This is a genomic window from Leifsonia sp. 115AMFTsu3.1 (assembly GCF_004362795.1).
Classification (GTDB): domain Bacteria; phylum Actinomycetota; class Actinomycetes; order Actinomycetales; family Microbacteriaceae; genus Leifsonia.
The window spans coordinates 1,280,223-1,735,736 of sequence record NZ_SNYB01000002.1; the positions used below are offsets into that span (position 1 = coordinate 1,280,223).

A 455,514-nucleotide genomic window follows, 5' to 3' on the forward strand; every position below is an offset into this window, starting at 1 on the left:
TCCCGGGCATCCCCTCATCCGGTCGCCTGACGCTCGTCGGCGCCTCCCCGAAGTGGGGGCGATTGTTCACGTCGTCGTAACACGACACGCGGCGGCGCGGTCGAACCGATGTCGGTGCCCGGGCGTAGGTTCAACCCATCGGGCACCGCGCCCGATCGAGACGGCCACAAAAGTTCGTCTCGAAACCAAGCGGCCGTCTCGTCAGTGAGATCCGCCGGTTCCCGAGGGAGCGGCGGGGTGGGAGTGGTCGTGGCGGAATCAGCAACCCGACAGGCAGCAACCCGGTCGAACGGCGAGGCAGCGGGAGCGGCGAAGACGAAAGAGCGCACGTATGTGCTCGACACGTCCGTCCTCCTCTCCGATCCGAAGGCCATCTTCCGTTTCGCGGAGCATGCTGTCGTCATCCCCGTCGTCGTCGTCAGCGAGCTCGAGGGCAAGCGCAACGACCCCGAGCTGGGGTACTTCGCGCGGCAGGCGCTGCGCAACCTCGACGACCTCCGGGTCGAGCACGAACGGCTCGACTTCCCGATCCCCGTCGGTGACGGCGGCTCGCTGCGGGTGGAGCTCAACCACTCGAACATGTCCGTCCTGCCGAGCGGCATGCAGCTCGGCGACAACGACTCGCGCATCCTCGCGGTCGCCCTCAACCTGTCCAACGACGGGCTCGACGTCACCGTCGTCTCGAAAGACCTGCCACTGCGGGTGAAGGCCGCCTCGATCGGCCTCGCCGCGGAGGAGTACCGGCACGAGCAGGTCGTCGACTCCGGCTGGACCGGGCTCGCCGACATCTCGCTCGGCAGCGACCAGATGGCCGCGCTGTACGAAGACGAGTGGATGCGCACCGAGCTGGCCGCGGACTTCCCCGTCAACACCGGCCTCGTCATCCACTCGGACCGCGGCTCGGCCCTGGGCCGCGTCGTTGCCGAGGGCGAGGTGAAGCTGGTGCGCGGCGACCGCGACGTCTTCGGGCTGCACGGGCGCTCGGCGGAGCAGCGGCTCGCGATCGACCTGCTGCTCGACCCGGAGATCGGCATCCTCTCGCTCGGCGGCCGCGCGGGCACCGGCAAATCGGCGCTCGCGCTCTGCGCCGGCCTCGAAGCCGTGCTGGAGCGGCGCCAGCACAAGAAGATCATGGTGTTCCGCCCGCTGTACGCGGTCGGCGGTCAGGAGCTCGGCTACCTGCCCGGCGACGCGGGCGAGAAGATGAACCCGTGGGGTCAGGCGGTGTTCGACACGCTCGGCGCGCTGGTCTCGCAGAACGTGCTGGACGAGGTGCTCGATCGCGGCATCCTCGAGGTGCTGCCGCTCACGCACATCCGCGGCCGGTCGCTGCACGATGCGTTCGTGATCGTCGACGAGGCGCAGTCGCTGGAGCGCAACGTGCTCCTCACGGTGCTCAGCCGGATCGGCCAGAACTCGCGCGTCGTGCTCACTCACGATGTCGCGCAGCGCGACAACCTCCGCGTCGGCCGGCACGACGGCGTCGCCAGCGTGATCGAGACCCTCAAGGGCCACCCGCTGTTCGCGCACGTCACACTGAGCCGCTCGGAGCGCTCCGCGATCGCGGCCCTCGTCACCGAGATGCTGGAGGCCAACGAGCTCGCGTAGCCCGTCGCGCGTCATGCATCGCTGCCCTCCCTCGTCTCCATGGTGACGGGGGAGGGCGCATGACTGCTGCCGACATCCAGCGGGTGCTGGGAGTGATGGATGCTCTGGGCGTTCCGCACGGCGCGCCCCGCCCGGAGGCGGATAACGGCGGGTACGACGCGGCCGTGTGCGACACCCTGGACGGTGTCGTTCGGTTCCGGGTGGCGCGTGTGACGCCCCGCAAGACCGGGCTGTTCGTCGCCGTCTGGCGCCGTGCGGCCGATGGCGGTACCGAGCCGTTCAACCCGGGCGATCAGCGGCGGCTCGTGATCGTCGCCCGGGAGGGGAGTGGCTTCGGGGCGTTCGTGTTCCCGCGCGAGGTGCTCGCTTCGCGCGGCGTCGTGGCAGTCGGCGGCGCGGGCGGCAAGCGCGGGTTCCGGGTCTATCCGCCCTGGTCCGAGGCGACCAGTCCGCAGGCCGCGGCGACCCAGAGCTGGCAGTGCTCGTGGTTCCTCCCGCTCACCGACGACGCACCGGGAGCCCTCGACGCCGCGCGCCGCTTGTTCTGACGCGACCCACGCAATCCACTCCTGAGTTTTTCGCGCGGAAGGCGGCGTGTTGCGCGAAAAACTCAGGAGCTGTTGGTTGCGGTGGCGGCTTGAAGCGGGCCAGCGAGCCAGTGTTCGACCTCGCGCGTCGAACGGAGGCGCACGACGACGAGGTGCGGGTGCGCGCGCTCCGCGACGGGGACGCGCTCCGCGTACGTGTTGCGGGACGAGATCGACCAGCGGATGATGTGCTCCGGGTCGCGGAAGATCGTGCGGAGCCGCGGCTCGCGATTGCCGTTCCAGAGCTCCGTGCGGTGGATGCGGCGGTGCAGCGTCCGGCGGACGACCCGCGGCAGCGTCACCCGGGCAAACGGCAGGTCGAGCCAGACGAGGAGGTCGGCGCGTTCGGCCAGCAGGTCGCGGACCGCGGAGTACTGCCACTCGGTCGTCCACGAGTCGGCCGCGGTGAAGGTGCGGACGTCATCCACGAACTCCGGCCGCGGCTCCCATCCGGGGCCGTGGAAGAGCCCGTCAATCTCGGTGTGCGGTCCGCCGGTCAGGTGCGCGATGCGCCCGGCGAGCGTCGTCTTACCGCTGCCCGACACCCCCGCGACCACCACCCTCCGCGGCCTCCCCGGCAGCGCATCCCCGTACGACAACACCCCTCGACCCTAATTCCGCCCCCCGTCGAGTACGCAAAAACTGCACGCAGAGTGGGGATTCTGCGTGCAGTTTTTGCGTAGTCGACGGGGGTGGGAGACCTCAGCCGGGGTGGGTCATGGAGAGGACGTCGAGGGCGGCGTCCAGCTGCTCGAGGGTGACCTCGCCGCGCTCGACGAAGCCGAGGTCGATGACGGCCTCGCGCACGGTGATGCCCTTGGCGACGGCGTGCTTGGCGACCTTCGCGGCGGCCTCGTAGCCGATCACCCGGTTGAGCGGGGTCACGATCGAGGGGCTCGACTCGGCGAAGGCGCGGGCACGGTCGAGGTTGGCCTCGAGGCCGTCGATCGTCTTGTCGGCGAGCACGCGGCTGGCCTGCGTGAGCAGCCGGATGGACTCCAGCAGCGCGGTCCCCATGACCGGGATGGCGACGTTCAGCTCGAACAGGCCCGACGCCCCGCTCCAGGCGATGGTCGCGTCGTTGCCGACGACCCGCGACGCCACCATGAGCACGGCCTCCGGGATGACCGGGTTGACCTTGCCGGGCATGATCGAGGATCCGGGCTGGAGGTCCGGGATGTGGAGCTCGCCGAGGCCGGTGTTCGGGCCGGAGCCCATCCAGCGGAGGTCGTTCGCGATCTTGGTCAGAGAGACGGCGATCGTGCGGAGGGCGCCGGACGCCTCCACGAGCGCGTCGCGGTTGGCCTGCGCCTCGAAGTGGTTGCGCGCCTCCGTGATCGGCAGCTCGGTCTCGTCCGTCAGCAGCTCGATGACGAGCTGCGGGAAGCCGAGCGGCGTGTTGATTCCGGTTCCGACCGCGGTGCCGCCGAGCGGGACCTCGGCGACGCGGGGGAGGGCGGCGCGGATGCGCTCGATGCCATAGCGGATCTGCGCGGCGTAGCCGCCGAACTCCTGGCCCAGGGTGACCGGGGTCGCATCCATGAGGTGCGTGCGGCCGCTCTTCACGGCCTCCGCCCACAGCTCCGCCTTGGCCTCCAGCGAGACCGCGAGGTGATCGAGGGCCGGGATGAGCTCGTCGATGAGCGCGCCGGTCACGGCGATGTGCACCGAGGTCGGGAAGACGTCGTTCGACGACTGGGAGGCGTTCACGTGGTCGTTCGGGTGCACCGGACGGCCGAGGCGACGCGACGCGAGGGTCGCCAGCACCTCGTTCATGTTCATGTTCGAGGACGTGCCGGAGCCCGTCTGGTACACGTCGATCGGGAACTCGGCGTTGTGCGCGCCGGAGGCCACCTCGTCTGCGGCCGCGGCGATCGCGTCGGCGATCTCCTGGTCGAGCACGCCGAGGCGGGCGTTAGCGAGGGCGGCCGACTTCTTGATGCGTGCCAGTGCGGCGATCTGGGCCGGCTCGAGCACGTCGCCCGAGATGGGGAAGTTCTCGACCGCGCGCTGCGTCTGCGCGCTGTACAGGGCGTCCTTCGGGACGCGCACCTCGCCCATCGTGTCGTGTTCGATGCGGTACTCGGCGTCCGCCTGGGTGTCCACCACGGTGTGTATTTCCTTTCTGTTGGCGGGAGCTGGTGTCAGTCGCGCATGCCGACGACGACGTCGGGGACGACCCGGCCCTCCGCGAGCCGGTAGTTGGCGCCCACGATCGCGAGGGTGTTCTCGGCGACCGCGGAAGAGATGATCTCCGACTGCGCGAGCAGCTCGGAGACGGTGTCGCGCAGGTGCTCGCGGCCCACGGCCGAGGCGTCGACCGCGGACGGCTCGACCGCACCCGGTCCGGCGACGCGGTGCACGGCCGGGACGATCGGCGCGATCAGGTCGGCGATGTGCGGCGGGAGCGGATCCGCGTCCGCGGCCTGGGAGGCGATGGCCGACGCCACCGCGCCGCAGCTGTCGTGGCCGAGCACCAGGATGAGCGGGACGTTGAGCACCGCCACCGCGTACTCCAGCGACCCGACGACCGAGTCGGAGACGACCTGCCCGGCATTGCGCACCACGAAGGCGTCGCCCAGCCCGAGGTCGAAGATGATCTCGGCAGCGAGACGGGAATCGGCGCACCCGAAGATGGCGGCCACCGGCTCCTGGCCGCCGGCGACGACCTCGCGGCGGGTCACATCCTGATGGGGATGCTGCGGCTCGCCCGCGACGAAGCGGGCGTTGCCCTCGAGCATGGCGTTCCAGATCTTTCCGGGGCGCGTGGTGGGCACGGTTATCGTTCTCCTCCGAGTGAGTGGATCTGATCGGCCAGCGACGACGCCACCGTGCGGAACTCGGCGTCGATCGCGGTGCCGAACACGATGATGGAGCTGTCCCCGGCGTGGGTCACCAGGGCGTACTCGACGTTCCCGTTGCCCGACCCCGCTGCACGATTGTCGTAGACGTCCCAGGTCACGCCGTCGATCTCGCGGGTACCCGCGATCCGAGACTTGGCGACCTGATCGGACACCCAGCTGTCGTTCGCGCCGAATCCCTGCGTGACGCCGATGAACTGCTCCTTGGGCGTGATCAGCCCGATGTACCAGGAGTCGACGCCATCGGCGGTCTTGGTGCGCAGCTCGGCGTTGTTCGACTTCCAGGTCGAGGGGAGTTTCGGCACGAGCAGGCGGTCCGGCTCGCTGCCCTGCGCCTCCTGCGCGACGGACGCGTAGTCGACCGGCGGCTTCGTCGCCGTCGGGTTGCCGCGCGGCACGACAAGCACGATCACGGCGACCAGCGCCAGCGTCGCGATCAGCGAGTAGATCAGGTTGTTGATCGTCTGGCGATTGCGGTGGTTCGCCGAGTTCTGCGCCTTGCGGGCGGCCGTCTCCTCCGGCGTCTCCGGACGGCCGAGTTCGGCGACGACCGCGGGCGGCTTGCTGGTGCGGGGGCTCATCCGCCCATGACTTCTGAGGACTGTGGGGCTTCTGACGACTGCGAAGCGGCTCCTGCGCCCGACCGCGCCGCATCGAGTCGGGCCTTCGCGCCGATCAGCCACTCCTCGCAGTGACGGGCGAGAGCCTCGCCGCGCTCCCACAGGGCGATCGACTCTTCGAGCGTCGCCGACCCCTGCTCGAGCTCTCCGACCACGCGGATCAGCTCGTCGCGCGCCTCTTCGTAGCTGAGCGCGCTGAGCGGGTCGCCCGCGGGGGCGGTCTCGGAACTGGGCATGACGTCCATTCTATTTGTCCCGCTGAGGGTCCGCTGGAGCCGACGATCCATCGGCTCCGGCCGACGTGCCGTGACCCGCGGGCGACGGGAGCTCGTCGCCGGCCGTGGCGGCAAAGGAACCGCCCGACACGGTGACCCGCAGTTCGGTGCCGACCCCTGCCTCGGCCGGTTCGGAGACGACGTGACCGGCGGACGTCTGCACGATCGCGTAGCCGCGGTCGAGCGTCCCCTGCGGGGACAGCGCACGGAGCTGGCCGCGCAGCTCGGCGACACGCGTGGTCTCGCGTTCGACGCAGCGGCCGACGAGCTCGGTGCCGCGGGCGACGTAGCGGGTGAGCTCTTCGGCCCGCGCGTCTACGATCCACGAGGGGGAGGCGAGCACGGGTCGCGTGCGCAGGTGCCCGATCCGGTCGATCTCGTGCGCGATCCGTTGCGTGACGCGCACACCCATCCGGGCGCGCGCCTGCTGGACGCGCGCGAGCTCCTCGGCGACGTCCGGCACCACGCGCTTCGCGGCATCCGTCGGGGTGGATGCGCGCAGATCGGCGACCTCGTCGAGCAGCGGCCGGTCGGCCTCGTGCCCGATGGCGCTGACGATGGGCGTGAGCGCGGCCGCGGCCGCCCGCACCAGCCGCTCGTCGCTGAAGCCGAGGAGATTCTGGAAGTCGCCGCCGCCGCGCGCGACGATGATGACCTCGACCTCGGGGTCGGCATCCAATGTGCGGATGGCCGAGACGACCTCCGTCACGGTGCGCTCGCCCTGGACGGACGCGTGCACGACCCGGAAGCGCACCTGCGGCCAGCGCAGCTGCGCGTTGCGGAGCACATCCTTCTCAGCGTCGGAGTCTTTGCCGGTCACCAGACCGATGGTGTGGGGGAGGAACGGCAGGCGCTTCTTGCGCTCGACTGCGAACAGGCCCTCGGCGGCGAGCTGCTGACGCAGCCGCTCCAGCCGCTCGAGCAGGTCGCCGAGGCCGACGTGCTTCATGTCGTAGACCTGCATGGTGAGCGTGCCGCCCTTGACCCAGAAGTTGGGCTTGATGGCGGCCACCACACGGTCACCCTGCTTGAGGTCGGCCGGGATGCGCGCCTTCACCGACGACCAGATCGTGAAGCTGATCGTGGCGTCCTCGTTGAGGTCTTTGAGCTTTCCATAGACGTTTCCGCCCGAGATGCCCCACTGGGTGATCTCGCCCTCGACCCAGGCGGTGCCCAGCCGGTCGATCCATCCCTTGATCTTGCTGTTGAGCAGCGCGACCGGCCACGGTGCGTCGACGGTCGGCGGCGCCGCCTGCATTGCGACCGTGGTCGTCTGGCTCACCGCCGTCTCCCATTCCGTGCTCAGCGCGCTCACGTAGGATCGAGGGGTGAGCGACGCAACCATCAGCCTCCCGATGCCGCGCATTCCCGGCGCCAGGCGACGGCTTCAGGATAACCCGGTCGTCGGACATAAGCGGGTGCTGCTGGCCGCGCCCCGCGGCTACTGCGCCGGTGTCGACCGCGCCGTGGTCGCCGTCGAGAAGGCGCTCGACCTGTACGGTGCCCCCGTCTACGTGCGCAAGCAGATCGTCCACAACGTGCACGTCGTGTCCGAGCTTGAGCAGCAGGGCGCCATCTTCGTGGACGAGGTCGACGAGGTGCCGTCGGGCGCGCACGTCGTGTTCTCGGCGCACGGGGTGTCCCCGGCCGTCGTGAACGCCGCCGCCGAGCGCGGGCTCCGCGCCATCGACGCGACCTGCCCGCTTGTGACCAAGGTGCACCGCGAGGCCGTGCGCTTCTCGCGCGACGACTTTCAGATCCTGCTGATCGGCCACGCTGGTCACGAGGAGGTCGAGGGCACCGCGGGCGAGGCTCCGGACCACGTGACCCTGGTCAACGGACCGGACGACGTCGACTCGATCGTCGTGAAAGACCCGGACAAGGTCGTCTGGCTGTCGCAGACCACGCTCTCTGTCGACGAGACGATGGAGACGGTTCGCCGCCTCCGTGAGCGCTTCCCGAACCTGCAGGACCCGCCGAGCGACGACATCTGCTACGCGACCCAGAACCGGCAGGTCGCCATCAAGAAGGTCGCCGAGCAGGCCGACCTCGTCATCGTCGTCGGCTCCGCCAACTCGTCCAACTCGGTTCGCCTGGTGGAGGTCGCGCTGGAGTACGGCGCGAAGGCCGCCTACCGCGTCGACTACGCCAGCGAGATCAAGCAGGAGTGGCTGGACGGCGTCTCCTCCGTCGGTGTGACGAGCGGCGCATCCGTTCCCGAGGTCCTGGTGCAGGAGGTGCTCGACGACCTCGCCGGTGCCGGCTACCAGGACATCGAGGAGGTCAAGACGGCGGAGGAGGACCTCATGTTCTCGCTGCCGAAGGAGCTCCGCAAGGACATCACGGGCAAGCAGGATGCGCGGGCGCTTGGTGGTCGCGGCCGCTGAGCCGGGAGTCGACCGCTGAGCCGGCGCGCTACGGTGTCTGCACCGGAGTCGACGGCGGCGTGACGCCCCCGTAGAACCCGAGCAGCACCGGGTCCGTCGCGAGGATGGCCCCCGCGAAGATGATCAGCGCGAGCATGGCGACGATCCCCGCGACGAGCGGCACCCAGAACGCCAGGCGGCGCTTCACCAGCAGCCAGGCGGCGAATCCGGCCGACACCGCCCAGATGACCGCGATCACGATCGAGCCGATGAGCACGAGCGTCCCGACCAGCGGCACGGGCACGTACTCGCCGAGCCCGTTCGTGCTGTGCAGCAGTTGCATGGATGCGGGGATGGCCTGCAGCGTCGCGATCGAGTACGTCATCCCGAAGAAGCCGAAGACGCCGAGCAGGACCGTCAGCGTGAGGTTCCAGGTGGGCGCCGGCCGGCCGTCCACGTTCGCCGGCGGAGCACCGGGGGCCGGCGGACGCGGCCCGAGGACCGGGGTCGCCGGCACGGGCGGAACGTCGTCCTCCCGCTCCAGCGGGCGCGAGGTGTCGAGACGGTCGGCATCCGCGGGCGGACGCCACACCCAGCCGGGAGGCGCGAGCTCCCCGTACTGCGGGCGCGGCCGGTCGTCCGGCTGCGGTTCCTGCTCGGCCATCGTGGCCGCCTCCCTTGCTGGAGCCCGTGGCTCGCGTGGTGCGGGCGGCGGCGCGTGACGCGACCGCCGCCCGTGAGTGCTACTTGCCGGAGTGGCCGGCCGAGCCGAGCTGCTGCGTCGCCTCGACGACGCGCGCGGCCATCCCGGTCTCGGCGACCTTGCCCCAGGCGCGCGGGTCGTACGCCTTCTTGTTGCCGACCTCGCCGTCGATCTTGAGCACGCCGTCGTAGTTCTCGAACATGTAGCCGGCGACCGAGCGCGTGAACGCGTACTGCGTGTCGGTGTCGATGTTCATCTTGACGACGCCGTTGCGGACCGCCTCTGCGATCTCCTCGTCGGTCGAGCCCGATCCACCGTGGAAGACGAGGTCGAGCGGCTTCGGGCCGTGGCCGTATTTGGCGGCCAGGCCGTCCTGGATCTCCTTGAGCAGCTCCGGACGCAGCTTCACGTTTCCGGGCTTGTAGACGCCGTGGACGTTGCCGAAGGTGAGCGCGGCCATGTAGCGGCCCTTCTCGCCGAGGCCGAGCGCGTCGACCGCCTTCTCCGCGTCCGCGAGGGTCGTGTAAAGGGCCTCGTTGGAGCCTTCGTGACGGACGCCGTCCTCCTCGCCGCCGACGACGCCGATCTCGACCTCGAGGATGGCGTTGATGGCCTTGGTGCGCTTGAGCATCTCCTGCGCGATCTCGAGGTTCTCGTCGAGCGGGACCGCCGAGCCGTCCCACATGTGCGACTGGAAGATCGGGTTGCGGCCCGCCTTCACCTCCTCCTCGGAGGCGGCGATGAGGGGCAGCACGAAGTCGTCGAGGGCGTTCTTCGGGCAGTGGTCGGTGTGCAGCGCGACCGTGATGGGGTAGTTCTTGGCGACCTCGGTGGCGAAGCGGGCGAACGCGAGCGCGCCGGTCGCGCGGGCCTTGACGGTCTGGCCGGCGAAGTAGTCGGCACCGCCGGTGGTGACCTGGATGATCCCGTCGCTCCCCGCCTCGGTGAGACCCTGCAGCACGGCGTTGATCGTCTGCGACGACGACACGTTGAACGCCGGGTAGGCGAAGCCGCCGGCCTTCGCTTTGTCGAGCATCTCTGCGTACTGGTCCGGCGTGGCGATGGGCATTGCGGCTCCTTGAGGATCGGGGTGTCGAACGCCCTCATCATACCGAGGCGCCCCGGTGCGCCCGGGGGCGCGTCTCGCGGACGCGCGGGCTCCGCGCGGGTGCACATCCGTGCGGACCCCCTGACGCGGCAGGGGGCGGTCGATACACTGGCAGCGTCCGGCGGCGGGCATCCCGCTCCGGTATCGACGACGACGTTCCGAATCCGTCCGGGAGGACCCACCATGAGCATGACCGACACCGCCACGCACTTCCAGCACCCGGACAGGAACCTGGCGATGGAGCTGGTGCGGGCGACGGAGGCGGCGGCGATCCGGGCGACACCGTGGATCGGGCGCGGCGACAAGAACGCGGCCGACGGTGCGGCGGTGGATGCGATGCGCAAGTTCCTCGGGACGGTCAACTTCGACGGCGTCATCGTGATCGGCGAGGGCGAGAAGGACAACGCGCCGATGCTGTTCAACGGCGAGCATGTCGGCAACGGACGCGGGCCCGCCGTGGATATCGCGGTCGACCCGATCGACGGCACCTCGCTGACGGCGGCCGGGCGGCAGAACGCGCTGTCGGTCATCGCGGTGTCCGACCGGGGATCGATGCTGGACGCGTCGAGCGTGTTCCGGATGAACAAGATCGTGACCGGCCCGGCCGGCCACGGTGTCGTGGACCTCTCGCAGTCGATCGGTGAGAACATCCGGGCGCTGGCGAAGGCGCTGGGCAAGCCGGTCACGGAGGTTCGGGTGGCGGTGCTGGACCGGCCGCGGCATGAGGGCCTGATCGAGGAGATCCGGGCGGCGGGGGCCGGGACGCGGCTGCTGCTCGACGGCGATGTCGCGGGTGGCATCAACGCCGCCCGTTACGAGTCGCGGATCGACATGTGCGTCGGCATCGGCGGCAGCCCGGAGGGCGTGATCACGGCGGCGGCGATCAAGGCCCTCGGCGGGTTCATGCAGGGCATGCTGGCCCCGAGCGACGACGAGGAGCGGGCGAAGGGCATCGCCGCAGGGCTGAAAATGGACACCATTCTGAGCGCGGACGACCTGGTGCAGGGCGACAACACGTTCTTCGTCGCGACCGGCGTGACCGACGGCGGCCTGGTGGAGGGCGTGCGCCGTAAGGGACCGATCATCCGGACGGAGTCGATCGTGCTCCGGTCGAAGTCAGGCACCGCCCGTCGCGTGGTGGCGGACCACCTCGCGGAGAAGTGGCTGGAGCCCGACCAGCTCTGAGGTCCAGCGCGCGGTTTAGGCTGCGCCGGTGTCGCGCTCTGCGTCAAGGGCGTGGGCGCGCTCCTGCTCTTCGATGGCCAGCTTGTCGATCCCGTGCATGTCGCGGGGCTCCAGCTCGCTGACGAGTTCGAACGCCGTCAGCTCGCGCGGCGCCTCCTCGATGCCCTCGATCACGCCGATGACCTTCGACTCGTCGAGCGCGTTGAGCTTGCGGGCCGCGGGGAAGACCTGGCGCTCGAACGACCCGACGAAGCCGTTGTAGTCCTTGACCGTGCGCTCCAGCGACCGGCCCAGCTTCTCGATGTGACCGGCCGTAGTGGAGAGACGGCTGTACAGCGTCCGGCTCAGGTCGAACAGCTGCTTCGCCTCCTGCGTCAGCACATCCTGCTGCCAGCTGAAGGCCACGGTCTTGAGCACGGACCACAGGGTTACGGGCGAGGCGAGCGCGACCCGCTTACCGAAGGCGAACTCCATGATAGAGGGATCGGCTTCGAGAGCCGACGACACGAGCGACTCGCTCGGGATGAACGCGATGACGAGCTCGGGGGAGGACTCGAGACCGGTCCAGTACGCCTTGCTTCCCAGAGCCGTGATGTGGTCGCGCACCGCCTTGACGTGCTGCTTGAGCAGCGCCTCCCGCTGTGCGGCCTCCGAACCGGTCGCCGTCGCCGGGATCTGGCTGGCCTCGAGGTACGCGTTGAAGGGCACCTTGGCGTCGAGCGCGATGCTCTTGCCGCCGGGGAGACGCACGATCATGTCGGGACGGCCTGCGCCGGACTCCGAGTGGATGCTCGACTGCACGTCGAAGTCGACGCGCTCGATGAGACCCGCGGCCTCCACGACGCTCCGCAGCTGGGTCTCGCCCCAGACACCGCGGGTGCTGTTGGAGCGGAGGGCCGACGCGAGGGCCTCCGCCGTGCTGCGCAGCCGCTCCTCCGACTCCGCCGCCGACCGCAGCTGCTGGGCGAGCTGCCCGTGCTGCTGGTTGCGCTGGGTCTCGAGCTCGATGACCTTGCGCTGCATGTCCGTCAGGCTCTCGCGCACCGGGGCGAGGGCCTGCAGCACCTTGCTCTCGGCGCGCTCGCGCTCGGCGCGGGCCTCCGCCTCGGCGCGATGCTGCTCAACCGTCTCGCGGTACTGCTCCTGGGCGGCCCGTAGTTGATCCTGGAGCGCATCCACCCGGCTGTGCGCAGCGGCGAGGTCGGCCCGGATCTCCGACTGCACCGCCGTTTCGGCCGCCCGCAGCTCGGCGAGCTCGGCCTGATGTTGAGCGGCGAGCACGACCGGGTCGACGACCGGCGCGGCGGGCTCGGTCGACGTCCGCGAACGCAGGAGGCGCAGGACGGCGACGCCCGCGCCGACGGCGCCGACGACGAGGCCGATCAGGAGGCCGAGGAGCAGGGCGAGGATGTCCATGCCCTCAGTGTGTCAGCAGCCGCCGACACTGCCGCTTCCGCGCCCCGCGAGTCCGATCCCGTCCCGCCGAGACGTGCGGAATCGCTCCAATCCGCGGCGGATCGCCGCATCATGTCGCGACTCGATCAGGCGGCGATGGGAACGCCGATGCGTCCGAGCCGGGCGCCGGTCAGCTCGGCGAGGTCGGCGATCGTGGCCGCGTCGTGCCGCCGGGCGGCGTGGATCATGATGGCCGCGCACGCCTCGGCATCCGCCAGCGCGTCGTGGTGCGCGAAGTCCTCGAACCCGGCCGCCATCGCCGCGACGGGAAGGCGGTACGACTCCAGGTGGTACGTCTTCCGCGCGACCTGCAGGCTGCACAGGTAGCTGTACTCCGGGCAGGCGACGAAGGTCGCCGCGCACGCGGCCCGGATCACGCCCATATCGAAGCCCGCGTTGTGGGCAACCAGGTGGTCGTCCTCCGCGAACTCGACCAGATCGGCCAGCTGGTCGACCCAGCCCGCCGCGTCGGCCACATCCTCGGGCCGGATGCCGTGGATGCGCACGTTCCACTCCTGGAAGACGTCGTGCCCCAGCGGCGGCCGGATGAACCATCCCGCGCGATCGACCACCTTGCCGTCCCTGACCTTGACGAGTCCGACCGAGCAGGCCGATGCGGCGGAGGAGTTGGCGGTCTCGAAGTCGATGGCGGTGAAGTCCAGGGTCACGTCGTCATGCTGACACGGCCCACCGACGCCGCCCGGCATCCCGCCCGCGCGCCGCCGCATCCCGCCGCGAGGTGCACGTTGTTGCGGTCGACACGCCGTGTGAATGCGCACCTACGTGCACCTCAACCGCGCGGCCGGGCGTGCGTCGGTCGCGACGCGTACGATCGGCGGCATGCGATCCCGTCAGCAGCGCGACCTCCATGCCGCCTCGTTCGACCGCGCCGCCGACCTCTACGACGCTGCCCGGCCGACGTACCCGGCGGAGGCGGTCAGCTGGCTCCTCGACGGGGTGGAGGGGCCGGTGCTCGACCTCGGCGCAGGGACGGGCAAGCTCACGGCATCGCTCGTCGAGCGCGGACTCGAGGTCGCCGCTGTGGACCCGTCGCCCGAGATGCTGCGCGTCCTCCAGGAGCGTCTCGCCGACGTGGATGCGCGCGAGGGCGCCGCCGAGCGCATCCCCTTGCCGGACGACGCCTTCGGGCTGGTGGTCGTCGCTCAGGCGTGGCACTGGGTGGACGCCGACCGAGCTGTTCACGAGGTCGCCCGCGTGCTCCGCCCCGGCGGCCGGCTCGGACTGGTCTGGAACGAGCGCGACGAGAGCGTCGGCTGGGTGCGCGAGCTGGGGGAGCTGATGGATGCGGGCTCGGCCGTGTTCGACGACGAGGCCGACCCGGTGGTGCCGCCGCCGTTCGGTCCGCTCGAACGTCACGAGACCCGCTGGGTGCAGGCGCTCACCGTCGACGGCCTGCTCGATCTGGCGCGCTCCCGCAGCTACTTCATCACGAAGGACTCGGACGGCCAGGCCGCCGTGATCCAGTCGCTGCGGCGTCTCGCTCGCGAGCATCCCGACCTCGCCGGGCGCGACACCTTCGAGCTGCCGTACGTGACCCGCAGCTACCGGGCCACGCTGGAGGGCTGAGCCGCCCGACCGTCGGCCGGTCGCAACCCACCCGCCCCGTAGAATGGACGACCGTGGCTCTCACTATCGGAATCGTCGGGCTGCCCAATGTGGGCAAGTCCACCCTGTTCAACGCGCTGACCAAGAACGACGCGCTCGCCGCGAACTACCCGTTCGCGACCATCGAGCCGAACGTCGGCGTGGTGAACCTGCCCGACCCGCGGCTGGATCGCCTGGCCGAGCTGTTCCACAGCGAGCGGACCGTGCCCGCTCCGGTGTCGTTCGTCGACATCGCCGGCATCGTGAAGGGCGCGAGCGAGGGCGAGGGCCTGGGCAACAAGTTCCTGGCGAACATCCGCGAGGCGGACGCCATCGCCCAGGTCGTGCGCGGGTTCAGCGACGCCGACGTCGTCCACGTGGCCGGGAAGACCGACCCGGCCGGCGACATGGAGACCATCAACACCGAGCTCATCCTCGCCGACCTGCAGACCCTCGAGAAGGCGGAGCAGCGGTACGAGAAGGAGGTCAAGGGCCGCAAGCTGGAGCCGGTGGTCCTGGAGACCGCGCGCGCCGCGATCGAGTACCTCAACTCTGGCAAGCCGCTGTCGACCTCGTCGATCGACCTGGAGCCGGTCCGCGAACTGGGCCTGCTCACCGCCAAGCCCTTCATCTACGTCTTCAACGTGGACGAGGATGTGCTCACCGACGAGTCCCGTCGAGCCGAGCTGGCCGCCCTGGTCGCGCCCGCGCAGGCCGTCTTCCTCGACGCCAAGCTGGAGTCGGAACTCATCGACCTCGACACGGCCGACGCCGCCGAGCTGCTCGCGTCGACCGGCCAGGAGGAGTCCGGCCTCGACCAGCTCGCCCGCATCGGCTTCGACACCCTGGGCCTGCAGACCTACCTGACGGCCGGCCCGAAGGAATCGCGTGCCTGGACCATCCACAAGGGCTGGAAGGCCCCGCAGGCGGCCGGCGTCATCCACACCGACTTCGAGAAGGGCTTCATCAAGGCGGAGGTCATCTCCTTCGACGACCTGATGGATGCCGGAAGCGTCGCCGAGGCCCGCTCGCGCGGCAAGGCGCGCATGGAGGGCAAGGACTACGTCATGCAGGACGGCGACGTGGTGGAGTTCCGCTTCAACGTGTAGGTGGCCCCGGCGTTCACCAGTGCCGTGACCCGGGCGACCCCTTGAAGGGTCCGACCACGGCTCTAGTGATCCAGCCGCCGTAGAAGTCTCCGGGCTGCGGCGTGACGACCTCGCCGTCGACCGTGCACTCGTCCATCTGCTGGGCGTAGACGGCGACGCGGTCGCGGAGCGGCTCGAACCCCGGCGACGGATGCGGGTAGTTCCACGCGCACGCGGGCCGAATCTCGCCTCCGCCGCGCACGTCGAAATAGCGTGCGGTGCCTTTGAACTCGCAGAACGACGAGCCGTCGGCGTCGACCAGGGCGCCGGTCGCGAAGTCCGCTATCGGGAGGTAGTAGACCGGCGGATGGCTTGTCTCGAGCACTCGGACAACGTCCCGGGTTTCGACGATGAGCTGCCCGCCCAGACGGATCGTGACAGGCACGGCGACGCTCTCGATTCGCGGCGGCCTCGGGTAGTCCCACACAGACTCCTGACCCGGTCCGGGGATCTCGGGGCGCGGTCGGGGCACCTGTTCACTCTACGTCCGCGGTGATTCACTGGAGCATGGCCGCCTCACCGATGTTCCCGCTCGGATCCGTGCTGTTTCCCTCCGTAACCATCCCGTTGCGGGTGTTCGAGCCTCGGTATCTCACGCTGGTCGGGCGTTTGCTCGACGAGGTCGAACCGGGGTTCGAGTTCGGCGTCGTGCTCATCGAGCGCGGATTCGAAGCCGGGGGAGGCGACCAGCGCGCCTCGGTCGGAACGATGGCGCGTCTTGTGAGCGCCGCCGTGGGCGCCGACGACCTGCTCATCGTCGGCGTGGGGACCCGGCGGTTCACGGTCGAGCGATGGCTCGACGACGACCCGTATCCCCGGGCCGAGCTCTCGATGCTGCCGGATCTGGAGTGGTCCGAGGCTCTCGATCCTCTACGGGCCGAGGCAGAATCGGTTGTCCGCCGCGTGGTCGCCCGCGTCGCGGAGCCGCCGTCGGATGCCGACATCGAGCTGTCGAACGACCCCGTCGAAGCAGCGTGGCAACTGGCGGCGATCGCCCCGCTGGGCGAGTACGACAGGTATACCCTGCTGAGATCGACATCGTTGGGAGGTCTCCTGCGTCAGACGATCGATCTGGTCATCGAAGTCGAGGAGCTCGGGTCCGCCGAGGGAGGCGTCTGACGCGTGGATTCCCGCTTCATTGTGGGTGACGAATCACTTTCTCCATGGCGGCGGGCCTCCCCGGTATAAATGCAGGTGATGCGGTTATGTCCTGGTGGCTCGCACGAGCCTTCCAGCCCGTGCGGCGATGGGATATCGGATGGGTTCGGCGAACGACGATCTGGAAACTCTGCTCTTCGAGAGCAAGACCACCGCTCCGCTCTTCGACCCGGCCTATGTTCGCCGGCAGGACCTCATCCAATCGCTGCGCGCCAGTACCTCCCGGATCGTCACGGTCGAGGCGCCCGCCGGCTACGGGAAGACGTCGCTCCTCGCCGAATGGGAACACGACGAAGATCGGGCGACCGGTTGGCTCACACTCCGCGAAGACGATGACGATCCGGCGGCGCTGATCCGCCTCCTGGCCCGCGTGTGCACGGCGTTCGCATCGGAGGCCGAGTCGGTCTTCACGCAGATCGCGACCACCCAGACGGGAGTGCTGAGCAGGCTCGCCCCGGCGCTGGCTCTTGCGCTCTCACGGTGCGAACGCCCATTCGTCCTGTTCATCGACGACGTCCACGTGCTGAGAACGGTCGGGTGCATCGACGCCTTGGAGGTTGCTCTGGCTCGCGTGCCGGCGGGATCACAGGTGGTGCTGGCGAGCCGGCAGCATCTGGCGGCCCTGGCCCGAGGTCGCGTCGAGATGTCGGCGGCCAGGGTCGGGGCGGCCGAGCTGCGCATCGACCTCGAGGGGGCGGCGCGGATCGCCGACGAAGCGGGCGCTCACGTGGACCAGAGCATCCTTGAGGACTGGGTGGAGCGATGCGAGGGCTGGGCGGCCGGGCTGCACATGTACGCACTGCTCTCCAGAAGCCGGCCGTTCGCCGTCACGAGCGACCACAGCGCACTCGCCGACTACCTCTATCGAGAATGCGTGCGCGACCTCCCGGAGGACACCCGCCAGTTTCTGATCCGCACCTCGATCCTCAGCACCCACATCCCGGACCTGTGCGATGCCGTGCTGGAACGTGACGATTCGATCCGGATCCTTCGGGACCTGGAATCGCGCCAGCTTTTCGTCACCGCGGACGTGGACGGCCGCGCGTTCCGCCTGCATCCCCTGTTCAGGGAGTACCTGTCGGATGAGCTGCAGCTCGAGTCCGCCTCGCTGGTGCCGGCCTTGCACGCTCGAGCATCGCAGTGGTTCGCCGAGCGCGGGCAACTCCCCGCGGCCATCGATCATGCCATCGCGGCGGGGGACTTCCCTACCGCGACGGCCCTCGTGACCGCCGCCGGTCTCCCGGCCTACGAGGCGGGCCAGAGCGGGACACTCGGCCGGTGGCTGCGTGAGATCGGCGACGCCAACCTCCTGGCGAACCCGTCAGCCGTTGTCGTCTTCGCCTGGTTCGCGGTCCTCGCGGGATCGGATGACGACGCCCGCAAGTGGGGCACCCTGTTGGGGATGGTCCCCGATGACGCTGCAGCCGCCGGAATCAATGTCGCGTCGGCGAAGGCGATGATCCGGGCCATCATGATGCGCGACGGCATCGAATCAGCCCTCGAGGACGCGGAGTTCGCGGCTGAGGTCGAGCCGCTGGAGAGTCCGTGGCGAGACCCCGCCGTTCAGATACTCGGAAGCACCCTGCTCCATGCCGGCTATGAAGAGCGTGCCAGGATCGTGCTCGGTGAGGCGATCCACATCGCCAGCGTCCATGGCAATCCCGCCTCCATCGTGATCTGCGAGTCCGAGCTCGCCTTCCTCGCGATCGAGGCCGGAGGGTGGGAGCAGGCGGCGCCGCACATCCAGAGAGCCTTGGACACCATCCGGGCGGGAGGCATCGAAGGCTACGTCATGTCCGCGTACGCGCACGCGTCCGCCGCCTGTCTGGAACTCCATGCCGGCCGAACCCTGTCGGGGAGACGGTACCTGGCGAGGGCCATGTCAGAACGCCAACGATGCGGGAGCGCCGTGCCGCTCCTCAGCATCCCGACCCGGCTGCTCCTCGTCCGTGCGCAATTGGCCGTCGGGGATGCGGATGCGGCCCGGATCCTCCTCGATGAGATCGATGAAGTCCTTCCCCCGGGCCTCCCAGGCGACGCCTTGGACACACGGAGAGCGTTCGCCCGGAACCTGCTTGCCGAGCACACGCGGACGCGGGAGCGTCGTGCCGACTCCGTGGCGCTGACCGAAGCCGAACAGCGTGTGCTTCCCTACCTGCAGACTCACCTCACCCGACCGGAGATCGCACAGCGCCTTTACGTCTCGCCCAATACGGTCAAGACCCACATCAGCGCGATCTTCCAGAAATTCGGGGTGTCGTCGCGTTCGGAGGCGGTGCGGCGGGGGGTCGAGTTGGAGCTCCTCGGCAAGGCGACCGAGCTCACGCCGGTCTGACGCGGGCGGCGGGCGTGCTCGTCGCTACTGCGGACGTCGAACTCAGGGAAGAGGCCGTCGCCGTTGCGCCTCATTTCGCGGACTCAATCGCCGTCGCCCAGCATGTTGAAATGATGGGCGAGTCGGTCGAGGGTGAATTCCTGCCTGAGCTTGCACGCGCTGTTCTGGTTGGCGAACAGGCCTTTCTCCCAATACGCGTCTTCCTCCGGAACCGTGCGCGTCCACGCAACCGGCACGACCCACTCGTCGTCGTCATCCGACTCGGCGTCTGGATGAACGTAGGAACCGACGAGGGGCTGACTCGCGAGAGGAACGATGCTTCCCTCGACGTCTACGCGCGCGTCAGCAAATCTAACGGGGGACCCGGTGACTGTGCCGACGCCGACGTAACCGGTTTGTGGAATGTGAACCCATATCCGGGCGCCCTCAGGCAACGCACGGATCGTCTGACTGTAAAACTTGCCACCGCCGGCCGAGACGAAGCCAAGCCTGCGGGCGTCATTCCAGGATCGGTCTCCACCGAAGGAGACGTACCAGTCGAGTCCGTTCCACGTTGCCCGCTTTGAGGCGGAATTCGGACCGCCGCCTGCTGATCGCTCGTCGGACGCTGCCAGCCACGACCGCGCGAGGTAGCGCCGACCGTCGTCCTCGATGTAGGTGAAGAAAACGGCGTTGATCGGCACCCCGAAGCTGCGAAGGTACGTAACGATTCGCTCGGAGCTCGGGTCCAAGGCAGAGGCGACCACAGTGAGCTGAAGCTCCCCGTTGATCTCGTCGGGCGGCGCAACGCCGAAGGCCTCCTCGAATGCCGCCTCGAAGGGCTGGCCGAGCTCCTTCCTGGCGATGTCGATGACGTCGTCCCGCGACAGCGTGGTCACCCACGAGCCGTAATCGAGCACTTGCGCAACAACTTCTCGTGGCGTTCGATCCCGTTTGAGTTCGAGCACGTGGAGATTGCCGTCGGCATCTATCGCCAACAGGTCCAGTCGTTTCCCAAACGGCGTGATGACTTCGCTGCCTATGACCAGCAGAGGAGTTCCTAGAAGGGACGGGTCCCGCCTGAGCAGTTGGTGCAGTTCGTTCTCGGTGGGAAGTGCTGCGGCCGTCAGAGGCCTGAGTTCTCGACCGTCGATCCGCCACATCCGCATCTCCACTGGCATCGATCGTCGCTCCACTCTGAATTGCCCAGGCCGCAAGAGAAGGTCTCCGATTTCGGAGAGCCCACCTTGTGGATCACGAGATGACTTTAGCCGGGGTGAATGCCGCTAGCGCGGTGCCGGCCCCTTCACCAGCTCCGCAGCACCGCCGCCTTCGGACCGGCGACCAGGGTCCGCGCGGGCACGTCCTCCGCGACGGTCGCGCCCGCGGCGATCACGGAGTCGCGGCCGATGGTGACGCCGGGGAGGATGGTGGCTCCCGCGCCGATCCACACGTTCTCTTCGACCGTGATGGGGCCGCCGGTCAACCAGATGCGGCGGTCGTCGGTGTCGACGGGGTGGCCGACGGTGATGAAGGTCGCCTTGGGGGCGACCATGACGCGCTCGCCGAGGGTGATGCCCGCGTAGTCGAGGAAGGTGCAGTTCTGGTTGATGAACACCCGCTCCGCCAGCTCCAGGTTGCGCCCGTGGTCGGTGAAGAACGGCGGGTGGATGGTCACCCGTGGCGGGAGCGGGCGGCCCAGGATCTGCTCGAACAGTGCGGACTTGCCGTCCTCGTCGTCGAAGGGGAGGACGTTCAGCCGCGAGGTGAGCGCGGTCACCTCCAGCACCCGCTCGGACATCGCCTGGAACTCGAGACTCTGGATGCGCATCAGCAGCTCGGACACCCCACGATCCTGACGCGGCGCCGAGCGTGCGCGCAGCGGACACGCCAGCGCGCGCCCAGAGCGCGACGCACGCTACGGTAAGGCTCGACACCGCACATCCAGGAGGACCCATGCCGTACGTCGTCGACTTCGAGAACGTCTCCACCGTCGGGCTCGAATCGTCGCCCGTGGCGGACGCGCTCGCCGGCCTCCGCGCGAACGAAGCGCGGTACTACCGCAACAAGTACGACCACGTCTTCACCGTCGGCACCGCGGAGGAAGAGCAGGATGCGGTGGACCGGGTCGCGCGCGTCCTGAAGGAGGAGCGCGGCATCGTCATCGGCTCTCCGGCGCTCGAGGCCACGAACTTCGAGGCCGACGGGATGCGGATGACGTACGTCTTCTACGAGTCCGGGCTGTCGATCAACGTGATGTACACGCTCGCCGAGGGCGGCAAGCGGGCGGTCGGCTTCAAGCTCTCCGACGGGATGGACGTGCCGGAGGAGCTGTCGTCGTTCAAGTTCGCGCGCCAGAAGTCCCGGCTCGCGGGGACCATCCGCGGGTCCTATTTCGTGATCAAGGGCGAGTACTGACCTCCTCCGTCACACGACGGCGCGGACGAACTCCGCGACGGTCGAAGCGATGAGGTCTCGCACACCGGCTGCGCCCAGCGGGGACGCCTTCGGCACCCTCATGCCGTGATCGGCGCCCGGGACCTCCACCACCCGGATACGATCGGCTGCCGTGGCGGGCGACGCGCCGACCTCCGCCGCACCCACTTCGGAGGCGACGAGAGCCGCTGACCCGAACGGGTCGCCGCTGCCCTGGACGACGAGCACAGGGACGACCGGCTCGAGCAGTTCGTCGAGCCGCGACCGGTCGGCCTTGCCCGGCGGGTGCAACGGGAACGCAAGGCAGACGACAGCTCGAGCGCCAAGGACCGTCGCCGTCCGACAGGCGACGCGCGCGCCCGCGCTGCGGCCGCCGGTCACCAGGGGAAGGTCGCCCGCGAGCTCCCGGACCCGCGGCGCGGTCTCCTGCCAGGCGATGTCGAGGGTGGTCGGGCGGGCGGCCACGCGCTTGCCCGCGACACGCCACGGCTGCTCGTAGCGCACGACGGTGATGCCCTCCCCGGGCAGCCGGGAGGTGAGCACTGCGAGGTCGGCCGCCTCGATGCCGCCGCCGGCGCCGTGGCCCAGCCAGAGCACTGCGGTGGGGTGTTCGGCCGCGGAGACGGTCAGGCGGCCGGGGCCGACCGTGGTGGGGACGTCGATCTGCATGGAGTCGACGCTACCCGTTCGGTTCAGCGGGGGACGGTCGGCGAGGGAACTGTGGAAAAGGGGGAGAGGACGTCCGCTGGGGACGGAATTGCGCACATCCCGACCGCCCGGCATTCGTCGCAACTCTTGCTTCCGCACGCCGCCGGGCGGACCATGGAAGAGGCGATGCGGGCGCCACGGGTCGGATGGGGATGATCACGATGGTCGCGGACTCACGGGTGTGCAGAGTGTGCGGAGGGCCGATCTCCGCGGAACGGCGGCTGGTGCCGACGTCACGCGGGGCATGGGCAGTGGTGACGGTCGCGGTGGGCTGCCGAAATCCGCTCTGTCGCGCGTCGTCGATCGCCCAGCAGCGCATGGTGCCCCCCGGCACCACCCTGGTCGCCTGAGCGCAGGCGACCGGCCGACCGTCTGTGGGTCGCAACACGCCGTTCTGTCGCGCCCATAACGGCGTGTTGCGACCCCCAGGCCAAGACGCCAGCAGCCGCGGTCAGGAGGCAGCGGCGGCCGCACGCCCCGCCCGCCCGGGCCGCACGAACACCAGCAGCGCCAGGTGCACCACCGCCAGCACGGTCGCGACGCCGACGGCCGTCAGCCAGCTGCCCGCGGTCGTCCCACCGCTGAACAGCAGCCCGAGCACCGTGGTCGCGACGATCGCCCCGACATAGCGCGACGTCTGGAAGATGCCCGCAGCCACGCCGCTGTCCTCCGGGCGGGCCGCCGAGTAGAGCGCCTGATTCATCCCGATGCTCACGACGCAGTAGGGGATGCCGAGCGCCGCGGTGAGCACGAGCACGACCCAGGGTGCCGTCGTCGCGGCGGCGACGGCGAGAAGGGCGGCCCCGACGACGAGCGCGATCGCACCGGTGATCAACGTCGGCCGCAGCCCGACGGACTCGATCGCGCGCGCGGCGAGCGGCGTGACGACGATGGTCACGGCCGCGAGCGGGAACATCAGCAGCCCGGCAACGCCCGCGCTGTAGCCTCCGTGCGTCTGCAGGTACTGCGGCAGACCGAAGAAGGCGGAGTAGTAGACGACGTTGAAGATCGCGAAGCTGAGGTACACCAGCAGCAGGCGCCGGTTCGCCGCCAGCAGCCGCAGATCGAGGAACGGGTGCGCCGTGCTCAGCTCCCGCCAGACGAACAGCGCGGCGGCCAGGGCGCACACCGGCAGCAGCCACCAGAGCGGCTGCGGTTCGAGGTCGAGCAGGAAGATCAGCAGCGACGTGAGGGTCGCGATGAACAGCAGGATGCCCGGAATGTCGGACTCGGCCAGGGTGCGCGCCAGCGGCACCCGCTCCCGCTCGGCGTCCGCCGGTGCGAAGAACCACACGCCGACGAAGGCGATCAGGGCCAGCGGCACGTTCACCCAGAAGATCGACTGCCAGCCGAGGAACGTGATCAATGCGCCGCCGAGCACCGGCCCGATCGCGGCGCCGGAAGTGTTGGCGATCTGGATGCGGCCGAGCAGTCGCGGCGTCCCCACCCCGGAGGCCGCCGCGAGCGGTCGCAGCAGGGCGATCGCCGAGGGGAACGCGGTCGCGGTCCCCACCGCGAGAGCGACTCGGCCGACGCAGACCGCGGCGAGGGACCCGGCGAACGGCGTGAGCGCGCACGCGAGGACGACGACCAGCATCCCGAACAGGAACAGGCGGCGCGGGCCGAAGCGGTCGCCGAGCCGGCCCATCAGCGGCTGGCCGGCGGCCGATGCCAGGTAGAACGACGTGATGACCCAGGTCACGGCTGTCACATCCACACCGAAGTCGTGCTGCAGCGGCACGAGAGCCACGGCGATCATCGACGAGTTGAGCGGGTTCAGCAGCGTGCCGAGGCTGAGCGCGGCGACGGCCGCCCCCGTGCGCGGGCGCGCAGGATCGTCGGAGCGGGTCACTCGGTCCACGCTACCCGGATCGCGCGATCAGTCGTCGAGGTCCTCGGTCGTGACGGGCACGGTGGAGCGGTAGGGGTAGGCGGGCATCGACGAGTACTCCTCCTCGTCGGCCAGCTCGTACACGTCGTAGGCGAGGGCCCCGGCGAACAGGGTGGCGACGCGGATCTCGCCGGGAGGGCACCCGCCGATCAGGGGCACGACCACGACGCTGTCGAGGGTCCGGCCGTCCTCGTAGAGGAGGGCCGCTTTGATGGTTCGCGTAAGTGCGTCCATGACCGGACTTTACGGCGATTCGCACAACCGTGACTTGACGGCGCGCGGTGGTTTGGAGAAAGTGATCCCGACAGGAAGGACTCGCGTGGGAACGCTGATCTACGACGGGGCCGACGGCTTCACGTTCGACGACCGGGTGCTCGCGCACCTCCAAGCGGTGGTCCAGACCAAGCTGCGGCGCCGGGAGGGCTTCCTCCTCATCTGGACGGATCGCACGGCCGGAGCGGAGGGTGTGCTGCGGTCGATCTGGCTCGACCCCTCCATTTCGCTGCAGTTCGTGTTCGCGCGGCCGGAGCTGCCGGAACTGAACCGCGATTGGCTGACCATCCTCGGCGAGAGGGCCAACAGCAACTCCGGGCTGATGCTCGAGGACGACCTGCGCGCGGAGATCCGCGAAGAGATTCCGGAGGGAACCTACCGGGCGAGCCGGACGAGGAACGGCAAGCGCCGCGAGGGGGCGTGACGTGGGCAGGCTGGTCTACGGGACCGCGCCGCAGGAGTACGAGTTCGACGACCGCACCCTGGCGCACGTCAAGATCGCCGTCGTCACGAAGCTGCGCCGCCACGAGAGCTTCCTGCTGAACTGGCAGATCCCTGCGGAGCTCGGCGGAGGCCGGGTGAGCCTCTGGATCAGCCGGGACATCCCGCTCGCGTTCGTGTTCAGCGGGACCAAGCCGCCGCGACTCAACGACACGTGGATGGATGTGCTCCTGCGCACGAGCCAGCGCACCGGTGGAATGGTGGTCGTCTCCGAAGCGGAGGCGGAAGCGATCGTCGAGCGGGACGAGAGAGGGGACTGAGGATGTCGTTCCAGGCGTATCTCGACGCGGTCGAGGACAAGACCGGCAAGACGCCGCGCGAACTGGTCGCGGAGGCGGGGGAGCGCGGGTTCGGCCCGGGCACCAAGGCGGGTGAGATCCTCGCCTGGCTGAAGGACGATTACGGGCTGGGGCGCGGACACGGGATGGCGATGGTGCATGTGATCACCAAGGGCCCGCAGATCGACACGAAGTTCGTCGGGACGGACGGCGTGCACCGGGACGAGTCGGCAACGCTGTGGCTCGACGGGAAGGCGACCAAGCCCGCCGGCTGAATCCTTGCCTCACGGTCCGCCTGGCCGCGCTCAGGGCAGCAGCGCGAGCTTGCCGCCCGGGTGTCCCTCCTTCAGGAACGCGAGGGCCTCCGGCGCATCGGCGAGTGGATACGTCCGCGCCATCGGGACCTGGAGGCGGCCGCTGCCGGCCAGCTCGAGGAGCGGGCCGCGCACGGAATCGCGGAACGCCTGGCTCTCCGGCTGCGCGCCGAAGACGGCGTGGAAGCCCTCCTGCTGTGCGCGCTGGGCCGCGACGATCGTGACGATGCGCAGCCGGTCGGGGACGAGTTCTAGGGAGACGTCGATCGCCTCGTCGGTTCCGACCGTGTCGAGCGCCGCGGCGATGGGACCTTGGGCGGCCTCGGTCGCCCGCTCTGCGAGCCCCGGTCCGTATGCGATGGGCAGGCCGCCGAAGCGGCGCACTCGGGCGAAGCTCGCTTCGCTCGCCGTTCCGATGACGCGTGCGCCGATCTCGGCCGCCTGCTGGAGGATGCTCACGCCGACCGCGCCCGATGCTCCGTGCACGAGGATGGTCTCGCCCGCGCGCACGTGGGTCACGTCGAGCATCTGGGCGGCCGTCGTGCCGACGAGCAGCAGGTTCGCGGCCTCTTCGTCGGCCAGCCGAGCGGGCTTGGCGAACACGTCCTTCGCCGGGACGGTGACGGCGGTGGCATAGCCGCCCTGGATGCGGAACGCGACGACCGCGTCGCCGACGGCCCGGCCACCGGACGCGATCTCGGTATTCGGACCGATGGCCGCGATGACGCCGGCGACCTCGTAGCCGATCGGGACCGGGAGCTCGAGGCCCTCTCGGGGTGCGGACACGTGCTTGTAGTCCGCCGGATTGACGCCCGCGGCGCGGACCTCGATCGTGACCTCGCCCTGCCGAGGTTCCGGAACCTCGACCTCCGCGAACTCCCATGTCTCCGGCCCGCCCCAGCGGGTCGCTCGCCACTGTCGTGCTGTCTTCTGGCTCGCCATGGTCGCAGTCAACTCCCGTCGGCTGTGCGCCGGCTCAAGAAGCGCACGACGGTGTCTCAGGTGGCGGAGACGCGGTCCGCAGCGCGGCCGCTGTGCCGGGCACGGCGCGGGCGGGTCGGTGCGAGGCGAAGCATCTGGGCGGTCGAGCTGTCGTCGAGCTCGACCAGGTCGCCGCGCGACTTGATGAAGTCGCTGAACGACCGGTACCCGAGGGCCTTCTCGCTGAAGGACGGGTCCATCCTCTTCATCTGGCCCTTGACCGTCGAGCTGTGCAGCCACGGCGAGTCGTCCTTCTCGTGGCCGAGCTGCATGGCGCGGGCGAGGAGGCGGGTGGCCACGTGCTGGGGGTCCTCGCTCTGCTCCTCGTCCGCGTCGTCGGCGCTGGTCGTGGTCGCCGCGCGCTTGCGGCTGCCGCGCTTCGGCCGCTGGGCAGGCTCGGCGGCTGGAGCCGACGCATCCACCGCCCCGGCTTCGGCAGCGGCGCCATCCGTCTCGGCCCGGTCGCCCGCAGGCTTCGCGGCGACCGCGGTCACCGGCTCGGTGACGGCCGCGACCTCGACGTCGTCCGCGTCTTCCGCCTCGTCACGGGCGATGCCGGGGAGGTCGTCGTAGCTGACGAACTCGTCGCACGCCGCGGCGAGCGACTTCGCAGTCGAGCCGGCGACGCCGATCCCGATCACGTAGCGCCCGAGGCGCTTCACCCGCTGGGCCAGCGGGATGTAGTCCGAGTCGCCCGCGACGATGACGACGTGCGTGAGCTCGGGAAGCCGGAAGAGGTCTTCGACCGCGTCGACCGCGAGCCGGATGTCGGCGCCGTTCTTGGCGTAGGCGGCGGCCGGGAAGAGCTGAACGAGGTCGACCGCGCGGCCCACGAGCTGGCCGCGGTACTCGGCGTTGACGGCGGACGACCAGTCGGCGTACGCCCGCGTCAGCACCAGCGTGCCGAACGACGAGGAGAAGTCGATCACCGCACCCAGGTCGACGCGCGCTTCCGCCAGCTTCTCGGCGAAGCCCGCCTTGGGCGCGGTCGAACTCGACTTGGGCCGATCGCGCATATAGGAGCCACGACCGTGCACCTGGTCGTAACGGGATATGACGATGTTGTCGAAGTCTATGTAGACAGCGACACGGCCGTCTCCGGGTTCACTCATGCTGCCACGATAGCTTGCGGCCGCCGTGAGCCGACCGGCGGGAAGCAAGATGTGCACAAGCTGCGGCTGTGGATGGACGACACCAGGTGCCGCCCATCCACTCGCCGGTCAGACCCGCGCGTAGCGGTCCGCGACGTAGAGCGCCGCGTCGATCGCGGCGAGACCACGACGCAGCTCGTCCTCTTCGATGACCAGCGGCGGCGCGACGTGCACGCGGTTGAAGTGGGTGAACGGCCAGACGCCCGCGGCCTTGCAGGCCGCCGCGACCTCGGCCATCGGCGCCGCATCCGGTCCCGCCGCGTTGAACGGCACCAGCGGCTCCCTCGCCTCGCGGTTGCGCACCAACTCCAGCGCCCAGAACAGGCCGCGGCCGCGCACCTCGCCGAGCGATGGGTGCCGCTCCTGCCACGACCGGAGCTCCGGCTCGACCACGCGCGAGCCGAGGTCGCGCACCCGCTCCAGGATGCCGTCCCGCTCGAACACGTCGAAGGTCGCGACACCGGCGGCGCAGGCCAGCGGGTGTCCCGAATAGGTGAGGCCGCCCTGGAACGCCACATCGTCGAACCGCGCCGCGATGGCGTCCGAGATGACGACGCCGCCGAGCGGTACGTACCCGGAGTTGACGCCCTTCGCGAAGGTGATCAGGTCGGGCACGACGTCGAACGCATCCACGGCGAACCACTCGCCGATCCGCCCGAATCCGACCATGACCTCGTCGGCGATGTACACGATCCCGTACCGGTCGCACAGCTCGCGCACGCCCGCGAGGTACCCGGGCGGCGGCACCAGCACGCCGTTCGTGCCGACGACGGTCTCGGCGATGAGCGCCGCGATCGTGCCGGCGCCCTCCAGCACGATCACGTTCTCGAGGTGCTCCAGCGCGCGCTGGGTCTCCTCCTCGGGCGAGGTCGAGTGGAACGCGCTCCGGTAGGGGTACGGGCCGAAGAAGTGCGCGACCGACGGGTCGCTCGGCTCGTTCGCCCAGCGCCGCGGGTCGCCGGTGAGGGCGATCGCGGTCGAGGTGCCGCCGTGATACGAGCGGTACATCGACAGCACCTTGCGGCGGCCGGTCACCGCGCGCGCCAGGCGCACCGCGTACTCGTTCGCATCCGCCCCGCCGTTGGTGAAGAAGACCTTGTTGAGCGTCCCCGGAGCCACCTCGGCGATACGCCGAGCGAGCTCGCCGCGCACGTCGTTCGCCATGGACGGCTGCACCGTGGCGAGGCGGCCCGCCTGCTGCTGGATGGCGGCGACGAGGTCGGGATGCTGGTGCCCCAGGTTCAGGTTCACCAGCTGCGAGCTGAAGTCGAGGTACGCATTCCCGTCGTAGTCCCAGAACGTGGAGCCCTCGCCCGCGGCGATCGGCAGCGGGTCGATCTTCGCCTGGGCGCTCCACGAGTGGAAGACGTGCGCGCGGTCGTCGCTGCGCACCTGGCGCTCGGCCGCCGTATCCCCGAACGGATGCTCGACGCCGTGCCGGTCGCGGTAGCCGGTCCGGGTGCCGGTGGTCGGGATGGTGTCCGTCATCGTCGTCTCCTCGCTCACGCGTTGCCCGGGAAGGCCAGTTCGATGCGCGAGTGCAGGGGGTCGGGCCAGCGCGTGGTGACCACCTTGCTGCGCGTGTAGAAGTGGAACGACTCGGGTCCGTAGATATGCGAGTCGCCGAACAGCGAGTTCTTCCAGCCGCCGAACGAGTAGGCACCGACCGGGACGGGGATGGGCACGTTGATGCCGACCATCCCGACCTCCACCTCGAACTCGAAGCGGCGGGCTGCCCCGCCGTCACGGGTGAACAGCGCGACGCCGTTGCCGTACGGGTTGCCGTTGATGAGCTCGATCGCCTCGTCGAAGGTGTCGACGCGCACCACTGACAGCACCGGGCCGAAGATCTCGTCGTCGTACGCCTTCATGCCAGGCTTCACGTTGTCGAGCAGGCTGACGCCGACGAAGAAGCCGTCGCCGTCGAACGCGCGTGCGGTGCCGTCCTCCACGACCGTCGCGCCCTCGGCCGCGGCGCCTGTGACGTACGACGCCACCTTGTCGCGGTGCTCGCGCGTGATGAGCGGGCCCATCTCGCTGGCCGCATCCGTGCCCGGCCCGATGCGCAGCGCGCCGAGGCGCGACTGGATGGCCGGCACCAGCCGGTCGCCGACGTCGCCGACCGCGACCACCACGCTGACCGCCATGCAGCGCTCGCCGGCGGAGCCGTAGGCGGCCGAGACCGCGGCGTCGGCGGCGGCGTCGATGTCGGCGTCCGCCAGCACCACCATGTGGTTCTTGGCGCCGCCGAGCGCCTGGACGCGCTTGCCGTTCGCCGACGCGCGCTGGTAGATCGAGCGGGCGATCGGCGTGGATCCGACGAAGCTCACCGCGGCGACGTCGGGGGAGTCGAGGAGGGTGTCCACCGCCTCCTTGTCGCCGTGGACGACGTTGAGGACGCCGTCCGGCAGCCCGGCCTCGCGGAACAGCTTCGCCAGGAACACGGAGGCGCTCGGGTCCTTCTCGCTCGGCTTCAGCACGACGGTGTTGCCGCAGGCGATGGCGCTCGCGACCATCCACAGCGGCACCATGACCGGGAAGTTGAACGGGGTGATGCAGGCGACCACTCCGACCGGCTGCTTGACGCTGTGCACGTCGATGCCGGTGGACACCTGCTCGCTGTACTCGCCCTTCAGCTTGTCGATCAGGCCGCTCGCGAACTCCACGTTCTCGAGCCCCCGGCCGATCTCGCCCGCAGCGTCGGAGAGCACCTTGCCGTGCTCGCTGGTGACGATGGCGGCGAGCTCGTCGCGACGCTCCGTGAGCAGGTGACGGAGGCGGAACATCACGTCGGCGCGCTTGGTCAGGCTGGTGGCGCGCCAGGCGGGGAAGGCGGCACGCGCGGCGGCGATCGCCCGTTCGGTCTCGGCGGCGTCGGCGAGGGCGACCTCGTGCTGGCGCTCGCCGGTGGCCGGGTTGAACACCGGGCCGGTGCGCAGGGCGCCGGTCGACTCTGCGGCGGTCTCTTCGCCGGCGATGAAGTGGCGGATCAGGGCCACGGGGATCCTCCTCGCGGTTTCGCCGGACGTTCTGCCCGGCGGTGACAGTAAGCTTTCCTCCCAATGATCACAGAGCAGAGGCGGTAGGAGCGATGCCAGATCGTCGGGACCCGCACGCGGTCCGAACAGTTCGTCCGGAGGGCTCGGGCGGCGCGGCGCGGCCGGTCGTGCCGTCGTCGTCGGTGCTGCCGACGGTGCGCGAGGTGCTCCGCATGGAGCCGGTCGCCGTCGCCTTGCCCGAGGTGCTGACCGGCCGGGATCGGCTGGATGCGCCGGTTCGCTGGGTGCACGTCGCCGAGACGGCCGAAGCGGCCCGGCTGGGCTCCGGCGGCGAACTGCTGCTCGCCACGGGCGTCGGCTGGCCCGCCGACGCCGCGGCCCTGCGCCGGCTCGGACGCGTGCTCGTGGATGCCGGCGTCGCCGGCCTTGTGCTAGAACTCGGACCCCTGATGCCGAGCGCGCCCGCCGCGCTCGTCCAGGAGTTCCAGGCGGCCGGGCTGCCGTTCGTCGTCCTCCACCGCGAGGCGCGCTTCGTCGCGATCACGGAGGCCGTTCACTCGCGCATCATCGCGGAGCAGATGGTGGCGTTGCGGGCGCGGGACGACATCCACGCGCTCTTCACCGGGCTCAGCCTGCGGGGGAGTCCGGCCGACTTCATCGTGGAGCAGGCGGCGCGGGTGCTCGGTTCGCCGGTCGTGCTGGAGGACACCGGCCACCGGGTGATCGCGGCCAGTGGGCTGACGGCCAGTGGGCTAGGGGCCGGCGGCCCAGCGGCTGGCGGCGGCCCGGTCTCGGGCGGGGCGAACACGTCAGGCGAGGACGAGCTCGCCGACTGGGAGCAGCGTTCGCGCGCGGCCCACCGGTCGGGCGCGAGCGGGTGGACGATCGTCCCGGTCGAAGCGCGGGGCATGCGCTGGGGGCACCTCGTCGCGCTGCCCGGGGATCCGCATCCCGCCGGGCGCTCCAATGTGCTGGAGCAGGCCGCGGTCGCGCTCGCGCTCAGCCGGCTCTCCGACCGTGATGACGACGAGTGGACGCGGCGCAGCCACGACGCGCTGCTCGCGGCGCTGATCGGCCGGCGGTTCTCGGGGGAGGGCGGCGTGACCGCCCGGTTCGAGGCGGCGGGCTTCCCGCTCTCCGGACGGCTGGTCGCCGGGGTGGCGGTGCGGCTGCGCTCCGGGACGCTGCCCGTGTCGGCCGCAGCGCGAGCCGTCGAGGCGGCGCGGACGGCGGGTGCCGACGCGGTGGCCGGGCGGCATCCCGAGCAGCCGGGAACACTCGTCGTCGCCGTGTCCGCGCGGCCGGGCCGCCAGCTCGCGGATGCGCTGTTCGGCGCGATCGCGGACGCCGTCGGGTCGGTGCGGCTCGACGACCCGGCCGCGGTCGTCGCCGTCGGGTCGGACGCGCGCGGGATCACCGGGCTGCTGTCGTCGCTGGAGGAGGCGGTCGAACTGGCGGCCGGATCCGCCGCGCGGACCGACGCGCGCCTCGGGCGGAAGCCGCACATCCAGCGCGTTCAGCATCGGCCGCTGCTGCGGCTCGTCAACGCGCTCGGCAGCGATCCGCGGCTGCTGGAGCACACCGAGCAGCTGCTGCGGCCGCTGATCGAGTACGACCTGGCGACCGGCGGAGACCTCGTCGAGGTGCTGCGCGCCTACCTCAGCCACCCCGGGAACCGCACGCGCGCGGCGGCGGCGAGCCACCTGTCCCGGTCGGTCTTCTACCAGCGGATCGCCCTGATCGAGGAGCTGCTCGGGATGGATCTGGACGACGGCGAGACTGTCGCGGCCCTTCACGCCGCGGTGCTGGCGCGGGGTCGCGCGGCGACCTGACGGCGGCCGCTGCTGCGGCATCCGTGCCGAGTCTCGCGTGTCGTGCCTGCGAACGCATCCCCTCGCCACCTGAGCGCTCTCGCACGATGCGACGGGTGCGCGAAACGCGCGAACAAGTATTGTTGGCCGCGCACCATGAAGGGAGGCGGCCGTGAGCAACGGAGCGGGGCGCGTGACCATCGCGGGGCTGGCCGACCAGCTGGGGCTCTCGAAGGCGTCCGTGTCGTACGCGCTCAACGGGCTGCCCGGAGTGAGCGACGAGACGCGCGAGCGGGTGCTGGCTTTGGCGGAGCAGCTGGGATGGCATCCCAGCTCGTCCGCGCGTGCCCTGTCGCGGGCGCGGTCCGACACCATCGGCATCGTCCTCCGTCGCGACCCGAGCCTGCTCGGCGCCGAGCCGTACTACATGAGCCTGCTCGCCGGGGTCGAGTCGGAACTGTCCGAGACCGGGCAGTCGCTGCTGCTGCGCATGGTCGGCACGGACGCAGGTCAGGAGGTCGCCGCCTACCGCCGCTGGAGCGCGGAGGCGCGGGTGGACGGCGTCATGCTCTTCGACATCACCTTCGACGATCCGCGCCCGCAGCTGCTGGAAGAGCTCGGCCTCGCGTTCGTGCTCCACGGCAACCGGGAGGCGGTCGCGCCCGGCAAGGTGCTGCTCTACGACGCGCGCGCCGACGCCGGACTGCTCGTCGAGCACCTGGCCTCCCTCGGCCACCGACGCGCGCTGCACATCGCGGGACCCGCCGAGTTCGAGCACGAGCAGGACCGGCGCGACGCCGTCGCCGCGCACGGGCGGGAGTTCGGCGTCGAGTTCTCGTTCGCGGTCTCCGACTACTCGATGGAGTCGGGGGAGCGGGTCGCCGCCGAGCTGCTGGCGACCGACACATCCATCACCGCGGTGCTGACCTCGAACGACCTGCTCGCCCTGGGCGCACAGACGGCGCTCAACCATGCCGGCCGTGAGGATGTGGCCATCGTCAGCTGGGACGACTCCCTGCTCTGCCGCCTCGGAACCCGCCCGATCACCGCGCTCGACCGGTACCCGGAGGAGCAGGGGCGGCGGTCGACGCGGCTGCTGCTCGACCAGCTCGCCGGCCGTCCGGCGTTCGACCGCCGCGCGCGGCCGAGCCGCCTCGTGCCGCGTGCCACGAGCATCCGCGCCGGCGAGCACGCCGCCCGCTGAGCGCGCGCTCGCTGCGCTCGCCGCTCGCTCTGCCGCCTGCCGAGGTGCACGTAGTTGCGGGCGACACGCCGTAGCCGACCGCCACTACGTGCACCTCACGGCCAGATCCTGGCGGCCAGCGCAGCGCGGGGCGGCGCGCAGCGCGCGGGGCGCGCGGGGCGGCACGGGCGGGGCGACCGGCCGGTATACCCTCGGACGAGGTGAAGTCAAGGATTGACACCTGAACCGGTTAAGTTAGGCTCAGCGTGGCGCTCCCGCGTCCGGCTCTCGCACCAGGGCCGGGATCGCCCCCCCCATCAAGAGACGAAGGAGTCACAATGAGGAAACGCGCCATCGCCGTCGCGGCACTGGCCGCAGCGGTCTCGCTCGTGGTCGCGGGCTGCAGCAGCTCGGGATCCGGAGGGTCGTCCAGCGGGGCGACACTCACGTACTGGGCGAGCAACCAGGGGACCAGCCTCGACAACGACAAGCAGGTCCTCACCCCCGTCCTGGACGACTTCACGAAGCAGACCGGAATCAAGGTCAAGCTGGAGGTCATCGGCTGGAACGACCTGCAGACCCGCATCCAGACGGCCGTCACCTCGGGCCAGGGCCCGGACGTGCTGAACATCGGCAACACCTGGGCCGCCTCCCTGCAGGCGACCGGAGCGTTCCTGCCGTTCGACGACGCCAACATGAAGGCGATCGGCGGCAGCGACAAGTTCGTGAAGGCCGCGCTCGACACCGGCGGCGCCGAGGGCAAGCCGGTCACGAGCGTCCCGCTGTACGGCCTGGCATACGGCCTGTACTACAACAAGAAGATGTTCACGGACGCCGGCGTGCAGCCGCCGACGACGTGGGAGGAGCTCGTCGCCGCGGCGAAGAAGCTCACCAACGGCAGCCAGTACGGCTTCGCCCTCGCAGCGGGCAGCTACACCGAGAACGTCCACTTCGCGTTCATCAACTCGGCCCAGAACGGCGGCGAGTGGTTCGACAAGAAGGGCAACCCGACGTTCGACAGCCAGGCCAACATCGACGGCATCAAGCGCTACCTCGACCTGATGCAGAGCGACAAGGTCGTCAACCCATCGAACGCGCAGTACGACAACGGCGTGCAGGCCGTCAACGACTTCGCCACCGGCAAGGTCGCGATGATCCTCAGCCAGAACAACGCGGACGCCTCGATCGTCGCCAACGGCATGAAGAACGACCAGTACGGCGTCGTCCCGTTCCCGGCTCCCGAGGGCGGCAAGGACATCGCCACCTTCATCGCCGGCATCAACCTGTCGATCTTCAAGAACACCAAGCAGAAGGATGCGGCGCTCAAGTTCGTCAAGTACATGACGAGCGAGGACGTCCAGACCACGCTGGGCAAGCCGTACGCCAGCCTGCCGGTGCTGCAGGACGCCAAGCCGGTGTTCACCGACAACGCCGAAGAGGCGGCGACGTTCCAGAAGATCTACAACGACATGTCCAAGCCGCTCCCGCTGGTGCCGGCCGAGGACCAGTTCGAGAACACCGTCGGCAAGGCGATGAACGACATGTTCGCCAAGATCGCCACCGGCAGCACGGTCTCCGACGCCGACATCAAGGCGGCTCTGAAGAACGCACAGGACCAGGTCAAGCAGTCGCTCGGCGGCTGACACCCGGAAACCAGCTCGTCGGGCGGGGCGCGGCCACCGCGTCCCGCCCGGCGGACAGTCACACCCCCAAGGAGACCCATGTCGACGACGACAGACGTCCGCGGCCCAGCGCGCACCGTGCCGGCTGCCGCAGCTGCCCCGCCCCAGCCCAAGCGCCGCCGCCCCAAGGGATGGTGGCTGCCGTTCATCCTGCTCGCACCGGCGATCGTGTTCGAGCTCCTCATCCACGTCGTCCCGATGCTCACCGGCATCTGGATCAGCTTCACGCAGCTGACGAAGTTCTACATCGCCAACTGGGGCGAGGCGCCGTTCGTCGGCCTGAAGAACTACGCCGTCGCGCTCGACTTCAACGGGTCGGTCGGCGCCGGGCTGCTCCGGTCGTTCCTCGTCACCGTCGGCTTCACCATCCTGGTCGTCGGCCTCTCCTGGGTGCTCGGGATGGCGGCAGCCGTCTCCCTGCAGGGCCGGTTCCGGGGGCGCGCGTTCTTCCGCACCCTGTTCCTCGTGCCGTACGCGCTGCCGCTGTACGCCGGCATCATCACCTGGAAGTTCATGTTCCAGAAGGACACCGGCGCGATCAACCACTTCCTCTTCGACAACCTCGGGCTGCCGGGCGACAAGCCGTTCTGGCTGATCGGCGGCAACGCCTTCTGGTCGATCGTCATCGTCGCGATCTGGCGGCTCTGGCCGTTCGCGTTCCTGATGCTGATGGCGGGTCTCCAGTCCATCCCGTCGGAGGTGTACGAGGCCTCCGCGGTGGACGGCGCCAAGCCCTTCCGGCAGTGGCGCGCGATCACGCTGCCGATGCTGCGGCCGGTCAACTCGGTCCTGCTGCTCGTCATGTTCCTGTGGACCTTCAACGACTTCAACACGCCATTCGTGCTGTTCGGGAGCACAGCCCAACCCGCGGCAGGCGACCTGATCTCGTTCCACATCTACAACGCCTCCTTCCTGACCTGGAACTTCGGCTCCGGAGCCGCGATGAGCGTCCTCCTGCTGCTGTTCCTGCTGGTCGTGACCGGCGTCTACCTGCTCGTCGTCAACCGGAGGAACCGCAATGCGTGAGACCCGCTCTTCCCACGTCTTCCGCTGGGTCACCATCGCCGTGCTCACCGTCTTCACGGTGGTGCCGCTCTATGTCATGATCACGTCGTCGGTGAAGCCGCTCTCCGAGGTGCAGTCCGCGTTCACCTGGTGGCCGCAGACGATCACGTTCCAGCCGTTCATCGACATGTGGTCGACCGTCCCGCTGGCGTCGTACTTCGTGAACTCGCTCATCGTGTCGAGCGCGGCGACCCTGATCTCGCTGGTCATCGCCGTGTTCGCCGCGTACGCCGTGTCGCGCTACCGGTTCAAGGGCCGGAACGTGTTCACCACGACCGTGCTGTCGACGCAGATGTTCCCCGGTGTGCTCTTCCTTCTCCCGCTGTTCCTGATCTTCGTGAACATCAACCAGGCGACCGGGATCCAGCTGGTCGGCACCCGGTGGGGCCTCATCATCACGTACTTCACGTTCGTGCTGCCGTTCTCGATCTGGATGCTCGCGGGATACTTCGACGGCATCCCGCGCGACCTCGACGAGGCCGCGAAGGTCGACGGCTCCGGGCCCATGGGCGCACTGTGGCACGTGGTGCTGCCGGCTGCCCGCCCCGGTCTGATCGCGGTCGCGATCTACTCGTTCATGACCAGTTGGGGTGAGGTGCTGTTCGCATCCGTGATGACGACGGACGAGAACAGGACGCTCGCGGTCGGCTTGCAGCTCTACTCGACCCAGACGAACGTCTACTGGAACCAGATCATGGCGGCGTCGCTGGTCGTGTCCATCCCGATCGTCGTCGCGTTCCTCCTGCTGCAGCGCAACTTCGTCGCCGGTCTGACCGCCGGCGCGGTGAAGTGACGCGCGACCGCATCCCCTCTTCTTTCTGAAAGGCACCATGGATCGCCCATCCCCGGTCTTGCAGGTCGACGACGCCCCCGTGGTGTGGCTCGGCGCCAACTTCTGGTCGCGCACCGGCGGCCCGCTGATGTGGACGCGCTACGACGCGGCCGTCGTGCGGGAGGAGCTGCGTGTGCTCGCCGAGCACGGCCTGAACATGACCCGCTCCTTCTTCTACTGGCCCGACTTCCATCCGACTCCGGACTCCCTCGACGAGCAGTGCATGGCGAACTTCGCCGACTTCCTCGACGCGCACACGGAGGTCGGGATGACGACGGTCCCGACGTTCCTCGTCGGGCACATGTCCGGCGAGAACTGGGATCCGGCGTGGCGCGACGGCCGCGACCTGTACAGCGACGTCTGGTTCGTCGGACGGCAGGCCTGGTACGTGCGGGAGCTGACGTCGCGGTTCGCCGCGCATCCCGCCGTCGCCGGATGGCTGCTCACCAACGAGGTGCCGATCTACGGAGGGGAGGCGCCGCGTCCCATCGTCGACGCGTGGGCCTCGCTGCTGGTGGATGCGGTGCGCGCGGGCGGCGGGACGCAGCCGGTCGCCGTCGGCGACGGTGCCTGGGGCATCGAGACGACGGGTCACGACAACGGGTTCTCGGTGCGCGACCTGGCGAAGTTCACCGACTTCATCGGCCCCCACGTGTACCGGATGGAGACCGACCAGGTGCGGCAGCACCTCAAGGCGGCGTTCATCGCGGAGCTCGCGGCGACCGACGGACTGCCCGTCATCATGGAGGAGTTCGGCCTGACGAGCGACTTCGTCTCGGACGCGGGCGCCGCCTCCTACTACCGGCAGCTGCTGTACTCGACGCTGCTGGCCGGTGCCACCGGATGGATCGCGTGGAACAACACCGACTACGACGACCTCGCCGATCAGCGGCCGTACTCGCACCATCCCTTCGAGATGCACTTCGGGATCACCGACCGTCACGGCAACCCCAAGCCGCCGCTGCGCGAGCTGGCGCGGTTCGCTGCCGACCTGGCCGCGATCGAGCTGCCGTCGGTGCGGCGGGCGCCGGTGGATGCGGCGCTCGTCGTCCCCTCGCACCTCGCCGAGGACTACCCGTTCACGCAGGAGGAGGAGCGCGCGCACATCGTGGCGACGGGGGAGCAGGCCTACGTCGCAGCGCATGAGGCGCACATCCCTGTCGCGGTGGTGCGCGAGAAGGAGGACGGCGGTCTGCCGGCCGGGTACGGCCTGTACCTGCTGCCGTCGGTCAAGCAGCTGTGCGCGACCTCGTGGGAGCAGCTGGTGTCGCTGGCAGGCGAGGGGGCGACCGTGTACGCGTCGTACTCGCACGGGTCGAGCGGCGTGCAGCGCGGGCCCTGGTGGGCGCACACGGAGGAGCTCTTCGGCGTGAGGATGGACAGCGCGTACGGGCTCGCCGAGCCGGTGACGGACGCGACCGTGACGCTGCGGTTCACCGAGGACTTCGGGTCGATCGCGGCCGGGACGGAGCTGTCGTTCGCGGCGGCGGGCAACGAGAACGGGCGGACGTACCTTCCGGTGCTCGCGACCTCGGGCCGCGTCGTCGCGGTGGATGCGCACGGCCGGCCGGCTGTCGTGGTGCGCGATCACGGCGCGGGGCGCGCGGTGCTGTGCACGTATCCGCTCGAGTTCTTCGCGTCGGCGCAGGGGCGGGTGAACCCGGAGGAGACCTGGCGGCTGTACGACGCGCTCGCCGTGGTCGCGGACGTGGAGCGGGATGTGCGGCTCGACGACCCGCGCGTGTTCACCGACGCGCTGGTGCACGAGGACGGCCGCCGCTTCGTGTTCTTCGTGTCGCAGCACGACACCGCGGTCACGGTCGAGCCGACCGTCGCCGGCGGCGAGCTGCGGACGCTCGACGGCGACGCATCCCCGTCCATCGCGCTCGACCCCTACGGCGTCGCGATCCGCCTCCTCGCCCTCGACTGACTCCTCCGGCCGTCCGTCTCTCGCAACTCTCCGCCCACCGTCGAGTCCGCAAACTTTGGACATCAGCGGGGCGTGTCGCGTGCAAAGTTTGCGGACTCGACGGCGGGGGATGGGCCGAGCGAGAGGGTCAGGAGGAGGGGGCGTGGCGGTCGAGGAACGCGTAGACCTCGGTGGCGTCCACTCCGGGGAAGGTTCCGGTCGGGAGCGCGGCGAGCAGTGACGTGGGCGTCCGTGCGGCCGGCCACGCCATTCCCTCCCAGCGCTCGGCCAGCGCGCCGGGCGGCCGTCGGCAGCAGGATTCGTCGGGGCAGCGGGAGACCGCCCGATGCGTCGTCTCGCGCCCGCGGAACCACTTGACGTGCGCGAACGGCACGCCGACGCTGACGGAGTAGTCGCCCTCCTTCGCCTTCTCGACGCGTGAGGTGCACCAGAACGTCCCGCTGGGCGTGTCCGTGTACTGGTAGTACGGGCTGAACCGGTCGGCGACGTCGAACACCGTGCGCGCGGTCCAGCTGCGGCACACGGGCGTCCCCTCGACAGCGCCGAGCGCATCCGACGGGAAGGCCACGGCGTCGTTCTCGTACGCCTTGATGATGGTGCCCGACTCGTGCACCTTCATGAAGTGCACCGGGATGCCGAGACGCGCGGTGGCGAGGTTGGTGAACCGGTGCGCCGCCGTCTCATACGACACGGCGAACGCGTCGCGGAGGTCCTCCATCGAGATGCGCCGGAAGTTCTTCGCCTCGGTCAGGAAGGCCACCGCATCCTTCTCGGGCAGCAGCAGCGCCGCGGTCAGATAGTTGGTCTCGATCCGCTGCCGCAGAAAATCGGCGTAGTTTCGCGGCTCATCGTGGTCGAGCACGTGCGACGCGAAGGCCTGCAGGATGGGCGAGCGCGAGTCGCGGGACGCCGACTGCTCGGTGGGCAGGTAGATGCGCCCGTTGCGCCGGTCGGTGACCGAACGGGTGGAGTGCGGCAGGTCGCCGACGTAGTGCAGCTCGTACCCGAGGTGGTCGGCCATGTCGGTCACGGTCTGGTGCGAGACGGGGCCGCCGGTGTGGCCGACGGCAGCCAGCAGGTCGGCCGCGATGGCCTCGAGCTCGGGGAAATGGTTGTCGCGCGCCCGCATCGTCGCCCGCAGTTCCGCGTTCGCGCGGCGGGCCTCCTCCGGCGTCGCCGCGCGCTCGCGGTGCAGCCGCTCCACCTCCTGGTGAAGCGCGAGAATCGCCTGCAATGTCGCGTCGGGGACAGTCCGGCTGACCCGCACCGGGTCGATGCCGAGGGACGCGAACACCGGCCCGCGTTGCGCCCGCTCGACCGCGATCTCCAGGGCCGAGCGTTCGTCCGGCGGCTCCGGCGAGAGCAGGTCGTCGACGCTCACGCCGAGGGCATCCGCGATCGCCCGGAGCAGCGCCAGCCGCGGCTCGCGGTTGCCGTTCTCGATGGTCGACACCTGTGACGGTGCCCGGTCGACGGCTGTGGCGAGCGCCTCCAGAGTCATCCCGCGCCGTTGCCGGAACGCGCGGATGCGCCGGCCCAGGGTGAGTGCGTCGGCTGCGGGCTGGTCGGCGTGCGCGTCGTCGTACACGTCGTCGATGACGGTCATGGTGGCCATGCTGACACTCCTGCGAAGTTCTGGCAAACAGAAGAACCGGCGAATTTCTGTCCGCGGATCCGGGTCCGGCGGGCTGCGGCGGGCAAAGGATCGAGTCATCCGATCCGACCGATGGAGGTCCCGACATGGAAAACCGGACGACAGAGCCCCGCCCCGGAGACACGACCCAGACCGCCGCCGAGCTGCAGCTGGAATGGGATGCGGATCCGCGCTGGTCGGGCATCCGCCGCGACTACACGGCCGACGACGTCGTCAGCCTGCGCGGCCCGGTCCGCGAGGAGCAGACCCTCGCCCGCCGCGGTGCTGACCGGCTCTGGGAGCTGATCCAGCGCGAGAGCACCGCCGACGATCCGCGCTGGGTCGCCGCCCTCGGAGCCCTCACCGGCAACCAGGCCGTTCAGCAGGTCCGGGCCGGACTCGAAGCGATCTACCTCTCGGGCTGGCAGGTCGCCGCTGACGCGAACCTCGCCGGCCAGACGTATCCCGACCAGAGCCTCTACCCGGCGAACTCCGTGCCGGCCGTCGTCCGCCGCATCAACAACGCCCTGCTGAGGGCCGGCCAGGTCGAGGGCGTCGACGGGCCGGTGAGCGACTGGATGGCGCCCATCGTCGCCGACGCCGAGGCCGGCTTCGGCGGCCCGCTCAACGCGTACGAGCTCATGCACGCGATGATCCAGGCGGGCGCCGCCGGCGTCCACTGGGAGGACCAGCTGGCCAGCGAGAAGAAGTGCGGCCATATGGGAGGCAAGGTGCTCGTCCCCACCGGCCAGCACATCCGCACCCTCAATGCCGCGCGACTGGCAGCCGACCTCGCCGGGGTGCCCACCATCGTCATCGCCCGCACCGACGCGCTCGCCGCGACGCTGCTCACCAGCGACCACGACGAGCGCGACGCCCGCTTCGTGACCGGGACGCGCACCGCCGAGGGGTTCTACGAGGTCGAGAACGGCATCGAGCCGGTCATCGCCCGGGGTCTGGCGTACGCGCCGTACGCCGACCTGCTCTGGGTGGAGTCGGCGGAGCCGGACCTGGAGCTGGCGCGCCGCTTCGCCGAGGCGGTCCACGCCGAGCACCCGGAGAAGCGGCTCGCGTACAACTGCTCGCCGTCGTTCAACTGGCGGCGGCACCTCGACGACGAGACGATCGCGCGGTTCCAGCGGGAGCTCGCCGCGATGGGATACGCGTTCCAGTTCATCACGCTGGCCGGCTTCCACGCCCTCAGCCACTCCATGTTCACGCTCGCCCGGGACTACGGACGGCGCCACATGAGCGCCTACGTCGACCTGCAGGAGGCGGAATTCGCCTCGGAGAGCGACGGCTACACCGCCACCCGCCACCAGCGGGAGGTCGGCACCGGCTACTTCGACCGGGTCGCGACCGCGCTCAACCCCGACAGCGCGACGCTCGCCCTCACCGGCTCCACCGAGGAGCACCAGTTCTGACCCTGTGCCCCCGCCATCCGTTCCTGAGTTTTTCGCCCGACACGCCGTCGCAGAGCGGAAAAACTCAGGAGCTGCGGGCAGGCGCGAGAAACCACGACGACAGAAAGAAGAAAGACATGATCGAGATCTGCGGGACGCGCGACGACGCGACCGACACCATCCTCACACCGGAGGCCATCGCCTTCGTCGACCACCTGCACCAGGCGTTCGCCGCCCGGCGGCAGGAGCTGCTGGCCCAGCGCCAGCAGCACCGAGCGGAGGCAGGCAACGGCCGTGACCCGCGCTTCCTGAGCGCCACCGCCGCCATCCGCGACGACCGCTCGTGGCGCGTGGCCGGGGCCGGCCCCGGGCTCGAGGACCGCCGCGTCGAGATCACCGGCCCGACCGACCCGAAGATGGCGATCAACGCCCTCAATTCGGGCGCCCGCGTCTGGCTCGCCGACCTGGAGGACGCCACCAGCCCCACCTGGGCGAACATCGTGGGCGGCCAGCGGACGCTGCGCGACGCGGTCCGCGGGCGCCTCGCCTTCACCAGTCCAGAGGGCAAGGAGTACCGGGTCACCACGCCGTTCGAGCACACGCCGACGATCGTGATGCGCCCGCGCGGGTGGCACCTGGTCGAGAAGCACCTCGCATTCACCGACCGGGCGGGACGCACGGCGCCGGCCAGCGCATCCCTCACCGACTTCGGCCTGTACTTCTGGCACAACGCCGAGCAGCTGGTCGCGAACGGCCGCGGACCGTACTTCTACCTGCCGAAGCTGGAGTCGCACCTCGAGGCACGGCTCTGGAACGACATCTTCGTGTTCGCCCAGCAGCGCATCGGGATGCCGGTCGGCACCATCCGCGCCACCGTGTTGATCGAGACGATCCCGGCCGCGTTCGAGATGGAGGAGATCCTCTACGAGCTGCGCGACCACTGCGCGGGCCTCAACGCCGGCCGCTGGGACTACATCTTCTCGATGATCAAGACGTTCCAGGGTCGCGGACGCCGCTTCGCGTTCGGCGACCGCGATCGCATCACGATGACGGTGCCGTTCATGCGGGCGTACACCGAGCTGCTGGTCGCGACGTGCCACCGACGCGGCGCGCACGCGATCGGCGGGATGAGCGCCTTCATCCCCAACCGGCGGGATGCGGAGGTGACAGAGCGGGCGCTGGCCCGGGTCGCGGACGACAAGCGGCGCGAGGCCGGCGACGGCTTCGACGGCACCTGGGTGGCGCATCCGGACCTCATCCCGACCGCGCTCGCCGAGTTCGACGCGGTGCTCGGAGAGCGGCCGAACCAGGTCGAACGCCAGCGGGACGACGTGGACGTCAGCGCGGACGACCTGCTCGACGTGCGCGGCGCGGACGCCACGGTGACGGATGCGGGGGTGCGGTCGAACGTCTCCGTCGCTCTCCGCTACATCGAGGCGTGGCTGCGCGGGACGGGCGCGGTCGCCATCGACGGCCTGATGGAGGATGCGGCGACGGCCGAGATCTCGCGGTCGCTGCTGCGGCAGTGGATCGACAACCGGATCGTCACGGCGGAGGGGACGGCTGTCGACCGGGAAGCCGTGACGCGCATCCTGAACGCGGAGCTCGAGCGCCTGAGCGCGGAGGCCGGCGCGGACGCACGGTTCGCGGATGCCGCGGAGCTCCTGCGCGAGGTCGCGCTGGGGGAGGAGTTCCCGACGTTCCTGACCATCCCTGCGTACGCGCGGTACCTGGTCGACACGGCCGAACCGGCCTCGCAGCAGCTCCCGCTCGCGGGCTAGCCCTCCTCGATCCGTCGTCGCCCGCCGTCGAGTCCGCGAACTTTGCACGCTTCCGCCGCGTGTCGTGTGCAAAGTCTGCGGACTCGACGGTGGGCGGTCGTGCGCGGGAGGCGGATCGCGTTGGTAGGGTCGCACCATGATGGATCGGGGGATGGGTCGCGTCGCCGCGGCCGTGGTCGCAGCATGCGTCGTGGGGCTGATGTCCGGATGCGCGCTGGTCGCTCCTCCGGCTCGTTCGAGTGCAACACCACGGGCCACGGCGAACGCCTCCGAGCCCATCGCGCAGCAGATCCCGAACCTGCTCATCCCGGGCGAGACGATCGGCTCGGGCCGGCTGAGCGTCATCGACCATGAACCGATCGGTGATCCGGCGGCCGAGCATCCCGTGACCGGGGACGTTCGCATCGTCGTCCGCCCCGATCGGGGGATCGAGGTGCGCATCCGACCCGACGACCCGGCCCGCGCGAGCCTCGCCGGGATCGACCTGATGCTGACCGGGAAGCGGTACGACGGCCTGCCGGAGAACATCCAGGACGAGGACTACTTCCCCGTGACCTCCGGTGCTCAGAGCGTCGATCCGGATGGCGAACTCGTTCTCCCCGTGCTGCTCGACCAGGCGTCCCTCGGTGACCCGTCGTTCCTGCACTCGATCGAGGAGTCGCCTGACGGGGACGGGCGGGTGATGGCCGCCGCGTCGATCACCTGGACGCTCCCCTCCGCCTACCCGGGCCTGAAGCCCGTGGATCACGGCGTGGTCAGCTACGCGCACGGGCGGACGGTCGTCGAGAGCGGGACGCTGGCTTACTACATCCCCAACCCGTACGACACGCTCTACCAGGTGTCGCGCCGCTTCGGCCTGACCGAGGCCCAGCTGGTGTGGCTCAATCCCGAGCTCCTCATGGACTCGCCGAATCCTGAACTGAAGAGCGGGATCGGCGTCAACCTCGACCCCGCCCGCCGCTGACCGGCGCCCGCGCTGACCGTCGCCCTGCGCTGGATCACCGCCCGCCGTCGAGTCCGCGAACTTTGCACGCTTCCGCCGCGTGTCGTGTGCAAAGTTCGCGGACTCGACGGTGGGCGGTCAGGGGTGGCGCTCTAGGTACTGGCGGAGCACGTTGGCGTGGTTGAGTTCGGGGTCCCGAGCGCCGACGAGCAGGGTCACGGTGGGGTGGGTCCGGCCCAGGCCGCGGAGCACATCCGCGGCAGGGTTCGTGTCCAGTTCGCTCTCGTACCGGCGACGGAACTCGTCGAACACCTCGTCTTCGCCGGACGGGTCCTGATGGAACCAGCGTCGCAGCTCGGTCGATGGCGCGACGCCCTTGAGCCATTCGTCGATGTCGGCACGGTCCTTGCTGACGCCGCGCGGCCACAGCCGGTCGACGAGCACGCGGTAGCCGTCGTCGGGTGCGGGCGCGTCGTAGATGCGTTTCACCGTGAACACGGGAGGCCTCCTTCGGTCGGCGGTCGGTCCGTTCGTCCCTTCCGAGTGTGCCTCGTGCAGTCAGCCCGAGGCCAGCAGTGCGTCGGTCTCTGCGGCGGTCGGCGCGGTCGCCGGTCCGCGCCGCGTCACGGCGATCGCCGCGGCCGCGTTCGCCCGCCGCGCGGCGTCGATCGGTGCGGCGCCGCGGGCCAGGGCCGCGGCGAGCACCCCGCCGAACGCGTCGCCCGCTCCCGTCGTGTCCACCGCGTCGACCGGGAAGGCCGGCAGGTGCGCAGGAGCCGGCTCGTCGGTGGCGACCCAGCATCCGGAGGACCCGTCGCGCACGACCGCGACCCCACCCTCGCGCAGGCTGCCGCGCAGCGACCCGGCAGCGGGCGCGGGATGGGCGTGGGCGCGGAGGATGCGCGCCTCGCGCGCGTTGGCGCTCAGCACGTCGGTGCGGCGCAGCACCGTCTCCAGGAGCTCCGGGTCGAGCGAGCCGACGAGCGGAGACGGGTCGAAGACGACGCGCGTCTCCGGACCGATGGCGCCCAGCCACCCCGCGACGGCCGGGCCGGATCCGGGATGCGCGAGGCTGTAGCCGGAGACGTAGACGACATCAGCCGCGCGGGGGTGGACCGCATCCAGGTCGGCTCGGCTCAGCATCCCCTCGGCGCCGGGTGCGGTGACGAACGTGCGCTCGGCCGCGCTGTCGAGGAGGACGACGCTGTAGCCGTTGTCGACGCCGTCGAGCGGCGGGTTCGCGACCGAGATGCCTTCGCTCCAGAGCGCCTCGGCGACGACCTCGCCGAACGGGCCGGTGCCGGAGCGGCCGGCGAACACGACGTCCGCGCCGTCGCGGGCTGCTGCGGCCATGACGTTGAAGCCGCCGCCGGCGGACATGCCCGCCGAGGAGGCGAGGACGTCGCCGCCGCGCTCGGGCAGCGCATCCACTGTGAGGAGAAGGTCGACCACGACCGTCCCGGTGAAGATGAGTCGTCCGTCAGCCATGTCGTCTCCTCAGCTCCAGCAGTCCGTCGACAAGGGGTTCCAGGTCGAGGGCGTTGACGCGGCGGACCGTCTCGAGTGCGGTGCGTGGCCAGGCGGCCGCTCCGGTGGCGCCGAGCACGGCTCCCGTCATGGCCGCGATCGTGTCGGTGTCGCCGCCGAGAGCGGCGGCGCGGCAGAGCGTGTCCCAGGCGGCGTCCGGGTCGGGATGCGCGGGCTCGGACCCGGCGACGGTCACCGCGACGAGCGCGAGCGCGGCCACCACGGACTCCTGTGCGGCGACCGAGGTGCCGATGACCTCGGAGAGGGCGTCGTCCTGCTCCCGCGGCGCCAGACCGAGGAGGTAGGGGATGGCCCACTCGAGCCGGGCGGCGATGTCGCCGCCCGCGACCCAATGACCGCGCCGTGCTCCTTCGCGGGCTGCCGCGACCGCCACATCCAGCGCCTCCGGGGTGTCCGCTCCGTCGACGCCGGCGCTCACAGCGGCTCCGACGGCGGCGGCGCTCGCGATACCGATGCCCGTGTTGTGGGTGAGCGCGCTCACGGACACCACGGCGTCGACGAACCCGCTGAGCGGTTCGACCGGCACGGCGATCCCGACCGGGGTGATCCGCATCGCCGCGCCGTTCGTGGCCCCGAACCGGCCGGCCTCTTCGGGCGGCATGCCGTCCTGCAGCCGCTGGAGGGCCGCGCGGGTGCTCGGACCGAGCAGGTCGAGGGAGCCGCGGGACTCCATGGTCCGCTCCCAGGCGAGCAGTTCGGCGGCGAAGACGCTCGGGCGGACGGTTCCACGCCCGTCGATGAGGAGGCGCGCGAGCAGAACGGCCTGCTCGGTGTCGTCGGTGATCGAGCCGGCGGGCATCCCGGCGGCGATCTGCTGGTGCGGGCCGGCCGCGACGAGACCGCGGAGGGTGCCGTGGTCGGCGAAGATGCGTTCGCGCGACATCGACTGGGTGGGCATGCCGAGGGCGTCGCCGAGCGCCAGGCCCTGGAGCGCGCTCAGGGCCCGGGCGCGGGTGGTGTCCCTCACAGCGGCGCCAGGAGCGCCCCGCGCAGTCGCTCGCTCAGGTCGGGCGGGACCTCGACGGCGACGCCGAGGGCCTGGATGGCGCGGCTGAAGTAGTTGCGCACTGCGGCGGCCAACGTGATGTCGACGATCTCGCGGTCCGTGAAGCCGAGGTCGCGCAGCCGGCCGGCGTCGTCGGGGGTCATCGCGGAGGAGTCCGTGCTGAGCCGCTCGGCGTACTCCATCATGGCGACGTCCGCCTCGCTCAGTCCGGCGTCGTGGTAGTCGCGGGCGATGCGCTCGAGCTCGGCTTCATCCATGATCGTCAGGGTCTTGCGACCGTGAGCGAGACGGCAGTGCTGCGAGCGGAGCGCCTGGGCGGCCGCGAGCGTGACCAGCTCGTACCGGCGCTTGCCGAGGGTCGGCACGATCGTGCGGACGAGATCCTCGAACGCGCGGAACGCCTCGGGGTTCGTGCTCAGGACACGCGTGTACTCGGGGACGTATCCGAGGTCGTCGATGTCTTCGGCATACAGTTCGGCGACGGCTCCGGTCGCTTCGGACGGTTCCGGGCTCTCGATGATGGACACGGTGGTCTCCTCCCATGCGGACCGCCTCATTCTCACGCGCTCGCCCGCCGAGCACCACTGCCCTGCGCATCCACCCCGTCGAGTCCGCACACATTGCACACGCCGCGCGGGGCGAGCGTGCAAAGATTGCGGACTCGACGGTGGGGATCGGGTCAGTGGGCGAAGGCGACGTCCTCGGACGGAGAGTCGGCGGGCTTCCGGAGGAAGAAGGAGCCTGCGACCGCGAACAGGGAGATGATCGCGCCCGCGACGAACGCCGCCCGGATGCCTCCCGCCTGCGCGGCGTCCACTCCCGCGCCGCCCGCGGCCAGGGCTGTGCCCTGCAGCGTCAGGACTGCGATGAGCAGGGCCGTGCCCGCCGCTCCGCCGACCTGCTGGATCGTGCCCAGGATGGCACTGCCGTGCGAGTACAGGTGCGGCGGCACTGCACCGAGACCGGCCGTGAACAGCGGCGTGAACATCATCGCGAGGCCGAGGCTCATGGTGACGTGCGCGGCGATGACGAGTCCGACCGGCGTGTGCTCCGTCACCATCGTGAGCGACCACAGCACGAGGCTGACGAGGATCGAGCCGGGAACGACGAGCACGCGCGGGTCGAAGCGGTCGTACAGGCGGCCGACGAACGGCGCCGCGAGCCCCATGATCAGTCCGCCAGGCAACAGGATGAGCCCGGTCGCCAGCGTGTCGAGGTGCAGCACGTGCTGCAGGTACAGCGGCAGAACGATGATCACGCCGAACATCGACGCGGTCGTGATGGCCATCAGCACGATCGAGATGGTGAAGATGGGGAACTTGAACGTCCGCAGGTCGAGCAGGGCTCGATCCTTGCGCTGCAGGAGCAGTTGGCGCGTGATGAACGCCGCCAGACCGAGCACTCCGACGATCAGCGACCCCCACAGCATGACCGGGCTCGCGGACGACCCGCCGGACTCGCCGGAGAGCGTGAGCCCGTAGACCAGTCCTCCGAACCCCAATGCCGAGAGGATGACCGACAGCACGTCGATCTTCACCTTCTGGGTCTCCGTCACGTTCTCGACGAACTTCATGCCGATCAGCAGCATCACGAGCGCGATCGGCAGCACGATCAGGAAGATCCAGCGCCAGGGCAGGAAGTTCAGGATGAGGCCCGAGATCGTCGGCCCGATGGCCGGCGCGACCGAGATGACGATCGACACGTTGCCCATCGTGCGCCCGCGCATCGCCGGCGGCACCAGGGTCATCAGGGTCGTCATCAGCAGCGGGATCATGATCGCGGTGCCCGATGCCTGGATCACACGCGCCGCGACCAGCACCAGGAACCCGGGAGCCAGGGCCGCCGACAGGGTGCCGAGCGAGAACAGCGACATCGCCGCGATGAACATCTGCCGCGTCGTGTACCGCTGCAGCAGGATGCCCGTGATCGGGATCACCACGGCCATCGTCAGCATGAACGCCGTCGAGAGCCACTGCGCAGCGAGGGCGTCGACGTGGAGGTCGTCCATCAGCTTCGGGATGGCGACGGTCATGATCGTCTCGTTGAGGATCACGACGAACGTGGCCGCGAGCAGCAGCCAGATCACGCGCTGGTCGCGCGGGGCGATACGCGGCGCGGCGGCGGGCGCGGCCGGCTGCCCGATGGCGCCGGCATCGACCGAAGGCACTGGTGAGGTCTTCTCAGTCACCGGTACAACTTATCGGGGACCACCGACGCTGGGAGTGTCCGTGACCTGAACTGTGGATGAGTTCGCTCACCGCAGAACTGGGGAATAAAACGCCCGCTCAGCGCCCCAGGCCGGCCCGGTCCACCCGGCGGTGGTACCGCATCCCCGCGACGCCTCCCAGGATGGCGCCGGCGAGGCTCACCACCGCGACCACCACGGCCGTGATGATGCCGGTGAGCGTCACGGATCCTTCGCCCAGCGGGATGCGCGGGAAGCTGTTCAGGCTGCCGAGGATGTTGTACTGGCTGCCGAAGATGAGGGTCAGCACGGCGACGACCACGGCGATGATCACCGCCCACAGCCACACCGCGATGCCCTGCTTGACGCCGTCGAAGCGCGCCATCCGCCCGGCCACATACCCGCCGCAGAAGTAGGCGACGAGCAGGATGACGACGAGCGCGATCGCGCCGACGAGCCCGACCGTCGACGCGTTGGCGTTGGCCTGGTCGATCGCGCGGTCGGCGCTCCCCGCGGTGCCGAGGCCGACGGCCGCGCCGGCCGCTGCGACCAACGCGGTCAGCAGCACCGCGGTTCCCGTTGCGGTGAGCCAGCCGAAGAAGGCCGAGCCGAACTTCATCCCGCCGAACTCGCTGCGTTCGCGGGCGACCACGTCCTCACGGAGGGTGTGCGTCCCGTCCCCGTACGTCCCGTCCGGGTGGATTCCGTCGACGGGAGCCGTCGGCGGCGCAGCGGTGGCAGGTGCCTCAGCGGCCACCCGGTCTTCGGGCGGCAAGGGTCGATCGGTCATGTCGTGCCTCTTCCGGTTTCGCCCGCACGCGGCGGGTGGTCGTCGGTCGATGGACACGGTAGGCCGGCACAGAAGCACTCCACAGACGCTTGATTTCCGCCCCGACCGGGAGGATTATCGCCCGCCCCCGCGTACAGGCCTACCCGCCGAGCCCCGCCACGGCCCGCACCGCTTCGCCCACGGCGGGAGCCACCGCGGCGAGCTGCTCGGCCGTCACCTCCGGCCCCCACGAGAACCGCACCGCGGTGCGGGCGACGTCCTCCGGGTACCCGAGCGCGAGGAGCACGTGCGACGCGTCCTCGCTGCCGGCGGCGCACGCCGAGCCGCTGGACGACACGACACCGCGCCGTTCCAGCTCCAGCAGCACCGCCTCCCCGTTGATCCCGGGGAACACGAACGACGCCGTCCCGGGGAGCCGCGACGTGGGATGCCCGGTCAGGGATGCGCCTGGCGTCTCAGCGAGCACGGCGGCGACGAACGCGTCCCGTGCTGCGGCAACGGCCGTCGCCCGCTCCTCGAGCCCGGCGATGCTGAGCCGCGCAGCCGTCGCCAGGGCCACCGCGCCGGCGACGTTCTCCGTCCCCGAGCGGCGGCCGCGCTCCTGACCTCCGCCATGGATGACCGGCTCCAGCGGGATGCGCCCTCTCACGTGCAGCGCACCGACGCCCTTCGGCGCTCCGAGCTTGTGGCCGGAGACGCTCAGCGCGTCCACTCCCAACGTCCGCACGTCGAGCGCCAGCCAACCGGCCGCCTGTACCGCATCCGTATGAAAGGGGACGCCGTGCTCGTGCGCGATCGCGGCAAGCTCGGCGATGGGCTGCACCGTGCCGACCTCGTTATTGCCGAGCATCACGCTCGCCAGAGTCGTGTCGGGCCGTACGGCGGCGGCGAACGCTTCGGCCGTGACCAGGCCGTCCAGTCCGACCGGCACGAAGGTCACCTCGAAGCCGTGCAGCCGCACCAGGTAGTCCACCGACTCGAGCACCGCCTCGTGCTCGATCGGCGTCGTCACGATGTGGCGTCCGCGCGGGTTCGCCAGCGCAATGCCTTTCACGGCCAGGTTGTCGGCTTCCGTCCCGCCCGAGGTGAACGTCACCTCCGACGCGCGGCAGCCCAGCCAGTCCGCGACCGCCGAGCGGGCGTCGGCGAGCCCGCGGGCGGCCGACTCGCCGACGGCGTGATGGCTCGACGGGTTGCCGAAGTCGCCCGTCAGGTACGGCCACATCGCCTCCAGCACCTCCCGGCGGACCGGGGAGGTGGCGGCCGCATCGAGGTAGATCACTCCACCACCACGTCCAGTCCGAGGTCGAGCGACCGGACGCTGTGGGTGAGCGCGCCGGACGAGATCACGTCGACGCCGGTCTCCGCGATCGCGCGGACGGTCGCGAGGCTGACGTTGCCGCTGGCCTCGACGATGGCCCGGCCGCCGACAAGGGCGACGCCTTCGCGCAGTTCGTCGAGGGTGAAGTTGTCGAGCATGATCGTGTCCACCCCGGCCGCGAGCACCGGCTCGATCTGGTCGATGCGGTCGACCTCGACCTCCAGGTGCGTGGTGTGCGACAGCTGTTCGCGCACCCGCAGCAGCGCATCCGTCACCGACAGGCCGGTCTGCGCGGTGAGGACGGCGAGGTGGTTGTCCTTCGCCATCACCGCGTCCGAGAGGGAGTAGCGGTGGTTGTGGCCGCCGCCGGCGCGGACGGCGTGCCGCTCGAACGCGCGCAGGCCCGGGGTGGTCTTCCGCGTGTCCACGATGCGGGCGGAGGTGCCGGCGACCTCGGCGACGAACGCGGCCGTGAGCGTGGCGATACCGCTCATGCGCTGGACGAAGTTGAGGGCGACGCGCTCGGCCTGGAGCACCGAGCGGGCCGGTCCCTCGACCGTCGCGAGCGCATCCCCGGCCGCGAACGTCGCGCCGTCGGCGACGTGCACGGTCACGGCGATCGCCGGATCGGTCAGCGTCATCGCGGCCGCGAACACCTCGCCGCCCGCGAAGGTGCCCGGCTCGCGGGCCACCAGGCGCGCGGTCGCGCGAGCCGTCTCCGGGATGAGCAGCTGACTGGTCACGTCGCCCCAGGGGGCGTCCTCGACGAGGGCGGCCTGGACGGCGGTGTGGATGAGCTGGCGGGTCAGCATGCTGCGGGAACCTCGAGACGGGTCGGCTGGGGGAGCAGGACGGTGTGGGCGGGCTCGCCGGAGCCGGCGAGCGGGAAGTCGGAGCGGAAGTGCGCCCCGCGCGACTCTTCGCGGGCGAGCGCTGCGGCGACGACGAGACGGGCGAGGGTGAGGAGGTTCGCATCCTCTCCGGACCTCGCCCCGGCCTCGGCGTCGGGCATCGCGGTGGCGGCGAGCTCGTCGGCGGCCGCGGCGAGGCGTGCCCCGTCGCGGTGCACGCCGGCGGCCTCCCACATCAGCGCGCGCAACCGGTCGCGGTCGAAGGTGCGGAGAACGGGATGCGGCGAGCCGGCCGCGACAGATCGTGCGGCGTCCGCCTCCACCCGCACCGCGCGTTGCGTCCACGCGGGAGGCTCGGCCCACGGAGCGTCGATCGCCCCGGCCGCCAGGTGGGCGAACACCAGACCTTCGAGCAGGGAGTTGGAGGCGAGCCGGTTGCCGCCGTGCGCTCCGGTGCAGGCGACCTCGCCGACGGCGAACAGGCCGGGGACGCTGGTGCGCCCCTCGGTGTCCGTCGCGACGCCGCCCATCGCGTAGTGCGCGGCCGGGGTGACAGGAAGTGGACGCCGGCCCCAGTCGTACCCGGCGGCGCGCGAGGCGGCGTCGATCGTCGGGAACCGCCGGGCGAGGAACTCCGCGCCGAGCGCCGTCGCGTCCAGCAGCACGGGGCGACCGCCCTGCGCGGCCATCTCGACCGCGATGCCGCGGGCGACGACGTCGCGGGGGGCGAGCTCGGCGTCGGGATGGGCGTCGAGCATGAAGCGCTCGCCTGCGGCGTTCCGCAGGACCGCGCCTTCGCCCCTCACGGCCTCGGACACGAGGAACGCGCCGGCGCCCGCGTCGTCCGCCGCGCCATCGCCCGCGTACAGCGCGGTCGGATGGAACTGCGTGAACTCCAGATCGGCGAGCATCGCCCCGGCGCGCCAGGCCGCCGCCACTCCGTCGCCCGTCGCGACCGACGGGTTGGTGGTGTGCGCGTACAGCTGGCCCCAGCCTCCCGTGGCCAGCACCACCGCGTCGGCGTCGATGGTGAGTGCCTCGCCGTCGACCCACAGCGACACCCCGGCGGCCCGGCCGTCGTCGACGATGACGTCGCGGAGGAACGCGCCCCCGACGACCGGGATGCGCGCCGCCGTCACCGCGGCGACCAGCGCCCGCTCCAGCTCGGCGCCGGTCGCATCCCCTCCGGCGTGCAGCACGCGGGCGGAGGAGTGGGCGGCCTCGAGGCCGCGGGCGAGCGTGTCGCCGTCGCGGTCGAATGCCGCGCCGCGGGCGATCAGCTCGCGGACGCGGTCGGGGCCGTCGGAGCAGAGCGCCTCCACCGCTTCGCGGACGTTGAGCCCGGCCCCCGCGCGGAGGGTGTCGGCGACGTGCGCCTCCACCGAGTCGTCGGGGAAGAGCGCCGCCGCGATGCCGCCCTGGGCGTACGGCGTGCTTCCGGAGGCGACGGACGACGACTTGGTCACGACCGTGACGTCATGGCCGAGCGTGTGCGCTCGCAGCGCCGCGGTCAGCCCCGCGATGCCGCTCCCGACCACGACCACACGGCTCATGTCAGGCCGCCATCGTGGTGTCGGGCCGCGCCGCCAGCATCCGCTCGAGCGCCACCCGCGCGGGCTCCGCGACGGACGCCGGAACGGTCACCTGGTTGAGCACCTCGCCGCGGACGAGCCCCTCCAGCACCCAGGCGAGATACCCGGGGTGGATGCGGTACATCGTCGAGCAGGGGCACACCACCGCGTCGAGGCAGAAGATCGTGTGCTGCGGGAACTGCGCCGCCAGCCGCTGCACCAGGTTGATCTCGGTGCCGATCGCGAAGGTGGACCCTGCGGGCGCCGCCTGGATCGCCTTGACGATGTAGTCGGTGGAGCCGTACTCGTCGGCCGCATCCACCACATCCATCGGGCACTCGGGGTGCACGATCACGCGGACGCCGGGGAACTCGGCGCGCGCGTGCTCGATCTGGCCGACCGTGAAGCGCTTGTGCACCGAGCAGAAGCCGTGCCACAGGATGACCTGGGCGTCCTGCAGCGTCTCGGCGTCCGTCCCGCCCCACGCCTTACGCGGGTTCCACAGCGGCATCCGCTCGACCGGGATGCCCATGGCCTTCGCCGTGTTGCGGCCCAGGTGCTGGTCGGGGAAGAACAGCACGCGCTGCCCCCGCTCGAACGCCCACTCCAGCACGGTCGCCGCGTTCGACGAGGTGCAGACGATGCCGCCGTGCTCGCCGCAGAAGGCCTTCAGCGCGGCGGACGAGTTCATGTAGGTGACCGGGATGACGGGGACGCGGCCGTCGGCGTCCGGCTCGGTGCCGTACAGCTCCTCCAGCTGCTCCCAGCACTCCTCGACCGAGTCGAGGTCGGCCATGTCGGCCATCGAGCAGCCGGCGGCGAGGTTGGGGAGGATGACCTTCTGCTCGGGACGCGAGACGATGTCCGCCGTCTCGGCCATGAAGTGGACGCCGCAGAACACGATCGCCTCCGCCTCCGGCCGGGCCTTGGCCGCGTTGGCGAGCTGGAAGGAGTCGCCCACGAAGTCGGCGTACTGGACGACCTCGTCGCGCTGATAGAAGTGGCCCATCACCGCGACGCGGTCGCCGAGGGTCTCCTTGGCGGCGCGGATGCGGTCGCCGAGCTCCTGGGCCGTGGCGGTGCGGTACTCCTCGGGCAGCTCGCCCTGCCGAGGCGCGTTCGCGGGGATGGGATCGCCGAGCGAAGCGCCGGGCCCGTAGGAGGGCGTCGCGCTGTCGAACGTCCACGGCGCCTCCACCAGGTCGGGGGTGCAGGTGTCGCCGTCGAGCTGCCCCGACGCGATGAGCCGGATGGTGGTGTCGACCGAAGCGATGGTCATGCGTTTCTTCCTTCGAACGGGTGCTGCTGGCGGGGGAGCGGCCCCGCGTCGGCGAGGTCGATCTGGTCGTTGTACCGGTACAGCCGCGGCGGACGGTGCGGCGTGCCGGTGAGGTACTCGTCGGTGGCGACGACGGCCCCGGAGGACTCGATCGTGCGGCGGAAGTTGGCCGGGTCGAGGGCGCGGCCGAGCACGGCCTCGTGCACCCCGCGCAGCTGGGCCAGCGTGAAGCGCTCGCCGAGGAACGCGTGTGCGATGCGGGAGTACTCCATCTTCGTGCGGAGGCGCCAGAGGGCGTACTCGACGATCACGTTGTGGTCGAAGGCGAGCTCGGGCAGGTCGTCCGCGGGGAACCAGCGAACGTTCTCGCCGACGCTGGCGCGCTCGGCCTCCTCGCTGCGGACGAGCGCCCAGTAGACGACGGAGACGACGCGCTCGGCGCCGGGGGAGCGGTCGGCGTCGCCGAAGGCGTACAGCTGCTCCAGGTAGCTGGGCGTCAGGCCGGTGGTGTCGTTGAGCGTGCGGGCAGCGGCGTAGGGGAGGTCCTCGCCGACCCGCAGCGGTCCGCCCGGCAGGGCCCAGCGTCCCTCGAACGGTTCGCGGATTCGGCGCACGAGCGGCAGCCACACCTGCGGGACGCCGCCGGTCTCGTCGTCGGTGCGCAGGGCGAAGATGACCGTCGACACGGCGAGGATCGCACTCGCGCGTTCGTGCCGTGCCGTCATGGCCGCTCCCGTCACCTAAAGGTCAACTTGACTCTAACGTGCTGATCATCTTAGTGTCATCTCGACCAGAACACCAAACGCCGCCCTACTCCGCCTCCTCCTCGCGCAGATTTGCGCCAAATCTCGGGAATGACGGGCGCATTACCGAGATTTGGCGCAAATCTTCGCGTGCGCACGGGACGGCGGGAGCGGATATGCTGGCCGGACAACCGAATACCGGGCCAACGAGGTCGATGCGGGAGAGTCGCGCGAGCGCGACACCGAAGGAGCAATCCTCCCCGACAATCTCTCAGGTACGCGTACCGCATCGGACTGGCCACTCTGAAAAGCAGGATGGCGCCCGCCGTCCTCGCCCACGGTGAAAGCCGCGCATCCCCTCGGGGAGGCGAGGTGAAACTCTCAGGCCGGATGACAGAGGGGGAGTTCTTCCCGGGAGCGGCGACGCCCCCGCAGCCCCCGGCCGACGGCCGGCGATCGGAGAACTCATGACCTCGCAGAGCACGCCAGACGGTACGAACGCCGAGCGCACCTCCCCGCTCCACGACGCCCATACGGCGGCCGGCGCCTCCTTCACCGACTTCGCCGGCTGGCAGATGCCGGTCCGGTACTCCTCCGATCTCGCCGAGCACCACGCCGTGCGCACCGCAGCCGGCCTGTTCGACCTGTCGCACATGGGCGAGATCGTGCTCCTCGGCCCGGAGGCCGGCGAAGCGCTCGACTATGCGCTCGCCGGCAAGCTCTCCGCCCTCAACGTCGACCAGGCGAAGTACAGCCTCCTGCTCTCCCGCTCCGGCGGCATCGTCGACGACCTCGTCGTGTACCGCACCGGCGACGACCGCTACATGGTGGTCGCGAACGCGTCGAACCGGGATGCGGTGGCCGCCGAGCTGCGCGACCGCACCGCGCCGTTCGACGTCGAGGTCTTCGACGAGTCCGACGACATCGCCCTGATCGCCGTGCAGGGTCCGGCCGCCCTCTCCATCCTGCTCGCGACGCCGGGCCTGTCGGCCGACGCCGGGGCTCTCGGCGGCTCCGACTTCGGGGAGCGCCTCTCGGCCCTCAAGTACTACTGGTCGCTCCCGGCCGAGTTCGAGACGCATCCCGTGCTCATCGCCCGCACCGGCTACACCGGCGAGGACGGCTTCGAGCTCTACCTCGCGCCCGACAACGCGCGCGCCCTGTGGGATGCCCTGCTCGAGGCGGGAGCCGAGCAGGGCCTCGTCCCCGCCGGCCTCGCCAGCCGCGATACCCTGCGCCTCGAGGCCGGGATGCCGCTGTACGGTCACGAGCTCGGCCTCGACACCATGCCGGCGCAGGCGGGACTCGGCCGGGTCGTCAACCTCGCGAAGGACACCGACTTCGTCGGTCGTGCCGCCAGCGAGGAGGGGCCGGACCCGGAGGCCCGTGTGCTCGTCGGCCTCGCCGGGGAGGGCAAGCGCGCCGCCCGCGCCGGCTACCCGGTCTTCGCGCACGACGACACGACCGGCGAGGACGCCGAGGTCGGCGTCGTCACCTCCGGCGCGCTCTCCCCGACGCTGGGGATGCCCATCGCGATGGCCTACGTCGCCCCCCGCTTCGCCCGCGAGAACACCGTGCTCCACGTGGATGTGCGAGGCACCCGCCTCCCGTTCACCGTCACCGCCCTCCCCTTCTACAGCAGAAAGAAGCGCTAGCCATGGCCGCAGAACGAGACCTGAAGTACACGCCCGAGCACGAGTGGCTCCTGGTCGATGGCGACGTCGCGACCGTCGGCATCACGGCCTACGCCGCCGAGAAGCTCGGCGACGTCGTGTTCGTGGAGCTGCCCGAGGAGGGCAGCGACGTCACCGCCGGCCGCGTGGTCGGCGAGATCGAGTCGACCAAGTCGGTCGGCGAGCTGTTCGCCCCGGTGAACGGCACCGTCGCCGAGGCCAACAGCGCCGTGGTCGACGCCCCCGAACTCGTCAACTCCGACCCGTTCGGCGAGGGCTGGCTGGTGAAGGTCCGCTTCACCGAGCTGCCCGACAACCTCCTGAGCTACGACGAGTACGCCGCCCTGACCGGCGAGTAAGGTTCCCCCACCTCACATGACCGACCTCTTCCCAGCGCGTCACATCGGCACCGACGGCGACGCGCAGAGCACCATGCTGTCCGCGATCGGCGCGGCCGCCTCCCGCGAGTGGGCCTCCGTGGAGGACCTCGTCCTCGCGGCCGTCCCCGACTCCATCCGCGTGGACGCCGGGCGCGAGTCCGTGCTTCCGGCTCCGCTGAGCGAGCGCGCCGCCCTCCGCGAGCTGCGCGCGCTGGCCGCCCGCAACACCGTCAACCGCAGCCTGATCGGCCTCGGCTACTACGGCACGATCACGCCCGCGGTGATCAAGCGGAACGTGCTCGAGAACCCGGGCTGGTACACCGCGTACACGCCGTACCAGCCGGAGATCTCGCAGGGCCGGCTGGAGGCGCTGATCAACTTCCAGACCATGGTCTCCGACCTCACGGGCCTCGACACGGCGAACGCATCGATGCTCGACGAGGGGACCGCAGTGGTCGAGGGGATGCTGCTGGCGCGCCGCGCATCCAAGGCGAAGTCGCCGCGTTTCGTCGTCGACGTCGACACGTTCCCGCAGACGCTGGCGCTGCTGCGCAACCGGGCGGAGGCGGTCGGCATCGAGCTGGTCGTGCTCGATCTGGCGAGCCTCCCGGCGGATGCCCCGGAGCTGAGCGACGCCTTCGGCCTGTTCGTGCAGTACCCGGGCGCCTCCGGGCGCGTGTGGGATCCGAGCGCCGTCATCCGCACGGCGAAGGAGGCGGGGGCCGTGATCGTCGCGGCCGCCGACCTGCTCGCCCTCACCCAGCTGCGCGCCCCCGGCGAGCTCGGAGCGGATGTCGCCGTCGGCACCAGCCAGCGCTTCGGCGTCCCGATGGGGTTCGGTGGCCCGCACGCCGGCTACATGGCGGTCCGCAAGGGCCTCGAGCGGCAGCTCCCCGGCCGCCTGGTCGGGGTGTCGCAGGATGCGGTCGGGAAGCCGGCGTACCGGCTCACGCTGCAGACCCGCGAGCAGCACATCCGCCGCGAGAAGGCGACCTCGAACATCTGCACCGCGCAGGTGCTCCTCGCCGTCATGGCGGCGATGTACGCCGTCTACCACGGCCCCGCCGGGCTGCGCGCGATCGGTCGCCAGGTGCACCTGACGACGGCCGCCGTCGCCCAGGCGCTCCGCGCATCCGGTGTCGAGGTCGTGTCGCGCTCGTTCTTCGACACGCTGCAGGTCGAGGTGGACGACGCGGCCACCGTCGTCGCCCGCGCGCACGATCGCGGCTTGCTGCTGCACGCGACCGACGCCGGTCTCGTCTCGCTGAGCATCGACGAGGAGTCGGCGGAGGACCTGCGCGACGGCGACTTCCCGCTCGGCGACCTCATCGAGGTGCTCGGCGGCACGGTCGACGGCGTCCCGGCGCTCACGCTCTCCGGCGAGGCGTCCTACGACCCGGTGCTCGCGCGCGAGTCCGAGTACCTCAGCCACCCGGTGTTCAACACGCACCACTCCGAGACCGCGATGATGCGCTACCTGCGCCTGCTGCAGGACCGCGACTACGCCCTCGACCGCGGCATGATCCCGCTCGGCTCCTGCACCATGAAGCTCAACGCGGCGACCGAGATGGAGGCCGTGACCTGGCCCGAGTTCGCTGCGCTGCATCCCTTCGCCCCGGCCGCCGACGTGGCCGGCTCGCTGGAGCTCATCGACCAGCTGGAGGAGTGGCTCGCCGACGTCACGGGGTACGACACCGTCTCGCTGCAGCCGAACGCCGGCAGCCAGGGCGAGCTCGCCGGACTGCTCGCGATCCGCGGGTACCACCGGTCGCGCGGCGACCTGCAGCGCACCGTGTGCCTCATCCCGCAGTCCGCGCACGGCACGAACGCGGCCTCCGCCGTGCTCGCCGGCATGAGCGTCGTCGTCGTGGCGACGGACGAGCTCGGCAACGTCGACCTCGACGACCTGCGCGCCAAGATCGCGGAGCACGCCGACACGCTCGCCGCGCTGATGATCACCTACCCGTCGACGCACGGCGTGTACGAGCACGAGGTGGTCGCGATCACCCAGGCCGTGCATGACGCCGGTGGCCAGGTGTACGTGGACGGCGCCAATCTCAACGCGCTGCTCGGCTACGCCCGGTTCGGCGACTTCGGCGGCGACGTCAGCCACCTCAACCTGCACAAGACGTTCTGCATCCCGCACGGCGGCGGCGGCCCGGGTGTCGGCCCGGTCGCGGCCAAGGCGCACCTCGCGCCGTTCCTGCCCGGCCACCCGCTCGCGCAGGACGCGACGCACCCGATCGTGGGCGGCGGCCGCGTCGAGCACGGCGGAGCGCCGGTCTCGGCGGCCCCGTACGGCAGCCCGAGCATCCTGCCGATCAGCTGGGCGTACGTCCGGATGATGGGAGCGGAGGGGCTGAAGGATGCGACGGGAGCGGCCGTGCTGTCGGCGAACTACGTCGCTGCACGGCTGCGGGAGCACTTCCCGGTGCTCTACGCGGGGGAGGACGGCCTCGTGGCGCACGAGTGCATCCTCGACCTGCGTCCGCTGACCGAGCGCACCGGGGTCACGGTCGACGACGTCGCCAAGCGGCTCATCGACTACGGCTTCCACGCGCCGACGATGTCGTTCCCGGTCGCCGGCACCCTGATGGTGGAGCCGACCGAGAGCGAGGACCTCGCCGAGCTCGACCGCTTCGTGGCCGCGATGATCGCGATCCGCGAGGAGGCCGACGCCGTAGCGGCGGGGGACTGGCCGTCCGACGACAACCCGCTGCGGAACGCGCCGCACACCGCGGAGTCGGCGGTCTCGTCCGACTGGACGCACCCGTACTCGCGGGAGCAGGCGGTCTACCCCGTCCCTGCGCTCGTCCGCAACAAGTACTGGCCCCCGGTGCGCCGCATCGACCAGGCCTACGGCGACCGCAACCTCTTCTGCGCCTGCCCGCCGCCCGAGGCCTTCGCCTGACCCACGCCTAACCGCCTCCGCCCTTCACCCCCACCGTCGAGTCCGCAAACTTTGCACGCTTCGCCCCGCGATTCCGTGCAAAGTTTGCGGACTCGACGGCGGGGGGTCAGGCGAAGATGTGGGGGAAGAGGGCCACGGCGAGGGGATAGCCGACGAACGAGACGATGTCGATGATCGTATGGGCGACGACGAGCGGCATCACGCGGCCCCAGCGGGTGTAGCACCAGCCGAAGACGATGCCCATGATCGCGTTGCCGACGAACGGGCCGAAGCCCTGGTACAGGTGGTAGCTGCCGCGCAGCACCGCGGCGCCCAGGATGATCGACCACGTTCCCCAGCCCAGCTGGCGCAGGCGCGTGAAGAGGTAGCCGACGATGATGACCTCCTCCTGCAGCGCGGCACGCAGCGCGGCGAGGATGAGCACCGGCACCGTCCACCAGTGCGCGTCGAGCGTCGACGCCTCCACTGTGACCGTGATCCCGAGCAGCCGGGTGAGGGCGTAGAAGAGGATGCCGGGGATGCCGATCACGAGGAACAGCAGCGCCCCGCCGCCGAGGTCGCGGGCGGGACGCGTGAGGTCGAAGCCGATCCGCCGGAAGCCGCTGCGCTGCGGCTGCCAGAGCAGGTAGATCACCAGGGCGACGGCGAACAGCGGGAACAGATTGCCCAGCACCTGGTACAGGAAGTCGAAGACCTCCCGGCTCGACTGGGCGGGGTTCACCTCCGCCTTCTGGTCCGCCAGGGGCGTACTCTGAGTCGCACGGTCGATGATCGTGACGATGGAGTAGATCGCCGACTGGCCGAGCGACAGGCCGAGCACGATCGCGACCTCCCACCAGAGGCGGGGGCGCGCGGCGCGCTCCACGGGGGTCTCTCCGGCCCAGGTCAGCGCGTCAGCCATACCGGCATCCTGCCAGCCCGGACCGCAAACCATTCAATCGTTGCATTGCACGATCAAATCCACCGTTTTTGTGCGCATCGTGCACGAATCCTCCGACTGAGTTACCACTCTGTAACGTTTTCCCGCGCTGTTTTGCAATCACTGGCAGCGATACCTAGGGTCATTCTTATCCCGCGCGGACCAGGCTTCTCGCATGCCCGTTCCGACGCACACTTCGCACAGGAGGAACATTGCACATCAACGGAAGAAAGGGCAGGTTCGCGGTCAGCGCGGTCGCCGTCGCAGGCGTCGCAGCACTCGCGCTGTCGGCCTGCACCACGTCCGGGAGCACCAGCACCTCGTCCGCTGCCAAGGGCGGCACCGTGACGGTGGCGGTCGTGAACGACTTCACCTCGTTCAACTCGCAGACGCCGCAGGGCAACCTGGACACCAACGGCCAGGTCGGATACCTCAACGGCTCGTACGGGACCGGTTTCCAGTACATCGACAACAACTACAAGATCGTCCACGACGACAAGTTCGGCACGTTCGAGAAGACCTCGGACGACCCGCTGACCGTCAAGTACACCCTGAACAAGGACGACAAGTGGTCTGACGGCGAGCCCGTCACCGCCGATGACATGATCCTCGCGTGGGCCATCGCCTCCGGCCACTACGACTCGGCGAAGTTCGACGATGACGGCAACGTCACCAGCGGCACGCAGTACTTCCAGATCGCGGGCTCGACCGCGGGCATCGACGCGACCGACTTCCCGACGGTCAGCAACGACAACCGCACGATCACCCTCAAGTACGCGACGCCGTACGTGGACTGGGAGCTCGTCAACCCGATCGCGCAGCCCGCGCACATCGTCGCCAAGAAGGCGGGCCTCTCCTCGGCCGCCGACCTGACGAAGCTGCTGAAGGGCCTGCCCAAGGGCGACCCGGCGAACCCGGCTCCGGCCGACCCGACGCTGAAGAAGGCGGCGGAGTTCGTCAACACCGGCTACGACGTGACCGCGTTCCCGACCGACAAGGACCTGCTGGTCTCCTCCGGCCCGTTCGTCGTCTCGTCGTGGACCCCCGGCCAGTCGCTCACGATGACGCCGAACAAGTACTACGCCGGCGGTCTGAAGCCGAACGTGGACAAGATCGTGTTCCGCATCATCCCGGACGCGAACGCCCAGGTCACCGCTCTCCAGAACGGTGAGGTCGACATCATCAACCCGCAGGCGTCCGCCGACACGATCACCGCGCTCAAGCAGACCAGCGCCAAGATCCTCACCGGTGCCCAGGCGTCGTACGACCACCTCGACCTGAACTTCGGCTCGCCCGTGTTCAAGGACGAGAAGGTCCGCGAGGCGTTCCTCAAGACGATCCCGCGTCAGCAGATCCTCGACTCGATCGTCACCCCGGTCGACTCGAAGGCGAAGGTCCTGAACTCGCAGATCTTCCTGCCGAACCAGGAGCAGTACGAGGGCAGCGTCAAGCAGAACGGCTCTGACAAGTACGACAAGGTCGACATCGAGGGCGCCAAGCAGCTGCTCGCCGGTGCCACCCCGACCGTGCGCATCCTCTACAACACGAACAACCCGAACCGTGTCGACGAGTTCCAGTCGATCTCGGCCTCGGCCGCGAAGGCCGGCATCAAGGTCGTCGACGCCGGCTCGCCCGACTGGAGCAAGCTGCTCCCGGGTGGCGACTACGACGCCTCGCTCTTCGGCTGGATCAGCCCGGGTGCAGGCACCACGCAGCTGCCGCAGGTGTTCGCCTCGCAGGGTGGCGGAAACTACAATCGCTACACCGGCACCAACGACCTGGCCCTCAAGTCGCAGACCACCCTGGACAAGGATGAGCTGACGAAGATCGAGTACCAGATCGACAAGCAGACCTTCACCGACGGCTACGGTCTGCCGCTGTTCCAGCTCCCGGGTGTCTTCGCGACCACCTCGCGGGTTGACGGCGTCAAGTACAACGGCGGACAGTCCGGTCCGTTCTGGAACTTCTGGGAGTGGTCGGTCAAGTCCTCCAAGAAGTAACAGCTCCGCAAGTGAGAGTGCCCGGGTGAACCCCGGGCACTCTTACTGCGGCGGGGCGTCGGTTCCGGCCGGCGCCCCGTATCATGTAGTCGGTGGACGTGATCCGTCCGCCCCGTGAGATACGCGCCTGGCGGCAAACCCCCCTCCGCCGCACCCCCGATCGGCGCGTCCTGTCAGTGAAGGTTTTGAACCTATGGCGAGTTTCATCCTGAGACGCCTTCTGGTCTCAGTGCTCATCATCATCGCCGCCTCGTTCCTGATGTACATGCTGGTCGCCTACAGCGCCGACCCGCTCCAGGACCTCCGAGGCAGCAATTCCCCCAATAAGACGCAGCTCATCAACGCGCGCATCCAGCTCCTGCAGCTCGACGTCGCGCCGCCGCTGCGCTGGCTGCTCTGGCTGGGCGGTGCGGCCAAGTGCCTCATCCCGTTCGCCAACGCCTGCGACCTGGGGTCCACCGTCTCCAACGCGAAGGTGACCGACATCCTCCCGCAGGCCCTCGGGTCGACGGTGCAGTTGGTCACGTTCGCCCTGATCCTCGCGATCCTCCTCGGTGTCACCATCGGCATCGTCACCGCCCTGCGGCAGTACAGCGGACTCGACAACGTCGTCACGTTCCTCAGCTTCTTCCTGTACTCGCTTCCTGCGTTCCTCGTGGCGGTTCTTCTCAAGGAGTTCGTCGCGATCGGCTTCAACAACTTCCTCGCGCATCCGACCATCCCCTGGTGGGTGGCCGTGCTGATCGGGCTGGTGGCCGGACTCATCTGGCAGTCGCTGATCGGCGGTGACCGGAGGCGGCGTCTGCTGACCTTCGTCATCTCGGGTGTCGCGACGGCGGGCGTCCTGCTGCTCATGTCGGCGATGAACTGGTTCCTCATGCCGGGCCTCGGCCCGGTGGTCATGATCCTGCTGATCGCCGCGACCGTGATCGGCGCCACGGCGCTCATCTCGGGACTGCAGAACCGGCGGGCGCTCATCTCGGCGGCCATCGCGGGTGCGATCAGCCTGGTCTGCTACTTCGCGCTCCAGCCGCTCTTCGATGTCTCCACCATCGGCACGATCATCATCCTGGCGATCGTGGCCATCATCGTGAGCCTTGCGATCGGCTGGTTCGTCGGCGGCTACGACCGCGGCCAGAACATGCGGATCTCTGTGATCGTCACGATCGTCTCGGGGTTCCTGATCATCGTCGACCGCTTCATGCAGGCGTGGCCGCAGTACTTCCAGGACACCAACGGCCGCCCCATCGCGACCGTCGGCTCCTCGACCCCGGGCCTCGAGGGCGATATGTGGGTCACCGGCCTCGACACGTTCACGCACCTGGTGCTGCCGACGATCGCCCTGCTGCTCATCTCGTTCGCGTCCTACACCCGCTACTCGCGGGCCGGGATGCTCGAGGTGCTCAACCAGGACTTCATCCGCACCGCGCGCGCCAAGGGCCTGCCGGAGCGGACCGTCGTCGTGCGTCACGCCTTCCGCAACATGCTCATCCCGATCACGACCCTCGTCGCCTTCGACGTGGGAGCGCTGCTCGGTGGTGCGGTCATCACGGAGCGCGTGTTCGCCATCCCGGGCATGGGCTCGCTGTTCAACCTCGGCCTCAGCCGCGGCGACCTCAACCCCGTCATGGCGTACTTCCTCGTGATCGCGGCCATGGCCATCCTGTTCAACTTCCTGGCAGACCTCGCGTACGCCGCACTCGACCCGAGAGTGAGGGTCCGATAAATGTCCGTCAACGACACACGTATCGCCGATGAGCTGCAGGCGCCCAGCGCCCCGCCCGTCAGCCAGGGAAAGCTCGTCTGGAAGCGGTTCCTCTCCAACAAGGTCGCCGTCGCCAGCGCCATCCTGTTCATCCTGATCCTGCTGTTCTCGATCTCGGCGATCGGGCTGGGTCCGATCCCCGGCTGGTGGAAGTACAACTACACCGAGCTGAACGACCAGGTGCAGCAGGGCTCCCCGACCTGGGAGCACCCGTTCGGCCAGGACCGCATCGGCAAGGACTACTTCGCCCTGACGATGCGCGGCATCCAGAACTCGATCCTCGTCATGGTGGTCCTCGGACTCATCGCGAGCGTCGTCGGTGTCGTCGTCGGCGCCGTCGCGGGCTACTTCCGCGGCGTGGTCGACGCGATCCTGATGCGCATCACCGACGTGTTCATCGTCATCCCGGCGCTGGTCATCGGCTCGGTCGTCGGTCACGCGTTCGGCGGTCTCGGCGCGTTCTTCCTGGCGTTGATGCTCGGGTTCTTCTCCTGGATGGGCATCGCCCGTCTGGTCCGCGGTGAGTTCCTCTCCCTGCGCGAGCGGGAGTTCGTGGAGGCGGCCCGCGTGGCCGGCGCCTCGGACGCGCGCATCATCTTCAAGCACATCCTGCCGAACGCCATCGGCGTCGTCATCGTGGCCTCGACGCTGATCATGGCCTCGGCCATCCTGCTCGAGACCGCATTGTCCTACCTCGGCTACGGCATCCGTCCGCCGGACGTCTCGCTCGGCCTCCTGATCAGCTCGAACCAGTCCGCGTTCCAGACGCGTCCGTGGCTGTTCTGGTGGCCCGGTGCGTTCATCGTGACGCTCGCGCTGCTCGTCAACTTCGTCGGCGACGGCCTGCGCGACGCGTTCGACCCGCGCCACCGCCGGTTCAACCTCCGCAAGATGCGGGAGCAGGAGCCGGAGGAGGGCGAAGGCGACGGCCGGAGCCCGAAGACCGGAGCGGCCCTCGCGGAGGACGTGCTGTGACGCCCGCCCGCGTCGCGCTGCTCCCGGCCGGTTCAGGCCAGGAGCAGCGCGGCGACGGTGCCCGCGAGCAGGAGCACCAGCACCGCGAGTTCGACCAGGTGCCAGCGCACCGTGACCGGCGTCTCGTCGGCACGACCCGCGTCGATGGCGCCCGCGTCCTGGAGCATGCCCCAGCGGCGGCGCACGACCTCGGCCGCCGCGCCGGACTCGGTGCCCAGCAGGTCGCCGGGGCGGCGCACGCTGTCCTCGACGCGCGGGCGGCCGATGTGGCCCTTCGTCTCGTTGCGGGTGGCGCGGAGCGTGCTTCCGGTGCCGGGCGCGGGAGCGGCCCACACCGGGATCTTGCGGCCCGGGGTGTACAGCGTCAGGGCGTACTTGGTGTCGACCGCGATCAGCGCCTCCCAAGGGATGCGGACGGTGCGCGTGACATTGACGACCGTGATGCCCTCGTCGGCGACCGTCAGCTGCGGGCGCCAGAGCATCGCCCACGCGACGAACGCGAACAGCGCGCCCGGCACGATGTAGAGCAGCCGGGCGTCGTGGACGCTGAACAGCAGGCCGATGGTCAGGGCAGCAGCGGCCGCCCAGATCAGAACGGCAAGGACCCGGTTGAACCGGGACACGAAAACCTCGCGTTCGGCGGGGGAGACGTAGGGCATGGGTCCATGCTCTCATCCCGCCGGAACGCCCCCGAAAGGAACCACGAATCATGACCGAGACCAACCCGGTCCGGGCGACGGCGCAGGCCGGCGGCCCCGTCCTCGAGGTGAACGACCTCTCCGTCGACTTCGGTGTGGACGGCGTCTGGGTGCCCGCCGCAAAGAACCTGAACTACCAGATCAAGGCGGGCGAAGTGCTCGCGATCGTGGGTGAGTCCGGTTCGGGCAAGAGTGCGAGCTCGATGGCGATCCTCGACCTCCTGCCGAAGAACTCGCGCGTCCGCGGCTCCATCAAGCTGGACGGCCGAGAGCTGACCGGCCTCAGCCAGCCGCAGATGCGGCGCGTGCGCGGTCGTCAGGTCGCCGTGATCTTCCAGGAGCCGATGACGGCGCTGAACCCGGTCTACACGGTCGGTTTCCAGATCGTCGAGACCCTGCGCATCCACTTCGGGATGTCGCCGCACGAGGCCAAGGAGCGCGCGCTCGAGCTGCTCGCCATGGTCGAGCTTCCCGACCCGAAGAAGGCCTTCAACTCGTACCCGCACCAGCTCTCCGGCGGCCAGCGCCAGCGCGCGATGATCGCTCAGTCGATCTCGTGCGACCCGAAGCTGCTGATCGCCGACGAGCCGACCACCGCGCTCGACGTGACGGTGCAGGCCGAGATCCTGGAGCTTCTGCGCAGCCTCCGCGACCGTCTCGACAGCGCGATCCTGCTGATCACCCACGATATGGGCGTTGTGGCCGACCTGGCCGACAACATCGTCGTGATGCGCAAGGGCGACATCGTCGAGTCGGGGACGGTGGCGGAGGTCTTCGCCGAGCCGAAGCACCCGTACACGATCGCCCTGCTCGACGCCGTTCCGCACCTCGGCCAGCGCGAGGACGAGGAGATCGACACGACGGCCGCCCTCGCCGCGGGCACGGAGAACCCGGACGCGTCGTTCACCGAGCGCATCCGCGCCAACGAGCGCGCGGCGCAGGCCGAGCACGAGAAGGCCGAGATGGACAAGCGCGAGGTCGTCGTCGACTTCCGCAACGTCGCGATCGAGTATCCGAAGCACGGCCGCGTGCCCGCGTTCCGCGCGGCGAGTGACATCGACCTGAAGATCCACGTGGGCGAGGTCGTCGGCCTCGTGGGCGAGTCGGGCTCCGGCAAGACGACCCTCGGCCGCGCCGCGATCGGCCTGCTTCCCATCCATTCGGGTCAGCTCGTCGTCGCCGGGCAGGACATCAGCAGCCCGAGCCGGGACGAGATCCGCAAGCTGCACCGTAACGTCGGCATCGTGTTCCAGGACCCGTCGTCGTCGCTGAACCCGCGCCTCCAGATCTCCGACTCCATCGCCGAGCCGCTGCGCCTCGCGAAGAACCTCAAGGGCGCGGAGCTCTCGAAGGAGGTCGACCGCCTGCTCGACAGCGTCGAGCTTCCGCGCGCCTACCGCAGCCGGTTCCCGCACGAGCTGTCGGGCGGCCAGAAGCAGCGCGTCGGCATCGCCCGCGCCCTGTCGCTGAAGCCGCAGGTGCTCATCGCCGACGAGCCGACGAGCGCGCTGGACGTGTCGGTGCAGGCGCGCGTGCTGCAGCTGATGCAGACCCTCCAGAAGGAGATGAACTTCGCCTGCCTGTTCATCACCCACGACCTCGCCGTCATCGACGTGCTCGCCGACCGCATCGCGGTGATGCACCACGGCCGCCTGGTCGAGGTGGGCACGCGCGACGAGATCCTCCGCTACCCGAAGGAGGCGTACACGCAGCGACTGCTCGCCGCCGTGCCGCTTCCGGACCCGGAGCAGCAGCGCGCCCGTCGCGCCCTGCGCCTGGAGCTGCTCGCCGCCGGTTCCGACGACACCGCGCCCGCCCCGACGATCGTCGAGGAGCCTCCGGCGCCCGAGCCGCCGGTCGCCCAGGGGCTCTGAGCCGCTCGATGACACAGGGAGGGTCGGTCCACCAGGACCGGCCCTCTTTGCATCTGCGGCGGAGGAAACCCTGCACGGGCCGCTCGAGAACTCCTCCCTTTGGCGACATCGTCCGGAGTGGCGCGTCGGATCTCCTCCGTTTCGGACGGCCATTGCGGTTCGGCGGGGCCGGGCGAAACGGAGGAGATCCGGAAGGACACGCCGCTGGCACGCACGAATGGGAGGTGCGGGCGGCGGTGACCGCGCGAACGTCCTCCGTTTCGCAGGGCTGAACGGCTCGCTGACAGCGGACACAGGAGAAGGGGAGCGGATCCACGATAGAATGGACCGTTCCCCTTCTTCCTTCTGACGAGAGTCGAGTCTGTACGCATGTCCGAGAACGCCGTCGCCCGCCGCGATGATCTGCGAAATGTCGCGATCGTCGCCCACGTCGACCACGGCAAGACCACGCTGGTCGACGCCATGCTCAAGCAGACGAACTCCTTCGACGCGCACGCGCACGTCGAGGAGCGCGCGATGGACTCGAACGAGCTCGAGCGCGAAAAGGGCATCACCATCCTCGCCAAGAACACGGCGATCTCGTACAAGGGCAAGCACGCCCCGAACGGCCCGATCACCATCAACGTGATCGACACCCCGGGCCACGCCGACTTCGGCGGCGAGGTCGAGCGCGGCCTCTCCATGGTCGACGGCGTCGTCCTGCTGGTGGATGCGTCCGAGGGCCCGCTGCCCCAGACCCGTTTCGTGCTGCGCAAGGCGCTCGAGGCGAAGCTCCCCGTCATCCTCGCGGTCAACAAGACCGACCGCGGTGACGCCCGCATCGACGAGGTCGTCGGCGAGAGCCAGGACCTCCTGCTCGGCCTCGCGAGCGACCTCTCGGACGACGTCCCGGACCTCGACCTGGATGCGATCCTCGACGTTCCCGTCGTCTACGCGTCCGGTCGCGCCGGCGCTGCGAGCCGCAACAAGCCGGCGAACGGCGAGTTGCCCGACAACGACGACCTCGAGCCGCTGTTCGAGGCGATCCTGGAGCACATCCCGGCGCCGAGCTACGACCCCGAGGCCCCGCTGCAGGCGCACGTGACCAACCTCGACGCGTCGCCGTTCCTCGGCCGCCTCGCACTGCTCCGCATCTTCAACGGCACCCTGAAGAAGGGCCAGACCGTCGCCTGGGTCCGTCACGACGGCGACGTGCACAACGTCCGCGTGACCGAGCTGCTGATCACCAAGGCGCTCGACCGCTACCCGGCCGAGTCCGCCGGCCCCGGCGACATCGTCGCCGTCGCCGGTTTCGCCGACATCATGATCGGCGACACTCTGGCCGACCCGGACGACGTGCGTCCGCTTCCGGCGATCCACGTCGACGAGCCCGCGATCTCGATGACCATCGGGACGAACACCTCGCCGCTGGTCGGCAAGGTGAAGGGTCACAAGCTGACCGCGCGCATGGTGAAGGACCGCCTCGACCGCGAGCTGGTCGGAAACGTGTCGCTCCGCGTGCTCGACATCGGCCGTCCCGACGCGTGGGAGGTGCAGGGCCGCGGTGAGCTGGCCCTGGCCATCCTCGTCGAGCAGATGCGCCGCGAGGGCTACGAGCTCACCGTCGGCAAGCCGCAGGTGGTCACCAAGAAGATCGACGGCAAGACGTACGAGCCGTTCGAGCACCTGACCATCGACGCCCCCGAGGAGTACCTGGGTGCGATCACGCAGCTGCTCGCCGCCCGCAAGGGCCGCATGGAGAACATGGCGAACCACGGCACCGGCTGGGTCCGCATGGAGTTCATCGTCCCGTCGCGCGGCCTGATCGGCTTCCGCACCGAGTTCCTCACCACCACCCGCGGCACGGGCATCGCGAACGCGATCTCGCACGGCTACGACGAGTGGGCCGGTCACATCGTGACCCGCAGCAACGGCTCGATCGTGGCCGACCGCGCCGGCGTCGTGACGCCGTTCGCCATCATCGCGCTCCAGGAGCGCATGACGTTCTTCGTGAACCCCACGGAGGAGGTCTACGAGGGCATGGTCATCGGCGAGAACTCGCGCGCGGACGACATGGACGTGAACATCACCAAGGAGAAGAAGCTCACCAACATGCGCTCCTCCACGGCCGACACGTTCGAGTCGATGACGCCGAGCCGTCAGCTGACCCTCGAGGAGTCGCTGGAGTTCGCCCGCGACGACGAATGCGTCGAGGTGACGCCGGAGGCCGTGCGCATCCGCAAGGTCGAGCTGGATGCGACCGCCCGCGGTCGCGCCGCCGCCCGCCTCAAGCGCCAGGACGCCGCAGCCGTCTGACCTGCCCCGCTCACCGAGGGGTCGCAACACGCCGTTCTGGCTCAGCCAGAACGGCGTTTTGCGTCCTCTGGATGACCGCTGGCGGCACTGCCTAGCCAGGGCCGGTCGGTCATCCGGGAGAATGGCAGCATGAAACGCCGCCTCGTCGCCCTGCCCCTCGCTGCCGTCCTGCTCCTGGGCGCCGCCCCCGCGCTGACCGCGTGCAGCTTCCAGGGCGTCGTGAAGGATGTCTCGGGCGGCAACGTCGACCTGGGTGGCAAATCCGTCCCGGCGGACTTCCCGAAGGAGGTCCCGCTCGCCGACGGCGAGGTCGTGTTCGGCGCGGGCCTCGGTTCCGGCGCCGACAAGGTATGGAACGTGACCGTCAAGGTCGAGAACGGCGACGCCTACACCGCCATCGAGAAGCAGCTCACCGACGCCGGGTTCACCGGCCAGTTCGGCACCCGCGGCCCGAACGGCGGCGGCACCGGGACGTTCAGCAACGGCACGTACGGCGTGCTCGTCGTGGTGACGGACGCGGGCAGCAACGGCTGGGTCGCCAACTACTCGGTGTCGAAGGGCGGCACGCCGAGCCCGACGCCGTCGGCCGGCTGAGCGAAGAGGTCAGGCGAAGAAGCTAGGCGAAGAGCCCGGCTCCCACGTACGAGCCCTCTCTCGCACCGGGCGGTACCGCGAACACGCCGGAGCCGACGTGGCGGACGTACTCGTTCATCAGGTCGTTCTGCGCCAGGCGCTGCTGGATCGGGATGAACTGCTTCCGCGGATCCCGCTGGAACGCGATGAAGAACAGCCCGGCGTTGAGGCGACCCAGCTCGTCGTTGCCGTCGACGAAGTTGTAGCCGCGACGGAGCAGCTGCGCGCCACTGTTCATCGTGGGATGCGCGAGTCGCACGTGCGAGTCGGGGTCGATCTTCGTGCCACCGTCCTTCGCTACCGCCAGGAAGTTGGGGTCGCTGAACTCGGTGCCGCCGGAGAGCGGAGCCCCCTCGCCCTTGTCGCGGCCGATGATGCGCTCCTGCTCGCCGAGCTGCTGGCGGTCCCAGGTCTCGATCACCATGCGGATCTTGCGGGCGACGAGATAGGAGCCCCCGGCCATCCACCCGGCGCCGTCGCTCCCGGAGGCCCACACCTGGTCTTCGACCACGGTCTGGTCCTCGGACTTGATGTTGGCGGTGCCGTCCTTGAAGCCGAACAGGTTGCGCGGGGTCACCTGGGCTCGGGAGGTCGACGACGTGCGGCCGAAGCCGAGCTGCGACCAGCGGATCGCCGCGCGCCCGAAGGCGATGCGGGAGAGGTTGCGGATAGCGTGCACCGCCACCTGCGGGTCGTCGCTGCACGCCTGTACGCACAGGTCGCCGCCGGTGATCGACTCCTGCAGTGCGTCGCCCGGGAACCGGGGCAGGTCCACAAGGGCCTCCGGGCGGCGGGACGCGATCCCGAACCGGTCCTCGCCGCTCGCCGTGCGGAACAGCGTCGGACCGAAGCCGAAGGTGAGCGTCAGGCCGCCGGGCGGCAGGTCGAGCGCCTCGCCGGTGTCGTCCGGCGGGGCGTCCATCGGTCCGGATGCTGGGCCGTACTTGCCGGCGGGACGCCCCTGCGTCATCCGCGCGGCGGCGGCCGTCCAGTCGTGCAGCAGCTCGATCAGCCCGTCCCGGTCGAGGCCGGGGGAGGTGTCGAAGGCGGCGAAGTGGAGGCGGTCCTGCGCAGGCGTGGTGATACCGGCCTGGTGGGGGCCGTAGAACGGGTACGTCGTGGCGGATGCGGCGGTCGCGCCGACCACGACACGGTCGGCCGCGACACCCGCGCCGATGCCGACGAGCCCGGCGCCGACCGTCGCGCCCGCGAGGCCGAGCATCCCTCGACGGGACAGGCCGGAGCGCCCGGTGACCTGGTCGGCCTCCGGGCGCTCGGCGTCGTGGTGGTTCTCGGTCACGCGCCCTACTTGACGATGATCGAGGTCAGGTGGCTGAGCGGTTCGCTGAGCGCGTTGACCTGGTCGGAGAGCTCCTTGACCTGCTCGGTGCTGAGCTCCGTGTAGCTGACGAAGCCGTCGCCTGAGCGGTACTGGGCCAGCGTCTTCTCGATGGTCGTGAACTCGCCGTCGAGCTTCGCGACGACGTCCTTGCCGTTGCTGCCCTTCTGCTCGGCGATGTCGCGGACGACGCCGTAGGCCACCTGGGCGCCCTCGAGGTTGGCCTGGAAGTCCTGCAGGTCCGTGTGCGAGAAGGCCTCCTCCTCGCCCGTGATCTTCGACCCGGCTACCTCCTCCATCAGGCCGATGGCGCCGTTGGAGATCTGGTCGATGGTGAGCGTGAAGTCCTTCGCGTGGACGAGGTCGTACAGGCGCTGGGTGTCGGTCACGAGCTTGTCGGCGAGCTGCGTGCGCGTTGCGGCGTCGGACGGCGTGTACCCGGCGGGGGCCCACAGGTCCTTCTCGATGCGGTGCCAGCCGGTCCACTCCTGGCCCTCGGCCAGGTCGGCCTCGCGCAGGTCGAGGGCGGGGTCGAGGTCGCCGAACTGCTCGGCGGTCGGCTCGATGCGCTCGTAGAAGGAGCGGGCCGCTGCGTACTGCGCGCGGGCGGCCGTGTCGTCGCCGCCGGCGTAGGCGGTGGCGAAGGTCTTCGTCGCGGTCAGCAGCGCGCCGGACTGGTCCTTCACGTAGCCGGTGTAGTTGGCGACGGCCTGGGCGACCTGCTTGCTCTCGCTCTGCGAGACCGTCTTGCCGGTGCCCGGGGTGACGGTGAATTTGGCGACGTGCGCCGGCTCGCCCACCATCCCCTTGCGGCAGGCCGAGAAGTAGTCGCCCTCAGGGAGCTGGACCACGTAGTTGACGGTCGTGCCCGGGCCGATGTTCTCCTTCTCGCCGACGATGCGCAGCTTGTCGGTGGCCAGCAGCTCGAACTCGTTCACGTCGGTGCCCGTGTTGGTCACCTGGAAGGTGATCGGTCCGGCCTTCGCGGTGTTGGTGGACACCGTGCACTTGTCGTCGCTCAGGGTGACCGCGATGGCCTCGTCCGAGGCGGTGGCCTGGTTCGGGACGCAGCCGGTGAGCGCGGCGGCCAGGGCGGCGGTCCCCGCGAGGGATCCGGCGACGGCCGTGAGGCGGCGTCGGGTCGAGCGGGAGGCGAGCGTGCGGGTGGTCACCGGGCGCTGTCGAGGCATGGGTGTGCTGTTCTTTCTCTTGTGGTGCAGTGAGGGGTCAAGAAGAGGGGTCAAGAAGAGGGGGTCACGACGCGATCGGCGCGTGCGGCGCCGAAGCCGCGGCCGGTGCCGTCGGCGCGGGTCGTGCGGCGGAACGGTGCTGCCGGATGTAGAAGTAGCCGACCACAGCGAGGTAGGTGAACCAGGCCGCGACCTGCAGTGCGGTCGGCGACGGGTTGAAGTTGAGGATGCCGGCGGCCAGGGTGCCGTACCAGCTCGAGGCGGGGATCGCGCGGCTGATGTCGTATGCGTGGACGCCTCCGCCGGGGATGAGTCCGGCCTCCTGCAGGTCTCCGAGCCCGTAGGCGAGCACGCCGGCGGCGACGAGGATGAGGAAGGCGCCGGTCCAGGTGAAGAACCTGCCGAGGTTGATCTTGACCATGCCGCGGTAGAGCAGGAAGCCGATGACCGCGGCGGTGGCGATGCCGAGGAGGGCGCCGACGGCCGGCTCCCAGCTGCCCCCGGTGCTCGCGACGGTCGCCCAGACGAAGAGCGAGGTCTCGATGCCTTCGCGTCCGACGCTCAGCATGGCGAGCAGCACGACGCCCCAGCCGGCGCCGACGAGCGCGGAATCGAGGCGGTTCTGGAGGGTGGACTTCATGCTGCGGGCGGTCTTGCCCATCCAGAACACCATCCAGGTGACGAACCCGACCGCGACCAGCGAGAGGGAGCCGCCGAGGATCTCCTGCGCCTGGAAGCTCATGCCGTAGGGGCCCCAGGTGAGGACGGCGCCGATCCCGAGCGGGACGATGAGCGCGATGCCCACGCCGATCCAGAGCTTGGACAGCACCTCGGTGCGGCCCAGCTTCACCACGTAGGCCACCAGGATGGTGACGATGAGCGCCATCTCGAGGCCTTCGCGGAGGCCGATCAGGTAGTTCGCGAGCACAGGTGACCTTCGTCGGGGGAGGGGCTGATGATTGGTAAGGCTAACCTTACTGAATCGAGCGTAGAGCACCGTCCTGGATGTGTCCAGATAGGATGCGAGGATGCTCAGCCGGATCGTCAGCGCCATCCTCCTCGTGCTGGCGGGAGCGGTCTTCGGGGCGATCGGGACGGTCGCCCACCAGTACTCGGTGACCTGGGGGATCCCGATCCCGCTGGGGCTGATCGGCTCGCTTCTGGCGTTCACGGCCCTGCTCGTCGGTCTGCGGCTGCTCGGCCACAGCCGGCTGCCCGCGCTGCTCGCGGCGCTGGGCTGCATCGCCGTCATCCTCCTGTTCGCGCAGCAGAGCGCGGGCGGCTCCGTGCTCATCCAGAACGACCTCGCCGGACAGGTGTGGCTCGTGGGGCCCATCCTGATCGCGGCGATCGTGATCGCCTGGCCCGATGTGAAGACCCGGCAGCCGGCCCGCGACGGCCTAAGCTAGAGGGACAGCTCCACCTGAAGGGATCCGATCCACTGTGACCTATGTCATCGCTCTCCCGTGCGTCGATGTGAAGGACAGGGCCTGTATCGACGAGTGTCCGGTCGACTGCATCTACGAGGGCGAGCGGTCGCTGTACATCCACCCCGACGAGTGCGTCGATTGCGGCGCCTGCGAGCCGGTCTGCCCGGTCGAGGCGATCTACTACGAGGACGACCTGCCCGAGGAGTGGAAGGACTACTACCGCGCGAACGTGGAGTTCTTCGACGACATCGGCTCGCCCGGCGGAGCGTCGAAGGTGGGTGTGATCTCCAAGGACCACCCGCTGATCGCCGCGCTGCCGCCGCAGGCGCACTGAGCCTCGGCGCACCGATGACGGCATCGATGGCCGCGCCGGCGAAGGAGCGCTGACGTGGCGCTGCAGGAGCTCCCGGACTACCCCTGGGATCAGATGGCTCCGTACGCCGAGCGGGCGCGGGCGCATGCGGACGGTCTTGTCGACCTGTCGATCGGCTCGCCGGTCGACCCGACTCCGGACCTCATCCGCGAGGCCCTCGCCAGCGCGACGGACGCCCACGCGTACCCGCAGACCGTCGGGACGCCCGCCCTGCGCGAGGCGATCGTCGACTGGTTCCACCGCCGACGGGGTGTCCGCGGGCTGACGGTCGAGAACGTGCTGCCGACCATCGGCTCGAAGGAGCTCGTCGCCCTGCTGCCGTTCATGCTCGGCCTCGGCGACGGCGACATCGTTGTGCATCCGCGCGCCGCGTACCCGACGTACGCGATCGGCGCGGCGATGGCCGGCGCGACCGCCGTCGCGAGCGACGATCCGGCCGAATGGCCGGAGGGCACACGCCTGATCTGGCTGAATTCCCCGGGCAACCCGGACGGCCGAATCCTCTCGGTCGAGGAGTTGCGCGCGGCCGTTGCGCGCGCCCGCGAGCTGGGCGCCTACATCGCCAGCGACGAGTGCTACGCCGAGCTGGGCTGGGAGGCGCCGTGGGATGCGGAGCGCGTTCCGAGCATCCTCGACCCGCGGGTCATCGGGCAGGACCGCCGCAACGTCCTCGCGGTCTACTCCCTCAGTAAGCAGTCGAACCTCGCCGGCTACCGCGCGGCGTTCGTCGCGGGGTGCAGCGCCATCATCGGGCGGCTCGTCAACGTCAGGAAGCATGCCGGTCTCATGCTGCCGGCGCCGCTGCAGGCCGCGATGGTCACCGCGCTCGGCGACGAGCGGCACGTGGAGGCGCAGAAGGCGCTGTACCGATCCCGTCGCGACCTGCTGAAGCCGGCGCTCGAGGCCGCGGGCTTCCGCATCGACCGCAGCGAGGGCGGCCTCTACCTGTGGGCGACGGAGGGACGCGACGCCTGGGAGAGCATCGGACGGCTCGCCGACCTCGGCATCCTCGCCGGCCCCGGCCACTTCTACGGCGACTTCTACCCGGAGCACGTTCGCCTGTCGCTCACGGCGACCGACGAGCGAGTGGCCGCGGCGGCGGAGCGGCTGCGGGCGTTTGGAGACAACCTCTAACGGGTCGCCGGCCCCTTTGCCCGATGCCGCAGTTGTCGCCGGCGTTCGTTAGGCTGTACCGGCACGGCCTGTCGAGCGGACGGCGCCGGGCAGCGCTGCCACGATCGGCGCGCACCTTTGACCACCCATATGGGCGACTAACCCACCAGGAGGCGTTGTGAGCGGACTCGGCACCGAGAGCACTGGCACCGAGAAGGCCGTAGCGGAGGCCGAACTCGCGACAGCCTCTCTGACCTATCCGGGCGGTGTCGCCGAGTTCCCGATCCGGCCGAGCGTCGACGGGGCCTCGAGCATCGACTTCTCGACGCTGACGAAGCAGACCGGGCTGACCAGCCTGGACTACGGCTTCGTGAACACCGCCGCCACGCGCTCGTCGATCACCTACATCGACGGCGAGCAGGGCATCCTGCGCTACCGCGGCTACCCGATCGAGCAGCTGGCCGAGAACTCCACGTTCCTCGAGGTGGCGTGGCTGCTCATCCACGGCGAGCTGCCGTCGGCGTCGGAGCTCGCGGAGTTCGACGAGCGCATCCGTCGGCACACCCTGCTGCACGAGGACCTGCGCCGCTTCTTCGACGCCCTCCCGCACGACGCGCACCCGATGTCGGTGCTGTCGAGCGCGGTGTCGGCGCTGTCGACCTTCTACCAGGACTCGCTCAGCGTCCACGACCCGGAGCAGATCGAGCTCTCGACCATCCGGCTTCTCGCGAAGCTCCCGGTGATCGCCGCCTACGCGCACAAGAAGAGCCTGGGCCAGGCGTTCCTGTACCCGGACAACTCGCTGAGCTTCGTGGACAACTTCCTGCGCCTCAACTTCGGCACCCTCGCGGAGCCGTACGAGGTGAACCCGGTGCTGTCGCGGGCGCTCGAGCGCCTGCTCATCCTGCACGAGGACCACGAGCAGAACGCGTCCACCTCGACCGTCCGCCTGGTCGGGTCGACGCAGGCCAACCTGTTCGCCTCCGTCTCCGCCGGCATCAACGCCCTCTACGGCCCGCTGCACGGCGGAGCCAACGAGGCCGTTCTGCAGATGCTCGCGGGCATCCGCGACTCGGGCGAGAGCGTCCAGAAGTTCGTCGAGCGGGTCAAGAACAAGGAGTCCGGCGTCAAGCTGATGGGCTTCGGTCACCGCGTCTACAAGAACTTCGACCCCCGCGCCAAGCTCGTGAAGCAGTCTGCCGACGAGGTGCTCGAGGCGCTCGGCGTGCACGACCCGCTGCTCGACATCGCGAAGGAGCTGGAAGAGGTCGCGCTGGCCGACCAGTACTTCGTCGACCGCAAGCTGTACCCGAACGTCGACTTCTACACGGGCGTCATCTACAAGGCGATGGGCTTCCCGACGCGGATGTTCACCGTGCTCTTCGCGATCGGCCGCCTGCCGGGCTGGATCGCGCACTGGCGCGAGATGAACCTCGACCCGCAGACGAAGATCGGCCGCCCGCAGCAGCTGTACGTCGGCTCGCCGGAGCGCGATCTCGGCCGCTGAGCCGCATCCACGACTCGACGTCATCTCGGGGGGATACGCTCCTTCCGAGACGGCGGCACCGGCCGACGAAGGAGCGACGTGGGCGACGACACCCCCCGACTGAGGCGGCACCATCGGGTCCTGAGGGTGATCGGCGGCGTGCTCGCCGTCCTCCTGGTGCTGGTCGTCGTCGCCGGGGGCATCGGCGTGTGGACGATCACGCGCTCGTTCCCGCAGACCGCCGGGTCAGTGGATGTGCCGGGCCTCACGAAGCCGGTCACGGTGTACCGCGACGACGCCGGTGTGCCGCAGCTGTCGGCATCCACCGCCGACGACCTCTTCCGCGCGCAGGGGTACGTGCACGCGCAGGACCGCTTCTGGGAGATGGACTTCCGCCGTCACGTCACCGCGGGCCGGCTGTCGGAGATGTTCGGCGCGAGCCAGGTGCCGACCGACACCTTCATCCGCACGCTCGGCTGGCGTCGCGTCGCCGAGCAGGAGGTGAAGCTGCTCGATCCGACCTCGCTGCGGTACTACCAGGACTACGCGGACGGCGTGAACGCCTACCTCAAGCAGCGGTCGGGCGCGGGGCTGTCGCTGGAGTACGCCATCCTCGGCCTTCAGAATCCGTCGTATAAGCCGGAGCCCTGGACCCCCGCCGACTCGATCGCGTGGCTCAAGGCGATGGCATGGGACCTCCGGTCGAACCTCGAGGACGAGATCGACCGCGCGCTGCTGGCGACCAAGCTGAAGCTGGAGCAGGTCGCGGAACTCCATCCCGGCTACCCGTACACGGGCCACCCGACGATCACCGACCTCGGCGGCGGGAACCCGCGGACCGTCACGCCGGATGCCGAAGCGGGTGCCGCGGGAGCCGCGGACCAGTCCTCCGCGGACGCCTCCGCCCCGGCGCCGACCGCATACGCGTCGCAGCTGGAGCAGGTGGCCGCGAGTGTCGACTCCCTGCCGCAGCTGATGGGTCCGGCCGGCGACGGCATCGGATCCAACTCGTGGGTGATCGGCGGGGCGCACACCGCCAGCGGCAAGCCGCTCCTCGCCAACGACCCGCACCTCGGCGCCGCCCTGCCGTCGGTCTGGTACCAGATGGGCTTGCACTGCACGACGGTGGGGCCGGAGTGCCCGTTCGACGTGTCCGGCTTCAGCTTCTCCGGCTTCCCGGGCATCATCATCGGCCACAACGACCGCATCTCCTGGGGCTTCACCAACCTGGGTCCGGACGTCGCCGACCTGTTCGTCGAGAAGGTCACCGGCGACACGTACGAGTACGACGGCCAGCAGGTGCCGCTTGAGAAGCGCACGGAGCGCATCCGTGTCGCCGGCGGCAAGGATGTGACGATCACCGTCCGGTCGACCCGCCACGGCCCGATCGTGACGGACATCGGCGATGCGTACGCCGTGATCGCGAAGGACCAGGCGGGCAAGCTCGGTGTGCCCGCGCAACAGTTCCAGCTGTCGCTGGCGTGGACGGCGCTGACCCCCGGCACGACCGCGAACGCGATCTTCGCCTTCGACACCGCCCGCGACTGGCCGAGCTTCCGGGCGGCGGCCCAGCAGTTCCAGGTTCCGTCGCAGAACCTGGTCTACGCCGACGTGGACGGCAACATCGGCTACCAGGCGCCCGGCCTCATCCCGGTCCGCTCGGGTGGCGACGGGACGATGCCGATGCCCGGCTGGAGCAGCGGGTACGGCTGGACGGGCACCATCCCGTTCGAAGAGCTGCCGTCGGTGTTCGACCCGCCGGCCGGATACATCGTCACGGCGAACAACGCCGCCGTCGGGCCGGGTTTCCCGCGGCTGATCACGGCGGACTGGGACCAGGGGTACCGCGCCAACCAGATCGAGGTGCGGCTGAGCGCCCTGATGGCGCAGGGGAAGAAGCTGACGTCGAAAGACATGTCGGACATCCAGGCGGACACCTACGACGCGAATGCGGCGAACCTCGTCCCGGTGATCCGTGCGGTGGCCGAGAAGCCGGATGCGTCCGCCGATGTGCAGCAGGCCGCCCGGCTGCTCGCCGACTGGGACTACCGCGACGATGCGGACAGCGCGGCCGCCGCCTACTTCGCGGTGTTCTGGCGGGAGCTGCTCCACGACATGTTCGCCCGGAAGATCCCGGCGGCCACGGCGCCGACCGGCGGCGACCGCTGGTTCACCGTCGTCGCCTCCCTGCTCGGGCAGCCGGAGTCGTCGTGGTGGGCGGACTCGGACCTCGGCACGTCCGACCGCGACTCGATGATCGCCTACGCCGCCGGTCAGGCGTGGAAGGAGACCGCCCACCAGCTGGGCGGCGACGTGTCGTCGTGGCGCTGGGACCGCCTCCACACGCTCACGCTGAAGAACGCGAGCCTGGGAGAGTCGGGCATCGCCCCCATCGAGGCGCTACTGAACCGCGGGCCCTGGCACGTGGGCGGCGGCAGCAGCGTCGTGGATGCGGCGGGCTGGGATGCGACCGTCGGCTTCGCGGTGCAGCGCGTGCCGTCGATGCGGATGGTCGTCGACCTCTCCGACTTCGACAAGAGCACGTGGATCAACCTCACGGGAGCGTCCGGTCACGCGTTCGACGCGCACTACACCGATCAGACCGACCTGTGGGCCGTCGGCAAGACGCGCCCGTGGCCGTTCACCCCGGCGGCCGTGAAGAAGGCGGCGGACCAGACCCTGACGCTGCGTCCCGCGCGCTGACTCCTGCTCCTCCTCCGAGGATTCGTGCCGAATGTGCGGAAAGCGCGCCGCTGAACGCACATTCGGCACGAATGTCGGTCAGGGGGAGGTGAGGGCGGCCCAGGCCATGCGCTCGAGGACGGGGCGCACGACCCCGGGCGCGACCTGGAGCGCCCCGACGCGCGCGGTGTGCGGGGTCGAGTTCAGGAGGCCGAACGTGGCCTGCACACGCACGCGCAGCTCGTCGTCGGCGAGGGCGGGGTGCAGGGTGCCGAGCACGCCCATCCACACCTCCACGTAACGGCGCTGGAGACGGCGGACCTGGCGGCGGGCGGCATCGTCGAGCGAGTCGAGGTCGCGGTCCTGCACGCGGATGGTGTCGGGCTCGCCGAGGGCGAAGTCGATGTGGAAGCCGATCAGCGACCGCAGGGCCGTCGCCGCATCCGCCGCAGCCTGCTCGACCGCCTGACCGCCTGCGAGCAGACGCTCGCTCACCCCGATCAGGAGCGCCGACAGCACGGCCTGTTTGGAGGAGAAGTGACGGTACACCGCCGGGCCGCTCACGCCGACGGCCGCCCCGAGGTCTTCGATCGAGACGCCGTTGAAGCCGCGCTCGGCGAAGAGCGTCGCAGCGGACTCGAGCAGCGCGGCACGCCGGTCGGCCTTGGCCTGGCTGCGCTGCGTCGGCCGCTCGAGGGGAGCGGCGGGACTCGGCTGGGTCATCGTCCTCGATGGGGTCGGGCCGCCCGGTCGGCGACGCTGGACTTTTCGGTTAATGAACACTAACCTAAAAACCGAGTTAGTGACCACTAACCGGATGTCGACGACGACATATGGAGCAGCATGCCGACCCTGACCAGTGAGGCGTCCGCGACGGACGCCCGGTTCGAGCAGAACGACGCCGCCCAGCGCGAGCTCGTCGCCGATCTGCGGCGGCGACTGGCCGTCGCGGCGGCCGGCGGCCCCGAGCGCGCCCGCGAGCGTCACGTCGCCCGCGGCAAGCTGCTGCCGCGCGACCGCATCGACGCCCTGCTCGACGAGGGCAGCCCGTTCCTCGAGCTGGCGCCGCTCGCCGCCACCGGGATGTACGACGACGAGAGCCCCGCGGCCGGCGTGATCGCCGGGATCGGCCTGGTCGCGGGCCGCCACGTCATGGTCGTGTGCAACGACGCCACGGTCAAGGGCGGGACGTATTACCCGATGACCGTCAAGAAGCACCTGCGGGCGCAGGAGGTGGCGCTGGAGAACCGGCTGCCCTGCATCTACCTGGTCGACTCGGGAGGAGCGTTCCTGCCGATGCAGGACGAGGTCTTCCCGGACCGCGACCACTTCGGCCGCATCTTCTACAACCAGGCGCGGCTCTCCGCGGCGAAGATCCCGCAGATCGCCGCCGTGCTCGGCTCGTGCACCGCCGGCGGCGCCTACGTGCCCGCGATGAGCGACGAGACGGTGATCGTCCGCAACCAGGGCACCATCTTCCTGGGCGGTCCTCCGCTCGTGAAGGCGGCCATCGGCGAGATCGTCAGCGCGGAGGAGCTCGGCGGCGGCGACCTGCACGCCCGCACGTCCGGCGTGGTCGACCACCTGGCGGAGGACGACGAGCACGCGCTCGCCATCGTGCGCGACATCGTCGGGACGCTCCCGCCACCCGCGGCGCCGGCCTGGGCGGTCGAAGCGCCGGTCGAGCCCGCGGCCGATCCGGCCGAGCTGTACGGGGTCGTCCCGGTCGACGTGCAGGCGCCCTACGACGTCCACGAGGTGATCGCGCGCATCGTGGACGGCAGCGGCTTCCACGAGTTCAAGCCGGAGTACGGCACCACACTCGTGACCGGCTTCGCGCACATCCACGGGCATCCCGTCGGTATCGTCGCGAACAACGGCGTACTGTTCAGCGAGTCGGCCCTCAAGGGCGCACACTTCATCGAGCTGTGCGACCAGCGCGGCATCCCGCTGCTCTTCCTGCAGAACATCTCCGGCTTCATGGTCGGCCGCGACTACGAGGCGGGCGGGATCGCCAAGAACGGCGCCAAGATGGTCACGGCCGTCGCGACGGCCCGCGTGCCGAAGCTCACCGTGGTGATCGGCGGGTCTTTCGGCGCCGGCAACTACTCCATGTGCGGCCGGGCCTACTCGCCCCGCTTCCTGTGGATGTGGCCCGCCGCCCGCATCTCGGTGATGGGCGGCCAGCAGGCGGCCAGCGTGCTGGCCACCGTCAAGCGCGACCAGCTGGACGCACGCGGCGAAGAGTGGTCCTCCGACGACGAGGCCGCGTTCCGCGCCCCGATCGCCGCCCAGTACGAGGAGCAGGGCAACCCGTACTACTCGACTGCCCGACTCTGGGACGACGGGGTGATCGACCCCGCCGAGACCCGCACCGTGCTGGGCCTGGCGCTCGACGTCGTCTCCCGCTCGCCGCTGCCCGACACCGCCTTCGGGCTCTTCCGGATGTGATCGCGTGACCTCCACCCCCTTCCGCACCGTCCTCGTCGCCAATCGCGGCGAGATCGCCTGCCGCGTCATCCGCACCCTGCAGCGCCTGGGCATCCGCTCGGTCGCGGTCTACAGCGACGCCGACCGCGATGCGCCGCACGTCGCGCTCGCCGACGTCGCCGTGCGCCTCGGACCGCCCGCCGCGCGCGAGAGCTACCTGGATGTCGACCGGATCGTGGATGCGGCCCGCCGCACCGGCGCCGAGGCCGTCCACCCCGGCTACGGCTTCCTCTCCGAGAACCCGGCGCTCGCTGAGGCGTGCGAGGCGGCGGGCATCGTGTTCGTGGGCCCGGGCGTCCACGCGCTGGAGGTCATGGGCGACAAGATCACGGCGAAGCACGCGGTCGCCGAGCACGGCGTGCCGACGATCCCCGGGATCGCCGAGCCGGGCCTCGGCGACGACGACCTGATCGCCGCCGCCGAGCGCATCGGGTTCCCCGTGCTGGTCAAGCCGTCGGCGGGCGGCGGGGGCAAGGGGATGCAGGCCGTGCGCTCTGCGGGCGAGCTCCCGGAGGCGCTGCGGGCGGCCCGACGCGTCGCCGCGGCCGCATTCGGCGACGACACCCTGTTCTTGGAGCGGCTGGTCGCCTCCCCTCGCCACATCGAGGTGCAGGTGCTCGCGGACCGCCACGGCGGGATCGTCCACTTGGGCGAGCGCGAGTGCTCGCTGCAGCGCCGCCACCAGAAGGTGGTGGAGGAGGCGCCGTCACCGCTGCTGGACGAGGCGACCAGAGCGCGCATCGGCGAGGCCGCCTGCCGTGTCGCCGAGAGCGTCGGCTATGTGGGCGCAGGGACGGTGGAGTTCCTGGTGTCGGCCGAGGCGCCGGACGAGTTCTTCTTCATGGAGATGAACACCCGGCTGCAGGTCGAGCATCCCGTGACCGAGCTGGTGACGGGTCTGGATCTCGTCGAGCAGCAGCTGCGGATCGCCGCGGGCGAGCCGCTGTCGTTCGCGCAGGAGGACGTGCGCCTGAACGGCCACGCCGTCGAGGCGCGCGTCTACGCGGAGGACCCGGAGCGCGGCTTCCTGCCCGCGGCCGGCCACGTGCTGGCGCTGCGCGAGCCGGCGGGCGACGGCGTGCGGGTCGACAGCGGCATCGTCGCGGGCATCCCGATCGTCACCGACTACGACCCCATGCTCGCCAAGATCGTCGCCTGGGGCGAGGACCGCGACCAGGCCTTCGCCCGACTGCGCGGCGCGCTCGCCGGCACGAGCATCCTCGGCGCGGTCTCCAACCTGGCGTGGCTCGTCGGGCTCGTCTCCGACGACGACGTCCTGGCCGGACGGATGGACACCACCCTGATCGACCGCCGCTTCGCCGAGCAGACGCCCGCGCCGGTGACCGAGCCGGAGCTGATCGCGGCGGCGCTGCTCGCGCACCGTCACCGCTGGCAGCAACCGCCGACGGGAGTCGGCGCGGTGTGGGGTGCGCCGACGGGATGGCGTCCCGGCCGGGCGCGACCGGTGCGGTACGACGTCGACGGGGTGGCGGTGTCCGTCAGCGGACCGGTCGAGGACGCGACGGTCACCGTGGTTCGGGATGCAGCCGATACGTCGGCGCCCGACGCGCGCCGCGCCACCCTCCGCCTGCGCGAACCGGACGCGGCGGGCCGCCCCGCGGTCGCCCTCCTCGACCTCGATGGTGAGACCATCCGCTTCGACATCGCACGCGACGGCGACACCGTGTGGCTGGCGCGTGAGGGCCGCTCCCGTCCGCTGCGGCTGCGCGACCGCGCGACGCGCCTCGCCGAGCGGCTGGCCGCGGTCGACCGCGGGACGCTCGCGGCGCATCCCGAGCTCCGCTCGCCCATGCCCGGCACCGTTGTCGCCGTCCCGGTCGAGACCGGCGCGCGCGTCGCCGCGGGCGACACGGTCGTCGTGGTCGAGGCGATGAAGATGGAGCACCGCCTGGTGGCGCCCGTCGACGGCGTCGTCGCGGTGCACGTCGGCCCCGGCGACCTGGTGCGGCTCGATCAGCTCGTCGCCCGCGTCGACGCCGACGAGGCGGACGATGCGGACGCTGCCGACGCGACTCCGCCCATCCCGAGCACTTCCAACGTTCCGCCCCAGCCGGCGGACGCGGCGCCGACACGACCGGCCGCCGCACAGCGATAGTCACCACAAGAGACAGGACCCGCATGACCATGCAGATGACCCGCCCCACCGGCCCTGCGGCCGGAGCCGACGACACCGACGTCGCCGGCTTCCAGCTCACCGACGAGCAGCGCCGCCTCCGCGAAGAGGTCCGCGACTTCGCCGACACGGTCGTCGCGCCCGCCGCCTACGAGTACGACACCAAGCGCAGCCTCCCGTACGACATCATCGCCGAGATGGGCCGGATGGGCCTGTTCGGTCTCCCGTTCCCGGTCGAATACGGCGGCCAGGGCAAGGACTACCTGTCCCTCTGCCTCGCCGTGGAGCAGCTGGGACGCGTCGACCAGTCGATCGGCGTCACCCTGGAGGCCGGCGTCGGACTCGGCGCCATGCCGATCTTCCGCAGCGGCACCGAGGAGCAGAAGCAGCAGTGGCTGCCGATGCTCGCCCGCGGCGAGGCGCTCGCCGGTTTCGGGCTCACCGAGGCCGAGGCGGGCTCCGACGCGTCCGGCACGAAGACCACGGCCGAGCTGCACGACGGCGAGTGGGTGATCAACGGAACCAAGCAGTTCATCACCAACTCCGGATCGGACATCACACGGCTGGTCACCATCACGGCGGTCACCGGCGAGGAGCGGCGCGCGGACGGATCGATGAAGAAGGAGCTGTCGGCGATCATCGTCCCGACCGGCACCCCCGGCTTCGTCGCGGAGCCCGTGTACGACAAGGTCGGCTGGCACACCTCGGACACGCATCCGTTGACCCTCACCGACGTGCGCGTCCCGGAGGCGAACCTCCTGGGGGCGCGCGGCCGCGGCTACGCGAACTTCGTGGCGACCCTCGACGAGGGCCGCGTGGCGTTCGCCGCGCTCTGCACGGGTGCCGCGCAGGGCTGCCTGGAGGAGGCCATCCGCTACGCCAAGAGCCGGAACGTGTTCGGCCGGCCGATCGGATCCAACCAGTACATCGCCTTCAAGATCGCGCGGATGCAAGCCCGGGTCCACACCGCCCGGCTCGCCTACTACGACGCCTGCTTCAAGCTGATGGCCGGCAAGCCGTTCAAGATGGAGGCCTCCGTCGCCAAGCTGGTCTCCAGCGAGGCCGCGATGGACAACGCCCGCGACGCCACGCAGATCTTCGGCGGCTACGGCTTCCTCAACGAGAACCCGGTCGCGCGGCACTACCGCGACTCGAAGATCCTGGAGATCGGCGAGGGCACGAGCGAGGTCCAGCTGATGGTGATCTCGCGCGCGCTGGGCTTCTCCGCCTAACCTGAATCCGCAGCAGACAGCTCCTGAGTTTTTCCGCGCAGCACCCGGCGTGTCGCCGGAAAAACTCAGGAGCTGATGGCGAGAGACCCTCGAAGGGGAGGACGCATGATCGACAAGACCGTCGGAAGCGCCGCGGAGGCCGTCGCCGACATCCCGGACGGCAGTACGCTCGCCGTCGGCGGGTTCGGCCTGTGCGGCATCCCGAGCGCGTTGATCCAGGCGATGCTCGATGCGGGGACCACCGACCTCGAGGTGGTCAGCAACAACTGCGGCGTCGACGACTGGGGCCTCGGGCTGCTTCTCGCCGAGCACCGCATCCGCAAGATGATCAGCTCGTACGTCGGCGAGAACAAGGAGTTCGCTCGTCAGTTCCTCTCCGGCGAGCTGGAGGTCGAGCTCACCCCGCAGGGAACGCTCGCCGAGAAGCTGCGGGCGGGCGGCGCGGGCATCCCCGCGTTCTTCACGCCCGCCGGCGTCGGCACCCAGATCGCGACGGGAGGCCTCCCGCGCCGCTACGCCGCCGACGGCTCCGTCGCGGTCGCGAGCGAGCCGAAGGAGGTGCGGACGTTCGACGACGCCGAGTACGTGCTGGAGCGGTCCCTCCGCCCCGACTTCGCCCTCGTCCACGCCGCGAAGGGCGACCGGCACGGCAACCTCGTCTTCCATGCCGCCGCGATGAACTTCAACCCGCTCGCCGCGATGGCCGGCCGTGTCACCATCGCCGAGGTGGAGGAGCTGGTCGAGCCGGGCGAGCTCGATCCCGGCGCCGTGCACTGCCCCGGCATCTTCGTCCAGCGGGTCGTGCACGCGCCGGGCGTCGAGAAGCGGATCGAACGGCGCACAGTCGCCGAAGGGAGCGCACGATGAGCCTCAGCCGCACCGAACTCGCCGCCCGGGTGGCGCGCGAACTGGAGAACGGGCAGTACGTCAACCTCGGCATCGGCATGCCCACGCTCATCCCGAACTACATCCCGGAGGGTGTCGAGGTCATCCTGCACTCGGAGAACGGCGTGCTCGGCGTCGGCCCGTATCCCGCCGACGACGCGGTCGAGCCCGACCTCATCAACGCGGGCAAGGAGACGGTCACGGTGAACCGCGGCGCCGCCTTCTTCGACTCGTCGCTGTCGTTCGGGATGGTGCGCGGCGGACACGTCGACCTGGCCGTCCTCGGCGCGATGGAGGTCTCGGAGCGCGGCGACCTCGCCAACTGGATGATCCCCGGAAAGATGGTGAAGGGGATGGGCGGCGCGATGGACCTCGTCTTCGGCGCCAAGCGGCTCATCGTGATGATGGAGCATGTCGACCGCGAAGGCCGGCCCAAGATCGTGACCGAGTGCAGCCTCCCGCTGACCGGCACGGGATGCGTCGACCGGATCATCACCGACCTGGCCGTCATCGACGTCACGGACGACGGGCTGGTGCTCCGCGAAGTCGCCGCGGGCGTCACCGTGGACGACGTGGTCGCCGCGACCGGCGCACCGCTGCGCGTGGAACTGGAGGAGGCGGCATGAGGGAGATCGAGCAGCGGGGGCTCTACTACGAGGAGTTCGAGCCGGAGACGCGGTACCTGCACCGGCCGGGGCGCACGGTGACGGAGGCCGACAACGTCCTCTTCACAACCCTGACCATGAACACGCAGGCGCTGCACCTGGACGCCGCGTGGTCCGCCCGGCAGCCCTTCGGGGAGCGGCTGGTGAACTCCATGTTCACGCTGGCGACGATCGTCGGAGCCTCGGTCACCCAGCTGACGCAGGGCACGATCGTCGCGAACCTGGGGTTCAGCGAGGTCGCCTTCCCGCATCCGCTGCACCACGGCGACACGCTCTACTCGGAGACCGTCGTGCTCGCGAAACGGCTCTCCGCCTCCCGGCCCGGGCAGGGCATCGTCACGCTCGAGCACACCGGACGCAACCAGGATGGGGTCGTCGTCGCCACGGCAACGCGTCAGGTGATGGTGTGGTGCCGGGATGTCGCTCCGGTCGCGTCCGATCCGGGCGCAGCGGGAGGCGACGGGTCGGACGAGATCCTGTGAGCGACGTCCCATTCCCCTGGGGCCCGGCGCTGCTGTTCTGCCCCGCCGACCGCCCGGAGCGCTACGCCAAAGCACTCGAGCGGGCGGATGCGGTGATCCTCGACCTGGAGGACGCGGTCGACCCTGCCGCGCGGCCCGCCGCCCGAGAGACGCTCGTCGCGTCGGAACTGGACCCCGAGCGCGTCATCGTCCGGGTCAACCCGGCCGGGACCGAGGACCACGACGCCGACCTGTCGGCGCTCGCCGCGACGCCGTACCGCGCGGTGATGCTCCCCAAGGCCGAGCGGCCGGCCGACCTCGACGGGCTGCGCGACTACGCCGTCATCGCCCTCTGCGAGACGGCCGCCGGCGTGCTCGCGGCGCCGTCGCTGGCCGCCGCGCCCGGCGTGATCGCGCTGATGTGGGGTGCAGAAGACCTCGTCGCCTCGCTCGGCGGCACGTCGAGCGGGCACCCCGACGGACGGTACCGCGACGTCGCCCGCCATGCGCGGTCGGCGGTGCTGCTGGCGGCGGGCGCCGCATCCATCAACGCCGTCGACACGGTGCACCTCGACATCGCCGACCTCGCCGGACTCGCGGCCGAGGCGGAGGACGCGGTGGCCGTCGGATTCGCGGCGACGGCGTGCATCCACCCCGGTCAGGTGGAGACGATCCGGGCCGCGTACCGGCCCGATCCGGCCGAGGTGCAGGCTGCTCGCGAGCTGCTCGCGGCGGCCGAGAACGCGGGCGGGGGAGTGTTCCGGCACGAGGGCCGGATGGTCGACGGACCGGTGCTCGCGCACGCCCGGGCGGTGCTCCGGCGTTCGTGATGAAACTGTGACCTAGCTTTCCTCCACGGTTCACCCGTTTCGTCCTTCGCACGTCGGAGGCATGTCGTACGCTGCAAGTGTTCAATCGGGAATCCGCCGTTCTCGAATCGATTCGAGGGCAATCGATTCGCGGGGAACGGACATACGCGGCGGTTGGAGGTCGCGGGGGAGGGGGAGACATGCCACAGCTGTTACCCCTGCGCCTGCTCGAGACCGTCGGCCTCCGCAGCAGCGCCACTGCCGACCCGCGCGCCGGCTCCGCCGAGCCGCCGACCGGCGTCATCGATGTCGACCCGGCCATCGCGAGCACCGGCCCGCTGTCGATCATCGCGCCCCGCCGCATCGGCGAGAGCGACCTCGCGGTGTACCCCCTGTCGCTGGGCGCGAGCGTCTTCGGCTGGACGGCCGACGGCGACACGTCCCTCGCCATCCTCGACCGCTTCACCGAACTGGGCGGCGACTTCATCGACACGGCCGACAGCTACGTCGGCGGCCGCAGCGAGGTGCTCATCGGCAAGTGGATGCGCGAGCGCCGCAACCGCGACCGCATGGTCGTGGCGACCAAGGTCGGGCGGCACCACGACAACCCGGGCCTCGGCTCCGTGAGCATGATCCGCGCGGTCGAGGCGTCCCTCGAGCGGCTGCAGACCGACCACATCGACCTGCTCTACTTCCACGAGGACGACCCGGAGACTCCGCTGGAGGACAGCCTGGCGACGGCCGAGTGGCTGATCGAGAGCGGCAAGGTCCGGTACCTGGGTGCATCCAACTTCAGTGCGGACCGCCTGATCGAGGCGCGCATCCTGGCATCGTCGGGCCTGCCGAAGTTCGTGGCCATCCAGACGCAGTACAACCTGATGCACCGCAGCGAGTTCGAGAGCGCTCCGCGCATCGTCGCGGCGGCGCAGGGGCTCGCGGTGATGCCGTACTACGCCCTGGCGAACGGCTTCCTCACCGGCAAGTACCGCAGCAAGGGCGACCTGACGGCCGGGGCGCGCAGCGTCCGCGCCGCCGCTTACGTGAACCGTCGGGGCCAGCGCGTGCTCGCCGTCCTCGACCGCATCGCGGCCGAGCACCACGTGGCGCCCGCCAGCATCGCGCTCGCCTGGCTGCTCGCCAAGCGGACGATCGCGGCGCCCGTCGCCAGCGCCAGCCGGCCGGATCAGGTGGACGCGCTGATGGCCGCCGCGGGCATCCGCCTCACGCGGTCGCAGATGCTCGACCTCGACCGCGTCTCGGAGTAGCTCGCGCCTGCCCGGCCCGCCCGGTCCGCCGCGCAGACGTGGGTCGCAACACGCCGTTATTCGGGTCGCATAACGGCGTGTCGCGACCCACAGCCGGTCGCGCCGGTCAGACCTCGCCGAGGATGCGGTCGAGCGCCCGGTGCAAGGCGGCGCCCGCGGCGATCGGGTCGCCGACGTAGCCGCCGGCGAGTGCGCCGTCGCGCGCGAGGATGAGGTCGTCCGCGGCGTCTCCCGGCCGCGGGTGGCCGATCTGGCGGAACAGCTCCTCGATGCGGTCGGCGTACCAGTCGCGGTGCGCGGTCACGGCGACACGGACCGGGTCCGTCTCGTCGGCGAACTGCGCGGCGGCGTTGATGAAGGGGTCGCCGTGGAAGCCGGGGCTGACGGCCTGGTCGTTGATCGAGTCGACGAGGGCGCGTGCGATGTCGCGCGGGTCGTCGTGCTTGGCCTCCTGCTCGGCGAACCATTCGCGCACCTGGCGGTCGCGACCCTCGACGTACGCGATGATCAGCAGGTCCTTCGACCGGTAGTGCTTGTAGAACGTCGCCTTCGTCACACGGGCACCCGCGATGATGCGGTCCACGCCGACGGTGTGGATGCCCTCCTGGTAGAAGAGCTGATCCGCCGTCGCGAGGATCTTGACCTTCGACGGCGCGGGCGGCCGGATGGTCGCTCGGGCACTTACGACCATCCGGCACGACTCCTTTTTCGGGGGAGGCTGGGTCGCCTCCGCATTGCTGTTCGTAGGGCCGATCGCATCCGGCGCGGGGCACCGGACACGATGGCTTTCACAGTATAGCGGTAGACAGACGAGTCTGTTTGTCCTCTTTTTCCCAGCCACGGCATCCCGCGTGCTCTGGCGTAGGGTGGAGGGGATGAACAGCGCAGTCGACCTCCCGCTCGGTATGGCCGACCTCACCTTCGCGGCGTCCGGCGAAGCGCTGGTCCGGCGGACGGTGCTCCCGAGCGGAGTCCGCATCCTCAGCGAGCAGGTGCCCGGCGCACGCAGCGCAACACTCGGCTACTGGGTCGCCGTCGGCTCGCGCGATGAGAGCGACGGCCAGCCCGGGCATCCCGGCTCCCTCGGCTCTACGCACTTCCTCGAGCACCTCCTCTTCAAGGGCACGCGCACCCGCACCGCCCTCGACATCGCCGTGTCGTTCGACTCGGTGGGCGGCGAGCACAACGCCATGACGGCCAAGGAATACACCTGCTACTACGCGAAGGTCCAGGACCGGGACCTCGCGATGGCGGTCGAGGTGATCGGCGACATGCTCACGTCGTCGGTGCTCGACGCGGCCGAGTTCGAGAACGAGCGCGGCGTCATCCTCGAGGAACTCTCCATGGCGGAGGACGACCCGGCCGACGTCGCCAACGAGCGGATGTTCCAGGCCGTCCTCGGCGACCACCCGCTGGGCCGTCCCATCGGCGGTCGCCCCGACACCATCCGTGCCGCGAGCCGCGACGGCGTGTGGGAGCACTACCGCGCCAACTACCGGCCGCAGGACCTCGTGATCACCGCCGCGGGCGCCGTCGACCACGAACTGCTGGTCGCCGGTGTCGAGCGCGCCCTCGCAGCCGCGGGCTGGGATCCGGAGCTCGTCGCCACCCCGGTCGCCCGCCGCCCCGCGGCCCCCGCCGACATCCGCCGCGGCAGCCCCATCGTCACGGTGGAGCGCCCCATCGAGCAGGCCAACGTGTTCGTCGGAATGCCCGGGATCCTCGCCACGGACGACCGCCGCACGACCATGAGCGTGCTGAATTCCATCCTCGGCGGCGGGATGTCGAGCCGCCTGTTCCAGGAGGTGCGCGAGCGTCGCGGCCTGGCCTATTCGGTCTACTCGTTCTCCGGCTCGTACTCCGACGCCGGCGTGTTCGGCCTCTACGCGGGATGCACCCCCGCGAAGGCACGCCAGGTCACCGAGCTGATGCTCGACGAGCTGCGGCGGCTCGCGTCCGGCGGCGTGACGCCCGACGAGCTGCGCCGCGCGGTCGGCCAGCTGTCCGGTGGCGCGGCCCTCGCCCTCGAGGACTCCGACACCCGCATGTCCCGTCTCGGCCGTGCCGAGATCGCGCTCGGCGAGTTCGCCGACCTCGATGAGAGCCTCCGGCGCCTCCACCTCGTCACCGCAGACGATGTGCGCGCCCTCGCCGCCGATCTGGCGGACCGGCCGGTCTCCGTCGCCGCGGTGGGGAGCGTCACCGACGACGTGTTCGCCGGCCTCGCCTCCTGACCCGCCCTTCCTTCCGTTCCATCTCCGAAAGGTCCCGCTCGTGCCCCACTACATCTACCTCGTGCGCCATGGCGAGCAGCAGGATGCCGAGCACGGCCTGCCGGACGGCCCGCTCTCACCGCGCGGTAAACGTCAGGCGCAGCTGGTCGCCGAGCGGCTGAGCGGCATCCCGTTCACGTCGATGTACCACTCGCCCCTGGTGCGGGCGACCCAGACAGCCGAGATCATGGCCGAGCGGATGCCGGCGCTTGAACCGCAGCCGTCGAGCCTGCTGTTCGACTGCATCCCCTCCGGTCCGACCCCGGACATGCCCAAGGCGTTCGAGTCGTTCTTCGGCCCGGTGACGGAGGCGGAGATCGAGGCGGGCCGCGCGCAGATGGACGACGCTGTGCACGAGTTCCTCACCCCGGCGATGGGAGACCGGCACGACCTGCTGGTGACCCACAACTTCGTGATCGGCTGGTTCGTCCGGCACGTGTTCGACGCGCCGGACTGGCGCTGGCTGGGCCTCAATCAGGCGAACTGCGGCCTGACGATCATCCGCGTCCGCTCCGCCAAGCCGCCGGTGCTGGTGGTGCACAACGACCTCGGGCACCTGCCGGTCGAACTGCGTACAGGACTCCCCGAGCTGCAGCCGGTCTGACCGCCCCGGCCAAGCGGCGAACAGCTCCTGAGTTTTTCGGCCTCCGAGCGCCGATTCGGCCGAAAAACTCAGGAGCTGTCGGCGTCAGTGGAGGGGCTTGCGGAACCAGTCGGTCGCGTTGGGGTTGTCGTTGTAGGGCTGGATGGGCTCGTAGCCGTGCGAGCGGTACAGGCCGCCGGCCGCCTCCAGACTCGCGTTCGTGTCGAGCACCAGCTCGGTCGCACCGAAGCCGCGGGCGCGCAGCTCCAGCTCGGCGAGGATCGCCCGGCCATACCCATTGCCGCGCTGCGTCGGCGTCACCCACAGGTGCTTGATCTCGTACCGCACGACCGGCACGCCCTCCTCGATCTCCGACAGCGGGACGCGCAGCTCGCGGATCCCGCCGCATCCCACCTCCACGCCTTCGTCGTAGGCGAGCAGGAAGACGCCGTTCGGCGCCACGAACTGGCCAGGATCCGGAAACGAGGTCCGGTACGCGCCCTGCGAGCTCGGGAACGTCTCCGCGCGCTCGGCGAAGTAGTCGGACAGCATCCGGTGGGCGGTCGCGTCGGTGACGGCGACGTCTGCGAAAGACACCATCGGCCCAGCGTAACGCGGCCCGCGGGTAGGCTGATCGGGTGAGCATTCGCGTGGCCGTCGCCGGAGCGACCGGAAAACTGGGAAGCGTGGCGGTCCGTCTCATCGAGGAAGCCGACGACCTCGAGCTCGTCGCACGGCTCGGCTCCCGCTCGCCGCTGGAGGACATGCTCGGCGCGGACGTGCTCGTCGATATGACGCTTCCGCAGGTCAGCCCCCGGATCGTCGCCTTCGCGGTCGATCACGGTCTCAACGTTCTCGTCGGGACATCCGGCTGGTCGGCGGACCGCATCCTCGACCTGGAGCGTCGCGTCGCCGAGCACGAGGGACGCGGCGCCGTCGTCATCCCCAACTTCTCCCTCGGCTCGGCCCTGGGCACCGCGTTCGCCACCGTCGCCGCCCGGTTCTTCGACTCCATCGAGATCGTGGAGACGCACGGTGCGGGCAAGGTCGACTCGCCGTCCGGCACGGCGGTGCGCACCGCCGAACTCATCGGCGCCGCACGCGCGGCGAAGGGCCCGGTGGAGGCGCCGCACTCCGACCAGCGCGCTCGCGGGCAGCAGGTCGCGAGCGTGCCCATCCACAGCCTCCGGATGCGCGGGGTCGTCGCCCAGCAGCAGGTGATCTTCGGCGGTGCGGGGGAGCAGCTGACCATCCGCCACGACACGATCGGCCCGGAGGCGTACGAGGCGGGCATCCTCCTCGCGCTGCGCGCTGCCGTGACCGCGACCGGGGTGACCGTCGGCCTCGACAAGCTCGTCGACCTCGGGATCGCGGAGCCGAGCGGCGAGCCGCCGCGCCCGACCGTCCGGGATGCGGGCGACGACGGCACCGACCCGACGCGATAAGAGACCGGCCGCCATGAGAAACCGTTTGGCCGCCATCCTGATGGCGGTCCTCCTGCTCGTCTACCTCGTGCTGGTCACCCAGCGCGCGGTCATGCTCGTGCTGACCGGCGAGCCGGTCGGCATCGCCATGGGTGTCGCGCTGATCGTGCTCCCGTTCATCGCCGCGTGGGCCATCGGCCGGGAGCTGCTGTTCGGCGCGCGCACCGAGCGTCTGGTGCGACAGCTGGATGCGGAGGGCGCGCTCCCCGTCGAAGACCTGCCGACCCGTGCGAGCGGCCGACCGCTCCGGGACGCCGCCGACGCGGAGTTCCCGCGGTACCGCGCCGAGGTCGAGGCGGAGCCGGAGAGCTGGCGCGCCTGGTTCCGGCTCGGGCTCGCCTACGACGCGTCCGGAGACCGGCGTCGGGCGAGGGAGGCACTGCGGCAGGCGATCCGCCTCGAGCGCGCACAGGCGAAGGCGGAACGTCCCGCGGCACGCTGAGCACCCGGCTCCGGATGCCGGCGGCGGGAGTGCAACTCCGTCAGGCCGCGCGCACCTCGACGAGCCGGTCCATCGCGTCCTCGATCGTCGGATCCCGGAACTCGAAGCCGTCGTCGAGCAGCGCCTTCGGCACCACCAGCTGATCCGCGAGCAGGAGTTCGCGGCCGGCGTCCTGCAGCGCCAGCTCGATCGCGAACTTCGGCACCGGCAGGAGGTACGGCCGTCGCACCGCCTGTGCCAGCGCCCGTACGATCTCTCCGGCCGTCGCGGGCGTCGGCCCGGCGATGTTGACCGGCCCCTCGAGCGACGAGGTCAGCAGGTGGACGAGCGCTGCCGCCTCGTCGTGCAGGCTGACCCAGGGCCAGTGCTGGCGTCCGCCGCCGAGCGGTCCCGCGAGTCCCGCCTTGGCGAGCGGGAGCAGCGGTTTCAGAGCGCCGCCGCGGCCGATGACGACACCGGTCCGCGCGAGCGCCACCCGGGTGGACGATGGCGCGAGCCGGGCCGCCGCCTCCCACGCGTCGACGACATCGGCGAGGAATCCCCGCCCCTTCGTCGCCGCCTCGGTCAGCTGCTGGCCCGGGCGGTCGCCGTAGTAGCCGACGGCGGAGCCGCTGACGAACACATCGGGCGGGGTGTCGGCCCGGCGCATCCCCTCGGCGAGCGTGCCCGTTGCCTGCAGGCGCGACGACAGGATGCGCCGCTTGGTCGCGCGTGTCCAGGGCAGTCGCTGCAGCGAGCTGCCGGAGAGATTGACGACCGCGTCGGCCCAGTCGAACAGCGCGGGGTCGACGGAGCGTTCCTCCGGCGCCCAGCGGAACTCGTCGGCGTCGGCGGGCTCGCGGCGGACCAGCCTCCGCGTCTCGTGTCCCGCCGCGGCCAGCTGGCGGCGCAGCTCGCCGCCGATCATGCCGGAGGCCCCGGCGAGCAGTACGCGCATGTCCGGCCGCCGGCGGATCAGGCGAGAGACGCGTCGAGGGTGATCGGGATGCCGACCAGCGCTCGCGACACCGGGCAGGTGCTCTTGGCCTCATCCGCGAGGCGCTGGAAGTCCTCGTCCGAGAGCCCGGGAACGCTCGCGGTGACGGTCAGGTGGCTGCCGGTGATGCCCTGAGCCGGGTCGAAGGTGACCGCGGCGGTGGTCCGGATGCTCTCCGGTGCGTTGCCGAACTGCGCGAGCACGTTCGAGAAGGCCATCGAGAAGCAGGCGGCGTGCGCCGCTCCGAGCAGTTCCTCCGGGGTGGTGACCTCGGCGCCGCCCTCGGAGCGGGCCTTCCAGTTGACGGCCAGTTCCGCCGCGTGCGACGAATCGAGCGTGACCGTTCCGGAGCCGCTCCTGAGATCGCCGTTCCAGACGGTGGTGGATGCGCTGGTGACTGCCATGAAGACCTCCTCGTGACGCTCCGCCGCCGAGCGCGGCCGGGCGTCTCCCACCCTAGTGACGGGTTCCGACACCGTCACCGGGTGCTGGGCGGATTCCCGGCTGGGCCGCTCGCTCAGGCGTCGACGCGGCGCCGGATGAGCCGGGCGCGCACCAGCAGCAGGTACAGCTGGCAGCCCAGGCAGTATCCGAACACGGAGTTGAGGAAGGCGGCGGCGAACGCGAGCGCCGCCGCGATCGGGAGGGCGAGCGGCACCCCGGACACAAACAGAACGAGGCCCACGCCGGTGACGAGCAGCCCGACCGCCTGCGCGAAAGTCGGGGGCGCCGGGTCTTCGAGCTCCGTCGGAGGCGCGAGCCGGGGCCGGATCACGGCGCGGAACAGCACGCCGTACGGATGGCGGCGGATGCCCGCGAAGGCGCCCCAGGCGAAGAGGAGCGCGATGACGAGCAGCAGCACCGCGGCGGCGGTCGTCGCACCGACGAGCGAGAGGAACAGGTCGATCAGCAGCAGGACAGCGGTGATCCCGGCGCCGAAACGCGGCGACCGCGGGTCGATGCCGGTGCGAGCGGACGGATCAGGCTGAGACATGGTCACTCCCGAGGATGCGGTGGAGGGTGAGGCGGACATCGTCCGGGCGGGCGGCGCCGCCGATCCGGGCGCGGACCGCGCCCGTGGCGTCGAGGACGAGGGTCGTCGGCGTCTGGAGGATCCCGAAGCGGGTGGCGAGCTCCGGCCGGTCGGTGAGGTCGACCTCGGCGTGAGTGACGCCGTCGACGTCGGCGGCGAGGTCGTCGAGCACGCGGGCGGTGGAGCGGCAGGGTGCGCAGAACTCGGTGGAGAACTGCAGGAGGGTGGCACGGCCGCCGAAGCCGTCGACGCCGATCTCGGCGGGGATGACGACGTCGTGGGTGCGCACCGTCCGGGCCCGGCCGGTCGTCGCGCGCCAGAGGAGACCGGCCGCCGTGACGACGGCGACGAGCCCGAGCAGGATGCCGAGAGCCGCGAATCCGTTCACAGGTCGGGACGCTACGCCGACGCTGTGGACAGCGCAGCTAATGTGACCTCCCGTGACGGCGACCCGATAGCCTTGTGCCATGGCTGCTTCCGAGAATCCGTTCGGCCAGGTCCTCGTCGCCCTGGTCACCCCGTTCACCGCTGATGGCGAAGTGGACTGGGCGGCGGTCGAGAAGCACATCGACGACGTGATCCGCGCGGGGGCGGACGGCATCGTGGTCACGGGCACGACGGGGGAGACCTCAACGCTGACGGACCCCGAGAAGCTCCGCCTGGTCGAAGTGGGCAAGTCCGTCGCCGACGGCCGGGCCAAGATCATCACCGGCGGCGGGTCCAACGAGACCGCTCACGCCATCCAGTTGTACCAGCAGAGCGAGAAGGCCGGGGCCGACGGCGTCATGGTCGTCACGCCGTATTACAACAAGCCGACGCAGGCCGGCATCCTGACCCACTTCCGGATGATCGCCGACTCGACGGACCTTCCGGTCATCCTCTACGACATCCCCGGCCGGACCGGCGTCCCGATCAAGTACGAGACCATCCTCCGCATCGCGAAGCATCCGAACGTGCTCGCGATCAAGGACGCGAAGGGCGACTTCAGCGAGGTCAGTCGCGTGCTCAACCAGACCGACCTGATGTACTTCTCGGGCGACGACGCCAACGTGCTCCCGCACCTCTCCATCGGGGCGAGCGGGCTCATCGGCGTCACGGCGAACATCGCCGCCACCCCGTACCGCCAGATCGTGGATGCGGTCAACGCAGGCGACCTGGCGACCGCCACCGCCGCCCACATGAAGCTCGAACCGCTGGTGCGCGCGGTGATGACACACGTGCCCGGTACCGTTGCTGCCAAGTACATCCTCCACGGCCTCGGCCGCATCTCGAGTCCCCGCGTGCGTCTGCCGCTCGTCGGGCCCGAGGAGTGGGAGGCCGCCCAGATCGAAGACGAGCTCGACCTCGTCACAGACATCCCCGGTGTCGACTTCTCGAACTTCCGCCCCGACCGCAACGCGGCCGCGGGCGGTGCGCTCCCGAAGATCGCCGGGACCACACGCTGACGACCGCACAGGCGGTCGAACACATGGCGGGCGCGCGAAGCCCCGAGAAGAACACAGAAATAGGAGGGCACATGCCCAACCTCGTCGCCGAGCCTCCCGCGCTCGAACCCGGAACACTCCGCATCATCCCGACGGGCGGTCTCGGTGAGATCGGCCGCAACATGACCGTCTTCGAATACGAGGGAAAACTCCTCATCGTCGACTGCGGCGTCCTCTTCCCCGAGCAGGACCAGCCGGGCGTCGACCTCATCCTCCCCGACTTCGCCCCGGTGCGCGATCGCTTGGATGACGTCGTCGGCGTCGTGCTCACCCACGGGCACGAGGACCACATCGGCGCCGTTCCGTACCTGCTCAGGCTGCGGCGCGACATCCCGCTGATCGGCTCGGGCCTGACACTGGCCCTGGTGGAGGCGAAGCTCAAGGAGCACCGAATCCAGCCGTACACACTCACGGTCAAGGAGGGGCAGGTCGAGCAGCTCGGCCCGTTCTCCCTGGAGTTCGTCGCGGTCAACCACTCCATCCCTGATGCGCTCGCCGTGGCGATCACCACCCCGGCCGGGGTCGTGCTCCACACCGGCGACTTCAAGATGGACCAGCTTCCGCTCGACGACCGCATCACCGACCTGCGGGCCTTCGCGCGCCTCGGCGAGAAGGGCGTCGACCTGTTCCTCGCCGACTCGACCAACGCCGACGTTCCGGGGTTCACACCGCTGGAGCGCTCGATCGGCCCGGTGCTCGACGCCGTCATCGCCCGGGCGCCCCGTCGCGTGATCGTCGCCAGCTTCTCCAGCCACGTCCACCGCGTGCAGCAGGTGCTCGACGCCGCCGCCGCGAACGGCCGCCGCGTCGCCCTCCTCGGCCGCTCGATGGTCCGCAACATGACCATCGCGGCGGAGCTCGGGTACCTCAAGGTCCCCGATGGCGTGCTCATCGACTACAAGAAGGCCGCCGACCTCCCCGACGACGAGATCGTCTACATGTCGACCGGATCGCAGGGCGAGCCCATGGCCGTGCTCGCGCGGATGGCGAACCTCGACCACCAGATCGAGGTCGGTCCCGGCGACACGGTGATCCTGGCGTCGAGCCTCATCCCGGGCAACGAGAACGCGGTCTACCGCGTCATCGACGGGCTCACCAAGCTCGGTGCGAACGTCGTGCACAAGGGCAACGCGAAGGTCCACGTCTCGGGCCACGCGGCCGCGGGCGAGCTGCTCTACTGCTACAACATCCTGAAGCCGAAGAACGTCATGCCCGTGCACGGCGAGTACCGCCACCTGGTGGCCAACGCGCGCCTCGCGATGGACACCGGCGTTCCCGAGAAGAACACGATCCTGGCGGAGGACGGCTCGGTCGTCGACCTGCGCGACGGCGTCGCCCGCGTGGTCGGCCAGCTCGACCTGGGCTTCGTCTACGTCGACGGCTCCAGCGTCGGCGAGATCACCGACGCCGACCTGAAGGACCGCCGCATCCTGGGCGAGGAGGGCTTCATCTCGATCATCGTCGTCGTGGAGGCCGCGACCGGCCGCATCGTGACCGGCCCGGAGGTGCACGCCCGCGGTTTCGCGGAGGACGACGCGGTGTTCGACGACGTCAAGCCGAAGATCGCCGCCGCCCTGTCGGAGGCCGCCCACAACGGTGTCCGCGACTCGCACGCGCTCTCGCAGGTGGTCCGGCGGACCGTCGGCCGCTGGGTCAACACCAGCTACCGCCGCCGGCCGATGATCGTGCCGCTGGTGATCGAGGCCTGATCCGGCCTCGCGCCGGCCGGCCGGGATCGTTACCCGCCGGAAACACGCCGGTGGGTAACGTTCGTCCATGAACGCGTTCCACATCCGTCCCGCCGTTCCCGGCGACGCCCGGGTGCTCGCGGACATGCTGGTGGAGGCCGCGAACTGGAATCCGGTGCGCACCAGGCCGCGGGTGACGGTCCTCGACGATCCCTCCGTCCGCCACTACATCGCGGGCTGGCAGCGGCCGGGCGACTTCGGCTGCGTGGCCGAGGACGCCCGCGGCGTGCCCGTCGGCGCCGCCTGGGCACGCCTGTTCTCGCCGAGCGACCCCGGCTACGGCTTCGTCGCTGCCGGGGTGCCCGAGCTGACGCTGGGCGTCTATCCGCAGTGGCGCGCGCAGGGCGTCGGCCGGGTGCTGCTCCGCGAGCTGGCGCGCGACGCGGCGGCCCGCGGCCACGCGCGACTCAGCCTCAGCGTCGAGCGCTCCAACTTCGCCCAGCGCCTCTACATCAGCGAGGGGTACGTGACGGTCGCCTCGGGAGAGGGCTCCGACACGATGGTGCGCACAGTTCGCTGACGGGGCCGGATTTCCACAACTCAGGTGAACACGAGTTCCTGGGCGACTGAGCGTCACGATCTCGGAGTGCGCGCGTCCTTCTGATCAAGAGGTCCCTTTCTGGATCTTTGACACGAAGGAGTAGTCATGGGTTGCATTGTGTATTACGGGCTGTATCCGCTCTTCGGAGCCCTGTTCCCGGGACGCAAGCGCTGCCGAATGTAGGTGAGTGCTGCGAGCCGATCGCCCCGGAATGTCGGGTGACGTCAGAAAGCACGAATGGCTCTCGCCCTCTCAGGGCGAGAGCCATTCGTCTCACAACCGGAATTCGGTCGCCACGCGGTCGCTCCGACGAGTTGTGCACACTCCCCGCGGCGGGCCGGATTTCCACAACTCAGGCGCGGGAACCGCGTGATGACGGGGGCACGACGTACCGTTGTGCCATGGCTACGAGCACCAAGTCGAATGCACGCGCCCGGAACTCCGGTCGCGGCGGGTCGACCGCGCGCAAGCCGGCGTCGAAGACCGCGCAGCAGAAGACGGTCGCCTACCCGGCAGCCGACGCGGGGTCCAGTCCGCTGATCCGCGCGTGGATGGGCCTCGCCCACCTCACCGGCGCCGCATTCCGTGCGCTCGGTCCGGAGAAGCTGGCGAAAGAAGAGCGCCGTGACGGGTTTCCGTTCTTCCTGGTCCTGCTAGCAGCCGCCGGTGCCGTCATCGAGTGGTTCTTCATCAACAACCAGGTCGCGCGCATGCTGGACGCGTCGACGTTCGGTCTGCTCTTCGGGCGCGTGGCGTTCGCTCTCCCGGTGGTCATGGTGCTGTTCGCCGCGTGGCTGTTCCGCCATCCCAGCTCGGTTCACGACAACACGCGCATCGGCATCGGCCTGAGCATCCTGCTGCTCACGGTGTCCGGGCTGTGTCATCTGTTCAGCCCGCACCCGTCGCCGAGCGACGGCGTGAACGCGCTCGCGCAGGCGGGCGGTGTGCTGGGGTGGCTGATCGCCGCGCCGCTGTCGCTGCTGATCACGCCATACGGCGCGGGCGCCGTCATCATCCTGCTGCTGATCCTCAGCCTCTTCATCATCACCAAGACACCGCCGAACAAGCTGCCCGAGCGCATCCGTGAGCTGTACGCCTACCTGTTCGGGGCGCAGCTGCCGACGGAGGACGAGCGTCAGGAGGCGAAGGAAGCCCGATCCAAGCAGGTCGAGCTCGACGGCGTCGACGACGAGCCGGAGCAGGAGGCCAACCTGCCCTGGTGGCGCCGGAACAAGTCGCAGCGCGAAGAGGACCCGGAGTACGACGCCGCCCCGGCGGACGGCCTCACCGAGGTCTTCGGCGCAGGCCAGCGGGGCAAGGGGGAGTTCGCGACCGCCCTCGAACCCGACCCGGCCAGCGATCACTACAACACTGAGGTGCTGAGCGAGCTCGCCAACGCCGAGGACGCCCTGCAGCGGTTCACCGGAGAGCAGCCGCCGACGGCCGTCGCGCCGCTCCCGCCGGTGGGCGGCGCCCCTGGAGGCGCGGCCGTGCTCCCCGGTTTCCAGGCCGGCGCCGAGGACTTCGACGAGGATGTCGCCCCGCCGGCGCTCCCGGAGCCGTCTGCTCCGTACAACCTCCCGTCCGCAACCATGCTGTCCGCCGGAACGCCCGCGAAGACCCGCTCCGGCGCGAACGACGAGATCGTCGCCGCCATCACGTCCGTCCTCACCCAGTTCGGCGTGGACGCGAAGGTCACCGGCTACTCGCGCGGCCCGACGGTCACGCAGTACGAGATCGAGCTCGGCCCCGGCGTCAAGGTCGAACGCGTTACCGCGCTCAGCAAGAACCTGTCATACGCCGTCGCGAGCAACGAGGTCCGCATCCTCTCGCCGATCCCGGGCAAGAGCGCGATCGGCATCGAGATCCCGAACAGCGACCGCGAGATCGTGTCGCTCGGCGACGTGCTGCGGTCTCCCGCGGCCACGAAGAGCGTCCACCCGATGACGATCGGCGTCGGTAAAGACGTGGGCGGCGGCTTCGTGGTCGCGAACCTGGCCAAGATGCCCCACCTGCTCGTCGCCGGTTCCACCGGTTCGGGCAAGTCGAGCTTCGTCAACTCGATGATCACCAGCCTCCTGATGCGCGCGAAGCCGTCGGAGGTGCGGATGGTGCTCATCGACCCGAAGCGCGTCGAGCTGACCATCTACGGTGGCGTCCCGCACCTCATCACGCCCATCATCACGAACCCGAAGAAGGCCGCCGAGGCCTTGCAGTGGGTCGTGAAGGAGATGGACATGCGGTACGACGATCTGGCGAGCTTCGGCTTCCGCCACATCGACGACTTCAACCGCGCCGTCGTGAACGACGAGATCGTCCTGCCCGCCGGCAGTGAGCGGAAGCTGAAGCCGTATCCGTACCTGCTCGTCGTCGTCGACGAGCTCGCCGACCTGATGATGGTCGCGCCGCGCGACGTGGAGGACTCGATCGTCCGCATCACGCAGCTGGCACGCGCATCCGGCATCCACCTGGTCCTCGCCACCCAGCGACCCTCGGTGGATGTCGTGACCGGACTGATCAAGGCGAACGTCCCCTCGCGGCTGGCGTTCGCGGTGACGAGCGTCACCGACTCGCGCGTCATCCTCGATCAGCCGGGCGCCGACAAGCTGATCGGCCAGGGCGACGCCCTGTTCCTGCCGATGGGTGCATCCAAGGCGATCCGCGTGCAGGGCGCGTGGGTCAACGAGGACGAGATCCAGAAGGTCGTCGACCATGTCACCCGGCAGGCGCGGCCGGAGTACCGCCAGGACGTCACGGTGTCGGCCGAGAAGAAGCAGATCGACTCCGACATCGGTGACGACCTCGAGCTCCTGCTCGCGGCCGCCGAGCTCGTCGTGTCGTCGCAGTTCGGCTCCACGTCGATGCTGCAGCGCAAGCTGCGCGTCGGCTTCGCGAAGGCCGGCCGGCTCATGGACCTGCTGGAGTCCCGCGAGATCGTCGGGCCGTCCGAGGGCTCCAAGGCCCGCGACGTGCTCGCCACGGCGGAGCAGCTCCCGCAGGTGATCGCGCGGCTCCGCGGCGAGGAGCCGCCCGCCGGCGTGGCACCGTCCGCGCCGAGCGCCGCGGCGGGAGCGGGAGCGGGCGCGTCCGCTGCGCTCGGACCCGCGGCCGAGGCCGGCGACGCCGAGATCGACGACCGCTACGGAAACGACCCCGTCGCGGCGATGACGGCGGGCTATCCTGAGGTCGAGGGCGACTCCGACGAGGACGCCTGGCAGCTGACCGACAGAGAGTAGACGACCACGATGTCGGTGCCCGACACGCCTCCGCCCGCAGCGGCGGACGGCGGAACAGAGCACGTGAGCAACTGGAACCTGCCCAACGCGATCACCGTGGTGCGCATCCTGCTCGCTCCACTGTTCGTCTGGATGCTGCTCGCCGACGGCGGAGACGACGGCTGGCTCCGCTGGGCGGCCGCGGTGCTCTTCATCGTCGCGATCGCGACGGACGGCGTGGACGGCGCCCTGGCCCGTCGCCAGGGGCTCGTCACCGACCTCGGCAAGCTCCTCGATCCCATCGCCGACAAGGTGCTCACCGGGGGTGCGCTCATCGCGCTGTCCATCCTCGGGGAGCTGCCCTGGTGGGTGACCGTCGTGATCCTGGTGCGCGAGATCGGGATCACCGTCTACCGCTTCGTCGTGATCCGGCAGGGCGTCATCGCCGCCTCGCGCGGCGGCAAGATCAAGACCATCGTCCAGTCGGTGGCCATCTCCTTCGCGCTCGTCCCGCTGTGGACGGTGTTCGGAGACTGGATCTTCTGGGTCAACGGCATCCTCATGACCGCGGCCGTCATCCTCACGGTCTGGACCGGCATCGACTACCTCTGGCAGGCGTGGAAGGGCCGGAGAGCGAAGCATGCCGTCGCCTGATCCATCAGCGACAGAGACGGTCGTCCACGCGTTGATCCAGCGCAGGCTCACGATCGCGGTGGCCGAGTCGCTCACCGGCGGCCTCCTCACCGCCGAGCTCACCAGCGTCCCCGGAGCCTCCGCCGTCGTCCTCGGAGGAGCGGTGGTCTACGCCACCGAGCTGAAGCGCACCCTGCTGGGGGTGGACGCCGCTCTGCTCGCGGCGGAGGGCCCCGTCCATCCCGAGGTCGCCCGTCAACTGGCCGTCGGCGTCCGCGATCGTCTGGCCGTCGCCGGCCGCCCGGCCGACATCGGAGTGGCGACGACGGGAGTCGCCGGACCCGATCCGCAGGGCGGGCGACCGGTCGGCACGGTCTATGTCGGTGTCGCTTCCGATGCGGGTGCGCGGTCCGTCGCGCTCGCTCTCACGGGCGATCGAGACGGCATCCGCCGGCAGACGGTCGTCGAGGCCGTCCGGGCGCTTGCGGACGAGCTCGGCATAACGGGTGTTTGAGACTCCCGGATTACCGCGGGAATACGCGGTGTTTCGGTCTGGTTACACCTGCTGCATTCACAAGAAAAGCCCAGTAGCCCTCGATATCGTGGAGCGCAGGGATGCGGTACATTCGTATCCCATCGATACGTCGGCAGGGTAAGAGAGGGAGGCTCCGAATGATTCTTGTACGTCAGGAAATCGGCGACGTGCTCAGGGACTTCCGCCTGCAAAAGGGTCGTACGCTCCGCCAGGTCGCCAGTAAGGCGAGCGTCGCGCTCGGGTACCTCAGCGAGGTCGAGCGCGGACAGAAGGAGGCGTCGAGTGAGATCCTCGCCTCCGTGGCAGACGCTCTGGAGACGCCGGTCTCGGTCATCATGCGCGAGGTCGGCGATCGGATCGCGGTACTCGAGGGTCTCGAGCCGGTCATTCCGGACACGGTTCCGGACGAGTTCGTCTCGGCGATGGACTCGGACCTGGTCGCCCGCTGATCCCGCACACTCAGGAGGACGCCCCGCTCTCGGCGGGGCGTCCTTCGTTTACCCCCTCCCGGCTCTCCGAAACTAAGGACCCATGAAGCTCAGCGAGTTCCAGCGCGCCGTCACCGACGAGTTCGGCAGCACCTACGGTCAGACGCTGCTGACCGACCTCGTCCTCGGCGAACTCGGCGGTCGCACGCCCAACGAGGCCATCGCCGCGGGTCTGTCTCCGCGCGAGGTGTGGATCGCGCTCTGCAAGGAGACCGGTGTGCCGCAGTCGCACTGGTACGGCGCGGGAAAGCCTGCCCCGAAGCGCTGACCGTCGGCGCGACACGCCATTTTCGGTTCTCGAAGATATGTTCGGAACTGGCTACACTTCTTCACATCGGCAGTCGAAAACCGGTTGTCCACAGATGCGCGTCCCTCGCTTCGGGTGTCGGACGTCACTCCTAGAGTCGAACCGTAGCGAAGCCCACGAAGGAGAACCGCAAAATGCCATCACCCGCAGACCGCGAGAAGGCCCTGGAAACAGCCCTCGCGCAGATCGACCGCCAGTTCGGCAAGGGCTCCGTCATGCGACTGGGCAGCGACGAGCGCGCCCCCGTCGAGGTCGTGCCGACCGGATCCATCGCCCTCGACGTCGCCCTCGGCATCGGCGGACTGCCCCGTGGCCGCATCGTCGAGATCTACGGCCCGGAGTCGTCGGGTAAGACGACGCTGACCCTGCACGCCATCGCCAACGCCCAGCGGGCGGGCGGCATCGCAGCCTTCATCGACGCGGAGCACGCACTCGACCCCGAGTACGCGCGAAAGCTCGGCGTCGACATCGACGCGCTCCTCGTCTCGCAGCCCGACACGGGTGAGCAGGCGCTCGAGATCGCCGACATGCTGGTCCGCTCCGGCTCCATCGACCTGATCGTCATCGACTCCGTCGCCGCGCTCGTGCCCCGCGCCGAGATCGAGGGCGAGATGGGTGACTCGCACGTCGGCCTCCAGGCCCGTCTGATGTCGCAGGCCCTCCGTAAGCTCACCGGTGGCCTCAACCAGACCAACACCACGATGATCTTCATCAACCAGCTGCGTGAGAAGATCGGTGTCTTCTTCGGCAGCCCGGAGACCACCGCCGGTGGTAAGGCGCTCAAGTTCTACGCGTCGGTGCGCCTCGACATCCGTCGTATCGAGACCCTGAAGGACGGCGCCGACGCGGTCGGCAACCGCACCCGGGTGAAGGTCGTCAAGAACAAGATGGCCCCGCCCTTCAAGCAGGCGGAGTTCGACATCCTCTACGGTGTCGGCATCTCCCGCGAGGGCAGCCTGCTCGACTTCGGTGTGGAGCACGGCCTCGTCAAGAAGTCGGGCGCTTGGTACACCTACGAGGGCGACCAGCTCGGCCAGGGCAAGGAGAACTCGCGCAACTTCCTGATCGCCAACCCGGACATCGCGTCCGAGATCGAGCAGAAGATCAAGATCAAGCTGGGCATCATGGCCGACCCGAACGCGGTGGCGGAAGAGCCGTCCAACGTCGGGTCGATCGAAGACAAGCTGCAGGCTCGAAAGGGCGCGTAACCGTGCCCTTCGCCTCACGGAGGAGATCCTCGTGGTGGTGAAGTTCCCGTCCTCTCCGCAGGACGACCAGGGTGACGGTACGTCGACCGTCGAGGCGGGGGCGCGGGAGCATTTGGCTCCCGTAACCCCACTCCGGCGAGCGGCCTCCGCCCGCGGTGCCGACGGCGACCAGCATCCGTCGCGCCGCGGCAAGGCCCGCGAGGGCCGGTCGCAGGAAGGCGTTGTGCGGCCAGTGGTCGCATTGCCCGGCGAGGCTCCAGGCGGGGACGCCGCGGCGGGCGCCGCGCGCGGGCGACCCGGTCAGAGGACCGACGCGGGGTCGGACTCCGGGTGGAACAACACCTGGGGTGCCGAGCCCCCGGCGCCATCGATTCCCGACGAGGCCGAGGTCGACGAGGAGACGGTTCGGCAGGCGCGCAAGACGTCCGGGGTCGCGATCCGTCAGCTGGCGCGGCGGGGCATGTCGCGGTGGGAGCTCGAGCAGTTGCTCACCAAGCGCGAGATCGACCCGGCGGTGTACGGGCCGGAGCTCGATCGGCTGGAGGTGCTCGGCGTGATCGACGACGCAGCGCTCGCTGCGACACTCGCCTTCACGCAGCACAGCCGGAAAGGGCTCGGGCGCACGGCGATCGAGCAGGAGCTCAAGCGGCGCCACATCGATCCCGTCCTGATCGAGGCCGCGTTGGCCGACATCGGCGACGACGACGAACTGGAGCGCGCGACGGAGCTGGCCGTGAAGCGCATGGGGCAGCTGTCGTCCTACGACGACGAGACCGCCCGACGCCGGCTGCACGGGTTCCTTGCGCGCAAAGGGTACGCGTCGGATGTCGTGCGGCAGGCGATGGATGCGGCGTTCGCGACCCGGCGCCCGCGTGGCGGTTCCGGAGTCCGTTTCCAGTAGGCGGGCGTCTGCCGAACGCCCCGTGACCACGTCGCCTGCGAGGCGACGAGAAACGTAGACTTGTCGCCATCATGAGCATCCTGGAACAGCACAGCGTCATCGCGCCCTCCGAGGCGGCTATCCGTCCCGACGGCCGAGCGCGAACCTACGAGGTGCGCACGTTCGGCTGCCAGATGAACGTCCACGACTCCGAGCGCCTCAGCGGCTCCCTCGAAGCGGCGGGTTACATCCCCGCCAACGGTGAAGAGGCCGACATCGTCGTCATCAACACCTGCGCGGTGCGCGAGAACGCCGACAACAAGCTCTACGGCAACCTCGGCCACCTCGCCGGCGTGAAGCGCCGGCACGAAGGCATGCAGATCGCCGTGGGCGGGTGCCTCGCCCAGAAGGACAAGAACGTCATCCTCGAGAAGGCGCCGTGGGTCGACGTCGTCTTCGGCACTCACAACATGGGATCGCTTCCGAGCCTTCTCGAGCGCGCCCGTCACAACGACGCCGCCGAGATCGAGATTCTCGAATCGCTCGAGACCTTCCCGTCGACGCTTCCGACCAAGCGCGACTCGTCGTACTCCGGCTGGGTCTCCATCTCGGTCGGCTGCAACAACACCTGCACGTTCTGCATCGTCCCGTCGCTCCGCGGAAAGGAGAAGGACCGCCGCCCGGGAGACATCCTCGCCGAGATCCAGGCCCTCGTCGACGACGGGGCCATCGAGGTCACGCTGCTCGGGCAGAACGTCAACTCCTACGGCGTGGAGTTCGGAGACCGTCAGGCCTTCAGCAAGCTCCTGCGCGCCGCCGGCCAGATCGAGGGCCTCGAGCGCATCCGGTTCACCAGCCCGCACCCCGCAGCGTTCACCGACGACGTGATCGACGCGATGGCCGAGACGCCCAACGTCATGCCGCAACTCCACATGCCGCTGCAGTCCGGGTCCGACCGCATCCTCCGCTCCATGCGCCGTTCGTACCGCTCCGAGAAGTTCCTCGGCATCCTCGACCGCGTGCGGGCGAAGCTGCCGGATGCGGCGATCAGCACCGACATCATCGTCGGCTTCCCCGGTGAGACCGAGGAGGACTTCCAGGAGACGCTCCGTGTCGTCGAAGCCGCCCGCTTCGCGTCCGCCTTTACCTTCCAGTACTCCATCCGCCCCGGCACGCCCGCGGCGACCATGGAGGACCAGGTGCCCAAGGAGATCGTCCAGGAGCGCTACGACCGGCTCACGGCGCTGCAGGAGCGCATCTCCCTGGAGGAGAACCAGAAGCTCATCGGCCGCGAGGTCGAACTCCTCGTCGCCAACGGCGAGGGCCGGAAGGACGCCGACACGCGCCGGCTCAGCGGCCGCGCCCAAGACAGCCGCCTCGTGCACTTCGAGCTGCCCGCAGGCTCCGAGATGCCGCGTCCCGGAGACGTCGTCACCGTCCGCGTCACCCAGGCCGCGCCACATCACCTCATCGCCGACTCTGCAGACGGCGCGCCGCTCCGCATCCGCCGCACTCGCGCGGGCGACGCCTGGGATCGCGCAGAGGCCGAGTCCTGCGCGGTGCCCAGCCACGGCGGCACGGCGGCGGGCGCCGCAGCGGGCCGGGTCTCCCTCGGACTCCCGACGCTCCGCACACGCGAACCGCTCACGTCGCCGGGCGTCGGCACGATGCCGATCTACGACCCGACGGACGGACAGCGCTGAGCGCGGCGCTCGCGCCCCCGCTCGTCGCCATCGTCGGCGCGACCGGCACCGGCAAGACCGACCTCTCGCTGGCGCTGGCCGACGCGCTGCGCGTCCGAGGGCGCACATCCGAGGTCGTCAACGCCGACGCGATGCAGCTGTACCGCGGCATGGACATCGGCACGGCCAAGCTCCCGGCGGAGGAGTGGCGCGGCATCCCGCACCACCTCTTCGACGTGCTCGACGTCACCGACGAGGCCACCGTCGCCCGCTACCAGCCGGAAGCGCGGGCGCGCATCCAGGAGATCGCCGACCGTGGCGCCGTCCCCATCCTGGTCGGCGGCTCAGGACTGTACGTGTCGAGCGTGCTGTTCGACCTGCGGTTCCCGGGAACCGACCCCGAGCTTCGGGCACGCCTCGAAGCGGAACTCGCCGAGCACGGGCCGGGGATGCTCTTCCAGCGCTTGGCCGAACGCGACCCGGAAGCCGCTCAGCGGATCGGATCGCGGAACGGCCGCCGCATCGTCCGCGCCCTCGAGGTCGCCGAGCTGACCGGCACCTCCGTCACCGGCGCGCTGCCCGACGAACCGTCCCTCTGGCACGAACCGACCGTCATCATCGGGCTCGCCGCCCCGCGGGACGAACTCGTCGGCCGGCTCGACGCCCGCGTCGACCGGATGTGGGCGGAGGGGCTGCTCGCCGAGGTGACGGCACTGATCCCTGAGGGCATCGACCGCGGTGTCACCGCCCGCCGTGCGATCGGCTACGCGCAAGCGCTCGCTGAGCTGCGCGGCGAGCTCTCCCGGGAGGACGCGATCGCCCAGACCCAGCAGTTGACCCGTCGCTACGCCCGCCGGCAGGTCAGTTGGTTCAAGCGCTACCCGGGCATCCACTGGCTCGACTATGACGCCCCGGACCTGGTGGATGCGGCCATCGCGCTGGTGGATTCGGCGGAGGCCGTCGAGCGCGGCGCACCCGCGGTGGGTCGCTAGGCTGGAACGCATGGCGACCATCCACTTCACCAAGGGTCAGGGCACGGGCAACGACTTCGTGCTCTACTCCGACCCGGAGGGGCGCCTGCCGCTCACCGCCGCCCAGATCGCCGAGATCTGCGACCGCCACTTCGGCGTCGGCGCCGACGGTGTCATCCGTGCGGTCCGCTCCGCGCACCTCCCCGAGGGCGAGGCAGCCCTCGCCGAGGACGACGCGGCCACCTGGTTCATGGACTACTACAACGCCGACGGGTCGCCCGCCGAGATGTGCGGCAACGGCATCCGCGTCTACGTCCGCTACCTCCTCGAGACCGGCCTCGCCGAGCTCCCCGAGGGCGGGACGATCGCCATCGGCACGCGCTCCGGCGTGCGTGACGTGCAGCGCAGCACCAACGGCTTCCAGGTCGACCTGGGCCGCTGGCGGCTCGACGGCGGCGAGCCGCTCGTCCGCGCCAAGGAGCTCGCCGTCGCCCGGCCCGGGCTGGGCATCGACATGGGCAACCCGCACGTCGTCGTCGCCGTCGCCGACGACTCCGAGCTCGACGCGGCCGACCTCACCTACATCCCGCACATCGAGCCGGCCCCCGAGCACGGAGCGAACGTCGAGTTCGTGGTGCCGCACGAGCCGCTCGTCGTCGACGGCGTCGGCCGCATCCGCATGCGCGTGCACGAGCGCGGGAGCGGCGAGACGCTCTCCTGCGGCACCGGTGCTGCGGCCGCCGCGCTCGCGGTCCGTTACTGGGCGGGCGAGGGCGCCCCGAACCAGTGGCGCGTGGAGGTGCCCGGCGGCACCGTCGGCGTCCGCATGTTCGCGACCGAGGACGGCGAGCACGTCGGCCTCTCCGGCCCCGCCGCCCTAGTCTTCACCGGCACGCTCGACCTCGCCTGACCCGACCCCCTTCTACACACCCACCGTCGAGTCCGCACAAATTGCACGCGCCGCGCCGCGACGGCGTCAAGTTTGTGCGTACTCGACGGGGGAGGGGAGGCGCGAGGGCGTGGGTCAGGCGTCGGCGTGGGAGCGGGCTCGGAGGACGCGGTAGCCCTTCGAGGTCGCGGCTCGCGTGGTGGTCAGCTCCGGGAAAGTCGCCTGGATCCATCGCTGGAGGGAATCGCTGCCGAGGTTGCGCTGCACGACGAGCCACGCGTCCGACCCGGGCTCGAGCCGGGGCAGCCAGCGCTCCAGGATGTTGTGCAGCTCGTTCTTGCCGACGCGGATCGGTGGATTCGACCAGATCGTCGTAAATCGCACGTCATCGGGAACATTATCCGGCGTCACCGGGTTTACATTGGTGAGACCGAGCTTCTGCGCATTCCTGCGCACCACGTCCAACGCTCGGGTGTTGACGTCGACGGCCCAGACCGTCGCATGAGGGGATTCGAGAGCAAGTGTGAGAGCCAGCGGCCCCCAGCCGCAGCCGAGGTCGAGGAACTGACCTCCGGGCGGCGCTGCGGGGACATGGTCCAGCAGCACTCGCGTACCCATGTCGATGCGCTCGGGGCTGAAGATCCCGTTCGCCGTCACCAGCTCGTATGTCTGGCCGGCGAGCTGAACGGTGAACGGCCGCAGGTTCATCTCGCTCTCGGGCGCCGGGGAAAAGTAGTGATCTCCGCTGGCCATAAGCAGACCGTACAGGACACGAACAAACTAGGGTTAACCCGGATCGGGGAACTGAATGACTGATAAGACCGACATCCGCGACCACGACGCAGACGACGTGGTCGCGCGCGTGCTCGCCACGCAGGACAACCGTGCAACGGTGACGCTGTTCGGCTCGGGTGCGTCCGCACGGGCGCAGGCCCTGCAGGCGGACGCCGTCGAGGGCGGACTGCACGACGGCGAGCAGCTCGACCGCGAGGAGCGCGCGGCGCTCAGGCGTGTGTCCGGGCTCTCCACCGAGCTCCAGGACGTCACCGAGGTCGAGTACCGGCAGCTGCGACTCGAGAACGTCGTGCTGATCGGCGTGTACTCGCAGGGCTCCCTGCAGGACGCCGAGAACTCGATGCGCGAGCTCGCCGCCCTGGCGGAGACTGCGGGAGCGGCCGTGCTCGACGGGCTGCTGCAGCGCCGACCGCATCCCGACCCCAGCACCTACCTCGGCCGCGGCAAGGCCGAGGAGCTGGCCGGGATCGTGGCGGCCCTCGGCGCCGACACCGTGATCGCCGACACCGAGCTCGCACCGAGCCAGCGCCGTGCGCTGGAGGACGTGGTGAAGGTGAAGGTGATCGACCGCACCGCGGTGATCCTCGACATCTTCAGCCAGCACGCCAAGAGCCGCGAGGGCAAGGCGCAGGTCGAGCTCGCGCAGCTCGAGTACCTGCTCCCGCGCCTCCGTGGCTGGGGTGAGTCGATGTCCCGGCAGGCCGGTGGCCAGGTGGGTGGAGCGGGCGCCGGCATGGGCTCGCGCGGACCGGGTGAGACGAAGATCGAGTTGGATCGTCGCCGCATCCACACGCGCATGGCCCGGCTGCGCAAGCAGATCGCCGGCTTCAAACCCGCCCGCGAGGCGAAGCGCGCGAACCGCAACCGCAACTCGGTGCCGTCGGTGGCGATCGCCGGCTACACCAACGCGGGCAAGTCGAGCCTGCTGAACCGCGTGACCAAGGCCGGCGTGCTGGTCGAGAACGCGCTGTTCGCGACGCTGGATGCGACGGTCCGCCGCTCGGTGACCGCCGACGGCCGGCTGTACACGCTCGCCGACACCGTCGGCTTCGTGCGCAACCTGCCGCACCAGCTGGTGGAGGCGTTCCGGTCGACGCTGGAGGAGGTCGCCGATTCCGACGTCATCCTGCACGTGGTCGACGGCTCGCACCCGGACCCGGCCTCGCAGCTGGCGACGGTGCGCGACGTGATCGGCGAGGTGGGCGCCCGCGACATCCCGGAGATCGTGGTCTTCAACAAGGCCGACCTGATCTCGGCGGACGACCGGCTCATCCTGCGCGGACTGGAGCCGGGCGCGATCTTCGCGTCGGCACGAACCGGCGAGGGGATCGACGAGGTGCTGGCCGCCATCGCGCGGCTGCTGCCGGATCCCTCCCTCGAGGTGGAGCTGGTGGTGCCGTACGACCGCGGCGACCTCATCTCGGCGCTGCACGAGCGGGGCCGCGTGATCTCGACCGAGTACGTGGAGGAGGGCACCCGCGTGACCGCGCGGATCATGCCCGAGTACCATGCGGCGTTCGAGCCGTTCGAGGTGGCCGCGACCTCGTAGCCGCACACCGTATCCCGAAGGCCGGGCGGATCCTCTGTGTCACTGGATGACGCGGGAGGTTCCGCCCGGCCTTCTGCGTTGCTAGATTGCCAGACAACCGAAGCGGGCGACCGCCGACGTGGTGCGACAGCCGAGCCCGGCACCCGCCCGAGTGAATCCCTCCCTGTGCCGAGCGGCCTGTGCCGAGCGCGGGTGGGACGTCCTTGTGCCGCTGTCCGACCATCCGAGGAACCCATGAGCTGTACCGAGGCCCGGTTCTCCTTCGAGCTGTACCCGCCGCGCACTGAACGCGCCGCGGCGGCGCTGCCGGGGACGATCGACCTGCTGGCCGCGACGTGTCCGGATTTCATCTCCGTGACGTACGGCGCCGGCGGCTCTTCGCGGACCGCCTCCCTCGACGTGCTGCGCTACATCATCGAGCACACCGAGGTCAGCCCGATGGCCCACCTCACCTGCGTCGGCTCGTCGCACGAGGAGGCGCACCGGCTGATCCGCGACTTCCTCGACGCGGGCGTTCGCCGCTTCCTCGCGGTCCGCGGCGACCCGCCGGAGGGGCTGGCCGAAGGGGACGACGGGATCGGCGACATCCGCACGACCGCGGAGCTGGTGCAGCTCATCCATCGCGTCCAGGCCGAGCGGGTCCCGTACGGCGAGCTGGCCGTTCCCGAGCTGCACGCGCAGGCCGTGCTGGAGCATCGCGAGCATGTGCAGATCGCCGTCGCCGCATTCCCGAACGGGCATCCGTCGTCGCATTCGGTCTCGCAGGACATCGACGCCCTGCTCGCCAAGCAGGCGGCCGGGGCGAACCTGGGGATCACGCAGCTGTTCTTCCACGCCGAGGACTACTTCCACTTCACCCAGCGTGCGGCCGAGGCGGGCGTGACGTTCCCCATCCTGCCGGGCATCATGCCGGTGACGAGCCCCGCACGCCTGAAGCGGATGCTGGAGCTCAGCGGCGAGGACCTCCCCAGCGACCTCGCGATCGAGCTGGAGGTCGAGCCGACCGACGAGGGTCGCCGCGAGATCGGCATCGCCTGGGCGGCCCGGCTCGGCGAGCGGCTGCTCGCCGGCGGCGCCCCCGGACTCCACCTGTACACGTTCAACCAGCACGAGGCCGTCCTGTCCGTGCTGGACCGCATCGGCGCCCTCCCGGCGGCGAGCGAGACCGCATCCACCACCCCGGCGAACCCGGCCACCGAGAAGGAACCAGCATGACCGACACCACCTCCGCCGCTTCGGGCCGCCCCGCGTTCCCGGCGGGCACCATCATCGGCTACCCGCGCATCGGCCGCCGCCGAGAGCTGAAGAAGGCCGTCGAGGCGTTCTGGGCCGGCAGCATCGACGCGGACGAGCTGGAGTCGGCTGCGGCCGATCTGCGCGCCGCCACGCGTGAGCGGCTCGCGACCCTCGGCCTCGGCCGCACCGATGCGTCCATCCCGGAGAGCTTCAGCTTCTACGACCAGGTGCTGGATGCGGCGGTCACCGTCGGCGCCGTGCCCTCGCGGTTCGCGGGGCTCGCCTCGGCCGACGGCTCCGTCGACCTGGCCGGCTACTTCACGATCGCCCGCGGCGAGGGGGAGAACCCGCCGCTGGAGATGACGAAGTGGTTCGACTCCAATTACCACTACCTCGTGCCGGAGATCGGCCCGGAGACGGCGTTCCGGCTGGCCTCGGACCGCATCGTCCGCGAGTTCGAGGAGGCCCGCGCTGCGGGGTTCGTCACGCGTCCGGTCATCGTCGGGCCGGTGACCTTCCTGCTGCTGAGCAAGGCGGCCGACGACGCCCCGGAGGGGTTCCGGCCGCTCTCGCGCCTGAGCGACCTGCTGCCCGTCTACGCGGAGCTGCTTTCGCGCCTGTCCGCCGCAGGCGCCCCGTGGGTGCAGCTCGACGAGCCGGCTCTCGTCAGCGAGAGCATCGACGAGCCGCGGGATGCGGTGCTCGGCGCGGTGCGCGAGGCGTACGACGTGCTCGGGCGCGCGTCCGACCGTCCTGCCCTCTTCGTGGCGGCTCCCTACGGGAGCCTCGACGACGCCCTGCCTGTCCTCGCGGCCAGCCCGGTGGAGGCGATCTCCCTGGACCTCGTGCGCGGGTCCATCCCGTCGGGGCTGGACGCGGCGACCGCATCCGCCCTCGCCGGGAAGACACTCGTCGGCGGCGTGATCGACGGGCACAACATCTGGCGCGGGGACCTCGAGGCGGCGTTCGGGAAGCTCACGGAGCTGCTGTCGCTCAGCCCCGACGTGACCGTGTCCACGTCCACCTCGCTGCTGCACGTCCCGCATGACGTGGATGACGAGCCGGACCTCGACGCGCGCTTGACGTCGTGGCTCGCCTTCGCCGACCAGAAGGTCGCCCAGGTCGCCGTGCTCGCGCGCGGGATCGTCGACGGCCACGAGGCGATCCAGGAGGAGCTGACCGCCGCGACCGCTGCGCTCGCCGACCGTGCGTCGGCGCCGGGCGTCCGCGTCCCCGCCGTCCGCGAGCGCGAGGCCGCGCTGACCGAGGACGACTTCCGCCGTGGCGCGTACGCGGACAGGCTGGCGGCGCAGGATGCCGCCCTCAGCCTCCCGTTCCTGCCCACGACGACGATCGGGTCGTTCCCGCAGACGGCCGACATCCGCCGGTCGCGCGCGCAGCTGGCGAAGGGCCTCATCACCGAGGCGGAGTACCTGGGCCGCATGCGCGACGAGATCAAGCGCGTCGTCGACCTCCAGGAGGAGATCGGGATCGACGTGATCGTGCACGGCGAGCCCGAGCGCAACGACATGGTGCAGTACTTCGCCGAGAACCTGGACGGCTTCGCGGTCACGCGCAACGGCTGGGTGCAGTCCTACGGTTCGCGCTGTACGCGCCCGTCGATCCTCTGGGGCGACGTCTCGCGACCCGCACCCATCACGGTCGAGTGGTCGGCGTACACCCAGAGCCTCACCGACAAGCCGGTGAAGGGGATGCTCACCGGGCCCGTGACCATCCTCGCGTGGTCGTTCGTGCGCGACGACCAGCCGCTCGGCGAGACCGCGCGACAGGTCGCGCTCGCGCTCCGAGACGAGATCGCGGACCTGGAGGAGGCGGGCATCCGCGTCGTCCAGGTGGACGAGCCGGCGCTGCGGGAGCTGCTGCCGCTGAAGAAGGCGGCGCAGGGCGAGTACCTCGACTGGTCGGTCGGGTCGTTCCGCCTCGCCACCTCGGGCGTCGCCAACGGCACGCAGATCCACACGCACCTCTGCTACTCGGAGTTCGGCGTCGTCATCGACGCGATCCGGAACCTGGATGCCGACGTCACCAGCATCGAGGCGGCCCGCAGCCGGATGGAGGTCGTCCACGACATCCAGCGCTCCGGCTTCGAGCACGGCATCGGACCGGGCGTGTACGACATCCACTCGCCGCGCGTGCCGTCGGTCGCCGAGGTGACCGAGTTGCTGGAGACGGCGCTGGAGGCGATCCCGGGCCGGCAGCTCTGGGTGAACCCGGACTGCGGCCTCAAGACGCGCGGGTACGACGAGACCGTCGCCTCGCTCCGCAACATCATCGAGGCGACGCGCGGGGTGCGCGAGCGGGCGGCCGTGAACGCCTGACGCCTTCGCCGAGGCGATCCGCGGCCCCGGTACGCTCACGGCGTACCGGGGCCGTCGTGTTTCGGGAGAGCGTGCGTGTGAGGATGGGCGCATGGTGCGCATCCCGGACGAGGAGTTCGAGCGGATGGTCGGCGACATCTTCGATGCGCTGCCGGACGACATGGTGGGGCCGCTGGAGAACGTCGCCATCCTCATCGAAGATCAACCGGACGGCGCCCGGCCGCGCCTGTTCGGGCTGTACAGCGGACGGCCGCTGACCCGGCGTTCGGTGTACGGGTTCGGCGAGCTGCCGGACCGGATCACGCTGTTCCGTAACAATCTGGAGGCGTCGGCCGTCTCGGAGGACGACCTGCGGGCCCGGGTCCGGCTCACCCTGGTGCACGAGATCGGGCACTACTTCGGGCTTTCCGACGACCGGCTGAGGGAGCTCGGCTGGGCCTAGCCCTCTCTTCCCGGTGCCACGATTTGGCGCAAATCGTGGTTATGAGGCGGTCATAACCACGATTTGGCGCAAAACGTGGGGTGGGGCGGGCGGGATGCTCAGACCGCGCGGAGGACCGCGACGACCTTGCCGAGCACCTGGGAGTAGTCGCCGAGGATGGGCTCGAAGTTCGAGTTACGCGGCAACAGCCAGGTGTGGCCGTCGCGCTGGCGGAAAACCTTGACGGTCGCCTCCTCGTCGAGCATCGCGGCGACGATGTCGCCGTTCTCGGCCGTGTTCTGGGCGCGCACGACGACCCAGTCGCCGTCGCAGATCGCCGCATCGATCATCGACTCGCCGACGACCTTCAGCATGAACAGCTCGCCATTGCCGACCAGCTGGCGGGGGAGCGGGAAGACCTCGTCCACCTGCTGCTCGGCCGTGATCGGGATTCCGGCCGCGATGCGGCCGACAAGCGGGACCATCGCGGCGTCACCAACCGGTGTCTGGTTCTCGTAGTCCGGCGCGGACTGCGACGACGACGGCAGGTCGATGAGGATCTCGAGGGCGCGCGGACGGTTCGGGTCGCGCCGGAGGTATCCGCTCAGCTCGAGCTGGTTCAGCTGATGCGTGACGGACGACAGGGAGGAGAGGCCGACGGCGTCACCGATCTCGCGCATGCTCGGCGGATAGCCGCGCTGGCTCACCGATCGCTGGATCACATCGAGGATCGCCAGCTGCTTGTCGCTCAGGTTCTTGCGGCGACGGGTGCCTCCGCGTGCCTGGTTCTCATTCGACACGGGCGTCCTCTCCTGGCGTCGGCGGCCCTGCGGGGATGCTCCCTGCAGGAATGTCGGTGGTTCCTGATCTGATGTCCTCAGACAGTCGAAACTGTATCCGCGTCGGGAAGGGAAGACAAACATGTGTTCGAGTGTGTCGCGAACTTCGTCCCCGAATTCCCGGCCTGAGGGCATCTTGCGGATTCGGACATTCGAAGATACATTCGGAACACAGCTTCGCACCCGCGAGTCTGAGGAGGTCACGACCATGAGCGCAGTACTGATGAGCGAGTCGGTTCCCACCCTTCGTGCGGTCCCGCCGCTGCCGGAGGGAGCACGGGTTCGCCTGCGTCTCACGCGGCGCGGTCGCGCGGTCCTCTCCGCCCTCGTCGCGCTGCCCCTCGTCATCGGAGCCCTCGTGTTCGCACTCAACGGCGGCGGCGCGGTCGCCACCGGTGAGCAGACGCACGTCAGCTTCCAGTACGTCACGGTGGAGTCGGGCGACTCCCTCTGGTCGGTCGCCGAGCGCGTGGCGCCGAACGCCGACCCGCGCGATGTGATCGCCGACATCGTCTCCCTGAACGGCCTCGACTCGGCCGTCGTCTCGCCCGGCCAGCAGCTCGCGGTCCCGGCGAAGTACGCGCACTAGGCGGCGTCCGGACGGCAGGCGCCGTCCGCAACTCGCGGTCGTAAACGGAGGAGATCCGCGGCTCGGCAGCCGGGTTCGCCTCCGTTTCCTGTTCCCGGGCTTGCATCTCGTCGGAAGGTCCTCTGTTTCCGTCGCCCGGAGGCCGGTGGCGAAAAGGGAGGGGATCGGTCGGCAGGAGGCCGGATTCGGCCGAAACGGAGGTGGATGCGGTTGCAGCACCACCGGATCTCCTCCGTTTCATCGGGCGAGCGATCTCGAGCTCTGCCTGGTGGGGCTCGTGGCGCGGCGTCGCCGGGCGTCATCCGGCGAAAGCGGGGTGACGGCGCTGGCTACGATTGAGGGGTGACTTCTCTTTCCGAGCTGCCCATCCGGGACGACCTGCGCGGTCGGTCCCCGTACGGCGCTCCGCAGCGTCCGGTGCCCGTCGCGCTCAACGTGAACGAGAACACGCATCCCGTCCCGGACGACGTCGCCGCAGACATCGTTGCCCGCGTCGCCGCTGCGGTCGGCGGAGTGAACCGCTACCCCGACCGCGAGTTCACCGAGCTCCGCACGGCTTTCGCCCGCTACCTCGGACACGGACTGGCACCGGAGAACATCTGGGCGGCGAACGGGTCCAATGAAGTGCTTCAGCACATCCTGCAGGCCTTCGGCGGCCCCGGACGAACGCTGCTCGGGTACGCGCCCACCTACTCGATGTACCCCCTGCTCGCTTCGGGCACCGGGACCGCGTACGTCGCGGCCGCGCGCGACGCCGACTACGAGCTGACACCGGAGACGGCCGTCGCCGAGCTCCGCCGGCACAACCCGGACATCGTCATCCTCTGCTCGCCGAACAACCCGACCGGCACGCCCCTCGGACTCGACACCATCGAGGCCGTCTACGACGCCACCGACGGGATCGTCGTCGTCGACGAGGCGTACGCGGAGTTCATGCCGGAGGGCGAGCCGTCCGCGCTGACCCTGCTCCCGGGGCGGCCACGCCTGCTGATCTCCCGGACGATGAGCAAGGCGTTCGCGTTCGCCGGGGCGCGCGTCGGCTACCTCGCCGCCGACCCCGCCGTCATCGACGCGCTCCGGCTGGTGCGCCTCCCGTACCACCTGTCCGCCATCACCCAGGCCGCCGCGCTCGGCGCGCTCGCGCACGCCGACGAGATGCTGGCGACGGTCGGCGACATCCGCCGCCAGCGCGACCGGCTCGTGACGGAGCTCGCACGCCTCGGCTACACGCCCCACCGCAGCGGCAGCAACTTCGTTCTCTTCGGCGGGGTGGACGACCCGCACGCGACGTTCGAAGCGCTGGCCGACCGCGGCATTCTGATCCGGGATGTTGGCATCCCGCACCACCTGCGGGTCACCGCGGGGACCGAGGCCGAGACGACCGCCTTCCTCGAGGCGCTGGCCGCGCTCGGCCGGCCCGCCGCAGAGGACGCGGGCGCCGACGAGGCCCCCGACAGGGCCCAGAGCGCCCCGGTAGACTCGGACGCATGACGAATCGCGCCGCCACGGTCACGCGGGAGACGAGCGAGTCGAGTATCGAGCTGAGCCTCGATCTCGACGGCACTGGAGCATCCGACATCCAGACGAGCGTCCCCTTCTACGACCACCTGCTGACCGCGTTCGCCAAGCACTCGCTCACCGATCTGCGGATCCGTGCGACCGGCGACACCGACATCGACGTCCACCACACGGTGGAGGACATCGGCATCGTCCTCGGCCAGGCGATCCTGGAGGCGCTCGGCGACAAGTCGGGCATCTCCCGCTACGGCGACGCCCTGGTGCCGCTCGATGAAGCGTTGGTGCAAGCGGTCGTGGACATCTCCGGTCGCCCGTACCTCGTGCACACCGGCGAGCCCGCCGGCTTCGAGCTGCACCTCATCGGCGGTCACTTCACCGGCTCGATGGTCCGTCACGTCTTCGAGGCGATCACGTTCAACGCCCGCATCACCACGCACATCACCGTGGTCGGCGGTCGCGACCCGCACCACATCGCGGAGGCCGAGTTCAAGGCGTTCGCGCGTGCGTTCCGCCAGGCGAAGGCGCTCGACCCGCTGATCAGCGGCATCCCCTCGACCAAGGGCGCGCTGTGACCGTGGCACGCACTCCCGGCAGCGCCCCGCAGGTCGTCGTCTTCGACTACGGGACGGGGAACGTCCACTCGGCCGTCAAGGCGCTCGAGGCCGCGGGTGCGGAGGTCGAGCTGACCGGCGATCGCAAGCGTGCGCTGGAGGCGGACGGCCTGCTGGTGCCCGGCGTGGGCGCGTTCACCGCCGTCGCCGAGGCGCTCAAGGCGTCGCACGGAGACGAGGTCGTCGACCGGCGCCTCGCGGGCGGACGACCCGTGCTGGGCATCTGCGTCGGCATGCAGGTCATGTTCGAGCGCGGCGTCGAGAACGGCGTCGAGACCGAGGGGCTCGGCGAGTGGCCGGGGACGGTCGACCTGATCCGTGCCGACGTCGTGCCGCACATGGGCTGGAACACGGTGCGTGCGCCCGAGGACTCGACGTTGTTCGCGGGCCTGCAGGACGAGCGCTTCTACTTCGTCCACTCGTACGCCGCCCAGGACTGGACGCTGGAGGCCTCCGGCCCGTTCGCGCAGCCGAAGGTGACGTGGGCGGATCACGGCTCGCCGTTCGTCGCCGCGGTCGAGAACGGCCCGCTGAGCGCGACGCAGTTCCACCCGGAGAAGTCCGGCCGCGCCGGCATCCAGCTGCTCCGCAACTGGATCGGCTCGCTGTAGCCGCCGCCCGTCCGGCCTTCACCGGCTCTGGCCCCACCCGTCCGCGCCGCGGACCGACACGAGGAAACACATGACCGACTTCATCAGCACGCCCCGGCTCGTCCTCCTGCCCGCGGTGGATGTGGCCGACGGCAAGGCGGTGCGCCTCACGCAGGGCGAGGCCGGCAGCGAGACGAGCTACGGCGACCCGGTGGATGCCGCGGCCGAGTGGAAGGCGGCGGGCGCCGAGTGGATCCACCTGGTGGACCTCGACGCCGCATTCGGGCGGGGCGACAACCGGTCGCTGCTCAAGAAGGTCATCCGCGAGGTGGACGGTGTGAGCATCGAGCTCTCGGGCGGCATCCGCGACGACGCCTCCCTCGAGCACGCCCTCGAGGCGGGCGCGACCCGCGTCAACCTCGGCACGGCCGCGCTGGAGAACCCCGAGTGGGCCGCCAGCGCGATCGGCCGTTACGGCGAGGCGATCGCCGTCGGACTGGATGTGCGAGGCACCACCCTTGCTGCCCGCGGCTGGACCCGCGAGGGCGGCGACCTGTGGGAGGTGCTCGACCGCCTGGAGGACGCGGGCTGCGCCCGCTACGTCGTCACCGACGTGACAAAGGACGGCACGCTGCGCGGCCCGAACCTGGAGCTCCTGCGCCAGGTGCTCGATCGCACCGAGCGCCCGGTCGTCGCCTCCGGAGGCATCTCCAACCTCGACGACATCGCCGCGCTGCGCGAGCTGGTCCCGCTCGGGCTCGAAGGCGCGATCGTCGGGAAGGCGCTGTACGCCGGCGCGTTCACGCTGCCCGAGGCGCTGGATGTCGCGGGACGCTGACGACGCCGGGACGGGCGCCGCTGCGGAGGACGCGGCGGACGCTGACGGGGTGACGCCGACGGGCCGACCCAGCGCTGAGGGCGCCGCGCGGCTGGCCGGGTTCGCCGCGTCTCTCGCCGACTCCGCCGGTCAGCCGTGGCAGGGGCGCGAGTTCGACGACAATCCTTTCGGTGACGACGACGGCTCCGCGCCGCCTGCGCTGCTCGGCGCGCTCGCCGCCTTCCGCGCGGGGGAGACCGGGGCGGAGACCGTCGTGGATGCGCTGCGGGATGTGCGCCTCCTCATCCCGCTGATGACGGACCTCGGCGACGAGGGCACGAATGACGCGGGGATGCGCGTCGACAAGACGCAGGAACTGTCGATCGTGACGGTGGCGGGGCCGGACGGGCGCACCGTCCAGCCCGTGTTCTCCTCGGTGACGGCACTTCAGGCCTGGAACCCGTCCGCGCGTCCCGTCCCGGTGGACAGCCGGCGGGCCGCGCTCGCCGCCGCGGCGGAGGGGACGGAGCTCATCGTCCTCGACCCGACGTCGGAGACCGAGTTCGTGCTGCGGCGGCCGGCCGTGTGGGCGGTCGCGCAGGGCACGGCGTGGGTGCCGAGCGACCGCGACGCGGAGGTGCGGGAGGCGTTCCAGCGGTCCATCGCCTCCGAGCTCGGTGTGCATGACGTCGCCCTGCTGGCGGGCGATCCCGGCAACCGCCTGGTGGGCGAGGAACTCGTGGTGCGGCTGTCGCTCGCCGCCGGCCTGACGCGCGAGGAGCTGGACGCCATCCTCTCGCGGCTGGCGCAGCGCTGGGCGGCGGACGACGTGATCGCGACGCGCGTCGACTCGCTGCGCGTGCAGCTCGTCGCCTCGGGTGACTGAGGCTGCGGCGATGCGCCGCCGTCGGCCGCTTAGGCTGGAGGCACCATGACCGTCTTCGCCGCCATCGTGCTGTTCCTCAACGCCCTGTTCAACATCTTCGCCTGGCCGCGGTTCTTCACCCGGGTCCGGAAGGATGCGCGGGCTCGGGATGCGGCGGGCCGCGCGACGCCGTTCCTCATCGTCCATGGCGTGCTGCTCGGGGTGGCCCTGCTGCTGGCCGTGCTCTCGGCGGTGGCGGGTGTGCTGCTGCTGGTGGCAGGCTGATCGCATGGCTCTCAACATCACCGGCGACCCCGAAGCCGACGCGCTGCTCGACCAGTCGCCCTTCGCCCTGCTCACCGGCATGCTGCTCGACCAGCAGATCCCGATGGAGACCGCTTTCGCCGGTCCGGCGAAGCTGCGCGACCGGCTCGGCACGCTCGATCCGGCGACGGTCGCCGCGCTCGACCCGGACAAGCTCGCGGAGGTCATGAAGCAGACCCCGGCCGTGCACCGCTTCCCCGGGTCGATGGCCGCGCGGGTGCAGGCGCTGGCGGCCGCGATCGTGAGCGACTGGGGCGGCGACACCGCGGCCATCTGGACGCAGGGCGACCCGGACGGCGCCGAAGTGCTGCGCCGGCTCAAGGCGCTGCCGGGCTTCGGCGAGCAGAAGGCGAAGATCTTCCTCGCCCTGCTGGGCAAGCAGAAGGGACTGACCGCCGCCGGCTGGCAGCAGGCTGCCGGCGACTACGGCAGTGAGGGCTACCGCTCGGTGGCCGACATCGTCGACGCCGACTCGCTCGCCCGCGTGCGGGAGCACAAGCGGGCGATGAAGGCGGCCGCGAAGGGAAAGTGACCACAGGAGGCGGCTTTCGGCGCCCAGCCGGCCGCCCCTGTGGAGAACCCGCTGCTGTCGGTGGTCGCCGGTAGTCTCGCAGAGCGGGTGGCGCCACAGCCGCCCCGAAGCGAAGGGAGGTCGCCGTGTTCCTGCTCGACGGGATCATCGTCACGAGCGCCAGCGACCTCACTGAGGCGTCCAAGTGCGAGTTCGCTTTCCTGCGCACGCTCGATGTGAAGCTGGGGCGGCTCGAGAAGACCGAAGAGGTCGAAGACCCGATGTACGTGCGCTCCTCGCGCATGGGCGACGAGCACGAGCACCGCATCCTGGAGCGCTACCGCGAGCGGTTCGGGAGCGGCGTGGCCGAGATCGAGCGGCCGGAGCAGCTGACGGCGGAGTCGCTGGCCGACGCGGTCCGTCGCACGTCCGAGGCGTTCGAGCGCGGAGCGCAGGTCGTCTTCCAGGCGACGTTCTTCGACGGTTCGTTCGTCGGGTTCGCCGACTTCGTCGTACGGCTGCCCGACGGCCGCTATCGGGTGCAGGATTCCAAGCTGGCCCGCAGCGCCCGCGTCACAGCGCTGCTGCAGCTCGCCGCCTACGCGGAGCAGCTGCGGCGGATGGGTGTGGATGTCGACGACACGGTCGAGCTGCTGCTCGGCGACGGCTCGGTGAGCGAGCACTCGCTGAACGACATCGAGCCGGTGTACCGCAAGCGGCGCGCGCGGCTTCTGACCATCGTCGCGGAGCACGTGGCCGACACCGGGCCGGTCGCCTGGGGCGACCCGCGCTTCACGGTCGACGGGCGGTGCGACACCTGCGACGCGGAGGTGCAGGCGTCGCGCGACGTGCTGCTGGTGGCGGGGATGCGCGTGACCCAGCGGGAGCACCTCCTCGCGGCGGGCATCCCCACCATCGACGCGCTCGCCGCCTCGACCGGCCCGATCGACGACATCCCCGAAGGCACGCTCGACGGGCTGCGCGAACAGGCGCGGCTGCAGCTGCAGGCCGTGCCGGACGCTCCGCCGCCGGTGCGGGTGTTCAACGCGCCGGTTCTCGCGGTGCTGCCGCATCCCGATCCCGGCGACATCTTCTTCGACTTCGAGGGCGATCCGCTGTACACCGAGGGAGCCGGTGAGCGCTGGAACCTCGACTACCTGTTCGGGCTGGTCGACCAGGACGAGCGCTTCACCGCGTTCTGGGCGCACGACTTCGCGGCCGAGCGCGTGGCGCTGGAGGCGTTCCTGGCGTTCGTCCGCGACCGCCGTGCCCAGTTCCCGGGCATGCACATCTACCACTACGCGGCGTACGAGCAGACGCACCTACTCGCCCTCGCCGCCCGCCACGGCGTCGGCGAAGAGGAGGTCGACGGCCTGCTGCGCGACAACGTGATGGTCGACCTGTATCCGCTGGTGCGGAAGGCCGTCCGGGTCGGGTCGCGCTCGTACTCGATCAAGAAGCTCGAGCCGCTCTACATGGGCGACGAGCTCCGCGAGAGCGACGTGACCACCGGCGCCGACTCGATCACCGAGTACGCCAACGCACGCGACCTGATCGCGCTCGGCCGCCTGGACGAGGCGCAGCCGCTGCTCGACGACATCGGCGACTACAACCGGTACGACTGCGTCTCCACGCTGCGCCTGCGCGACTGGCTGATCGCCCGCGCGACGGAGAACGGCATCCCGATCGGCGCGGCGCCGATGGAGGAGACGGAGGCCGCACCCGAGGCGTCGCCCCTGCGCGCCGGACTGCTGGCGTTCGCCGGCGATCCGCTCGACCCGCATCGCGACGCCGACCGCCGGGCGATGGCGCTCGCCGCCGCGGCGATCGACTTCCACCGGCGGGAGCAGAAGAGCTTCTGGCAGTCGCACTTCGCGCGGTTGATCCAGCCGATCGAAGAGTGGGGCGAGACGCGCGATGTGCTCGTCGTCGAGAGCGCGACGGTGTTGCGCGACTGGTATCTCGACGAGGGCCAGCGCGTCGAGCGGCGCGAGCTGCTGCTCACGGGCGCCTGGGGTGCGGGCAGTTCCATCCGCGTGAGCGAGCGCACCGGACCGTACCTGCTCTACGAGTACCCCGGACCCTTCCGTCAGCCGCGTGCGCAGCCCGGTGCGCGCGCCGCCCGCACGGTTGCGGTGATCGACGCGCTCGAAGACGGCTCCATCGTCGTCCGCGAGACGCTGCCGCCCGAGGTCGCCCCCTACCGCGATCTGCCGAGCGCCCTCACTCCGGCGGCTCCACCGGATTCGCGGCGGCTCGGGGAGGCGATCCGCGAGTGGGGGACCGCGCTGCTGATCGCCCGGCATCACGAAACGTGGCCAGTGGATGCGACGATCGACCTGCTGCGGCGCACGCCGCCTCGAACCCGGTCTGGTGCCCTGGTGCCTGACCCGACGAGCAGTGGAGAGGACGGGGCGAGCGACGGCACGGGACGGATCGACGCGGTCGTCGCGAGCCTGCTCGATCTGGACCGGTCGTATCTCGCGGTCCAGGGGCCTCCCGGTACGGGGAAGTCGTATCTGGGCGCGCACGTCATCGCGCGGCTGGTGGCCGAGCAGGGCTGGAAGGTCGGCGTCGTCGCGCAATCGCACGCGGTCGTCGAGAACCTGCTCGACCGGGTGGTAGCCGCGGGCCTCGATCCCGAACAGGTCGGCAAGGTGCCGAGCGGCGGCGCGAAGCCGGATCAGGCGGAGGCCGTGGATGACGCGGCGGGGGAGTCGGCCGTCCGCTTCACGCCGCTGTCCGCCAACGGGCATCTGGAGTTCGCGGGCATCAATGAGGAGCGCGGGTTCGTGCTGGGCGGCACCGCGTGGGACTTCGCGAACGCCGGCCGTGTGCCGCGGGGCAGCTTGGATCTACTGGTGGTGGACGAGGCCGGCCAGTTCTCGCTCGCATCCACCATCGCCGTGGGTGTCGCGGCGAAGAACCTCCTCCTGCTCGGCGACCCGCAGCAGCTGCCGCAGGTGAGCCAGGGGCGGCATCCGGAGCCGGTCGACGGCTCCGCGCTGGGCTGGGTGAGCGATGGCCACGACGTTCTGCCGCCCGAGTACGGGTACTTCCTCGCGGAGACGCGTCGCATGCATCCCGCGCTCGCAGCCGCGGTGTCGAGGCTCTCGTACGAGGGCAAACTGCGCGCACATGAGGGCGCGTCGGAACGCGAGCTCGGCGGGGTAATGCCCGGGGTGCATCCCGTGCCGGTGCTGCACGTCGGCAACTCGACCGCGTCGCCCGAGGAGGCCGAGACCGTCGTCGCCCTCGTCGACGACCTGCTCGGCCGGTCGTGGAGCGACCCGGCCGCCGGGCGCGACGATGTTCCCCTTGCGGAGGACGACATCATCGTCGTGACGCCGTACAACGCCCAGCTCGCCGAGGTGCGTGCCCTTCTCGATGCGGCGGGTCATCGCGGGGTGCGCGTGGGCACCGTCGACAAGTTCCAGGGTCAGGAGGCCGCGGTCGCGATCGTCAGCCTTGCCGCTTCGTCCGCGGTCGATGTGCCGCGCGGCGTATCGTTCCTGCTCATGAAGAACAGGCTCAACGTCGCCATCTCGCGGGCGAAGTGGGCGGCGTACCTCGTTCACTCGCCGGAGCTCACGGAGTTCCTGCCGACGACGCCGGCCGGGGTGGGGGAGCTCAGCGCGTTCATCCGGCTGGTCGAAGGAGCAGAGCGCGCGGCCGCGCTGCCGGTCGGCTGACGCGCACGCCCGCGACAGCGGACCTGCCGACGCGAGACGCGTCCTGTTACGCTCATCCCGTGTCACCGGAGGAGCTGCAGACGCTCGCGCACCTGCGCCGGGCCAGGGACCTCATCGACCGCGACTACGCGAAGCCGCTCGACGTCCCGACCATGGCCGCGCGCGCCTACATGTCGCCCGCACACTTCTCCCGCCAGTTCCGGGCCGCATACGGCGAGACGCCCTACAGCTACCTGATGACCCGGCGGATCGAGCGGGCGATGGCCCTGCTGCGCACCGGGATGTCGGTCACCGACGCGTGCATGGCGGTCGGCTGTACGTCGCTCGGGTCGTTCAGCTCGAAGTTCTCGGAGATCGTCGGAATGACACCGACCGACTACCGTGCCCGCGAGCACGAGGCGGTGCGAGCGATGCCGGACTGCATCGCCAAGCAGCGCACCCGGCCCGTCCGGGCGCGGGCCTGAACCCGTCCACAGGCCGCCCACGCGACCAGTTATCCACCTGAGCAGTTTTGGAGAAGCGCGGCCGTTCCGGCGTTCCTAGAGTCGACTCATGACCGTTTCACTCCAGTACTCGCAGATCACCGTCCTCGACCCGGAGGAGTCGCTCGCGTTCTACCGCGACGCCCTCGGCCTCGACGTCATCCAGGACGTCACCTCCGGCGACCACCGCTGGGTCACCCTCGGGGTGGCCGGCGACGACGGCGCGGCCGTCGTGCTCAGCGACCCGCACGCGGGCCGTTCCCAGGCCGACGGCGACGCGCTCGCGCAGCTCGTCGTCAAGGGTTCCCTCAGCCCGATCGTCTTCCGCACCGACGACCTCGACACCGCCTTCGAGCGGGTGCGCGCCTCCGGCGCCGAGGTGCTCCAGGAGCCGATCGACCAGCCGTGGGGTCCCCGCGACTGCGCCTTCCGCGACCCGTCCGGCAACATGGTGCGCATCCTCCAGTCGACGCCCGCGACGCAGAACGCCTGAGCCGGAGGCCGGCGTGCGCGGCCGTTCGCCGCGCATGCCGGTCGCCTGCGCCGGCCGCGCACAGGCCACCCGCGTCAGGCGCGCGCGACCGACACCGGAACGAACTCCCGGACCGGATGCGCGATCGTCGCGGCGCACGTGCTCAGCAGGGGCTCAGAGAGTCGCTCACCCACCTCCACGGTGAGGCGATCGCGACCGTGGGCGAGCTCCACCGTCCAGCCGTGGGGATGTGGATGCTCCGCCAGCGGCCGGAACGCACCGATGCGGTCGTCTCCGGTGTCGGCGCGGGCGAACGCCTCCGCCGCCTGGGCGATGGTGCTGCGGCTGGTGCGTCCGCGCAGCAGCTCCGGCACCACGCGGCCCTCCGCGTGACGCTCCACGATGCGCGACGCGTCCTCGGCGCCGACCCGACCGTAGAGGAGGCCCTCGGGAAACACGATCATCGTCGCGGCGAACCGGTCGCCGCCCAGATGGGAGCACTCCCACGTCAGCTCGGGATGCTCGGCGGCCAGGGCCTCCACCACGGGCCGTCCGCGCACCGCGCAGCACTGGTCGTGGCGGGCGTGCGCGCACACCGCGTAGATCGGCGCCTCGCTCGGCTCGCCGGAGCTCCCGGCGAGCGGGAGAGTCAGGAGTTCGGCCGGGTCTTCGACCTGCCCCCAGTTGATGCTCTCGCGGCCGGGACGCGAGTCCACCAGCGCCCAGCGCCACGAGGTCTGGTCGCGGCGGAGCGGCGCGCGCAGCCGCGTGCGCCGGATCGCCAGGGGACGGATGCCCGCCTCCTCGGCCCGCGCGACGATCCGGGCGCCGAGCGCAGGATCGAGCGCCGAGTCGAAGAACGCGTGGCGACCCCATCCGCTCTCGATCTCCACCAGCAGCCAGCGCTCACCGAAGCCGGCCGTCCCGGCCAGCGGGTCGTGCCGCTCCAGGGCGCGATCGCTGCAGGGCAGCCACCCGGGGGTGCCCTGCCCGGCGGATGCCCGCGCCGGTCCGGCGAGATCCGGCGGAAGGCCGGTCACGTCGCCGTCGCGGTCCCGAAGTCGGCGGTCGCGCTCCGCTCGCCGTCGCTCGAGACGCCCGCTTCGTCGGCGGGGTCCACGTCCGGGAAGGCGGCGTCAGCCGGGTCGGACACCGGAATGACGATCCCCTCACGCAGCAGCCTCCGCGCCACGACGACCGCCGAGCGCTCGTCGAGCGGCAGTTCGCCCACGGCGACCGGTGACCCGTCCAGCAGACGCTCGATCGCTGCTCGCGCGGCGATGGGCAGCGCGACCGTCTTGGTCGGGAGCCGCACGGTGACCGTCTCCACCTCCACCGTGACGTCGACGCCGAGACCGGGCCGTGCGGCGACCACACTGTCGACCGACAGCTCGTCGGCGACCGCGATCGTCGCCAGCGGCCGGACGGCCGCGGGCGGGGTGTCCGACCGCTGGCGGCGCCGCAGACGGTCCGTCACTGCAGCGGCAACCGCGGACCGGGCGGACGGGTCGCTGAGTGCCTCGATCAGCGCATCCACCGTCTCCTCGACGATGGGTGCGATCGCCGCGGGGTCGGACGGGTCGAAGCCGAGCGGAAGCGAGCTGCGCAGCGCGGCGGCGTCCGCCGCTCGGGCCACAGCCTCGCGCACCACGTCGTGTCGGGTGTACGCGGCGACGCCGATGGTCAGGTGCACCGAGACGCCACCGAGCGCCTCGGCCGAGTGGATCCACCCGCGCGGGAGGTAGAGAACGTCGCCGGGGTGGAACGTCTCGTCGATCGCCGGTGCCTCCTGGGCGCGGGCGGCGACGGCGTCGCGGTGGTCGCTCCAGGGCTGGTCGCGCAGCGGGTCCACATGCACCGGCTCGTGGATGCGCCAGTGCTTCTCCCCGGCGATCTGCAGCACGAACACGTCGTGCACGTCGTAATGCGGATCGAAGCCGCGGGAGGACGCGGGGGTGATGTACGCGTTCACCTGGGCGGGATGCCCGAGCTCGGTGGCGAGCTGTCGCGCGAACTCCTGGATGGGCGGCCAGGTGCGGTGCAGCCCCTGGAGCACGAGGGTCGCGCCGTTCGCGAACTCGGCCAGCACCTTCGCGGAGTCGAGCTGGTCGCCCACCTCCGCACCGAAGCCGCCGGGGCCGGTGAACCGCGACGGCGGGAGGACGGAGCCCTCCTTGGCCATGCGGACGAACGGCGTGCGGATCGCCCGGGACGAGACCAGCTCATCCACGGCGTCGACGCTGAAGAGGTCGGAGAAGTCCTCCGGGAGCGCGGCCGCGCGGGTGAACAGCGGCTTCCGGCCCCAGTGATCGGTCGCGAACTCCTCCCGGCCGATCGGCACGCAACGCGAAAGCGCGGGCCGGTCGCCCGGCCCGCGCTCGTGGGTCGTCATCAAGCGGACCCGTCGGCTCCGCCGTCGTGGCCGCCGGGGTTCGCTCCGCCGTCGGCCGGGCCTTCGCCTGCGGCCGAGCCGTCGGCTCCGCCGTCGTGGCCGCCCGGGTTCGCTCCGCCGTCGGCCGGGCCTTCGCCTGCGGCCGAGCCGTCGGCTCCGCCGTCGTGGCCGCCCGGGTTCGCTCCGCCGTCCGCGGGGCCTTCGCCGCCGCCGACCGCGTCGGTGCTGATGTCGTCGTCGTTGATGTCGCTCATTCCGTCTCCACTCCGTCTGCGGGAACGCTGACTCCACTCACCCTACGCGTGGCCCACCGCGACCGTAAGGGTCGCCGGATGAACGGGCGGCGTCACATTTCGCAAGACGTTTTGACCACTGTCGTCGGCTCGGGAGAGGCTCGGAGGTGCCGCCACAGCGTTCGCCGGCACATCCCCCCTTCACGAGAGAGAGGCACCGCCATGTCCGACGCCACCCCGCCCACCCCCGCGCTCCCGGAGAAGCCGAAGCGCTCCCGCACCGGCCTCTTCGTCGGCATCGGCATCGCCGTCGTTGCGGTGATCGTGGCCGTCGTCCTCGTCGTCGTGAACCTCACGGGATCGGGCGCCGCCACCGCCAAAAGCGTCACGGTGAAGATCGGCACAACGGAGGCGTCCTCGCCGTATTGGGCCGTGCTGAAGAAGGAGGCGGCGAAGGAGGGCATCGACATCCAGACCGTCAACTTCCGCGACTACACGCAGGCGAACCCGGCGCTCGCCGACGGTCAGCTCGATCTGAACCTGTTCCAGCACCTGCAGTTCCTCGCCAACTACGACGTGCAGGCGAAGCAGAACCTGGTGCCGATCGGCGCGACCCTCGTCGTCCCGCTGCCGTTGTACTCGACCAAGCACAAGAGCCTTGACGACATTCCCCAGGGCGGCACGATCGCCATCCCGAACGACCCGACCAACCAGGCCCGCGCCCTGCTGGTGCTCCAGAAGGCCGGCCTGCTGAAGCTGAAGAACGGCGGCAGCACCCTGGCCACCCCGGCCGACATCGACGCGGCCGCCTCCAAAGTCACCGTCATCCCGGTGGACGCCGCCCAGACGGCCCCGGCGCTCAGCTCGGCCGACGGCGCAATCATCAACAACAACTACGCCCTGACCGCGGGCATCGACCCGAAGTCGGCGCTGTTCCAGGACGACCCGAAGTCGGAGACCGCCGAGCCCTACATCAACGCCTTCGTCGCCCGCGAGAAGGACAAGGACAACCCGACCTACCTGAAGATCGCGAAGCTGTACCACACCAAGGCGGTGACGGATGCGGTGCTCGCCGAGTCGAAGAACACGGCGGTCATCGTCAACCGTCCCGGGTCCGACCTGATCGGCATCCTCGACGACCTGAAGAAGACCATCGAGGCGGCGCAGTAGTGCCCGACACGGCCACCGCGGGTCCCATCATCGAGTTCCGCGGCGTCACCAAGAGCTTCGGCTCGGGCGACGCCGCGGTTCCCGCCGTCGACCGGCTCGACCTCACGATCGGCCGCGGCGAGATCTTCGGGATCATCGGCTACTCCGGCGCGGGCAAGAGCACCCTCGTCCGGCTGATCAACGCGCTCGAGCATCCCACCGCGGGGGCCGTGATCGTCGACGGACGCGACCTGACGACGATGCGGGAACGCGACCTGCGACAGGTCCGCGCCGGCATCGGCATGATCTTCCAGCAGTTCAACCTGTTCCGCTCGCGCACCGTCTTCGGCAATGTCGCCTACCCGCTCAAGGTGGCGGGGTGGCCGGCCGACAAGCGCAAGCAGCGGGTCGCCGAGCTGCTCGCCTTCGTCGGCCTCACCGACAAGGCGTGGAGCTACCCCGACCAGCTCTCCGGCGGCCAGAAGCAGCGCGTCGGCATCGCCCGCGCGCTCGCGACGAACCCCGACATCCTGCTCGCCGACGAGGCCACCAGCGCGCTCGACCCCGAGACCACGTCCGATGTGCTCGCCCTGCTGAAGCGGGTCAACCGCGAACTCGGCGTCACCATCGTCGTGATCACGCACGAGATGGAGGTCGTGCGCTCGATCGCTGACCGCGTCGCGGTGCTCGACGCCGGCCGGGTGATCGAGCAGGGCACGGTGTTCGAGGTCTTCTCCGATCCGCAGACGCCGACGGCCCGGCGGTTCGTGGGGACGGTGCTGCGCAACCAGCCCGGCGAGGCGGACATCGAGCGCCTCCGCGGCAAGCACTCCGGGCGGATCGTCTCGGCGCGCATCCACGACGACGGCCGCCTCGGATCGGTGCTGTCGGACGCGGTAGGCCGCCACAACGTGCGCTTCGAGATCGTCTACGGCGGCATCTCCGCGCTGCAGGGCCGATCGTTCGGCAGCCTCACGCTGGAGCTCCTCGGCGAGCCGGGCGACGTGGATGCGCTGATCGCCGAGCTCCGCACGGTGACCGAGGTCGAGGAGGTGGCCGCATGACCGACTGGTCGACCCTGTGGCCGGTGTACCTGGAGTCCATCGGCCAGACGCTGTGGATGGTCGTCGCCACCCTGGTGCTCGGCGGCATCCTCGGACTCGCGCTCGGCGTCCTGCTCTACACGACGCGGCGCGGCGGACTGCTCGAGAACCGCGCCCTCTTCACCGTGCTGAACGTCGTCGTCAACTTCATCCGGCCGATCCCGTTCATCATCTTCATGACCGCGATCGCGCCGCTGACGCAGCTGGTGCTCGGCACGTTCCTGGGCACCCCCGCGGCGATCTTCCCGATGACGATCGCGGCGACCTTCGGCATCTCGCGGATCGTGGAGCAGAACCTCGTCACCATCGAGCCGGGCGTCATCGAGGCGGCGCGGGCGATGGGGTCGAGCCCGTGGCGGATCATCACGACGCTGCTCATCCCCGAGGCGCTCGGTCCGCTCATCCTCGGCTACACGTTCATCTTCGTCGCGATCGTCGACCTGTCCGCCATCGCCGGCAGCATCGGCGGCGGAGGCTTGGGCGACTTCGCGATCTCGTACGGGTACCAGCGCTACAACTGGGCGGTGACGTGGATCGCGGTCATCACGATCGTCGTGCTGGTGCAGGCGGCGCAGTTCCTCGGCAACTGGCTGGCGCGCAAGGCGCTGCGGCGCTGACCGCCGATCCGTGGGTCGCAACACGCCGTTGAGGCGTCGGCGTAACGGCGTGTTGCGACCCAGGGATGCGGCACACGGGCGCCGCGCATGTCACGGGCCGACGTACCGGCCGACCGGCCGCAGCCGCAACGGACGCTGCGCGTACTCGTCGAGGGCGTGCACGATCCAGCCGACCGTGCGGGCCGTGGCGAACACGACCTCGCCGGCGTCGTCGCGCATCCCCGTCGCGAGGGTGAGGGCGCCGAGGGCGAGGTCGACGTTGGGATGGGCACCGGTGCGCTCGCGGACCACGTCGCCGACGGCCTCCACTGCGGCGGTGACGGCAGCATGGCGCGGCTCGTCGGCCAGCATCCCGAGCAGGATGCGCGCCCGCGGATCGCCCGCCGGGTAGAGGGGCTGGCCGAATCCCGGAACGGGTCCGTGCGTTGCGACCACGGCGTCGGCGACCGCGCGGGCCGGGTCCTCACCGGCGACGACGCGTGCCAGAAGCTGGTGCGCCGCCCGGCTGGTGTTGCCGTGCAGCGGCGAGTCGAGCGCGCCGAGTCCCGCGACGACGACGCCGTACGGGGTGGCGCGGGCCGACGCCGCGGCGCGGGCGGCAAGGGTGGAGACGGCGATGTCGTGGTCGAGCAGCAGAACGAGGGCAGCGTTGAACAGCCGGATGTCGTGGGCCGACGGCGCCGCGGGGGAGAGCCGTGCGAACAGGCGGGAGGCGAGGTCGGGCTGGCCATTCAGGTTCGACGGCGCGTCGGTCGGCCCCTGGTCGATGCTCCGCCTCGGCGCGAGCACCTCCACCATCCCGGCGACCAGGCGCTCGGCGGCGGATGCCACGGCGGCCGGGTCGAGGGAGGCACGCAGCGGGTCGGAAGCCGCGAAGGCGCTCACCGCGACCAGCTGGCGGTCGCGGTCGCCGGCCGCAGCGGGGAGGGCGCGGGCCACGGCCCGCGCAGCGTCGACGCCGGTTCCGGGAGCGAATCGCGCCGCCGCATCCCATTCACCGGTGAGCGCCCAGCGCGCGACGGTCTCGAACGGCTCGGCGGCGAGCTCGTCGACGGGACGGCCGCGATAGCGCAGCTCACCATCTTCGATGAGGGCGAAGGCGGTCTCGATCACCATCAACGGGCGACCCTCGGAGTGGCCGCCGTCGGCGGAGGGGCGGCGGCGCCTGCTCGCCGCGAAGCGCTCGACCTCCAGAGGGTCGAAGGTCGAGCCCTCCGCGGTGCGTTCGCGTCCGAGCCGACCGCGCGCGACGTACGCGTACAGGGTCTCGAGCTTCACGCCGAGCCGCTCGGCGGTCTGGTCGGCGGTGAGGCGGGGGAGCGCATCCATATTGATCCGATCAACGTTGACGATGTGTTGCATCCACGTTCACACTACCGATATGGACAGGATGGACGACACCCTCATCGACGTTCCCCGCGGCCTCACCAACGTGGTCGCGGCGCGGACGGAGCTCGGCGATGTGCGCGGTCACGAAGGCTTCTACCACTACCGGCAGTACTCGGCCGTCGACCTGGCGCGCGAGCGGACGTTCGAGGAGGCGTGGCACCTGCTGCTCTTCGGGTCGCTGCCGACCCCGGCGGAGCTGGAGGCGTTCCGCGCGCGCATCGTGGCCGCCCGGTCGGTCCCGTCCGAGGTGCGCGACCTGCTCCCGGCGATCGCCCGGTTGACAGCGGGCGGGGACGCGCTGGCCGGTCTGCGCATGGCTCTCACTGCGGTTGCCGCGGCCGACGGGGCGCGTCCGCTGTACGACGAGAGCCCGGAGGCGCGGGTGGAGGACGCCATCCGCACCGCCGCGGTCACGCCCGTCCTCCTCGCCGCGCTCCACGCGCTCGCGGAAGGACGTGAGCCGCTCGAGCCCCGGGACGACCTGGGATACGTCGCCGGGTACCTCCAGCTGGTGACGGGTCGCGAACCGACGCCGCAGGAGGAGCGCGCGCTGAGCGCGTACATGACCGCGGCGATCGATCACGGGTTCAATGCCTCCACATTCACCGCCCGCGTGATCGCGTCGACCGGGGCGGATCTCGCGTCGGCGGTCGGCGGGGCGCTGGGCGCGCTGTCCGGGCCCCTGCACGGCGGCGCGCCGAGCCGCGCCTTGGACACGCTGGATGAGATCGGCACGCCGGACCGGACGGACGAGTGGGTGCGGCGCACGCTCTCGGAGGGTGGCCGCGTGATGGGCTTCGGACATGCGGTGTACCGCACGGAGGATCCGCGTTCGCGCATGCTGCGCGAGTTCGCCGAAGGTTTCGGCGGCCCGCGGGTCGAGTTCGCGGTGCAGGTCGAGCGACGGGTGCAGGAGCTCCTCGCGGAGCTGAAGCCGGGCCGGGAGCTGCACACGAACGTGGAGTTCTACGCGGGTGTCGTGATGGAGCTCTGCGGCATCCCCCGGTCGATGTTCACGCCGACGTTCGCCGCCGCGCGGGTGGTGGGGTGGACGGCGCACATCCTGGAGCAGGCGGCCGACGGGAAGATCCTGCGGCCGTCGTCGCGATACGTCGGTCCGGCGGCTCCCGAGCCCCTTCCGGCACGGGAGGCCGCCGTGCACTGAGCGGAGCGTGGGCGGCGTATCGTGCGGGGCAGACGATGCGAGGAGGATACGTGACCGCGAGCAGTGAGCTTCTGATCGATGCGTTCGACCGGATCGCGGGGGTGGTGCGCAGCACCGTCCGCGGACTGGACGCCGAGACCTTAGGAGGCCGGGTCGACCCGGACGCGAACTCGATCGCGTGGCTGGTCTGGCACCTGACGCGGGTGCAGGACGACCACGTCTCCGAGGTTGCCGGCCGTGCCCAGGCGTGGACGGAGGAGGGATGGGCGGAGCGCTTCGCCCTGCCGTTCGATGTCTCCGACACCGGGTACGGCCACAGCTCCGACGATGTCGCGCAGCTCGCCGACGTGAGCGCGACCGACCTGGTCGGGTATCACGAAGCGGTGCACGCACGCACCGAGGAGTTCGTCCGAACGCTCACCGACGACGATCTCGCCCGCGTCGTCGACCGGCAGTGGGATCCACCGGTCACGCTGGCGGTGCGGTTGGTCAGCGTGATCTCGGACGACCTGCAGCACGCCGGTCAGGCCGCGTACGTGAAGGGCGTGCTCCAGCGCCGTGGCTGACCGCACCGTCGGTGCGCGTCACGCCTTCGGCGAGTACACCTTCAGAGCTGCCGGCCGCATCCGGAGGGTGATCTTCCGCGGGTCGCCGGGCGTCTCGGTCGACGCCTCGCCGTCGTGCGCGTAGCCCGGGTCATCGCCCTGCGCCGCGATGGTGATCTCCTCGACGGTGCGCGCCTCGAGCGCGGGCGGCCCCTGCAGGAACGGCAGCCGGGCGACCAGGGCGTCGGTCCTGCCGCCGAAGGCGAGGGCGACCGCGCCGCGGGATCGTGGCTTCCCGCCGGCGAACAGGATGCGCACGTCGAGCAGGTGGTCGTCGAGCCGCCGCCGCTCGATCGGCGCGACCGCGACCGGGTAGTACCGGTCGACGCCGACGAACACCGACCAGACCGTTCGCGGTCGCCCGTCGATCTCGATCTGCAGGGGATCGCCGCGGCGGACGACCCGGATCGCCGCGATCAGCGCCGCGATCGGCTTGCCGAGCCGCTTCTCGTGCTTCTCGCGCTCTTCGACGAACGACGGGTAGATGCCGACCGAGGCCGTGTTCAGCACGGTGATCGTCTCGCCGGTGCCGAATGTCAGGTCTGCGACGTCGACGTGGCGGCCGGACCCGTCGGCCAGCGTCTGCAGCGTCGCGTCGACGGTGTCGAGCAGGGCGGCCTTCGCGAAGTGGTTGAACGTCCCTCCTGGGAACACCAGGAGCGGGAGGTCCGCCGCCCGAGCGCGTTGGGCGACCGCCGCGACCGTGCCGTCACCGCCGTAGACGCCGAGCACGCGCGGCGGCGTCTCCGCACCGAGCCGGCCCTCGATCACCTCGCCGATGTCGTCGCCGTCGGCCAGCTCGTGGATGTCGGCCTGCGGCAGCCGTTTCCGCAACAGCGGCCCCGGCTCCGGGCCGCCGAGCCCGCGACCGGAGCCCGGGTTCACCACGATGAACACGCCATCGCCGGTGTCGGTCGCCGGGAGGTCGATCACGCGGGCCGTCGGCGGGTCGCGGCGCGCGGCGGTCTTCACCGCCGGGGCGGCGAGCTTCAGCGCGACGGCGGCCCCCGCGCCGATCGCGGCGCCTCCGGCGACGTCGGACAGCCAGTGTGCTCCGGTGTGGAGGCGCGAGTATCCGACGCCCGCGGCCAGCGGCGCGAGCACCGCGCCGGCCGCGGGCCACTCCAGCGCCGCCCCGGTCGCGAAGGCGGCGGCGCTCGCCGTGTGGCCGGACGGGAACGACGGCGAGGTGGGGGAGCGCTCCAGCCAACGCGCGAGCGGTATGGACGTGAGGGCCGGCCGGTCGCCGCCGACCAGTCGCTTGCCGACCAGGTTGGCGACGAAGCTGGCGATGCCGAGCGAGGCGAGCCCCCGCACCGCCGCCCGCGGGCGGCCCAGGGCGACCAGGACGGCTGCTGCGGCGAACCACAGCTTGCCGTGGTTGGCCGCGAGCGTGAGGCCGCGCCAGAACCCGTCCGACACCGCGCCCGTCGTGCGCGCGTTGATGCGTGACGCGACCCTTGCATCCCACCTCTTGAGGCGGGCGGGGAGCGAGAGGCGACGGGGAACGCGGCGCGAGGTGCGCGATCGGGTGCGACGACGGGATGCTGCCATACCGCCAACGTACGCCGAGCCGGTCCGGCGAGGCGCGCATCCCCGCTGTCTGTGGAGAACGCCCGGGGTCGCGGAGCTGTGGACGACTGCGCACGACCCGCCCTGTGGACGGCCTCTGCGGGACGTCGCCGCGGGCGGTAGGATCGACGGCGTGAGCACGCACGTCATCTCCCAGCCCAACGAACAGCAGCGCGACGTCGTCGGCAGCGACGAGCACGGCACGCTCGTCCGCAGCCTCAGCACGACCCTTCCGACGGCCCTCGGCAATCTCCTCGCCACGATCGTCGTGCTCGCGTCGCTGGTCATCGGCGTGTGGAGCCTCGTGGCCACCTGGACCGGGAACGCGGAGGACTTCCTGCCCTTCTTCCAGGTGACGGTCGCGGCCACCGTCGTGTCGCTCAACGCGCTCTACGCCCGCCGCACGTTCAGCTACGTCATCACGCTCATCGGCGCGATCCTCTGGCTCTGGGTCTCCGTGACACCGTTCACCCCGTTCTTGCAGGTGCTGCTCCAGGCGATCACCGTGGTGATCATGCTCGCCGGCGTCGTCTTCTCGACCGCCGCGGTGCGCCTCAGCAAGCAGCCTCGCTTCTGAGCACGGACCGGCAGCGCGGCACGGACCCGCACCCGAGCTCCGACCGGATCGGCTCCGACCGGACCAGCACCGACCGAACCGGCCTCCCCGACCCGACCGCGCCCGCGGACCCTTCGGCACCACCGGCCGAGACCCTGTCGCGGCGTCGCCATTTCGTCGACCTCTCGCCGCTGCGCGAATCCCCGGCCTTCGCCCGGCTCTGGGCGGGCGGTGCGATCTCCGGCATCGGCTCGCAGATGACCATCGTCGCGGTCGGCCTGCACATCTACGACCTCACGCACTCGACGCTCGCGGTGTCCCTGGTAGCGCTGTTCGCCCTGGTCCCCATGATCGTCTTCGGTCTCTACGGCGGCGTCCTCGCCGACGCATTCGACCGGCGCACCGTCGCGCTGGTGACCGCGATCGTCGCGTGGTCCTCGACGGCCGCGCTCGCGCTCCTGGCCTGGATGCACATCCCGGTCGTCTGGCCGCTGTACGTCATCACGACGATCAACGCCGTGGCCGGAGTGATGATCGGGGCGACCCGCCAGGCGATCACGCCGCGACTGCTCCCGGTGAGCCTGCTCCCCGCGGCCAGCGCCCTGGGCGGCATCAGCATGGGCGTCATGGTGACCGTCGGCCCGGCGCTGGCGGGCCTGCTGGTCGCGACGGTCGGCATCCCGTGGACGTACACGGTGGATGCGGTGCTCTTCACGGCCGCGTTCCTGGGCATCTTCACCCTCCCGTCCATCGTGCCGGAGGGCGAGCGGAAGAGCGCGGGCCTCTCCTCGGTGCTGGAGGGTCTGCGGTTCCTCCGCACCGCGCCGAACCTCAGCATGACGTTCGTGCTCGACGTCATCGCGATGACGTTCGGTCAGCCGCGTGCGCTGTTCCCCGCGGTGGGTGCGCTGCTGATCGGCGGCGGACCGATCACGGTGGGCATCCTCACGGCAGCCGGGGCGGTCGGGACGCTGCTCTCGAGCGTCTTCTCCGGGCGGCTCGGCGGGGTCCGCTGGCAGGGCCGCGCGGTCGAACGGGCCATCATCGTCTACGGGGCCAGCATCCTCGGCTTCGGAATCGTGCTGGCGGTGGTCGCCTTCACTGGCACGGCGGGAGGCGGCGCGTCCCTCGTTGAGGCGAACCTCCCCGCCCTCATCGCGGCGACGGTGCTGCTCGCCGCGTCGGGAGCGGCCGACAACGTCAGCTCGATCTTCCGGATGACGATCCTGCAGGCCTCCGCGCCGGATGCGATGCGCGGCCGGCTCCAGGGCGTGTTCACCGTCGTCGTCACCGGCGGTCCGCGTCTCGGCGACCTGTACATCGGTGTGCTCGCCGTGACCGGTGCCCTCTGGTTCCCACCGCTCCTCGGCGGCCTGCTGATCGTCGTGCTGGTCGGCGTGATCGCCCGCATCCAGGGCTCGTTCCGCCGCTACGACGCGCTCGCGCCGACGCCCTGAATCCCTCGTCGAAGTGCACGTAGTGGTCGCTATTCGCGCGAAATAACCGCCACGACGTGCACTTCGACGAGGATCACGACTCGCGGACGACCTGGTCCGGCCGCTTGTCGGGCCGGAGCCCGCGCCAAGACGGCTGCCGCAGTCGCCCGGGCCCGGTCCATTCGGCGAACTCGACCTCGCCGACGAGTTCCGGCCGCACCCAGTGGGCGCCGCGTGCGTCGGCGGACGGCACGCCCTCCAGAGGCGGCGTCTTGCGCTCGTGCGCTCCGAGCTTGGCGGCCAGGTCATCCAGGACGCGGTCGGTGAATCCCGTCCCGACCTTACCGACGTAGCGCAGGGTGCCGCCGTCCGGGATGCCGAGCAGCAGCGCTCCGATGGTGTTCGCCCGGCGCCCGTTTCCGGGGGTCCACCCGCCGATGACGACCTCCTGCGTGAGGTGGTGCTTGATCTTGATCCACGAGCGCGAGCGCCGGCCGGTCGCGTAGGTGCTGTCGCGGCGCTTGGCCATGACGCCTTCGAGGCCGAGCTCCCGGCTGGATGCGATGGCGTGCTCGAGGTCGCCGTCGAACGCCGGCGGCACCTGCACCGGGTCGCCGCGGTCGGGCCGCAGCACCTCACCGAGGAGTTCACGGCGCTCGTCGTAGGTGTCGCGCGTGTGCTTCTTCCCGTCCACCTCCAGCACGTCGAACACCATGTAGTGCGCGGGCGCTCGTGTGAGGGCGGACTGCACGTCGCCGGGCCGGGTCAGTCCCATCCGCGTCTGCAGCAGTCCGAAATCGGGCCGGCCTTTCGGGTTCAGGGTGACGATCTCGCCGTCCAGGACGAGGTCGTGGTCGCCTGCGAGGTCCACGAGCCCGGAGAGGTCGGGATACGTGACGGTCACGTCGTTGCCGTTGCGGGTGGTGAGCCGCAGCCGGCCGCCGCGCACCTCCGCGATGGCCCGGATGCCGTCCCACTTCATCTCGAACGCCCACTCGTCCTCATCGGTCACGTCGGCCTGCGAGCCGAGCGTTGCGAGCATGGGGGAGACCGGGTCACCGGTGATCGCCGGACCCGGCTCGCGGGACGTCGCCGCGGAGGCGCGCTTCGATCCCCCCTTGGCCCGATCCTTCGCCTCCGAATGTCCGTCCTGCCCCTCCGTCTTCATGAGGTGGATGAGCCAGTTCTTCTCGTCGCCTCCTTGCGCCGTGCGGATGAGCGCGAACTTCCGCGGCTCCCCGCCGAGCCCGCCGTCCGGCTGGCCGTGCAGCGTGGCGATCACCTCGTCGTCGCGCCACTTCTCCAGCTCGTAGTCGCCGTGGTCCCAGATGTCGACGTGCCCGGCCCCGTACTCGCCGTGCGGGATGTCGCCCGCGAAGCTGCCGTATTCGAGCGGATGGTCCTCGGTGTGCACCGCGAGGTGGTTCTGCTTGGTGTCGGTCGGCGTGCCCTTCGGCAGCGCCCAGCTGACGAGAACGCCGTCGTTCTCGAGCCGGAGGTCCCAGTGGAGCCGCCGGGCGTGGTGCTCCTGGATGACGAACGAGCGTCCCTCCCGGGCAGCGGGCCGCTCTGCGGGAACCGGCTCGGGGGTCTTGGCCGCATCCCGCATCGAGCGGTAGGTGGACAGGCGATCCGGCTCCGACGCGTGGCCCCCGTGCCCGGCGGAGAGCTCCGCCAGCGGGTCCCCGCGCCGCTTCAGCCGCTGCATGACCTCGCGGTAGTCCAGGTGCTCCAGGTTCTTGGAGGCGAGCTCGCGCCAGGTGCGGGGCGCCGCGACCGTGGGATGGAAGCGGCCGCGCAGCGAGTACGGCGCGATCGTCGTCTTCGCGCCGTTGTTCTGGCTCCAGTCGACGAGCACCTTCCCGGCGCGCAGCGACTTCTTCATGTCGCTCACGACGAGGTCGGGATGGTCGGCTTCGAGCGCGCGCGCCAGCTCGTGGGCCACCGCACTGATCTGGTCGCTGGTCTGCGACCCGTCGAGGGCGGCATAGAGGTGGATGCCCTTGGAGCCGGAGGTGACCGGCATCGGGTCGAGCCCCATGTCGATGAGGATGGCACGGGCCAGCCGGGCGACCTCGGCGCAGTCGACGAGGGTGACGCCGTCGCCGGGGTCGAGGTCGAGCACCAGCCGGTCGGGGTTCTTCCGCTCGCCGCCGCGCCCCACCCGCCACTGCGGAACGTGGATCTCGAGCGAGGCGATCTGCGCCAGCCAGATGAGGGTCGCGCGGTCGTTGACCAGCGGGTAGGTGTTCGTGCTGGTCTTGTGGGTGATGGATGCCTGGCGCACCCAGTCCGGGGTGGAGGCCGGGTCGAGGTTCTTCTGGAAGAACACCTCCGCCGGGTCGTCGGGCGTCCCGACGCCGTGCACCCAGCGCTCGCGCGTCGCGATCCGGTCGCGCACGTGCGGGATCATCACGTCGGCGACGGCGTTGTAGTAGCCGAAGATGTCGGCCTTCGTCGTCCCGGTCTCCGGGTACATGACCTTGTCGAGGTTGGTCAGCTTGAGGCGGTGGCCGTCGATCTCGACGACCTCGGTGTCCTGCGCGGCCATGCCCTCACCGTACGCCCGGGCCGTGCGGTCGCGGATGCGTTCCGGCGCATTCCCTGATCATGGCTTGAAAATGCGCCACTTGCCGGACACGATGGGCACATGAGGGCCATTTGGACGGGCGCGATCACCTTCGGTCTGGTCAACGTTCCGGTGAAGGTATACAGCGCGACCGAGGATCACGACGTGCCGCTGCACCAGGTGCACGACGCGGACGGCGGCCGCATCCGCTACCAGCGGCGGTGCGAGATCGACGGCAAGGTGATCCCGTACGAGCACATCGTCAAGGCGTACGACGACGGTGAGCGCACCGTCATCCTGACCGCCGAGGACATGGCGTCGCTGCCCTCGGAGCGCAGCCGCGAGATCGACGTGGTGGAGTTCGTCCCGAACGACCAGCTCGACCCGCTGATGTTCGACCGGAGCTACTACCTGGAGCCGGACTCCAAGTCGTTGAAGGCGTACGCGCTCCTGAGGAAGACGCTGGAGGACGAGGAGCGTACGGCGATCGTGGAGTTCGCCCTCCGCCAGAAGACCCGGCTCGGCGCCCTGCGCGTGCGCGGCAACCTGCTCGTGCTGCAGACGCTGCTCTGGCACGACGAGATCCGGGAGGCCGACTTCCCGTCGCTGGACCAGACCCCGCGCATCTCGGACCGCGAGCTGCAGCTGTCGAGCGCCCTGATGGAGAGCTTCGCCGGCGACTTCGAGCCGGAGAAGTTCAGCGACGAGTACCAGGACGAGCTGCGCAAGCTCATCGACGCCAAGCTGGAGCAGGGGGAGAGCGTCGACACCGCCGCCACCTTCGGCGAGGAGGCGGAGGAGAAGAAGGGCGGTGGCGAGGTCATCGACCTGATGGAGGCTCTGCAGCGCAGCGTCGAGCGCAGTCGCTCGTCGAAGTCCTCTGGCGAGAAGTCCGACGAGAAGAAGCCGGCGGCGCGGAAGAGCTCCGCCTCCGGATCGAAATCCACCTCATCGAAGTCGTCCACCGCACCCACGCGAAAGGCCCCGGCCAAGAAGTCTGCGAAGAAGCCCGCGTGACGCGGCTGAAGCGCAGCAACCCGTCCGGCCCCGGCTACCACCGGAGGATGACGGATTCGGGACCGGTGTACGAGGACGAGGCGGGCAATACGATCGTCGACGAGCGCGAGCTGGAGCGCATCCGCTCGCTCGTGCTCCCGCCCGCCTGGCAGGACGTGTGGATCTCGCCGGACGCCCGCGGGCACATCCAGGCCGTTGGCACGGACCAGGCCGGCCGACGGCAGTACCGCTATCACGACTCATGGAGGCTGCACCAGGATCGCGTCAAGTTCGAGCGGGCCGCGCAGCTGGCCGAGACCCTGCCGTCGGCGCGCCGCAAGGTGACCATGGACCTCCGGGAGGAGGGCTTCGGCCGGGACCGCATCCTCGCCGCAGCCTTCCGCATCATCGACCTCGGCAGCGTCCGGATCGGCAGCGAGGAGTACCTGCATGCCAACGGCAGCCGGGGGCTCACGACCCTGCTCTGCCGGCACGCCCGCATCGAGGACGACGACATCACGCTGACGTTCCCCGCGAAGTCGGCGCAGAAGTGGACGAGCACGATCACCGACGCCGACCTGGCGGAGCTGCTGCGGCAGATCCAGGCGCTCCGTGGCCAGCGCTCGCGGCTGCTGTCGTGGAAGGACGGCACCTGGCACTCCATCCGTCCGGCATCCCTGAACGAGTACATCCGCCGGCAGACGCGGGGCGAGTTCACCGCGAAGGACTTCCGGACGCTGCACGGCACGATCGTCGCAGCGGAGGCGCTCGCCGAGCTGGGAGTCGCCGGCTCCGACTCCCAGCGGAAGAAGCGGATCAGCGCCGCCGTGAACGAGGCGGCCGCGGCCCTCGGCAACACGCCGGCGATCGCGCGGAACAGCTACATCGACCCGCGCATCTTCGACCGTTACCGCAGCGGCGAGGTCATCGACACTTCCGGCGGTCGCGCCCCCGAGCCCGCCCTCCTCGAACTGCTCTCCACCAGCTGACACACGCCAACAGCTCCTGAGTTTTTCGCGCGACACGCCGTCGCGGGGGCGAAAAACTCAGGAGCTGTCGGCTTGGGACCAGGTCAGCGCTTCGCGGGTGCCTGCGCCTTCGTCGAGGCGGAGAGCGGGGAGGCGATCTCCTCCAGCGACTTGCCCTCCGCGTTCACGCCGAGGAACAGCTCCACGAGCCCGGCCGCGATCATCAGCCCGGCCCCGATGTAGTACCCGATGACCACCGAGTGGATGCCGCCCTCGATCAGGTTCCCGAAGAGGATCGGGCCGATGATGCCGCCGATGCCGGTTCCGACCGCGTAGAAGAACGCGATCGCCATGGCCCGGGTCTCCATCGGGAAGATCTCGCTGACGGTGAGGTACGCCGCGCTGGCGCCGGCCGACGCGAAGAAGAACACGACCATCCAGCACGCGGTGAGCCAGAACGCGTCCAGCACCCCGGAGTCGAACAGGATGGCCGTCCCGACCAGCAGGACGCCGCTGCCGACGTACGAGAGGGTGATCATGAACTTCCGCCCGACCGTGTCGAACAGGTGCCCGAGCAGGAACGGCCCGAGGAAGTTGCCGATCGCGATCGGGACCAGGGCCCACGGCGCCACGTCGTCCGGAACGTTCAGCAGCTTGGTGAGCACCAACGAATAGGTGAAGAACACGGCGTTGTAGAGGAACGCCTGGCCGATGAACAGCGAGAGGCCGAGCACGAACCGCTTCGGGTACTGCGTGATCGCGACGCGCACGATCTCGCCGAAGCCGGTGGAGCGGCGCTGGTGGATCTCGATCTCGCGGTCGCCGGGCACCGCCTCGAGCTTCTGGTGGGTGTCCTTCTCGACGCTCTCCTCGATCTCGTCGACGAGTTTCTCGGCCTCCTCGTCGCGGCCGTGGATGAACATCCACCGCGGCGACTCCGGCACGTTCCGGCGGACCAGCAGGATGACGAGGCCGAGCACCGCGCCCAGGCCGAACGCGATGCGCCAGCCGATGTTCGGGGCGAAGATGTCGGTGTTCAGCAGGAACACGGTGAGGATGGCGCCGAACGCCGTCCCGAGCCAGTACGACCCGTTGATGGCCAGGTCGACCAGTCCGCGCCGCCGGGCCGGGATCAGCTCGTCGATCGCGGAGTTGATGGCCGCGTACTCGCCGCCGATGCCGGCGCCGGTGAAGAACCGGAACAGGAAGAACATCCACGGGGTGACGGCGAACGCGGTCAGCACCGTCGCCACCAGGTAGAGGCCCAGGGTGATGATGAACAGCTTCTTGCGGCCGAACCGGTCGGTCAAATAGCCGAACACCAGGGAGCCGGTACAGGCGCCGGCGACGTAGATGGCCGCCGCGAGTCCGACCTGGGCGGTGGTGAGTCCGAGACCGCTGTCCGGTTCGGTCAGACGGCTTCCGATGGCGCCGACGATGGTCACCTCGAGGCCGTCCAGGATCCACACGGTCCCGAGTCCGACGACGACGAGCCAGTGGAAGCGGGACCAGGGGAGGCGGTCCATGCGAGCGGGGATGGCTGTGCGGATCGTCTTCAGCGACGCCGCGTTCCTCTGCGATGTGTGAGCTGTCACTCGGGGGACTGTACGAGCCCTGTGTATCCGACAGGAGAGCCTTGACAAATCCGCAATCACTTGTTCTCGGGGTCGGTAGCGCACCGCTGGTACCCCTGTCAACCCCTTGTTGGGGTACGGGGTGCATTGCTTATCGTGGCTAACGAACCACCGACCCGGAAGGGGAGGTGGCGCACCCGAACTGAGAGCACTTAAACGAGGTCGCCCGTGCGTACACGGGCTGAATGGGATGACACGATGACGACGCTCGAAGTTACCAGCGACCCGGTACGGGACTACCTCAATGCCATCGGCCGCACGCGGCTGCTGACCGCCGACGAGGAAGTCGCCCTGGCCAAGAGGATCGAGGTGGGAGTGCTGGCCGGAGAGCGGCTGGCGATCCGCCCGAACCTGACCCCCCGTGAGAAGCGCGAGCTGCAGTACCTCGCCGATGACGGCAAGCGCGCGTTCGAGCGGTTCATCGAGGCGAACCTCCGCCTGGTGGTGAGCATCGCCAAGCGCTACGCCGGCCGCGGCCTCCCCGTGATGGACCTCATCCAGGAGGGCAACCTCGGTCTCGTCCGCGCTGTCGAGAAGTTCGACTACCGCACGGGCAACAAGTTCTCCACCTACGCCACCTGGTGGATCCGCCAGTCGATCCTCCGCGGGATCGCCGACACGGCCCGCCTCATCCGCATCCCCGTGCACACGGTGGAGAAGATCGACAAGCTGGACCGCATCCGCCGCGACCTGGGCGGGGAGCTGGGCCGCACGCCCACCCTGGAGGAGATGGCCGAGGCCTCGAACCTCGACCCCGCCGAGGTCCACAAGCTGCAGATGAGCGACTCGGAGACCGTCTCGCTGGCCGTGCCGGTCGGCGAGAACGAGGGCGCCGAGCTCGGCGACCTGATCGAGGACGGCGACTTCGCCGGTCCGCCGGAGGCCGTCGAGGTGGAGTTCCGTCACCGCGACCTGGAGGAGCGCCTCCGCGAGCTGCCGCCGCGCGACGCCAAGGTCGTGCGCATGCGCTTCGGCCTCGACGGTCAGAAGCCGATGACGCTCGACGAGGTCGGCGAGGTGTACGGCATCACCCGTGAGCGCGTCCGCCAGCTGGAGACCCGCAGCCTCAAGCGCCTCCGCTCCCCGGAGCTGCTCGAGTACCTGCGCTGAGCGAGAGCACGAGAAGAAGGACCCCGCACCTGATCGGCGCGGGGTCCTTCTGCGTGTGGATGCGTGTGGATGCGGTCAGCGGGATGCGGTCAGCGCCCGGGAGGCGAATCCGCGTCGACCTCGTCCGCGCCGAGCGCGCCGATCTCCTCGGTCAGCTGGAGACCCTGCGAGCTGTTCGACGACGCCGTCAGCTGCTCCAGCCAGGTCTTGTTGATGCGGGGGTACCGGCCGCCGCTGTAGCGGAACAGCAGCGGGATGGCCGGGTCGATCCAGATCGCGCTTCGGCCGTCGCCGACGCCCTGCTCGTCGCGCCAGGAGAAGAAGAAACCCTCCTTGCGGCGGAGCTTCAGTCCGACCACGATCTGGAGGTGCGCCAGCACCCTGTCCTCGAAACCGATCTCGGTGGTTCCGCCGTAGACGAGCTTGCCCATACGAAAAACGTACAGGATGGTTCCCCCGTTCGAGGCGACGTCGAACGGCTGCCATGCCCGAATGTTCGCCCACGGGCGTACTGTCGCCCCCATGAGCCCCTCCCGCATCCTGGTCACCGGCGCCACCGGCTACATCGGCGGACGCCTCGTCCCGCGGCTGCTCGCGCGCGGTCACGACGTCCGGGTGCTGGCGCGCTCGCCGCAGAAGCTGACGGACGTGCCCTGGGCGGGCGATGTGGAGGTGGTGGAGGGCGACCTGCACGATGCCGATGCCGTCGCCCGCGCGGTCCGGGGCGTGGACGTCGTCTACTATCTGGTGCACTCGATGCGGGCCCGCGGCGACTTCGACGAGGAGGAGTCCGCGGCGGCTCGCACGGTCGCAGAGGAGGCCGAGGCGGCGGGAGTCAGCAGGATCGTGTACCTCGGCGCCCTGCACCCGGACGGCGAGCTCTCCCGGCATCTGCGCTCGCGCGTGGCCGTCGGCCGCATCCTGCTCGACTCCGGCGTCCCGACGGTGGTCTTCCAGGCGGGCGTGGTGATCGGCTCCGGGTCCGCCTCGTTCGAGATGATCCGGCACCTGACCGAGGTGCTGCCGTACATGCCGGCGCCGCGCTGGGTGCGGAACCGCATCCAGCCGATCGCCATCCGCGACGTCCTGCACTATCTGCTCGAGGCCGCCGAGCTCCCGCCGGAGGTGTCGCGCGCCTTCGACATCGGCGGCCCGGACATCCTCCGCTACGGCCAGATGATGAACGCCTACGCCCTGGAGGCGGGGCTGCCGCAGCGACCGATCGCGTCCCTGCCGGTGTTCACCCCGTGGCTCGCGTCGCAGTGGGTCAACCTGGTCACGCCCATCCCGCGCAGCCTCGCCGTCCCCATCATCGAGTCGCTGCAGTACGACTGCGTGATGCGCGAGCACGACATCGACGCCGTCATCCCGCCGCCGCCAGAAGGGCTGACCCCGTATCGCCGAGCCGTCCGGCTGGCCCTGGCGCGCGAGCGGTCGGGAGAGGTGGAGACCAGCTGGCAGGACGCGTCGGTTGCGGGGGCGCCCAGCGATCCGCTGCCGAGCGACCCCGAATGGTCGGGGCACACCGTCTACACCGACCTGCGCGAACGCGACTCGACCGCCGACCCCGAGATGCTGTGGCGCGTCGTCGAGGGCATCGGCGGAGAGCGCGGCTGGTACTCGTTCCCGCTCGCCTGGGCACTCCGCGGCTGGGCGGACAAGCTGGTCGGGGGCGTCGGCCTCCGCCGTGGACGCCGCGACGCCGACCACCTGAACACGGGCGATGCCCTCGACTGGTGGCGGGTGGAGCGGATCGAGCGGGGGAGCAGCCTCCGGCTGCGTGCCGAGATGCGCGTTCCGGGGCGTGCCTGGCTGGAGCTCGCGGTCCGTCCGCGCGAGGGCGGGGGATCGCAGTACCGGCAGCGCGCCGTGTTCTTCCCGCGCGGACTCTCGGGACGGCTCTACTGGTTCGCGATCCTGCCGTTCCACGGCGTGATCTTCAACGGGATGGCGAACCGCATCGTGTACGAGGCGGAGCACCCGAAGGCGGCTAGCCGCGTCGCGCGTCCGACCGGGCAGCAGAATCCGGACCGGAGTCCGACGCACGAGCATCCGGATCGTCCGAACCCGCACCCACGGCGGGAACCGACGCCAGCGTCGTCTCGCTGAGGTCGCGGAGGAATCGGGTGACCGTGTCACGGTCCTGGGGGCTGAGAGACCGCGCCACCTCGAACCGGCGGGCGTGCTGCAGTCCCATGGTCCGGCGCACCTCGCGGTGCGTCTCCGGCGTGATCTCGACGGTGACGGCACGGCGGTCGGTGGGATGCGGGCGGCGGACGACGTGGCCGGCACGCTCCAGGCGGTCCAGCAGCTTCGTCGTGGAGGCGGTGGAGATATGCAGGTGGTCGGACAGCGCCCCGGCGGTGACCGGGACGTCGGCGTTCATCGACGCGATGATGTACCGCAGCGCCCGCATGTCGGTCTCGTTGAGCTTCATGTGCGTGCGGGACTCGAAGCTGAGCCGCTGGTCGGCGTCACGCCACTCGCGCATGGCGGCGAGGAGCCGGACGATCTGCGCCAGCTCCTCCTCGCTCAGGTCGTCGTGCCGGACGAGTTCCTGTCGCGGATCGATCACGCGGGGATCGGTGAGGGATGCGGAGATGCGGCGTGCGTCGCGTCGCGCGTCATCCCGAGCCGGTGTCATGCGAACATCCTATTCCCATCCGTAAGAATCGTGCTAGGTTATTTGCTAACCAAGCTAGACAAGGGAGCGCCGGGCATGACACAGCTGCACCCCCAAACACGGACTCCTGACGCGCGGACTCCTGAGGCACGGACTCCTGAGGAGACGGCGACCGGTCAGAACTCGACCGGCGACAGCACTCTGGCGCACGACCTCGCGTCGGTCGAGGAGCGGCTCGACCGCTTCTTCACCGAGCGGATCTCCGCAGCCTCCGCCTACGACCCCTCCTACCGCCGGCTGTGGGAGTCGGCTCGGGATGCGGCCGACGGTGGCAAGCGCATCCGCCCACGTTTCGTGCTCCTGGCCTATCGCGGACTCGGCGGCGTCGAGCGCGACGTCGCCTGCACGGCGGCTGTGGCGTACGAGCTGCTGCACACTGCGTTCCTGCTGCATGACGACGTGATCGACGGCGACACCGTCCGGCGCGGTCGACCGAACACCGCGGGCGAGTTCGCCGCCGACGCCGTCGCTCGCGGGGCGAGCGCCGTCCGAGCCCGGCGCTGGGGCGAATCCGGCGCCATCCTGGCCGGCGATCTGCTGCTCCACGCCGCATCCACCGTCCTCGCCCGCGCCGACACGGACGAGTGGACGCGCGAGCGCCTCCTCGACATCCTCGACCACAGCGTTTTCGTCACGGCGGCAGGCGAGCTCGCCGACGTCGCCCTCTCGGAGCGCCTGGGCGACGACGCCCCGGCGCTCGACGACGTGCTCGCCATGACCGAGCACAAGACGGCCGCCTATTCGGTCTCCGGTCCGCTGATGACCGGCGCACTGCTCGCCGGCGGGGGAGAGGACGTGCTCGCATCGCTGGCCGAGTACGGCCGGCTCGTCGGGATCGCCTTCCAGCTCGGCGACGACCTTCTCGGCGTCTTCGGCGCGGAGGACGTCACAGGCAAGAGCATCGTCAGCGACCTCCGTCAGGGCAAGGAGACCTCCCTCATCGCGTACGCGCGTGGAACCGCCCGCTGGGAGGAGGTCGCGCCGTCCCTCGGCCGCGGCGACCTCGCGCCGCATGAGGCCGGACGGCTCGCCACCGTGCTCGAGGAGTGCGGCGCGCGCCGGTTCGTCGAGCGGCTTCTCGCCGACCACGTCGATCGCGCCGTCGCGCTGCTCGACTCCCCGTCCATCCCGCCGGCACTGGCCGAACCCCTCGCCGACGTGGCACGCTCCTGCATCGGGAGGATCGCATGACTCGAGCGCCCGAGGCCCCGACGACCACCGTGCCGACCGACCTCGCCACCTACACGGACGCGGCCCACGCCGGCGCGGCCACCATCATCCACGCCTACTCGACATCGTTCGGGATGGCGACCCGCCTCCTCGCCGCGCAGATCCGTCCCCGGGTGGAGGACGTGTACGCGCTGGTCCGCGTCGCCGACGAGATCGTCGACGGGGCCGCGGCCGAGGCCGGGCTCGACGTCGACGACCAGCGCGAGCTGCTCGACGCCCTGGAGGCCGACACCGAGCGCGCGATGCGCACCGGGTACAGCGCCAACGTCGTCGTGCACTCGTTCGCGGTGACCGCCCGGGCGACGGGCATCGGTGTCGACCTGACCCGTCCCTTCTTCGCGTCCATGCGCCGCGACCTCAGTCCCGTTGACTTCACGGCGGAGGAGCTGCGGGAGTACGTCTACGGCTCGGCCGAGGTGGTCGGTCTCATGTGTCTCAGGGTCTTCCTGGCCGACCGTCCGGTGCCGGACGACACGCGACGGAGGCTGGAGGCGGGCGCCCGACGGCTCGGCGCCGCCTTCCAGAAGATCAACTTCCTCCGCGACCTCGCGGTCGACTGGTCAGAGCTCGGCCGCAGCTACTTCCCGGGGATCGACCCGGCGCGGCTGACGGAACGGCAGAAGCTCGCCCTGGTCGTCGACATCGACTGCGACCTCGGGGCGGCGGCCGACGTCATCCCCGAGCTCCCGGACAACTGCCGGCGGGCGATCATCGCCGCGCACGGGCTGTTCGCGGAGCTCAGCGACCGCATCCGCGCGACGCCCGCGAGCGAACTGCTGACCCGCCGGATCAGCGTTCCCACCCGGGTGAAGCTCGGCATCCTGACGCGCGCGACCGTCTCGGCCGCACTCCCGCGCTCGCCGCGGGGGGAACGACCATGACCGGGCAGACCGCGGTCGTCATCGGCGGCGGGATCGCGGGTCTCGCCACAGCGGCGCTGCTCGCCCGCGAGGGCTACGGGGTCACGCTGCTGGAGCAGAACGCGACCCTCGGCGGCCGCGCCGGCTCGTGGGAGCACGACGGCTTCCGCTTCGACACCGGGCCCTCCTGGTACCTCATGCCCGAGGTCTTCGACCACTTCTTCCGGCTGATGGGCACCTCCACCGCGGAGCAGCTCGACCTCGTCACGCTCGATCCGGGTTACCGCGTGTTCTCGGAGGACGGCAGGCCGCCGCTCGACATCCTCGCCGACGGCGCCGCGAACCGCGCGGTGTTCGAACGGGAGGAGCCGGGCGCCGGTGCCGCACTCGACCGGTACCTGACGGGCGCGGCCGAGACGTACCGCCTGGCCGTCGACCGCTTCCTCTACAGCACCTTCGCCGACCTGCGGCCGCTCTTCGCGTCGGACCTGATCCGTCGGCTGCCCCGCCTCGCCCGGTTGCTGCTCGAACCGCTCGACCGCTATGCCGCCCGCTTCGTCCGCGACGTCCGGCTGCGCCAGGTGCTCGGCTACCCGGCGGTGTTCCTGGGCACGTCACCGGACCGCGCGCCGAGCATGTACCACCTGATGAGCCACCTCGACCTCGACGACGGGGTGCGGTATCCGCTCGGCGGCTTCGCAGCGCTGATCGACCGGGTGGCGGCGCTCGCGGAGGGGGCGGGGGCACGGCTCGTGACCGGGGCGCGGGTCACCGCCATCCGCACCACCGCCGAGGGCGCCTCGCCACGTCCGCGCGCCTCCGGCGTCGAGTACCGGGATGCGTCCGGTGGCGTGCACACGATCGACGCCGACGTGGTCGTGTCCGGCGCCGACCTGCACCACACCGAGACGGCGCTGCTTCCCGAGAAGCTGCGCACGCATCCCGAGAAGAAGTGGGAGCGCCGCGACCCCGGCCCGGGCGTCGTGCTCGCGATGCTGGGCGTGCGCGGCCGTCTGCCGGAGCTGACCCACCACAACCTGTTCTTCACCACCGACTGGGAGGCCAACTTCCAGACGATCTACGGGCCGAACCCCGGCATCCCGGACCCGACCTCGCTGTACGTCTGCATGCCGAGCACGACCGACCCGGACGTGGCGCCCGAAGGGTACGAGAACCTGTTCGTGCTCATCCCGGTGCCGGCGGATGTGTCGCTCGGCGCCGGCGGACTCAACGGGGCGGGCGACCGTGCGATCGAGCGTGCCGCCGACGCGGCCATCGCGCAGATCTCCGCCTGGGCGGGCATCCCGGATCTCGCCGACCGGATCGTGCTGCGCCGTACGGTCGGGCCGGAGGACTTCGCGACCGATTTGAACGCGTGGAGCGGCGGCGCTCTCGGCCCGGCGCACACCCTGCGACAGAGTGCGTTCTTCCGCCCGGGCAACGCCTCGGCGAAGGTCGACAACCTGCTCTACGCGGGCTGCTCCACGATCCCCGGCATCGGCCTCCCGATGTGCCTGATCAGCGCCGAGCTGGTGCTGAAGCGGCTGCGCGGCGACGGCGGGGCCGGTCCGCTGCCCGAACCGCTTCCCGCCCCGCAGGCGGAGCGGGTGTCGTGACGTTCGTCTACCTCGGCTGCCTGCTCCTCTCGCTGGCGGCGATGGTGCTGCTCGACGCCCGCTTCCGCCTGGTCTTCTGGCGGGATGCGCGCCGGGCGACGATCGTGCTCGCCGTCGGCCTGGCCTTCTTCCTGGCGTGGGATGCCGCCGGTATCCTGCTCGGCGTGTTCGCCCGGGGAGAGTCGCCGCTGATGACCGGCGTGGAGCTCGCCCCGGAGCTGCCGCTGGAGGAGGTCTTCTTCCTGCTGTTCCTCTGCTACCTCACCCTGGTCACTGTGTTCGGTGCGCGAGCGGTGATGGATGCGCGGCGTCGGCCGTCCGGCGAGCCGCAGCACGCGAAGGAGCGTGCCCGGTGACGTACGCCCTGCTCAGCCTGGTCTTCGTCGCGATCGCGGCGGCCGTTCTCGTCGTCGCGCTGGCGACCGCGCGCGACCGGGCGCGACTGGTGCGTCGCTGGTGGGCTCCGATCGCCGTCGCCGCCGTCGTCATCCTGCTGTTGACCGCGGTCTTCGACAATCTGATGATCGGCGCAGGGTTCATGACTTATCAGGACGCGCGCATCAGCGGCGTGCGGGTCGGGCTCGTGCCGCTCGAGGACTTCGCGTACCCGATCGCCGGCCTCCTGCTGCTGCCCGCGCTGTGGCTGCTGACCCGGCGGCGGGGGAGCAGGTCGTGACCGCCGTGGCCCCGGCCGCCCCCTTCCGGCAGCTCGTGCTGGCGTCGCGCCCGCTCAGCTGGATCAACACCGCGTTCCCGTTCGCCGCCGCCTACCTGCTCACGACAGGCCGGGTGGATGCGACGTTCGTCATCGGCACCATTTTCTTCCTCATTCCGTACAACCTGGCGATGTACGGCATCAACGACGTCTTCGACTACGAGTCCGACCTGCGCAACCCGCGCAAGGGCGGCGCGGAGGGAGCGCTGCTCGACCGGTCGGCGCACCGCCGCACCCTGATCGCGGCGGCGGTGACGACCCTCCCGTTCGTCGTGTACCTCGTGATCGTCGGGTCGCCGCTGTCCTGGCTGGTGCTCGCGTTCTCGCTGTTCGCGGTGCTGGCGTACTCGGTGAAGGGCCTCCGCTTCAAGGAGGTGCCGTTCCTCGACTCGGCCACGTCGAGCGTCCACTTCGTCAGCCCCGCCCTCTACGGGCTGGTGCTCGCGGGCGCGGTCTTCACCCCGCAGCTGTGGCTGGTGCTGCTCGCCTTCTTCCTCTGGGGCGTCGGCAGCCACGCGTTCGGCGCCGTTCAGGATGTGGTGCCCGACCGCGAGGGCGGCATCTCGTCCATCGCGACCGCCATCGGCGCGGCGGCGACCGTCCGGCTCGCGATCTTCGCGTGGGCGGCGGCCGGTGTCGCGATGCTGTTCACCGCGTGGCCGGGCCCGCTCGCGGCGGTGCTCGCCCTCCCGTACATCGCGGCCGCCGCCCCGTTCTGGTCGGTGACGGACGCCGACTCCAGCACCGCGAACCGCGGCTGGCGCCGCTTCCTCTGGATCAACTACGCCTGCGGCTTCGTCGTCACCCTCCTCCTCATCCTCTGGGCCTCCCTCGGCTGACCCCCATCCCCCCATCCCCCCACCGTCGAGTCCACAAAAATTGCACGCCGATCGCGTGGTCGGCGTGCAATTTATGCGGACTCGACGGTGGGGCGGAGCGCGCGGGAGAAGAGGGAGAGCGTGCTAGTCGCGCTTCGGGAGCTGCTGCAGCGTCCAGGCGTTGCCGTCGGGGTCGGTGAAGTCGACGAAGCGTCCCCAGGCGAGGTCGGCGACGCCGCGCGCCTCGACGCCGTGCTCTGTGAGGTGCGCGAGGGCTTCGTCGGCGTCGGGCACGACGATCTGGAGGCCCTTCATCGTGCCGGGCGCCATGTCGGTGAGTCCCTCGCCGAACGCGATCGAGCACGCGGAACCGGGAGGGGTGATCTGCACGAAGCGGAGCTCCGGCGAGACCCGCTGATCGTGGTCGGCGTTCCAGCCGAGCGCATCGACGTAGAAGGCCTTGGCCCGGTCGACGTCCGTGACGGGGAGGATGATGAGCTCGATGCGCCAGTCGGTGATGGTCATGGTGACACCCTTTCGTGATCGGTTGATTCCAGGCTAGAGCGGGATGCGGTCAGTTTGCGGCCGCAATATGGTTTCGGCATTTTCGCGGTCGCGCGCGCTATCGTCGTAATCTCCGCCCCCGCCAGAACCGAAAGCGACGCCCCAGCGATGAGCGACTCCCCGGCCGCCCCGAGCCCCTACGAGGTCCTCGGCGTCCGTCCGGATGTGAGCCACGACGACCTGCGGCGCGCCTACCGACGTCTGCTGCGGGAGACCCATCCCGACACCGGCGGCACAGCGGCCGCGTTCCAGGCCGTCCAGCAGGCGTGGGAGCTCATCGGCGACCCGGAGGACCGCGCACGGTACGACCGGGGCGAGAGCATCACGGTGGATGCGGTGGCCGGCGACTCCGCCGGCGGCGGGTTCAGCGCGACCTTCCACACCTCCCGCGGGACGTCGCGCGGCGCGACCGTCCGCGCCCGCAGCTACGGGCATCCCGGCGGCCGATCGCGGGAGCGCTTCCTCTCTCTCATGCGCGAGTGGATGGGCCGGGGCACCGACGACCGCGACCCGTACGATCCCGCCCTGGTGCGCTCCGCGCCGCGCGAGATCCGCCAGCTGCTCGCGGTCGCGCTCGCCGAGGAGGCGACGGCACGCGCCGTCTCCGGGCTGGGCATCGGCTTCACCATCTGGAACGACGTGGCCGTGCATCCCTCCACCGACGCGAAGATCGACCACATCGTGCTCGGTCCGGCCGGACTGTTCGCCATCCGCTCGGCGGACTGGGGCGCTCCGGTCAAGCTCGCCAAGGGCGAGGTGGTCGGCGAGGGCATCGGCCCCGACGAGGAGCCCTTCCACGACCTGTACCACGCGGCGAAGAGCTTCGGCCGGCAGGCCGGCGTCCGGTTCACCGGGTACATCGTCGTGGTGCCGGACGACGACCTCGACGTGCCCTTCGACGTCGTGCGGCGCGGCCGGCTGAGCGGCTCGATGCTCGTGCGCCGGTCGCTCCTCCCGCGGCTGCTCCGCGACGGCGCCAACGCGGCCGGGCGCGAGAGCGTCGACCGCGCGTTCGAACTGCGGACCCGGCTGCAGGAGGCCGTGCGGTTCGTCTGAACCCGCTCTAGACACGGCGCGGCCGGCGCGAGCAGAGTGGACGCCATGGTCACCCCACTCGAGATCTTCAGCGGCTTCAGCGTCGACGACATCGCCGCGGCCAAATCCTTCTACAGCGACACCCTCGGGCTCGCGATCAGCGACGGCCCGATGGGCAACCTCGACCTCGAGCTTCCCTCCGGCGGTCACGTGTTCATCTACCCGAAGCCCGACCACACTCCGGCGACGTTCACCATCCTGAACCTCGTCGTGGAGGACATCGACGCTGCCGTCGACGACCTCAACTCCCGCGGGGTGGCGACGGCGATCTACGACGATCCGTCGCTGCCGACCGACGAGAAAGGCGTGCTCCGGGGCCGGGCGGCCGGCCAAGGACCCGATATCGCCTGGTTCCGCGACCCCGCAGGCAACGTGATCTCGGTGCTGCAGAACTGACGGCGCGGGCTCAGGCGCGCTCGTCGTCGCTGTCGAGATCGCCGCTCTGCTGCAGGTCGCGCTCGTGCTCGGGAAGGTCGTCGGTGGAACGCGGGACGGTCGACACCAGCTGGAACGTCGCCTCCTCCGGCCATGACCGGTCGTCGACCAGCTCGTAGACGTCGAACGCCGACGCGCCGACGAAGTCGGACGGCACGCGGATGCGGCTCGGCGGCACATCCACGTCGCTGGGCAGCGTGAGCGTACGCGCGGGCTCCCCGTTGTCACGGAGGAGCACGGCGCGGAACGCGTGGGGACCGGAAATCGACACGCTGACACGTTAGGCGTGTCGCGCTGAGAGTTCGAGTCCTCCTCGGCTTTCATTCAGCAGCATCCCGACGAAGTCACGGCGGCCGCACGGGAGTTCTACACTGTGCACGTGGAGCCCTTCATCGTCTGTCTTTGGATCCTGGCCGCCGCCTGCCTGGCGACCTGGGTGCTGTCCCTCATCACCAACGAGCACTCCTGGGTGGATCGCATCTGGTCGATCGTGCCCGTCGTGTACGTATGGGTCTTCGCAGGTGCGGCCGGCCTCGCCGACGCGCGCCTCGACCTCATGGCGATCCTGGTGACGCTGTGGGGAGCACGCCTCACCTTCAACTTCGCCCGGAAGGGCGGCTACGCGCCCGGGGGAGAGGACTACCGCTGGGTGGTGCTGCGCGGGCGGATGGGCGCGGGGGCGTTCCAGGTCTTCAACCTGTTCTTCATCGTGATCTACCAGAACATCCTGCTGCTCCTCATCGCCCTCCCCGCCTGGACCGCGTTCCAGCACCGGACGCCGCTGAATGCGCTCGACGTCATCCTCGCCGCCGTGTTCCTCTTCTTCCTCACCGGCGAGACGATCGCCGACCAGCAGCAGTGGAACTTCCACCGCTGGAAGAAGCTGGAGGTGGCGGCCGGCCGCGAGCCGTCGCCGCGTTTCCTGCAGTCCGGCCTCTTCCGCTTCTCACGTCATCCCAACTTCTTCTTCGAGCAGGCGCAGTGGTGGGTGCTCTTCCTGTTCGGATGCGTCGCCGCGGGATCCCTCCTGCAGTGGACGGTCATCGGGCCGCTCCTGCTGACCGGCCTGTTCATCGGCTCGACGGTGTTCACCGAGAGCATCAGCCGGTCGCGCTACCCGGAGTACGCGGAGTACCAGGCGCGCACCTCGCCGGTGATCCCGTGGTTCCCCGGCCACGGGGCCGGAGCGGCGCGCGTGTCGCCCGAATCGCGGTGACACACCCCGCGCGAGCCTGACGACCGGGGCTACGGTGGAGGCATGTCCTGCATCCGGTTCAACACCCCCGCCCAGCGCCAGGCCATGCGGAACCACCGGCCGGCCATGCTCACCGCCGATGAGGCGGCCGCGCTGCACCCGGCACCCGAGGTGACGGAGAGCAAGCTCCGCCGCCTGAGGTTGCTGGCGTCCGACCCGAATCCGAAGATCCGGGAGGCGGTCGCAAGCAGCTACAACACCCCGGTGGACCTGTTCGCGACGCTCGCGAAGGACCCCGACGACGGAGTGCGCGGCTGCGTCGCGAAGAACGAGGCGACGCCGTGCGACATCCTGCGTGAACTCGCGGACGACCGCTCCGAGACCGTGCGCGGCTGGGTGGCCGTCAACTACTTCGTCCCGGCGGATGTGATGGAGAAGCTCGCATCCGACCGCAGTCGCACGGTCCGGAGCCTCGTGAAGTGGAAGGCATCGCTGGCGGACGAGGAGCAGGCGCCGGAAGGGCAGCGGGCGGAGAGCCGCCCGGTCCCGGTGGCCTGACATGGCCGGCTCCACCCCGCACGCGACGCCGCCCGACGGCGGCCGCTCCAGCGTCCGCGTCGACTCGTGGGCCTGGGCGGTCCGGCTGTTCAAGACGCGCTCCGCGGCCTCCGACGCGTGCAAGGCGGGCCACCTGAAGGTGAACGGCGACCGCGCGAAGCCCGCCCAGCCGGTGAAGGTCGGCGACGAGGTGCGCGCGCTCGTCGGCGGCGTCGAGCGCATCTACATCGCACGCCGCCTGATCACCAAGCGGCTGAGCGCCGCCGCGGCCGCCGACTGCTTCGAGGACCGCACTCCGCCACCCCCGCCGCGCACCGAGGCACCGGCCGCCGTGCTGCGCGAGCGCGGCGCCGGACGCCCGACCAAGCGCGAACGACGACTGCTCGAGCAGCTCCGGGGCCGCTGATGGCGTTCGCGCGCATCGGCATCTCCGGCTGGACCTACGCCCCGTGGCGAGGCGTGTTCTACCCGTCGAAGCTGCCGCACCGCCTCGAGCTGGAGTACGCCGCCGAGCGGCTGGACTCCATCGAGATCAACGGCAGCTTCTACTCGTTGCAGCGTCCGACGAGCTATCGGACGTGGGCGGAGCGCACACCGGACGAGTTCGTGTTCTCGGTCAAAGGCGGCCGCTACATCACCCACATCCTGCGCCTGAAGAACGCCAGGGGAGCCGTCGCCAACTTCTTCGCCTCCGGCGTGCTCGCCCTCGGCCCGAAGCTCGGGCCGCTGCTGTGGCAGCTGCCGCCGACCCTGCAGTTCGAGGCGGGGGAGGTGGATGCGTTCCTCGGCATGCTGCCGCGCACCACGACCGAGGCGGCTGCGCTCGCCCGCGAGACGACGCTGAAGGAGGACCGCACCCACCTGGCGGCGGGGGAGGAGCGTCCGCTGCGGCACGCGGTGGAGGTGCGCCACGCCTCGTTCGACGTCCCGGAGTTCGCCGCGCTCGCCCGCGCACACGGGGTAGCGATCGTGCTTGCGGACACCGCCGGCCGTTATCCGGTCATCCGCGACACGACCGCCGACTTCGTCTACGTGCGGCTGCACGGCGACGAGGAGCTGTACACCAGCGGGTACACCGACGAGTCGCTCGACCGCTGGGCGGCGGAGCTCAGCATCCACCTCGGCCAGGGCCGGGATGTGTACGCCTACTTCGACAACGACGTGAAGGTGCGCGCCCCCTACGATGCCATGGGCCTGCGTGACCGCCTTTCCGAGTGGACGCCGCGTCCTCACTAGACTCGGGAGCGTGCAGGGTGAGAGCGCCGTGGTGAGTTCGCGGGTGTGGACGATCCCCAACGTGCTCAGCTTCTTCCGGCTCGCGCTGGTCCCCGTGTTCCTGTGGCTGATCATCGTCGGGGAGGACGGCCTCGCCCTCCTCGTGCTGGTCTTCTCCAGCGTGACCGACTTCCTCGACGGCTTCCTCGCTCGCCGCCTGCACCAGGAGTCCCGTCTCGGGCAGCTGCTCGACCCCGCCGCCGACCGGCTCTACATCTTCGCGGCGCTCATCGGCCTGTGCTGGCGCGAGGTCATCCCCTGGTGGCTGTTCCTCGTCATCGTGGCGCGGGATGTGATGCTCGCCGTCCTCGGCGTCATCCTCGCGAACCACGGGTTCGGGCCGCTTCCCGTCCACCACCTGGGAAAAGTGGCCACCTTCTGCCTGTTCTGGGCGCTCCCGCTGCTGATGCTGGGTGAGGCGTTCGAGCCGCTGGCCCCCTTCTCCCTGCCGCTCGGCTGGGCCTTCGCGCTGTGGGGAGCGTTCCTCTACTGGTGGGCCGGCATCGTGTACATCCGGGAGACGGCACGGGTAATCCGCCTTCCGGCCGATGACAGGAGCCCGCGATCGGATACGCTGGACGGCAAGGAGGTTGACGGTGCCTGAAGACATTAACCCGAACGGCCCGGCCGACGGAGCCGACGACGCCGCCAAGGGCCCCCTGCGGGACGCGGCGGGCAACGAGGACACGACCGCGCGTTTCGGCGAGGAGTTCATCTCGAAGATGTACCCCTCGGGCGAGGTGTCGCCGGAGGAGCAGGAGGCCATCGCCGCCCTGCCGTCCGGCTCCGCCCTGCTGATCGTGCGACGGGGGCCGAACTCGGGCGCCCGCTTCCTCCTCGATGCCGACGTCACGACGGCCGGTCGCCATCCTAACGCGGACATCTTCCTCGACGACGTGACGGTCTCGCGTCGTCACGCGGAGTTCACCCGCCGCGGCACCTCGTTCGAGGTCCGCGACCTGGGCTCTCTGAACGGGACGTACTACGACGGCGTCCGGATCGAGAGCGCGCTCCTCTCCGACTCGGCCGAGGTGCAGATCGGCAAGTTCCGCCTCACCTTCTACGCCTCGCGTCACGACCTCGCCGCAGCGGCGAACGGCTAGTGGCCCGGCCGGCCACCAGGGCCGCCGACGGCGCTCCGGCCCTGCTCAGCATCGGCCAGGTCCTCGCGCGGCTCACTCCCGAGTTCCCGGACCTGTCGTCGTCGAAGCTGCGCTTCCTGGAGGAGCGCGGGCTGGTGTCGCCGGCCCGCACGGCCTCGGGGTACCGCAAGTTCTCGCCGGCCGATGTGGAGCGGCTGCGCGCCGTGCTCGCCATGCAGCGCGACCACTACCTCCCGCTGAAGGTCATCAAGAAGTACTTCGCCGACCTGGATGCGGGGCTCGATCCGGCGTTCCCTGGCACCGCGCCCGCGGGGTCCATCCTCGCCGGCACCCGGCGGTACCGGCGTGACGAGCTGTTGCGCGAGGCCGGCGCCGACGCGGAACTGCTGCAGGATGCCGTGAGCGCCTCGCTGCTCCCGGCCTCCGACGTGTACGGCGACGAAGCGCTGACCGTGCTCCGCGCCCTTGCCGAGCTCCGCCGCAGCGGGATCGAGCCGCGGCATCTTCGCGGTTTCCGCGCAGCGGCCGAGCGCGAGATCGGGCTGATCGAGACCGCGCTCGTCCCCATCGCGCGCCGCAACGACGTGAGCAGCAAGGCCCGCACCGCCGAACTCGCCCGGGAGATCGCGGCGCAGCTCGACGTGGTGCGCGGCAGCATCATCCGCTCATCCATCGCCCGGCTGCGTCCGTGACGGCGCCGGTGCCTCGACACGCCGAAACCGAAAGGGCGGATGTCGTTGCCCGGCGACCGCCGCATGGGTACCGTGGATGAAGCGACGCGGATGCGACGCGCGATCCACAACCCGGGGTGAGAGGCGAACAACATGAGCGAACTGAGTCGTGAAGACGGCGTCGCCCGGTACGACCTCGGACTCCTCTTCACCGACGGCCTCCCCGAGATGGACGACGTGAACGGTTACCGCGGTGCGGTCGCCGCCCGCGCGGCCGGCATCTCGTACCGCCAGCTGGACTACTGGGCGCGCACCGGACTGGTCGAGCCGACCGTCCGTGGTGCCGCGGGTTCCGGTTCGCAGCGCCTGTACGGCTTCCGCGACATCCTCGTGCTCAAGCTCGTGAAGCGCCTTCTCGACACCGGCATCTCGCTGCAGCAGATCCGCACGGCGGTCAACCAGCTGCGCGAGTCGGGCGTGAACGACCTCGCCCAGACGACGCTGATGAGCGACGGCGCGAGCGTCTACCTCTGCACCTCGAACGACGAGGTCATCGACCTGGTCAGCCGCGGGCAGGGCGTCTTCGGCATCGCCGTCGGCAAGGTGCTGCGCGAGGTCGAGTCGAGCCTCGTCGAGCTGGACACGCAGACCGACGCCATGGACGAGCTAGCCGCCCGTCGCGCCGCGCGCACCCGCGCCTCCTAAACCCTCCGCGCTCCCTCCGCGCTCTCCACCCCCCGTCGAGTACGCAAAAATTGCACGCTCCGGACGGCGAAAGCGTGCAATTCGTGCGGACTCGACGGGAGGGGTGAGCCCGGGTCAGGACTGGGCGGTCGCGTACTCGCCGATGCGGGCAGTGCGCAGCACACGCTCCAGCAGCAGGTCGAAGTTGTGCGCCATCTCCTGAGCGCTCTCGCCCGGCCAGACGTGCAGCGGCTTCGCCGCGCCCTGCGCCTGCTGCAGCGACGTGCGCTCCGGCAGCTGGGGCGACAGCACGAGCGGCCCGAACATGTCGCGCAGCTCCTTGATGCGGAACTGGTGCTCGAGCGACTGGACACGCGCGCGGTTCACGATGATGCCGAGCGGCTGGAGGCGCGGCGAGAGCCCGCGGCGGATCTCCTCGATCGCACGCAGCGCGCGGTCGGCGGCGGCGACGGAGAACAGGCCAGGCTCGGTCACGACGGCCACACGGTCGCTCGCGGCCCATGCCGTGCGGGTGAGCGCGTTGAGCGACGGGGCGCAGTCGATGAGGACCAGCTCGTAGTCGTGCTCGACGTTGGCGAGCGCCTCCTCGAGCTTCCAGATGTCGCGGATGCTCGGGTGCGGTCCGTCGAAGTTGATCGCGGACGGGCTGCCGATCATGACGTCGATCGTGCCGGAACGGCCCTTCGTCCAGCCGGAAGGGGCGATCGCGGCGCGCACGATCTTCTCCTTGGGCGACGCGAGCACATCGGCGACGTTGAGGTGACCGGCGACCTGGATGTCCATGCCGGTCGAGACATCCGATTGCGGATCGAGGTCCACCACCAGCGTCCGGAGGCCCTTCGCGAACGCCGCCGACGCCAGACCGAGCGTCACCGTCGTCTTTCCGACACCGCCCTTGAGGGAGCTAACGCTGAGTACGTGCACGAGAGCCACGTTACCTTCACTAGTCTTAGAGAACCTAACCGTTTGCTGTGTGGTGTCGACCCCTGCTCGAAAGGTCCCCATGTTCCGAAAGATCCTCGTTGCCAACCGCGGTGAAATCGCCATCCGAGCCTTCCGGGCCGCGTACGAGCTCGGCGCCGAAACGGTCGCCGTCTTCCCGTACGAAGATCGCAACTCGATGCACCGCTTGAAGGCTGACGAGGCCTACCAGATCGGCGAGCCGGGCCACCCGGTCCGCGCCTACCTGGATGTGGACGAGATCATCCGCGTCGCGAAGGAGTCCGGCGCGGACGCCATCTACCCCGGCTACGGTTTCCTGTCCGAGAACCCGGACCTGGCCGAGGCGGCTCGCGCCGCCGGCATCACCTTCATCGGCCCGTCCGCCTCCGTGCTCGAGATGGCCGGGAACAAGGTCACGGCGAAGGAGCACGCGATCGCCGCGGGCGTCCCCGTCCTCAAGTCCACCCCGCCGTCGCGCGACATCGACGAGCTTCTCGCGGGCGCCGACGCGATCGGCTTCCCCATCTTCGCGAAGGCGGTCGCCGGCGGCGGTGGCCGCGGGATGCGCCGGGTCAGCAGCAAGGACGAGCTGCGTCCGGCGCTCGAGGAGGCCATGCGCGAGGCGGACAGCGCCTTCGGCGACCCCACGATGTTCCTGGAGCAGGCCGTGCTCCGCCCGCGTCACATCGAGGTGCAGATCCTCGCCGACGGCACGGGCGAGACGATGCACCTGTTCGAACGCGACTGCTCGGTGCAGCGCCGCCACCAGAAGGTCGTCGAGATCGCTCCGGCGCCGAACCTGTCGGAGGACATCCGTCAGTCGCTGTACCGCGACGCCGTCGCGTTCGCCCGCTCCATCGGCTACGAGAACGCGGGGACGGTGGAGTTCCTGCTCGACACCGCGGGCGAGCGCGCCGGACAGCACGTGTTCATCGAGATGAACCCGCGCATCCAGGTGGAGCACACGGTCACCGAGGAGATCACCGACGTCGACCTCGTCCAGTCGCAGATCCGCATCGCGGCGGGCGAGACGCTGGCCGACCTCGGACTCAGCCAGGACACGGTCCAGATCCGGGGTGCGGCGCTGCAGTGCCGCATCACCACGGAGGACCCGACGGCCGGCTTCCGCCCCGACACTGGGAAGATCACGACCTACCGCTCTCCGGGCGGTGCGGGCATCCGCCTCGACGGCGGCACGATCAACCCTGGCGCGCAGATCAGCCCGCACTTCGACTCCATGCTGGCGAAGCTCATCTGTCGCGGACGCGACTTCCCGGCCGCCGTGCTGCGCGCCCGCCGCGCGCTGGCCGAGTTCCGTGTGCGCGGTGTCGCCACGAACATCCCGTTCCTGCAGGCGGTCATGGAGGACCCGGACTTCATCGCCGGCAACGTCTCCACCTCCTTCATCGAGGAGCGTCCGGAGCTGTTCAAGGGCCGTGCGTCGAAGGACCGCGGCACGAAGGTGCTCAACTGGCTCGCCGATGTCACCGTGAACCAGCCCAACGGCCCGCGCCCGCTCAGCGCCGACCCGGCGGAGAAGCTGCCGAAGATCGACCTGAGCGCGCCGGCCCCCGCGGGCTCGCGCCAGCGCCTCCTCGAGCTCGGCCCGGCCGGGTTCGCGGAGGCCTTGCGTGCGCAGAAGGCGCTCGCGGTCACGGAGACCACCTTCCGCGACGCGCACCAGTCGCTGCTGGCCACGCGCGTCCGCACCCGCGACCTGGTCGCCGTCGCCCCCTATGTCGCCCGGATGACGCCGGAGCTCCTCTCGGTGGAGGCCTGGGGCGGCGCGACCTACGACGTCGCGCTCCGCTTCCTCGGCGAGGACCCGTGGGAGCGTCTCGCAACGCTCCGCGAGGCACTGCCGAACATCAACATCCAGATGCTGCTGCGCGGTCGCAACACCGTCGGGTACACGCCGTACCCGACGCAGGTGACCGACGCCTTCGTGCAGGAGGCCGCCGCGACCGGTGTGGACATCTTCCGCATCTTCGACGCCCTCAACGATGTGTCGCAGATGCGCCCGGCCATCGAGTCCGTGCTCGCAACGGGCTCGGCGATCGCCGAGGTGGCGGTCTGCTACACCGGCGACCTGCTCGACCCGGCGGAAGACCTGTACACGCTCGACTACTACCTCCGCCTCGCCGAGCAGATCGTCGAGTCGGGCGCGCACATCCTCGCCATCAAGGACATGGCCGGACTGCTGCGTCCGTCGGCCGCCGAGAAGCTCGTCGCCGCCTTCCGCGAGCGGTTCGACCTCCCGGTCCACGTGCACACCCACGACACCCCCGGCGGCCAGCTCGCCACGCTGCTCGCCGCCTCGCGCGCGGGTGCGGACGCGGTGGATGTGGCCAGCGCCCCCATGGCCGGAACCACCAGCCAGCCGAGCGCCTCCGCCCTGGTGGCCGCCCTCGCCCACACCGAGCGCGACACCGGCATCTCCCTCACCGCGGTCGAGGACCTCGAGCCGTACTGGGAGGCCGTGCGCCAGGTCTACCGCCCGTTCGAGTCGGGTCTGCCCGGCCCCACGGGGCGCGTCTACAAGCACGAGATCCCCGGCGGTCAGCTCTCCAACCTGCGTCAGCAGGCGAAGGCGCTGGGCCTGGCGGAGGACTTCGAGCTCGTCGAGGACATGTACGCGGCGGCCAACCGCATCCTGGGCCGCATCCCGAAGGTGACGCCGTCCTCGAAGGTCGTCGGCGACCTGGCCCTGCACCTCGCGGCGGTCAAGGCCGACCCGGACGACTTCGCCGAGAACCCGCAGAACTACGACATCCCGGACTCGGTGGTCGGCTTCATGGCGGGCGAGCTGGGCGAGCTGCCGGGTGGATGGCCGGAGCCGTTCCGCACGAAGGTGCTCGCGGGCAAGACGGTCAAGGTCGGCGTCGAGGACCTCTCGGCCGACGACCGCAGCGCGCTCGAGGGGTCGAGCGAGGAGCGTCGCGCGACCCTCAACCGCCTCCTGTTCCCGGCTCCCACCCGCATCTACGAGCAGATGCGCGAGCTGTTCGGCGACCTCTCCGTCGTCGACACGCTCGACTACCTGTACGGGCTCAAGCAGGGCTCCGAGCACGTCATCGAGTTCAGCCGCGGCGTGCGCCTGTACGTCGGTCTGGAGGCCATCGGCGAGGCGGACGAGAAGGGCATGCGCACGGTCATGACCACGCTCAACGGCCAGTTGCGGCCGGTGTTCGTGCGCGACCGCAGCATCGTCGTCGAGACCAAGGCGGCCGAGAAGGCCGACTCCGCGAACCCGGGCCAGGTGGCCGCGCCGTTCTCCGGCGTCGTCACCCTCCAGGTCGCGGTCGGCGACACGGTCGCCGCGGGCCAGGCGGTCGCCTCCATCGAGGCGATGAAGATGGAGGCCGCCATCACGGCCCCGATCGCGGGGACCATCGAGCGGCTCGCCATCCCGAAGACCCAGCAGGTCGACGCGGGCGACCTGCTCGTGGTGATCCAGCCCGCCTGAGCGGGCGCTGATCGGCCGCCCCGGCCCGGGGCGGCCTACAATGACGAGTCGGCGGGACACTCCCGCGGCAGAAGGAGGACGAGACGACGTGGCTGACAGGTCCGACGCCGACGCGCCCGAGGAGCGCGCCCCGCGCGACCTCGTGCCCGCGGATGACGAGCTGACGCCCGCGCGCTCGTTCGAGCCGACATCGTCGCGCGAGCCGACGCTGGATGTGGAGTCGACGCTGAGCATCGCCGTCGACCTCCCGCCGACGCCGCCGCGCGAGATCCCGGAGGACGAGGCCGCCGTCGCGATCGACGAGGTCCCGGTCGACCCGGGATTCGTCGCGTCGCCCGCCGAGCCGACCACCATGTCGGTCGCCATCGTCGCCTCGCGTCTCGCGTCGACGCCCGAGCCTCCGGAGGGTGCATCGGCTCCCGCCGCCGACGTGCCCCCGCTGCCCGCGTCCGATGCGTTCGCCGGCTCCCGCCGCGATCGGCTCCGCGGCGAGCAGTCCGGACAGCCCGAGCCGGCCGCGATGCTGACCGCGGACCGCCTCCTCGAGGTCAACCGCAAGACGCGTCCCGGCCCGGAGGGACCGTGGCAGCGCTTCGTCTACAACGTCACCTTCCGCACCGTGAACCTGGGCGACTCGGCCAAGGTGCGCGCGCGCAAGGAGCTCGACCATCGCATCCAGAAGCACTTCGAGGGCGGCGCACGTTTCGTGCCCGTGCTGACCCGTAAGGGCGGCGTGGGCAAGACCACGGTCACCACGCTGCTCGGGATGGCGCTGGCGTCGGCCCGCGAGGACCGCATCATCGCAATCGACGCGAACCCGGACCGCGGGACGCTGTCGGAGCGGGTTCCGCGCCAGACGCGTTCCACCGTGCGGGACGTGGTGCACAAGGCGGCGAGCATCGGCGGCTTCACCGACTTCTCGGCACTGGTCTCGCGCGACGAGACGCGGCTCGACATCCTCGCGTCCGACACCGACCCCATGCTCTCGGAGGCGTTCGACGAGAACGACTACAACGTCGTCGCCGACCTCTCCGCACGGTTCTACTCGATCGTGCTCACCGACTGCGGAACCGGTATCGTCCACTCGGTCATGCGCGCGACCCTGCAGCGGGCGGATTCGCTCGTCATCGTGTCCGGCGGCAGTGTGGATGAGGCGCGCCTGGCCTCCGAGACGCTCACCTGGCTGGAGGCGAACGGCTACGGCGAACTCGTCCGCAACGCCGTCGTCGCGCTGAACACCGCCACGCACGCCACGAACCTGGTGAAGCTGGAGGAGATCGAGGCGCACTTCCGCTCGCGCGTCCGCGAGATCGTCCGTGTCCCGTACGACCCGCAACTGGCTGCCGGCTCGGTGGTGTCGTGGAAGGACCTCAAGCCGCTGACCCGCCTCTCGGCACGCACGCTGGCCGCCCTCGTCGTCGAGGGCCTGCCCGCGGAGCGCGACTGAGCATCCCGACCGTCCGCCCGATCCACCGAGGAGCACCTGTGACCGAGCGTCAGATCCGCCTGTTCGGCGACCCCGTCCTGAAGACCCCGTCCGATCCGATCGGCGAGATCGACGACGGCGTGCGCGGGCTGGTCGAGGACTTGGTGGACAGCGTGCTCCCGCCGGGCCGCGCCGGCGTCGCAGCTCCGCAGATCGGCGTCAACGAGCGCGCGTTCAGCTACAACGTCGACGGGAAGGTCGGGTACGTCATCAATCCCGTGCTCGTCGAGGTGTCGGGGGAGCCGGAGCTGATGGACGAGGGCTGCCTCTCGGTGCCCGGTCTCTGGTTCAAGACGCTGCGCTACCCGTTCGCCCGGGTGACGGGCATCGACCTCGACGGCAACGAGATCGAGGTCTCCGGCACCGGTGTGCTCGCGCAGGCCCTGCAGCACGAGACCGACCACCTCGACGGCAAGCTCTACCTCGACCGGCTGGACAAGGAGAGCCGCCGCGAGGCGATGAAGCAGGTCCGCGAGTCGGACTGGTTCTGACGCCTCGCCGCCCGCGGTACTCGTAGACTGGCCGCATGCGAATCGCGGTCACCGGAGGATCGGGCAAGCTCGGACGCACTGTCGTGCGCGAGCTGCGGAAGTCGGGAGACGTCGTCGTCTCCCTCGACGCGGTGGGGGAGCGCGGTCCTGGTTTCGTCCGCGTCGACCTCACCGACTACGGGCAGACGGTCGATGCGATCTTCGGCGTCAACGACAAGCACGACGGCTTCGACGCGATCGTGCACCTGGCGGCCATCCCGGCGCCGGGGATCCTGAGCGACGTCGCGACCTTCCACAACAACATCCGGGTCACGTACAACGTGTTCCAGGCCGCGCGCCGCGCGGGCATCCGGAATGTCGTCTACGCGTCGAGCGAGACCGTGCTGGGCCTGCCGTTCGACGTGCCGCCGCCGTACATCCCCGTCGACGAGGACTACCCGGCCCGGCCGGAGAGCACCTACTCTTTGGTGAAGCACCTCGAGGAGCAGATGGCGATCGAGCTGGTGCGCTGGGATCCTGCGCTGAAGATCGTGGCGCTGCGCTTCTCGAACGTGATGGACCCGGAGGACTACGCGGCATTCCCGGCGTTCGACGACGACCCGTGGGCGCGCAAGTGGAACCTGTGGGGCTACATCGACGCGCGGGACGGCGCCCAGGCCATCCGCCGCGCGCTGGAGTGGGACACGACCGGTTTCGACCGCTTCATCATCGCCGCCGCCGACACCGTGATGAGCCGCCCCAACGACGAGCTCGTCGCCGAGGTGTTCCCCGGTGTGCCGCTGAAGCGCGAGCTCGGCGTCAACGACACCCTCCTGTCGATCGACAAGGCCCGCCGCGTCCTCGGCTACGCCCCCACGCACTCCTGGCGCGACGAGGTCTGACCCGCCGTCGCGTCCGCCCTTCCTGAGATTTGCGCCAAATCTCGGTTATGGGGGCGTCAAAACCGCGATTTGGCGCAAATCTCGATCCGCGGCGCGGTTGTGGAGAACGCGCGCTGTCCACAGATCGGCGGGCTGCAGGGTCCTGCGGCGGGCGTGTTCGCCATGATGACGGGATGCGAACCCCACCACCCCTCCCACGACCGCTCGTCGGTGTCCCTTTCACTCTGTCGCAGGCACAACGGCACGGCGTGGACGCGTTGCGCTTGCGCGCCGGCGACATCCACCATCCGTTTCACGGCGTGAATCTGTCGTACGGTCCAGGTGAGCTGCAGGAGCTGTGTCGGGCGTACCTGCGCGTCATGCCGATGCATGCGTTCTTCAGTCACACCACGGCCGCTGAACTCCTCGGCATCCCGTTGCGGGCTGATGCGCCTCGTCGCCCCTTGCACGTGTCGGTGCTCTCTCCACGCACAGCCCCGCACGGTCGAGGGGTGACCGGGCACAGTCTGCGAGCGATCGAAGGGATGGACGTCAGCGGCCTTCCGGTGTCCGTGCCCGCTCATGTTTGGTGCCAGCTCTCCGGGATGCTCGGGCCGACCGATCTCGTCGCTGCCGGCGACCATCTCGTCGGCGCGCGAAACCGCCCTCCGATCGTCACGATCGATCAGTTGGCGGAGACATCCGCCCGCGTTCGCCGGACGAAAGGAGGCAAGGCGCGCGCCTGGGCTCTGTCCCGCATCCGGTTCGGAACCGACTCCCGCCCGGAGAGCTTGCTGCGCCTGTTCCTGGAGGAGCTCGGCATCACGGGCCTCAGGGTGAACGAGCCCGTCCTGGTTGCCGACGGCCGGGTCCTGCACCCGGACCTTGCACTTCCCGACCAGCGCATCGCGTTCGAGTACGACGGAGACGGACACCGGGTCGAGAGGCGCCAGTGGTTCCTCGACATCAAACGTCACGACCTTCTCGTGGCGGCAGGCTGGCGGGTGCTCAGGGTCACCGCCGACGACCTCTTCGCCGACCGCTCCGCGTTCGTCGAGCGCCTCCAACGATTTGCGCCAAATCTCGGTATTGCGACGCCTAAAACCGAGATTTGGCGCAAATCGTGAACGAGACGAGGGGTCAGTGGGCGAGGGAGAAGCCCTCGGTGCGGGGGTTGTCGCTGTAGATGCCGTCGATCACGTCCGCGAAGTCGGCGAGGATGACGTTGCGCTTGATGCTCATCTTGGGCGTCAGGTGGCCGCTCGCCTCGCTCAGCTCCGTCGCGAGCACCACGAACTTGCGGACGCTCTCGGCGCGCGAGACGCCGGCGTTGGCGTGGTCGATGGCGCGCTGGATCTCGGCGTGGACGGCCGGATTGACCGACGCCTCGGCGAGGGTCATGTCCTTGTCCTCGCCGTTGTTGGCGAGCCACGTGGGCAGCATTTCGGTGTCGAGGGTGATGAGGGCGGAGATGAACGGCTTCTGGTCGCCCACCACGATCACCTGGCTCACGAGCGGGTTCGAGCGGATGGGGTCCTCGAGCGCGGCGGGGGAGACGTTCTTGCCACCGGCCGTGACGATGATCTCCTTCTTGCGTCCGGTGATCGTGAGGAAGCCGTCCTCGTCGAACGAACCGAGGTCGCCGGTCTTGAACCAGCCGTCGTCGAACGCCGCAGCCGTCGCCTCCGGGTTCTTCCAGTACTCCTTGAAGACGTTGATGCCGCGCACCTCGATCTCGCCGTCGTCGGCGAGACGCAGGTCGACGCCCGGGAGCGCCGGTCCGACCGTGCCGATCCGGAACGTGTCCGGCCGGTTCACGGTCGCGGGCGCCGTGGTCTCGGTGAGCCCGTATCCTTCCAGGACCTTGATGCCGAGGCTGTGATAGAAGTGGCCGAGGTGCGACCCGAGCGGTGCGGAGCCCGACACCGCGAACTTCACGCGGCCGCCCATCGCGGCACGGAGCTTCGAATAGACCAGCCGGTCGTAAAGGGCGAACTTGAGCTTCAGTCCGAACGGCACCGAGCCCGCCTCGACGGCCTTCGAGTGCTCGACCGCGACCTCCGCGGCGGCACGGAAGATCTTGCCGCGGCCACCGGACTCCGCCTTCTGCTCGGCCGAGTTGTAGACCTTCTCGAAAACGCGCGGCACCGCCAGCAGGAACGTCGGCTTGAAGCTCGCCAGCGCAGGCAGCAGCTGCTTGGTGTCGGCCTGGTGGCCGACCTTGACGCCGCCGGTGACGCAGAGCACGGCGATGAAGCGGGCGAAGACGTGCGCGGTGGTGATGAAGAGCAGAGTGGATGCGCCACCCGGCTGCTGCACGACCTGCTTGAGGGCCTCGGCCGAGTTCCGCGAGAGCTCGACGAAGTTCGAGTGCGTGAGAACGCATCCCTTCGGCCGTCCGGTCGAGCCGGAGGTGTAGATCAGCGTGCCGATGTCGGAGCCCTTGGCGATGCGGCGGCGACGCTCGATCTCCTCGTCGGGCACGTCGACGCCAGCGGCGGCGAGCTTGTCGAGGTCGCCGAGGTGCAGCTGCCAGACGGTGCGGATGTCGGGGAGCTCGGGGTGCACCTCGTCGAAGCGCGCGTGCATCTCGGCGTTCTCCAGGAACACCGCCATCGCGCCGGAGTCGGACATGTTCCACTGGATCTGGGTGGGGGAGGACGTCTCGTAGATGGGAACGAGCACCGCGCCGGCGAACCACACGGCGAAGTCGATGAGAGTCCACTCGTATCGGGTCTTCGACATCAGCCCGATCTTGTCGCCGGGCTCGATGCCGGCGGCGACCAGGCCCTTGGCGAGGGCGATCACCTGGCGGTGGAACTCCGCCGCCGTGATGTCGCGCCAGCCGTCACCGTCCGGGAGGCTGAACAGCGGCTGGTCCGGCGTCTGCGCAACGCGGTCGACGAGCAGGTCGGTGGCGTTGGCGTCCGGGTCAGCCGGGACGATCGCGGGGGTAAGGATCTGTTTCACGGTAGCTCCCTCGATACCGGTGGGCGGGCGTGCGGCCGAATGGCTCGGGGCGATTCGGTTGATTACACTCTAGATGGTCCCGCCACGGCTCGCCCGAGACCCGGCTCGACCGCCCCTCTCCTCTCACCATCCCTCCAGGAAGGCCCCACGTGCACGCCATCGGCATCGACATCGGAGGGACCAAGATCGCCGGAGCCCTCGTCGACGAGCTCGGGACGATCGTCCGGGAGGATCGCGTCCCCACCGACGCGACACGTCCGGAGGAGATCGAGAACGCGGTCGTCGCGATGATCCAGCGCCTCAGCGACGGCCCGGAGGAGATCGCCGGTGCGGGAGTCGCCGCCGCCGGCTTCATCGACGCCGCTCAGTCGACCGTCTACTACGCGCCGAACATCAACTGGCGCCACGAGCCCTTCCGGGAGAAGCTCGAGCAGCGCATCGACATCCCCGTGATCATCGAGAACGACGCCAACGCGGCCGGTTGGGCGGAGTTCCGCTACGGCGCGGGCCGGCTGGTCTCCGACATGGTGGTCCTCACCATCGGAACCGGTGTGGGGGGTGCGATCGTCAGCAACGACCGCCTGTTCCGCGGCGGCTTCGGCGCGGGAGCCGAGATCGGCCACATGCGCGTCGTGCCCGGCGGGCTTCCCTGCGGCTGCGGCGCGCACGGCTGCATCGAGCAGTACGGCTCCGGTCGTGCTCTGCAGCGCATGGCGAACGAGCTCGCGGACGCGGGCGGGATCGGCCAGGGACTCGCGGATGTGCGCAGCCGGACCGGCGCGCTCACCGGGAACGACATCAGCGCCCTGATCACCGCGGGCGACCCGGGCGCACTCGCCGCCCTCCGCCAGCTCGGCGACTGGCTCGGGCAGGCGTGCGCGAGCCTCGGCGCCATCCTCGACCCGCAGCTCTTCGTCTTCGGAGGCGGCGTCGCCCAGGCGGGCGAGCTGCTGCTGGAGCCCATCCGGCTGGCGTACCTGGAGAACCTCCCGGCCCGCGGCTTCCACCCGGAGCCCGAGTTCGCGATCGCCGAGCTGGTGAACGACGCCGGGGTGGTCGGAGCGGCCGACCTGGCGCGACTGCACGCATCCTCGCTCTAGGGGCAGCGCGGGGATAGGCTTCGGTTCGATGTTCTACTGGCTGATGAAGTACGTGATCGTGGGACCGCTGCTGCGCGGTATCTTCCGGCCGTGGGTCGTCGGCCTCGAGAACATCCCCACCGACGGACCGGTCATCCTCGCGAGCAACCATCTGTCGTTCATCGACTCGATCTTCCTGCCGCTCGAGGTCGACCGGCACGTCTCCTTCCTCGCCAAGAGCGACTACTTCACCCGCAGGGGCCTGAAGGGATGGGCGACCAAGGCGTTCATGAACGCCACCGGCCAGCTCCCCATCGACCGCTCCGGCGGCAAGGCGTCGGAGGCGTCGCTCAACACCGGGCTCGCCGTACTCGCTCGTGGCGAGATCCTCGGCATCTACCCGGAGGGCACCCGCAGCCCGGACGGCAAGCTGTACCGCGGCCGAACGGGCGTCGCGCGGATGATCCTGGAGGCCGGCGTCCCGGTCGTCCCCGTCGCGATGGTGGATACGGCCAAGATCATGCCGATCGGCAAGCGGCTCCCGAAGATCGGGCGCATCGGCATCATCGTGGGGGAGCCGCTCGACTTCTCCCGGTTCGACGGGATGGAGGGCGACCGCTTCATCCTGCGCTCCGTCACCGACGAGATCATGTACGAGCTGCAGCGCCTCGGCGACCAGGAATACGTCGATGTCTACGCCAGCACGGTCAAGGAGAAGCGGGCGACGCTGTCACAGTAGGACGGCCGCATCGGCTTTCGCGATAGGCTCGGATATCCCATCCAAACCCCGAGTGAGCGGAAGACCAGTGCTACAGACCACAGAGCCCGTCGTGCGACCTGACGAGTCCGTGATCGAGGGCCTGGAGTATTGGCGCACGCTCCCGATCAAGCAGCAGCCGGCGTGGCCGGACCCGGAGGCCGCGGCTGCCGCGTCCGCCGAGATCGCCACCCTTCCGCCGCTGGTGTTCGCCGGCGAGGTCGACCAGCTGCGGACGCGGCTGGCCCGGGCCGCCGAGGGCAAGGCGTTCCTGCTGCAGGGCGGCGACTGCGCCGAGACGTTCGCCGGAGCGACGGCCGACGCCATCCGCAACCGCGTCAAGACGGTGCTGCAGATGGCCGTCGTGCTCACCTACGGCGCCTCCGTGCCCGTCATCAAGATGGGCCGCATGGCCGGGCAGTTCGCCAAGCCGCGCTCCAGCGACATCGAGACGCGCAACGGCGTCACGCTGCCGGCGTACCGCGGGGACATCGTCAACGGCTACGACTTCACGCCCGAGTCGCGCCAGGCCGATCCGCGCCGGCTGGTGCAGGGGTACCACACCGCCGCATCCACGCTGAACCTCATCCGCGCCTTCACCCAGGGTGGATTCGCCGACCTGCGCCAGGTGCACAGCTGGAACCGCGGCTTCGCCGCGAACCCGGCCAACCAGCGCTACGAGGGCCTCGCGCGCGAGATCGACCGCGCCATCAAGTTCATGGAGGCGGCGGGCGCCGACTTCGACGAGCTCACGCGGGTGGAGTTCTACTCCAGCCACGAGGCGCTGCTCATGGACTACGAGCGGCCGATGACGCGCATCGACTCCCGCACCGGCACGCCGTACAACACGTCGGCGCACTTCGTCTGGATCGGCGAGCGGACGCGTGAGCTGGACGGCGCACACGTCGACTTCCTGTCGCGCGTGCGCAACCCGATCGGCGTGAAGCTCGGGCCGACCACCTCCCGCGACGACATGCTGCGCCTCATCGACAAGCTGGACCCCGAGCGTGAGCCCGGCCGCCTGACCTTCATCACCCGGATGGGCGCCGGCAAGATCCGGGATGCCCTGCCGCCGCTGCTCGAGGCGATCAAGCGGTCGGACGCGAAGCCGCTGTGGGTCACCGACCCGATGCACGGCAACGGTCTCACCACGCCGACCGGCTACAAGACGCGCCGGTTCGACGACATCGTCGACGAGGTGAAGGGCTTCTTCGAGGCGCACCGTGCTGCCGGCACCAACCCGGGCGGCATCCACGTGGAGCTCACCGGCGACGACGTGACCGAGTGCCTGGGCGGTTCCGAGCACATCGACGAGGAGACGCTGGCGACGCGCTACGAGTCGCTCTGCGACCCCCGTCTGAATCACCAGCAGTCGCTGGAGCTGGCCTTCCTGGTCGCCGAGGAGCTCTCGGCCGCCGGTCGCTGATACCAGCTCGTCCGTCGCCGGTCCCGATGCTGAGTGGCATCGAGAATCGGCGACGGACTAGGTGCCGCCGCGAAGCGCGGTGGCCGGCTCGATACGTGCGGCCCGGAGGGCGGGATAGATACCGGCCGCCAAGCCGATGATGGTGCCGAGTGCGGGGGCGGCCAGCGCGATCCAGTTGTCCAGAGCCGGACTCCACCCCTGCGTCGCCGCGATCGCGACCACGGCGACCACGCCGAGCGCAGTGCCGGCCAGTCCTCCCATGATGCCGATGATTCCGGTTTCCACCATGAACTGAGAGCCGATGTTACGTGGTGTGGCGCCGAGAGCCCGCCGGAGCCCGATCTCGCCGGTGCGCTCCTTCACCGACAGGATGGTCACGTTGATGATTCCGAGTGCGCCCGCGAGCAGCGAGATGATGCCGAGCACGAGGAACGCCATGTTCGTATCAGCTTGCGCTTGGGCCGCGCGACCGGAGGCCGCGAGAACCCGCGATCGAAAATCCTCCGGTGCATTGGGCGACAAGGCGATGGGGGCTTGACGCTGGATGAGCCCGCCGAGACCGCGCTTCACCTTCAGGTGGAGTTCGTCGCCGGGAGGTGCGCGGAAGTCGGTCTGCGCCGTACTGTCAGGGATGATGACGCCGCCCAGCATGTCACGCCGCTGTTGGGTCTCCGTCAGTATCCCGATCACGGTGTACGGAAGGGCATCGATGAAGACCGTGGGCTGCCGGTCGAGTCGGGAAACCCCGAGGTCGGACGCCGCTGACTTCCCGAGGATTGCGACTCTGTCGGTTCGGGAACGGTGGCCGTGGTCGAATGTACGTCCGGCCCCGACGTGCGCTCCGACGGCCTCGAAGAGACCGGGACTCGCGGCGAATACCACCGGAGGCAGGGTGTCGGGGGCGGACGGATCGTTGACCGGGACCGTCGTGATGGCGGCGTCGCCCGTCGGTACCTCTGTGAGCACTCCGGCCGCGTCGACGCCGCGCAGTGCGAGGATACGATCTTCGGCATCGACAGGGAACACGGAGGTCGGGCGCGTGGTGCCGGACGAGTCCCGAGCGGTTTCGGGCGCGACGACGAAGTGAGTCGCCTGGGAGGGGTCGAGCTGCCTCCGCAGCTCGGCGTTCGTTGTCTGAGCCAGACCGTACGTCACCACGAGCGAACCGATGCCGAGCACGGTGCCGACGGTTGTCAACAGGAGTCGTCCCGGATGCCCCGTGAGCCCCCGAGTCGCCTCGGCGAAGAGGTCCTGGACCGTGAAGCGGTCGGGATCGGCGCGGCGGCGCTTTGTGCCCATCCGCGCTCCCGTTCTCATTGCTCCTCCACCCGTCCGTCGACGATATGGACGACGCGGGTCGCCCGCCGGGCGACCGCGGCGTCGTGGGTGATGACGACGACCGCCATGCCGTCGTCATTGAGCTGCTCGAAGAGCTCCATCACCCGCCGTGACGTCTGCTGATCGAGGTTTCCGGTCGGCTCGTCGGCGAGGAGGACCTTCGGTGAGGTGATGATCGCGCGCGCGACGGCGACGCGTTGCCGCTCACCGCCCGAGAGCGTGGCTGGGGTGAAGGTGGAGCGGTGGCTCAGCCCGACCTGTTCGATCGCGGTGAGGGCGCGCTCGAGACGGGACTCCCGCGGAACGCCGCTGTACAAAGTTGATAACAGCACGTTCTCGAGCACCGTGCGTTCAGGAAGCAGATGGAACGACTGGAAGACGAAACCGATGCTGCGCGCGCGAAGGGCGGCACGTCCGTTCTCGGTCAGATCGGTTGTTGGTACACCGTCGAACAGGTAACTGCCCGTCGTCGGTCGATCGAGCAGACCCAGCAGATTGAGCAGCGTCGATTTCCCCGAGCCGCTCGGCCCGACGATGGAGACGTAGGCGCTGGACTCGATACGGATTGTGGCAGCATGCAGAGCAGTGACCACGGGCGGCCCGGGGAACGATTTCGTCACGTCCACGAGCTCGATCACGGGCGCGCTCACCGTCCGACCACCACGCGGTCGGCCGCCGTGATCTTTCCGCTGATCTCGACGAGTCCCTCGGCCGCGAGGCCGGTCTCGACTGGTACGACACGGGTCTCGCGGCCCGTTGCAATTTCGATTCGGGTCTCGCCTCCCGGTCCGGCTGAAAGCGCGGCGGCCGGAACAACGAGTACCTTGCCGTCCGTCGCCGAGACCGGGATGTCGACCCGGACGCTCTGCCCGCGCAGTTGCTCGATCTGTTGCGGACGGGGAGAAGTCAGGGCGAGCGTCACATCCCAACGGGCTCCGGTCTTGTTTTTATCGCCGTCCTTGGCTGTCTGCGGAGTGACTGTGCCGACCACCGCATCCGTCTCCGACCCGTCCGCCAGTTCGACGGTCGCCTTCTGGCCGGCCCGGAGGAGTTTGGCGTCGGCGGAACCGGCTTCCGCGGTGATCGACAGCGTCGCGCCGGAGACGACGAGAGCCGCGCCGTCGAGGGTCTTCCCGCGCTCGGTTCGCACTTCGTCGACGCGGCGCGGAAGGGTCGGAAGGAATTGCACCTCGTTGGCGGGGAGAGGGGTGATGGCGGCCTGGCGTGCTGTCTCGAGGGCGGTTTGGGATGCCGACAGCTCCGTTCGAGCAGCAGCGACCGCGGCTGCTTCGGAAGCGGTGTCGGGCGCAGCTAGTGCGACATCCCGCTGCGTCTGGGCGAGGACCACCGCGTCTTCGGCGCGGGCAATGGCAGCGGGGTCGCCTGCGCTCCGCGCCGCAGCGAGCTCTCGCTGCGCTTCCTTGACTGCATTGTCGAGTTCGACGCGCCGAGCCTGGTCCGGTCCTTTGGCCGCAGCGGCGAGTTCGCGCTGCGCTGCAGCGAGTGCCTTTGCCGCTTCCGCCGCTGCGCCTTCTGCTGCCTCGAGTGCGCCCGCGGCTGCAGAGTCGACTGCGGGGGCGGCATATCCCGCCTTCTCATACATGGCCGCGACGGCAGCGGCTGTCGCCGCATCGTACGTGTCCGAGCTCCCGGGATCGAATCCGGATGCGCGGAGCGCCTCCTTCACCTGGACGACGTCCGGGCCCGAATTCCCCGCGCGCACCGTTCGGTATGCGGGCAGCGCACCCGGAAGGACGATTACCGGGCGTCCCGCGACTTCGAGGGCGACACTGAGCGCGTTGAGGGTGGCGCCGACATCGGGGACGGCGCCCGTGACAACGGCCGCGCCGTCCAGTTCTCCGGCGGCGACGGTCAGTTCGATCGCGTCGTCGAATGTTGCGTCACCGCGGAGCTTCACGGTATTCGTGAGCACCCGTGACTCGACGGGGACGGTGACCGGCCCTCCGTCAACGGAAGGCTCCGCACCCGGCGAGGAGAGTGCGCCCCCACCGACGTACCCGGCAAGAAGGCACGCGACCGAGGCGGCCGCTACGCCCCAGATCGGACGGTTCCCGCGGATCACCCGCGACCACCCCGCGACCGCGACGGGCTGGCGGTCGCGCCGGGTCATTTCCTGTTGCCATACGCGTCGACAAGCTGGTCCAGTTCCTCGCGATGGTCCGCGATGAACTTCTCTTCCAGTTCGAATTGCGCCTTCAGCGCGACCTGGGTGAGGTCGGACTTCTTGTCGCAGCGGAAGTCGGCAAGCGCGATGTCGATTTCCCATTCGCGGAATTTCGCCAGGTCCGCTTTCGAGGGGTCGACGGATTCTGCGCTGTTCACCTCGCCGTCCGTGGCGTTGTAGAGGTCTCCGTGCTTCTGGGATGCGAGTTCGAGGGCATCCGACTTCTTCTTCATCGTCGAGAATCCCGCATCCGCCATGCAACTGGCCCAGGTAGCCGTCGCGGCTTTGACAGCAGGCTGCTTCTCGGCCTTCGTCGTCAGCTCAGACATCGACTCCAGGAGTTGGGCGTACTTCTTGTCCTCCCAGAAGTCACCCTTCCCGCCGTTCGCTTCCCGGTAGGCCGTGTTCCAGCACCCCGCCGTTTTCGGGTCGAACGGCTTGCTGGCGTTGGTGGCCCCTTCCTCGGTTTCCGCGACACTCCCGTGAAGAGCTTCGTAATACGCCGCCTGTTGTGTGTCGGACAGCGACGCGACGTAGTCCTCATTGGGGTCGGCGGCGGCGGCGTCGTCTTTCTCACCGAGCGTGATCCCGTAGCCGTTCTTCGAGATCCAGTCCTCGCTCTCCCGGCTCTCCCCGTCGTCTTCCGCAGGCGCAGCGGCGGAGTTGTCGGTGGGGGTGTATTCGAAGCCCTGGTCGGTCATGCACTTCGCGATCAGGTTCTCGACCTTTCGCTCCAACTCGCGTCTGCCGTCGTCGCCCGTCGGACCGCTCAGAGGGCCGAGAATGGCGAAGAGCGGACTCTTTTCTCGGGTGAGTTCTGTCGCGGGCGTCGATGCGGTCGCGCAGCCGGACAGCCCCGTGGCGACGACGGCGACCGCGGCAATGCACGCTGCCAGGCCGCCGGTGCGGCGACTCGATCGGTGAGTGGTCATGTGTGGGTCCTTTGTTCACGGAAGGGAGGCGGTTCGCGGGCGTTCGGCCGCGTTTTTGCCGTTCCTTCGAGTACACCGGACCTGAGACACGATTGCGTCCTTCGCCGGATGGATTGACATCCATCGTTGGTACGAGAAATGCTACCTATCTATGCGACATTGCATACGCGTTCCGCGCGGCTCGGGAGTCGGCGCGCCGACGCGCGGCCCGGACGTCGGCGCGCCGACGCGCTCGCTCCGACCGCGGGCTCAGAAGCCGGCGAAGTTGACCGTGATGGTGGAGCCCTTGGGCGCCTGAGTCCCGCCGGCCGGCGACACCTTCGACACGACGAACGCGTTCGGTGCGACGTCGGCGATGGCGCTGTACTTGAGCTTGAAGCCGGCGTCGGTGAGCGCCTTCTTGGCCACATCCCAGGTCTTGCCGGCGACATCCGGGATGGTGACGGGCTCCGGCCCCTTCGACGTCTCCAGCAGCAGGGTGTCGCCGGGGCGCACGGGCTCGTGCTGCGGCTGCGCGGAGATCACGTCGCCCTCCTCGACCGTGTCGCTGTAGCTCTGCGGGCCGGCGGAGGTGAGGAGCTTGACCTTGCTCAGGATGGCCGTGGCGTCCTCCACGGACTTGCCGGCGACATCCGGGATGGCGCCGACCGAGACGACGAGGTTCACCGACGCGGCCTCGAAGTAGCTGCCGCCGCCGGAGATGTCCGCGCCGTTGTCGGCGCGGGTCGCCGAGATGACGGTGTTGGCGGGCACCTTGGCATCGAACTGCTCGGCGACCGTGCCGACCTTCGCCCCGACGCCGGTGATGGCGCTCTTGGCGGTGTCGATCGTCGTGCCGGCGAGCGGCGGGATGGTCACGGGCTTCGGCCCCTGCGAGACACGCAGCGTCACCGTGCTGCCGCGCCCCGCGGGCACGCCGGCTCCCGGGTCGGTGCTCGACACCATCCCGGCCGCGACGGTCGTGCTGTACTCAGGTGCCTGCGCCGTCTTGAAGCCGAGCTTCTGCAGCTGCGACACCGCCGCATCCGGCGCCTTGTTGACGACGTTCGGGATGGCGACCAGCGAACCAGGGCCCGCCCCGAAGTACCAGCCGGTGCCGGCCGCGACGCCGGCGAGCACGAGGACGAGCGCGAACAGCCACCAGCCCTTCGAGCGGCGCTTGGCGGCGGCGGCGGTGAGGGTCGTCGCCGCGGCCGGCGTGCTGGACGCGACCTGCTGGCGGATCGCCGGGTTGATGATCTGAGTGTCGCCCTGGTCGATCTCGTACGCGGGCGGCAGCACCATCGTCGGCTGCAGAACGGCCTCGCCGCGGAGCGCCTTCTCGGCCTCCAGCAGGCGGTCGAGCATCTCTCGCGCGTCGCGCGGCCGTCGGTCCGGGTCCTTCTCCGTCGCCCAGAGGACGAGCTCATCCAGCTCGGCGGGCACGGCCGGGTTCTTGCTGCTCGGCGCCGGCACGGCGTCGTTCGCGTGCTGGTAGGCGATCTGCATCGGCTGCTCGCCCTGGAAGGGCTGCTGGCCGGTGAGCATCTCGTACATCATGATGCCGAGCGCGTAGATGTCGCTTCGGGCGTCGGCGACGCCGCGGGTGACGAGCTCGGGGGAGAGGTAGGCGATCGTGCCCAGCAGCGCCTGGCCGGTGGCCGTGTTGGCGCTGGCCGCACGAGCGAGACCGAAGTCGCCGATCTTGATGCGCCCGTCGTCGGCGAGCAGCACGTTCTCCGGCTTGAGGTCGCGGTGGACGATGCCCGCCTTGTGCGCAGCGGCGAGGCCGGAGAGCACCGCCTCCATGATGTCGATGGTCTGCTCGGGCGTCAGCTTGCCGTAGTCCTTGAGCAGGTCGCGCAGGGTGATGCCGGGCAGGTACTCCATGACCAGGTAGGCCATGTCGGAGTCCTGGCCCTGATCGAAGACGTTGACCACGTTGGGATGCGCGAGCCGGGCGGCCGAGCGGGCCTCCTGCACGAAGCGGCTCTTGAACGTGGAGTCGTCGGCGAGGTGGCCGTGCATGATCTTGATCGCGACGCGGCGCTCGAGGCGCAGGTCGGTCGCGAGGTACACCGTGGCCATGCCGCCTCGGGCGATCCGCGAGCGCACCTGATAGCGGCCGTCGATGAGACGGCCGATCATCGGGTCGGTCTGGCTCGTGGTCACGGATCGAGTCTAGGGAACGAGCCGGGCGAGAACCCTGCAAAACACCGGTGGACACGGTGGCTGTGATCGGGCTGTGACATTCCGGCTCAGCCGAGCTGGGCCAGCCAGGTGCGCGCCGACGTCTCCCACTTGGCGTAGGCGTCGGGGAACGCCGAGATCTGCACGGCCTGCGCGGCCTGCGTCACGCTCATCCGCGTCCATCCGGGGATGTCGAGGAGGCCACGGGTGCGGCCGGCGTTGGGGTTCCCCGCTCCGCCGTAGAAGGCGAGCGTCGCGCGTGTCGGGTCGAGCACCTGCTCCGGCGTGCCCCATCCGGTGCTCGGCCGCTGCTGGAACAGCCCGAGGGAGTCGCGGTCGCCATAGCGGACATTGCGGAGGCCGGATTCCTGTGCGGCCGCGGCGAGGGCGATGACGATGCCCTGGTCCGGGACGCCCTGCTGGCGGCCGATGCGGATGATCAGCTGGGCATTCGCGCGCATCTCGTCGGTGAGGGCGACCACCTGACCGGCGGACGCGGTCGGCAGCGGTGCCGGCGCGGCGACGGGGGCCGGAGCGGCGACGGGCGCCGGTGCGGGTGCGTTGAGCGCGGCGGTGGTCATGCCCGGGATGCGGATCTTCTGCCCGGGGAAGATCAGGCTGGAGGTGCTCAGGCCGTTCGCAGCCAGCACCGCGCGGGTGGTGACGCCGAAACGGCCGGCGATGCCGCTGATCGTGTCGCCGCGCACCACGGAGTACACCGTGGCACTGGGAGCCGGCGCGGGAGCCGCGGGAGCCGGGGCGGGCGCGGGTGCGGCCTGCGCGAGGGCGAGCACCTGGCCCGGGAAGATCAGGCTCTTCCAGCTCAGGCCGTTCATCGCGAGGACGGCTGCGGTCGAGAGTCCGAACCGCGCCGCGATGCCGGAGATGGTGTCGCCCGACTGCACGCGGTAGGTCGCGGGTGCTGCCGCGACGGAGGTGAGCGGAGCGGACGTACTCGACGTCGATCCGCTGGGCGTCATCCCGATGGTGCTGCCGAGCGCGGCGCGCTCGAGAGGACTGATCTCGCCGGTGTCGCCGGAGTGGTCGGTCGCGCGGTCCTCCTGGGGCGCCGCCTGTGCGGGCGTGACCAGGTTCAGGGTCACCGCGAGCGAGCTCGCGACCGCGATCGGGACGGTGCCCAGGATGCTGCGCGATCTGCCGGTGTCTGCCAGAGCCATGTGACCCCCTCTTCGAGTGACACGTCGCCCATCACGCTGACACACAAGGAGAGAGGAGTCAACAGGAGTGACGGATGTGACACGGGTTTACATGATCGTAACAATTACTCCCGCTTCTCGCCGGACGGCAATCCGTGGCACGCTGGTGGGGTGACCGAGCACGTCCAGACCACCGAGTGGTTGACCGTACCCGACCTCGTCGAGCTGATGGGACTGAGCGTGAGCCGCGTCCGTCGGCTCATCGAGGACCGCCACCTGGGAGCCAAGCGCGTCGACGGCGTGCTCAAGGTGCCCGCGTCCTTCCTCAAGGACGGCCAGCCGCTCAGCGAGCTGCGGGGAACCCTGATCGTCCTGGCGGACGACGGCTTCAGCGACGACGAGTCGGTGGATTGGCTGCTGACGGAGGAGGAGAGCCTCGGCACATCGCCGATCGAGGCTCTGCGCGCCGGCCGCAAGGCCGAGGTGCGCCGCGTGGCCCAAGCGCTGGCCTGAATCGCTCCCGGCTCAGGGATGGTGCCTACGCGCTCCGACGTGTGACCGCGACCGCGAGCTCGCGGAGCTGCCCTTTCGCCGCCGCCCCGAGCGGCGCCGCATCCAACGCCTCGATGGCGCGCGCGACGTTGTCGGCGATCATCCGCTCCACCGTGTCGACGGCCCCGGACTCCCGGATGGTCAGCTGCATCGTCCTGATCTGCTCCGGCGTGAGCTCCGGGTCGCCGAGCAGTTCGTCCAGGGCAGCACGCGCGCCCGACGGGATGGCCTGGCGCGTGAGCGCGATGAGGACCGTCCGCTTGCCCTCGCGGAGGTCGTCTCCGCTGGGCTTACCCGTCACGTCGGCGTCTCCGAAGACGCCGAGCAGGTCGTCGCGCAGCTGGTAGGCGATGCCGAGGGGGAGCCCGAACGCCCGGAGCGACTCCAGCTGGCCGACGGTCGCTCCCGCCAGGCTCGCGCCGATGAGCAGAGGGGACTCGATCGAGTACTTGGCCGACTTGTAGACGATGACGCGCTCGGCGCGCTCCAGCTGCTCCGAGTCGGGGCGGCCGGACCAGCCGATCTCCTCGAAGATGTCGAGGTACTGGCCCGCCGTGACGTCGATCCGCATCCGGTTGAACTCCGCCCGCGTCGCCCGCCGGGCCGGTGCGCTCACCAGCTGGGTGAGCCCCTCGTCGAACAGCTCGTCGCTGAGGATGAGCAGCAGGTCGCCCAGGAGGGTCGCCGCGCCCGTGCCGAAAGTCGCGCCGGAACCGCCCCATCCCTCGTTCTCGTGGAGGTGCTCGAAGCGCTTGTGGGCGGCCGGCTTGCCGCGCCGGGTGTCCGAGTTGTCGATGAGGTCGTCGTGGACGAGCGCGGCGGCGTGGAACAGCTCGAGGGCGCTGGCGACGGAGACCACGGCGTCGAGGGCGCCGCCGGCCGTGACGGCGCCACTGTCCGACCCGTCGTCGCCCTCGTCTCCTGCGGTGCGGACGGCCTGCCATCCCCAGAAGCAGAACAGGGCGCGGAAGCGCTTGCCGCCGCTGAGAAATTCCCTTGAGAACGCCGCTACGGGAGAGAGCTCGTCGGCGATCGAGACGAGAATGGAGGCACGCGCATCGAAGAATCCATCGATTCTTGACTGGATGAGGTCGACGAATCGGATGCTTTCAGACACACGCCTAGCCTAGCCAGACACGTGAGGTCTAGAATCGACCTCACTGAAGCCTCGAACCCGCGAGAAAGAGGGGGAATCGGATGCCGCTTTCGGAACACGAGCAGCGCCTCCTCGAAGAGATGGAACGCAGTCTCTATCAGAACGACGCAGATTTCGTCGCGAAGGTCGGGGGCAAGCGGGCACGTCCCGCCTACCGGTCGATCGTGCTCGGCATCCTGCTCGCCGTCGTGGGCGTCGGCGTACTGATCGCCGGGGTCTACTACCAGCAGCCGATCGTCGGGATCCTGGGCTTCGTCGTGATGTTCGCGGGCGTCCTCGTGTCCATCGCGCCGGGTAAGCGCGTCGCGGTCGAGCCGGGCGCCGCCGAGCCGAAGAAGGCGAAGGCGCGCGGCGGTCAGACAGGCTTCATGGACCGCATGAACGACCGCTGGGACAAGCGCAACGACGGCGGCGAGGGCTAACCCTCCACTCCGCTCCACACGTTCTTCGACGAAGGGCCGATCTTCTGATCGGCCCTTTTTTGTTGCTCCAGGAGCCGCCTGATCGCTCCACTTTCCTCCACCCGCGAGTTCCGCGTCTTTCCGGGCCTTGACGTACCCACTTCGGGGCAATCTGTCCTCAATGCGAGATTTTGTGGATGGAAGTGGAGTAAAGTGGAGCCACACCGCAACCTGGGCCGGGAGAGTGGGGGTGGCAGCCGATGTTCCTCGGTACGCATGCCCCCAAGCTGGACGAGAAGGGGCGCATCATCCTGCCGGCGAAATTCCGGGATGAGCTCGCGTCCGGCCTCGTCCTCACCCGTGGCCAGGAGCACTGCGTCTACGTCTTCTCGCAGCGCGAGTTCGAATCGCTCCACGAGAAGATCCGCCAGGCGCCGGTGACGAGCAAGCAGGCCCGTGACTATCTGCGCGTCTTCCTCTCGGGGGCGAGCGCAGAGGTCCCGGACAAGCAGAACCGGGTGACCATCCCGTCCGCGCTCCGCTCGTATGCGGGACTCGATCGCGACCTCGTCGTGATCGGCGCCGGCAGCCGCGCGGAGATCTGGGACGCCCAGGCCTGGGAGACCTACCTGGCCGAGCAGGAAGCAGCATTCGCCAACACGGAGGAGGAGGTGATCCCGGGACTCTTCTGAGCCCGCGTCCCTGGCGCCGGACTCCCAGCCATACGCCCTGACACCACTTCCCCGGTGCCAGGTCGGAATGGATGGGGATCCGGGATCAGGGGCAGGCGACTCGTCCCGAACGACCATGGCCGACTCCGACGACACCTCCCCCATCCACACTCCGGTCCTCCTGGAGCGCTGCATCGAGCTGCTCGGCCCCGCGCTGACGCGGCCCGGCGCCGTCTTCGTCGACGCGACGCTCGGGATGGGCGGCCACTCCGCCGGCATCCTCGAGCGCTTCCCGGACGTCACGCTGGTCGGGCTCGACCGCGACCCCGAGGCGCTGGCGATCGCGGGGGAGCGCCTGGAGCGTTTCGGTGACCGCGTGCACCTCGTCCACACGGTGTACGACGGCATCCGCGAGGCCATCGAGGGGCTCGGCTTCGAGGCGGTCGACGGCGTGCTGTTCGACCTCGGCGTCTCCTCCCTCCAGCTCGACCGGGTGGAGCGCGGCTTCTCCTATTCGAAGGACGCGCCGCTCGACATGCGGATGGACGGCACGAGCGAGCTCACCGCCGCGACGGTCCTGGCGGAGTACTCCGAGGCCGACCTGCGGCGCATCTTCCGCGAGTACGGCGAAGAGAAGCTCGCGGGCCGCTACGCCTCCCGGATCGTGGAGTCGCGCGAGCGCGAGCCTCTGGTGCGCTCCGGCCAGCTGGTCGACCTCATCATCAAGGCGACTCCGGTGGCCCTGCAGCGGCAGGGGCATCCCGCCAAGCGCGTCTTCCAGGCTCTGCGCATCGAGGTCAACCAGGAGCTGGCGGTGCTGCAGCGGGCGATCCCTGCGGCCATCGACTCCCTGTCGGTGGGCGGGCGCATCGTCGTGGAGGCGTATCAGTCGCTCGAGGACCGCATCGTGAAGCGCGAGCTGCAGGCCCGCTCCACGTCGAGCGCTCCGGCGGGACTGCCCGTCGAGCTCCCCGAGCACCGGCCGGAGCTGAAGCTCCTCATCCGCGGTGCGGAACTGGCCGACGACGACGAGAAGGCCGCCAACCCGAGGGCCACCCCGGTGCGCCTGCGGGCGGCCGAGCGGGTGCGCCCGGCGAGCGGCGCATCCCACAGCACAGACGAGACGAGGAGGCGGTCGTGAGCGGCAATCTGGCAGAGGCGGCCCCGGTCACCGGGCGCAGACGTCCCGCGACACTGCGCCCCGCGGCGCTCTGGCGCGGCGGCGCCCTCCCCGCACCGGTGGAGGAGCCGAAGCGGACCCACCTCGAGGTCGTCCCGACCCGGTCCCAGCGACGTGCACGCCCTCGCGCCCTGTACGCGGGGATCGCGGTCGCCACGCTGCTCGCGGTCGTGGTGGCCCAGCTCCTCCTCAGCATCGGAATCTCGCAGGGCGCCTACCAGCTGCAGACGCTGGAGTCGAAGCAGACCGAGCTGCAGCGTTCGTACCAGGCGGTGTCGGAGGACCTCAACCGGGTCGCGTCGCCGCAGAATCTGGCCGCGAACGCCAACGCGCTCGGGATGGTCAGCAACAGCAACCCCGCCTACCTGCGCCTCTCCGACGGAGCGGTGCTGGGGGCGCCGCTGCCGGCGAGCGGGGCCGCGGGCACGGTCACCGGCACGCAGGGCAACCTCGTCCCGAACGCACTGCTCGCGGGCGTCTCGCTGGTGACGCAGCCGCAGCAGACGGCGAATCCGTCCCCAGCGGCGGGGCAGGCTGGGAATTCCACAACTTCGGGTGGGGCTACCGGATCCGGGGCCGCGCCGACCGTACCGTTGCAGGGAGCGTTGCCGACTCCGGTGACGCACTGACGACGGGACGGATGCGGGGCATGGTCAGCAAGAAGATGCTGCGGCGGCGGACCGCCATGACGGTCCTCGCCGTCGCAGCGACCGTCGGCATCCTCGGCGCCAAGCTGGTCGACATCCAGGTGGTCCGGGCGGATGCGCTGCAGAAGCAGTCGGTGACCGCCAAGGAGGTGTCGACGCCGCTGCTGGGCAACCGCGGCGACATCATCGACAGTGACGGCACGGTGCTGGCCACCACGATCTACACGTACACGGCTGCGGCCTCGCCGAAGGATGCGATCGCCGGCGGCCGGGCGAAGATGGTCGAGGCGGCCGCGAAGATCGGTGCGATCACCGGCCAGGGCGGCGATGCCGTCGTCGCGCTTCTCGACGCGGCGCTCAAAGAGAATCCGAAGTCGCAGTACGTCCTCATCAAGGCCGGTATGGATGTCGGGACGTTCGACAAGCTCGACAAGCTCCCGTACCCGTGGCTCACCTTCACCAAGAAGCAGGCCCGCAGCTACCCGAACGGCGCCGTCGCGGGCAACCTGCTCGGCTACCTCTCTCAGGGCGGCGACGCGGGGCTGGAGGCCAGCGAGAACGGCTGTCTGGCAGGGGAGAACGGCGAGGAGACCTACCAGCGCGGAGCCGACGGCGTCGCCATCCCGGGCAGCACCGTGGTGCAGAAGGAGGCGAAGGACGGCGGCACGCTCAAGCTGACGATCGACTCGGATCTCCAATGGTTCGCGCAGCAGACCCTCGCGCAGCAGGTCGCCGCGACAGGCTCCAAGTTCGGCTTCGTGACCGTGGCGGAGGCGAAGACGGGGAAGATCAAGGCGATCGCGCAGGTGCCGTCGCTCGACCCCAACAACATCGATGCGACGGACCCGTCGTTCTGGCGGCTTCAGCCGCTCACCGACCCGCGGGAGCCGGGCTCCACCTTCAAGGCGCTGACCGCCGCGATGCTCATCGACCAGGGCAAGGCGACGCCGACCTCGCAGGTGCTCGCCCCGTACTCCTGGCAGTCCGGCAACGGGGCCGACCTGCACGACTCGGGATTCCACGCACCGCTCCGGCTCACGCTCACCGGCGTGCTCATGATGTCGTCGAACACCGGCATGTCGCAGCTGGGCCGCGCGCTCAGCGACCAGACGCGGTACGACTACCTGAAGAAGTTCGGGATCGGCGATCCGACCGGTCTGCCGTACCCCGACGAGTCCGCCGGCGAGCTCCACCCGGTCAAGGACTGGGACGACCAGACCAAGTACGCGACGATGTTCGGCCAGGGCGTCTCGGCGACCCAGCTGCAGATGGTCGGGGCGTACCAGGCGCTCGCCAATGGCGGCACCCGCATCCCGCTGTCCCTGGTCGAGGGATGCGAGCACCCGGACGGCTCGGTGACGGACATCCCGGACAGCAAGCCGACGCCGGTCGTATCCGCTCAGGCGGCGGCCACGACGCTCGGGATGATGGAGTCCGTCGTCACCGACGGCGAGCTGAAGAAGCAGCTCCAGATCCCCGGGTACCGCATCGCCGCGAAGACCGGAACGGCCCAGCAGCCGGACGGCAAGGGCGGGTACCTGCCGTCGTACTACGTGTCGGTCATGGGCGTCGCGCCGGTGGACGATCCGCAGTACGTCGTTTCGGTCAACCTCGGGTTCCCGACTACCATTACTTCGTCGGCAGCCGCCGCTCCGCTGTTCCACACGATCATGAGTCAGGTGCTGAAGACCTACCGGGTGAAGCCCTCCACGTCGAGCCCGGCGGACTATCCGCCCTACTACTAGAAACACCGTCTACTGAAAGTGAGCCACGTGACAGGACCGGCGCCCTCTTCACTGCGCCCCGAGCATCCCGTCGCCCGCCCGCTCGCCCAGCTGGTAGCGGAGTTCGGGCTGGATTGCCGCGGCGACCTCGACGGGGTCGAGGTGACCGGTGCGGCTCTCGCGAGCTCCGCCGTCGAACCCGGTGACCTCTATGTCGGCGTGCCCGGCCGCAACGCACACGGCGCGACGTACGCGACCGCCGCGGCGGAGGCGGGAGCCGTCGCCGTGCTCACCGACGAGGAGGGTGCGGCCCTCGCGGCCGAGTCCGGCCTCCCGGTCATCGTCACGCCGGAGCCCCGGGCCGCGCTCGGTGCGGTCTCCGCCTGGATCTACCGCACCGACGAGAACTCGGCGACCCTGTTCGGCGTCACCGGCACCAACGGCAAGACCAGCGTCGTGTACCTGCTCAACGCCATCCTCGGGCAGCTCGGAGTCGTCTCCGGCCTCAGCTCGACGGCGGAGCGCCGCATCGGCGACACGGCGATCACGAGCAAGCTGACCACGCCGGAGGCGAGCGAGCTGCACGCGCTGCTCGCCCGGATGCGCGAGGAGGGCGTCCGCGCCGTCGCCATCGAGGTGTCGGCGCAGGCTCTGACCCGCCACCGCGTCGACGGGATCGTGTTCGACGTCGTCGGCTTCACCAACCTCAGTCACGACCACCTCGACGACTACGCCGCGATGGACGACTACTTCGCCGCGAAGCTCGAGCTCTTCCAGCCCGACCGCGCCCGACGCGGCGTCGTCACGGTCGACTCCGACTGGGGCCGCGCCCTGGTCGAGCAGTCGCGCATCCCGGTCGCCACGCTCTCCAGCTCGCCCGGGGCCGACTCCGAGTGGCTGCTCACCGTGCTCGAGGAGACGCTCACCCGCACCTCGTTCGCCCTCGAAGGCCCGGACGGCCGCCGGCTGGAGACCAGCATCCCGCTGCTCGGCGCGTACAACGCGGCGAACGCGGCGCTCGCCATCGTCATGCTGGTCGAGTCGGGGTACGACCTCGACGCGATCGGAGCGGCGCTGGAGCGCGACGGCGGGATCGACGCGTACATCCCAGGCCGTGCGGAGCGGCTGTCGGGCGATCGCGGCCCCGTCGTCTTCATCGACTACGGCCACAGCCCCGACGCGTTCCTCTCGACGCTGAGCGCACTGCGCAAGGTGACCGACGGCCGCATCGTCATGGTGTTCGGCGCCGACGGCGACCGCGACACCACGAAGCGCACCGACATGGGGGCCATCGCGGCCCGCGGGTCGGACGCCGTGGTCATCACCGACTTTCATCCGCGCTGGGAGGACCCGGCGAGCATCCGTGCCGCCCTCCTCGACGGAGCGCGTAGCGCCGTCCCCGACCTCGAGCTGTACGAGGTGCCCGACCCGCGCGCCGCGTTCCGCACCGCGCTGTCCCTGGCCGACGAGGGCGACGTGGTCCTGTACGCCGGTCCCGGCCACGAGGACTACCAGGAGGTCGCCGGCCAGCGTCTGCCGTACTCGGCCCGCGACGACGTGCGCCTCGCGCTGCGAGAGGCCGGGTGGCTGTAGATGATCGCCCTCACCCTGGCCGAGATCGCCGAGGCCACCCGCGGCACCCTGCTGCTCGACGGCACCCACGTCTCCCCGGAGACGGTCGTCTCCGGACTGTCCACGACCGACTCGCGCGAGGTCGTCCCCGGCAGCATCTTCTTCGCGAAGCCGGGAGATGTGACCGACGGCCACCTCTTCGCCCCGCAGGCGGTCGAGGCGGGCGCCGCGCTCGTCGTCGTCGACCATCCACTCGAGCTGCCCGTCCCGCAGCTGCTGGTTGAGGACACCGTGGTCGCCCTCGGCGACCTCGCCACCGAGGTCATCGCCCGGGTCCGGGCGCTCGGACTGCTCAAGATCGTCGGCATCACCGGGTCCAACGGCAAGACCACGACCAAGAACCTGCTCCGCGCCGTGCTCGAACAGGTCGGACCGACGATCGCGCCGCGCGCGTCGTTCAACAACGAGGTCGGCGCACCCGTGACCATGCTCCAGGTGACCGAGGAGACGCAGTTCCTCGTCGCCGAGATGGGCGCGAGCGGAATCGGCGAGATCGCCCGCCTGGTGCGCATGGCGCGCCCGGACGTCGGAGTCGTCCTCAAGGTCGGCCTCGCGCACGCCGGCGAGTTCGGCGGCATCGAGAAGACCCTGCAGGCGAAGACCGAGATGGTCACCGACCTGCTGGAGTCCGACGTCGCCGTCCTGAACATGGACGATCCGCGCGTCGCCACGATGGCGGACAAGACCGTCGCCCGCGTGCTCTGGTTCGGCCTGGACGAGCGCGCCGACGTGCGCGCGACCGACGTCGTCTCCGACCGGAGGGGCACGTCGTTCACGCTCCACCTGCCGCCCCGGAACGGGGCCGACGGTCGTGGCTCCGGGGCGCAGTCGCGCCCAGTGCGGTTCCAGGTGCTCGGCGAGCACCACGTCATGAACGCCCTGGCCGCCGCCGCCTCCGCGTACGTGCTCGACGTCGACATCGACACCATCGTGTCCGCGCTCCAGACCGTGAAGACGGCGGAGCGCTGGCGGATGGAGGTCATGGGCGGCAGCGACGTGACGGTCATCAACGACGCCTATAACGCGAGCCCGGACTCGATGGCCGCAGCGATCAAGACCCTGGCGCAGATCGCCGAACCGGACGGCCGCACCATCGCCGTCCTCGGTGAGATGAGCGAGCTGGGGGAGTTCTCCGGCGAGGAGCACGACCGCATCGGCCTGCTCGCCGTCCGGCTCGGCATCGACCAGCTCGTGATCGTCGGACCGGCGGCGCGCCGGATGCACATCTCCGCCATCAACGAGGGCTCCTGGGACGGCGAATCCCTGTACTTCGACACGCAGGACGCCGCGTTTGAGCACCTCCGGGGCGCGCTGCGCCCCGGCGACACGGTGCTCGTGAAGTCCTCCAACTCGGCCGGACTGCGCTTCCTGGGCGACCGACTGGGAGAATCGTTCTCGTGAGAGCCCTGCTGACATCCGGTGCGCTGTCGATGGCGTTCACGCTCTTCCTGACCCCGCTCTTCATCCGGCTCTTCCGCCGGCTGCAGTGGGGACAGTTCATCCGCGACGACGGACCGCAGAGCCACCACGCCAAGCGCGGCACCGCGACCATGGGCGGCATCGTCGTCATCCTCGGCACCCTGTTCGGCTACTTCACGGCCCTCCTGCTGACGGGGGACGAGACGAGCGTCTCGGCGCTCCTCGTGCTGTTCCTCATGGTCGGCCTGGGCGTCGTCGGGTTCATCGACGACTTCCTGAAGACCCGGCGCGAGCGCAGCCTCGGTCTCACCGGCTGGGCCAAAGTGGCCGGCCAGGTCATCGTCGCCACCGTCTGGGCCTTCCTCGCGATCCGCTTCCCGAACGGCAACGGCTATACGCCTGCGACGATGACGGTGTCCTTCATCCGCGACCTGCCGGCGATCGACTTCGGCGAGATCACCCGGTACGGCGCCATCGGGGTGATCGTCGGCTACGGCCTCTACCTGATCTGGATCAACTTCCTGGTCGCGGCGACATCGAACGGCGTGAACGTCACGGACGGTCTCGACGGGCTCGCCTCCGGCGCGTCCATCCTCGCGATCGGCGCCTACATCATCATCGGGTTCTGGCAGTCGATCCAGTCGTGCGCGAGCATCAACCTGAACCCCGAGAACGTCGCGAAATGCTACGACGTGCGCGATCCGTTCGACCTCGCGATCGTCGCGACGGCGATCGTCGGCGCGGTCGTCGGCTTCCTCTGGTGGAACACCTCACCGGCGCAGATCTTCCTCGGCGACACCGGCTCGCTGGCGCTCGGCGGCGCGGTCGCGGCCCTCGCCATCCTGAGCCGCACGGAGCTGCTGCTCATCCTCATCGGCGGCATCTTCGTGATCGAGGCCGGGTCGGTGATCGTGCAGCGGGCGTACTTCAAGCTCACGCACGGCAAACGCATCTTCCTGATGAGCCCCATCCACCATCACTTCGAGCTGAAGGGATGGGCGGAGGTGACGGTCGTCGTACGGTTCTGGATCATCGGCGGACTCCTCGTCGCCGCCGGCGTCGGGTCCTTCTACCTGGAGTGGCTGGCGACGTGACCGATTCCGACGACACCGCCCGCGCGGGCGACGCCCTGGCGGAGCGTCTGGCCGCTCTGACCAGCTGGCACCACGACTGGAGCGGCCTGCGGGTCGCCGTGTACGGCCTGGGCGTCACCGGCTTCTCGGTCGCGGACACCCTCGTCGAGCTGGGAGCCGACGTGCTGGTCGTCGCGGCGAAGGCCGACGACGAGCGGCGGATGCTGCTGGAGGTCATCGGCGCCGAGCTCCTCGAGGAGCCCGACCTCACCGCGCCGCCGGAGCGTCTCGTCGCGTTCGACCCTGAACTGGTCATCGCGTCGCCGGGCTTCCACTGGGATCACCCCCTCCTGCTCTGGGCGGAGCAGCGCGGCACGGCCGTGTGGGGCGACATCGAGCTCGCCTGGCGTCTGCGCGACAAGGTCCCCCGTCCCGATGGCGCCGAAGGCCCCGCCGACTGGATCTGCGTCACCGGCACCAACGGCAAGACGACCACCGTGCAGCTCACCGCGACGATGATCCTCGCCGGAGGCAACCGCGTCGCACCGTGCGGCAACATCGGCGTCCCCGTCCTCGACGCCATCCGCGATCCCGAGGGATTCGATGTCCTCGTGGTCGAGCTCTCCAGCTACCAGCTGCACTGGGTCAACCGGAACGTCGGCGGCGAGCTGTCGCCGTTCTCGGCGGCGTGCCTCAACATCGCCGACGACCACCTCGACTGGCACGGCTCGCTCGAGGCGTACATCGCCGCCAAAGCGAAGGTGTACGACAACACCCGCGTCGCCTGCGTCTACAACAAGGCCGACGAGAACACCCTGCACATGGTGGAGGAGGCGGAGGTCACCGAGGGCGCACGCGCCATCGGCTTCGGCCTCGGCGTGCCCGGCCCGAGCGACTTCGGGATCGTGGACGGCATACTCTGCGACCGCGCCTTCCTCGACGACCGAGCGAACGCGGCGCTCGAGCTGACCACTCTCGACGAGCTGCAGGAGGCCGGGCTCTCGGCGCCGCACGTCGTCGCGAACATCCTCGCCGCCAGCGCGCTCGCGCGGTCGTACGGTGTCGCCCCACAGGTCATCCGCGACGTTCTCACGGCCTTCCGGCTCGACGCCCACCGTATCGAGCTGGTGCGCGTCCAGGCCGGCGTGAACTGGGTGGACGACTCGAAGGCCACGAACCCACATGCGGCCGACGCATCCCTCCGCGCCTACCCCTCCGTGGTGTGGCTGGTCGGCGGCCTGCTCAAGGGTGTCGACGTGGATGCGCTGGTCGGCCGACATGTCGGCCGCCTCCGCGGCGCTGTGCTCATCGGCGTCGACCGGGAGGCGCTCCTCGCCGCATTCCGGCGACACGCGCCGGACCTTCCGGTGCTGGAGGTCGTCGCCGACGAGACTGATGAGGTCATGCCGACGGCGGTTCGGCTGGCCGGTGGTCTCGCGCACGAAGGAGACACCGTGCTGCTCGCTCCGGCGGCGGCATCGATGGACCAGTTCGCCGACTACGCAGAACGAGGCCGCCGCTTCCAGTCGGCCGTGAACGAGTATTTGGGAGGTGAGGCGGATGACGAGTCCGCCCCGCGTCCCGACGCGCAGGACTGAGCGTCCGAGCGCCCGGTCTCAGCAGAGCGCTGCTCCGTCGGCCGCGTCCCGCCCCAGCGCCGCCGCGCGCATCGGCGCGCTGACCACCCGCATCCAGCTGGGTCGGGGGATGACGTCCGAATCGGCCAACTACTTCCTCCTGCTCGGCATCACGCTGTTCATGGTCGTGTTCGGCCTCGTCATGGTGCTGTCCTCCTCCTCGGTGGAGGCGCACAACGACGACGACAACTTCTTCTCCCGCTTCTGGTCGCAGGGCGCGTACACGCTGGTCGGCCTGCCGCTGATGTTCCTCGTCTCGCGCATCCCACGCGGGTTCTGGAAGAAGACGATCTGGTTCTTCCTCGGCGCCGCCTGCTTCCTGCAGCTGCTCGTGCTGCTCACCCCGCTCGGCGTCGAGATCGGCGGCAACCGCAACTGGCTGCGCATCGGCTCGGTCACGGCCCAGCCGTCGGAGGCGATCAAGCTCGCGCTCGTCGTCTGGCTGGGCGTCGTCCTTGCGCGCAAGCGGGATGTGCTCGACCAGTGGAAGCACGTCGCCGTCCCCGTCGTCCCCATCGCGGGTGGCGCGGTGGCGCTCGTGCTGCTCGGCGGCGACCTGGGCACGACCATGATCATGGCGGCGCTCATCCTCGGCGCCCTGTACTTCGCAGGCGTGCGTCTCCGCTACCTCCTCACCGGTGTCGTCGCCGTCGGCGCGCTCGCTGTCATGGTCGCGCTGTCGAGCGCCAGCCGTGTCGGCCGCATCGCCGCCTACTTCGGCGGGACGAGCGTCGCGAACCCGGACGTGGACTGGCAGATCAAGAACGGCTTCTACGCGCTCGCCTCCGGGGGCGTCTTCGGGGTCGGGCTCGGCAACTCGCACTCCAAGTGGTCGTGGCTGCCCGCCGCCGACACCGACTTCATCTTCGCGATCATCGGCGAGGAGCTCGGCCTCATCGGCGCGGTCGTCGTGCTCCTGCTCTTCGTGATGCTCGCTGTCGTCTTCCTGCGCATCATCCACGCGTCGACCGACCCGTTCGCGCGGGTGACGACGGCCGCCATCATGGTGTGGCTGATCGGCCAGGCGTTCGTCAACATCGCCGTGGTGCTGGGGGTGATCCCGGTGCTGGGCGTCCCGCTCCCACTGATCTCTGCGGGAGGGACTGCGATGATCAGTTCCATGATCGCCATCGGAATCGTGCTGTCGTTCGCCCGACAGTCGCACCGTGACTCCCAGGCCGCCTCCGAGACCGGTTCGGCGGGTCCGCGGGCATGACGCGGTACCTTCTCGCCGGCGGGGGCACCGCCGGCCATGTGAACCCCCTGCTCGCCGTCGCCGACCGTCTGCGCCGTGACCAGCCGGATGCCGAGGTGCTGGTGCTCGGGACGAAGGAGGGCCTCGAGGCGCGCCTGGTCCCGCAGCGGGGCTACGAGCTCGCGACCATCCCGAAGCTCCCGTTCCCGCGCCGCCCGAACGCGGCCGCGCTGCGCTTCCCTGGCGAGTACCGGCGCACCATCTCGACCGTCCGCGCCCTGATCCGCGACCGCGGGATCGACGCCGTCGTCGGCTTCGGCGGCTACGCCGCGGCCCCGGCCTACTCGGCGGCCCGGCGCGAGGGCGTCCCGCTCGTCCTGCACGAGGCGAACGCGCGGCCGGGCCTCGCGAACCGGCTCGGTGCCCGGTACACGCCGTGGGTCGGCGTGGCGTTCGAGGGCACGCCGCTGCCGCATCCCACCTTCGTCGGGATGCCGCTGCGGGTGGAGATCGAGCAGCTGGATGCGGCCGCCGTCCGCCCACAGGCCGCGGCCGAGTTCGGGCTCGACCCCGAACGCCCGACGCTGCTCGTCACAGGCGGCTCGCTCGGCGCGCGCCGGATCAACCAGACCGTTTTCGCACGCGCCGCCGAGCTGACGGCTGCCGGCTGGCAGGTGCTGCACATCCAGGGCGGCCGCGGCGAGCTGACCGACCCGGGCATCGATCACTACCGGCTGCTCGACTACTGCGACCGCATGGATCTCGCCTTCGCCCTGACCGACGTCGCCGTCGCCCGCGCGGGCGCCGCGACGGTGTGCGAGTTCGCCGCGCTGGGCATCCCGGCGGTGTACGTCCCCTTCCCGATCGGCAACGGCGAGCAGCGGTTCAACGCGGCCGGCGTCGTCGAGGCGGGAGGCGGCGTGCTCGTCGACGACGCCGCCTTCACTCCGGACTGGGTGGACGGCGAGCTGCTTCCGCTGCTGTCCGACCGTGCCCGCGTGGCCGAGATGGCGCGCCGGGCCGCGTCGGTCGGGGTCCGTGACGGCTCCGACCGCATGGTCGCCCTCATCCGCTCGGCCCTCTGACACGTCCGTGGGTCGCAACACGCCGTTACGGCGTGCGCATAACGGCGTGTTGCGACCCACGGACGCTCCACCAACCGCCGGTGAGCCTCGGGCCGATCCGCAGGGTCGCCGCGTAGCCTCATACTGGATGGAGTCCCTCTCGCGTAACCGAAAGCTGTACCTGTGACGATCAAGCCCGACCTGACCCTCGCCCTCCCGGAGGAGCTCGGAAAGCTCCACTTCGTCGGCATCGGCGGTTCCGGGATGAGCGGCATCGCCCGCCTGTTCCTCGAGGCCGGCTACACCGTGACCGGATCGGATGTGCGGCACTCCGCGAACATCGACACCCTGCGGAACCTCGGCGCGACGATCGCCATCGGCCACGACGCCGCCAACGTCGGCGACGCCGACACGCTGGTCGTCACCGGCGCCCTCTGGCAGGACAACCCGGAGTACCAGCTTGCGCTGTCCAAGGGACTCCCGGTTCTGCACCGGTCGCAGGCCCTCGCCTGGCTGATCAACCGCTCGCGCCTGGTCGCCGTGGCCGGCGCGCACGGCAAGACGACCTCCACCGGCATGATCATCACCGGCCTGCTGGGCCTCGGCGAAGACCCGAGCTTCGTGAACGGCGGCGTCATCGCCTCCCTCGGCACGAGCTCGAAGACCGGCACCGGCGAGCTGTTCGTCGTCGAGGCGGACGAGTCGGACGGCTCGTTCCTGCTCTACGACACGGCCGTCGCCCTCATCACCAACGTCGACCCCGACCACCTCGACCACTACGGCTCGCTGGAGGCGTTCGAGGACGCCTTCGTGTCGTTCGCCCGCGAGGCGGACGAGTTCGTCGTGGTCTCGTCCGACGACGCGGGCGCCGTGCACGTGACCGGCCGGCTGCGCGAGCAGGCGCCCGACAAGCGGATCGTCACGTTCGGCGAGGCGGAGGACGCTGACGTCCGCGTCCACTCCATCGTGACCCACGGACCCGTCTCGTTCACCCTGCGCTACCAGGGCGAGGACTACTCCGCGCGGCTGCGCGTGCCCGGGCGGCACAACGCCATCAACGCCGGCGGCGCCTTCGCCGTGCTGACCGGCCTCGGATTCGACCCGGCCGCATCCCTCGCCGCCATCGCCGAGTTCGGCGGCACCGAGCGCCGCTTCGAGCTGCACGGCACGGTGGGAGGCGTCAGCGTCTACGACGACTACGCGCACCACCCGACCGAGGTCGCCGCCGCGCTCTCCGCCGCCCGCACGGTCGTCGGAGACGGACGCATCATCGCCGTCCACCAGCCGCACCTGTACAGCCGGACGCGTCTGTTCGCGCAGGAGTTCGCCGAGACGCTCGAGCGCTACGCCGACGAGACCGTCGTGCTCGACGTGTACGGAGCGCGCGAAGACCCGGAGCCCGGAGTGACCGGAGCGCTCGTCGCCGACCGCTTCGAGCATCCCGAGCGGGTGGCCTTCATCGCCGACTGGCAGCAGGCCGCCGACCACACCGCTCAGATCGCCCGGGAGGGCGACTTCGTGATCACCCTCGGCTGCGGCGATGTGTACCGCATCGTGCCCCAGCTGCTCGACTCGCTGCGCCGGGAGCACCCGGACGCGCCCAGCGCTTAGCGGGCCGCTCGGTGAAGCGTCCCCAGGGTTTCGACCGGCAGGAGGTGCCGGCGTCCGCGCCCGCGCCACTCCGGCAGGAGCCGGAGGCGCGCGACGAGCAGCGGCGGGAGTCCGCGCCCGCGCGCGGCGTCGGCACGGTGACCGAGCCCATCCCGGTGATCGCCGATCCGTCGGCCGCGCAGCCCGTTGACGCCGAACCCACGCGTCCCGCCCGCGCCGACCGGCCGACGGACACCTCGCCGTACTCGCGGCTCCCCACGAACCGGGAGATCGACAAGGCACTGCGGGCGGCTCGCCGGGAGCGCAAGCGGCTCGAACGGGGCGAGGTGCGCCGCTTCACCAAGCGGTCGCGCCGCCGCCGCATCGCGTGGCTGGCCGCGGGCGCCGTCGTGGCGGGGCTCGTGCTCTCCGTCGCGCTCATCGCGTACTCGCCGCTGCTCGCGTTGAAGCACATCCAGGTGACCGGCACCTCCCGGCTGGATGCGAAGGCCGTCGAGAAGAAGCTGTCGGATCAGCTGGGCACCCCGCTGCCGCTGCTCGACCAGGCCGGCATCTCGAGCGACCTGGCCGCGTTCCCGCTCATCCGCAGCTACACGGTGGAGAGCCACCCGCCCGACTCGATCATCGTGCGCGTGGTGGAGCGGCAGCCGGTGGGAGTCATCCAGCAGGGGGCCGCCTACACGCTGGTGGATGCCGCGAAGGTGCCGATCTCGAGCAGCGAGAAGCGGCCGGACGGCTACCCCCTGATCGCGGCGAGCGGCGGGGCGGCCGACGTGGATGCCGACTCCGGCTTCGCGGCGGCGGCCAGCGTCCTGAGCGCCCTCCCGGCGGACGTGCTGGCGCAGGTCGACACCATCGCGGCCAAGACGAAGGACGACGTGAGCTTCACTCTGCGGGGCAACGGTGCGACCGTGGTGTGGGGGAGTGCAGAGGACTCGTCGCTCAAGGCGGCAGACCTGGGCGCGCTGCTGAAGAGCGCGCCAGGTTCGTCGCGGTATGACGTCTCCTCGCCCCACAGCGTGACGACGGGATGACCGGGTTGGGCACGACTTTTCCGACACGCCTGACTGGATACCGGGGCGGCGGCCCGGCCCACCTAACGTCGGATCGAGAATTGCATACTCAGCAAGACTTTAAGCCTCAGCTAGAGGTTGAAGGTTCCAGTGGAGGCCCGACGTGACAGCACAACAGAACTACCTCGCCGTGATCAAGGTCGTCGGCATCGGCGGAGGCGGCGTCAACGCCGTCAACCGCATGATCGAGCTCGGCCTCCGCGGCGTCGAGTTCATCGCCATCAACACGGACGCCCAGGCGCTGCTGATGAGCGACGCCGACGTGAAGCTCGACGTCGGCCGTGAGATCACGCGCGGCCTCGGCGCCGGAGCGGACCCCGAGGTCGGCCGTCGCGCCGCCGAGGACCACGCGGAGGAGATCGAGGAGGCCCTCGCGGGCGCCGACATGGTCTTCGTCACCGCAGGTGAGGGCGGCGGCACCGGAACCGGTGGCGCACCCGTCGTCGCGCGCATCGCGAAGTCGATCGGCGCACTGACCATCGGTGTCGTCACCAAGCCGTTCTCCTTCGAGGGCAAGCGCCGCCAGCAGCAGGCCGAGGCCGGCGTGCAGCGCCTGAAGGAAGAGGTCGACACCCTCATCGTGGTGCCGAACGACCGGCTGCTGGAGATCAGCGACCGCGGCATCAGCATGCTGGAGGCGTTCTCCACCGCCGACCAGGTGCTCCTCGCCGGTGTCCAGGGCATCACCGACCTCATCACGACCCCCGGCCTCATCAACCTCGACTTCGCCGACGTCAAGTCGGTCATGCAGGGAGCCGGCTCCGCCCTCATGGGCATCGGCTCCTCCCGTGGCGCCGACCGGGCGATCAAGGCGGCGGAGCTGGCCGTGGCCTCCCCGCTGCTGGAGGCGTCCATCGACGGCGCCCACGGCGTCCTGCTCTCTATCCAGGGTGGATCGAACCTCGGCATCTTCGAGATCAACGACGCCGCCCGCCTGGTGCAGGAGGCGGTGCACCCGGAGGCGAACATCATCTTCGGTGCGGTCATCGACGACACCCTCGGCGACGAGGTGCGCGTGACCGTGATCGCGGCCGGATTCGACGGCGGCGAGCCGAGCACGCGGCCCGCGGCGGTGGATGCGCGCCGCGCCAGCTACATCGAGGCCGGCTCCGAGGAGTCCCAGGTGGCCTCCTCCGCCGAGGTCGAGGCAGGCGAGATCCCCGCGCCCGTGACGACCGACGCCTGGCAGACCGGCGAGAGCCCGGTCACCGAGGCCGCTCAGCAGAAGGACCCGGCGTTCGACGACGAGAATGACGACCTCGACATCCCCGACTTCCTCAAGTAGTCCGCTGGCCGAGCGGCTCGCCGCGGTCCGGGAGGGCGTCGCCGACGCCGCCCGGGCCGCCGGCCGTTTGCCCGACGAGCTGACGACGATCGTGGTGACCAAGTTCCACCCGGCCTCGCTCGTCCGCGAGCTGGCGGCCCTCGGCGTGCACGACGTGGGGGAGAACCGCCACCAGGAGGCGCAGGAGAAGGCGGCGGAACTCGCCGACCTCGACCTCACGTGGCATTTCGTCGGCCAGCTGCAGAGCAAGAAGGCGCGGCAGGCGCGGCGCTACGCGTCCGTCATCCACTCGGTCGACCGGTTCTCGCTCGTCGACGCCCTCGCCGCGCGCGAGGGCGAAGGCGACCCGGATGTGGACGTGTTCGTCCAGCTGAACCTCACCGACGACCCCGCGCGCGGCGGTGTCGCCGACCGCGACCTCGAACCGCTGGTGGAGCATGTGCTCGCCGCGCCCGGGCTCAACCTGCTCGGGGTCATGGCCGTCGCCCCGCTCGGCGAGACGCCGGCCAGCGCCTTCGAGCGGGTCCGTGCCGCCTCCGACCGCGTCCGCACCCTCGCGCCGGAGGCCGCGTCGATCTCCGCGGGGATGTCGCAGGACTACCGCGAAGCCATCGCGGCCGGCGCGACACACCTTCGGATCGGGACCGCCATTACCGGGAATCGGCCGGAGCTTCGTTAATCTCGAAACGAAGAGTTCGAAGTGCGTGGCGAGGCGTCGACGCGCAGGTCTGTACGGAGGAACCATGGCCAACCCGCTGAAGAAGACGATGGTCTACCTGGGCCTCGCCGACGAGGAACTGGAGTTCGAGGAGCAGCCGCAGGAGCAGGCTCATCACCAGCCGCGCCGCGAAGCACCGGTCCACACCCCGGCCCCGTCGCCGGTCCAGGCCGTCCCCCACCCCGCTCCGGTCGCTCCCGCGGCCGGTCGCGCTCCGGTCACGCCGCTGCGCAAGTCGTCCACCGCACGGAATGCATCGGTACAGGAAATGAACGAGATCCTCACGGTCCACCCCCGCCAGTACCGCGACGCCCAGGCGATCGCCGAGTCGTTCCGGGAGGGCATCCCGGTCATCATCAACCTCTCGCAGATGAGCGAGGGCGACGCCCGCCGCCTCATCGACTTCGCCAGCGGCCTCTCGCAGGGCCTCTACGGCAAGATCGAGCGGGTCACCCCGAAGGTGTTCCTGCTGTCGCCCAGCCACGTCGTCGTCTCGGGCGAGCACGGCGGCCAGGACGCCGAGGTCGACGCCTCCTTCTTCGCCCAGGCCTGAACCTGCGGGCTCCGGCCCGTCGACGCTCGAAGCGCACCGCCTCCCTCGTCGTCCATTGCGGACGCTCAGGGGACGCGGTGCGCTTTCGTCCATACTGGGAAGGTGTTTGTCGTCTCCCTCATCGCGACCGTCCTCTACTATGCGTTGCTGCTCTACTTCTTCGTTCTGTGGGCCCGGTTCGTGCTCGATCTGGTGCGCGTCTTCGCGCGCCAGTGGCGCCCGCGGGGCTTCGGGCTCGTGCTCGCCGAGTCGACGTACGTGGTGACCGATCCGCCCATCCGCTTCTTCCGTCGGATCATCCCGCGCGTCTCGATGGGCCCGGTGGCGATCGACTTCGGCTGGAGCCTCACCATGCTCGTGGTGATCATCGGCTTGTACGTGACCCTGGGATTCCGCTGAGCGTCGGTCCGCTGTTCGGGGGAAGGCCCGTTGTATCGTTGACGAGCCGACGCGCCGGACAGGCGCTGGAGTGCGCGACTCCCGCCCGCTTTGCTAGCGTTGGCTGAACGCGTTTCTGTTCCAATTTCACGATCTAAGGTGGCTTGCCATGGCGCTGACTCCGGAAGATGTAGTCAACAAGCGGTTCCAGCCGACGAAGTTCCGCGAGGGCTACGACCAGGACGAGGTCGACGACTTCCTCGATGAGGTCGTCGTCGAGCTGCGTCGCCTGAACCAGGAGAACGAAGAGCTCAAGCAGCGCCTCGTGGCGGCCGACTCGCGGATCGCCGAGCTGCAGCGCAGCGGCGGTCAGGGCGGTGCCGCCCCGGTCGCCGCCGCAGCGCCGCAGGCGGCTGACAACGCCGAGACCGAGCGCCTCCAGCGCGAGAACGAGGAGCTCAAGCAGCGCCTCGCCCAGGCCCAGCAGGAGGCCGCGCAGGCGAAGCAGCAGGCTGAGCAGCAGGCGCAGGCCGCTCCGGCCTACCAGGCGCCCGCGGACGACGCGAACGACCCCAACGCCACCAACAACCTGCTCCAGCTCGCCCGCCGTCTCCACGAGGAGCACGTGCGCGAGGGCGTCGAGAAGCGCGACCAGCTCATCGCCGAGGGTCACGCGACGGCAGCCCGGATCGTCGCAGAGGCCGAGTCGAAGCAGCGCGCGCGGATCAGCGCCCTCGACCAGGAGCGCAGCGGCCTCGAGCGCCGCATCGACGAGCTGCGCACGTTCGAGCGCGACTACCGCAAGGGCCTCAAGAGCTACATCGAGGGCCAGCTCCGCGACCTCGACGCTCCGGTGCAGGGCGGCGGAGCCCAGCCCGGCGGTGCGTCCGGCAGCCGTTCCGCGGCACCCGTGAGCGGCTCCGTCCCGGCGCCGGTCCCCGCGGGCGGCTCCGACGACTCCGGCCAGGGGCAGCAGCCCCCGGCGTTCCCCGGCTTTGGAGGCTAGTCCCTCCCGGTCCAAGGTCAGCATCAGGGCCTTGGCGGTCCTGGCGGTGGTCGCGCTGTGCGTGTACCTCGTCGATCAGATCGCCAAGGTCCTGGTCGTCTCGAACCTGTACGAGGGCCAGCAGATCGAGGTCCTGGGGCAGCTGCTCCAGTTCCATTTCGTCAAGAACGCCGGCGCGGCCTTCTCCATCGGCAGCGGCTCGACGTGGATCTTCTCCATCGTCGGGGTCGGCGTCCTGGGCTTCGTGATCTGGTACGCCCCGCGCATCCGCTCCACCGCCTGGGCCGTGCTGTTCGGCCTTCTGCTGGGCGGTCTGCTCGGCAACCTGACCGACCGGCTGTTCCGCGAGCCGGGCTTCGGGGTCGGCCACGTGGTCGACTTCCTTCAGATCCCGCTGCTGCCGGCGATCTTCAACCTGGCGGACGTCGCCATCGTGTCGAGCATGGCGCTCTTCCTCATCCTCACCCTCCGCGGGGTCGGCCTCGACGGCCGGCACGCGCGCGACGAGGACGAGGATGAGGGTGAGGCGGATGCGGACGACGTGGACGCCGAGGTGGACTCGGACGCCGCCGCCGCGGATGCAGCGGCCGTTGACACCGCTCGTCCCGCGCCCGAACCGCACGACGACAAACCGCAGGCCTAGATGGAGTCGCGCAGCTTCCCCGTCCCGGACGGCCTGGAGGGCTCGCGGGTCGATGCGGGCCTCGCCAAGCTCCTCGGGTTCTCGCGCAGCTTCGCCGCCGAGATCGCCGAAGCCGGCGGGGTCACCGTCGACGGCCGCGAGGCGGGCAAGTCCGACCGCCTCTCCGCGGGCTCCTGGCTCGAGGTCTCGTGGCAGCCGAAGTCCGACGTCGAGATCGTGCCGATCGCGGTCCCCGAGCTGACGATCGTCCATGACGACGACGACATCGTGGTCATCGACAAGCCCGTCGGCGTCGCTGCGCATCCCTCCGTCGGCTGGGAGGGCCCGACCGTGCTCGGTGCCCTGGCCGCCGCGGGTTTCCGCATCTCCACCTCCGGCGCCGCCGAGCGCGCGGGCATCGTCCACCGGCTCGACGCGGGCACCAGCGGGCTCATGGTCGTCGCCAAGTCGGAGCGCGCGTACACGGTGCTCAAGCGCGCCTTCCACGACCGCACGGTCGAGAAGATCTACCACGCGGTCGTCCAGGGGCACCCCGACCCGCTGGCCGGCACCATCGACGCCCCGATCGGCCGGCATCCCCGCTCCGACTGGAAGTTCGCGGTCGTCGCCGGCGGCAAGCCGTCCGTGACGCACTACGAGACCATCGAGGCGTTCCCCTCCGCCAGCCTGCTGGAGATCCACCTGGAGACCGGGCGCACGCACCAGATCCGCGTCCACATGGCCGCTCAGCGGCACCCGTGTGTGGGGGATGCGATGTACGGCGCCGACCCCGTCCTCAGCGCGAAGCTCGGCCTCACCCGGCAGTGGCTGCACGCCGTCCAGCTCTCGTTCGACCACCCGGCGACGGGGGAGTGGGTCACCTTCACGACGACGTATCCCGCCGACCTGCAGCACGCTCTGGACGTCCTCCGAGAGTCGTAGGGCCGACGTCGGAGGACGGCCTTAGGCTTAGATCGATGTCCGACTCCTTCGTCCACCTCCACGTCCACAGCGAGTACTCGATGCTCGACGGGGCGGCGCGTGTCAAACCCCTGGTGGAGTCCGCGGCCGCCCAGGGAATGCCCGGCGTCGCGATCACCGACCACGGCAACATGTTCGGCGCGTTCGACTTCTGGCGCACGGCGACCGACGCCGGGATCAAGCCGATCATCGGCACGGAGGCCTACCTCACCCCTGGTACGCACCGCTCCGACAAGACCCGGATCCGGTGGGGAGACGGCGGCGGCGACGACGTCTCCGGGTCGGGCGCGTACACGCACATGACGCTCCTGGCGGCGACGACCGAGGGGATGCACAATCTCTTCCGGCTGTCGTCGTACGCCTCGATGGAGGGCTACTACTTCAAGCCGCGCATGGACCGCGAGCTGCTGAGTAAGTACTCCAAGGGCATCATCGCGACGACCGGCTGCCCGTCCGGCGAGGTGCAGACCCGTCTGCGGCTGGGGCAGTACGAGGCGGCACGGGCCGCGGCGGCCGACTACCGCGACATCTTCGGCAAGGAGAACTTCTTCGCCGAGATCATGGACCACGGCCTCGGCATCGAGCGCCGGATCATGTCCGACCTCATCCGGCTGGCGAAAGACCTGGGCCTCCCGCTCGTCGCGACCAACGACCTCCACTACACGCACGCGGAGGACGCCAAGAGCCACGCGGCGCTGCTGTGCGTGCAGTCCGGCTCGACCCTCGACGACCCGAACCGCTTCAAGTTCGACGCCGACGAGTTCTACCTGAAGACCCCGGAGCAGATGCGGCAGCTGTTCCGCGACTATCCGGACGCCTGCGACAACACGCTCGCGATCGCCGAGCGCTGCGACGTGAAGTTCGACACGGCAGCCAACTACATGCCGCGCTTCCCGGTGCCCGACGGCGAGACCGAGCAGACCTGGTTCGTCAAGGAGGTCGAGAAGGGCCTCGAGCAGCGCTACCCGAACGGCATCACGCCCGAGGTGCGCAAGCAGGCGGACTATGAGATCGGCGTGATCTCGCAGATGGGATTCCCGGGCTACTTCCTCGTCGTCGCCGACTTCATCAACTGGTCGAAGCGCAACGGCATCCGCGTCGGTCCGGGCCGTGGCTCCGGTGCCGGCTCGATGGCCGCCTACGCGATGCGGATCACCGACCTCGACCCGCTGCAGCACGGCCTCATCTTCGAGCGCTTCCTCAACCCCGACCGCGTCTCCATGCCCGACTTCGACGTCGACTTCGACGACCGTCGCCGCGGCGAGGTCATCAAGTACGTGACCGAGAAGTACGGCTCGGAGCGCGTCGCCCAGATCGTCACCTACGGCACGATCAAGGCGAAGCAGGCGCTCAAGGATTCGGGCCGCGTGCTCGGCTTCCCCTTCTCGATGGGCGAGAAGCTCACGAAGGCGATGCCGCCGCCCGTCATGGGCAAGGACATCCCGCTGACCGGGATCTTCGACAAGAACCACCCGCGCTACAAGGAGGCCGTCGACATCCGGGCGGTCGTCGAGACCGACCCCGAGGCGAAGACCGTCTTCGACACGGCGCTCGGGCTCGAGAACCTGAAGCGCCAGTGGGGTGTGCACGCCGCCGGTGTGATCATGTCGTCCGACCCGCTGATCGACGTCATCCCGATCATGAAGCGGGAGCAGGACGGCCAGATCGTCACGCAGTTCGACTATCCGGCCTGCGAGTCGCTCGGCCTGATCAAGATGGACTTCCTGGGGCTCCGCAACCTCACCATCATCAACGACGCCCTCGACAACATCCGCGACAACCGCGGAGAAGAGCTGGTGCTCGAAGACCTGGAGCTCGACGACCGGCCCGCCTACGAACTGCTCTCGCGCGGTGACACGCTGGGCGTGTTCCAGCTCGACGGCGGCCCGATGCGGTCCCTCCTGCGCCTGATGAAGCCGGACAACTTCGAGGACATCTCGGCACTCATCGCGCTGTATCGCCCGGGCCCGATGGGCGCGAACTCGCACACCAACTACGCGCTCCGCAAGAACGGGCAGCAGGCGATCACGCCCATCCACCCGGAGCTCGCCGAGCCGCTGGCCGACATCCTCTCGACCAGCTACGGCCTCATCATCTACCAGGAGCAGGTGATGGCGATCGCGCAGAAGGTCGCCGGCTTCTCGCTCGGTCAAGCAGACATCCTGCGCCGCGCGATGGGCAAGAAGAAGAAGTCGGAGCTGGACAAGCAGTTCGAGGGCTTCTCGCAGGGCATGCAGGCCAACGGCTACTCGATGGACGCCGTCAACAAGCTGTGGGAGATCCTGCTCCCGTTCTCCGACTACGCGTTCAACAAAGCCCACTCGGCGGCGTACGGGGTCATCTCGTACTGGACGGCGTACCTCAAGGCGCACTACCCGGCGGAGTACATGGCCGCGCTGCTCACCAGCGTCGGCGACTCCAAGGACAAGATGGCGCTGTACCTCAACGAGTGCCGCCGCATGGGCATCAAAGTGCTCCCGCCGGACGTCAACGAGTCCAACCTCTACTTCGCCGCCGTCGGCGAGGACATCCGCTTCGGAATGGGCGCCGTCCGCAACGTCGGCGCCAACGTCGTCGAGGGCGTCCGCGAGGCGCGCGAGAGCAAGGGCCGCTTCGAGTCGTTCCACGACTTCCTGAACAAGGTGCCCATCCACGCCGCGAACAAGCGCACGGTGGAGTCGCTGATCAAGGCGGGCGCGTTCGACTCGCTCGGCCACACCCGCCGTGCGCTCGTCGAGGTGCACGAGGATGCGGTCGAATCGGCCGTGAAGATCAAGCGCAACGAGGCCAACGGCGACGTCGGGTTCGACTTCGACAGCCTGTGGGGCGAGGACGAGGTGTCGCAGACGCAGCACCACATCCCGCAGCGGCCGGAGTGGGCGAAGCGCGACAAGCTGGCGTTCGAGCGCGAGATGCTCGGGCTGTACGTCTCCGACCATCCCCTCGCCGGCCTCGAACTGCAGCTGGCGAAGCTCGCCAGCACGGGGATCGCCGAGCTCGTGGCGTCGGAGAACATCCAGGACGGCGAGACGGTGACGATCGCGGGCCTCGTGACGAGCGTGCAGCATCGCGTGGCGAAGGCGTCGGGCAATCAGTACGGCATGATCCAGGTCGAGGACTTCGGCGGCGAGCTGACCGTGATGTTCATGGGCAAGGCGTACCAGGAGTACTCGGCGCAGCTGCAGGGAGACGCGATCGTCGTCGTCCGCGGCCGGGTGAGCCTGCGCGACGACGGGATGAACCTGCACGCGTTCTCGCTGATGACGCCCGACCTCGGGCAGGCGAACGACTCCGGTCCGCTCGTCATCACGATGCCCGACCAGCGGGCGACGACCGATACGGTCATGTCGTTGAGCGAGGTGCTCGCACGGCATCCGGGCGAGAGCGAGGTGCGTCTCCGGCTGGTGAAGGGGCAGGTCGCACGCGTGTTCGAGGTGCCGAAGCCGGTGACGGTGAGCGCCGATCTCTACGGCGAGCTGAAGGGCCTGCTGGGCCCGCACTGCCTGGTCTGACCGGGGTCCGGAGGGCGCCGGGTCAGACCGGGGTGCCGGGACGCCAGTAGGTGCGCTCGTGGTAGACGAGCGGCGCGTCGTCCTCGCCGAGTCCGCCCTGCTCGATCTGCACGATGACGACGGCGCTCTGGTGCACCTGCACGCGCTCGACGATCCGTCCGATCATCCACGCCGTCGTGTCCTTGATCACCGGCAGGCCGTGCGGGCCGCGGTACCAGTGGTCGCCGAGGAACCGCTGGCTGTTGTCGCCGGACAGCGTCTGCGCGACCTCGCGGTTGCGCACGCCGAGGGTGTGGATGACGACGCGATCGGTCTCCGCGATCGCCGGCCAACTGGAGGCCGACAGCGCCATGTTGAAGGTCGCGAGCGGCGGGACGGCGGCGAGTGAGGCGAGCGAGGTCGCGGTGAACCCGACGGGCGTGCCGTCCTCCCGCTGGGCCGTGATGATGGCCACCCCGGCCGCGTGCCGCCGGAACGTCTGCCGGAAGGCCGCGAGGTCGGGGGTCGCGTCGGCGATGGCGCCGTCGGTGGGGTCGGGGGATGCGCTGTTCATACTGTTGGATACAAGCCCGAATCTGTGTGGACCATTCCGCGGGGGAGGGACTCGCCCGAGCGGATAAGGTGGATGGGCCATGATCCAGACCATCGACCTCCGCGGTGTCCAGCCTACTCGCGCCGCCTTCCAGCGACTCGTGCCCCGTCCCGTCGTGGACGTGCAGGTGGCGATGTCGGTCGCCTCCGAGCTGATCGACGATGTGCGCACCCGCGGTGTCGCCGCCCTCGCCGAGCAGGCCGAGCGTTTCGACGGCGCGGCCCCGGCATCCGTCCGTGTTCCTCAGGCCGAGATCGATGCAGCAGTCGAGGCGCTTCCCGACGACGTCCGCGAGGCGCTGGAGGAGGCCATCGCCCGCGTCCGCGAGGCGACCGCCGCGCAGGTCCCGCCGCCGACCGAGACCGTCATCCGCCCGGGCGCCTCTATCGTGCAGCGCTGGGAGCCGGTCGAGCGTGCCGGACTCTACGTGCCGGGCGGAAAGGCCGTGTACCCGTCGAGCGTGGTCATGAACGCCGTGCCGGCGCAGATCGCCGGCGTCGCGTCCGTCGCTCTCGCGAGCCCTCCGCAGCGGGAGTTCGGGGGAGCGGTCCACCCGGTCATCCTCGGAGCGGCGGGCCTTCTCGGCATCGACGAGGTGTACGCGATGGGAGGCGCGGGTGCGATCGGCGCGCTGGCGTACGGAGTCGAAGAGCTCGGGCTCGACCCGGTCCAGGTCATCACCGGCCCGGGCAACATCTACGTCGCCGCCGCGAAGCGCGTGGTGCGCGGTCAGGCGGGCATCGACTCCGAGGCCGGAACCACCGAGATCCTCGTGATCGCCGACGACTCGGCGGACCCCGCCTACGTCGCGGCAGACCTCGTGTCGCAGGCCGAGCACGACGAGGCTGCCGCATCCCTGCTGGTCACCGACAGCCCGGCGTTCGCCGAGCGGGTCGTGGCCGAGCTGGATGCGCTGGCCGGCGCCACCAAGCACAGCGAGCGGGTGCGCACCGCGCTCGGTGGCCCGCAGTCCGCGATCGTACTCGTGGGCGACCTGGCCGCTGCGGCCGCGTTCAGCAACGCCTACGGCCCGGAGCACCTCGAACTGCAGACGGCCGACCCGCAGGAGCTCCTCGGCTCCATCCGCAACGCCGGCGCCATCTTCCTCGGGCCGACGTCGCCGGTGAGCCTCGGCGACTACCTGGCGGGGTCGAACCATGTGCTGCCGACGGGCGGTCAGGCGCGGTTCTCGTCGGGACTCGGCGCGTACTCCTTCCTCCGGCCGCAGCAGGTCGTGCAGTACGACCGCGAGGCACTGCAGGAGGTCGCCGACCGGATCGTCGCCCTGTCGACGGCGGAAGACCTGCCCGCGCACGGCGAAGCGGTCACCCAGCGGTTCCGCACCCGCTGAGCGATAGAATCCCTCCATGTTCTGCCCCTTCTGCCGTCACCCGGACTCCCGCGTCATCGACTCTCGGACGAGCGACGACGGGCTGTCCATCCGCCGCCGCCGGCAGTGCCCGGAGTGCGGCCGTCGATTCTCGACGACGGAGACGGCGAGCCTCAGCGTGATCAAGCGCAGCGGGGTGGCGGAGCCGTTCAGCCGCGAGAAGATCGTGCTCGGCGTCCGCAAGGCCTGCCAGGGCCGGCCCGTGACCGACTCCGATCTCGCCGTGCTGGCGCAGAAGGTGGAAGAGACCATCCGCTCGACGGGTGCCTCGCAGATCGAGGCCAACGACATCGGTCTGGCGATCCTGCCGGAGCTGCGCGAGCTCGACGAGGTGGCGTACCTGCGCTTCGCGAGCGTCTACCAGGGCTTCGACTCGCTCGACGACTTCGAGGAGGCCATCCGCTCGCTGCGGCTGGCGCACCACGCGGAGCCGGTGCAGGTCGACTAGCCAGGTATTCTCATACCGGCATGTATCGCGCACTCTTCGACCTCGTCCTGTCCCGACTCGACCCCGAGCGGGCCCATCACCTCGCCTTCGTGGTGATCCGCGCCCTCCCGGCCGTCGGGCTCGGCGGCCTGGCCCGGCGCTTCACGGCCCCGGACCCGTCGCTCGCGGTTGAGGCGCTCGGTCTGCGGTTCGACTCGCCGTTCGGCGTCGCCGCCGGCTTCGACAAAGACGGCGAGGGCGTGCTCGGTCTCGGCGCACTCGGGTTCGGCCACGTCGAGGTCGGCACGATCACCGCCCGGCCGCAGCCCGGCAACGACAAGCCGCGGCTGTTCCGTCTCATCCCCGACCGTGCGGTCATCAACCGGATGGGCTTCAACAACCACGGCGCCGGTGCCGCTGCCAACCGGCTGCTCCGCGTGCGACGCGCATCCCGGCGTCCCGTGCTCGGCGTGAACATCGGCAAGTCGCGCGTCGTCGCCGTCGAGGACGCGACGGCGGACTATCTCACCAGCGCCCGCGCGCTCGCGCCGGTCGCCGACTACCTGGTGGTCAACGTCAGCTCCCCGAACACCCCCGGCCTCCGCGGCCTGCAGGAGCTCGAACTGCTCGGCCCGCTCCTGACCGCCGTCAAGGACGTCGCGGGCACCACGCCGCTCCTGGTCAAGATCGCCCCCGACCTCACCGACGAGCAGGTCGAGCGCATCGCGCGCCTCGCCGTGGAGCTCGGGCTCGCGGGCATCATCGCCACGAACACCACGATCTCGCGCGACGGACTCCGCACCGATCCCTCCGTCGTCGAGGCGGCGGGGGCAGGCGGCCTCAGCGGACCCCCGGTCGCCGCACGCTCCCTGGAGGTGCTGCGCCTCATCCGCGCCGTCGTGCCCGCCGAGCTCTGCGTCATCTCCGTCGGAGGCGTCGAGACAGCGGAGGACGTGCAGGAACGGCTGGATGCCGGGGCGACCCTGGTGCAGGGCTACACCGCGTTCCTCTACCGAGGCCCGCTCTGGGCCCGGCAGATCAACCGGGGGCTGCTACGCCTCCGGCGTGCCCTGGTGGAAGCGTAGGCGCCAGCGTCCGGAGCTGCGCACCCACAGCGAGCTGCGCAGGGTCGCCCCGCGGGCATCCGTCGTCCGTGCGGTGAGCAGCAGCGTCTCCGAGGCGACGCGGTCGACCGCGAGCACCTCCATGGCGGCCGCCTGGTCGTCTTCGACGGCCAGCTCGGAGATGATCGCATCCCGACCCCAGAGCCGGCCGGAGCGCCCGATCTCCTCGAACGAGGGATGCAGCAGCTCGGCGAGGCGGGATGCGTCCGAGCGAACCGCGGGCTCCAGCAGCTCGCGCTCCAGTCGCGCGACGACCTGCTCGTCCGTCTCGTCGGCGGCGAGGTCGGCGAAGAGGTCGAGCTCGAGGGAGGCGTCCTGCGCGGATGCGGGTGCGGGTGCGGCGGCAGTTGGTGCGGTCGCGGACGCCGCCGCGGCGGGTGCCGGAGCCGGCTCCTCCACGACGGCCGCGCGACCCGGCCAGCCCGGACCGATCGGGATGGGATCGCCCTTCTGATACGCGAGCGCGACGGCGCGAGCACGCTCGTCCGCCGCTTCGTTGAGCTCGTGGCCCGCGTGGCCCTTGACCCACTCGAAGCGATAGCTGCGGCCCTGCAGGGCACGGTCGAGACGCTCCAACAGCTCGCGGTTCAGCACCGGAGCGCCGTCGGCTTTGCGCCATCCCTTGCGCTTCCAGCCCGGCATCCACTTGGTCACCGCGTTGATCACGTACTGGCTGTCGCAGAAGATGTGCAGGTCGTCGCCGAGGTGGGCGGTCGCCTCCAGCAGGTCGATGACCGCCATGAGCTCGCCCTGGTTGTTGGTGCCGTGCGGCCAGCCGCCCGCGGACCAGTGGTCGTCGTCCACGTACCAGGCCCAGCCGGCCGGGCCGGGATTGCCGAGGGCGGAGCCGTCCGCCGCCGCGACGATCGCCACGTCAGCTCGGGAACTGGCCGCGCTTGACCTGCGGCTTCGGCAGGCGCATGACCCGCAGCTGCAGTGCGCGCATCGCGGCGTACCAGCGCAGGCCGCGCTCTACCTTCGTCGTGCCGAACTTGGCGCCGATGCGCTTGCGCACCAGGAAGCCGAGCACGAAGCAGTCGATGACCGCGATCAGGAAGAAGCCCCAGAGCGCGAACAGGCCGTAGACCTGCATCTCCGGCCACGGCAGGAAGGTCAGGATGATGACGATCAGCATCACCGGGATGAGGAACTCGCCGATCGAGAACCGGGCGTCGACGTAATCGCGCACGTACCGGCGCTGCGGTCCGCGGTCGCGAGCGGTCAGATAGCGGTCGTCGCCGGCCGCCATGCCGATGCGCGCCTTCTCGCGTGCCTCCGCCTGCTTCTGCCGGGCGACGCGTGCCGCCTCCTTGCGGTCCGTCGGCACCAGCGGGCGCTTGCGGGCGGCCTCCTGCTGGCGGCGCGAGGGCGTCGGTGCACCCTTGCCCTGCTTCAGCCGGGCAGCCGTCTCTTCGGGGGTCTCGGCGACGGGCGTCTCCGCCTCGCTTGCCGCATTCTGTCGTTTCGCCAACTTCGAGCCTTCGCTTGTGGGGTCCGCTTAAGATTACCCGCATGACAGACAGCCAGCAGACCCCAGTTCCCGCGGCCGCCGACGATGCGTCGGGCGGAGCGACCCCCGGCGTCGAAGGGGAGGTCCGCGCCGCGGTCGAGGCGGGGTTGCCGTCGGCCGTCGCCGACCTCTCGCAGCTCGTCCGCATCCCCTCGGTGTCGTGGTCCGCGTTCGACCCGCAGAACGTGCGCCGCAGCGCCGACGCCGTCGCGGCCCTTCTGACGGACACGGGGATGTTCGACAGCGTCGAGATCAAGCAGGCGCCGATCGGCGACGGCGACACGCTCGGGCAGCCGGCCGTGCTGGCCACGCGGGCCGCGAAGAACGGCCGCCCGACCGTGCTCCTCTACGCGCACCACGACGTCCAGCCCGAGGGGGACGAGGCGAACTGGGACACTCCGCCGTTCGAGCCGACCGTGCGCGGCGACCGCCTCTACGGCCGCGGCGCCGCCGACGACAAGGCGGGCGTGATGACCCACGTCGCGAGCGTCCGCGCCCTGCGCGATGTGCTGGGCGACGACCTGGAGGTCGGCCTCGCCGTCTTCATCGAGGGGGAGGAGGAGTTCGGGTCCCGCTCGTTCGCGAACTTCCTGCAGCAGAACACCGCGGCCCTCGCTGCGGACGTCATCGTGGTCGCCGACTCCGACAACGTCGACGTGAACACTCCCGCGCTGACCGTGTCGCTGCGCGGCAACGTGACGTTCCGGCTCACCGTCTCGACCCTGGAGCACGCCTCCCATTCGGGCATGTACGGGGGAGCGGCACCGGATGCGATGCTCGCCATGGTCAGGCTGCTCGCCACCCTGCACGACGACGATGGGGCGGTGGCCGTCGAGGGGCTCACCTCGTACGACGCAGCGGCCGAGCCGCCGGCGTTCACGGAGGAGCAGCTCGCGGAGGACGCGGCGTTCCTGCCGGGCGTCACCAGCGTCGGCCGCGGGCCGATCCTGTCGCGGATGTGGTCGCAGCCGACCATCACCGTCACCGGCATCGACGCGCCCAGCGTGGCCAACGCATCCAACACCCTGCTGCCCAGCGTCGCCGTGCGGATCAGCTCCCGCGTAGCCCCCGGCCAGCCCGCTCGCGAGGCGTACGAGGCGCTCGAACGCCACCTGCGGGCGCACGCGCCGTTCGGCGCGCACATCGCGATCGACGACGTCGACCTCGGCGACCCGTTCCTCGTCGACACCGACGGATGGGCGGCGACCGAGGCGAAGCGCGCGATGACCGACGCCTGGGGCGCCGAAGCGGTCGAGACCGGCATCGGCGGCTCCATCCCGTTCATCGCCGACCTCGTCCGCGAGTTCCCGGCCGCGCAGATCCTCGTGACCGGCGTCGAGGACCCGGACACGCGGGCTCACAGCCCCAACGAGTCGCTGCACCTGGGCGTGTTCAAGCGCGCCGTGCTGACCGAGGCGCTCCTGCTCTCGCGGCTCAACGGGCGCACCGCATCCTGAGCAGATCCCGCGCTCTGCCGAATTTCCAGTTCGGCGACGTACAATCGACGCAGATTTCGTTCCGAAGTCCCGTTTCACCTTCGTGAGGAGTCCCATGACCGACACAACGCTGACCGCGACCAAGGCCCACGGAGTCGGCCTGACCGACGCCGCGGCATCCAAGGTCAGGAGCCTGCTCGAGCAGGAGGGCCGCGACGACCTGCGTCTGCGCGTCGCCGTCCAGCCCGGCGGATGCTCGGGTCTGATCTACCAGCTGTACTTCGACGAGCGCATGCTCGACGGAGACGCGACCGTCGATTTCGACGGGGTGGAGGTCATCGTCGACAAGATGAGCGTCCCGTACCTCGACGGTGCGTCGATCGACTTCGAGGACACGATCCAGAAGCAGGGCTTCACGATCGACAACCCCAACGCGACCGGTTCCTGCGCGTGCGGAGACTCCTTCCACTGAGCCTCATATAGCACAGAGAAACACATCGGGCCGCCCTCCACAGGGCGGCCCTTTTGTTCGGATCAGGGTGTCAGTCGGAGTAGGGTAGACACAGCCACATACAGTTGCATGTGAACTGTCCAGTAGTCACTCGAAAGGTCACCGGTGCGTCACAATCGTCGTCTCCGATGGGCTGCCATCCCGATCGCCGCGACGCTCGTCGTGGCACTCGCGGGCTGCACGCAGGCTCAGCTGCACGGATTCCTCCCGGGCTTCGTCGAGGGCGAGCCGCCCGTCACGAACCACACCGACCGCATCAGCGGCCTCTGGGTGACCAGCTGGATCGTCCTGCTCATCGTCGGCATCGTCGTCTGGGGCCTCACGCTCTGGGCGGTCATCGTGTACCGCCGCCGGAAGGGCCAGACCGGCCTCCCCGTGCAGCTGCGCTACAACATGCCGATCGAGATCTTCTACACGATCGTGCCGCTCATCCTGGTGCTCGGCTTCTTCGCCTTCACCGCGCGCGACCAGAACGCCATCGAGCAGCCCTACGCGAACCCGGACGTCAAGATCCAGGTCTACGCCAAGCAGTGGGCATGGGACTTCAATTACGTCAGCGACAACGTCTACGACCCGGGGATCCAGGTCCAGCCGGATGACAACAGCGCCACCCCCGGATCGGTCCAGGAGGGCGAGGTCCCGACCCTGTACCTCCCCGAGAACAAGAAGATCACGATCCAGCTCGACTCGCGCGACGTGATCCACTCCTTCTGGGTGCCGGCGATGCTCTACAAGAAGGACGTCATCCCGGGCAAGACCAACTACATGTACTTCGAGACGACCGACCGCACGGGCACCTTCGTCGGCAAGTGCGCCGAGCTCTGCGGCGAGTACCACTCCGCGATGCTCTTCAACGTGAAGATCGTCCCGCAGTCCGAGTACGACGCACACATCAAGAGCCTCCGCGCCCAGGGCTACGAGGGTCAGCTGGGCTCCGAGTACGACCGCAACCAGAACCTGCCCGGAACGGGCGCCCCGCAGGGCAACGAGTAGGACGCACAGATGACGACGACAGCACCGGCACCGGGAGCGACCACCGCCCCCAAGCCAGCGCCCACGTTCCTCACCGCGAACGGTGTGGAGCGCAAGGGCAACATCCTCGTGAACTACATCACGTCGACGGACCACAAGACCATCGGGTATATGTACCTGGTCTCGTCGTTCGTGTACTTCCTCATCGGCGGCGTGATGGCGCTGATCATCCGCGCCCAGCTGTTCGAGCCGGGCCTGCAGGTGGTCGCCACCAAGGAGCAGTACAACCAGCTGTTCACCATGCACGGCACGATCATGCTGCTCATGTTCGCGACGCCGCTCTTCGCAGGCTTCGCCAACGTGCTCATGCCGCTGCAGATCGGCGCACCTGACGTGGCGTTCCCGCGTCTGAACGCGCTGGCGTACTGGTTCTACTCGTTCGGTTCGCTGATCGCGGTCGCCGGCTTCCTCACCCCGCAGGGCGCAGCGTCCTTCGGCTGGTTCGCCTACGCACCGCTCTCGAGCACGACCTTCTCGCCAGGAATCGGCGGCAATCTCTGGGTGCTCGGCCTCGGTCTGTCGGGCTTCGGCACCATCCTCGGCGCCGTGAACTTCATCACCACGATCATCACGATGCGTGCCCCGGGCATGACCATGTTCCGCATGCCGATCTTCACCTGGAACACCCTGGTGACGTCGATCCTCGTGCTGATGGCCTTCCCGGTGCTCGCCGCCGCCCTCTTCGCCCTCGCGGCCGACCGCGTGTTCGACGCGCACATCTACGACGCGGCGAACGGCGGAGCCCTGCTCTGGCAGCACTTGTTCTGGTTCTTCGGCCATCCCGAGGTGTACATCATCGCTCTGCCGTTCTTCGGCATCGTGTCCGAGATCTTCCCGGTGTTCAGCCGGAAGCCGATCTTCGGATACAAGACGCTGGTGTACGCGACGATCGCGATCGCCGCCCTGTCCGTCACGGTGTGGGCGCACCACATGTACGTCACCGGCTCGGTGCTGCTGCCGTGGTTCTCGCTGATGACGATGCTCATCGCCGTCCCGACCGGTGTGAAGATCTTCAACTGGATCGGCACGATGTGGCGCGGGTCGCTCACGTTCGAGTCGCCGATGCTCTGGTCGATCGGCTTCCTGATCACGTTCACCTTCGGTGGTCTGACCGGCGTCATCCTCGCGTCGCCGCCGCTCGACTTCCACGTGTCCGACACGTACTTCGTCGTCGCGCACTTCCACTACGTGGTGTTCGGAACCGTCGTGTTCGCCATGTTCGCCGGCTTCTACTTCTGGTGGCCCAAGTGGACGGGCAAGATGCTCAACGACCGGCTGGGCAAGTGGCACTTCTGGCTGCTGTTCATCGGCTTCCACACGACCTTCCTCATCCAGCACTGGCTGGGAGTCGTGGGCATGCCGCGCCGGTACGCCACCTACCTGCCGTCGGACGGTTTCACCTGGATGAACCAGGTCTCGTCGATCGGCGCCGGCATCCTGGCGATCTCGATGATCCCGTTCTTCGTGAACGTGTACCTGACCGCGCGCAACGCGCCCAAGGTCACGGTCAACGACCCGTGGGGCTACGGCCGTTCGCTCGAGTGGGCGACCAGCTGCCCGCCGCCGCGGCACAACTTCACGTCGATCCCGCGCATCCGTTCGGAGTCGCCGGCCTTCGACCTGAACCACCCCGAGGCGGGCATCCCGATCGGTGTGGGTCCCGCGAAGGACGCCCCCGACGCCCCTGTGCACGACGTCGCGAACGACGAGGTGAAGTAACCCATGCGCGCCAATGCCATCCTGTTCTGGATCCTGTCGATCTTCTTCCTGCTCTCGGCGGTCGTCTACACGCTGTGGAACCTGCTCGACCAGTCCCACCGCAACGTCGAGTGGGTCGGCACCATCGGCATGCTGCTCGGTGCGATCCTCGCCGCGTTCATCGCGTTCTATGTCGGCCGCTCCCACGCCTCGCAGGGCGGGGAGCTGCCGGAGGACCGTCTCGACGCGAACATCGACGACGGTGACCCCGAGCTGGGTCACTTCAGCCCGTGGAGCTGGTGGCCGGTCGCCCTCGCATTCGGAGCGGGCCTGGTCGTCCTGGGCCTCGCCGTCGGTTTCTGGATCTGCTACATCGGCGTCGCCTTCGCCCTGGTGTGCATCGTCGGCTGGGTCTACGAGTATTACCGCGGCTACTTCGCGCGCTGAGCGCGCCGTCCGCGCCTGTTGAGGGCCGTCTCCCACGGGAGGCGGCCCTCGCTGCGTGTCCCAGGGACGTTGTCTATGGGTCGCAACACGCCGTTATCCCGCCGCTATAACGGCGTGTTGCGACCCACGGATGACACGAACGTGGGCATTCAGCGTGCGTGACGCGCACTCCTCGCGTGTGGGTCGCAACACGCCGTTATCCCACCGCCAGAACGGAGTGTTGCGACCCACGGATGACACGGACGTGGGCGCTCGGCGTGTGTGGCGCGCACTCCTCGCGTGTGGGACGCAACACGCCGTTATCCCGCCGGCATAACGGCGTGTTGCGACCCAGGGATGACACGGACGTGGGCACTCAGCGTGTGTGGCACACTCCTCGCGTGTGGGACGCAACACGCCGTTATCCCGCCGGCATAACGGCGTGTTGCGACCCAGGATGCCGCGGTCGTGGGCACTCATCGTGTGTGACGCACTCCTCGCGTGTGGGACGCAACACGCCGTTATCCCGCCCGCATAACGGCGTGTTGCGACCCAGGGATGGCGCGGTCGTGGCAACGAGGGTTGCGGCTCCAACTGGCGCTGCGCACGAGTGCGGCGTCGCGTCGTCCCGCCTGGCGCCCGGCGCACGTGAGACACGACCCGCCGTATGGCCCGCGTTTGTCGCTCTGTGGGACGCAACGCGCCGTTATCCCGCCGCCGTAACGGCGTGTTGCGACCCACGGATGGTGTCCCGCGCGAGCTGGTCTCGTGCTCCGGCCGGGGCGGAGGCGGCCGCTGGGCCCGGCCTGCTCCACCCAGTGGGCGCAACACGCCATGGCTGCGACGCCCTGGACGGCGTGTTGCGTCCACCAGGTGCAGAGGACGTGGCCTTCAGGGTGAAGGCGAGGCAGGCGGCGTCAGCGGCAGGTGAAGCGGAGGACGTCGACGGAGACGCGCGTCGCGTTGACGTCTGACGGGACGGCAGCGCCCGCGGCCGCATGACGGGCCGAAGGCCCCATGCCCGCCAGAGCCTCGCGCAAAGACGGCGTGAGCGCCAGGTCGTATGCGACCGGTTCGCGCGCCAGAAGGGCGTACAGCTGCTCTGCGGCGGCGATCACGTCGTCCGCCTTGTCGGCGGGGATGTCGAGCATGGTCCCCGCGGCGCGCAGCGAGCCGAGGTGGTCGGCGCGGGGGACCACCACCACGAGGGTTCCTCCGGAGCGCAGGACGCGGTGGAACTCTGGGAGGTTGCGCGGGGCGAACACGTCGAGCACCGTGTCGGCCGTGTCCGAACGCACGGGCAGCGGACGCCAGGTGTCGGCGACGAGGCCGTCCACCCGGTCCGAGGACCGCACGGCGCGAGCGACCGCCTGCGGGGACAGGTCCATGGCGAGCCCCAGGGCGTCCGGCAGGGCCGACAGTGCTGCGCGGAGGTAGTGGCCGGTCCCGGCGCCCGCATCCAGCACGCGCGTCCCGACGGCAGACGCCGCCACGGCGTCGGCGATGGGGGAGTAGGCGCCGCCTTCGAGCACCAGGTCGCGCGCATCCAGCATCTCGGCGGTGTCGCCCAGGTGTTTGGTGCCTCCGCCCAGAAGCGAGACGTAGCCGCGCTTGTTCACGTCGTGACGGTGCCCGTTGACACAACCGAGTGTGAGGCGGTCGACCGGCTCCAGGTCGGCCTCGCAGACGGGGCAGCGCAGCCAGGTGGAGAGGCGAGACGGATCAGCGGACATCGGCAGCCCCTCGGTCGAAGGAACGGGAAACAACGGGCGGGAACACGAAAGCGCCGGCGCGAATGAACGCACCGGCGCTTCCGACGGAGGCGGGCCTCAGTGGTGGTCGTGACCCGACTCGAGCTCGTTCCGGGTCGGCGGAACGATGCGGTCCTCGAAGAACCAGCGGGACAGGCCAGCGCGCATGCGGTTCGCCGCCGTGATCTTGCCCCGACGGTTCGGACGCAGCATCAGCGGCTCGTAGGACTCGAACGACACCAGACGCCAGCGCTCGTAGTCGCTCAGCTGCTCGTGCACCTCGATGAACTCGCCACCGGGCAGCTTCACGATGCGGCCGCTCTCGTAGCCGTGGAGCGCGATCGAGCGGTCCTTCTTCTGCAGCGCCAGGCAGACGCGCTTCGTCACGACGTACGCGACGACAGGACCGACGAACAGCAGCGCCTGCAGGGTGTGGATGACACCCTCCATCGTCAGCTTGAAGTGCGTCGCGATGATGTCCGAGCTCGCCGCCGCCCAGAAGACCGCGTAGAACGTGACACCGGCAGCGCCGATGGCGGTGCGGGTGGCCGCGTTGCGCGGGCGGTCCAGGATGTGGTGCTCACGCTTGTCGCCGGTGATCCACGACTCGAGGAACGGGTAGATCATGACGGTCACGATGAACAGACCGAGGATCGCCACCGGGATGATGATGTTGAACGACCAGGTGCGGTCGAGCCACACGAACTCCCAGCCCGGCGGGACCAGACGCAGGGCGCCGTCCGCGAAGCCGATGTACCAGTCCGGCTGGGTACCGGCCGACACCGGGGAGGGGTCGTACGGGCCGTAGTTCCAGATCGGGTTGATCGTGAACAGCGAGGCCATCAGCACCAGGACACCGAAGACGATGAAGAAGAATCCACCGGCCTTCGCCGCGTACACCGGGAGGACCGGGTAGCCGACGACGTTGCCCTGGGTGCGACCGGGAGCCGCGTACTGTGTGTGCTTGTGGATGACCACGAACATCAGGTGCAGCGCGATGAACGCCACGACGAACGCGGGCAGAAGCAGGATGTGCAGCGTATAGAGGCGCCCGACGATCGCCGTGCCCGGGAACTCGCCGCCGAAGAGCAGGAACGAGATCCACGTTCCGACCACCGGAAGGCCCTTGATGAGGCCGTCGATGATGCGGAGACCGTTGCCCGAGAGCAGGTCGTCCGGGAGCGAGTAGCCGGTGAAGCCCTCGGCCATCGCCAGGATGAACAGCACGAAGCCGATCACCCAGTTCAGCTCACGCGGCTTGCGGAACGCACCCGTGAAGAAGATACGGAGCATGTGCAGGCCGATGGACGCCACGAACAGCAGAGCCGCCCAGTGGTGGATCTGACGGACCAGCAGACCGCCGCGCACCTCGAACGAGATGTTCAGCGTGCTCTGCATCGCCGAGGACATCTCGATGCCCTTCAGCGGCACGTACGAGCCGTTGTAGGTGACCTCGGCCATCGACGCCTGGAAGAAGAACGTCAGGAACGTGCCGGACAGCAGGATGACGATGAAGCTGTAGAGCGCGACCTCACCGAGGAGGAACGACCAGTGGTCGGGGAAGATCTTGCGACCGAACTCCTTGACGGCCCCTGAGATGCTGGTGCGGTCTTCGAGGTAGTTCGCGGCTGCCGCCGTGAAGCCACCCTTCTTGGCCGTCGTCGTTGCCGCGGGTGCGGCGGTCGTGGTGCTCAATGGCGCTCCCAGAAGCTTGGGCCGACGGGCTCGGTGAAGTCGCTGCGGGCGACCAGGTAGCCATCGGCGTCGACGGTGATCGGCAGCTGCGGCAGCGGCCGCTTCGCCGGTCCGAAGATGACCTGCGCCTCGTGCGTGATGTCGAACTGCGACTGGTGGCACGGGCAGAGCAGGTGGTGGGTCTGCTGCTCGTAGAGCGCCACCGGGCACCCGACGTGCGTGCAGATCTTGGAGTAGGCGACGATGCCGTCGTAGTTCCAGTTCTCACGGCCCTTGGACACGTGCAGGTCCTCGGGCTTGAGGCGCATGAGGAGCACGGCCGCCTTGGCCTTCTCCTCCAGCATGTTCTCCGACTCGTTGAGGCCTTCCGGGATCACGTGGAACGCGCTCCCGAGGGTCACATCCGAGGCCTTGATCGGGGTTCCGGTTGGGTCGCGGGTGAGGCGGACCCCCTTCGCCCACATCGTGTTCGAGAGCAGCTCGACCGGGTCCTCGTTCTCGGGCGCGAGGCCGCGGAACAGGACGACGGCGGGCAGCGGGAACGCGATCAGCGCGCCGATGAGGCTGTTGCGCACGAGCGTGCGCCGGCTGAAGCCGGACTCCTCGTCGGCCTGGCGGAAGATCTCCGCGGCGCGCTCGGTGGTCGCCTCGCTGCCGCGCACCGGGTGGCGGAGGTCGACGCCCTCCTTCTCGTGCATGAGCGCCTTGCCCCAGTGGACGGCGCCGATGCCGATCGCGAGGAGCGCGAGCGCTCCGCCGATGCCGATGAACAGGTTGTTCAGGCGGACCGAGCCGGGGTCGCCGTCGACGATCGGGAAGGCGAGGTAGGCGGCGACCGCCCAGACCGAGCCCGCGATCGACAGGTAGAACAGCGTGTAGACGGTGCGCTCGGCGCGCCGTTCCTTCCGCGGGTCGAGGTCGGTGACGCGCGGGCGGTGAGGCGGGAAGCCGGGGTTCTCGACGGCGTCACGGATGATCACCGCCGTCCCGGGGTCGCCGGTGCGGTGCGCCTCAGACGAACTGGCGGGCGTCAGCTCGCGACCGCCGTTCTCGTCCTGTGCCATTGCTCTCCTTCTTACGCTGTGGTTCGTGCCTGTGCGGGCCGACTAGTTGGACTTGGCCGTGATCCACACGGTGAGGGCGACGATGGCGCCCAGACCGAAGATCCAGAGGAACAGGCCCTCGGCGACCGGGCCGAGGTTGCCCAGCTCGAAGCCGCCCGGGGACGGGTTGTTCTGGATGTACTTCAGGTACGTGATGATGTCGGCCTTGCCCTGCGGCGTGATGTTCAGGTCGTTGAAGACCGGCATGTTCTGCGGGCCCGTGACCATGGCCTCGTAGATGTGCTCGGCGCTGACGCCGGTGAGCGGCGGGGCGTACTTGCCCTCGGTGAGCGCTCCACCCGCGCCGGCCACGTTGTGGCACATGGCGCAGTTGATGCGGAACAGCTCGGCGCCGTGGGCCGCGTCGCCCTTCCCGTCGAGGTACTTCTGCTCGGGGATGGACGGCCCGGGGGCGAGGGACGCGACGTAGTCGGCGAGTGCCTTGACCTGGTCGTCGGTGAACTGGACCGGCTTCTCCTGCGCCTGCGGGCCCTGCATCTGCATGGGCATGCGGCCGGTGCCGACCTGGAAGTCGACGGCGGCGGCGCCGACGCCGATCAGGCTCGGGGCCACCGAGCTGCCCTGGGCGTCGAGCCCATGGCAGGTGGCGCAGTTGGCCTGGAAGAGCTTCTTGCCCTCGTCGACCGAGTTCTGGCTGGCGGCGGCCACCTGCGGCTCGTCGGCGGACGCGGTGGTCGTCGTGAACGCGGCGTACGCGCCGCCGGTCAGCCCGAGGCCGATCGCGAGCAGCGCGACGGTGGCCAGAGGGTGTCGACGGCCGGCCTTGCGGGCGGGCTTGCCCGTGCGAGGCTGGGTGGCCGGGCGGGGGTTTTTCGGACGCATGGGGTGAAGAACGCTCCTGTTTCCTATCGGATGATGTAGATGACCGCGAACAGTCCGATCCACACGACGTCGACGAAGTGCCAGTAGTACGAGACGACGATGGCGCTCGTCGCCTCCTTGTGGCCGAAGATCTTGACCGCGAACGCACGGCCGATCACGAGGAGGAAGGCGATGAGGCCGCCCGTGACGTGGAGGGCGTGGAAGCCCGTCGTCAGGTAGAACGCCGATCCGTAGGCGTTGGAGCTGAGGGAGATGCCCTCCGAGACGAGGGTCGCGTACTCGAGCACCTGGCCGGAGACGAAGACCGCGCCCATGAGGTAGGTCAGCGTGAACCACTCGACCATGCCCCAGCGCCAGAACTGCAGCAGACCGCCCGTGCGGCGCGGCTGCATGCGCTCAGCGGCGAAGACGCCGAACTGGCAGGTGACCGAGCTGAGCACCAGGATCAGCGTGTTGGTCGCCGCATACGGGATGTTGAGGTGCTGCGTCTCGGCGGCCCACAGATCGGGCGACGTCGACTTGAGGGTGAAGTAGATCGCGAAGAGCCCCGCGAAGAACATCACCTCCGAGCCGAGCCAGACGATCGTGCCGACGGCCACGACATTGGGCCGGTTGATCGCCGGCGCACTCGCTGAGGGAGAAATGGAGGTGCTCGTCACGTAACCCATTATGGCTGAAAAGAACCCTTGGTTTTCCCACCTGAGGGGCGTGAATCGACCGGATTTCCGGTTAGGACAGCCTTACCAGGCGTCCAGCGGCCGCTATCGCCGTGGCGTGTCGCCCGCCGATAGGATCGCTTCATGGTCCACACGCAGTCCTGGTCGTCCGTGCTGACGTCTCTCCTGGCGGGGGAGCACATGAGCGTGGCGGACGCGGCCTGGGCCATGGACCAGGTGATGACCGGCGAGGCGACCGACGCCCAGCTGGCGGCATTCCTCATCGCGTTGCGCGCCAAGGGCGAGACCGTGGATGAGATCGTCGGGTTCCGCGATGCGATCCTCGACCACGCCGTGCCGCTGGTGGTGGATCCGATGGCGCTCGACATCGTCGGAACGGGCGGCGACCGCTTCGGCACCGTGAACGTGTCGACGACCGCATCGATCGTCGCGGCGGCCGCCGGTGTCCCCGTCATCAAGCACGGGAACCGCGCCGCGAGCTCGTCGTCCGGCTCCTCGGATGTGCTGGCCGCCCTCGGCATCGACCTCACGCTCCCCGCCGACCGCGTCGCCGAGGTGCTGAAGAAGGTCGGCATCACGTTCGCCTTCGCCAGCGCGTTCCACCCCGGGTTCGGCCACGCCGGGCCCGTCCGCGCCCAGCTGGGCGTCCCCACCGTCTTCAACTACCTCGGACCGCTGTGCAACCCGGCGCGCCCCGAGGCGTCCGCGGTCGGCGTCGCGACGCTCGACCGCATCCCGCTCATCGTCGGCGTGTTCCAGACCCGCGGCGCGACCGCGCTGGTCTTCCGCGGCGACGACGGGCTCGACGAGCTGTCGACCACCGGTCACAGCCACGTCTGGGAGGTCTCGAGGGGCCTCGTCACCGAGCACGACATCGACCCGCGCGATCTGGGCATCCCCCGCGCGCGGATCGACGACCTGCTCGGGAAGGACGCCGCGTACAACGCGGCGGTCGTGCGTGCCGTGCTCGCGGGTGAAGAAGGCCCCGTGCGCGACATCGTCCTGCTCAACGCGGCGGCCGGGCTCGTTTCCTTCGAGCTCGCGTCCGACCCGTCGAGGGTTCAGGAATCCATCCTGGATCGGTTCCGTTCGCAAATGGCGGTCGCTGCTCGAGCGATCGACTCCGGGGCTGCGGCCGCGAAGCTCGACGAGTGGGTGGCGGCGACGCACTGACAAAGTGGAGCATTCCACTGGAATGGAAGGAAGGGTTTCGATGAAGAAGCTCATCAACGACGTACCCGACGTCGTGGCCGAGTCCCTCGCGGGCTTCGGCCGGGCACACGCGGACATCGTCACGGTGTCCCAGGATCCGCGCTTCGTCTCCCGGGCCGATGGCCCGGTGCAGGGCAAGGTCGGCCTGGTCAGCGGCGGTGGCAGTGGTCACGAGCCCCTCCACGCCGGCTTCGTCGGCAAGGGGATGCTGGACGCCGCGGTGCCGGGCGAGGTGTTCACCTCGCCGACGCCCATGCCGATCGTGGAGGCCACCAAGGCCGCCGACGGCGGCGCCGGCGTGCTCCACATCGTCAAGAACTACACGGGCGACGTGCTCAACTTCGAGACGGCGGCCGACCTGGTGGCGGCGGAGGGCATCACGGTCCGCTCCGTGGTGACCAACGACGACGTCGCCGTGCAGGACTCCCTGTACACCGCCGGCCGGCGCGGCGTCGCAGGCACCGTCCTGGTCGAGAAGATCGCCGGAGCCGCCGCGGACCGCGGTGACGACCTCGACGCGGTCACGGCCATCGCGGAGCGCGTCAACGCGAACGTGCGCTCGATCGGCCTCGCGCTGACCGACGGCACGGTGCCGCACGCCGGGGAGCCCGGCTTCGTGCTCCCGGAGGACGAGATCGAGTTCGGCGTGGGCATCCACGGCGAGCCAGGTCGCGAGCGCATCAAGCTGGAGCCGGCGGACCGCCTGGTCGACCGGATGATGGATGCGGTGCTCACCGACCTCTCGTTCGACGGCTCGCAGGTGCTGCTGTTCGTCAACGGCATGGGCGGCACGCCGCTGTCGGAGCTGTACATCCTGTTCCGGCGGGCGGCCGAGGTGCTCGACGAGCGCGGCATCACCCTCAGCCGCTCCCTCGTCGGCAACTACGTCACGTCGCTCGAGATGCAGGGCGCATCCATCTCGCTCCTCAAGCTGGACGATGAGCTGACGCAGCTGTGGGACGCCCCCGTCCACACCGCGGCTCTGCGCTGGGGCCTGTAGGAAGCCGGAACGACAACGAGGAGGAGGCGTCGATGACGCTGGACACGAACTGGGTGAGGCAGTGGATCTCCGCCGCGGCGGCATCCATCGGCGAGCACAAGCAGGAGCTGAACACGCTCGACCGTGAGATCGGCGACGGCGACCATGGCGAGAACATGGACCGCGGGCTGCACGCATCGGTCATCGCCCTGGAGAAGCTGCCGGACGACACCACGCCGAACGCGGCGCTGCGGTCGGTCGCCATGACCCTGATCTCGACGGTGGGGGGTGCGTCCGGTCCGCTCTACGGCACGGCGTTCCTGAAGGCGGCCGACCCCGTCGGCGACGCCGCCACCATCGATGAGAAGGCGCTCGTCGCGGCCCTGGCGGCCGCGCGCGACGGCATCGTGTCCCGTGGAAAGGCCGAACCCGGCGACAAGACCATGATCGACGCATGGACGCCCGCGGTGGACGCCGCTGCGGCCGCCCAGGAGTCCGGGGCTTCGGCCGCGGGCATCCTGGCGGCTGCCGCGGAGGCCGCCGAGAAGGGCGCGGAGGCAACAGAGCCGCTCGTCGCCCGGAAGGGCCGCGCGAGCTACCTCGGCGAGCGGTCGGCCGGGCACCGCGACCCGGGCGCCCAGTCGACGGCGCTGCTGCTGCGCGCAGCGGCCCAGACCGCCGAGGCGGCCGGATGACCGGCAAGGTCGGCGTCGTCTTCGTCTCGCACAGCTCCCAGATCGCCGCGGGGATGGTGCAGCTCGCCGGTCAGATGGCGGGCTCGGTGCGGCTCGTCGCGGCGGGCGGAACCGACGACGACGGGATCGGCACCAGCTTCACGAAGGTCATGTCGGCCGTGTCGGAGGCCGACGGCGGCGATGGTGTCGTGGTGATCAGCGACCTCGGCTCTGCTCTGCTCACCGCGGAGACGGTGCTGGACATGCTCGACGAGGCGCAGCGGTCCCGCGTGCGGGTCGTGGACGTGCCGTTCGTCGAGGGCGGTGTCGCTGCGGCGGTCGCCGCGGAGTCCGGCGGGAGTCTCGACGAGGTCGTCGCCGCAGCGGAGGGTGCGGTTGATGCGTGGGCCGGGAGGTCCGGCGGCGAGCCGGCGGCCGCATCCACTCCGGCCGAAGCGGCCGAGCCAGTGGTAACCGAGACCGCCGGCCCGTACGAGCGCGAGGTGCTCGTGCGCAACCCGGAGGGGCTTCACGCGCGCCCTGCCGCGGAGTTCGTGAAGCTCGCGAACACCTTCCCGGTGAAGGTGACCGTCAACGGCAAGGACGCGAAGAGCCTCCTCGGCATCATGTCGCTCGGGCTCACCGCGGGCTCCACCGCGCGCATCTCGTCCGACGACCCCGACGGTCGCACCGCGGTGGACGCTCTCGCCGACCTCGTCGACACAGGCTTCGGCGAGGTCTGACCGCATCCACGCCATCAGCTCCTGAGTTTTTCGCCCGACACGCCGTCGGGAACGCGAAAAACTCAGGAGCCGGCGGTGGGGGACGTGGGGGAGCCGTCGGTGAGGGGAAGCTGCATCTCGCGCTCGTCGGCGGTGCGGTCGAGCGGATACGGCTGCGTGCGGCCGGTGAACGTGAACCCGCGGCGGAGGTACGAGCGGATGGCGGGCTCGTTGTCCTCGTGCACCTCCAGCAGCAGGCGGCTGCCGCGCTCGCGCGCCCAGTCGATCACCGCATCCAGCAGGGCGTCCGTCATGCCGTGCTCCCGGCCCCGCCACGCCGGCGACACGTACACGCCGACGAGATACGGCTCCCGCGACGGCGCGGACTGGAATCCGCCCATGCTGCCGAGCCACCGGCCGTCGTCCGCGACCGCGGCGAACAGCCGGCTCGTCGATGACGTGTTCGCCGCACGCCGGCGCCAATGCTCGTCGGGATGCGCGCGCGCCTGCTCGAGCGTCTCCAGGAACGCGATCGGCGCATCCTCGAGCATCTCGAACCGCAGCGCGCGGTACGCCTGCCAGTCGTCCTCCGTGCTGGCGCGGACCGTCCAGCCGGCCACGCTGGTCAGTCCCGCGCGGACAGCAGGGTCTCCGCCTCGGCGAGGAGGATCGCCGTGCAGAGCCCGTCGAGCGCGGTCGTCAGCTCGTCGAGCGGAGGGAAGGTCGGGGCGATGCGGATGTTCGCGTCGCGCGGGTCGTCGCCGTACGGGAACGTCGCCCCGGCCGGCGTGACCGCGATCCCGGCCTCCTTGGCGAGCTGCACGGCCCGCTTCGCGGCACCGTCGATCACGTCGAGGCTCACGAAGTACCCGCCGCGCGGTGCCGTCCAGGTGCCGCCGCCCCACGGCGCGAGCCGCTCGCGGAAGGCCGCGTCGACGGCGGCGAACTTCGGCTCCAGGATGGCGCGGTGCTTCTCCATGTGCGCGGCGAGGCCGTCGGCGTCGCGCAACAGCTCGGCATGCCGCAGCTGGTTGAGCTTGTCGGGGCCGATGCTCTGGGCCGACAGGTTGTGCAGCATCCACTCGACGTTGGCGGGGGAGGCGCCGAAGAACGAGACGCCCGCGCCCGGGTAGGTGACCTTGGAGGTGGAGGCGAACACGAGCGGGCGGTCCGGGTTGCCGGCCTCGGCGGCGAGGGCGAGCACGTCGATCGGCTCGGGGCGCTCGTCGGTGAGGTGGTGGACCGCGTACGCGTTGTCCCAGATCAGCCGGAAGTCGTCGGCGGCGGGCAGCGACACGAGCGCCCGCACGACCTCCTCCGAGTACACGGCGCCGGTCGGGTTCGAGTACACCGGGACGCAGAACATGCCGCGGATGCTGTCATCCGTCTCCAGCAGCGACGCGACCGCATCGATGTCCGGGCCGTTGTCGTCGGACGGCACCGGGATGAGCCGGATGCCGAGACGCTCCGCGATGGTGAAGTGCCGGTCGTAGCCGGGGACGGGCGCCAGGAAGCTGATCGGGCGGCCGGCCCACGGCAGCTCGCCGCCCGGAACGCCGTGCAGTAGGGCGAACATGACGGTGTCGTGCATGAGGGTCAGGCTGGAGTTGCCGAGCGCGAGCAGCTGCTCGACCGGCACGCGGAGCGCGTCCGCGAAGATCGCACGGAGCTCGGGCAGCCCCGTCGCGCCGCCGTAGTTGCGCAGGTCGGTGCCCGCAGCATCCCGATAGCGGCCATCGGGCAGGTGCAGCAGGTCGTTCGAAAGGTCCAGCTGCTCGGCCGACGGCTTACCGCGGGTGAGGTCGAGCTTCAGGCCGGCGGCCTTCAGGTCGTCGTACGCGCGGGCGAACGCGGAGTGCGCCTCGCGGAGCGCGGCGGTGTCGAGGTCGGCCAGAGGGGAGGGCCGGAGAGCGGAGGCGGAGTGGGCTGCTGACGTCACGACATCGATCGTACCGGCGCTGCTTCACGGCGCGCTCAGTCGGCGTGTGCGAACATCCGGAGTGTGACCGACGATCTGCACAAGGGCCGCGGCCGGACCCGCGCGAAGATGACGACCGCGGTCGCCGCCGGCATCGTGGTCGCCGTGGCCGTCGGGCTGCTGAACGCCTGGCATTACGCGATCATCGCGGGCTGGGCGGCCGCCTGCATCGTCTACATCGCCTGGGTGTGGCTGTCGGTCTGGCGGCTCGACGGCGCCTCCACGAAAGACCACGCCACCCTCGAGGATCCGGGCAGGCGGACCACCGACCTGGTGCTGCTCCTGGCGTCGCTGGCGAGCGTCGTCGCCGTCGTGTACATCCTGGTCGATGCGAAAACTCTCAAGGGCGGAGCTCAGCTCGGCGTCGCGCTGCTGGCCGTCGTCAGCGTCGCGCTCTCGTGGACGCTGGTGCACACCGTCTACGCGCTCCGGTACGCCCGCATTTTCTACCGCACCGGCGGCGGCATCGACTTCAACCAGAAGGAGCCGCCGCGCTACAGCGACTTCGCCTACCTGGCCTTCACGCTCGGGATGACGTTCCAGGTCTCCGACACGAACATCCAGAACGCGTACATCCGGGCGACGGTGCTCCGGCACACCCTGCTGTCGTACCTGTTCGGGACGGTCATCGTCGCGGCGACGGTGAACCTGGTGGCCGGGCTGACCTGACGTGCGTCAGTGCGTTTTGGTGACGCGCGTGTAGGTGACGAAGCGGTACCGCATCCCGTTGGAGCCGGTGAGCCACTCGCCCGCGTCGACCGTCCAGCCGTCGCCGGGCTCGGGGGCGTACGTGTCTCCCGCGACGTCGAGGTCGATCTCGGTGACCTCCAGCCGGTCTGCCGTCGGAAGCGTCTGGCGGTACAGCTCGGCGCCGCCCATCACCCAGACGGTGGGGGCGTCTCCCGCGGAGGCGAGCGCCTCATCCACCGAGTGCGCCACGATCGCGCCGGGGGCGGTCCAGTCGGCCTGCCGGGTGACCACGATGTTGTCGCGCCCGGGGAGGGGCCGGTAGCGCTTGGGCAGCGACTGCCAGGTGCGGCGGCCCATCACCACCGGATCGTCGCCGGTGAGCGCGCGGAAGTGCCGCAGATCCTCGGTGAGGTGCCAAGGCATGACGCCGTCCGCGCCGATCACCCCGTCGTGGGCCTGTGCCCAGATCAGTGCGATCGTCATACGGCGACGGCCGCGCGGATCGCCGGGTGGTGCTGGTAGTCCTCGACGACGAAGTCCTCGAACCGGTAGTCGAAGATGCTGTCGGGCTTGCGGGCGAAGCGCAGGGTGGGCGCGGGATAGGGATCGCGCGTCAGCTGCTCGGCGACCTGCTCGACGTGGTTGTCGTAGATGTGGACGTCTCCACCGGTCCAGACGAACTCACCGGGCTCGAGGCCGACCTGCTGGGCGACCATGAGCGTGAGGAGCGCGTAGCTGGCGATGTTGAACGGGACGCCGAGGAACATGTCCGCGCTGCGCTGATACAGCTGGCAGGAGAGCTTGCCGTCGGCGACGTAGAACTGGAAGAAGGCATGGCAGGGGGCGAGCGCCATGTTCGGGATGTCGGCCACGTTCCACGCCGAGACGATGATGCGGCGGGAGTCGGGGTCGCTGCGCAGGGTGTCGATGACCTGCTGGATCTGGTCGATGTGCCGGCCGTCCGGGGCCGGCCAGGAGCGCCACTGCACCCCGTACACCGGGCCGAGCTCGCCGTCGGCGTCGGCCCACTCATCCCAGATCGTGACGCCGTTCTCGCGCAGCCAGCCCACGTTGCTCTCGCCGCGCAGGAACCACAGCAGCTCGTACGCGATGGACTTGAAGTGGACGCGCTTGGTGGTGATCAGCGGGAAGCCGTCGGCGAGGTCGAACCGCAGCTGCCGGCCGAAGACGCTGCGCGTCCCCGTGCCCGTGCGGTCGGATTTGTGGGCGCCGTTCGTCAGCACGTCGCGCAGGAGGTCCTCGTACGGGGTCGCAATCTCGCTCACACCCCGATGCTACTTCCCCCGCCCGCGCATCCTGGCCCGCCACCGCCGAGTCCGCAGAGACTTACCGTTTCTCGGCGCGAAACGTGCAAAATGTGCGGACTCGACGGTGGATGGAGTCGGTGGGTGGGGCGGTGGGTGGGGCGGCGGCGGGAGGGAGGCTCTGCTGCTGGGAGGCGGCGCGTCGTAGTCTGGGGGCCATGGACCGGGGAGCGGCCGATCGGCACAGCGACGACGAGCTGGCGAGCGTGCTCGAGGAAGAGGTCGCGCGCATCACGTCCGCCATCCCGATCATCCTTCCCGAGGCGCTCCGCGGGGGTACGGAGGAGGCGGCCGAGGGCGGCGCGCCCGGCGAGACCGAGCCCGACGTTGTGGCGCCCGATGAGGTGCATGCGGACGAGGCGGATGCCGACGCTGCGGAGGATGACGAAGGGGACTGGAGCGGGCCGCCCACGCAGGCGATCAGCTTCGACGACCTGCCCGGTCGCCGGGAGCCGACCGGGCCCGAGCCGACGTTCAGCCCGTGGGTGGCGACAGCGGCCATCCCGATCCAGCGCAGCGAGCCGGAGCCGGAGGCGGTGCCCGTGACGCGGGAGGCGCATCCCACCGGCGCCCACGCTTTGCCGATCGGCGAGCGCGAGCCGGAGGACGGGGACGAGGCGCACCGGCCGGGGCGGCACGCGTCGGCGCCCGCCGAAGCCGAGCCGGAGACGGCACCGGAACCCGCCGCGGCCGTCGCCCCGCCCGCGTACCCGCCGCTCGCGCGGGCGGAGCCGCTCGGGCTGGTGCCGGAAGAGCTTGCGCCGCGGGATTCGGAACCGGTTCCCCTCGTCCCGGTGGTGACGGCGGTCGCTCCCGCAGCGTCTCCGGTCGAGCGCGAGCGGGCCGCGTTGGAGACCGACACCGACGACTCGACCGGTACCGGCCTCCCCGCTCCCGTAGCCGCGTCGGCAGCCGCGACCGCCACTCCGCCGGCCACCGGCGAGGCGCCCGCCCCCGACGCCCCCGCCAAACGCCGTCCAGCGGTCTTCATCCCCGAGGCCGCCGACCTCGAACCGACGGCCGTCGAGCGCCGTGTCGGACGCGCCTCCCGGATGTTCTGGCTCTGGTTCGCCGGCACCTCCTCCCTCATCAGCGTGGGAGTCGGCGCGACGCTGTTCGCTCTCGGGCTGAGCCTGCGCCAGCTGCTCGTGGCGACCCTCGTCGGCGTCGCACTGTCGTTCCTGCCGCTCGGCCTCGGCACGCTCGCCGGCAAGTGGAGCGGCCAGCCGACGCTGGTCGTCTCGCGTGCGTCGTTCGGGTTCCGCGGGAACATCATCCCGACGGTGCTCGCGCTGGTCGTGAAGCTGTTCTGGGGGTCGGTCCTGCTCTGGCTGGCGGGGTCGGCGGCCGGGTCGCTCACGGTCGCAGAGCAGTGGCCGGGGGATGCTGTGCTCGCGACGTCCGCGGGACTCGCCGTCACCATCCTGGCGGCCGTCGCCGTCGCCTACTTCGGGTACGCCCTCGTCGCGCGGGTGCAGCTGGTGCTGACGATCGCCTCCGCCGTGCTCATCGCGCTGATGGTGGCGGCGACCTGGCGGCACGTGGATGTGTCACGAGCGCTCGCCGTGCCCGATGCGCTGTGGACGCACGTCGTCACCGGTGCCGTCATCGTGTTCAGCTACGTCGGACTGGCATGGGCGATGAGCAGCGCCGAGGTCGCACGCTACCAGCGGCCGCTGTCGTCGGGCGGTGCGGCGATGCTGTGGGCGACGTTCGGCGCGGGCGTCCCTCCGCTTCTGCTGGTGTCGTACGGGGGACTGCTGGCTGCATCCAATCCGGGGCTGGCGGGGGAGCTCGCGCGCGACCCGGTGGCCGGTCTGGTGCAGCTCGGGCTGCCCGCCTGGTACCCCGTGCCGCTGCTGCTCGCGGTGGGGCTGTCGCTCGTCTCGGCGCTCGTGCTGACCGTGTATTCGGCCGGTTTCACGCTCGACGCGCTGGGCGTCAAACTCGGGCGGCGGTGGAGCACGCTGATCGCCGGTGCGGCGATAGCGGCGGTGGGTGTCGTGCTGGCCGCGACGGTGACCGACCTCTCCTCCGTCATCCGTGGCGTCCCGACCGCCCTCTCCGTGCCGGTCGCCGCGTGGGTCGGCGTGTTCTCGGGCGAGATGATGCTGCGCACGCGGCGCTTCCACCAGGCGTCGCTGCTCGCTCGCGGCGGCGTCTACCCGGACTGGCGGTGGATCAACGTGGGCCTCTTGGTGGCCGGAACGGCGGTCGGGTGGGGAACGATCAGTTCGCCGTTGCCCTGGCTGGCGTGGGAAGGGTACCTCTTCCGGCTCGTCGGCATCGACCCCAACGCGGGCATCGGTGCGAGCAACATCGGGGTGGTCATCGCCCTCGTCATCGGGATGTTCGGAGTGCTCGTGAGCGCGGTCCCCGCCGTCCGGCGGCAGGAGCTGGCCGCCGCGTGACGCAAAGGGGATTCCGTCCACAGGGTTCGGCGCCGGCGGGTTGTCCACATCCCCGACCCCGTCCGCTGCCGTTCGGACCGCATCCCGTAGGCTGAACGACGTGCCCCACACCCTCGCCTCCGTCCGCGACACCATCGAGCAGCTCTGGCCGCTCGCCGGTGCCGAGAGCTGGGATGCGCCCGGGCTCGTGACGGGCGATCCGGCTGCCGCGATCGGGCGCATCCTGCTGTCTGTGGATGCGGTCGCGGCGACCGTGGACGAGGCGGTCGAACTCGATGCCGACCTGCTGATCGCCCACCATCCGCTTCTGCTCCGTGGCGTCACCAGCATCGCGGAGGACCGCTACAAGGGTGCACTGCTCGCCCGGCTGATCCGCGGCGACGTCGCCCTGTACGCGGCGCACACCACCGCCGATGTGGTCGCCGACGGCACCAGCGACGTCCTGGCCGCGCGGCTGGGGCTCCGCGACACCCGCCCGATCTCACCGGCGGCCGACGGCACGACGGGCATCGGGCGCGTCGGCGACCTCGCACAGCCGACGACGCTCGGGCAGCTCGCTCGCGCGCTCGCCGACATCCTCCCGCCGACGGCCGGGGGAGTCCGGGCCGCCGGCGACTACCACCAGCCGGTCACGCGCGTCGCCGTCTGCGGCGGAGCGGGCGACTCCCTGCTCGGCAGCGACGCCGTGCGCGGTGCGGACGTCTACATCACCGCCGACCTGCGGCACCATCCCGCCTCCGAAGCACGCGAGCAAGCGGTGCTCGGCGGCGGTCCCGCCCTTCTCGACGTCTCCCACTGGGCGAGCGAGTGGCTCTGGCTCGACACCGCCGCCGATGAGCTGCGCGCCGCGCTGCCCGGGGTGGAGGTCGTCGTCAGCGAACTCCGCACCGACCCCTGGGATTTCGTCATCCTGCAATGACCACCTCGCACGAAGGAAGCACCACACCGTGAAAGCCAGCCCTGCCGACCAGAACGAGCTGCTGCGCCTCCAGGCGGCCGACACCCGCCTGGCGCAGCTCGCCCATGCCACCAAGAACCTGCCGCAGGCGGTCGAGCTCCTGAAGCTGCAGCCCGAGGTGGAGGCACTCCGGGCGCGGTGGATCGCCGCCACCGGAGAGCTCGAAGATGCCCGGGCCGAGCTCAAGCGCATCGAGTCCGACGTCCAGGTCGTCGATGCGCGAGCGAAGCGCGACTCCGACCGCGTGCAGCAGTCGGCCTCGATGAAGGACGTCCAGGCACTCGAGGCGGAGCTCGCCTCGCTCGCCAAGCGCAAGAACGACCTCGAAGAGATCGAGCTGACCGTCATGCAGCGCGTCGAGGACCTCGAGCAGGCGCTCGCCGGCGTCGAGGCGGAGCGTGCCGAACTGAACGGCCGCGTCGCCGCGCTCGAAGGCGAACGCGAGGAGGAGGCCGGCAAGCTGGAGGCGCAGCGCACGGCTCTCGCGAAAGACCGGGCAGCCATCGCGGAGACGCTCCCGGCCGACCTGATCGAACTGTACGAGCGCCAGCGCACCCGCTACGGCATCGGCGCGGCGGCGCTGATCCGCGGCGTCTCCATGGGCTCCAACGTGAAGCTGACGGAGTCGGACCTGTCCGACATCCGTCGCGCTGCGGCCGACGACGTCGTGCTCTGCCCCGACAGCGGCGCCATCCTGGTGCGCGGGGAGGACTCCGGGCTCTGACGTGGGAGTCTGATCCGCGGCTCTGACGTGGGTACTGGCGCGCGGCCTGACGTGCGGCCCTGCCCTCGGGCGGCGGACCAGCTCAGGCCGCTGCGCTATCGTTGAGCGCGGAATGGGTCGGCAAGACGGTCGCGTCGGTCCGCGAGAGCGGACCGCCGAGGAACGTCCGGGCTCCGCAGAGCAGGGCGGTGGGTAACACCCACCCGGGGCAACCCGCGAGAAAGTGCAACAGAAAGCAGACCGCCGCGGGCTTCGGCCCGCGGTAAGGGTGAAACGGTGGTGTAAGAGACCACCAGCGGTCGGGGTGACCCGGCCGGCTGGGTAAACCTCGCCCGGAGCAAGGTCGGACAGGGGACCATGAGGCTGCTCGTCTCGTCCCCGGGTAGACCGCTGGAGGGCGGCGGCAACGTCGTCCCGAGATAGATGGCCGTCCGCGGTGTTCGCACCGTGACAGAACCCGGCGTATCAGCCGGCCCATTCCCTCGCGACATTCGTGCCGAATGTGCGCTTTCGGGCGCTCACAACGCACATTCGTGCCGAATGTGCGCTTTCGGGCGCTCATAACGCACATTCATGCCGAATCTTCGGCGTCAGGCGTCGTCGGGCGTGAAGCGGTAGCCCATCCCGGGCTCCGTCAGCAGGTAGCGCGGCCGTGACGGCTCGGGCTCCAGCTTCTTACGCAGCTGCGACAGGTACAGCCGCAGGTACCCGGTGTCCGTCGTGTACTGCGGTCCCCACACCTGGGTCAGCAGGGATTTGCGCGTCACCAGGCGCCGCGGGTTCCGCAGCAGCACCTCCAGGATCTGCCACTCCGTCGGCGTGAGCCGCACCGCATGGGCCCCGCCGTCCCCGTCCCGCCGGGTCACCTGGCGCGCCGCGAGGTCGACCGTCACGTCACCGAATATGATGACCGGTTCGTCCGCCGTCGTACTCTGCCGCCGGGTGAGGGCGCGGATGCGCGCGAGCAGCTCGTCCGCCGCGAACGGCTTCGTGACGTAGTCGTCGGCGCCGGCGTCGAGGGCGTCGACTTTGTCGGCGGAGCCCGTGCGGCCGGAGACCACGAGGATGGGCACGCTCGACCAGCCGCGGAGCCCTTCGATGACCTCGATGCCGTTGAGCTCCGGCATCCCCAGGTCGAGCATCACCAGCTCCGGATGCTGGTCGACCGCGACACTGAGCGCCTCGGCCCCGCTCCGCGCGGTGAGCACCTGGTAGCCGCGGGCGGTGAGCAGGATGCGCAGCGCGCGCAGGATCTGCGGGTCGTCGTCGGCGATGAGGATCTTCACGCGTCCGCCTCCCGTGCCGCGGGCAGGGAGACGACCATGGTGAGTCCGCCGCCGGGCGTGTCCTCCGCTTCGAGTGTGCCGCCCATCCCTTCGACGAAACCCTTCGACAGGGCGAGCCCGAGACCGATGCCGGCATCGTTGTCGGTGTCGGACAGCCGCTGGAACGGCGCGAAGACTGCCTCGCGGCGCTCGGCGGGGATGCCCGGCCCGCGGTCGATGACACGCAGCTCGACCGTCCCGGCGAACTCGCTGGCGGCGAGCACCGGCCGCGCGTCCGGCGGGCTGTAGCGGAGGGCGTTGCCGAGAAGGTTCACGATGACACGTTGGAGAAGGACGCCGTCGGCCAGCATCGGCGGCACGTGGGCGCCGAGATCCAGCTCGACGTCGCCGGGGCCGGCCCCCAGTTCGTCGAGCGCGGGAAGCACCACGTCATCCACTTCGGTCGGGGCCAGCGAGACCGCCAGCGCGCCGGCCTGCACCCGGCTGGCGTCGAGCAGATCGGTGACGAGGGATGCCAGCCCGTGGAGGCTGTCCTCCGCGGTCTCGAGCAGCGCCTCCCGGTCGTCGTCGCCGAGCGCGAGGTCCGACTGGCGGAGGGTGGTCACCGCGGCGGTCGCGGCGGCGAGCGGGCGGCGGAGGTCGTGCCCGACCGCGGCGAGCAGAGCGCTGCGCACGCGGTCGGCTTCGGCGAGAGGCGCGAGCTCCGCGGCCGTGGCGGTGAGGCGGCGGTGTTCGAGTGCGGCCTCCAGTTGCGCGACGATGGCCGACAGCAGCCGCCGATCGCTCGCCTCCAGGTCGCGTCCGTACAGCTCCAGCGTCGCGATCTCGCGCGGCGCGGACGAGGTGGACGCGCGACCGGTCGTCCCGCCTCGGTCGTCGCCCGCCGCCGGGCCGACCGGGATGCGCTGCACGGGTTCCGACGCGCCGGCCTCGCCGTCCTCGGCCACGATGGTCTGTCCGCCGTCCTGCCCGGCGACCACGAGGCGGACCGCACTCAGCCCGAACGCCTCGCGGGTGCGGGCGACGAGTGCCTGCAGCGCATCCTCGCCGCGGATCACGCCGCCGGCGACGGTGGCCAGCAGTTCCGCCTCCGCCGCTGCCCGGATCGCCGCACGGCTGCGGCGCGCCGCCTGGTCGACCACCAGGCTGACGAGCGCTGCGATGACGACGAAGAGGATGAGCGCGAGCAGGTGCAGGGGCTCGCCGACGGTGATCGTATAGAGCGGATCCACGAAGAAGAAGTCGAGCGTCAGCCCCGAGAGCAGCGCCGCGAAGAGCGCCGGCCAGATGCCGCCGACGAGGGCGACCAGCACGACGAGGAGCTGGTAGCTGAGGACGTCCGCCGTCATCGACTCGCCCGACCGCACACTGGTGAGCAGCAGGGTCAGCAGAGGGCCGCCGATCAGGGCGAGCGCGAACCCGTACACCCGGCGCCGCACGGTCAGCCCGCCGCGCGGACGCGGCAGTGAGAACCGCCCGCCGGCGCGCGCGTGCGACACGATGTGCACGTCGATGTCGCCGGACTCGCGGATGACGGTCGCGCCGATCCCCGGACCGGTCAGCAGCGCGGCGAGCCGGCTGCGACGGGAGACGCCGATCACCAGCTGGGTCGCGCTCTCGCCGCGGGCGAACTCGACCAGGGCGCGTGGGATGTCGTCGCCGACCACCTGGTGGTAGCTGCCACCGAGCTGCTCCACCAGCGCGCGCTGTGCCGCGAGGACGCCGGGCTGCGCCTCACGGAGGCCGTCCTGGCTGGTGACGTGCACGGCGAGAAGTTCGCCGCCGGCGCTCCGTGCGGCGATGCGCGCTCCGCGGCGGAGCAGCGTCTCGCCTTCCGGGCCGCCGGTGAGCGCGACGACGACGCGCTCGCGCGCCTCCCAGGTGCCGGCGATCCCGTGCTCAGCGCGGTACGCCAGCAGCGCGTTGTCGACCTCGTCGGCGAGCCACAGGAGCGCCAGCTCGCGCAGGGCGGTCAGGTTGCCGAGGCGGAAGTAGTTCGACAGGGCCGCATCCACCCGCGCCGCCGGGTACACGAGGCCGTCGGCCAGCCGGTCGCGCAGCGCCTGCGGCGCCAGGTCGACCAGCTCGATGCGGTCCGCCCGCCGGAGCACGGCGTCCGGGATGGTCTCCCGCTGCGGAACACCGGTGATCTGCTCGACCACGTCGTTCAGCGACTCGATGTGCTGGATGTTGACGGTCGAGATCACGTCGATCCCGGCCTCCAGCAGGGTCTCGACGTCCTGCCAGCGCTTCTCGTGCTCCGAGCCCGGAGCGTTCGTGTGCGCGAGCTCGTCGACCAGGGCGACGCGGGGGTTGCGGCGCAGGACCGCATCCAGGTCCAGCTCGGTGAGGGTCACCCCGCGGTGCTCGATGGTGCGCCGGGGCACGACCTCGAGCGTGTCGACGAGAGCGGCGGTGGCCGCGCGGTCGTGCGTCTCGACGATGGCGACGACGACGTCCTTCCCGAGCGCGCGGAGCCGTTCGCCCTCTTCGAGCATGGCGAACGTCTTGCCCACGCCCGGGGCGGCACCCAGCATCACCCGGAGGCGACCCCGCGGCATGGGTGTTACGCCGGGGTCGGCGCGGGAGCGTCCTGGGGCGTCCCGGCCTCCGCGCTGCGGCCGCGCTCGCCGGCGTCGCGGCGCTCGTTGCGGACGGTCAGGGCCGCGGCGCCGAGAATGCCCGCGTTGTTGCGGTGCACGGCGGGGACGATCGGGGTCTTCAGCTTCAGCAGAGGGAGGAACTCCTCGTAGTGCTTCGAGACGCCGCCGCCTACGATGAAGAGGTCGGGCGTGAACAGGAACTCGACGGTCGAGTAGTACTTCTGCAGGCGCTTCGCCCACTTCTCCCAACTGAGGTCTTCGCGCTCCTTGGCGGAGTATGCGGCGCGCGACTCGGCGTCGTGGCCGTCGATCTCCAGGTGGCCGAGCTCGGCGTTCGGGATGAGGATGCCGTCGTAGATCAGCGCGGAGCCGATGCCCGTGCCCAGCGTGGTCATGATGACCAGGCCGTCCTTGCCCTTCGCCGCGCCGAAGCGGGTCTCGGCGTATCCGGCGGCGTCTGCGTCGTTGACGAAGTGGATGTCGCGCCCGAGCGCCTTCTCGAACAGGTCCTCGGCGTGCAGACCGATCCAGTCCTTCGCGACGTTGGCGGCCGAGAGGGTGACCCCGTGGCTGACGATCGCGGGGAAGCAGACGCCGACGGGCGCATCCGGCTCTTCCTGGGCCAGGCGGTCGACGATCTCCTTCGTGGTCTCGACGATGTCGTCCGGCTTGCCGCCCTCCGGAGTGGGCAGCTTGACCCTGTCGCTGACGAGCTCGCCGGTCGACAGGTCGACCAGGCCTCCCTTGATGCCGGTTCCGCCGATGTCGATGCCGATCGCGTGCTTCTGCGAAGTCATGCCTCGAATCTACCGCGCCGCGAACCTTACTGCGTGCCGCCACCCGGCCGACGGGTCGCCAGCGCGAGAGGGAGGAACGCATCGTCGACGAACGACTGGAGCGTCGCGTCGTCGGCCGGCGTGAGCCGCATCAGCATCTCGTGGCGGACGAGGGTCAGCGGGAGGTCGGCGACGACGGGGGAGAGCCGCGCGAGGTCGATCTCGCCCCGGGCGTCCGCGCGCTCGAGGATGGCGCCGAGCTGTGTCGGCTGGTCGCCGATCAGACGTTCGCGGAGGCCGGCGATTCCGCCGTCGGCTTCGGTGACGACGCCGGAGAACCGCAGTAGCACCTCCGTCACCAGTCCGCGCCGCCGGGTGTTCATCTGGCGCAGCAGGTCGAGCGTGTCCTCCCGCAGGCTGCCGTGGTCGGGCACCTGGATCGGCTCGGCCGCGAAGTGGTGGCGGATGGCCGCGAGCGCCAGGTCGCTGCGGGTCGCCCAGCGGCGGGCGAGGACGGGGCGGCTGGTGCCGGCGCGGGCGGCGACGGCCTCCATGGTGAGGGCGGCGAAGCCGTGTTCGTCGAGCTCGTCCCAGGCGGCGTCGAGCAGCGCGCTCTCGAGGGCCGCGCCGCGGCGCCGACGACTAGCGGTCTCTTTAGAGTCCATTTGCGCATCTTATCCGATCGTCGTACGATCTCGTTAAGATACAGACGCGCATCTTAAGGAGTGGACATGGCGGAGAAACTGGATCGGACGGTCGTGCGGACGGCGACCGCACTCGTGATCGGCGCGCTGGCGGTGGTCTTCGACACGACCATCCTCAGCGTCGCCCTCCACACCCTGGCGAGCGACCTGCACACGACGGTCGCGCAGATCCAGTGGGTGACCACCGGGTATCTGCTCGCGCTCGCCGCGACGGTGCCGCTGTCGGCGTGGTGCCTGGCGCGCTGGGGCGGAAAACGGGTGTGGATGGTGGCACTGGCGATCTTCCTCGCCGGCTCGGTGCTCTCGGGCCTGGCCTGGAACGCGGACTCCCTCATCGCCTTCCGCGTGCTCCAGGGCGTCGGCGGCGGTCTCATGCTGCCCGTGATGACGACGATGGTGATGGAGGTGGCCGGCGGCCGTCAGCTCGGCCGCGTCTCGGCGGTGATCGGCCTCCCGGCGATGGCCGGCCCGATCCTCGGACCGGTTATCGGCGGCCTCATCCTCGCGCTCGGCGACTGGCGCTGGGTGTTCTGGGTCAACATCCCGTTCTCGGTCGCCGGTCTCCTGCTGGCCTGGCGGATGCTGCCATCGGACCGCGGCCGCGACCCGAAGCGCCGTCTCGACCTGGTCGGCGTGCTGCTCCTGGTGCCCGGGCTCGCGGGACTGCTGCTGGGCCTGTCCGACTCGGTGCTCGACGGCGGGTTCGCGCGGCTCGACGCGTGGCTGCCCCTGGTGGGAGGCGCGATCCTCGTCGCCGCCTTCGTGTTCTGGGCACTGCGGCGGAAGGGCGCTGCGCTGGTGGATGTGCGGCTGCTGCGCGTCCGCTCGGTCTGGTCGGCATCCACTCTGCTGTTCCTCTCCAGCGTCGCCCTGTACGGCGCGATGCTATTGCTGCCGTTGTTCTGGCAGCAGGCACGGGGGACGGATGCGCTCGGCGCCGGACTGCTCCTCGTGCCGCAGGGGCTCGGGACGCTGGCGTGTCGCCCGATCGCCGGGCGCCTCATCGACCGCATCGGTGCGCGGTGGATCGCGGTGGCCGGATTCGCGGTGGTCGCGGTGGCGACCATCCCGTTCGCGCTCGGTCCGACGTCGGCGGCCGATCCGCTGCTGCTTGTCGCCCTGTTCGTGCGCGGGTTCGGGCTCGGCGCGATCACGATGCCGCTCATGGTGGCGTCGTACCAGGGGCTCGCGGGGGAGCAGATCGCGCACTCCAGCATCCTGACCCGGACGGCGCAGCAGCTGGGCGGATCGTTCGGTACGGCGCTGTTCGCCGTGCTGCTGCAAGCGGCGGTGCAGGGCGGGGCGTCGGTGTCGTCGGCCTTCGACACCGCGTTCTGGGTGGCGACGGCGGCGACGGTGCTCGGCGTGGGGATCGCGTTCGTGCTGCCGTCGCCTGCGCGGGCGATGGCCGACGACGCGGTTCCGGCGCCGGTCGCACCGGCTCCTGTGGAGGTCAGGGGAGCGTAAGCACCTCGGCACCGCGCTCGGTCACGACCAGGGTGTGTTCGAACTGGGCGGTGACGCTCCGGTCGCGGGTCACCACCGTCCAGTCGTCGGCCCACATCTCCCACTCGTGCGTGCCGAGGGTGAGCATCGGCTCGATGGTGAACACCATCCCCGGCTCCATCACGTCGTCGTGCGCGGGCGCCGAGTCGTAGTGCGGGATGATCAGGCCGGAGTGGAAGGCCGCGCCGACGCCGTGACCGGTGAAGTCGCGGACCACTCCGTAGCCGAACCGCTTGGCGTACGACTCGATCGCCCGGCCGATGACGTTGACCTGCCGCCCCGGGGCGACGGCCTTGATGCCACGGTTCAAGGCTTCGCGGGTGCGCTCGACGAGACCGGCGACCTCGTCGGAGGCGGTGCCGGCGATGAAGGTCTGGTTGCTGTCGCCGTGGAAGCCGTTCTTGTAGGCGGTGATGTCGATGTTGACGATGTCGCCGTCCTCGATCACGGTGTCGTCCGGGATGCCGTGGCAGATGACCTCGTTGACCGAGCTGCAGATCGACTTCGGGTAGCCACGGTAGCCGAGCGTCGACGGGTAGGCGTCGTGGGCGAGCAGGAACTCGTGCCCGATCGCATCCAGCTCCTCCGTCGTCACGCCGGGGCGGACGGCCTCGCCGACGCGCTCGATCGCCTGCGCGGCGATGCGCCCGGACTCGCGGATGAGCTCCACCTCGTCGGGCGTGTAGACGTCGCCGCGGGTGTACGGAGCGGGCCTGGGGCGGCCGACGTACTCGGGGCGCGCGATCCGGCTCGGCACGGGCCGCATCGGTGTGACGCGACCGGGGATCAGGTGACCGGCGGAATCCTTGGGCATACGATCAACCTTATGACGAGCGACGAGTACGGCATCAAGCAGGACGCCGAGCACAAGTACTGGTACAACATGAAGACCGGCGAGGTGGAGCAGGGTTTCCTGTCGCCCGCGCCGAACCGCGTCGGCCCGTTCGACACCCGCGACGAGGCCGAGCACGCCCTCGAGAAGCTGCGCGAGAACTCCGCGAAGTGGGCCGAGGAGGACGCCGAGGACGGTCGCTAGCCCCGCGACGGTCGGCCGCTCTGACGCGGCCGGCCGCGCCGAGGCGCCCTTCGCGGGCGCCGGCGGCCGCTAGAAGCTGTGCTCGTCGGTCGGGAACGTCCGCTCCTGCACATCCGCCTTGTACGCCCGCGCCGCATCCGACAGCACGGTCTTGATGTCGGCGTACTGCTTGACGAAGCGCGGCACCCGGCCCGTCGTGAAGCCGGCCCAGTCGGTCCACACGAGCAGCTGGCCGTCGACGTGCGGCCCCGCACCGACACCGATCGTCGGGATGCGCAGTTCGGCCGTCACGCGCTTGGCCACCTCGGCCGGCACCATCTCGAGGACGACCGCGAACGCGCCCGCCTCCTCGACAGCGTGCGCGTCGGCGAGCACGTCGTCCGCCGCCTGGCCGCGTCCCTGCACGAGGTGACCGCCGAGCCCGTGCTCGCTTTGCGGGGTGAAGCCGATGTGCGCCATGACGGGGATGCCCGCGTCGACGATTCGGCGGATCTGCTCGGCGCTGCGCCGGCCGCCCTCGAGCTTCACCGCGTGCGCGCCGGTCTCCTTCATGAAACGGACCGCGGTGTGCAGCGCCTCCAGCGGGCCGGTCTCGTACGAGCCGAACGGCATGTCCGCGACGACGAACGCCCGCTTGACCGCGCCGGCGACCGCACGTGTCAGGGGGATGAGGTCGTCGACCGTGACCGGGAGCGTGGTGTCGTAGCCCAACACGTTGTTGCCGGCGGAGTCGCCGACGAGGAGGAAGTCGATGCCCGCCTCGTCGAAGATCTGGGCGGTGAGCATGTCGTAGCTCGTCAAGCCGGTGAACGGCGCCCCCTCCTCCTTCGCCGCCTGGAAGTGGCGGGTGCGCACCCGTTTCAGCGACTGCATCGACGAGGTCGCGGGATGGACGGAGGGCACCGGTGACTGCTCACTCATGCGGCTCAGTCTAGTGACGGCGCGCAGAGGTGTCCGGCGGCTCAGGCGGATATGGGTTCGTGGAGTCCGCGCTTCCGCGCTGCGGCAGCAAGCCGCTTGTCGAAGGTCACCAGTGGGATGTCGTTGTCAACGGCCAGGCCGAGCGCGCAAGCGTCCATCTCGCTCAGTCCGTCAGCGATTTGCAGCTGGGCGAGCAAGAGCGGGCCTTGCTCCGAGAGGTGCGTCGATACCACTCCGAGCCGCCGCAAGTCTTCGAACGCCTCGACCGCCAGGTGTGCCTTGTGAGGACGGATGAGAGCCTCCGCGAAATTCACAGGGTGGACGAGGAAGGCGCGCTCTGATTCGAATACCTTCTTTGATGCAGCGTGGTGTTCGTCTTTCGGATTGAGCAGTCCGATGAGCACGCTCGCATCGAGAACCAAGGTCACTCTGGCCGGCTGTCTCGAGCGCCCGAGGGGCTTTCGGTGAAAGCGTGCGCGTAGCGCGCGCTGATGCGATCGAGTTCGGCCAGCCGATCGTCCGCTTGCTTCCTCTGATCGGCCCGAAGGACGTGCTCGCCCAGCTCGACCAGATGCAGGAGCAGCTTGCTATCCGATTCGCCAGGCCACCTCTCCCGCGCAGCCTCCAGGGCATGGGCGACGGACGGCGTATGTGTCACTTGAGTGCGGAGCAATGTGGTCGGCATGACAGAAGTGTAGCACCTACCTTCTCGGTGTTGCACCGACGCGTTGCGGGGTGGACTCTGCCCGCAACCAGTAGTCTGGACAGGGCCGAGGAAAGGGGCAGGATGGACAAGCAGCGCGACTTCGTTCTTCGCACGATCGAGGAGCGTGGCGTCAAGTTCGTGAGGCTGTGGTTCACGGACGTCGTCGGCACACTGAAGTCCGTCGCGATCGCCCCGGCCGAGGTCGAGGGGGCGTTCAGCGAGGGGCTCGGGTTCGACGGTTCCGCCATCGAGGGCCTCACCCGCGCCTACGAGTCCGACCTGCTCGCCCTTCCGGACGCGACGACCTTCCAGATCCTTCCGTGGCGGGGCGAGATCGACCCGACCGCGCGCATGTTCTGCGACATCACGACGCCGGACGGGCAGCCGGCCGTCTCCGACCCGCGGAACGTGCTCAAGCGGACGCTGGAGAAGGCGGCCGACCGCGGCTTCACCTTCTACACGCATCCCGAGATCGAGTTCTACCTGCTCAAGTCGTCGTCCTTCGGCACCGAGGGCCCGGAGCCCGTCGACTCGGCCGGCTACTTCGACAACGTCCCCGGCGGCACCGCCCACGACTTCCGCCGCCGCTCGGTGCGCATGCTCGAAGACCTCGGCATCTCGGTCGAGTTCAGCCACCACGAGGCCGGTCCTGGGCAGAACGAGATCGACCTTCGGTACGCCGACGCGCTCACCACGGCCGACAACATCATGACGTTCCGGACGGTCATCAAGGAGGTGGCCATCGAGCAGGGCGTGTACGCCACCTTCATGCCGAAGCCGCTCTACGGCCACCCGGGATCCGGGATGCACACGCACATGTCGCTGTTCGAGGGCGACACCAATGCGTTCTTCGAGCCGGGTGCCCAGTACCAGCTGTCGAAGATCGGCCGCCAGTTCATCGCCGGCCTGCTGCGCCACGCTCCGGAGATCACCGCGGTCACCAACCAGTTCGTGAACTCGTACAAGCGACTGTGGGGCGGAGACGAGGCGCCCAGCTTCGTCAGCTGGGGCCACAACAACCGGTCCGCGCTGGTCCGCGTCCCGCTGTACAAGCCGAGCAAGGGCCAGAGCTCGCGCGTCGAGTACCGGGCGATGGACTCCGCGGCGAACCCGTACCTGGCGTTCTCGCTCCTTCTCGCGGCGGGCCTGAAGGGCATCGAGGGCCAGTACGAGCTGCCGCCGGAGGCCGAGGACAACGTCTGGGCCCTGTCCGACGGCGAACGCCGCGCCCTCGGGTACAGCCAGCTCCCGGCCAGCCTCGACCACGCCATCTCCCTGATGGAGGACTCGGAGCTCGTCGCCGAGACGCTCGGCGAGCAGGCCTTCAACTACGTCCTGCTCAACAAGCGCAAGGAGTGGGCGGAGTACCGGGCGCAGGTCACCCCGTACGAGCTGCGATCCAACCTCGAGATCCTCTGACCCCTCCGTCGTGACGCGGCAGCAGCTCTCCCTCACCGCCCTGGCGCGCGCCGGGTTCGTGGGGCTGAGCTCGGTCCGTGACGCGCTGGACGAGCTCGCCGACCTCACCGGACTGACTCCCGAGACGCTGATCTCGGCGCTGTCCGCCGCGGCCGACCCCGACACCGCGCTGGCCTCCGCGCTGCGGCTGCTGCGGCAGGCGCCGGAACAGGCGATGGCGGCTCTCCGCGCCGAGGAGGACGCCCGCCGGGTGTTCCGCGTGATCGGGGCGTCGGAGGGCGCGGCCGAGTTCTTCCTCCGCCAGCCGGCCGAGGTGGATGCGCTCGCCGCGCCGATCGCCGAGCTCCCATCGGCCGACGAACTGCGAGAAGACCTTCTCGCCGTCGTCGGAGCGGTCGACGGCGTGGCCGCCGATGGCGACGAGAGCGCGTGGACGCGCCTCCGCATCCGCTACCGCCGCCGTCTCGTCCAGGTGGCGAGCTTCGACCTGGAGCAGGCCGACCCCGTCGGCGGGTTCGACGCGGTCGCCGCGACGCTCTCCGACCTCGCGGCGGCGGCGCTCGAAGCCTCGCTGGCCGTGGCACGGCGGATGACCATCGGCACCGGTCCCGGCCGCTTCCCCGAAGAGCAGGTGCGCGCGACGCGGTTCGCCGTCATCGGGATGGGCAAGGCGGGCGCCCGCGAACTGAACTACGTCAGCGACGTCGACGTCATCTTCGTCACCGAGGGCGACGACGCGGCCGGACTGGAGCCGGGCCGCGCGGTCGACATCGCCACCCGTCTCGCGATGCTGACGATGCGCGGCATCCACGAGCCGGCCATCGAGCCGGGGCTGTGGGAGGTCGACCCCAATCTGCGGCCGGAGGGCAAGGACGGCGCGCTCGTCCGCACGCTCGACTCGCACATCGCCTACTACGACCGGTGGGCGAAGGGATGGGAGTTCCAGGCCCTGCTCAAAGCACGTCCGCTCGCGGGCGACCCCGGGCTCGGCGAGCGGTACGTCGCGGCCCTCGCGCCGAAGGTGTGGAGCAGCGCCTCCCGCGAGAACTTCGTGGAGTCGGTGCAGCGGATGCGCGAGCGCGTCACCGACCACATCCCGGACGACGAGGTCCACTACCAGCTGAAGCTCGGCCCGGGCGGGCTGCGCGATGTCGAGTTCACGGTCCAGTTGCTGCAGCTCGTCCACGGCCAGACCGACGACGTGGTGCGGCAGCGCGACACGCTCTCCGCGTTGGCGGCCCTCGCCGAGCAGGGCTACGTCGGGCGGGAGGAGGCGGCGACCTTCTCGCGCGACTACCGGTCGCTCCGCCTGATGGAGCACCGGCTGCAGCTGCGCCGCCTGAGCCGCACCCACCTGATGCCGCGCGACGAGGCGGATGTCCGCATCCTCGCACGCGCCACCGGTCTGGCGCCCAGCGCCGACGGGCTCCTCGTGCAGTGGAACGAGATCAAGCACCGCGTGCGCGGGCTGCACGAGCGGCTCTTCTACCGCCCTCTGCTCAGCGCGGTCGCGGCGACACCCGCCGACGACGCGCGGCTCGGCGGGGGAGCGGGGCTCACCAGCGAGCAGGCGGAGGCACGTCTCGCCGCGATCGGGTTCCGCGACCCGCGCGGGGCGCTCTCGCACATCGGCGCGCTCACCTCCGGCGTCTCCCGCCGGGCGGCGATCCAGCGGCACCTCCTCCCGGTGATGCTGCAGTGGTTCGCGAGCGGCCCGGATCCCGACTACGGCCTCCTCACCTTCCGGCGACTCAGCGAAGAGCTGGGCGGCACGCACTGGTACCTGCGGATGCTGCGCGACTCCACGGGGGCGGCCGAAGGGCTCACGCGTGTGCTGTCCGGCTCCCGGTTCGCCGGCGAGCTGCTGGGGCGCATCCCCGAATCCGTCGCGTGGCTCGAAGACGAAGGCGAGCTGCGGCCCCGGCCGGCGGCGCTGCTGCGGGAGGAGACGGCCGCGATCCTCGCCCGGCACGAGTCGGTCGACACGGCCGCCGCGGCGCTCCGCGCGGTGCGCAGACGGGAGATCCTGCGGCTCGCGTTCTCCGGCATCCTCGGGTTCGCCACGATCGAGGAGCTGGCGCACGGCCTCACCGACGTCACCGAGAACATCATCTCGGGTGTGCTGGAGGCCATCCGGCTCGCCCGAGGGGATGCGGACCAGCTGGAGTTCGCCGTCATCGGCATGGGGCGGTTCGGCGGTCGCGAGCTCGGCTTCGGTTCCGATGCGGACGTGATGTACGTGTTCCGGCCGCTGGCGGCGGAACAGGAGGCCGCAAACCGGAGTGCCCTGGCGATCGTGTCGGAGCTGAACCGGCTCACCGAGGACAACCGGCTCCCGCTCGACCTCGACATCGGCCTGCGCCCGGAGGGGAAGAACGGACCGCCGGCGCGCTCGCTCGACTCGTACCGCGCCTACTATCAGCGCTGGTCGCTCACCTGGGAGGCGCAGGCGCTCCTGCGCGCCCGCGGGATCGCCGGGGACGCCGACCTGCTCGCCGACTTCACGGAGCTCGCCGACGAGGTGCGCTATCCGCAGAGCATCGGCGAGCAGGAGATCCGCGAGGTGAAGCGCATCAAGGCGCGCGTCGAGAACGAACGCCTGCCGCAGGGTGCCGATCCGTCCCGCCACCTCAAGCTCGGACGCGGTTCGCTGAGCGACGTCGAGTGGTTCGTCCAGCTGATCCAGCTGCAGCACGCCGCCGAGGTGCCCGCGCTGCGGACCACATCCACTCTGGATGCGCTGGCTGCGGCGGCCGAGCACGGGTTCGTCTCCGCCGAGGACGCCGCGCGGCTGCGTGACGCGTGGGTGTTCGCATCCCGGACCCGATCGGCGATGACCCTGTGGGCGGACAAGACCGCCGATGTGCTGCCGTCCGACCGCGTCGCCCTCGACGGCGTCGCCCGCCTGATGGAATACCCGCCCGGCTCCGCCTCCCGCCTCGAGGAGGACTACCTCGCGGTGACGCGCCGAGCCCGCCAGGTCTTCGAGCGCGCCTTCTACGGCCTCCCGCAGCGCCCCGCCCCCACCGCCTGACGCGCCCGCGCCCCTTCCCCCCACCGTCGAGTCCGCAAACTTTGCACGGTTTCGGGGCGCCCAGCGTGCAAAGTTTGCGGACTCGACGGTGGGACGGTGGCGCGGAGGGCGCGGAGGGCGCGGAGGGGTCAGGCGTCGCGGAGGCGGGCGGCTTTGGCAAGCAGGACGTCGCGCTCGCGTTCGTTCGCGGTGAGGCCCGCCGCCGCGGTCAGCTCGGAGGCCGCCTCCTCGGTGCGCCCGAGGCGCGCCAGCAGTTCGCCGCGGACGCTCGGCAGCAAGTGCGACCCCGGGAGGGCGCCGCGTGCGGCGAGCTCGTCGGCGATCCGCAGCGCGTTGGCCGGACCGGTCGCCATCGACACCGCCGCGGCCCGGTTCAGCTCCACCACCGGGCTCGGGGCGATCCGGCCGAGCGCTTCGTAGAGGATGACGATGCGGTCCCAATCGGTGTCGTCGGCGCTCGGCGCGACCGCGTGGCATTCGGCGATGGCGGCCTGCAGCGCGTACGGCCCGCGCCCGCGACCCAGCTCGTCCGCCCGGGCGAGCGCCGCCCGTCCACGGAGGATCTGCGCGCGGTCCCATCGCGTCCGGTCCTGCTCGGTCAGCAGCACCGGGGTCCCGTCCGGCCGGGTCCGCGCCGAGAAGCGCGCGGCCTGCAACTCCATGAGAGCGACGAGCGCATGCGCCTCGGGCTCCCGGGGCAGCAGCGCGGCGACCATGCGTCCCAGCCGCAGCGCCTCGTTCGCGAGGTCGGCCCGCATCCACTCGCGTCCCGTCGTCGCCGCGTAGCCTTCCGTGAAGATCAGGTAGACGACGCTGAGCACGCCGGCCAGCCGTTGCTTCCACTCGGCCGGCTCGGGGGAGGCGAAGGGGATGCGCGCGGCGGCGATCGTCTTCTTGGCGCGGACGATCCGCTGCTGCACGGTGGCGACCGGCACGAAGTACATCCGGGCGATCTCCGCCGTGCTGAGCCCGGCCACCACGCGCAGGGTGAGCGCGACCTGGCCTTCCCTCGACAGGGCAGGATGGCACGCGGTGAACACGAGCCGGAGCACGTCGTCGTCGATCGGCTCCCAGGAGTCTTCGGCCGTCTCCTCCAGTGTCGCCGCGATCGCCCGGTACCGGTCGTCGAGCCGTTCGCGCCGCCGCCACTGGTCGATCGCGCGGCGCTTCGCCACGGCGACGAGCCAGCCGCCCGGATTCTCGGGCACGCCATCCCGGGGCCATTGGTTCAGCGCCTCGACGAGCGCCTCCTGCGCGAGATCCTCGGCCAGGCCGACGTCGCCGGTCACCTTCGCGAGCGTCGCGACGACGCGCGCTCCGTCGATGCGCCAGACGGCGTCGACCCGTGCCGGGATCCCGCTCATCTTCTGCTGCTATCCGCTCTGCTCAGGCCTTGTCGGCGGCCGCGCGCCACTCGGCCTCCTTCTGGATGTACTCGTTGTCGGCGAAGGCGGCGAAGTCGCTCTCGTCGGTGACGCGGCGCACCTCCAGTTTCGAGCCGGGGCCGAGCGGGCATCGGCTGGCCCACTCCGCCGCCTCCTCTTTGGAGCCGACCTCGAGGATCCAGAAGCCGTTGAACAGTTCGTGGGTCTCGCCGTAGGGGCCGTCCGTGATCGCCGGGGGCGTCGACGAGAAGTCCACGACGAATCCCGTCTCGGCGACATCGTCCGCGAGGCCGTCGCCCGACAGCAGGACGCCCGCGGAGATCAGCTGCTCGTTGTACTTGCCCATCTGGGTGATGACCTCGTTGAAGTCCATCTCCTGGTAGGCCTGCTTCGCGGCGTCGTCCGAGCGCATGATCAGCATGTACTTCATGGGGTGTCTCCCTCAGATCCGGGGTGCTTCGGTCGCACCCTCCTACCATCGTGTCGAACGGCGGTGCGAAAGGTCGACAGGGCGGTGGAAAATCTTCGGGATGCCGACCTCAGACCGGCTGCGCGACCTTACCCCGGGCGTCGTCGCCGCTGTCGCTGGTCTCCGGCTCTCCGCCGTCCACCGTCGCATCGGTGTCGCCGGCCCCCGTGGCGTGCGCCTCATCCTCATCTGTGAACGGCACGCCAGAGCGCGGCGCGTTGTACAGCTCGAGGTCCAGGATGCCTTCCCGCTTGGCGACGATCGTCGGCACCAGCGCCTGGCCGGCCACGTTGACCGCCGTCCGGCCCATGTCGAGGATCGCGTCCACCGCGAGCAGCAGGCCGACACCGTCGAGGGGCAGGCCGAGCGTCGAGAGCGTGAGCGTCAGCATGACGATCGCGCCGGTCGTCCCGGCGGTCGCCGCCGATCCGACGACCGACACCACGATGATGAGCAGGTACTGCAGGATGTTGAGCTGGATGCCGTAGAACTGGGCGACGAAGATCGCGGCGATGGCCGGGTAGATCGCGGCGCAGCCGTCCATCTTGGTCGTCGCCCCCAACGGCGCGGCGAATGACGCGTATCCGCTCGGCACGCCCAGGTTGCGCTCGACGACGCGCTGCGTGAGCGGGAGCGTCCCGATCGAGGACCGGCTCACGAAGCCCAGCTGCACCGCCGGCCACACGCCCGAGAAGTACTGGCGGATCGAGAGACCGTTGCTGCGGACGATGATCGGGTACACAACGAACAGCACGATCGCGAGGCCGAGGTAGATCGCGAACACGAACCAGGCGAGCGATCCGATGGTCGTCCATCCGTAGGTCGCGACAGCGTTGCCGATGAGGGCGAACGTGCCGAGCGGGGCCAGCCGGATGATCCACCAGAGCACACGCTGGACGATCTTCAGCGCCGAATCGGTGAAGGTGAGGAACGGCTCCGCCTTCCTGCCCACCTTCAGGGCGGCGATGCCGATGGCCGCAGCGACCACGATCACCTGCAGCACGTTGAAGCTGACGGCGGAGGTGGCAGTGGCCACGCCATCCACCACATCCACATGAGTGTTGACCTGAGCGCCGACGAAGTTCGCCGGCACCAGGCCGAGCAGGAAGTTCCACCACGTCGCGGTGACGCCGGGATCGGCGGCGGCGAGTTCCCCGTGCGACGCCCGGCTGCCCGGCTGGATGACGACGCCCAGTGCGATGCCGATGCTCACCGCGATGAACGCGGTGATCGCGAACCACAGCAGCGTCCGCCCGGCGAGGCGCGCGGCGTTCGAGACGCGGCGCAGGTTGCCGATGCTGGAGACGATCGCGAGGAAGACGAGCGGGATCACCGCGGCCTTCAGCAGAGAGACGTACGACTGCCCGATCGTGTTGAGTGTGGCGGTGAGCCCGTTAGGCTGTCCGCCCGGTTCGCCGAGCTGGCGTGCGATCAGGCCGGCGACGACGCCGAGCACGAGCGCAGCAGTGACCTGGACGCCGAAGGAGCGAAGCCAGCGGGGGCCGCGCCGGGTCCGTGGCGCAGGAGAGGAAAGCGAAGTGGAAGTCATGCTTCAACGCTAGGAGCGGGGGAGGTGGACTCCCAGTTCTACGGCAACATACCGAAACACACGAAAGGGCCGCACCCGTGATCGGATGCGGCCCTTCGCGTGAGAACGTGCGGATCAGACCCCGTAGTACAGCTCGTACTCGAACGGGTGCGGGCGCTGCGCGAGCGGCTTGATCTCCTTCTCGCGCTTGTACTCGATCCAGGTCTCGATGAGCTCCGGGGTGAACACGCCGCCCGCGGTGAGGAAGTCGTGGTCGGCCTCGAGCGCGTCGAGCGCCTCGCCGAGCGACGCCGGCACCTGCGGGATGTTGCGCGCCTCCTCCGGGGGAAGCTCGTAGAGGTCCTTGTCGACCGGCTCGTGCGGCTCGATGCGGTTCTTGATGCCGTCGAGGCCCGCCATCAGCTGGGCGGCGAACGCGAGGTACGGGTTGCCGGACGCGTCGGGGGCGCGGAACTCGATGCGCTTCGCCTTGGGGTTCGAGCCCGTGATCGGGATGCGGATCGACGCCGAGCGGTTGCCGGCCGAGTAGACCAGGTTGACCGGGGCCTCGAAGCCGGGGACCAGGCGGTGGAACGAGTTCACCGTCGGGTTCGTGAACGCCAGGACGGCCGGGGCGTGCTTCAGCAGGCCGCCGATGTACCAGCGCGCGATGTCGGAGAGTCCGCCGTAGCCGGCCTCGTCGTAGAACAGCGGCTTGCCGTCGTTCCACAGCGACTGGTGGGTGTGCATGCCCGAGCCGTTGTCGCCGAACAGCGGCTTCGGCATGAACGTGGCCGTCTTGCCCCACTCGTTGGCGGTGTTCTTGACGATGTACTTGAACTTGAGGATGTCGTCCGCCGCGTGGACCATCGTGTCGAAGCGGTAGTTGATCTCCGCCTGGCCGCCGGTGCCCACCTCGTGGTGCGCGCGCTCCAGGATGAGGCCGGCGTCGATCAGCTTCAGCGAGATGTCGTCGCGCAGGTCGGCCTGCTTGTCGACGGGGCTCACCGGGAAGTAGCCGCCCTTATACGGGGTCTTGTTGGCGAGGTTGCCGCCCTCTTCGACGCGGCCCGAGTTCCAGGCGCCCTCTTCGGAGTCGACGGAGTAGAAGCTGGAGTTCTGCTTCACCTCGTAGCGCACGTCGTCGAAGATGTAGAACTCCGCCTCGGGGGCGAAGTACGCGGTGTCGGCGATGCCGGTCGAGGCGAGGTACTTCTCCGCCTTCTTGGCGACCTGGCGCGGGTCCTTCGAGTAGATCTCACCGTTGCGCGGGTTGTAGATGTCGAAGACCATGATCAGCGTGCGCTCGGCACGGAACGGGTCGATGTAGGCCGTCGACACGTCCGGGATCAGCTGCATGTCGGACTCGTGGATCGACGCGAAGCCGCGGATCGAGGAGCCGTCGAAGAGCTGACCGACGGAGAAGAACTCCTCATCGACCGTCGAGGCGGGGATGTTGAAGTGCTGCTGCACACCGGGAAGGTCGGTGAAGCGGATATCAAGGAACTTGACGTCGGTGTCCTTGATGAACTTGAGCACCTCAGACGAATCACGGAACATACGGACGACTCCCAATGGCTTTGCGGGTGACCGGACTGCGCGTGCAGCCCACGTCAACGCTAAGGGGAGGCCGTTTCCCGGGGGTGACGCAAATGTTTCCGGCATGTTACGGGTACCCGGGCAGGGGATGCCCGATCGGTGTCGGCAGGGCTCAGGATGCGCTGGGGAGCTCTCGATAGACTCGGCGGGTGCCGCAGAATCCCGCCAACCGCCCCGGCGACATCGCCCCCAGTCGTTACCCGGGGGAGCGCCTCGGACTCCCCGAGGCCGGTCCGCGGTCCGTCGGACGGGTGGGGCGGCGGATCGCGGCGATCGCCATCGACTGGGCCATCGCATCCCTGCTGTCGTTCGCGTTCTTCCGTTACGACTCGTGGGCGACGATCTCGATCTTCGCCGTGCTGCAGATCGTGTTCATCCCGACTCTCGGGGGCAGTGTCGGCCACAGGGCGCTCGGGATGCGCGTCGTCGCCGTGCGCGGCGGCTGGGTCGGGGTGTGGCGCCCGATCGTCCGGACGCTGCTCCTCTGCATCGTGATCCCGGCGCTGGTCTGGGACTCCGACCAGCGCGGCTTCCACGACAAGATCGCCGGCACCGTCCTCATCCGCGCCTGACGCGGTTCCCACACACCGTCGAGTACGCAAAAACTGCACGGTTTCCGGGTGGGATCCGTGCAGTTTTTGTGTACTCGACGGCGGGCGGAGCGGCCCGACGGAGGGGGAGTGCGAGGGTCAGCGCGCGCGCTGGGCGCGCACCTTCATGGGGTCGATGCCCTTCGGGATCGGCATCTGGTTCTCCATCGACTGGAGGCGGTTGCTGATCGCGAGCACCTCGGCCTTGGTGAGGGTCGGCTTGATCTTGGCGAGGGTTCGCGGCACCTTGTGCAGCGGCACGGAGTCGGCGTCCGGCCCGACGCTGATGACGGTGACCGGAACGTTCGGGAGCACGCGGTTCACCTTGCGGCGCTCCTCGTCGATCATGCGCTTGGTGCGGGTCACCGGGCCCTCGCTGATGAGCACAACGCCGCCGCGCCCGGTCGCCCGGTACACCGCATCCTGCGTCTTGCCGTTGACGGCGACGGGCATCTCGGAGCCGCGCCAGCTGCGCTTCAGCGACGAGCGGAGCACAGCGCCGACGGCGCCAGGCTGCCCCTCGATCTGCGAGTACGCGGCACGCTCGGCACGACGACCGAGGATGATCAGCGCGATCAGGACGCCGGCGAGCACACCCGCGAGGATCCACAGCACCATCGTGAAGACGTTGCCGCCGGAGAGGAACACGGCGAGCAGGATGCCGAGGATGATCGGCAGGACAGCCCCGAGGACGATGTACAGCACCGCGCGGTTGTCGTACCGGCGGGTCATCTGGAACACCTGCCACATCTGCTTCAGACGGCCGGGCTCCTTGGTGGACTTGTCCTTTGCCATAGCTCCAAGGATACCGGCTCGGCGGCGTTCCAGATGACCCGTTCGCTGCGGGGAGAGGGCTCTCAGGAGACGGCCTGCGCGAAGCCGAGCGTCGCGTCGGCGAGGTGCCTCAGCTCGTCCGGCACCGGGCGTCCCTTCGCCTGCATGGATTGCGCCCACAGCCGTCCCGCTCGGTACGACGAGCGCACCAGCGGTCCCGCCAGGACGCCGAGGAATCCGATCTCCTCCGCCTCCTGCTTGAGCTCGACGAACTCGTCGGGATGCACCCACCGCGCCACCGGCAGATGGCGCGGGCTCGGCCGCAGGTACTGCGTGATCGTGATGATGTCGGTTCCCGCGTCATGGAGGTCGCGCAGGGCTGTGCTGATCTCGTGGCGCTCCTCGCCCATCCCGAGGATGAGGTTGGACTTCGTGATCAGCCCGGCGGACCGGCCCTGTGTCAGCACGTCCAGCGAGCGGTCGTAGCGGAACGCGGGCCGGATGCGCTTGAAGATGCGCGGGACCGTCTCCACATTGTGGGCGAACACCTCCGGACGGGCGGAGAACACCTCGCCGAGGTGGTCGGGGTTGCCGGAGAAGTCGGGCACGAGGATCTCGACCCCGGTGCCCGGCGACTGGCGGTGGATCTCGCGGATCGTCTCCGCGTACAGCCACGAGCCCTCGTCCTCCAGGTCGTCGCGCGCGACGCCGGTCACGGTCGCGTAACGGAGGCCCATGCGCTGCACGGACTCTCCGACGCGACGCGGTTCATCGCGGTCGAACTCCGCCGGCTTGCCGGTGTCGATCTGGCAGAAGTCGCAACGGCGCGTGCACTGCGAGCCGCCGATGAGGAAGGTCGCCTCCCGGTCCTCCCAGCACTCGTAGATGTTGGGACAGCCGGCCTCCTGGCAGACCGTGTGCAGCTCCTCGGACTTCACCAGGCTCTGCAGCTGCCGGTACTCCGGTCCCATCTTCGCCTTGGTCTTGATCCACTCGGGCTTCCGCTCGATCGGCGTCTGGGCGTTGCGGACCTCGAGGCGCAGCATCCGGCGCCCCTCGGGTACGGCGCTCACGCGACGGCCTCCGCAGCGGTGAACTCCAGGTCGAAGGCGTCCATGACGAGCGGCGCGACGTCCTGCGGTGTAACGGTGCGGCCGAGGACCCGGGAGATCGTGGTCACGCCGGCGTCGCGGATGCCGCAGGCGACGATGCGGTCGTAGGCGTCGAGGCTGTTGGAGCAGTTGAGCGCGAACCCGTGCATGGTGACGCCCTCGGCGACGCGGATGCCGATGGCGGCGATCTTCTCGTCCCTGGTGGCTCCGGAGTTGTGCTCTGGTCGCATCCACACGCCGGAGCGGCCCTCGATCTGCACCCCGGTCACGCCGACGCGCGCGAGCACGTCGATGAGCACCCGTTCGAGCGCGCGGACGTAGCCGACGACGTCGATGGGGTCGTGGAGGCGGAGGATCGGGTACCCCACGAGCTGACCCGGCCCGTGCCAGGTGATCTTGCCTCCCCGGTCGACGTCGACGATGGGGGTGCCGTCGTCGGGACGTTCGTCCGGTGAGGTCCTTTTGCCCGCGGTGTACACCGGCGGGTGCTCGAGGAGGATGACGGTATCGGGCGCCCGGCCTGCGACGACGGCGGCGTGCAGGGCACGCTGCTGTTGAAGGGCCTCGAGATACGGCACGGAGTTGGCGCTTAGCCCCGTGACGTCATACGTGGTCACGGGGCCAGTCTATGCGCGGCGCGCGTTCGGTGTTCACAGGCGGACGAGTGGATGCGTTATGCACAGATCCGCGGACGGACGACCGCGACGTCCGGCGGTGGGATGGGATCGATGTGTGACTTCCTCTCCCGTCTCCCTTCGTTCAGCATCCATCCGACTCCCGGCGTCCGCACGTTCCGCCGACCGCGCCCCGGCCGAGGCGGAACTCCTGCGTGTGGCCCGGACGATCGCCGCCGCCGAAGGGTGGGAGGTGGATGCGCCGACCTGTCAGGTCCGCGGCGAGCCGCCGCACGAGATCCGGGTGGCGGTATCCGGTGGGCGGCTCCCGGAGCGGCGTCTCTTGCGGGTGCGGGAGCGTGCTCCCGGGGTGGCCGCCGACAGTGCCGACATCGCCGCGCGTGCTGCGGCGGTCAGCGAGCATGTGGTCGGTGTGGTGGCACAGCTGCCGGACCGGCGCGTGCGGGGCAGAGAGGTGGATGCTGTGCTCCTGGACTATCCGGAGCACGGAGACCTCGACGGCCTTCTCGCGCGGAGGGACGGCGTGCGTTCGGGCGAGGCGGCGACCATCCTCCTCGGGGTCGCCGCCGGGGTGGCCGCCCTGCACTCCTCCGGCTGGGCCGGACCGGGACTGACCGGTTCGGGGATCGTATTCCTCGGCGACGGCTGTCCGGCCCTCGACGCGCTCGACGACGTGGGGCCGTGGACCGCCGACGCCGCCGTGACGGACGCTGAGCGCTTCTACGCCCTGGCTCGGACGATCTGCCTGAAGGTGGTGGATGGGTTCGGGATGCGGCTGCTGGCCGCTGTCGAAGCCGGGCTCCGTCGCGGGCGCTGGCCGGCCGTCGCGGACTCCGTCCTTCGCGTGGTGGCGCCGGAACCTGTGGGGCTGGAACCGCCCACGCTCGACGACGTCGAGCCCGTCGAACGTCGGACGTCTTCGAGTCGCGTCGGGAGGGCCGCTGTGCTGGTGAGCCGGGCCATGGACCTGCTCGACGGTCGACCGGGGCGTGCTCTCGGTGAACGGATCCGGACGACGTTGCGGCGGAGGCCCGCGTTGGTTGCGGCTGCGGCGGTGCCTGTGGTGGCGGCGCTCGCGTTCGTCGCGCTGTCGCCGGCACCCGGCTCGTCGCCGCAGACGGCGGCGACGCGGATGGCGACACTGGCGCCGACTCCGTCGCCGTTCGGCCGGACGGCTATGCCCACGCCGACGCCGATGCCTTCGTCGTCCGCGGTGGCGCCTCCGGCTGTCGCAGAGGCTGCGGTCGGGGCGGGCGAGGCCACCGGCGGCTCGGCGACAGAGGATCCCGTGGATGCGGCCCGCGCCGTGCTCGACGCTCGGCATTCGTGCTTCACGGCGCGCCCGGCGCTTTCCGACTGCCTGACGGGCGTCCTCGACGAGGGCTCGCCCGTGGTCGCGGAAGAGACGGCTGCGTTGGGTGCGGAGGGTGCCGCCGCGAAGCGGGACTTCAGCGGTGCGACGCTGTCGCTGGTCGAGCGGTGGGGCGGTGCCGCCCTCGTCAGCGCCGCCCCGGACTCCACCCGCACCCCGAAAAGCGAACCGGCCTCGCTCCTGCTGGTGAGGAGCGAGGCCGGTTGGCGGCTACGGGCGGTGTACCCGTGAGCGGATCAGATTCCGAGGTTGGCCTCGAAGTTGCCGCCCTCGAGACGGTTCTTGACCGCGACGAGGAAGCGGGCCGCGTCGGCGCCGTCCACGATGCGGTGGTCGTACGAGAGAGCGAGGTACACGGTCGAACGGATGGCGATCGAATCCGTGCCGTCGGCCGAGATGACGACCGGCTTCTTCGTGACGATGCCCGTGCCCAGGATCGCGACCTGCGGGAGGAAGACGACCGGGGTGTCGAACAGGGCGCCACGCGAACCGGTGTTCGTGAGCGTGAAGGTACCACCGGCGAGCTCGTCCGGCTTGAGCCGGTTGTCGCGGGTGCGCTCGGCCAGGTCGGTGATCTCCTTCGCGAGACCCGCGATGTCGAGCTCGGACGCATTGCGCACCACCGGAGTGAGCAGGCCGCGCTCGGTGTCGACCGCGATCGACATGTTCTCGTGGTCCGGGTACACGATGCTGTCGCCGTCCACCGTCGCGTTGATGACGGGATACGTCTTCAGCGCCTCGGCGGCGGCCAGGGCGAAGAAGGGCAGGAAGGAGAGCTTCACACCGGTCTTGGCGAGGAAATCGCCCTTCACGCGGTCGCGGAGAGCGGCGACCTTCGTGACGTCGACCTCGACGACGCTGGTGAGCTGCGCGGTCGACTGCATCGAGACGACGGCGCGCTCGGCGACGACCTTGCGGAGACGCGACATCGGCTGGGTCGTGCCGCGGAGCGGCGAGACCTCGGGAGCCGGAGCCGCCTCAGCAGCGGGCGCGCCACCCTGAGCCGCGGCCGGGGCAGCAGCCGAGAGGATGTCCTCCTTGCGGATGCGACCGCCGACACCGGTTCCGGTGACAGTGGAGAGGTCGACGCCCTGCTCGTTCGCGAGCTTGCGGACGATCGGGGTCACGTAGCCGGCGTTGCCGGCGTGGGCGCCCGATGACGACCCGCCGGCGGCCGCGGGGGCCTCCGGGGCGGGGGCGGCCTGAGCCGGAGCGGCCGGTGCCGCGGGAGCGGCAGGAGCCGCCTGCGGGGCGGGGGCAGCCTGGGCGGGTGCCGCCTGCTGGGCAGGAGCGGCAGGAGCAGCCGGGGCCGGAGCCGCGGGAGCAGCCGCGGCGGGGGCCTGCTGGGCGGGAGCAGCCTGCTGGGCAGGAGCTGCCTCCGCGGGAGCAGCCTGCGGTGCGGGCGCGGCCTGCTCGGCGGCGGGTGCGGCCTGCTCGGCGGGAGCCGGTGCGGCCTGAGCCGGTGCGGCCTCCGCGGGAGCGGCCTCCGCGGGAGCAGCCTGCTCGGCCGGAGCTGCCTCGGCCGGGGCGGCCTCCGCAGGAGCGGCCTCGGCTGCCGGAGCAGCGGGCGCCTCAGCGCCTGCACCGGAGCCGTCACCGATCGTCACGAGCGCAGTGCCCACCTCGACCGTCTCGTCCTCCTGCACCAGGATCTCCTCGATGACGCCGGCGACCGGCGACGGGATCTCGGTGTCGACCTTGTCGGTCGAGACTTCGAGCAGGGGCTCGTCCACCTCGACACGGTCGCCAACGTTCTTCAGCCAGCGGGTGACCGTGCCTTCCGTGACGCTCTCGCCGAGCGCCGGGAGGCTGACGGATTCGCTCATGAGCTTCTCTCCTTCAAAACCTGATCGTTCAGTAGCTTATTGCAGCCGGGTCCGCGCGGCGCGGACCCGGCTGGTCGTCCTAGAGGGTGTGCAGCGGCTTGCCCGAGAGGTACAGGAACGCCTCGCCGAGGGACTCGTTCTGCGTGGGGTGCGCGTGGATGAGAGGAGCGATGTCCTCCGGGTACGCCTCCCAGTTCACGGCCAGCTGCGCCTCGCCGATGAGCTCGCCGACGCGGGCGCCGATCATGTGAACGCCGACCACGGGGCCGTCGTTGACACGAACGACCTTGACGCTGCCGTTCGTGCCGATGATCTCGCTCTTGGCGTTGCCCGCCAGGCTGTAGTCGTAGCTGCTGACGCTGTCGGCACCGTACTTCTCGGCCGCCTTCGCCTCGGTGAGGCCGATGGAGGCGACCTCGGGGTCGCAGTACGTGACCTTGGGGATGTTGACGTCGGGGATGACGATCGGGTTGAGACCCGCGATCTCCTCGGCGACGAAGATGCCCTGCTGGAAACCGCGGTGCGCGAGCTGCAGGCCGGGGACGATGTCGCCGACCGCGTAGACGCCGGGGATGTTCGTGTGCAGGCGCTCGTCGGTGATGACGAAGCCGCGGTCCATGGTGACCCCGACCTCCTCGAAGCCGAGACCCTGGGTCAGCGGACCGCGGCCGACGGCGACGAGCAGGACGTCGGCCTCGACGGTGTCGCCGTTCTCGAGGGTGACGACGACGCCGTTCTCGTCCTGGGTGACGCCCTGGAAGCGGATGCCGAGACGGTAGTCGATGCCACGGCGGCGGAACGCGCGCTCCAGCGACTTGCTGATCGACTCGTCCTCGTTCGGGACGAGGTGCGGCAGCGCCTCGATGATGGTGACCTCGGAGCCGAACGACTTCCACACGCTGGCGAACTCGACGCCGATGACGCCGCCGCCGAGCACAGCCACCTTGCGGGGCACGAAGTCGAGCTCGAGAGCCTGCTCGCTGGTGATCACGCGGCCGCCGATCTCGAGGCCCGGAAGCGAGCGCGAGTAGGAGCCGGTGGCCAGGATGACGTTCTTGCCGACGATCGTGTCGTCGCCCACCTGCACGGTGGTCGGGGAGGTCAGACGACCCTCGCCCTCGATGACGGTGATGCCGCGCGCCTTCACCAGGCCCTGCAGGCCCTTGTACTTCTTGGCGACGATTCCCTTGCGGTACTCGCTCACGCCGTTGATGTCGACGCCCTGCAGCTGGGTCACGATGCCGTACTTCGACGACTCCCGCGAGTAGTCGGCCACCTCGGCCGCGTGGAGCAGCGCCTTCGTGGGGACGCAGCCGCGGTGCAGGCAGGTGCCGCCGACCTTGTCCTTCTCGATCATGCCGACGGTGAAACCGAGCTCGGCCGCACGCAGCGCTGCTGCGTAGCCTCCACTCCCACCGCCGAGCACCACAATGTCAAAGTTCTGCTCAGACACCCAGCTACTCCCTCGCGCATCAGGATCATGTGACACGATTTGCCGCCCAGAGGGGTGGCTCCGGGAGACGTGTTGATGGGCGGGATTTCCCGCCCATACGACCCTACTACTTCCGGGAAAAGCTCTCGGCCAGACGGATGAGCGCCCTTACGCTGACGGCGGACGGTCCCTTTCCGGTGAATCCGTACGGCGCCGCGGGGCTCTTCGCCGGGCCCGCGATGTCGAGGTGCGCCCACGGGATGCGCGGGGCGTCGTCGGCGTCGCCGGTGCGTCCGACGAACTCCTGCAGGAACACTCCCGCGAGCAGAGCGCCGCCCGCCGTGTTGCCCGGGTTGGCGTTCGCGATGTCGGCCACATCCGAGTTGATCGTCGCGCGCAGTTCGCCGGGGAGCGGCATCGGCCAGAGCAGTTCGCCGCTCTCCTTGCCCGCGGTGAGCACCTGGTCGACGAGGTCGTCGGAGCCCATCACGGCGGCGTACCGGGTGCCGAGCGCGACCATCGCCGCGCCCGTCAGTGTGGCGACGTCCACGATGGCGTCGGGCTGCTCCTCGCTGGCGGCGACCAGGCCGTCCGCGAGCACGAGCCGGCCCTCGGCGTCGGTGTTGAGCACCTCGACGGTGCGTCCGCCGCGGATGCGCAGCACGTCGTTCGGACGGATCGCCGACCCGGACGGCATGTTCTCCGCCAGGCACAGCCACGCGGTGACGCGCACGGGGAGCGCGAGGCGGGCGGCGGCGAGCACCACGCCGAGCACCGTCGCGGCGCCGGTCATGTCGTACTTCATCCCGACCATCCCGGTCGCCGGCTTCAGCGACAGGCCGCCGGAGTCGAACGTGATGCCCTTGCCCACCAGCGCGAGGTGCCGCTCGGCGCCGTCGGGGGAGTAGGCGACCTTGACGAGCCGCGGCGGCCGGGTCGAGCCCTGTCCGACCCCGAGGATGCCGCCGAACCCCTCGACCGCGAGCTGCTCCTCGTCCCAGACGGTCACCGTCACGGGGAGGTCCGACGACGCCGCCTGCGCACGCTCGGCGAACGTCTCGGGGTAGAGGTCGAGCGGGGGAGTGTTCACCAGATCCTTCACGAGCGCAGCAGCCTCGGCGACGGCGGTGGCGCGGGCGATCAGCGCTCCGCTGTCCGACGCGGCGCCGAGCACCTCGACGGACCCGACGGGATCCTTGGTCGCCGCACGGCTCTTCTCCCGGTACTCCGTGAAGGCGTAGGCGCCGAGAGCCGCACCTTCGAGCACCGCGCCGAGCTGTGCATCGCCCTCGGCGGGGAGATCGAGCGCGACCGCGGCGGTGCCTGCCAGCTGCCGCACGGCACTCCCCGCGGCGTAGCGGAGGGCGTCCTCTCCGCCCTCGGGCAGCCCGATCACCGCGAGCGACGGACCCGAACCCTGCCCGGGCAGCCGGACCAGCTCGTCCTTGCCACCACTGAATCCGACATCCCGCAACTGCTGCGCGAGCTGGTCGCGGTCGGCGCCCGACAGCACGGTCACGCTGTCGCGGGCGACTCGCGCGGCGACGACGAGCACGTCGGCGGGGCCGGAGGGGGTGGATGCGTCGGTCACGGTCAGCGCAGGAACGGTCATGCCTCGACCCTAACGCGCACGCGCGTTCCGTCCCGGCCGCCGGCCGTGTTCGCTGTGGGCGTTCCCGCACCCGGCGCGGACCCGGCTCCCCTCGCCGGGGTCCGCTCTAGAGTTGAGGTATGCGTGACCCCGGCGAACTGTTCGAGCTCAACCCGGCACTGGCCGTGCCGGAGGGATTGCCGCTCGTCGCGGGGCTGACCGGCTTCGCCGACGCGGGCTCCGGCGTGAGTCAGCTGGGCACCTACCTGCTCGGCACGCTCGACAGCGAGGTGGTCGCCACCTTCGACGCCGACATCCTCCTCGACTACCGTGCCCGTCGCCCCATCATCTACTTCGATCAGGACCACCTGACCGACTACCAGCCGGCGACTCTCAAGCTGTACCTCGCCTACGACGAGCTGCGTCAGCCGTTCCTCCTGCTCTCCGGGTTCGAGCCGGACTTCCGTTGGGAGGCCTTCACGGAGGCCGTGCTCGGTCTGATCGAGCGCTACAAGGTGAAGAGCGTGACCTGGGTCCACTCCATCCCGATGCCCGTGCCGCACACCCGGCCGATCGGCGTGACGGTGAGCGGCAACCGCACCGACCTGATCGACTCGATGTCCATCTGGAAGCCGCACACGCAGGTCCCCGCGAACGCCCTGCACCTGCTCGAGTACCGCCTGCAACAGCTGTCGTACCCGATCGCCGGCTTCATCCTGCTCATCCCGCACTACCTCGCCGACACCGAGTACCCGGCCGCGGCCATCGCCGCCCTCGACTCGATCAGCGCGGCCACGGGTCTCATCTTCCCGACCGACCGCCTGCGGCAGGAGGACCGGGAGTTCGTCGCGAACATCGACGAGCAGGTCGCCGGCAACGCCGAGCTCGGCCGCCTGGTGGGAACGCTGGAGGAGCGGCACGACTCCTATATGGAGGACACGCAGCTGCGCTCGCCGCTGACCGACAGCGACGGCGAGCTCCCGAGCGCCGACGAGATCGCCGCCGAACTCGAGAACTTCCTCGCCTTCCGCCGCCACGGCGACGAGGAGAACGGGCGCGGCGAGCGCTGAGCGCACACGCCCGAGTGGCAGCCGCGTCGCCCCGGAGGAGCCCCTCCGGACCGCGGGCATAGGATCATTCGGTGAATTCGCGTCGCTCCTGGGTCGTCTACGGGATCGGTGTCTTCGCCTACCTGATCGCGGTCATGCAGCGCACGACCATCGGCGTCGCCGGTGTGGCCGCGACCGACCGCTTCCACGTCTCCGCGTCCGTCCTGTCGACGCTCGCGGTCGTCCAGCTGATCGTCTACGCCGGGATGCAGGTCCCGGTCGGTGTGCTCATCGACCGGATCGGGTCGCGCGTCCTGATGATCGCGGGAACCGCACTCATGGTGGTCGGGCAGGTCGCCGTCGCACTCGCGCCGAGCATCGCCATCGCGATCGTCGGACGCATCCTGGTCGGGGCGGGTGACGCGACCGTCTTCACGTCGCTGATGCGGCTCACCAACTCCTGGTTCCGCGGGAAGATCGTGCCGCAGCTGTCGCAATGGATCGGCAATGTCGGCCAGCTGGGACAGGTGCTGTCGGCGGTTCCCTTCGCGCTGCTGCTGCACCTCTCCGGCTGGACGGTCGCGTTCCTCACCGCGGCCGGCCTCTCCGTGATCGCGTTGGTGGGCATCGTGGCTGCGGTCACCGACCGGCCGGTGGGGGCGAGCGAGGGGCCCAGGCCGGTCTCCTGGTCGGACTCCTTGCGGCAGCTGCGGATCAGCCTGGCGCGCCCCGGCACGCAGCTCGGGTTCTGGTCCCACTTCGTCACGCAGTCCTCCGGCACGGTGTTCAGCCTCATGTGGGGCATCCCGTTCCTCGTCTTCGCGATCGGCATCGAGCCGGCGGAGGCGTCCGCGCTGCTCACCGTGCTCGTCGGCGCCGGCCTCATCTCTGGGCCGATCCTCGGCATCCTCACCGCCCGCTTCCCGATGCGCCGCAGCAACCTGGTGCTCGGGATCGTCGCCCTGATGGCCGCCGCCTGGACGCTCGTGCTGCTCTGGCCAGGGAAGCCCCCGCTCTGGACGGTGATCGTCCTGATCGCGGCGATCGGCATCGGCGGCCCCGGATCGCTCATCGGCTTCGACTTCGCGCGCACCTTCAACCCGCTGCACAGCCTGGGGTCCGCCAACGGGATCGTCAACGTCGGCGGCTTCCTGGCGAGCTTCGTGATGATGTTCCTGATCGGCGTGTCGCTCGACGTGCAGGCGCACGGAGCGGGTGGGGATGCGGAGCTCTACCAGCTGGACCACTTCCGCTGGGCGTTCGCCATCCAGTACGTGATCGTCGGCATCGGGGTGGGTTTCCTGGTGCACGCGCGACGCCGCACACGACGCAGATTGAAGGACGACGAGGGAATAGAAGTGGCCCCTCTGTGGGTTGCACTCGTCGGAGCGTGGAGGAGGCGCGGCGGGCGCGAAGCGCTGTAGGGGCGCAGGCGGCGTCCCGATTCGATCCGATATGGCCGTACGTGGTCGGGGGCTCACGTGGAACGTGCAATAATTGACGTCTGGACCCGTTCATGTCCCTGGGCCGGAGCATTCGACGATGCCCGGCGCAATCACCCAGGACTTGACATGGGTCTTAGTAGTGTCCGCACGCAAACCCTGAGCCAGGCTCGGCCGTCAGGATCCCGGCCCCTCTGCTTGGTATGAAAGGTGTTCACATGGCAACCCGTGCAGCAACGAAGACCCGCGATGCGGAGGTCGAGGTCGAAGAGACCGTGACCGTCGCCGCGGACGAGACGGCGAAGCCCGCCAGGAAGACCGCCACGAAGGCGGCTCCGAAGAAGGCTGCGACGAAGACGGCTGCGAAGAAGCAGACCGCGTCGAGCAAGGCGAAGGGCAGTGCGGCGGACGACGACGACGAGATCGACGACGACGCCGAGGTCGAGATCGACGTGGAGGACGTGGCCGTCGTCGCGGACGACGACGCGGCGGCGGACGACACCGACGACGCGGAGACGACCGACGAGGCCGACTCCGACGACGCCGATGGCGACGAGACCGAGGGCAAGACGCCCGCGATCACCATCCCGGTCGGCGACATCCCGCTGCCGACGGACGCGCTCGTTCTGCGCGCCGTCGACGAGGATGACGACATCCCCGTCTACTCCTCGACGATCACCGGCGCGACGGCCGACCCGGTCAAGGACTACCTGAAGCAGATCGGTAAGGTCCCGCTTCTGAACGCGGCCGAAGAGGTCGAGCTCGCCATGCGCATCGAGGCCGGTCTGTTCGCCGAGGACAAGCTCGCGAACACCCCGAACCTGAGCAAGGAGCTGGAGCGCGAGCTGAAGTGGGTCGCCCGCGACGGCCAGCGCGCGAAGAGCCACCTGCTCGGCGCGAACCTGCGCCTCGTGGTGAGCCTCGCCAAGCGCTACACCGGTCGCGGCATGCAGTTCCTCGACCTCATCCAGGAGGGCAACCTGGGCCTCATCCGTGCCGTCGAGAAGTTCGACTACACGAAGGGCTTCAAGTTCTCGACCTACGCGACGTGGTGGATCCGTCAGGCGATCACCCGCGCGATGGCGGACCAGGCGCGGACCATCCGCATCCCGGTCCACATGGTGGAGGTCATCAACAAGCTGGCCCGCGTGCAGCGCCAGATGTTGCAGGACCTGGGCCGCGAGCCCACCCCCGAGGAGCTGTCGAAGGAACTCGACATGACCCCGGAGAAGGTCATCGAGGTGCAGAAGTACGGCCGCGAGCCCATCTCGCTCCACACCCCGCTGGGTGAGGACGGCGACAGTGAGTTCGGCGACCTGATCGAGGACACCGAGGCGGTCGTCCCGGCCGACGCGGTGGGCTTCACGATGCTGCAGAAGCAGTTGGAGAGCCTGCTCGACTCGCTCTCCGAGCGCGAGGCGGGCGTCATCCGCATGCGCTTCGGCCTCGGCGACGGCATGCCGAAGACGCTCGACCAGATCGGCGACACCTTCGGTGTGACGCGTGAGCGCATCCGCCAGATCGAGTCGAAGACGATGGCGAAGCTGCGTCACCCGTCGCGCTCGCAGTCGCTGCGCGACTACCTCGAGTAAACCGGTGCGCTACCGACTGGCGGTCATCGCCGGCCGCCTCGCCCGCTGGCTTCTGCGCCTGCGGGGAGGCGGCTCCGCGGTCCCCGGCCGTGTCGCGCTGGCCATCGCACCGAAGTTCCTGGAGCGTGCGGTCAGCCGCCTTCCGCTCGGCGTCGTCTTCGTGTCCGGCTCGAACGGCAAATCCACGACGACGAACATGCTCACCGCGATCCTGCGCGAGCACGGTCTCGACGTGTTCACGAACCCGTCCGGCGGCAACCTCCCGCAGGGCATCGCGTCCGCGCTGCTCGCCGACGTGCCGCTCGACGGCTACGTCCGAGGCGACGTCGGTGTGATCGAGGTGGATGAGGCCTACGGCGTCGACCTTGCGCGCGTGCTGAAGCCGCGCGGCTCGCTGCTGCTCAACGTCCAGATCGACCAGCTGAACCGCTTCTTCGAGCCGACCCGCGTGATCGGCATGCTGCGTTCCATCGCGGAGGGCTCCTCGGAGTTCGTGGTCGTGAACGCGGACGACGACAGCCTCGCCCGGGTGGGCGCCGAGCTGGCCGCGCAGGGGCGCGACGTCTCCACGTTCGCCGTTGCGCCGTCCATCATCGAGTCGTCGCCCAATGGGCTGGCCAACGTCAAAGACCTCACGGGCGCGGCCGCCGGCGCTCTGCCCATCCCGTCGGTGTTCGTCAGCAAGCTCGAAGTGCAGAGCGCTCAGCTGACCATCGGCGGCGAGAACGTCCGCATCGGCCTGCCCGCGCGCGGCCTGCACTACGCGGTGGATGCGGCGGGCGCGACCGCGATGGCGCGCCGGCTGCTCGGCGACCGCTTCCAGCCGAACGCCGTCGTCGCCGCCATGGCGGCCCTCCGCACGGTCTATGGCCGCGGGGAGACGCTGCACGTCGGCGACGAGGACATCGAGATCATCATGATGAAGAACCCGCCGAGCCTCCAGCTGAACCTCGACTACCTGAGCGAGTCGCCGGAGCAGGTGTTCGTCTCGGTCGACGAGGGCACGCCCGACCCGTCGTGGGTGTACGACATCGACCTGTCGAAGCTGACCCACGTGGATGTGGTGTCCGGCACGAAGGCGTGGCAGTTCGCGACGCGCTTCGCCTACGCGGGTATCGATGTCGACCAGGTCGTGCCGGAGCTGAAGCCCGCGCTGCAGGCGTTCCTGGCGCTGCCGAAGCCGTCACGCGGCACCAAGACGATGATCGTGAACTATGAGCAGATGATGCTCATCCGCAAGCAGCTCGGCTTCCTCGACCTGGAGGGCGGCGAGCGATGACCGTGCTGCGCATCCTGCACCTGTATCCCACCGAACTCGGGATCAACGGCGACGCGGGCAACGTGCTCGCGCTGGCCGAGCGGGCTCGTTGGCGCGGAGTCGACGTCGATGTCGTCGATCACGCGCCCGGCGCGGAACTTCCTGCCGCCGTGGACCTCGTCCACGTCGGTTCGGGTCCGCTGTCGGCGCAGCGCGCCGTCCACGACGACGTTCTCCGGATCGCGCCGCAGCTGCGCCAGTGGCGGGATGCCGGGGTGCCGTTCGTGGCGATCGCCGGTGGCTGGCAGCTGCTCGGAACCCAGCTCGAGACCCCGGAGGGTGACGTGCTCGCCGGTGCCGCGGTCTTCCCGACGCGCGCCGCTCTCGGTGGCAAGAGGCACGTCGGCGAGATCGTGGTGCGGCTGGCGGACGGCACGACCATCGCCGGCTTCGAGAACCACTCGGCGCGCACCGTCCTCGACGGCGCCGAGCCGCTCGGCCGCGTCGTGCGCGGCACAGGGAACGACGGGTCGGTGGAGGGCGTCCTGGTCGGATCCTCGATCGGCACTCACCTGCACGGTCCGTTGCTGCCGATGAACCCCGTCCTGGCCGACCGGCTGCTCAGCACGGCCCTCCGCGGCGAGCTGCCGCCGGTGCCGCAGACGGAGCGAGTCGACCGCTACGCGACCAACGCGCGGCGCGCGATCGCGGACCGCCTCGGCGTCTCCCTCTGACTCACGCCGACAGCTCCTGACTTTTTCGCGCCCGTGCCGGCGTGTCGGCCGAAAAACTCAGGAGCTGTTGGCTGGGGTCAGTTGACGTAGACGCGGGGGACCCGGGTCGCGACGCCGGTGATCATCTCGTCGGCGATCGTCTCCGCCCAGTCGGCGTACTTCTCGGCGGTGGGCTCGCCGTCCGTCCCCGGGCCGAACAGGATGGCGGTGTCGCCGACCTCGACGCGGTGCGCGCCCGCATCCACCAGCATGCTGTCGGCGGCGACCTCGATGACGGGGCAGCGGCGGCCGTTCAGCTGAATGGATGTCTTGGCGATTCCGAGCGTCGGAACGCCGTCGGCGTAGCCGATCCCGAGCCGGGCGTGTGTCGTGCCGCCGACGTGCACCTCGGTGACGGGAGCCTCCAGCCGCATCGCGGGGATGAGGCCCAGCTCGCCGCCGGTCGAGTCGTCGAACGGGGAGAAGCCGTACGCGGCGATGCCGAACCGCACGAAGTCGAAACGCGCTTCCGGCATCCGGATGCCCGCGGAGCTCGCGGCCAGGTGCAGCACCTGGAACGATGCTCCCAGGCGCTCCGCCTGGACGACCGCCGAGCGGAACTCGGCAAGGGCTGCCTCGTCGTCGGCGAGCGAGGCGTCGGCCAGGTGCGACCAGGCGGCACGGATGCGGATGACGCCGCGCTCCTGCAGGTCGAGGGCGGCACGGATCAGACCGGGCCACTCCTCGCGGGTGGCGCCGTTGCGGCTGAGGCCGGTGTCCACCTTGAGGTGCACGACGGCGGGACGGTCGGCGCCGGCCGCAGCGATGGCCTCCAGCTGCCAGAGCGCCGAGATGCCGAGTTCGATGTCGGCCTCGATGCCCGCGCGCCAGTCGGTGTCCTGACCGTGCAGCCAGGCGAGGAGGGGGACGGTGACGCCCGCATGCCGGAGGACGAGCCCGGCCGGGATCTCGAGCACGGCGAGCGAGGTCGCTCCGGCCTCCAGCCCCGCTTCGGCGACCGGGAGGAGTCCGTGGCCGTAGGCGTCCGCTTTCACGGCGAGCATAGTCTGCGCCGGCGCGATGAGCCGCGTCAGATGGGCGACGTTGTGCCGCACGGCGGCGAGGTCGATGACGGCGCGGGGGAGCGGCTCGGCGACGGCGTCCACGATGGTCACGCGCTGTACGTCCTCTCGATGCGCCGGCCCAGCCGGCTCGTGATGACCGGCGCGGCGACGCCCAGCGCATCCGCCCAGTCCCGAACAGTCGGTTCTCCGCGGTCCGGGTCGCCGAACAGGATGACGGAGTCGCCGGGCGCGGCGGAGTCGTCGCCGATGTCGACGACGAACTGGTCCATGGCGATCCGTCCGGTGATGCGGCCGACGGTGTCGCCGACCTTGACGGGCGCCTTGTTGGAGGCGACGCGCAGGATGCCGTCGGCGTAGCCGAGCGCGACCAGCACGAGGGTGCTGGGCCGAGCGGTGCGGTACGTGTAGCCGTAGGAGACGCCGCGATCCGCGGGGACGCGCTTGACGGCGATGATTTCGCCCTCGAGGCGCATGGCCGGGGCGGACGGGCGGTCGGCGTCGAGCCCGAAGAGCTCAGGGCCGATGAGAGCGCCTGTGGGCGTGGATGCGGGCCGGCGGCTGCCGACGGTCGCCTCGACGGGTAGACCCTCGTCGGCGATGGCCGCGGCATCCTCGACCCGGGATACGAGAAAACCGCCGACCCCCGCATCCGTCAGCGCACGAGCCACGGGGATGAGCCCGTGTCCGTACGCGTCGGCGCGGAGATCGGCGGTGCAGTCGGGGAGCGACGCGATGGCGGCGGCTGCCGTCGAGCGGATGGCGGAGAGGTCGATGTGGGCGCGTCTGCGCACAGCCGTTCCTGGTGTCATCCTCCGGTCAGCCTCGCGATTCGCGATGCGGCCGCGTTACGCGCGCTGCTCTTCGAACAGGCGAGCGGTCTCGTCGTGCCAGCTGTGGGCGATCTGAGACAGCTTCTCCTGGTGCTTCTTGCCGTGGTGGGCGCAGAAGAGAAGTTCGCCGTTATTGACAACGACACGGATGTACGCCTGCGCTCCGCAGCTGTCGCAACGGTCCGCGGCCGTCAACTGCGGCCCCGATGCGAGCTCGTCAACCGCCCCGTTCTCCGAGGTGAGTGTCGACATGTGATGCTCCTTTCCGTCGCAACCGCTTGAACTCGGTACGTCTATAGAACCACGGATGCCGGGCAATCAGGCGCGCATTGGCTGCTATTTCGCTCAACGCGTAGCCTCGGCGCCCGACTCGTGTCGGTGACGTAGGCTGCGCCGCTCGGCGCTTACTCTGGAGAGGCACGTGCGTCCGCACCCGATGGACGCACCGGAACCACAAGGAGCACCCGTGGCGAGTTCGGACTATTCGGCCAGGCACCTCTCGGTGCTCGAGGGGCTGGAGGCCGTGCGCAAGCGCCCGGGCATGTACATCGGCTCCACCGACTCCCGCGGTCTGATGCACTGCCTGTGGGAGATCATCGACAACTCGGTGGACGAGGCCCTCGCCGGTCACGGGTCCGACATCGAGGTCATCCTGCATGCCGACGACAGCGTCGAGGTGCGCGACCGCGCCCGCGGCATCCCCGTCGACATCGAGCCGAAGACGGGCCTCTCGGGTGTCGAGGTCGTCTTCACCAAGCTGCACGCCGGCGGCAAGTTCGGCAGCGGGTCGTACGCGGCCTCCGGTGGCCTGCACGGCGTCGGCGCGTCCGTCGTCAACGCTCTGTCGGAGCGCCTCGACGTCGAGGTCGACCGCGACGGCAAGACGTGGGCCATGTCCTTCCACCGCGGCGAGCCCGGCACCTTCGACGACAAGAAGGGTGAGCCCGGCCCCGACAGCCCGTTCACCCCGTTCGTCAGCGGCAGCGAGCTGCGGGTCGTCGGCAAGGTGGCGAAGGGCGTCACCGGGACGCGCATCCGCTACTGGGCCGACCGCCAGATCTTCACGAAGGGCGCCGAGTTCTCGACGGACGACCTCGTCGGTCGCGCCCGGCAGACGGCGTTCCTCGTTCCCGGCCTCTCCATCTCCATCGACGACAAGCGCCCGGGAGCCGACGGCGCGGAGACGGGCCGCACGACGTTCCGCTACGAGGGCGGCATCTCGGAGTTCGTCGACTTCCTCGCGCCGGACAGCCCCATCACGGACACGTGGCGGCTCACGGGTGAGGGGCACTTCACCGAGACCGTCCCCGTGCTGTCGGAGACCGGCGCCATGCTGCCCACCGAGCTGAGGCGCGACTGCCAGGTCGACATCGCACTGCGCTGGGGCACCGGGTACGACACGGTCATGCGCAGCTTCGTCAACATCATCGCGACGCCGAAGGGCGGCAGCCACCAGGCCGGGTTCGACCAGGGGATGCTGAAGTTCCTCCGCCAGCAGGTGGAGCAGAACGCGCGGCGGCTGAAGGCGGGGAACGACAAGCTCGAGAAGGACGACGTCATGGCCGGTCTCACCGCCGTCCTCACCGTCCGCCTTCCGGAGCCGCAGTTCGAGGGTCAGACCAAGGAGATCCTCGGAACGCCCGCCGTGCGTGCGATCGTCGCCAACGTCGTCCAGAAGGCCATGGCCGAGCGGTTCGGGTCGTCGAAGCGCGACGACAAGGCGCAGTCGGCGCTCGTCCTCGACAAGGTCGTCGCCGAGATGAAGTCCCGGATCTCGGCGCGCGCTCACAAGGAGACGCAACGCAGGAAGAATGCGCTCGAGACCTCCTCCCTCCCTGCGAAGCTGGTCGACTGCCGCTCCAACGACGTCGCCAACAGCGAGCTGTTCATCGTCGAGGGCGATTCGGCGCTCGGGACCGCCCGCCGCGCGCGCGACAGCGAGTACCAGGCGCTGCTGCCCATCCGCGGCAAGATCCTGAACGTGCAGAAGGCGTCCATCTCGGACATGCTGTCGAACGCCGAGTGCGCGGCGATCATCCAGGTCATCGGCGCCGGCTCCGGCCGCAGCTTCGACCTGTCGGTCGCCCGGTACGGCAAGGTCATCATCATGTCGGATGCGGATGTCGACGGTGCGCACATCCGCACGCTGCTGCTGACGCTGTTCTTCCGTTACATGCGGCCGATGATCGAGGAAGGCCGGGTGTTCGCCGCGGTGCCGCCGCTGCATCGCGTCGTGGTCGTCAACCCCGGTTCGAAGCCGAACGAGACGATCTATACGTACTCGGAGGCGGAGCTGCAGGCCGTGCTCGCCGACCTCAAGAAGCGCGGCAAGAAGTACCAGGAGCCGATCCAGCGGTACAAGGGACTGGGCGAGATGGATGCGGACCAGTTGGCCACAACGACGATGGATCGGGCGCACCGGACGCTGCGGCGCGTGCGCGTCCCCGACGCCGAGGCGGCGAACCGCGTCTTCGAGCTGCTGATGGGCAACGACGTCGCCCCCCGCAAGGAGTTCATCATCGCGGGCGCCGACGACCTCAGCCGGTCCCGCATCGACGCCTGACCCGCTCCGCTCTTCGCCCCCCGTCGAGTCCGCAAACTTTGCACGCCCACGCGGCGCGTGGTGTGCAAAGTTTGCGGACTCGACGGTGGGGGTTCGGCGCGAGGGGAGGGGCGCGGGGTCAGCCGATGCGGCGGCCGATGGAGCCGACGACCGTGTCGAGCGGAGTGCCCGAGCCGTCGCGGCGCGAGCCGCCCTCGGGGAGGTTCCGCGCGGCACCGTCCGGCGCGACCGCGTGAGCGGGTGCCGGGCCGGCCCAGGCGAGCACGAGCTCGTTCTCGCCCTTGAGGAACCGCTGCGCCCGCACACCGCCGGTCGCGCGCCCTTTCGCGGGGAACTCCGCGAAGTCGCTGACTTTGGCCGTGCCGGGGTCGGCGCCGGGGAGCGTGGCGTCGCTGGCCGCGATGGTCGCGACGACCGCTGTCTCGGCCTCCTCGGCGGAGACGGCACCGAAGTAGATGACGCGCGCGCCCGCACCGAGGTTGATGCCCGCCATTCCGCCGGCCGCCCGGCCCTGCGGACGGACGCTGGACGCGGCGAACCGCAGCAGCTGGGCGTCGCTGGAGACGAACACGAACTCGTCCGCGTCCGTGACCGTCGTGGCCCCGACCACCTCGTCGCCGTCCTTGAGCGAGATGATCTCGAACTCCGGCTTGTTCGCCCAGTCGCCCGCGGCCACACGCTTCACGACGCCTTGGGCGGTGCCGAGCGCGATCGTGCGCTCCGAGTCGAGTGAGGCGAGGGCGAGGATGCGCTCCTTCTTGTCCGCGAGCGCGAGGTAGTCGCCGACTTTCACCCCCGCGGCCAGCTGGATGGAGTTGGCCGGCACAGCGGGAAGGTCGACGGGGGAGAAGCGGATGAGCCGGCCGCGGTTCGTCACGGCGCCGATCTCGCTGCGGCTGGTGGTGTCCAGCTGCGACAGGATGGCGTCGTGCTTGCTGCGGCGGGCTGGCGCCTGGATGCGGTCGAGGCCGCCCTCCGCACCGTCGGCGCCGACGACGGCATCCACGCGCAGGATGCGCCCGGTCGTCGACAGGAACACACGCGTGGGCACGTCGGCGACCTCGAGCTGCACGGTGGCCGCCTTGCTGCGCGATGCGCCGGCGATCGACGGCTTGGCCTCGGTGAGCAGGGTGCGGCGCGGGGTGCCGAACGTGGCGGCCACCCGCTCCAGCTCGTCCGACACCAGGTCGTTGATGGCCTGGCGCGACGCGAGCAGCGCCTCCAGCTCGTCGATCTCGCGGCGGAGCTGGTCGCGCTCGGTCTCGAGCTCGATCCGGCTGAACTTCGTGAGGCGGCGCAGCCGCAGCTCGAGGATGTAGTCGGCCTGCAGCGTACTGAGGTCGAACACCTGCATCAGGCGGCCGCGCGCCTGCTCCGTGTCGTCGGACGTGCGGATGACCTGGATGACCTCGTCGATATCGAGGATGGCGATGAGCAGGCCTTCGACCAGGTGCAGCCGCTCTTTGCGACGGGCGAGGCGGAACTGCGAGCGGCGGGTGACCACGCTGATGCGGTGGTCGAGGTACACCTGCAGCAGGTCGCGCAGGCCGAGCGTCTGCGGTCCGCCGGCGACCAGGGCGACGTTGTTGATCGCGAAGCCCTCTTCGAGCGGCGTGTACCGGTAGAGCTGCTCGAGCACCGCCTCCGGGCTGAACCCGGTCTTGAGGCCGATGACCAGCCGGAGGCCGTTCTGGCGGTCGGAGAGGTCGGTGACGTCGGAGATGCCGTTGAGCTTCTTGGCGTTGACGCCGTCCTTGATCTTCTCGATCACCTTCTCGGGGCCCACCAGGTAGGGCAGCTCGGTGACGACGAGGCCGCTCTTGCGCGCGGTGATGGATTCGACGGTCACCTTGGCGCGCATCCGGAAGCTGCCGCGACCGGTCGCGTAGGCGTCGCGGACACCCGCGAGGCCGGCGATCGTTCCGCCGCCGGGGAGGTCGGGGCCGGGGACGTACTCCATCAGGTCGTCGAGCGTGGCGTCCGGGTTCTCGAGGAGGTGCCGGGCCGCGCCGACGACCTCGATGAGGTTGTGCGGCGCCATGTTGGTGGCCATGCCGACGGCGATGCCGCTCGCGCCGTTGACGAGCAGGTTCGGGAACGCCGCGGGCAGCACATCCGGCTGCATCAGCTGGTTGTCGTAGTTGGGGACGAAGTCGACGACGTCCTCGTCGAGGTCTTCCGTCATCGCGAGGGCGGCGGCGGCGAGGCGTGCCTCGGTGTATCGGGCGGCCGCGGGGCCGTCGTCGAGCGAACCGAAGTTGCCGTGCCCGTCGACCAGCGGGACGCGGAGGGTGAAGTCCTGCGCCATCCGCACCAGGGCGTCGTAGATGGCGCTGTCGCCGTGCGGGTGCAGCTTTCCCATGACCTCGCCGGTGACACGCGCCGACTTCACGTGGCCGCGGTCGGGGCGGAGGCCCATCTCCGTCATCATGTACAGGATGCGGCGCTGCACGGGCTTGAGGCCGTCGCGGGCGTCGGGGAGGGCCCGCGAGTAGATCACCGAGTAGGCGTATTCGAGGAACGAGCCCTGCATCTCGGTCGTGACGTCGACGTCTTCGATGCGTTCCGTCGTTCCGGCGGCGGGCTTGTCGTCTGCAGGTGTCATTCGGGCATTCTGTGCGGTGCGAAGGGGCGGGGGCGGCTTGTCGGGCGGCGGGATCGCTGTGCCAGACTGGGCCGGATGCCCCCCATGCTACCGGCCGCGTTCACGACGAGAGCGAGCCTCGCCACGGTTCTGCCGAGTTCGCTCGCCGCGCTCTCGGGAGAGACGAACGACCTCGGCCTGCCGCGGATGGAGCACGTCGTCGTCATCGTGGTCGATGGGCTCGGCGCAGCGGCCCTCCGTGCCCGCGCCGGGCACGCGAGGACGCTCGCCCCGCTGCTCGGGAAGACGACCACGATCGACGCCGGGTTCCCGACGACGACGGCGGCGGCGCTCGCCACCCTGACGACCGGGACGACGCCCGGCGAGCACGGCCTGGTCGGCTACCGCGTGCGTGACGGCGCCGGCCGTCTGACGAACCAGTTGACCGGCTGGGACGAGCGGATGGATCCGCAGACCTGGCAGCGGTCGCGCACGGTTTTCGAGCAGGCTGCGGAGCGGGGCGTCACGCCGCGCGCGATCGCCCTCCCGAAGTTCGCCGGCACCGGCTTCACCGCGGCCGTGCTACGCGGAGCGGAGTTCGTCGGCGTCCAGTCGATGGCCGACCGGTTCGCCGCGGCGGCCGACGTGCTGGCGACCACGGGGCCGGGCCTCACCTATCTCTATGTCGCCGAGCTCGACCAGCTGGCGCACGCCCGCGGCTGGGAGTCGTCGGAGTGGACGGCCGCCCTGGAGACCCTGGATGCGCTGGTCGCCGACTTCGCGCGCCGCCTCGGCTCGGGGCGCGGCGCGCTGCTGACCGCCGACCACGGCGCGGTGGATGTGCCGGAAAGCGGCCACATCCTGTACGACACCGCGCCCGAGCTCCTGCAGGACGTCGCGGACATCGCCGGCGAGCCGCGGCTGCTGCACCTCTACGTCGAGGACGGCGCCTCACCGGTGGCCGTCGCCGAGCGCTGGCGCGACGCCGAAGGCGACCGGTCGTGGGTGGCGACGCGCGCCGAGGCGGTCGACGCCGGCTGGTTCGGCGAGCGGGTCGACCCCGAGGTCGCACCGCGGATCGGGGATGTGCTGGTCGCTGCGCGCAAGCGCATCGCGTACTACGACGGCCGCGACCCCCAGCGGACCGGCCGCAACATGGTCGGCCAGCACGGCTCGCTCACGCCGGAGGAGACGCGGGTTCCGCTGCTGCGGTTCGGAGCGGCAGGCTGAGTTCCGCCGTGACCGGATGCGCGACGTGCGTCGCGGGGGAAGCCGCGGAAGCCGGGGCGGCGTTCTCGGATACGGCTCCCGCCTCTCCGGCCGGTCCGGTGGCGCGCCGGAACCGCTGCACCCAGTAGGCGAACCCGCGGCCGGGCCCCCAGCCCTTGAGCGACATGGCCGGGCTCTCCACGTAACGCCAGCTCAACCACGACAGGCCGAGCGTGATCGCGGCAGCGCCGAGGATCATCGGGATGACGCCGAGCTTGTAGAGGCCGAAATAGGCGAGCGTCTGCTGAACCGGGAAGGCATAGAGATAGACGCCGTAGGAGATGTCGTTCTTCTGCCCGACCTTCCGCAGCCGGCCGGGGATCGCGGAGCCGAGCCAGAGCACGAAGTAGACGCCGGCCGGGACGCCCACGACGGCGTAGCCGCCATTGAGCAGAGTCCAGACGAGCACGACGCCGGCTGCGATTCCGAAGCGGGGTGTCAACGGGATGGAGCGGGAGTAGACCGCGAACACGGCGCCCACCGCGAACGGGTAGGCGAGGGAGAGGAACTCGGGGTTGCCCAGCGGCGGCAGGACGGCACCCATCGTGCCGGGGCTCACCAGCTGAACGATCTGCCCGGCGAAGATCACGACCGCGACCGCGACGACCACCGGCCGGGCCTTCGTGAGCACGCCGGCGACCAGCAGGATGGCGACCATGAGATAGCAGGCCCATTCGTGGCTGAGCGTCCACATCGAGCCGTTGAACACGCTGGTGCCGGTGTGCACGCCGTACGGGGTCGAGTGCTGGAAGACGTCGAGGATGCCCCAGGTGCCGACCGTCAGCGTCCAATTGGATCCGATGTAGTGCCAGGGGCTGGCGGCGGAGCGCGCGAAGTACTCGGGGAGCGAGTGGCCGTCCAGCATCCAGATGACCGGTCCGAGCGCCAGTGCGGAGAGCAGGAGCACGAGCAGGAACGCGGGGAAGATGCGAAGGACGCGGCGCCAGAGGAACTGCATCACGTCGGCGGACATCCCGCTCTTGGTGATGAGGTAGCCGCTGATGGCGAAGAACCCGCCGACGGCCAGTCCGCCGAGCGTCGTCTGACCGCGGCTGATCCCGCTCCCTGGATCATGTCCGAACCCACCGAGCGGCCACGTGTGGGAGACCAGGACCGCCAGAGCGAGGACGAGCCGGATCAGCCCGAGCGCGTTGTCATGTCCGCGCAGGGCAGAACTGATCGTCCGTGCAGGGTCGGTTGGAAGCATTCCCACAGGATAAAGGACGATATACGGCGCTCCCGCACCGGGAACGGCGATCCGTCAGGCCAGGTCGTCGTCCGTTCGGGCGCCGAAGACGATCTCGTCCCAGCTCGGCATGGCTGCCCGCCCCTTCTTGCGAGACGAGGGCTGCGGGCCGGAGTCGTTCGACGGCCCGGCGTTCGACGGCCCGCCGTTGGACGGACCGCTCGGCGGCGCCGGAACGTCGAGGGGGAGCGGCGGCTGCTCGGCCGCGGGCGGACGCTCGTCGATGAGACGGAACGGCGTCGCGGCCGGGGCCGGCGTGACCGGCGCCTCGGTCGACGCCGTCGGCACGACATCCAGCGGCGCCGCATCGGTCGGCGTCGGGCGGTCCTCGTAGCCGGCGGCCTCCCTCTCACCGCGGCGGCGGCGCAAGGCCTCCAGCAGGTCGGCGGTCTGGTGCAGGTCGCGCGGGGCACCGTCGTCGGCGCGCTTGATGGCCGAGACGGTGATCGAGTTGTTGGCGCCGGGCGTTCGGCCCTGCGGCAGCGGCTCGATGGGCGCGGTGATCTCCGGACCCATCAGGTCGGCGGCCGGGGCGGGGAACGTGAAGGCTCCGCTGTCGAAGCGGGAGCTGTCCGGCTCGCCCTCGTGCGGGAGCACGGCACGGAGACGGGGGATGAGGGAGCCGCCGCGCAGCTCTCCGGCCTGCGACAGCGTGGTCGCCTCCGAGTTGAGCGGTGCGAGGGCGTGCTTGCGCGCGTCGTACGACCAGCGGGCGTCGTGGTCGATCGTGTCCGCCGTGAACTCCAGCTTCACGATCCAGCCGGTCTCGCTGTCCTTCCAGCTCGCCCAGCGCTCGCCCGCGACACCGAGCGATGCGAGGCGGTCGCGGATGACCGAGCCGAACGTCTCGGCTTCGCCGAGCGGGTCGACGGCGTCGGAGGTGTGCACGGGGACGCTGAGGGCGCTTGCGACGATGTGCTCGCGCTCGGCGATGATCGGTCCCTCGAAGCGCTGCACGTACTCCAGCGGGGCTCCGGTGACCGCGGCGACGTCCTCGGCGGACATGCCGGAACGGATGTGGGCCTGCACTTCGCGCGGTGAGAGTTTGGGCGCGTCGGCGGGCGTCTCCTGCCGCACCTGGCGCACTTTCGACTGCAACGCCTCGTCCACGGCGATGCGGAAACGCTCACCGTCGTCGCCGACGGCGACCAGCGCGCCGTTCTCGACCCCGATGACCTTCAAATCCTGCATGTGGATTGCCTTCCGAGCTCGTTCGTACGGCCCCAGGATGCCACGGAGCAGAAGGCATTCCGGGGAATACAGCGGGCGTGCCGGAAGTTGCACACCGAGCAATGCTGAGAGGCTCCTGTTTGGTTTTGCTATTCAGGGGCGATTGATGCAAACTATGGCCGCCGATTGCGAGAATCGGCCGTTACGACGAGAAGTGGATGGGCATGGCAACGGATTACGACGCACCGCGGAAGACCGAGGACGACTCCGAGTCGATCGAGGCCCTCAAGGAGCGTGTCCCGGACAAGATGTCGGGGGTCGTCGACGTCGAAGATGCTGACAACCCCGGTGGATACGAGCTCCCCGGTGCCGACCTCTCCGACCTCGACCTCGACGTCGTGGTGCTGCCTCCTCAGGCGGACGAGTTCACGTGCGTGAACTGCTTCCTGGTGAAGCACCGCTCCCAGATCGATCACGAGACGAAGCTCGGACCGATCTGCGTGGAGTGCGCCGCCTGACGTCGAACGAACTAGGAACTGAGGCGAGCCTCATCGAGAACCCGGACCAGCTGGTCCGGGTTTCTTGTTGAGAGGAGCCAGTAGGGCGCCGGGTCGTCCTGATCCACGACCGGGACCTTCACGACCGGCTTGATCCAGCCGCGGATGAGCAGCCACGCCCGCGCGTCGAGACGGCGGCCGCGCTCCAGGGTCGCGTCGTCGCCGCGGAAGGCCGTCGGCTCGCCGACCAGGTCGAGCGGGATGCGCGCGTGGCCGGCGACCAGCTCCTCCTTCGTCACCCGGATGACGGGCGCCGTCGCGACCAGGAAGATCGCGAAGGCGACGTAGATCACGATCGCGAGGACGACACCGACGGCGAAGTTGATCGGCGCGAAGACGAGCATGACCGCGGGGATGACGAGCAGGGTGGAGATGAACAGCCAGGGGGTCGCCCAGAGTCGCTCTCGGTACAGGTCCATGACCTCTATTCGATCAGACTTCTGCACTAGCCTCTGACACGTGACCGATACCGTCGACGTCCCGATCATCGCCTCCGCCCTGCCCGCGTACGCGCACCCGGGCGACGCCGGCGCCGACCTGTGCGCCGCGGAGGCGGTGACGCTGGGGCCGGGGGAGCGCTTCACGATGCCGACCGGAGTGTCCATCGCCCTCCCAGACGGCTATGCCGCGTTCGTCGTCCCGCGCAGCGGCCTCGCCATGCGGCACGGCCTCACGATCGTGAACGCGCCGGGGACGGTGGATGCGGGATACCGCGGCGAGATCCGGGTGACCCTTCTCAACACCGACAGGTCGATGCCGTACGATATCGCCGTCGGCGACCGGATCGCCCAGCTGATCGTCATGCCGGTCACGCGGGCCCGGTTCATCCCCGTCGACTCCCTCCCGGACAGCCACCGCGGCACCGCGGGCTTCGGCTCGTCCGGGTACACCGTGACCGAGTCAGGAGAACACGCGTGAGCGACATCAGCGACACCCCTCGCGGAGCCGAGGAGGGCGCAGAGCTCGAGCAGCAGGACGACGGCCTGGAGGCGGAGTTCGAGAAGTCGGCCCCGCCGGACCGCGAGACCGAGGGGCCGCTCGACGAGAGCGAGGCCAACCCGGTTCGCCCGTACGTCGACCTCGGCGGGGTGAAGATCCTCCCGCGCGAGGGTCTGCACCTGCGCCTCGAGGTCGAGGAGGAGACCCAGCGCGTCGTCGCGGTCGGTCTGGACTACGCCGGCTCCACCCTGCAGGTGCAGCCGTTCGCGGCGCCGCGGTCGACCGGACTGTGGCACGAGATCCGCGAGCAGATCACCGACCAGATCCAGCGCCAGGGCGGCCGGGTCTCCGAGCGCGACGGCGCGTTTGGTCCGGAGCTCGTGGCCGAGATCCCCGTTGCGGCGCCCGACGGCGGTCCGGTGGAGACGCGCGTCGCGCGCTTCGTCGGCGTCGACGGCCCGCGCTGGTTCCTCCGCGGCGTGATCGCGGGCGACGCGGCGGTGCAGCCGGAGGCGGCCGCGCTCGTCGAAGACCTGTTCCGCAGCATCGTCGTGGTCCGCGGTTCGGTGCCGATGCCGCCGCGCGACCTCATCCCGCTGCGGATGCCGGCCGCGCCGACGACCGGCAACGAGAACGACTACTCCTCTCTCTAAGGCGCACGCATGACCGATCAGGACCGGCCCGACCGGAAGAGCACGCCGGCCGACCCGGCCGACACGGCGGAGGACCGGACAGGCACAGACGCGCCGACTCCCGCCCTGGGCGACAGCATCGCCGCGGCCGCCCGCCGCTCGGGCCTGGGGCAGCTGGCGGAGACCGACGCCTCCACGGGCGCGGCGCTCCTCGGCGCGCTCGGCGGCATCCGCGGGCTGTGCGAGACGATCCTTCCCGGGCTCGTCTTCCTCATCCTCTTCACCTTCACGCAGAACGTCCCGCTGTCGATCGGCTGCTCGGTCGCCGTCGCGGTCGTCTTCACCGTGCTGCGCGTGATCGGCAAGACACCGCTCACGCAGGCGCTGGCCGGCCTGATCGGTGTGGGCATCTCGGCGATCCTCGCGCTCATCACCGGACGCGGCGAAGACAACTTCCTGTTCGGGATCTGGACCAACGCCGCGTACGCCGCCGGCATCCTCATCTCGATGCTGGTCCGCTGGCCCATCATCGGGCTCGCCGCCGGCTATCTGATGGGCGACGGGGTCGCCTGGCGCAGCGACAAGCGGAAGTTCCGGGTGATGCAGGCGCTCACCTTCCTGTGGCTGCTGCTCTTCGTCGCGCGCCTCGTCGTGCAGGTACCTCTCTATCTGGCGCACACGGACGAAGCGACCAGCGCGCTCGCCCTCACCAAGCTCCTCATGGGCGTCCCGCTGTACGCGCCGCTGCTGCTCGTGACGTGGTTCGTGGTCAAGGCGCAGTTCCCGCAGAAGGCGGCCGCGCCGCGCCGCACGGCCTCGGGCCGCTAGGGGCGGTCGCAGGCTCGCGGGCGACGGAGGGGGACGGATGCTGGACGCGGGGACGCAGACCGGGCTGACGGCCGCCCAGGTGGCGGAGCGGGTCGCGGCGGGTCGCGCGAACACGCAGACGCAGCCGAGCTCGCGCTCGCTCGGCGACATCCTGCGCGAGAACATCTTCACGCTGTTCAACGGCATCCTCACCGCCTGCTTCATCGCCGTCGTGCTGCTCGGCGACCTGCGCGACGGGTTCTTCTTCGGCATCGTCGTCGTCAACGCGCTGATCGGCATCGTGCAGGAGTACCGCGCGAAGCGCGTGCTCGACCGCGCGGCGCTGCTGGCCGCGCCGCACAGCCGCGTGCGCCGCGACGGGGAGGTCGCCACGGTCGCCCTGGAGGACGTCGTGATCGACGATCTGCTCGTGCTGCGCCCGGGCGATCAGATCCCCGCCGACGCCGTGGTGGTCGAGAGAACGGGGCTGTCGCTGGACGAATCGATGCTGACGGGGGAGTCGGACCCCGTGTTCAAGGATGCGGAGGCGCCGCTCCTCTCGGGCTCGCACGTCGTCACCGGCACCGGACTCGCGCTCGTCACGGCAGTCGGGGCCGACTCCTACGCCAGCCGGCTGACCAGCGAGATCCGCAAGCACTCGCTGGTGCGGTCGGAGCTGCGCGAGGCGACCAACCGCATCCTGGTGTACCTGTCATGGATCCTCGGCCCGCTCATCATCGTGACGGTGATCGGGCGCGTGCTCACCTACGGCGGGTTCTCGGAGATCTTCGTCGACGACCGCTGGCGGCGCGCGCTGCTCGACGCCGTCGCCGCGGTCGTCGGCATGATCCCGGAGGGGCTCGTACTGCTGACGAGCCTCGCGTTCGGAGTCGCCGCCATCCAGCTCGCCACCAAGAAGGTGCTCGTCCAGGAGCTCGCCGCCGTCGAGGTGCTCGCCCGCGTGGATGTGCTGTGCCTCGACAAGACCGGCACCCTGACCACCGGCGAACTCTCCCTGCACGGCACGGAGGCCATCGGCGACGCGGCCGTCGTGGAGCTGGCCGAGACGGCGCTCGCCGCGTTCGGATCGGATGAGGCGGGCAACGCGACGTCCGGCCTGCTCGGATCGCGGTTCCGCAGCGACCGGTTCCGGGTGACCCGGCGCATCCCGTTCAGCTCGGCCACGAAGTACAGTGCGGTGGCGATCACGGTCGACGGCGCCGAGAGCGCGTGGGTGCTCGGCGCTCCCGAGCGTGTACTGGAGGAGCACCCGGAGGCGCTGGCCCGCGCGACGGAGTTGGCGGCCACCGGGCTGCGGACGCTTGCGCTGGCGCGGGCGGTCGATCCGCTGCCCGCGGACGTCCACCGGCCGTTGACCGGGACGCGGGTGGAGCCCGCGCTGCTCGTGCTCCTCGCCGAGACACTGCGGCCGGAGGCGCGCGACACCCTCGGCTACTTCCGCGAGCAGGCGGTGCGCGTCGTGGTGATGTCGGGCGACAATCCGGTCACCGTCGCGGCCATCGCGCGCGAGCTCCAGCTGGAGGGCGAGGCTGTGGATGCGTCCACGTTGACGACCGACGAAGCGCTCGCCGCGGCGCTGGACACCGCGAGCGTTCTCGGCCGCGTCAGCCCCGACCAGAAGCGCACGGCGGTCCGGCTGCTCAAGGAGCGCGGCAGGACGGTCGCGATGACCGGCGACGGCGTGAACGACGCGATGGCGGTGAAGGATGCCGACCTCGGCATCGCGATGGGCACCGGCACGGCCGCGACGAAGGCCGTCTCGCGGGTCGTGCTGCTCGACGACCGCTTCGACCGGCTGCCCGATGTGCTCGCCTCCGGACGGCGCGTGATCGCCAACGTCGAGCGCGTGTCGAATATCTTCCTCGCGAAGACGACCTACGGCATCCTGCTCGCCCTCGTCAGCGCCGTCGTGCTGTGGCCGTTCCCGTTCCTCCCGCGGCAGCTGACGCTCGTCTCGACGCTCGCCATCGGCATCCCGTCCTTCTTCCTCGCGCTCGCCCCCAACAAGCGCATCTACACGCCCGGCGTGCTCGGCCGGGTGCTGAAGTACTCTGTGCCGACCGGCCTCATCGCCGGAGTGACGGCGATCGTCGCCTACGCGCCGCTCTACGGCAGCATCCCGCTGCACGAGGCCCGCAGTGTGACCACCGTCGCGCTGTTCTGCGTGTCGCTGTGGATCCTGTGCGTGCTCACGCGGCCGCTGACCGGGATGCGGTGGCTGCTCCTCGCCGCGGTCGCCGTCGCGTTCGCGCTGGTGTGTTTCATCCCGTTCACCGCGTCCTTCTTCGAGATGCATCTGCAGGCGGACGGGGCGCTGGCGTGGGGCATCGCGGTCGGCGCGGTGGGGGCCGCCGGCGTCGAGCTCTTCTACCGCTTCGCGAAGCGCCGCTCGCTGGTCTTCGACCGGCTCTGAGCGTGCTAGATTTATCTCGACGTCAAGATACTTTCCGGTTCGGCGATTTAGGGTTACCTTGCTGGAAAGGCGCTTCGACGGACGAGGAAGATGGACGAGGCGTGCGTGGACATCGCCTGCCGATGAAGGAGAGGGCATTGTGACTGCAACCGAGAACGCAGGACACGGCAGCTTCGGTGCGAAGCGGACACTGACGGTCGGGTCGAAGGACTACACGATCTTCGGGATCGACACGGTCGAGGGGTACGAGCGGCTCCCGTTCAGCCTCAAGGTCCTGCTCGAGAACCTGCTCCGCACGGAGGACGGCGCGAACATCACCGCCGACCACATCCGCGCTCTGGGTGGCTGGGATCCGGCCGCCGAGCCGGACACCGAGATCCAGTACACGCCGGCCCGTGTCATCATGCAGGACTTCACCGGCGTCCCCTGCATCGTCGACCTCGCCACCATGCGCGAGGCGGTCTCCGCCCTCGGCGGCGACCCGAAGAAGATCAACCCGCTCGCCCCGGCCGAGATGGTCATCGACCACTCCGTCATCGCCGACCTGTTCGGCACGGAGAACGCGCTGGAGCGGAACACCGACCTCGAGTACGAGCGCAACGGCGAGCGGTACCAGTTCCTCCGCTGGGGCCAGACCGCCTTCGACGACTTCAAGGTCGTCCCGCCGGGCACCGGCATCGTCCACCAGGTCAACATCGAGTACCTGGCGCGCGTCACCATGACCCGCGAGGTGAACGGCGAGTTGCTCGCCTACCCGGACACCTGCGTCGGCACCGACTCGCACACCACGATGGTCAACGGCCTCGGCGTGCTCGGCTGGGGCGTCGGCGGCATCGAGGCGGAGGCGGCCATGCTCGGCCAGCCGGTTTCCATGCTCATCCCCAAGGTCGTCGGCTTCAAGCTGACCGGCGCCATCCCGACCGGTGTCACCGCGACCGACGTCGTGCTGACCATCACGCAGATGCTGCGCAAGCACGGCGTCGTCGGCAAGTTCGTCGAGTTCTACGGCGCGGGCGTCGCCGAGGTCCCGCTCGCGAACCGCGCCACCATCGGCAACATGAGCCCCGAGTTCGGCTCGACCGCCGCGATGTTCCCGATCGACGACGTGACCCTCGACTACCTGCGCCTCACCGGCCGCAGCGAGGAGCAGGTCCAGCTGGTCGAGGAGTACTCCAAGGCGCAGAGCCTGTGGCACGACCCCTCGGTGGAGCCCGTCTTCAGCGAGTACCTCGAGCTCGACCTGTCGACGGTCGTCCCGTCGATCGCCGGTCCGAAGCGCCCGCAGGACCGCATCGAGTTGAGCCACGCGAAGGACCAGTTCGAGAAGGACCTCGTCGACTACGCCGACGTCTCCCACGACCTGGTCGACCTGACCATCTCCGAGTCCTTCCCGGCGTCCGACCCCGGGGAGCTCCAGCCGGAGGATGCGCGCAGCACCCACCAGCACAGCCACCACAGCCACGCGCCGAAGGCCGCATCCAACCCGGTCCCCGTGCGTCTGTCGGAGAACGGCGAGGACTTCGTCCTCGACCACGGCGCCGTCGCCATCGCGGCGATCACGTCGTGCACCAACACCTCCAACCCGTCGGTCATGCTCGCCGCGGGCCTCCTCGCCCGCAACGCGGCGAAGAAGGGCCTGAAGGCGAAGCCGTGGGTCAAGACGACCCTCGCGCCGGGCTCCAAGGTCGTCACCGACTACTACGAGAAGGCCGGCCTCACGCACGACCTCGAGGCCCTCGGCTTCTACACGGTCGGCTACGGCTGCACCACCTGCATCGGAAACTCGGGCCCGCTGCCCGAGGAGATCTCGCAGGCCGTCAACGACAACGACCTCGCCGTCACCGCGGTGCTCTCGGGCAACCGCAACTTCGAGGGCCGGATCAACCCGGACGTCAAGATGAACTACCTGGCGAGCCCGCCGCTGGTCATCGCGTACGCCCTCGCCGGCTCGATGAACTTCGACTTCGAGGTCGACCCGCTGGGCACCGACACCGAGGGCAACGACGTCTTCCTCAAGGACATCTGGCCCGACGCGGCCGAGGTGCAGCAGACCATCGACTCGTCGATCAACGAGGGGATGTTCGTCCACCAGTACGCGTCCGTCTTCGAGGGCGACGAGCGCTGGAAGTCGCTGCCGACCCCGACCGGCTCGGTCTTCGAGTGGGACGAGAAGTCGACCTACGTGCGGAAGCCCCCGTACTTCGAGGGAATGACTCTGGACACGACCCCGGTCACCGACATCGTCGGCGCCCGCGTGCTCGCCAAGCTGGGCGACTCGGTCACCACCGACCACATCTCGCCCGCCGGCTCCATCAAGGCGGACAGCCCGGCCGGCCAGTACCTCACCGAGCACGGCATCGACCGCAAGGACTTCAACTCCTACGGCTCGCGCCGCGGCAACCACGAGGTGATGATCCGCGGAACCTTCGCGAACATCCGCCTGCGCAACCAGCTCCTCGACGGCGTCGAGGGCGGCTACACCCGCGACTTCACCCAGGAGGGCGCCCCGCAGTCGTTCATCTACGACGCGTCGCAGAACTATCAGGCGCAGGGCACCCCGCTCGTCATCCTCGGCGGCAAGGAGTACGGCTCCGGCTCGTCGCGCGACTGGGCGGCGAAAGGCACCAGCCTCCTCGGCGTCCGCGCGGTGATCACCGAGAGCTTCGAGCGCATCCACCGCTCGAACCTGATCGGCATGGGCGTCGTGCCGCTGCAGTTCCCGGCCGGCGAGTCCGCGGACTCGCTTGGCCTCGACGGCACCGAGGTGTTCTCGATCACCGGCCTCGAGGCGCTCAACGAGGGCACCACGCCCAAGACGGTGCACGTGGTCGCCGAGCCGAGCGAGAACTCGCCCGCGGGCAAGCAGACCGTCGAGTTCGACGCGGTCGTCCGTATCGACACCCCCGGTGAGGCGGACTACTACCGCAACGGCGGCATCCTGCAGTACGTGCTGCGGAGCCTCGTCTAAGCACGCCGCGCGGAAACGGAGGTGTCGGCGGCCTGAACGGCCGTCGCCACCTCCCTTTTCCGCGTCTGCGGGCGTGTCGGCCTGGCTTCTCCTCCGTTTCGCACATCGCCGCCGGATGCCTGCGTTCGCGGTGCCGCGGGAAAGGAACATATGTTGTCAAGGGGACCGTCGAACGACAGCTTCCGAGCCTCTCTTGACGATGGCGCGCCTAGACTCGAAACCATGGGAATCCTCGAGACCATCCACGGTCCCCGTGACCTCGACAGGCTGACCGAGCGGGAGCTCGTCCAGCTCGCCGCCGAGGTGCGCGCGTTCCTGGTGGCGAACGTGGCGAAGACCGGCGGGCACCTCGGACCGAACCTCGGTGTCGTCGAGACGACCATCGCCATCCACCGCGTCTTCGACTCCCCGCGCGACGCCGTCGTGTTCGACACCGGACACCAGTCGTACGTGCACAAGCTGCTCACCGGCCGTCAGGACTTCTCGCAGCTGCGGCAGCGCGGCGGCATGGCGGGCTACCCGCAGCGGTCGGAGTCCGAGCACGACATCGTCGAGAGCTCGCACGCCTCCTCGTCGCTCTCGTGGGCGGACGGCATCTCCCGGGCGTTCGAGCTGACCGGCCAGCAGGACCGGCACGTCGTGGCCGTCGTCGGCGACGGCGCGCTCACCGGCGGGATGACGTGGGAGGCCCTCAACAACATCTCGGACGACAACAACCGCAAGCTGATCATCGTCGTCAACGACAACGGGCGCTCCTACGCGCCGACGATCGGCGGCATGGCGCGGTTCCTCAACACGGTGCGGACCCGCAAGAGCTACCGCAACCTGTACCTCACGTCGCGCAAGGCGTTCGACAAGCTCGGCACCCCTGGGCGTTCGTTCTACCGCGGCGTGCGCGGCGGCCTCCACGGGTTCCTGAGCCGCTTCTCCAACAACGAGGCGCTGTACTCGAACCTCGACATCAAGTACATCGGGCCCATCCACGGCCATGATATCGAGGCCATGGAGGAGGCGCTGCGCCAGGCGAAGAACTACGGCGCGCCCGTCATCGTCCACGCGATCACGCAGAAGGGCCGCGGGTACGAGCCGGCGCTGCGCGACGCGGCCGACCAGTTCCACTCGGTCGGCCAGATCGACCCCGAGACCGGCGAGCCGATGGAGGGGTCGAGCAAGCCCTCCTGGACCGGCGTCTTCGCCGACGAGATCGTCCGCCTGGCCGAGAAGGATCCGAAGATCGTCGGCATCACGGCCGCGATGCTGCGTCCCACCGGCCTTCACAAGTTCGCCGAGCGGTTCCCCGAGCGTGTCCACGACGTCGGAATCGCGGAGCAGCACGCGGCGACCAGCGCCGCCGGTCTCGCGTTCGGCGGGCTGCATCCCGTCGTCGCCATCTACGCCACGTTCATGAACCGCGCGTTCGACCAGGTGCTGATGGATGTGGGCCTCCACAAGGCGGGCGTCACGTTCGTGCTCGACCGTGCCGGTGTGACCGGTCCGGACGGGCCGAGCCACCACGGGATCTGGGACCTCGCGATCCTGCAGGTCGTGCCCAACATCCGGCTGGCCGCTCCGCGCGACGGCACGCGGTTCCGGGAGGAGCTGGGGGAGGCCGTGGCCGTGGATGATGCCCCGACCGTCCTGCGCTTCCCGAAGGGCTCCGTGCAGCCCGACATCGAGGCGCTCCGCCGGCTGGACGACGGGGTCGACGTTCTGCGCGAGGGCGACCGCAAGGACGTCCTGCTGGTCACCGTCGGACCCATGGCCGACCTCGGGCTGAAAGTCGCGGACCGGCTCGCCGCGCAGGGGATCGGCGCGACCGTGGTGGACCCGCGCTGGGTCGTCCCGGTGCCGAAGAGCATCCTCGCCCTCGCGGCGGAGCACCGGATCGTCGTCACGATCGAGGACGGCATCCGTGTCGGTGGAATCGGCACTCGCGTGCGACAGGACCTCCGCGAGGCGGGCATCGACACGGCCGTGGACGAGCTGGGCCTGCCGGACGCCTTCATCGACCACGCGTCGCGCGACCAGATCCTCGAGGACGCCGGGCTCACGCCGCAGAAGATCGCGCGCGATCTGGTCGCCCAGGTGCTCGGCAGCCGCGTCCCGATCGCGCGTCCGCTGCCCGACGACGAGGCCGCAGCCGACGCCGCCGCGGCCCCCGCCAAAAAGCGCCGCGCCTGACGCTGCCCTCCCGCGCCCCGTTCGCGACCCCTCCTCCCGCACGATTTGCGCCAAATCTCGGTTATGGCCGTCGCATAACGACGATTTGGCGCAAATCTTCGCGGTGTGTGGGACCCGGTTGACTTGGAGTGCGCTCGAAGTTCTACTGTGGCGATATGACCGACACACGGACGGCGATGTCGATCTCCGACGTCGCCGAGCGGACCGGGCTCACCACCCACACCCTGCGCTACTACGAGCGTGAAGGGCTGATGCTGACTCCGGTCGGGCGCGCATCCTCCACCCATCGGCGCTACACCGAGGCGGACGTCACCTGGGTGACGTTCCTCACGAAACTGCGCTCGACGGCCATGCCGATCGCGACGATGCGCCAGTACGTGGTGCTCGCGCGCGACGGCGACGGCACGCAGGCGGAACGGCTGGAGCTGCTGCTCCTGCACCGGATGGCCGTCGTGCGGCAACTGGAGGAGATGACGGCGAGCCTGGCGGCCATCGACTACAAGATCGACCTGTACCGGCAGAGCGTCGGCCAGGTCACGGAAGGGAACGACGCATGAAGACGATCGCATTGGGAACCGAGAAGCTGGAGGTCTCGCAGCTGGGCCTCGGCTGCATGGGGATGTCCGCGTTCTACACCGGAGCCGGTGCCGACGAGGCCGGCTCGATCCGCACCATCCACCGGGCGATGGACCTCGGCGTGACGTTCTTCGACACCGCCGAGATGTACGGCCCCTACAAGAACGAGGAGCTGCTCGCGAAGGCGTTCGCCGACGGCCGCCGCGACCGCGTCGTCATCGCCACGAAGTTCGGCACCATCAAGCACCGCCAGAACGACGAGCGCGGGATGGACGGCTCGGCCGAGAACGTTCGGCTGTCGGTCGAAGGCTCCCTCCGCCGGCTTCAGACCGACCACATCGACCTGTACTACCAGCACCGGATGGACCCGGACACGCCCATCGAGGAGACCGTCGGGGCGTTGAAGGAGCTGATCGAGGAGGGCAAGATCCGTCACTACGGGCTGTCGGAGGCGGCGCCCGCGACGATCCGCCGCGCCAACGCCGTGCACCCGGTGACCGCCATCCAGACGGAGTACTCGCTGTGGACGCGCGACCCGGAGGCCGAGGTGCTGCCGACGGTCCGCGAGCTCGGGATCGGCTTCGTGCCGTACTCGCCGCTCGGGCGCGGCTTCCTCACCGGCACGATCCGGTCGCTCGATCAGCTGTCGGACGACGACTTCCGCCGGTTCAACCCGCGCTTCGAGGGCGACAACCTGGAGTCGAACATCCGGATCGTCGAGCAGGTCGACGAGGTCGCCCGCGAGCTGGGCGCGAAGCCAGGCCAGGTGGCCTTGGCGTGGCTGCTGGCGAAGGGCGACGACATCGCACCGATCCCGGGCACCACGAAGGTGGAGAACCTGGAGCAGAACGTCGCCGCCGCCGACCTGCACCTGAGCGACGAGCAGATCGCCCGCCTGGATGCGGTGGCCGCTCCCGTGGGCGACCGCTACCCGGACATGTCGACGGTCAACCGCTGACCCATCCCGCTGCCTGACGCAACACGCTGTCTGACGCAATACGCTGCTTGACGCAACACGCCGTCCGCCACATCTGGCGGACGGCGTGTTGTGTCAACTCGGCGGTGCTTAGGCGACGCCCTTGACCGGCGGGTGGTGGAACGTGTCCCCGAACACCCGCTCGGAGGCTCCGACGCGATCCAGGTACGGCGTGATGCCGCCCATCTGGAACGGGAAGCCGGCGCCGAGGATCATGCACAGGTCGATGTCCTCCGGCGCCTCGACCACGTGGTCGTCGGCGAGCATGCGGTGGATCTCGTCGGCCAGGCCGTCTTCGAGGGTCCGCAGGATCTGCTCCTTCGTCCACGGGTTCGTGCCGCCGGAGACGATCTTCGCCGCGCCCTTGTCGAGGCCCTTCACCTTGCCCTTGGCGTCCTTCTCCAGCAGCGTGCCGTACTCGGCGAGCTTGTGGAGGTTCTCCGACCGGTAGAACCGGTCGGGGAAGGCCGCGTGGTGGGTGTCGAGCACGTGTGCGCCGACCTTGAGCCCGACCAGGTCGAGCAGGGCGGACGGCGCCATCGGCAGGCCGAGCGGCGCGATGGCCTCGTCGACGACGTCGAAGGGCGTCCCGTCGTCGACCGCGTGCATCGCGTCGCCGAGGATCTTCGCGAGGATGCGGTTCACGACGAAGCCGGGGGTGTCGGCCGTGATGACCGCGTTCTTCTTGAGCGCGGCGGCCGTCACCATCGCGGTCGACAGCGTCGCCTCATCCGTGAGCGGCGTGTTCACGACCTCGATCAGCGGCATGACCGCGACCGGAGTGAAGAAGTGGAAGCCCACCAGGCGCTCGGGATGCTTCAGCTTCGCGCCGATCTGCTCCACCGACAGGGAGGAGGTGTTCGTCGCGAGCACCGCCTCGTCGGAGATGAACTGCTCCACCTGCTCGAAGACGTCCTGCTTCACGCCGAGCTCCTCGAACACCGCCTCGATGACCCAGTCGCAGTCGGCGAAATCGGCCTTGTCGGTGGTGCCGGTGACCAGCGCGCGCAGGCGGTTGGCCTCGTCGGGGGAGATGCGGCCCTTCTCCTGCAGCTTGCCGATCTCGTCGTGGATGTAGGCGACGCCCTTGTCGACGTGAGCCTGGTCGAGGTCGGTGATGACCACGGGCACCCGGAGGCGGCGGACGAAGAGCAGCGCGAACTGGCTGGCCATGTACCCGGCGCCGATGACGCCGATCTTGGTGACCTTCTTGGCGAGCTTCTTGTCCGGGGCGCCGGCCGGGCGCTTCGCGCGCTTCTGCACCAGGTTGAACGCGTAGATGCTCGCCTGGAACTGGTCGCCGGCGATGAGCTCCGCGAGCGCGTCGTCCTCGAGGGCGAACCCGGCCTCGCGGTCGTTCGACTTCGCGGCCTTGAGCAGGTCGAGCGCCTTGTACGGGGACTTCGGGACGGTCCCGATGCGCGACTCGAGCATCTTCCGTGCGATGCCGATGGCGGCATCCCACTTGACCATCCGCTCGATTTTGCCCGGCTCGTTCGGACGCTTGACGACGACCTCGCCGGTGAGCACCTTGTCGGCCCAGCGGAGGGAGTCCTCGAGGAAGTTGGCCGAGTCGAAGATCGCGTCGGCGATGCCGAGGTCGAACACCTCCTGCGGCTTCAGCATCCGGTTCTGCTTCAGCGGGTTCTCGACGACCACCTTGAGGGCGTTCTCGATGCCGATCAGGTTCGGAAGGATCGTCGCGCCGCCCCAGCCGGGGATGAGACCGAGGAACACCTCGGGGAGGGCGAAGGCGGCCGCATTGCGGTCGATGGTGCGGTAGTCGGCGTTGAGGCCGATCTCCACACCGCCGCCCAGCGCCAGGCCGTTCGTGAAGACGAACGAGGGCACGCTGAACGTCGCCTGCTTGCCGAGGACGTAGTGGCCCAGCTGCGGGAGCAGCTTCGCCACCTCGACGCTCGGGATGGCGTCCACACGGCTGAGGTCGGCCCCGGCGGCGAGGATGAACGGCTTGCCGGTGACAGCGACCGCGTCGATCTCGCCGCGCTTCGCCCGCTCGGTCAGCTCGTCGAAGGTCTTCCCGAGCTCCAGCAGCGTCGCCGGTCCCATGGTGTTGGGGCGGGTGTGGTCGCGGCCGTTGTCGAGGGTGACCAGGGCGAGGGTCTTGCCGCTGGGGAGCGGCACATCCCGGACGAAGGAGTGGGTGACGACTTCGTCGTCGGTGAGGTCGGCGAGGGGGGAGAAGTCGATCTTGCTGTAGTCGGTCACGTGCGTGTCAGCCCTTCCGTGCGGCGCGCTTGTCGTAGTTCGGGTTCTCCCAGATGACGGTGCCGCCCTGGCCGAGGCCGACGCACATCGCGGTGACGCCGTAGCGCACCTCCGGGTGCTCCTCGAACTGGCGGGCCAGCTGGATCATCAGGCGGACGCCGCTCGCGGCGAGCGGGTGACCGATCGCGATCGCGCCGCCCCACTGGTTGACGCGCGGGTCGTCGTCGTCGATGCCGAAGTGGTCGAGGAACGACAGCACCTGGATGGCGAACGCCTCGTTCAGCTCGAACAGCCCGATGTCGTCGATACTGAGGCCGGCCTTGCGCAGCGCCTTCTCGGTCGACGGGACGGGGCCGAGGCCCATGATCTCCGGCTCGACGCCCGCGAACGCGAAGCTCACCATGCGCATCTTCGGGGTGAGCCCGAGCTCCTTCACCGCGTCGGTAGACGCGAGGAGGGAGGCGGTGGCTCCGTCGGTCAGCGGCGACGAGTTGCCGGCGGTGACCCGGCCGTGCGGCCGGAACGGGGTCTTGAGGGTGGCGAGACCCTCCATGTTCGTCTGGGGGCGCATCCCCTCGTCCTGCGTGGCGAGGCCCCAGCCGGACTCGGAGCGGATGGCGACCGGCACCAGGTCCGGCTGGATCTTGCCGGCCTCGTACGCGGCGGCCACCTTGTGCTGGCTGCGCATGGCGAAGCGGTCGGAGCGCTCCTTGGTGAGCGCCGGGAACCGGTCGTGGATGCGCTCGGCGGTCATGCCCATGTTGAGCGCGTCCTCCGCGACCATCTTCTCGGAGAGGAAGCGCGGGTTCGGGTCGGCCCCGAAGCCCATCGGGTGACGGCCCATGTGCTCGACGCCGCCGGCGATCGCCAGGTCGTACGCGCCGAACGCGATGCCGGACCCGAGGGTGGTGACGCTGGTCATGGCGCCGGCGCACATCCGGTCGATCGCGAATCCGGGGACCGACTTGGGCAGTCCGGCGAGGAGGGCGGCGGTGCGGCCGAGGGTGAGGCCCTGGTCGCCCTGCTGCGTCGTCGCGGCGATCGCCACGTCGTCGATCCGGTCCTTGGGCACCTGGGGGTTCCGCTCCAGGAGTCCGATCATCGCCTTCACGACGAGGTCGTCCGCGCGGGTGTTCCAGTACTGCCCTTTTTCGCCGGCCCGTCCGAACGGAGTACGGACTCCGTCGACGAACACGACATCGTTCCTATCGGCCACAGTGCCCTCCCAAATCAAGGTCGGAAACGATCCTAGGTACACCGCTGTGCACGAAAAGAATCGTTTGATCCTTCCTACGAAGCGGGCTCGGACCCCTCGTCGGCGCTTTGGCTGCTTTCCACAAATGCCTGGGCGATCACCTGTGAGGTTGCGGCAACCTGCCACGGGCGTGCACCGTGCGCCGCGAGGGCCTCGCCGACGCTCTCGGGGGTGATCTCGGCAGGCGGAGCCCACGCGACGCGGCGCAGCGTGTCGGGGGTGAGCAGATTCTCCAGAGGGATGCTGCGCTCCTCTGAGACCGCCGTCAGCGCCGCCCGCGCGGCCTTGAGCCGTGCATCGGCATCCGGGTTGCGGTCGGACCACGCTCGCGGCGGCGGAAGGGTGTCGCCGTTGCCGCGCAGCACGGGGAGGTCGTCGGTGGTGCGCCCCGCTTCGATGGCCGCCCACCAGCGGTCGATCTCGGTGCGGCTCGCGCGGCCGGTGAACTCCCGCATCGCCGCGAGGGCGCGCTTCGACTCCGGCATCGCCTTGGCGGCGGCGGTCAGCGAGGCGTCCGGCACCAGGCGGCCGGGCGCGGTGTCGATCTCACGGGCGAGCGCATCCCGCGCCTGCCACAGCTCGCGCGCGACGGCGAGGTTGCGGATGCCGCGGATCGAGTGGATGCCCGACAGGCGCCGCCACGGCTCGTTGCGGACGGGCACGAGGTCGCGGACCAGCTCGTCGGCGAACTCCTGGTGCGCGATGTCGGTCTTGCCGGCCTCGTCGAGGAGCGCCGCGATGGCGTCACGCAGGTCGGGCAGCAGCTGGACGTCGAGGGCGGCGTAGTCGAGCCACGGCTGGGGGAGCGGACGCGTCGACCAGTCGGCCGCGCTGTGCTCCTTCGCCAAGTGGATGCCGAGGAGCTCCTCCACGACCGTCCCGAGCCCGACGCGCGGCATCCCGAGCAGACGTGCGGCGAGTTCCGTGTCGAAGACGATCGACGGGTCGAGGCCCACCTCGCGGAGGCAGGTGAGGTCCTGCGTCGCCGCGTGCAGCACCCATTCGTCGTCGTGGATGGCCTCGTTCAGCTCGTCGAAGCGTCCGACGGCCGGCGGGTCGAAGAGGAACGTGCCCGCCTCGCGCCGGAAGACCTGGATGAGGTAAGCCCTCTGTGAATACCGGAAGCCGCTGGCACGCTCGGCGTCGACGGCGACCGGGCCGGTTCCTGCGGCGATGCGCTCGACCGCCGCCAGGTAGTCGGCACGGGTCTCGATGACCGTGTATTCAGCCACGCGGCGCCTTCCTGGGCGTGGCCGCCCGGGCGCTGAGCAGGCTCACCCCCTCGCCGGTCGGGGGGAGGCCGGCGAGCATGCAGAGCAGCTCACCCCATCCCTCGACGTGTGCGGAGACGTCCGCCTCGAGCGGGCTCCACGAGGCGCGCAGCTCGATCTGCGAGCCGTCGCCCTGGGCGGCCAGCTCGCCGAAACCGGTGGAGATGATCTTGGTGGCCGTTCCGCTCGCGGCCGTGTAGCGCGCGTGGCGCGCATCCAGCGCATCCACCAGCCACGACCAGGCGACGTCGGCGAGGAACGGGTCGAGCCCGATGTCGGTCTCGAGCGGCGCCTGTGCGAAGCAGACGATGCGGAACGGGCCGCCCCACGCCTCCGGCTCGTCCGGGTCGTAGAGCAGGATGAAACGGCCGGTGCCGAGGTCCGAGTCGCTTCCGTGCCGTGCGGGCCGGACGTCGGCCGCGAGCGCGACGGAGTACGGCGCCAGCTGCGCTGGCGCGGGGATCTCCTCGATCACGAGCTCCGGACGCGACACTGCGGTGCGGATGGACTGCAGCGCCGTGGCGAACTCCGCCGGCTGCTGCGGTGGGGATGTCGGTGTCGGCACGCTTCGAACACTAGAAGCCTTTGGCGTCCGGCGGCAGTAAGGCACGCCGCCTGGGGAACTCCTGAGTCCGCGTGCGGGCCGCCGCCGGTACGCTGCCGTTATGGCGGCAGGCGGCTCGGATTCGGCATGGGGCAAGGCACTCGGAACGGCGGCGTTCGTCGCGGGAGGGCTGGTCGTCGGCACCGCCCTGATCGCCGGATGGGCGACGGCCCGCGTCGCGCGCACCGTGATCACGCCGGTGCGGCGCCGCCCGCAGAACCAGACCATCCGCTCGTTCGACGAGAGCGTCGGAACGGTGACCCTGCGGGAGACCCCGGACGCGACGATGCCCGGCCGCCTCGGCCTTTGGTGGGGCGGCGACACCGGTTACGCCAAGCTCGGCGGGCTCATCGAGCGCGCTGACGGCTCGGTGACGCGCGAGCTGGAGCGCGTGGAGTTCGGCAACCTTCGTGCGGGACGTTCGCGCATCAGCGGGTACTACTACCTCCAGCCCGGCGAGCTCGGGCTGCCGGTCAGGTCCGTCGAGATCTCCACAGAGCTCGGCCAGGCGCCCGCGTGGGTGTTCCCGGCCCCGGAAGACGCAGGCGACGAGCGCTGGGTCATCCAGGTGCACGGCTGGGGCGCCAGCCGCCAGGAGGGACTTCGCGCCGTGCGGGTGTTCCACGACGCCGGCTTCACCTGCCTGCTCGCCTCCTACCGCAACGACGGGGATGCGCCCGAGAGCGCCGACCGCCGCTACGGGCTGGGCGGGACGGAGTGGCGCGACATCGAGGCCGCGATCGATTACGCGGTGTCGCAGGGCGCGCGCTCCGTCGTCCTCATGGGCTGGTCGATGGGCGGCGCCGTGGTGCTCCAGACGATCACCCGGTCGCCGTCGGCGCAGCACGTCGCCGGTATCGTGCTCGAGTCTCCCGTCATCGACTGGATCGACACCCTCGGCTACCAGGGCAACCTCCTTCACCTCCCGGACATGATGACCCGCGCCGCCATGCGCCTCATCGAGTCGGAGTGGAGCGGCCCGATCACCGGTCAGGGCGCACCGATCGACCTCCGCAGCATGGACTTCGTCGCCCGGGCCTCCGAGCTCAGCCTGCCGATGCTCATCCTGCACAGCGACGACGACGGGTTCGTGCCGTCCACCGGGTCGCGTGCGCTCGCCGAGGCGCGGAGCGACATCGTCACGCTCGTGCCGTTCGACGTCGCGCTCCACACCAAGCTGTGGAACTACGACGAGGCCAAGTGGACGGGCGCCATCGCCGAGTGGCTGGGCGCGAACATCCCCGCCGAGGCTCCCGCCGCCGCTACCGCATCCAGCGCTGACTAGTCGTGCGGCGGTAACTCGCCCGCGGTGAGGGCGATCATGCGCGAGGTCGAGCGCAGGTACTTCTTGCGGTAGCCGCCGCCGAGCATCTCGTCGTCGAAGACGTCGCTGAGCGGAACGCCGGACTGCACGATCGGGATCTCGGCGTCGTACACGCGGTCGATGAACGCGACCAGGCGCAGGGCGGCCATTTGGTCGTGCAGCACCTCCACATCCCGGAGGCCGATCACATCCACACCGTCGATGATCTTGATGTAGCGCGAGGGGTGGACGGTCGCGAGGTGCGCGATGAGGTCCTGGAAGCCGTCGCTCGTCACGGTCTCGCCGCGGCCGGCCAGCGCGGTCACGACGCGCTCGTACTCCGCCGGTTCCACCGTGATGGCGCTGCCGGTGGTGTCGCGGCGGCGGTAGTCGAGGCCGTCGATGCGGACGGTCTGGAAGTTCGACGAGAGCGACTGGATCTCGCGCAGGAAGTCGCTCGCCGCGAACCGGCCCTCGCCGAGCGCGTTCGGCGGGGTGTTGCTCGTGGCAGCGATGCGGGTGCCGGAGGCGACCAGCTCGCCGAGCATCCGCGTCATCATCATCGTGTCGCCCGGGTCGTCGAGCTCGAACTCGTCGATGCAGATCAGGGTGGACCCGCGCAGCAGGTTGACCGCGCCCGCGTAACCGAGCGCGCCGACCAGGGCCGTGTACTCGATGAACGTGCCGAAGTACTTCGGACCGGGCGCCTCATGCCACAGCGCCGCGAGGAGGTGCGTCTTGCCGACGCCGAAGCCGCCGTCGAGGTAGACGCCCGGCTTCATCGCCTCCACCTTCTTGCGGCTGCGGCTGAACAGGCCGGCCGGCCGCTGCGGCTCCCACGTCTTGGCGAACAGCTTCAGCGTGGCGACGGCCTCGGACTGCGACGGGTAGTCGTGGTCGGGACGGTACGAGTCGAACGTCGCGTGCTCGAACTGCGACGGCGGCACCAGGCTCTCGGCGATCTCGGCGCCCGTGATCTCGGGCGAGCGGTCGGCGAGACGGGGGAGGGCGCCGGTCTGTTCGAGGGTCATGACGGGTTCTGCACCTTTGTGTCGAAGTCTTACCGCGGCTGTTCCGAGCCGCTTACGCTGGACGTAGATTCCAGCTGTCGCAGGCTTCCCAGCCTAGTCCTGCGCCACCGACCGATTCCCTGGAGGGCATCACAGACATGACCATCGAGACCGACCCGTCGCCCGAGTTCGCCGGCTACGCGCACCCCGAGCGCCTCGTGAGCACCGACTGGCTCGCCGCGCACCTCGGCGAACCGGGACTCGTCGTGGTGGAGTCGGATGAGGACGTGCTGCTGTACGACACCGGGCACATCCCCGGGTCGGTCAAGATCGACTGGCACACCGACCTCAACGACCCGGTGGTCCGCGACTACGTGAGCCCGGAGCGCTTCGCCGAGCTGCTCGGCTCGAAGGGCATCGCCCGCGACACCACCGTCGTCATCTACGGCGACAAGAACAACTGGTGGGCCGCCTACGCGCTGTGGGTGTTCACTCTCTTCGGGCACGAGGACGTCCGCCTGCTCGACGGCGGCCGCGACAAGTGGGTCGCCGAGGGCCGCGAACTCACCCGCGAGGTGCCGCAGCCGGCCCCGGTCGAGTACCCCGTGGTCGAGCGCGACGACACCGTCGTCCGTGCCTTCAAGGACGACGTGCTCGCCCACTTCGGGCAGCCTCTGATCGACGTCCGCTCGCCCGAGGAGTACAGCGGGGAGCGCACCGAGATCCCCGGGTACCCGACCGAGGGCGCCCTGCGCGCCGGGCACATCCCGTCGGCGAAGTCGGTGCCGTGGGCCCGCGCCGCCGCTCCCGACGCCACCTTCAAGAGGCGGGCAGAGCTGGAGGAGGTCTACCTCGACGGCGCGGGGCTGAAGCCGGGGGACGACGTGATCGCGTACTGCCGCATCGGCGAGCGTTCCAGCCACACCTGGTTCGTGCTCACCCACCTGCTCGGTTTCGAGAACGTCAAGAACTACGACGGCTCGTGGACGGAGTGGGGTTCGGCCGTGCGCGTCCCGATCGTCACCGGCTCCGAGCCCGGCGAGGTGCCGACCCGCTGACCGAGCGCGGCGCAATCGGACGTAGCCTTAAGGGATGACCGAACTGACGGGAACTCTCGCCGAGATCCGCGACGACTTCCAGGCGCTGGAGCAGAACGACCGGCTGCAGCTGCTGCTGGAGTTCTCCGACGAGCTTCCCGACCTGCCCGAGCGCTACCGCGACCACCCGGACCTCCTGGAGCGCGTGGAGGAGTGCCAGGCGCCGGTCTACATCTTCGTGGAGGTCGACGGCGACGGGATCGTGCACCTCTACGCCACCGCGCCGGCGGAGGCTCCGACGACCCGCGGCTTCGCCTCCATCCTCGTGCAGGGCCTCGCCGGTCTGACCGCCGACGAGGTCCTCGCGGTGCCGGACGACTTCCCGCAGACGCTCGGCCTCACGCAGGCGGTCTCGCCGCTGCGGTTGCGCGGGATGTCGGCCCTCCTCGGCCGCGCCAAGCGGCAGGTGCGCCAGAAGCTCGCCGCCTAGGAGGGTTGCAGCACCCGCCGAGCACATCGGCAGCATCCCGAAACACAGTGTTTACACACCGCCGGGATGCGTAACACTCGCGAAACACGAGCATCCCTCTCACGAAACCTCTCCCGTCGAGACTGGCTCCACCCCGAAAGCGCCCCCCACCCGGATCGGGATCGCGTCACCCCGCGGGGCTATGCACAGAGAGGTAGACAATTCGCATGGTGCTCCACACAGCAGCGGACTACGCGGAGGCAGGGACGGTCAACGCCCTCTGGCTCCTTGTCGCCGCAGCCCTCGTCCTGCTGATGACCCCCGGTGTCGCCTTCTTCTACGGCGGCATGGTTCGGGCCAAGAGCGTCATCAGCATGATGATGATGAGCTTCGGCGCGATGGCCCTGGTCGGCGTCCTCTGGGTGCTCTACGGCTACGGTCTCGCGTTCGGCCCCGCTTCCATCCCTCACTTCCTCGGAACCCCCGACTGGTTTCTGTCCAGCCTGATGGGCAAGGACGGCATCACCCCGGACCTCGGCGGTCTCGCGTTCGCCGGCTTCCAGGCCACCTTCGCGATCATCACCGTCGCGCTGATCTCGGGTGCGATCGCCGACCGCGCCAAGTTCGGCTCGTGGATGGTGTTCGCCGGCATCTGGGTGACCATCGTCTACTTCCCGGTCGCGTACTGGGTGTTCAACCTCGCTGACGGCTGGGCGCCGGCCGTCCTGCACGTGAACGACTTCGCCGGTGGCACCGCGGTGCACATCAACGCCGGTGCCGCGGGTCTGGCCCTCGCGCTCGTCCTCGGCAAGCGCGTCGGATTCCAGAAGGGCATGAGCAAGCCGCACAACGTGCCGCTCACGCTCCTCGGCGCGGCCCTGCTGTGGTTCGGCTGGTTCGGCTTCAACGCCGGCTCGGAGGCCGCGGTCGACGGTGTCGCTGCGATCGCCTGGGTGAACACGCTCGCCGCCCCGGCCGCCGCCACGATCGGCTGGCTGATCGTCGAGAAGCTGAAGGACGGCAAGCCGACCTCCATCGGTGCCGCATCCGGAGCCGTCGCCGGTCTGGTCGCGATCACCCCGGCCTGTAACATCCTGACCCCGGGCTTCGCCATCCTCCTCGGCCTCGTGGCCGGTGCGGTCTGCGCCCTGGCGATCGACCTGAAGTTCCGCCTCGGCTTCGACGACTCGCTCGACGTGGTCGGCATCCACCTCGTCGGTGGTCTCATCGGTACCCTGTGGATCGGCTTCTTCGGCTTCACCCACATGTACAACAGCAAGGGCGAGCCGACCTCGCAGTTCTCGAGCCTGCTGTACGGCGGCAGCTTCTACCAGCTGGGCGTCCAGGCTGTCGGCGCCTTCGCGGTGCTGATCTACTCCTTCGTCCTGGCCTACGCCATCGGCTGGGTCATCCAGAAGACCATGGGCTTCCGGATCAAGAACGAGGACGAGCTCGCCGGTGTCGACACCGTCGTGCACGGCGAGGAGGGCTACTCGCTCGAGACGGTCTGATCGGACCGTCGCTCGACCGCAACGGACGGGGCGTCGCCGGAAGGCGGCGCCCCGTTCTGTCGTCGCTAGGGTGAGTGCAGGCATTTCGACCGAGGGAGCCCATGGCACACGCCACGCCGGACCAGGTGGATGCGCTGCTGCTGTTCTTCTGCGGCGCGCTGGTGCTGCTGGCCGCGTTCGGGCTGGCGTTCTTCGCCGGCGGCATGGCCGGCCGTGCCCGGGCCGCCCGGGCGCTCCGGTTCGTGCTGGTCGGCGCGGCCGTCGTCGTGCTGCTCGCCGTTCTGGGCGGGTACGGCATGATCGTCGGCGACCCGCTCATCCCGCACCTGGTCGGCCGTCCGGACGTCGGGCTGGCGTCGATGGCCGGCCCCGGCGCGGCCGACGCGTCACCCTATCCACTCGCCCGCGCCGGTTACCTGATGGCCCTTCTGGTGCTCTGCACGGCGATCGTCGGGGTGGCCGTCGCCTCGCGGCTGACCTTGCGGGCGTGGATCGTGTTCACGGTGCTCTGGTTCCCGATGGTGATCGTGCCGGTGGCGTACGGCGTCTTCGCCCTCGACGACGGCTGGGCCGTCGCCGGGCTGAAGGTCGTCGACTTCGGCGGGTCCCTGGCGGTGCTCGCTGCGGGTGGGAGCGCAGTCGGCATCCTGCTCGCCTGCGGTCGTGGGGAGCACCTGCCGACGCATGCCAGCCGGCCGTCGCTGGTCGCGATCGGTGTATCCCTGGTCTGGGTGGGCTGGCTGGGGCTGATCGTCGGCTCGGAGGGCGCCCTCGACGCGTACGCGCCGTTGATGGCGTTCGGCGGCTTCCTCGCCTCCGCGACGGGCGTCCTGATGTGGATGCTGGTGGATGCGGTGGTGCTGCGCCGGCCGACCCTGACGAGCGCCGCCTGCGGGGCACTGGCCGGGCTGGTCGGAGCCACCGCCGCCTCCGGTGTGCTCACACTCGGCTGGGCGATGCTCGTCGGCGCGCTGTCCGCTCTGGCCTGCGCCACGATGGTCGATCTGGCCGCCCGCGCCCGTTTCGGGCCGGCCCTGACGCTGTCCGTCGTGACGATCGTCGGAAGCCTGGTGGGACTCCTGTTCCCCGGCCTGTTCGCGATCGGGAGCGGGATGGTCGACAGCGGGAACTTCGACCTCTTCATCGCGCAGGGGATCGCCGGGATGTCCGTGCTGCTGTACGCGACGACGGTCTCACTGCTGCTCGCCCTCGCGCTGCGGTTCACCGTCGGGCTCACGCGGGTCCGCTATGGTGCCGATCGTGGCATCCGTGAGAAGCGTCCTGTCGGCCCTGGGCGCACTGTTCCGTCCGTCGCGAGCGGATCGGACTCCGAGCCGGCCGGCTGAGACCGTCCAGGTCGATCCGTCTCGGCTGAGCCGCATCCGGACGTCGTACAACCCCAGCCTCGACGGCGACGCCGAACCCGGTGAGATCGTGTGGACGTGGGTGCCGTACGAGGAGGCGGACGGCCGCGGCAAGGACCGTCCGGTACTCGTGGTCGCCACCGAGCCGTCCGGTTCGGTGCTCGCGGTCGCGCTGACCAGTCAGGAGCATCCCGGCAGGCCTGAGTACCTGCCGATCGGATCGGGGGAGTGGGATGGACGCCACCGCCCCAGCTTCGTCCGGCTCGACCGGGTGTTCCGGGTGCAGCAGGGCGGCATGCGCCGTGAGGGGGCCGCGTTGGACGCGCGGCGGTTCGACACCGTGCGCCGAGCTCTCGCCACGCGCTACGGGTGGCGGTGAAGATCGCCGATCAGGGGTTCCGCCGACCCATCAGGGGTTCCACTGGCCGATCAGGGGTTCCACTGACCGATCAGGGGTTCCACTGGCGGATGGCGTTGGCCGACCAGCCGATCTCCTTACGGGTCCAGATGGGGGCGCCCTCGGGATCCGGCTGCTGCGAGGCGTCCGCGGTGATGCGGTAGCCCTGCGCGGGAACGGCACGGCGGCTGGCGCGGAACAGCAGGACGGCCGCCCCGGCGAGTACGACCGCGGCGGCGACGAGCAGCCAGCCGAGGCCGTCGCCGTCGACCAGACGGAGCACCCCGAGAGGTCCGGTAAGGAACACCCCGACGATCGCCACCACGACGCCCACCATCAGCCAGCGGGCTCGCAGGTGGATGGCGCGGTCCCGGTCGTACTCCTCGATAAGCGTCGGCACGATATCCCCCGATCGTCGATGCGATCAGCGTAGTGGATAACGCCCGGCTTTCCACAGGGTCGCGGGAGGTCGGTTGCGAGAATCGGTCGTCCGGTAGTGTCGTGTCACCGAACGAACGGGGGATTCGTGTTCAGTGGGCTCGCCGGATGGCATGTGCTGATCCTGGGGATGTTCGTCGTCCCGTTCATCCTGTGGCTGATCGCTGTGATCCAGATCGCCGCGATGCGCGCCGCCGCCGGTCCGACCGTCGGGTGGCTCATCCTGGTAACGCTGGCGCCGCTCCTCGGAGCGATCCTCTGGTTCACGATCGGGCGCCGCTCGCTGCGACAGGAGACACCGCCGACGCGGGCGGGCTGAGTGGGGAACCGATAGGACGCTCCCCACTGACGGCTATGGGCATCCAGACGTTGAGTGCCAAGAGCACTCGCCGCATCGCGCGGGAGACCGGCATCCCGACGATCACCCGCGCATGGGTCGACAACGAGGCGGACCACCATCTCGTCCTGTTCGCCACCTGGGACCACCTGCACGGCCGGTACGACCGTCGTACCGGCGACACGGAGGAGCAGACCGCGGACGACGACGTGAAGCACCTGCCGTCGTGTCTGGCCCAGGACGGCACGCTGCTCGTCGAGCTCGAACCGTTCGACGACGACGGCCGTTGGCCGACGCTGCGGAGCTGAGCGCGCCGAGATTCGTGCCGAATGTGCGTTTTGGCGGCGCCTTTCCGCACATTCGGCACGAATGTGGCGAGGGCGGCGCTACGCGAGCAGCGGCAGCGACATCAGCGCGACGGAGGCCGCCCCGAGTGCCGCCTCGGCGCGCGGGAGCGGCGGGAGCCGCCGCCGGAAGGCCAGGAGCCCGGACGCCACCGCGAAGGCGAGTGCGGCGACTCCGAGCGCCGCGATGACGTTCACCCCGTGCGCGGAGTGTCCGCCGCCCGCCGCGCCATGGTGCGCCCCCGCCGCGACGATCAGCCCGCCCGTCAGGATCGCCTGCAGCGCGCGGTGCAGCGCCATCGCCCGAGCGGGATGAGCCGGATGCGCCGCCTGCGCGTCCCTCGCACCACCCCGACCCGCCGGCCGCAACCGAAGCGCCACAGCCGTCGCGACCCCCGTCGCCACCAGCAGCGCCGCCCACACCACGGGGGCGACGACAGGATGCGGCAGCAGCATCGTGTCCGCCATCGCCGCGAGCATAGCCAGCATCCCGAACCACGCGAGCGGGGAGCGGCGATCGGCGCTCCCCGCGACGCAGCATGCCCCCAGCGTGGCCGGGAGCATGCTGCCGAGGTGCAGAGCCTCGATCATCCGTGGTGCGCGTGGTCGCCGTGCCCGTGCCCGCTGTGCCCGTGCCCGCCGTGCCCGCCGTGCGCGTCACCGTGCCCGTGGTGCCCCGGCGCGCAGTGCGCGGGTGCCTCCGCCGGCACGTTGAGGGCGGGGTTCCGGCCGAAGAAGCCGTACGGCTTGAGCGTGAACTTGGCGTAGTCGACCGGCATGACCGGCCAGTCCTCCGGACGCGGGAAGTGGGTCGGCCCGAAGGTGTGCCAGAGGACGATGTCCTCGCCGTCGAGCGGGCGGTCCGCCGCCATGTAGGCGGGCAGGCCGTCGCCTCCCGGGTTCTGGTTGACGAACTCGCCGGCGGGGTAGCGCTCGTCGCTGGCGTACTGCGTCACCCACAGCTGCTTCGTCGTGAACGCGGCCCGGGCGGTGACGGTGGCGGAGGGGTCGGCCATCAGCGTCGGGTTCTGCTCGGCGTGGAGCACGTACCCCGTGGGCCGGCCGAGCCGGTTGGACTTCTCCGTGTTGACGATGTGCCAGGTGCGGCCGACGGACGCGTCCGCCTCTCGAGCGCCGTCCGCCTCGCTCAGGATGCGTGTGGCGCGCTTCGTGAAGGCGTTGCCGTACGGGTTGCTCTCGCTGACCGGCAGGCGCACCGCATCCACCTCTTCCACGGCGTTCGCCAGCCCGTCCACCATCATGTCGAGCCGTGCCGAGAACAGGTGCTGGTGGTAGGGCGCACCGAGCCCGGGCGCCACCTCGCTCGCGGTGGCCGAGCCCTCGACGTAGGACGACGTGAAGAGGATGCCGGTGAGCTTGGCCTCGCATTCGATCGTGCCGTCGAGGTACAGGTACCAGTAGAAGCCGTAGTCGTAGTTGCCGACCGTGGTGAAGAACGAGATCACGAGCCGCCGCGACCGTCGCACCTCGTTCGCCGAGGTGAACAGGTCCGTGTGCTTCCACAGCGTCCCGTAGTCCTCCTCGTGCATGCAGATCGCGTTCTCGATCGTCTTCGGCCGGCCGAACTCGTCGGACAGCACCGCGTCGAAGTAGCGGATCTCGCCGAGGCAGTCGCAGCCGAGCGTCAGCGAGTTCGCGAACCGGCCGAACAGGTATTCGCCGGTATCGAAGTAGTTCTGCCAGTACCGCGTCGGGGAGGGGTCCGCGTAGGGCACGACCATCTCGGCGATGGATGCGCGGTAGACCACCGGACGCACCTCGCCGCCCTGGTCGGGGTCGGCGAAACCGAGGTTCCGCAGGATGAGCCCCTCCCGGGCGTCGAACCCGAGGGAGAACGACCAGTTGGCCCAGGTGACCGTGTCTCCGTCCACCGCGAAGCTCGGTCCCTCCGGCTGGGTGATCGAGATCGGCTTGAGCGTGTCGAGCGGGGCGGGGCGCTCCGACTCCAGGTGGAAGTTGCCCGGCTCCTCGGGGACGGGGAGTTCGAACGCGTCGACCACCTGGGTGACCTCGCGGGCGATGACGTCGACGTACGCGCACAGCCCGTCCACCGGATGCGCCCAGGGGTGGTCCTCGGCGTGGTCCATCCGGAAGGCGAAGACGCGGATGATCCGTCGGCCCTCCTCGCCGGGGATGTCGTACGAGCCGGGGGAGAGCGGAGCGTAGACGACCTGCTCGCTCACCAGCCCGCGCTTCTCGAGCGCCGCCAGCCAGCCGGCGTCCGCGGCGAGGATGCCGCCGATCGCCTCGAACTCCTCCTCGAGGATGGGCACCTGGCCGCGCGAGCCGTCGATCGGCACGAGCGCGATGACCTCGTCACGGGTGAGGGAGACGGCGGCGTCGACGCTCTCGCCGGTGGCGACGTCGAGCAGCAGGATGCGCGCCTCGCGGTCCGGCGTCGGTGCGTCGCCCGCCAGCGCGGCCAGCACATCCGCCTTGTCGGGCTCCAGCAGCCCGACGTAGACGAAGCGGGTCGTGTCTGTGACGGCGCCGGCCGAACGGAGGATGCACGCCACGGCCTCGATCTCGGCCGCCGTCAGGCTGGAGAGCGGACCGGGGGTAGTGGTGTCGTCGTCGGGAAGGGTCAGGGGCAGTTCGGTCGTCATGTCAGGTCTCCTAGGCGCTGATGGTGTCGATGATGTTCTCGTAGGCGGCGCGCTTGCTGCGGCGCAGGATGAGTGCCTGCACCACGCCGATCACGGGGACGGCGAGCATGGCGGCGAAGAAGGCGATCGAGAGTGGGCCGACCACCGGGGTGCCCTTCGCATCCACATCGCCGATGAGCAGAGGGAAGTTGTCGACGATGATGAGCGTCACCCCGATCAGACCGAGCAGGCCGATGACGGGAGCGATCACCGTGCGCCAGAGACCGGCACCGGTCTTCTTCCGGGCGAAGTAGACGATGACGGCCAGGCAGGTCAGCGCCATGAGCACGACGATCGCGAGGGTCGCGATGCCGCTGAACCAGGTGAACACCTGCAGCACGGGGTCGAGGCGGAACAGCGCGAACGCGACGATCAGCACTGCCGCGGTCGCGGTCTGCACCAGCGACGACACGTACGGCGACGAGTGCTTGCCGTGGACGCGCCCGATCGCCGCCGGGAAGACCGACGCGTTCGACATCGAGTGCTGGTACCGCGTGACCACGTTGTGGAAGGAGAGCACGCAGGCGAACAGGCTCGTGATCAGGAGGACGTTGACGATGACCCCGCCGACGGATCCGAGGTAGTGGACGGCGGTGTTCACGATGAAGCCGCCGGTGTCGGCCGCGACCACATCCACGATCTTCGCGGGGCCCCATCCCATCACCAGCGCCCACGAGGCGAACGTGTAGAAGACGCCGATGGCGATCACTGCGATGTAGGTCGCCCGAGGGATGGTCTTCTCCGGCTCTTTGGCCTCGTCGCGGAAGATCGCCGTCGACTCGAACCCGATGAATCCGGCGAGGGCGAACATGAGTCCGATGCCGGGGGAGCCCGACAGCACGGTGCTCGGCTCGAACGGCACGAGCGACAGGCCCTCCGCGCCGCCCGTCCCGATGATCACGAAGCTCAGGACGATGACGATCCCGACCTCCGCGATGAGCAGGATGCCGAGCACGCGCGAACTCAGCTCGATGTGCCGGTAGCCGAGGACACCGACCAGCGCGATCATCGCGAGCGAGTAGACGTACCAGGGGATGTCCGGGCCGTGCAGCGCGACGACCGACGACTCCAGCGTCGCGCCGAGGTAGCCGTACACCGCCACCTGGACGGTCGTGTAGGTGAGCAGCGCCAGATAGGCGGCGGCGAGGCCGAGCGGGCGCCCCATCCCGTAGCCGACATAGGTGAAGAACGCGCCCGGCCGGGGGATGAACCGGCTCATCGCGCTCAGCCCGACGGCGAAGAACAGCAGGATGACGGCGCCGATCGCGAACATGCTGGGCACGCCGGCGCCGTTGCCCAGCAGCACGGCGACCGGGAAGCCGCCGCCGATCACGGTGAGCGGCGCCGCAGCGGCGACCACCATGAACACGATCGAGCCGACGCCGAGCCGGCCGGAGAGCTGGCGCGCGGCGCCGGGACCACGGATGGCGATCGGATCGCCGAGCAGAGCCTGGGGCTCCTGTGCAGCCGTCATGGGTTCCTCCAGGGGGAATGAGAGGGTGGGTGCCGCCAGTCTCGCGAGACGGTGTTGCGCGGTCGTTCCGCCGCTGTGAAGAGTCGGCGCTCGCCGAATGGGACGGACCGTGTCGCATTCGGGGGTCACGTGCCCGTGACGCCGACGAAACGCGGACGCAACACGCCCGCCGTAGCCTCGCGGGCGAGGAGCACACCGTGACAGCACAGCCCCCCGTGACGGCCCTGAGCCGAGCGATCGCCGACCCGACACCGGTCGACGGCCTGGCTGCGCGCTCGCCGATGGCCGGCCTCGACCGGCGCAGCCTCGGTTTCGTGGATGTGCTGGCCCAGTCGGTCGGCGCCGTCGCCCCCTCCGCTGCCGCGGCCACCTGCCCTGTGCTCGTCGCGGCGCGTGCCGGATCGGGAACGCTGCTCGCGTTCCTTCTCGCGGGCGTGCTGATGGCGCTCGTCGCCTACGCCGTCAACCAGTTCACCCGGCGGATGGCCGCCACCGGCTCCCTCTACACGTTCGCCGCGCGCGGCCTGGGGGTTCGGGCCGGGTTCGCGACCAGCGCCGCCATGATCGTCGGCTACGGATTCGTCGCGATGTTCGCCCTGCTGGGCGCTGCGTACTACGGGCTGACGCTGCTCGCTCATGCCGTCCCGGCTGTGCCCGGCTCGCGCGGGCTGGTGCTCCTGCTGCTGGCCGGGTTCGGTGCCGTCTGCCTGCTGGTGCTGTGGCGTGGCATCCGGCTGTCGACCCGGGTCACGCTCGTCATCGAGCTGCTGTCGATCGTGGGCATCCTCGTGCTGATCGTGGTGCTGCTCGTCCGCGTGCCCGGCTCGTCGTTCGCGGCGGTCGCGCTGCCCCGCTCGGTCGGCATCCCGGAACTCGCTGCCGGAACGACTGTCGCCGTCACCGCCTTCGTCGGCTTCGAGAGCGCTGCGACGCTCGGCGTGGAGTCGCGGCGGCCGTTCGCGACCATCCCGCGCACCATCCGCTGGACCGTGATCGCGGCGGGACTGCTGTACCTGCTCTCCGCCTACACGCAGCTGGCGGGTTTCGAGGCGCTCGGCGGCGACCTGGTGGCCAGCGACAGCCCGGTGAACGACCTGGCGGCGCGCGCGGGGGTCGAGTGGATCGGCCTACTGCTGGATGCGGCGCTCGCCTGCTCGTTCCTCGCCTGCGCCCTTGCCTCGACGACGGCTCTCGCTCGCGTCCTGTTCTCCCTCGGCCGCGAGGGCATCGCGCCGCGCGCCCTCGGGCGGACGCATCGCCGCTTCCGGACCCCGCACGTCGCGCTCGCGGTGGGCGTCGCGGTCGAGGTCGCCGTTCCCGCTGTCCTCGTGCTGGCCGGAATGGGGGCGTGGCAGGCGATGGGCGTCGTGGTCGTCTGCGCGGCGGCCGGGTACATGACCGCGTACGCGCTCGTCTGCGTCGCGACGCCGTTCTTCCTGCGCCGGATCGGGGAGTTGACCGTCGGTCCGGCCGTCGCCGCTGCGGTCGCGGCCGCGGGCCTGGTGGCAGCGCTCGCGCTCGACCTCTGGCTCGAGGTCACGGGCGACCGCGCCCTCGCCGTCCTGCTGCTGGCCGGGGTGGCGGCCGTCGCGTTCACGCTGTGGGCGGTGTGCCGACGCCGGAGGCCGGACGCGCTTCGCCGCATCGGCCTGTACGACGAGCCGACGATGGGGGACGTGCTCGGCGGGGCGCCATGAACGCCATCCCGGAGCTGAGCGGACGACAGCCGGGCGCGGTGCACAGCGCGTTCGCGGTGCTGGAGGAGGTCGCGCACGCGGGCCCCGGGATCACCGCGCAGCAGCTGTCCGCGCGCCTGGGCCTGCCGCGGGCGACGGCGTACCGCATCCTGAATCTGCTGGTGCAGGACGAATACCTCGTGCGCATGCCCGACCTCCGCGGCTTCGCTCTGGGCCGCAAGGTCGCCGAGCTGGCGGATGTCGCTCAGGCGCAGGATGCGGCCGCCACCGCTCGGGAGGCGGTCGCCGACCTGCGGGGGCGCATCCGCGGTGGCGTCCACCTGGCCGTCTACCGAGACGACCGGGTGGTGCCGGTCGACGTTGACCCGGACTTCCCGCTCTCGGACCCCAAGCGCATCCAGTCGGATCTCAGCGTCTCCGCCCTCGGCCGGCTCCTCCTGGCGGAGCAGGCCGCGCGGGCTGTGCCGTCACCCACCCGGTTCACGACGCAGGAGGGCGAGCTCGTCCCCGGTTTCGGCTGCCTCGCCGTCCCGGTGCGCGGCGACGACCAGCGCCTGGTCGCCGGCCTCGCGCTGGCGCTCCCGGCCGCGCGCCTGGCGGACCGCGACGGGTTGGTGTCGCTGGTCGCCGACACCGCGGTGCGGTTGGGGCCGTTGCTCAGCCGGGTGTGAGGCAAGGGCGCTGGTAGCCTGCGGGAGCAGATTTCTGACGGGAAGGCAGCATGACATCGCGCGATACCGATCACCAGAGCGCTGACGTGACCTGGTCCCAGCCGGTCCTACAGATCGCCTTTGTGCTGTTCGTGATGACCGTGCTGGTGATCGCCGGGATCTTCCTCGCGGTTCGCACCATCAGTGGACAGCCTGGGCCGCCGGTGTGGTTTGTCGCGTTGTGGTTCCTTGCGCTCGGCTGGAGCATGTACTGGTGGCTTTTCCGAGTCGCGTACCGGGTCGAACTCGTCGGCCGCACCCTCAGCTGGCGAGCGCCGCTCCGAAGCGGCAGCATCCCGGTGGATGCGATCGAGCGCGCCGGCCGATTCTTCGGTGCACCGTCCACGTGCGTGCTACGCGGGAGCGGCTACCCACCCGTCGTGGTCTCCGCACAGCGCCAGGACTTCACGCCGATGCTCCAGGCACTGAACCGCCTCAACCCAGCGGTTCCCGCCCACCTGTAGGACGCTGCGCTCGCCGACCTCGGCCGCCGCAGCTGCGACGATGATCTCCGTCGGCAGTATCCTGCCCGCATGACTCAGCGCACCTTCTACTACGCCCGCATTCACCGCTACGACGGCCAGCTGGACCTCTTCGAGTGGCCCAGCCGCTGAGTGGATCGACGTCAAGCACGACGACGGAGCGCTGCGCCGGTACGCTCTCGCGCCCGAGCGCCAGGAGTTCGATATCTGGGAGTACGTGCTCTAAACCCCCGCATCCTGACTCACGAGGGGCCGTTGTCTCACGTCTGTCTGACGACGCTCGGAGCGCCCGAAGTGGGGAAACAGAAAACCCCCGGCGGACCGGGGGTTTTCTCTGGTGGGCGATACCAGACTCGAACTGATGACCTCTTCCGTGTGAAGGAAGCGCGCTACCAACTGCGCCAATCGCCCGTGTGCTGCGAGATTCGATACTAGCCGACTCCGGGGCCCCGATGCACATCGACACGGAGCGCCCGAACGCGGCCGCAGGCGACACACCCGGCGGGCGTAACCGGTTTTGTCTTGCGCCTCCGGATCGGCTAGAGTCTTTCAAGTGCCGCAGGGAACTGCGGGGCGAAATGCGGATGTAGCGCAGTTGGTAGCGCATCACCTTGCCAAGGTGAGGGTCGCGAGTTCGAGTCTCGTCATCCGCTCGAGTCGGCCCGGTCTACGGATCGGGCCTCTCAGGTACGGTACGGGTTTTTCCGTGTTGTGGCGTTCGGTGGATTGGCCGAGAGGCGAGGCAGCGGCCTGCAAAGCCGTATACACGGGTTCGAATCCCGTATCCACCTCGATCCTGAGCTTCGCGTTCAGGCTCGGGCGATTGGCGCAGCGGTAGCGCGCTTCCCTGACACGGAAGAGGTCACTGGTTCGATCCCAGTATCGCCCACAGAGAAAACCCCCGGAGACCCGGGGGTTTCGTCGTTTTGTGAGCGTCATAACGCCCCAAATGGACGCGTCGTGGGGTCGCGAAATAGCCTGCTTCGTGGGTTAGACAGTTTGCGTCAGTAGCGATCCTTTGTGATAACGCCCACGTCATACAAATGAACAGCGCGAAACGAAAGCGCAGAGACGGGAAGAACCGCCTCGAGAAAGGACAAGCACCACCCGGTGCGCAGACGCCAGAAGGCCGGAAACACGACCAGGCGACCTAGTTCCTGGATAGCTAATCGCTTCCAAGGAGACAGGTATGCCCAGTGCAGCCAACCGTGCAGTTCTCGACACCGTGGTTTGGCTTCGGCGCCCGCGCCTTGGTGTTCGATATCGCTCATGATCAGGGAATCTACCGCGCTGAAAAGTTCTCCCGTTCGCCCCTCGCAGCCTAAGTCGCGTTCTACCTCGTATACGTGCAAGAAAAATCCTGCGATTTTCCGTACCGCGCGTGTCGTCGGTTCGCACGCACGCGGTCGACGGCCTTCCGTCCTTGTCGGCGTCGGACCGACTGCGTCAGCGTTCCGGCCCGTCTCGTCACTCTCTGCCCCCGATTGGGGTCCTGAGTCTCCCGCGTCGAAATGACACGATGAAGGTGATCATGAACAAGCTCACACCAATCGCAATCGCAGCAACCATCACCGCAGCCCTCGCCCTCACCGGATGCAGCACCGGTTCGGACACGGCATCGTCGTCAGCATCTTCGTCATCGGGCTCCAGCAACTCCACCCCGGAGCCGACCAAGGAGGTCGACAAGCCGGCCGACCTGACGGGCACCTGGAAGCAGACCAACTCGGCAGCCGCCGACAGCTACCAGGAAGCCGAGATCACCGGCAACGTCATCACCATCAACTGGGTGACCGACAACGGCGACACCAAGTCGATCTACTGGGTCGGAAGCTTCGCGGCACCGACGGATGCCTCGACGCCGTACAAGTGGACCTCTACCCGCGACGTCGCAGCGACCGAGTCGGCCATGCTCGCCTCGAGCGACGCCACCAAGGAGTTCACCTTCCAGAACGACTCCATCAGCTACTCCGCCAGCGCCCTGGGCACCACAACGACGATCAAGCTGAAGAAGCAGTAGCTCGCCCGCTTAACGAACCCCTGTCGCCTCCCGGCGGTGGGGGTTTCGTTTTTCTCATCGCGAGCTGCAGCTCGCGGTCACGTCATCCCCTGGCCGCGATCCGAGGATCGCCTCGCCTGTAAATGGGCCGCCCGGCCGCTCTGCGAACCGGATCACGTCGCGGTCGCCGCGAGAAACCAGGTCGTACTGCCCGGCAGCGAAGGCGTCGTAGCCATCTACCGGAATTCCCTCGCCGCAGATCGCGACCTCGTGGAACAGCAGCCCGTCCTGCTCGAGCAAGTCGAGGCTGCGGTGATGCCAGGTGAAGGATCGGACGACGACGTTGTGCCCAGGGGCGGCGATGGGTTCGTACGCATGCACGCTGGAGAACGCGGCTAAGAGCATCAGCAGGTAGCCCACCGGAAGAGCTGCCAGAAGCAAGAGCCCGGAGACCGCCCGCACGAGCACCCGGAGGAACGGCCGCCGGAGCCGGCCAGCCAGGACCGCCGCCTGGATGGCGGCGACGACTCCGCAGGCGGCACCGATGGCGACGAGCAGCACGGAGAGCTGCCCGCTGTCGAGCGTTCCAACGAGGAGCACACCCGGGATTCCGGTCCTGGCGGCGTCAAGCCAGATGCCCGCGGCGACGAGCACGATGCAGAGCGTGGCGGGCACCCACCCCAGAACCGTTCTCCACCGCACTGTCTTACTCTGGCCATCCGCAGCGGTGAGAGCGTCACACCAGCGGAGGAGCTGCCTCGCTCGTCAGGATGATCCGCGGTGCGGCCACGAGATCTCCGGATACGGGTAGGGCGCATCCGGGACCGCCCAGACGACGACGAGCGTCGCGATCATCCAGGCGCCGACGACGCCGAGCGAGATGAAGGTCAACCAGTACGGCCGCAGGCACACCGCTGTGATCACGAGCGCGACGGGGAGCCAGCCGACTACGAGGAGCGTGCCGAAAATGAAGAACCTCGTCACCGGGTTCAGCTGGATGAGGAGGTACCAGTCGACGGCCGCCATGAGCAGCAGCACGAGCGCGGCGACCGCGACGAGGATGTTCGCCGCGATGGTGCGCCGGCGGAACCGCGTCGTCGCCCGCGCGACGGCGAGGCCGCGCTCCGATACCGTCATCCGATTCCCCCGATCGTCCCCGGTCAGCCTCATCTTTGCAGAAGGGCCGGCGGTGCCACGACTGGTGGTGGATAAGCTCGCGCGGTGCGAGCACACGAGACAGTTCACGCCGAACCGCGACGAATCGTCGGCCGCCCGACCTATCGAGTGAACTTCTGGGAACGTCCCGGACCGGACACCGGCTGGCAGCTCGAGGCGTTCGCGTTGACCGAGGCGGACGATGTCGACGCAGCGATGGCGTGGGCGAACGAGCACTCCCGTGGGCGCCGGTTCGAGCTGTTCGTCGAGATCGAGGACGAGGCTGTCCACGACTTCCAGACTCCGCGTCGCTCGGACCTGATCCGCCTGGCCGGGACGGATCCGAATGACGGCGTGAGCGTCGAGGTCTTCATCGAGAAGGTCGACTGAGCCAGGACCGAGGCCGCGGCGGTGAACCCCAAGCACCGATCGGCGGCCGCGCCTGCGCCGCCCCATATTGAGCTCGGCCTTCAACCGATGCTCCGCCCCCGGAGCGCTCAACTGGTCAAACGAGTAGCGCGCCGGCCGTAAGCGGAGAGGAAACCAGGTGTCGGCCGGCCGCTCTGCGTGGAGCGGCGACTAAGCACCGAACACGACTGACCGGATCTCGGAGGCGATCGCAGTCGGGTCTTGAACGGTGTGCGGAAGCAGCCCGTGCTTCTCGTACGGCATGAGCGGGAGACTCTCACCGTGGCTGGTCACGATGACAGCCTGCGTCCAGGTACCGCGGCCGTTGTCCGATGGGCCGGTTCCAACGTCCTCGATCTCAGGGATCTCGATGACGTCCTTGCCGCGGACCAGCCAGAGCCGGCCCGGTGCCGCGTGCAGCGTTGCCCAGAAGCCGGCGCCTGCAAGGAGGAGACCGGGTGCGCCGAAGCGGTCGTGCAAGAACATCGCGGCGCCCGGGGGCACGGTCACACGCCATGAAGGTTCGGTTGTCACAGCTCCGCTTCGTTCTATCGGGGGCTCGGTGTCAGATTAGCGAGGTCGGCCAGCGATCGCTGAGCCAGTCGAGCCAGGAGGCGTACCCCGCTGGCGGTTCAGGGCGCCAGCTCCCATCAAGCTCCTCGGGCCCCGGCTTTTGGAATACCGCTCGCCATCGATCGAGCGTTGCTGCATCCATCTCCCATGTGCCACTCGGGTCGTCGACGAAGCGCTGCTGCACACGCTCGAGCTGAGTTCCCGGGTCGACCGGGACGAAGACCGTCTGAACGGTAGCGCCGAGGGAACCGGCCAACCAGTGCAGCCCTGCGCGCTCGTCACGGCCCCAGAGGCCGAAGTCGAGGATCGCGTTGTTGCCGAGTCGCAGTACCTGACTCGCAGTCCAAATGAGCCGCCCTTCAAGTACGTCCCGACGGCCATCCATGTCGCTGACCCCGAAGAGCGGTTTCATCCACTCGTCCGGGCTCATCCGGATCGCAGCATGCTCGCGTTCGAGCTCTCGTGCTCGTGTCGTCTTGCCGCTGCCCGGCAGTCCGACCATCAGGAAGAGCGTCGCCATCGTCAATCCGAGAACCGCGCCCGCACCACGGTCGCCTGGTCGTCATCCAGCTCCCACCGTGCGCCGTGCTCGTGCTCCGGGTACTCCTCGCGCAGGAGCGCTCGGATGCTCTTCGCGGAGGTGTCGAGCTCGGCTTCGAGCTCGCGGGGCGTCGTGGTCATGGGGCCAGCGTATTGCCGTGACGCTGCGCTTCCGGTCGGTCACGCGATCACGTCGCAGGCGATCAGAAGAAATTCGCTGCATCCGTGTCACAAAGCCTCCAGTTGGCGCACTTCCTAAGAGCGAAGGGCAACCGCGACCGAAGCTCACTGCGCGCTCGGCACCTCTAGGTAGTGAGGGCCAAATCTGTGCGACTGCGCGGCTCGGCCCATCCAGAGGTGAGGGCACCCGCATCCGGCGGATGCTCCACCAGGACCGTGGAGGAAACGTATGAGCACCATCCCCGACCGCTTCAACTTTGCTTCTTTTCGCTGCCGCTGCGCCGTAGAACCTATTGGGCGCGGATCCACCGAAGCGTTGGACTCGGCGGCCTCGTCATCCGTAGAAGAGATTGACCGGACCTCGGTCGCCGAACCAGCAGAAGGACGTCATGAGCACACATGCATTTCCGCCGCATCTACCCGGTCAAGGGGCACCCGCAACCGGCGGGAGCCCGCCCTTGACCGAGAGGCTCACATGCCCACCTCTAGCACCCCCCGTGTTCCCGACAACGGCGCCTCCATCGAGGAGCTCATCAAGTGGGGCTACGACCGCCTCATCGACCTCCACGGCACCGCGCAGACGAAGGGAGATGACGCGGCAGCCGGGGACTGAGACCTAGGCCGCCGCGTGGATGCTTCGACCCTACGCGGCGGCCGCGCCGCCCACCTAACTAGAGTGAGCGTCGATGACTTCAGCGAGCCCCTCCACGACGCAGCGCACCTACTCTCCGGCGGCGATCGTTCTTTCCTCGGCAGCGATCATCGTCGCTTGGTGCTGGTTCGCGCTGGTGCTAGGCGACACGTACGACGATGAGTGCAAGGCGCGCGCGGCAGGGACGAGCGATCTACAGTTCCTCCTGATCTTCGGCGTCGCGCCTCTCGTGCTCGTGAGCGCGGGGGCTCTGATCGCGCTGCTTCTCACGACTCGCGGAGAGATCGCCCGCCGGGTTCTGCTCGCCGTCGGGGTCTTCCTCGCAGCGACAGCGGCTGGCGTACTGATCGCCTGGGCGATGAGTGGTTGGACGCTGTTCGCGGAGTTCGCGATCGGAACCAACTGTTACCTCTGAGCGGGCCAGCGGCTGACCGCCAATCGGTCACGCCGCGGCACGCCTCGCCCACGGAGGGGCTCGCTCGCGATAGTGAGTTGACGCGCCTGCTCGGAGCCGTCCGCCTTGTGACCGATGTTTCCGAAGAAGCACTGCTCGACGCATGCCTCGGCGCAGCGATCGAGCAGTTGGGCTTGATCCTGCAGGAGCATGTCGATGATGAGTACCCGGAACTCACCGGCGCGCGCCGAGGCGACGTCGACTGGAGCACTGCTTCGGTCGAATTGGAGTGGATTGACGTTGCGTTGGACAGGCAATCATGTGAGTGCGAAGCGACAATCAGCGTCGCTGGGACGCTGTCATTCCCGATCCGCCGGGGTCGGGACGATGAGGCGGCCGTCGTCGGCCCCGCCCACCTGAACCTTCCCGTCCGTCCCGACGAGGACCATGCGGCTCCACTGGTCCGGCAGAGGACACGGTGCACCCTTCTGCCCCGGGATGAGCTCGAGCGCCATCCGCGCCGTCTCAGTCGTCGTCCCCGTCCGATCGGTCAACGTGACCACAAGGTCGTGCTGCTTGCTGAGATTCGCGGTGCGAGGGACCACGATTTCGAAGGACGGCCTCACTCCGTCCTCGTCGTCGCACGCGCCGGCGTAGCAGGCGTGAACCGTGCCGCCAGGATGCATCCGCAGCCAGATGGCAGCGTCGACGGTGATGTGAGGCGGCCGAATGTCGGGCATAGAACACAGAGGGAACAGTGGGGCGCAGCCCGCAAGGAGCGTGACGGCGACGATACTCAAAGCAACGGTTATTGCATGCCGAACCCGCGTCGCCTTCACCTCACCGACGTCCGGCAGGGCGGCCCTGCTCACCCTTCCGTGCGAAGTAGTGCAGACCGAGCCACGCCCAAGCGGCGAGCATGCCCCACAAGAGGCAGACGACGACGAACCAGGGGTTGGGCGGCGGAGATGCTATGACGATCGACCCATTGAGCGCGAAGATGGCTGTGTACCACAGAGCCATATTTCGCGAGTTCCGCAGGCTGGCGGCAGGGACCCACCACGGCCGCTTGCCTGGCGGCTTGCCCTGGGTGCTCGGGATCATGAGTGTCAGCGTAGCGAGGACGGCCCGGGAAAGAAGAGCTACCTCTTGCGAGCGGCGCCAGCTCTGTGGTCAGGTGGCGACCGTGAGCTTCTTCCCGCTGGACCCGCCTGAGGACGAGAACGAGACCGTCGAGAGTGTCGCCGCGCCATGGTGGAAGCCGTCCGACGGTGAGCTGGCTGTGATCTTCCCGATCGGTGAGACGATCGCCAGAAACGACAAAGTCGCCCTCATCCTGACGATGGCTCGGGTCTACAGCAACGGCGTGGAGCTCATCATCGACCGTCGCATCCGCCGCGGACGTGCGACCCGCTTGGAGTGGCAGGAGATGCAGTCGGCTATCCACAACCACTTCGCCCGGTACGACCCGGATCGCGTTCGCTACGGCGTCGTGCTGGGTGACGGTCAGCAGCTGATCTCCGATCTTGCGCCGGGCATGTACGGCGTCACCCCCGAGAAGCACAGCCTCAACCCCTCCGGCGGGAATGGCGGGGGTGGTGAAGACATCTACCGGTTCGATGACGGGATGTGGCTGTGGCCGCTTCCTCCGGAGGGCCCCTCGAGGTGGTCGTCCAGTGGCCGGCGTTCGACATCCCGGAGTCGCACGTCGTGCTGGATACCACACCACTTCTCGCGCGGGCCTCTGACGCCCGTCCGGTGTGGGGTTCCGACTAGATCCTGGTGATCATCACGGAAGAGTGCCGAGGGCAGTGCTCGGCTCCCTCGAGTCCACGTGCAGTCGCCTCGGCAGGAGAAGCAGCACCAGCGGTACGGCTGCCGCCACGATGATCGCGGCACCGATCAGGTTGTCGAGCAGCGGGTTCCCGGACGCGATATCGATCGATTCGCCGATGAGACCGAACAGCACGAGCACAGCGAGAGGGATGATCGCTGAGAGGCCGCGGCGACCCCTCACGGCGTTTCCCGCACCCGCCGCGAGAGCGATTGCGCCGCCGACGCAAACGACGACGAGGAAGGCGACGCCGCGATTTGCGGCGTTGCTAGTGAGATTCCCGATGGTGCCCTGCCCGGTGACCCATTGCACGACAAGGGCGGCGGCCAACAACGTCAGCACGAATGAGTAGCAGAACGACAGGACCGCCGCGACGATCACCGCTCCTGTCCGGCGGAACCGCGCCGGTGACCGAGAGGACGACACAGCGCGATCGTAGCGCTCGTCCGCGCCATCACCGTGGTTCATGAACCACCGATCTCGCCGCCCGCAGTCCCGAATGGAGCGCGCCCTGGATCGACGGGGACTCGCGGTGGTCGCCCGCGAGATGCAGGCCGGGGCCGATGCGAGTGGGCGACGAGCGCCGCATCGGCGGGGGCAGCGCAGGCAACGCGTGCGGGATGTCATCACGGCGCAGGAGCCGCCACGATGAGGAGGCTGACCTATACAGCCGCGCGAGCTGGACACGCACGTCGGCCTCGTTCGCCGTGCTGCCAGGAGCCAACAGGCAAGTCGCCTGCACGAGGTGGCGGCCCGACGGCGCCGCCTCCGGGACCGTGGCGGAGATCGCCAGCGCATTGACGATCGGGCCTTCGCGACTCCCATCAATCGTCAGCAACCCGGAGACCGGAGCTTCCTCCGCCGCGAACCACCACGTCTGCAATCCCCGAGTGGGTGGCGCAGGTACGTCCACGAGTCCTTCGACTGCCTCCGCACCCACCGCCACGACGACGTCGCGCGCCATCAGGGTTTCCTCGCCGATAGCATCCACCTCCCATCGACCGTCGCGCCGGCGCAGTCGACTCACCGCGCGGCCGAGCCGGATGTCCGCTCCCGCCGCACGAGCGCGCGAAGCGAGCGCGTTCGGGAGCGCGGCGATGCCCTCACGAGGGAGGCCCGCAGCAGCCGGAAGGAACGATCGTGCGAGCAGGCGGACATACGTGTCCGACGTCATTTCAGAGGAGTCAGCGAGAACACCTGAGAAGAACGGCGACAACACCTGAGTGCGGAGCGGCCCAGTCAGACCGGCCTCGTCCCAGCCCCGGCCGACGGTGCGGTCGGGGCGGGAGACCGTCGCGCGCGGCCGCAGGACCATGGGACCGAGCCACCGGACGAGCCCGACGAGGTCACGCGGTGTGACGAGACCGCCGGCGAGTGTCGCCGGAATCAGGCCCGGATGCCGAAGTGGATGCGCGAGGGTGGCCATCGAGCCGTCCGTGCGACGAACCCTGACCGCCGTCGGGAACGCCGCGACGGAAAGACTGTCGACATCCACTGCCGCGCGGACCGCCGGGTAGGCGGTGTTCAGCACATGGAAGCCGCGGTCGAGGGTGAAGCCGTCGACGCGGTCGGTCCGTTGGCGCCCGCCGACACGGTCCGAGGACTCGAGCACGACCACCTCGCGGCCCTGGGCGGCCAGCTCGGCGGCACATCGCAGCCCCGCGAGCCCGGCACCGATCACGATCACGTCATGCGTCCGCATGTGCCGAGTGTACGAGCGCACGATCGACGGAGAGCGGAGAGACCTCGTCGCCGGTGTCTGCGTCAGTCCGCCGACGACGGGACCGTGATGCGCATCACCGTCTTGCTCTTGCCGATGTGCCGCTCGAAGGTGAATCCGGCCTTCTCGAACATCGCCCTCGTGCCGTTGTGGAGGAACGACGACGACGTCCGCTTCCCGGGGGCGAGCTCGTTGGGGAACGAGACCACCTCGCCACCACCGGCCTGCCCGATCAGCTCGAGCGCTCCATCCAGTGCCTCCCGGGCCACACCCTCTCGGCGGTGGTCGCGATCGACGAAGAAGCACGTGATGCGCCACGGCGCAGGACGGGTCTCGCCGGCGTCGTACTGCTTGCGGTGGTAGATGTTCGGCAGTTCGGCGGGACTGCCGTATTCACACCAGGCGATCGCATCGTCACCGTCGAAGACGAGCGCTGCGTGGGCCACGCCCTCCGCCACGAGCCGCTGCTTGAAGGTCGGACCGTCGTATTCGCGTTTGACGGTGTCCTCCGTGTCGCCGTGGAAGTAGGAGCAGTAGCACCCACCCCAGACGCCGTTGTGCTTCTGCGCGAGCGCCAGCCACGCCGGGAAGGTCTCCAGGGTCAGCGGCCTGATCGCATGCTGGGCGGTCACCGTCATGCGGAACCTCCCTCGTCCACTCCCTTCAAGTGTGACGGGACCGATTGCCGCGCACCAGGGGTACGCATTCAGCATGAGAGTCTCCTGGGCGACGGAATACGTCGACGAGAACGCCCGTTGCCGCCAAGGTCGCGCTCCGACCGCGCACCTGTTGACCCCGACCGGTCTCACGCATCCGCACCCCGAAAGGCATCCCCCCGATGGATCTGTTCTCTCCCGTCTCGCTCGGAGACCTCCACCTTCCCAACCGCGTCGTGATGGCGCCGCTCACCCGCACCCGCGCGGGCGAGGCGGGCATCCCGGGGCCACTGGTGGCGGAGCACTACGCGCAGCGGGCGAGCGTGGGTCTGATCATCTCCGAGGGCACCTATCCGAGCCACGAATCCCGCGCGTACCCGGGCCAGCCGGGCATCGTCACGGACGAGCAGATCGCCGGGTGGCGTGCCGTCGCCGACGCGGTGCACGTCCGGGGCGGGCGCATCGTCATGCAGCTGATGCACGGCGGCCGCGTCTCGCATCCGCTCATCACCGGCACGGAGCGTGTCGTCGCTCCGAGCGCGGTCGCGATCGACGGCCAGGCCCGCACCACCGCGGGGAAGGTCGCGTATCCGGTGCCGCACGCCCTCACCACGGAGGAGCTCGGCACGGTTCGGGATGAGTTCGTCGCTGCAGCGGAGAACGCCATCGCGGCCGGCTTCGACGGGGTCGAGCTGCATGGTGCGAACGGCTACCTTCTGCACCAGTTCCTCTCGCCGGTCTCGAACGTCCGTGCAGACGAGTACGGCGGTTCCCCGGAAGCGCGCGCTCGCTTCGTCATCGAGGTCGCGAGCGCCGTGGCCGAGGCCGTCGGCGCCGGGCGGGTGGGCATCCGCCTGTCACCGATGCACAACATCCAGGATGTGTTCGAGAACGACCTCGCCGACGCCACCGCAACGTATCGAGCCGTGGTCGACGGGATCGCCCCGCTGGGCCTGGCCTACGTGAGTGTTCTGCACAGGGAGCCGACCGGCGAGCTCGTGCAGGACCTCCGACAGCGTTTCGGCGGCCCGTTCATCGTGAACAGCGGATTCGGCTCGATCACGACGCGAGACGAGGCGACCTCATTGGTCGAGGACGCGCACGCGGACGCTGTCGCCGTCGGCCGCCTCGCGATCGCCAACCCGGACCTCGTGGAGCGATGGAAGGGCGAGCACCCCGAGAACCAGCCCGACCCCGCCACGTTCTACGGAGACGGTGCCGAGGGCTACACGGACTACCCGCGCCTCAGCGCGTAGGTGCGGACCGGCGGCGGACCAGCGGCCGCCGGTCATCGGCTCCTCTGCGCACCCGGCTAGAGTTGGAGGGTTCCCAAAACGACCCACGAATCAAGGAGTGGACAGGTGGCCGACGGCTTCGAGCTCTTCACCGACCGTTCCGTTGTCGCGATGCGCGTCAACGGTGAGCTGAAGGACCTCGCGACCACCGTCACGACGACCGACGAGGTCGAGCCGGTCACCATCGACTCGCCCGACGGCCTCAGCATCCTGCGCCACTCGACGGCGCACGTCCTCGCGCAGGCCGTGCAGGCCGTGAACCCCGAGGCGAAGTTGGGCATCGGGCCGCCCATCACGGACGGTTTCTACTACGACTTCGACGTGCTGGAGGCGTTCACCCCGGAGGATCTGAAGGCTCTCGAGAAGGAGATGTCGCGCATCCAGCGTGCGGGCCAGCGGTTCGTCCGCCGTGTCGTCACCGACGAGGAGGCGCGCGCGGAGCTCGCCGACGAGCCGTACAAGCTGGAGCTCATCGGCCTCAAGGGCGGGGTCCAGCACGGCGACACCGCCGCCTTCGACGAGAGCGAGTCGGTCGAGGTCGGCTCCGGCGAGCTGACCATTTACGACAACGTCGACCCGAAGACGGGGGAGACGGTCTGGAAGGACCTCTGCCGCGGCCCGCACCTCCCGAACACCCGCATGATCGGCAACGGCTGGGCGCTCACACGCGTCGCCGCCGCCTACTGGCGAGGCAACGAGAAGAACAAGCAGCTGCAGCGCATCTACGGCACCGCCTGGGCGAGCAAGGAGGAGCTGCGCGCCTACCAGACCCGCATGGAGGAGGCCGCCAAGCGCGACCACCGCAAGCTCGGCGCCGAGATGGATCTGTTCAGCTTCCCCGACGAGATCGGCTCGGGCCTGGCGGTGTTCCACCCGAAGGGCGGGATCATCCGCAAGGAGATCGAGGACTACATGCGCGACCGGCTCATCGCCAACGGCTATGAGCTCGTCAACACGCCGCACATCACCAAGGCGCACCTCTTCGAGACCAGCCAGCACCTCAACTGGTACAAGGAGGGGATGTTCCCGCCGATGCACCTCGACGAGGAACGCGACGCGGACGGAAACATCACCCGGCAGGGCCAGGACTACTACCTGAAGCCGATGAACTGCCCGATGCACAACCTGATCTTCCGTGCGCGCGGCCGCAGCTATCGCGAGCTCCCGCTCCGGCTGGCCGAGTTCGGGACGGTGTACCGGTACGAGAAGTCCGGCACCCTGGCCGGTCTGACGCGCGTCCGCGGCCTCACCCAGGACGACGCCCACATCTACGTGACGGAAGACCAGATCCGGGACGAGGTCGCCCGCCAGCTCGAGTTCGTGCTGGAGACCCTTCGCGGCTACGGCCTCACCGACTTCTACCTGGAGCTCTCCACGAAGGACCCGAACAAGTACGTCGGCAGCGACGAGAGCTGGGAGACCGCGACCGAGACGCTGCGCCAGGTCGCGATCGAGTCCGGTCTGGAGCTCGTGGACGACCCGGGCGGGGCGGCGTTCTACGGCCCGAAGATCTCGGTGCAGGCGCGCGACGCGATCGGTCGTACCTGGCAGCTGTCGACCGTCCAGCTGGACTTCAACCAGCCGGAGCTGTTCGAGCTGGAGTACAACGCGGCGGATGGCACACGCAAGCAGCCGGCGATGATCCACCGGGCGCTGCTCGGCTCGATCGAGCGGTTCTTCGCGATCCTGCTGGAGCACTACGCCGGCGCGTTCCCGGTCTGGCTGTCGCCGGTCCAGGTCGTGGGCATCCCGGTCGCCGACCAGTACGCGCCGTTCCTCGACGATGTGATCTCGCGGCTCCGCGCCCGCGGCGTGCGCGCCGAGGTCGACCACTCCGACGACCGCATGCAGAAGAAGATCCGCACCCACACCAAGGCGAAGGTCCCCTTCCAGCTGATCGTGGGAGAAGAGGATGCGTCGGCGGGCACGGTCAGTTTCCGGTTCCGCGACGGCACGCAGCGCAACGGCGTGACCGTCGACGAGGCGATCGAGCGGATCGTCGAGAGCATCCGCTCGCACGAGCTGGTCGACACGGCATGGCACGACTGAACCTCGACTCGTACGGGACGTCCGACGACCCGGACGGAGACGGCGCAGCCGACGGGGCGATCCGGGACAGCGTGGACGCTGCGCGCATCCGCGTCGACGACCCGTCGTACCTCGTCGGCGTTCCGGACGAGTTCCAGCGGCTCTGGACGCCGCACCGGATGGTCTACATCCAGCACGGCCAGCAGCCGGGCAAAGACGACTGCCCGTTCTGCGTCGCCCCGAGCATGAGCGACGAGGATGCGCTGATCGTCGCGCGCGGAACGCACGCGTACGCGCTGCTGAACCTGTTCCCGTACAACAGCGGCCACCTACTCGTGTGCCCGTACCGCCACATCGCCACGTACGACGAGGCGACGCCGGAGGAGGTCGCCGAGATCGGCAGCCTCACCCAGACGGCGATGCGCGTCATCCGTCAGGTGTCGAAGAACGACGGCTTCAACATCGGCATGAACCAGGGCGAGGTCGCCGGAGCCGGGATCGCGGCGCACCTGCACCAGCACGTTGTGCCGCGCTGGGCTCAGGATGCGAACTTCCTGCCCATCATCGCCAAGACGAAGGCGCTGCCCCAGTTGCTCGGAGAGGTCCGCGCGGCCATCGCAGACGCCTGGCCGCGCCCCTAGCCAACAGCTCCTGAGTTTTTCGCTGTTTTGGCGGCGATTTGCCCGAAAAACTCAGGAGCTGATGGTGGGGGAGGCGGGTCAGCGCACGCGCGTGACCGCGAACTGCTCGCGCGGGTTGGCGTAGGAGTCCTGCGACTCGACCAGCTGCAGCTCGCGCTCGCCCGACTCCAGGGTGCGCGTGAGCAGGTCGAACACGCTCGACACGGTCTTCCGCAGGGCCATTTCGGCATCGCCGGTGCGCACGTAGTGCGCGGTGAACAGCGCCGCGGTCACATCGCCCGAGCCGTTGGCCTTCATCGGGAGGCGCGGGGTCTGCACGATCCACGCGCCCGTGTCGTCGACGGCGAGCATCTCGATCGTGTCGGCCGGCGCCTCCGGACGCTCGACGCTCGTCACCAGGACGGTGCGAGGGCCCATGGCGCGCGCCGCATCCACCGATTCCAGCGTCGACTCGAGGGTGTCGGGCGACGTCTCGGTGAGGAAGCCCAGCTCGAACTGGTTCGGCGTGATGATGTCGGCCACCGGAACCACACGCTCTCGCAGCAGCACCGGGATGGCCGGGGCGACGAAGCAGCCGGACTTCGCGTTGCCCATGACCGGGTCGCACGCGTAGACGGCGTCCGGGTTGGCCGCCTTCACGCGGGCGACGGCGTCGATGATGACGTCGCCGATGCCCTCGCTGCCCTGGTACCCGGAGAGCACGGCGTCGATCTGGCCGAGCACCCCGCGCTCCTCGATGCCGGTGATGACGTCGCGGACGTCGTCGGGGGAGATGAGCGGTCCGCGCCACGCGCCGTAGCCGGTGTGGTTGGAGAAGTTCACCGTGTAGACGGGCAGGACCTCGACGCCGATGCGCTGCAGCGGGAAGACGGCGGCGGAGTTGCCGACGTGACCGTAGGCGACCGCGGACTGGATCGAGAGGATCTTCATCCCTCGATCCTCTCATCTGGTCCGGGGCTCAGCGCGCCGCATCCACCAGGTCGTCGAGCAGCCGCGCGCTCTCCTCGGCGGTGAGGTCGTGCACGGTCAGGCGCAGGTGATGTGACGGTTCGGGATGTTCGGCCAGCTGGAACTCGTCGCCCGTCCGCGCCAGCCAGCCGCGCCGCATGAGGCGCTCCGCCACCGTCCGCGCCTGCACGGGAAGCTCGACCCAGAGGTTGAGGCCGTCGGCCGGCTCGGCGGGGAGCCCGCGTGCGGTCAGCTCCGCCGCGAAGTCGCGGTTCCGCTCGGCGTAGTGCCGGCCGGCATCGGCGATCTCGGCGAGGGCGGTCTCGTCGGTCAGTTGGGCGAGCACGAGCCGTTGCAGGATATGGCTGACCCAGGTCGTGCCCGGGCTCAGCCGGAAGGCGAGGCGCACGGCCGTCTCCGGGTCGGTGGCGGCGACGGCGAGGCACATATCCGGGCCGAGGAACTTCGACACCGAGCGGATGAGTGCGAAGCGCCGGTGCCCCGGCCCGATCAGCGTCTCGTAGCGCCGCTGCGAGAGCATGGAGAAGTGGTCGTCCTCGATGACGAGCACGTAGGGATGGTCGGCCAGCACCGCGCGTAGTTCGGCTGCACGTGCGGGGGAGAGGGTGGCGCCGGTGGGATTCTGCGCCCGCGGCGTGCAGATGACGGCGCGGACGCCCGCGGCGAGAGCGGCACGCAGGCCGTCCACGGTCATGCCCTCCGCATCCACCGGCACCGGGACGGCCCGATACCCGCCGAGCCGGACGGTGTGGATGCTCGCCAGGAAGCACGGATCCTCCAGCGCCACGGCGTCGTCGCGGAGCAGCGCCTGCGCGAGCAGACGCTCGACCGCATCCACCGCTCCGTTGGTCACGGTGATGCGCACCGTCTGGTCGGGCAGGTCGTCGCGCACCCAGGCGAGCGCGCGCTCCTCGAGGGCCGGGTCGATGACGGGCTCCCCGTACAGGACGGGTCGTCCGATGGCGCCGGCGAGCGCTGCGGACGGCTGCGGGATGCGGCGCGGGTCCGGGTTGCCCGTCCCGATGTCGCGGAGGACGCTGTCCTGCGCGTAGCCCTCCTGCGCGACCGCCTCGACCCCGGCGATGACGGTGCCCGCCCGGCCGCGCGCCGTGACGACGCCCGCCTGCGCGAGCAGGCGGTAGGCGGCGACGGCGGTGTTGCGGTTGACCTGCAGCTGCGCCGCCAGCTCGCGCACCGGCGGCAGGGCGTCGCCGCGGCGCAGCGCACCGCGTTCGTGCAGCGCGCGCACGCTCGCCGCGATCTCCGACGCCGTGGCGCCGGTGATGCCGTTTCCGTCCATTACGCTCCCCGCCCGGTGGTCCCGCGGTCGAGTCTATCCAGCCGCGAAGGGGATGCTATCGTTCGGCATAGGCCAAAACATTCTTTGTTCCGCACGAGAGGGCGATGATGACAGACAACGTACAGGGCAGCGCGACCGGTTCGAGCCGGGTCAAGCGCGGCCTCGCCGAGATGCTGAAGGGCGGCGTCATCATGGACGTCGTCACCCCCGAGCAGGCCCGCATCGCCGAGGACGCCGGCGCCGTCGCCGTCATGGCGCTCGAGCGTGTCCCCGCCGACATCCGCGCCCAGGGCGGCGTGGCCCGGATGAGCGACCCGGACCTGATCGAGGCCATCATCGCCGAGGTGTCCATCCCCGTCATGGCGAAGGCCCGCATCGGCCACTTCGTCGAGGCGCAGGTGCTCGAGGCGCTCGACGTCGACTACATCGACGAGTCCGAGGTGCTCTCGCCCGCGGACTACGTCAACCACATCGACAAGTGGCGCTTCACCGTGCCGTTCGTGTGCGGTGCGACGAACCTGGGCGAGGCGCTCCGCCGCATCAACGAGGGCGCGGCGATGATCCGCTCGAAGGGCGAGGCCGGCACCGGCGATGTCTCCGAGGCGACGAAGCACATCCGCAAGATCACCTCGGAGATCAACGCCCTGAAGTCGATGACCAAGGACGAGCTGTACGTGGCGGCCAAGGAGCTCCAGGCCCCGTACGAGCTGGTGGCCGAGATCGCCGAGACGGGCAAGCTGCCGGTCGTGCTGTTCACCGCGGGCGGCGTGGCCACCCCGGCCGACGCGGCGATGATGATGCAGCTGGGCGCGGACGGCGTGTTCGTCGGCTCGGGCATCTTCAAGTCCGGCAACCCCGAGCAGCGCGCGGCGGCGATCGTCAAGGCGACCACGTTCTACGACGACCCGAAGGTGATCGCGGAGGTCTCCCGCGGCCTCGGCGAGGCCATGGTCGGCATCAACGTCGGCGACCTCCCCGCTCCGCACCGTCTGGCCGAGCGCGGCTGGTAAGCGTGACCGGAACGACGACGCGGGTCGGCGTCCTCGCCCTGCAGGGGGATTTCCGCGAGCACATCGCGGTCCTGCGGGGCCTGGGCGCCGACGCCGTCCCCGTACGCCGTGCGTCCGAGCTGGAGGAGATCGACGGCCTGGTGATCCCGGGCGGCGAGTCCAGCGTGATGGACAAGCTCTCGCGTGCATTCGGCGTCGCGGAGCCGTTGCGCCAGGCCATCGCCGACGGTCTGCCCGTGTACGGGACGTGCGCCGGGCTGATCATGCTCGCCGACCGCATCCTCGACGGTATCGCCGGCCAGCAGAGCCTCGGCGGCCTGGATGTGTCGGTGCGGCGCAACGCGTTCGGCTCGCAGGTGGACTCGTTCGAGACCGACCTCGACATCCCGGCGGTCGGCGAGGAGCCGATGCACGCGGTGTTCATCCGTGCACCCATCGTCGAGAGCGTCGGCGAGCGGGCGACACCGCTGGCAACGGTCGCGGACGGTCGTGTCGTCGCCGTCGAGCAGGGCAACCTGCTCGGTACGTCGTTCCACCCCGAGATCACCGGCGACACCCGTTTCCACGAGTACTTCCTCGGCAAGGTGCGCCGGGCGGCTCTGCGCGCGGCCTGACCCCGCCGCGAGGGTCGGTGCGGGAGCGGGGCGGGCAGTCGTCCTACAATGGTCAGGATCTTCAGACGTGAGACGAGGGAGCACCAGTGTCCGGGCATTCCAAGTGGGCAACGACCAAGCACAAGAAGGCGGTGATCGACGCCCGCCGCGCGAAGTCCTTCGCGAAGCTGATCAAGAACATCGAGGTTGCGGCGAAGACCGGCGGTGCCGACCTGTCGGGTAACCCCACGCTCGTCGACGCGGTGCAGAAGGCCAAGAAGACCTCGGTCCCGAACGACAACATCGACCGCGCCATCAAGCGCGGCGCCGGCCTCACCGGCGAGTCGATCGACTACACGACGATCATGTACGAGGGCTACGGCCCCGGCGGCGTCGCACTGCTGATCGAGTGCCTCACCGAGAACAAGAACCGGGCCGCGGCCGAGGTCCGGACCGCGATGACCCGCAACGGCGGCACCATGGCCGACCCGGGCAGCGTCGCCTACAACTTCCACCGCAAGGGCGTCATCGTCGTGCCGCACGCCGACGGTGTGGATGAGGACACGGTCCTCACCGCCGTGCTCGACGCCGGTGCGGAGGAGGTCACCGACCGGGGCGAGAGCTTCGAGGTGCTGACCGAGGCTTCCGACCTGGTCGCGGCGCGCACCGCGCTGCAGGAGGCCGGTATCGACTACGACTCGGCCGACGCGGAGTTCGTGGCCACCGTCAACGTCGAGGCCGACGCCGAGGTGGCCCGCAAGGTGTTCCGCCTCATCGACGCCCTCGAGGACTCCGACGACGTGCAGAACGTGTACACGAACCTCGACATCAGCCCTGAGGTGCAGGCGCAGCTCGACGAAGACGACGAGTAGGTCGCGGCCGTGACGATCCGGGTGCTCGGCATCGACCCGGGTCTGACGCGCTGCGGTGTCGGGCTTGTGGACGTGCAGGCGGACCGTCGCGCCACGCTGGTGGATGTGACGGTCATCCGCACTCCGCCGGGCATGGCCCTGGAGGAGCGGCTCCTCGCGGTCGGGAACGGCATCGAGCGCCTGCTCGACGAGCATCTGCCCGCGGTCGTCGCCATCGAGCGCGTGTTCGCGCAGCACAACCTCCGCACCGTGATGGGCACCGCGCAGGTCAGCGGGGTCGCCCTGCACTCGGCGGCGAAGCGCGGCCTCCCGGTCGCCCTGCACACGCCGAGCGAGGTGAAGGCGGCGATCACCGGCTACGGCTCTGCGGACAAGAGGCAGGTCCAGGCGATGGTCGCGCGCATCCTCGGGCTCGCGGAGGCGCCGAAGCCGGCGGATGCGGCGGACGCCCTCGCGATCGCCATCTGCCACGCCTGGCGCGGCGGCCCGGTGGCGGCCGACGCCGGAGGAGCGACGGACACCGCGCTCACCCCCGCGCAGCAGGCGTGGCGCGCCGCGGAGCGCTCCAGCCGCACGTCGGCGGTGCCCCGTAGGCTTGCACGGTGATCTCCTCCCTCCGCGGTACCGTGCTCTCGGCGAGCGGCGGCACCGCCGTCGTCGAGGTGGGCGGCGTCGGCTTCGCCCTGCAGCTGACGCCCGACCACGTGCTGTCGCTGCGCGTGGGTGAAGAGACCTTCCTGCACACCTCGCTCATCGTCCGGGAGGACGCCCTGCAGCTGTTCGGGTTCGCCGACAGGGAGCAGCTGGAGGTGTTCGAGCTTCTCAACGGCGTTTCGGGCGTCGGTCCCAAGTCGGCCATCGGCGTGCTGTCCGTGCTGTCGCCGGACGACATCGCCACCGCGGTGGCAGCCGACGACGACGCCCCCTTCCGCAAGGTGTCCGGGATCGGGCCCAAGACCGCGAAGCTGATCGTCGTCTCCCTCGCCGGCAAGCTCACCGCCGTCCGCCGTCCCGCGCCCGCGGTGAAGACATCCCGAGCCCCGTCGTCGGTCGGCGACAGCGTGCTCGTCGCCCTCGTCGGGCTCGGCTGGCCGGAGCGGGTCGCCGCCGAGGCGGTCGCCGAGGTCACGGCCGAGACCGAGGAGAAGGAGCGCGACAGCGTCCAGTCCCTCCTGCGCCTCACCCTTTCGCGGCTCGGACCGGCGCGATGAGCGACGACCTGACCACCCCGGAGCTCGAGTCGGAGACCGAGCTCGCCTTCGAGGGAGCCCTGCGGCCGCGCACGCTGTCCGAGTTCGTCGGGCAGGCGAAGGTGCGCGGCCAGCTCCAGCTGTTGCTGACCGCGGCGCGGATGCAGGAGCGGACGGCCGACCACATCCTGCTCGCCGGCCCCCCAGGCCTCGGAAAGACGACACTCGCGATGATCGTCGCGCACGAGAGCGAGCGGCCGCTGCGCCTCTCGAGCGGTCCGGCCATCCAGCACGCCGGCGACCTCGCGGCGCTGCTGTCGTCGCTCACGCCGGGCGAGGTGCTCTTCATCGACGAGATCCACCGCATGGCGCGTTCGGCGGAAGAGATGCTGTACCTCGCGATGGAGGACTTCCGCATCGACATCATGGTCGGAAAAGGCGCGGGCGCCACGTCCATCCCCCTCGATCTGGCCCCGTTCACACTGGTCGGCGCGACGACGCGCTCGGGGCTGCTGCCCAACCCGCTGCGTGACCGTTTCGGCTTCACCGCGCACCTCGAGTTCTACGACGAGGCCGAGCTGACCCAGGTGCTCACGCGGGCGGCGACGATGCTCGACTTCGAGGTCGACCGGGAGGCGCTGGCCGAGATCGCCGGGCGCTGCCGCGGCACGCCGCGCATCGCCAACCGGCTGCTGCGCCGGGTGCGCGACTACGCGCTCGTCCACGGCGGCCGGGCCGATGTGAATGCGGTGCGCGCGGCGCTCGAGCTCTACGATGTCGACCCGCTCGGCCTCGACCGCCTCGACCGTGCGGTGCTGCAGATCATCCTCGAACGTTTCGACGGCGGACCGGTGGGATTGAACACCCTCGCGGTCTCCGTCGGGGAGGAGGCGGAGACGATCGAGTCGGTCGTCGAGCCCTTCCTCGTGCGCATCGGACTGCTCTCCCGAACGCCCCGCGGCCGCATGGCGACCGCTGCGGCATGGCGTCATCTCGGAATTCCGAGCCCGCGGCGGGATTCCTCCCAGCCTCCGACGCTCGTCGATGACATATAATCCAAGCTGGCCGTTCGGCCAACCCCCTTGCCCCCATCGAAAGGTTCGGCAGCTTCATGGTCTTTGACCCGTTGACCATCCTGATGGTCGTCATCCTGGCGGCCCTCGTGTTCTTCATGTTCCGGAACAGCCGCAAGCGGCGCCGGGAGCAGGAGGAGACGCGTTCGAAGATGGTGCCCGGCGCCGAGGTCATGACCAACTTCGGTCTCTACGGCACGCTCCTGTCCGTCAACGAGGACGACAACACCGCCACCATCGAGACGAGCCCCGGCCACGTCGTCAAGGTGCACCGCCAGGTGCTCGCCCGCGTCGTCGAGCCCACGAACGCGGAGGCCACGAGCGACGACGCCGAGGCCCCCGGTGTCGAACTCAACGAAGACCACGCGATCACCCACGACGCGTCGGACTCCACGACGCCGGAGTACGGCGAGCGTCTCGACGACTCGCCCAAGAAGCCCGGCTCGAAGAGCGACGACTGACACATCCCCTGTGCTCCGGCTCCCACGCGGGGCCGGAGCGCTCGTAGAAAGCTGAGTTCCTGGTGGCAAAGTCGACCCCGGTCAAGAAAGCCTGGCGTTCGCTGACGTGGCTCGGCGTCATCGTGGTGGTGCTCCTCGGCACCCTCACGGCAGGCGTCCTGTTCAGCAACGCCACGTGGCTGCCGAAGCTCGCCCTCGACCTCGAGGGGGGAACGCAGATCATCCTCGCCCCGCAGGTCGAGAACGGCCAGTCGGTGCAGCAGCAGCAGCTGGACCAGGCGGTGTCGATCATCCGCCAGCGCATCGACGCGTCCGGCGTGTCCGAGGCGCAGATCTCCACCGAGGGCTCGAAGAACATCGTCGTCTCGCTGCCCGGCAAGCCGGATCAGGCGACGCTCGACCGCGTGAAGTCCAGCGCACGTCTCGACTTCCGTCCGGTGCTCATCGCCGGCGGCCCGACGAACGAGGTCGTCGGCGCCGACGGCAAGTCCACCCCGGCGCCGTCACCGGCGCCCGACCTGCAGGCGACGCCGTCGACGAAGCCGACGAACGGCAGCGACCTCGCCTGGGTGACGCCGAAGCTCCAGGCCGACTTCAACGCCTACGACTGCAAGGCGAACGCGAACAAGACGACGAGCTCCGCGCCGACGGACCAGCCGCTGATCACGTGTGACGACAAGAACACGGTCAAGTACCTGCTGGGCCCGGTCGAGGTCAAGGGTCAGGACATCAGCGACGCGAACGCCGGGCTGGTCCAGAGCTCGCAGGGCGTGACGACCGGCCAGTGGGCCGTGAACATCGTCTTCAACGGGGCGGGCACCAAGGCCTTCTCCGACGTCACGACGCGCCTCGTCGGCCTCCAGGGATCGCAGAACCAGTTCGCGATCGTGCTCGACGGCAAGGTGATCTCGGCGCCAACGACGCAGGCGGCGATCACGGACGGCAAGCCGCAGATCACCGGTAACTTCACCGAGACGACCGCGAAGGCCCTCGCCGATCAGCTGAAGTTCGGCGCGCTGCCGTTCAGCTTCAAGGTGCAGAGCCAGGACACCATCTCGGCGACCCTCGGTACCGCGCAGCTGCTCGCCGGTCTGATCGCGGGTCTGATCGGCCTCATCCTGGTCGCCATCTACACGTTCTTCCAGTACCGACTGCTCGGTCTCGTCACGATCTTCTCGCTGGTCGTGGCCGGCGTGCTGACCTGGCTGACGATCTCGCTGCTCTCGTGGCACTACGACTACCGGCTCTCCCTCGCGGGTGTGGCGGGTCTGATCGTCGCGATCGGCTTCACGGCCGACTCCTTCATCGTGTACTTCGAACGCATCCGAGACGAGTTGCGCGATGGGAGGGGTCTCGAATCCGCCGTGGAGGCCGGCTGGGGACGCGCCCGCCGGACGATCTACGCGTCGAAGGCCACCAACCTCCTCGCGGCCGTCGTGCTGTACGTGCTCGCAGCGGCGAACGTGCGCGGCTTCGCCTTCACGCTCGGACTCACGACCATCATCGACGTCATCGTCGTGCTGCTCTTCACCCACCCGACGCTGCAGCTGCTCGCGCGGACGCGCTTCTTCAGCTCCGGTCACCCGCTGTCCGGCCTCGACCCGCAGGCGCTCGGCGCCGTGTATCGCGGGGCCGCGCAGTTCCGGGCGCCGACGGCAGCCGTCAAGGCGGGAACGGCCGCGCGAGCGGGCAAGGAGGCGGCTCGCCGCCAGACGATCGCCGAGCGCAAGGCGGCAGAGCTCGCCGGCGCCTCGACGTCCTCGGATCGATCGACCGAGGGGAAGGACTCCTGATGGCCAGCCGTCTCGTGCAATTCGGTAACGACCTCTACACCGGCGCGCGCTCGATCGACTTCGTCGGCCGCCGCAAGATCTGGTACTCGATCGCGGCCGTCATGGTCGTGCTCTCGATCCTCGTGCCGATCGTCCGCGGCGGGTTCAACTTCTCGATCGAGTTCCGCGGCGGTTCGCAGTTCCAGGTGAGCGACGTGTCGAGCACCGACACCGGCAAGGCGCAGGACGCTGTCAGCAGTGTCGTGCCGAGCGCCGTCTCGCACGTCAGCGTGGTCGGCGACAACGCCGTGCGCGTGCAGACCGACCAGCTGTCGGAGACGCAGACGCGCGAGGTGTCGGACGCGCTGGCGAAGGCGTACGACGTCGACGCGTCGGAGGTCTCTGCGACCTTCATCGGGCCGTCGTGGGGTGCGGATGTGACGCAGCAGTCCATCCAGGGCCTCGTGGTGTTCCTGCTGCTGGCCTTCATCGCCATGGCGCTCTACTTCCGCACCTGGAAGATGTCCGCCGCCGCGATCATCTCGCTGTTCCACGACCTCATCATCACGGCGGGTGTGTATGCGCTCGTCGGGTTCGAGGTGTCGCCGGCGACCATGATCGGCTTCCTGACCATCCTGGGCTACTCGCTGTACGACACCGTCGTGGTCTTCGACAAGATCCGCGAGAACACCAAGGAGGAGATGGAGCTGACCCGGCGCACGTTCGCCGAGTCGGTCAACCTGGCGGTCAACCAGACCCTGGTCCGGTCGATCAACACGGCCGTCGTCGCGGTGCTGCCTGTCGCGTCCATCCTGTTCATCGGTGCCTACGCGCTCGGCGCGGCGACGCTGCGCGACATCTCGCTCGCCCTGCTGATCGGCATCATCGTCGGCACGTACTCGACGATCTTCCTGGCCGCGCCGATGTACTCGCAGTTCCGAGAGAAGGAGCCGGCGATCCGGAAGCACGACCAGAAGGTGCTGTCCATCCGTCCGAAGGCCGAGGTCAAGGCCGACGCAGTCGCTGCGGCCGCGGAGTAGCCTGGCCGGATGACCGACGCCGCCCCGCAGACGCCTTTCCTCCCCGAGGACGAGATCACCGTTGCACGTGCGCGCGAGCTGACCGACGCGGGTGACGCGTGGCTGCTCGACGTACGCGAGCCCTTCGAGTGGGAGGCCGGGCACGCGCCCGGTGCGCACCACATCCCGCTCGGTGAGCTGGGGGAGCGGCAGCATGAGCTTCCGGAGGACCAGCAACTGCTGGTCATCTGCCGGAGCGGCGCCCGGTCGCGGAGGGTCACCGATGCGCTCATCGAGGCGAACTATCCCGTCGCCAACGTCGCGGGCGGGATGAGTGCCTGGCACGCCGAGGGTGGTCCCGTTCTGCGCGACGACGGTACGCCAGGAGCGATCGTCTAGGGCCGAGATCCCGCACCGTGACAGAACGGTGTTCCGGAGCGGTCATAATGGACGACAGGAGGCGCGCGAATGGTTGACACGACGACATCGCAGAGCGCTTCCCTGCGCCGTCTCGTGCCGCGCATCTTCTCCCGAGCGCAGCCGTCCGGCGGTGCTGTCGAGACACTGATGCGCACGGTGCGGATGCACCACCCGAAGGCCGACCTGTCGCTGATCGAGCGCGCCTACTCCGTTGCGGAGCGGGCGCACCGCGGCCAGAAGCGTCGTTCGGGCGAGCCGTACATCACGCATCCCGTCGCCGTCGCGCAGATCATCGCCGACCTGGGCATCGGCGCCAAGACCATCGCCGCTGCGCTCCTGCACGACACGGTCGAGGACACCGAGTACACGCTCGACGAGTTGCGGGACCAGTTCGGCGACGAGATCGCGATGCTGGTCGACGGCGTCACCAAGCTCGACAAGGTCAAGTACGGCGACAGCGCGCAGGCCGAGACGGTCCGGAAGATGATTGTCGCGATGTCGAAGGACATCCGGGTGCTGATCATCAAGCTCGCAGACCGCCTGCACAACGCGCGCACCTGGGGCTTCGTCCCCGCCGCATCCGCGACGCGCAAGGCGACCGAGACTCTCGAGATCTACGCACCGCTCGCGCACCGTCTCGGCATCCAGGCGATCAAGTGGGAGCTCGAGGACCTGTCGTTCGCGGTGCTGTACCCGAAGCTGTACGCCGAGATCGAGAGTCTCGTGAAGCAGCGCACGCCGGAGCGCGAGCGTCTGGTGCAGCAGGTCATCGACGCGATCAACGACGACTTGAAGTCCGCCAAGATCCGCGGCAAGGTCGTCGGCCGGCCGAAGCAGTACTACTCGATCTACCAGAAGATGGTGGTCCGCGGCCGCGAGTTCGACGACATCTACGACCTGGTCGGCATCCGCGTGCTGGTGAACACGGTGCGCGACTGTTACGCGGTGCTCGGGCAGATCCACGCGCGTTGGACCCCGATGCCCGGCCGCTTCAAGGACTACATCGCGACGCCGAAGTTCAACCTGTACCAGTCGCTCCACACGACCGTGATCGGTCCGCAGGGCCGCCCGGTCGAGATCCAGATCCGCACCGAGGAGATGCACCAGCGTGCCGAGTTCGGTGTGGCTGCGCACTGGAAGTACAAGGAGCAGACCACCGGCAAGAGCTCCGGCGGCCCCGCGAAGGTGGACACCGACCTGGCCTGGCTCGCCCACATCTCGGACTGGCAGGCGGAGACCGCCGACCCGAGCGAGTTCCTCGACTCGCTCCGCTTCGAGATCGGCGCGAAGGAGGTCTACGTCTTCACGCCGAAGGGACGAGTGATCGGCCTGCCCGCCGGTGCGACCCCGGTCGACTTCGCGTATGCCGTGCACACCGAGGTGGGCCACCGGACGATGGGCGCGAAGGTGAACGGTCGCCTCGTCCCGCTGGAGAGCAGCCTCAACACGGGCGACGTCGTCGAGATCTTCACCTCGAAGAACCCGGACTCCGGCCCGAGCCAGGACTGGCTCAACTTCGTCAAGAGCCCGCGTGCGCGCAACAAGATCCGCCAGTGGTTCACCAAGGAGCGCCGCGACGAGGCGATCGAGCAGGGCAAGGATGCGATCGCGCGCGCGATGCGCAAGCAGAACCTGCCGCTCCAGAAGCTGATGACGCAGGACGCCCTGGTCGAGGTCGCCTTCTCGCTCAAGTATCCGGACGTGTCCGCCCTGTACGCGGCCGTCGGTGAGGGGCACGTCTCCACGCAGTCGGTCATCGAGAAGATCGTCGCCTCGCTGCAGACCGAGGTCGAGTCGGACGGCGAGCTCGAGATCCCGGTCAAGGGCCGCCGTCAGCTGCGCAACAGCGACTCCGGCGTCCTCGTTCGTGGCGCCCCCGACATCCTCGTGAAGCTGGCGAAGTGCTGCACACCCGTCCCGGGCGACCCGATCGTCGGGTTCATCACCCGCGGCCAGGGCGTCTCGGTGCACCAGGCGAACTGCCACAACGTGCAGTCGCTGTTGCAGGAGCCCGAGCGGATGATCGACGTCGAGTGGGCGCCGAGTTCCAAGAGCGTCTTCCTGGTGCAGATCCAGGTCGAAGCCCTCGACCGGTCCGGCCTGCTCAGCGACGTCACCCGCGTGCTGTCCGAACATCACGTCAACATCCTCTCGGCCACGGTGACCACCTCCAGCGATCGGCTGGCCCTCAGCCGCTTCGTCTTCGAGATGGGAGACACCACCCACCTCGACCGCGTCCTCAACGCGGTGCGCCGCATCGACGCCGTCTACGACGTCTACCGCGTCAGCGGCGGCTGACCGCCGACGACCGCCGACCCGACCGCCGGCTCGATCGCGAGCGGCAGCCGTGCCCGTGCCACGGCGGGCAGCCGTTGCCGCGCGAGGCCGCATCCCTTCTGCCGACTGCTCCGCAGCCGGTCGTCGAGTTCAGACGGTGAGACTCCGGCAAGCAGCAGGAGGTGCCGGACTTCGAGCGCCTCCGTCTCGCCGAAGCGCGTGCCGGAGCAGAGCAGATCGACCGCTGTGCGTAGGGGGCTCGTGACCCGCACACCGTCGTAGACGACGGTCTCGCCGTCACCGAGCACGCGATGTGAGGTGTCGACAGCGGGGAAGAGCGCGCCTCCCCGGCGATGGGGCGGGACGCAGACCTGGGGGACCGGGGGCGCCATGGCGCGCGTGCCGTGGATCCAGGCCGCCGACCCACGGTCGGCGACGGCCCAGCCGGGCGCGGTGCGCGCGAACGCCTGCGAACGCAGCGCCGGCCCGTCGACCGCGTCGGCCGGGGCGAACGCGTCGCCGACGCGGAACAGGTGACCGTCGAGACAGAGGGAGAGCAGCTCGACCACAGGCAGGATGTCGGCGTCGAGCAGGGGAGCGGAGATCGTGTTCATGCCCCCAGCCTCGTCCGGGAGGATCCCGGGCGGGCCGGGATTCTCGGAACGGTGGAGAACGTCCTCGTCAGGCGTGCTGTGGAGAACTGCGACGCGGCGGTGAGATCACCGCCGCGTCATCACGACGACTCAGCCCAGCGCGTCGAGCCAGATCTTGCGGGCGTCGAGGGCCTCCTGCGCTGCCTTCACCTTGGCGCTGTCGCCGGTCGCCTGCGCATCGGCGAGCTCCTGCTCCAGCTTCGCGATGGCCGCGTTGAGCTGGCTGGCCAGCCCTTCGGAGCGAGCCTTCTTCTCGGGGTTGTTCTTCTCCCAGTGCTCTTCGTCGAGGCGGCGGACGGCCGCCTCGACGCGGCGCAGGCGGTCTTCGATCGGCCGCACCTGCTCGCGCGGCACGCGGCCGATCTGGTCCCAGCGCTCCTGGATCGACAGCAGCTGCGCGCGGGCGGTCTCACGATCGGTGGCCTTCAGCAGCGGCTCGGCCTCGTCGAGGAGCGCGAGCTTCTGCTGGAGGTTCGCCTCGTACTCGGCGCTGTCGCGCGCATCCACTTCGGCCTTCGCCGAGTAGATCGAGTCGCCCGCGGCCTTGAAGCGCGCCCACAGGGCGTCGTCGTTCTTCTTGCCCGCGCGGCCGGCGGCCTTCCACTGGTCGAGCAGGCGGCGGTACTCCGGCACCCCGTCCGCACCGAGCGGGATGAGCTTCTCGGCTTCCTCGATGAGCGCGTTCTTGCGGCTGCGCACGTCGCGGTGCTGCGTGTCCAGCTCGGCGAAGAACGCCTTGCGGTTGTGCTCGATCGTCGAGCGGGCGGCACGGAACCGCTTCCACAGCTCGTTCGCCTCGTTCTTGGGGATGCGCGGGCCGTCGTGCTGGTGGGCCTGCCAGCGCGCGAACAGGGCGTCGAGCTCGGCGCTCGTGGTCTTCCACTGCGTCCGCGCCGGGTCCTGCGCCGCGAGGGCCTCCGCCTGCTCGACGATCGCGGTGCGTTCGGCGATGGCGGCGTCGAGGGCGGCCTTCGCCTCGGCGCTCTGCTGCTCGGTGAGCTCCTCCACGGTGCCGCCCAGTGCATCCAGGCGCGTCAGGAGGGACGCGAGGTCGCCGACCGCGTTCGCACCCTCGACGGCGGACCGCAGGTTGGCGACGGACTTGGCGACGTCGCTCGCGGGGGCTCCCCGGCGCGCACGCTGCTCCAGCAGGCCGACCTGCCCGGCGAGATCGGTGTACTTGCGCTCGAAGTACGCGAGCGCCTCCTCCGCCGTACCGTCGGGGTACTCGCCGACGACGCGTTCGCCGTCGCCCTCGCGGACGTACACGGTTCCGGTGTCGTCGACACGTCCCCAGGGGTGCTGTTCAGAAGTAGCCAAGAGCCTCACCTTGCTGCTGCGCGATCGGGCGGGATGCCGCCCCTCGTTTGGGAATCAGCCTATTGCACGTGCCACGGTCACTGCAGGGTGAAGCTGTCGATCGTCGTCTTCACCGCGGGGGCGCCGTCGGTCTTCCCGCCTTCGATGCCCTTGTCGGTGACCTGCGCCTTGAGCTGGTCGAGGCCGCTGGTCACCGAGCCGATGACGGTGTAGCCGCCGGCGTCGTCCGAGGGGATCTTCGTGTCCTCGTAGACGATGAAGAACTGGCTGCCCTGGCTCTCGGCGTTGTTGCCCTGACGGGCCATCGCGATCGTGCCCGCCTTGTAGACGTCGTCGGCAGGCGCGTTCTCGATCGGGCCGTACTCGTAGCCCGGTCCGCCGGAGCCGTCGCCCTTCGGATCGCCGCACTGCAGCACGTAGAAGCCGCCGTTGGTCAGGCGGTGGCAGGTCAGGCCGTCGTAGAACTTCTTCTGCACGAGCGACACCGTGGACGAGACGGCCTGCGGGGCCGCGGCGCCGTCGAGCGAGACCCCCAGCGGGACGCCGTTGATCGTCATGGTGCCCGTCCAGGTGCGGTCCTCGGCGAGCGTCTTCGGCGGGACGCCGCCCGCGGAGGTCGACGTGGACGGGGACGACGAGGACGAAGCCTTCGCCGCGCCGGGTCCGGCGGAGAAGTACAGGAGCTGCGTGCCCACCGCGAGGGCGACGATCACGATGGCCGCGATTCCGGCCACCCAGTTGTCACGCTTGCGGCGCTTGACCTTGTGCTCGTGCACGGTCTGTCGCGCCTGGTAGGCGCGCAGCCGCTCGCGTGCCTGTCGCGCTTCGCGGTCGTTCTGCTTCGGTGCCACGTGTGTCCTCCGGCGTCGGTACGGGGGATCTCCGCGAGGCGTGCGCCCGCTGGATCATGGAGAACCCTATCCGGCGGCCCTATGGACGACAAACTCGCCGCTCCCAGGCGGACTGTCGGTGGTCACGACTAGCCTGGACGGGTGGTCGACGTGCAACCTGGGCTCCGCACCGGAGCGACTCCTCTCGCGGTGCGCATGCGCCCGAAGTCGCTCGACGAGGTGGCCGGTCAGCGTCACCTCCTCAAGCCGGGTTCGCCGCTGGTCGCGCTCGCCTCCGACAAGGAGGGGCAGTCGGGGTCGGTCTCCGTCATCCTGTGGGGTCCGCCCGGCACGGGCAAGACGACCCTCGCGCAGGCGATCGCGCACTCCTCGGGCCGCCGGTTCGTCGAGCTGTCGGCGGTGACGGCCGGCGTCAAGGATGTCCGGCTGGTGATGGACGAGGCGCTCTCGACGCGCGATCTCTACGGGGTCTCCACCGTCCTCTTCCTCGACGAGATCCACCGCTTCACCAAGGCCCAGCAGGATGCGCTGCTGCCCGGCGTCGAGAACGGCTGGGTCATCCTCGTGGCTGCGACGACCGAGAACCCGTCGTTCTCCGTCATCTCGCCGCTGCTCTCGCGCAGCCTGCTCCTCACCCTGGAGACGCTGAGCGACGACGACCTCGGCGTCGTCATCGACCGCGCCGTGGCAGACGACCGTGGTCTCGGTGGCCAGTACACGCTCGACCCGGAGGCGCGTGCCGCCCTCATCCGTCTCGCCTCGGGCGACGCCCGGCGGGCGTTGACGGCGCTGGAGGCCGCTTCGGTCACAGCGGCGTCGGCCACGCCGGCGACCTCCAAGAAGAAGCCGGTCATCACCGCCGAGCTCGTCGCGCAGGCCGTCGACCGCGCGCTGCTCCGCTACGACCGCAACGGCGACGAGCACTACGACGTCATCAGCGCCTTCATCAAGTCGGTGCGGGGCTCCGACGTCGACGCGTCCCTGCACTATCTCGCCCGCATGATCGAGGCAGGGGAGGACCCGCGCTTCATCGCCCGCCGCATCATCGTGCTGGCGTCGGAGGACATCGGGATGGCCGACCCGCAGGCACTCGGCGTCGCCATCGCCGCGGCCGACGCCGTGCAGTACATCGGGATGCCGGAGGGCCGCATCCCTCTCGCCCAGGCGGTCGTGCATCTGGCCACGGCGCCGAAGTCGAACGCGGCGTACATAGCGCTCGACGCCGCGATCGCCGACGTGCGCGCCGGCAAGATCGGACGCGTGCCCAAGCACCTTCGCGACGCCCACTATCCCGGAGCCAAGCGGCTCGGTCACGGCAAGGGCTACAAGTACCCGCATGACGACGCGCTCGGCGTGCTCGAGCAGCAGTATCTGCCGGACGAGCTGGCCGGCACGACCTACTACACGCCCACCGAGCACGGCAACGAACGGGACGTCTCCGCGCGGCTGGCGAAGCTGCGTCGCATCGTGCGCGGGCGCTGACCGCGATCTGTTAGACTTTCTGCGCCTAGAAGCGTGTTCGGGGTGCGGCTGCCGCGTCCACGATTCGATGGGAAGAGCCCTGTAGCCGGGCGTCCCTGGCGACAATCCCTCTCTCTGCGGGCGCACACGTATGCCCGCATCCATCACGTCAGAGAGAACTTTCGAAAGGAAACCGTGTCTTCACGTTCCCGCAGCAAGACCCGCGAGTCGCGGGCCCTGGGCATCCCGCTCACCCCGAAGGCGGCGCGCTACATGGAGAAGCGCCCCTACGCTCCGGGTGAGCACGGCCGCACCAAGCGCAAGGCCGACTCGGACTACGCCGTGCGTCTGCGCGAGAAGCAGCGTCTGCGCGCCCAGTACGGCATCCGCGAGAAGCAGCTCCGGATCGCCTTCGAGGAGGCCCGCCGTACGCAGGGCCTGACCGGTGAGAACCTGGTCGAGCTCCTCGAGATGCGTCTGGACGCCCTCGTGCTCCGCGCCGGCTTCGCCCGCACCATCACGCAGGCGCGCCAGTTCGTCGTGCACCGTCACATCCTCGTCGACGGCCAGCTCGTCGACCGCCCGTCCTTCCGCGTGAAGCCGGGCCAGCTCATCCACGTCAAGGCCCGCTCCGAGGGCACCGAGCCCTTCCAGGTCGCGGCCGCCGGCGGTCACCTCGACGTTCTGCCGAAGACCCCGGGCTACCTGGATGTCGAGATCGACAAGCTGCAGGCCCGCCTCGTGCGTCGCCCGAAGCGCGCAGAGGTCCCCGTGACCTGTGAGGTCCAGCTGGTCGTCGAGTACTACGCGGCTCGCTGAGCATCAGCACCACCCCGGACGGGGTCGCGACTCTTCGTCGCGGCCCCGTTCGTCGTTTCCGGGCACGCCTTTCCTGCTCGCGCCGTTCCCGCCGCCCGCGCGTGCGACTACGCTTGTCCCGTATGCCTGAGGCGGAATGGAAGGAGCCCACGTGTCCGGAGGAGACATCGCAGGGTTGATCGCGGCCGTCGTGTTCGCGGTCCTCGTCGGCTTCATCGCCATCCCCCTGATCAAGCTGGGGCGGGTGCTCGACTCGACGCGCGACGCGATCAAGGAGGCGAGCGACGGCATCACGCCGATCCTCGACGAGACCGCGACGACGCTGCAGGAGACGAACAAGCAGCTCGCCCGGGTGGACGTGATCACCAAGAACGTCGCGGACGTCACCGGTAACGTGTCTGCCCTGGTGGCCTTGTTCGCCGCGACGGTCGGCGGCCCGCTCATCAAGCTCGCCGGCTTCAGCGCCGCGGCGCGGGCGGCGTTCCGGGCCGCTGGAGGATTCGGCTCCAGGAAGGGACGCGGCGGCTCGCACTAGACTTGACTCTCGTGCGCCGCGCCCGCGCGCGGCGGCATCCAGAGAGGGAGGATCAGCATGAAGAGTTTCCTGTGGCTGCTCACCGGCGTGGCCATCGGCTTCGCCGTCGCCCACAAGGTCAACGAGACCGCCAAGGGTCGCGAATTCTTCAGCAACATCGACCAGAAGGCGCGCGACTTCGGGGAGGCCGTCACCGACGGATACCGTCAGCGCGAGGCCGAGATCCGCTCGGCCATCCAGGGCGACTGACGCCCCCTTTCCCTCCCACCCGCAGACTTCGATCGACCGGAACCCATGCAGACCGCTGAAATCCACCGCCGCTGGCTCGACTTCTTCGCGCAGCGCGGCCACACCGTCGTCCCCTCCGCCTCCCTGGTCAGCGACGACCCGTCGCTGCTCTTCACGGTGGCCGGGATGGTGCCCTTCGTCCCGTACCTGACCGGTGTGGTGCCGGCGCCGTTCCCGCGCGCGACGAGCGTCCAGAAGTGCATCCGCACGCTCGACATCGACGAGGTCGGCAAGACGCCGCGGCACGGCACGTTCTTCCAGATGTGCGGCAACTTCTCCTTCGGCGACTACTTCAAGGAGCAGGCGATCACCTTCGCCTGGGAGCTGCTGACGACGTCGGAGGACGACGGCGGCCTCGGCTTCGACCCGAAGGACCTGTGGGTCACGGTGTATGAGGAGGACGACGAGGCCCGCGAGATCTGGCAGCGCGTCTCGACCCTGCCGGCGGAGCGCATCCAGGGCCTCGGCAAGGACACCAACTACTGGTCGACCGGCCAGCCCGGCCCCGCGGGCCCGTGCTCGGAGATCTTCTTCGACCGTGGCCCCGCCTACGGCATCGACGGCGGACCGGCGACGGATGACGACCGCTACGTCGAGATCTGGAACCTCGTCTTCATGCAGTACCTGCGCGGCGAGGGCGACGGCAAGGAGTTCGAGATCCTCGGCGACCTGCCGAAGAAGAACATCGACACGGGCATGGGGCTCGAGCGCGTCGCGTTCCTCAAGCAGGGTGTCGACAACATGTACGAGATCGACCAGGTGCGTCCGGTGCTCGACCGCGCGGCCGAGCTCGCCGAGAAGCCGTACGGCAACGAGGCGCACGAGGACGACGTGCGGCTGCGCGTCGTGGCCGACCACGTCCGCAGTGCGCTCATGCTGATGGCCGACGGTGTCACCCCGTCGAACGAGGGACGCGGCTACGTGCTGCGCCGCCTCCTCCGCCGCACCGTGCGCGCCATGCGCCTGCTCGGCGTCGAGACCGCGACCTTCCCGGAGCTCTTCCCCGTCTCGCGCGACGCGATGAAGGCGGCGTACCCGGAGGTCGACACCGAGTTCGACCGCATCTCGCAGCTCGCCTACGCGGAGGAGGAGACCTTCCTCCGCACCCTCACCGCGGGAACGAGCATCCTCGACACCGCGGTGGCGACCACGCAGAAGGAGGGGCGGAAGCAGCTCGCGGGCGACACCGCGTTCCTCCTGCACGACACCTACGGCTTCCCGATCGACCTCACCCTGGAGATGGCGGAGGAGGCCGGGCTCACCGTCGATCGCGGCGCGTTCGACAAGCTCATGGCCGACCAGCGCTCGCGTGCGAAGGCGGACGCGAAGGCGAAGAAGACCGCGCTGGCCGACCTGTCGGTGTACAGCAGCTTCCGCTCGCTCGGCGAGACCGTGTTCACCGGCTACACCGAGCTGCAGACGGAGTCGAGCATCCTCGGCCTCATCGTCGATGGGCGCTCCGTGAACAGCGCCCGCGAGGGCCAGGTCGCGGAGGTCATCCTCGGCGCGACGGCGCTTTACGCGGAGTCCGGCGGACAGGATGCGGACGCCGGCTCGATCGTCGGCCCCGGATATGAGCTCGACGTGCTCGACGTGCAGAAGCCCGTGAAGGGCCTGATCAGCCACAAGGTGCTGGTCCGCAGCGGCGAGGTCGGCGTCGGCGCTCCGGCGACGAGCATCGTGGATGCGGACTACCGCCGCGGCGCGCGACAGGCGCACTCGGGCACCCACATCATCCACGCGGCGCTCCGCCAGGTGCTCGGCTCGAACGCGCACCAGTCCGGCTCGTACAACAAGGCCGGCTACCTGCGTCTCGACTTCTCGTGGAACCAGGCGCTCTCGGCTGAGACGCGGAGCGAGATCGAGGAGATCTCGAACAACGCCATCCGGCAGAACCTCGAGGTCACCACCCGCGAGCTGCCGCTGAGCGAGGCGAAGGCGCTCGGCGCTATGGCGCTGTTCGGCGAGAAGTACGGCGATGTCGTGCGCGTCGTCGACATCGGCGGCCCGTGGTCGCGCGAGCTCTGCGCGGGCACGCACGTCTCGACGAGCTCCGAGATCGGGATGATCAACCTCGTCAGCGAATCCTCCGTCGGTTCCACGAACCGCCGCGTCGAGTCGCTGGTCGGCTTGGAGGCGTTCAAGGACCTCGCGGTCGAGCGCACGATCGTGTCGCAGCTGTCGAGCTCGCTCAAGACGCCGCGCGAGCAGCTGCCCGAGAAGATCGCCGACCTGATGGCGAACCTCAAGGCGGCGGAGAAGCGCATCCAGGCGTTCGAGGCCCGTGCGGTGCTCGACAAGGTGCCGACGCTGCTCGAGTCGGCGTCGCGCCGCGGAGCGGTCACCGTCGTAGCCGAGGACGCGGGCACGCTGAACAGCGCCGATGACCTGCGGATGCTGGTCACCACGGTGCGCGAGCGCCTCGGCTCGGACGCCGCGGCGGTCGCCCTCGCGGCCCGCGCCGGCGGCAAGCCGGTCGTGATCGTCGGCACCAACCAGGCCGCTCGTGACGCGGGCGTCAACGCGGGTGCGCTCGCGAAGACGGCGGCGGGCGTGCTCGGCGGCGGTGGCGGCGGCAAGGCCGACCTGGCGCAGGGCGGCGGGACCGACGCGGACGCGATCCCCGCGGCGCTGAGCGCCGTCGTCTCGGCGATCGGATAGCACCGCGTGCGTAGCGGGGTGCGGATCGGCATCGACGTCGGCAAGGTCAGGATCGGCGTGAGCCGGTCCGACCTGCACGGGATGCTGGCCACCCCGGTCGAGACGGTCCCTCGCTCCGAGGACGCTGCGGACCGCCGGCGGATCGCCGAGATCGTCGGCGAACTCGGAGCCTTCGAGGTTATCGTCGGACTGCCGTTGGCGCTCTCGGGCGCGCACACCGCATCCACGGCGGACGCGATCGGTTTCGCCGAGTCCCTGGCCGTCGAGGTCGGGATCCCGGTACGGCTGGTCGACGAACGCCTGTCGACCGTGTCGGCGGCCTCGGCGCTCCGCGCGTCGGGTAGGAACGCGAAGAAGGCGCGTCCGGTGGTGGATCAGGTCGCGGCCACGATAATTTTGCAGCACGCCCTCGATGCGGAACGGGCCACAGGCCGTCCGCCGGGTGACCCCGTCGAATCGAGCATTGGACAGTAGCTTGGCTCAGAACCCCCCAGAGCGGCCCGAGCCGCCCGCCTTCCCGGCCGTGAACCGGCCGCCGTCGCCGCCGCAGACGCCGGCGACGGACAGTGGCGAGCGTCCGCCGATGACGCGCCGCGAGGCGCGGGCCGCCCGTGAGGCGCAGGAGCGCAGGGCGGAGGAGTCGCAGCCGCAGCCGGAGCAGGTGCAGCAGCAGCCATCCTCGGCGCAGCCCGAGCAGCCGGAGGAGCCGGAGGAGCCGTCAGCGCCCGTCGCCGGAGCTCCTGTCTCGGCCGCGCAGTCCCCGTCCGCGACGCCGTGGTCGCTGTTCGACGACAGCACGCCGATCTCCTCGCCGATCCCGTCCCAGGAGACGCCGGCGGATCGCGCGGCGCTCGACGGCCTCGACTTCGACGCCGTCATCACCGGCCCCATCGCCCACGTCGAGGAGCCCGAGACGGTCTCCGTCGCGGCGCGTCACGGCTCGGACGATCAGACGCCATCGCACCATGACCATCCTGCGCGTACCATCTTCGGAGTGCTGGAGGAGACCGAGGACGATTCCGCCCAGGACGAGCATCCACTCGTCTGGCGGCAGCAGAACTACCTGTCGCATGACGAGCCGCCGAAGAAGCGCCGGTGGGTCAAGCGGCTGATCGTGACCATCGTCGTGCTCGGCATCCTCGGCGGCATGGCCGGCGCCGCGTACGCCATCTTCCAGCCGCAGATCGCCAAGGTGCAGAACGCGCTCTTCCCGCCCGAGAACGACTACAAGGGCACAGGGACGGGCGAGGTCATGTTCACGATCAAGTCCGGCGACGACGGCTCGACGATCTCGGAGAACCTCGCGAAGGCGGGCGTCGTCAAGACGTACGACGCGTTCTACTCGCTGCTGCTGCGGCAGAAGCCGGATGTGGAGTTCCAGCCCGGCGTCTTCAAGCTCGCGAAGCAGATGAGCGCGGCAGCGGCGCTTGCCGCCCTGAAGGATCCGTCGTCGCGCGTCGAGAACACCGCGGTGATCCCGGAGGGGACTCCGGAGAAGGACATCCTGCAGACGGTGTCGGACGCGACCAAGATCCCGCTCGCCGACCTGCAGACCGCGGCCGCGAACCCGGCCGCGTACGGGCTCCCCGCCGAGGCCAAGTCGCTCGAGGGCTTCCTGTTCCCGGCGACCTACACCTTCGCACCGGGGACGACGGCGCAGCAGGCGATCAAGACCATGGTCGACCGGATGTTCCAGGCGCTCGACGAGGCGGGCGTCGCGCCGCAGAACCGCTGGAACACCGTCGTGCTCGCGTCCGTCGTGCAGCGCGAGGCCGGCCTGAAGGACGACTACCCCAAGGTCGCCCGGGTCTTCCTCAACCGGCTGGCCCAGGGATGGGACCTGCAGTCGGACGCGACGGTCGCCTACGGTACCGGCCACACCGACCGGGTGGAGACGACCGACGCCGAGCGCGAGGACGCCGGGAACCCGTACAACACCTACGTGCATCCCGGTCTGCCGGTCGGCCCGATCTCGAACCCGGGCGACCTGGCGATCAACGCGGTGCAGCATCCCGCCGACGGCACCTGGATGTACTTCGTGACCTGGAACCTCCAGACCGGAGAGACGATCTTCTCCACCACGCAGGCCGAACACGAGGCAGCGGTGGAGAAATGGCAGCAGTGGATGAGGGACAACCCCGGCTATGAGTGACACGAGCAAGCAGCGGCGCGACGAGGACCTGGCGGAGCCCGCGGTGCTCGAGGACGACACGGTCGAGGAGTCGCAGACGGACGAGGCCGACGAGCGGGCCGCGGTCGAGGACGGCGTCTCGGAGGCGTCGTCGGAGGCGTCGATCGCTGCGCTCGTCGAGGCTGAGCGGGAGCGCGAAGCCGAGGAGGCCGCGGTCGAGGAGGCGGAGGAGGCCGTCGAGCGGGAGGCCCCGCACGACGAGCCGGAGGAAGAGGCGGAGCCGGAGTCCGAGACGGCCTCCGAGCCGGAGCCCGCGAAGGCCCCGACGAAGCAGTCGACCAAGGCCCCCGCGAAGTCGACAGCATCCAAGCCCCGCAAGCCGAAGGCCCCCAGCCGCAAGCTCGCGGTGCTCGGCTCGCCGATCGGCCACTCGAAGTCGCCGCAGCTCCACCGGGCCGCGTACGAGGCGCTCGGGATGGACTGGTCGTACGAGGCCATCGACGTCACCGAGGACGCCTTGCCGGAGTTCATCGCGGGCCTCGGCCCGGAGTGGCGCGGGCTGTCGCTGACTATGCCGCTGAAGAAGGCGGTGCTCCCGCTCCTCACCGAGACCGACCGCATCGCGGAGCAGACCGGGGGAGCGAACACCGTGCTCCTCGACGGCGAGGCGGTCCGCGGCTTCAACACCGACGTCGCCGGCATCGTGCGCGCCCTGCAGGCTGCCGGGCTCGAGCAGGCGCACTACGTCCACATCCTGGGCGGGGGTGCGACCGCAGCGTCGGCGCTCGTCGCGGCGGCGGAGCTCGGCGCCGACCGTGTGGATGCGCACGTGCGCGACCTGGAGCGCAGCGCATGGATCGAACCGCTGGCGAACCAGCTCGGCCTGCGCGTCCGCATCCGTCCGTTCGCGCAGGCGGACCGCTCGCTCGACGTGCCGGACCTCGTCATCAGCACGCTGCCGGGCGGCACCACCACCGAGGCGGTCTACACCGACTCCACGCGGCGCCGGTCCGTCCTGTTCGACGTCGCGTACGAGCCGTGGCCGACGCCGCTGGCCCGCCAGTGGGAGTCCGTGGGCGGCCGTGTCGTCTCGGGCCTCGCCATGCTGGCCCACCAGGCCCTTCTGCAGGTGCGTGTGTTCGTCTCGGGCGACCCGCTGCAGCCGCTGGAGGACGAGGAGGCCGTGCTCGCGGCCATGCTGGACGCGGTCGGCATCGACGCGCAGGGCGCTCCGCTGGAGGTCTGAGGGCGGAGGCCCACGAGCTCCGAGCGGAGAACTCCGGCGCTCAGAGCGTTGAGAGGAGGACGAGACCTGGTCTCGGCCGCTTCTCAGGTCGGGAATCGCGGTGCTCAGAGTCCTGGCAGGGGTTGGAATTCGCTGGCGGTTGGAGTGACCAAGACGATGACGGTGTTGACATGCCCTGGGCCTCTGTAACGGAGGTCATAGATCACTTCGAACCCGAGCTTGTAACCAGGCTGAAGCGCAACTTTGAAACCGCGATCGGGGTCATTCTTCATGTACTTGATTTCGCGTTCCGCGCTGGTCTTGTCGAAGCCGTAGGCTTCGGCGCCGTCGCGGATGATGGTGAAGAACTCTTCCGGGGTGTCCGCGGTCAGGAAGTACGAGATCTCGCTAACCCACGCTTCTTCCGGGACCGTGAAGAACCTGATGTGGTCGGATTGGGCGGTGAGTGTTCCGTGGGAGCCGTGGAGTGTGAGAGTCATCGGGCCATCGGTTGAGAGGTTGGGTGGGTAGCCGGTGGCGGGGATGCCGAGATCCGCTTTGAGGAGTTCGTTTCTGGTGAGGTCGAAGGTGACCTGGCAGGTTTTGTAGATCTCCTTCAAGCCCGCCTCGTCCATTCGGGAGTTTTTCGGGTCGTTCACGGTGGTTCCCTGTTGCGTTGGGGTGTCGCATTGCGGTCGTGAGGAGTCTGCTGTGAGTGCCTGGACCACTCCGCACCCGGTCAGTGTGAACACCAGCATTCCCACTACCGCAGCCCGGGCCAGTCTGTATCTCGTGGTTCTTGCTTCCGTGCATGCCTGTCGCGTGCGGCCCACGATCTCAGGAGGTCGGCTCAGAATAGGAATGCGGCCTCGGTTCGCTGACCGCCGGAGTGACCAAGACGATGACGGTGTTGACGTGCCCTGGACCCCTATAGCGGAGGTCATAGATCACTTCGAACCCGAGTTTGTAGCCGGGATCAAGTGCAATTTTGAAACCATCATTGGGACGGTCTTTCATGGCCTTAATCTGATATTCCGCGCTAGTCTTGTCGAAGCCGTAGGCCTCGGCGCCGTCGCGGATGATCGTGACGAACTCTTCCAAAGTCTCGGCGGTCAGGAAGTACGTGATATCAACCCAAGGTTCTTCCTCCACTGAGAAGAACCTGATGTGGTCAGTGCGTGCAGTGAGTGTCCCTTTGGAACCCTGAAGGGTGAGGGCTATGGGGCCGTCGGTCGTGATGCTGGGCACATAACGGGCAGTGGCGGGGAGGGCGAGGTCTTCCTTGAGGAGTTCGTTCCTGCTGATGTCGAAGGTGACCTGACAGGTTTCGTAGATCTTCTTCAGTCCTGTCTCGTCCAGTTGCGAGTTTGTCGCGCTAGTCATGGTTGCTTCCTGTTTCGGTCGGGTGTCGCATTGCGGTAGGGAGGTGTCTGCTGTGAGTGCCTGGACAACTCCGCACCCGTTCAGTGTGAACACCAGCGCTCCCGCCAGCGCAGCGCCGGCCAATCTCCTGTACCTCATGGTTTGTAATTCCCTGCGTTCCCTGCCGCACCCCACGAGCTCCGACCGGACATCTCCGCGCTCAGAGGAGGACGAGACGCGGTCTCGGCCGCTTCCCAGGCCGGAAAACGCGGTGCTCAGGGCCCTAACAGCGGTTCAAATTCGCTGACCGTCGGATTGACCGAGACGATGACGGTGTTGACGTTCCCTGGGCCTCTGTAACGGAGGTCATAGACCACTTGGAACCCGAGCTTGTAACCAGGTTGAAGCGCCACTTTGGAACCGACATCTGGGTAATCCTTCATGTACTTGATCTCGCGTTCCACGCTGGTTTTGTCGAAGCCGTAGGCTTCGGCGCCGTCTCGGATGATGGTGAAGAACTCTTCCGGGGTGTCCGCGGTGAGGAAGTACGCGATTTCGCTGACATCAGCTCGTTCCTCGGGTGCGAAGAAGGTGACGTGGTCGGTGTGCGCCGTTAGTGTTCCCTGGGAACCGCGAAGGGTGAGGGTCATGGGTCCGTCGGTGACGATGTCGGGCACACCGCGGGACGTGGCGGGGAGGCCGAGGTCTTCTTTGAGGAGCTTATTGGTGGTGAGATCGAAGGTGACCTGGCAGGTTTCGTAGATCTCCTTCAAAGCCGCCTCGTCCATTCGTGAGGTCTTCAGGTCGTTCACTGTTGTTTCCTGTTTCGTTGGGGTGTCGCATCGCGGGTGTGAGGTGTCTGCCGTGAGTGCCTGGACCACTCCGCACCCGGTCAGCGTGAACACCAGCATCCCCGCCACCGCGGCGCGGGACAGTCTGCCGTATCTCAAGGTTTCTTCTTCCCGGTGTATCCCTGCCGCACCCGGTCCAGAATCTCGGGGAGCCGGTTTTGGATGCGCATGTCTTCGGTGCGTTTGGTGAAGTCGGACTCGATGATCTCCCGCACCTTCTCCGGCTGGTTCTTCACGAGGTCCTGATAGACCGGCAGGGTGTCTTTCTTGATCAGTGACCAGCGATCATCTTCGTCGGCAATGTTGCCTTCGGAGAACACCTCAGGGAACGTCTTCGCGCCGGGGATCGCTGCCGCGCCGATCAGGGTGATCATTTGCGTCATCGCCTCTCCCGTGGGCGCGTGATCCCGCATGGCATCGTAATTGTCATCGATGATCTCCTTCTGCTCACGCTTGAGCAGGAACCCGTTCCCCTCGGAGATTTGTGCGGGGTCGCCGGATGCGATCTGCTTCCAGGCATATGCGGTGTCTCGATCGATCGCTCCGGATGCGCGGAGGCGTTCGATCTCTTTCATGCCGCCACCGAGGAACGCCTCGTGCTGACGGGCTTGATCGAGGAAGATCTCTTTCTGCATCCCCAGAAGAGTCGTTTCGTAGAACCGCAACTCTTCGTCGCTGAACTGTCTCAACTGCCCCCACAGGGCGTCAGGAATGAATGGGGGCTGCACTCCCGATTTCAGGATGCTGCGCAGCATGGCCAGGTCACGGAACCCGCCGGCGAACGACGGGCCGATCATGTTCGCCATCCCCGCCCATTGAAGATCAGGATTGTTCAGATAGAGGCGGCCGTAGTAGTCGTAGACCTTCTTGATCGTCTCCCAGTTCGCCTCCGTTCCACGACGGAGGTCCCAGGTCGCCGGGTCGATCCCCGCCTTGAGGAGGGCCTTGTGGTTCCAATACCCCGTGAGGAAGCGGCGGTACTCGGGCGAGTTGGTAACGATGAGACCGGAATCGGCGGCCGCGTCCATCGCGACTTTCGCGCCCTCCCAATGCTTCGACGCCCACTCCCGGAACTCCGGACTGTTGAGATACGCAGACCGTTGCTCCGGAGTCATCCCCTTCAAGAGTTCCGTCAGATACTGTGCGTCCTTCTTCGGGTCCGGCTTCGCCTCCTTCAGGGCGAACATGTCGACGCCTTTTCCCTTGGACACGGTCTTATGGAAGAGCCCGGTGGTCCCCTGATGGAACCCATGGAGTGCATCGAGCCTGTCCGTCAGATCGCGGAGGTCGTTCTCCAGTTGCGTCAACACCAGGTCCAACTGGGAATTCACGGCGCCCAAGGCTTCCGCTGTGCCAGGCAGGACAGCATTCACCGCAGTGACGAGCGCGCTGTTCATCTCCTTGAGGCTCTCGGTGAGATCCCGCTGCGCCCGGGTGGCGGTGAGCTGTGCGTTCAGCTCGTCTTCTTTCAGGACGCCGAAACGATTGACCTTGCTGTCCTCGTAGGTGTACTTGGTGAGGTCGTTCTGGATGATGTCGATCTCACTCCGGGCAGCCGTGATCTGAGGGACGATATCCCGCGTAAGGACGAGCTGCGCGGCCGAATAGCCCTTACCGGACAGCTCACCGCCACTCAGTGCCTCGACGAGACGACGAGAGGCATTCTCCGTCGCCTGCAACACTGACAACGCCGAGGTCAGATTCCCGGTAAGTGCGGTCTTCAGGTTGTTCGAGTCGGCCGCGTCATAAATCAACCCCATCAGGCACCCACTTCCGAGGACGACGTGATCGCCCGTTTGGCCTCGTTCAGGAGCTCCGTCTGCTGATACGTGAGTTGGCCGACGTAGCTGTCGAGCTCTCTTCGCGCCGCCAGCCCTTTCTGTACGAAGTAGTTCGTCGGGCCCAGGGCAGCGGCCGCCTCTTCGAACCGGGAGGTGTGCTCCCTCATCGCGCGCCGATACTCGTCCCACCGCTCTTCCTGCACGCGAACCTGTGCAAGAGCCTCCGCGGTCTCCTCCTCGGACGCGCTGGATCCCTGGCTCTCACGGTCGTGACCGCTCATGACTCAGCCCCCCAGATCGCTGCGTCCAGACTGTCGCGCTGCTCGATCTTCTTCGCGAGCGAATCGACATTCCGGGAGTGACTGATCAATGTCGCAGACAGCTTGAGGATGCCCTCCAGTGCGGTGTTCGTCACGACTGCCGCATCCTTCATAGTCGCGATATTGCTGGAACCGAGTTCCACTTTCTGCGCCTGCACGTCCGTTTTGATCTCAGCGATACCGGCTACAGCATCCTGTGCGGCAGCGACATTAGACGTTAGTTTCAATGGATCATTCCTCACCCCTGGTCCGTACAGGGTAAAGATTGCGGCCGCCCACGACGTGTCCGGGTCCAGTCCGCCCGGGTTCAGCGCCGACTGCGAAAGCCTGGAGAACCACCCTTCGGAACTCGACTTCCAGAGCGGGGCGGGGTTCGCGGCGGGTGTCGTCCCGCAAGCGAACCTCAGAGGCCACCGCCATTAGCGGCCCAATTCAGGACAGTTCGGAGCCGACGCGGTGGGCCGTCACGCTGCCGGTGAAGTCACCGCGCTGTGCCAGAATCGAATCATGCTTCGTTGGCTCACGGCCGGGGAATCCCACGGTCCCGAACTCATCGCCGTCCTGGAGGGTCTTCCCGCCGGGGTCCCGGTCTCGCTCGACGCGATCCGTGCCGATCTGGCGCGTCGCAAGCTCGGGTACGGCCGCGGTGCGCGCATGAAGTTCGAGCAGGATGCGCTGGAAGTGTCCGGCGGAGTCCGTCACGGTCTGAGCCTCGGCAGCCCGATCGCGCTGCGCATCGGCAACACCGAGTGGCCGAAGTGGGTCGACGTGATGAGCCCCGAGCCGGTCGACCCGGAGGTGTTGAAGTCCGGCCGTGGCGCCGCACTCACGCGTCCGCGTCCCGGTCACGCCGACCTGGTCGGTATGCAGAAGTACGGCTTCGACGAGGCCCGACCGATCCTGGAGCGCGCGAGCGCCCGCGAGACGGCCGCCCGCGTCTCCCTCGGCGCCGTCGCGCGCTCGTTCCTGAACGAACTGGGCATCACCCTGGTCAGCCACACCCTTTCCATCGGACCGGTCCGCGTGCCGGAGGACGCCCCGCTTCCGCGCCCGTCGGACGTCGACACGCTCGACGCCGACCCGCTGCGCTGCTTCGACCCGGCCACCTCCGAGCGCATGGTCGCCGAGGTGGATGCCGCGCACAAGGACGGCGACACGCTCGGCGGCGTCGTCGAGGTGCTCGCGTACGGCGTCCCGCCGGGGCTCGGCTCGCACGTCCACTGGGACCGCAAGCTCGACGCACAGCTCGCCGCGGCGCTCATGGGCATCCAGGCGATCAAGGGCGTCGAGATCGGCGACGGGTTCCTCACCACGACGCGTCGCGGGTCGGAGGCGCACGACGAGCTCGTCGCCGCTGACGGCACGATCGCGCGCACGAGCGACAAGGCGGGCGGCACCGAGGGCGGCATGAGCACCGGCGGCGTGCTCCGCGTCCGTGCCGGCATGAAGCCGATCGCGACCGTCCCGCACGCGCTGCGCACAGTGGATGTGGCGACCAGCGAGGCCGCACCGGCGCACCACCAGCGCTCCGACGTCTGCGCGGTTCCGGCCGCGGGAGTCGTGGCGGAGGCCATGGTCGCGCTCGTCCTCGCGAACGCCGTGCTCGAGAAGTTCGGCGGCGACTCGATCGGTGAGACGGCCCGCAACCTCCACGCCTACGTGGCCAGCATCCCGGAGAACCTCACGACCGAGCGCGTCAGCGCCCCCTACGCCTGACGCCGTGTCGTCCGAGCTCACGACGCCCGTCGTCCTGATCGGCCCGCCCGCGGCCGGCAAGACGCGGGTCGGCAAGCGTCTGGCGCGCCGGCTGCACCTGCCGTTCGTCGACACGGACGCCGTCGTGGTGGCGCAGCACGGCCCCATCCCTGCTCTGTTCGCCGAGCACGGGGAGCCGTACTTCCGCCAGCTGGAGCGGGCGGCCGTCGCCGAGGCAGTGCGTGAACCGGGTGTCGTCTCACTCGGCGGGGGAGCCGTGCTCGACCCCGCGACGCAGGCGGACCTGGCCGAGACCCGCGTGGTGCTGCTGACCGTGCGGCCGGAGGCGATCGCCCGCCGCATCGACAACTCCAAGCGGCCGCTGGTCACCGACCTCGAGTCGTGGAAGCGCCTCGTCGCCGCGCGCAGCGACCTCTACCACTCGCTCGCCGACTACACGGCCGACACCTCGTCCCGTCCCATCGACACCATCGTCGAGGAGATCGCGACCTGGGTCGAGTCGCAGAAGGAAGGACACGCATGACCGACGCCCCCACCGAGATCCTGGTCCCCGGTGCGCATCCGTACCCGGTGATCGTGGGCCGCGGACTCCGTCTGGAACTCGCCGACCACCTCGGGAACGCGGTCAACAAGGTGCTCGTCGTGCACCCGCCGACGCTGGGCGCTGCGGCCGCCGAACTGCGCGAGTCGCTCGTCGGGCGCTACGAGGTGCTGCTCGCCGAGGTGCCGGACGCGGAGGCGGCCAAGCGCGTCGAGGTGGCGTCGTTCCTCTGGGGCATCATGGGACAGGCCGACTTCACCCGATCTGACGCCGTCATCGGGTTCGGCGGCGGCGCCGTCACCGACCTGGCCGGATTCGTGGCCGCGACCTGGCTGCGCGGCGTGAAGCTGATCCAGGTCCCGACGACGCTGCTCGGCATGGTGGATGCGGCGGTCGGCGGCAAGACCGGCATCAACACCGCGGAGGGCAAGAACCTCGTCGGGGCGTTCTACGCGCCGGACGCCGTGATCTGCGACCTCGACACGCTCACATCCCTGCCGAAGAACGAGATCCTCGCCGGATTCGCGGAGGTCGTGAAGTACGGGTTCATCGCCGAGCCGGAGATCCTGGACATCATCGAGGCCGACGTCGACCAGGCGACCGCCCCGGAGACGCCGGAGCTGCGCCGGCTGGTGGAGCTGTCCATCGGCATCAAGGCGCGGGTCGTGGGGGAGGACTTCACCGAGCAGGGGCTCCGCGAGATCCTCAACTACGGCCACACCCTCGGGCACGCCATCGAGCACGCCGAGCGGTACCAGTGGCGGCACGGCGCCGCCGTCTCCGTCGGGATGGTCTTCGCGGCGGAGCTCGCCCGGCTGAGCGGGCGGTTGAGCGACGAGGTCGTCGACCGGCACCGCCGCATCCTGGAGTCGCTGACCCTGCCGGTTTCTTATCCGCTGGGCCGCTGGCAGACCCTGCTCGCCACGATGCAGCGCGACAAGAAGGCCCGGGGCAGTATGCTGCGGTTCATCGTGCTCGACGATGTCGCCCGGCCAACCGTGCTGGCCGGCCCCGATCAGAGCCTGCTGTTCGCCGCATACCAGGAGGTGGGCTCGTGACCGAGAAGACCGTGCTGCAGAGGTTCCAGGCGAAGCCCGGCGACGGGATCGCGCTGGTGGTCGCAGAGGACGGCGACCGCGCACTGCTCGGTGCGCTCCCGGACGGGGCGACCGAGGCGCCGGTGGAGTCCGCCGCGATCGTCGCCACCGTGGTCCGGACGCGCGACGAGCTGCTGGCGCGCTACGCCGAGCAGCTGCCGGTGGCATCCGGAGCGCGCGCCGTCTGGGTCGTGTACCCGAAGGGCGGGCGCGCCGACGTCAACCGCGACGTGGTCGCGGGCGAGGCGCGCGCCTACGGCTGGCGCGGCGTGAGCAACATCGCGGTCGACGACACCTGGTCGGCGGTACGCGTGCGCCCGCTCAAGGACGGGGAGGAGTGACGTGACGACCATCCTCGTCCTCAACGGCCCCAACCTGGGGCGCCTCGGCACCCGCGAGCCCGACGTCTACGGCTCCGGCACCCTCGACGACCTGCGCGTCGTCCTCGCGGAGGACGCCGGCGACGACACCATCGACCTGCGCCAGACCGACGACGAGGGTCAGTTGCTGCGGTGGCTGCACGAGGCGGCGGACACGGGTGCGCCCGTCATCCTGAACGCCGGGGCGTGGACGCACTACTCCTACGCCGTGCGGGATGCGGTGTCGCTCGTGACGAAGGCGGGAGGCACCGTGATCGAGGTGCACCTGTCGAATCCGCACGCCCGCGAGGAGTTCCGCCACACCAGCGTGCTGAGCGCTGTGGCGACCGGCGTCATCGCCGGGTTCGGCTTCGAGTCGTACCGGCTGGCGCTGGCGTTCATTCGCCGAAACGCCCGCTGACGTCTAGAATCTCTGGGGGCCGCCGTGCGCGGCCGACCGTGGGCCGCTTCCCGTAGCGAAGCTGGCACCACCCGAAACTTCTCATCGAGCGAACGGAAACATCCCCTTGGCCTCAACCGCTGACATCAAGAACGGCGTCGTCCTCAGCATCGACGGACAGCTCTGGACGGTGATCGAGTTCCAGCACGTCAAGCCGGGCAAGGGCGGCGCGTTCGTCCGCACCAAGCTGAAGAACGTCACGACGGGCAAGACGGTCGACCGCACCTACAACGCCGGCGCCAAGATCGAGATCACCAACGTCGACCGCCGCGACTACCAGTATCTGTACCAGGACGGCGCCGACTTCGTGTTCATGGACACGTCCGACTACGACCAGATCACCATCCCGGGTCCGGTCGTCGGCGACGCCGCCAACTTCATGCTCGAGAACCAGAACGTTACGGTCGCGCTGCACGAGGGTTCGCCTCTGTACGTCGAGCTCCCCGCCTCCGTCGTTCTCGAGATCACCTACACCGAGCCGGGCCTGCAGGGCGACCGCTCCACCGGCGGCACCAAGCCCGCGACGGTCGAGACCGGCTACCAGATCCAGGTCCCGCTGTTCCTCGAGACCGGCACCAAGGTCAAGGTCGACACCCGCACGGGCGACTACCTCGGCCGCGTCAACGACTGAATGAGCGCTCGGACGAAGGCGCGCAAGCGCGCGCTCGACGTGCTCTACAGCGCCGACCTGCGGCAGACGCCGCTCCGGCAGGCGCTGGCGACCGAGGCCGAGCGCGCGGCGAACGAGCCTGCGCGTGAGGCGTCGTGGCTGTACGCGCGCGAGATCCTCGACGGGGTCATCGAGCACGAGGATGAGATCGACGAGCTGATCGAGACGTACGCGCAGGGCTGGACGCTGGCGCGCATGCCCACCGTCGACCGCGCGATCCTGCGCATCGGCGTGTGGGAGGTTCTGTTCAACGACGAGGTGCCCGAGGGTGTCGCGATCTCCGAGGCGGTCGAGGCGGCCACGGTGCTCTCGACGGATGACTCGGCCGGTTTCGTGAACGGGCTGCTCGCCAAGATCGCCCAAACGAGGTCGGTATGAACACGGCCGAGGTCGGTGTGAAGACGGCGCGAACGACTCTGCGTCGCCGGGTCGCCCGCGCGGCGGCTGCCGCCGTGCTGGCGGTCGGCATCGTCTCCGGCGTCGCGGCGTGCTCGCTGCTGGGCGGAGCATCCAATGTCCCGGTGGCCACCGACAAGCCGCCGACCGGCACGGACGGCGCTGTCGACTTCGACGGCGGCTTCATCACCGCCGGCGACGGCGAGAAGAAGGTCGACATCTGGTTCGACGCGATGTGCCCGGTGTGCGGCGCGTTCGAGCAGACGAACGGCGGGACGCTGGCGAAGGCCGTCGACGACGGGTCGATCACGCTCCGCTTGCACCCTCTGACCTTCCTCGACGCCGCATCCAACGGCACCGGATACTCGACCAGGGCGGCCGCGGCGCTGACCTGCGTCGCCGTGACGGACCGGAGCGCGGTGCTGCCGTTCTACCAGGCGCTGTTCACCGACCAGCCGGAGGAGAACTCCGACGGGCTCACCGACAAGCAGCTCGCGAAGCGCGCGAGCGACGCCGGTGCGGGGGACATCACCTCGTGCCTGGCCGACAGCGGCCCGTACCAGGCGTGGGCGCAGGCGAACACCGCGCACTCGCAGAAGGGCCCGATCGAGGTCGACGGCACGAAGGTGCTCGACACGATCAAGGGGACCCCGACGGTGCTCGTGAACGGCAAGCAGTATCCCGGCGGCATCACCGACAAGAAGGCGTTCACCGCGTTCCTCGCCGACCACTGACCCCGTCTGAAACGGAGGAGATCGCCGGGCGGGAGCCCGCCGGCTCCTCCGTTTCGCGTATCCCGGCGGCGTGTCGCCCCCTATCTCCTCCGTTCCGCCCATCCCTGCCGGCTGGCGGGCGCTGCGGAGAAACGGAGGACTTCCGACGTCCCGCCCGGAGTGTCGGCGGGAAAGGGAGGGGATACGAGGGCGGACACCCGCGGACTCCTCCGTTTCGGAGTGGAGGACGGCGGGGACGGCGGCGACTGGAGGCGGGAGGCTGATAGGGTGGGCGACGTAGGCATCCTTTAAGAGCCGTCCTGTGAGGCGGGGAAGGAGGTCGGCATGACAGCGCGCACCGTGCTGCAACAGGCTGACATCGCCCGGGCGTTGACTCGGATCTCTCACGAGATCCTGGAGTCCAACCGGGGAACGGACGACCTGGTGATCCTCGGGATCCCGACCCGCGGCGTCGTGCTCGCGCGGCGGATCGCCGAGAACATCCAGCGCATCGAACCGGCGGCCATCGCGTCGCCGGCGGACATCGTGGGCGCGCTCGACGTGACCATGTACCGCGACGACCTCTCACGGCATCCCACCCGCACGCCGCAGCCCACTTCGCTGCCGGGGCCGATCGACGGGAAGACCGTCGTGCTGGTCGACGACGTGCTGTTCTCGGGCCGGACCATCCGCGCAGCCCTGGATGCGGTGAGCGACCTCGGCCGACCCCGCGCTGTACGCCTCGCGGTGCTGGTCGACCGCGGCCATCGCGAGCTGCCGATCCGCGCCGACTTCGTGGGCAAGAACCTGCCGTCGGCCGCGTCGGAGCGCATCTACGTGCGGCTCGCCGACGTGGACGGCGACGAGTCGGTCACCATCGAGGACCCGAACGCCGAACCGAACGCGACGCAGGAGGCCGACGCATGAGGCACCTGCTCTCCACCCGCGACCTCCCGCGCGAGGACGCCATCCGGCTGCTCGACATCGCCGAGGACATGGCGGATGTGCAGGACCGCGAGGTCAAGAAGCTCCCGACCCTGCGCGGCAAGACCGTCGTCAACCTGTTCTTCGAGGACTCCACGCGAACGCGCATCTCGTTCGAGGCCGCCGCGAAGCGCCTCTCGGCCGATGTGATCAACTTCTCGGCGAAGGGCTCCAGCGTCTCGAAGGGCGAGAGCCTCAAGGACACCGCCCAGACGCTGCAGGCGATGGGCGCGGACGCCGTGGTGATCCGTCACGGGTCGTCCGGCGCTCCGCAGACGCTCGCGGCGAGCGGCTGGATCGACGCGGGCATCGTCAACGCCGGCGACGGCACGCACGAGCACCCCACGCAGGCGCTGCTCGACGCGTTCACGATGCGCCGCCGCCTCCACGGCACCGCATCGCGCGGCAAGGACCTCGACGGCGTGAGCGTTGCGATCGTCGGCGACATCCTCCACTCGCGCGTCGCGCGCTCGAACGTGTGGCTGCTGCGCACGCTCGGCGCCCACGTCACGCTGGTCGCACCGCCGACCCTGCTGCCGGTGGATGTGTCCGGCTGGCCGGCCACGGTCGGCTACGACCTCGACGCGGCGATTGCGGAGGGACCCGACGTCGTGATGATGCTCCGCATCCAGGCCGAGCGGATGAACGCCGCGTTCTTCCCGACCACACGCGAATACACGCGACGCTGGGGACTGGATGAGGAACGGTTGGGCCGGCTGCGGGCCGATAGCATTGTGATGCACCCGGGACCGATGAACCGCGGGCTGGAGATCTCGGCCGCGGCCGCGGACTCCCCGCGCTCGACGGTCCGGGAGCAGGTCGCGAACGGCGTCTCCGTGCGGATGGCAGCCCTGTACCTGCTGCTGTCGGGTGCAGGTCCCGAACAGGTACGGCCCGGCGGTGTGAGGTGAGTGTGGACGAGAGATTCCTGATCGGCGGCGCGACGCTGGCCGACGGCACCCGGACCGACCTTCTGGTCGAGGGCGGCCGGATCGTGGAGACCGGTACCGGGCTGAGCGCTGCGGGCGCGACGGCGATCGACGCGGACGGGCTGCTCGCGCTGCCCGGACTGGTCGACCTGCACACGCACCTGCGCGAGCCCGGCTACGAGCAGAGCGAGACCGTCCTGACCGGTACGCGCGCCGCCGCCGCGGGCGGTTTCACGGCGGTGTTCGCCATGGCGAACACGTCGCCGGTGGCCGACACCGCTGGCGTGGTGGAGCAGGTGCTGAGCCTGGGCGAGGCCGCCGGCTACGCGACCGTCCGCCCGATCGGCGCCGTGACGGTGGGCCTGGAGGGCGAGCGCCTCGCCGAGCTGGGCGCGATGGCGCAGTCCCGTGCCCGCGTCCGGGTGTTCTCCGACGACGGCAAGTGCGTCTCCGACCCGCTGCTGATGCGCCGGGCGCTGGAGTACGTGAAGGCGTTCGACGGCGTCATCGCTCAGCACGCCCAGGAGCCGCGCCTGACCGAGGGCGCCCAGATGAACGAGGGCGCACTCTCGGGCGAGCTGGGTCTTGCGGGCTGGCCGGCGGTGGCCGAGGAGTCGATCATCGCCCGGGATGTGCTCCTCGCCGAGCACGTCGGCTCGCGCCTGCACGTGTGCCACGTCTCGACGGCCGGCAGCGTCGACGTGATCCGCTGGGCGAAGGCCCGCGGCATCGACGTGACCGCCGAGGTCACGCCGCACCACCTCGCTCTCACCGAGGAGCTGGCGACGGGTTATGACGCGCGCTACAAGGTGAACCCGCCGCTGCGCAGCCGGGAGGACGTCGAGGCGCTCCGCGCGGGCCTCGCCGACGGCACGATCGACATCGTCGCCACCGATCACGCTCCGCATCCCGTCGAGTCGAAGGACTGCGAGTGGGATGCCGCCGCGTTCGGCATGGTCGGCCTCGAGTCGGCGCTCTCGGTGGTGCAGGCATCGGTCGTGGACAACGGGATGCTCGGCTGGGCCGACATCGCGCGCGTCCTGTCCGCCACCCCGGCCAAGATCGGGCGGCTGGACGGCTACGGCGCGCCGCTGGCCGCCGGCGCTGCGGCGAACCTCTTCCTCTACGACCCGACCGCGTCGCGCACGTTCTCGACCGGCGACCTCGCGGGCAAGGGCGTCAACTCGCCCTACCTCGGGCTGACGCTGCCCGGACGTGTCGTGGCGACCTTCCACCAGGGCCGGGCGACCGTGCTCGACGGCACCGTGGTCGACGCCGAGCGGCTGGCCGCCGGAGCGGGGGTGACGGCGCATGGATAAGGTGCTTCCCACCCTCGGGATCCTCGCGGTCGTCGTCATCGTGCTCGCACTGGCGGTCGTCGGCTGGCGCCGGCGCGTGCGGCGCGACACGGCATCCGGCGGCGGCTACTCGACCCCGGGAACGCTGAGCGCGCCGACAGCCTCCACCGAGGTGCTGTACGTCGCGACGACCCGCGCCGGTCAGCCCCTGGAGCGGCTCACCCTGCCGGGGCTGGCGTTCCGCGGGACGGCGACGGTGACCGTCCGGCCGGAGGGCGTCGAGCTCGCGGTGACGGGGGAGCAGCCGGTGTTCATCCCGGCCGCCGTCGTCACCGGCATCGGCGCCGCGAGCGTCGCCATCGACCGCGTCGTCGAGAAGGACGGCCTGCTCCGCCTCGGCTGGACCACCAGCGGCGGCACCGCCGCCGACAGCTACGTCCGGGTCGTCGACCCGGCCGGCCGCGCGCAGCTCGCCGCGGCCATCGAAGATCTCGTGCCGCGGTCGGACACCGCTGGCACGGCCGGTGCGGAGACCACCGGCGACGACACGACGGGCGTCGACCGCCCGAACGACAAGGAGGTGTGACGTGCTCGCTGCAGAACCCGCAGTGCTCGTCCTCGAAGACGGAAAACGGTACGTCGGCCGGGCCTACGGCGCCCGCGGGCGCACGCTCGGCGAGGCCGTGTTCGCCACCGGGATGACCGGGTACCAGGAGACGCTGACCGACCCGTCGTACGCGGGCCAGATCGTCCTCATGACGGCGCCGCACATCGGCAACACCGGCACGAACGACGAGGACATGGAGTCGCGCCAGATCTGGGTCGCCGGCTACGTCGTGCGCGAGCCCAGCCGCGTCGTCTCCAACTTCCGCGCCCAGCGGAGCCTCGACGACGACCTCGTCGCCCAGGGCGTAGTGGGGATCAGCGGCATCGACACGCGTGCCGTGACCCGTCACATCCGCTCGGCCGGTGCCATGCGCGCCGGCGTCTTCTCGGGCGATGACTTCGCGCTGAGCGACAGCGAGCAGCTGGACCTGGTGCTCGCCGGAGCGCCCATGAAGGGCCGCAACCTGTCGGCCGAGGTGTCGACGATCGAGCCGTACACCGTCCCGGCCGTCGGCGAGAAGGTCGGCTCGGTGGCCGTCCTCGACCTCGGCGTGAAGAAGTCCACGCTGGAGAACCTCGCCGCCCGCGGCCTCGACGTCCACGTCCTCCCGCAGCAGGTGTCCGCGCAGGATGTGCTCGACCTCGGCGTCTCGGCGCTGTTCTTCTCGAACGGCCCCGGCGACCCCCAGGCCTCCGACAAGCATGTCGCGCTCCTGCAGGAGACCCTGCGCGCCGGGCTGCCGTACTTCGGCATCTGCTTCGGCAACCAGCTGCTCGGCCGCGCGCTCGGCCTCGACACCTACAAGCTGCCGTTCGGTCACCGTGGGATCAACCAGCCGGTGCTCGACAAGCGCACCGGCCGTGTGGAGATCACCGCGCAGAACCACGGCTTCGCGGTGAAGGCGCCGATCGACGCGTCCTTCGACTCGCCTGCCGGCTTCGGCCGCGTCGAGGTGAGCCACTTCTCCCTCAACGACAACGTCGTCGAGGGCCTGAACTGCCTCGACCTGAACGCCTTCAGCGTGCAGTACCACCCCGAGGCGGCCGCGGGCCCGCACGACGCCAACTACCTCTTCGACCGCTTCCTGGACATGGTGCGCGCTCAGCACGCCGACCAGTCCGCCGGCACTGAGAACCAGGAGAACGCCTGATGCCCAAACGCGAAGACATCCAGTCGGTCCTGGTCATCGGCTCCGGGCCGATCGTCATCGGCCAGGCGGTCGAGTTCGACTACTCCGGCACCCAGGCCTGCCGCGTGCTGAAGGCGGAGGGTGTCCGCGTCATCCTCGTCAACTCCAACCCGGCGACGATCATGACCGACCCCGACTTCGCCGACGCTACCTACGTCGAGCCGATCACCTGGCCGGTCATCGAGACGATCATCGCCAAGGAGCGCCCGGACGCGATCCTCCCGACCCTGGGCGGACAGACGGCGCTCAACGCGGCCATGCAGCTGCACGAGCACGGCATCCTCGAGAAGTACGGCGTCGAGCTGATCGGCGCGAAGTTCGAGGCGATCCAGAAGGGCGAGGACCGCCAGATCTTCAAGGAGCTCGTCGTGGAGGCGGGCGCCGAGGTCGCGCGCTCTCACATCGCCCACACGGTGGATGAGGCCCTCGAGTTCGCCGAGGACCTCGGCTACCCGCTCGTGGTCCGGCCCTCGTTCACGATGGGCGGACTCGGCTCGGGCTTCGCGCACACCCCGGAGGAGCTCCGCCGCATCGCCGGCGACGGCATCCACCAGAGCCCGACCAGCGAGGTGCTCCTGGAGGAGTCGATCCTCGGGTGGAAGGAGTACGAGCTCGAGCTCATGCGCGACACGGCCGACAACACGGTCGTCGTCTGCTCCATCGAGAACGTCGACCCGGTCGGCGTGCACACCGGCGACTCGATCACGGTCGCCCCGGCGCTCACGCTGACCGACCGCGAGTACCAGCGGATGCGCGACATCGGCATCGACATCATCCGCGCGGTGGGCGTCGACACCGGCGGCTGCAACATCCAGTTCGCGGTGAACCCGGAGAACGGCCGCATCATCGTCATCGAGATGAACCCGCGCGTCTCCCGCTCCTCGGCGCTCGCGTCGAAGGCGACCGGCTTCCCGATCGCGAAGATCGCGGCGAAGCTCGCCATCGGCTACCGGCTGGACGAGATCCCGAACGACATCACCAAGGTGACCCCGGCGAGCTTCGAGCCGACGCTCGACTACATCGTCGTCAAGGTCCCGCGATTCGCGTTCGAGAAGTTCCCCGCCGCCGACCCGACGCTGACGACGACCATGAAGTCGGTCGGCGAGGCGATGGCCATCGGCCGCAGCTTCAGCTCGGCGCTGCAGAAGGCGCTCCGGTCGCTCGAGAAGCGCGGCTCGTCGTTCCACTGGGGGCCGCAGACGCGCACCGTGGACGAGCTGCTCGACTCGATCGCGACGCCGACCGACGGCCGCATCGTCGACGTCCAGCAGGCGTTGCGCCTCGGCGCGACGCCGGAGCAGGTGTTCGAGGCCACGAAGATCGACCCCTGGTTCATCGACCAGATCGTCCTGATCAACGAGGTCGCCGACCAGATCCGCGACGCCCCGACGCTCGACACCGACACGCTGCGCTACGCCAAGGACCACGGGTTCTCGGACGCGCAGATCGGCGAGCTGCGCGGCTTCGGCGAGGCCGACGTGCGCGAGGTGCGCCACATCCTCGGTGTCCGGCCGGTGTACAAGACGGTGGACACCTGCGCGGGCGAGTTCCCGGCGCTCACGCCGTACCACTACTCCAGCTACGACCTGGAGACCGAGGTGGAGCCGAGCGACAAGCGCAAGGTCGTCATCCTGGGCTCCGGTCCGAACCGCATCGGGCAGGGCGTCGAGTTCGACTACTCGTGCGTGCACGCGTCGTTCGCGCTGCACGACGCCGGGTTCGAGACGATCATGATCAACTGCAACCCGGAGACGGTGTCGACCGACTACGACACCAGCGACCGGCTCTACTTCGAGTCGCTGACGCTGGAGGACGTGCTGGAGATCATCCACGCAGAGTCGCAGTCCGGCGAGCTCGTCGGCGTGGTCGTGCAGCTCGGCGGCCAGACGGCGCTGGGGCTCGCGAAGGGCCTCGAGGCCGCGGGCGTCCCGATCCTCGGCACCACGCCGGAGGCCATCGACCTGGCGGAGGAGCGCGGACTGTTCTCCGGCATCCTCGACGACGCCGGTCTCGTCGCGCCGCGCAACGGCACCGCCGTCGACTTCCCGAGCGCCTCGCACGTCGCCGAGCAGATCGGCTACCCGGTGCTGGTGCGTCCGAGCTTCGTTCTCGGCGGTCGCGGCATGGAGATCGTGTACGACAGCGCATCGCTCGCCGACTACTTCGAGCGGGTCGCGGGCCAGGGCATCGTCGGCCCGTCGCATCCACTGCTGGTCGACCGCTTCCTCGACGACGCGATCGAGATCGACGTCGACGCCCTGTTCGACGGCGAGCGGCTGTACATCGGCGGCGTGATGGAGCACATCGAGGAGGCCGGCGTCCACTCCGGCGACTCGTCGTGCACCCTCCCGCCGATCACGCTCGGCCGCCGCGAGATCGACCGTGTGCGCGAGGCCACACGGAAGATCGCCGAGGGCATCGGCGTGCGCGGCCTGCTGAACGTGCAGTTCGCGATCGGCGCGGGCGTGCTCTACGTGCTCGAGGCCAACCCGCGCGCGTCGCGGACGGTGCCGTTCGTCTCGAAGGCGCTCGGCATCCCGCTCGCCAAGGCGGCCTCCCGCATCATGGTGGGCGAGACGATCGCCGACCTGGTCGCAGAGGGTCTGCTGCCCGATCAGGACGGCTCGCGCATCCCGATGGACTCGCCGGTCGCCGTGAAGGAGGCCGTGCTGCCGTTCAAGCGGTTCCGGACGAAGGAGGGCACGGTCGTCGACTCGGTGCTCGGCCCGGAGATGCGCTCGACCGGTGAGGTCATGGGCATCGATAAGGACTTCCCGACGGCGTTCGCGAAGAGCCAGTCGGCCGCATACGGCGGCATGCCGCTCGGCGGGACGGCGTTCGTGTCCGTCTCCGACCGCGACAAGCGCGCGGTCGTGCTCCCGGTGCTCCGGCTGCACCAGCTCGGCTTCGAGATCGTCGCGACCGAGGGAACGGCCGAGGTGCTGAACCGCAACGGCATCGCGGCCCGCATCGTGCGCAAGCACAGCGAGGCCCAGGAGAGCGGCGGCGACTCGATCGTCGACATCATCAACCGCGCCGAGGTGGATGTGGTGATCAACACCCCGAGCGGGCGGTCCGCTCGCGCCGACGGGTACGAGATCCGTGCCGCGGCGGTCGCGGCGGACAAGCCGCTCTTTACGACCATCGCCGAGCTGAGCGCCGCTGTCGCGTCGCTGGACGCCATCCGCGAGGGCTTCGACGTGAAGTCCCTCCAGGAGTACGCCGTCGAGAGGGCCGCCCGAGCATGACGGCCCCTGCTCCCGCAGCCGACAGTTCCGGAGTTTTTCCGTCCGACACGCCGGTGGCGGGCCGAAAAACTCAGGAGCCGTCGGGCGGGCGCGGGGCGCGGTTCGGGGAGCGCCTCGCGGGGGTGTTCGCCGAGGAGGGGCGGCTGTGCGTCGGCATCGACCCGCACGCGCACCTGCTCGAGGCCTGGGGGCTCCCGGCGTCGGCCGACGGCCTCCGCTCCTTCGGGCTGACGGTGGTGGAGGCCGCAGCCGGCCGGGCGGGGATCGTCAAGCCGCAGGTGGCCTTCTTCGAGCGTTTCGGCGCCGCGGGCTACGGCGCGCTGGAGGAGGTGCTGGCCGCCGCTCGGGCCGCCGGTCTCCTGGTGATCGCCGACGTCAAGCGCGGCGACATCGGAACGAGCGTCACTGCCTACGCGGAGGCGTGGCTGACTCCCGGGTCTCCTTTGGAGGCCGACGCGATGACCGTCGCCGCCTACCAGGGGGTCGGGTCGCTCGCCGACGCCATGGCGCTGGGGGAGCGGGCCGGCAAAGGACTCTTCGTCCTGGCCGCGACCTCCAACCCGGAGGCGGCGGATGTGCAGCAGGCCGTCGTCCGCTCCGGGCCTCGGGCGGGACAGTCCGTTGCTCGTGCGATCATCGAAGACGTGCATTCGTTCAATCAGGAGCAGCCGGGCGGCGCGCCCTTCGGATCGGTCGGGCTGGTGCTCGGCGCGACCGTCGAGCTCGCCCACTACGGGATCGATGTGGCGACGGCGGGGGAGCGGACACCTGCACTCCCGGTGCTCGCGCCCGGATTCGGGCACCAGGGCGCCCGGGTCGAGGATGCGCCGCGGCTGTTCGGTTCGCTCGCGACCGGTGTGATCGTCAGCGAGTCGCGCGGGCTCCTCACGGCAGGGCCTACGGGTCTGGCCGACGCGATCGCGCGTCGCGCCGAGGAGGTGCGGTCCGCGCATGTCTGAGGCCGCATCCACCCGGGAGGCCGCCTCCCTGCGCCCTGCACCGCCCGAGGTCGACCGTCAGGCCGCCTCCCAGGCCGCCGTCGCCGCGCGCCGTGCACGTGCCGCGGTGAAGGCCGCGATCGCGTCGCGCGAGGTGTCGCCGCTCGTCGTGCTCGACCGCGCGACCGCCGACCCGGAGGGTGTCGAGGGACGGCTGCGGGTGACCGAGTTCCTGCTCAGCGTGCCCGCCATCGGCACGACGAAGATGCAGGAGGCGCTGGACCGGCTCGCCATCTCGCCCGCGAAGCGCCTCGGCGGCCTGGGGCGCCACCAGCGGCTCCGGCTGCGCCAGTACCTCATCGAGCGCGAGAACCGCAGCGCGCGCCAGCGCAACCGGCTGGTCGTGCTGGCCGGTCCGACCGCGGTCGGCAAGGGCACCGTCTCCACCTACATCCGAGAGCACTATCCCGACGTGCTGCTGTCGGTCTCCGCGACCACTCGTGCGCCGCGCCCGGGCGAGGTCGACGGGATCAACTACTACTTCGTCGATGACGCCGAGTTCGACCGGATGATCGCGGCCGGCGAGCTGCTCGAGCACGCCACCGTGCACAACGCCTACCGCTACGGCACGCCGCGCGCTCCGATCGAGAAAGCCCTCGCCGCGGGACGCAGCGTGCTGTTGGAGATCGACCTCCAGGGCGCCCGCCAGGTGCGCGAGTCGATGCCGGAGGCCCGCCTGATCTTCCTCCTCCCGCCGACCTGGGACGAACTGGTGCGGCGCCTCATCGGGCGTGGCACGGAGGATGCGGCCGAGCAGCAGCGGCGTCTGGAGACGGCGAAGGTCGAGCTGGCCGCCCAGGACGAGTTCGACTACAAGGTCGTCAACCACGACGTCGCCGAGGCGGCCCGCGAGGTCGTAGACTTGATGAAGGTCCGTGCGGCGCCAGCGCGTCCATGACCTTCCTCCGCGCCGTCGCCGGCGCGCCCACCGTCCTCGGCCGCCTCTCGCGGTCGTCCGATCCGGCCCAGCGCCCGATCGCCCAGAGCAAGGAGCATCCGTGGCCACCAGCAACAACGGCATCATCGACCCGCCCATCGACGACCTCCTGTCGCGCGTCGAGTCCAAGTACGCGCTCGTGATCTTCGCGTCCAAGCGGGCCCGCCAGATCAACGACTACTACGCCGACCTCCACGAGGGCAGCCTGTTCGACAACGTCGGCCCGCTGGTCGACTCGTCCGTCGACGACAAGCCGCTGTCGGTCGCGCTCCACGAGATCAACGAGGACAAGCTCGTCCTGAAGCCGATCGCCGCCGAGTAAGACAGAGGCAGAAGACAACACCGCAGGACGACCGCAGCCGGGAGGCCCCGGCCGAGGAGAGGTGCCGCCGTTGAGCCCACGATTGACCATCGTCGTCGGAGTGACCGGCGGCATCGCTGCGTATAAAGCCGTCGGTGTCATTCGCGCCCTGGTCCTCGAGGGTCACTCTGTGCACGTGGTCGCGACGGAGGCCGCTCTGCGGTTCGTCGGCAGGCCGACGCTCGAGGCCATCAGCCGCAACCCGGTCGCAACCGACCTGTACGAGGGCGTCGCGGAGGTCCGTCACGTCGCGATCGGCCAGTCCGCCGACCTGATCGTCATCGCACCGGCCACAGCGAACACCATCGCCAAGCTCGCCGCCGGCCTGGCCGACGACCTGCTCGGCAACACCGTCCTCGCGTCCACCGCGCCCCTGGTCATCGCGCCCGCGATGCACACGGAGATGTGGCGGAACCCGGCCACGGTCGCGAACATCGCAACTCTGCGCGGCCGCGGCGTCACGGTCGTCGGGCCGGCGAGCGGTCAGCTGACCGGCGCCGACTCCGGCCCCGGCCGCATGGAGGAGCCGGAGGTCATCGTCCGGGCCGCCCTGCGTGCCGCCGGGGCGATGCCGCGCGCGGTCGAAGCCCCCGCTCACGCGCCCGCCGCCCTTGCCGCGGGGTCCGCGGCCGAGGCCCCCGCGGTGAACGACGTGGTGGTGCTCTCCGAGCGACGCCGCGCCAACGAGGCCGCCCGGCGCCCGCGCGGCGGTGTCGACCTCGCCGGGAAGCGCGTGGTCATCACCGCCGGGGGGACGCGCGAGCCGCTCGATCCCGTCCGCTTCCTCGGCAACCGGTCCAGCGGTCGACAGGGCGTCGCCATCGCCAGCGCCGCGCAGGCTCGCGGCGCTGACGTCGTACTCATCGCCGCGCACCTCGAGGTGGAACCGCCGGAGGGCGTCGAGCTCATCGAGGTGCAGACCGCGCTCGAACTGCAGGAGGCGGTCGAGGAGGCTGCCCGCGCCGCCGACGTCGTCATCATGACAGCGGCCGTCGCCGACTACCGTCCGGCCGAGACCCGCGAGGCCAAGATCAAGAAGTCGGACCACGGCGACACCCTGACGCTGGAGCTGGTGGCCAACCCGGATATCCTCGCCGGGCTCTCCGCGCACAAGCGCGACGACCAGGTCGTCGTCGGGTTCGCGGCCGAGACCGAGCCGGACCCGCAGGCCCTCATCGAGCTCGGCCGCACCAAGCTCGCCGCCAAGGGCAGCGACTTCCTCGTGCTCAATCAGGTGGGCTGGTCGCAGGGCTTCGCAACGGAGAGCAATGAGGTCGTGGTCCTGCGCAAGGGCGGCGATATAGTGATGGAGGCCTCGGGCAGCAAGCTGTCGGTGGCCGACCGTATCCTCGACGTCATCGCGTAAACACGCTTGCGCCGGAGGAATCCGGTCGTGAGACAAGCGCCCCGTCGACCAGGGAGAACAATGGCAGATCTGCGTCTCTTCACGTCCGAGTCCGTCACCGAAGGGCACCCGGACAAGATCTGCGACCAGATCTCCGACAGCATCCTGGATGCGCTGCTCACCGTCGACCCGCACAGCCGCGCCGCCGTGGAGACCCTCGTCACCACCGGTCTCGTGCATGTCGCCGGCGAGGTGACCTCGAACGGCTACGTCGAGATCCCGGCCCTGGTGCGCAACAAGCTGGTCGAGATCGGGTACGACTCGTCCGACGTCAGCTTCGACGGCACCCAGTGCGGTGTGTCCGTTTCGATCGGCGCGCAGTCGCCCGACATCGCGCAGGGCGTCGACAACGCCCTCGAGACGCGCGCGGAGCAGAGCCACGACGACCTCGACCGTCAGGGCGCGGGCGACCAGGGCATCATGTTCGGTTACGCCACCACCGAGACCCCGCAGTACATGCCGCTGCCGATCTGGCTCGCGCACCGCCTCGCGGAGCGTCTCGCGTCCGTCCGCAAGGACGGGACGCTCGACTACCTCCGACCCGACGGCAAGACGCAGGTGACCATCGGCTACGAGGGCGCCGTGCCGAAGTCGGTGCAGACGGTCGTGCTGTCGACGCAGCACGCTCCCCAGGTCTCCAACGAGCAGCTGCAGGCGGAGGTGATCGAGGAGGTCATCAACCCGGTGATGCACGCCGCGGGCCTCGAGACCTCGCACATCCGGACTCTCATCAACCCGACCGGACGCTTCGAGATCGGCGGCCCCAAGGGCGACGCGGGCCTCACCGGCCGCAAGATCATCGTCGACACCTACGGCGGGGCCTCCCGCCACGGCGGTGGCGCGTTCTCGGGCAAGGACCCGTCGAAGGTCGACCGCTCGGCGGCGTACGCCATGCGCTGGGTGGCGAAGAACGCCGTCGCCGCCGGGCTCGCCGACCGGCTCGAGGTGCAGATCGCGTATGCGATCGGCAAGGCGGCGCCTGTCGGGCTGTACGTAGAGACCTTCGGCACCGCGAAGGTTCCGGAGGAGCGCATCATCGGCGCGATCCGCGACGTCTTCGACCTGCGGCCGGCCGCGATCATCCGCGACCTCGACCTGCTGCGTCCGATCTACGCGCGCACGGCCACCTACGGGCACTTCGGCCGCGAGCTCCCCGAGTTCACCTGGGAGCGGCTCGACCGCGTCGACGACCTGCGCTCGGCCGCGGGGATCTAGCGGTGGCGGCGGCCGGACGGGTCGCCCGGGTGGTCCTCGACTCGCCGCTCCCGCAGCTCGACCACCTCTTCGACTACAGCATCCCCGAGGAGCTCGCCGCCGAGGCGCAACCGGGCGTGCGCGTGCGCGTCCCCTTGCGGTCGGCCGGCCGTGTCGCCGATGGCTACCTGGTCGAGGTCGGCGAGCCGGACGACGGGTACGACGGGACGTTGAGCCCGCTGGAGGCCGTCGTCTCGCCCGCCCAGGTGCTCACGCCGAGCGTGTGGCGGCTGGCGCGGCGGCTCGCGGATCGGAGCGCCGGCACGGCGAGCGACATCCTGCGCCTGGCCGTCCCCGGCCGGATGGTGCGCGTCGAGAAGGCGTGGCTCGCTGCTCGAGCCGCCGCCGCCGACAGTTCCGGAGTTTTTCCGCCCGACACGCCATCTGAAGGCCGAAAAACTCAGGAGCTGTCGGGGGCGGCCGTGGCGGTGCGCGGGTACGGAGAGCGGGTGCTGGAGGATGCGGTCGCGCGCGACGAGCGGATCGCGCTCCGCGCCATCCCGCGCCTCGTGCCGCTGCCCGACGGCACCTGGGTCGGCGAGTGGGCGGTCACCCTGGCGGCGCTGGCCGCCGACTGCTGGCGCGGCGGCCGCACTGCGATCGTCGCCGTTCCCGATCACCGCGACCTGGAGCAGCTGGCCGCAGCACTCGCGGTCACCGCTCCCGCGCACGCGGTCGTGCGCGCCGACGCCGGGCAGGCGAATCCCGACCGGTACCACGGCTTCCTGGAGGCGCTCTCCGGTCCGCGCATCGTCATCGGCAACCGCTCGGTCGTCTACGCCCCCGCCGAGCGGCTCGGCCTGATCGCGGTCTGGGAGGACAGTGACCCTCTGCACGCCGAGCCGCTGAGCCCGTACGTGCACACGCGGGATGCGGCCCTCGTCCGGCAGGAGCTCGAGGGCTGCGCGCTGGTGCTGAGCGGCAACATCCGCAGCGTTGAGGCACAGCGCCTGGTGGAGCTCGGCTGGCTGCGCGACATCGCGCCGGAGCGCATCCAGACCCCGAAGGTGGTGCTCACCGCCAATCAGCAGGCGCCCGAGCCGATGGCCCGCGCCGCGCGCATCCCGTCGACGGCCTGGCGCGCCGCCCGTGAGGCGCTCAACGGCGAGAGCGGACGGCCGCGCGGCCCGGTGCTCGTGCAGGTCGGGCGCCCCGGCTACGCTCCGGTGATCGCCTGCGCGAACTGCGGCCAGGCGGCGCGGTGCATGAACTGCAAGGGCGCACTGCACCAGACGCGCGCGGGCTCGCCGCCGTCGTGCACCGTCTGCGGCCGGCTCGCGACCGACTGGCAGTGCGAGCACTGCGAGCACCGGCGGTTCCGGCTGGTCACCGTCGGCTCGGGCCGCACCGCGGAGGAGCTGGGACGCGCGTTCCCGGGCACGCGCGTCATCCTCGCCGACGGCGACCATCCCGTGCAGCGCGTCGGGTCGGCGCCCGCGCTCGTCGTTGCGACCCGGGGCGCCGAGCCGATCGCCGAGGGCGGGTACCAGGCGGTGCTGCTGCTGGACGGCGAGCGGATGTTGGCGCGCGAGAGCCTGCACGTCGCCGAGGACTGTCTGCGCTGGTGGCAGAGTGCGGCCGGGCTCGCCGCACCCGGCGCCCCGACCGTCCTGGTCGGGGTCGGGGGACCGCTGGCGCGCGACTTCGCGACCGGGCGCCTGGTCGAGTTCGCGCACGAGGAGCTGGTGGACCGCCGCGAGCTGCGCTTCCCGCCCGCGGTGCGTCTCGCCTCGGTGACTGGGTCCGAGGCGACCGTGACCGAAGTGCTGGATGCGGTGGACCGCTCCCTCCTCATCGACGTCCTGGGGCCCGCGCCGGTGGAGGCGGAGGGTCCGTCGGCGCGCGCCGCCCGCTCCGGGCCCGACCTCGTCCGCGCCGTGCTGCGGTTCGAGTACGCGCACGGCGCTGACGTCGCGGCGTCCGTCCGTGCCGCCGTCGTGAAGAACGCGACCCGCCGTCGTCGCGCGCCGGCGGGACGGCCGGGCTACCGTCCGGCCCCGACGCTCCGGGTGCGCTTCGACGATCCTGAGATCCTCTAGGAGCCGACCCCGGGCTGCCGCCGCTCGCGGCCGGTCGTGAGCTTCGCAGAGTAGGCTGGGTCGCCGTCCCGAACCGAAAGAACCTTCTCCATGCGCATCGTCTTCGCCGGAACGCCGGCCGTCGCCCTCCCGTCCCTGGAGGCCGTCGCGGCCCGGCACGAGGTGGTCGCCGTCGTCACCCGTGAGGATGCGCCGCTCGGCCGCAAGCGCGTGCTGACCCCGTCGCCCGTCGCGGAGGCTGCGGAGCGTCTCGGACTGCCGGTGATCAAGGCGAACCGCCTCGGCGACGACGTGACCGAGCGCATCGCCGCCCTGCAGCCCGATCTCGGCGTGGTGGTGGCGTACGGCGGCCTGGTGCGCGAGCCGCTGCTGTCGCTTCCGCGCCTCGGCTGGGTCAACCTCCACTTCTCCCTGCTCCCGCGCTGGCGGGGCGCCGCGCCCGTGCAGCGCGCCGTGATCGCCGGGGACACCGAAACCGGCGCGGCGGTCTTCCATCTCGTGCCGGAGCTCGACGCGGGGGATGTGTACGCCGAGCTGCGACGTCCCATCGGCCCGGATGAGACGGCCGGCGAGCTGCTCTCCGCCCTGGCCGAGGAGGGCGCGGCCCTGCTGGCCGACACCGCCGACGCGCTGGCCGCGGGCACGGCCGTCGCAACGCCACAGGAGGGTGAAGTCACGCTGGCGCCGAAGCTGACGCTCGAGGATGCGCGGCTCGACCTGACCGAACCGGCCGAGCGGGTCTCCGCGCGGCTGCGCGGCGTGACGCCGGAGCCGGGCGCGTTCGTGCTGCTGGACGGCGAGCGGTTCAAGGTGCACGAAGCGCGGACGACCGACGGCGAGGAGCCCGTGGCTCCCGGCGCGGTCGAGCTGCGCGGCAAGCGGGTGCTCGTCGGGACGGGGACCGCTCCGCTGGAGCTCGTCACCGTCCAGCCGGCCGGCAAGCGCGCGATGCCCGCCGCCGACTGGCTGCGCGGAGTCGCCTCCGCGTCCGCCTCCGCTGCCGGATCGACCGGGGTGGTGTTCGCATGAACGCGCCGCGCGACGACCGCAACCGCGCCCGCCGGCCCCGTCCGCGTTCTGGTCCGCCGCAGACCCGCGTCCAGCCGGCCCGCCAGGTCGCCCTCGACGTGCTGCAGGCGGTCAGCGATTCCGACGCCTACGCCAACCTCCTCCTTCCGACACGCATCGCTCGCGCCGGGCTCTCGCCGGCGGATGCAGGCCTCGCCACCGAGCTGACCTACGGCACGCTGCGGATGCAGGGCTACTACGACCGGGTCATCGCCATCGCGGCGGGCCGTGACGTCGAGCGGATCGACCCGCCTCTCCTCGACGTGCTGCGGCTGGGCGCGCACCAGCTGCTGTCGATGCGCGTCCCGTCGCACGCGGCGGTCAACGAGTCGGTCGGGCTGGCGCGCAGCGTCGGCAGCCGCTCGGGCACCGGCTTCGTGAACGGCGTGCTGCGCGAGATCGGCCGCCACACTCCCGACGAGTGGCGGGATGAGGTGGCGTCGCGGGCGAAGAACGACGACGACCGCCTGTCGGCGCTGTACTCGCATCCCGTCTGGGTGGTCCGCGCGTTGCGCCGATCGCTCGACGCCGAGGGCCGGGTGGGGGAGTTGGAGCAGCTCCTGGAGGCCGACAACACCGCGCCGCGGGTCAACCTCATCGCACTGCCCGGTCTCGTCGACAAGCCGGACGACGCCCGCGACGACCGCTTCTCGCCCCCCGGCTTCACCGTCGGCGGCGGCGACCCGTTCGGGATCGTCGAGAAGACCGAGGGACGCATCCGCGTGCAGGACGAGGGCTCGCAGCTGGCCGCCCTGGCCCTGACCCGCTCAGAGCCGGTACGGCCGGGGGAGCGCTGGCTCGACCTGTGCGCCGGCCCCGGCGGGAAGGCGGCTCTGCTCGCCGCCGAGGCGCTGACCGGCGGCGCGACCCTGGTCGCGAACGAGCTGGTCCCCGCCCGCGCCGAGCTGGTGCGGCGCGCGCTCGCTCCGGTGCCGCTGGAGGTGCCGGTCTGGGAGCTGGACGGTACGGTCGTCGGCGCCGAGCATCCCGAAGCGTTCGACCGCATCCTGCTCGACGCCCCGTGCACCGGGCTCGGCGCGCTCCGCCGCCGGCCGGAGGCGCGCTGGCGGAAGAGCCCACGGGATGTCGCCGAGCTGACCGCGCTGCAGTCGGCGCTGCTCGACTCGGCCATCGCCGCTCTGAAGCCCGGCGGCCTGCTCGCCTACGTGACCTGCTCACCGCACCTCGCCGAGACCCGCGGGGTCGTCGCCGACGCGCGTGAGCGCCACGGCGACCTGCTCGAACCGCAGGCGACCGCCGACACCCTGCAGTCCATCGCCGTCGAACGGCTCGATCTCGCGGGCGACGGCGACACCGTCCAGCTGTGGCCGCACCGGCACCTCACCGACGGGATGTTCATCGCGCTGCTCCGCAAGCGCTCCGCCTAGGCTGGAGTCATGGCTTCGACCCCTTCCGCCGACCGGATCGACCCGCGCGTCCGTATCAACCCCAGCATCCTGGCCGCCGACTTCGTCAACATGCAGAGCGAGGTGGAGCGCATCGCGACCGCCGACCTGGTGCACGTCGACGTGATGGACAACCACTTCGTCCCGAACCTGACGTTCGGGCCGCAGATGGTGGGCCGCATCCAGGAGGTGAGCCCCGTCCCGCTGGATGTGCACCTGATGATCGACGACCCGGACCGCTGGGCGCCGGGGTACGCGGAGCTCGGGGCGTACTCGGTGACCTTCCACGCCGAGGCCGCGCACGATCCCGTCGCACTGGCGCGCCGCCTGCGCTCGATCGGCGCGCGGGCGGGCATCGCGGTCAAGCCGGGCACCGGCGTCGAGCCGTACCTCGACCTGCTCGAGGAGTTCGACCAGGTGCTCGTCATGACGGTGGAGCCGGGATTCGGCGGCCAGTCGTTCATGCCCGAGACCATGCCGAAGCTGAACGCGCTCCGGCAGGCCGTCGAGGCGCGGGGTCTCGACGTGTGGCTGCAGGTGGACGGCGGCATCACCGAGGAGACGATCGTCACGGCGGCCGCGGCCGGGGCGGACACGTTCGTGGCGGGCTCCAGCGTCTTCCGCGGAGAGCCGGCGGACCGCATCGCGGCCCTCCGTGCCGCCGCGCTGCCGCACCTCCACTGACCCGTACGCTGACCCGCGGCGCGCACATTCGTGCCGAATGTGCGGAATCAGCGCGGCATACCGCACATTCGGCACGAATGTCCGACCGGCTCGGGCGGACCGGTACGCTGGAGAGGTGAAAACCTTCGACGACCTCTTCGCCGAACTCGCGCAGAAGGCGCAGGACCGCCCGGAGGGCTCCGGCACCGTCCGCGAGCTCGACGCCGGCGTGCACGCCATCGGCAAGAAGATCGTCGAGGAGGCCGCCGAGGTCTGGATGGCCGCCGAGTACGAGTCCGACGAGGCCACCGCCGAGGAGATCTCGCAGCTGCTCTACCACCTGCAGGTCCTGCTCCTCGCCAAGGGACTGACGCCGGCCGACGTGTACCGACATCTGTGATGGACCAACCTTTTCGCCGTACCTAGGCCCATCCACTCGTCCGATCACGTCACGAAAGACCTGCGAATGCTGAAGATCGCCGTCCCCAACAAGGGCTCCCTCTCCGAGACCGCGGCGCAGATGCTGCACGAGGCCGGCTATGTCGGCCGCCGCGACCCGAAGGAGCTCATCGTCACCGACGCCCGCAACGGCGTCGAGTTCTTCTATCTGCGCCCGCGTGACATCGCCACCTACGTCGGCTCCGGCGCGCTCGACGTCGGGATCACCGGCCGCGACCTGCTGCTCGACTCGGGCTCACCCGCCGCCGAGATCAGCGCCCTCGACTTCGCCGCGTCGACGTTCCGGTTCGCCGGCCCAGACGGCGTGTTCGCCGAGCTGGCCGACCTGGAGGGCAAGCGCGTCGCGACGAGCTACCCGGGCCTCGTCGGCGCGTTCCTCGGCGAGCACGGTGTCAGCACCTCCCTGATCAAGCTGGACGGAGCGGTCGAGTCGGCCGTGCGGCTCGGCGTCGCCGATGCGGTCGCCGACGTCGTCGAGACGGGTTCCACCCTCCGCAAGCAGGGGCTGGAGATCTTCGGACCGGTCATCCTGGAGTCGGAGGCCGTGCTCATCTCGTCCCCGTCGCCGGCCGCCGGGGTGGACACGCTGGTGCGCCGACTGCAGGGCGTCATGGTCGCCCGCCAGTACGTGCTGATCGACTACAACCTCCCCGTCGCACTGCTCGAGAAGGCGGTCGCGCTGACGCCGGGCGTCGAGTCGCCGACCGTCTCTCCGCTGGGGGAGCCGGAGTGGGTGGCCGTCCGCGTGATGATCAAGCGCGAGCAGACCAACCACATCATGGACGACCTGTACGAGCTGGGCGCCCGCGCCATCCTGGTCACCTCCATCCACGCTGCGCGGATCTGATGAGCGTCGCGGTCCGGGTGATCCCCTGTCTCGACGTGGCCGCCGGCCGCGTCGTCAAGGGCGTCAACTTCCAGAACCTGCGCGACCAGGGCGACCCGGTCGAGCTCGCCCGGCGGTACTTCGAGCAGGGCGCCGACGAGCTGACCTTCCTGGATGTGACGGCGACGGTCGACGACCGCGCCACCACATACGACGTGGTGCGGGCGACGGCCGAGCAGGTCTTCATCCCGCTCACCGTCGGCGGCGGCGTGCGCAGCCCAGAGGATGTGGCGAAGCTCCTCGGCCACGGCGCCGACAAGGTGGGCGTCAACTCGGCCGCGATCGCGCGTCCGGAGCTGATCTCGGAGATCGCCGCCCGGTTCGGCGCGCAGGTGCTGGTGTTGTCGCTGGATGTGAAGCGCTCGGCCGCGACGCCGTCGGGGTTCGTCGTGACGACGCACGGCGGCCGAACGGAGACCGACCTCGACGCCCTGGAGTGGGCTGCGCGCGCGATCGAGCTGGGCGCGGGGGAGCTGCTGGTCAACTCCATCGACGCCGATGGCACCAAGGAGGGCTTCGACCTGGAGCTCATCCGCGAGATGCGCGCCCTGAGCAGCGTTCCCGTGATCGCCTCGGGCGGCGCGGGGGCGCTGGAGCATTTCGTTCCGGCCATCCAGGCGGGAGCCGACGCCGTGCTCGCGGCGAGCGTGTTCCACCAGGGTGAGCTGACGATCGAGCAGGTGAAGGACGAACTGGCCGCGGCCGGGATGGAGGTCCGCCGATGAACGCGACGACGACCGATGCGGTGCTGGAGCGCATCCGCTTCACCGACACCGGGCTGGTGCCGGCGATCATCCAGCAGTGGGACACCCGCGAGGTGCTGATGATGGGGTGGATGGACGCGGAGGCGTTCCGCCGCACCATGAGCGAGGGCCGGGTGACGTTCTGGTCGCGCTCCCGCAAGGAGTACTGGCGGAAGGGCGACACGTCCGGGCACGTGCAGTACGTGAAGGGCGCCGCGCTCGACTGCGACGGCGACACCCTGCTGGTCACGGTCGAGCAGGTCGGCGCGGCCTGCCACACCGGCACGCGCACCTGCTTCGACGCGGATGTGCTGGAGCCGGTCGTGGGCGCGAGCCCCGAGATCGAGGCGGCCGACCTGTGATCGACACCGTGGGCGGCACGACGACCCGGAGCGCCTTCGACGGACTCGTCGGCGACCACCGCGTCGTCCCGGTGATCCGGGAGCTCTTCGCCGACGGGGAGACCCCGGTCGGTATTTATCGGAAGCTCGCGGCCGGCCGGCCGGGCACCTTCCTGCTGGAGTCGGCCGAGCAGGGCGGCATCTGGTCGCGCTTCTCGTTCGTCGGCGCGTCGTCGTTCGGCGTGCTCACGCAGGACGGCGACGCCGTGAACTGGCTCGACTACGGCCTGCCCGCCGAGCGCGCCCTCGGCACGGCGGCCTCCCTCCGGCCGCTGGAGGCTCTCGCGGCGCTGCATGCGCGCTGGCAGACCGCCCGCATCCCGGGCCTCCCTCCGCTCACCGGCGGTCTCGTCGGCTTCATCGGCTGGGAGGCGATCCGGCAGATCGAGCGTCTGCCCGACGCCCCGCCCGCCGATGTCGACGTGCCCGGCCAGGCGCTTGCGTTCGTGGCCGACCTCGTCGTCGTGGATCACCGCACCGGCACCGTGAAGCTGGTCGCCAACGCGCTGGCCGACGGCGTCGCCGAGGCGGACGAGCTGTGGGCGGATGCGCAGGCGCGTCTCGACCGCATGCAGCGCGAGCTCGCGCAGCCCTCCGAGGCGTGGCTGGAGGACGTCGACCTCGGCATCCCGGCCGAGCCGATCTCCCGCACGCGCCGGGAGGACTTCCTCTCGTCGGTCGTCACGGCCAAGGAGCGCATCGTCGACGGCGACATCTTCCAGGTCGTCATCTCGCAGCGCTTCGAGCTGGAGTGCACGGCCCCCGCGCTCGATGTCTACCGCGTGCTCCGCGCGCTCAACCCGAGCCCGTACATGTACCTGCTGTCGCTGGAGAAGCCGAGCGGCGAGCCGTACCAGATCGTGGGCTCGTCGCCCGAGGCGCTGGTGAAGGTGCAGGAGGGACGCGCATTCACGCATCCCATCGCCGGATCGCGTCCGCGCGGCGCGACGCCGGAGCAGGACCTCGACCTGGAGGCGTCGCTGCTCGCCGACGACAAGGAGCGCGCGGAGCACCTGATGCTCGTCGACCTCGCCCGCAACGACCTGCTCAAGGTGTGCGAGGCGGGCACGGTCGAGGTGACGGAGTTCATGCGCATCGAGCGGTTCAGCCACATCATGCACATCGTGTCGTCCGTCGAGGGCGACCTGCTGCCGGACGCCACTGCGATCGACGTGTTCCGCGCGACGTTCCCGGCCGGAACGCTCTCGGGCGCGCCGAAGCCGATGGCGCTGCGGATCATCGACGAGCTGGAGCCCATCCAGCGCGGCGTCTACGGCGGCGTGATCGGGTACTTCGACTTCGCCGGGGATGCGGACCTCGCCATCGCGATCCGCACCGCGACGATCATGGACGGCGTCGCACGGGTGCAGGCCGGCGGGGGACTGGTGGCCGACTCAGTGCCCGAGAACGAGTTCCAGGAGTCGCAGAACAAGGCGGCGGCTCCGCTGCGCGCCGTCGCCGTGGCGAACGCCATGAAGCGCGTGCTGTGAGGACGGAGAGCGTGAACGGCCGCCGCGTCAAGTACTCCACGATGCTCCTGCTCCTCGTGGGGAGCGGTCTCGCGCTGCTGGCGGCGACCCAGCCGTGGTTCACGATCACGCTGACCGACACGGCCGAGCACTCGACCACGATCAGCGTGGCGGGATCGGTGGCCGCGCCCGCGCTGACCGCCCTGTCGCTCGCGGGGCTGGCGCTGACCGCTGCGCTGGCGATCGCCGGTCCGGTCTTCCGGATCGTGCTCGCGCTGCTCGGCCTGCTGCTCGGCGTCTCCGTGCTCATCTCGGCGATCAGCGCGGTGTCCGATGCGGTGGGCGCGTCGTCCTCCGCGATCACGACGGCGACCGGCGTGGCCGGGGACTCCTCGATCCGCCGCCTGGTGCACTCGTCCGCGATCGAGCTGTGGCCGTGGGTGGCCCTCGTGGCGGGCATCCTGGTCATCCTGGCGAGCGCGGCGGTCGTCGTCTTCTCGCGGCTCTGGCCCGGTCCGTCGCGCAAGTACCAGACCCGCTTCGCGGGGGAGGACGGGCGCCCCGCCGACGAGCTCTTCGCCGACGGGGAGCCCACCGACGACGCCGAGGCCCGCGCCGCCGCCGAGGAGCCGGCCGCTGACGCACCGGACGCCGACGCGCCCAACTCCGCGACCCCCACCACCCTCGACCGCGACACGGCCATCGACAGCTGGGACGACCTCACCCGCGGCGACGACCCCACCCGCTGACCTCCCGTCCGTCCCCTCCCGTCCCGTCTCCTCCCGTCGCGTCCCCTCCCCTCCCGCACCCCCTCCCACCCCCGTCGAGTCCGCAAACTTTGCACGCCCGCGCCCGCGAAACCGTGCAAAGTTTGCGGACTCGACGGTGGGGCTGGCGCGTGGAGGGCGGCGGGGAAGAGCGACTACTAGACTGGAGGCGTTCCAAATTCCCGTGCGCGCCGGGCGGCGCGCACCCGACGTGCAGGAGTCCCATGAGCAGCGAGTCAGTCGAGCCAGGCCACGGTCACTCGCCGGCGGCGTGGACGGCCGTGATCATCATGCTGGTCGCGTTCACCATCGGCGCCATCGCCTTCTTCTTCGACGCCCCCATCATCGTCTGGGCGGCGGCGGGTCTCGCGGTGATCGGCCTCATCGTCGGCTGGGTCATGAAGCGCGCCGGGTACGGCGTCGGCGGCGACAAGTACACCCCGAAGGGGCACTGATCCGTGCTCGCCGACCTCGTCGCCGGCGCGCTCGAGGACGCTGAGCGGAGACGCGACGAGCGTCCGCTCGCCGAGGTGGAGGCCGCGGCCCTCGCCCGGCCGGCCGCACTCGATGTGCTGACCGCGCTCGCCCCGGCGGAGCGCGTGAAGATCATCGCCGAGGTGAAGCGCGCCAGCCCGTCCCGCGGGTCGCTCGCCGCCATCCCGGATCCCGCCGCCCTGGCGGTCTCGTACGAGACCGGCGGTGCCAGCGCGATCAGCGTCCTCACCGAGGAGCGCCGCTTCCACGGTTCGCTCGCCGACCTGGAGGCGGTCCGTGATGCCGTCTCGATCCCGGTGCTGCGCAAGGAGTTCGTCGCCGATCCGTACCAGGTGTTCGAAGCCCGCGCCGCGGGCGCCGACCTGGTGCTGCTGATCGTCGCCGCGCTCGAACAGAAGCGGCTCGTCGAGCTGCACGAGCTGATCACCGAGCTGGGCATGACCTCGCTGGTGGAGGCGCACTCGGCCGACGAGCTGAGCCGCGCCCTCGACACCGGCGCGGGCCTCGTGGGCGTCAACGCCCGCGACCTGACGACGTTCGAGCTGGATCGGGACCTGTTCGGCCGCCTGGCCGGCAGCATCCCCTCCGGTGTCATCCGCGTGGCGGAGTCGGCCGTGAAGACGGCCGACGATGTCGCGCATTACCGAGCGGCGGGCGCCGATGTGGTGCTCGTCGGCGAGGCGCTCGTCACGAGCGACCCCGTCGCGACGCTCGAAGAGTTCTTGGGAGTCTGATGTCCCTCCGCACTGAGCAGGGTCCGTATTTCGGCGACTTCGGCGGGCGGTTCGTCCCCGAGTCGCTGGTCGCAGCGCTCGACGAGCTGTCGGCGGCGTGGGAGGAGGCGAAGGCCGACCCCGCGTTCCATGCCGAGCTGGATGAGCTCCACCGCAGCTACACCGGCCGCCCGTCGATCATCACCGAGGTGCCCCGGTTCGCCGAGCACGCAGGCGGCGCCCGCATCATCCTCAAGCGCGAGGACCTCAACCACACCGGCTCGCACAAGATCAACAACGTGCTGGGCCAGGCCATCCTGACGAAGCGCATCGGCAAGACCCGCGTGATCGCCGAGACCGGCGCGGGCCAGCACGGCGTCGCCACCGCGACGGCCGCGGCCCTGTTCGGGCTCGAGTGCACGATCTACATGGGCGAGGTCGACACCGAGCGCCAGGCGCTGAACGTCGCCCGGATGCGTCTGCTCGGTGCCGAGGTCGTCGCCGTCAAGACCGGCTCGCGCACGCTCAAGGACGCCATCAACGACGCCATGCGCGACTGGGTGACGAACGTCGAGCACACCAACTACATCTTCGGAACGGTCGCGGGCCCGCACCCGTTCCCGGCGATGGTGCGCGACCTCCAGAAGATCATCGGCGAGGAGGCGCGCGAGCAGGTGCAGGAGCTCACCGGCCGCCTGCCGAACGCCGTCGTCGCGTGCGTCGGCGGCGGCTCGAACGCGATGGGAATCTTCCACGCGTTCCTGGACGACGAGGATGTGCGCCTGGTCGGCTTCGAGGCGGGCGGCGAGGGTGCGGACACCCCGCGCCACGCCGCGACGATCACCAAGGGCCGCCCCGGCGTGCTGCACGGCGCGCGCTCCATGCTGCTGCAGGACGAGGACGGCCAGACCATCGAATCCCACTCGATCTCCGCCGGCCTCGACTACCCGGGCGTCGGCCCGGAGCACGCCTGGCTCGCGAAGATCGGCCGTGCCGAGTACCGGCCGGTGTCGGACGCGGACGCCATGGAGGCCCTGCGCCTGCTCAGCCGCACCGAGGGCATCATCCCCGCCATCGAGTCGTCCCACGCACTGGCCGGCGCCATCGCGCTCGGGCGCGAGCTCGGGCCGGAGGGCATCATCCTGGTGAACCTCAGCGGTCGCGGCGACAAGGACATGGAGACCGCCGGGCGGTACTTCGACCTGATCGACGCGGACGCGGTGCAGTCGTGAGCGGCGTGGTCACGAGCCGCGTCGCCGACGCGATCGCCCGCCGCAACACCGAGGCATCGGGCGCGCTGATCGGCTACCTCCCGGCCGGCTTCCCCGACCTCGCGACCAGTGTGGATGCGGCCGTCGCGCTCGCGAACAACGGCGTCGACGTCATCGAGCTCGGCCTTCCGTACTCCGACCCCGTGATGGACGGCACGGTCATCCAGGCGGCGACGCAGCAGGCGCTCAGCGCCGGCTTCCGCCTGCGTGACGGCTTCACCGCCGTCCGTGAGATCACCGCGCAGGTCGACATCCCCGTGCTCGTCATGACCTACTGGAACCCGGTGCTGCAGTACGGCGTCGACCGCTTCGCGGACGACCTCGCCGCCGCCGGGGGAGCAGGCCTCATCACGCCCGACCTCATCCCGGACGAGGGCGCCGACTGGCTCGCCGCATCCGACCGCGTCGGTCTCGACCGCGTGTTCCTCGCCGCACCCAGCTCGACCGACGCCCGCCTGAAGCAGGCGGTGGAGGCGAGCCGCGGGTTCGTCTACGCCGTCTCGACCATGGGCATCACGGGCGCGCGCACCGATGTGGATGCGGCGGCGCGCACGCTCGTCGGCCGCCTTCGCGAGGCGGGAGCGACGAGCACGTGCGTCGGACTCGGCATCTCATCGGCCGCGCAGGTGGCCGAGGTGCTCGAGTACGCGGACGGCGCGATCGTCGGCTCGGCGCTCGTGAAGGCGCTGGGCGACGGCGGCGTGGCGGAGGCCGGTCGCGTCGCGGCCGAGCTGGCCCGCGGCACAGCGGCCTAGCCGGGCGTTCTAGACTATGGTGGCCGCGCGCCTCTCCGCGCCGCGGCATGATCGACACGAAAGGTGAGTCATCGGGTGTTTGCGACGATGAGCGGCTGGATGGCCAGCATCCCGAGTCCTGGGCCCGAGTGGGCGCAGATCCCGCTGCCTTTCTGGCCGTACCGCATCCAGATGTACGCGCTGATCATCCTGGTCGGCATCGTCGTCGCCGCCATGTGGACCTCGCGCCGCCTCACCAAGCAGGGCGCCGAGCCGGGTGTCGTTCTCGACATCCTGCTGTGCGCCGTGCCCCTCGGGATCGTCGGCGCCCGGTTCTACCACGTCGCGACCCACCCGAAGGACTTCTTCTACCCGGGCGCCAACCTCTTCAACCCGTTCGAGCCTGGCAGCATCTGGGCGATCTGGGAGGGCGGCGGCGCCATCTTCGGCGCGCTGATCGGTGGCGCCATCGGTGTGCTCATCGGCTGCCGCTGGACCGGTCTCCGGTTCTGGACGTTCGCGGACGCCCTCGCACCGGCGCTCCTGCTCGCGCAGGCCATCGGCCGCCTCGGCAACTACTTCAACCAGGAGCTCTTCGGTCTTCCGACCGACCTGCCCTGGGGTCTGCAGATCGACGCGGGCAACAAGGCGATCCCGGTCGGCCTTCCGGACGGCACGCTGTTCCAGCCCCTCTTCCTGTACGAGATGATCTGGAACATCATCGGCGTCTTCGTGATCGTCTGGCTGCAGCGCCGCTTCCGCCTCCAGTGGGGCAAGGTGTTCGCCGTCTACCTGATCTGGTACGGCGCCGGCCGCTCCTACCTGGAGTCGATCCGCATCGACCCGAGCGAGTTCACGTTCCTCGGCATCCCGAGCAATGTCTGGGCCGCGTTCGGCGCGGTCGTTCTGGGCCTCGTCATCTTCTTCGTCCAGTCGCGCAGGCACCCGGGTCTCGAGCCCAGCCCGTACCGACCGGGTCGTGAATGGGTGAACCCGGATGCTGAGGTAGACTCGGACGACACGGACCTGGAGGACGAGGACGCCGCCGACGCAGACGGTGTGCCTGCCGGGTCCGCTTCGGCCAAGGCCACAAGCCCCACGAACGGATAAACCCGACGGCTCGAAGTACGAAACCGTCGAGGCGATCCCACGCACCTGACCGCTCCACGAGTCCGAGCCGCACACGGCCCGGAGGATGCGGCGGAACTCATAAGCACCGGGCCGATGGCGTCCCTGCACCCAACATCCCCACATCCACGACACTGTGAGGACGGTCGACAGATGGCGCTCACGCCTCCCCATTCCCGCTTCGGGACCGTGCCTGGCCCGCAGGGCCTGTACGACCCTGCCCATGAGAAGGACGCCTGCGGTCTCGCCATGGTCGCGACCCTCCGGGGCACGGCCGGGCACGACATCATCGACGCCGCGCTGGAGGCGCTGCGTCACCTCGAGCACCGCGGCGCGGTCGGCTCCGACGCCGGTACCGGTGACGGCGCCGGCATCATCACCCAGGTGCCGGACGCCTTCCTGCGCGCCGTCGCGGGCTTCGACCTGCCCGCCGCCGGCCGGTACGCGGTGGGCAACGCGTTCCTGCCGAGCGCGGAGGACGAGCGTGCCGAGGTCAAGGCGGCTCTCGAGTCCATCGCGGCCGAGCACGAGCTGACCGTCCTCGGCTGGCGGTCCGTCCCGGTTCGTCCGGACGAGCTCGGCACGCTGGCCCGCCAGGCCATGCCGGTGATCGAGCAGCTCTACGTCGCGTCCACCCGCGTCGACGAGAACGGCGAGGCCGTCTCCGGCATCGCGCTCGACCGTCAGACCTTCTTCCTGCGGAAGCGGGCCGAGCGCGAGCTCGACCTGTACTTCTCGTCGCTGTCGAGCCGCACGCTCGTCTACAAGGGCATGGTCACCACGCTCCAGCTGGAGCCGTTCTACCCGGACCTCTCCGACGAGCGCTTCGCGTCGAAGCTCGCCCTCGTGCACTCGCGCTACTCGACGAACACGTTCCCGTCGTGGCCGCTCGCGCAGCCGTTCCGGATGATCGCGCACAACGGCGAGATCAACACCGTGCAGGGCAACCGCAACTGGATGCGCGCCCGCCAGTCGCAGCTCGAGAACGAGCTGCTCGGCGACCTGAAGCCGGTGTTCCCGATCGTCACGCCCGGCGCATCCGATTCGGCCTCCTTCGACGAGGTCGTGGAGCTGCTGTCGCTGAGCGGCCGGTCGCTCCCGCACGCCGTCATGATGATGGTGCCGGAGGCCTGGGAGAACCAGACCGAGATCGACCCGGTCCGCCGCGCGTTCTACGAGTACCACTCGATGCTCATGGAGCCGTGGGACGGCCCCGCCGCGATCGTGTTCACCGACGGCTCCGTCGTCGGCGCGACGCTCGACCGCAACGGCCTGCGCCCCGGCCGGTACGTCGTCACCAACGACGGACTCGTCGTGCTCGCCTCCGAGATCGGCGTGCTCGACTTCGAGCCCAGCCGCGTCGTCCGGAAGGGCCGGCTGCGTCCCGGCCGGATGTTCCTGGTCGACACGGTCAGCGGCCGCCTCATCGAGGATGAGGAGATCAAGTCCGAGCTCGCCGCCGGCGCTCCCTACGAGGAGTGGCTGGACGAGGGCCGGATCAACCTGAAGGACCTCCCGGAGCGCGAGCACATCGTCCACACCCCGGCGTCGATCACGCGCCGCCAGCGGACGTTCGGCTACACCGAGGAGGAGGTCCGCATCCTCCTCCGCCCGATGGCGACCACCGGCGCGGAGCCGCTCGGCGCCATGGGGTCGGACACGCCCGTCGCCGTGCTCTCGGAGCGCCCGCGCCTGCTGTTCGACTACTTCACGCAGCAGTTCGCACAGGTCACCAACCCGCCGCTCGACTCGATCCGCGAGGAGGTCGTCACCTCCCTGAAGCTCGGTCTCGGCCCGGAGCGCAACCTGCTGTCGGCCGGCCCCGAGCACGCCAAGCAGGTCGTGCTCGACTTCCCGGTGATCGACAACGACGAGCTGGCGAAGATCCAGCACATCGACCCGCGGCCGGGCAGCACGCTGACCACGACCGTGCGCGGCCTGTACCGCTCCGACGCCGGCCCCGACGCCCTGGAGCGCCGCCTGGCCGAGATGTGCGACGAGGTCGACGAGGCCATCGCGGCCGGAGCGCAGTTCATCGTGCTCAGCGACCGCGACTCGACGAAGGACCTCGCGCCCATCCCGTCGCTGCTGATGCTCGCCGCCGTGCACCACCACCTCATCCGCTCGGAGACCCGCATGAAGGTGGGCCTGATCGTGGAGGCGGGGGATGTGCGCGAGGTGCACCACGTCGCCCTGCTCATCGGGTACGGCGCCTCGGCGATCAACCCCTACCTGGCGATGGAGACCTGCGAGGAGCTCGTCCGCAGCGGGATGATCACCGGCGTCAGCCCCGAGAAGGCGGTCAAGAACGTCATCAAGGCGCTCGGCAAGGGCGTGCTGAAGATCATGTCGAAGATGGGCATCTCGACGGTGTCCTCCTACGCGGGCGCTCAGGCGTTCGAGGCCGTCGGGCTCAGCCAGGAGTTCGTCGACCAGTACTTCACCGGGACGACGAGCAAGCTGGGCGGCGTCGGGATCGACGTCATCGCGGCCGAGAACCTCGCCCGCCACGAGAGCGCGTACCCCGCCGAGGGCGCCGCGCTCGCTCACGAGCGCCTCGCGACCGGCGGCGAGTACCAGTGGCGCCGCGACGGATCTCCGCACCTCTTCAACCCGGAGACGGTCTTCCGCCTGCAGCACTCCACGCGCACGCGGCGGTACGACGTGTTCCGCGAGTACACGAGGCTCGTCGACGACCAGTCCGAGTCGCTGATGACCCTGCGCGGGATGTTCTCGCTCAAGGAGGGCGAGCGTCCGCCGGTGCCGCTGGAGGAGGTCGAGCCCGTCTCGTCCATCGTCAAGCGGTTCTCCACGGGCGCGATGAGCTACGGCTCCATCTCCAAGGAGGCGCACGAGACGCTCGCGATCGCCATGAACCGGCTCGGCGCCAAGTCGAACACCGGTGAGGGCGGCGAAGACCTCGACCGCCTGCTCGACCCGGAGCGTCGCAGCGCCATCAAGCAGGTCGCCTCCGGCCGCTTCGGTGTGACGTCGATGTACCTGACCCACGCCGACGACATCCAGATCAAACTGGCGCAGGGTGCGAAGCCCGGCGAAGGCGGGCAGCTGCCGCCGACCAAGGTGTACCCGTGGGTCGCGCGCACCCGTCACGCGACCGCCGGTGTCGGCCTCATCTCGCCGCCGCCGCACCACGACATCTACTCGATCGAAGACCTCAAGCAGCTGATCTTCGACCTGAAGCGCGCCAACCCGGGCGCCCGCGTCCACGTCAAGCTCGTCTCCGAGTCGGGCATCGGCGCGGTCGCGGCCGGCACCGCCAAGGCGCTGGCCGACGTCATCCTGGTCTCCGGCCACGACGGCGGCACGGGCGCATCCCCGGTCAACTCGCTGAAACACGCGGGGACGCCGTGGGAGCTGGGGCTCGCCGAGACGCAGCAGACCCTGATGCTGAACGGGATGCGCGAGCGCGTCGTCGTTCAGGTCGACGGCCAGCTGAAGACCGGCCGCGACGTCATCGTCGGCGCGCTGCTCGGAGCCGAGGAGTTCGGCTTCGCGACCGCGCCGCTGGTGGTCTCCGGCTGCGTCATGATGCGCGTCTGCCACCTGGACACCTGCCCGGTCGGCGTCGCGACGCAGAACCCGGAGCTGCGCGCACGGTTCTCTGGCAAGCCCGAGTTCGTCGTCAACTTCTTCGAGTTCATCGCGGAAGAGGTGCGCGAGTACCTCGCGGCCCTCGGCTTCCGCACCCTCGAGGAGGCGATCGGCCACGCAGAGCTGCTCGACGTCGACCGCGCCATCGACCACTGGAAGGCGTCCGGTCTCGACCTCGCGCCCATCCTGCACGGTCCGGCCTTCGGCCCGGAGGCTCCTCGGCGCAACGGCCGGGCGCAGGACCACGAGCTGGAGCACCACTTCGACGTGCAGCTGATCGACGCGGCGCGCGACGTGCTGGAGAACGGGGGCCGCATCGAGCTGAGTCTTCCGATCCGCAACACGGAGCGGGCCGTCGGCACGATGCTCGGCCACGAGGTGACCGTCCGCCACGGCGAGAACGGCCTCCCCGCCGGCTCCATCGACATCACGCTCACCGGTTCGGCCGGCCAGTCGCTCGGCGCGTTCCTCCCCGCAGGCATCACCCTGCGGCTGGAGGGCGACTCCAACGACTACGTCGGCAAGGGGCTCTCCGGCGGCCAGATCGTCGTGAAGCCCCCGCGCGACAGCGTGTTCGCCGCCGAGCGGAACGTGATCGCCGGCAACGTGATCGGCTACGGCGCGACGCAGGGGAGCATGTTCATCCGCGGGATCGTGGGCGAGCGCTTCCTGGTGCGCAACTCCGGTGCGACGGCTGTCGTCGAAGGCGTGGGCGATCACGCGCTCGAGTACATGACCGGTGGCCTCGCCGTGATCCTCGGCGGCACCGGGCGCAACCTCGGCGCCGGCATGTCCGGCGGCACCGCGTACGTGTACGACCTGAAGCCGGAGCGGGTCAACCGCGACTCGCTCGCGACCGGCGAGCTCGAGCTCCTGCCTCTCGGGAGCGCGGACATCGAGATCGTGCGCGACCTGCTCGAACAGCACGCCGCCGAGACGGGCTCCGAGCTCGCCGCCCGGATGCTGGAGGACTTCGACGAGACCGTCGCGAAGTTCGTCAAGGTGCTGCCGCGGGACTACGCCGCGGTGATGCAGATGCGCCAGGAAGCCGTCGACGAGGGTCTCGACCCCGACGGCGACATCGTGTGGAACAGAATTCTGGAGGTGACCGGCGGATGATGCTGCCTGATCCTAAGGGCTCCGTCGAAATGGAGGTGACCGGTGGCTGATCCTAAAGGCTTTTTGAAGGTGACCGAGCGGGAGCTGCCCAAGCGCCGCCCCGTCTCGGTCCGGCTCATGGACTGGAAAGAGGTCTACGAGGCCCAGGACCCGGCGCAGCTGCGCCGCCAGGCCGGCCGCTGCATGGACTGCGGCGTGCCGTTCTGCCACTCGGGCTGCCCGCTCGGCAACCTCATCCCCGAGTGGAACGACCTCATGTGGCGCGGTGAGGGCCGCCAGGCGATCGAGCGCCTCCACGCGACGAACAACTTCCCGGAGTTCACCGGGCGGCTGTGCCCGGCGCCGTGCGAGTCGTCCTGCGTGCTCGGCATCAACCAGCCGGCCGTCACGATCAAGCAGGTCGAGGTCTCGATCATCGACCAGGCGTGGCAGCACGGCTGGGTGCAGCCGCAGCCGCCGGAGCGCCTCACCGGCAAGACGGTCGCCGTCGTCGGCTCCGGCCCTGCCGGCCTCGCCGCCGCCCAACAGCTGACGCGCGCCGGCCACACGGTCGCCGTGTACGAGCGGGACGACCGTATCGGCGGCCTGCTGCGCTACGGCATCCCGGACTTCAAGATGGAGAAGAAGCACCTGGAGGCGCGTCTCAACCAGATGATGGCCGAGGGCACGCGTTTCCGCGCCGGTGTCGACATCGGCACGGACATCAGCTGGGACGACCTGCGCGCCCGGTACGACGCGGTCGTCGTCGCGACCGGCGCCATGGTGCCGCGCGACCTGCCCATCCCGGGCCGTGAGCTCTCCGGCGTTCACTTCGCCATGGAGTACCTCGTGCAGCAGAACAAGGCGGGCGCGGGCGACCAGATCGCCGACCAGATCACGGCGGACGGCAAGCACGTCATCGTCCTCGGCGGCGGCGACACCGGTGCGGACTGCATCGGTACCGCCCACCGTCAGGGCGCCGCGAGCGTCACCAACCTCGCCATCGGCAAGCAGCCGCCGTCGGAGCGCCCGGACCACCAGCCGTGGCCGACCACGCCGACGCTGTTCGAGGTCCAGTCCGCCCACGAAGAGGGCGGGAAGCGCGAGTACCTCGCGTCGACCGTCGAGTTCCTCTCCAACGAGTTCGGCGAGGTGCGCGCCCTGCGCGTGGCCGAGACCGAGTTCCTCGACGGACGCCGGGTGCCGAAGGCCGGAACCGAGCGCGAGATCCCGGCCGACCTGGTGCTGCTGGCCCTCGGATTCACCGGCCCGGAGCAGCAGGACCTGTCCTCGCAGCTGGGTCTGCCGTTCGACGGCCGCGGCAACGTCGCGCGTGATTCCGACTACCAGACGGAGCAGGAGGGCGTGTTCGTCGCCGGCGACGCCGGCCGCGGTCAGTCCCTGATCGTGTGGGCTATCGCAGAGGGCCGGGCAGCGGCGGCTGCTGTTGACCGGTATCTTGAAGGGGAGACGCAGTTGCCGTCTCCGATCCGTCCCACCGACCGCGGCATCCTCGTCTGAGCGAGGCGATGCCCGCACGACCGGGCGCCACCAAGAAATCACGCGCCGTCGGCGCAGAATCACGGAGCGAACAGAAAAGCATGAGAAGGGCCAAAATCGTCGCGACCCTCGGGCCGGCGACCTCCAGCTACGACAACATCCGCGCGATCATCGACGCGGGTGTGGACGTGGCCCGCATGAACCTGAGCCACGGCAGCTACGAGGTGCACGAGGGGGTCTACGCCAACGTGCGCAAGGCCGCCGACGACGCCGGGAAGCCGGTCGCCGTCCTCGTCGACCTCCAGGGCCCCAAGATCCGCCTCGGCAAGTTCGAGGCAGGCCCCTACGAGCTCGCCGAGGGCGACATCTTCAAGATCACCACCGAAGACATCATCGGCACGAAGGAGATCTCCTCGACGACGTTCAAGGGCCTGCCCAACGACGTCAAGCCGGGTGACTACCTGCTCATCGACGACGGCAAGGTGCGCGTGCGCGTCGTCGCGGTCGACGGCCCGGTCGTCACGACCGAGGTGATCGTCGCCGGTCCCGTCTCCAACAACAAGGGCATCAACCTGCCGGGCGTCGCCGTGAACGTCCCGGCGCTGTCCGACAAGGACGAGGCCGACCTGCGCTGGGGCCTCAAGCTCGGCGCCGACCTGATCGCCCTCTCGTTCGTGCGGAACGCCAAGGACATCGAGCGCGTGCACGAGATCATGGCGGAGGAGGGCCGCAAGGTCCCCGTCGTCGCGAAGATCGAGAAGCCGCAGGCCGTGGATGCGCTCGAAGAGATCATCGAGGCGTTCGACGCCATCATGGTCGCCCGTGGCGACCTGGGCGTCGAGCTGCCGCTCGAGGCCGTGCCGATCGTGCAGAAGCGCGCCGTCGAGCTGGCCCGCCGTGCGGCGAAGCCGGTCATCGTCGCGACGCAGATGCTGGAGTCGATGATCTCGAGCCCGGTGCCGACCCGCGCCGAGACGTCGGACGTCGCCAACGCCGTCCTCGACGGCGCGGACGCGGTCATGCTCTCGGGCGAGACCAGCGTCGGCGAGTACCCGACGGTCACCGTGCAGACCATGTCGCGCATCGTCACCTCGACCGAGGAGCACGGTCTGGACCGCATCCAGCCGCTCGGCACCCGGCCCCGCACCCAGTCGGGCGCGATCACGCTTGCCGCGGTCGAGGTCGCCGACTTCGTCGAGGCGAAGTTCCTCTGCGTCTTCACCGAGTCGGGCGAGTCCGCCCGCCGCATGGCGCGTCTGCGCAACAAGATCCCGATCCTGGCGTTCACGCCGGAGGAGTCGGTGCGCCGCCGCATGTCGCTGTTCTGGGGCGTCGAGTCGTTCGTCGTCGGCCGCGTCACCCACACCGACCAGATGGTCGCGCAGGTGGATGAGGCCCTCAAGTCGACCGGCCGCGCCGTCGACGGCGACAAGGTGATCATCATCTCCGGTTCCCCTCCCGGGATCCCCGGAACCACCAACGACATCCGCGTGCACCGGGTCGGCGACGTCCTGTAGCACCGGTCGGAAGGGCCCCGCTTCGGCGGGGCCCTTCTGCGTTCCCGGGGTGCGCTCCGGGCGCCCGCCCTCGTCGCGGCGCGGGTTCGGAGGACTTCCGAGCCGTCGCGCCCGCATCCACCTCCCTTTCTCGCATTCTGCGGCGCGTCGGGTCGGCTTCTCCTCCCCTTCCACCGCCGTGCGAGGCGATGGGACGCGTCCATTCGGCGTCTCGGAGGCGGCCGGAAAGGGAGGCGATCCGGCGCGACACGCCGAGGATAGAACGGGAACGGAGGGGATCGGAAGGCCGGCCCTGACCGCGTCCTCCGTTTCCGTCGACAGGCGGTTCTGAGCGGGACGACCGGGCCGGGCATCCAGGCGTCGTCCTCAGGGATGACGCGGTGTACGACCGGGGGATGAAGTCCGGCTTTGCCAGCCAATCCGGAGGGTCGGGGGCGCTCCGGCGCGCGTATCCTCGGGCTATGGAACACCGTTGGATGCGCTGGGCGCCCGCCGTCGTCGCCCCCGTGGCGATCGCCGCCGCCGTCATCGTCTCGCCCCTCGCCGCCGGAGCGTCGGACCTCCCCGTGAAGTCGCCCTCCGACGTGCTGCGGCTGGTCGCCGCGAGCGACACGCGGTCGTTCTCCGGCACGGTCGAGCAGAGCTCCGAGCTCGGACTTCCCGAGCTCCCCGCGACCACGTCGAAGGGCATGGACGACGGCGATGCCGCGAGCCTGCTCGAACTGGCTCTCGCCGACCACACCGCGAAGGTGTGGGTCGACGGCCCGACGCACGTGCGCGTCCAGGTGCTCGACAAGCTGGCCGAGCGGGATGCGATCCGCAACGGCGACGACCTCTGGCTGTACGAGTCCAACGGCAAGAAGGTCGCCCACGCGACCCTCCCGGACTCCGACGCGAAGTCAACGCCTACTCCGGACGCCACGGCCCTGACGCCGTCGCAGCTGGCGCAGCGTTTCCTCGCGGCGGTCGACCCATCCACGAAGGTGACCCTCGGCGACGAGACGAAGGTGGCCGGTCGCGACGCGTACGACCTCGTGCTGACCCCGCGCACCGAGGCCACCCTGATCGGCACCGTCTCCATCGCGGTCGACGGCAAGACCGGCATCCCGCTGAAGGTCGCCGTCACCGCCCGCGGCGCGAGCGCGCCCGCCTTCGAGGCCGGCTTCACCGCGTTCAGCGACCAGCGGCCGGATGCCGGTGTCTTCTCGTTCACGCCGCCGAAGGGCGCGAGCGTGTCCGAGCAGAAGCTGCCGACCGGTCACCAGGTCAAGGATGCCGCGGGCTCGCACCCGAAGCCCGCTGTCTCGGGCGAGGGTTGGGCGACCGTCGTCTCCCTGCCCGCCGGCTCGGCTCCGGCCGGGGTGGCCGACGACCCGCTGTTCCAGCAACTGACCCAGCCGGTCGACGGAGGCCGGGCGCTGAGCTCCTCGCTGGTGTCGGTGCTCATCACCGCGGACGGCCGTGTCCTGGCCGGCTCCGTCCCGGTCTCGGCTCTGCAGACCGCGGCGGCGCAGGCGACCGCGCAGTGACCGACGCGGCGATCGCGACCAGCGGGCTCACGAAGCGCTTCCGGTCGCGGGCGGTCGTCGACGGCCTCGACCTGAACGTTCCGCGCGGTTCCGTGTTCGGCTTCCTCGGCCCGAACGGTTCGGGTAAGACCACGACCATCCGGATGCTGCTCGGCCTCGTCTCCCCGTCCGCCGGTTCGATCCGGGTGCTGGGGGAGGCGATGCCCGACCGCGGCGCACGCGTGCTTCCGAGGGTCGGTGCGCTGGTCGAGGGGCCGGCGTTCGCGCCATACCTCTCGGGCACGGCGAACCTCATGCGGCGCGACACCGCCGACCGCTACGCTCCAGGCGCCACCCGCCGCGCGCGGGTGGAGGCTGCGCTCGAACGCGTCGGCCTCTCGCACGCGGCCGGCAAGCACGTCCGCGCCTACTCGCTCGGGATGAAGCAGCGCCTCGGGATCGCGGGCGCACTCCTGACCGACCGCGACCTCCTGGTGCTCGACGAGCCGACGAACGGGCTGGACCCGCAGGGCACCCGCGAGGTGCGCGCGCTGGTGCGGTCGCTCGCCGACGAGGGGACGACCGTGTTCGTCTCCAGTCACCTGCTGGCCGAGATCGAGCAGGTCTGCACGCACGCGGCGATCATGCGCACCGGCCGGCTGGTCGCGCAGGGGTCGCTCGACGAGCTCCGGAGCGCGTCCGGCCCGCGCGTGGCGGTCGAGACGCCGGATGCGGCACAGGCAGTCGGCGTGCTGAGCCGGCTCGGTCTGGATCCCGTCGTGACGGGCAACGGCGTCGAGGCGTCCCTGGGCGACGATGCTCCGGCGGCCGAAGAGCTGTCGGCGGCGCTGGTCGGCCACGGAGTGCGGCTGCGTGGATTCGCCGTGCGCTCCTCCAGCCTGGAGGAGCGTTTCGTGGAGCTCACGGGGGAGGGCTTCGATGTCGAGCAATGAACTGCCGAGCAGTGAGCTTCCGAGTGCGGCGCCCCGCACCGACCAGGTCGGCACCGAGCAGGCGATCCAGCCGTCCGTCACGCGCCCGGCGGGCGGCGTCGCGGAACGTCGTGAGCGTCCGAGCGGGGGATGGGCGCTGCTGGGATCGGAGATCTCGGTCATGTTCCGGCGCTGGCGCACCTGGGCGATGCTAGGTGCTCTCGCGGCCATCCCGCTGTTGATCGCCATCGCGGTGCGGGTCACCGGCGGCAGTTCGCGCGGTCCGGCCTTCCTGAGTGAGATCACCTCCAATGGGCTGTTCGTCGCGTTCACCGCCCTCGTGGTGTGCGTCCCCCTGTTCCTTCCGTTGACGATCGGCGTCGTCGCCGGTGACACCATCGCGGGTGAGGCGAGCCACGGCACCCTCCGCTACCTCGTCATCGCGCCGGCCGGCCGGCTCCGGCTGCTCGCTGTCAAATACGCCGGGAGCGCCGTGTTCTGCATCGCGGCCGCGCTGGTCGTCGGGCTGGCCGGAGCACTGATCGGCATGCTGCTCTTCCCGATCGGCCCGGTCACTCTGCTGTCCGGGATCCAGGTGAGCATGGGGGAGGCGTACTTCCGCCTACTGCTGATCGCCCTCTACATCGTGGTGTCGCTGCTCGGGCTCTGCGCGATCGGGCTGTTCCTGTCGACGCTCACCGACGTCCCGGTCGGCGCCATGGCCGCGACTGCCGTCCTGGCGGTCGTCTCGCAGGTGCTCGACCAGCTGCCGCAGCTGGAGGGACTCCACCCCTGGCTGTTCAGCCACTACTGGCTGGGGTTCGGCGACTTCCTCCGCGACCCGATCTCGTGGGACTCGTTCGGCGACAACGCGCTGCTGCAGCTCGGCTACATCGTCGTCTTCGGGGCGCTGGCGGTCGGCCGCTTCACCACGAAGGACATTCTCAGCTGATCCGTGGGGCGCAACCCGCCGTTATGCGCGGCGGATAACGGCGTGTCGCGTCCCACAGCGGTCGCGGGTCAGGGCACGGACTCGGCCGTCTGCTCCAGCTCGGTGCGGGGATGGTCGCGCTGCGTCGCGATGGTGATCCCGGCCGCGAGGCACACCACCACGATGCCGACCAGCTGGATGAGCGTGAAGTGCTCGCCCAGCACGATCACCCCGAAGACGGTGGCGACCACCGGCCCGAAACTCGTGATGACGGCGTACAGCCGCGGGGTGATCCGGCGCAGGATGAAGGTGTCCAGGCTGTACGGGACGGCCGACGACAGCACGCCGAGCGCCAGCAGGAGGAGCAGCACCCGCGCATCCACTCGGCTGTAGTCGATGACGACGAGCGCGATGGGCACGGTCAATACTGTGGAGACGATGCTCGCCACGCTGAGGCCTTCGAGGCCCGGCAGCCGCATCGCGACCTGACGGGTGAGCAGGATGTATGCCGCCCAGGCGGCCGCGGCGGTCAGAGCGAGAGCGACCCCGAGAGGGTCGACCGTCCCCTCGGTCGCCGTGAGGAGCAGGACGCCCGCGGCGGCGGCCACCGCGCATCCCGCATCCAGCAGGCGACGGGATCCGGCCAGCGCGAGGGCGAACGGGCCCAGGAACTCGATGGTGGCGGCGATGCCGAGCCCGAGTCGCCCGACGGCCTCGTAGAAGCTGAGGTTCATGGCGGCCAGCACGACGCCCAGCGCGAGGGCGGGCCACAGTCTCCGCCAGGTCAGTTCCGCGCGGCGCGGACGGTAGAACGGCAGCACGGCCGCTGCCGTCACGACCTGCCGTGCGGCGACGACGACGACGGATCCGACGATCGGGATGAGGAGGCCGGCCAGCGCCGAGCCGTAGTTGATGCTCACTTCCGTCGCCACCTGGGTGCCCGCGCCGACGAGGCGGTCGCGACGGGTGGAGCTCACCCGGTCGAGCTTACCGGCCGGCGGGGCTCAGACCGCCCGGCGCATGATGGCGCGCGTCGCGCTCGGACGGCGCACCACCTCGAACCCGCCGTCGAGGAACAGCGAGACGGTGCCGTGATAGCGCTCCGCCGCCGACAGCGACGGACGCACCTCCGTGTCGACCGGGTACCCCTCGACCGACTCGGCGCCCTGGGCTCGGGCATGCTCCACCGCGCCGTCCAGCAGCATCCGGGCGACGCCCTGACGGCGGAACTCCGAGCGGACCACGAAGCAGGTGACCGCCCAGGGGTCGGCCGGATCGCCCTCCCGCCGCTTGGTGATGGGGGAGCGCGCGAGTGTCGGATACGCGGAGTACGGCTCGATGGCCGCCCAGCCCGCGGGCTGGCCGTCGATCCAGGCGATCACCCCGGGGGAGCCCTCCCGCACCTGGTCGTGCAGCAGCTCCCGCCGCTCGTCGACCGAGAGCCGGTCGTTCTGCGACCGCGGCACCTTGAACCACTGGCACCAGCATCCCGATGGGTCTCCCGGTGTACTGAACACGGTCTCCAGATCGCCCCAGACGGCGTCGTCGACGGGACGGACCACGGTGTCGCTCATGCTTCGACGCTAGCGCGCACGGGTGACACAGGCCAGGGGCGGTTCGTCGCCGCCTGCCTCACCGGCCACGCCCAGGCAGAGCGTCGCGAGGAGCGAGGGATGCTCCACATGCGCGAAATGCCCGGTGGCGGGGAGGATGCGCGTGCGCAGCCCCGGGACGATGGCCGCGAGCCCGGCGTCGTCCAGCGCCGTGACGAAGACGTCCCGGTCGCCGTGCAGGGAGAGCACCGGGCACCGGATGCGTGCCCAGCGCTCGGCCGCCGGGTACCGCCGCGCGCACGCGACCGAGCGCACGAACGCGGCAGGCCGTAGATCCCGCGCGAGCTCGTGCGCAGAGCCGGGGACCGGCGCCGAGAACAGCGGGGCGATGAGCAGCGGCAGCAACCGCATCCGCTCCAGCGCCCGCACCAGTCGGAGCCCGGCCGGTCCGAGCGCGGCCAGCATGCGCATCCCGCCGAGCAGCAGCATGAGCGGTGCGTGACGGTACAGCAGGGATGCGGTGCTCCGCCGATCGGCCTGCGCGCCGAACGTCGTGGCCGACACCAGGACCACCGACTCCGTGGCGACCGGCTCACGCACCGCGAGCTCGAGCGCGACGAACCCGCCGAGCGAGTGCCCGACCACGCGCCACCGCTCGTACCCGAGCGCGCGGGCGACGGTCGCGACGCTCGACGCGAGCACGGCGGCATCGAGCGACGCCACCTCGGCGGGGGAGTCGCCCCATCCCGGAAGATCGGGGACGATCAGATCCGGGATGACCGAGCCGCGGGCAGCCGCGGCCGCGGCGACCATCGGCTCCCACGTCGTCCACGATCCCGCCGCTCCGTGCAGCAGGATGGTCGCCACCGCGGATTCACGCGCCGTTCTGTGCACCGTCACCGGCCCGGCATCCGTCTCCACCATCGTCTGTTCCACTCCTGTTCTTCGGAGCGGACCGGCCGTAGGATTCGCGAGGAGCCCACCCTGCGCCGGGCCCCCTCCGCGCGCGGGACACCTCACCGAGCAGGGAGCACCCGTTGACCGAGACCACCACTGCGTCCGACCGGCCCACCGACCAGCGCGTCCACGACCTCAGCGAGGAGACGCTCGACCGCATCGACGCCTGGTGGCGCGCGGCGAACTACCTCTCGGTCGGGCAGATCTACCTGCTCGACAACCCGCTGCTGCGGCGCCCGCTCTCGCGGGACGACATCAAGCCGCGGCTGCTCGGTCACTGGGGCACGACCCCCGGTCTCAACTTCATCTACGCGCACCTCAACCGGGTGATCCGGGAGCGCGACCTGAACACCCTCTTCGTCGCCGGCCCCGGCCACGGCGGTCCGGGGGTCGTCGCCGGCGCCTACCTCGACGGCACCTACAGCGAGCTGTACAGCGCCATCGACCAGAGCGAGGACGGCCTGCGGCGACTGTTCCGCCAGTTCTCGTTCCCGGGCGGCATCCCGAGCCATGCGGCGCCGCAGACGCCCGGCTCCATCCACGAGGGCGGCGAGCTCGGCTACGCGCTGTCGCACGCGTACGGCGCCGCGTTCGACAACCCCGACCTGCTGGTCGCGGCGGTCGTCGGCGACGGTGAGGCCGAAACCGGGCCGCTGGCCACCGCGTGGCACTCGAACAAGTTCCTCAACCCGAAGCAGGACGGCGTCGTGCTGCCGATCCTGCACCTCAACGGCTACAAGATCGCCAACCCGACGGTGCTCGCCCGCATCCCCGAGTCCGAGCTGCTCGACCTCATGCGCGGCTACGGCTACACGCCGTACATCGTCTCGGGCGGGTTCGACGGCGAAGACCCGCGCGAGGTGCACAAGCGGATGGCGGCGACGCTGGACGAGATCCTCGACCGCATCGCGCAGATCAAGGCGGATGCCGATGCCGACGAGCTGGACGGGCGCCCCGCCTGGCCGATGCTGATCCTCCGAACCCCGAAGGGATGGACCTGCCCCGCCGAGATCGACGGGCACCCTGCCGAGAACAACTGGCGCTCGCATCAGGTCCCGCTCGCCAACGCACGCGACACCGAGGCGCACACGCGCCTGCTGGAGAGCTGGATGGCCTCCTACCGTCCGCAGGAGCTGTTCGATGAGCAGGGACGCCCGGTCGAGCTGATCACCGGCCTCGCGCCGGAGGGCGAGCGGCGGATGAGCGCCAACCCGGTCGCGAACGGCGGCCTGCTACGCCGCGACCTGCGGCTGCCCGACTTCCGCGACTACGCCGTCGACGTGCCGCAGCCCGGCGAGACCGTGGCCGAGGCGACGCGCGTGCTCGGCGAGTGGCTGCGGGATGTGATGATCGCCAACCCGCACGACTTCCGGCTGTTCGGTCCGGACGAGATCGCCTCCAATCGCCTCCAGGCGGTCTTCGACACCACCAGCAAGCAGTGGAACGCCGGCTACCTGCCGATCGACGACGACAACCATCTTGCGCCGACCGGCCGGGCGATGGAGGTGCTGAGCGAGCACCAGTGCCAGGGCTGGCTGGAGGGCTACCTCCTGACCGGCCGCCATGGCGTCTTCACGTCGTACGAGGCGTTCATCCACATCGTCGACTCGATGTTCAACCAGCACGCCAAGTGGCTGAAGTCGGCGGGCGAGGTGTCGTGGCGGCGGCCGGTCGCCTCCCTCAACTACCTGCTCAGCTCGCACGTCTGGCGGCAGGATCACAACGGCGCCTCCCACCAGGACCCGGGGTTCATCGACCACGTCGTCAACAAGAAGGCCGACGTCGTGCGCGTGTACCTGCCGTTCGACGCGAACACGCTGCTGTCGACGTACGACCACTGCCTGCGCTCGGTCGACTACGTCAACGTCGTGGTCGCGGGCAAGCAGCCCGCGCCGAACTGGCTGACGATGGAGGAGGCCATCGCGCACTGCACGCGCGGCATCGGCATCTTCCCGTGGGCCGGCACCGAGGTGGAGGGCGAGGAGCCGGATGTGGTGCTCGGCTGCGCGGGCGACATCCCGACCCTGGAGACGCTCGCCGCGGCCGACATCCTGCGCCGCCGCCTGCCGGACCTCAAGGTGCGCGTGGTCAACGTCGTCGATCTGATGCGGCTGCAGAGCGAGGGGGAGCACCCGCACGGCCTCAACGACCGCGAGTACGACGCGCTGTTCACGGCCGACAAGCCGGTGATCTTCGCGTACCACGGCTATCCGTGGCTCATCCACCGCCTCACCTACCGTCGCAACGGCCACGACAACCTCCACGTGCGCGGCTACAAGGAGGAGGGCACTACGACGACGCCGTTCGACATGGTGATGCTCAACGACCTCGACCGCTACCACCTGGTGATCGACGTGATCGACCGCGTCCCCGGGCTGGCGACGCGCGAGGCCGAGCTGCGGCAGGAGATGCAGGACGCCCGCCTGCGCGCCCGGCAGTACACGCGCGAGCACGGGGAGGACATCCCGGAGGTCGCCGAGTGGACGTGGGCGGGCGGCGAGCGCACCACCCGTTTCGACACGACCGGCGGCGACAACGACTGACCCCTGTCTCCCGCGCACTCTGGTTGACGCGACACGCCGTCCGCGCCGAGTGCGGGACGGCGTGTCGCGTCAACTCAACGGCGGCGGGGCGGCGTTGAGGCGGGTCACAGGGGGTGGGCGGATGTCGGGTCGACCGGGGTGAGGGTTGCGATTTTCGCGGCGCGGCCGTCGCCGGAGGACCGCCCGGTGAGCCGGCGGCCGATCCACGGCAGCACGAAGCGGCGGTAGTACTCCGCCGTGCGGCGCGTGCTCTCGCCGGCAGGCGCGGCGGCGACCTCCTCCACACCCCATTCGCTCGGGACCGGGATGCCGAGGGCGGTCAGCACGTTGCTCGCGACCCGCGCATGGCCGAGCGGACCCAGGTGCAGGCGGTCCTCCGACCAGTAGCGGATGTCCTCCAGCCCTTCGTCGGCCCAGTTGTCGACGAACGTGATCCCCTCGCGCGGCAGCATCGCCCGCACGGCGGCGGCCAGCTCCTCGCCGCGGCGCCGGATGAGACCGCCGAGGGGCAGGTGCGCGCTGGGGTTCGCGCCGCTCAGCAGGAGCATGTGGCTGCCGGATGCGACCACCCGGTCCGCCGCATCCATCAGCGTCCGCGCGACGCCGTCGATGGACACGCGCGGTCGCATGATGTCGTTTCCGCCGCCGTTGAGGCTGACGAGGTCGGGATGCTGGGCGATCGCCGGCTCGACCTGCTCTGCCACGATCGGCCCGAGCTTGCGGCCGCGCACCGCGAGGTTCGCATACCGGAAGGGACCGTCGGCCGCTGCGGCCATCCCGAGCGCGACGAAGTCGGCCCAGCCGCGCACCCGGCCGTCCGGCAGTTCGTCGCCGACCCCTTCCGTGAAGCTGTCCCCGATGGCGATGTAGCTGGCGAATGCAGTGCTGGACACGGGTGCAACGCTACTCCGCACGGCTACCATGGGCCGCATCGGCAGCGACGCCAGAAGGGGGACACCCATGCAGAAGGTCAGTTCGTTCCTATGGTTCGAGAGCGGGGTGGAGGAGGCGGCCCGGCTGTACACGTCCCTCATCCCCGACTCCGAGATCCTGGAGGTCCAGCGTTTCGGCGAAGGGATGCCGGACGGCCTCGTCGTGCTGCGCTTCACGCTCGCCGGCGTCGAGTACCAGGCGATGAACACCGGCCCCGCCGGTGGCTTCACCGAGGCGTTCTCGCTGTCGGTGCTGTGCGACGACCAGGCCGAGGTGGACCGGCTGTGGGAGGCGCTCACGGCGGACGGCGGCGAGGAGAGCATGTGCGGCTGGCTGAAGGACCCCTGGGGCGTCAGCTGGCAGATCGTTCCGCGACGCCTGATCGAGCTGCAGTCCGACCCGGATCGGGCGCGTGCAGCCCGGGTGAATCAGGCCATGCTCGGGATGCGCAAGCTCGACATCGCCGCGCTGGAGGCCGCCGCCGACGGCCGCTGACGTGGGTCCACATCCCGCGAGGTGCACGTTGTTGCGCACGCGCACGGCGTGTCGGCCGCAACAACGTGCACCTCGCGGAGAAGCAGAAGGGGCCGGAGCTCAGCCGATGAGGGTCTGCCAGGACAGCAGGTGCTCGACCGTGACGCCGCCGTAGCCGCGCAGGCCGCCGAGGGCCGTGCGCACCTTCGCCGTCTCCGATTCGAGGAGGGCGGCGCTGTCATCGCCGAACGTCGCGGCCGGGCCGCCGGCGACCTCCGGTGTGTCCGTCTCCACGCCGATGGTGAACGGGATGCGCTTGTTGGCAGCCGCCGTCGCCGCGGGCTTCGCGAGCGCCACGATCCCGTCGGTGCCCGCCGCGTGGTCGCTGAACGCCACGATGGCGACCGACTTCAGGTGGGGAAGCAGCGCGTCGAACGCGGTTCCGCCTCCCGGCTGCGGCTTGGCCGCGAGCCACCACGGCAGGTCGGCGCCGATCGGCACCGTCCCGGCGGCCACGCGCGCCGCGTCGTACATCGCCTGGAGCTGCGCGACGACGGCGGGGAGCTGGTCGTCGGAGGACACCACCCACGGCTCGACGTCGAACTGCACCGCGTCGAACGGGGCGGCGCGCAGCGCGGCGGACGTCCAGGTGGCCGCGAGCGACGGGTCGTCCGCCCACGCCGGATCGCCACCGAGCGCGGCGACCTTGGTCACGCCCGCAGCGTGCAGAGCGTTGACCGCATCCGTGAGCCAGACGCCGAACGCTCCCTCGTCGGCCGCCCACGGCACGGACAGGAAGACGGTGCGCAACTGGTGGGCCGCCGCGAAGTCGGCGAGCGCCTGCGGTTCGAACTGCGGCAGCCCTTCGCCGCGCGCATCCGTCGCCGGGTCGATGGGGTTGCCCCACGCCCACATGCTGGTGATCGCCGAGGACGGCGTCGTGGCGTCCACGCGCTGGGTCACCGCGGTCGCCGGGGCCGCGGCGACGAGGGAACCGCCGATGACGACCGCGAGCGCGGCCGACGTGATCGCTGAGCGGAGAGTCGGAGCTCGCATGGCACACCCTTTGATCGCGGAACGGTACGGTCACCGCAGATTCGGGTGTGCGGTACGACCATCATCGCAGTATCCCGGAATACGTCTATGCCGCATTCGGGGTACATCGTCCGCGCCGTGTGCCTCGCTCCGTCAGTCGCGCCAGCCCAGCGCCGGCGCGATCTGGGTGACGATGGTCTCCAGCAGGTGGGCGTTGTACTCGACGCCCAGCTGGTTCGGCACGGTCACCAGCAGCGTGTCCGCGTCGGCGACCGCCGCATCCTCGTGCAGCTCCTCCACGATCCGCTCCGGGTCGCCCACGTAGCTCTTGCCGAAGCGCGCCAGCCCGCCGTCGAGGTGGCCGACCTGGTCGTGCCGGTCGGCGAGGGCGGAGGCGCCGAAGTAGCGGCGGTCGAGGTCCGTCGTGATCGGCAGGATGCTGCGGCTGACCGACACGCGCGGCTCGCGCTCCCAGCCCGCGGCCTTCCACGCGTCGCGGTACTGCTGCAGCTGCTCCGCCTGCAGGTCGGAGAACGGCACACCGGTGTCCTCCGTCAGCAGTGTCGAGCTCATCAGGTTCATGCCCTGCTCGGCGGCCCACACGGCTGTCGCGCGCGTGCCGGCGCCCCACCAGATCCGGTCGGGAAGTCCCGGCGACTGCGGCTCGATCGCCAGTGCGCCGCGCTGCCCGCCCGTCATCGCCGGGTTCGCCTCAGCCACACCCGCGCCGGCGATCGCCGCGCGGAACAGCTCGGTGTGGCGGCGTGCCATGTCCGCATCCGACTCGCCCTCCGCGGGCACGTAGCCGAAGGACTCGGAACCGCGCAGCGCCGTCTCGGGTGACCCCCGGCTGACGCCGAGCTGCAGCCGGCCGCCGGAGATCAGGTCGGCCGCCGCCGCATCCTCGGCCATGTAGAGGGGGTTCTCGTACCGCATGTCGATCACAGCGGTGCCGATGTCGATGCGCGACGTGCGCGCACCGATGGCGGCGAGCAGCGGGAACGGCGAGGCCAGCTGCGGCGCGAAGTGGTGCACGCGGAAGAAGGCGCCGTCGGCCCCCAGCTCCTCCGCGGCGACGGCGAGGTCGATCGCCTGATGGAGGGCGTCCGCGGCGGTGCGCGACACGGAGCCGGGGATGGGCTGGTAGTGCCCGAAGCTGAGGAACCCGATGCGTTTCACATCCACTCCAATCGGTCCTGGTCGCAGCCTATTCCGTCGGGCTAGAGTCCCGGATGTGGCGGAGTGGCTGTGTGCGACCTGTGCCGTGGAGACGGCGCCTGTGATGACGGCGTCGGGGGAGGAGCCCCCGGAGCGCTGCCCGATCTGCGAGGACGAGCGGCAGTACGTGCCGCCGACCGGGCAGGAGTGGACGACGCTGCAGCGGTTGCAGCGCGAGGGCGAGCGCGTGGTGGTCGTCGAACTGGAGCCCGACCTGTACGGGCTGCGCAGCGAGCCGAAAGTCGGGATCGGCCAGCAGGGCATCCTGCTGCGCACCCCCGACGGCAACCTGCTCTGGGACCCGCCGGGCTACGTCGACGAGGCGGCCGCGGCCGCGGTGCAGGACCTCGGCGGGGTCGCCGTCATCGCGACCAGTCACCCGCACATGTTCGGCGCGCAGGTGACCTGGTCGAGGATGCTCGGCGACCCGCCGGTGCTGGTCAACGCGGCCGACCGGCACTGGGTGCAGCGGGAGGACCCGGCCATCCAGTCGTGGACCGGTGAGGAGGAGGTGCTCCCCGGCGTCCATTTGCGGACGATCGGCGGCCACTTCCCGGGGAGCGCGGTCGTGCACTGGGACCGCGGGGTCGTGCTCAGCGGCGACACGGTGTTCCCCGGGCCGTCGCAGCGGTGGGTGACCTTCCAGCGCAGCTTCCCCAACGACATCCCCCTGTCGGCCGCCGTCGTGCGCCGGATCGCCGACACGGTCTGCGACCGGCCGTTCGAGCGGATGTACGGCAACCTCGGCAACGTCATCCCGCGGGATGCGCGCGACGCGGTGCTGCGATCGGCCGACCGCTACATCGGGTGGGTGAGCGGGGCGTTCGACCACCTCACCTGACGCTCCCGCACGCGGCGGGTCGGCGTCCGGTCACAGGAACGGGGCGAGCTCCATCTCCATCGCGGGCTTCGGCTTCGCCCCGATGATCGTCTTCACCACCTCGCCGTCGCGGAACACCTTCATCACCGGCAGGGCGAGCGCCTTGTAGGCGACGGTGCTCTCCATGTTCTCGTCCGCGTTGATCTTGACGATGCGGATGCGGTCGGCGTGCTCCTCCTGCAGCTGCTGCAGGATCGGGCTCAGCGCCCGGCACGGACCGCACCATTCCGCCCAGAACTCGACGACGGTGGTGCCCGGGGCGGCGAGCACGTCCTCCTGGAATGTGGCGTCGGTGACGCTCTCGATCGTGGTCATGCGAGCACGCTAAGCCCTGACCACGGGGGCAGGGTCAAGCGGTGCTTCCCCGATCCTGTGCGAGCATGGGAGGAGGAGGTGCGCATGGAGATCCTGAGCCCGCAGCAGATCCGCGAGTCGTTCGTCAACTGCTCCCGCAGCGAAGCAGAAGAGCTTCCGCTTCCCCCGGGGTTGCACGAGGTGGATTGGGCCAGACGCGAGTACCTCGGCTGGCGCGACCCGCGGCTCCCGCAGCGCGGCTACGTCGTCATCCCGACGGCGGACGGCCCGGTGGGAATCGTCCTCCGCGCTTCTGAGGCCTCCATGCGGTCACATGTGCCGTCGATGTGCGGCTGGTGCCAGGATGTGCACCTCACCAACGACGTCTGGTTCTGGTCGGCGCGCCGCGCCGGTCAGCCGGGCCGCAACGGCGACACGGTCGGGACGCACGTGTGCGGCGCCTTCGAGTGCAGCGCCAACGTGCGTCGTACTCCACCGCCGTCGTACGTGGGCTTCGACGCGGATCAGGTGGTCGAGGACCGCATCGCCGGCCTCGCCGAGCGCGCCCGGCGCTTCGCCGCGACCGTGGTCGGCGCCCGCATCTGAAGTCGTGCCGCTGGTGGGACTCGAACCCACACGCCCTTTCGGACAAAGCATTTTGAGTGCTCCGCGTCTGCCATTCCGCCACAGCGGCGCACAACAACCCCTGAAGAATACCGTAGGCTTTCGGACGTGACTGACCAGGAATCCACCACCACCGCACCCCGCCGCGTCGTCGTGGCGGAGGACGAATCGCTCATCCGCCTCGACATCGTCGAGATCCTGCGCGACAACGGTTTCGAGGTCGTCGGAGAGGCCGGAGACGGCGAGACGGCGGTCGCCCTCGCGACCGAGCTGCGGCCCGACCTGGTCATCATGGACGTCAAGATGCCGCAGCTCGACGGCATCTCCGCGGCCGAGCGCCTGTCGAAGGACCACATCGCGCCCGTCGTGCTGCTGACCGCGTTCAGCCAGAAGGAGCTCGTCGAGCGGGCGACCGAGGCCGGTGCTCTCGCCTACGTGGTGAAGCCGTTCACGCCGAGCGACCTGCTGCCCGCCATCGAGATCGCGCTCGCGCGCTACCAGCAGATCATCGCGCTGGAGGCCGAGGTCTCGGACATGGTGCAGCGCTTCGAGACCCGCAAGCTGGTCGACCGGGCGAAGGGCCTCCTCAACGAGAAGATGGGCCTCAGCGAGCCCGAGGCGTTCCGCTGGATCCAGAAGGCGTCGATGGACCGCCGCCTCACCATGCACGATGTCGCGCAGGCGATCATCGAGCAGCTCGCCCCCAAGAAGTAGTCCACCGTCGAGTACACAAACTTTGCACGCTCGCGCCCAGTTTCGCGTGCAGTTTGTGCGTACTCGATGGCGGGGCGCTAGAGGTCTTTGATCAGGTTCGTGATGCGGATCGTCGAGCAGCGGCGGCCGCGATCGTCGGTGACCGCGATCTCGTGCGTCGTCAGCGTCCGGCCCAGGTGGATGGGCGTGCACACGCCGGTCACGTAGCCGCTCGTCGCCGAGCGCGTGTGCGATGCGTTGATCTCGATCCCGACCGCCAGGCGTCCCTCGCCGGCGTAGAGGTTGGCCGACATCGAGCCGAGCGACTCGCCGAGGACGACGTACGCGCCGCCGTGCAGGAGGTCCGCGGGCTGGGTGTTCCCCTCGACCGGCATGCGCGCGACGGAGCGCTCCACGCTGAACTCGATGATCTCGATCCCCATCTTCTCGGCCAGCCGGCCGAGCCCCCTCTGCTGCACGTACGCGAGCGCGTCTTCGGTCATCCTCGGCCTCTCTCGACGGGTCGTCTGGACTGTCACCGGCCCCTTGTAGGCTGTCCTGGTGTCAGACTCCGAAAAGCCTACCCTCCTCGTCGTCGACGGCCATTCGCTCGCTTTCCGGGCCTTCTACGCACTCCCGGTGGACAGCTTCGTCAACCGTGAGGGTCAGCACACGAACGCGATCCACGGCTTCATCGCGATGTTCATCAACCTGCTCCAGCAGCAGAAGCCGACCCACATCGCGGTAGCGTTCGACATCTCCCGCTACTCGTTCCGCACGCGTGAATATCCGGAGTACAAGGGCACCCGCGGCGAGACCCCGTCGGAGTTCGCCGGCCAGGTGCCTCTGCTCGAAGAAGCACTCCACGCGATGAACGTCACGACCATCGCGAAGGAGGACTACGAGGCGGACGACATCCTCGCCACGCTCGCCCGTCGCGGCGTGGAGGAGGGCTACAAAGTGCTTCTCGTCTCCGGTGACCGCGACACCATCCAGCTGGTCAACGAGGACGTGACCCTGCTGTACCCGAACGTGCGCGGAGTTTCCGAGCTGAAGGTCTACGACCCGGCCGCCGTCCGCGAGAAGTACGGCATCGAGCCGCACCAGTACCCGGAGATCGCCGCCCTGGTCGGGGAGACGAGCGACAACCTGATCGGCATCGACAAGGTCGGCGAGAAGACCGCCGTCAAGTGGGTGCAGCAGTACGGCACCGTCGAGAACATCGTCGCGCACGCCGACGAGATCAAGGGCGTGGTCGGGCAGAACCTGCGCGACCAGAAGGAGAACGCACTCCGCAACCGGAGGCTGAACCAGCTGCTCGACGACGTCGAACTGCCGATCGCGCTCGACGACCTGGAGCGCAAGCCCCTCAACGAGAACGCCGTGCGCGACATCTTCGCGCGCCTCCAGTTCAAGACCCTCCTCGACCGCCTGATGAAGACCGCGGCGGAGGACGGGATGCTCGACGGCGCCATGTCCGTCGCCGAGGTGGGCGACGCCGGCGCGGTCAGCGCCCCGGCCGTGCGCACGCTGGTCGACGAGGAGCTCGCGAACTGGCTGTCCAAGGCTTCGGCGGACGAGACCGCGGTCGCCGTCCAGCTCGAGGTCGGCCCTGCCGGCATCACGGGCTTCGGCCTCGCCGCAGCGGACGACACCGTGTACGTGCCCTGGGTGGCCGGCCGGAAGGACTACGAAGCCCTCGAGCAGTGGCTGGCGAGCAGCGCGCCCAAGTACTTCTTCCACGCGAAGCCGCAGTTCAAGGCGCTCAGCCGTGCCGGGTTCGTGGTCGACGGTCTGGCGTTCGACACGCGGATCGCGTCCTGGCTCGTGAAGCCGGGCGCCGCGCCGCAGTCGCTGGCGGAGCAGGTGTACGAGGTGCTCGGTGAGACGCTCCCGGTCTCCGACCCGAACCAACTCGTCCCGATCAACGACGCCGTGAGCCCGGCGACCGAGGCGTGGTACATCCGCCGGGTCGCCGAGGGGCAGATGATCGCGCTCGACGAGGGCACCCGCGCGGTGCTCGACGACATCGAGCTGCCGCTCGTCGCCGTGCTCGCCGAGATGGAGCTCAACGGCGTTTCCATGGACTCCGAGGTGCTCGCACGTCTCCGCGGACAGCTGACCGACAAGGCCAACGACTACGCCGCGCAGGCGTACGCGCAGATCGGCCACGAGATCAACCTCGGCTCGCCGAAGCAGCTCCAGCAGGTGCTCTTCGAGGAGCTCGGGATGCCGAAGACGCGCGCAACGAAGACCGGCTACTCGACAGACGCCGGCTCGCTCGCCGACCTGCAGGAGAAGAACCCGCATCCGTTCCTCGGGCTCCTGCTGCAGCACCGCGACGCCACGAAGCTCAAGCAGATCGTGGAGACGCTGGAGCGCTCGGTCGAGGTGGACGGCCGCATCCACACCACCTACGACCAGACCGGTACGAGCACCGGCCGCATCTCGTCGAACGACCCCAACCTGCAGAACATCCCGATCCGAACGGAGGAGGGGCGCGAGATCCGCTCGGCGTTCCGCCACGGCGAGGGCTTTGAGACGCTGCTCACCGCCGACTACTCGCAGATCGAGATGCGGATCATGGCGCACCTGTCGGAGGACCCGGGCCTGATCGAGGCCTTCAACGCGGGGGAGGACCTGCACCGCTTCGTCGGCGCGCGCGTCTTCGGCGTCGACCCGTCCGAGGTGACGTCCGCGATGCGCACGAAGGTCAAGGCGATGTCGTACGGCCTCGCATACGGCCTCAGCGCGTTCGGCCTCTCCAAGCAGCTGCGCATCGAGACCTCCGAGGCGCGCCAGCTGATGACCGACTACTTCGAGCGCTTCGGCGCGGTGCGCGACTACCTGCGCAACGTCGTCGAGCAGGCGCGCGTCGACGGCTTCACCGAGACGATCTTCGGCCGCCGCCGTCCGTTCGCCGACCTCACCTCCACCAACCGGGTGCTTCGCGAGAACGCGGAAAGGCAGGCGCTCAACGCGCCCATCCAGGGCTCCGCGGCCGACATCATGAAGGTCGCGATGCTCGGGATCGCCGGCGACATCATCGACCAGAGCCTCGAGTCGCGCATGCTGCTGCAGGTGCACGACGAACTCATCTTCGAGGTGGCCCCCGGCGAATGGGATGCGCTGGAGGCGATCGTGCGCGCCCGCATGGCCGGCGCGGCCGATCTCCGCGTGCCGCTCGACGTGCAGGTGGGCCGCGGCTCCAACTGGGACGCCGCCGCGCACTGATCCGGGGGCGCACTGATCGCCGCAGGCGTAGTCTCCCCGATGTGAGCGAGCTGGAGCCGCGGAAGCGGCGGAAGAAGGCGGTCGTTCCGCGACGCATCCCCAGCGAGGTCGTGCCTGTTCCTCCGGAGCAGGCGCGGGACTTTGTGCGCGACGCGCTGAGGGGCACGAGCCTGCGCGATCCATTCGCACAGGTCCTCTCGCTCGAGTTCGTCTTCGAACAGCGTGTCCGTTATGTGCCCATGGACGAGACGCACACGCGGATCGAGTTCGACGCGGTGGGCCAGCTTCCCGGGGCCGACGTACTGATGTACACGCGTCGTCTGGGCGAGATCGACCGCTTCTTCGTCGCCCTGCACGATGAGCTCGACCGTCGGGCGCGTCATCGTCGCCCGGACGGCGGCGACAGGGCCATCGACGAAGGCCGCTGAGCGCGACGGCGATATGTGCCCACAGCTCCCGCCGACGGGGAGTTGTCCACATTCCCGACGACACCGTGCCCCGGCAGCCGCCTCCTCGATAGGGTCGGATCATGACCAACGATCAGAAGCGCGAACCCACTCCGGTCGACACGATCGCCGAGGAGTGGGTCGACACCCAGCTCGAGTTGTACCCGGAGTTCCACGTCTGGCTCGGCCGCCCCGGCCGCGAGGGCGAGTACGCCGATTACTCGCCGGCCGGCGCCGAGCACGCCATCGGCAAAGTCAGAGAGACCCTCGCCCGCATCGAAGCGGCCGTGCCGGTCGACGACATCGACCGGGTCACGAAGATGGATCTCACGCGTGAGCTGCAGCTCACGGTCGAGAAGCACGAGGCGGGCTTCGCCCAGCGCGACCTCAACGTCATCGCATCGCCGCCGCAGGAGCTGCGCGACATCTTCGACCTGGTGCCGACGGACACGGAGGACGACTGGGCCAACGTCGCCAAGCGCCTCCACAATCTGCCCGCCGCGATGGACGGCTACATCGAGACCCTGCGCAGCGGCATCGCAGCGGGCAACGTCCCGGCCATCCGCCAGGTGCGCGAGGTGCTCGCGCAGGCGCGGAAGCAGGTGGCCGACACGGGCTTCTTCTATGAGTTCACCGCCGACGCGAAGCCCCTGAACGGCACGCTTCCCGAGTCGCTGAAGGGCGATCTGGCGGATGGCGCGAAGGAGGCCGCACAGGCGTACGCCACGCTGGCCGACTTCTTCGAGAACGAGCTGGCCCAGCACGCCCCCGAGAAGGACGCCGTGGGCCGAGAGCTCTACGCGCTCGCCTCGCGGAGCTTCCTCGGCGCCACCGTCGACCTCGACGAGACGTACGAGTGGGGCATCGAAGAGCTTGCGCGCATGCGCGCCGAGCAGGAGTCGATCGCGCGCGAGATCAAGCCGGGAGCGACCGTCCTCGAGGCGATCGAGTTCCTCGACGGCGACGCGAGCCGCAAGCTGCACGGCACCGACGCGCTGCAGCGTTGGATGCAGGAGACGAGCGACCGGGCCATCGAAGAGCTCGGCAAGTCGCACTTCGACATCCCCGCCGAGATCCGCCGTCTCGAGTGCATGATCGCGCCGACGCAGGAAGGCGGCATCTACTACACCGGCCCGAGCGACGACTTCTCGCGCGCGGGGCGGATGTGGTGGAGCGTGCCCGAGGGCGTGACCGAGTTCGACACCTGGCGCGAGCTGACGACCGTCTATCACGAGGGCGTTCCCGGCCACCACCTGCAGATCGCGCAGGCGACCTACAACAAGGCGCAGCTCAACTCGTGGCGTCGCATCGCCGGTACCTCGGGGCACGCGGAGGGCTGGGCGCTCTACGCCGAGCGGCTGATGGAGCAGCTGGGCTACCTCGACGACCCGGCCGACCGGCTCGGGATGCTCGACGGGCAGCGCATGCGCGCGGCGCGCGTCGTGCTCGACATCGGTGTGCACCTCGAGAAGCCGCTGCCGGACGGCTCGCGTCCGTGGACCGGAGAGGACGCCTTCCCGTTCCTTCGCGAGAACGTCAACATGAACGACGGGTTCGTCCGCTTCGAGGTCAACCGCTACCTGGGCTGGCCGGGGCAGGCTCCGTCGTACAAGATCGGTCAGCGCATCTGGGAGCAGCTGCGCGACGAGTACGCCCGCCGCGAGGGCGCGTCGTTCGACATCAAGGCGTTCCACAAGAAGGCCCTCGACATCGGTGGCGTCGGCCTCGACACGCTGAAGGCTGCGCTGCTCGACTGAGCGGCGCGTCCTTCCACCGGTGACCTCCCCGTACCGCGCCGTGCTGGGCGCGGCGTTCGACGAGCTGCATCCGCGACTGCGGGCGTACTTCGACGCCATCCCGGCCGGCGCGGTCGGGCGGGGGAGCGGCGTGTTCGAGACGGTGGGCACGCCGCGCCGGTGGCTGTGGCCGGTGCTGGCGGTGTTCGCCCGGTCGCACGTCATGTTCCCGGTGTGGGAGCGCGAGGCGCCCTTCACCGTCGAGAACCGCGCGGTCACCTCGCCCGACGGTTCGCCCGCCGTCGCGGCCACGCGATGGTTCGCACTCCGGTCCGGTGCGGCGACCATGGTGGACGAGATCGGAGTCCGTCGGGGAACGGTGATCGATCGTCTCGGCGATCCGGTGCGGGCGGAGGCGCGGTTCGCCGCAACCGTCCGGGATGGCGGACTCCGGCTGCGCTCCACCGCCGTCTGGCTGGTGGTCGGTGGGCGGCGGGTGCGTGTCCCGAGTCCACTCGCTCCGGTCGTCGTCCTGACCGAACGCTGGGACGACCAGCACGAGCACCAGCGGGTGTCCATCACCGTGCACGTGCCGCTGATCGGGCGGATCTACCAGTACCGCGGCCGGTTCCGCTATGCGATCGAGCCGGGCGGTCCGGCGGCGCAGACGCGGGCATCGCGGAACACAGATACACCAGAGAAGAGAGAAACGGGGGAGCGGTCGGAGTGAACGAGCGCATCGTCATCGCCGGAGCGTCCGGATTCGTCGGGCAGTACCTGGAGGAGCACTACCGCGCCGCGGGTTCGGAGGTCATCCTGGTGGGCCGCAGCGGGCCCGACGTGCGCTGGGACGACGCCGACGGCCTGCGCAGAGCGGTCACCGGTGCCGTCGCGGTGATCAACCTGGCGGGCAAGAGCGTGAACTGCCGCTATGGCGATGCCAACCGGGCCGAGATCTTCCGCTCCCGGCTCGCCACCACGCGGGCGGTTCGGGAGGCCATCGCCGCGAGCGACGCGCCGCCGCCGGTCTGGTTCAACGCCTCGACGGCGACCATCTACCGCCACGCCGAGGACCGCCCCATGACCGAGTCCACCGGCGAGCTGGGCTCCGGCTTCTCGGTCGAGGTCGCGAAGGCCTGGGAGCACGAACTGTTCGAGGGCGACCTCCCGGGCACCCGTCGCGTCGCCCTGCGCATGGCCATCGTCCTCGGCGACGGCAGCGCTCTCACACCGCTCGTCAACCTCACGCGGTTCGGGCTGGGCGGCCCCCAGGTGGACGGCCGCTGGTTCTCCACGACCGCACGCCGGAACGCCGGAACGTTCCACGAGTTCCGGGCGCGCGGCGGACGGCAGCGCTTCAGCTGGGTGCACATCGCCGACGTGCTCGGCGCGATCGAGTTCCTGCGCGGCCGGCCCGACCTCGACGGGACGGTCAACATCGCGGCGCCGCACCCCACGGACAACCGCACGCTGATGGCGGAGCTGCGCCGTCTGCTCGGCCGCCCGATCGGTCTCCCGGCCCACCGGTGGATGCTCGAGCTCGGCTCGATCGCGATCCGCACGGAGACCGAACTGGTGCTGAAGAGCCGCTGGGTCGTGCCCGAACGGCTGCTCGACGCCGGCTACGACTTCGCCTACCTCGACCTCGGGCCGGCGCTGCGTGACATCCTCTCCGACCGCGGCTTGCTGCACGCCTCCGCGGCCGGGTAGACTAGAACGTCACTTGTGTGACATCCCTATCCGCCTGCCGTTCGCGGAAACACATCAGAAGAACAACGCGACCGGCCTGATTCCTGTCCATTACGGAGCACCCACTACATGACAACCGCAACGACCGACAAGGCACCCAAGCAGGTCGCCGTCAACGACATCGGATCTGCTGAGGACTTTCTTGCCGCGGTCGAAAAGACGCTGAAGTTCTTCAACGACGGAGACCTCATCGAAGGCACCGTCGTCAAGATCGACCGCGACGAGGTCCTCCTCGACGTCGGTTACAAGACGGAGGGTGTCATCCCCTCCCGTGAGCTTTCCATCAAGCACGACGTCGACCCCAGCGAGGTCGTCGAGGTCGGCGACACCGTCGAGGCCCTCGTTCTCCAGAAGGAGGACAAGGAGGGTCGCCTCATCCTGTCCAAGAAGCGTGCGCAGTACGAGCGCGCCTGGGGCGATGTGGAGAAGATCAAGGAGGCCGACGGTGTCGTCACCGGTACGGTCATCGAGGTCGTCAAGGGCGGCCTGATCGTCGACATCGGCCTGCGCGGCTTCCTGCCCGCGTCGCTCATCGAGCTGCGCCGTGTCCGCGACCTCACCCCGTACCTGGGTCAGGAGATCGAGGCCAAGATCCTCGAGCTCGACAAGAACCGCAACAACGTGGTGCTCTCGCGCCGCGCGCTGCTGGAGCAGACCCAGTCGGAGTCCCGCACCACGTTCCTCAACAACCTGCACAAGGGCCAGGTCCGCAAGGGCGTCGTCTCGTCGATCGTCAACTTCGGTGCGTTCGTCGACCTCGGCGGCGTCGACGGTCTCGTCCACGTGTCGGAGCTCTCCTGGAAGCACATCGAGCACGCCTCCGAGGTCGTCGAGGTTGGCCAGGAGGTCACCGTCGAGATCCTCGAGGTCGACCTCGACCGCGAGCGCGTCTCGCTGTCGCTCAAGGCGACGCAGGAGGACCCGTGGCAGGTCTTCGCCCGCACCCACGCGATCGGCCAGGTCGCACCGGGCAAGGTCACCAAGCTGGTTCCGTTCGGTGCGTTCGTCCGCGTCGCCGATGGCATCGAGGGCCTCGTGCACATCTCGGAGCTGTCCGGCAAGCACGTCGAGCTGGCCGAGCAGGTCGTCTCGGTGGGCGACGAGGTGTTCGTCAAGGTCATCGACATCGACCTGGAGCGCCGCCGCATCTCGCTGTCGCTCAAGCAGGCGAACGAGGGCGTCGACCCCGAGGGCACCGAGTTCGACCCGGCGCTCTACGGCATGGTCACCGAGTACGACGACCAGGGCAACTACAAGTACCCGGAGGGCTTCGACCCGGAGACCAACGAGTGGAAGGAAGGCTTCGAGTCGCAGCGCGACGAGTGGGAGCAGCAGTACGCTGCCGCCCAGGCTCGTTGGGAGGCGCACAAGCGCCAGGTTGCGAAGGGCCTCGAGGAGGCTGCCGCCGACAGCGGTACGTCGACCTACTCCTCCGACTCCGGCGCCGGCGGAACGCTCGCCGACGACGAGTCGCTCGCGGCACTCCGCGAGAAGCTCAGCTCCAACTCCTGAGTATCTGAGTACGAGCGGCCGGTCCTTCGGGGTCGGCCGCTTCGTCGTTCCCGGCGGCCCACTGTGCCGTCGCTCCGCGTCGGCCTGGCTAGGCTGGGCAGGTGCAGCTGATCGGACTCACGGGCGGGATCGCGTCCGGAAAATCGACCATCGCCTCCCGGCTCGCGTCGCACGGCGCCGTCGTGGTGGACGCCGACCGCATCGCCCGCGAGGTGGTGGAGCCGGGCACCCCGGCGCTGGCGGAGATCGCCCGCCGCTTCGGCGACGGCGTCATCGCACCCGACGGCAGCCTCGACCGCCCTGCCCTCGGTGCGATCGTCTTCGGCGACCCGGAGGCGCTGCACGCTTTGAACGGGATCACCCACCCCGCAGTGCTCCGGGAGTCGACGGCACGGTTCCGGGCGGCCGCCGAGCGCGACCCCGACGCCATCGTCGTCTACGACGTCCCGCTGCTGGTCGAGTCCGCCAACGAGTATCCGTTCGACCGCGTGGTCGTCGCCCACGCCGACGAGCAGACCCGCGTCTCCCGGCTGGTGGAGCTGCGCGGGATGGAGCGGGCCGAGGCCGAGCGCCGCATCCGCTCCCAGGCGTCCGACGCCGAGCGGCTGGCCGTCGCCGACGTCGTGATCGAGACCGGCGGCACCCTGGAGCACACCCTTGAGCAGGTCGACGCCCTCTGGGAGGAGCTGCGCGCGCGGCCGTGACCAGCGCCGTTCCGCTGTGAGCGAGAGCCGACCGCACTGTCGGTGGTCCTTCCTAGACTGGAGACATGCTTCCCACGCGCTCCGTCCGTCCCTTCGAGGTCGTCAGCGAATACAGTCCGAGCGGCGACCAGCCGCAGGCGATCGCCGAACTGTCCGCCCGCATCAACGCGGGTGAGACCGACGTGGTGCTGCTGGGTGCGACCGGAACGGGAAAGTCGGCGACGACCGCGTGGCTGATCGAGCAGGTGCAGCGCCCGACGCTGGTGCTCGCCCACAACAAGACTCTCGCCGCTCAGCTGGCGAACGAGTTCCGCGAACTCCTGCCCAACAACGCGGTCGAGTACTTCGTGTCGTACTACGACTACTACCAGCCGGAGGCATACGTTCCGCAGACGGACACCTTCATCGAGAAGGACTCGTCGATCAACGCCGAGGTCGAGCGGCTGCGCCACTCCACCACCAATTCGCTGCTCAGCCGGCGCGACGTCGTCGTCGTCTCGACCGTCTCGTGCATCTACGGCCTCGGTGCCGCGGAGGAGTACCTGGAGGCCATGGTCGCCCTCCAGGTCGGCCAGAACGTCGGCCGCGACGCGCTGATCCGCCGCTTCGTCAACATGCAGTACGAGCGCAACGACGTCGACTTCTCGCGCGGCAAGTTCCGGGTGCGCGGCGACACGATCGAGATCATCCCCGTCTACGAAGAGAACGCGATCCGCATCGAGCTGTTCGGCGACGAGATCGAGGCGCTGTACTCACTGCACCCGCTGACCGGCAACGTGATCAAGAAGATGGATGCGGTGTCCGTGTTCCCGGCGACGCACTACGCAGCGAGCCCCGCGACGATGCAGCGTGCGATCGGCACCATCCAGGAGGAGCTGCAGGAGCGCCTGCAGGAGCTGGAGCGCGAGGGCAAGCTGCTCGAGGCCCAGCGGCTGCGGATGCGCACCCAGTTCGACCTCGAGATGATGGAGCAGATCGGTTTCTGCTCGGGCATCGAGAACTACTCCCGCCACATCGACGGTCGAGCGCCGGGGGAGGCCCCGAACTGCCTGCTCGACTACTTCCCCGACGACTTCCTGGTGGTGATCGACGAGTCGCACGTGACCGTGCCGCAGATCGGCGCCATGTACGAGGGCGACGCGTCGCGGAAGCGCACGCTGGTCGAGCACGGGTTCCGGTTGCCGAGCGCGCTGGACAACCGTCCGCTCAAGTGGAACGAGTTCAAGGACCGGGTCGGCCAGACCGTGTACCTCTCCGCCACACCGGGCAAGTACGAGATGGGCATCGCGGACGGCGTGGTCGAGCAGATCATCCGACCGACCGGCCTGATCGACCCCGAGATTGTGGTCAAGCCCACCAAGGGGCAGATCGACGACCTGCTGGAGGAGATCCGCCTGCGGGTGGAGCGCGACGAGCGTGTGCTCGTCACCACGCTCACCAAGAAGATGGCGGAAGAGCTCACCGACTTCCTCGCGGAGGCCGGGGTGAAGGTGCGGTACCTCCACTCGGACGTCGACACGCTGCGCCGGGTGGAGCTGCTCAGCGAGCTCCGCGCGGGCGTCTACGACGTGCTGGTCGGCATCAACCTGCTCCGTGAGGGACTCGACCTTCCGGAGGTGTCGCTGGTCGCCATCCTCGACGCCGACAAGGAGGGCTTCCTGCGTTCGTCGACCTCACTGGTGCAGACGATCGGACGAGCGGCTCGAAACGTGTCCGGACAGGTCCACATGTACGCGGACGTGCTCACGGACTCCATGAAGAGCGCGATCGAGGAGACCGACCGGCGTCGCGAGAAGCAGATCGAGTACAACCGCGTCAACGGCATCGATCCGACGCCGCTCCGCAAGCGCATCGCCGACATCACCGACGTGCTGGCGCGTGAGGAGGCGGACACCGCACGGATGCTCGCCGGGCGCGAGCAGAAGCGCAAGAGCCCGACGCCCAACCTGCGCAACGGCGGCATCGCGGCGCAGGGCGCGGCGGAACTCGAAGGACTCATCGCCGACCTCAACCAGCAGATGCTGGCGGCGGCGGGCGAGTTGAAGTTCGAGCTGGCGGCCCGCCTGCGCGACGAGCTCTCCGACCTGAAGCGCGATCTGCGGCAGATGGAGAAGGCCGGGCACCTGGGCTGACCGGTCGGCTCCGCTGGGCGCTCGCGCGGGCTACGGTGGCAGGGTGACCACGAAGGCGGGCGGACGGCGGCGATGGACCCTCGCCGTGTGCGTCGTGCTCGCGGCGGTCGCCCTCGTCGCCGTGGCGTTCCAGGGAGCGCCGCAGTTCAGCGGGCCGCGGATGTTCCTGCCGCCCGGCCCCGTCCGGACGCAGGCGCCGGCTCCGCGGGAGTCGGGCACCCCGGCGCCCCGCGGGACCGCGCACGAGGTCCGCATCGACCTGTCGTGGCTGCTTGTCGCCCTCGTCGTCCTCGCCGTCATCATCGGACTGGCGCTGCTCTGGCGCCTCCGTCGCCGTCCGTCGCGGCCTCTCGAACTGCCTCCGCTCGACACTGTCGGTGTGGCGGAGACCTCCGAGGTCCACGCCGACCAGGGGTCCGAACCCGAGCCGGAGCAGGTGCGCCGCGGCCTCGACCGCGCCGCTGAGGTTCTCGCCGAACCGCGCGAGCCGCGCGACGCGATCGAGGCCGCCTGGGTGGGCCTGGAGGAGGGCGCCGCCGATTCCGGCGTCCGTCGCCTCCCCGCCGAGACGCCCGCCGAGTTCGCAGCGCGCGTTGTCGCCCGCGTGGCGGCCGACCGCGACGCCGCAGCCCGCCTCCTCGCCCTCTACCTGCGCGCGCGGTTCAGCAGCGCACCCGTGACCCCCGCCGACGTCGCAGCCGCCCGGGATGCGGTCGAGGCGCTGCGGGCATCCTGGAGCGTCGCGTCCGGCGGCCGGTCGAGCACCCGGGAAGGCGGCCGCCGATGAGCACGCGAGACACCCGCCGAACGCCCCGCTCCGAGCGCCCAGCCCGGCGCGACGACGGCCGGCAGCGTGTCGCGCCGCGCCCGAAGCGTCTCCCGCCGCGCCTGCTGCGCCGTCTCATCCTGAGCGTCCTGCTGGGGCTCGCGGTCGGTCTGGCGGCCTGGTCGCTCGGGATGGACGAAGCCCACGCAACCGGCCTCGGTGCTGCGGCCCTGGCGTTCACGGCCTGTCTCTCGGCCCTCGGCGAAGCGGCCGATCTGAACTGGCCGCCGGCCGCGCCGCCACTCCGCCCCGGGTCGCGACGGGATGTCGTCGCCCTCGGCTGGTCGCTCAGCTCGCGCGGCGGACGCGCGACGCCGGAGGGGCTGCGCGCCCTCCGTTCGGTCGCGGAGCGCGCTCTCCGCCTGCGCGGACTCGACCTGGAGGACCGCGCGGCGGATGCGCAGCTGGAAGAACTCCTCGGCCCCGACATCCTGGCGCTCCTCCGTCGCGGGTCCGTCGTCACGTCGCCGCGGACCTCGCAGATCGCCGCCGTGCTCGACCGCCTCGAAAAGCTCGTCCCTCAACACACTCTGTCCGTCACTCGCATGCCCGCCACCCACTCGCCCGAGGAGCCGACCCGTGCCCGCTGACCCCCGCACCGCATCCATCACCGCATCCACGCTGCTGCCGGTCGACGAGGTCGCCCGTCTCGGCGCGGCCGTGCTCGACCGGGTCGGGAGCGTCGTGGTCGGGATGCGCGAACCACTGCGGATCGCCTTCGCCACGATCCTGGCGGGCGGCCACGTGCTGTTCGAAGACGTCCCCGGCCTCGGCAAGACCCTCGCCGCCCGGAGCATCGCGGCCGCCGTCGGGCTGGACTTCCGTCGCCTCCAGTGCACGCCCGACCTGCTGCCGTCCGACATCACCGGGTCGTTCGTGTATGTGCCGAGCAGCGGCGACTTCGAGTTCCGTCCCGGTCCGGTGTTCACCGGGTTGTTCCTCGCCGACGAGATCAACCGCACCTCACCCAAGACGCAGTCCGCGCTGCTGGAGGCCATGGCCGAGGGGCAGGTGTCGGTCGAGGGCCGCAGCTTCCCGCTCCCGTCGCCCTTCCACGTCGTCGCGACGGCCAACCCGATCGAGTCGGAGGGCACGTACGCGCTTCCCGAGGCGCAGCTCGACCGGTTCATGGTGCGGCTCGGCGTCGGCTACCCTGACGAGGCGGGGGAGTCGCGCGTCCTGCTCTCCCGTGTGGCACGACGGCATGAGGTCGCCACGGTCGAGGCGGTCATCGACGCGGCGACGCTCGCGGCCATGCAGGCGGGGGTCGAGGCGGTGGATGTGGATGCGGACATCGCCGCGTACTGCGTCCGCCTCGCCGCGGCCACCCGCCGGCACCGCTCCGTCGAGGTCGGGGCGTCCCCGCGCGGGTCGCAGGGCCTCCTGCTCGTCGCCCGCGCCCTTGCTGTGCTCGACGGGCGCGACTTCGTCATCCCGGACGATGTGAAGGCCGTGGCCGTCCCGGTGCTCGCCCACAGGCTCACGCTCACGGTGCAGGCGTGGACGGGCGGCGTTCGTGCGGAGCAGGTTGTCTTGGAGGTGGTCAACACCGTGCCCGGACCGCCGGCCGTCGGGAGCGCCCGGCGCGCGGGAGCGGAGGCGTCCGCGTGACGGGCCGCACCCGGAGCGCGAGGTTCCGATGACCGAGCGAGCCGTCACCGTCACACGGACCGGGTGGATGCCCAGCCCGGCGCTGGCGGGCGCGATCGTGGTCGGAGTGATCGGCGTGGTCGCCGCCTTCGTCATGTCGCGTCTGGAACCGGCGCTGATCGGCATGCCGCTGCTGCTCTCCGCCGCGTGGGGCTGGGACCGCCGGCCGGCCGCGTCCGTCGACCCGGTCGAGATCAGCACGGCTGTGACCGTTGAGGAGGCCGCCCGCAGCGGCGACGGCGACGCGGCCCTCGGCATCCACGTCGCGGCGGCTGCCACCCAGGGGCGCGGAACCCAGCGCCCGGACGCCCTGCACCTTCGCCTGGGCTTGGGCGGCGCCGCGCCCGTCGAGGCCGTCGTCACCCCGCGAACGGCCGCGGACCTCCGCAGCGAGGTGCCCATCGTGCACTCCGGTCCGCAGCGCGTCGCCGCGGTCGAGGTCCGCGCTCTGGGCGCGGACGCGGCCTGGGCGAGCACGCCCGCCGACGAGGCCGCGGTCGAACGGGTCGTCCGGCCGCGGCGCGCGCCCCTCCGCAGCCTTCCGCTGCCCGCGCGGCTGCTCGGGCTGACCGGGCAGCACATCTCCACGCGGCCGGGAGACGGCGGCGAGTTCCGCGACATCGACCTGTTCCATCCCGGCGACCGGCTGCGGCGCATCGACTGGAAGGCCACGGCGCGCGCCGGTCGCGGAATCGACCTGTACGTCCGGCGCACGACGGCGACCTCCGACGCGGCCGTGCACCTCGTGCTCGACGCGCGAGACGACGTCAGCGCGGTCGTCGCCGACTGGCCGCGCGCCTACCCGCGTCCCGCGGTGTCGTCCCTCGACCTCGCGCGGGAGGCCGCCTCCTCGCTCGCGGCCGCCTACGCCGGCGCGGCCGACCGGGTCGGGTTCGACGACCTGGGGGAGTCGCGCCGCGTGCTTCCTCCGCGGGCCGGCGCGCGGCACCGGGAGCGGGTGCTGCGGGCGATCGAGGCGACCGCCGCGAACGGGGCGCCGTTCACGCGGGTCCGTTCTCCGCGGCTCGCTCCGGGGTCGATCGTGTTCGTGCTGTCGACCTTCCTCGACGATCAGCCCGTCACGCTCGCTCTCACCTGGCGCGCCGCAGGCCACAGGGTGGTCGCCGTCGACGTGCTGCCTGCTCGGGATGCGCGGGAGCTGCCCGCCCGTGATCGCCTAGCCCTGCGCACCATCGAGCTCGAGCGCTCCCTCCGCCTCGAGCAGCTGCAGTCGGGCGGTGTCGAGCTGCTCGTCTGGCAGGATGCTGCGCTGCGCGAGGCGGCGCTGCGTGTGCTGGCGTCCGGACGGGCCCGACGGTGAGCCGCAACGACGCGCGGCCGGCGAACGGGTCCGCACCCGGCACCGCGACGCCGGTCGGGACACCATCCGGGTCGTCGACGCCGGCACCGGTGCTCGGCGTACGGACCGTTCCTGCCTGGACTGTCCGCGTGCTCTTCGCCGCGATCGCGCTGCTGCTCGTGCTGGTCGGCGTGCCCGAGGGTCCGTGGACCGGCATCGCGGCCCTCCTGATCGGCGTCTCGGTGTGGCGGCCGCGCTGGCTGACCGCGTGGGTGCTCATCGGGGTGCTGCTGCTGTCCTCCCTGGTCGAGCCCGGCACGCTCACTCCGCGCCTGCTCGGCCTGATCGCCGGTGCGCACGCCCTCCACCTGCTGGCCGGATGGATGCTGGCGCTGCCCGCCGCCGCACGCCTGCAGCCCGCGGTGCTGCTCCCTTCTCTGCGTCGGTTCGCGATCATCCAGGTGCCGGTGCAGCTCGCCGCCGTCGCCCTGCTGCTGCTCCGGGGCGGCGGAGGCATCGGGCCGAGCGTCCCCGTGCTCGCCGCCGTCTCCGGACTCGCCCTCGCCGCGCTGGTCGGCCTGCTGCTCCCCGCCCTGCTCCGTCGCGCGCCGCGCTGAGCGCTCGGCCCGGCGTCCGCATCCACTCCTGCCTCGGCATCCACTCGCCGAGGGTTGGAATGTCGGTGGTCGCGCCTAGACTCGCGGCTGCACGGGATCACCGTGCCGTCCAGGGTAGAATCGAACACACGTTCGACCTGGCGAACGGGTGCGCGGTGGGCGAACAGCCCCGATTTCCCAGTACGGATGGCGGAGAATAGAGCGAGTGAGCAGCGGGCGAGTGAACAGCGATCGGGTCGGGGAATCCGGCAACATCAGCAGGGTGACGGGGTCGCACCTCAGTGTGCGCGGTGCACGCGTTCACAACCTGCACAACGTCGACCTCGAGATCCCACGCGACTCGATGGTGGTCTTCACGGGCCTGTCCGGATCCGGCAAGTCGTCGCTCGCGTTCGACACGATCTTCGCGGAGGGGCAGCGCCGCTACGTCGAGTCGCTGTCCGCGTACGCGCGGCAGTTCCTGGGCCAGGTGGACCGGCCGGACGTCGACTTCATCGAGGGCCTCAGCCCCGCGGTGTCGATCGACCAGAAGTCGACCAACCGCAACCCGCGGTCCACGGTGGGCACCATCACCGAGATCTACGACTACATGCGTCTGCTGTGGGCGCGTATCGGCGTTCCGCACTGTCCGATCTGCGGTGAGCGCATCCAGCGTCAGACCGTCCAGCAGATCGCCGACCAGCTCATGGAGCTCGAGCCCGGCACCCGCTACATGGTCGTCAGCCCGGTGGTCTCGCAGAAGAAGGGCGAGTTCGTCGACCTCTTCAAGGAGCTCGCGGCGAGCGGTTACTCGCGCGCGCTCGTCGACGGCGAGCAGATCCAGCTCTCCGAGCCGCCGACGCTGAAGAAGCAGTACAAGCACGACATCTCGGTCGTCGTCGACCGCCTTGTCGCCGGCCCGGACATCCTCGGCCGGCTGACCGACTCCCTGGAGACGGCGCTGCGCCTCACCGACGGTCTCGTCCAGGTCAACTACGTCGACCGCGAAGGGCCCGCCGCCTGGCAGAACTTCAGCGAGAAGCTGTCGTGCCCCAACGGCCACCCGATCCAGCTGACCGAGATCGAGCCGCGCACCTTCTCGTTCAACGCCCCGTTCGGCGCCTGCCCCGAGTGCTCCGGCCTCGGCACGCGCATGTCGGTGGATGACGAGCTCCTGCTCGGCGACGACGAGCTCAGCATCGCCGAGGGCGTCATCGTGCCGTGGACCACGCAGGGCAAGGGACTCTTCAACTACTACGAGAAGCTGCTCGACGGCCTCGCCCGCGACCTCAAGTTCTCGCTCAAGACGCCGTGGAAGAAGCTGCCGGAGAACGTGCGCGACGCGGTGCTGCACGGCGACAACTTCGAGGTCAAGGTGCGGTGGAAGAACCGCTACGGCCGCGAGATGTCGTACACCTCCGGCTTCGAGGGCGTGGTGCCCTACATCGAGCGGCAGTATCTGCAGGCCGAGACCGACACGCAGCGCGCCCGCTGGGCCGAGTACCTGCGCGAGGTCCCGTGCCCGGTCTGCGGCGGCAAGCGGCTGAAGCCCGAGGTGCTCGCGGTGCTCGTGCACGGCAAGAGCATCGCCGACGCCTCGCTGCTCAGCCTGAGCGACGCCCGCAACTTCATGGAGAAGCTGCACCTGACGGAGCGCGAGCAGAAGATCGGTGCGCAGGTGCTGCGCGAGATCAAGGTCCGGCTCGACTTCCTCATCCAGGTCGGCCTCAGCTACCTCGACCTGGCCCGCGCGGCCGGCACGCTGTCCGGCGGCGAGGCACAGCGCATCCGCCTGGCGACCCAGATCGGCTCCGGCCTGACCGGCGTGCTCTACGTGCTCGACGAGCCGAGCATCGGTCTGCACCAGCGCGACAACCGCCGGCTCATCGACACGCTCGTCGCCCTGCGTGACCTCGGCAACACGCTGATCGTGGTCGAGCACGACGAGGACACCATCCGCACCGCCGACTGGATCGTCGACATCGGCCCCGGCGCGGGAGTCAACGGTGGGCACGTCGTCCACTCCGGTTCGTACGACGACCTGCTCGCCAACACCGAGTCGCTGACCGGCGACTACCTGGCGGGGCGGCGTGAGATCGCCATCCCGTCCAAGCGCCGCAAGGTCGACAAGAAGCGGATGATCCGCGTCGTGGATGCGGAGGCCAACAACCTGAAGAAGGTCACGGTCGACTTCCCGCTCGGCACGTTCGTGGCGGTGACCGGTGTCTCCGGTTCGGGTAAGTCGTCGCTGGTCAACGACATCCTGTACCGGGTCATGGCCAACAAGCTCAACGGCGCCCGCAAGGTGCCGGGAAAGCACCGGACCGTCACCGGTCTCGAGAACCTCGACAAGGTCGTCCACGTCGACCAGGCGCCGATCGGCCGCACCCCGCGGTCGAACCCGGCGACCTACACGGGCGTCTTCGACCGCATCCGCAACCTGTTCGCCGAGACGCCGGAGGCGAAGACCCGCGGTTACCTGCCCGGCCGGTTCAGCTTCAACGTCAAGGGAGGACGCTGCGAGGCGTGCTCGGGTGACGGCACGATCAAGATCGAGATGAACTTCCTGCCCGACGTCTACGTCGCGTGCGAGGTGTGCGGGGGAGCGCGGTACAACCGCGACACCCTGTCCGTGCACTACAAGGGCAAGAACATCGCCGAAGTGCTCGACATGCCGATCAGCGAGGCGGCGGAGTTCTTCCGGCCGATCTCGGCCATCCACCGCTACCTGCAGACACTCGTCGACGTCGGCCTCGGCTACGTCCGGCTCGGGCAGAGCGCGACGACCCTCTCCGGCGGCGAGGCGCAGCGCGTGAAGCTCGCGACCGAGCTGCAGCGCCGATCCAACGGCCGCAGCGTGTACGTGCTCGACGAGCCGACCACGGGTCTGCACTTCGAGGATGTCCGCAAGCTGCTGCTGGTGCTGAACGGCCTGCTCGACAAGGGCAACACGGTGATCGTCATCGAGCACAACCTCGATGTCATCAAGTCGGCCGACTGGATCATCGACATGGGTCCGGAGGGCGGCGCCGGCGGCGGAGAGGTCATCGCGACGGGCACACCCGAGAAGGTCGCCGAGACCCCGGGCAGCCACACCGGCTTCTTCCTCAAGGAGATCCTGCAGGGCGAGTCCGCCCGGGGCGCCGCGTAAGAGGCGCGATGGCAGACACCGTCAGCTACCGGCCCAAGGCCGGCGAGATCCCGACGCAGCCCGGAGTGTACCGGTTCCGTGACAAGAACCGGCGTGTGCTCTACGTCGGCAAGGCGAAGAACCTGCGCGCGCGGCTGAGCAACTACTTCCAGCCGCTGCGCAGCCTCCACGAGCGCACCCGCCGCATGGTCACCACCGCGGCGAGCGTCGAGTGGACGGTCGTCGGCACGGAGTACGAGGCGCTGCAGCTGGAGTACACCTGGATCAAGGAGTTCAACCCGCCCTTCAACGTCAAGTTCCGCGACGACAAGACGTACCCGTACCTGGCAGTGACGCTCGGCGACCGCATCCCGCGCGTCATGATCACGCGTAATCGCAACATCAAGGACGCGCGCTACTTCGGCCCGTACACGAAGGTCTGGGCGATCCGCGAGACGGTCGATCTGATGCTGAAAGCGTTCCCGATGCGGAGCTGCTCCGACGGCGTGTACCGCCGCGCCGAGCTCACCGGGCGGCCCTGCCTCCTGGGCGACATCGGCAAGTGCGCAGCGCCCTGCGTCGGGCGCATCTCGCCCGGCGACCACAAGTCGCTCGCCATCGACTTCGCTTCGTTCATGGCGGGGAACGACAGCGGCTACCTGCGCGATCTGAACGAGAAGATGAAGCAGGCGGCCAGCACGATGGACTACGAGTCCGCCGCGCGCCACCGCGATGCCATCCAGGCGCTTGAGGGAGTGCTCGGCAAGAGCGCGGTCGTGCTTCCGGAGAACATCGACGCCGACGTCTTCGGCATCGCCCACGACGAGCTGGCCGCGGCCGTGCAGCAGTTCATCGTCCGCGGCGGCCGCGTCCGCGGTGTGCGCAGCTGGGTGGTCGACAAGGAGCTCGACATGGAGCTCGCCGAACTCGTCGAGACGGTCGTCCAGAACGCCTACGACGGACCGGACGCCCCACCGCGCGAGATCATCGTGCCCGAGCTGCCGGAAGACACCGCGGAGCTCGAGCAGTGGCTGACCCAGCGCCGCCGCGAGACGCCGGACCCGTCCGCCGCCCGCGGTCGCCTCACCGGCCGCGTCGAGCTGCGCACGGCGCAGCGCGGCGACAAGGCCGCGATCGCGCAGACGGTCGAGATGAACGCGAAGAACGCGCTCGTCCTGTACAAGACCCGGCGGAGCTCGGACTTCGTGGCGCGGTCGAAGGCGCTGAACGACATCCAGGACGCCCTCGGCATGGACGAGGCGCCGCTCCGGATGGAGTGCTACGACGTCTCGCACCTCAGCGGCACGAACATCGTGGCGTCGATGGTGGTCTTCGAGGACGGCCTGCCGCGCAAGGACCAGTACCGCCGGTTCAGCATCCCCGAGTCGACCGACGACACGGAGTCGATCTACCAGGTCATCTCCCGCCGCCTGGCGTACCTGAAGGACGCGCCGGCAGCGGCAGCCGACGCCGCCCCCACCGTCGATGAGGAGACGGCGCTCGACGCCGAGGGTGCTGCCGGTGCCGACGAGATCGTGGATGCCGCCGAGGGCCGTCGCCGCAAGTTCTCCTACCCGCCGAACCTGCTGATCGTCGACGGAGGCCAGCCTCAGGTCGCCGCCGCGAAGCGCGCGCTCGACGAGTCCGGGGTCACCGGCATCCAGCTCGCGGGAATCGCCAAGCGCCTGGAGGAGATCTGGCTGCCGGACTCCGACTTCCCGGTGATCCTGCCGCGGAACAGCGACGCCCTGTTCCTCATCCAGCGCCTCCGCGATGAGGCCCACCGCTTCGCGATCACCTACCAGCGCGCGCGCCGCAAGCGCGACATCGGGACGGTGCTGGGCGAGATCCCGGGCCTCGGTCCGTCGCGTGTGAAGGAGCTGCTGAAGCACTTCGGCTCGGTGGCCCAGCTGCGCAAGGCGACGCCTGAGCAGATCTCCGAGGTGCGCGGGGTCGGTCCGACGCTCGCGACCGCGATCTTCGAGCGGCTCGCAGAGGGCGGCAGTCGGTAGGCTGGGGGAACACCACAACGGAGGAGACCGGACGATGGCCACCGACGGCGACACAGTCGCGCAGAACGCCGAGCAGCAGGAAGTCCTCATCGTCACCGGGATGTCGGGCGCCGGCCGCTCGACGGTCGCCAATGCGCTGGAGGACCTCGACTGGTACGTCGTGGACAACCTCCCGCCGCAGATGCTGCGTCCGCTGATCGAGCTCGCCAACCGCGCCGAGTCGGGTCTGCCGCGCATCGCCGCGGTCGTCGACGTCCGCGGGCGCAACTTCTTCGTCGATCTGCGCGACATGATCCAGAGCCTCCGTGAGGGCACGAAGGTGCGCGTGCTGTTCCTGGAGGCGTCCGACGCGGTGCTCGTCCGCCGCTTCGAGCAGGTGCGGAGGCCGCACCCGTTGCAGGGCGACGGCACCATCCTCGACGGCATCTCGGCGGAGCGGACGCGGTTGCGCGAGATCCGCGAAGCGAGCGACATCATCGTCGACACCACCGACCTCAACATCCACCAGCTGGCGACCAACATCACCGACACCTTCGCGGCGGAGGACGCCGCCGACGTGCAGGTGACGGTGATGAGCTTCGGCTTCAAGTACGGGCTGCCCGCCGACGCCGACATGGTCGCCGACGCGCGCTTCCTGCCGAACCCGTTCTGGAACCCCGAGCTGCGGCCGCACACGGGTCTGGAGGAGATCGTCAGCGACTACGTCCTGGCGCAGGACGGCGCCGACGAGTTCATCCAGGGATACGTCTCGGCGCTCCGCCCGATCATGTCCGGCTACCAGCGTGAGAACAAACGGCACGCTCTGATCGCGATAGGCTGCACTGGCGGAAAGCACCGGTCCGTCGCGATTGCGGAAGAGCTCGCGGCGCGGTTGCGGAGTTTCCCCGGTCTGTCGGTCAACACCAAGCACCGCGACCTCGGCCGTGAATGATCACGGCTTTTCCCTCCACGGCACCACCCCCGCCTTGAGACAGTAAGGAATCCGATTGGCTCTCACCGCCGACGTCAAGGACGAGCTCACGAAGGTCGAGGTCAGCAAGACCACGGTCCGAGCAGCAGAACTGGCCACCATCCTCCGGTTCTCGGGCGGTCTGCACCTCATCGGCGGCCGGATCGCGGTCGAGAGCGAACTCGACACCCCGGAACTCGCACGGCGGGTGCGGAAAGACCTCGCGGAGCTGTACGGCGTCCGCAGCGAGGTGTCCGTCATCTCCGCGTCCGGGCTGCGCCGCAGCAGCCAGTACCTCGTCCGCGTGCTCGAGGGCGGCGAGACGCTCGCCCGGCAGACCGGACTCCTGGATGCGCGTCGCCGGCCGATCCGCGGCCTCCCGAACCGCCTGACCACCGGATCCCGCGACGAGCTCGCCGCCGTCTGGCGCGGAGCCTTCCTCGCCCACGGCTCGCTCACCGACCCGGGCCGCTCCGCCGCCCTCGAGGTGACCTGCCCTGGTAACGAGGCCGCCATGGCGCTCGTCGGCGCAGCAGGCCGTCTCGGCATCGCGGCCAAGGCCCGTGAGGTGCGCGGCGTGCATCGCGTCGTCATCCGCGACGGCGAGGCGATCAGCGCCATGCTCGTCGCGATGGGTGCCCTCCAGACCGTCACCAACTGGGAGGAGCTTCGGCAGCGCCGCGAGGTGCGTGCCAACGCCAACCGCCTGGTCAACTTCGACGACGCCAACCTGCGACGCTCGGCCCAAGCCGCCGTCGCCGCGTGCGCGCGCGTGGAGCGCGCGCTCGAGATCCTCGGCCCCGACGTCCCGCAGCACCTGCGCTACGCGGGTGAGCTACGTCTCGCGCACCGCGACTCCAGCCTGGACGAGCTGGGTCACCACGCCGACCCGCCCATGACGAAGGACGCGGTCGCGGGCCGCATCCGCCGCCTGCTCGCGATGGCGGACAAGCGCGCGAGCGACCTCGGCATCCCCGGCACGGAGGCGAGCCTCCCCGCCGATCTGGACGAGGTGTAAGTTTCGACGGGGAACGTGCGGCCGGAAGGAAGCATCCGACGGCCGCCCGGGTTGCCCTTACTAGACTCGACGAGTCGCTCGAATCACAACAACAGTGGAGATGAGTAATGGCTGACTACACGCTGCCGGACCTTCCGTACGACTACTCGGCTCTTGAGCCGAACATCAGCGGCCGGATCATGGAGCTGCACCACGACAAGCACCACAAGACGTACGTCGACGGCGCGAACACCGCCATCGCCAAGCTGGCCGAGGCGCGCGACGCCGACGAGCTGACCTACGTCAACAAGCTCGAGAAGGACCTCGCGTTCAACCTCGCCGGCCACGTCAACCACACCGTGTTCTGGAACAACCTCTCGCCGGACGGCGGCGACAAGCCGGTCGGCGAGCTGGCCGCCGCGATCGACGAGTTCTTCGGCTCGTTCGACAAGTTCCGCGCCCACTTCACGGCGTCGGCGCTCGGCATCCAGGGCTCCGGCTGGTCGATCCTGGCCTGGGACTCCCTCGGGCAGAAGCTCATCATCGAGCAGCTGTACGACCACCAGGGCAACCTCGCCGCGGCGACCGTCCCGCTCCTCATGCTCGACATGTGGGAGCACGCCTTCTACCTCGACTACGTCAACGTGAAGGCCGACTACGTGAAGGCGTTCTGGAACATCACCAACTGGGGCGATGTCAATGACCGCTTCGTCCGTGCGCGCGAGAAGACCGCGGGTCTGCTGCTACTGTCGTAGGCGGGTGGGCGTCCCGGGAGGGACCCTCCCGGGACGCCGCCGTCCGCAATCAACACCTGACAAAGCGCGCCGTCCGGCGCCCATCGAGTAACTGGAGACATCTGTGTCCGTAAAGATCGGAATCAACGGGTTCGGTCGCATTGGTCGTAACTACCTGCGCGCCGCCCTGGCGAAGGGCAGCGACCTCGAGGTCGTCGCGGTGAACGACCTCACCGACAACAAGACGCTCGCACACCTGCTCAAGTACGACTCCATCACGGGCCGTCTCGACGCGACGGTGGAGCTCGACGGCGACAACATCGTCGTCAACGGCAACCCGATCAAGGTCCTCGCGGAGCGCGACCCCGCCAACCTCGGCTGGGGCGACCTGGGCGTCGACATCGTCATCGAGTCGACCGGCCGCTTCACCAAGGCCGACGACGCGCGCAAGCACATCGAGGCGGGCGCCAAGAAGGTCATCATCTCGGCTCCGGCGACCGGCGAGGACGCCACGTTCGTCATGGGCGTGAACGAGCACCTCTACGACCCGGCGTCGCACAACATCATCTCCAACGCGTCCTGCACCACGAACTGCCTCGCGCCGCTCGCCAAGGTGTTCAACGACGAGTTCGGCATCGAGCGCGGTCTGATGACCACGGTCCACGCCTACACCGCCGACCAGAACCTCCAGGACGGCCCGCACTCCGACCTGCGTCGCGCCCGCGCCGCCGCGATCAACATCGTCCCGACCTCCACCGGTGCGGCGAAGGCCATCGGCCTCGTCCTCCCGGAGCTCAAGGGCAAGCTCGACGGCTTCGCGCTGCGCGTCCCGGTCCCCACCGGCTCCATCACCGACCTCACGGTCACCGCCTCGCGCCCGGTCACGGTCGACGAGGTCAAGGCGGCCTACAAGAAGGCGGCGGAGGGCCCGCTGAAGGGCATCCTCAAGTACACGGAGGACGAGATCGTCTCCTCCGACATCGTCTCCGACCCGCACTCCTCGATCTTCGACTCGGGTCTGCTGCGTGTCCTCGGCGACCAGGTGAAGCTCTCGAGCTGGTACGACAACGAGTGGGGCTACTCCAACCGTCTCGTCGACCTGACCGAGTACGTCGCCGAGCGCCTCTAAGCGCAGGGAACCGACGTGACGCTCCGCACTCTCGACTCACTCGGTTCGCTCGCCGGCAAGCGGGTCGTCGTCCGCTGTGATCTCAACGTGCCCCTGGACGGCGCGAAGATCACGGACGACGGTCGCGTGCGAGCGTCGATTCCCACGCTGAACGCCCTGATCAACCAGGGCGCGAAGGTGGTCGTGATCTCGCACCTGGGACGCCCCGAGGGCGCCCCGGATGCGAAGTACAGCCTGGCGCCGGTCGCCCAGCGGCTCTCCGAGCTGCTGGGCGCGCCGGTGACCTTCGCCAAGGACACCGTCGGCGGCGGCGCCGAGGAGGCCGTCAACGGCCTCAACGACGGCGACGTCGCCCTGCTGGAGAACCTCCGGTTCAACCCGGGGGAGACCTCGAAGGACGAAGGCGAGCGTCGTGCCTTCGCCGAGAAGCTGGCCGCCTTCGGCGACGCCTTCGTCTCGGACGGCTTCGGCGTCGTGCATCGGAAGCAGGCGAGCGTCTACGAGCTCGCCCAGCTGCTGCCGAGCGCGGCCGGCACGCTGATCCAGGCCGAGCTCGACGTGCTCGACCGTCTGACCGAGAACCCGGAGCGGCCGTACGCGGTCGTCCTCGGCGGCTCGAAGGTCTCGGACAAGCTCGGCGTCATCGGTCACCTGCTGCCGAAGGTCAACTCGCTGCTCATCGGCGGCGGGATGCTGTTCACCTTCCTCGCGGCCAAGGGCATGAAGGTCGGGTCGAGCCTGCTCGAAGCCGACCAGATCGACACCGTCAAGGGCTACCTGGCGAAGGCCGAGGAGCTCGGCGTCGAGCTGGTGCTCCCGCGCGACGTCGTGGTGGCCTCGAAGTTCGGCGCCGACGCGGAGCACGTGGTGCGCCCGGTCGACGCGATCGAGGACACCGACTGGGGTGACAAGGGCCTGGGGCTCGACATCGGCCCGGAGACCGCCGAGCTGTTCTCGGAGTACGTCCGCGGAGCGCGCACGGTGTTCTGGAACGGCCCGATGGGCGTGTTCGAGCTGGCGCCGTTCGCGGCGGGCACGAAGGCGGTCGCGCAGGCGCTCACCGAGGTCGACGGCCTCAGCGTCGTCGGAGGTGGCGACTCCGCCGCGGCCGTGCGTGCGCTCGGGTTCCGTGACGACCAGTTCGGTCACATCTCGACGGGCGGAGGCGCGAGCCTCGAGTTCCTCGAAGGCAAGCGACTCCCCGGACTGGAGGTCCTCGGATGGCAGCAGTGAGCCCCACGGTGCGGCGTGTCCCGCTCATCGCAGGCAACTGGAAGATGAACCTGGACCACCTCCAGGCGATCGCGTTCGTACAGAAGCTCGCGTGGACGCTGAAGGACGCCAACCACGACTTCTCGGCGGTGGAGGTGGCGGTCTTCCCGCCCTTCACCGACCTGCGGAGCGTGCAGACGCTGGTCGCGGCCGACAAGCTGCCGCTCGCCTTCGGCGGACAGGACGTCTCGGAGCACGAGTCGGGTGCGTACACCGGCGAGATCTCGGCCGCGTTCCTCGCGGCCCTGGAGTCGCGGTACGTCATCATCGGTCACTCGGAGCGGCGCACGCTGCACGCCGAGACAGACGAGCAGGTCGCCGGAAAGGTGGCCGCCGCGCTGAAGCACAACATCGCCCCGATCATCTGCGTCGGCGAGACGGCGGAGGACCTCGAGACGCACGGCGCGAGCGCCGTGCCGGTCGCGCAGCTGCGCGCCGCGTTGTCCCGCGTCGACTCGGCAGCCGACTTCGTCGTCGCGTACGAGCCGGTCTGGGCCATCGGCTCCGGCCAGGCGGCGACGCCCGAGCAGGCGGAGCAGGTGGCGGCGGCACTGCGTGCGGTCATCGCCGAGGTGCTGGGCGACGACGTCGCGGCCAAGACGCGCATCCTTTACGGCGGTTCGGTGAAGTCGGGCAACATCGCCGGCTTCATGCGCGAGCCCAATGTGGACGGTGCGCTGGTCGGCGGTGCGAGCCTCGACGTGAACGAGTTCGCCGCGATCGTCCGGTATCAGAAGCACGTCGGTCTCTGACGGCTCCCGCCGGTTATACTGGTCGTTGGTCTTCCCGGGCACGGCCCGGACGCTTCCCGAAAGGTTCCACGTGCTGATTCTCCAGGTCGTCCTGCAGGTGCTGCTCGGCATCACCAGCCTCCTGCTGACGCTGCTCATCCTGCTGCACAAGGGTCGCGGCGGCGGTCTGTCCGACATGTTCGGCGGCGGCGTCACGTCCAACCTGGGTGCGTCGGGTGTCGCCGAGCGCAACCTGAACCGCATCACCGTGATCCTGGGCCTGATCTGGATCACCTGCATCGTCGTGCTCGGTCTGATCACGAAGTTCAGCGCGTAAGCGCACACTGAAGAAGGAGAGACTGCATGGCATCCGGAGGCAGTGCAATCCGCGGCTCGCGCGTCGGCGCGGGCCCCATGGGCGAGCAGGACCGCGGTTTCCACGCGGACCGCGTCGCGATCTCGTACTGGGACGCTCTCGGCAACGAGACCGTCCGCTACTTCGCGGCGAACCTCCCCGAGGAGGAGATCCCCGACATCATCGACTCGCCGTCGACCGGTCTCCCGGCCGGCCGCGACAAGGAGAACCCACCGTCGGTCGCGAAGACGGAGCCCTACAAGACGCACCTCGCGTACGTGAAGGAGCGCCGCAGCGAAGAGGAGGCGGAGCAGCTGCTCGAGGACGCCCTCAACCAGCTGCGCGCGCGTCGGGGTCGTCCGACCACCAACTGAGCGTTCGCGTCACGAAGGCCGCCCCCCTCTCGGTGGGCGGCCTTCGTGCGTTTGCGCCCGCCCCATCCCATCCCCACGATTTGCGCCAAATCTCGGTTATCGCTCTCCCATAACCACGATTTGGCGCAAATCTCGGTCATCGCGGCTCTATAGCGACGATGTGGCGCACGTCTCGGGGCTACACTGCGGGCATGCGGGGAGCACGGGATGATCGGGCGGAAACTCCGCGTGCGCTCGGCGACGAGGTCAGCCGGCTCAGTCTGCTCGCCCTGCTGGAGGAGGCGGTCGACGCGGCCGAGAAGGCCGACATCCTGCTCGCGCGCTGCGATGATATCGACGTGACGACAGCGGCGGATGCGCGGCAAGCGCTGCGATTGCGGGTCACCTTCGCCGAACTGCACCGCTGGGTGGACGAACTCGACCTCGACGGCCGGGAGGCGGAGGTGCGCGACGAGGCGGCTCGCCTGCTCGCGTTCTACCTGCACCTGCTGACGCACGCGTTCGACCGCCGCATCGCCGCCGCAGGGCACGACCGGCGTGCGATCCGACAACGCGGACCGCTGACCGGTGCGCCCTGCGCGCGGTTGACGACGCTGCGGGAGCGGGTCAGTAGCTGGGTGCGATGAGGTTCTCGGGCACGTCGACGGCGGCATCCTTGTCCACGAAGAACACGGTCCGCTTGCGGCCCTTGGCGCCCGCGACCGGGACCTCGGTGTAGCTGGCGCCGGCGAGGGCGAGACCGAGGGCACTGGCCTTGTCGGTGCCGGACAGCACGAGCCAGATGCGGTCGGAGGAGTTGATCACCGGGCGGGTGAGGCTCAGCCGCTGCGGCGGCGGCTTCGGCGAGTCGCGCTCGGCGATCACCGACGCCTTCTCCTCGCGGATCCCCGGACGGTCCGGGAACAGCGACGCGATGTGGCCGTCCGGCCCGACGCCGAGGAAGGTGATGTCGAACTTTGGCACCGGCCAGCCCTCGTGGGCGAACGCCTCGAGCTCGGCCGCGTAGAGGCGGGCCGCCTCGTCGATGTCCGGGACCTCATCCGACGACGGGAAGGGGTGCACGTTCTCCGGCGGGACCGCGATGTGGTCGAGCAGGGCCTCGCGGGCCTGGCGCTCGTTGCGGTCGGGGCTGTCACGCGGCACGAACCGCTCGTCTCCCCACCAGAAGTGCACCTTCGACCAGTCGATGGTGTCGCGGGCGGGGGAGGCGTTGACCGCCTCCAGTACCGCGATGCCCATCGTGCCGCCGGTGAGCGCGATGTTCGCCACCCCCAGATCGTCGAGGATGTCGATCGTCTTGGTGAGGAAGCGCGCGGCCACAGACGCGGTCAGAGCCTCCTTGTCGGGGTGAACGAGCACCCGCCGTTCGTTCGTCATACCCTGGCGCCTGCTCCTTCGTCGGAGGTCTCCAGCAGTGCGAGACCCTTGGTGATGACCTCGCCGTAGAGGTCGTCCGGGTCCAGCCTACGCAGTTCTTCCGCCAGGCAGTCCCGCAGGCTGCGGCGTGGCAGGGAGAGGTCGTGCGTGGGCTGGCCGGGCTGCGACAGGCGGGCGACGTTGGGGACCTCGCGCCGCAGCTCGATCACGCCGGACGCGCGCTCCATCTTCACGCCGTGGATGCCGCCCGAGCCGATCGCGCGCGAGGCGAGGTCGTACTGCACGGGCACCTGCAGCTGGAGCCGCAGCCAGGCGGCGAGGAGCAAGGTGGACGGCGAGTCGGCCGCACCGGCCACGTCGACGCCGGTGATCGGCTCGTACGGCGGCTGGTCCAGCACCGCGGCGAGCTGGGCGCGCCACAGTGTCAGGCGCGTCCACGCGAAGTCCGTGTCACCGGGGGCGTAGGTCTTGCCCAGGTGGAACAGGAATTCCTGCGGGTTCGGCTGCGCGGAGGCGTCCGTGATCCGACGGGTCGCGATGCGGCCCAGGGGAGAGGTGGACGCCTTCTCGGGCGCGATACCCGGCCACCAGACCACTACGGGGGCGTCGGGGAGGAGCAGGCCGGTGACCAGTCCCTCCTCGTCGCTCGCCGTGTCGCCGTAAGCGCGGAGCACGATGACCTCGCTGGCCCCGGCGTCGCCGCCGACGCGGATCTGCGCGTCGAGGCGGCCGTCGCCGTTGTGGGTGCGCTCCTCCTCGGTCGACACCACGATCACACGCATCGGGTGCTCGCGGGAGGCGTCGTTGGCGGCCTCGATGGCCTCCTCCTCCTGCCCCAGGTGCGTCGCGATGATGAGCGTCAGGACGCGGCCGAGGGCGACGGCGCCGCCCTCCTCGCGGATCTTGACGAGCGCCTTCGAGATGTTGCTGACGGTCGTCGCGGGAAGGTCGACGATCATGGACGCCTCCAAACGCGGCCGTCGCGGGCGAGGAGCTCGTCGGCCGACTTCGGGCCCCAGGTTCCGGGGCGGTACTGCTCGGGCTGGCCCTGCGTGGCCCAGAAGTCCTCGATCGGGTCGAGGATCTTCCAGGAGAGCTCGACCTCCTCGTGGCGGGGGAACAGCGGCGGGTCGCCGAGCAGCACATCCAGGATGAGCCGCTCGTACGCCTCGGGGCTGGCCTCCGTGAAGGCGTGGCCGTAGCCGAAGTCCATGCTGACGTCGCGCACCTGCATGCCGGCGCCGGGGACCTTCGAGCCGAAGCGGATGGTCACACCCTCGTCGGGCTGCACGCGGATGACGAGCGCGTTCTGGCCGAGCGCGCTGGTCTGCGACTCCGCGAAGAGCTGCTGCGGAGCGCGCTTGAAGACGACCGCGATCTCGGTGACGCGGCGGCCGAGGCGCTTGCCGGCGCGCAGGTAGAACGGGACGCCCGCCCAGCGGCGGGTGCCGATCTCCAGCTTGATGGCCGCGTAGGTCTCCGTGGTGGACTGGGGGTTCATCCCGTCCTCCTCCAGGAATCCGACGACCTTCTCGCCGCCCTGCCAGCCGGGGCCGTACTGTCCGCGGGCCGTCGACTTCGCGAGGTCCTTGGGCAGCCGGACGGCGGCGAGCACCTTCTCCTTCTCGGCGCGCAGGTCTGCGGCGTTGAACGAGATGGGCTCCTCCATCGCCGTGAGGGCGAGGAGCTGCAGCAGGTGGTTCTGGATGACGTCGCGCGCCGCGCCGATGCCGTCGTAGTAGCCGGCCCGGCCGCCCACGCCGATGTCCTCGGCCATGGTGATCTGCACGTGGTCGACGTAGTTGGCGTTCCAGATCGGCTCGTACAGCTCGTTGGCGAAGCGCAGCGCCAGGATGTTCTGGACCGTCTCCTTGCCGAGGTAGTGGTCGATGCGGAACACCGAGTCCGGCGGGAACACCGTCTCCACGACCGCGTTCAGCTCGCGAGCCGACTGCAGGTCGTGGCCGAACGGCTTCTCGATGACGACGCGCCGCCAGCCGTCGCCGGACTGGTCGGCGAGACCGGACCGCTTCAGCTGCTCGGTGACGATCGGGAACGCCTTCGGCGGGATGGACAGGTAGAACGCATGGTTGCCCATGGTCCCGCGCTCCTTGTCCAGGTCTTCGACGGTCTGCTTGAGGCGCTGGAACGCCTCGTCGTCGTCGAACTCTCCCGGGACGAAGCGGATGCCCTGTGCGAGCTGCTGCCACACGTCGTCGTCGAACGGCGTGCGGGCGTACTGCTTGACCGCGTCGTAGACGACCTTCTCGAAGTCCTGGTCCTCCCAGTCACGCCGGGCGAAGCCGACGAGAGAGAACCCGGGCGGCAGGAGGCCGCGGTTCGCGAGGTCGTACACCGCGGGCATCAGCTTCTTGCGCGACAGGTCGCCTGTCACACCGAAGATGATGAGGCTGCTGGGCCCCGCGATGCGATTCAGACGGCGGTCGGAGGGCAACCGCAACGGGTTGAACTCCGGGGTGATTTCCACCGGTGACACGTGGGTGATCTCCTTTATCGACGGCTCAGTTGACGGCCTCGAACAGCGAGACGACATCCGCCTCGGGGTTCGTGAGGGTCAACGTCAGCACCGGGCGGCCGTGCTCGCCGAGGACGCTGGCGTCGCCGGCGGCCTGGGCCTGGATGAGCTGCCCGAAGGTGAAGGGACGGCCGGGGATCTCGAGATCCTCGGAGGGCGTCGCCGTGATCTGCAGGAACACGCCGACCGCCGGACCGCCCTTGTGGAACTGACCCGTCGAGTGCAGGAAGCGCGGTCCCCAGCCGAAGGTGACCGGGCGGTTCGCCTTCGCCGCCAGCAGGTCGCGGATGCCCGCGAGCTGGGGGAGCGCGAGGCGGTCCACGTACGCCTGGACCGCGACGTAGCCGTCGGGTCCGAGCTGGGCGAGCAGGGCGTCCACTGCGGCGTCGAGGGTGCTGGCGTCGCCGAGGAAGGACCCGGTGGTGCGCACCTCGATGCCGCCCGCGGTGAACGCGGGGGTGACGGGCTCCGGCCGGTTGTCGAGCAGCGAGCGTGCGGCGACCTTGGCGGCCTCCACATCCGGCTGGTCGAACGGGTTGATCCCGAGCAGGCGTCCGGCGACCGCGACCGCATACTCCCAGACGATGAGCTGGGCGCCGAGGCTGCCGGAGACGAGGATCTCGCCCTCGTGACGGTCGGCCGGGAACAGGTGGTGCGCCTCGGCGTTCGCGACGAGCCGGACGACCTGGAGGTCGGCCGGCTTCGACTCGAGCTCGGGGGCGAGCTTGTCGAGCACGACCGGAAGCAGGCCGGTGCCCTCCTTGCCGGTGGACTCGGCGATCAGCTGCTCGGCCCAGTCCGCGAAGCCCACGATGTGGGTCCCGTCGGAGACGATGCCCAGCTTGTCCTTCAGCGGGCTGGTTCCGGCGATCGCGGCGCCGAGCACGAGGCCCGGGTTCTGCTCGTTGTCGACCGCGAGCTCGATGGACGTGGCATCCGCCTCGTCGAGGAGCTCGGAGATGTCGACGCCGGCGAGGCCGGAGGGGACGAGCCCGAACGCGGTGAGGGCCGAGTAGCGGCCGCCGACGTTGGGGTCGGCGTTGAACACGCGGTAGCCGGCCTCACGGGCGGACTGGTCGAGCGGCGAGCCCGGGTCGGTGACGACGACGATCCGCTCGCGCGGGTCGATGCCGGCGTCCTGGAACCACTTCTCGTAGACGCGCTTCTGGCTGTCCGTCTCGAGCGTCGAGCCCGACTTGGACGAGATGACCACCGCGGTGGCCTCCAGGCGGTCGCGGAGAGCCGAGAGCACCTGCCCAGGGTCGGTGGAGTCGAGCACGGTGAGCTCGGCCTCCGCCGTCCGGGTGATGACCTCCGGCGCGAGCGACGAGCCGCCCATGCCGCCGAGGACGATGTGGTTCACGCCCTTGGCGTGCAGCTCGTCGCGCAGCGCGACGATCTCGGGCACGAGCGGGCGCGAGATGGCGACCGCTTCGGTCCAGCCGAGGCGCTTGCTCGCCTCGGCCTCGGCGGCCGGGCCCCAGAGGGCCGGGTCCTGGGCGGTGATGCCGGACGCCACCTTGTCGGCGACGAGCTGCGGCACCACGGTGCGGACGGCGTCGGCAGCCGCACCGGTGACGTGGATGCGGAACGTCACTTGGCGGCTCCCTCGAGGGCGTTCTTCACGGTCTCGACGAGCTCGCCCCACGAGACGTTGAACTTCTCGACGCCTTCGCGCTCGAGGGTCTCGGTCACGTCGTCGTAGCTGATGCCGAGGTCGGCCAGCTTGTTGAGCACGTCGTTCGACTCGGCGTAGGTGCCGGTGACGGTGTCACCGGTGATGTGGCCGTGGTCGAAGGTCGCGTCGAGCGTCTTCTCGGGCATCGTGTTGACGACGTTCGGGGCGACGAGCGCCTCGACGTACAGCGTATCGGGCAGGCTCGGGTCCTTCACACCGGTGGAGGCCCACAGCGGGCGCTGCTCGTTGGCGCCGGCCTCGACGAGGAGCTTCGCGCGCTCGGTGGCGAACTGCTGCTCGTACACCTCGTAGGCGAGGCGAGCGTTGGCGATGCCGGCCTTGCTCTTGAGGCCCTCGGCCTCGTCCGTGCCGATCGCGCTGAGGCGCTTGTCCACCTCGGTGTCGACGCGCGAGACGAAGAACGAGGCGACCGAGTGGATGCCGGAGAGGTCGATGCCCGCCGCCTTGGCCTTCTCGAGGCCGGTGAGGTAGGCGTTGATGACCTCGCGGTAGCGCTCGAGGCTGAAGATCAGCGTCACGTTCACGCTGATGCCGGCCGCGATGGTCTCCGTGATGGCCTCGAGGCCCTCGACCGTCGCCGGGATCTTGATCATGACGTTCGGCTTCTGGATCTTGTCCGCGAGCTTCTTCGCGGCCTCGATGGTGGCCTTCGTGTCGCGGGCGAGCCCCGGGGCGACCTCGATGGACACGCGGCCGTCGACGCCGTTCGAGCGCTCGTAGACGCTGTGGAAGATGTCGCTCGCCTTGGCGACGTCGTCGGTGGTGATCTCGAAGATCGCGTCGTCGACGTCCACACCGGCGGCGGCGAGCTGGCGGACCTGCTCGTCGTAGGCCTCGCCCTTGGCGAGGGCGGCGGCGAAGATCGTCGGGTTCGTGGTCACGCCGACCACGTTCTTCTCGGCGATCAGCTTCTCGAGGTTGCCCGTGTTGATGCGCTCACGCGACAGGTCGTCCAGCCAGATGCTGACGCCCGCTGCGGACAGTGCGGCCGTGGGGGTCGCGGCGGTGGCGGTTGTGTCGGTCATTTTCTCTTATCTCCTCTTGTGCCCGCGCTCAGAGCGACGCGAGCGATTCCTTCGCTGCGGACACGGCGTGCTCGGTGGTCATACCGAACTCGCGGAACAGCGTCTTGTAGTCGGCCGAGGCACCGAAGTGCTCGATCGAGACGCTCCGGCCGTGGTCGCCGACGATCTTGTCCCAGGCGAGCGCCGCGCCGGCCTCGATCGAGACGCGGGCCTTGACGGCCGCGGGGAGCACCTTCTCGCGGTACTCGGCGGGCTGCTCGGCGAACCACTCGAGGCTCGGGGCGGAGACGACGCGGGCGTTGATGCCCTCGCCGCGCAGCTCCTCGCGGGCCTCCAGCGCGATCTGCACCTCGGAGCCGGTCGCGATGAAGATCACGTCCGGCGTGCCGCCCGGCGCCTCGGCCAGGATGTATGCGCCCTTCGCGACGTTCTTGGCCGACGCGAGGGTGTCGCCCTCGGCGTCGCCGTCTCCGCGCTCGAACACCGGGATGTTCTGGCGGGTCAGCGCGATGCCGGCCGGGCCGTTGCGGCGCTCCAGCATGGTCTTCCAGGCCCAGGCGACCTCGTTGGCGTCGCCGGGGCGGACGACCGTGAAGTTGGGGATGGCGCGCAGTGTCGAGAGCTGCTCGATCGGCTGGTGGGTGGGGCCGTCCTCGCCCAGCGCGACGGAGTCGTGCGTCCAGACGAAGATCGACGGGATGTTCATGAGGGCGGACAGGCGGAGGGACGGCCGCTGGTAGTCGCTGAAGATCAGGAACGTGCCGCCGAACGGACGGGTCGGTCCGTGCAGCACGATGCCGTTCAGGATGGCCGCCATGGCGTGCTCGCGGATGCCGAAGTGCAGCACGCGTCCGTACGGGTTGCCGGTCCACTCGTGCGTCGAGCGCTCGGTGGGCACGAACGATGCTGCGCTCTCGATGGTCGTGTTGTTCGACTCCGCGAGGTCGGCCGAGCCGCCCCACAGCTCCGGCATGACCGGCGCGATGGCGTTGAGCACCTTGCCGCTCGCGGCGCGGGTGGAGACGTCCTTGCCCGGCTCGAACACGGGAAGCGCGCTCTCCAGCTCCTCCGGCGCGGCGCCGCTCAGCAGGCGGTCGAGCAGCTGCTTGCGCTCGGGGTTCGCCTCGGCCCAGGCGTCGAAGCCCTTCTGCCACTCGGCGCGCTCCTCGGCACCGCGCTCGACGGCCTTGCGCGTGTGCTCGATGACCTCGTCGGCGACCTCGAAGGTCTGCTCGGGGTCGAAGCCGAGCACCTCCTTGACGGCGCGGAGCTCGTCGGCGCCCAGTGCGGAGCCGTGGATCTTGCCGGTGTTCTGCTTCTTCGGGGCCGGCCAGCCGATGATGGTCTTGAGGATGATCAGCGACGGCTTGTCGGTGACGGCCTTCGCGTTCTCGATCGCCTGGTAGAGCTCCTCGACGTCCTCCTGGTAGACGCCGGTCCTCTTCCAGTCGACGACCTGCACGTCCCAGTGGTACGCCTCGTAGCGCGCCTTCACGTCCTCGGTGAAGGCGATGTCGGTGTCGTCCTCGATCGAGATCTGGTTGCTGTCGTAGATCGCGATCAGGTTGCCGAGCTCCTGGTGGCCGGCGAGCGACGAGGCCTCGGAGCTGACGCCCTCCTCGAGGTCGCCGTCGGAGGCGATCACGTAGATGTGGTGGTCGAACGGGCTGGTGCCGGGGGCGGCGTCCGGATCGAACAGGCCGCGCTCGAAACGCTGCGCATAAGCGAAACCGACGGCGGAGGAGATGCCCTGACCCAGGGGGCCGGTGGTGATCTCCACGCCGTCGGTGTGTCCGTACTCGGGGTGGCCGGGGGTGAGGGAGCCCCACGTGCGCAGCTTCTTGAGGTCGTCGAGCTCGAGACCGTAGCCGCCCAGATAGAGCTGGACGTACTGGGTCAGGGACGAGTGGCCCGCCGAGAGGATGAAGCGGTCGCGACCGAGCCAGTGCTGGTCGCGCGGGTCGCGGCGCATCACCTTCTGGAACAGCAGGTAGGCCGCGGGGGCGAGGCTCATGGCGGTGCCGGGATGCCCGTTGCCCACCTTCTCCACCGCGTCGGCCGCGAGAACGCGAGCCGTGTCTACTGCCTTGTTGTCAATGGGATCCCACTGCAGTGCTGCCACGTGAAAACTGACCCTTCGTAGATGTGGTGAGGGTCGTCGTGGAACCCGCACCGGTTGAGGTAGTGCGCGCCGTGGACGTCATCGGCGCCGAGCCATTCCTCCGTCACCGTCCTACAAAGAGTGCGGCCGGAACAGGGCTTCGGCTGGCGAGCATCTCCAAGTATAGGTAACGCGCAAGAAACATGGGGTGTTCCCTCAGACGGTTGTGTCACAGGCGGACACGGGGTAGTCGGGTGGCCCGGTCCTCGACGTGACGTAGGATCGGATACCGTCTGAGTACATCGCCGACACATCACGAGGAGCAATGGACGTCGCTGTAGAGAGCCGTGTCGAACCGGGCCGCATCGGCGTCGCTCGCAAGGTGAAGGCGTACGTCGCCCTCACCAAACCGCGAGTGGTCGAGCTCCTGCTGGTCACCACGGTGCCGACGATGATCCTCGCGGCGAACGGCATCCCGAACCTGTGGCTGGTGCTCGCCACGGTCGTCGGCGGCTACATGAGCGCGGGCTCCGCCGGCGCGTTCAACTGCTACATCGACCGCGACATCGACCGCGTGATGCGGCGGACGAAGAACCGCCCTCTCGTCACCGGCGAGCTGTCCGACCGCGAGGCGCTGGTCTTCGCCTGGGCTCTGGGCATCGCCTCCGTGGTGGTGCTGGGCTTCTTCACCAACTGGCTCGCCGCCGCGCTGTCGGTCGCGGCCATCCTGCTCTACGTCGTCTTCTACACGCTGATCCTGAAGCGCCGCACCCCGCAGAACATCGTCTGGGGCGGCGTCGCCGGCTGCATGCCCGTGCTGATCGGCTGGGCGGCCGTGACCGGCTCCCTCGACTGGGCGCCGTTCATCCTGTTCGGCATCATCTTCCTGTGGACGCCGCCGCACTACTGGCCGCTGTCGATGAAGTACCGCTCGGACTACCAGGAGGCCGGTGTCCCGATGCTCGCGGTGGTCCGAGGTCGCGCCGTCGTGGGCCTGCAGGTCATCCTGTACGCCTGGGCGATGGTCGCGTGCTCGCTGCTGCTGATCCCGGTCGCGCACATGGGGCTGCTGTACACGGCCGTCTCCCTGGTGGCCGGCGGCTGGTTCATCTACGAGTCGCACCGCCTGTACAACCTGGCGATCCGTCACGAGACGGTGTCGCCGATGCGCGTGTTCCACGGATCGATCGCGTACCTGACGCTGATCTTCCTCGCCGTCGCGATCGACCCGCTGCTGCCGTTCTGATCGTCGGCCGGACACGCGTTCGGCCCGAAAAGTCGTGCCACGAGCCCCTCTCCGGCTCTACCATGTGCGCATGACGGCACCGGTGCTGACCCTGCGTCTGACGACGCCCCGCCTCGTGCTGGACGTGCCGACGGACGACGACATCCCGGACGTGCTGGAAGCC

General features: G+C 69.9%; 426 protein-coding genes, 5 tRNA genes, 1 other RNA gene and 2 riboswitches (1 of these 434 cut by a window edge). Of the genes, 283 read left to right on the top strand and 149 right to left on the bottom strand.

Features of this window, described 5'->3' with window-relative positions:
• Positions 1 to 249 precede the first annotated feature (249 nt).
• Both AXZ95_RS17205 and AXZ95_RS17210 read left to right on the top strand, forming a co-directional pair.
• On the top strand, positions 250 to 1,608 hold the full coding sequence (locus AXZ95_RS17205; RefSeq protein WP_026307236.1) for a PhoH family protein: 1,359 nt from the start codon (positions 250 to 252) through the stop codon (positions 1,606 to 1,608).
• A 59-nt stretch (positions 1,609 to 1,667) separates the two neighbouring features.
• Positions 1,668 to 2,156 carry a MepB family protein gene (locus tag AXZ95_RS17210; RefSeq protein ID WP_018191552.1) on the top strand — a complete coding sequence of 163 codons (489 nt, stop codon included), beginning with the start codon at positions 1,668 to 1,670 and terminating at the stop codon, positions 2,154 to 2,156.
• A 62-nt stretch (positions 2,157 to 2,218) separates the two neighbouring features.
• On the opposite strand, the gene AXZ95_RS17215 is transcribed toward AXZ95_RS17210, so the two are convergent.
• The 6 genes from AXZ95_RS17215 to xseA form a co-directional block, all read right to left on the bottom strand.
• Entirely contained in the window at positions 2,219 to 2,797 is a 579-nt protein-coding gene (locus tag AXZ95_RS17215; protein ID WP_231374449.1) for an AAA family ATPase, read from the bottom strand.
• 100 nt (positions 2,798 to 2,897) lie between these two features.
• Positions 2,898 to 4,304: a class II fumarate hydratase gene (locus AXZ95_RS17220; protein WP_026307234.1), complete on the bottom strand. Its 1,407-nt coding sequence runs from the start codon at positions 4,302 to 4,304 to the stop codon at positions 2,898 to 2,900.
• A gap of 35 nt (positions 4,305 to 4,339) precedes the next feature.
• Positions 4,340 to 4,936 (bottom strand): carbonic anhydrase, encoded by a 597-nt coding sequence (locus AXZ95_RS17225; protein ID WP_172823249.1) that lies wholly within the window; start codon positions 4,934 to 4,936, stop codon positions 4,340 to 4,342.
• A gap of 38 nt (positions 4,937 to 4,974) precedes the next feature.
• A complete protein-coding gene (locus tag AXZ95_RS17230) occupies positions 4,975 to 5,637 on the bottom strand; it encodes a DUF4245 domain-containing protein (protein WP_018191548.1) in 663 nt (220 codons plus the stop codon).
• The gene (locus AXZ95_RS17235; protein WP_018191547.1) at positions 5,634 to 5,912 is read right to left on the bottom strand and encodes an exodeoxyribonuclease VII small subunit; all 279 of its coding nucleotides are present in this window, start codon (positions 5,910 to 5,912) and stop codon (positions 5,634 to 5,636) included. The genes AXZ95_RS17230 and AXZ95_RS17235 overlap by 4 nt, the downstream gene beginning before the upstream one ends.
• Positions 5,913 to 5,922: 10 nt before the next feature.
• Positions 5,923 to 7,233, bottom strand: a complete 1,311-nt coding sequence (gene xseA, locus AXZ95_RS17240; RefSeq protein ID WP_026307233.1) for an exodeoxyribonuclease VII large subunit — start codon at positions 7,231 to 7,233, stop codon at positions 5,923 to 5,925.
• Between the two features lie 73 nt (positions 7,234 to 7,306).
• On the opposite strand from xseA, the gene AXZ95_RS17245 reads away from it, so the two are divergent.
• Positions 7,307 to 8,338 carry a 4-hydroxy-3-methylbut-2-enyl diphosphate reductase gene (locus AXZ95_RS17245; protein ID WP_026307232.1) on the top strand — a complete coding sequence of 344 codons (1,032 nt, stop codon included), beginning with the start codon at positions 7,307 to 7,309 and terminating at the stop codon, positions 8,336 to 8,338.
• Positions 8,339 to 8,366: 28 nt separating this feature from the next.
• Here AXZ95_RS17245 and AXZ95_RS17250 read toward each other — a convergent pair whose 3' ends face one another.
• Both AXZ95_RS17250 and fbaA read right to left on the bottom strand, forming a co-directional pair.
• Positions 8,367 to 8,981 carry a DUF6264 family protein gene (locus tag AXZ95_RS17250; protein ID WP_018191544.1) on the bottom strand — a complete coding sequence of 205 codons (615 nt, stop codon included), beginning with the start codon at positions 8,979 to 8,981 and terminating at the stop codon, positions 8,367 to 8,369.
• Positions 8,982 to 9,060: 79 nt separating this feature from the next.
• Entirely contained in the window at positions 9,061 to 10,089 is a 1,029-nt protein-coding gene (fbaA, locus tag AXZ95_RS17255; protein WP_018191543.1) for a class II fructose-bisphosphate aldolase, read from the bottom strand.
• A 222-nt stretch (positions 10,090 to 10,311) separates the two neighbouring features.
• Here fbaA and glpX point away from each other — a divergent pair, with 222 nt between their 5' ends.
• On the top strand, positions 10,312 to 11,313 hold the full coding sequence (gene glpX / locus AXZ95_RS17260) for a class II fructose-bisphosphatase (protein WP_018191542.1): 1,002 nt from the start codon (positions 10,312 to 10,314) through the stop codon (positions 11,311 to 11,313).
• Between the two features lie 15 nt (positions 11,314 to 11,328).
• Here glpX and rmuC read toward each other — a convergent pair whose 3' ends face one another.
• Together rmuC and AXZ95_RS17270 are read right to left on the bottom strand one after the other, a co-directional pair.
• Entirely contained in the window at positions 11,329 to 12,729 is a 1,401-nt protein-coding gene (gene rmuC / locus AXZ95_RS17265) for a DNA recombination protein RmuC (RefSeq protein WP_018191541.1), read from the bottom strand.
• Positions 12,730 to 12,854: 125 nt separating this feature from the next.
• The gene (locus tag AXZ95_RS17270; protein WP_039731421.1) at positions 12,855 to 13,436 is read right to left on the bottom strand and encodes an exonuclease domain-containing protein; all 582 of its coding nucleotides are present in this window, start codon (positions 13,434 to 13,436) and stop codon (positions 12,855 to 12,857) included.
• A 172-nt stretch (positions 13,437 to 13,608) separates the two neighbouring features.
• On the opposite strand from AXZ95_RS17270, the gene AXZ95_RS17275 reads away from it, so the two are divergent.
• Both AXZ95_RS17275 and ychF read left to right on the top strand, forming a co-directional pair.
• Positions 13,609 to 14,355 carry a class I SAM-dependent methyltransferase gene (locus AXZ95_RS17275; protein WP_026307231.1) on the top strand — a complete coding sequence of 249 codons (747 nt, stop codon included), beginning with the start codon at positions 13,609 to 13,611 and terminating at the stop codon, positions 14,353 to 14,355.
• Between the two features lie 53 nt (positions 14,356 to 14,408).
• On the top strand, positions 14,409 to 15,482 hold the full coding sequence (gene ychF, locus AXZ95_RS17280; RefSeq protein ID WP_018191538.1) for a redox-regulated ATPase YchF: 1,074 nt from the start codon (positions 14,409 to 14,411) through the stop codon (positions 15,480 to 15,482).
• Positions 15,483 to 15,495: 13 nt separating this feature from the next.
• Here ychF and AXZ95_RS17285 read toward each other — a convergent pair whose 3' ends face one another.
• Complete coding sequence (locus AXZ95_RS17285; protein ID WP_043742471.1) at positions 15,496 to 15,993, bottom strand: DUF427 domain-containing protein; 498 nt, start codon at positions 15,991 to 15,993, stop codon at positions 15,496 to 15,498.
• A gap of 35 nt (positions 15,994 to 16,028) precedes the next feature.
• Here AXZ95_RS17285 and AXZ95_RS17290 point away from each other — a divergent pair, with 35 nt between their 5' ends.
• Together AXZ95_RS17290 and AXZ95_RS19905 are read left to right on the top strand one after the other, a co-directional pair.
• Positions 16,029 to 16,640, top strand: a complete 612-nt coding sequence (locus AXZ95_RS17290) for an LON peptidase substrate-binding domain-containing protein (RefSeq protein ID WP_026307229.1) — start codon at positions 16,029 to 16,031, stop codon at positions 16,638 to 16,640.
• A gap of 139 nt (positions 16,641 to 16,779) precedes the next feature.
• On the top strand, positions 16,780 to 19,014 hold the full coding sequence (locus AXZ95_RS19905) for a LuxR C-terminal-related transcriptional regulator (protein ID WP_018191535.1): 2,235 nt from the start codon (positions 16,780 to 16,782) through the stop codon (positions 19,012 to 19,014).
• Between the two features lie 83 nt (positions 19,015 to 19,097).
• Here the strand turns inward: AXZ95_RS19905 and AXZ95_RS17300 are convergent, their stop codons facing one another.
• Together AXZ95_RS17300 and AXZ95_RS17305 are read right to left on the bottom strand one after the other, a co-directional pair.
• Positions 19,098 to 20,174 carry an endonuclease NucS domain-containing protein gene (locus tag AXZ95_RS17300; protein WP_026307228.1) on the bottom strand — a complete coding sequence of 359 codons (1,077 nt, stop codon included), beginning with the start codon at positions 20,172 to 20,174 and terminating at the stop codon, positions 19,098 to 19,100.
• 125 nt (positions 20,175 to 20,299) lie between these two features.
• A complete protein-coding gene (locus AXZ95_RS17305) occupies positions 20,300 to 20,839 on the bottom strand; it encodes a sugar O-acetyltransferase (RefSeq protein WP_018191532.1) in 540 nt (179 codons plus the stop codon).
• A 110-nt stretch (positions 20,840 to 20,949) separates the two neighbouring features.
• Here AXZ95_RS17305 and AXZ95_RS17310 point away from each other — a divergent pair, with 110 nt between their 5' ends.
• Entirely contained in the window at positions 20,950 to 21,411 is a 462-nt protein-coding gene (locus AXZ95_RS17310; protein ID WP_018191531.1) for a hypothetical protein, read from the top strand.
• 9 nt (positions 21,412 to 21,420) lie between these two features.
• On the opposite strand, the gene AXZ95_RS17315 is transcribed toward AXZ95_RS17310, so the two are convergent.
• The 3 genes from AXZ95_RS17315 to AXZ95_RS17325 all read right to left on the bottom strand — a co-directional run bounded on the left by AXZ95_RS17315 (position 21,421) and on the right by AXZ95_RS17325 (position 24,262).
• Positions 21,421 to 22,098: an alpha/beta family hydrolase gene (locus AXZ95_RS17315; RefSeq protein ID WP_018191530.1), complete on the bottom strand. Its 678-nt coding sequence runs from the start codon at positions 22,096 to 22,098 to the stop codon at positions 21,421 to 21,423.
• Positions 22,099 to 22,588: 490 nt separating this feature from the next.
• A complete protein-coding gene (locus tag AXZ95_RS17320) occupies positions 22,589 to 23,989 on the bottom strand; it encodes an MFS transporter (RefSeq protein WP_018191529.1) in 1,401 nt (466 codons plus the stop codon).
• Positions 23,990 to 24,016: 27 nt separating this feature from the next.
• Positions 24,017 to 24,262: a hypothetical protein gene (locus AXZ95_RS17325; protein WP_018191528.1), complete on the bottom strand. Its 246-nt coding sequence runs from the start codon at positions 24,260 to 24,262 to the stop codon at positions 24,017 to 24,019.
• Between the two features lie 85 nt (positions 24,263 to 24,347).
• On the opposite strand from AXZ95_RS17325, the gene AXZ95_RS17330 reads away from it, so the two are divergent.
• From AXZ95_RS17330 to AXZ95_RS17340, 3 genes are read left to right on the top strand one after another with little or no spacing between them, the layout of a single operon-like run.
• Positions 24,348 to 24,725, top strand: a complete 378-nt coding sequence (locus AXZ95_RS17330) for a hypothetical protein (RefSeq protein ID WP_018191527.1) — start codon at positions 24,348 to 24,350, stop codon at positions 24,723 to 24,725.
• Between the two features lies 1 nt (position 24,726).
• Positions 24,727 to 25,062 (top strand): hypothetical protein, encoded by a 336-nt coding sequence (locus AXZ95_RS17335; RefSeq protein ID WP_018191526.1) that lies wholly within the window; start codon positions 24,727 to 24,729, stop codon positions 25,060 to 25,062.
• A gap of 2 nt (positions 25,063 to 25,064) precedes the next feature.
• Entirely contained in the window at positions 25,065 to 25,355 is a 291-nt protein-coding gene (locus tag AXZ95_RS17340; RefSeq protein WP_018191525.1) for a DUF4287 domain-containing protein, read from the top strand.
• A gap of 30 nt (positions 25,356 to 25,385) precedes the next feature.
• Here the strand turns inward: AXZ95_RS17340 and AXZ95_RS17345 are convergent, their stop codons facing one another.
• From AXZ95_RS17345 to AXZ95_RS17360, 4 genes are all read right to left on the bottom strand, one after another.
• Positions 25,386 to 26,336, bottom strand: a complete 951-nt coding sequence (locus AXZ95_RS17345; protein WP_018191524.1) for an NADP-dependent oxidoreductase — start codon at positions 26,334 to 26,336, stop codon at positions 25,386 to 25,388.
• A gap of 56 nt (positions 26,337 to 26,392) precedes the next feature.
• Positions 26,393 to 27,487, bottom strand: coding sequence for an NYN domain-containing protein (locus AXZ95_RS17350; protein WP_026307226.1), 1,095 nt, complete (start codon positions 27,485 to 27,487; stop codon positions 26,393 to 26,395).
• Positions 27,488 to 27,595: 108 nt separating this feature from the next.
• Positions 27,596 to 29,032 (bottom strand): aspartate aminotransferase family protein, encoded by a 1,437-nt coding sequence (locus AXZ95_RS17355; protein WP_018191522.1) that lies wholly within the window; start codon positions 29,030 to 29,032, stop codon positions 27,596 to 27,598.
• Positions 29,029 to 30,525 carry a CoA-acylating methylmalonate-semialdehyde dehydrogenase gene (locus AXZ95_RS17360; RefSeq protein WP_018191521.1) on the bottom strand — a complete coding sequence of 499 codons (1,497 nt, stop codon included), beginning with the start codon at positions 30,523 to 30,525 and terminating at the stop codon, positions 29,029 to 29,031. The genes AXZ95_RS17355 and AXZ95_RS17360 overlap by 4 nt, the downstream gene beginning before the upstream one ends.
• A 92-nt stretch (positions 30,526 to 30,617) precedes the next feature.
• Here AXZ95_RS17360 and AXZ95_RS17365 point away from each other — a divergent pair, with 92 nt between their 5' ends.
• The 6 genes from AXZ95_RS17365 to AXZ95_RS17390 all read left to right on the top strand — a co-directional run bounded on the left by AXZ95_RS17365 (position 30,618) and on the right by AXZ95_RS17390 (position 39,028).
• Positions 30,618 to 32,357 carry a PucR family transcriptional regulator gene (locus AXZ95_RS17365; RefSeq protein ID WP_026307225.1) on the top strand — a complete coding sequence of 580 codons (1,740 nt, stop codon included), beginning with the start codon at positions 30,618 to 30,620 and terminating at the stop codon, positions 32,355 to 32,357.
• Positions 32,358 to 32,508: 151 nt separating this feature from the next.
• Positions 32,509 to 33,540, top strand: coding sequence for a LacI family DNA-binding transcriptional regulator (locus tag AXZ95_RS17370; RefSeq protein WP_018191519.1), 1,032 nt, complete (start codon positions 32,509 to 32,511; stop codon positions 33,538 to 33,540).
• A gap of 317 nt (positions 33,541 to 33,857) precedes the next feature.
• The gene (locus tag AXZ95_RS17375; RefSeq protein WP_018191518.1) at positions 33,858 to 35,162 is read left to right on the top strand and encodes a sugar ABC transporter substrate-binding protein; all 1,305 of its coding nucleotides are present in this window, start codon (positions 33,858 to 33,860) and stop codon (positions 35,160 to 35,162) included.
• A gap of 78 nt (positions 35,163 to 35,240) precedes the next feature.
• A complete protein-coding gene (locus tag AXZ95_RS17380) occupies positions 35,241 to 36,227 on the top strand; it encodes a sugar ABC transporter permease (protein ID WP_018191517.1) in 987 nt (328 codons plus the stop codon).
• The gene (locus AXZ95_RS17385) at positions 36,220 to 37,059 is read left to right on the top strand and encodes a carbohydrate ABC transporter permease (RefSeq protein ID WP_018191516.1); all 840 of its coding nucleotides are present in this window, start codon (positions 36,220 to 36,222) and stop codon (positions 37,057 to 37,059) included. The genes AXZ95_RS17380 and AXZ95_RS17385 overlap by 8 nt, the downstream gene beginning before the upstream one ends.
• A 37-nt stretch (positions 37,060 to 37,096) precedes the next feature.
• Positions 37,097 to 39,028, top strand: a complete 1,932-nt coding sequence (locus tag AXZ95_RS17390; protein ID WP_018191515.1) for a cellulase family glycosylhydrolase — start codon at positions 37,097 to 37,099, stop codon at positions 39,026 to 39,028.
• 127 nt (positions 39,029 to 39,155) lie between these two features.
• Here the strand turns inward: AXZ95_RS17390 and AXZ95_RS17395 are convergent, their stop codons facing one another.
• On the bottom strand, positions 39,156 to 40,643 hold the full coding sequence (locus tag AXZ95_RS17395; RefSeq protein ID WP_018191514.1) for a helix-turn-helix transcriptional regulator: 1,488 nt from the start codon (positions 40,641 to 40,643) through the stop codon (positions 39,156 to 39,158).
• A 125-nt stretch (positions 40,644 to 40,768) separates the two neighbouring features.
• Here AXZ95_RS17395 and aceA point away from each other — a divergent pair, with 125 nt between their 5' ends.
• The 3 genes from aceA to AXZ95_RS17410 all read left to right on the top strand — a co-directional run bounded on the left by aceA (position 40,769) and on the right by AXZ95_RS17410 (position 44,809).
• A complete protein-coding gene (aceA, locus tag AXZ95_RS17400; RefSeq protein WP_018191513.1) occupies positions 40,769 to 42,085 on the top strand; it encodes an isocitrate lyase in 1,317 nt (438 codons plus the stop codon).
• Positions 42,086 to 42,201: 116 nt separating this feature from the next.
• Positions 42,202 to 43,845: a malate synthase A gene (gene aceB / locus AXZ95_RS17405; protein ID WP_018191512.1), complete on the top strand. Its 1,644-nt coding sequence runs from the start codon at positions 42,202 to 42,204 to the stop codon at positions 43,843 to 43,845.
• A 136-nt stretch (positions 43,846 to 43,981) separates the two neighbouring features.
• Positions 43,982 to 44,809 carry a LysM domain-containing protein gene (locus tag AXZ95_RS17410; protein ID WP_231374448.1) on the top strand — a complete coding sequence of 276 codons (828 nt, stop codon included), beginning with the start codon at positions 43,982 to 43,984 and terminating at the stop codon, positions 44,807 to 44,809.
• Between the two features lie 117 nt (positions 44,810 to 44,926).
• Here the strand turns inward: AXZ95_RS17410 and AXZ95_RS17415 are convergent, their stop codons facing one another.
• From AXZ95_RS17415 to AXZ95_RS17465, 11 genes are all read right to left on the bottom strand, one after another.
• Positions 44,927 to 45,286: a DUF488 family protein gene (locus AXZ95_RS17415; protein WP_018191510.1), complete on the bottom strand. Its 360-nt coding sequence runs from the start codon at positions 45,284 to 45,286 to the stop codon at positions 44,927 to 44,929.
• Positions 45,287 to 45,346: 60 nt separating this feature from the next.
• Entirely contained in the window at positions 45,347 to 46,276 is a 930-nt protein-coding gene (locus AXZ95_RS17420; RefSeq protein ID WP_018191509.1) for a PfkB family carbohydrate kinase, read from the bottom strand.
• Entirely contained in the window at positions 46,269 to 47,303 is a 1,035-nt protein-coding gene (locus tag AXZ95_RS17425; protein ID WP_018191508.1) for an ADP-ribosylglycohydrolase family protein, read from the bottom strand. Before AXZ95_RS17425 ends, AXZ95_RS17420 begins: the two co-directional genes overlap by 8 nt.
• Complete coding sequence (locus AXZ95_RS17430) at positions 47,300 to 47,869, bottom strand: peroxidase-related enzyme (protein WP_018191507.1); 570 nt, start codon at positions 47,867 to 47,869, stop codon at positions 47,300 to 47,302. The genes AXZ95_RS17425 and AXZ95_RS17430 overlap by 4 nt, the downstream gene beginning before the upstream one ends.
• Before the next feature lie 152 nt (positions 47,870 to 48,021).
• Positions 48,022 to 49,509 (bottom strand): MDR family MFS transporter, encoded by a 1,488-nt coding sequence (locus AXZ95_RS17435; RefSeq protein ID WP_018191506.1) that lies wholly within the window; start codon positions 49,507 to 49,509, stop codon positions 48,022 to 48,024.
• A gap of 118 nt (positions 49,510 to 49,627) precedes the next feature.
• Positions 49,628 to 50,317 (bottom strand): hypothetical protein, encoded by a 690-nt coding sequence (locus AXZ95_RS17440; protein WP_051087305.1) that lies wholly within the window; start codon positions 50,315 to 50,317, stop codon positions 49,628 to 49,630.
• 139 nt (positions 50,318 to 50,456) lie between these two features.
• Positions 50,457 to 51,599, bottom strand: a complete 1,143-nt coding sequence (locus AXZ95_RS17445; RefSeq protein WP_018191504.1) for a cysteine desulfurase family protein — start codon at positions 51,597 to 51,599, stop codon at positions 50,457 to 50,459.
• Positions 51,596 to 52,450, bottom strand: coding sequence for a carboxylating nicotinate-nucleotide diphosphorylase (gene nadC / locus AXZ95_RS17450; RefSeq protein ID WP_018191503.1), 855 nt, complete (start codon positions 52,448 to 52,450; stop codon positions 51,596 to 51,598). Before nadC ends, AXZ95_RS17445 begins: the two co-directional genes overlap by 4 nt.
• Positions 52,444 to 54,042: an L-aspartate oxidase gene (nadB, locus tag AXZ95_RS17455; RefSeq protein WP_018191502.1), complete on the bottom strand. Its 1,599-nt coding sequence runs from the start codon at positions 54,040 to 54,042 to the stop codon at positions 52,444 to 52,446. Before nadB ends, nadC begins: the two co-directional genes overlap by 7 nt.
• Before the next feature lies 1 nt (position 54,043).
• Complete coding sequence (nadA, locus tag AXZ95_RS17460; protein WP_018191501.1) at positions 54,044 to 55,339, bottom strand: quinolinate synthase NadA; 1,296 nt, start codon at positions 55,337 to 55,339, stop codon at positions 54,044 to 54,046.
• Positions 55,336 to 56,064, bottom strand: a complete 729-nt coding sequence (locus AXZ95_RS17465) for an NUDIX domain-containing protein (protein WP_018191500.1) — start codon at positions 56,062 to 56,064, stop codon at positions 55,336 to 55,338. The genes nadA and AXZ95_RS17465 overlap by 4 nt, the downstream gene beginning before the upstream one ends.
• A 226-nt stretch (positions 56,065 to 56,290) precedes the next feature.
• Positions 56,291 to 56,379, top strand: a riboswitch (glycine riboswitch).
• Positions 56,380 to 56,489, top strand: a riboswitch (glycine riboswitch). It begins immediately after the preceding riboswitch.
• A gap of 60 nt (positions 56,490 to 56,549) precedes the next feature.
• Between AXZ95_RS17465 and gcvT the strand changes: the two genes are divergently transcribed.
• The 3 genes from gcvT to gcvP are packed head-to-tail and all read left to right on the top strand — an operon-like array spanning position 56,550 to position 61,046.
• Entirely contained in the window at positions 56,550 to 57,737 is a 1,188-nt protein-coding gene (gene gcvT, locus AXZ95_RS17470; protein WP_018191499.1) for a glycine cleavage system aminomethyltransferase GcvT, read from the top strand.
• 2 nt (positions 57,738 to 57,739) lie between these two features.
• A complete protein-coding gene (gene gcvH, locus AXZ95_RS17475; protein ID WP_018191498.1) occupies positions 57,740 to 58,114 on the top strand; it encodes a glycine cleavage system protein GcvH in 375 nt (124 codons plus the stop codon).
• Positions 58,115 to 58,130: 16 nt separating this feature from the next.
• Positions 58,131 to 61,046 (top strand): aminomethyl-transferring glycine dehydrogenase, encoded by a 2,916-nt coding sequence (gene gcvP / locus AXZ95_RS17480; protein ID WP_018191497.1) that lies wholly within the window; start codon positions 58,131 to 58,133, stop codon positions 61,044 to 61,046.
• A gap of 106 nt (positions 61,047 to 61,152) precedes the next feature.
• Here the strand turns inward: gcvP and AXZ95_RS17485 are convergent, their stop codons facing one another.
• Entirely contained in the window at positions 61,153 to 61,947 is a 795-nt protein-coding gene (locus tag AXZ95_RS17485; protein WP_018191496.1) for a type II CAAX endopeptidase family protein, read from the bottom strand.
• A 230-nt stretch (positions 61,948 to 62,177) separates the two neighbouring features.
• Here AXZ95_RS17485 and AXZ95_RS17490 point away from each other — a divergent pair, with 230 nt between their 5' ends.
• The 3 genes from AXZ95_RS17490 (at position 62,178) to AXZ95_RS17500 (ending at position 66,705) form a co-directional block, all read left to right on the top strand.
• Positions 62,178 to 63,965 (top strand): ABC transporter family substrate-binding protein, encoded by a 1,788-nt coding sequence (locus AXZ95_RS17490; protein ID WP_018191495.1) that lies wholly within the window; start codon positions 62,178 to 62,180, stop codon positions 63,963 to 63,965.
• Between the two features lie 193 nt (positions 63,966 to 64,158).
• Complete coding sequence (locus AXZ95_RS17495) at positions 64,159 to 65,691, top strand: ABC transporter permease (protein ID WP_018191494.1); 1,533 nt, start codon at positions 64,159 to 64,161, stop codon at positions 65,689 to 65,691.
• A complete protein-coding gene (locus AXZ95_RS17500) occupies positions 65,692 to 66,705 on the top strand; it encodes an ABC transporter permease (protein ID WP_018191493.1) in 1,014 nt (337 codons plus the stop codon).
• A gap of 32 nt (positions 66,706 to 66,737) precedes the next feature.
• Here AXZ95_RS17500 and AXZ95_RS17505 read toward each other — a convergent pair whose 3' ends face one another.
• The gene (locus AXZ95_RS17505; RefSeq protein WP_018191492.1) at positions 66,738 to 67,364 is read right to left on the bottom strand and encodes a PH domain-containing protein; all 627 of its coding nucleotides are present in this window, start codon (positions 67,362 to 67,364) and stop codon (positions 66,738 to 66,740) included.
• A gap of 50 nt (positions 67,365 to 67,414) precedes the next feature.
• Here AXZ95_RS17505 and AXZ95_RS17510 point away from each other — a divergent pair, with 50 nt between their 5' ends.
• From AXZ95_RS17510 to AXZ95_RS17520, 3 genes are all read left to right on the top strand, one after another.
• Complete coding sequence (locus AXZ95_RS17510) at positions 67,415 to 69,277, top strand: ABC transporter ATP-binding protein (protein ID WP_018191491.1); 1,863 nt, start codon at positions 67,415 to 67,417, stop codon at positions 69,275 to 69,277.
• Positions 69,278 to 69,646: 369 nt separating this feature from the next.
• Complete coding sequence (gene typA / locus AXZ95_RS17515) at positions 69,647 to 71,572, top strand: translational GTPase TypA (protein WP_018191490.1); 1,926 nt, start codon at positions 69,647 to 69,649, stop codon at positions 71,570 to 71,572.
• Between the two features lie 129 nt (positions 71,573 to 71,701).
• Positions 71,702 to 72,166, top strand: coding sequence for a hypothetical protein (locus tag AXZ95_RS17520; protein ID WP_018191489.1), 465 nt, complete (start codon positions 71,702 to 71,704; stop codon positions 72,164 to 72,166).
• Between the two features lie 22 nt (positions 72,167 to 72,188).
• Here the strand turns inward: AXZ95_RS17520 and efeB are convergent, their stop codons facing one another.
• The 3 genes from efeB to efeU form a co-directional block, all read right to left on the bottom strand.
• Positions 72,189 to 73,505 carry an iron uptake transporter deferrochelatase/peroxidase subunit gene (efeB, locus tag AXZ95_RS17525; protein WP_018191488.1) on the bottom strand — a complete coding sequence of 439 codons (1,317 nt, stop codon included), beginning with the start codon at positions 73,503 to 73,505 and terminating at the stop codon, positions 72,189 to 72,191.
• 5 nt (positions 73,506 to 73,510) lie between these two features.
• Entirely contained in the window at positions 73,511 to 74,716 is a 1,206-nt protein-coding gene (gene efeO / locus AXZ95_RS17530; protein ID WP_018191487.1) for an iron uptake system protein EfeO, read from the bottom strand.
• An 82-nt stretch (positions 74,717 to 74,798) separates the two neighbouring features.
• Positions 74,799 to 75,662: an iron uptake transporter permease EfeU gene (efeU, locus tag AXZ95_RS17535; protein ID WP_018191486.1), complete on the bottom strand. Its 864-nt coding sequence runs from the start codon at positions 75,660 to 75,662 to the stop codon at positions 74,799 to 74,801.
• Positions 75,663 to 75,762: 100 nt separating this feature from the next.
• Here efeU and AXZ95_RS17540 point away from each other — a divergent pair, with 100 nt between their 5' ends.
• The 5 genes from AXZ95_RS17540 (at position 75,763) to AXZ95_RS17560 (ending at position 81,839) form a co-directional block, all read left to right on the top strand.
• Positions 75,763 to 76,143: a hypothetical protein gene (locus tag AXZ95_RS17540; RefSeq protein ID WP_018191485.1), complete on the top strand. Its 381-nt coding sequence runs from the start codon at positions 75,763 to 75,765 to the stop codon at positions 76,141 to 76,143.
• 34 nt (positions 76,144 to 76,177) lie between these two features.
• Positions 76,178 to 76,498 (top strand): ferredoxin, encoded by a 321-nt coding sequence (gene fdxA / locus AXZ95_RS17545; protein ID WP_018191484.1) that lies wholly within the window; start codon positions 76,178 to 76,180, stop codon positions 76,496 to 76,498.
• 54 nt (positions 76,499 to 76,552) lie between these two features.
• Positions 76,553 to 77,671 (top strand): succinyldiaminopimelate transaminase, encoded by a 1,119-nt coding sequence (dapC, locus tag AXZ95_RS17550; RefSeq protein ID WP_018191483.1) that lies wholly within the window; start codon positions 76,553 to 76,555, stop codon positions 77,669 to 77,671.
• 157 nt (positions 77,672 to 77,828) lie between these two features.
• Positions 77,829 to 79,157, top strand: coding sequence for a citrate synthase (locus AXZ95_RS17555; protein WP_018191482.1), 1,329 nt, complete (start codon positions 77,829 to 77,831; stop codon positions 79,155 to 79,157).
• Positions 79,158 to 79,235: 78 nt separating this feature from the next.
• Positions 79,236 to 81,839, top strand: a complete 2,604-nt coding sequence (locus AXZ95_RS17560; protein ID WP_026307222.1) for a penicillin acylase family protein — start codon at positions 79,236 to 79,238, stop codon at positions 81,837 to 81,839.
• A gap of 78 nt (positions 81,840 to 81,917) precedes the next feature.
• Here the strand turns inward: AXZ95_RS17560 and AXZ95_RS17565 are convergent, their stop codons facing one another.
• Positions 81,918 to 82,541, bottom strand: a complete 624-nt coding sequence (locus tag AXZ95_RS17565; RefSeq protein ID WP_018191480.1) for a TetR/AcrR family transcriptional regulator — start codon at positions 82,539 to 82,541, stop codon at positions 81,918 to 81,920.
• A 120-nt stretch (positions 82,542 to 82,661) separates the two neighbouring features.
• On the opposite strand from AXZ95_RS17565, the gene AXZ95_RS17570 reads away from it, so the two are divergent.
• From AXZ95_RS17570 to AXZ95_RS17605, 8 genes are all read left to right on the top strand, one after another.
• The gene (locus AXZ95_RS17570; protein ID WP_018191479.1) at positions 82,662 to 84,269 is read left to right on the top strand and encodes a carboxyl transferase domain-containing protein; all 1,608 of its coding nucleotides are present in this window, start codon (positions 82,662 to 82,664) and stop codon (positions 84,267 to 84,269) included.
• A 4-nt stretch (positions 84,270 to 84,273) separates the two neighbouring features.
• Positions 84,274 to 86,424, top strand: a complete 2,151-nt coding sequence (locus AXZ95_RS17575) for a biotin carboxylase N-terminal domain-containing protein (protein ID WP_018191478.1) — start codon at positions 84,274 to 84,276, stop codon at positions 86,422 to 86,424.
• A 35-nt stretch (positions 86,425 to 86,459) separates the two neighbouring features.
• The gene (locus AXZ95_RS17580) at positions 86,460 to 87,674 is read left to right on the top strand and encodes an acyl-CoA dehydrogenase family protein (protein ID WP_051087317.1); all 1,215 of its coding nucleotides are present in this window, start codon (positions 86,460 to 86,462) and stop codon (positions 87,672 to 87,674) included.
• A 105-nt stretch (positions 87,675 to 87,779) separates the two neighbouring features.
• Entirely contained in the window at positions 87,780 to 88,541 is a 762-nt protein-coding gene (locus tag AXZ95_RS17585) for a CoA transferase subunit A (RefSeq protein ID WP_018191476.1), read from the top strand.
• Positions 88,538 to 89,185, top strand: a complete 648-nt coding sequence (locus AXZ95_RS17590; protein ID WP_018191475.1) for a CoA transferase subunit B — start codon at positions 88,538 to 88,540, stop codon at positions 89,183 to 89,185. Before AXZ95_RS17585 ends, AXZ95_RS17590 begins: the two co-directional genes overlap by 4 nt.
• Positions 89,182 to 89,706 carry a MaoC family dehydratase gene (locus tag AXZ95_RS17595; RefSeq protein ID WP_018191474.1) on the top strand — a complete coding sequence of 175 codons (525 nt, stop codon included), beginning with the start codon at positions 89,182 to 89,184 and terminating at the stop codon, positions 89,704 to 89,706. The genes AXZ95_RS17590 and AXZ95_RS17595 overlap by 4 nt, the downstream gene beginning before the upstream one ends.
• Positions 89,703 to 90,515: a CoA ester lyase gene (locus AXZ95_RS17600; protein ID WP_018191473.1), complete on the top strand. Its 813-nt coding sequence runs from the start codon at positions 89,703 to 89,705 to the stop codon at positions 90,513 to 90,515. The genes AXZ95_RS17595 and AXZ95_RS17600 overlap by 4 nt, the downstream gene beginning before the upstream one ends.
• 179 nt (positions 90,516 to 90,694) lie before the next feature.
• Complete coding sequence (locus tag AXZ95_RS17605) at positions 90,695 to 91,759, top strand: aldo/keto reductase (RefSeq protein WP_018191472.1); 1,065 nt, start codon at positions 90,695 to 90,697, stop codon at positions 91,757 to 91,759.
• A 106-nt stretch (positions 91,760 to 91,865) separates the two neighbouring features.
• Here AXZ95_RS17605 and AXZ95_RS17610 read toward each other — a convergent pair whose 3' ends face one another.
• Positions 91,866 to 92,450, bottom strand: coding sequence for a TetR/AcrR family transcriptional regulator (locus tag AXZ95_RS17610; RefSeq protein WP_018191471.1), 585 nt, complete (start codon positions 92,448 to 92,450; stop codon positions 91,866 to 91,868).
• 184 nt (positions 92,451 to 92,634) lie between these two features.
• On the opposite strand from AXZ95_RS17610, the gene AXZ95_RS17615 reads away from it, so the two are divergent.
• Both AXZ95_RS17615 and AXZ95_RS17620 read left to right on the top strand, forming a co-directional pair.
• On the top strand, positions 92,635 to 93,993 hold the full coding sequence (locus tag AXZ95_RS17615) for a pitrilysin family protein (RefSeq protein ID WP_018191470.1): 1,359 nt from the start codon (positions 92,635 to 92,637) through the stop codon (positions 93,991 to 93,993).
• A gap of 40 nt (positions 93,994 to 94,033) precedes the next feature.
• Positions 94,034 to 94,636: a histidine phosphatase family protein gene (locus tag AXZ95_RS17620; RefSeq protein ID WP_018191469.1), complete on the top strand. Its 603-nt coding sequence runs from the start codon at positions 94,034 to 94,036 to the stop codon at positions 94,634 to 94,636.
• 84 nt (positions 94,637 to 94,720) lie between these two features.
• Here AXZ95_RS17620 and AXZ95_RS17625 read toward each other — a convergent pair whose 3' ends face one another.
• Positions 94,721 to 95,215: a GNAT family N-acetyltransferase gene (locus tag AXZ95_RS17625; RefSeq protein WP_018191468.1), complete on the bottom strand. Its 495-nt coding sequence runs from the start codon at positions 95,213 to 95,215 to the stop codon at positions 94,721 to 94,723.
• A 38-nt stretch (positions 95,216 to 95,253) separates the two neighbouring features.
• Between AXZ95_RS17625 and dapB the strand changes: the two genes are divergently transcribed.
• The gene (gene dapB, locus AXZ95_RS17630; RefSeq protein ID WP_026307221.1) at positions 95,254 to 96,060 is read left to right on the top strand and encodes a 4-hydroxy-tetrahydrodipicolinate reductase; all 807 of its coding nucleotides are present in this window, start codon (positions 95,254 to 95,256) and stop codon (positions 96,058 to 96,060) included.
• A 13-nt stretch (positions 96,061 to 96,073) separates the two neighbouring features.
• Positions 96,074 to 96,541, top strand: coding sequence for a tetratricopeptide repeat protein (locus tag AXZ95_RS17635; RefSeq protein ID WP_026307220.1), 468 nt, complete (start codon positions 96,074 to 96,076; stop codon positions 96,539 to 96,541).
• Between the two features lie 40 nt (positions 96,542 to 96,581).
• On the opposite strand, the gene AXZ95_RS17640 is transcribed toward AXZ95_RS17635, so the two are convergent.
• The 4 genes from AXZ95_RS17640 to AXZ95_RS17655 form a co-directional block, all read right to left on the bottom strand.
• Positions 96,582 to 97,478, bottom strand: coding sequence for a TIGR01777 family oxidoreductase (locus AXZ95_RS17640; protein WP_018191465.1), 897 nt, complete (start codon positions 97,476 to 97,478; stop codon positions 96,582 to 96,584).
• 17 nt (positions 97,479 to 97,495) lie between these two features.
• Complete coding sequence (locus AXZ95_RS17645; protein ID WP_026307219.1) at positions 97,496 to 97,921, bottom strand: OsmC family peroxiredoxin; 426 nt, start codon at positions 97,919 to 97,921, stop codon at positions 97,496 to 97,498.
• 113 nt (positions 97,922 to 98,034) lie between these two features.
• Complete coding sequence (locus tag AXZ95_RS17650) at positions 98,035 to 98,511, bottom strand: DUF4395 domain-containing protein (protein ID WP_026307218.1); 477 nt, start codon at positions 98,509 to 98,511, stop codon at positions 98,035 to 98,037.
• Positions 98,498 to 98,938, bottom strand: a complete 441-nt coding sequence (locus AXZ95_RS17655) for a thioredoxin family protein (protein WP_018191462.1) — start codon at positions 98,936 to 98,938, stop codon at positions 98,498 to 98,500. Before AXZ95_RS17655 ends, AXZ95_RS17650 begins: the two co-directional genes overlap by 14 nt.
• Positions 98,939 to 99,017: 79 nt before the next feature.
• On the opposite strand from AXZ95_RS17655, the gene dapA reads away from it, so the two are divergent.
• From dapA to dapF, 13 genes are all read left to right on the top strand, one after another.
• A complete protein-coding gene (gene dapA / locus AXZ95_RS17660) occupies positions 99,018 to 99,995 on the top strand; it encodes a 4-hydroxy-tetrahydrodipicolinate synthase (protein ID WP_018191461.1) in 978 nt (325 codons plus the stop codon).
• A 71-nt stretch (positions 99,996 to 100,066) separates the two neighbouring features.
• Positions 100,067 to 101,743 (top strand): ribonuclease J, encoded by a 1,677-nt coding sequence (locus tag AXZ95_RS17665; RefSeq protein WP_018191460.1) that lies wholly within the window; start codon positions 100,067 to 100,069, stop codon positions 101,741 to 101,743.
• A gap of 67 nt (positions 101,744 to 101,810) precedes the next feature.
• Positions 101,811 to 102,302 carry a GNAT family N-acetyltransferase gene (locus AXZ95_RS17670; RefSeq protein ID WP_018191459.1) on the top strand — a complete coding sequence of 164 codons (492 nt, stop codon included), beginning with the start codon at positions 101,811 to 101,813 and terminating at the stop codon, positions 102,300 to 102,302.
• 422 nt (positions 102,303 to 102,724) lie between these two features.
• Positions 102,725 to 105,559, top strand: coding sequence for a DNA translocase FtsK (locus tag AXZ95_RS17675; RefSeq protein WP_018191458.1), 2,835 nt, complete (start codon positions 102,725 to 102,727; stop codon positions 105,557 to 105,559).
• Positions 105,560 to 105,568: 9 nt separating this feature from the next.
• Positions 105,569 to 106,192, top strand: a complete 624-nt coding sequence (pgsA, locus tag AXZ95_RS17680) for a CDP-diacylglycerol--glycerol-3-phosphate 3-phosphatidyltransferase (protein WP_018191457.1) — start codon at positions 105,569 to 105,571, stop codon at positions 106,190 to 106,192.
• Positions 106,179 to 106,685, top strand: coding sequence for a CinA family protein (locus AXZ95_RS17685; RefSeq protein WP_018191456.1), 507 nt, complete (start codon positions 106,179 to 106,181; stop codon positions 106,683 to 106,685). Before pgsA ends, AXZ95_RS17685 begins: the two co-directional genes overlap by 14 nt.
• Positions 106,686 to 106,843: 158 nt before the next feature.
• Positions 106,844 to 107,155 carry a helix-turn-helix transcriptional regulator gene (locus AXZ95_RS17690; RefSeq protein ID WP_018191455.1) on the top strand — a complete coding sequence of 104 codons (312 nt, stop codon included), beginning with the start codon at positions 106,844 to 106,846 and terminating at the stop codon, positions 107,153 to 107,155.
• 82 nt (positions 107,156 to 107,237) lie between these two features.
• Positions 107,238 to 107,462 carry a DUF3046 domain-containing protein gene (locus tag AXZ95_RS17695; RefSeq protein ID WP_018191454.1) on the top strand — a complete coding sequence of 75 codons (225 nt, stop codon included), beginning with the start codon at positions 107,238 to 107,240 and terminating at the stop codon, positions 107,460 to 107,462.
• Positions 107,463 to 107,635: 173 nt separating this feature from the next.
• The gene (gene recA, locus AXZ95_RS17700) at positions 107,636 to 108,709 is read left to right on the top strand and encodes a recombinase RecA (protein ID WP_018191453.1); all 1,074 of its coding nucleotides are present in this window, start codon (positions 107,636 to 107,638) and stop codon (positions 108,707 to 108,709) included.
• 31 nt (positions 108,710 to 108,740) lie between these two features.
• Positions 108,741 to 109,610, top strand: coding sequence for a regulatory protein RecX (locus tag AXZ95_RS17705; protein WP_231374447.1), 870 nt, complete (start codon positions 108,741 to 108,743; stop codon positions 109,608 to 109,610).
• 71 nt (positions 109,611 to 109,681) lie between these two features.
• On the top strand, positions 109,682 to 111,292 hold the full coding sequence (gene miaB, locus AXZ95_RS17710; RefSeq protein WP_018191451.1) for a tRNA (N6-isopentenyl adenosine(37)-C2)-methylthiotransferase MiaB: 1,611 nt from the start codon (positions 109,682 to 109,684) through the stop codon (positions 111,290 to 111,292).
• On the top strand, positions 111,289 to 112,263 hold the full coding sequence (gene miaA, locus AXZ95_RS17715) for a tRNA (adenosine(37)-N6)-dimethylallyltransferase MiaA (protein WP_051087304.1): 975 nt from the start codon (positions 111,289 to 111,291) through the stop codon (positions 112,261 to 112,263). Before miaB ends, miaA begins: the two co-directional genes overlap by 4 nt.
• A gap of 10 nt (positions 112,264 to 112,273) precedes the next feature.
• Positions 112,274 to 113,152, top strand: coding sequence for a diaminopimelate epimerase (gene dapF, locus AXZ95_RS17720; protein WP_018191449.1), 879 nt, complete (start codon positions 112,274 to 112,276; stop codon positions 113,150 to 113,152).
• A 114-nt stretch (positions 113,153 to 113,266) separates the two neighbouring features.
• Here dapF and AXZ95_RS17725 read toward each other — a convergent pair whose 3' ends face one another.
• Complete coding sequence (locus AXZ95_RS17725) at positions 113,267 to 113,839, bottom strand: methyltransferase (RefSeq protein ID WP_018191448.1); 573 nt, start codon at positions 113,837 to 113,839, stop codon at positions 113,267 to 113,269.
• A gap of 100 nt (positions 113,840 to 113,939) precedes the next feature.
• Between AXZ95_RS17725 and hflX the strand changes: the two genes are divergently transcribed.
• The 4 genes from hflX (at position 113,940) to AXZ95_RS17745 (ending at position 119,492) form a co-directional block, all read left to right on the top strand.
• Positions 113,940 to 115,475: a GTPase HflX gene (hflX, locus tag AXZ95_RS17730; RefSeq protein WP_018191447.1), complete on the top strand. Its 1,536-nt coding sequence runs from the start codon at positions 113,940 to 113,942 to the stop codon at positions 115,473 to 115,475.
• 234 nt (positions 115,476 to 115,709) lie between these two features.
• A complete protein-coding gene (locus tag AXZ95_RS17735; protein ID WP_018191446.1) occupies positions 115,710 to 116,690 on the top strand; it encodes a methylenetetrahydrofolate reductase in 981 nt (326 codons plus the stop codon).
• Positions 116,687 to 119,050 carry a 5-methyltetrahydropteroyltriglutamate--homocysteine S-methyltransferase gene (gene metE / locus AXZ95_RS17740; RefSeq protein WP_018191445.1) on the top strand — a complete coding sequence of 788 codons (2,364 nt, stop codon included), beginning with the start codon at positions 116,687 to 116,689 and terminating at the stop codon, positions 119,048 to 119,050. Before AXZ95_RS17735 ends, metE begins: the two co-directional genes overlap by 4 nt.
• A 91-nt stretch (positions 119,051 to 119,141) precedes the next feature.
• Positions 119,142 to 119,492 (top strand): metallopeptidase family protein, encoded by a 351-nt coding sequence (locus AXZ95_RS17745; RefSeq protein ID WP_018191444.1) that lies wholly within the window; start codon positions 119,142 to 119,144, stop codon positions 119,490 to 119,492.
• A 98-nt stretch (positions 119,493 to 119,590) separates the two neighbouring features.
• Here the strand turns inward: AXZ95_RS17745 and lexA are convergent, their stop codons facing one another.
• On the bottom strand, positions 119,591 to 120,271 hold the full coding sequence (lexA, locus tag AXZ95_RS17750) for a transcriptional repressor LexA (protein WP_018191443.1): 681 nt from the start codon (positions 120,269 to 120,271) through the stop codon (positions 119,591 to 119,593).
• 262 nt (positions 120,272 to 120,533) lie between these two features.
• On the opposite strand from lexA, the gene AXZ95_RS17755 reads away from it, so the two are divergent.
• The 11 genes from AXZ95_RS17755 to AXZ95_RS17805 all read left to right on the top strand — a co-directional run bounded on the left by AXZ95_RS17755 (position 120,534) and on the right by AXZ95_RS17805 (position 130,802).
• On the top strand, positions 120,534 to 120,899 hold the full coding sequence (locus AXZ95_RS17755) for a LysM peptidoglycan-binding domain-containing protein (RefSeq protein ID WP_018191442.1): 366 nt from the start codon (positions 120,534 to 120,536) through the stop codon (positions 120,897 to 120,899).
• 342 nt (positions 120,900 to 121,241) lie between these two features.
• Entirely contained in the window at positions 121,242 to 122,390 is a 1,149-nt protein-coding gene (locus AXZ95_RS17760) for a histidinol-phosphate transaminase (RefSeq protein WP_018191441.1), read from the top strand.
• Positions 122,387 to 122,989, top strand: a complete 603-nt coding sequence (gene hisB / locus AXZ95_RS17765) for an imidazoleglycerol-phosphate dehydratase HisB (protein ID WP_018191440.1) — start codon at positions 122,387 to 122,389, stop codon at positions 122,987 to 122,989. The genes AXZ95_RS17760 and hisB overlap by 4 nt, the downstream gene beginning before the upstream one ends.
• Complete coding sequence (gene hisH, locus AXZ95_RS17770) at positions 122,986 to 123,639, top strand: imidazole glycerol phosphate synthase subunit HisH (protein ID WP_018191439.1); 654 nt, start codon at positions 122,986 to 122,988, stop codon at positions 123,637 to 123,639. The genes hisB and hisH overlap by 4 nt, the downstream gene beginning before the upstream one ends.
• A 70-nt stretch (positions 123,640 to 123,709) precedes the next feature.
• Positions 123,710 to 124,456 (top strand): bifunctional 1-(5-phosphoribosyl)-5-((5-phosphoribosylamino)methylideneamino)imidazole-4-carboxamide isomerase/phosphoribosylanthranilate isomerase PriA, encoded by a 747-nt coding sequence (priA, locus tag AXZ95_RS17775; RefSeq protein ID WP_018191438.1) that lies wholly within the window; start codon positions 123,710 to 123,712, stop codon positions 124,454 to 124,456.
• Positions 124,440 to 125,321 carry an SseB family protein gene (locus AXZ95_RS17780; RefSeq protein ID WP_018191437.1) on the top strand — a complete coding sequence of 294 codons (882 nt, stop codon included), beginning with the start codon at positions 124,440 to 124,442 and terminating at the stop codon, positions 125,319 to 125,321. Before priA ends, AXZ95_RS17780 begins: the two co-directional genes overlap by 17 nt.
• A gap of 45 nt (positions 125,322 to 125,366) precedes the next feature.
• Complete coding sequence (locus tag AXZ95_RS17785; protein ID WP_018191436.1) at positions 125,367 to 125,585, top strand: hypothetical protein; 219 nt, start codon at positions 125,367 to 125,369, stop codon at positions 125,583 to 125,585.
• 4 nt (positions 125,586 to 125,589) lie between these two features.
• The gene (locus AXZ95_RS17790; RefSeq protein ID WP_018191435.1) at positions 125,590 to 126,156 is read left to right on the top strand and encodes an HhH-GPD-type base excision DNA repair protein; all 567 of its coding nucleotides are present in this window, start codon (positions 125,590 to 125,592) and stop codon (positions 126,154 to 126,156) included.
• Between the two features lie 125 nt (positions 126,157 to 126,281).
• On the top strand, positions 126,282 to 129,827 hold the full coding sequence (locus AXZ95_RS17795; protein ID WP_018191434.1) for a bifunctional RecB family nuclease/DEAD/DEAH box helicase: 3,546 nt from the start codon (positions 126,282 to 126,284) through the stop codon (positions 129,825 to 129,827).
• Between the two features lie 59 nt (positions 129,828 to 129,886).
• Positions 129,887 to 130,291 (top strand): helix-turn-helix transcriptional regulator, encoded by a 405-nt coding sequence (locus tag AXZ95_RS17800; protein WP_018191433.1) that lies wholly within the window; start codon positions 129,887 to 129,889, stop codon positions 130,289 to 130,291.
• Between the two features lie 88 nt (positions 130,292 to 130,379).
• The gene (locus tag AXZ95_RS17805) at positions 130,380 to 130,802 is read left to right on the top strand and encodes a VOC family protein (RefSeq protein ID WP_018191432.1); all 423 of its coding nucleotides are present in this window, start codon (positions 130,380 to 130,382) and stop codon (positions 130,800 to 130,802) included.
• A 74-nt stretch (positions 130,803 to 130,876) separates the two neighbouring features.
• Here AXZ95_RS17805 and AXZ95_RS17810 read toward each other — a convergent pair whose 3' ends face one another.
• The 3 genes from AXZ95_RS17810 to AXZ95_RS17820 are packed head-to-tail and all read right to left on the bottom strand — an operon-like array spanning position 130,877 to position 133,427.
• Positions 130,877 to 131,821: a sucrase ferredoxin gene (locus AXZ95_RS17810; protein ID WP_018191431.1), complete on the bottom strand. Its 945-nt coding sequence runs from the start codon at positions 131,819 to 131,821 to the stop codon at positions 130,877 to 130,879.
• Positions 131,818 to 133,173 carry a cupin domain-containing protein gene (locus tag AXZ95_RS17815; protein ID WP_018191430.1) on the bottom strand — a complete coding sequence of 452 codons (1,356 nt, stop codon included), beginning with the start codon at positions 133,171 to 133,173 and terminating at the stop codon, positions 131,818 to 131,820. The genes AXZ95_RS17810 and AXZ95_RS17815 overlap by 4 nt, the downstream gene beginning before the upstream one ends.
• A complete protein-coding gene (locus AXZ95_RS17820) occupies positions 133,173 to 133,427 on the bottom strand; it encodes a hypothetical protein (RefSeq protein ID WP_018191429.1) in 255 nt (84 codons plus the stop codon). Before AXZ95_RS17820 ends, AXZ95_RS17815 begins: the two co-directional genes overlap by 1 nt.
• A gap of 201 nt (positions 133,428 to 133,628) precedes the next feature.
• On the opposite strand from AXZ95_RS17820, the gene AXZ95_RS17825 reads away from it, so the two are divergent.
• Genes AXZ95_RS17825 through AXZ95_RS17835 form a run of 3 tightly spaced genes read left to right on the top strand, consistent with a single transcriptional unit; the run spans position 133,629 to position 136,275 of the window.
• On the top strand, positions 133,629 to 134,576 hold the full coding sequence (locus AXZ95_RS17825; RefSeq protein ID WP_018191428.1) for a MetQ/NlpA family ABC transporter substrate-binding protein: 948 nt from the start codon (positions 133,629 to 133,631) through the stop codon (positions 134,574 to 134,576).
• Positions 134,576 to 135,619, top strand: coding sequence for a methionine ABC transporter ATP-binding protein (locus AXZ95_RS17830; RefSeq protein ID WP_018191427.1), 1,044 nt, complete (start codon positions 134,576 to 134,578; stop codon positions 135,617 to 135,619). The genes AXZ95_RS17825 and AXZ95_RS17830 overlap by 1 nt, the downstream gene beginning before the upstream one ends.
• A complete protein-coding gene (locus AXZ95_RS17835) occupies positions 135,616 to 136,275 on the top strand; it encodes a methionine ABC transporter permease (RefSeq protein WP_018191426.1) in 660 nt (219 codons plus the stop codon). Before AXZ95_RS17830 ends, AXZ95_RS17835 begins: the two co-directional genes overlap by 4 nt.
• A 90-nt stretch (positions 136,276 to 136,365) precedes the next feature.
• Here the strand turns inward: AXZ95_RS17835 and AXZ95_RS17840 are convergent, their stop codons facing one another.
• A complete protein-coding gene (locus AXZ95_RS17840; RefSeq protein ID WP_231374446.1) occupies positions 136,366 to 137,637 on the bottom strand; it encodes a citrate synthase in 1,272 nt (423 codons plus the stop codon).
• A 19-nt stretch (positions 137,638 to 137,656) separates the two neighbouring features.
• On the opposite strand from AXZ95_RS17840, the gene AXZ95_RS17845 reads away from it, so the two are divergent.
• Both AXZ95_RS17845 and AXZ95_RS17850 read left to right on the top strand, forming a co-directional pair.
• The gene (locus AXZ95_RS17845) at positions 137,657 to 138,829 is read left to right on the top strand and encodes a citrate synthase (protein WP_026307214.1); all 1,173 of its coding nucleotides are present in this window, start codon (positions 137,657 to 137,659) and stop codon (positions 138,827 to 138,829) included.
• Positions 138,830 to 138,879: 50 nt separating this feature from the next.
• Complete coding sequence (locus tag AXZ95_RS17850) at positions 138,880 to 139,395, top strand: DUF664 domain-containing protein (protein WP_018191423.1); 516 nt, start codon at positions 138,880 to 138,882, stop codon at positions 139,393 to 139,395.
• Between the two features lie 18 nt (positions 139,396 to 139,413).
• On the opposite strand, the gene AXZ95_RS17855 is transcribed toward AXZ95_RS17850, so the two are convergent.
• Entirely contained in the window at positions 139,414 to 140,988 is a 1,575-nt protein-coding gene (locus tag AXZ95_RS17855) for a bifunctional phosphatase PAP2/diacylglycerol kinase family protein (RefSeq protein WP_231374445.1), read from the bottom strand.
• 151 nt (positions 140,989 to 141,139) lie between these two features.
• Here AXZ95_RS17855 and AXZ95_RS17860 point away from each other — a divergent pair, with 151 nt between their 5' ends.
• Together AXZ95_RS17860 and AXZ95_RS17865 are read left to right on the top strand one after the other, a co-directional pair.
• Positions 141,140 to 141,583 (top strand): hypothetical protein, encoded by a 444-nt coding sequence (locus AXZ95_RS17860; RefSeq protein WP_018191421.1) that lies wholly within the window; start codon positions 141,140 to 141,142, stop codon positions 141,581 to 141,583.
• 134 nt (positions 141,584 to 141,717) lie between these two features.
• On the top strand, positions 141,718 to 143,019 hold the full coding sequence (locus AXZ95_RS17865; protein WP_196802446.1) for an MFS transporter: 1,302 nt from the start codon (positions 141,718 to 141,720) through the stop codon (positions 143,017 to 143,019).
• A gap of 73 nt (positions 143,020 to 143,092) precedes the next feature.
• Here the strand turns inward: AXZ95_RS17865 and AXZ95_RS17870 are convergent, their stop codons facing one another.
• Complete coding sequence (locus tag AXZ95_RS17870) at positions 143,093 to 145,549, bottom strand: ATP-dependent DNA ligase (RefSeq protein ID WP_018191419.1); 2,457 nt, start codon at positions 145,547 to 145,549, stop codon at positions 143,093 to 143,095.
• Between the two features lie 99 nt (positions 145,550 to 145,648).
• Between AXZ95_RS17870 and AXZ95_RS17875 the strand changes: the two genes are divergently transcribed.
• Both AXZ95_RS17875 and AXZ95_RS17880 read left to right on the top strand, forming a co-directional pair.
• Complete coding sequence (locus tag AXZ95_RS17875; protein ID WP_018191418.1) at positions 145,649 to 146,584, top strand: Ku protein; 936 nt, start codon at positions 145,649 to 145,651, stop codon at positions 146,582 to 146,584.
• The gene (locus AXZ95_RS17880; protein WP_018191417.1) at positions 146,581 to 147,552 is read left to right on the top strand and encodes a DNA topoisomerase IB; all 972 of its coding nucleotides are present in this window, start codon (positions 146,581 to 146,583) and stop codon (positions 147,550 to 147,552) included. The genes AXZ95_RS17875 and AXZ95_RS17880 overlap by 4 nt, the downstream gene beginning before the upstream one ends.
• Before the next feature lie 83 nt (positions 147,553 to 147,635).
• Here the strand turns inward: AXZ95_RS17880 and AXZ95_RS17885 are convergent, their stop codons facing one another.
• Positions 147,636 to 149,057 (bottom strand): MFS transporter, encoded by a 1,422-nt coding sequence (locus AXZ95_RS17885; RefSeq protein ID WP_018191416.1) that lies wholly within the window; start codon positions 149,055 to 149,057, stop codon positions 147,636 to 147,638.
• Positions 149,058 to 149,363: 306 nt separating this feature from the next.
• On the opposite strand from AXZ95_RS17885, the gene AXZ95_RS17890 reads away from it, so the two are divergent.
• Entirely contained in the window at positions 149,364 to 150,275 is a 912-nt protein-coding gene (locus AXZ95_RS17890) for a sigma-70 family RNA polymerase sigma factor (RefSeq protein ID WP_018191415.1), read from the top strand.
• 89 nt (positions 150,276 to 150,364) lie between these two features.
• Here the strand turns inward: AXZ95_RS17890 and AXZ95_RS17895 are convergent, their stop codons facing one another.
• Complete coding sequence (locus tag AXZ95_RS17895; RefSeq protein WP_018191414.1) at positions 150,365 to 150,706, bottom strand: hypothetical protein; 342 nt, start codon at positions 150,704 to 150,706, stop codon at positions 150,365 to 150,367.
• Between the two features lie 91 nt (positions 150,707 to 150,797).
• Here AXZ95_RS17895 and AXZ95_RS17900 point away from each other — a divergent pair, with 91 nt between their 5' ends.
• On the top strand, positions 150,798 to 152,384 hold the full coding sequence (locus AXZ95_RS17900) for an SDR family oxidoreductase (protein ID WP_043742462.1): 1,587 nt from the start codon (positions 150,798 to 150,800) through the stop codon (positions 152,382 to 152,384).
• On the opposite strand, the gene AXZ95_RS17905 is transcribed toward AXZ95_RS17900, so the two are convergent.
• Positions 152,266 to 152,919, bottom strand: a complete 654-nt coding sequence (locus AXZ95_RS17905) for a MarR family transcriptional regulator (RefSeq protein WP_018191412.1) — start codon at positions 152,917 to 152,919, stop codon at positions 152,266 to 152,268. The genes AXZ95_RS17900 and AXZ95_RS17905 overlap by 119 nt on opposite strands.
• A 75-nt stretch (positions 152,920 to 152,994) precedes the next feature.
• On the opposite strand from AXZ95_RS17905, the gene AXZ95_RS17910 reads away from it, so the two are divergent.
• The 6 genes from AXZ95_RS17910 to AXZ95_RS17935 are packed head-to-tail and all read left to right on the top strand — an operon-like array spanning position 152,995 to position 158,218.
• Complete coding sequence (locus tag AXZ95_RS17910; RefSeq protein WP_018191411.1) at positions 152,995 to 154,149, top strand: polyprenyl synthetase family protein; 1,155 nt, start codon at positions 152,995 to 152,997, stop codon at positions 154,147 to 154,149.
• Positions 154,146 to 155,069, top strand: coding sequence for a phytoene/squalene synthase family protein (locus tag AXZ95_RS17915; protein ID WP_018191410.1), 924 nt, complete (start codon positions 154,146 to 154,148; stop codon positions 155,067 to 155,069). Before AXZ95_RS17910 ends, AXZ95_RS17915 begins: the two co-directional genes overlap by 4 nt.
• A complete protein-coding gene (crtI, locus tag AXZ95_RS17920) occupies positions 155,066 to 156,664 on the top strand; it encodes a phytoene desaturase family protein (RefSeq protein WP_018191409.1) in 1,599 nt (532 codons plus the stop codon). Before AXZ95_RS17915 ends, crtI begins: the two co-directional genes overlap by 4 nt.
• Positions 156,661 to 157,020, top strand: a complete 360-nt coding sequence (locus AXZ95_RS17925; protein ID WP_018191408.1) for a lycopene cyclase domain-containing protein — start codon at positions 156,661 to 156,663, stop codon at positions 157,018 to 157,020. The genes crtI and AXZ95_RS17925 overlap by 4 nt, the downstream gene beginning before the upstream one ends.
• A complete protein-coding gene (locus AXZ95_RS17930; protein ID WP_018191407.1) occupies positions 157,017 to 157,340 on the top strand; it encodes a lycopene cyclase domain-containing protein in 324 nt (107 codons plus the stop codon). The genes AXZ95_RS17925 and AXZ95_RS17930 overlap by 4 nt, the downstream gene beginning before the upstream one ends.
• Positions 157,337 to 158,218 (top strand): prenyltransferase, encoded by an 882-nt coding sequence (locus AXZ95_RS17935; protein ID WP_026307212.1) that lies wholly within the window; start codon positions 157,337 to 157,339, stop codon positions 158,216 to 158,218. The genes AXZ95_RS17930 and AXZ95_RS17935 overlap by 4 nt, the downstream gene beginning before the upstream one ends.
• Before the next feature lie 123 nt (positions 158,219 to 158,341).
• On the opposite strand, the gene AXZ95_RS17940 is transcribed toward AXZ95_RS17935, so the two are convergent.
• Positions 158,342 to 158,722 (bottom strand): glyoxalase superfamily protein, encoded by a 381-nt coding sequence (locus AXZ95_RS17940; protein ID WP_018191405.1) that lies wholly within the window; start codon positions 158,720 to 158,722, stop codon positions 158,342 to 158,344.
• Positions 158,723 to 158,869: 147 nt separating this feature from the next.
• On the opposite strand from AXZ95_RS17940, the gene AXZ95_RS17945 reads away from it, so the two are divergent.
• Both AXZ95_RS17945 and AXZ95_RS17950 read left to right on the top strand, forming a co-directional pair.
• A complete protein-coding gene (locus tag AXZ95_RS17945) occupies positions 158,870 to 159,817 on the top strand; it encodes a nuclease-related domain-containing protein (RefSeq protein WP_018191404.1) in 948 nt (315 codons plus the stop codon).
• Between the two features lie 45 nt (positions 159,818 to 159,862).
• On the top strand, positions 159,863 to 160,252 hold the full coding sequence (locus AXZ95_RS17950) for a VOC family protein (protein ID WP_018191403.1): 390 nt from the start codon (positions 159,863 to 159,865) through the stop codon (positions 160,250 to 160,252).
• A gap of 10 nt (positions 160,253 to 160,262) precedes the next feature.
• On the opposite strand, the gene AXZ95_RS17955 is transcribed toward AXZ95_RS17950, so the two are convergent.
• Positions 160,263 to 160,562, bottom strand: a complete 300-nt coding sequence (locus AXZ95_RS17955) for a hypothetical protein (protein ID WP_018191402.1) — start codon at positions 160,560 to 160,562, stop codon at positions 160,263 to 160,265.
• A gap of 102 nt (positions 160,563 to 160,664) precedes the next feature.
• Here AXZ95_RS17955 and AXZ95_RS17960 point away from each other — a divergent pair, with 102 nt between their 5' ends.
• The 8 genes from AXZ95_RS17960 to AXZ95_RS17995 all read left to right on the top strand — a co-directional run bounded on the left by AXZ95_RS17960 (position 160,665) and on the right by AXZ95_RS17995 (position 165,798).
• The gene (locus AXZ95_RS17960; protein ID WP_018191401.1) at positions 160,665 to 161,507 is read left to right on the top strand and encodes a DUF1295 domain-containing protein; all 843 of its coding nucleotides are present in this window, start codon (positions 160,665 to 160,667) and stop codon (positions 161,505 to 161,507) included.
• Positions 161,508 to 161,549: 42 nt separating this feature from the next.
• Positions 161,550 to 162,044, top strand: coding sequence for a hypothetical protein (locus tag AXZ95_RS17965; protein WP_018191400.1), 495 nt, complete (start codon positions 161,550 to 161,552; stop codon positions 162,042 to 162,044).
• Position 162,045: 1 nt separating this feature from the next.
• A complete protein-coding gene (locus AXZ95_RS17970; protein ID WP_018191399.1) occupies positions 162,046 to 162,450 on the top strand; it encodes a S4 domain-containing protein in 405 nt (134 codons plus the stop codon).
• Positions 162,450 to 163,280: a DUF72 domain-containing protein gene (locus AXZ95_RS17975; RefSeq protein ID WP_018191398.1), complete on the top strand. Its 831-nt coding sequence runs from the start codon at positions 162,450 to 162,452 to the stop codon at positions 163,278 to 163,280. Before AXZ95_RS17970 ends, AXZ95_RS17975 begins: the two co-directional genes overlap by 1 nt.
• Positions 163,281 to 163,290: 10 nt before the next feature.
• Positions 163,291 to 163,923, top strand: coding sequence for a CDP-alcohol phosphatidyltransferase family protein (locus AXZ95_RS17980; RefSeq protein ID WP_018191397.1), 633 nt, complete (start codon positions 163,291 to 163,293; stop codon positions 163,921 to 163,923).
• Positions 163,916 to 164,422: an FHA domain-containing protein gene (locus AXZ95_RS17985; protein ID WP_018191396.1), complete on the top strand. Its 507-nt coding sequence runs from the start codon at positions 163,916 to 163,918 to the stop codon at positions 164,420 to 164,422. The genes AXZ95_RS17980 and AXZ95_RS17985 overlap by 8 nt, the downstream gene beginning before the upstream one ends.
• A complete protein-coding gene (locus tag AXZ95_RS17990) occupies positions 164,422 to 165,114 on the top strand; it encodes a MerR family transcriptional regulator (RefSeq protein ID WP_018191395.1) in 693 nt (230 codons plus the stop codon). Before AXZ95_RS17985 ends, AXZ95_RS17990 begins: the two co-directional genes overlap by 1 nt.
• A 132-nt stretch (positions 165,115 to 165,246) precedes the next feature.
• Positions 165,247 to 165,798: a MerR family transcriptional regulator gene (locus AXZ95_RS17995; protein ID WP_018191394.1), complete on the top strand. Its 552-nt coding sequence runs from the start codon at positions 165,247 to 165,249 to the stop codon at positions 165,796 to 165,798.
• Positions 165,799 to 165,912: 114 nt separating this feature from the next.
• On the opposite strand, the gene AXZ95_RS18000 is transcribed toward AXZ95_RS17995, so the two are convergent.
• Positions 165,913 to 166,722, bottom strand: a complete 810-nt coding sequence (locus tag AXZ95_RS18000) for a ParA family protein (RefSeq protein WP_026307211.1) — start codon at positions 166,720 to 166,722, stop codon at positions 165,913 to 165,915.
• Between the two features lie 79 nt (positions 166,723 to 166,801).
• On the opposite strand from AXZ95_RS18000, the gene AXZ95_RS18005 reads away from it, so the two are divergent.
• The 5 genes from AXZ95_RS18005 to AXZ95_RS18025 all read left to right on the top strand — a co-directional run bounded on the left by AXZ95_RS18005 (position 166,802) and on the right by AXZ95_RS18025 (position 174,170).
• Positions 166,802 to 170,206 (top strand): pyruvate carboxylase, encoded by a 3,405-nt coding sequence (locus AXZ95_RS18005; protein ID WP_018191392.1) that lies wholly within the window; start codon positions 166,802 to 166,804, stop codon positions 170,204 to 170,206.
• An 88-nt stretch (positions 170,207 to 170,294) separates the two neighbouring features.
• Entirely contained in the window at positions 170,295 to 171,653 is a 1,359-nt protein-coding gene (locus AXZ95_RS18010; RefSeq protein WP_018191391.1) for a MinD/ParA family protein, read from the top strand.
• 38 nt (positions 171,654 to 171,691) lie between these two features.
• Positions 171,692 to 172,183: a peptide deformylase gene (gene def, locus AXZ95_RS18015; protein ID WP_018191390.1), complete on the top strand. Its 492-nt coding sequence runs from the start codon at positions 171,692 to 171,694 to the stop codon at positions 172,181 to 172,183.
• A 35-nt stretch (positions 172,184 to 172,218) separates the two neighbouring features.
• Positions 172,219 to 173,064 carry an NAD(P)-dependent oxidoreductase gene (locus tag AXZ95_RS18020; RefSeq protein WP_018191389.1) on the top strand — a complete coding sequence of 282 codons (846 nt, stop codon included), beginning with the start codon at positions 172,219 to 172,221 and terminating at the stop codon, positions 173,062 to 173,064.
• A gap of 248 nt (positions 173,065 to 173,312) precedes the next feature.
• Positions 173,313 to 174,170 carry a hypothetical protein gene (locus AXZ95_RS18025; RefSeq protein ID WP_018191388.1) on the top strand — a complete coding sequence of 286 codons (858 nt, stop codon included), beginning with the start codon at positions 173,313 to 173,315 and terminating at the stop codon, positions 174,168 to 174,170.
• A gap of 13 nt (positions 174,171 to 174,183) precedes the next feature.
• Here AXZ95_RS18025 and AXZ95_RS18030 read toward each other — a convergent pair whose 3' ends face one another.
• Positions 174,184 to 176,013, bottom strand: a complete 1,830-nt coding sequence (locus tag AXZ95_RS18030; protein WP_018191387.1) for an AMP-dependent synthetase/ligase — start codon at positions 176,011 to 176,013, stop codon at positions 174,184 to 174,186.
• A 149-nt stretch (positions 176,014 to 176,162) separates the two neighbouring features.
• Here AXZ95_RS18030 and AXZ95_RS18035 point away from each other — a divergent pair, with 149 nt between their 5' ends.
• The 3 genes from AXZ95_RS18035 to AXZ95_RS18045 all read left to right on the top strand — a co-directional run bounded on the left by AXZ95_RS18035 (position 176,163) and on the right by AXZ95_RS18045 (position 179,275).
• Positions 176,163 to 177,113: an ROK family glucokinase gene (locus AXZ95_RS18035; protein WP_018191386.1), complete on the top strand. Its 951-nt coding sequence runs from the start codon at positions 176,163 to 176,165 to the stop codon at positions 177,111 to 177,113.
• A gap of 28 nt (positions 177,114 to 177,141) precedes the next feature.
• Positions 177,142 to 177,831, top strand: coding sequence for a lysophospholipid acyltransferase family protein (locus AXZ95_RS18040; protein WP_018191385.1), 690 nt, complete (start codon positions 177,142 to 177,144; stop codon positions 177,829 to 177,831).
• 109 nt (positions 177,832 to 177,940) lie between these two features.
• A complete protein-coding gene (locus AXZ95_RS18045) occupies positions 177,941 to 179,275 on the top strand; it encodes a 3-deoxy-7-phosphoheptulonate synthase class II (RefSeq protein ID WP_018191384.1) in 1,335 nt (444 codons plus the stop codon).
• 57 nt (positions 179,276 to 179,332) lie between these two features.
• Here AXZ95_RS18045 and AXZ95_RS18050 read toward each other — a convergent pair whose 3' ends face one another.
• The 6 genes from AXZ95_RS18050 to AXZ95_RS18075 all read right to left on the bottom strand — a co-directional run bounded on the left by AXZ95_RS18050 (position 179,333) and on the right by AXZ95_RS18075 (position 187,077).
• Entirely contained in the window at positions 179,333 to 180,574 is a 1,242-nt protein-coding gene (locus AXZ95_RS18050) for an ABC transporter permease (RefSeq protein ID WP_018191383.1), read from the bottom strand.
• Positions 180,575 to 180,588: 14 nt separating this feature from the next.
• Positions 180,589 to 181,263, bottom strand: coding sequence for an ABC transporter ATP-binding protein (locus tag AXZ95_RS18055; protein WP_018191382.1), 675 nt, complete (start codon positions 181,261 to 181,263; stop codon positions 180,589 to 180,591).
• Positions 181,260 to 182,546 (bottom strand): hypothetical protein, encoded by a 1,287-nt coding sequence (locus AXZ95_RS18060; protein ID WP_231374441.1) that lies wholly within the window; start codon positions 182,544 to 182,546, stop codon positions 181,260 to 181,262. Before AXZ95_RS18060 ends, AXZ95_RS18055 begins: the two co-directional genes overlap by 4 nt.
• A gap of 194 nt (positions 182,547 to 182,740) precedes the next feature.
• Positions 182,741 to 183,730, bottom strand: a complete 990-nt coding sequence (locus AXZ95_RS18065) for a hypothetical protein (protein WP_018191380.1) — start codon at positions 183,728 to 183,730, stop codon at positions 182,741 to 182,743.
• 249 nt (positions 183,731 to 183,979) lie between these two features.
• Positions 183,980 to 185,881 carry a Stk1 family PASTA domain-containing Ser/Thr kinase gene (pknB, locus tag AXZ95_RS18070; protein ID WP_018191379.1) on the bottom strand — a complete coding sequence of 634 codons (1,902 nt, stop codon included), beginning with the start codon at positions 185,879 to 185,881 and terminating at the stop codon, positions 183,980 to 183,982.
• Between the two features lie 86 nt (positions 185,882 to 185,967).
• Positions 185,968 to 187,077, bottom strand: a complete 1,110-nt coding sequence (locus AXZ95_RS18075) for a LysM domain-containing protein (protein WP_018191378.1) — start codon at positions 187,075 to 187,077, stop codon at positions 185,968 to 185,970.
• 150 nt (positions 187,078 to 187,227) lie between these two features.
• Between AXZ95_RS18075 and AXZ95_RS18080 the strand changes: the two genes are divergently transcribed.
• Positions 187,228 to 187,569: an Rv2175c family DNA-binding protein gene (locus AXZ95_RS18080; RefSeq protein WP_018191377.1), complete on the top strand. Its 342-nt coding sequence runs from the start codon at positions 187,228 to 187,230 to the stop codon at positions 187,567 to 187,569.
• Positions 187,570 to 187,594: 25 nt separating this feature from the next.
• On the opposite strand, the gene AXZ95_RS18085 is transcribed toward AXZ95_RS18080, so the two are convergent.
• Complete coding sequence (locus AXZ95_RS18085; protein ID WP_018191376.1) at positions 187,595 to 188,725, bottom strand: polyprenyl synthetase family protein; 1,131 nt, start codon at positions 188,723 to 188,725, stop codon at positions 187,595 to 187,597.
• A gap of 80 nt (positions 188,726 to 188,805) precedes the next feature.
• Between AXZ95_RS18085 and AXZ95_RS18090 the strand changes: the two genes are divergently transcribed.
• The 21 genes from AXZ95_RS18090 (at position 188,806) to dnaE (ending at position 213,146) form a co-directional block, all read left to right on the top strand.
• Positions 188,806 to 189,186, top strand: coding sequence for a DUF3040 domain-containing protein (locus AXZ95_RS18090; protein WP_018191375.1), 381 nt, complete (start codon positions 188,806 to 188,808; stop codon positions 189,184 to 189,186).
• Positions 189,187 to 189,425: 239 nt separating this feature from the next.
• Positions 189,426 to 189,857: a division/cell wall cluster transcriptional repressor MraZ gene (mraZ, locus tag AXZ95_RS18095; protein ID WP_018191374.1), complete on the top strand. Its 432-nt coding sequence runs from the start codon at positions 189,426 to 189,428 to the stop codon at positions 189,855 to 189,857.
• Positions 189,858 to 189,972: 115 nt separating this feature from the next.
• Positions 189,973 to 190,977: a 16S rRNA (cytosine(1402)-N(4))-methyltransferase RsmH gene (gene rsmH / locus AXZ95_RS18100; protein ID WP_018191373.1), complete on the top strand. Its 1,005-nt coding sequence runs from the start codon at positions 189,973 to 189,975 to the stop codon at positions 190,975 to 190,977.
• A complete protein-coding gene (locus AXZ95_RS18105; RefSeq protein WP_018191372.1) occupies positions 190,974 to 191,645 on the top strand; it encodes a hypothetical protein in 672 nt (223 codons plus the stop codon). The genes rsmH and AXZ95_RS18105 overlap by 4 nt, the downstream gene beginning before the upstream one ends.
• Positions 191,646 to 191,665: 20 nt before the next feature.
• On the top strand, positions 191,666 to 193,408 hold the full coding sequence (locus AXZ95_RS18110) for a penicillin-binding protein 2 (protein ID WP_018191371.1): 1,743 nt from the start codon (positions 191,666 to 191,668) through the stop codon (positions 193,406 to 193,408).
• A 27-nt stretch (positions 193,409 to 193,435) separates the two neighbouring features.
• Positions 193,436 to 194,980, top strand: a complete 1,545-nt coding sequence (locus AXZ95_RS18115; protein WP_018191370.1) for a UDP-N-acetylmuramoyl-L-alanyl-D-glutamate--2,6-diaminopimelate ligase — start codon at positions 193,436 to 193,438, stop codon at positions 194,978 to 194,980.
• Positions 194,981 to 196,420: a UDP-N-acetylmuramoyl-tripeptide--D-alanyl-D-alanine ligase gene (murF, locus tag AXZ95_RS18120; protein WP_018191369.1), complete on the top strand. Its 1,440-nt coding sequence runs from the start codon at positions 194,981 to 194,983 to the stop codon at positions 196,418 to 196,420.
• Positions 196,417 to 197,532 carry a phospho-N-acetylmuramoyl-pentapeptide-transferase gene (mraY, locus tag AXZ95_RS18125; RefSeq protein ID WP_018191368.1) on the top strand — a complete coding sequence of 372 codons (1,116 nt, stop codon included), beginning with the start codon at positions 196,417 to 196,419 and terminating at the stop codon, positions 197,530 to 197,532. Before murF ends, mraY begins: the two co-directional genes overlap by 4 nt.
• Positions 197,529 to 199,109, top strand: a complete 1,581-nt coding sequence (murD, locus tag AXZ95_RS18130) for a UDP-N-acetylmuramoyl-L-alanine--D-glutamate ligase (protein ID WP_018191367.1) — start codon at positions 197,529 to 197,531, stop codon at positions 199,107 to 199,109. Before mraY ends, murD begins: the two co-directional genes overlap by 4 nt.
• Positions 199,072 to 200,364, top strand: coding sequence for a putative lipid II flippase FtsW (gene ftsW, locus AXZ95_RS18135; protein ID WP_018191366.1), 1,293 nt, complete (start codon positions 199,072 to 199,074; stop codon positions 200,362 to 200,364). The genes murD and ftsW overlap by 38 nt, the downstream gene beginning before the upstream one ends.
• Positions 200,361 to 201,428, top strand: coding sequence for a UDP-N-acetylglucosamine--N-acetylmuramyl-(pentapeptide) pyrophosphoryl-undecaprenol N-acetylglucosamine transferase (locus AXZ95_RS18140; protein ID WP_018191365.1), 1,068 nt, complete (start codon positions 200,361 to 200,363; stop codon positions 201,426 to 201,428). Before ftsW ends, AXZ95_RS18140 begins: the two co-directional genes overlap by 4 nt.
• A gap of 162 nt (positions 201,429 to 201,590) precedes the next feature.
• On the top strand, positions 201,591 to 203,018 hold the full coding sequence (gene murC, locus AXZ95_RS18145) for a UDP-N-acetylmuramate--L-alanine ligase (protein ID WP_018191364.1): 1,428 nt from the start codon (positions 201,591 to 201,593) through the stop codon (positions 203,016 to 203,018).
• Positions 203,019 to 203,029: 11 nt separating this feature from the next.
• Positions 203,030 to 204,052 (top strand): FtsQ-type POTRA domain-containing protein, encoded by a 1,023-nt coding sequence (locus AXZ95_RS18150; RefSeq protein WP_018191363.1) that lies wholly within the window; start codon positions 203,030 to 203,032, stop codon positions 204,050 to 204,052.
• A gap of 142 nt (positions 204,053 to 204,194) precedes the next feature.
• On the top strand, positions 204,195 to 205,376 hold the full coding sequence (gene ftsZ, locus AXZ95_RS18155) for a cell division protein FtsZ (protein ID WP_018191362.1): 1,182 nt from the start codon (positions 204,195 to 204,197) through the stop codon (positions 205,374 to 205,376).
• The gene (locus AXZ95_RS18160; protein WP_026307207.1) at positions 205,342 to 206,055 is read left to right on the top strand and encodes a YggS family pyridoxal phosphate-dependent enzyme; all 714 of its coding nucleotides are present in this window, start codon (positions 205,342 to 205,344) and stop codon (positions 206,053 to 206,055) included. Before ftsZ ends, AXZ95_RS18160 begins: the two co-directional genes overlap by 35 nt.
• A gap of 64 nt (positions 206,056 to 206,119) precedes the next feature.
• Positions 206,120 to 206,647 (top strand): cell division protein SepF, encoded by a 528-nt coding sequence (sepF, locus tag AXZ95_RS18165; protein ID WP_018191360.1) that lies wholly within the window; start codon positions 206,120 to 206,122, stop codon positions 206,645 to 206,647.
• A 102-nt stretch (positions 206,648 to 206,749) separates the two neighbouring features.
• A complete protein-coding gene (locus AXZ95_RS18170) occupies positions 206,750 to 207,046 on the top strand; it encodes a YggT family protein (RefSeq protein ID WP_018191359.1) in 297 nt (98 codons plus the stop codon).
• Between the two features lie 148 nt (positions 207,047 to 207,194).
• Positions 207,195 to 208,031, top strand: a complete 837-nt coding sequence (locus AXZ95_RS19850; RefSeq protein ID WP_018191358.1) for a DivIVA domain-containing protein — start codon at positions 207,195 to 207,197, stop codon at positions 208,029 to 208,031.
• A 31-nt stretch (positions 208,032 to 208,062) separates the two neighbouring features.
• Positions 208,063 to 208,674 carry a signal peptidase II gene (lspA, locus tag AXZ95_RS18180; protein ID WP_018191357.1) on the top strand — a complete coding sequence of 204 codons (612 nt, stop codon included), beginning with the start codon at positions 208,063 to 208,065 and terminating at the stop codon, positions 208,672 to 208,674.
• Positions 208,675 to 209,595: an RluA family pseudouridine synthase gene (locus AXZ95_RS18185; RefSeq protein WP_018191356.1), complete on the top strand. Its 921-nt coding sequence runs from the start codon at positions 208,675 to 208,677 to the stop codon at positions 209,593 to 209,595.
• A gap of 35 nt (positions 209,596 to 209,630) precedes the next feature.
• Positions 209,631 to 213,146, top strand: coding sequence for a DNA polymerase III subunit alpha (gene dnaE / locus AXZ95_RS18190; protein WP_018191355.1), 3,516 nt, complete (start codon positions 209,631 to 209,633; stop codon positions 213,144 to 213,146).
• Between the two features lie 22 nt (positions 213,147 to 213,168).
• On the opposite strand, the gene AXZ95_RS18195 is transcribed toward dnaE, so the two are convergent.
• The gene (locus AXZ95_RS18195) at positions 213,169 to 213,699 is read right to left on the bottom strand and encodes a flavin reductase family protein (RefSeq protein ID WP_018191354.1); all 531 of its coding nucleotides are present in this window, start codon (positions 213,697 to 213,699) and stop codon (positions 213,169 to 213,171) included.
• 79 nt (positions 213,700 to 213,778) lie between these two features.
• Here AXZ95_RS18195 and hisD point away from each other — a divergent pair, with 79 nt between their 5' ends.
• The 3 genes from hisD to AXZ95_RS18210 are packed head-to-tail and all read left to right on the top strand — an operon-like array spanning position 213,779 to position 216,640.
• The gene (hisD, locus tag AXZ95_RS18200) at positions 213,779 to 215,089 is read left to right on the top strand and encodes a histidinol dehydrogenase (protein WP_018191353.1); all 1,311 of its coding nucleotides are present in this window, start codon (positions 213,779 to 213,781) and stop codon (positions 215,087 to 215,089) included.
• 16 nt (positions 215,090 to 215,105) lie between these two features.
• The gene (gene nrdR, locus AXZ95_RS18205) at positions 215,106 to 215,576 is read left to right on the top strand and encodes a transcriptional regulator NrdR (protein WP_018191352.1); all 471 of its coding nucleotides are present in this window, start codon (positions 215,106 to 215,108) and stop codon (positions 215,574 to 215,576) included.
• 20 nt (positions 215,577 to 215,596) lie between these two features.
• Complete coding sequence (locus AXZ95_RS18210) at positions 215,597 to 216,640, top strand: quinone-dependent dihydroorotate dehydrogenase (protein ID WP_018191351.1); 1,044 nt, start codon at positions 215,597 to 215,599, stop codon at positions 216,638 to 216,640.
• Here AXZ95_RS18210 and AXZ95_RS18215 read toward each other — a convergent pair.
• Both AXZ95_RS18215 and AXZ95_RS18220 read right to left on the bottom strand, forming a co-directional pair.
• On the bottom strand, positions 216,608 to 217,552 hold the full coding sequence (locus AXZ95_RS18215; RefSeq protein WP_018191350.1) for a ribonuclease HI family protein: 945 nt from the start codon (positions 217,550 to 217,552) through the stop codon (positions 216,608 to 216,610). The two genes, AXZ95_RS18210 and AXZ95_RS18215, sit on opposite strands and share 33 nt — an antisense overlap.
• A 1-nt stretch (position 217,553) precedes the next feature.
• Positions 217,554 to 218,150 (bottom strand): DUF3043 domain-containing protein, encoded by a 597-nt coding sequence (locus AXZ95_RS18220; protein ID WP_018191349.1) that lies wholly within the window; start codon positions 218,148 to 218,150, stop codon positions 217,554 to 217,556.
• Positions 218,151 to 218,191: 41 nt separating this feature from the next.
• Between AXZ95_RS18220 and AXZ95_RS18225 the strand changes: the two genes are divergently transcribed.
• From AXZ95_RS18225 to AXZ95_RS18245, 5 genes are all read left to right on the top strand, one after another.
• The gene (locus tag AXZ95_RS18225; RefSeq protein ID WP_018191348.1) at positions 218,192 to 219,646 is read left to right on the top strand and encodes a dipeptidase; all 1,455 of its coding nucleotides are present in this window, start codon (positions 218,192 to 218,194) and stop codon (positions 219,644 to 219,646) included.
• A 94-nt stretch (positions 219,647 to 219,740) separates the two neighbouring features.
• Complete coding sequence (gene erpA, locus AXZ95_RS18230; protein WP_018191347.1) at positions 219,741 to 220,097, top strand: iron-sulfur cluster insertion protein ErpA; 357 nt, start codon at positions 219,741 to 219,743, stop codon at positions 220,095 to 220,097.
• A gap of 144 nt (positions 220,098 to 220,241) precedes the next feature.
• Positions 220,242 to 221,129 (top strand): cytochrome c oxidase subunit II, encoded by an 888-nt coding sequence (gene coxB, locus AXZ95_RS18235; RefSeq protein ID WP_018191346.1) that lies wholly within the window; start codon positions 220,242 to 220,244, stop codon positions 221,127 to 221,129.
• 9 nt (positions 221,130 to 221,138) lie between these two features.
• On the top strand, positions 221,139 to 222,887 hold the full coding sequence (gene ctaD, locus AXZ95_RS18240) for a cytochrome c oxidase subunit I (protein ID WP_018191345.1): 1,749 nt from the start codon (positions 221,139 to 221,141) through the stop codon (positions 222,885 to 222,887).
• A gap of 3 nt (positions 222,888 to 222,890) precedes the next feature.
• On the top strand, positions 222,891 to 223,313 hold the full coding sequence (locus tag AXZ95_RS18245) for a cytochrome c oxidase subunit 4 (protein ID WP_018191344.1): 423 nt from the start codon (positions 222,891 to 222,893) through the stop codon (positions 223,311 to 223,313).
• 896 nt (positions 223,314 to 224,209) lie between these two features.
• Here AXZ95_RS18245 and AXZ95_RS18250 read toward each other — a convergent pair.
• The 5 genes from AXZ95_RS18250 to AXZ95_RS18270 all read right to left on the bottom strand — a co-directional run bounded on the left by AXZ95_RS18250 (position 224,210) and on the right by AXZ95_RS18270 (position 229,352).
• Positions 224,210 to 225,025 (bottom strand): methyltransferase domain-containing protein, encoded by an 816-nt coding sequence (locus tag AXZ95_RS18250; RefSeq protein WP_018191343.1) that lies wholly within the window; start codon positions 225,023 to 225,025, stop codon positions 224,210 to 224,212.
• 96 nt (positions 225,026 to 225,121) lie between these two features.
• Entirely contained in the window at positions 225,122 to 226,738 is a 1,617-nt protein-coding gene (locus AXZ95_RS18255; RefSeq protein ID WP_018191342.1) for a ubiquinol-cytochrome c reductase cytochrome b subunit, read from the bottom strand.
• Positions 226,735 to 227,802, bottom strand: a complete 1,068-nt coding sequence (locus AXZ95_RS18260) for a Rieske 2Fe-2S domain-containing protein (protein ID WP_018191341.1) — start codon at positions 227,800 to 227,802, stop codon at positions 226,735 to 226,737. Before AXZ95_RS18260 ends, AXZ95_RS18255 begins: the two co-directional genes overlap by 4 nt.
• Before the next feature lie 42 nt (positions 227,803 to 227,844).
• Positions 227,845 to 228,684, bottom strand: a complete 840-nt coding sequence (locus AXZ95_RS18265) for a c-type cytochrome (RefSeq protein ID WP_018191340.1) — start codon at positions 228,682 to 228,684, stop codon at positions 227,845 to 227,847.
• Positions 228,685 to 228,707: 23 nt separating this feature from the next.
• Positions 228,708 to 229,352 (bottom strand): heme-copper oxidase subunit III, encoded by a 645-nt coding sequence (locus AXZ95_RS18270; protein ID WP_026307206.1) that lies wholly within the window; start codon positions 229,350 to 229,352, stop codon positions 228,708 to 228,710.
• A gap of 132 nt (positions 229,353 to 229,484) precedes the next feature.
• On the opposite strand from AXZ95_RS18270, the gene trpD reads away from it, so the two are divergent.
• From trpD to dhaM, 4 genes are read left to right on the top strand one after another with little or no spacing between them, the layout of a single operon-like run.
• Positions 229,485 to 230,534, top strand: a complete 1,050-nt coding sequence (gene trpD, locus AXZ95_RS18275; RefSeq protein WP_018191338.1) for an anthranilate phosphoribosyltransferase — start codon at positions 229,485 to 229,487, stop codon at positions 230,532 to 230,534.
• Positions 230,535 to 230,574: 40 nt separating this feature from the next.
• On the top strand, positions 230,575 to 231,573 hold the full coding sequence (gene dhaK / locus AXZ95_RS18280) for a dihydroxyacetone kinase subunit DhaK (RefSeq protein ID WP_018191337.1): 999 nt from the start codon (positions 230,575 to 230,577) through the stop codon (positions 231,571 to 231,573).
• A gap of 32 nt (positions 231,574 to 231,605) precedes the next feature.
• Positions 231,606 to 232,247 (top strand): dihydroxyacetone kinase subunit DhaL, encoded by a 642-nt coding sequence (gene dhaL, locus AXZ95_RS18285; protein ID WP_018191336.1) that lies wholly within the window; start codon positions 231,606 to 231,608, stop codon positions 232,245 to 232,247.
• Positions 232,244 to 232,969, top strand: a complete 726-nt coding sequence (dhaM, locus tag AXZ95_RS18290; protein WP_018191335.1) for a dihydroxyacetone kinase phosphoryl donor subunit DhaM — start codon at positions 232,244 to 232,246, stop codon at positions 232,967 to 232,969. Before dhaL ends, dhaM begins: the two co-directional genes overlap by 4 nt.
• A 62-nt stretch (positions 232,970 to 233,031) precedes the next feature.
• On the opposite strand, the gene AXZ95_RS18295 is transcribed toward dhaM, so the two are convergent.
• A complete protein-coding gene (locus AXZ95_RS18295; protein ID WP_018191334.1) occupies positions 233,032 to 233,568 on the bottom strand; it encodes a GNAT family N-acetyltransferase in 537 nt (178 codons plus the stop codon).
• A 5-nt stretch (positions 233,569 to 233,573) separates the two neighbouring features.
• Positions 233,574 to 234,887, bottom strand: a complete 1,314-nt coding sequence (locus tag AXZ95_RS18300) for an aminotransferase class I/II-fold pyridoxal phosphate-dependent enzyme (RefSeq protein ID WP_018191333.1) — start codon at positions 234,885 to 234,887, stop codon at positions 233,574 to 233,576.
• A gap of 63 nt (positions 234,888 to 234,950) precedes the next feature.
• On the opposite strand from AXZ95_RS18300, the gene AXZ95_RS18305 reads away from it, so the two are divergent.
• Positions 234,951 to 235,595 carry a DUF1345 domain-containing protein gene (locus tag AXZ95_RS18305; protein ID WP_018191332.1) on the top strand — a complete coding sequence of 215 codons (645 nt, stop codon included), beginning with the start codon at positions 234,951 to 234,953 and terminating at the stop codon, positions 235,593 to 235,595.
• A gap of 6 nt (positions 235,596 to 235,601) precedes the next feature.
• On the opposite strand, the gene AXZ95_RS18310 is transcribed toward AXZ95_RS18305, so the two are convergent.
• Entirely contained in the window at positions 235,602 to 236,099 is a 498-nt protein-coding gene (locus AXZ95_RS18310; protein ID WP_018191331.1) for a dihydrofolate reductase, read from the bottom strand.
• Positions 236,096 to 236,902: a thymidylate synthase gene (locus AXZ95_RS18315; protein WP_018191330.1), complete on the bottom strand. Its 807-nt coding sequence runs from the start codon at positions 236,900 to 236,902 to the stop codon at positions 236,096 to 236,098. The genes AXZ95_RS18310 and AXZ95_RS18315 overlap by 4 nt, the downstream gene beginning before the upstream one ends.
• Positions 236,903 to 237,099: 197 nt before the next feature.
• On the opposite strand from AXZ95_RS18315, the gene AXZ95_RS18320 reads away from it, so the two are divergent.
• From AXZ95_RS18320 to rnpB, 4 genes are all read left to right on the top strand, one after another.
• On the top strand, positions 237,100 to 239,352 hold the full coding sequence (locus AXZ95_RS18320) for a cytosine permease (RefSeq protein ID WP_018191329.1): 2,253 nt from the start codon (positions 237,100 to 237,102) through the stop codon (positions 239,350 to 239,352).
• A 100-nt stretch (positions 239,353 to 239,452) separates the two neighbouring features.
• Positions 239,453 to 240,271 carry a Nif3-like dinuclear metal center hexameric protein gene (locus tag AXZ95_RS18325; RefSeq protein ID WP_018191328.1) on the top strand — a complete coding sequence of 273 codons (819 nt, stop codon included), beginning with the start codon at positions 239,453 to 239,455 and terminating at the stop codon, positions 240,269 to 240,271.
• 28 nt (positions 240,272 to 240,299) lie between these two features.
• Positions 240,300 to 241,034: a hypothetical protein gene (locus tag AXZ95_RS18330; protein ID WP_018191327.1), complete on the top strand. Its 735-nt coding sequence runs from the start codon at positions 240,300 to 240,302 to the stop codon at positions 241,032 to 241,034.
• A gap of 113 nt (positions 241,035 to 241,147) precedes the next feature.
• An RNA gene (gene rnpB / locus AXZ95_RS18335) (RNase P RNA component class A) lies at positions 241,148 to 241,515 on the top strand.
• 109 nt (positions 241,516 to 241,624) lie between these two features.
• Here the strand turns inward: rnpB and AXZ95_RS18340 are convergent.
• Genes AXZ95_RS18340 through AXZ95_RS18355 form a run of 4 tightly spaced genes read right to left on the bottom strand, consistent with a single transcriptional unit; the run spans position 241,625 to position 246,364 of the window.
• On the bottom strand, positions 241,625 to 242,320 hold the full coding sequence (locus AXZ95_RS18340) for a response regulator (RefSeq protein WP_018191326.1): 696 nt from the start codon (positions 242,318 to 242,320) through the stop codon (positions 241,625 to 241,627).
• Entirely contained in the window at positions 242,317 to 244,881 is a 2,565-nt protein-coding gene (locus tag AXZ95_RS18345; protein WP_018191325.1) for an ATP-binding protein, read from the bottom strand. The genes AXZ95_RS18340 and AXZ95_RS18345 overlap by 4 nt, the downstream gene beginning before the upstream one ends.
• Before the next feature lie 5 nt (positions 244,882 to 244,886).
• The gene (gene ppgK, locus AXZ95_RS18350) at positions 244,887 to 245,720 is read right to left on the bottom strand and encodes a polyphosphate--glucose phosphotransferase (RefSeq protein WP_018191324.1); all 834 of its coding nucleotides are present in this window, start codon (positions 245,718 to 245,720) and stop codon (positions 244,887 to 244,889) included.
• A gap of 26 nt (positions 245,721 to 245,746) precedes the next feature.
• Positions 245,747 to 246,364 carry a TetR/AcrR family transcriptional regulator gene (locus tag AXZ95_RS18355; RefSeq protein WP_018191323.1) on the bottom strand — a complete coding sequence of 206 codons (618 nt, stop codon included), beginning with the start codon at positions 246,362 to 246,364 and terminating at the stop codon, positions 245,747 to 245,749.
• 66 nt (positions 246,365 to 246,430) lie between these two features.
• Here AXZ95_RS18355 and AXZ95_RS18360 point away from each other — a divergent pair, with 66 nt between their 5' ends.
• Positions 246,431 to 247,870: an MDR family MFS transporter gene (locus AXZ95_RS18360; RefSeq protein WP_018191322.1), complete on the top strand. Its 1,440-nt coding sequence runs from the start codon at positions 246,431 to 246,433 to the stop codon at positions 247,868 to 247,870.
• Here AXZ95_RS18360 and map read toward each other — a convergent pair.
• Positions 247,857 to 248,723 carry a type I methionyl aminopeptidase gene (gene map / locus AXZ95_RS18365; RefSeq protein WP_018191321.1) on the bottom strand — a complete coding sequence of 289 codons (867 nt, stop codon included), beginning with the start codon at positions 248,721 to 248,723 and terminating at the stop codon, positions 247,857 to 247,859. The two genes, AXZ95_RS18360 and map, sit on opposite strands and share 14 nt — an antisense overlap.
• Before the next feature lie 12 nt (positions 248,724 to 248,735).
• Between map and AXZ95_RS18370 the strand changes: the two genes are divergently transcribed.
• Positions 248,736 to 248,945 carry an SPOR domain-containing protein gene (locus tag AXZ95_RS18370; RefSeq protein WP_018191320.1) on the top strand — a complete coding sequence of 70 codons (210 nt, stop codon included), beginning with the start codon at positions 248,736 to 248,738 and terminating at the stop codon, positions 248,943 to 248,945.
• 69 nt (positions 248,946 to 249,014) lie between these two features.
• Here the strand turns inward: AXZ95_RS18370 and panB are convergent, their stop codons facing one another.
• Genes panB through AXZ95_RS18385 form a run of 3 tightly spaced genes read right to left on the bottom strand, consistent with a single transcriptional unit; the run spans position 249,015 to position 250,551 of the window.
• Positions 249,015 to 249,866 carry a 3-methyl-2-oxobutanoate hydroxymethyltransferase gene (gene panB, locus AXZ95_RS18375; protein ID WP_018191319.1) on the bottom strand — a complete coding sequence of 284 codons (852 nt, stop codon included), beginning with the start codon at positions 249,864 to 249,866 and terminating at the stop codon, positions 249,015 to 249,017.
• Positions 249,867 to 249,907: 41 nt separating this feature from the next.
• Complete coding sequence (locus AXZ95_RS18380; protein WP_043742455.1) at positions 249,908 to 250,294, bottom strand: type II toxin-antitoxin system VapC family toxin; 387 nt, start codon at positions 250,292 to 250,294, stop codon at positions 249,908 to 249,910.
• Positions 250,291 to 250,551 (bottom strand): hypothetical protein, encoded by a 261-nt coding sequence (locus tag AXZ95_RS18385; RefSeq protein WP_018191317.1) that lies wholly within the window; start codon positions 250,549 to 250,551, stop codon positions 250,291 to 250,293. The genes AXZ95_RS18380 and AXZ95_RS18385 overlap by 4 nt, the downstream gene beginning before the upstream one ends.
• Before the next feature lie 102 nt (positions 250,552 to 250,653).
• On the opposite strand from AXZ95_RS18385, the gene glnA (AXZ95_RS18390) reads away from it, so the two are divergent.
• Positions 250,654 to 251,991 carry a type I glutamate--ammonia ligase gene (gene glnA / locus AXZ95_RS18390; RefSeq protein ID WP_018191316.1) on the top strand — a complete coding sequence of 446 codons (1,338 nt, stop codon included), beginning with the start codon at positions 250,654 to 250,656 and terminating at the stop codon, positions 251,989 to 251,991.
• Positions 251,992 to 252,001: 10 nt separating this feature from the next.
• On the top strand, positions 252,002 to 255,025 hold the full coding sequence (locus AXZ95_RS18395; protein ID WP_018191315.1) for a bifunctional [glutamine synthetase] adenylyltransferase/[glutamine synthetase]-adenylyl-L-tyrosine phosphorylase: 3,024 nt from the start codon (positions 252,002 to 252,004) through the stop codon (positions 255,023 to 255,025).
• A gap of 128 nt (positions 255,026 to 255,153) precedes the next feature.
• On the opposite strand, the gene AXZ95_RS18400 is transcribed toward AXZ95_RS18395, so the two are convergent.
• The 4 genes from AXZ95_RS18400 to glnA (AXZ95_RS18415) form a co-directional block, all read right to left on the bottom strand.
• Positions 255,154 to 256,389: an RNA polymerase sigma factor gene (locus AXZ95_RS18400; RefSeq protein WP_018191314.1), complete on the bottom strand. Its 1,236-nt coding sequence runs from the start codon at positions 256,387 to 256,389 to the stop codon at positions 255,154 to 255,156.
• A gap of 22 nt (positions 256,390 to 256,411) precedes the next feature.
• A complete protein-coding gene (locus AXZ95_RS18405; RefSeq protein WP_018191313.1) occupies positions 256,412 to 256,840 on the bottom strand; it encodes a YciI family protein in 429 nt (142 codons plus the stop codon).
• 109 nt (positions 256,841 to 256,949) lie between these two features.
• A complete protein-coding gene (locus AXZ95_RS18410; RefSeq protein ID WP_081626611.1) occupies positions 256,950 to 258,428 on the bottom strand; it encodes a dicarboxylate/amino acid:cation symporter in 1,479 nt (492 codons plus the stop codon).
• A 114-nt stretch (positions 258,429 to 258,542) separates the two neighbouring features.
• Positions 258,543 to 259,967: a type I glutamate--ammonia ligase gene (gene glnA, locus AXZ95_RS18415; RefSeq protein WP_018191311.1), complete on the bottom strand. Its 1,425-nt coding sequence runs from the start codon at positions 259,965 to 259,967 to the stop codon at positions 258,543 to 258,545.
• Positions 259,968 to 260,155: 188 nt separating this feature from the next.
• On the opposite strand from glnA (AXZ95_RS18415), the gene AXZ95_RS18420 reads away from it, so the two are divergent.
• Positions 260,156 to 260,578, top strand: a complete 423-nt coding sequence (locus tag AXZ95_RS18420; protein WP_018191310.1) for an RDD family protein — start codon at positions 260,156 to 260,158, stop codon at positions 260,576 to 260,578.
• Positions 260,579 to 260,695: 117 nt separating this feature from the next.
• On the opposite strand, the gene AXZ95_RS18425 is transcribed toward AXZ95_RS18420, so the two are convergent.
• The 3 genes from AXZ95_RS18425 to lipB all read right to left on the bottom strand — a co-directional run bounded on the left by AXZ95_RS18425 (position 260,696) and on the right by lipB (position 263,099).
• The gene (locus tag AXZ95_RS18425) at positions 260,696 to 261,391 is read right to left on the bottom strand and encodes a DUF4191 domain-containing protein (RefSeq protein WP_018191309.1); all 696 of its coding nucleotides are present in this window, start codon (positions 261,389 to 261,391) and stop codon (positions 260,696 to 260,698) included.
• Between the two features lie 62 nt (positions 261,392 to 261,453).
• A complete protein-coding gene (gene lipA / locus AXZ95_RS18430) occupies positions 261,454 to 262,443 on the bottom strand; it encodes a lipoyl synthase (protein ID WP_026307205.1) in 990 nt (329 codons plus the stop codon).
• Positions 262,440 to 263,099, bottom strand: a complete 660-nt coding sequence (gene lipB / locus AXZ95_RS18435) for a lipoyl(octanoyl) transferase LipB (RefSeq protein ID WP_018191307.1) — start codon at positions 263,097 to 263,099, stop codon at positions 262,440 to 262,442. The genes lipA and lipB overlap by 4 nt, the downstream gene beginning before the upstream one ends.
• Positions 263,100 to 263,214: 115 nt before the next feature.
• Here lipB and AXZ95_RS18440 point away from each other — a divergent pair, with 115 nt between their 5' ends.
• A complete protein-coding gene (locus AXZ95_RS18440) occupies positions 263,215 to 264,720 on the top strand; it encodes a hypothetical protein (RefSeq protein WP_133638951.1) in 1,506 nt (501 codons plus the stop codon).
• 5 nt (positions 264,721 to 264,725) lie between these two features.
• Here the strand turns inward: AXZ95_RS18440 and sucB are convergent, their stop codons facing one another.
• The 3 genes from sucB to AXZ95_RS18455 all read right to left on the bottom strand — a co-directional run bounded on the left by sucB (position 264,726) and on the right by AXZ95_RS18455 (position 269,359).
• Complete coding sequence (sucB, locus tag AXZ95_RS18445) at positions 264,726 to 266,315, bottom strand: 2-oxoglutarate dehydrogenase, E2 component, dihydrolipoamide succinyltransferase (RefSeq protein ID WP_018191306.1); 1,590 nt, start codon at positions 266,313 to 266,315, stop codon at positions 264,726 to 264,728.
• A gap of 79 nt (positions 266,316 to 266,394) precedes the next feature.
• Positions 266,395 to 267,768, bottom strand: coding sequence for a dihydrolipoyl dehydrogenase (gene lpdA / locus AXZ95_RS18450; protein WP_026307203.1), 1,374 nt, complete (start codon positions 267,766 to 267,768; stop codon positions 266,395 to 266,397).
• Positions 267,769 to 267,874: 106 nt separating this feature from the next.
• Positions 267,875 to 269,359 (bottom strand): leucyl aminopeptidase, encoded by a 1,485-nt coding sequence (locus tag AXZ95_RS18455; RefSeq protein ID WP_018191304.1) that lies wholly within the window; start codon positions 269,357 to 269,359, stop codon positions 267,875 to 267,877.
• Between the two features lie 119 nt (positions 269,360 to 269,478).
• On the opposite strand from AXZ95_RS18455, the gene AXZ95_RS18460 reads away from it, so the two are divergent.
• The 5 genes from AXZ95_RS18460 to AXZ95_RS18480 all read left to right on the top strand — a co-directional run bounded on the left by AXZ95_RS18460 (position 269,479) and on the right by AXZ95_RS18480 (position 275,413).
• On the top strand, positions 269,479 to 270,408 hold the full coding sequence (locus AXZ95_RS18460) for a PAC2 family protein (RefSeq protein ID WP_018191303.1): 930 nt from the start codon (positions 269,479 to 269,481) through the stop codon (positions 270,406 to 270,408).
• Positions 270,409 to 270,479: 71 nt separating this feature from the next.
• Complete coding sequence (locus tag AXZ95_RS18465) at positions 270,480 to 271,811, top strand: MFS transporter (RefSeq protein WP_018191302.1); 1,332 nt, start codon at positions 270,480 to 270,482, stop codon at positions 271,809 to 271,811.
• Between the two features lie 236 nt (positions 271,812 to 272,047).
• Positions 272,048 to 273,421 (top strand): RNA polymerase sigma factor, encoded by a 1,374-nt coding sequence (locus AXZ95_RS18470; RefSeq protein ID WP_018191301.1) that lies wholly within the window; start codon positions 272,048 to 272,050, stop codon positions 273,419 to 273,421.
• A gap of 4 nt (positions 273,422 to 273,425) precedes the next feature.
• Positions 273,426 to 274,700, top strand: a complete 1,275-nt coding sequence (locus AXZ95_RS18475) for a MurT ligase domain-containing protein (RefSeq protein WP_018191300.1) — start codon at positions 273,426 to 273,428, stop codon at positions 274,698 to 274,700.
• Positions 274,697 to 275,413: a hypothetical protein gene (locus tag AXZ95_RS18480; protein ID WP_018191299.1), complete on the top strand. Its 717-nt coding sequence runs from the start codon at positions 274,697 to 274,699 to the stop codon at positions 275,411 to 275,413. The genes AXZ95_RS18475 and AXZ95_RS18480 overlap by 4 nt, the downstream gene beginning before the upstream one ends.
• A gap of 77 nt (positions 275,414 to 275,490) precedes the next feature.
• Here the strand turns inward: AXZ95_RS18480 and alr are convergent, their stop codons facing one another.
• From alr to AXZ95_RS18495, 3 genes are read right to left on the bottom strand one after another with little or no spacing between them, the layout of a single operon-like run.
• Positions 275,491 to 276,567 carry an alanine racemase gene (gene alr, locus AXZ95_RS18485; RefSeq protein WP_018191298.1) on the bottom strand — a complete coding sequence of 359 codons (1,077 nt, stop codon included), beginning with the start codon at positions 276,565 to 276,567 and terminating at the stop codon, positions 275,491 to 275,493.
• Positions 276,564 to 277,268, bottom strand: coding sequence for an alanine racemase C-terminal domain-containing protein (locus tag AXZ95_RS18490; RefSeq protein ID WP_018191297.1), 705 nt, complete (start codon positions 277,266 to 277,268; stop codon positions 276,564 to 276,566). Before AXZ95_RS18490 ends, alr begins: the two co-directional genes overlap by 4 nt.
• Positions 277,269 to 277,322: 54 nt before the next feature.
• Positions 277,323 to 277,559, bottom strand: coding sequence for a hypothetical protein (locus tag AXZ95_RS18495; protein ID WP_018191296.1), 237 nt, complete (start codon positions 277,557 to 277,559; stop codon positions 277,323 to 277,325).
• 214 nt (positions 277,560 to 277,773) lie between these two features.
• Between AXZ95_RS18495 and AXZ95_RS18500 the strand changes: the two genes are divergently transcribed.
• Positions 277,774 to 279,870, top strand: coding sequence for a DNA topoisomerase IV subunit B (locus AXZ95_RS18500; RefSeq protein ID WP_018191295.1), 2,097 nt, complete (start codon positions 277,774 to 277,776; stop codon positions 279,868 to 279,870).
• Positions 279,871 to 279,988: 118 nt separating this feature from the next.
• Here the strand turns inward: AXZ95_RS18500 and AXZ95_RS18505 are convergent, their stop codons facing one another.
• On the bottom strand, positions 279,989 to 282,475 hold the full coding sequence (locus tag AXZ95_RS18505; RefSeq protein WP_018191294.1) for a DNA topoisomerase IV subunit A: 2,487 nt from the start codon (positions 282,473 to 282,475) through the stop codon (positions 279,989 to 279,991).
• A gap of 84 nt (positions 282,476 to 282,559) precedes the next feature.
• Here AXZ95_RS18505 and AXZ95_RS18510 point away from each other — a divergent pair, with 84 nt between their 5' ends.
• Positions 282,560 to 283,684, top strand: a complete 1,125-nt coding sequence (locus AXZ95_RS18510; RefSeq protein WP_018191293.1) for an alkaline phosphatase family protein — start codon at positions 282,560 to 282,562, stop codon at positions 283,682 to 283,684.
• Here AXZ95_RS18510 and AXZ95_RS18515 read toward each other — a convergent pair.
• Together AXZ95_RS18515 and sepH are read right to left on the bottom strand one after the other, a co-directional pair.
• Entirely contained in the window at positions 283,632 to 284,930 is a 1,299-nt protein-coding gene (locus tag AXZ95_RS18515) for an acyltransferase (protein ID WP_018191292.1), read from the bottom strand. The genes AXZ95_RS18510 and AXZ95_RS18515 overlap by 53 nt on opposite strands.
• A gap of 54 nt (positions 284,931 to 284,984) precedes the next feature.
• The gene (sepH, locus tag AXZ95_RS18520; protein ID WP_018191291.1) at positions 284,985 to 286,160 is read right to left on the bottom strand and encodes a septation protein SepH; all 1,176 of its coding nucleotides are present in this window, start codon (positions 286,158 to 286,160) and stop codon (positions 284,985 to 284,987) included.
• 203 nt (positions 286,161 to 286,363) lie between these two features.
• On the opposite strand from sepH, the gene AXZ95_RS18525 reads away from it, so the two are divergent.
• The gene (locus tag AXZ95_RS18525; protein WP_026307201.1) at positions 286,364 to 286,657 is read left to right on the top strand and encodes a DUF4193 domain-containing protein; all 294 of its coding nucleotides are present in this window, start codon (positions 286,364 to 286,366) and stop codon (positions 286,655 to 286,657) included.
• Between the two features lie 11 nt (positions 286,658 to 286,668).
• On the opposite strand, the gene AXZ95_RS18530 is transcribed toward AXZ95_RS18525, so the two are convergent.
• The gene (locus AXZ95_RS18530) at positions 286,669 to 287,115 is read right to left on the bottom strand and encodes a DUF3093 domain-containing protein (RefSeq protein ID WP_018191289.1); all 447 of its coding nucleotides are present in this window, start codon (positions 287,113 to 287,115) and stop codon (positions 286,669 to 286,671) included.
• Between the two features lie 40 nt (positions 287,116 to 287,155).
• On the opposite strand from AXZ95_RS18530, the gene dut reads away from it, so the two are divergent.
• From dut to AXZ95_RS18570, 8 genes are all read left to right on the top strand, one after another.
• Positions 287,156 to 287,614 (top strand): dUTP diphosphatase, encoded by a 459-nt coding sequence (gene dut, locus AXZ95_RS18535; RefSeq protein ID WP_018191288.1) that lies wholly within the window; start codon positions 287,156 to 287,158, stop codon positions 287,612 to 287,614.
• A 65-nt stretch (positions 287,615 to 287,679) separates the two neighbouring features.
• Positions 287,680 to 288,288 (top strand): DUF3710 domain-containing protein, encoded by a 609-nt coding sequence (locus AXZ95_RS18540; protein ID WP_026307200.1) that lies wholly within the window; start codon positions 287,680 to 287,682, stop codon positions 288,286 to 288,288.
• 9 nt (positions 288,289 to 288,297) lie between these two features.
• A complete protein-coding gene (locus AXZ95_RS18545; protein ID WP_018191286.1) occupies positions 288,298 to 289,095 on the top strand; it encodes a DUF3159 domain-containing protein in 798 nt (265 codons plus the stop codon).
• A 37-nt stretch (positions 289,096 to 289,132) separates the two neighbouring features.
• A complete protein-coding gene (locus AXZ95_RS18550) occupies positions 289,133 to 291,508 on the top strand; it encodes an HAD-IC family P-type ATPase (protein ID WP_018191285.1) in 2,376 nt (791 codons plus the stop codon).
• Positions 291,509 to 291,647: 139 nt separating this feature from the next.
• Positions 291,648 to 294,476: an aconitate hydratase AcnA gene (gene acnA, locus AXZ95_RS18555; RefSeq protein WP_018191284.1), complete on the top strand. Its 2,829-nt coding sequence runs from the start codon at positions 291,648 to 291,650 to the stop codon at positions 294,474 to 294,476.
• 222 nt (positions 294,477 to 294,698) lie between these two features.
• Positions 294,699 to 296,657 carry a 1-deoxy-D-xylulose-5-phosphate synthase gene (gene dxs, locus AXZ95_RS18560; protein WP_018191283.1) on the top strand — a complete coding sequence of 653 codons (1,959 nt, stop codon included), beginning with the start codon at positions 294,699 to 294,701 and terminating at the stop codon, positions 296,655 to 296,657.
• 155 nt (positions 296,658 to 296,812) lie between these two features.
• Positions 296,813 to 297,214 carry a MerR family transcriptional regulator gene (locus AXZ95_RS18565; RefSeq protein WP_018191282.1) on the top strand — a complete coding sequence of 134 codons (402 nt, stop codon included), beginning with the start codon at positions 296,813 to 296,815 and terminating at the stop codon, positions 297,212 to 297,214.
• Positions 297,211 to 298,191: an aldo/keto reductase gene (locus AXZ95_RS18570; protein ID WP_018191281.1), complete on the top strand. Its 981-nt coding sequence runs from the start codon at positions 297,211 to 297,213 to the stop codon at positions 298,189 to 298,191. Before AXZ95_RS18565 ends, AXZ95_RS18570 begins: the two co-directional genes overlap by 4 nt.
• A 108-nt stretch (positions 298,192 to 298,299) precedes the next feature.
• On the opposite strand, the gene AXZ95_RS18575 is transcribed toward AXZ95_RS18570, so the two are convergent.
• From AXZ95_RS18575 to AXZ95_RS18590, 4 genes are all read right to left on the bottom strand, one after another.
• Positions 298,300 to 300,438, bottom strand: a complete 2,139-nt coding sequence (locus AXZ95_RS18575) for a 3-hydroxyacyl-CoA dehydrogenase NAD-binding domain-containing protein (RefSeq protein ID WP_018191280.1) — start codon at positions 300,436 to 300,438, stop codon at positions 298,300 to 298,302.
• Positions 300,439 to 300,445: 7 nt separating this feature from the next.
• The gene (locus tag AXZ95_RS18580) at positions 300,446 to 301,654 is read right to left on the bottom strand and encodes a thiolase family protein (protein WP_026307199.1); all 1,209 of its coding nucleotides are present in this window, start codon (positions 301,652 to 301,654) and stop codon (positions 300,446 to 300,448) included.
• Positions 301,655 to 301,728: 74 nt separating this feature from the next.
• Positions 301,729 to 302,925 (bottom strand): HRDC domain-containing protein, encoded by a 1,197-nt coding sequence (locus AXZ95_RS18585; RefSeq protein ID WP_018191278.1) that lies wholly within the window; start codon positions 302,923 to 302,925, stop codon positions 301,729 to 301,731.
• On the bottom strand, positions 302,918 to 303,529 hold the full coding sequence (locus tag AXZ95_RS18590; protein ID WP_018191277.1) for a DUF3000 domain-containing protein: 612 nt from the start codon (positions 303,527 to 303,529) through the stop codon (positions 302,918 to 302,920). The genes AXZ95_RS18585 and AXZ95_RS18590 overlap by 8 nt, the downstream gene beginning before the upstream one ends.
• A 100-nt stretch (positions 303,530 to 303,629) precedes the next feature.
• Here AXZ95_RS18590 and AXZ95_RS18595 point away from each other — a divergent pair, with 100 nt between their 5' ends.
• Entirely contained in the window at positions 303,630 to 304,853 is a 1,224-nt protein-coding gene (locus AXZ95_RS18595) for an alpha/beta fold hydrolase (protein WP_018191276.1), read from the top strand.
• Here AXZ95_RS18595 and zapE read toward each other — a convergent pair.
• Positions 304,850 to 305,902: a cell division protein ZapE gene (gene zapE, locus AXZ95_RS18600; protein ID WP_018191275.1), complete on the bottom strand. Its 1,053-nt coding sequence runs from the start codon at positions 305,900 to 305,902 to the stop codon at positions 304,850 to 304,852. The two genes, AXZ95_RS18595 and zapE, sit on opposite strands and share 4 nt — an antisense overlap.
• A gap of 137 nt (positions 305,903 to 306,039) precedes the next feature.
• Between zapE and AXZ95_RS18605 the strand changes: the two genes are divergently transcribed.
• The 5 genes from AXZ95_RS18605 to AXZ95_RS18625 all read left to right on the top strand — a co-directional run bounded on the left by AXZ95_RS18605 (position 306,040) and on the right by AXZ95_RS18625 (position 310,641).
• Entirely contained in the window at positions 306,040 to 306,939 is a 900-nt protein-coding gene (locus tag AXZ95_RS18605) for a sulfurtransferase (protein WP_018191274.1), read from the top strand.
• A 34-nt stretch (positions 306,940 to 306,973) separates the two neighbouring features.
• A complete protein-coding gene (locus AXZ95_RS18610) occupies positions 306,974 to 307,408 on the top strand; it encodes a SufE family protein (protein ID WP_018191273.1) in 435 nt (144 codons plus the stop codon).
• Between the two features lie 206 nt (positions 307,409 to 307,614).
• Positions 307,615 to 308,898, top strand: coding sequence for an ammonium transporter (locus tag AXZ95_RS18615; RefSeq protein ID WP_018191272.1), 1,284 nt, complete (start codon positions 307,615 to 307,617; stop codon positions 308,896 to 308,898).
• A 101-nt stretch (positions 308,899 to 308,999) separates the two neighbouring features.
• A complete protein-coding gene (locus tag AXZ95_RS18620; protein ID WP_018191271.1) occupies positions 309,000 to 310,244 on the top strand; it encodes an ammonium transporter in 1,245 nt (414 codons plus the stop codon).
• Positions 310,168 to 310,641 carry a type II toxin-antitoxin system PemK/MazF family toxin gene (locus AXZ95_RS18625; RefSeq protein ID WP_018191270.1) on the top strand — a complete coding sequence of 158 codons (474 nt, stop codon included), beginning with the start codon at positions 310,168 to 310,170 and terminating at the stop codon, positions 310,639 to 310,641. The genes AXZ95_RS18620 and AXZ95_RS18625 overlap by 77 nt, the downstream gene beginning before the upstream one ends.
• A 70-nt stretch (positions 310,642 to 310,711) precedes the next feature.
• On the opposite strand, the gene AXZ95_RS18630 is transcribed toward AXZ95_RS18625, so the two are convergent.
• The gene (locus tag AXZ95_RS18630; protein WP_018191269.1) at positions 310,712 to 311,059 is read right to left on the bottom strand and encodes a hypothetical protein; all 348 of its coding nucleotides are present in this window, start codon (positions 311,057 to 311,059) and stop codon (positions 310,712 to 310,714) included.
• A 126-nt stretch (positions 311,060 to 311,185) separates the two neighbouring features.
• On the opposite strand from AXZ95_RS18630, the gene AXZ95_RS18635 reads away from it, so the two are divergent.
• Together AXZ95_RS18635 and AXZ95_RS18640 are read left to right on the top strand one after the other, a co-directional pair.
• Entirely contained in the window at positions 311,186 to 311,416 is a 231-nt protein-coding gene (locus AXZ95_RS18635) for a PLD nuclease N-terminal domain-containing protein (RefSeq protein ID WP_018191268.1), read from the top strand.
• A gap of 35 nt (positions 311,417 to 311,451) precedes the next feature.
• Positions 311,452 to 311,742 carry a hypothetical protein gene (locus AXZ95_RS18640; RefSeq protein WP_018191267.1) on the top strand — a complete coding sequence of 97 codons (291 nt, stop codon included), beginning with the start codon at positions 311,452 to 311,454 and terminating at the stop codon, positions 311,740 to 311,742.
• A gap of 78 nt (positions 311,743 to 311,820) precedes the next feature.
• Here the strand turns inward: AXZ95_RS18640 and AXZ95_RS18645 are convergent, their stop codons facing one another.
• From AXZ95_RS18645 to AXZ95_RS18655, 3 genes are read right to left on the bottom strand one after another with little or no spacing between them, the layout of a single operon-like run.
• On the bottom strand, positions 311,821 to 312,369 hold the full coding sequence (locus AXZ95_RS18645; RefSeq protein WP_018191266.1) for a hypothetical protein: 549 nt from the start codon (positions 312,367 to 312,369) through the stop codon (positions 311,821 to 311,823).
• Positions 312,366 to 314,405, bottom strand: coding sequence for a primary-amine oxidase (locus AXZ95_RS18650; RefSeq protein ID WP_018191265.1), 2,040 nt, complete (start codon positions 314,403 to 314,405; stop codon positions 312,366 to 312,368). Before AXZ95_RS18650 ends, AXZ95_RS18645 begins: the two co-directional genes overlap by 4 nt.
• Positions 314,406 to 314,415: 10 nt before the next feature.
• Complete coding sequence (locus AXZ95_RS18655) at positions 314,416 to 315,918, bottom strand: APC family permease (RefSeq protein ID WP_018191264.1); 1,503 nt, start codon at positions 315,916 to 315,918, stop codon at positions 314,416 to 314,418.
• Positions 315,919 to 316,115: 197 nt separating this feature from the next.
• On the opposite strand from AXZ95_RS18655, the gene AXZ95_RS18660 reads away from it, so the two are divergent.
• The 3 genes from AXZ95_RS18660 to AXZ95_RS18670 all read left to right on the top strand — a co-directional run bounded on the left by AXZ95_RS18660 (position 316,116) and on the right by AXZ95_RS18670 (position 318,789).
• Positions 316,116 to 317,615, top strand: coding sequence for an APC family permease (locus AXZ95_RS18660; protein WP_231374440.1), 1,500 nt, complete (start codon positions 316,116 to 316,118; stop codon positions 317,613 to 317,615).
• Positions 317,612 to 318,286 carry a helix-turn-helix domain-containing protein gene (locus AXZ95_RS18665; RefSeq protein ID WP_018191262.1) on the top strand — a complete coding sequence of 225 codons (675 nt, stop codon included), beginning with the start codon at positions 317,612 to 317,614 and terminating at the stop codon, positions 318,284 to 318,286. Before AXZ95_RS18660 ends, AXZ95_RS18665 begins: the two co-directional genes overlap by 4 nt.
• An 86-nt stretch (positions 318,287 to 318,372) precedes the next feature.
• The gene (locus AXZ95_RS18670; protein ID WP_231374439.1) at positions 318,373 to 318,789 is read left to right on the top strand and encodes a hypothetical protein; all 417 of its coding nucleotides are present in this window, start codon (positions 318,373 to 318,375) and stop codon (positions 318,787 to 318,789) included.
• A 353-nt stretch (positions 318,790 to 319,142) separates the two neighbouring features.
• Here AXZ95_RS18670 and AXZ95_RS18675 read toward each other — a convergent pair.
• Positions 319,143 to 319,218 (bottom strand) — tRNA-Val (locus AXZ95_RS18675).
• A gap of 169 nt (positions 319,219 to 319,387) precedes the next feature.
• On the opposite strand from AXZ95_RS18675, the gene AXZ95_RS18680 reads away from it, so the two are divergent.
• From AXZ95_RS18680 to AXZ95_RS18690, 3 genes are all read left to right on the top strand, one after another.
• Positions 319,388 to 319,460 (top strand) — tRNA-Gly (locus tag AXZ95_RS18680).
• Between the two features lie 67 nt (positions 319,461 to 319,527).
• Positions 319,528 to 319,598: transfer RNA gene (locus AXZ95_RS18685), tRNA-Cys, on the top strand.
• 26 nt (positions 319,599 to 319,624) lie between these two features.
• Positions 319,625 to 319,696 (top strand) — tRNA-Val (locus AXZ95_RS18690).
• A gap of 115 nt (positions 319,697 to 319,811) precedes the next feature.
• Here the strand turns inward: AXZ95_RS18690 and AXZ95_RS18695 are convergent.
• Complete coding sequence (locus AXZ95_RS18695; RefSeq protein WP_133638953.1) at positions 319,812 to 320,078, bottom strand: hypothetical protein; 267 nt, start codon at positions 320,076 to 320,078, stop codon at positions 319,812 to 319,814.
• Positions 320,079 to 320,338: 260 nt separating this feature from the next.
• Here AXZ95_RS18695 and AXZ95_RS18700 point away from each other — a divergent pair, with 260 nt between their 5' ends.
• Complete coding sequence (locus tag AXZ95_RS18700; protein WP_231371283.1) at positions 320,339 to 320,824, top strand: hypothetical protein; 486 nt, start codon at positions 320,339 to 320,341, stop codon at positions 320,822 to 320,824.
• Between the two features lie 54 nt (positions 320,825 to 320,878).
• On the opposite strand, the gene AXZ95_RS18705 is transcribed toward AXZ95_RS18700, so the two are convergent.
• Together AXZ95_RS18705 and AXZ95_RS18710 are read right to left on the bottom strand one after the other, a co-directional pair.
• Entirely contained in the window at positions 320,879 to 321,457 is a 579-nt protein-coding gene (locus AXZ95_RS18705) for a hypothetical protein (RefSeq protein ID WP_243737921.1), read from the bottom strand.
• Between the two features lie 111 nt (positions 321,458 to 321,568).
• Positions 321,569 to 321,940 carry a hypothetical protein gene (locus tag AXZ95_RS18710; RefSeq protein ID WP_018191258.1) on the bottom strand — a complete coding sequence of 124 codons (372 nt, stop codon included), beginning with the start codon at positions 321,938 to 321,940 and terminating at the stop codon, positions 321,569 to 321,571.
• An 84-nt stretch (positions 321,941 to 322,024) separates the two neighbouring features.
• Here AXZ95_RS18710 and AXZ95_RS18715 point away from each other — a divergent pair, with 84 nt between their 5' ends.
• On the top strand, positions 322,025 to 322,348 hold the full coding sequence (locus AXZ95_RS18715) for a hypothetical protein (protein WP_231371284.1): 324 nt from the start codon (positions 322,025 to 322,027) through the stop codon (positions 322,346 to 322,348).
• 189 nt (positions 322,349 to 322,537) lie between these two features.
• Here the strand turns inward: AXZ95_RS18715 and AXZ95_RS18720 are convergent, their stop codons facing one another.
• The 3 genes from AXZ95_RS18720 to AXZ95_RS19685 are packed head-to-tail and all read right to left on the bottom strand — an operon-like array spanning position 322,538 to position 323,620.
• Positions 322,538 to 322,900: a hypothetical protein gene (locus tag AXZ95_RS18720; RefSeq protein WP_231374437.1), complete on the bottom strand. Its 363-nt coding sequence runs from the start codon at positions 322,898 to 322,900 to the stop codon at positions 322,538 to 322,540.
• A 31-nt stretch (positions 322,901 to 322,931) separates the two neighbouring features.
• Positions 322,932 to 323,459 carry an ATP-binding protein gene (locus AXZ95_RS18725; protein WP_018191255.1) on the bottom strand — a complete coding sequence of 176 codons (528 nt, stop codon included), beginning with the start codon at positions 323,457 to 323,459 and terminating at the stop codon, positions 322,932 to 322,934.
• A 2-nt stretch (positions 323,460 to 323,461) separates the two neighbouring features.
• Positions 323,462 to 323,620: a hypothetical protein gene (locus AXZ95_RS19685; RefSeq protein ID WP_018191254.1), complete on the bottom strand. Its 159-nt coding sequence runs from the start codon at positions 323,618 to 323,620 to the stop codon at positions 323,462 to 323,464.
• A 514-nt stretch (positions 323,621 to 324,134) separates the two neighbouring features.
• On the opposite strand from AXZ95_RS19685, the gene AXZ95_RS19690 reads away from it, so the two are divergent.
• The gene (locus AXZ95_RS19690) at positions 324,135 to 324,272 is read left to right on the top strand and encodes a hypothetical protein (RefSeq protein ID WP_018191253.1); all 138 of its coding nucleotides are present in this window, start codon (positions 324,135 to 324,137) and stop codon (positions 324,270 to 324,272) included.
• 73 nt (positions 324,273 to 324,345) lie between these two features.
• On the top strand, positions 324,346 to 324,726 hold the full coding sequence (locus tag AXZ95_RS18730; RefSeq protein WP_018191252.1) for a hypothetical protein: 381 nt from the start codon (positions 324,346 to 324,348) through the stop codon (positions 324,724 to 324,726).
• Between the two features lie 338 nt (positions 324,727 to 325,064).
• Here AXZ95_RS18730 and AXZ95_RS18735 read toward each other — a convergent pair whose 3' ends face one another.
• Positions 325,065 to 325,577: a hypothetical protein gene (locus AXZ95_RS18735; RefSeq protein WP_018191251.1), complete on the bottom strand. Its 513-nt coding sequence runs from the start codon at positions 325,575 to 325,577 to the stop codon at positions 325,065 to 325,067.
• Between the two features lie 101 nt (positions 325,578 to 325,678).
• Here AXZ95_RS18735 and AXZ95_RS18740 point away from each other — a divergent pair, with 101 nt between their 5' ends.
• Entirely contained in the window at positions 325,679 to 326,491 is an 813-nt protein-coding gene (locus AXZ95_RS18740; protein ID WP_018191250.1) for a hypothetical protein, read from the top strand.
• A gap of 3 nt (positions 326,492 to 326,494) precedes the next feature.
• On the opposite strand, the gene AXZ95_RS18745 is transcribed toward AXZ95_RS18740, so the two are convergent.
• The 3 genes from AXZ95_RS18745 to AXZ95_RS18755 all read right to left on the bottom strand — a co-directional run bounded on the left by AXZ95_RS18745 (position 326,495) and on the right by AXZ95_RS18755 (position 328,897).
• On the bottom strand, positions 326,495 to 326,920 hold the full coding sequence (locus tag AXZ95_RS18745) for a hypothetical protein (RefSeq protein ID WP_018191249.1): 426 nt from the start codon (positions 326,918 to 326,920) through the stop codon (positions 326,495 to 326,497).
• A 73-nt stretch (positions 326,921 to 326,993) separates the two neighbouring features.
• Complete coding sequence (locus AXZ95_RS18750) at positions 326,994 to 328,241, bottom strand: FAD-dependent oxidoreductase (RefSeq protein ID WP_018191248.1); 1,248 nt, start codon at positions 328,239 to 328,241, stop codon at positions 326,994 to 326,996.
• A 62-nt stretch (positions 328,242 to 328,303) separates the two neighbouring features.
• Entirely contained in the window at positions 328,304 to 328,897 is a 594-nt protein-coding gene (locus AXZ95_RS18755; RefSeq protein ID WP_018191247.1) for an N-acetyltransferase, read from the bottom strand.
• Between the two features lie 200 nt (positions 328,898 to 329,097).
• On the opposite strand from AXZ95_RS18755, the gene AXZ95_RS18760 reads away from it, so the two are divergent.
• The 3 genes from AXZ95_RS18760 to AXZ95_RS18770 all read left to right on the top strand — a co-directional run bounded on the left by AXZ95_RS18760 (position 329,098) and on the right by AXZ95_RS18770 (position 332,879).
• Positions 329,098 to 330,171: an alkene reductase gene (locus AXZ95_RS18760; protein WP_018191246.1), complete on the top strand. Its 1,074-nt coding sequence runs from the start codon at positions 329,098 to 329,100 to the stop codon at positions 330,169 to 330,171.
• Positions 330,172 to 330,276: 105 nt separating this feature from the next.
• Positions 330,277 to 332,259, top strand: coding sequence for a threonine--tRNA ligase (gene thrS, locus AXZ95_RS18765; RefSeq protein ID WP_018191245.1), 1,983 nt, complete (start codon positions 330,277 to 330,279; stop codon positions 332,257 to 332,259).
• Positions 332,247 to 332,879 carry an HIT domain-containing protein gene (locus AXZ95_RS18770; RefSeq protein WP_018191244.1) on the top strand — a complete coding sequence of 211 codons (633 nt, stop codon included), beginning with the start codon at positions 332,247 to 332,249 and terminating at the stop codon, positions 332,877 to 332,879. The genes thrS and AXZ95_RS18770 overlap by 13 nt, the downstream gene beginning before the upstream one ends.
• A gap of 78 nt (positions 332,880 to 332,957) precedes the next feature.
• Here AXZ95_RS18770 and pdxY read toward each other — a convergent pair whose 3' ends face one another.
• Together pdxY and AXZ95_RS18780 are read right to left on the bottom strand one after the other, a co-directional pair.
• Positions 332,958 to 333,809 (bottom strand): pyridoxal kinase PdxY, encoded by an 852-nt coding sequence (gene pdxY, locus AXZ95_RS18775; protein WP_018191243.1) that lies wholly within the window; start codon positions 333,807 to 333,809, stop codon positions 332,958 to 332,960.
• Positions 333,810 to 333,837: 28 nt separating this feature from the next.
• Entirely contained in the window at positions 333,838 to 335,148 is a 1,311-nt protein-coding gene (locus tag AXZ95_RS18780) for an aminotransferase class I/II-fold pyridoxal phosphate-dependent enzyme (protein WP_018191242.1), read from the bottom strand.
• Between the two features lie 104 nt (positions 335,149 to 335,252).
• Between AXZ95_RS18780 and pdxS the strand changes: the two genes are divergently transcribed.
• From pdxS to AXZ95_RS18835, 11 genes are all read left to right on the top strand, one after another.
• Positions 335,253 to 336,158 (top strand): pyridoxal 5'-phosphate synthase lyase subunit PdxS, encoded by a 906-nt coding sequence (gene pdxS / locus AXZ95_RS18785; RefSeq protein ID WP_018191241.1) that lies wholly within the window; start codon positions 335,253 to 335,255, stop codon positions 336,156 to 336,158.
• Positions 336,159 to 336,160: 2 nt separating this feature from the next.
• Positions 336,161 to 336,772, top strand: a complete 612-nt coding sequence (gene pdxT / locus AXZ95_RS18790; protein ID WP_018191240.1) for a pyridoxal 5'-phosphate synthase glutaminase subunit PdxT — start codon at positions 336,161 to 336,163, stop codon at positions 336,770 to 336,772.
• An 86-nt stretch (positions 336,773 to 336,858) separates the two neighbouring features.
• The gene (locus tag AXZ95_RS18795) at positions 336,859 to 337,623 is read left to right on the top strand and encodes a YebC/PmpR family DNA-binding transcriptional regulator (protein ID WP_018191239.1); all 765 of its coding nucleotides are present in this window, start codon (positions 336,859 to 336,861) and stop codon (positions 337,621 to 337,623) included.
• A gap of 15 nt (positions 337,624 to 337,638) precedes the next feature.
• A complete protein-coding gene (gene ruvC, locus AXZ95_RS18800) occupies positions 337,639 to 338,229 on the top strand; it encodes a crossover junction endodeoxyribonuclease RuvC (RefSeq protein ID WP_196802445.1) in 591 nt (196 codons plus the stop codon).
• On the top strand, positions 338,226 to 338,834 hold the full coding sequence (ruvA, locus tag AXZ95_RS18805; RefSeq protein WP_018191237.1) for a Holliday junction branch migration protein RuvA: 609 nt from the start codon (positions 338,226 to 338,228) through the stop codon (positions 338,832 to 338,834). The genes ruvC and ruvA overlap by 4 nt, the downstream gene beginning before the upstream one ends.
• On the top strand, positions 338,831 to 339,868 hold the full coding sequence (gene ruvB, locus AXZ95_RS18810) for a Holliday junction branch migration DNA helicase RuvB (RefSeq protein ID WP_018191236.1): 1,038 nt from the start codon (positions 338,831 to 338,833) through the stop codon (positions 339,866 to 339,868). The genes ruvA and ruvB overlap by 4 nt, the downstream gene beginning before the upstream one ends.
• Before the next feature lie 56 nt (positions 339,869 to 339,924).
• Positions 339,925 to 340,347: a preprotein translocase subunit YajC gene (gene yajC, locus AXZ95_RS18815; protein ID WP_018191235.1), complete on the top strand. Its 423-nt coding sequence runs from the start codon at positions 339,925 to 339,927 to the stop codon at positions 340,345 to 340,347.
• A gap of 62 nt (positions 340,348 to 340,409) precedes the next feature.
• Positions 340,410 to 342,140 (top strand): protein translocase subunit SecD, encoded by a 1,731-nt coding sequence (gene secD, locus AXZ95_RS18820; RefSeq protein ID WP_018191234.1) that lies wholly within the window; start codon positions 340,410 to 340,412, stop codon positions 342,138 to 342,140.
• Complete coding sequence (gene secF / locus AXZ95_RS18825; RefSeq protein ID WP_018191233.1) at positions 342,140 to 343,159, top strand: protein translocase subunit SecF; 1,020 nt, start codon at positions 342,140 to 342,142, stop codon at positions 343,157 to 343,159. Before secD ends, secF begins: the two co-directional genes overlap by 1 nt.
• Before the next feature lie 9 nt (positions 343,160 to 343,168).
• Entirely contained in the window at positions 343,169 to 343,537 is a 369-nt protein-coding gene (locus tag AXZ95_RS18830) for a rhodanese-like domain-containing protein (protein ID WP_018191232.1), read from the top strand.
• 69 nt (positions 343,538 to 343,606) lie between these two features.
• A complete protein-coding gene (locus AXZ95_RS18835) occupies positions 343,607 to 345,856 on the top strand; it encodes a bifunctional (p)ppGpp synthetase/guanosine-3',5'-bis(diphosphate) 3'-pyrophosphohydrolase (RefSeq protein ID WP_018191231.1) in 2,250 nt (749 codons plus the stop codon).
• On the opposite strand, the gene AXZ95_RS18840 is transcribed toward AXZ95_RS18835, so the two are convergent.
• The 3 genes from AXZ95_RS18840 to AXZ95_RS18850 form a co-directional block, all read right to left on the bottom strand.
• Entirely contained in the window at positions 345,835 to 346,449 is a 615-nt protein-coding gene (locus AXZ95_RS18840; protein WP_018191230.1) for a type IV toxin-antitoxin system AbiEi family antitoxin, read from the bottom strand. The two genes, AXZ95_RS18835 and AXZ95_RS18840, sit on opposite strands and share 22 nt — an antisense overlap.
• A 129-nt stretch (positions 346,450 to 346,578) precedes the next feature.
• Positions 346,579 to 347,808, bottom strand: a complete 1,230-nt coding sequence (locus AXZ95_RS18845; protein WP_026307194.1) for a DUF349 domain-containing protein — start codon at positions 347,806 to 347,808, stop codon at positions 346,579 to 346,581.
• 77 nt (positions 347,809 to 347,885) lie between these two features.
• Complete coding sequence (locus tag AXZ95_RS18850; protein WP_018191228.1) at positions 347,886 to 348,659, bottom strand: peptidylprolyl isomerase; 774 nt, start codon at positions 348,657 to 348,659, stop codon at positions 347,886 to 347,888.
• A gap of 141 nt (positions 348,660 to 348,800) precedes the next feature.
• Here AXZ95_RS18850 and AXZ95_RS18855 point away from each other — a divergent pair, with 141 nt between their 5' ends.
• The 8 genes from AXZ95_RS18855 (at position 348,801) to AXZ95_RS18890 (ending at position 357,800) form a co-directional block, all read left to right on the top strand.
• On the top strand, positions 348,801 to 350,141 hold the full coding sequence (locus tag AXZ95_RS18855; RefSeq protein WP_081626610.1) for a replication-associated recombination protein A: 1,341 nt from the start codon (positions 348,801 to 348,803) through the stop codon (positions 350,139 to 350,141).
• A 174-nt stretch (positions 350,142 to 350,315) separates the two neighbouring features.
• Positions 350,316 to 350,939 (top strand): 30S ribosomal protein S4, encoded by a 624-nt coding sequence (gene rpsD, locus AXZ95_RS18860; RefSeq protein ID WP_018191226.1) that lies wholly within the window; start codon positions 350,316 to 350,318, stop codon positions 350,937 to 350,939.
• 151 nt (positions 350,940 to 351,090) lie between these two features.
• Complete coding sequence (locus AXZ95_RS18865; RefSeq protein WP_018191225.1) at positions 351,091 to 351,474, top strand: DUF948 domain-containing protein; 384 nt, start codon at positions 351,091 to 351,093, stop codon at positions 351,472 to 351,474.
• Positions 351,475 to 351,531: 57 nt separating this feature from the next.
• Positions 351,532 to 351,723 carry a hypothetical protein gene (locus AXZ95_RS18870; RefSeq protein WP_018191224.1) on the top strand — a complete coding sequence of 64 codons (192 nt, stop codon included), beginning with the start codon at positions 351,532 to 351,534 and terminating at the stop codon, positions 351,721 to 351,723.
• Between the two features lie 45 nt (positions 351,724 to 351,768).
• Complete coding sequence (gene alaS, locus AXZ95_RS18875) at positions 351,769 to 354,423, top strand: alanine--tRNA ligase (RefSeq protein WP_018191223.1); 2,655 nt, start codon at positions 351,769 to 351,771, stop codon at positions 354,421 to 354,423.
• A 6-nt stretch (positions 354,424 to 354,429) separates the two neighbouring features.
• Positions 354,430 to 354,897 (top strand): Holliday junction resolvase RuvX, encoded by a 468-nt coding sequence (gene ruvX, locus AXZ95_RS18880; RefSeq protein ID WP_026307193.1) that lies wholly within the window; start codon positions 354,430 to 354,432, stop codon positions 354,895 to 354,897.
• Position 354,898: 1 nt separating this feature from the next.
• On the top strand, positions 354,899 to 356,575 hold the full coding sequence (gene mltG / locus AXZ95_RS18885) for an endolytic transglycosylase MltG (RefSeq protein ID WP_231374436.1): 1,677 nt from the start codon (positions 354,899 to 354,901) through the stop codon (positions 356,573 to 356,575).
• Positions 356,568 to 357,800 carry a shikimate dehydrogenase gene (locus tag AXZ95_RS18890; RefSeq protein WP_018191220.1) on the top strand — a complete coding sequence of 411 codons (1,233 nt, stop codon included), beginning with the start codon at positions 356,568 to 356,570 and terminating at the stop codon, positions 357,798 to 357,800. Before mltG ends, AXZ95_RS18890 begins: the two co-directional genes overlap by 8 nt.
• Positions 357,801 to 357,904: 104 nt before the next feature.
• On the opposite strand, the gene AXZ95_RS18895 is transcribed toward AXZ95_RS18890, so the two are convergent.
• From AXZ95_RS18895 to AXZ95_RS18920, 6 genes are all read right to left on the bottom strand, one after another.
• A complete protein-coding gene (locus AXZ95_RS18895; RefSeq protein WP_231374434.1) occupies positions 357,905 to 358,438 on the bottom strand; it encodes a hypothetical protein in 534 nt (177 codons plus the stop codon).
• Between the two features lie 178 nt (positions 358,439 to 358,616).
• Positions 358,617 to 359,162 (bottom strand): hypothetical protein, encoded by a 546-nt coding sequence (locus tag AXZ95_RS18900; RefSeq protein WP_018191218.1) that lies wholly within the window; start codon positions 359,160 to 359,162, stop codon positions 358,617 to 358,619.
• A 254-nt stretch (positions 359,163 to 359,416) separates the two neighbouring features.
• Entirely contained in the window at positions 359,417 to 359,953 is a 537-nt protein-coding gene (locus AXZ95_RS18905; RefSeq protein WP_231374432.1) for a hypothetical protein, read from the bottom strand.
• A 134-nt stretch (positions 359,954 to 360,087) separates the two neighbouring features.
• Positions 360,088 to 361,752 (bottom strand): hypothetical protein, encoded by a 1,665-nt coding sequence (locus tag AXZ95_RS18910; protein WP_018191216.1) that lies wholly within the window; start codon positions 361,750 to 361,752, stop codon positions 360,088 to 360,090.
• A complete protein-coding gene (locus AXZ95_RS18915; RefSeq protein WP_018191215.1) occupies positions 361,752 to 362,054 on the bottom strand; it encodes a hypothetical protein in 303 nt (100 codons plus the stop codon). Before AXZ95_RS18915 ends, AXZ95_RS18910 begins: the two co-directional genes overlap by 1 nt.
• Positions 362,051 to 362,335: a hypothetical protein gene (locus tag AXZ95_RS18920; RefSeq protein ID WP_231374431.1), complete on the bottom strand. Its 285-nt coding sequence runs from the start codon at positions 362,333 to 362,335 to the stop codon at positions 362,051 to 362,053. Before AXZ95_RS18920 ends, AXZ95_RS18915 begins: the two co-directional genes overlap by 4 nt.
• A 265-nt stretch (positions 362,336 to 362,600) precedes the next feature.
• Here AXZ95_RS18920 and aroC point away from each other — a divergent pair, with 265 nt between their 5' ends.
• From aroC to AXZ95_RS19120, 40 genes are all read left to right on the top strand, one after another.
• Positions 362,601 to 363,809, top strand: a complete 1,209-nt coding sequence (aroC, locus tag AXZ95_RS18925) for a chorismate synthase (protein ID WP_018191213.1) — start codon at positions 362,601 to 362,603, stop codon at positions 363,807 to 363,809.
• A 4-nt stretch (positions 363,810 to 363,813) separates the two neighbouring features.
• Positions 363,814 to 364,332: a shikimate kinase gene (locus AXZ95_RS18930; protein WP_018191212.1), complete on the top strand. Its 519-nt coding sequence runs from the start codon at positions 363,814 to 363,816 to the stop codon at positions 364,330 to 364,332.
• Positions 364,329 to 365,408 (top strand): 3-dehydroquinate synthase, encoded by a 1,080-nt coding sequence (aroB, locus tag AXZ95_RS18935; RefSeq protein ID WP_018191211.1) that lies wholly within the window; start codon positions 364,329 to 364,331, stop codon positions 365,406 to 365,408. Before AXZ95_RS18930 ends, aroB begins: the two co-directional genes overlap by 4 nt.
• Positions 365,405 to 365,788 (top strand): hypothetical protein, encoded by a 384-nt coding sequence (locus AXZ95_RS18940; protein ID WP_018191210.1) that lies wholly within the window; start codon positions 365,405 to 365,407, stop codon positions 365,786 to 365,788. The genes aroB and AXZ95_RS18940 overlap by 4 nt, the downstream gene beginning before the upstream one ends.
• Position 365,789: 1 nt before the next feature.
• Positions 365,790 to 366,227, top strand: coding sequence for a type II 3-dehydroquinate dehydratase (locus AXZ95_RS18945; protein WP_018191209.1), 438 nt, complete (start codon positions 365,790 to 365,792; stop codon positions 366,225 to 366,227).
• Positions 366,228 to 366,333: 106 nt separating this feature from the next.
• A complete protein-coding gene (gene efp, locus AXZ95_RS18950; protein WP_018191208.1) occupies positions 366,334 to 366,897 on the top strand; it encodes an elongation factor P in 564 nt (187 codons plus the stop codon).
• Positions 366,898 to 367,314: a transcription antitermination factor NusB gene (gene nusB, locus AXZ95_RS18955; protein WP_018191207.1), complete on the top strand. Its 417-nt coding sequence runs from the start codon at positions 366,898 to 366,900 to the stop codon at positions 367,312 to 367,314.
• Entirely contained in the window at positions 367,311 to 368,066 is a 756-nt protein-coding gene (locus AXZ95_RS18960; RefSeq protein WP_018191206.1) for a thioredoxin domain-containing protein, read from the top strand. The genes nusB and AXZ95_RS18960 overlap by 4 nt, the downstream gene beginning before the upstream one ends.
• Before the next feature lie 324 nt (positions 368,067 to 368,390).
• Positions 368,391 to 368,972: a bifunctional pyr operon transcriptional regulator/uracil phosphoribosyltransferase PyrR gene (gene pyrR / locus AXZ95_RS18965; RefSeq protein ID WP_018191205.1), complete on the top strand. Its 582-nt coding sequence runs from the start codon at positions 368,391 to 368,393 to the stop codon at positions 368,970 to 368,972.
• Positions 368,969 to 369,940 carry an aspartate carbamoyltransferase catalytic subunit gene (locus AXZ95_RS18970; RefSeq protein WP_018191204.1) on the top strand — a complete coding sequence of 324 codons (972 nt, stop codon included), beginning with the start codon at positions 368,969 to 368,971 and terminating at the stop codon, positions 369,938 to 369,940. The genes pyrR and AXZ95_RS18970 overlap by 4 nt, the downstream gene beginning before the upstream one ends.
• A 2-nt stretch (positions 369,941 to 369,942) precedes the next feature.
• Positions 369,943 to 371,277, top strand: a complete 1,335-nt coding sequence (locus tag AXZ95_RS18975) for a dihydroorotase (RefSeq protein WP_018191203.1) — start codon at positions 369,943 to 369,945, stop codon at positions 371,275 to 371,277.
• The gene (locus AXZ95_RS18980) at positions 371,270 to 371,842 is read left to right on the top strand and encodes a hypothetical protein (RefSeq protein ID WP_231371288.1); all 573 of its coding nucleotides are present in this window, start codon (positions 371,270 to 371,272) and stop codon (positions 371,840 to 371,842) included. The genes AXZ95_RS18975 and AXZ95_RS18980 overlap by 8 nt, the downstream gene beginning before the upstream one ends.
• 1 nt (position 371,843) lies before the next feature.
• On the top strand, positions 371,844 to 373,013 hold the full coding sequence (carA, locus tag AXZ95_RS18985; protein ID WP_231371289.1) for a glutamine-hydrolyzing carbamoyl-phosphate synthase small subunit: 1,170 nt from the start codon (positions 371,844 to 371,846) through the stop codon (positions 373,011 to 373,013).
• Positions 373,013 to 376,300, top strand: a complete 3,288-nt coding sequence (gene carB / locus AXZ95_RS18990) for a carbamoyl-phosphate synthase large subunit (RefSeq protein ID WP_018191200.1) — start codon at positions 373,013 to 373,015, stop codon at positions 376,298 to 376,300. Before carA ends, carB begins: the two co-directional genes overlap by 1 nt.
• Complete coding sequence (pyrF, locus tag AXZ95_RS18995; protein ID WP_269209386.1) at positions 376,297 to 377,259, top strand: orotidine-5'-phosphate decarboxylase; 963 nt, start codon at positions 376,297 to 376,299, stop codon at positions 377,257 to 377,259. Before carB ends, pyrF begins: the two co-directional genes overlap by 4 nt.
• Positions 377,252 to 378,196, top strand: a complete 945-nt coding sequence (gmk, locus tag AXZ95_RS19000) for a guanylate kinase (protein ID WP_018191198.1) — start codon at positions 377,252 to 377,254, stop codon at positions 378,194 to 378,196. The genes pyrF and gmk overlap by 8 nt, the downstream gene beginning before the upstream one ends.
• A 100-nt stretch (positions 378,197 to 378,296) precedes the next feature.
• A complete protein-coding gene (gene rpoZ / locus AXZ95_RS19005) occupies positions 378,297 to 378,557 on the top strand; it encodes a DNA-directed RNA polymerase subunit omega (protein WP_018191197.1) in 261 nt (86 codons plus the stop codon).
• An 82-nt stretch (positions 378,558 to 378,639) separates the two neighbouring features.
• Positions 378,640 to 379,962 carry a bifunctional phosphopantothenoylcysteine decarboxylase/phosphopantothenate synthase gene (locus AXZ95_RS19010; RefSeq protein WP_018191196.1) on the top strand — a complete coding sequence of 441 codons (1,323 nt, stop codon included), beginning with the start codon at positions 378,640 to 378,642 and terminating at the stop codon, positions 379,960 to 379,962.
• Positions 379,963 to 380,022: 60 nt separating this feature from the next.
• Positions 380,023 to 381,216 (top strand): methionine adenosyltransferase, encoded by a 1,194-nt coding sequence (gene metK / locus AXZ95_RS19015; protein ID WP_018191195.1) that lies wholly within the window; start codon positions 380,023 to 380,025, stop codon positions 381,214 to 381,216.
• A gap of 2 nt (positions 381,217 to 381,218) precedes the next feature.
• Positions 381,219 to 383,294 carry a hypothetical protein gene (locus AXZ95_RS19020; protein ID WP_018191194.1) on the top strand — a complete coding sequence of 692 codons (2,076 nt, stop codon included), beginning with the start codon at positions 381,219 to 381,221 and terminating at the stop codon, positions 383,292 to 383,294.
• Positions 383,295 to 383,384: 90 nt separating this feature from the next.
• Positions 383,385 to 384,323, top strand: coding sequence for a methionyl-tRNA formyltransferase (gene fmt, locus AXZ95_RS19025; protein WP_018191193.1), 939 nt, complete (start codon positions 383,385 to 383,387; stop codon positions 384,321 to 384,323).
• Entirely contained in the window at positions 384,320 to 385,750 is a 1,431-nt protein-coding gene (locus AXZ95_RS19030) for a transcription antitermination factor NusB (protein ID WP_018191192.1), read from the top strand. Before fmt ends, AXZ95_RS19030 begins: the two co-directional genes overlap by 4 nt.
• A 9-nt stretch (positions 385,751 to 385,759) precedes the next feature.
• Complete coding sequence (gene rpe / locus AXZ95_RS19035; protein ID WP_018191191.1) at positions 385,760 to 386,452, top strand: ribulose-phosphate 3-epimerase; 693 nt, start codon at positions 385,760 to 385,762, stop codon at positions 386,450 to 386,452.
• Between the two features lie 115 nt (positions 386,453 to 386,567).
• Complete coding sequence (locus AXZ95_RS19040) at positions 386,568 to 386,831, top strand: phosphoribosyl-ATP diphosphatase (protein WP_018191190.1); 264 nt, start codon at positions 386,568 to 386,570, stop codon at positions 386,829 to 386,831.
• Between the two features lie 66 nt (positions 386,832 to 386,897).
• Entirely contained in the window at positions 386,898 to 387,737 is an 840-nt protein-coding gene (gene hisG, locus AXZ95_RS19045; RefSeq protein ID WP_018191189.1) for an ATP phosphoribosyltransferase, read from the top strand.
• Positions 387,737 to 388,501 (top strand): imidazole glycerol phosphate synthase subunit HisF, encoded by a 765-nt coding sequence (gene hisF, locus AXZ95_RS19050; RefSeq protein ID WP_018191188.1) that lies wholly within the window; start codon positions 387,737 to 387,739, stop codon positions 388,499 to 388,501. The genes hisG and hisF overlap by 1 nt, the downstream gene beginning before the upstream one ends.
• On the top strand, positions 388,498 to 388,881 hold the full coding sequence (gene hisI / locus AXZ95_RS19055; RefSeq protein ID WP_018191187.1) for a phosphoribosyl-AMP cyclohydrolase: 384 nt from the start codon (positions 388,498 to 388,500) through the stop codon (positions 388,879 to 388,881). Before hisF ends, hisI begins: the two co-directional genes overlap by 4 nt.
• The gene (locus AXZ95_RS19060) at positions 388,878 to 390,410 is read left to right on the top strand and encodes an anthranilate synthase component I (protein ID WP_018191186.1); all 1,533 of its coding nucleotides are present in this window, start codon (positions 388,878 to 388,880) and stop codon (positions 390,408 to 390,410) included. The genes hisI and AXZ95_RS19060 overlap by 4 nt, the downstream gene beginning before the upstream one ends.
• Complete coding sequence (locus AXZ95_RS19065; protein WP_018191185.1) at positions 390,407 to 391,138, top strand: Trp biosynthesis-associated membrane protein; 732 nt, start codon at positions 390,407 to 390,409, stop codon at positions 391,136 to 391,138. The genes AXZ95_RS19060 and AXZ95_RS19065 overlap by 4 nt, the downstream gene beginning before the upstream one ends.
• Before the next feature lie 242 nt (positions 391,139 to 391,380).
• Entirely contained in the window at positions 391,381 to 391,611 is a 231-nt protein-coding gene (locus tag AXZ95_RS19070) for a DUF6704 family protein (protein WP_018191184.1), read from the top strand.
• A gap of 3 nt (positions 391,612 to 391,614) precedes the next feature.
• Complete coding sequence (gene trpC, locus AXZ95_RS19075) at positions 391,615 to 392,385, top strand: indole-3-glycerol phosphate synthase TrpC (protein WP_018191183.1); 771 nt, start codon at positions 391,615 to 391,617, stop codon at positions 392,383 to 392,385.
• Entirely contained in the window at positions 392,385 to 393,596 is a 1,212-nt protein-coding gene (gene trpB, locus AXZ95_RS19080) for a tryptophan synthase subunit beta (RefSeq protein WP_018191182.1), read from the top strand. The genes trpC and trpB overlap by 1 nt, the downstream gene beginning before the upstream one ends.
• Complete coding sequence (gene trpA / locus AXZ95_RS19085) at positions 393,593 to 394,390, top strand: tryptophan synthase subunit alpha (protein ID WP_018191181.1); 798 nt, start codon at positions 393,593 to 393,595, stop codon at positions 394,388 to 394,390. Before trpB ends, trpA begins: the two co-directional genes overlap by 4 nt.
• Before the next feature lie 87 nt (positions 394,391 to 394,477).
• Complete coding sequence (gene lgt / locus AXZ95_RS19090) at positions 394,478 to 395,479, top strand: prolipoprotein diacylglyceryl transferase (RefSeq protein ID WP_018191180.1); 1,002 nt, start codon at positions 394,478 to 394,480, stop codon at positions 395,477 to 395,479.
• Positions 395,480 to 395,650: 171 nt separating this feature from the next.
• The gene (gltB, locus tag AXZ95_RS19095) at positions 395,651 to 400,228 is read left to right on the top strand and encodes a glutamate synthase large subunit (protein ID WP_026307187.1); all 4,578 of its coding nucleotides are present in this window, start codon (positions 395,651 to 395,653) and stop codon (positions 400,226 to 400,228) included.
• 42 nt (positions 400,229 to 400,270) lie between these two features.
• Entirely contained in the window at positions 400,271 to 401,728 is a 1,458-nt protein-coding gene (locus tag AXZ95_RS19100; RefSeq protein WP_020077509.1) for a glutamate synthase subunit beta, read from the top strand.
• 80 nt (positions 401,729 to 401,808) lie between these two features.
• Positions 401,809 to 403,224, top strand: a complete 1,416-nt coding sequence (pyk, locus tag AXZ95_RS19105; RefSeq protein WP_018191177.1) for a pyruvate kinase — start codon at positions 401,809 to 401,811, stop codon at positions 403,222 to 403,224.
• A gap of 476 nt (positions 403,225 to 403,700) precedes the next feature.
• Entirely contained in the window at positions 403,701 to 404,753 is a 1,053-nt protein-coding gene (locus AXZ95_RS19110) for a DUF2092 domain-containing protein (RefSeq protein WP_018191176.1), read from the top strand.
• Positions 404,750 to 405,685, top strand: coding sequence for an ABC transporter ATP-binding protein (locus tag AXZ95_RS19115; RefSeq protein ID WP_018191175.1), 936 nt, complete (start codon positions 404,750 to 404,752; stop codon positions 405,683 to 405,685). The genes AXZ95_RS19110 and AXZ95_RS19115 overlap by 4 nt, the downstream gene beginning before the upstream one ends.
• A complete protein-coding gene (locus tag AXZ95_RS19120) occupies positions 405,672 to 406,616 on the top strand; it encodes an ABC transporter permease (protein ID WP_018191174.1) in 945 nt (314 codons plus the stop codon). Before AXZ95_RS19115 ends, AXZ95_RS19120 begins: the two co-directional genes overlap by 14 nt.
• Before the next feature lie 68 nt (positions 406,617 to 406,684).
• Here the strand turns inward: AXZ95_RS19120 and AXZ95_RS19125 are convergent, their stop codons facing one another.
• Genes AXZ95_RS19125 through AXZ95_RS19135 form a run of 3 tightly spaced genes read right to left on the bottom strand, consistent with a single transcriptional unit; the run spans position 406,685 to position 409,084 of the window.
• Positions 406,685 to 407,572 (bottom strand): EamA family transporter, encoded by an 888-nt coding sequence (locus tag AXZ95_RS19125; RefSeq protein ID WP_018191173.1) that lies wholly within the window; start codon positions 407,570 to 407,572, stop codon positions 406,685 to 406,687.
• 27 nt (positions 407,573 to 407,599) lie between these two features.
• A complete protein-coding gene (locus AXZ95_RS19130; RefSeq protein WP_018191172.1) occupies positions 407,600 to 408,169 on the bottom strand; it encodes a GNAT family N-acetyltransferase in 570 nt (189 codons plus the stop codon).
• A 9-nt stretch (positions 408,170 to 408,178) separates the two neighbouring features.
• Positions 408,179 to 409,084, bottom strand: coding sequence for an alpha/beta hydrolase (locus AXZ95_RS19135; protein ID WP_231374429.1), 906 nt, complete (start codon positions 409,082 to 409,084; stop codon positions 408,179 to 408,181).
• Positions 409,085 to 409,185: 101 nt separating this feature from the next.
• On the opposite strand from AXZ95_RS19135, the gene AXZ95_RS19140 reads away from it, so the two are divergent.
• On the top strand, positions 409,186 to 411,648 hold the full coding sequence (locus tag AXZ95_RS19140; protein ID WP_018191170.1) for a phosphoketolase family protein: 2,463 nt from the start codon (positions 409,186 to 409,188) through the stop codon (positions 411,646 to 411,648).
• A 104-nt stretch (positions 411,649 to 411,752) separates the two neighbouring features.
• Here AXZ95_RS19140 and AXZ95_RS19145 read toward each other — a convergent pair whose 3' ends face one another.
• On the bottom strand, positions 411,753 to 412,541 hold the full coding sequence (locus tag AXZ95_RS19145) for an SGNH/GDSL hydrolase family protein (RefSeq protein ID WP_018191169.1): 789 nt from the start codon (positions 412,539 to 412,541) through the stop codon (positions 411,753 to 411,755).
• Between the two features lie 67 nt (positions 412,542 to 412,608).
• Between AXZ95_RS19145 and AXZ95_RS19150 the strand changes: the two genes are divergently transcribed.
• Entirely contained in the window at positions 412,609 to 413,076 is a 468-nt protein-coding gene (locus AXZ95_RS19150; protein ID WP_018191168.1) for a VOC family protein, read from the top strand.
• 99 nt (positions 413,077 to 413,175) lie between these two features.
• On the opposite strand, the gene AXZ95_RS19155 is transcribed toward AXZ95_RS19150, so the two are convergent.
• Positions 413,176 to 414,111, bottom strand: coding sequence for a hypothetical protein (locus AXZ95_RS19155; RefSeq protein ID WP_018191167.1), 936 nt, complete (start codon positions 414,109 to 414,111; stop codon positions 413,176 to 413,178).
• 132 nt (positions 414,112 to 414,243) lie between these two features.
• A complete protein-coding gene (locus AXZ95_RS19160) occupies positions 414,244 to 415,275 on the bottom strand; it encodes an LLM class flavin-dependent oxidoreductase (protein ID WP_018191166.1) in 1,032 nt (343 codons plus the stop codon).
• 97 nt (positions 415,276 to 415,372) lie between these two features.
• Here AXZ95_RS19160 and AXZ95_RS19165 point away from each other — a divergent pair, with 97 nt between their 5' ends.
• Positions 415,373 to 416,149, top strand: a complete 777-nt coding sequence (locus AXZ95_RS19165) for a hypothetical protein (RefSeq protein ID WP_018191165.1) — start codon at positions 415,373 to 415,375, stop codon at positions 416,147 to 416,149.
• A 30-nt stretch (positions 416,150 to 416,179) separates the two neighbouring features.
• On the opposite strand, the gene AXZ95_RS19170 is transcribed toward AXZ95_RS19165, so the two are convergent.
• A complete protein-coding gene (locus AXZ95_RS19170) occupies positions 416,180 to 416,503 on the bottom strand; it encodes a thioredoxin domain-containing protein (protein WP_018191164.1) in 324 nt (107 codons plus the stop codon).
• An 84-nt stretch (positions 416,504 to 416,587) separates the two neighbouring features.
• Between AXZ95_RS19170 and AXZ95_RS19175 the strand changes: the two genes are divergently transcribed.
• A complete protein-coding gene (locus AXZ95_RS19175) occupies positions 416,588 to 417,088 on the top strand; it encodes an FBP domain-containing protein (RefSeq protein WP_018191163.1) in 501 nt (166 codons plus the stop codon).
• Positions 417,089 to 417,093: 5 nt separating this feature from the next.
• Here the strand turns inward: AXZ95_RS19175 and AXZ95_RS19180 are convergent.
• Positions 417,094 to 417,176: transfer RNA gene (locus tag AXZ95_RS19180), tRNA-Leu, on the bottom strand.
• A gap of 38 nt (positions 417,177 to 417,214) precedes the next feature.
• On the opposite strand from AXZ95_RS19180, the gene AXZ95_RS19185 reads away from it, so the two are divergent.
• A complete protein-coding gene (locus AXZ95_RS19185) occupies positions 417,215 to 417,820 on the top strand; it encodes a response regulator (protein WP_018191162.1) in 606 nt (201 codons plus the stop codon).
• A 77-nt stretch (positions 417,821 to 417,897) separates the two neighbouring features.
• Here AXZ95_RS19185 and AXZ95_RS19190 read toward each other — a convergent pair whose 3' ends face one another.
• Positions 417,898 to 418,302 carry a hotdog fold thioesterase gene (locus AXZ95_RS19190; RefSeq protein WP_018191161.1) on the bottom strand — a complete coding sequence of 135 codons (405 nt, stop codon included), beginning with the start codon at positions 418,300 to 418,302 and terminating at the stop codon, positions 417,898 to 417,900.
• A 58-nt stretch (positions 418,303 to 418,360) separates the two neighbouring features.
• On the opposite strand from AXZ95_RS19190, the gene polA reads away from it, so the two are divergent.
• From polA to AXZ95_RS19310, 24 genes are all read left to right on the top strand, one after another.
• Complete coding sequence (gene polA / locus AXZ95_RS19195) at positions 418,361 to 421,033, top strand: DNA polymerase I (RefSeq protein WP_018191160.1); 2,673 nt, start codon at positions 418,361 to 418,363, stop codon at positions 421,031 to 421,033.
• 41 nt (positions 421,034 to 421,074) lie between these two features.
• Positions 421,075 to 421,461 carry a hypothetical protein gene (locus AXZ95_RS19200; protein ID WP_018191159.1) on the top strand — a complete coding sequence of 129 codons (387 nt, stop codon included), beginning with the start codon at positions 421,075 to 421,077 and terminating at the stop codon, positions 421,459 to 421,461.
• A 101-nt stretch (positions 421,462 to 421,562) separates the two neighbouring features.
• Complete coding sequence (locus tag AXZ95_RS19205; protein WP_018191158.1) at positions 421,563 to 423,236, top strand: DUF885 domain-containing protein; 1,674 nt, start codon at positions 421,563 to 421,565, stop codon at positions 423,234 to 423,236.
• 19 nt (positions 423,237 to 423,255) lie between these two features.
• A complete protein-coding gene (locus AXZ95_RS19210; protein WP_018191157.1) occupies positions 423,256 to 423,945 on the top strand; it encodes a DUF4166 domain-containing protein in 690 nt (229 codons plus the stop codon).
• On the top strand, positions 423,942 to 424,925 hold the full coding sequence (locus AXZ95_RS19215; protein ID WP_018191156.1) for a DUF1731 domain-containing protein: 984 nt from the start codon (positions 423,942 to 423,944) through the stop codon (positions 424,923 to 424,925). Before AXZ95_RS19210 ends, AXZ95_RS19215 begins: the two co-directional genes overlap by 4 nt.
• Before the next feature lie 108 nt (positions 424,926 to 425,033).
• A complete protein-coding gene (gene rpsA, locus AXZ95_RS19220; protein ID WP_018191155.1) occupies positions 425,034 to 426,476 on the top strand; it encodes a 30S ribosomal protein S1 in 1,443 nt (480 codons plus the stop codon).
• Positions 426,477 to 426,577: 101 nt separating this feature from the next.
• Positions 426,578 to 427,180, top strand: a complete 603-nt coding sequence (gene coaE, locus AXZ95_RS19225) for a dephospho-CoA kinase (RefSeq protein WP_018191154.1) — start codon at positions 426,578 to 426,580, stop codon at positions 427,178 to 427,180.
• Positions 427,181 to 427,245: 65 nt separating this feature from the next.
• Complete coding sequence (uvrB, locus tag AXZ95_RS19230; protein WP_018191153.1) at positions 427,246 to 429,312, top strand: excinuclease ABC subunit UvrB; 2,067 nt, start codon at positions 427,246 to 427,248, stop codon at positions 429,310 to 429,312.
• 43 nt (positions 429,313 to 429,355) lie between these two features.
• Positions 429,356 to 430,099 (top strand): DUF4129 domain-containing protein, encoded by a 744-nt coding sequence (locus AXZ95_RS19235; RefSeq protein WP_231374428.1) that lies wholly within the window; start codon positions 429,356 to 429,358, stop codon positions 430,097 to 430,099.
• Positions 430,096 to 430,728, top strand: a complete 633-nt coding sequence (locus AXZ95_RS19240) for a hypothetical protein (RefSeq protein WP_018191151.1) — start codon at positions 430,096 to 430,098, stop codon at positions 430,726 to 430,728. The genes AXZ95_RS19235 and AXZ95_RS19240 overlap by 4 nt, the downstream gene beginning before the upstream one ends.
• Positions 430,718 to 431,749 carry a MoxR family ATPase gene (locus AXZ95_RS19245; protein ID WP_018191150.1) on the top strand — a complete coding sequence of 344 codons (1,032 nt, stop codon included), beginning with the start codon at positions 430,718 to 430,720 and terminating at the stop codon, positions 431,747 to 431,749. The genes AXZ95_RS19240 and AXZ95_RS19245 overlap by 11 nt, the downstream gene beginning before the upstream one ends.
• A gap of 28 nt (positions 431,750 to 431,777) precedes the next feature.
• Positions 431,778 to 433,109, top strand: a complete 1,332-nt coding sequence (locus tag AXZ95_RS19250; RefSeq protein WP_018191149.1) for a DUF58 domain-containing protein — start codon at positions 431,778 to 431,780, stop codon at positions 433,107 to 433,109.
• Positions 433,106 to 433,705 carry a hypothetical protein gene (locus AXZ95_RS19255; RefSeq protein ID WP_018191148.1) on the top strand — a complete coding sequence of 200 codons (600 nt, stop codon included), beginning with the start codon at positions 433,106 to 433,108 and terminating at the stop codon, positions 433,703 to 433,705. Before AXZ95_RS19250 ends, AXZ95_RS19255 begins: the two co-directional genes overlap by 4 nt.
• A gap of 253 nt (positions 433,706 to 433,958) precedes the next feature.
• Positions 433,959 to 436,835: an excinuclease ABC subunit UvrA gene (gene uvrA, locus AXZ95_RS19260; protein ID WP_026307185.1), complete on the top strand. Its 2,877-nt coding sequence runs from the start codon at positions 433,959 to 433,961 to the stop codon at positions 436,833 to 436,835.
• Positions 436,836 to 436,843: 8 nt separating this feature from the next.
• Positions 436,844 to 438,826, top strand: a complete 1,983-nt coding sequence (uvrC, locus tag AXZ95_RS19265) for an excinuclease ABC subunit UvrC (RefSeq protein WP_018191146.1) — start codon at positions 436,844 to 436,846, stop codon at positions 438,824 to 438,826.
• Positions 438,827 to 438,860: 34 nt separating this feature from the next.
• On the top strand, positions 438,861 to 439,757 hold the full coding sequence (rapZ, locus tag AXZ95_RS19270; RefSeq protein ID WP_018191145.1) for an RNase adapter RapZ: 897 nt from the start codon (positions 438,861 to 438,863) through the stop codon (positions 439,755 to 439,757).
• 55 nt (positions 439,758 to 439,812) lie between these two features.
• A complete protein-coding gene (gene whiA, locus AXZ95_RS19275) occupies positions 439,813 to 440,793 on the top strand; it encodes a DNA-binding protein WhiA (protein WP_018191144.1) in 981 nt (326 codons plus the stop codon).
• Between the two features lie 107 nt (positions 440,794 to 440,900).
• Positions 440,901 to 441,527 (top strand): superoxide dismutase, encoded by a 627-nt coding sequence (locus AXZ95_RS19280; RefSeq protein WP_018191143.1) that lies wholly within the window; start codon positions 440,901 to 440,903, stop codon positions 441,525 to 441,527.
• Positions 441,528 to 441,630: 103 nt separating this feature from the next.
• Complete coding sequence (gene gap / locus AXZ95_RS19285) at positions 441,631 to 442,635, top strand: type I glyceraldehyde-3-phosphate dehydrogenase (protein ID WP_018191142.1); 1,005 nt, start codon at positions 441,631 to 441,633, stop codon at positions 442,633 to 442,635.
• A gap of 15 nt (positions 442,636 to 442,650) precedes the next feature.
• Positions 442,651 to 443,868: a phosphoglycerate kinase gene (locus AXZ95_RS19290; protein WP_018191141.1), complete on the top strand. Its 1,218-nt coding sequence runs from the start codon at positions 442,651 to 442,653 to the stop codon at positions 443,866 to 443,868.
• Positions 443,856 to 444,659: a triose-phosphate isomerase gene (gene tpiA, locus AXZ95_RS19295; protein WP_039731453.1), complete on the top strand. Its 804-nt coding sequence runs from the start codon at positions 443,856 to 443,858 to the stop codon at positions 444,657 to 444,659. The genes AXZ95_RS19290 and tpiA overlap by 13 nt, the downstream gene beginning before the upstream one ends.
• A 70-nt stretch (positions 444,660 to 444,729) precedes the next feature.
• Positions 444,730 to 444,975 carry a preprotein translocase subunit SecG gene (secG, locus tag AXZ95_RS19300; RefSeq protein ID WP_018191139.1) on the top strand — a complete coding sequence of 82 codons (246 nt, stop codon included), beginning with the start codon at positions 444,730 to 444,732 and terminating at the stop codon, positions 444,973 to 444,975.
• Between the two features lie 26 nt (positions 444,976 to 445,001).
• Positions 445,002 to 445,367 (top strand): RNA polymerase-binding protein RbpA, encoded by a 366-nt coding sequence (locus AXZ95_RS19305; RefSeq protein ID WP_018191138.1) that lies wholly within the window; start codon positions 445,002 to 445,004, stop codon positions 445,365 to 445,367.
• 191 nt (positions 445,368 to 445,558) lie between these two features.
• Positions 445,559 to 445,993: a hypothetical protein gene (locus AXZ95_RS19310; protein ID WP_018191137.1), complete on the top strand. Its 435-nt coding sequence runs from the start codon at positions 445,559 to 445,561 to the stop codon at positions 445,991 to 445,993.
• Here AXZ95_RS19310 and pgl read toward each other — a convergent pair.
• The 6 genes from pgl to tkt are packed head-to-tail and all read right to left on the bottom strand — an operon-like array spanning position 445,974 to position 454,126.
• Positions 445,974 to 446,744, bottom strand: a complete 771-nt coding sequence (gene pgl / locus AXZ95_RS19315) for a 6-phosphogluconolactonase (RefSeq protein ID WP_018191136.1) — start codon at positions 446,742 to 446,744, stop codon at positions 445,974 to 445,976. The genes AXZ95_RS19310 and pgl overlap by 20 nt on opposite strands.
• Positions 446,741 to 447,703, bottom strand: coding sequence for a glucose-6-phosphate dehydrogenase assembly protein OpcA (locus AXZ95_RS19320; RefSeq protein WP_018191135.1), 963 nt, complete (start codon positions 447,701 to 447,703; stop codon positions 446,741 to 446,743). The genes pgl and AXZ95_RS19320 overlap by 4 nt, the downstream gene beginning before the upstream one ends.
• Entirely contained in the window at positions 447,700 to 449,241 is a 1,542-nt protein-coding gene (gene zwf / locus AXZ95_RS19325; RefSeq protein ID WP_026307184.1) for a glucose-6-phosphate dehydrogenase, read from the bottom strand. The genes AXZ95_RS19320 and zwf overlap by 4 nt, the downstream gene beginning before the upstream one ends.
• Before the next feature lie 25 nt (positions 449,242 to 449,266).
• Complete coding sequence (locus tag AXZ95_RS19330) at positions 449,267 to 450,877, bottom strand: glucose-6-phosphate isomerase (RefSeq protein WP_018191133.1); 1,611 nt, start codon at positions 450,875 to 450,877, stop codon at positions 449,267 to 449,269.
• The gene (gene tal / locus AXZ95_RS19335; RefSeq protein ID WP_018191132.1) at positions 450,874 to 452,004 is read right to left on the bottom strand and encodes a transaldolase; all 1,131 of its coding nucleotides are present in this window, start codon (positions 452,002 to 452,004) and stop codon (positions 450,874 to 450,876) included. The genes AXZ95_RS19330 and tal overlap by 4 nt, the downstream gene beginning before the upstream one ends.
• Before the next feature lie 28 nt (positions 452,005 to 452,032).
• A complete protein-coding gene (gene tkt / locus AXZ95_RS19340; RefSeq protein ID WP_018191131.1) occupies positions 452,033 to 454,126 on the bottom strand; it encodes a transketolase in 2,094 nt (697 codons plus the stop codon).
• Positions 454,127 to 454,430: 304 nt separating this feature from the next.
• On the opposite strand from tkt, the gene AXZ95_RS19345 reads away from it, so the two are divergent.
• Positions 454,431 to 455,351, top strand: coding sequence for a heme o synthase (locus AXZ95_RS19345; protein WP_018191130.1), 921 nt, complete (start codon positions 454,431 to 454,433; stop codon positions 455,349 to 455,351).
• Positions 455,352 to 455,421: 70 nt separating this feature from the next.
• On the top strand, positions 455,422 to 455,514 hold the start of the coding sequence (locus AXZ95_RS19350) for a GNAT family N-acetyltransferase (protein WP_018191129.1). 468 nt of this gene lie beyond the right edge of the window; 93 of the gene's 561 nt are visible here — the first part of the coding sequence; the start codon lies at positions 455,422 to 455,424; its stop codon lies beyond the right edge, outside the window.

What these genes read in the sequence shown, in the direction of transcription:
- AXZ95_RS17210 (WP_018191552.1), top strand. Translation starts at nt 1,668, where the DNA reads ATGACTGCTGCCGACATCCAGCGGGTGCTGGGAGTGATGGATGCTCTG.
- AXZ95_RS17225 (WP_172823249.1), bottom strand. Translation starts at nt 4,936, where the DNA reads ATGCTCGAGGGCAACGCCCGCTTCGTCGCGGGCGAGCCGCAGCATCCC.
- AXZ95_RS17230 (WP_018191548.1), bottom strand. Translation starts at nt 5,637, where the DNA reads ATGAGCCCCCGCACCAGCAAGCCGCCCGCGGTCGTCGCCGAACTCGGC.
- AXZ95_RS17235 (WP_018191547.1), bottom strand. Translation starts at nt 5,912, where the DNA reads ATGCCCAGTTCCGAGACCGCCCCCGCGGGCGACCCGCTCAGCGCGCTC.
- AXZ95_RS17245 (WP_026307232.1), top strand. Translation starts at nt 7,307, where the DNA reads ATGCCGCGCATTCCCGGCGCCAGGCGACGGCTTCAGGATAACCCGGTC.
- AXZ95_RS17250 (WP_018191544.1), bottom strand. Translation starts at nt 8,981, where the DNA reads ATGGCCGAGCAGGAACCGCAGCCGGACGACCGGCCGCGCCCGCAGTAC.
- fbaA (WP_018191543.1), bottom strand. Translation starts at nt 10,089, where the DNA reads ATGCCCATCGCCACGCCGGACCAGTACGCAGAGATGCTCGACAAAGCG.
- glpX (WP_018191542.1), top strand. Translation starts at nt 10,312, where the DNA reads ATGAGCATGACCGACACCGCCACGCACTTCCAGCACCCGGACAGGAAC.
- rmuC (WP_018191541.1), bottom strand. Translation starts at nt 12,729, where the DNA reads ATGGACATCCTCGCCCTGCTCCTCGGCCTCCTGATCGGCCTCGTCGTC.
- AXZ95_RS17275 (WP_026307231.1), top strand. Translation starts at nt 13,609, where the DNA reads ATGCGATCCCGTCAGCAGCGCGACCTCCATGCCGCCTCGTTCGACCGC.
- AXZ95_RS17290 (WP_026307229.1), top strand. Translation starts at nt 16,029, where the DNA reads ATGGCCGCCTCACCGATGTTCCCGCTCGGATCCGTGCTGTTTCCCTCC.
- AXZ95_RS19905 (WP_018191535.1), top strand. Translation starts at nt 16,780, where the DNA reads ATGGGTTCGGCGAACGACGATCTGGAAACTCTGCTCTTCGAGAGCAAG.
- AXZ95_RS17300 (WP_026307228.1), bottom strand. Translation starts at nt 20,174, where the DNA reads ATGCCAGTGGAGATGCGGATGTGGCGGATCGACGGTCGAGAACTCAGG.
- AXZ95_RS17310 (WP_018191531.1), top strand. Translation starts at nt 20,950, where the DNA reads ATGCCGTACGTCGTCGACTTCGAGAACGTCTCCACCGTCGGGCTCGAA.
- AXZ95_RS17315 (WP_018191530.1), bottom strand. Translation starts at nt 22,098, where the DNA reads ATGCAGATCGACGTCCCCACCACGGTCGGCCCCGGCCGCCTGACCGTC.
- AXZ95_RS17325 (WP_018191528.1), bottom strand. Translation starts at nt 24,262, where the DNA reads ATGGACGCACTTACGCGAACCATCAAAGCGGCCCTCCTCTACGAGGAC.
- AXZ95_RS17340 (WP_018191525.1), top strand. Translation starts at nt 25,065, where the DNA reads ATGTCGTTCCAGGCGTATCTCGACGCGGTCGAGGACAAGACCGGCAAG.
- AXZ95_RS17345 (WP_018191524.1), bottom strand. Translation starts at nt 26,336, where the DNA reads ATGGCGAGCCAGAAGACAGCACGACAGTGGCGAGCGACCCGCTGGGGC.
- AXZ95_RS17350 (WP_026307226.1), bottom strand. Translation starts at nt 27,487, where the DNA reads ATGAGTGAACCCGGAGACGGCCGTGTCGCTGTCTACATAGACTTCGAC.
- AXZ95_RS17365 (WP_026307225.1), top strand. Translation starts at nt 30,618, where the DNA reads ATGCCAGATCGTCGGGACCCGCACGCGGTCCGAACAGTTCGTCCGGAG.
- AXZ95_RS17375 (WP_018191518.1), top strand. Translation starts at nt 33,858, where the DNA reads ATGAGGAAACGCGCCATCGCCGTCGCGGCACTGGCCGCAGCGGTCTCG.
- AXZ95_RS17380 (WP_018191517.1), top strand. Translation starts at nt 35,241, where the DNA reads ATGTCGACGACGACAGACGTCCGCGGCCCAGCGCGCACCGTGCCGGCT.
- AXZ95_RS17385 (WP_018191516.1), top strand. Translation starts at nt 36,220, where the DNA reads ATGCGTGAGACCCGCTCTTCCCACGTCTTCCGCTGGGTCACCATCGCC.
- AXZ95_RS17390 (WP_018191515.1), top strand. Translation starts at nt 37,097, where the DNA reads ATGGATCGCCCATCCCCGGTCTTGCAGGTCGACGACGCCCCCGTGGTG.
- AXZ95_RS17395 (WP_018191514.1), bottom strand. Translation starts at nt 40,643, where the DNA reads ATGGCCACCATGACCGTCATCGACGACGTGTACGACGACGCGCACGCC.
- aceA (WP_018191513.1), top strand. Translation starts at nt 40,769, where the DNA reads ATGGAAAACCGGACGACAGAGCCCCGCCCCGGAGACACGACCCAGACC.
- aceB (WP_018191512.1), top strand. Translation starts at nt 42,202, where the DNA reads ATGATCGAGATCTGCGGGACGCGCGACGACGCGACCGACACCATCCTC.
- AXZ95_RS17410 (WP_231374448.1), top strand. Translation starts at nt 43,982, where the DNA reads ATGATGGATCGGGGGATGGGTCGCGTCGCCGCGGCCGTGGTCGCAGCA.
- AXZ95_RS17420 (WP_018191509.1), bottom strand. Translation starts at nt 46,276, where the DNA reads ATGGCTGACGGACGACTCATCTTCACCGGGACGGTCGTGGTCGACCTT.
- AXZ95_RS17440 (WP_051087305.1), bottom strand. Translation starts at nt 50,317, where the DNA reads ATGACCGATCGACCCTTGCCGCCCGAAGACCGGGTGGCCGCTGAGGCA.
- nadC (WP_018191503.1), bottom strand. Translation starts at nt 52,450, where the DNA reads ATGCTGACCCGCCAGCTCATCCACACCGCCGTCCAGGCCGCCCTCGTC.
- nadB (WP_018191502.1), bottom strand. Translation starts at nt 54,042, where the DNA reads ATGAGCCGTGTGGTCGTGGTCGGGAGCGGCATCGCGGGGCTGACCGCG.
- nadA (WP_018191501.1), bottom strand. Translation starts at nt 55,339, where the DNA reads ATGACCATCGCTTCGGTCGACACCACCATCCGGCTCATCGCGTCGGGG.
- AXZ95_RS17465 (WP_018191500.1), bottom strand. Translation starts at nt 56,064, where the DNA reads ATGACGGCACGGCACGAACGCGCGAGTGCGATCCTCGCCGTGTCGACG.
- gcvT (WP_018191499.1), top strand. Translation starts at nt 56,550, where the DNA reads ATGACCTCGCAGAGCACGCCAGACGGTACGAACGCCGAGCGCACCTCC.
- gcvH (WP_018191498.1), top strand. Translation starts at nt 57,740, where the DNA reads ATGGCCGCAGAACGAGACCTGAAGTACACGCCCGAGCACGAGTGGCTC.
- gcvP (WP_018191497.1), top strand. Translation starts at nt 58,131, where the DNA reads ATGACCGACCTCTTCCCAGCGCGTCACATCGGCACCGACGGCGACGCG.
- AXZ95_RS17485 (WP_018191496.1), bottom strand. Translation starts at nt 61,947, where the DNA reads ATGGCTGACGCGCTGACCTGGGCCGGAGAGACCCCCGTGGAGCGCGCC.
- AXZ95_RS17495 (WP_018191494.1), top strand. Translation starts at nt 64,159, where the DNA reads ATGGCGAGTTTCATCCTGAGACGCCTTCTGGTCTCAGTGCTCATCATC.
- AXZ95_RS17500 (WP_018191493.1), top strand. Translation starts at nt 65,692, where the DNA reads ATGTCCGTCAACGACACACGTATCGCCGATGAGCTGCAGGCGCCCAGC.
- AXZ95_RS17505 (WP_018191492.1), bottom strand. Translation starts at nt 67,364, where the DNA reads ATGCCCTACGTCTCCCCCGCCGAACGCGAGGTTTTCGTGTCCCGGTTC.
- AXZ95_RS17510 (WP_018191491.1), top strand. Translation starts at nt 67,415, where the DNA reads ATGACCGAGACCAACCCGGTCCGGGCGACGGCGCAGGCCGGCGGCCCC.
- typA (WP_018191490.1), top strand. Translation starts at nt 69,647, where the DNA reads ATGTCCGAGAACGCCGTCGCCCGCCGCGATGATCTGCGAAATGTCGCG.
- AXZ95_RS17520 (WP_018191489.1), top strand. Translation starts at nt 71,702, where the DNA reads ATGAAACGCCGCCTCGTCGCCCTGCCCCTCGCTGCCGTCCTGCTCCTG.
- AXZ95_RS17540 (WP_018191485.1), top strand. Translation starts at nt 75,763, where the DNA reads ATGCTCAGCCGGATCGTCAGCGCCATCCTCCTCGTGCTGGCGGGAGCG.
- AXZ95_RS17565 (WP_018191480.1), bottom strand. Translation starts at nt 82,541, where the DNA reads ATGACCCAGCCGAGTCCCGCCGCTCCCCTCGAGCGGCCGACGCAGCGC.
- AXZ95_RS17570 (WP_018191479.1), top strand. Translation starts at nt 82,662, where the DNA reads ATGCCGACCCTGACCAGTGAGGCGTCCGCGACGGACGCCCGGTTCGAG.
- AXZ95_RS17580 (WP_051087317.1), top strand. Translation starts at nt 86,460, where the DNA reads ATGACCCGCCCCACCGGCCCTGCGGCCGGAGCCGACGACACCGACGTC.
- AXZ95_RS17585 (WP_018191476.1), top strand. Translation starts at nt 87,780, where the DNA reads ATGATCGACAAGACCGTCGGAAGCGCCGCGGAGGCCGTCGCCGACATC.
- AXZ95_RS17590 (WP_018191475.1), top strand. Translation starts at nt 88,538, where the DNA reads ATGAGCCTCAGCCGCACCGAACTCGCCGCCCGGGTGGCGCGCGAACTG.
- AXZ95_RS17595 (WP_018191474.1), top strand. Translation starts at nt 89,182, where the DNA reads ATGAGGGAGATCGAGCAGCGGGGGCTCTACTACGAGGAGTTCGAGCCG.
- AXZ95_RS17605 (WP_018191472.1), top strand. Translation starts at nt 90,695, where the DNA reads ATGCCACAGCTGTTACCCCTGCGCCTGCTCGAGACCGTCGGCCTCCGC.
- AXZ95_RS17610 (WP_018191471.1), bottom strand. Translation starts at nt 92,450, where the DNA reads ATGGTCGTAAGTGCCCGAGCGACCATCCGGCCGCCCGCGCCGTCGAAG.
- AXZ95_RS17615 (WP_018191470.1), top strand. Translation starts at nt 92,635, where the DNA reads ATGAACAGCGCAGTCGACCTCCCGCTCGGTATGGCCGACCTCACCTTC.
- AXZ95_RS17625 (WP_018191468.1), bottom strand. Translation starts at nt 95,215, where the DNA reads ATGGTGTCTTTCGCAGACGTCGCCGTCACCGACGCGACCGCCCACCGG.
- AXZ95_RS17635 (WP_026307220.1), top strand. Translation starts at nt 96,074, where the DNA reads ATGAGAAACCGTTTGGCCGCCATCCTGATGGCGGTCCTCCTGCTCGTC.
- AXZ95_RS17640 (WP_018191465.1), bottom strand. Translation starts at nt 97,478, where the DNA reads ATGCGCGTACTGCTCGCCGGGGCCTCCGGCATGATCGGCGGCGAGCTG.
- AXZ95_RS17645 (WP_026307219.1), bottom strand. Translation starts at nt 97,921, where the DNA reads ATGGCAGTCACCAGCGCATCCACCACCGTCTGGAACGGCGATCTCAGG.
- AXZ95_RS17650 (WP_026307218.1), bottom strand. Translation starts at nt 98,511, where the DNA reads ATGTCTCAGCCTGATCCGTCCGCTCGCACCGGCATCGACCCGCGGTCG.
- dapA (WP_018191461.1), top strand. Translation starts at nt 99,018, where the DNA reads ATGGCTGCTTCCGAGAATCCGTTCGGCCAGGTCCTCGTCGCCCTGGTC.
- AXZ95_RS17665 (WP_018191460.1), top strand. Translation starts at nt 100,067, where the DNA reads ATGCCCAACCTCGTCGCCGAGCCTCCCGCGCTCGAACCCGGAACACTC.
- AXZ95_RS17670 (WP_018191459.1), top strand. Translation starts at nt 101,811, where the DNA reads ATGAACGCGTTCCACATCCGTCCCGCCGTTCCCGGCGACGCCCGGGTG.
- AXZ95_RS17675 (WP_018191458.1), top strand. Translation starts at nt 102,725, where the DNA reads ATGGCTACGAGCACCAAGTCGAATGCACGCGCCCGGAACTCCGGTCGC.
- pgsA (WP_018191457.1), top strand. Translation starts at nt 105,569, where the DNA reads ATGTCGGTGCCCGACACGCCTCCGCCCGCAGCGGCGGACGGCGGAACA.
- AXZ95_RS17685 (WP_018191456.1), top strand. Translation starts at nt 106,179, where the DNA reads ATGCCGTCGCCTGATCCATCAGCGACAGAGACGGTCGTCCACGCGTTG.
- AXZ95_RS17690 (WP_018191455.1), top strand. Translation starts at nt 106,844, where the DNA reads ATGATTCTTGTACGTCAGGAAATCGGCGACGTGCTCAGGGACTTCCGC.
- AXZ95_RS17695 (WP_018191454.1), top strand. Translation starts at nt 107,238, where the DNA reads ATGAAGCTCAGCGAGTTCCAGCGCGCCGTCACCGACGAGTTCGGCAGC.
- recA (WP_018191453.1), top strand. Translation starts at nt 107,636, where the DNA reads ATGCCATCACCCGCAGACCGCGAGAAGGCCCTGGAAACAGCCCTCGCG.
- miaB (WP_018191451.1), top strand. Translation starts at nt 109,682, where the DNA reads ATGAGCATCCTGGAACAGCACAGCGTCATCGCGCCCTCCGAGGCGGCT.
- dapF (WP_018191449.1), top strand. Translation starts at nt 112,274, where the DNA reads ATGGCGACCATCCACTTCACCAAGGGTCAGGGCACGGGCAACGACTTC.
- AXZ95_RS17725 (WP_018191448.1), bottom strand. Translation starts at nt 113,839, where the DNA reads ATGAACCTGCGGCCGTTCACCGTTCAGCTCGCCGGCCAGACATACGAG.
- hflX (WP_018191447.1), top strand. Translation starts at nt 113,940, where the DNA reads ATGACTGATAAGACCGACATCCGCGACCACGACGCAGACGACGTGGTC.
- AXZ95_RS17735 (WP_018191446.1), top strand. Translation starts at nt 115,710, where the DNA reads ATGAGCTGTACCGAGGCCCGGTTCTCCTTCGAGCTGTACCCGCCGCGC.
- metE (WP_018191445.1), top strand. Translation starts at nt 116,687, where the DNA reads ATGACCGACACCACCTCCGCCGCTTCGGGCCGCCCCGCGTTCCCGGCG.
- AXZ95_RS17745 (WP_018191444.1), top strand. Translation starts at nt 119,142, where the DNA reads ATGGTGCGCATCCCGGACGAGGAGTTCGAGCGGATGGTCGGCGACATC.
- AXZ95_RS17755 (WP_018191442.1), top strand. Translation starts at nt 120,534, where the DNA reads ATGAGCGAGTCGGTTCCCACCCTTCGTGCGGTCCCGCCGCTGCCGGAG.
- hisB (WP_018191440.1), top strand. Translation starts at nt 122,387, where the DNA reads ATGACGAATCGCGCCGCCACGGTCACGCGGGAGACGAGCGAGTCGAGT.
- priA (WP_018191438.1), top strand. Translation starts at nt 123,710, where the DNA reads ATGACCGACTTCATCAGCACGCCCCGGCTCGTCCTCCTGCCCGCGGTG.
- AXZ95_RS17780 (WP_018191437.1), top strand. Translation starts at nt 124,440, where the DNA reads ATGTCGCGGGACGCTGACGACGCCGGGACGGGCGCCGCTGCGGAGGAC.
- AXZ95_RS17785 (WP_018191436.1), top strand. Translation starts at nt 125,367, where the DNA reads ATGACCGTCTTCGCCGCCATCGTGCTGTTCCTCAACGCCCTGTTCAAC.
- AXZ95_RS17790 (WP_018191435.1), top strand. Translation starts at nt 125,590, where the DNA reads ATGGCTCTCAACATCACCGGCGACCCCGAAGCCGACGCGCTGCTCGAC.
- AXZ95_RS17805 (WP_018191432.1), top strand. Translation starts at nt 130,380, where the DNA reads ATGACCGTTTCACTCCAGTACTCGCAGATCACCGTCCTCGACCCGGAG.
- AXZ95_RS17815 (WP_018191430.1), bottom strand. Translation starts at nt 133,173, where the DNA reads ATGACGACCCACGAGCGCGGGCCGGGCGACCGGCCCGCGCTTTCGCGT.
- AXZ95_RS17820 (WP_018191429.1), bottom strand. Translation starts at nt 133,427, where the DNA reads ATGAGCGACATCAACGACGACGACATCAGCACCGACGCGGTCGGCGGC.
- AXZ95_RS17825 (WP_018191428.1), top strand. Translation starts at nt 133,629, where the DNA reads ATGTCCGACGCCACCCCGCCCACCCCCGCGCTCCCGGAGAAGCCGAAG.
- AXZ95_RS17835 (WP_018191426.1), top strand. Translation starts at nt 135,616, where the DNA reads ATGACCGACTGGTCGACCCTGTGGCCGGTGTACCTGGAGTCCATCGGC.
- AXZ95_RS17840 (WP_231374446.1), bottom strand. Translation starts at nt 137,637, where the DNA reads ATGCAACACATCGTCAACGTTGATCGGATCAATATGGATGCGCTCCCC.
- AXZ95_RS17845 (WP_026307214.1), top strand. Translation starts at nt 137,657, where the DNA reads ATGGACAGGATGGACGACACCCTCATCGACGTTCCCCGCGGCCTCACC.
- AXZ95_RS17855 (WP_231374445.1), bottom strand. Translation starts at nt 140,988, where the DNA reads ATGGCAGCATCCCGTCGTCGCACCCGATCGCGCACCTCGCGCCGCGTT.
- AXZ95_RS17870 (WP_018191419.1), bottom strand. Translation starts at nt 145,549, where the DNA reads ATGGCCGCGCAGGACACCGAGGTCGTCGAGATCGACGGCCACCGCCTC.
- AXZ95_RS17875 (WP_018191418.1), top strand. Translation starts at nt 145,649, where the DNA reads ATGAGGGCCATTTGGACGGGCGCGATCACCTTCGGTCTGGTCAACGTT.
- AXZ95_RS17885 (WP_018191416.1), bottom strand. Translation starts at nt 149,057, where the DNA reads ATGGACCGCCTCCCCTGGTCCCGCTTCCACTGGCTCGTCGTCGTCGGA.
- AXZ95_RS17890 (WP_018191415.1), top strand. Translation starts at nt 149,364, where the DNA reads ATGACGACGCTCGAAGTTACCAGCGACCCGGTACGGGACTACCTCAAT.
- AXZ95_RS17895 (WP_018191414.1), bottom strand. Translation starts at nt 150,706, where the DNA reads ATGGGCAAGCTCGTCTACGGCGGAACCACCGAGATCGGTTTCGAGGAC.
- AXZ95_RS17900 (WP_043742462.1), top strand. Translation starts at nt 150,798, where the DNA reads ATGAGCCCCTCCCGCATCCTGGTCACCGGCGCCACCGGCTACATCGGC.
- AXZ95_RS17905 (WP_018191412.1), bottom strand. Translation starts at nt 152,919, where the DNA reads ATGACACCGGCTCGGGATGACGCGCGACGCGACGCACGCCGCATCTCC.
- AXZ95_RS17910 (WP_018191411.1), top strand. Translation starts at nt 152,995, where the DNA reads ATGACACAGCTGCACCCCCAAACACGGACTCCTGACGCGCGGACTCCT.
- AXZ95_RS17915 (WP_018191410.1), top strand. Translation starts at nt 154,146, where the DNA reads ATGACTCGAGCGCCCGAGGCCCCGACGACCACCGTGCCGACCGACCTC.
- crtI (WP_018191409.1), top strand. Translation starts at nt 155,066, where the DNA reads ATGACCGGGCAGACCGCGGTCGTCATCGGCGGCGGGATCGCGGGTCTC.
- AXZ95_RS17940 (WP_018191405.1), bottom strand. Translation starts at nt 158,722, where the DNA reads ATGACCATCACCGACTGGCGCATCGAGCTCATCATCCTCCCCGTCACG.
- AXZ95_RS17945 (WP_018191404.1), top strand. Translation starts at nt 158,870, where the DNA reads ATGAGCGACTCCCCGGCCGCCCCGAGCCCCTACGAGGTCCTCGGCGTC.
- AXZ95_RS17950 (WP_018191403.1), top strand. Translation starts at nt 159,863, where the DNA reads ATGGTCACCCCACTCGAGATCTTCAGCGGCTTCAGCGTCGACGACATC.
- AXZ95_RS17965 (WP_018191400.1), top strand. Translation starts at nt 161,550, where the DNA reads ATGTCCTGCATCCGGTTCAACACCCCCGCCCAGCGCCAGGCCATGCGG.
- AXZ95_RS17970 (WP_018191399.1), top strand. Translation starts at nt 162,046, where the DNA reads ATGGCCGGCTCCACCCCGCACGCGACGCCGCCCGACGGCGGCCGCTCC.
- AXZ95_RS17975 (WP_018191398.1), top strand. Translation starts at nt 162,450, where the DNA reads ATGGCGTTCGCGCGCATCGGCATCTCCGGCTGGACCTACGCCCCGTGG.
- AXZ95_RS17995 (WP_018191394.1), top strand. Translation starts at nt 165,247, where the DNA reads ATGAGCGAACTGAGTCGTGAAGACGGCGTCGCCCGGTACGACCTCGGA.
- AXZ95_RS18005 (WP_018191392.1), top strand. Translation starts at nt 166,802, where the DNA reads ATGTTCCGAAAGATCCTCGTTGCCAACCGCGGTGAAATCGCCATCCGA.
- AXZ95_RS18020 (WP_018191389.1), top strand. Translation starts at nt 172,219, where the DNA reads ATGCGAATCGCGGTCACCGGAGGATCGGGCAAGCTCGGACGCACTGTC.
- AXZ95_RS18040 (WP_018191385.1), top strand. Translation starts at nt 177,142, where the DNA reads ATGTTCTACTGGCTGATGAAGTACGTGATCGTGGGACCGCTGCTGCGC.
- AXZ95_RS18050 (WP_018191383.1), bottom strand. Translation starts at nt 180,574, where the DNA reads ATGGGCACAAAGCGCCGCCGCGCCGATCCCGACCGCTTCACGGTCCAG.
- AXZ95_RS18065 (WP_018191380.1), bottom strand. Translation starts at nt 183,730, where the DNA reads ATGACCACTCACCGATCGAGTCGCCGCACCGGCGGCCTGGCAGCGTGC.
- AXZ95_RS18075 (WP_018191378.1), bottom strand. Translation starts at nt 187,077, where the DNA reads ATGGCTCTGGCAGACACCGGCAGATCGCGCAGCATCCTGGGCACCGTC.
- AXZ95_RS18090 (WP_018191375.1), top strand. Translation starts at nt 188,806, where the DNA reads ATGCCGCTTTCGGAACACGAGCAGCGCCTCCTCGAAGAGATGGAACGC.
- mraZ (WP_018191374.1), top strand. Translation starts at nt 189,426, where the DNA reads ATGTTCCTCGGTACGCATGCCCCCAAGCTGGACGAGAAGGGGCGCATC.
- rsmH (WP_018191373.1), top strand. Translation starts at nt 189,973, where the DNA reads ATGGCCGACTCCGACGACACCTCCCCCATCCACACTCCGGTCCTCCTG.
- AXZ95_RS18110 (WP_018191371.1), top strand. Translation starts at nt 191,666, where the DNA reads ATGGTCAGCAAGAAGATGCTGCGGCGGCGGACCGCCATGACGGTCCTC.
- murF (WP_018191369.1), top strand. Translation starts at nt 194,981, where the DNA reads ATGATCGCCCTCACCCTGGCCGAGATCGCCGAGGCCACCCGCGGCACC.
- ftsW (WP_018191366.1), top strand. Translation starts at nt 199,072, where the DNA reads ATGACGAGTCCGCCCCGCGTCCCGACGCGCAGGACTGAGCGTCCGAGC.
- AXZ95_RS18140 (WP_018191365.1), top strand. Translation starts at nt 200,361, where the DNA reads ATGACGCGGTACCTTCTCGCCGGCGGGGGCACCGCCGGCCATGTGAAC.
- AXZ95_RS18160 (WP_026307207.1), top strand. Translation starts at nt 205,342, where the DNA reads ATGACGACCTCGACATCCCCGACTTCCTCAAGTAGTCCGCTGGCCGAG.
- sepF (WP_018191360.1), top strand. Translation starts at nt 206,120, where the DNA reads ATGGCCAACCCGCTGAAGAAGACGATGGTCTACCTGGGCCTCGCCGAC.
- AXZ95_RS19850 (WP_018191358.1), top strand. Translation starts at nt 207,195, where the DNA reads ATGGCGCTGACTCCGGAAGATGTAGTCAACAAGCGGTTCCAGCCGACG.
- AXZ95_RS18185 (WP_018191356.1), top strand. Translation starts at nt 208,675, where the DNA reads ATGGAGTCGCGCAGCTTCCCCGTCCCGGACGGCCTGGAGGGCTCGCGG.
- dnaE (WP_018191355.1), top strand. Translation starts at nt 209,631, where the DNA reads ATGTCCGACTCCTTCGTCCACCTCCACGTCCACAGCGAGTACTCGATG.
- AXZ95_RS18195 (WP_018191354.1), bottom strand. Translation starts at nt 213,699, where the DNA reads ATGAACAGCGCATCCCCCGACCCCACCGACGGCGCCATCGCCGACGCG.
- hisD (WP_018191353.1), top strand. Translation starts at nt 213,779, where the DNA reads ATGATCCAGACCATCGACCTCCGCGGTGTCCAGCCTACTCGCGCCGCC.
- nrdR (WP_018191352.1), top strand. Translation starts at nt 215,106, where the DNA reads ATGTTCTGCCCCTTCTGCCGTCACCCGGACTCCCGCGTCATCGACTCT.
- AXZ95_RS18210 (WP_018191351.1), top strand. Translation starts at nt 215,597, where the DNA reads ATGTATCGCGCACTCTTCGACCTCGTCCTGTCCCGACTCGACCCCGAG.
- AXZ95_RS18225 (WP_018191348.1), top strand. Translation starts at nt 218,192, where the DNA reads ATGACAGACAGCCAGCAGACCCCAGTTCCCGCGGCCGCCGACGATGCG.
- erpA (WP_018191347.1), top strand. Translation starts at nt 219,741, where the DNA reads ATGACCGACACAACGCTGACCGCGACCAAGGCCCACGGAGTCGGCCTG.
- ctaD (WP_018191345.1), top strand. Translation starts at nt 221,139, where the DNA reads ATGACGACGACAGCACCGGCACCGGGAGCGACCACCGCCCCCAAGCCA.
- AXZ95_RS18245 (WP_018191344.1), top strand. Translation starts at nt 222,891, where the DNA reads ATGCGCGCCAATGCCATCCTGTTCTGGATCCTGTCGATCTTCTTCCTG.
- AXZ95_RS18250 (WP_018191343.1), bottom strand. Translation starts at nt 225,025, where the DNA reads ATGTCCGCTGATCCGTCTCGCCTCTCCACCTGGCTGCGCTGCCCCGTC.
- AXZ95_RS18260 (WP_018191341.1), bottom strand. Translation starts at nt 227,802, where the DNA reads ATGGCACAGGACGAGAACGGCGGTCGCGAGCTGACGCCCGCCAGTTCG.
- AXZ95_RS18265 (WP_018191340.1), bottom strand. Translation starts at nt 228,684, where the DNA reads ATGCGTCCGAAAAACCCCCGCCCGGCCACCCAGCCTCGCACGGGCAAG.
- AXZ95_RS18270 (WP_026307206.1), bottom strand. Translation starts at nt 229,352, where the DNA reads ATGGGTTACGTGACGAGCACCTCCATTTCTCCCTCAGCGAGTGCGCCG.
- trpD (WP_018191338.1), top strand. Translation starts at nt 229,485, where the DNA reads ATGGTCCACACGCAGTCCTGGTCGTCCGTGCTGACGTCTCTCCTGGCG.
- dhaK (WP_018191337.1), top strand. Translation starts at nt 230,575, where the DNA reads ATGAAGAAGCTCATCAACGACGTACCCGACGTCGTGGCCGAGTCCCTC.
- dhaL (WP_018191336.1), top strand. Translation starts at nt 231,606, where the DNA reads ATGACGCTGGACACGAACTGGGTGAGGCAGTGGATCTCCGCCGCGGCG.
- dhaM (WP_018191335.1), top strand. Translation starts at nt 232,244, where the DNA reads ATGACCGGCAAGGTCGGCGTCGTCTTCGTCTCGCACAGCTCCCAGATC.
- AXZ95_RS18310 (WP_018191331.1), bottom strand. Translation starts at nt 236,099, where the DNA reads ATGACGATCGCACTGATCTGGGCACAGGCCCACGACGGGGTGATCGGC.
- AXZ95_RS18320 (WP_018191329.1), top strand. Translation starts at nt 237,100, where the DNA reads ATGGACCGGGGAGCGGCCGATCGGCACAGCGACGACGAGCTGGCGAGC.
- AXZ95_RS18345 (WP_018191325.1), bottom strand. Translation starts at nt 244,881, where the DNA reads ATGCCGCGGGGTCGCCTCCGGGTGATGCTGGGTGCCGCCCCGGGCGTG.
- ppgK (WP_018191324.1), bottom strand. Translation starts at nt 245,720, where the DNA reads ATGACTTCGCAGAAGCACGCGATCGGCATCGACATCGGCGGAACCGGC.
- AXZ95_RS18355 (WP_018191323.1), bottom strand. Translation starts at nt 246,364, where the DNA reads ATGGACTCTAAAGAGACCGCTAGTCGTCGGCGCCGCGGCGCGGCCCTC.
- AXZ95_RS18360 (WP_018191322.1), top strand. Translation starts at nt 246,431, where the DNA reads ATGGCGGAGAAACTGGATCGGACGGTCGTGCGGACGGCGACCGCACTC.
- map (WP_018191321.1), bottom strand. Translation starts at nt 248,723, where the DNA reads ATGCCCAAGGATTCCGCCGGTCACCTGATCCCCGGTCGCGTCACACCG.
- AXZ95_RS18370 (WP_018191320.1), top strand. Translation starts at nt 248,736, where the DNA reads ATGACGAGCGACGAGTACGGCATCAAGCAGGACGCCGAGCACAAGTAC.
- panB (WP_018191319.1), bottom strand. Translation starts at nt 249,866, where the DNA reads ATGAGTGAGCAGTCACCGGTGCCCTCCGTCCATCCCGCGACCTCGTCG.
- AXZ95_RS18385 (WP_018191317.1), bottom strand. Translation starts at nt 250,551, where the DNA reads ATGCCGACCACATTGCTCCGCACTCAAGTGACACATACGCCGTCCGTC.
- glnA (WP_018191316.1), top strand. Translation starts at nt 250,654, where the DNA reads ATGGACAAGCAGCGCGACTTCGTTCTTCGCACGATCGAGGAGCGTGGC.
- AXZ95_RS18400 (WP_018191314.1), bottom strand. Translation starts at nt 256,389, where the DNA reads ATGAGCGGGATCCCGGCACGGGTCGACGCCGTCTGGCGCATCGACGGA.
- AXZ95_RS18405 (WP_018191313.1), bottom strand. Translation starts at nt 256,840, where the DNA reads ATGAAGTACATGCTGATCATGCGCTCGGACGACGCCGCGAAGCAGGCC.
- AXZ95_RS18410 (WP_081626611.1), bottom strand. Translation starts at nt 258,428, where the DNA reads ATGACTTCCACTTCGCTTTCCTCTCCTGCGCCACGGACCCGGCGCGGC.
- glnA (WP_018191311.1), bottom strand. Translation starts at nt 259,967, where the DNA reads ATGTTCCGTGATTCGTCTGAGGTGCTCAAGTTCATCAAGGACACCGAC.
- AXZ95_RS18425 (WP_018191309.1), bottom strand. Translation starts at nt 261,391, where the DNA reads ATGGCAAAGGACAAGTCCACCAAGGAGCCCGGCCGTCTGAAGCAGATG.
- sucB (WP_018191306.1), bottom strand. Translation starts at nt 266,315, where the DNA reads ATGAGCGAATCCGTCAGCCTCCCGGCGCTCGGCGAGAGCGTCACGGAA.
- AXZ95_RS18455 (WP_018191304.1), bottom strand. Translation starts at nt 269,359, where the DNA reads ATGACCGTTCCTGCGCTGACCGTGACCGACGCATCCACCCCCTCCGGC.
- AXZ95_RS18460 (WP_018191303.1), top strand. Translation starts at nt 269,479, where the DNA reads ATGCGTGACCCCGGCGAACTGTTCGAGCTCAACCCGGCACTGGCCGTG.
- AXZ95_RS18470 (WP_018191301.1), top strand. Translation starts at nt 272,048, where the DNA reads ATGGCAACCCGTGCAGCAACGAAGACCCGCGATGCGGAGGTCGAGGTC.
- AXZ95_RS18480 (WP_018191299.1), top strand. Translation starts at nt 274,697, where the DNA reads ATGACCGTGCTGCGCATCCTGCACCTGTATCCCACCGAACTCGGGATC.
- AXZ95_RS18495 (WP_018191296.1), bottom strand. Translation starts at nt 277,559, where the DNA reads ATGTCGACACTCACCTCGGAGAACGGGGCGGTTGACGAGCTCGCATCG.
- AXZ95_RS18505 (WP_018191294.1), bottom strand. Translation starts at nt 282,475, where the DNA reads ATGACACCTGCAGACGACAAGCCCGCCGCCGGAACGACGGAACGCATC.
- AXZ95_RS18510 (WP_018191293.1), top strand. Translation starts at nt 282,560, where the DNA reads ATGCTACCGGCCGCGTTCACGACGAGAGCGAGCCTCGCCACGGTTCTG.
- AXZ95_RS18515 (WP_018191292.1), bottom strand. Translation starts at nt 284,930, where the DNA reads ATGCTTCCAACCGACCCTGCACGGACGATCAGTTCTGCCCTGCGCGGA.
- sepH (WP_018191291.1), bottom strand. Translation starts at nt 286,160, where the DNA reads ATGCAGGATTTGAAGGTCATCGGGGTCGAGAACGGCGCGCTGGTCGCC.
- AXZ95_RS18525 (WP_026307201.1), top strand. Translation starts at nt 286,364, where the DNA reads ATGGCAACGGATTACGACGCACCGCGGAAGACCGAGGACGACTCCGAG.
- AXZ95_RS18530 (WP_018191289.1), bottom strand. Translation starts at nt 287,115, where the DNA reads ATGGACCTGTACCGAGAGCGACTCTGGGCGACCCCCTGGCTGTTCATC.
- AXZ95_RS18545 (WP_018191286.1), top strand. Translation starts at nt 288,298, where the DNA reads ATGACCGATCAGGACCGGCCCGACCGGAAGAGCACGCCGGCCGACCCG.
- AXZ95_RS18550 (WP_018191285.1), top strand. Translation starts at nt 289,133, where the DNA reads ATGCTGGACGCGGGGACGCAGACCGGGCTGACGGCCGCCCAGGTGGCG.
- dxs (WP_018191283.1), top strand. Translation starts at nt 294,699, where the DNA reads ATGGGAATCCTCGAGACCATCCACGGTCCCCGTGACCTCGACAGGCTG.
- AXZ95_RS18565 (WP_018191282.1), top strand. Translation starts at nt 296,813, where the DNA reads ATGACCGACACACGGACGGCGATGTCGATCTCCGACGTCGCCGAGCGG.
- AXZ95_RS18570 (WP_018191281.1), top strand. Translation starts at nt 297,211, where the DNA reads ATGAAGACGATCGCATTGGGAACCGAGAAGCTGGAGGTCTCGCAGCTG.
- AXZ95_RS18595 (WP_018191276.1), top strand. Translation starts at nt 303,630, where the DNA reads ATGGCGGCAGGCGGCTCGGATTCGGCATGGGGCAAGGCACTCGGAACG.
- zapE (WP_018191275.1), bottom strand. Translation starts at nt 305,902, where the DNA reads ATGACCCTCGAACAGACCGGCGCCCTCCCCCGTCTCGCCGACCGCTCG.
- AXZ95_RS18605 (WP_018191274.1), top strand. Translation starts at nt 306,040, where the DNA reads ATGACCATCGAGACCGACCCGTCGCCCGAGTTCGCCGGCTACGCGCAC.
- AXZ95_RS18610 (WP_018191273.1), top strand. Translation starts at nt 306,974, where the DNA reads ATGACCGAACTGACGGGAACTCTCGCCGAGATCCGCGACGACTTCCAG.
- AXZ95_RS18615 (WP_018191272.1), top strand. Translation starts at nt 307,615, where the DNA reads ATGGTGCTCCACACAGCAGCGGACTACGCGGAGGCAGGGACGGTCAAC.
- AXZ95_RS18620 (WP_018191271.1), top strand. Translation starts at nt 309,000, where the DNA reads ATGGCACACGCCACGCCGGACCAGGTGGATGCGCTGCTGCTGTTCTTC.
- AXZ95_RS18640 (WP_018191267.1), top strand. Translation starts at nt 311,452, where the DNA reads ATGGGCATCCAGACGTTGAGTGCCAAGAGCACTCGCCGCATCGCGCGG.
- AXZ95_RS18645 (WP_018191266.1), bottom strand. Translation starts at nt 312,369, where the DNA reads ATGATCGAGGCTCTGCACCTCGGCAGCATGCTCCCGGCCACGCTGGGG.
- AXZ95_RS18650 (WP_018191265.1), bottom strand. Translation starts at nt 314,405, where the DNA reads ATGACGACCGAACTGCCCCTGACCCTTCCCGACGACGACACCACTACC.
- AXZ95_RS18655 (WP_018191264.1), bottom strand. Translation starts at nt 315,918, where the DNA reads ATGACGGCTGCACAGGAGCCCCAGGCTCTGCTCGGCGATCCGATCGCC.
- AXZ95_RS18665 (WP_018191262.1), top strand. Translation starts at nt 317,612, where the DNA reads ATGAACGCCATCCCGGAGCTGAGCGGACGACAGCCGGGCGCGGTGCAC.
- AXZ95_RS18695 (WP_133638953.1), bottom strand. Translation starts at nt 320,078, where the DNA reads ATGAGCGATATCGAACACCAAGGCGCGGGCGCCGAAGCCAAACCACGG.
- AXZ95_RS18700 (WP_231371283.1), top strand. Translation starts at nt 320,339, where the DNA reads ATGAACAAGCTCACACCAATCGCAATCGCAGCAACCATCACCGCAGCC.
- AXZ95_RS18710 (WP_018191258.1), bottom strand. Translation starts at nt 321,940, where the DNA reads ATGACGGTATCGGAGCGCGGCCTCGCCGTCGCGCGGGCGACGACGCGG.
- AXZ95_RS18725 (WP_018191255.1), bottom strand. Translation starts at nt 323,459, where the DNA reads ATGGCGACGCTCTTCCTGATGGTCGGACTGCCGGGCAGCGGCAAGACG.
- AXZ95_RS19685 (WP_018191254.1), bottom strand. Translation starts at nt 323,620, where the DNA reads ATGACCACGACGCCCCGCGAGCTCGAAGCCGAGCTCGACACCTCCGCG.
- AXZ95_RS19690 (WP_018191253.1), top strand. Translation starts at nt 324,135, where the DNA reads ATGCCCACCTCTAGCACCCCCCGTGTTCCCGACAACGGCGCCTCCATC.
- AXZ95_RS18730 (WP_018191252.1), top strand. Translation starts at nt 324,346, where the DNA reads ATGACTTCAGCGAGCCCCTCCACGACGCAGCGCACCTACTCTCCGGCG.
- AXZ95_RS18740 (WP_018191250.1), top strand. Translation starts at nt 325,679, where the DNA reads ATGACGATCGACCCATTGAGCGCGAAGATGGCTGTGTACCACAGAGCC.
- AXZ95_RS18750 (WP_018191248.1), bottom strand. Translation starts at nt 328,241, where the DNA reads ATGCGGACGCATGACGTGATCGTGATCGGTGCCGGGCTCGCGGGGCTG.
- AXZ95_RS18755 (WP_018191247.1), bottom strand. Translation starts at nt 328,897, where the DNA reads ATGACGGTGACCGCCCAGCATGCGATCAGGCCGCTGACCCTGGAGACC.
- AXZ95_RS18760 (WP_018191246.1), top strand. Translation starts at nt 329,098, where the DNA reads ATGGATCTGTTCTCTCCCGTCTCGCTCGGAGACCTCCACCTTCCCAAC.
- AXZ95_RS18770 (WP_018191244.1), top strand. Translation starts at nt 332,247, where the DNA reads ATGGCACGACTGAACCTCGACTCGTACGGGACGTCCGACGACCCGGAC.
- pdxY (WP_018191243.1), bottom strand. Translation starts at nt 333,809, where the DNA reads ATGAAGATCCTCTCGATCCAGTCCGCGGTCGCCTACGGTCACGTCGGC.
- AXZ95_RS18780 (WP_018191242.1), bottom strand. Translation starts at nt 335,148, where the DNA reads ATGGACGGAAACGGCATCACCGGCGCCACGGCGTCGGAGATCGCGGCG.
- pdxS (WP_018191241.1), top strand. Translation starts at nt 335,253, where the DNA reads ATGATGACAGACAACGTACAGGGCAGCGCGACCGGTTCGAGCCGGGTC.
- ruvB (WP_018191236.1), top strand. Translation starts at nt 338,831, where the DNA reads ATGAGCGACGACCTGACCACCCCGGAGCTCGAGTCGGAGACCGAGCTC.
- yajC (WP_018191235.1), top strand. Translation starts at nt 339,925, where the DNA reads ATGGTCTTTGACCCGTTGACCATCCTGATGGTCGTCATCCTGGCGGCC.
- secF (WP_018191233.1), top strand. Translation starts at nt 342,140, where the DNA reads ATGGCCAGCCGTCTCGTGCAATTCGGTAACGACCTCTACACCGGCGCG.
- AXZ95_RS18830 (WP_018191232.1), top strand. Translation starts at nt 343,169, where the DNA reads ATGACCGACGCCGCCCCGCAGACGCCTTTCCTCCCCGAGGACGAGATC.
- AXZ95_RS18835 (WP_018191231.1), top strand. Translation starts at nt 343,607, where the DNA reads ATGGTTGACACGACGACATCGCAGAGCGCTTCCCTGCGCCGTCTCGTG.
- AXZ95_RS18840 (WP_018191230.1), bottom strand. Translation starts at nt 346,449, where the DNA reads ATGAACACGATCTCCGCTCCCCTGCTCGACGCCGACATCCTGCCTGTG.
- AXZ95_RS18870 (WP_018191224.1), top strand. Translation starts at nt 351,532, where the DNA reads ATGAAGAGTTTCCTGTGGCTGCTCACCGGCGTGGCCATCGGCTTCGCC.
- alaS (WP_018191223.1), top strand. Translation starts at nt 351,769, where the DNA reads ATGCAGACCGCTGAAATCCACCGCCGCTGGCTCGACTTCTTCGCGCAG.
- AXZ95_RS18890 (WP_018191220.1), top strand. Translation starts at nt 356,568, where the DNA reads ATGAGTGACACGAGCAAGCAGCGGCGCGACGAGGACCTGGCGGAGCCC.
- AXZ95_RS18900 (WP_018191218.1), bottom strand. Translation starts at nt 359,162, where the DNA reads ATGACTAGCGCGACAAACTCGCAACTGGACGAGACAGGACTGAAGAAG.
- AXZ95_RS18910 (WP_018191216.1), bottom strand. Translation starts at nt 361,752, where the DNA reads ATGGGGTTGATTTATGACGCGGCCGACTCGAACAACCTGAAGACCGCA.
- AXZ95_RS18915 (WP_018191215.1), bottom strand. Translation starts at nt 362,054, where the DNA reads ATGAGCGGTCACGACCGTGAGAGCCAGGGATCCAGCGCGTCCGAGGAG.
- aroC (WP_018191213.1), top strand. Translation starts at nt 362,601, where the DNA reads ATGCTTCGTTGGCTCACGGCCGGGGAATCCCACGGTCCCGAACTCATC.
- aroB (WP_018191211.1), top strand. Translation starts at nt 364,329, where the DNA reads ATGACCGACGCCCCCACCGAGATCCTGGTCCCCGGTGCGCATCCGTAC.
- nusB (WP_018191207.1), top strand. Translation starts at nt 366,898, where the DNA reads ATGAGCGCTCGGACGAAGGCGCGCAAGCGCGCGCTCGACGTGCTCTAC.
- AXZ95_RS18960 (WP_018191206.1), top strand. Translation starts at nt 367,311, where the DNA reads ATGAACACGGCCGAGGTCGGTGTGAAGACGGCGCGAACGACTCTGCGT.
- pyrR (WP_018191205.1), top strand. Translation starts at nt 368,391, where the DNA reads ATGACAGCGCGCACCGTGCTGCAACAGGCTGACATCGCCCGGGCGTTG.
- AXZ95_RS18970 (WP_018191204.1), top strand. Translation starts at nt 368,969, where the DNA reads ATGAGGCACCTGCTCTCCACCCGCGACCTCCCGCGCGAGGACGCCATC.
- AXZ95_RS18980 (WP_231371288.1), top strand. Translation starts at nt 371,270, where the DNA reads ATGGATAAGGTGCTTCCCACCCTCGGGATCCTCGCGGTCGTCGTCATC.
- carB (WP_018191200.1), top strand. Translation starts at nt 373,013, where the DNA reads ATGCCCAAACGCGAAGACATCCAGTCGGTCCTGGTCATCGGCTCCGGG.
- pyrF (WP_269209386.1), top strand. Translation starts at nt 376,297, where the DNA reads ATGACGGCCCCTGCTCCCGCAGCCGACAGTTCCGGAGTTTTTCCGTCC.
- gmk (WP_018191198.1), top strand. Translation starts at nt 377,252, where the DNA reads ATGTCTGAGGCCGCATCCACCCGGGAGGCCGCCTCCCTGCGCCCTGCA.
- metK (WP_018191195.1), top strand. Translation starts at nt 380,023, where the DNA reads ATGGCAGATCTGCGTCTCTTCACGTCCGAGTCCGTCACCGAAGGGCAC.
- fmt (WP_018191193.1), top strand. Translation starts at nt 383,385, where the DNA reads ATGCGCATCGTCTTCGCCGGAACGCCGGCCGTCGCCCTCCCGTCCCTG.
- AXZ95_RS19030 (WP_018191192.1), top strand. Translation starts at nt 384,320, where the DNA reads ATGAACGCGCCGCGCGACGACCGCAACCGCGCCCGCCGGCCCCGTCCG.
- rpe (WP_018191191.1), top strand. Translation starts at nt 385,760, where the DNA reads ATGGCTTCGACCCCTTCCGCCGACCGGATCGACCCGCGCGTCCGTATC.
- hisG (WP_018191189.1), top strand. Translation starts at nt 386,898, where the DNA reads ATGCTGAAGATCGCCGTCCCCAACAAGGGCTCCCTCTCCGAGACCGCG.
- hisF (WP_018191188.1), top strand. Translation starts at nt 387,737, where the DNA reads ATGAGCGTCGCGGTCCGGGTGATCCCCTGTCTCGACGTGGCCGCCGGC.
- hisI (WP_018191187.1), top strand. Translation starts at nt 388,498, where the DNA reads ATGAACGCGACGACGACCGATGCGGTGCTGGAGCGCATCCGCTTCACC.
- AXZ95_RS19070 (WP_018191184.1), top strand. Translation starts at nt 391,381, where the DNA reads ATGAGCAGCGAGTCAGTCGAGCCAGGCCACGGTCACTCGCCGGCGGCG.
- trpB (WP_018191182.1), top strand. Translation starts at nt 392,385, where the DNA reads ATGTCCCTCCGCACTGAGCAGGGTCCGTATTTCGGCGACTTCGGCGGG.
- lgt (WP_018191180.1), top strand. Translation starts at nt 394,478, where the DNA reads ATGAGCGGCTGGATGGCCAGCATCCCGAGTCCTGGGCCCGAGTGGGCG.
- gltB (WP_026307187.1), top strand. Translation starts at nt 395,651, where the DNA reads ATGGCGCTCACGCCTCCCCATTCCCGCTTCGGGACCGTGCCTGGCCCG.
- pyk (WP_018191177.1), top strand. Translation starts at nt 401,809, where the DNA reads ATGAGAAGGGCCAAAATCGTCGCGACCCTCGGGCCGGCGACCTCCAGC.
- AXZ95_RS19110 (WP_018191176.1), top strand. Translation starts at nt 403,701, where the DNA reads ATGCGCTGGGCGCCCGCCGTCGTCGCCCCCGTGGCGATCGCCGCCGCC.
- AXZ95_RS19120 (WP_018191174.1), top strand. Translation starts at nt 405,672, where the DNA reads ATGTCGAGCAATGAACTGCCGAGCAGTGAGCTTCCGAGTGCGGCGCCC.
- AXZ95_RS19130 (WP_018191172.1), bottom strand. Translation starts at nt 408,169, where the DNA reads ATGAGCGACACCGTGGTCCGTCCCGTCGACGACGCCGTCTGGGGCGAT.
- AXZ95_RS19150 (WP_018191168.1), top strand. Translation starts at nt 412,609, where the DNA reads ATGCAGAAGGTCAGTTCGTTCCTATGGTTCGAGAGCGGGGTGGAGGAG.
- AXZ95_RS19155 (WP_018191167.1), bottom strand. Translation starts at nt 414,111, where the DNA reads ATGCGAGCTCCGACTCTCCGCTCAGCGATCACGTCGGCCGCGCTCGCG.
- AXZ95_RS19165 (WP_018191165.1), top strand. Translation starts at nt 415,373, where the DNA reads ATGACGGCGTCGGGGGAGGAGCCCCCGGAGCGCTGCCCGATCTGCGAG.
- AXZ95_RS19170 (WP_018191164.1), bottom strand. Translation starts at nt 416,503, where the DNA reads ATGACCACGATCGAGAGCGTCACCGACGCCACATTCCAGGAGGACGTG.
- AXZ95_RS19175 (WP_018191163.1), top strand. Translation starts at nt 416,588, where the DNA reads ATGGAGATCCTGAGCCCGCAGCAGATCCGCGAGTCGTTCGTCAACTGC.
- AXZ95_RS19190 (WP_018191161.1), bottom strand. Translation starts at nt 418,302, where the DNA reads ATGACCGAAGACGCGCTCGCGTACGTGCAGCAGAGGGGGCTCGGCCGG.
- AXZ95_RS19205 (WP_018191158.1), top strand. Translation starts at nt 421,563, where the DNA reads ATGACCAACGATCAGAAGCGCGAACCCACTCCGGTCGACACGATCGCC.
- rpsA (WP_018191155.1), top strand. Translation starts at nt 425,034, where the DNA reads ATGACAACCGCAACGACCGACAAGGCACCCAAGCAGGTCGCCGTCAAC.
- uvrB (WP_018191153.1), top strand. Translation starts at nt 427,246, where the DNA reads ATGCTTCCCACGCGCTCCGTCCGTCCCTTCGAGGTCGTCAGCGAATAC.
- AXZ95_RS19240 (WP_018191151.1), top strand. Translation starts at nt 430,096, where the DNA reads ATGAGCACGCGAGACACCCGCCGAACGCCCCGCTCCGAGCGCCCAGCC.
- AXZ95_RS19250 (WP_018191149.1), top strand. Translation starts at nt 431,778, where the DNA reads ATGACCGAGCGAGCCGTCACCGTCACACGGACCGGGTGGATGCCCAGC.
- uvrC (WP_018191146.1), top strand. Translation starts at nt 436,844, where the DNA reads ATGGCAGACACCGTCAGCTACCGGCCCAAGGCCGGCGAGATCCCGACG.
- rapZ (WP_018191145.1), top strand. Translation starts at nt 438,861, where the DNA reads ATGGCCACCGACGGCGACACAGTCGCGCAGAACGCCGAGCAGCAGGAA.
- AXZ95_RS19280 (WP_018191143.1), top strand. Translation starts at nt 440,901, where the DNA reads ATGGCTGACTACACGCTGCCGGACCTTCCGTACGACTACTCGGCTCTT.
- tpiA (WP_039731453.1), top strand. Translation starts at nt 443,856, where the DNA reads ATGGCAGCAGTGAGCCCCACGGTGCGGCGTGTCCCGCTCATCGCAGGC.
- AXZ95_RS19305 (WP_018191138.1), top strand. Translation starts at nt 445,002, where the DNA reads ATGGCATCCGGAGGCAGTGCAATCCGCGGCTCGCGCGTCGGCGCGGGC.
- AXZ95_RS19310 (WP_018191137.1), top strand. Translation starts at nt 445,559, where the DNA reads ATGCGGGGAGCACGGGATGATCGGGCGGAAACTCCGCGTGCGCTCGGC.
- pgl (WP_018191136.1), bottom strand. Translation starts at nt 446,744, where the DNA reads ATGACGAACGAACGGCGGGTGCTCGTTCACCCCGACAAGGAGGCTCTG.
- AXZ95_RS19320 (WP_018191135.1), bottom strand. Translation starts at nt 447,703, where the DNA reads ATGATCGTCGACCTTCCCGCGACGACCGTCAGCAACATCTCGAAGGCG.
- tal (WP_018191132.1), bottom strand. Translation starts at nt 452,004, where the DNA reads ATGACCGACACAACCGCCACCGCCGCGACCCCCACGGCCGCACTGTCC.
- AXZ95_RS19345 (WP_018191130.1), top strand. Translation starts at nt 454,431, where the DNA reads ATGGACGTCGCTGTAGAGAGCCGTGTCGAACCGGGCCGCATCGGCGTC.